General features: G+C 67.0%; 386 protein-coding genes, 5 tRNA genes, 5 pseudogenes and 1 riboswitch (1 of these 397 cut by a window edge). Of the genes and pseudogenes, 204 read left to right on the top strand and 192 right to left on the bottom strand.

The window, feature by feature from the left end; genetic code table 11:
• Positions 1-60 precede the first annotated feature (60 nt).
• The 5 genes from IFS44_RS08745 (at position 61) to IFS44_RS08725 (ending at position 2,910) form a co-directional block, all read left to right on the top strand.
• A complete protein-coding gene (locus IFS44_RS08745; RefSeq protein ID WP_342366381.1) occupies positions 61-489 on the top strand; it encodes a DUF2946 family protein in 429 nt (142 codons plus the stop codon).
• Positions 490-670: 181 nt separating this feature from the next.
• On the top strand, positions 671-1,363 hold the full coding sequence (locus IFS44_RS08740) for a superoxide dismutase (RefSeq protein WP_192098187.1): 693 nt from the start codon (positions 671-673) through the stop codon (positions 1,361-1,363).
• 20 nt (positions 1,364-1,383) lie between these two features.
• Positions 1,384-1,860, top strand: coding sequence for a copper chaperone PCu(A)C (locus IFS44_RS08735; RefSeq protein WP_192098186.1), 477 nt, complete (start codon positions 1,384-1,386; stop codon positions 1,858-1,860).
• A complete protein-coding gene (locus IFS44_RS08730; protein ID WP_192098185.1) occupies positions 1,860-2,480 on the top strand; it encodes an SCO family protein in 621 nt (206 codons plus the stop codon). The genes IFS44_RS08735 and IFS44_RS08730 overlap by 1 nt, the downstream gene beginning before the upstream one ends.
• Positions 2,481-2,490: 10 nt before the next feature.
• Positions 2,491-2,910 (top strand): copper uptake system-associated protein, encoded by a 420-nt coding sequence (locus IFS44_RS08725; RefSeq protein WP_192098184.1) that lies wholly within the window; start codon positions 2,491-2,493, stop codon positions 2,908-2,910.
• A 271-nt stretch (positions 2,911-3,181) separates the two neighbouring features.
• Here IFS44_RS08725 and IFS44_RS08720 read toward each other — a convergent pair whose 3' ends face one another.
• On the bottom strand, positions 3,182-3,520 hold the full coding sequence (locus IFS44_RS08720) for an STN domain-containing protein (RefSeq protein WP_192098183.1): 339 nt from the start codon (positions 3,518-3,520) through the stop codon (positions 3,182-3,184).
• Positions 3,521-3,791: 271 nt separating this feature from the next.
• Between IFS44_RS08720 and IFS44_RS08715 the strand changes: the two genes are divergently transcribed.
• On the top strand, positions 3,792-4,931 hold the full coding sequence (locus tag IFS44_RS08715) for a DJ-1/PfpI family protein (RefSeq protein ID WP_192098182.1): 1,140 nt from the start codon (positions 3,792-3,794) through the stop codon (positions 4,929-4,931).
• Positions 4,932-4,943: 12 nt separating this feature from the next.
• On the opposite strand, the gene IFS44_RS08710 is transcribed toward IFS44_RS08715, so the two are convergent.
• Positions 4,944-5,858 (bottom strand): GlxA family transcriptional regulator, encoded by a 915-nt coding sequence (locus IFS44_RS08710; RefSeq protein ID WP_197977796.1) that lies wholly within the window; start codon positions 5,856-5,858, stop codon positions 4,944-4,946.
• Here IFS44_RS08710 and IFS44_RS08705 point away from each other — a divergent pair.
• Both IFS44_RS08705 and IFS44_RS08700 read left to right on the top strand, forming a co-directional pair.
• Positions 5,829-6,554 (top strand): cysteine hydrolase family protein, encoded by a 726-nt coding sequence (locus IFS44_RS08705; RefSeq protein WP_244650071.1) that lies wholly within the window; start codon positions 5,829-5,831, stop codon positions 6,552-6,554. The genes IFS44_RS08710 and IFS44_RS08705 overlap by 30 nt on opposite strands.
• Before the next feature lie 15 nt (positions 6,555-6,569).
• Complete coding sequence (locus IFS44_RS08700; RefSeq protein WP_192098180.1) at positions 6,570-7,460, top strand: MBL fold metallo-hydrolase; 891 nt, start codon at positions 6,570-6,572, stop codon at positions 7,458-7,460.
• 64 nt (positions 7,461-7,524) lie between these two features.
• Here IFS44_RS08700 and IFS44_RS08695 read toward each other — a convergent pair whose 3' ends face one another.
• From IFS44_RS08695 to IFS44_RS08685, 3 genes are read right to left on the bottom strand one after another with little or no spacing between them, the layout of a single operon-like run.
• Complete coding sequence (locus IFS44_RS08695) at positions 7,525-8,121, bottom strand: cytochrome b (protein ID WP_244650069.1); 597 nt, start codon at positions 8,119-8,121, stop codon at positions 7,525-7,527.
• On the bottom strand, positions 8,118-8,507 hold the full coding sequence (locus IFS44_RS08690) for an STN domain-containing protein (protein WP_206757827.1): 390 nt from the start codon (positions 8,505-8,507) through the stop codon (positions 8,118-8,120). Before IFS44_RS08690 ends, IFS44_RS08695 begins: the two co-directional genes overlap by 4 nt.
• Positions 8,504-9,232, bottom strand: coding sequence for a DJ-1/PfpI family protein (locus tag IFS44_RS08685; RefSeq protein WP_192098178.1), 729 nt, complete (start codon positions 9,230-9,232; stop codon positions 8,504-8,506). The genes IFS44_RS08690 and IFS44_RS08685 overlap by 4 nt, the downstream gene beginning before the upstream one ends.
• 164 nt (positions 9,233-9,396) lie before the next feature.
• On the opposite strand from IFS44_RS08685, the gene IFS44_RS08680 reads away from it, so the two are divergent.
• Positions 9,397-10,380 carry a GlxA family transcriptional regulator gene (locus tag IFS44_RS08680; RefSeq protein WP_192098177.1) on the top strand — a complete coding sequence of 328 codons (984 nt, stop codon included), beginning with the start codon at positions 9,397-9,399 and terminating at the stop codon, positions 10,378-10,380.
• Between the two features lie 595 nt (positions 10,381-10,975).
• On the opposite strand, the gene IFS44_RS08675 is transcribed toward IFS44_RS08680, so the two are convergent.
• Complete coding sequence (locus IFS44_RS08675) at positions 10,976-11,275, bottom strand: ArsR/SmtB family transcription factor (RefSeq protein ID WP_192098176.1); 300 nt, start codon at positions 11,273-11,275, stop codon at positions 10,976-10,978.
• A 142-nt stretch (positions 11,276-11,417) separates the two neighbouring features.
• Here IFS44_RS08675 and IFS44_RS08670 point away from each other — a divergent pair, with 142 nt between their 5' ends.
• Together IFS44_RS08670 and IFS44_RS08665 are read left to right on the top strand one after the other, a co-directional pair.
• Positions 11,418-12,209, top strand: coding sequence for a hypothetical protein (locus tag IFS44_RS08670; protein ID WP_192098175.1), 792 nt, complete (start codon positions 11,418-11,420; stop codon positions 12,207-12,209).
• Positions 12,210-12,214: 5 nt separating this feature from the next.
• On the top strand, positions 12,215-13,153 hold the full coding sequence (locus tag IFS44_RS08665) for a DNA polymerase III subunit epsilon (RefSeq protein ID WP_192098174.1): 939 nt from the start codon (positions 12,215-12,217) through the stop codon (positions 13,151-13,153).
• Here the strand turns inward: IFS44_RS08665 and IFS44_RS08660 are convergent.
• A complete protein-coding gene (locus IFS44_RS08660) occupies positions 13,120-13,407 on the bottom strand; it encodes a hypothetical protein (protein ID WP_192098173.1) in 288 nt (95 codons plus the stop codon). The genes IFS44_RS08665 and IFS44_RS08660 overlap by 34 nt on opposite strands.
• 1,069 nt (positions 13,408-14,476) lie before the next feature.
• On the opposite strand from IFS44_RS08660, the gene IFS44_RS08655 reads away from it, so the two are divergent.
• Both IFS44_RS08655 and IFS44_RS08650 read left to right on the top strand, forming a co-directional pair.
• Positions 14,477-15,175 carry a hypothetical protein gene (locus tag IFS44_RS08655; RefSeq protein WP_206757826.1) on the top strand — a complete coding sequence of 233 codons (699 nt, stop codon included), beginning with the start codon at positions 14,477-14,479 and terminating at the stop codon, positions 15,173-15,175.
• A gap of 61 nt (positions 15,176-15,236) precedes the next feature.
• Positions 15,237-15,767, top strand: coding sequence for a hypothetical protein (locus tag IFS44_RS08650; protein ID WP_192098171.1), 531 nt, complete (start codon positions 15,237-15,239; stop codon positions 15,765-15,767).
• A 314-nt stretch (positions 15,768-16,081) separates the two neighbouring features.
• Here the strand turns inward: IFS44_RS08650 and IFS44_RS08645 are convergent, their stop codons facing one another.
• Complete coding sequence (locus IFS44_RS08645; RefSeq protein WP_192098170.1) at positions 16,082-16,816, bottom strand: hypothetical protein; 735 nt, start codon at positions 16,814-16,816, stop codon at positions 16,082-16,084.
• A gap of 667 nt (positions 16,817-17,483) precedes the next feature.
• Entirely contained in the window at positions 17,484-18,362 is an 879-nt protein-coding gene (locus tag IFS44_RS08640; protein ID WP_192098169.1) for an SDR family oxidoreductase, read from the bottom strand.
• An 81-nt stretch (positions 18,363-18,443) separates the two neighbouring features.
• Between IFS44_RS08640 and IFS44_RS08635 the strand changes: the two genes are divergently transcribed.
• The gene (locus IFS44_RS08635; protein WP_446740843.1) at positions 18,444-18,818 is read left to right on the top strand and encodes a winged helix-turn-helix transcriptional regulator; all 375 of its coding nucleotides are present in this window, start codon (positions 18,444-18,446) and stop codon (positions 18,816-18,818) included.
• Between the two features lie 621 nt (positions 18,819-19,439).
• On the opposite strand, the pseudogene IFS44_RS22895 reads toward IFS44_RS08635, so the two are convergent.
• A pseudogene (locus tag IFS44_RS22895) lies at positions 19,440-19,552 on the bottom strand (IS5/IS1182 family transposase); the annotation flags it as partial.
• On the opposite strand from IFS44_RS22895, the gene IFS44_RS22890 reads away from it, so the two are divergent.
• The gene (locus tag IFS44_RS22890) at positions 19,507-19,812 is read left to right on the top strand and encodes an integrase core domain-containing protein (RefSeq protein WP_446740842.1); all 306 of its coding nucleotides are present in this window, start codon (positions 19,507-19,509) and stop codon (positions 19,810-19,812) included. The pseudogene IFS44_RS22895 and the gene IFS44_RS22890 overlap by 46 nt on opposite strands.
• Positions 19,813-19,910: 98 nt before the next feature.
• On the opposite strand, the gene IFS44_RS08625 is transcribed toward IFS44_RS22890, so the two are convergent.
• The 3 genes from IFS44_RS08625 to IFS44_RS08615 all read right to left on the bottom strand — a co-directional run bounded on the left by IFS44_RS08625 (position 19,911) and on the right by IFS44_RS08615 (position 27,014).
• Complete coding sequence (locus tag IFS44_RS08625; protein WP_192098167.1) at positions 19,911-22,226, bottom strand: adenosylcobalamin-dependent ribonucleoside-diphosphate reductase; 2,316 nt, start codon at positions 22,224-22,226, stop codon at positions 19,911-19,913.
• Between the two features lie 674 nt (positions 22,227-22,900).
• The gene (locus tag IFS44_RS08620; protein WP_192098166.1) at positions 22,901-23,485 is read right to left on the bottom strand and encodes a hypothetical protein; all 585 of its coding nucleotides are present in this window, start codon (positions 23,483-23,485) and stop codon (positions 22,901-22,903) included.
• Between the two features lie 37 nt (positions 23,486-23,522).
• The gene (locus IFS44_RS08615) at positions 23,523-27,014 is read right to left on the bottom strand and encodes a TM0106 family RecB-like putative nuclease (protein ID WP_206757824.1); all 3,492 of its coding nucleotides are present in this window, start codon (positions 27,012-27,014) and stop codon (positions 23,523-23,525) included.
• Between the two features lie 45 nt (positions 27,015-27,059).
• On the opposite strand from IFS44_RS08615, the gene IFS44_RS08610 reads away from it, so the two are divergent.
• The gene (locus IFS44_RS08610) at positions 27,060-28,055 is read left to right on the top strand and encodes a helix-turn-helix transcriptional regulator (protein ID WP_192098164.1); all 996 of its coding nucleotides are present in this window, start codon (positions 27,060-27,062) and stop codon (positions 28,053-28,055) included.
• A gap of 53 nt (positions 28,056-28,108) precedes the next feature.
• Here IFS44_RS08610 and IFS44_RS08605 read toward each other — a convergent pair whose 3' ends face one another.
• The 11 genes from IFS44_RS08605 to IFS44_RS08555 all read right to left on the bottom strand — a co-directional run bounded on the left by IFS44_RS08605 (position 28,109) and on the right by IFS44_RS08555 (position 39,585).
• Positions 28,109-28,372, bottom strand: a complete 264-nt coding sequence (locus tag IFS44_RS08605; RefSeq protein ID WP_192098163.1) for a DUF3892 domain-containing protein — start codon at positions 28,370-28,372, stop codon at positions 28,109-28,111.
• Between the two features lie 292 nt (positions 28,373-28,664).
• A complete protein-coding gene (locus IFS44_RS08600; protein WP_192098162.1) occupies positions 28,665-28,967 on the bottom strand; it encodes a hypothetical protein in 303 nt (100 codons plus the stop codon).
• Positions 28,968-29,058: 91 nt separating this feature from the next.
• Positions 29,059-30,270 (bottom strand): UxaA family hydrolase, encoded by a 1,212-nt coding sequence (locus tag IFS44_RS08595; protein ID WP_192098161.1) that lies wholly within the window; start codon positions 30,268-30,270, stop codon positions 29,059-29,061.
• A complete protein-coding gene (locus IFS44_RS08590; protein ID WP_192098160.1) occupies positions 30,267-30,569 on the bottom strand; it encodes a UxaA family hydrolase in 303 nt (100 codons plus the stop codon). The genes IFS44_RS08595 and IFS44_RS08590 overlap by 4 nt, the downstream gene beginning before the upstream one ends.
• The gene (locus IFS44_RS08585; RefSeq protein ID WP_192098159.1) at positions 30,566-31,168 is read right to left on the bottom strand and encodes a hypothetical protein; all 603 of its coding nucleotides are present in this window, start codon (positions 31,166-31,168) and stop codon (positions 30,566-30,568) included. Before IFS44_RS08585 ends, IFS44_RS08590 begins: the two co-directional genes overlap by 4 nt.
• Positions 31,165-32,409: a sugar MFS transporter gene (locus tag IFS44_RS08580; RefSeq protein WP_244650064.1), complete on the bottom strand. Its 1,245-nt coding sequence runs from the start codon at positions 32,407-32,409 to the stop codon at positions 31,165-31,167. Before IFS44_RS08580 ends, IFS44_RS08585 begins: the two co-directional genes overlap by 4 nt.
• Positions 32,410-32,515: 106 nt before the next feature.
• On the bottom strand, positions 32,516-33,457 hold the full coding sequence (locus IFS44_RS08575) for a glycoside hydrolase family 43 protein (protein ID WP_192098158.1): 942 nt from the start codon (positions 33,455-33,457) through the stop codon (positions 32,516-32,518).
• Between the two features lie 16 nt (positions 33,458-33,473).
• Complete coding sequence (locus tag IFS44_RS08570) at positions 33,474-35,162, bottom strand: alpha-L-fucosidase (RefSeq protein WP_192098157.1); 1,689 nt, start codon at positions 35,160-35,162, stop codon at positions 33,474-33,476.
• A 67-nt stretch (positions 35,163-35,229) separates the two neighbouring features.
• A complete protein-coding gene (locus IFS44_RS08565; protein ID WP_192098156.1) occupies positions 35,230-38,028 on the bottom strand; it encodes a TonB-dependent receptor in 2,799 nt (932 codons plus the stop codon).
• A gap of 112 nt (positions 38,029-38,140) precedes the next feature.
• Entirely contained in the window at positions 38,141-38,965 is an 825-nt protein-coding gene (locus IFS44_RS08560; RefSeq protein WP_192098155.1) for a FadR/GntR family transcriptional regulator, read from the bottom strand.
• A gap of 203 nt (positions 38,966-39,168) precedes the next feature.
• The gene (locus IFS44_RS08555; RefSeq protein WP_192098220.1) at positions 39,169-39,585 is read right to left on the bottom strand and encodes a MerR family transcriptional regulator; all 417 of its coding nucleotides are present in this window, start codon (positions 39,583-39,585) and stop codon (positions 39,169-39,171) included.
• An 84-nt stretch (positions 39,586-39,669) separates the two neighbouring features.
• Between IFS44_RS08555 and IFS44_RS08550 the strand changes: the two genes are divergently transcribed.
• Positions 39,670-40,455 (top strand): glutaredoxin, encoded by a 786-nt coding sequence (locus IFS44_RS08550; protein WP_192098154.1) that lies wholly within the window; start codon positions 39,670-39,672, stop codon positions 40,453-40,455.
• 365 nt (positions 40,456-40,820) lie between these two features.
• On the opposite strand, the gene IFS44_RS08545 is transcribed toward IFS44_RS08550, so the two are convergent.
• Positions 40,821-41,018, bottom strand: coding sequence for a DUF5818 domain-containing protein (locus IFS44_RS08545; protein WP_446740845.1), 198 nt, complete (start codon positions 41,016-41,018; stop codon positions 40,821-40,823).
• Positions 41,019-42,145: 1,127 nt separating this feature from the next.
• Here IFS44_RS08545 and IFS44_RS08540 point away from each other — a divergent pair.
• The 3 genes from IFS44_RS08540 to IFS44_RS08530 all read left to right on the top strand — a co-directional run bounded on the left by IFS44_RS08540 (position 42,146) and on the right by IFS44_RS08530 (position 45,704).
• On the top strand, positions 42,146-43,006 hold the full coding sequence (locus IFS44_RS08540) for a hypothetical protein (protein ID WP_192098153.1): 861 nt from the start codon (positions 42,146-42,148) through the stop codon (positions 43,004-43,006).
• Positions 43,003-44,445: an SMODS domain-containing nucleotidyltransferase gene (locus tag IFS44_RS22775; protein ID WP_192098152.1), complete on the top strand. Its 1,443-nt coding sequence runs from the start codon at positions 43,003-43,005 to the stop codon at positions 44,443-44,445. The genes IFS44_RS08540 and IFS44_RS22775 overlap by 4 nt, the downstream gene beginning before the upstream one ends.
• A 146-nt stretch (positions 44,446-44,591) precedes the next feature.
• The gene (locus IFS44_RS08530; RefSeq protein ID WP_192098151.1) at positions 44,592-45,704 is read left to right on the top strand and encodes a PIN domain-containing protein; all 1,113 of its coding nucleotides are present in this window, start codon (positions 44,592-44,594) and stop codon (positions 45,702-45,704) included.
• 707 nt (positions 45,705-46,411) lie between these two features.
• On the opposite strand, the gene IFS44_RS08525 is transcribed toward IFS44_RS08530, so the two are convergent.
• The 3 genes from IFS44_RS08525 to IFS44_RS08515 form a co-directional block, all read right to left on the bottom strand.
• Positions 46,412-47,305 (bottom strand): hypothetical protein, encoded by an 894-nt coding sequence (locus IFS44_RS08525; RefSeq protein ID WP_192098150.1) that lies wholly within the window; start codon positions 47,303-47,305, stop codon positions 46,412-46,414.
• Positions 47,302-49,674, bottom strand: a complete 2,373-nt coding sequence (locus tag IFS44_RS08520; RefSeq protein WP_192098149.1) for a S8 family serine peptidase — start codon at positions 49,672-49,674, stop codon at positions 47,302-47,304. Before IFS44_RS08520 ends, IFS44_RS08525 begins: the two co-directional genes overlap by 4 nt.
• Before the next feature lie 118 nt (positions 49,675-49,792).
• Entirely contained in the window at positions 49,793-50,866 is a 1,074-nt protein-coding gene (locus IFS44_RS08515) for an AAA family ATPase (protein ID WP_192098148.1), read from the bottom strand.
• Between the two features lie 397 nt (positions 50,867-51,263).
• Between IFS44_RS08515 and IFS44_RS08510 the strand changes: the two genes are divergently transcribed.
• From IFS44_RS08510 to IFS44_RS08495, 4 genes are all read left to right on the top strand, one after another.
• Positions 51,264-51,737, top strand: a complete 474-nt coding sequence (locus IFS44_RS08510) for a LuxR C-terminal-related transcriptional regulator (protein ID WP_192098147.1) — start codon at positions 51,264-51,266, stop codon at positions 51,735-51,737.
• A 31-nt stretch (positions 51,738-51,768) separates the two neighbouring features.
• Positions 51,769-52,128, top strand: a complete 360-nt coding sequence (locus IFS44_RS08505; protein WP_192098146.1) for a hypothetical protein — start codon at positions 51,769-51,771, stop codon at positions 52,126-52,128.
• 124 nt (positions 52,129-52,252) lie between these two features.
• A complete protein-coding gene (locus IFS44_RS08500) occupies positions 52,253-52,615 on the top strand; it encodes a hypothetical protein (RefSeq protein WP_192098145.1) in 363 nt (120 codons plus the stop codon).
• A gap of 14 nt (positions 52,616-52,629) precedes the next feature.
• Positions 52,630-53,073, top strand: coding sequence for a hypothetical protein (locus IFS44_RS08495; RefSeq protein WP_192098144.1), 444 nt, complete (start codon positions 52,630-52,632; stop codon positions 53,071-53,073).
• Between the two features lie 16 nt (positions 53,074-53,089).
• On the opposite strand, the gene IFS44_RS08490 is transcribed toward IFS44_RS08495, so the two are convergent.
• The 6 genes from IFS44_RS08490 to IFS44_RS08465 form a co-directional block, all read right to left on the bottom strand.
• Positions 53,090-53,410, bottom strand: a complete 321-nt coding sequence (locus IFS44_RS08490) for a hypothetical protein (RefSeq protein ID WP_192098143.1) — start codon at positions 53,408-53,410, stop codon at positions 53,090-53,092.
• 307 nt (positions 53,411-53,717) lie between these two features.
• Positions 53,718-54,893, bottom strand: a complete 1,176-nt coding sequence (locus IFS44_RS08485; protein WP_192098142.1) for a DUF6791 domain-containing protein — start codon at positions 54,891-54,893, stop codon at positions 53,718-53,720.
• Entirely contained in the window at positions 54,868-55,185 is a 318-nt protein-coding gene (locus IFS44_RS08480; protein ID WP_192098141.1) for a hypothetical protein, read from the bottom strand. The genes IFS44_RS08485 and IFS44_RS08480 overlap by 26 nt, the downstream gene beginning before the upstream one ends.
• Before the next feature lie 80 nt (positions 55,186-55,265).
• Positions 55,266-56,222: a hypothetical protein gene (locus IFS44_RS08475; RefSeq protein ID WP_192098140.1), complete on the bottom strand. Its 957-nt coding sequence runs from the start codon at positions 56,220-56,222 to the stop codon at positions 55,266-55,268.
• Positions 56,219-56,947: a hypothetical protein gene (locus IFS44_RS08470; protein ID WP_192098139.1), complete on the bottom strand. Its 729-nt coding sequence runs from the start codon at positions 56,945-56,947 to the stop codon at positions 56,219-56,221. The genes IFS44_RS08475 and IFS44_RS08470 overlap by 4 nt, the downstream gene beginning before the upstream one ends.
• A 116-nt stretch (positions 56,948-57,063) precedes the next feature.
• Positions 57,064-57,137, bottom strand: a tRNA-Gln gene (locus IFS44_RS08465).
• 185 nt (positions 57,138-57,322) lie between these two features.
• Here IFS44_RS08465 and IFS44_RS08460 point away from each other — a divergent pair.
• Entirely contained in the window at positions 57,323-58,342 is a 1,020-nt protein-coding gene (locus IFS44_RS08460) for a Ppx/GppA phosphatase family protein (RefSeq protein WP_031439729.1), read from the top strand.
• Positions 58,339-59,019: an RlmE family RNA methyltransferase gene (locus IFS44_RS08455; protein WP_056673051.1), complete on the top strand. Its 681-nt coding sequence runs from the start codon at positions 58,339-58,341 to the stop codon at positions 59,017-59,019. Before IFS44_RS08460 ends, IFS44_RS08455 begins: the two co-directional genes overlap by 4 nt.
• Before the next feature lie 556 nt (positions 59,020-59,575).
• Here IFS44_RS08455 and rpoZ read toward each other — a convergent pair.
• A complete protein-coding gene (gene rpoZ, locus IFS44_RS08450; RefSeq protein ID WP_031439727.1) occupies positions 59,576-59,920 on the bottom strand; it encodes a DNA-directed RNA polymerase subunit omega in 345 nt (114 codons plus the stop codon).
• Positions 59,921-60,077: 157 nt separating this feature from the next.
• Here rpoZ and IFS44_RS08445 point away from each other — a divergent pair, with 157 nt between their 5' ends.
• A complete protein-coding gene (locus tag IFS44_RS08445) occupies positions 60,078-61,286 on the top strand; it encodes a phospholipase D-like domain-containing protein (protein WP_244650060.1) in 1,209 nt (402 codons plus the stop codon).
• A 24-nt stretch (positions 61,287-61,310) separates the two neighbouring features.
• Here the strand turns inward: IFS44_RS08445 and tldD are convergent, their stop codons facing one another.
• Together tldD and IFS44_RS08435 are read right to left on the bottom strand one after the other, a co-directional pair.
• Positions 61,311-62,741 (bottom strand): metalloprotease TldD, encoded by a 1,431-nt coding sequence (gene tldD / locus IFS44_RS08440; RefSeq protein WP_056406534.1) that lies wholly within the window; start codon positions 62,739-62,741, stop codon positions 61,311-61,313.
• Positions 62,742-62,759: 18 nt separating this feature from the next.
• Positions 62,760-62,993, bottom strand: a complete 234-nt coding sequence (locus IFS44_RS08435; RefSeq protein ID WP_031393477.1) for a zinc-finger domain-containing protein — start codon at positions 62,991-62,993, stop codon at positions 62,760-62,762.
• Between the two features lie 264 nt (positions 62,994-63,257).
• On the opposite strand from IFS44_RS08435, the gene IFS44_RS08430 reads away from it, so the two are divergent.
• Positions 63,258-64,196 (top strand): ABC transporter ATP-binding protein, encoded by a 939-nt coding sequence (locus IFS44_RS08430; protein ID WP_192098138.1) that lies wholly within the window; start codon positions 63,258-63,260, stop codon positions 64,194-64,196.
• 40 nt (positions 64,197-64,236) lie between these two features.
• Here IFS44_RS08430 and IFS44_RS08425 read toward each other — a convergent pair whose 3' ends face one another.
• Positions 64,237-64,938: a hypothetical protein gene (locus tag IFS44_RS08425; protein ID WP_206757823.1), complete on the bottom strand. Its 702-nt coding sequence runs from the start codon at positions 64,936-64,938 to the stop codon at positions 64,237-64,239.
• A 347-nt stretch (positions 64,939-65,285) separates the two neighbouring features.
• Entirely contained in the window at positions 65,286-66,293 is a 1,008-nt protein-coding gene (locus tag IFS44_RS08420) for a LacI family DNA-binding transcriptional regulator (protein WP_031394008.1), read from the bottom strand.
• 124 nt (positions 66,294-66,417) lie between these two features.
• On the opposite strand from IFS44_RS08420, the gene IFS44_RS08415 reads away from it, so the two are divergent.
• Genes IFS44_RS08415 through IFS44_RS08375 form a run of 9 tightly spaced genes read left to right on the top strand, consistent with a single transcriptional unit; the run spans position 66,418 to position 75,145 of the window.
• Positions 66,418-67,680, top strand: coding sequence for an MFS transporter (locus tag IFS44_RS08415; protein ID WP_244650058.1), 1,263 nt, complete (start codon positions 66,418-66,420; stop codon positions 67,678-67,680).
• Complete coding sequence (locus IFS44_RS08410) at positions 67,677-68,741, top strand: sugar phosphate isomerase/epimerase family protein (protein WP_192098136.1); 1,065 nt, start codon at positions 67,677-67,679, stop codon at positions 68,739-68,741. The genes IFS44_RS08415 and IFS44_RS08410 overlap by 4 nt, the downstream gene beginning before the upstream one ends.
• Positions 68,738-69,880: a Gfo/Idh/MocA family protein gene (locus IFS44_RS08405; protein WP_183935941.1), complete on the top strand. Its 1,143-nt coding sequence runs from the start codon at positions 68,738-68,740 to the stop codon at positions 69,878-69,880. The genes IFS44_RS08410 and IFS44_RS08405 overlap by 4 nt, the downstream gene beginning before the upstream one ends.
• A complete protein-coding gene (locus IFS44_RS08400) occupies positions 69,877-70,266 on the top strand; it encodes a c-type cytochrome (RefSeq protein ID WP_183935942.1) in 390 nt (129 codons plus the stop codon). Before IFS44_RS08405 ends, IFS44_RS08400 begins: the two co-directional genes overlap by 4 nt.
• A gap of 13 nt (positions 70,267-70,279) precedes the next feature.
• Positions 70,280-71,191 (top strand): hydroxypyruvate isomerase family protein, encoded by a 912-nt coding sequence (locus tag IFS44_RS08395; protein WP_192098135.1) that lies wholly within the window; start codon positions 70,280-70,282, stop codon positions 71,189-71,191.
• Positions 71,188-72,033, top strand: coding sequence for a 3-keto-disaccharide hydrolase (locus IFS44_RS08390; protein ID WP_244650056.1), 846 nt, complete (start codon positions 71,188-71,190; stop codon positions 72,031-72,033). Before IFS44_RS08395 ends, IFS44_RS08390 begins: the two co-directional genes overlap by 4 nt.
• Positions 72,030-72,605: a gluconate 2-dehydrogenase subunit 3 family protein gene (locus IFS44_RS08385; protein WP_192098133.1), complete on the top strand. Its 576-nt coding sequence runs from the start codon at positions 72,030-72,032 to the stop codon at positions 72,603-72,605. Before IFS44_RS08390 ends, IFS44_RS08385 begins: the two co-directional genes overlap by 4 nt.
• On the top strand, positions 72,602-73,447 hold the full coding sequence (locus tag IFS44_RS08380) for a sugar phosphate isomerase/epimerase family protein (protein ID WP_192098132.1): 846 nt from the start codon (positions 72,602-72,604) through the stop codon (positions 73,445-73,447). The genes IFS44_RS08385 and IFS44_RS08380 overlap by 4 nt, the downstream gene beginning before the upstream one ends.
• Before the next feature lie 21 nt (positions 73,448-73,468).
• A complete protein-coding gene (locus IFS44_RS08375; RefSeq protein ID WP_031440861.1) occupies positions 73,469-75,145 on the top strand; it encodes a GMC family oxidoreductase in 1,677 nt (558 codons plus the stop codon).
• A 57-nt stretch (positions 75,146-75,202) separates the two neighbouring features.
• Here IFS44_RS08375 and IFS44_RS08370 read toward each other — a convergent pair whose 3' ends face one another.
• Positions 75,203-76,288 (bottom strand): LacI family DNA-binding transcriptional regulator, encoded by a 1,086-nt coding sequence (locus IFS44_RS08370; RefSeq protein ID WP_082451164.1) that lies wholly within the window; start codon positions 76,286-76,288, stop codon positions 75,203-75,205.
• Positions 76,289-76,548: 260 nt separating this feature from the next.
• Here IFS44_RS08370 and IFS44_RS08365 point away from each other — a divergent pair, with 260 nt between their 5' ends.
• From IFS44_RS08365 to IFS44_RS08325, 9 genes are all read left to right on the top strand, one after another.
• The gene (locus IFS44_RS08365; RefSeq protein WP_244650054.1) at positions 76,549-77,721 is read left to right on the top strand and encodes a glycoside hydrolase family 43 protein; all 1,173 of its coding nucleotides are present in this window, start codon (positions 76,549-76,551) and stop codon (positions 77,719-77,721) included.
• The gene (gene xylB, locus IFS44_RS08360; RefSeq protein ID WP_192098131.1) at positions 77,721-79,166 is read left to right on the top strand and encodes a xylulokinase; all 1,446 of its coding nucleotides are present in this window, start codon (positions 77,721-77,723) and stop codon (positions 79,164-79,166) included. The genes IFS44_RS08365 and xylB overlap by 1 nt, the downstream gene beginning before the upstream one ends.
• Positions 79,167-79,175: 9 nt before the next feature.
• On the top strand, positions 79,176-80,483 hold the full coding sequence (gene xylA, locus IFS44_RS08355) for a xylose isomerase (RefSeq protein ID WP_056406591.1): 1,308 nt from the start codon (positions 79,176-79,178) through the stop codon (positions 80,481-80,483).
• A 398-nt stretch (positions 80,484-80,881) separates the two neighbouring features.
• Entirely contained in the window at positions 80,882-82,132 is a 1,251-nt protein-coding gene (locus IFS44_RS08350; RefSeq protein ID WP_342366379.1) for an arsenic transporter, read from the top strand.
• 53 nt (positions 82,133-82,185) lie between these two features.
• On the top strand, positions 82,186-83,466 hold the full coding sequence (locus IFS44_RS08345; RefSeq protein ID WP_192098129.1) for an MFS transporter: 1,281 nt from the start codon (positions 82,186-82,188) through the stop codon (positions 83,464-83,466).
• 102 nt (positions 83,467-83,568) lie between these two features.
• Positions 83,569-85,146, top strand: coding sequence for an L-aspartate oxidase (gene nadB, locus IFS44_RS08340; protein ID WP_192098128.1), 1,578 nt, complete (start codon positions 83,569-83,571; stop codon positions 85,144-85,146).
• A 116-nt stretch (positions 85,147-85,262) separates the two neighbouring features.
• Positions 85,263-86,372: a serine hydrolase gene (locus IFS44_RS08335; protein ID WP_192098127.1), complete on the top strand. Its 1,110-nt coding sequence runs from the start codon at positions 85,263-85,265 to the stop codon at positions 86,370-86,372.
• A 78-nt stretch (positions 86,373-86,450) separates the two neighbouring features.
• Positions 86,451-89,225, top strand: coding sequence for a DNA polymerase I (polA, locus tag IFS44_RS08330; RefSeq protein WP_192098126.1), 2,775 nt, complete (start codon positions 86,451-86,453; stop codon positions 89,223-89,225).
• 118 nt (positions 89,226-89,343) lie between these two features.
• On the top strand, positions 89,344-90,861 hold the full coding sequence (locus IFS44_RS08325) for a lipopolysaccharide biosynthesis protein (RefSeq protein WP_107931126.1): 1,518 nt from the start codon (positions 89,344-89,346) through the stop codon (positions 90,859-90,861).
• Positions 90,862-90,894: 33 nt separating this feature from the next.
• On the opposite strand, the gene purH is transcribed toward IFS44_RS08325, so the two are convergent.
• The 4 genes from purH to IFS44_RS08305 form a co-directional block, all read right to left on the bottom strand.
• Positions 90,895-92,457, bottom strand: coding sequence for a bifunctional phosphoribosylaminoimidazolecarboxamide formyltransferase/IMP cyclohydrolase (gene purH, locus IFS44_RS08320; protein ID WP_192098125.1), 1,563 nt, complete (start codon positions 92,455-92,457; stop codon positions 90,895-90,897).
• A gap of 253 nt (positions 92,458-92,710) precedes the next feature.
• Positions 92,711-94,414 carry a heparinase II/III family protein gene (locus IFS44_RS08315; RefSeq protein ID WP_192098215.1) on the bottom strand — a complete coding sequence of 568 codons (1,704 nt, stop codon included), beginning with the start codon at positions 94,412-94,414 and terminating at the stop codon, positions 92,711-92,713.
• A gap of 29 nt (positions 94,415-94,443) precedes the next feature.
• Positions 94,444-95,103 carry a ribulose-phosphate 3-epimerase gene (gene rpe, locus IFS44_RS08310; protein WP_031396295.1) on the bottom strand — a complete coding sequence of 220 codons (660 nt, stop codon included), beginning with the start codon at positions 95,101-95,103 and terminating at the stop codon, positions 94,444-94,446.
• 71 nt (positions 95,104-95,174) lie between these two features.
• Positions 95,175-96,452 (bottom strand): RsmB/NOP family class I SAM-dependent RNA methyltransferase, encoded by a 1,278-nt coding sequence (locus tag IFS44_RS08305; protein ID WP_192098124.1) that lies wholly within the window; start codon positions 96,450-96,452, stop codon positions 95,175-95,177.
• Between the two features lie 102 nt (positions 96,453-96,554).
• On the opposite strand from IFS44_RS08305, the gene IFS44_RS08300 reads away from it, so the two are divergent.
• Positions 96,555-96,713, top strand: coding sequence for a DUF1674 domain-containing protein (locus IFS44_RS08300; RefSeq protein WP_081874308.1), 159 nt, complete (start codon positions 96,555-96,557; stop codon positions 96,711-96,713).
• A gap of 242 nt (positions 96,714-96,955) precedes the next feature.
• Positions 96,956-98,785: an AsmA family protein gene (locus tag IFS44_RS08295; RefSeq protein ID WP_342366377.1), complete on the top strand. Its 1,830-nt coding sequence runs from the start codon at positions 96,956-96,958 to the stop codon at positions 98,783-98,785.
• Between the two features lie 45 nt (positions 98,786-98,830).
• Here IFS44_RS08295 and IFS44_RS08290 read toward each other — a convergent pair whose 3' ends face one another.
• Positions 98,831-99,808: an NAD(P)H-dependent glycerol-3-phosphate dehydrogenase gene (locus IFS44_RS08290; RefSeq protein WP_192098122.1), complete on the bottom strand. Its 978-nt coding sequence runs from the start codon at positions 99,806-99,808 to the stop codon at positions 98,831-98,833.
• Positions 99,805-100,833 carry a tRNA (adenosine(37)-N6)-threonylcarbamoyltransferase complex transferase subunit TsaD gene (gene tsaD / locus IFS44_RS08285; RefSeq protein ID WP_192098121.1) on the bottom strand — a complete coding sequence of 343 codons (1,029 nt, stop codon included), beginning with the start codon at positions 100,831-100,833 and terminating at the stop codon, positions 99,805-99,807. The genes IFS44_RS08290 and tsaD overlap by 4 nt, the downstream gene beginning before the upstream one ends.
• Before the next feature lie 75 nt (positions 100,834-100,908).
• Between tsaD and hemC the strand changes: the two genes are divergently transcribed.
• Both hemC and IFS44_RS08275 read left to right on the top strand, forming a co-directional pair.
• Positions 100,909-101,817 (top strand): hydroxymethylbilane synthase, encoded by a 909-nt coding sequence (hemC, locus tag IFS44_RS08280; RefSeq protein ID WP_192098120.1) that lies wholly within the window; start codon positions 100,909-100,911, stop codon positions 101,815-101,817.
• The gene (locus tag IFS44_RS08275) at positions 101,814-103,460 is read left to right on the top strand and encodes a uroporphyrinogen-III synthase (protein WP_192098119.1); all 1,647 of its coding nucleotides are present in this window, start codon (positions 101,814-101,816) and stop codon (positions 103,458-103,460) included. Before hemC ends, IFS44_RS08275 begins: the two co-directional genes overlap by 4 nt.
• A 54-nt stretch (positions 103,461-103,514) precedes the next feature.
• On the opposite strand, the gene IFS44_RS08270 is transcribed toward IFS44_RS08275, so the two are convergent.
• Together IFS44_RS08270 and IFS44_RS08265 are read right to left on the bottom strand one after the other, a co-directional pair.
• Positions 103,515-105,026 carry a globin-coupled sensor protein gene (locus tag IFS44_RS08270; protein WP_192098214.1) on the bottom strand — a complete coding sequence of 504 codons (1,512 nt, stop codon included), beginning with the start codon at positions 105,024-105,026 and terminating at the stop codon, positions 103,515-103,517.
• A 238-nt stretch (positions 105,027-105,264) separates the two neighbouring features.
• Positions 105,265-105,339 (bottom strand) — tRNA-Gly (locus IFS44_RS08265).
• 163 nt (positions 105,340-105,502) lie between these two features.
• On the opposite strand from IFS44_RS08265, the gene IFS44_RS22175 reads away from it, so the two are divergent.
• The 7 genes from IFS44_RS22175 to IFS44_RS08230 all read left to right on the top strand — a co-directional run bounded on the left by IFS44_RS22175 (position 105,503) and on the right by IFS44_RS08230 (position 113,566).
• Positions 105,503-106,300 carry a hypothetical protein gene (locus IFS44_RS22175; RefSeq protein ID WP_192098118.1) on the top strand — a complete coding sequence of 266 codons (798 nt, stop codon included), beginning with the start codon at positions 105,503-105,505 and terminating at the stop codon, positions 106,298-106,300.
• Positions 106,269-107,774 (top strand): Y-family DNA polymerase, encoded by a 1,506-nt coding sequence (locus IFS44_RS08255; protein ID WP_244650053.1) that lies wholly within the window; start codon positions 106,269-106,271, stop codon positions 107,772-107,774. Before IFS44_RS22175 ends, IFS44_RS08255 begins: the two co-directional genes overlap by 32 nt.
• A gap of 7 nt (positions 107,775-107,781) precedes the next feature.
• Positions 107,782-111,165: an error-prone DNA polymerase gene (locus tag IFS44_RS08250; protein WP_192098117.1), complete on the top strand. Its 3,384-nt coding sequence runs from the start codon at positions 107,782-107,784 to the stop codon at positions 111,163-111,165.
• Positions 111,166-111,253: 88 nt separating this feature from the next.
• A complete protein-coding gene (locus IFS44_RS08245) occupies positions 111,254-112,150 on the top strand; it encodes a tetratricopeptide repeat protein (RefSeq protein ID WP_056673149.1) in 897 nt (298 codons plus the stop codon).
• Positions 112,147-112,749, top strand: a complete 603-nt coding sequence (locus IFS44_RS08240) for an LON peptidase substrate-binding domain-containing protein (protein ID WP_031395355.1) — start codon at positions 112,147-112,149, stop codon at positions 112,747-112,749. Before IFS44_RS08245 ends, IFS44_RS08240 begins: the two co-directional genes overlap by 4 nt.
• Entirely contained in the window at positions 112,746-112,934 is a 189-nt protein-coding gene (locus IFS44_RS08235) for a Trm112 family protein (protein WP_192098116.1), read from the top strand. The genes IFS44_RS08240 and IFS44_RS08235 overlap by 4 nt, the downstream gene beginning before the upstream one ends.
• On the top strand, positions 112,934-113,566 hold the full coding sequence (locus IFS44_RS08230; protein WP_192098115.1) for a DUF2238 domain-containing protein: 633 nt from the start codon (positions 112,934-112,936) through the stop codon (positions 113,564-113,566). The genes IFS44_RS08235 and IFS44_RS08230 overlap by 1 nt, the downstream gene beginning before the upstream one ends.
• Here the strand turns inward: IFS44_RS08230 and IFS44_RS08225 are convergent.
• Positions 113,548-114,762 (bottom strand): UbiH/UbiF/VisC/COQ6 family ubiquinone biosynthesis hydroxylase, encoded by a 1,215-nt coding sequence (locus tag IFS44_RS08225; RefSeq protein ID WP_192098114.1) that lies wholly within the window; start codon positions 114,760-114,762, stop codon positions 113,548-113,550. The two genes, IFS44_RS08230 and IFS44_RS08225, sit on opposite strands and share 19 nt — an antisense overlap.
• A 143-nt stretch (positions 114,763-114,905) precedes the next feature.
• Here IFS44_RS08225 and IFS44_RS08220 point away from each other — a divergent pair, with 143 nt between their 5' ends.
• The 5 genes from IFS44_RS08220 (at position 114,906) to IFS44_RS08200 (ending at position 120,663) form a co-directional block, all read left to right on the top strand.
• The gene (locus IFS44_RS08220; RefSeq protein WP_192098113.1) at positions 114,906-117,221 is read left to right on the top strand and encodes a DNA translocase FtsK; all 2,316 of its coding nucleotides are present in this window, start codon (positions 114,906-114,908) and stop codon (positions 117,219-117,221) included.
• A gap of 216 nt (positions 117,222-117,437) precedes the next feature.
• Positions 117,438-118,058 (top strand): LolA family protein, encoded by a 621-nt coding sequence (locus IFS44_RS08215; protein ID WP_031395416.1) that lies wholly within the window; start codon positions 117,438-117,440, stop codon positions 118,056-118,058.
• Positions 118,059-118,319: 261 nt separating this feature from the next.
• Complete coding sequence (gene xth, locus IFS44_RS08210) at positions 118,320-119,102, top strand: exodeoxyribonuclease III (protein ID WP_192069349.1); 783 nt, start codon at positions 118,320-118,322, stop codon at positions 119,100-119,102.
• Positions 119,099-120,154, top strand: a complete 1,056-nt coding sequence (gene ribA, locus IFS44_RS08205) for a GTP cyclohydrolase II (RefSeq protein WP_244650051.1) — start codon at positions 119,099-119,101, stop codon at positions 120,152-120,154. Before xth ends, ribA begins: the two co-directional genes overlap by 4 nt.
• Positions 120,151-120,663 (top strand): YdcF family protein, encoded by a 513-nt coding sequence (locus IFS44_RS08200; protein ID WP_107931092.1) that lies wholly within the window; start codon positions 120,151-120,153, stop codon positions 120,661-120,663. The genes ribA and IFS44_RS08200 overlap by 4 nt, the downstream gene beginning before the upstream one ends.
• Here IFS44_RS08200 and IFS44_RS08195 read toward each other — a convergent pair.
• Both IFS44_RS08195 and IFS44_RS08190 read right to left on the bottom strand, forming a co-directional pair.
• Positions 120,660-121,343, bottom strand: coding sequence for an HAD family hydrolase (locus tag IFS44_RS08195; RefSeq protein ID WP_107931089.1), 684 nt, complete (start codon positions 121,341-121,343; stop codon positions 120,660-120,662). The genes IFS44_RS08200 and IFS44_RS08195 overlap by 4 nt on opposite strands.
• Positions 121,340-122,020: a YggS family pyridoxal phosphate-dependent enzyme gene (locus tag IFS44_RS08190; protein ID WP_192098211.1), complete on the bottom strand. Its 681-nt coding sequence runs from the start codon at positions 122,018-122,020 to the stop codon at positions 121,340-121,342. Before IFS44_RS08190 ends, IFS44_RS08195 begins: the two co-directional genes overlap by 4 nt.
• Before the next feature lie 76 nt (positions 122,021-122,096).
• Here IFS44_RS08190 and IFS44_RS08185 point away from each other — a divergent pair, with 76 nt between their 5' ends.
• Positions 122,097-122,573: a thiamine phosphate synthase gene (locus IFS44_RS08185; RefSeq protein WP_244650047.1), complete on the top strand. Its 477-nt coding sequence runs from the start codon at positions 122,097-122,099 to the stop codon at positions 122,571-122,573.
• Between the two features lie 43 nt (positions 122,574-122,616).
• Here IFS44_RS08185 and IFS44_RS08180 read toward each other — a convergent pair whose 3' ends face one another.
• Positions 122,617-123,327, bottom strand: a complete 711-nt coding sequence (locus tag IFS44_RS08180) for a hypothetical protein (RefSeq protein WP_244650045.1) — start codon at positions 123,325-123,327, stop codon at positions 122,617-122,619.
• A 247-nt stretch (positions 123,328-123,574) separates the two neighbouring features.
• Here IFS44_RS08180 and IFS44_RS08175 point away from each other — a divergent pair, with 247 nt between their 5' ends.
• Genes IFS44_RS08175 through holA form a run of 4 tightly spaced genes read left to right on the top strand, consistent with a single transcriptional unit; the run spans position 123,575 to position 128,061 of the window.
• Entirely contained in the window at positions 123,575-124,006 is a 432-nt protein-coding gene (locus tag IFS44_RS08175) for a DUF3576 domain-containing protein (RefSeq protein ID WP_031396163.1), read from the top strand.
• Between the two features lie 10 nt (positions 124,007-124,016).
• Positions 124,017-126,530 carry a leucine--tRNA ligase gene (gene leuS, locus IFS44_RS08170; protein ID WP_107931088.1) on the top strand — a complete coding sequence of 838 codons (2,514 nt, stop codon included), beginning with the start codon at positions 124,017-124,019 and terminating at the stop codon, positions 126,528-126,530.
• Positions 126,527-127,045, top strand: a complete 519-nt coding sequence (gene lptE / locus IFS44_RS08165) for an LPS assembly lipoprotein LptE (RefSeq protein WP_031396161.1) — start codon at positions 126,527-126,529, stop codon at positions 127,043-127,045. The genes leuS and lptE overlap by 4 nt, the downstream gene beginning before the upstream one ends.
• Positions 127,042-128,061, top strand: a complete 1,020-nt coding sequence (holA, locus tag IFS44_RS08160; RefSeq protein ID WP_192098111.1) for a DNA polymerase III subunit delta — start codon at positions 127,042-127,044, stop codon at positions 128,059-128,061. Before lptE ends, holA begins: the two co-directional genes overlap by 4 nt.
• A 71-nt stretch (positions 128,062-128,132) precedes the next feature.
• Here the strand turns inward: holA and IFS44_RS08155 are convergent, their stop codons facing one another.
• Genes IFS44_RS08155 through IFS44_RS08130 form a run of 6 tightly spaced genes read right to left on the bottom strand, consistent with a single transcriptional unit; the run spans position 128,133 to position 133,884 of the window.
• The gene (locus tag IFS44_RS08155; RefSeq protein ID WP_192098110.1) at positions 128,133-129,044 is read right to left on the bottom strand and encodes a ParB/RepB/Spo0J family partition protein; all 912 of its coding nucleotides are present in this window, start codon (positions 129,042-129,044) and stop codon (positions 128,133-128,135) included.
• A 10-nt stretch (positions 129,045-129,054) separates the two neighbouring features.
• Positions 129,055-129,837, bottom strand: a complete 783-nt coding sequence (locus IFS44_RS08150) for a ParA family protein (RefSeq protein WP_031396158.1) — start codon at positions 129,835-129,837, stop codon at positions 129,055-129,057.
• Positions 129,834-130,454, bottom strand: coding sequence for a 16S rRNA (guanine(527)-N(7))-methyltransferase RsmG (locus IFS44_RS08145; protein WP_192098109.1), 621 nt, complete (start codon positions 130,452-130,454; stop codon positions 129,834-129,836). The genes IFS44_RS08150 and IFS44_RS08145 overlap by 4 nt, the downstream gene beginning before the upstream one ends.
• Positions 130,451-132,286 carry a tRNA uridine-5-carboxymethylaminomethyl(34) synthesis enzyme MnmG gene (gene mnmG, locus IFS44_RS08140; protein ID WP_192098108.1) on the bottom strand — a complete coding sequence of 612 codons (1,836 nt, stop codon included), beginning with the start codon at positions 132,284-132,286 and terminating at the stop codon, positions 130,451-130,453. The genes IFS44_RS08145 and mnmG overlap by 4 nt, the downstream gene beginning before the upstream one ends.
• Positions 132,287-132,340: 54 nt before the next feature.
• On the bottom strand, positions 132,341-133,621 hold the full coding sequence (mnmE, locus tag IFS44_RS08135) for a tRNA uridine-5-carboxymethylaminomethyl(34) synthesis GTPase MnmE (protein WP_192098107.1): 1,281 nt from the start codon (positions 133,619-133,621) through the stop codon (positions 132,341-132,343).
• Between the two features lie 8 nt (positions 133,622-133,629).
• Positions 133,630-133,884: a DUF6489 family protein gene (locus IFS44_RS08130; protein ID WP_192098106.1), complete on the bottom strand. Its 255-nt coding sequence runs from the start codon at positions 133,882-133,884 to the stop codon at positions 133,630-133,632.
• A gap of 56 nt (positions 133,885-133,940) precedes the next feature.
• Between IFS44_RS08130 and IFS44_RS08125 the strand changes: the two genes are divergently transcribed.
• Both IFS44_RS08125 and IFS44_RS08120 read left to right on the top strand, forming a co-directional pair.
• Positions 133,941-134,414 carry a methylated-DNA--[protein]-cysteine S-methyltransferase gene (locus IFS44_RS08125; RefSeq protein WP_192098209.1) on the top strand — a complete coding sequence of 158 codons (474 nt, stop codon included), beginning with the start codon at positions 133,941-133,943 and terminating at the stop codon, positions 134,412-134,414.
• Positions 134,411-135,112, top strand: a complete 702-nt coding sequence (locus tag IFS44_RS08120; protein WP_192098105.1) for a dienelactone hydrolase family protein — start codon at positions 134,411-134,413, stop codon at positions 135,110-135,112. Before IFS44_RS08125 ends, IFS44_RS08120 begins: the two co-directional genes overlap by 4 nt.
• A 236-nt stretch (positions 135,113-135,348) precedes the next feature.
• Here the strand turns inward: IFS44_RS08120 and IFS44_RS08115 are convergent, their stop codons facing one another.
• The 4 genes from IFS44_RS08115 to hemE form a co-directional block, all read right to left on the bottom strand.
• Positions 135,349-136,068, bottom strand: coding sequence for a TerC family protein (locus IFS44_RS08115; protein WP_192098208.1), 720 nt, complete (start codon positions 136,066-136,068; stop codon positions 135,349-135,351).
• Between the two features lie 237 nt (positions 136,069-136,305).
• Positions 136,306-137,562 (bottom strand): transcription termination factor Rho, encoded by a 1,257-nt coding sequence (gene rho / locus IFS44_RS08110; RefSeq protein WP_031395107.1) that lies wholly within the window; start codon positions 137,560-137,562, stop codon positions 136,306-136,308.
• Between the two features lie 272 nt (positions 137,563-137,834).
• A complete protein-coding gene (locus IFS44_RS08105; protein WP_031440904.1) occupies positions 137,835-138,296 on the bottom strand; it encodes a CopD family protein in 462 nt (153 codons plus the stop codon).
• Positions 138,293-139,321 carry a uroporphyrinogen decarboxylase gene (gene hemE, locus IFS44_RS08100; protein ID WP_192098104.1) on the bottom strand — a complete coding sequence of 343 codons (1,029 nt, stop codon included), beginning with the start codon at positions 139,319-139,321 and terminating at the stop codon, positions 138,293-138,295. Before hemE ends, IFS44_RS08105 begins: the two co-directional genes overlap by 4 nt.
• Before the next feature lie 349 nt (positions 139,322-139,670).
• Between hemE and IFS44_RS08095 the strand changes: the two genes are divergently transcribed.
• The 11 genes from IFS44_RS08095 to IFS44_RS08045 all read left to right on the top strand — a co-directional run bounded on the left by IFS44_RS08095 (position 139,671) and on the right by IFS44_RS08045 (position 146,752).
• Positions 139,671-140,486, top strand: coding sequence for a pyruvate, water dikinase regulatory protein (locus IFS44_RS08095; protein ID WP_031440906.1), 816 nt, complete (start codon positions 139,671-139,673; stop codon positions 140,484-140,486).
• Complete coding sequence (locus IFS44_RS08090) at positions 140,483-141,076, top strand: Maf family protein (RefSeq protein ID WP_192098103.1); 594 nt, start codon at positions 140,483-140,485, stop codon at positions 141,074-141,076. Before IFS44_RS08095 ends, IFS44_RS08090 begins: the two co-directional genes overlap by 4 nt.
• 125 nt (positions 141,077-141,201) lie before the next feature.
• On the top strand, positions 141,202-142,017 hold the full coding sequence (locus IFS44_RS08085) for a shikimate dehydrogenase family protein (protein ID WP_192098102.1): 816 nt from the start codon (positions 141,202-141,204) through the stop codon (positions 142,015-142,017).
• Positions 142,014-142,601, top strand: a complete 588-nt coding sequence (gene coaE / locus IFS44_RS08080) for a dephospho-CoA kinase (protein ID WP_192098101.1) — start codon at positions 142,014-142,016, stop codon at positions 142,599-142,601. Before IFS44_RS08085 ends, coaE begins: the two co-directional genes overlap by 4 nt.
• Before the next feature lie 7 nt (positions 142,602-142,608).
• The gene (dnaQ, locus tag IFS44_RS08075; RefSeq protein ID WP_031395100.1) at positions 142,609-143,301 is read left to right on the top strand and encodes a DNA polymerase III subunit epsilon; all 693 of its coding nucleotides are present in this window, start codon (positions 142,609-142,611) and stop codon (positions 143,299-143,301) included.
• Positions 143,302-143,350: 49 nt separating this feature from the next.
• Positions 143,351-143,947, top strand: coding sequence for a ribosome hibernation-promoting factor, HPF/YfiA family (hpf, locus tag IFS44_RS08070; protein WP_031395099.1), 597 nt, complete (start codon positions 143,351-143,353; stop codon positions 143,945-143,947).
• A gap of 102 nt (positions 143,948-144,049) precedes the next feature.
• Positions 144,050-144,517: a PTS sugar transporter subunit IIA gene (locus tag IFS44_RS08065; RefSeq protein WP_192098100.1), complete on the top strand. Its 468-nt coding sequence runs from the start codon at positions 144,050-144,052 to the stop codon at positions 144,515-144,517.
• Positions 144,507-144,986, top strand: a complete 480-nt coding sequence (locus tag IFS44_RS08060; protein WP_031395097.1) for a PaaI family thioesterase — start codon at positions 144,507-144,509, stop codon at positions 144,984-144,986. Before IFS44_RS08065 ends, IFS44_RS08060 begins: the two co-directional genes overlap by 11 nt.
• 10 nt (positions 144,987-144,996) lie before the next feature.
• On the top strand, positions 144,997-145,323 hold the full coding sequence (locus tag IFS44_RS08055) for a DUF1491 family protein (protein WP_031395096.1): 327 nt from the start codon (positions 144,997-144,999) through the stop codon (positions 145,321-145,323).
• A 189-nt stretch (positions 145,324-145,512) separates the two neighbouring features.
• Complete coding sequence (locus IFS44_RS08050; protein WP_234387597.1) at positions 145,513-146,136, top strand: cell wall hydrolase; 624 nt, start codon at positions 145,513-145,515, stop codon at positions 146,134-146,136.
• A 118-nt stretch (positions 146,137-146,254) separates the two neighbouring features.
• Complete coding sequence (locus IFS44_RS08045; RefSeq protein ID WP_056407374.1) at positions 146,255-146,752, top strand: MmcB family DNA repair protein; 498 nt, start codon at positions 146,255-146,257, stop codon at positions 146,750-146,752.
• A 60-nt stretch (positions 146,753-146,812) separates the two neighbouring features.
• Here IFS44_RS08045 and IFS44_RS08040 read toward each other — a convergent pair whose 3' ends face one another.
• On the bottom strand, positions 146,813-147,469 hold the full coding sequence (locus tag IFS44_RS08040; RefSeq protein ID WP_244650043.1) for an ankyrin repeat domain-containing protein: 657 nt from the start codon (positions 147,467-147,469) through the stop codon (positions 146,813-146,815).
• A 74-nt stretch (positions 147,470-147,543) separates the two neighbouring features.
• Between IFS44_RS08040 and IFS44_RS08035 the strand changes: the two genes are divergently transcribed.
• The 3 genes from IFS44_RS08035 to IFS44_RS08025 are packed head-to-tail and all read left to right on the top strand — an operon-like array spanning position 147,544 to position 149,253.
• A complete protein-coding gene (locus IFS44_RS08035; protein WP_192098099.1) occupies positions 147,544-148,143 on the top strand; it encodes an SCO family protein in 600 nt (199 codons plus the stop codon).
• Entirely contained in the window at positions 148,140-148,574 is a 435-nt protein-coding gene (locus tag IFS44_RS08030) for a YcgN family cysteine cluster protein (RefSeq protein ID WP_031395091.1), read from the top strand. The genes IFS44_RS08035 and IFS44_RS08030 overlap by 4 nt, the downstream gene beginning before the upstream one ends.
• Positions 148,575-148,578: 4 nt before the next feature.
• Positions 148,579-149,253 carry a YgjP-like metallopeptidase domain-containing protein gene (locus tag IFS44_RS08025; protein ID WP_192098098.1) on the top strand — a complete coding sequence of 225 codons (675 nt, stop codon included), beginning with the start codon at positions 148,579-148,581 and terminating at the stop codon, positions 149,251-149,253.
• Here the strand turns inward: IFS44_RS08025 and IFS44_RS08020 are convergent.
• From IFS44_RS08020 to IFS44_RS08000, 5 genes are all read right to left on the bottom strand, one after another.
• Positions 149,229-151,388, bottom strand: coding sequence for a transglycosylase domain-containing protein (locus IFS44_RS08020; RefSeq protein ID WP_192098097.1), 2,160 nt, complete (start codon positions 151,386-151,388; stop codon positions 149,229-149,231). The genes IFS44_RS08025 and IFS44_RS08020 overlap by 25 nt on opposite strands.
• Before the next feature lie 119 nt (positions 151,389-151,507).
• On the bottom strand, positions 151,508-152,593 hold the full coding sequence (locus IFS44_RS08015) for an NAD(P)/FAD-dependent oxidoreductase (protein ID WP_342366374.1): 1,086 nt from the start codon (positions 152,591-152,593) through the stop codon (positions 151,508-151,510).
• Positions 152,590-153,288: a methyltransferase domain-containing protein gene (locus tag IFS44_RS08010; protein WP_192098095.1), complete on the bottom strand. Its 699-nt coding sequence runs from the start codon at positions 153,286-153,288 to the stop codon at positions 152,590-152,592. Before IFS44_RS08010 ends, IFS44_RS08015 begins: the two co-directional genes overlap by 4 nt.
• On the bottom strand, positions 153,282-154,412 hold the full coding sequence (locus tag IFS44_RS08005) for a type III polyketide synthase (RefSeq protein WP_342366373.1): 1,131 nt from the start codon (positions 154,410-154,412) through the stop codon (positions 153,282-153,284). The genes IFS44_RS08010 and IFS44_RS08005 overlap by 7 nt, the downstream gene beginning before the upstream one ends.
• Before the next feature lie 100 nt (positions 154,413-154,512).
• Positions 154,513-154,674 (bottom strand): hypothetical protein, encoded by a 162-nt coding sequence (locus IFS44_RS08000; RefSeq protein WP_156360361.1) that lies wholly within the window; start codon positions 154,672-154,674, stop codon positions 154,513-154,515.
• A gap of 325 nt (positions 154,675-154,999) precedes the next feature.
• Between IFS44_RS08000 and IFS44_RS07995 the strand changes: the two genes are divergently transcribed.
• Positions 155,000-155,467, top strand: coding sequence for a hypothetical protein (locus IFS44_RS07995; RefSeq protein ID WP_031395526.1), 468 nt, complete (start codon positions 155,000-155,002; stop codon positions 155,465-155,467).
• 212 nt (positions 155,468-155,679) lie between these two features.
• Positions 155,680-156,387, top strand: a complete 708-nt coding sequence (locus tag IFS44_RS07990) for a PilZ domain-containing protein (RefSeq protein ID WP_192098093.1) — start codon at positions 155,680-155,682, stop codon at positions 156,385-156,387.
• Here IFS44_RS07990 and IFS44_RS07985 read toward each other — a convergent pair.
• From IFS44_RS07985 to IFS44_RS07975, 3 genes are all read right to left on the bottom strand, one after another.
• Positions 156,384-156,539, bottom strand: a complete 156-nt coding sequence (locus IFS44_RS07985; protein ID WP_166746558.1) for a hypothetical protein — start codon at positions 156,537-156,539, stop codon at positions 156,384-156,386. The genes IFS44_RS07990 and IFS44_RS07985 overlap by 4 nt on opposite strands.
• Before the next feature lie 92 nt (positions 156,540-156,631).
• Positions 156,632-156,718 (bottom strand) — tRNA-Leu (locus IFS44_RS07980).
• Positions 156,719-156,880: 162 nt separating this feature from the next.
• Positions 156,881-157,867, bottom strand: coding sequence for an MJ0042-type zinc finger domain-containing protein (locus IFS44_RS07975; RefSeq protein WP_244650041.1), 987 nt, complete (start codon positions 157,865-157,867; stop codon positions 156,881-156,883).
• 198 nt (positions 157,868-158,065) lie between these two features.
• On the opposite strand from IFS44_RS07975, the gene ftsE reads away from it, so the two are divergent.
• From ftsE to IFS44_RS07950, 4 genes are read left to right on the top strand one after another with little or no spacing between them, the layout of a single operon-like run.
• Entirely contained in the window at positions 158,066-158,776 is a 711-nt protein-coding gene (ftsE, locus tag IFS44_RS07965) for a cell division ATP-binding protein FtsE (protein ID WP_056406665.1), read from the top strand.
• A complete protein-coding gene (locus tag IFS44_RS07960; protein ID WP_192007869.1) occupies positions 158,773-159,651 on the top strand; it encodes a cell division protein FtsX in 879 nt (292 codons plus the stop codon). Before ftsE ends, IFS44_RS07960 begins: the two co-directional genes overlap by 4 nt.
• Entirely contained in the window at positions 159,648-160,184 is a 537-nt protein-coding gene (locus tag IFS44_RS07955) for a YdcF family protein (protein WP_031393671.1), read from the top strand. Before IFS44_RS07960 ends, IFS44_RS07955 begins: the two co-directional genes overlap by 4 nt.
• Positions 160,181-160,867 (top strand): lysophospholipid acyltransferase family protein, encoded by a 687-nt coding sequence (locus tag IFS44_RS07950; protein WP_192098092.1) that lies wholly within the window; start codon positions 160,181-160,183, stop codon positions 160,865-160,867. Before IFS44_RS07955 ends, IFS44_RS07950 begins: the two co-directional genes overlap by 4 nt.
• Positions 160,868-160,883: 16 nt before the next feature.
• Here IFS44_RS07950 and IFS44_RS07945 read toward each other — a convergent pair whose 3' ends face one another.
• Together IFS44_RS07945 and hisC are read right to left on the bottom strand one after the other, a co-directional pair.
• The gene (locus IFS44_RS07945) at positions 160,884-161,792 is read right to left on the bottom strand and encodes a prephenate/arogenate dehydrogenase family protein (protein ID WP_192098091.1); all 909 of its coding nucleotides are present in this window, start codon (positions 161,790-161,792) and stop codon (positions 160,884-160,886) included.
• The gene (gene hisC, locus IFS44_RS07940) at positions 161,792-162,889 is read right to left on the bottom strand and encodes a histidinol-phosphate transaminase (RefSeq protein ID WP_031439518.1); all 1,098 of its coding nucleotides are present in this window, start codon (positions 162,887-162,889) and stop codon (positions 161,792-161,794) included. Before hisC ends, IFS44_RS07945 begins: the two co-directional genes overlap by 1 nt.
• 73 nt (positions 162,890-162,962) lie before the next feature.
• Between hisC and metX the strand changes: the two genes are divergently transcribed.
• From metX to IFS44_RS07925, 3 genes are all read left to right on the top strand, one after another.
• The gene (metX, locus tag IFS44_RS07935) at positions 162,963-164,102 is read left to right on the top strand and encodes a homoserine O-acetyltransferase MetX (protein ID WP_056673248.1); all 1,140 of its coding nucleotides are present in this window, start codon (positions 162,963-162,965) and stop codon (positions 164,100-164,102) included.
• Entirely contained in the window at positions 164,099-164,719 is a 621-nt protein-coding gene (gene metW / locus IFS44_RS07930; RefSeq protein WP_056406672.1) for a methionine biosynthesis protein MetW, read from the top strand. Before metX ends, metW begins: the two co-directional genes overlap by 4 nt.
• Positions 164,720-164,829: 110 nt before the next feature.
• Positions 164,830-165,225 carry a response regulator gene (locus IFS44_RS07925; protein WP_192098090.1) on the top strand — a complete coding sequence of 132 codons (396 nt, stop codon included), beginning with the start codon at positions 164,830-164,832 and terminating at the stop codon, positions 165,223-165,225.
• A gap of 16 nt (positions 165,226-165,241) precedes the next feature.
• Here the strand turns inward: IFS44_RS07925 and IFS44_RS07920 are convergent, their stop codons facing one another.
• The 6 genes from IFS44_RS07920 to IFS44_RS07895 form a co-directional block, all read right to left on the bottom strand.
• Positions 165,242-166,789, bottom strand: coding sequence for a sensor histidine kinase (locus tag IFS44_RS07920; protein ID WP_342366372.1), 1,548 nt, complete (start codon positions 166,787-166,789; stop codon positions 165,242-165,244).
• Positions 166,790-166,794: 5 nt separating this feature from the next.
• Positions 166,795-167,379 (bottom strand): single-stranded DNA-binding protein, encoded by a 585-nt coding sequence (gene ssb, locus IFS44_RS07915; protein WP_056406676.1) that lies wholly within the window; start codon positions 167,377-167,379, stop codon positions 166,795-166,797.
• A gap of 8 nt (positions 167,380-167,387) precedes the next feature.
• A complete protein-coding gene (gene feoB, locus IFS44_RS07910; RefSeq protein WP_031394932.1) occupies positions 167,388-169,250 on the bottom strand; it encodes a ferrous iron transporter B in 1,863 nt (620 codons plus the stop codon).
• A gap of 13 nt (positions 169,251-169,263) precedes the next feature.
• Entirely contained in the window at positions 169,264-169,539 is a 276-nt protein-coding gene (locus IFS44_RS07905) for a FeoA family protein (RefSeq protein ID WP_031394931.1), read from the bottom strand.
• A 106-nt stretch (positions 169,540-169,645) separates the two neighbouring features.
• On the bottom strand, positions 169,646-170,299 hold the full coding sequence (locus tag IFS44_RS07900) for a COQ9 family protein (protein ID WP_192098089.1): 654 nt from the start codon (positions 170,297-170,299) through the stop codon (positions 169,646-169,648).
• Positions 170,296-171,273, bottom strand: coding sequence for a DMT family transporter (locus tag IFS44_RS07895; RefSeq protein WP_192098088.1), 978 nt, complete (start codon positions 171,271-171,273; stop codon positions 170,296-170,298). Before IFS44_RS07895 ends, IFS44_RS07900 begins: the two co-directional genes overlap by 4 nt.
• Before the next feature lie 50 nt (positions 171,274-171,323).
• Between IFS44_RS07895 and IFS44_RS07890 the strand changes: the two genes are divergently transcribed.
• On the top strand, positions 171,324-172,412 hold the full coding sequence (locus IFS44_RS07890; protein ID WP_192098087.1) for an alkene reductase: 1,089 nt from the start codon (positions 171,324-171,326) through the stop codon (positions 172,410-172,412).
• Between the two features lie 90 nt (positions 172,413-172,502).
• Positions 172,503-173,051: a hypothetical protein gene (locus IFS44_RS07885; protein WP_244650039.1), complete on the top strand. Its 549-nt coding sequence runs from the start codon at positions 172,503-172,505 to the stop codon at positions 173,049-173,051.
• Between the two features lie 50 nt (positions 173,052-173,101).
• Here IFS44_RS07885 and ribH read toward each other — a convergent pair whose 3' ends face one another.
• From ribH to gltX, 7 genes are all read right to left on the bottom strand, one after another.
• Positions 173,102-173,524: a 6,7-dimethyl-8-ribityllumazine synthase gene (gene ribH / locus IFS44_RS07880; RefSeq protein ID WP_031440486.1), complete on the bottom strand. Its 423-nt coding sequence runs from the start codon at positions 173,522-173,524 to the stop codon at positions 173,102-173,104.
• Positions 173,524-174,687 carry a 3,4-dihydroxy-2-butanone-4-phosphate synthase gene (gene ribB / locus IFS44_RS07875; RefSeq protein ID WP_031440487.1) on the bottom strand — a complete coding sequence of 388 codons (1,164 nt, stop codon included), beginning with the start codon at positions 174,685-174,687 and terminating at the stop codon, positions 173,524-173,526. Before ribB ends, ribH begins: the two co-directional genes overlap by 1 nt.
• Entirely contained in the window at positions 174,677-175,318 is a 642-nt protein-coding gene (locus IFS44_RS07870; RefSeq protein ID WP_192098086.1) for a riboflavin synthase, read from the bottom strand. Before IFS44_RS07870 ends, ribB begins: the two co-directional genes overlap by 11 nt.
• The gene (ribD, locus tag IFS44_RS07865; RefSeq protein ID WP_192098205.1) at positions 175,318-176,277 is read right to left on the bottom strand and encodes a bifunctional diaminohydroxyphosphoribosylaminopyrimidine deaminase/5-amino-6-(5-phosphoribosylamino)uracil reductase RibD; all 960 of its coding nucleotides are present in this window, start codon (positions 176,275-176,277) and stop codon (positions 175,318-175,320) included. The genes IFS44_RS07870 and ribD overlap by 1 nt, the downstream gene beginning before the upstream one ends.
• Positions 176,278-176,300: 23 nt before the next feature.
• On the bottom strand, positions 176,301-176,648 hold the full coding sequence (locus IFS44_RS07860; protein WP_031396092.1) for a hypothetical protein: 348 nt from the start codon (positions 176,646-176,648) through the stop codon (positions 176,301-176,303).
• Positions 176,649-176,750: 102 nt separating this feature from the next.
• On the bottom strand, positions 176,751-177,416 hold the full coding sequence (locus IFS44_RS07855; RefSeq protein WP_192098085.1) for an energy transducer TonB: 666 nt from the start codon (positions 177,414-177,416) through the stop codon (positions 176,751-176,753).
• A gap of 160 nt (positions 177,417-177,576) precedes the next feature.
• Positions 177,577-178,920, bottom strand: a complete 1,344-nt coding sequence (gene gltX / locus IFS44_RS07850; protein ID WP_192098084.1) for a glutamate--tRNA ligase — start codon at positions 178,918-178,920, stop codon at positions 177,577-177,579.
• 106 nt (positions 178,921-179,026) lie between these two features.
• Between gltX and IFS44_RS07845 the strand changes: the two genes are divergently transcribed.
• Positions 179,027-179,965: a ribose-phosphate pyrophosphokinase gene (locus IFS44_RS07845; protein WP_056406689.1), complete on the top strand. Its 939-nt coding sequence runs from the start codon at positions 179,027-179,029 to the stop codon at positions 179,963-179,965.
• Positions 179,966-180,001: 36 nt separating this feature from the next.
• Here IFS44_RS07845 and IFS44_RS07840 read toward each other — a convergent pair whose 3' ends face one another.
• Positions 180,002-180,253 carry a PilZ domain-containing protein gene (locus tag IFS44_RS07840; protein WP_244648447.1) on the bottom strand — a complete coding sequence of 84 codons (252 nt, stop codon included), beginning with the start codon at positions 180,251-180,253 and terminating at the stop codon, positions 180,002-180,004.
• A 320-nt stretch (positions 180,254-180,573) separates the two neighbouring features.
• On the opposite strand from IFS44_RS07840, the gene sucC reads away from it, so the two are divergent.
• The 5 genes from sucC (at position 180,574) to IFS44_RS07815 (ending at position 185,881) form a co-directional block, all read left to right on the top strand.
• Positions 180,574-181,776, top strand: a complete 1,203-nt coding sequence (sucC, locus tag IFS44_RS07835; RefSeq protein WP_031440309.1) for an ADP-forming succinate--CoA ligase subunit beta — start codon at positions 180,574-180,576, stop codon at positions 181,774-181,776.
• 231 nt (positions 181,777-182,007) lie between these two features.
• The gene (locus tag IFS44_RS07830; protein WP_192098083.1) at positions 182,008-182,754 is read left to right on the top strand and encodes an electron transfer flavoprotein subunit beta/FixA family protein; all 747 of its coding nucleotides are present in this window, start codon (positions 182,008-182,010) and stop codon (positions 182,752-182,754) included.
• Entirely contained in the window at positions 182,751-183,680 is a 930-nt protein-coding gene (locus IFS44_RS07825) for an FAD-binding protein (RefSeq protein WP_192098082.1), read from the top strand. The genes IFS44_RS07830 and IFS44_RS07825 overlap by 4 nt, the downstream gene beginning before the upstream one ends.
• A 165-nt stretch (positions 183,681-183,845) precedes the next feature.
• Positions 183,846-184,601 (top strand): energy transducer TonB, encoded by a 756-nt coding sequence (locus IFS44_RS07820; RefSeq protein WP_192098081.1) that lies wholly within the window; start codon positions 183,846-183,848, stop codon positions 184,599-184,601.
• Positions 184,602-184,642: 41 nt separating this feature from the next.
• Positions 184,643-185,881, top strand: a complete 1,239-nt coding sequence (locus IFS44_RS07815; RefSeq protein WP_192098080.1) for a dipeptidase — start codon at positions 184,643-184,645, stop codon at positions 185,879-185,881.
• Between the two features lie 3 nt (positions 185,882-185,884).
• Here IFS44_RS07815 and IFS44_RS07810 read toward each other — a convergent pair whose 3' ends face one another.
• From IFS44_RS07810 to IFS44_RS07795, 4 genes are read right to left on the bottom strand one after another with little or no spacing between them, the layout of a single operon-like run.
• Entirely contained in the window at positions 185,885-187,159 is a 1,275-nt protein-coding gene (locus IFS44_RS07810; protein WP_192098079.1) for an MFS transporter, read from the bottom strand.
• Positions 187,131-188,135 (bottom strand): histone deacetylase family protein, encoded by a 1,005-nt coding sequence (locus tag IFS44_RS07805; RefSeq protein ID WP_192098078.1) that lies wholly within the window; start codon positions 188,133-188,135, stop codon positions 187,131-187,133. The genes IFS44_RS07810 and IFS44_RS07805 overlap by 29 nt, the downstream gene beginning before the upstream one ends.
• 23 nt (positions 188,136-188,158) lie before the next feature.
• Positions 188,159-189,733: a lysine--tRNA ligase gene (locus IFS44_RS07800; RefSeq protein ID WP_192098077.1), complete on the bottom strand. Its 1,575-nt coding sequence runs from the start codon at positions 189,731-189,733 to the stop codon at positions 188,159-188,161.
• Between the two features lie 57 nt (positions 189,734-189,790).
• Positions 189,791-190,300 carry an outer membrane protein assembly factor BamE gene (locus IFS44_RS07795; protein WP_031396395.1) on the bottom strand — a complete coding sequence of 170 codons (510 nt, stop codon included), beginning with the start codon at positions 190,298-190,300 and terminating at the stop codon, positions 189,791-189,793.
• Positions 190,301-190,429: 129 nt separating this feature from the next.
• On the opposite strand from IFS44_RS07795, the gene IFS44_RS07790 reads away from it, so the two are divergent.
• The gene (locus tag IFS44_RS07790) at positions 190,430-190,936 is read left to right on the top strand and encodes a ubiquinol-cytochrome C chaperone family protein (RefSeq protein WP_031396396.1); all 507 of its coding nucleotides are present in this window, start codon (positions 190,430-190,432) and stop codon (positions 190,934-190,936) included.
• Positions 190,933-191,457 (top strand): YceD family protein, encoded by a 525-nt coding sequence (locus IFS44_RS07785; protein ID WP_192098076.1) that lies wholly within the window; start codon positions 190,933-190,935, stop codon positions 191,455-191,457. Before IFS44_RS07790 ends, IFS44_RS07785 begins: the two co-directional genes overlap by 4 nt.
• A gap of 18 nt (positions 191,458-191,475) precedes the next feature.
• Here IFS44_RS07785 and IFS44_RS07780 read toward each other — a convergent pair whose 3' ends face one another.
• A complete protein-coding gene (locus IFS44_RS07780; protein ID WP_031396398.1) occupies positions 191,476-192,015 on the bottom strand; it encodes a SixA phosphatase family protein in 540 nt (179 codons plus the stop codon).
• A 10-nt stretch (positions 192,016-192,025) separates the two neighbouring features.
• Entirely contained in the window at positions 192,026-194,755 is a 2,730-nt protein-coding gene (locus tag IFS44_RS07775) for an ATP-dependent DNA helicase (RefSeq protein ID WP_192098204.1), read from the bottom strand.
• Positions 194,756-195,061: 306 nt separating this feature from the next.
• On the opposite strand from IFS44_RS07775, the gene IFS44_RS07770 reads away from it, so the two are divergent.
• From IFS44_RS07770 to IFS44_RS07750, 5 genes are all read left to right on the top strand, one after another.
• Positions 195,062-196,441 carry a glycosyl transferase family protein gene (locus tag IFS44_RS07770; protein WP_192098075.1) on the top strand — a complete coding sequence of 460 codons (1,380 nt, stop codon included), beginning with the start codon at positions 195,062-195,064 and terminating at the stop codon, positions 196,439-196,441.
• Complete coding sequence (locus tag IFS44_RS22170; protein WP_244650037.1) at positions 196,407-197,627, top strand: hypothetical protein; 1,221 nt, start codon at positions 196,407-196,409, stop codon at positions 197,625-197,627. The genes IFS44_RS07770 and IFS44_RS22170 overlap by 35 nt, the downstream gene beginning before the upstream one ends.
• A 43-nt stretch (positions 197,628-197,670) precedes the next feature.
• Entirely contained in the window at positions 197,671-198,585 is a 915-nt protein-coding gene (locus tag IFS44_RS07760; protein WP_037529957.1) for a sulfite exporter TauE/SafE family protein, read from the top strand.
• A 38-nt stretch (positions 198,586-198,623) separates the two neighbouring features.
• Complete coding sequence (locus IFS44_RS07755) at positions 198,624-199,343, top strand: TIGR02186 family protein (protein WP_052149151.1); 720 nt, start codon at positions 198,624-198,626, stop codon at positions 199,341-199,343.
• Positions 199,344-199,431: 88 nt separating this feature from the next.
• Positions 199,432-201,123 (top strand): ATP-binding protein, encoded by a 1,692-nt coding sequence (locus tag IFS44_RS07750; protein WP_192098074.1) that lies wholly within the window; start codon positions 199,432-199,434, stop codon positions 201,121-201,123.
• A 43-nt stretch (positions 201,124-201,166) separates the two neighbouring features.
• On the opposite strand, the gene IFS44_RS07745 is transcribed toward IFS44_RS07750, so the two are convergent.
• Both IFS44_RS07745 and IFS44_RS07740 read right to left on the bottom strand, forming a co-directional pair.
• Positions 201,167-201,778 (bottom strand): BLUF domain-containing protein, encoded by a 612-nt coding sequence (locus IFS44_RS07745; protein ID WP_192098073.1) that lies wholly within the window; start codon positions 201,776-201,778, stop codon positions 201,167-201,169.
• A gap of 240 nt (positions 201,779-202,018) precedes the next feature.
• Positions 202,019-203,548 carry a peptidoglycan DD-metalloendopeptidase family protein gene (locus IFS44_RS07740; RefSeq protein WP_192098072.1) on the bottom strand — a complete coding sequence of 510 codons (1,530 nt, stop codon included), beginning with the start codon at positions 203,546-203,548 and terminating at the stop codon, positions 202,019-202,021.
• 242 nt (positions 203,549-203,790) lie between these two features.
• Between IFS44_RS07740 and IFS44_RS07735 the strand changes: the two genes are divergently transcribed.
• From IFS44_RS07735 to IFS44_RS07710, 6 genes are all read left to right on the top strand, one after another.
• Positions 203,791-206,283 carry a helicase-related protein gene (locus IFS44_RS07735; RefSeq protein WP_192098071.1) on the top strand — a complete coding sequence of 831 codons (2,493 nt, stop codon included), beginning with the start codon at positions 203,791-203,793 and terminating at the stop codon, positions 206,281-206,283.
• The gene (locus tag IFS44_RS07730) at positions 206,276-206,593 is read left to right on the top strand and encodes an RNA-binding S4 domain-containing protein (protein WP_244650036.1); all 318 of its coding nucleotides are present in this window, start codon (positions 206,276-206,278) and stop codon (positions 206,591-206,593) included. Before IFS44_RS07735 ends, IFS44_RS07730 begins: the two co-directional genes overlap by 8 nt.
• A 119-nt stretch (positions 206,594-206,712) precedes the next feature.
• On the top strand, positions 206,713-207,054 hold the full coding sequence (gene fdxA / locus IFS44_RS07725; RefSeq protein WP_031393648.1) for a ferredoxin FdxA: 342 nt from the start codon (positions 206,713-206,715) through the stop codon (positions 207,052-207,054).
• Positions 207,055-207,272: 218 nt separating this feature from the next.
• The gene (locus IFS44_RS07720) at positions 207,273-207,806 is read left to right on the top strand and encodes a CarD family transcriptional regulator (protein WP_031393647.1); all 534 of its coding nucleotides are present in this window, start codon (positions 207,273-207,275) and stop codon (positions 207,804-207,806) included.
• A 147-nt stretch (positions 207,807-207,953) separates the two neighbouring features.
• Entirely contained in the window at positions 207,954-208,685 is a 732-nt protein-coding gene (locus tag IFS44_RS07715) for a head GIN domain-containing protein (RefSeq protein ID WP_192098070.1), read from the top strand.
• 52 nt (positions 208,686-208,737) lie between these two features.
• The gene (locus IFS44_RS07710; RefSeq protein WP_192098069.1) at positions 208,738-209,430 is read left to right on the top strand and encodes a GIN domain-containing protein; all 693 of its coding nucleotides are present in this window, start codon (positions 208,738-208,740) and stop codon (positions 209,428-209,430) included.
• Between the two features lie 9 nt (positions 209,431-209,439).
• On the opposite strand, the gene IFS44_RS07705 is transcribed toward IFS44_RS07710, so the two are convergent.
• Together IFS44_RS07705 and mgtE are read right to left on the bottom strand one after the other, a co-directional pair.
• A complete protein-coding gene (locus IFS44_RS07705) occupies positions 209,440-209,856 on the bottom strand; it encodes a DUF1489 family protein (RefSeq protein ID WP_192098068.1) in 417 nt (138 codons plus the stop codon).
• Positions 209,857-209,899: 43 nt separating this feature from the next.
• The gene (gene mgtE / locus IFS44_RS07700) at positions 209,900-211,309 is read right to left on the bottom strand and encodes a magnesium transporter (protein WP_031440994.1); all 1,410 of its coding nucleotides are present in this window, start codon (positions 211,307-211,309) and stop codon (positions 209,900-209,902) included.
• A 108-nt stretch (positions 211,310-211,417) separates the two neighbouring features.
• Between mgtE and IFS44_RS07695 the strand changes: the two genes are divergently transcribed.
• A complete protein-coding gene (locus tag IFS44_RS07695; protein ID WP_056406711.1) occupies positions 211,418-211,873 on the top strand; it encodes a peptidylprolyl isomerase in 456 nt (151 codons plus the stop codon).
• Between the two features lie 182 nt (positions 211,874-212,055).
• On the opposite strand, the gene IFS44_RS07690 is transcribed toward IFS44_RS07695, so the two are convergent.
• Positions 212,056-212,940, bottom strand: coding sequence for a LysR substrate-binding domain-containing protein (locus IFS44_RS07690; RefSeq protein WP_037530034.1), 885 nt, complete (start codon positions 212,938-212,940; stop codon positions 212,056-212,058).
• A gap of 273 nt (positions 212,941-213,213) precedes the next feature.
• On the opposite strand from IFS44_RS07690, the gene IFS44_RS07685 reads away from it, so the two are divergent.
• Positions 213,214-215,487 (top strand): CDC48 family AAA ATPase, encoded by a 2,274-nt coding sequence (locus IFS44_RS07685; protein WP_031440998.1) that lies wholly within the window; start codon positions 213,214-213,216, stop codon positions 215,485-215,487.
• Between the two features lie 305 nt (positions 215,488-215,792).
• Positions 215,793-216,077, top strand: a complete 285-nt coding sequence (locus tag IFS44_RS07680; RefSeq protein ID WP_166746529.1) for a hypothetical protein — start codon at positions 215,793-215,795, stop codon at positions 216,075-216,077.
• Between the two features lie 26 nt (positions 216,078-216,103).
• Here IFS44_RS07680 and IFS44_RS07675 read toward each other — a convergent pair whose 3' ends face one another.
• Positions 216,104-217,426, bottom strand: coding sequence for an MFS transporter (locus IFS44_RS07675; RefSeq protein WP_192098067.1), 1,323 nt, complete (start codon positions 217,424-217,426; stop codon positions 216,104-216,106).
• On the bottom strand, positions 217,423-217,746 hold the full coding sequence (locus IFS44_RS07670; RefSeq protein WP_192098066.1) for an antibiotic biosynthesis monooxygenase: 324 nt from the start codon (positions 217,744-217,746) through the stop codon (positions 217,423-217,425). The genes IFS44_RS07675 and IFS44_RS07670 overlap by 4 nt, the downstream gene beginning before the upstream one ends.
• Before the next feature lie 181 nt (positions 217,747-217,927).
• On the opposite strand from IFS44_RS07670, the gene IFS44_RS07665 reads away from it, so the two are divergent.
• Positions 217,928-218,542, top strand: coding sequence for a class I SAM-dependent methyltransferase (locus tag IFS44_RS07665; RefSeq protein ID WP_031394390.1), 615 nt, complete (start codon positions 217,928-217,930; stop codon positions 218,540-218,542).
• On the opposite strand, the gene IFS44_RS07660 is transcribed toward IFS44_RS07665, so the two are convergent.
• A complete protein-coding gene (locus IFS44_RS07660) occupies positions 218,521-219,108 on the bottom strand; it encodes a septal ring lytic transglycosylase RlpA family protein (protein ID WP_192098065.1) in 588 nt (195 codons plus the stop codon). The two genes, IFS44_RS07665 and IFS44_RS07660, sit on opposite strands and share 22 nt — an antisense overlap.
• Positions 219,109-219,228: 120 nt before the next feature.
• On the opposite strand from IFS44_RS07660, the gene IFS44_RS07655 reads away from it, so the two are divergent.
• On the top strand, positions 219,229-221,238 hold the full coding sequence (locus IFS44_RS07655) for a putative bifunctional diguanylate cyclase/phosphodiesterase (RefSeq protein WP_192098064.1): 2,010 nt from the start codon (positions 219,229-219,231) through the stop codon (positions 221,236-221,238).
• A 19-nt stretch (positions 221,239-221,257) separates the two neighbouring features.
• Here the strand turns inward: IFS44_RS07655 and IFS44_RS07650 are convergent, their stop codons facing one another.
• Complete coding sequence (locus IFS44_RS07650) at positions 221,258-222,184, bottom strand: crotonase/enoyl-CoA hydratase family protein (RefSeq protein ID WP_042466417.1); 927 nt, start codon at positions 222,182-222,184, stop codon at positions 221,258-221,260.
• Between the two features lie 211 nt (positions 222,185-222,395).
• Here IFS44_RS07650 and IFS44_RS07645 point away from each other — a divergent pair, with 211 nt between their 5' ends.
• Entirely contained in the window at positions 222,396-223,793 is a 1,398-nt protein-coding gene (locus IFS44_RS07645; protein WP_244650035.1) for a hypothetical protein, read from the top strand.
• Between the two features lie 15 nt (positions 223,794-223,808).
• Here the strand turns inward: IFS44_RS07645 and IFS44_RS07640 are convergent, their stop codons facing one another.
• The 3 genes from IFS44_RS07640 to IFS44_RS07630 form a co-directional block, all read right to left on the bottom strand.
• On the bottom strand, positions 223,809-224,831 hold the full coding sequence (locus IFS44_RS07640; protein WP_192098063.1) for a beta-propeller fold lactonase family protein: 1,023 nt from the start codon (positions 224,829-224,831) through the stop codon (positions 223,809-223,811).
• 73 nt (positions 224,832-224,904) lie between these two features.
• A complete protein-coding gene (locus IFS44_RS07635) occupies positions 224,905-225,177 on the bottom strand; it encodes a CsbD family protein (protein ID WP_192098062.1) in 273 nt (90 codons plus the stop codon).
• Between the two features lie 119 nt (positions 225,178-225,296).
• Entirely contained in the window at positions 225,297-227,531 is a 2,235-nt protein-coding gene (locus IFS44_RS07630) for a TonB-dependent siderophore receptor (protein WP_192098061.1), read from the bottom strand.
• Between the two features lie 141 nt (positions 227,532-227,672).
• On the opposite strand from IFS44_RS07630, the gene IFS44_RS07625 reads away from it, so the two are divergent.
• The 4 genes from IFS44_RS07625 to IFS44_RS07610 all read left to right on the top strand — a co-directional run bounded on the left by IFS44_RS07625 (position 227,673) and on the right by IFS44_RS07610 (position 230,317).
• Positions 227,673-228,230, top strand: coding sequence for a pyridoxamine 5'-phosphate oxidase family protein (locus IFS44_RS07625; RefSeq protein ID WP_031439289.1), 558 nt, complete (start codon positions 227,673-227,675; stop codon positions 228,228-228,230).
• Positions 228,227-228,427: a putative signal transducing protein gene (locus IFS44_RS07620; protein ID WP_192098060.1), complete on the top strand. Its 201-nt coding sequence runs from the start codon at positions 228,227-228,229 to the stop codon at positions 228,425-228,427. The genes IFS44_RS07625 and IFS44_RS07620 overlap by 4 nt, the downstream gene beginning before the upstream one ends.
• Positions 228,428-228,598: 171 nt before the next feature.
• Positions 228,599-228,937, top strand: coding sequence for a P-II family nitrogen regulator (locus IFS44_RS07615; protein WP_192098059.1), 339 nt, complete (start codon positions 228,599-228,601; stop codon positions 228,935-228,937).
• Between the two features lie 27 nt (positions 228,938-228,964).
• On the top strand, positions 228,965-230,317 hold the full coding sequence (locus tag IFS44_RS07610) for an ammonium transporter (RefSeq protein WP_244650033.1): 1,353 nt from the start codon (positions 228,965-228,967) through the stop codon (positions 230,315-230,317).
• A 126-nt stretch (positions 230,318-230,443) separates the two neighbouring features.
• On the opposite strand, the gene IFS44_RS07605 is transcribed toward IFS44_RS07610, so the two are convergent.
• From IFS44_RS07605 to IFS44_RS07590, 4 genes are all read right to left on the bottom strand, one after another.
• On the bottom strand, positions 230,444-230,857 hold the full coding sequence (locus IFS44_RS07605) for a hypothetical protein (RefSeq protein WP_192098057.1): 414 nt from the start codon (positions 230,855-230,857) through the stop codon (positions 230,444-230,446).
• Complete coding sequence (locus IFS44_RS07600) at positions 230,854-231,282, bottom strand: TIGR01244 family sulfur transferase (RefSeq protein WP_031394698.1); 429 nt, start codon at positions 231,280-231,282, stop codon at positions 230,854-230,856. Before IFS44_RS07600 ends, IFS44_RS07605 begins: the two co-directional genes overlap by 4 nt.
• Positions 231,279-233,048, bottom strand: coding sequence for a DNA helicase RecQ (gene recQ / locus IFS44_RS07595; protein WP_192098056.1), 1,770 nt, complete (start codon positions 233,046-233,048; stop codon positions 231,279-231,281). Before recQ ends, IFS44_RS07600 begins: the two co-directional genes overlap by 4 nt.
• A gap of 187 nt (positions 233,049-233,235) precedes the next feature.
• Positions 233,236-235,065, bottom strand: a complete 1,830-nt coding sequence (locus IFS44_RS07590) for an ABCB family ABC transporter ATP-binding protein/permease (RefSeq protein WP_192098055.1) — start codon at positions 235,063-235,065, stop codon at positions 233,236-233,238.
• Positions 235,066-235,084: 19 nt separating this feature from the next.
• On the opposite strand from IFS44_RS07590, the gene IFS44_RS07585 reads away from it, so the two are divergent.
• Entirely contained in the window at positions 235,085-235,417 is a 333-nt protein-coding gene (locus IFS44_RS07585; RefSeq protein ID WP_244650032.1) for a hypothetical protein, read from the top strand.
• Between the two features lie 145 nt (positions 235,418-235,562).
• Here IFS44_RS07585 and IFS44_RS07580 read toward each other — a convergent pair whose 3' ends face one another.
• The 4 genes from IFS44_RS07580 to crtY all read right to left on the bottom strand — a co-directional run bounded on the left by IFS44_RS07580 (position 235,563) and on the right by crtY (position 240,074).
• Complete coding sequence (locus IFS44_RS07580) at positions 235,563-236,510, bottom strand: phytoene/squalene synthase family protein (RefSeq protein ID WP_192098054.1); 948 nt, start codon at positions 236,508-236,510, stop codon at positions 235,563-235,565.
• A 148-nt stretch (positions 236,511-236,658) separates the two neighbouring features.
• Positions 236,659-237,240 carry an LOG family protein gene (locus IFS44_RS07575; RefSeq protein ID WP_031394045.1) on the bottom strand — a complete coding sequence of 194 codons (582 nt, stop codon included), beginning with the start codon at positions 237,238-237,240 and terminating at the stop codon, positions 236,659-236,661.
• 192 nt (positions 237,241-237,432) lie between these two features.
• Positions 237,433-238,911: a phytoene desaturase gene (locus tag IFS44_RS07570; RefSeq protein ID WP_031394044.1), complete on the bottom strand. Its 1,479-nt coding sequence runs from the start codon at positions 238,909-238,911 to the stop codon at positions 237,433-237,435.
• The gene (gene crtY / locus IFS44_RS07565) at positions 238,908-240,074 is read right to left on the bottom strand and encodes a lycopene beta-cyclase CrtY (protein ID WP_031394043.1); all 1,167 of its coding nucleotides are present in this window, start codon (positions 240,072-240,074) and stop codon (positions 238,908-238,910) included. Before crtY ends, IFS44_RS07570 begins: the two co-directional genes overlap by 4 nt.
• A 235-nt stretch (positions 240,075-240,309) precedes the next feature.
• On the opposite strand from crtY, the gene IFS44_RS07560 reads away from it, so the two are divergent.
• Complete coding sequence (locus IFS44_RS07560; protein WP_192098053.1) at positions 240,310-240,903, top strand: GNAT family N-acetyltransferase; 594 nt, start codon at positions 240,310-240,312, stop codon at positions 240,901-240,903.
• A gap of 172 nt (positions 240,904-241,075) precedes the next feature.
• Here the strand turns inward: IFS44_RS07560 and IFS44_RS07555 are convergent, their stop codons facing one another.
• Positions 241,076-241,495 (bottom strand): hypothetical protein, encoded by a 420-nt coding sequence (locus IFS44_RS07555; protein WP_052380814.1) that lies wholly within the window; start codon positions 241,493-241,495, stop codon positions 241,076-241,078.
• 492 nt (positions 241,496-241,987) lie between these two features.
• On the opposite strand from IFS44_RS07555, the gene IFS44_RS07550 reads away from it, so the two are divergent.
• From IFS44_RS07550 to thiC, 4 genes are all read left to right on the top strand, one after another.
• On the top strand, positions 241,988-242,272 hold the full coding sequence (locus IFS44_RS07550) for a sterol desaturase family protein (RefSeq protein ID WP_192098052.1): 285 nt from the start codon (positions 241,988-241,990) through the stop codon (positions 242,270-242,272).
• Positions 242,178-242,627, top strand: a complete 450-nt coding sequence (locus IFS44_RS07545) for a DUF2141 domain-containing protein (RefSeq protein ID WP_244648464.1) — start codon at positions 242,178-242,180, stop codon at positions 242,625-242,627. Before IFS44_RS07550 ends, IFS44_RS07545 begins: the two co-directional genes overlap by 95 nt.
• Before the next feature lie 69 nt (positions 242,628-242,696).
• Positions 242,697-243,560, top strand: coding sequence for a MipA/OmpV family protein (locus tag IFS44_RS07540; RefSeq protein WP_244650031.1), 864 nt, complete (start codon positions 242,697-242,699; stop codon positions 243,558-243,560).
• Between the two features lie 88 nt (positions 243,561-243,648).
• Positions 243,649-243,756, top strand: a riboswitch (TPP riboswitch).
• A gap of 39 nt (positions 243,757-243,795) precedes the next feature.
• Complete coding sequence (gene thiC / locus IFS44_RS07535) at positions 243,796-245,718, top strand: phosphomethylpyrimidine synthase ThiC (RefSeq protein WP_192098050.1); 1,923 nt, start codon at positions 243,796-243,798, stop codon at positions 245,716-245,718.
• 57 nt (positions 245,719-245,775) lie between these two features.
• Here the strand turns inward: thiC and IFS44_RS07530 are convergent, their stop codons facing one another.
• Together IFS44_RS07530 and IFS44_RS22610 are read right to left on the bottom strand one after the other, a co-directional pair.
• Positions 245,776-246,081: an alkylphosphonate utilization protein gene (locus IFS44_RS07530; protein WP_056675124.1), complete on the bottom strand. Its 306-nt coding sequence runs from the start codon at positions 246,079-246,081 to the stop codon at positions 245,776-245,778.
• Between the two features lie 25 nt (positions 246,082-246,106).
• Positions 246,107-246,232 carry a hypothetical protein gene (locus IFS44_RS22610; RefSeq protein WP_260171387.1) on the bottom strand — a complete coding sequence of 42 codons (126 nt, stop codon included), beginning with the start codon at positions 246,230-246,232 and terminating at the stop codon, positions 246,107-246,109.
• Positions 246,233-246,487: 255 nt separating this feature from the next.
• Between IFS44_RS22610 and IFS44_RS07525 the strand changes: the two genes are divergently transcribed.
• A complete protein-coding gene (locus tag IFS44_RS07525; RefSeq protein ID WP_342366371.1) occupies positions 246,488-246,949 on the top strand; it encodes a hypothetical protein in 462 nt (153 codons plus the stop codon).
• Complete coding sequence (locus tag IFS44_RS07520) at positions 246,942-247,580, top strand: YbhB/YbcL family Raf kinase inhibitor-like protein (RefSeq protein ID WP_192098048.1); 639 nt, start codon at positions 246,942-246,944, stop codon at positions 247,578-247,580. The genes IFS44_RS07525 and IFS44_RS07520 overlap by 8 nt, the downstream gene beginning before the upstream one ends.
• A 43-nt stretch (positions 247,581-247,623) precedes the next feature.
• On the opposite strand, the gene IFS44_RS22605 is transcribed toward IFS44_RS07520, so the two are convergent.
• From IFS44_RS22605 to IFS44_RS07510, 3 genes are all read right to left on the bottom strand, one after another.
• On the bottom strand, positions 247,624-247,752 hold the full coding sequence (locus IFS44_RS22605) for a hypothetical protein (RefSeq protein ID WP_274604218.1): 129 nt from the start codon (positions 247,750-247,752) through the stop codon (positions 247,624-247,626).
• 335 nt (positions 247,753-248,087) lie between these two features.
• A complete protein-coding gene (locus tag IFS44_RS07515; RefSeq protein WP_320466478.1) occupies positions 248,088-249,098 on the bottom strand; it encodes a GGDEF domain-containing protein in 1,011 nt (336 codons plus the stop codon).
• Between the two features lie 95 nt (positions 249,099-249,193).
• Positions 249,194-249,724, bottom strand: coding sequence for a peroxiredoxin (locus tag IFS44_RS07510; RefSeq protein ID WP_031395292.1), 531 nt, complete (start codon positions 249,722-249,724; stop codon positions 249,194-249,196).
• A 91-nt stretch (positions 249,725-249,815) separates the two neighbouring features.
• On the opposite strand from IFS44_RS07510, the gene IFS44_RS07505 reads away from it, so the two are divergent.
• Positions 249,816-250,646, top strand: coding sequence for an inositol monophosphatase family protein (locus tag IFS44_RS07505; protein WP_031439308.1), 831 nt, complete (start codon positions 249,816-249,818; stop codon positions 250,644-250,646).
• A 197-nt stretch (positions 250,647-250,843) separates the two neighbouring features.
• On the opposite strand, the gene IFS44_RS07500 is transcribed toward IFS44_RS07505, so the two are convergent.
• A complete protein-coding gene (locus IFS44_RS07500; RefSeq protein WP_192098047.1) occupies positions 250,844-252,967 on the bottom strand; it encodes an AsmA family protein in 2,124 nt (707 codons plus the stop codon).
• 199 nt (positions 252,968-253,166) lie between these two features.
• On the opposite strand from IFS44_RS07500, the gene rpmI reads away from it, so the two are divergent.
• From rpmI to IFS44_RS07465, 7 genes are all read left to right on the top strand, one after another.
• On the top strand, positions 253,167-253,370 hold the full coding sequence (gene rpmI / locus IFS44_RS07495; RefSeq protein ID WP_031395289.1) for a 50S ribosomal protein L35: 204 nt from the start codon (positions 253,167-253,169) through the stop codon (positions 253,368-253,370).
• Positions 253,371-253,389: 19 nt separating this feature from the next.
• Positions 253,390-253,755 (top strand): 50S ribosomal protein L20, encoded by a 366-nt coding sequence (rplT, locus tag IFS44_RS07490; RefSeq protein ID WP_031395288.1) that lies wholly within the window; start codon positions 253,390-253,392, stop codon positions 253,753-253,755.
• Positions 253,756-254,040: 285 nt separating this feature from the next.
• Positions 254,041-254,382 (top strand): GIY-YIG nuclease family protein, encoded by a 342-nt coding sequence (locus IFS44_RS07485; RefSeq protein ID WP_192098046.1) that lies wholly within the window; start codon positions 254,041-254,043, stop codon positions 254,380-254,382.
• A gap of 22 nt (positions 254,383-254,404) precedes the next feature.
• Positions 254,405-255,499, top strand: a complete 1,095-nt coding sequence (pheS, locus tag IFS44_RS07480; RefSeq protein ID WP_192098201.1) for a phenylalanine--tRNA ligase subunit alpha — start codon at positions 254,405-254,407, stop codon at positions 255,497-255,499.
• Positions 255,496-257,910, top strand: a complete 2,415-nt coding sequence (pheT, locus tag IFS44_RS07475; protein ID WP_192098045.1) for a phenylalanine--tRNA ligase subunit beta — start codon at positions 255,496-255,498, stop codon at positions 257,908-257,910. The genes pheS and pheT overlap by 4 nt, the downstream gene beginning before the upstream one ends.
• A gap of 190 nt (positions 257,911-258,100) precedes the next feature.
• Positions 258,101-258,976, top strand: a complete 876-nt coding sequence (locus tag IFS44_RS07470) for an aldose 1-epimerase family protein (protein WP_192098044.1) — start codon at positions 258,101-258,103, stop codon at positions 258,974-258,976.
• Positions 258,977-259,259: 283 nt separating this feature from the next.
• Positions 259,260-260,828 (top strand): peptide chain release factor 3, encoded by a 1,569-nt coding sequence (locus tag IFS44_RS07465; RefSeq protein WP_192098043.1) that lies wholly within the window; start codon positions 259,260-259,262, stop codon positions 260,826-260,828.
• Between the two features lie 61 nt (positions 260,829-260,889).
• Here IFS44_RS07465 and IFS44_RS07460 read toward each other — a convergent pair whose 3' ends face one another.
• From IFS44_RS07460 to rpmF, 5 genes are all read right to left on the bottom strand, one after another.
• The gene (locus IFS44_RS07460; RefSeq protein ID WP_192069422.1) at positions 260,890-261,249 is read right to left on the bottom strand and encodes a MerR family transcriptional regulator; all 360 of its coding nucleotides are present in this window, start codon (positions 261,247-261,249) and stop codon (positions 260,890-260,892) included.
• A gap of 8 nt (positions 261,250-261,257) precedes the next feature.
• Positions 261,258-261,557: an integration host factor subunit alpha gene (locus IFS44_RS07455; protein WP_031395326.1), complete on the bottom strand. Its 300-nt coding sequence runs from the start codon at positions 261,555-261,557 to the stop codon at positions 261,258-261,260.
• A gap of 94 nt (positions 261,558-261,651) precedes the next feature.
• Positions 261,652-262,620: a beta-ketoacyl-ACP synthase III gene (locus IFS44_RS07450; RefSeq protein ID WP_192098042.1), complete on the bottom strand. Its 969-nt coding sequence runs from the start codon at positions 262,618-262,620 to the stop codon at positions 261,652-261,654.
• Positions 262,617-263,645, bottom strand: a complete 1,029-nt coding sequence (gene plsX, locus IFS44_RS07445; protein ID WP_031395324.1) for a phosphate acyltransferase PlsX — start codon at positions 263,643-263,645, stop codon at positions 262,617-262,619. Before plsX ends, IFS44_RS07450 begins: the two co-directional genes overlap by 4 nt.
• A 27-nt stretch (positions 263,646-263,672) precedes the next feature.
• Positions 263,673-263,852: a 50S ribosomal protein L32 gene (rpmF, locus tag IFS44_RS07440; protein WP_031438822.1), complete on the bottom strand. Its 180-nt coding sequence runs from the start codon at positions 263,850-263,852 to the stop codon at positions 263,673-263,675.
• A 207-nt stretch (positions 263,853-264,059) separates the two neighbouring features.
• Here rpmF and IFS44_RS07435 point away from each other — a divergent pair, with 207 nt between their 5' ends.
• Positions 264,060-264,503: an MAPEG family protein gene (locus tag IFS44_RS07435; protein ID WP_192098041.1), complete on the top strand. Its 444-nt coding sequence runs from the start codon at positions 264,060-264,062 to the stop codon at positions 264,501-264,503.
• A gap of 38 nt (positions 264,504-264,541) precedes the next feature.
• Complete coding sequence (locus IFS44_RS07430; RefSeq protein ID WP_192098200.1) at positions 264,542-266,161, top strand: M28 family metallopeptidase; 1,620 nt, start codon at positions 264,542-264,544, stop codon at positions 266,159-266,161.
• A gap of 187 nt (positions 266,162-266,348) precedes the next feature.
• On the opposite strand, the gene IFS44_RS07425 is transcribed toward IFS44_RS07430, so the two are convergent.
• Positions 266,349-267,017 (bottom strand): MBL fold metallo-hydrolase, encoded by a 669-nt coding sequence (locus IFS44_RS07425; RefSeq protein WP_274604217.1) that lies wholly within the window; start codon positions 267,015-267,017, stop codon positions 266,349-266,351.
• 80 nt (positions 267,018-267,097) lie between these two features.
• Here IFS44_RS07425 and pabB point away from each other — a divergent pair, with 80 nt between their 5' ends.
• The 4 genes from pabB (at position 267,098) to msrA (IFS44_RS07405) (ending at position 271,202) form a co-directional block, all read left to right on the top strand.
• Entirely contained in the window at positions 267,098-268,858 is a 1,761-nt protein-coding gene (pabB, locus tag IFS44_RS07420; protein ID WP_192098040.1) for an aminodeoxychorismate synthase component I, read from the top strand.
• Between the two features lie 50 nt (positions 268,859-268,908).
• The gene (locus IFS44_RS07415; RefSeq protein ID WP_192098039.1) at positions 268,909-270,108 is read left to right on the top strand and encodes a pyridoxal phosphate-dependent aminotransferase; all 1,200 of its coding nucleotides are present in this window, start codon (positions 268,909-268,911) and stop codon (positions 270,106-270,108) included.
• Positions 270,109-270,311: 203 nt separating this feature from the next.
• Positions 270,312-270,458, top strand: a complete 147-nt coding sequence (locus IFS44_RS07410; protein WP_166746496.1) for a hypothetical protein — start codon at positions 270,312-270,314, stop codon at positions 270,456-270,458.
• Between the two features lie 84 nt (positions 270,459-270,542).
• Positions 270,543-271,202 carry a peptide-methionine (S)-S-oxide reductase MsrA gene (gene msrA, locus IFS44_RS07405; RefSeq protein WP_056675127.1) on the top strand — a complete coding sequence of 220 codons (660 nt, stop codon included), beginning with the start codon at positions 270,543-270,545 and terminating at the stop codon, positions 271,200-271,202.
• A 15-nt stretch (positions 271,203-271,217) separates the two neighbouring features.
• Here the strand turns inward: msrA (IFS44_RS07405) and pdeM are convergent, their stop codons facing one another.
• Positions 271,218-271,913, bottom strand: coding sequence for a ligase-associated DNA damage response endonuclease PdeM (gene pdeM, locus IFS44_RS07400; RefSeq protein WP_192098038.1), 696 nt, complete (start codon positions 271,911-271,913; stop codon positions 271,218-271,220).
• A 124-nt stretch (positions 271,914-272,037) separates the two neighbouring features.
• Between pdeM and IFS44_RS07395 the strand changes: the two genes are divergently transcribed.
• Positions 272,038-274,002: a potassium transporter Kup gene (locus tag IFS44_RS07395; RefSeq protein WP_192098037.1), complete on the top strand. Its 1,965-nt coding sequence runs from the start codon at positions 272,038-272,040 to the stop codon at positions 274,000-274,002.
• Between the two features lie 159 nt (positions 274,003-274,161).
• Here the strand turns inward: IFS44_RS07395 and IFS44_RS07390 are convergent, their stop codons facing one another.
• The 3 genes from IFS44_RS07390 to IFS44_RS07380 all read right to left on the bottom strand — a co-directional run bounded on the left by IFS44_RS07390 (position 274,162) and on the right by IFS44_RS07380 (position 279,104).
• Positions 274,162-275,553 (bottom strand): M20/M25/M40 family metallo-hydrolase, encoded by a 1,392-nt coding sequence (locus IFS44_RS07390; RefSeq protein ID WP_446740844.1) that lies wholly within the window; start codon positions 275,551-275,553, stop codon positions 274,162-274,164.
• Positions 275,554-275,633: 80 nt separating this feature from the next.
• Entirely contained in the window at positions 275,634-276,584 is a 951-nt protein-coding gene (locus tag IFS44_RS07385; protein WP_206757822.1) for an aspartyl protease family protein, read from the bottom strand.
• 87 nt (positions 276,585-276,671) lie between these two features.
• Positions 276,672-279,104, bottom strand: coding sequence for a ligase-associated DNA damage response DEXH box helicase (locus tag IFS44_RS07380; protein WP_244650030.1), 2,433 nt, complete (start codon positions 279,102-279,104; stop codon positions 276,672-276,674).
• 92 nt (positions 279,105-279,196) lie between these two features.
• Here IFS44_RS07380 and IFS44_RS07375 point away from each other — a divergent pair, with 92 nt between their 5' ends.
• On the top strand, positions 279,197-279,802 hold the full coding sequence (locus IFS44_RS07375) for a hypothetical protein (RefSeq protein WP_192098034.1): 606 nt from the start codon (positions 279,197-279,199) through the stop codon (positions 279,800-279,802).
• Between the two features lie 68 nt (positions 279,803-279,870).
• On the top strand, positions 279,871-280,869 hold the full coding sequence (locus IFS44_RS07370; RefSeq protein WP_192098033.1) for a ligase-associated DNA damage response exonuclease: 999 nt from the start codon (positions 279,871-279,873) through the stop codon (positions 280,867-280,869).
• Here IFS44_RS07370 and IFS44_RS07365 read toward each other — a convergent pair.
• The 6 genes from IFS44_RS07365 to IFS44_RS07340 form a co-directional block, all read right to left on the bottom strand.
• Positions 280,866-282,257 carry a DUF418 domain-containing protein gene (locus tag IFS44_RS07365; RefSeq protein ID WP_192098032.1) on the bottom strand — a complete coding sequence of 464 codons (1,392 nt, stop codon included), beginning with the start codon at positions 282,255-282,257 and terminating at the stop codon, positions 280,866-280,868. The genes IFS44_RS07370 and IFS44_RS07365 overlap by 4 nt on opposite strands.
• Positions 282,258-282,318: 61 nt before the next feature.
• Complete coding sequence (rpoN, locus tag IFS44_RS07360) at positions 282,319-283,839, bottom strand: RNA polymerase factor sigma-54 (RefSeq protein WP_192098031.1); 1,521 nt, start codon at positions 283,837-283,839, stop codon at positions 282,319-282,321.
• A gap of 4 nt (positions 283,840-283,843) precedes the next feature.
• Positions 283,844-284,638, bottom strand: a complete 795-nt coding sequence (gene lptB, locus IFS44_RS07355; protein ID WP_107045271.1) for an LPS export ABC transporter ATP-binding protein — start codon at positions 284,636-284,638, stop codon at positions 283,844-283,846.
• Positions 284,639-284,728: 90 nt separating this feature from the next.
• The gene (locus IFS44_RS07350; RefSeq protein WP_192098030.1) at positions 284,729-285,274 is read right to left on the bottom strand and encodes an LptA/OstA family protein; all 546 of its coding nucleotides are present in this window, start codon (positions 285,272-285,274) and stop codon (positions 284,729-284,731) included.
• Positions 285,275-285,279: 5 nt separating this feature from the next.
• Positions 285,280-285,945, bottom strand: a complete 666-nt coding sequence (gene lptC, locus IFS44_RS07345; protein WP_235188218.1) for an LPS export ABC transporter periplasmic protein LptC — start codon at positions 285,943-285,945, stop codon at positions 285,280-285,282.
• A gap of 1 nt (position 285,946) precedes the next feature.
• Positions 285,947-286,567, bottom strand: a complete 621-nt coding sequence (locus tag IFS44_RS07340) for a ribonuclease D (RefSeq protein WP_192098029.1) — start codon at positions 286,565-286,567, stop codon at positions 285,947-285,949.
• A 249-nt stretch (positions 286,568-286,816) separates the two neighbouring features.
• On the opposite strand from IFS44_RS07340, the gene IFS44_RS22600 reads away from it, so the two are divergent.
• Both IFS44_RS22600 and IFS44_RS07330 read left to right on the top strand, forming a co-directional pair.
• A complete protein-coding gene (locus tag IFS44_RS22600) occupies positions 286,817-287,671 on the top strand; it encodes a cold-shock protein (RefSeq protein WP_192098028.1) in 855 nt (284 codons plus the stop codon).
• Positions 287,672-287,708: 37 nt separating this feature from the next.
• Complete coding sequence (locus tag IFS44_RS07330) at positions 287,709-288,533, top strand: glutaminyl-peptide cyclotransferase (protein ID WP_192098027.1); 825 nt, start codon at positions 287,709-287,711, stop codon at positions 288,531-288,533.
• On the opposite strand, the gene IFS44_RS07325 is transcribed toward IFS44_RS07330, so the two are convergent.
• The 5 genes from IFS44_RS07325 to IFS44_RS07305 form a co-directional block, all read right to left on the bottom strand.
• A complete protein-coding gene (locus tag IFS44_RS07325; protein WP_192098026.1) occupies positions 288,530-290,140 on the bottom strand; it encodes a cisplatin damage response ATP-dependent DNA ligase in 1,611 nt (536 codons plus the stop codon). The two genes, IFS44_RS07330 and IFS44_RS07325, sit on opposite strands and share 4 nt — an antisense overlap.
• 141 nt (positions 290,141-290,281) lie before the next feature.
• Positions 290,282-290,467: a DUF1328 domain-containing protein gene (locus IFS44_RS07320; protein WP_031395540.1), complete on the bottom strand. Its 186-nt coding sequence runs from the start codon at positions 290,465-290,467 to the stop codon at positions 290,282-290,284.
• A 74-nt stretch (positions 290,468-290,541) separates the two neighbouring features.
• Positions 290,542-291,039 carry a Dps family protein gene (locus tag IFS44_RS07315; protein ID WP_031395539.1) on the bottom strand — a complete coding sequence of 166 codons (498 nt, stop codon included), beginning with the start codon at positions 291,037-291,039 and terminating at the stop codon, positions 290,542-290,544.
• Between the two features lie 106 nt (positions 291,040-291,145).
• Entirely contained in the window at positions 291,146-291,712 is a 567-nt protein-coding gene (locus tag IFS44_RS07310) for a TMEM165/GDT1 family protein (protein WP_192098025.1), read from the bottom strand.
• Positions 291,713-291,733: 21 nt separating this feature from the next.
• The gene (locus IFS44_RS07305) at positions 291,734-292,075 is read right to left on the bottom strand and encodes a hypothetical protein (protein ID WP_042466204.1); all 342 of its coding nucleotides are present in this window, start codon (positions 292,073-292,075) and stop codon (positions 291,734-291,736) included.
• Between the two features lie 205 nt (positions 292,076-292,280).
• Here IFS44_RS07305 and rpmG point away from each other — a divergent pair, with 205 nt between their 5' ends.
• Entirely contained in the window at positions 292,281-292,448 is a 168-nt protein-coding gene (gene rpmG, locus IFS44_RS07300; protein ID WP_017977469.1) for a 50S ribosomal protein L33, read from the top strand.
• Between the two features lie 107 nt (positions 292,449-292,555).
• Here the strand turns inward: rpmG and IFS44_RS07295 are convergent, their stop codons facing one another.
• Positions 292,556-292,918 (bottom strand): response regulator, encoded by a 363-nt coding sequence (locus IFS44_RS07295; protein WP_056675138.1) that lies wholly within the window; start codon positions 292,916-292,918, stop codon positions 292,556-292,558.
• Positions 292,919-292,957: 39 nt separating this feature from the next.
• Here IFS44_RS07295 and IFS44_RS07290 point away from each other — a divergent pair, with 39 nt between their 5' ends.
• From IFS44_RS07290 to IFS44_RS07275, 4 genes are read left to right on the top strand one after another with little or no spacing between them, the layout of a single operon-like run.
• Positions 292,958-293,239 (top strand): DUF3572 domain-containing protein, encoded by a 282-nt coding sequence (locus IFS44_RS07290; protein WP_031395281.1) that lies wholly within the window; start codon positions 292,958-292,960, stop codon positions 293,237-293,239.
• Positions 293,236-293,862, top strand: coding sequence for an HAD family hydrolase (locus IFS44_RS07285; RefSeq protein WP_192098024.1), 627 nt, complete (start codon positions 293,236-293,238; stop codon positions 293,860-293,862). Before IFS44_RS07290 ends, IFS44_RS07285 begins: the two co-directional genes overlap by 4 nt.
• A 33-nt stretch (positions 293,863-293,895) precedes the next feature.
• The gene (locus IFS44_RS07280) at positions 293,896-294,363 is read left to right on the top strand and encodes a RidA family protein (protein ID WP_192098023.1); all 468 of its coding nucleotides are present in this window, start codon (positions 293,896-293,898) and stop codon (positions 294,361-294,363) included.
• A 60-nt stretch (positions 294,364-294,423) separates the two neighbouring features.
• The gene (locus tag IFS44_RS07275; RefSeq protein WP_192098022.1) at positions 294,424-295,569 is read left to right on the top strand and encodes a GNAT family N-acetyltransferase; all 1,146 of its coding nucleotides are present in this window, start codon (positions 294,424-294,426) and stop codon (positions 295,567-295,569) included.
• Here the strand turns inward: IFS44_RS07275 and IFS44_RS07270 are convergent.
• Together IFS44_RS07270 and IFS44_RS07265 are read right to left on the bottom strand one after the other, a co-directional pair.
• Positions 295,532-297,124 (bottom strand): hypothetical protein, encoded by a 1,593-nt coding sequence (locus IFS44_RS07270; RefSeq protein WP_051916706.1) that lies wholly within the window; start codon positions 297,122-297,124, stop codon positions 295,532-295,534. The two genes, IFS44_RS07275 and IFS44_RS07270, sit on opposite strands and share 38 nt — an antisense overlap.
• A gap of 119 nt (positions 297,125-297,243) precedes the next feature.
• Positions 297,244-298,491 (bottom strand): argininosuccinate synthase, encoded by a 1,248-nt coding sequence (locus IFS44_RS07265; protein WP_236559181.1) that lies wholly within the window; start codon positions 298,489-298,491, stop codon positions 297,244-297,246.
• Between the two features lie 149 nt (positions 298,492-298,640).
• On the opposite strand from IFS44_RS07265, the gene IFS44_RS22770 reads away from it, so the two are divergent.
• Positions 298,641-299,030, top strand: coding sequence for an EF-hand domain-containing protein (locus IFS44_RS22770; protein WP_031396586.1), 390 nt, complete (start codon positions 298,641-298,643; stop codon positions 299,028-299,030).
• Between the two features lie 150 nt (positions 299,031-299,180).
• Here the strand turns inward: IFS44_RS22770 and IFS44_RS07255 are convergent, their stop codons facing one another.
• Genes IFS44_RS07255 through IFS44_RS07245 form a run of 3 tightly spaced genes read right to left on the bottom strand, consistent with a single transcriptional unit; the run spans position 299,181 to position 301,992 of the window.
• A complete protein-coding gene (locus tag IFS44_RS07255) occupies positions 299,181-300,407 on the bottom strand; it encodes an SAM-dependent methyltransferase (RefSeq protein WP_192098021.1) in 1,227 nt (408 codons plus the stop codon).
• A gap of 50 nt (positions 300,408-300,457) precedes the next feature.
• Positions 300,458-301,219 (bottom strand): molybdopterin-dependent oxidoreductase, encoded by a 762-nt coding sequence (locus tag IFS44_RS07250; protein WP_159511931.1) that lies wholly within the window; start codon positions 301,217-301,219, stop codon positions 300,458-300,460.
• On the bottom strand, positions 301,216-301,992 hold the full coding sequence (locus IFS44_RS07245; RefSeq protein ID WP_031396583.1) for a cytochrome b/b6 domain-containing protein: 777 nt from the start codon (positions 301,990-301,992) through the stop codon (positions 301,216-301,218). Before IFS44_RS07245 ends, IFS44_RS07250 begins: the two co-directional genes overlap by 4 nt.
• Before the next feature lie 51 nt (positions 301,993-302,043).
• On the opposite strand from IFS44_RS07245, the gene IFS44_RS07240 reads away from it, so the two are divergent.
• Positions 302,044-302,661 carry a flavin reductase family protein gene (locus IFS44_RS07240; protein WP_192098020.1) on the top strand — a complete coding sequence of 206 codons (618 nt, stop codon included), beginning with the start codon at positions 302,044-302,046 and terminating at the stop codon, positions 302,659-302,661.
• Between the two features lie 71 nt (positions 302,662-302,732).
• Here IFS44_RS07240 and IFS44_RS07235 read toward each other — a convergent pair whose 3' ends face one another.
• The 4 genes from IFS44_RS07235 to IFS44_RS07220 all read right to left on the bottom strand — a co-directional run bounded on the left by IFS44_RS07235 (position 302,733) and on the right by IFS44_RS07220 (position 306,049).
• Entirely contained in the window at positions 302,733-303,491 is a 759-nt protein-coding gene (locus tag IFS44_RS07235; protein WP_243845588.1) for a sulfite exporter TauE/SafE family protein, read from the bottom strand.
• Entirely contained in the window at positions 303,484-304,674 is a 1,191-nt protein-coding gene (gene rlmN, locus IFS44_RS07230; RefSeq protein WP_042466312.1) for a 23S rRNA (adenine(2503)-C(2))-methyltransferase RlmN, read from the bottom strand. The genes IFS44_RS07235 and rlmN overlap by 8 nt, the downstream gene beginning before the upstream one ends.
• Before the next feature lie 221 nt (positions 304,675-304,895).
• Positions 304,896-305,369 carry an invasion associated locus B family protein gene (locus tag IFS44_RS07225; protein WP_192098019.1) on the bottom strand — a complete coding sequence of 158 codons (474 nt, stop codon included), beginning with the start codon at positions 305,367-305,369 and terminating at the stop codon, positions 304,896-304,898.
• Positions 305,366-306,049: a histidine phosphatase family protein gene (locus IFS44_RS07220; protein WP_192098018.1), complete on the bottom strand. Its 684-nt coding sequence runs from the start codon at positions 306,047-306,049 to the stop codon at positions 305,366-305,368. The genes IFS44_RS07225 and IFS44_RS07220 overlap by 4 nt, the downstream gene beginning before the upstream one ends.
• A gap of 139 nt (positions 306,050-306,188) precedes the next feature.
• Between IFS44_RS07220 and IFS44_RS07215 the strand changes: the two genes are divergently transcribed.
• From IFS44_RS07215 to gyrB, 6 genes are all read left to right on the top strand, one after another.
• Entirely contained in the window at positions 306,189-306,842 is a 654-nt protein-coding gene (locus IFS44_RS07215) for an outer membrane protein (protein ID WP_031395115.1), read from the top strand.
• A 132-nt stretch (positions 306,843-306,974) separates the two neighbouring features.
• A complete protein-coding gene (gene dnaN / locus IFS44_RS07210) occupies positions 306,975-308,093 on the top strand; it encodes a DNA polymerase III subunit beta (RefSeq protein WP_031395114.1) in 1,119 nt (372 codons plus the stop codon).
• A 110-nt stretch (positions 308,094-308,203) separates the two neighbouring features.
• Entirely contained in the window at positions 308,204-308,998 is a 795-nt protein-coding gene (locus IFS44_RS07205) for a Coq4 family protein (protein WP_192098017.1), read from the top strand.
• Between the two features lie 179 nt (positions 308,999-309,177).
• The gene (recF, locus tag IFS44_RS07200) at positions 309,178-310,302 is read left to right on the top strand and encodes a DNA replication/repair protein RecF (protein ID WP_192098016.1); all 1,125 of its coding nucleotides are present in this window, start codon (positions 309,178-309,180) and stop codon (positions 310,300-310,302) included.
• Positions 310,303-310,396: 94 nt separating this feature from the next.
• The gene (locus IFS44_RS07195; RefSeq protein ID WP_192098015.1) at positions 310,397-311,191 is read left to right on the top strand and encodes an OmpA family protein; all 795 of its coding nucleotides are present in this window, start codon (positions 310,397-310,399) and stop codon (positions 311,189-311,191) included.
• A gap of 389 nt (positions 311,192-311,580) precedes the next feature.
• Entirely contained in the window at positions 311,581-314,112 is a 2,532-nt protein-coding gene (gene gyrB, locus IFS44_RS07190) for a DNA topoisomerase (ATP-hydrolyzing) subunit B (RefSeq protein ID WP_446740841.1), read from the top strand.
• A gap of 53 nt (positions 314,113-314,165) precedes the next feature.
• On the opposite strand, the gene IFS44_RS07185 is transcribed toward gyrB, so the two are convergent.
• The 6 genes and pseudogenes from IFS44_RS07185 to IFS44_RS07160 all read right to left on the bottom strand — a co-directional run bounded on the left by IFS44_RS07185 (position 314,166) and on the right by IFS44_RS07160 (position 319,365).
• The gene (locus IFS44_RS07185) at positions 314,166-315,227 is read right to left on the bottom strand and encodes a LuxR C-terminal-related transcriptional regulator (RefSeq protein ID WP_192098013.1); all 1,062 of its coding nucleotides are present in this window, start codon (positions 315,225-315,227) and stop codon (positions 314,166-314,168) included.
• A gap of 114 nt (positions 315,228-315,341) precedes the next feature.
• The gene (locus IFS44_RS07180; protein ID WP_192098012.1) at positions 315,342-315,800 is read right to left on the bottom strand and encodes a Csu type fimbrial protein; all 459 of its coding nucleotides are present in this window, start codon (positions 315,798-315,800) and stop codon (positions 315,342-315,344) included.
• Entirely contained in the window at positions 315,788-317,020 is a 1,233-nt protein-coding gene (locus IFS44_RS22155; RefSeq protein WP_244650026.1) for a fimbria/pilus outer membrane usher protein, read from the bottom strand. The genes IFS44_RS07180 and IFS44_RS22155 overlap by 13 nt, the downstream gene beginning before the upstream one ends.
• Positions 316,932-317,597, bottom strand: a pseudogene (locus IFS44_RS22150) (fimbria/pilus outer membrane usher protein); the annotation flags it as partial. The gene IFS44_RS22155 and the pseudogene IFS44_RS22150, both read right to left, overlap by 89 nt.
• Before the next feature lie 505 nt (positions 317,598-318,102).
• Positions 318,103-318,792: a fimbrial biogenesis chaperone gene (locus IFS44_RS07165; RefSeq protein ID WP_192098010.1), complete on the bottom strand. Its 690-nt coding sequence runs from the start codon at positions 318,790-318,792 to the stop codon at positions 318,103-318,105.
• 66 nt (positions 318,793-318,858) lie between these two features.
• Positions 318,859-319,365 carry a Csu type fimbrial protein gene (locus IFS44_RS07160; RefSeq protein WP_206757820.1) on the bottom strand — a complete coding sequence of 169 codons (507 nt, stop codon included), beginning with the start codon at positions 319,363-319,365 and terminating at the stop codon, positions 318,859-318,861.
• Positions 319,366-319,875: 510 nt separating this feature from the next.
• On the opposite strand from IFS44_RS07160, the pseudogene msrB reads away from it, so the two are divergent.
• A pseudogene (gene msrB / locus IFS44_RS07155) lies at positions 319,876-320,308 on the top strand (peptide-methionine (R)-S-oxide reductase MsrB); the annotation flags it as partial.
• 1 nt (position 320,309) lies between these two features.
• Here msrB and IFS44_RS07150 read toward each other — a convergent pair.
• From IFS44_RS07150 to IFS44_RS07100, 11 genes are all read right to left on the bottom strand, one after another.
• The coding region (locus IFS44_RS07150) for an organic hydroperoxide resistance protein (protein ID WP_192098197.1) at positions 320,310-320,732 on the bottom strand (423 nt) is incomplete at its 3' end.
• Between the two features lie 111 nt (positions 320,733-320,843).
• On the bottom strand, positions 320,844-321,875 hold the full coding sequence (locus tag IFS44_RS07145; protein ID WP_192098007.1) for a sensor histidine kinase: 1,032 nt from the start codon (positions 321,873-321,875) through the stop codon (positions 320,844-320,846).
• Positions 321,876-322,319, bottom strand: a complete 444-nt coding sequence (locus IFS44_RS07140) for a response regulator (protein ID WP_183936068.1) — start codon at positions 322,317-322,319, stop codon at positions 321,876-321,878.
• Positions 322,316-323,824: a sensor histidine kinase gene (locus IFS44_RS07135; RefSeq protein WP_192098006.1), complete on the bottom strand. Its 1,509-nt coding sequence runs from the start codon at positions 323,822-323,824 to the stop codon at positions 322,316-322,318. The genes IFS44_RS07140 and IFS44_RS07135 overlap by 4 nt, the downstream gene beginning before the upstream one ends.
• Positions 323,825-324,010: 186 nt before the next feature.
• Positions 324,011-324,253 carry a hypothetical protein gene (locus IFS44_RS07130; protein WP_031394821.1) on the bottom strand — a complete coding sequence of 81 codons (243 nt, stop codon included), beginning with the start codon at positions 324,251-324,253 and terminating at the stop codon, positions 324,011-324,013.
• 357 nt (positions 324,254-324,610) lie between these two features.
• Positions 324,611-324,856 carry a hypothetical protein gene (locus tag IFS44_RS07125; RefSeq protein WP_166746465.1) on the bottom strand — a complete coding sequence of 82 codons (246 nt, stop codon included), beginning with the start codon at positions 324,854-324,856 and terminating at the stop codon, positions 324,611-324,613.
• Positions 324,857-324,965: 109 nt separating this feature from the next.
• On the bottom strand, positions 324,966-325,745 hold the full coding sequence (locus tag IFS44_RS07120; RefSeq protein ID WP_042467016.1) for an exonuclease domain-containing protein: 780 nt from the start codon (positions 325,743-325,745) through the stop codon (positions 324,966-324,968).
• A 27-nt stretch (positions 325,746-325,772) separates the two neighbouring features.
• The gene (locus IFS44_RS07115; protein WP_192098005.1) at positions 325,773-326,228 is read right to left on the bottom strand and encodes a PH domain-containing protein; all 456 of its coding nucleotides are present in this window, start codon (positions 326,226-326,228) and stop codon (positions 325,773-325,775) included.
• 79 nt (positions 326,229-326,307) lie between these two features.
• Entirely contained in the window at positions 326,308-327,675 is a 1,368-nt protein-coding gene (gene pgmG, locus IFS44_RS07110) for a phosphoglucomutase/phosphomannomutase PgmG (protein WP_192098004.1), read from the bottom strand.
• Positions 327,676-327,691: 16 nt separating this feature from the next.
• Positions 327,692-327,946: a molecular chaperone DnaJ gene (locus IFS44_RS07105; RefSeq protein ID WP_031396256.1), complete on the bottom strand. Its 255-nt coding sequence runs from the start codon at positions 327,944-327,946 to the stop codon at positions 327,692-327,694.
• 34 nt (positions 327,947-327,980) lie between these two features.
• A complete protein-coding gene (locus IFS44_RS07100; RefSeq protein ID WP_056406822.1) occupies positions 327,981-328,835 on the bottom strand; it encodes a division plane positioning ATPase MipZ in 855 nt (284 codons plus the stop codon).
• A gap of 75 nt (positions 328,836-328,910) precedes the next feature.
• On the opposite strand from IFS44_RS07100, the gene panC reads away from it, so the two are divergent.
• Together panC and IFS44_RS07090 are read left to right on the top strand one after the other, a co-directional pair.
• On the top strand, positions 328,911-329,762 hold the full coding sequence (gene panC, locus IFS44_RS07095) for a pantoate--beta-alanine ligase (RefSeq protein WP_192098003.1): 852 nt from the start codon (positions 328,911-328,913) through the stop codon (positions 329,760-329,762).
• A gap of 80 nt (positions 329,763-329,842) precedes the next feature.
• Complete coding sequence (locus IFS44_RS07090) at positions 329,843-330,139, top strand: sel1 repeat family protein (protein WP_192098002.1); 297 nt, start codon at positions 329,843-329,845, stop codon at positions 330,137-330,139.
• 43 nt (positions 330,140-330,182) lie between these two features.
• Here the strand turns inward: IFS44_RS07090 and topA are convergent, their stop codons facing one another.
• Positions 330,183-332,804, bottom strand: a complete 2,622-nt coding sequence (gene topA / locus IFS44_RS07085) for a type I DNA topoisomerase (RefSeq protein WP_192098001.1) — start codon at positions 332,802-332,804, stop codon at positions 330,183-330,185.
• 413 nt (positions 332,805-333,217) lie between these two features.
• Here topA and IFS44_RS07080 point away from each other — a divergent pair, with 413 nt between their 5' ends.
• Positions 333,218-333,484: a hypothetical protein gene (locus tag IFS44_RS07080; RefSeq protein ID WP_192098000.1), complete on the top strand. Its 267-nt coding sequence runs from the start codon at positions 333,218-333,220 to the stop codon at positions 333,482-333,484.
• Here the strand turns inward: IFS44_RS07080 and dprA are convergent.
• Both dprA and plsY read right to left on the bottom strand, forming a co-directional pair.
• A pseudogene (gene dprA, locus IFS44_RS07075) lies at positions 333,453-334,656 on the bottom strand (DNA-processing protein DprA). The gene IFS44_RS07080 and the pseudogene dprA overlap by 32 nt on opposite strands.
• Entirely contained in the window at positions 334,589-335,206 is a 618-nt protein-coding gene (gene plsY, locus IFS44_RS07070; RefSeq protein WP_192097999.1) for a glycerol-3-phosphate 1-O-acyltransferase PlsY, read from the bottom strand. Before plsY ends, dprA begins: the two are co-directional and overlap by 68 nt.
• 309 nt (positions 335,207-335,515) lie before the next feature.
• Between plsY and murI the strand changes: the two genes are divergently transcribed.
• Positions 335,516-336,310: a glutamate racemase gene (gene murI, locus IFS44_RS07065; RefSeq protein ID WP_192097998.1), complete on the top strand. Its 795-nt coding sequence runs from the start codon at positions 335,516-335,518 to the stop codon at positions 336,308-336,310.
• Positions 336,311-336,446: 136 nt separating this feature from the next.
• Positions 336,447-337,709, top strand: a complete 1,263-nt coding sequence (gene hemA, locus IFS44_RS07060; protein ID WP_192097997.1) for a 5-aminolevulinate synthase — start codon at positions 336,447-336,449, stop codon at positions 337,707-337,709.
• A gap of 11 nt (positions 337,710-337,720) precedes the next feature.
• Here hemA and IFS44_RS07055 read toward each other — a convergent pair whose 3' ends face one another.
• From IFS44_RS07055 to IFS44_RS07040, 4 genes are read right to left on the bottom strand one after another with little or no spacing between them, the layout of a single operon-like run.
• Complete coding sequence (locus tag IFS44_RS07055; RefSeq protein WP_192097996.1) at positions 337,721-338,185, bottom strand: DUF3429 domain-containing protein; 465 nt, start codon at positions 338,183-338,185, stop codon at positions 337,721-337,723.
• Positions 338,185-338,904, bottom strand: a complete 720-nt coding sequence (locus tag IFS44_RS07050; protein ID WP_342366369.1) for an anti-sigma factor — start codon at positions 338,902-338,904, stop codon at positions 338,185-338,187. Before IFS44_RS07050 ends, IFS44_RS07055 begins: the two co-directional genes overlap by 1 nt.
• Positions 338,897-339,466 (bottom strand): sigma-70 family RNA polymerase sigma factor, encoded by a 570-nt coding sequence (locus IFS44_RS07045; protein WP_031441039.1) that lies wholly within the window; start codon positions 339,464-339,466, stop codon positions 338,897-338,899. The genes IFS44_RS07050 and IFS44_RS07045 overlap by 8 nt, the downstream gene beginning before the upstream one ends.
• A gap of 10 nt (positions 339,467-339,476) precedes the next feature.
• Positions 339,477-339,908 (bottom strand): hypothetical protein, encoded by a 432-nt coding sequence (locus IFS44_RS07040; protein WP_192097995.1) that lies wholly within the window; start codon positions 339,906-339,908, stop codon positions 339,477-339,479.
• A gap of 160 nt (positions 339,909-340,068) precedes the next feature.
• Here IFS44_RS07040 and rpiB point away from each other — a divergent pair, with 160 nt between their 5' ends.
• The 5 genes from rpiB to IFS44_RS07015 all read left to right on the top strand — a co-directional run bounded on the left by rpiB (position 340,069) and on the right by IFS44_RS07015 (position 343,730).
• Positions 340,069-340,527 carry a ribose 5-phosphate isomerase B gene (gene rpiB / locus IFS44_RS07035; RefSeq protein ID WP_037529906.1) on the top strand — a complete coding sequence of 153 codons (459 nt, stop codon included), beginning with the start codon at positions 340,069-340,071 and terminating at the stop codon, positions 340,525-340,527.
• On the top strand, positions 340,524-341,834 hold the full coding sequence (locus IFS44_RS07030; protein WP_031394947.1) for a serine hydroxymethyltransferase: 1,311 nt from the start codon (positions 340,524-340,526) through the stop codon (positions 341,832-341,834). Before rpiB ends, IFS44_RS07030 begins: the two co-directional genes overlap by 4 nt.
• 5 nt (positions 341,835-341,839) lie before the next feature.
• Positions 341,840-342,019 carry a hypothetical protein gene (locus tag IFS44_RS07025; RefSeq protein ID WP_031394946.1) on the top strand — a complete coding sequence of 60 codons (180 nt, stop codon included), beginning with the start codon at positions 341,840-341,842 and terminating at the stop codon, positions 342,017-342,019.
• Positions 342,020-342,484: a transcriptional regulator NrdR gene (gene nrdR / locus IFS44_RS07020; protein WP_056053297.1), complete on the top strand. Its 465-nt coding sequence runs from the start codon at positions 342,020-342,022 to the stop codon at positions 342,482-342,484. It abuts the gene before it with no gap.
• 160 nt (positions 342,485-342,644) lie between these two features.
• A complete protein-coding gene (locus tag IFS44_RS07015; protein ID WP_192097994.1) occupies positions 342,645-343,730 on the top strand; it encodes a TrmH family RNA methyltransferase in 1,086 nt (361 codons plus the stop codon).
• A 264-nt stretch (positions 343,731-343,994) separates the two neighbouring features.
• Here IFS44_RS07015 and IFS44_RS07010 read toward each other — a convergent pair whose 3' ends face one another.
• Positions 343,995-344,294, bottom strand: coding sequence for a chorismate mutase (locus tag IFS44_RS07010; RefSeq protein ID WP_192097993.1), 300 nt, complete (start codon positions 344,292-344,294; stop codon positions 343,995-343,997).
• A gap of 192 nt (positions 344,295-344,486) precedes the next feature.
• On the opposite strand from IFS44_RS07010, the gene rpsD reads away from it, so the two are divergent.
• From rpsD to aguB, 5 genes are all read left to right on the top strand, one after another.
• Positions 344,487-345,101, top strand: coding sequence for a 30S ribosomal protein S4 (gene rpsD, locus IFS44_RS07005; RefSeq protein WP_192097992.1), 615 nt, complete (start codon positions 344,487-344,489; stop codon positions 345,099-345,101).
• Positions 345,102-345,366: 265 nt separating this feature from the next.
• Entirely contained in the window at positions 345,367-346,998 is a 1,632-nt protein-coding gene (locus tag IFS44_RS07000; RefSeq protein ID WP_192097991.1) for a M28 family peptidase, read from the top strand.
• Entirely contained in the window at positions 346,999-347,967 is a 969-nt protein-coding gene (locus IFS44_RS06995; RefSeq protein ID WP_192097990.1) for an agmatine deiminase family protein, read from the top strand.
• Positions 347,967-348,317 carry a DUF3147 family protein gene (locus IFS44_RS06990; protein WP_166746450.1) on the top strand — a complete coding sequence of 117 codons (351 nt, stop codon included), beginning with the start codon at positions 347,967-347,969 and terminating at the stop codon, positions 348,315-348,317. Before IFS44_RS06995 ends, IFS44_RS06990 begins: the two co-directional genes overlap by 1 nt.
• Positions 348,318-348,325: 8 nt before the next feature.
• Entirely contained in the window at positions 348,326-349,186 is an 861-nt protein-coding gene (gene aguB, locus IFS44_RS06985) for an N-carbamoylputrescine amidase (protein ID WP_031395228.1), read from the top strand.
• Positions 349,187-349,192: 6 nt separating this feature from the next.
• Here aguB and IFS44_RS06980 read toward each other — a convergent pair whose 3' ends face one another.
• Positions 349,193-349,864, bottom strand: a complete 672-nt coding sequence (locus tag IFS44_RS06980) for a uracil-DNA glycosylase (RefSeq protein WP_031441050.1) — start codon at positions 349,862-349,864, stop codon at positions 349,193-349,195.
• Between the two features lie 22 nt (positions 349,865-349,886).
• Here IFS44_RS06980 and folK point away from each other — a divergent pair, with 22 nt between their 5' ends.
• The 5 genes from folK (at position 349,887) to IFS44_RS06955 (ending at position 352,170) form a co-directional block, all read left to right on the top strand.
• On the top strand, positions 349,887-350,363 hold the full coding sequence (gene folK / locus IFS44_RS06975; protein ID WP_192097989.1) for a 2-amino-4-hydroxy-6-hydroxymethyldihydropteridine diphosphokinase: 477 nt from the start codon (positions 349,887-349,889) through the stop codon (positions 350,361-350,363).
• Between the two features lie 19 nt (positions 350,364-350,382).
• Positions 350,383-350,458: transfer RNA gene (locus IFS44_RS06970), tRNA-Lys, on the top strand.
• 88 nt (positions 350,459-350,546) lie between these two features.
• Positions 350,547-350,966 (top strand): HIRAN domain-containing protein, encoded by a 420-nt coding sequence (locus IFS44_RS06965; RefSeq protein ID WP_192097988.1) that lies wholly within the window; start codon positions 350,547-350,549, stop codon positions 350,964-350,966.
• Between the two features lie 175 nt (positions 350,967-351,141).
• Complete coding sequence (locus tag IFS44_RS06960) at positions 351,142-351,411, top strand: DUF1488 family protein (RefSeq protein ID WP_031395725.1); 270 nt, start codon at positions 351,142-351,144, stop codon at positions 351,409-351,411.
• A 6-nt stretch (positions 351,412-351,417) separates the two neighbouring features.
• Positions 351,418-352,170: a phosphatase PAP2 family protein gene (locus tag IFS44_RS06955; protein ID WP_166746447.1), complete on the top strand. Its 753-nt coding sequence runs from the start codon at positions 351,418-351,420 to the stop codon at positions 352,168-352,170.
• A 12-nt stretch (positions 352,171-352,182) separates the two neighbouring features.
• On the opposite strand, the gene galE is transcribed toward IFS44_RS06955, so the two are convergent.
• Positions 352,183-353,163, bottom strand: coding sequence for a UDP-glucose 4-epimerase GalE (gene galE / locus IFS44_RS06950; protein WP_192098195.1), 981 nt, complete (start codon positions 353,161-353,163; stop codon positions 352,183-352,185).
• A 92-nt stretch (positions 353,164-353,255) separates the two neighbouring features.
• Between galE and msrA (IFS44_RS06945) the strand changes: the two genes are divergently transcribed.
• The gene (gene msrA, locus IFS44_RS06945) at positions 353,256-353,798 is read left to right on the top strand and encodes a peptide-methionine (S)-S-oxide reductase MsrA (RefSeq protein WP_031395728.1); all 543 of its coding nucleotides are present in this window, start codon (positions 353,256-353,258) and stop codon (positions 353,796-353,798) included.
• Positions 353,799-353,920: 122 nt separating this feature from the next.
• On the opposite strand, the gene IFS44_RS06940 is transcribed toward msrA (IFS44_RS06945), so the two are convergent.
• Positions 353,921-354,925, bottom strand: coding sequence for an L-threonylcarbamoyladenylate synthase (locus tag IFS44_RS06940; RefSeq protein WP_192097987.1), 1,005 nt, complete (start codon positions 354,923-354,925; stop codon positions 353,921-353,923).
• 46 nt (positions 354,926-354,971) lie between these two features.
• On the opposite strand from IFS44_RS06940, the gene IFS44_RS06935 reads away from it, so the two are divergent.
• Both IFS44_RS06935 and IFS44_RS06930 read left to right on the top strand, forming a co-directional pair.
• Entirely contained in the window at positions 354,972-356,684 is a 1,713-nt protein-coding gene (locus IFS44_RS06935; protein ID WP_192097986.1) for an acyl-CoA dehydrogenase, read from the top strand.
• A gap of 408 nt (positions 356,685-357,092) precedes the next feature.
• Positions 357,093-357,923 (top strand): arylamine N-acetyltransferase family protein, encoded by an 831-nt coding sequence (locus tag IFS44_RS06930; protein ID WP_192097985.1) that lies wholly within the window; start codon positions 357,093-357,095, stop codon positions 357,921-357,923.
• A gap of 35 nt (positions 357,924-357,958) precedes the next feature.
• Here the strand turns inward: IFS44_RS06930 and IFS44_RS06925 are convergent, their stop codons facing one another.
• Positions 357,959-358,315, bottom strand: coding sequence for a GntR family transcriptional regulator (locus tag IFS44_RS06925; RefSeq protein WP_031394568.1), 357 nt, complete (start codon positions 358,313-358,315; stop codon positions 357,959-357,961).
• Positions 358,316-358,352: 37 nt separating this feature from the next.
• Entirely contained in the window at positions 358,353-358,928 is a 576-nt protein-coding gene (locus IFS44_RS06920) for a nitroreductase family protein (protein WP_031394567.1), read from the bottom strand.
• 164 nt (positions 358,929-359,092) lie between these two features.
• Here IFS44_RS06920 and IFS44_RS06915 point away from each other — a divergent pair, with 164 nt between their 5' ends.
• Positions 359,093-360,886 (top strand): peptide MFS transporter, encoded by a 1,794-nt coding sequence (locus IFS44_RS06915; RefSeq protein ID WP_183936093.1) that lies wholly within the window; start codon positions 359,093-359,095, stop codon positions 360,884-360,886.
• Between the two features lie 170 nt (positions 360,887-361,056).
• On the opposite strand, the gene IFS44_RS06910 is transcribed toward IFS44_RS06915, so the two are convergent.
• The gene (locus IFS44_RS06910) at positions 361,057-362,049 is read right to left on the bottom strand and encodes an aldo/keto reductase (RefSeq protein WP_192097984.1); all 993 of its coding nucleotides are present in this window, start codon (positions 362,047-362,049) and stop codon (positions 361,057-361,059) included.
• Positions 362,024-363,298: a dicarboxylate/amino acid:cation symporter gene (locus IFS44_RS06905; protein WP_056673571.1), complete on the bottom strand. Its 1,275-nt coding sequence runs from the start codon at positions 363,296-363,298 to the stop codon at positions 362,024-362,026. The genes IFS44_RS06910 and IFS44_RS06905 overlap by 26 nt, the downstream gene beginning before the upstream one ends.
• Before the next feature lie 69 nt (positions 363,299-363,367).
• On the opposite strand from IFS44_RS06905, the gene glmM reads away from it, so the two are divergent.
• From glmM to IFS44_RS06870, 7 genes are all read left to right on the top strand, one after another.
• A complete protein-coding gene (gene glmM, locus IFS44_RS06900; RefSeq protein WP_056673574.1) occupies positions 363,368-364,708 on the top strand; it encodes a phosphoglucosamine mutase in 1,341 nt (446 codons plus the stop codon).
• Complete coding sequence (locus IFS44_RS06895; RefSeq protein ID WP_031395385.1) at positions 364,708-364,923, top strand: DUF1272 domain-containing protein; 216 nt, start codon at positions 364,708-364,710, stop codon at positions 364,921-364,923. Before glmM ends, IFS44_RS06895 begins: the two co-directional genes overlap by 1 nt.
• 201 nt (positions 364,924-365,124) lie before the next feature.
• A complete protein-coding gene (thiD, locus tag IFS44_RS06890; RefSeq protein WP_192097983.1) occupies positions 365,125-365,916 on the top strand; it encodes a bifunctional hydroxymethylpyrimidine kinase/phosphomethylpyrimidine kinase in 792 nt (263 codons plus the stop codon).
• Complete coding sequence (locus IFS44_RS06885) at positions 365,904-366,542, top strand: ribonuclease HII (RefSeq protein WP_192097982.1); 639 nt, start codon at positions 365,904-365,906, stop codon at positions 366,540-366,542. Before thiD ends, IFS44_RS06885 begins: the two co-directional genes overlap by 13 nt.
• Positions 366,543-366,719: 177 nt before the next feature.
• Positions 366,720-367,862: a site-specific DNA-methyltransferase gene (locus IFS44_RS06880; protein WP_192097981.1), complete on the top strand. Its 1,143-nt coding sequence runs from the start codon at positions 366,720-366,722 to the stop codon at positions 367,860-367,862.
• 156 nt (positions 367,863-368,018) lie between these two features.
• Entirely contained in the window at positions 368,019-369,077 is a 1,059-nt protein-coding gene (folP, locus tag IFS44_RS06875; protein WP_192097980.1) for a dihydropteroate synthase, read from the top strand.
• 104 nt (positions 369,078-369,181) lie between these two features.
• Positions 369,182-370,066, top strand: coding sequence for a bestrophin family protein (locus IFS44_RS06870; protein WP_031396098.1), 885 nt, complete (start codon positions 369,182-369,184; stop codon positions 370,064-370,066).
• Between the two features lie 42 nt (positions 370,067-370,108).
• On the opposite strand, the gene IFS44_RS06865 is transcribed toward IFS44_RS06870, so the two are convergent.
• On the bottom strand, positions 370,109-371,524 hold the full coding sequence (locus IFS44_RS06865) for a sigma-54-dependent transcriptional regulator (protein ID WP_031439238.1): 1,416 nt from the start codon (positions 371,522-371,524) through the stop codon (positions 370,109-370,111).
• 207 nt (positions 371,525-371,731) lie between these two features.
• Here IFS44_RS06865 and IFS44_RS06860 point away from each other — a divergent pair, with 207 nt between their 5' ends.
• From IFS44_RS06860 to IFS44_RS06830, 7 genes are all read left to right on the top strand, one after another.
• Positions 371,732-371,854, top strand: coding sequence for an aa3-type cytochrome c oxidase subunit IV (locus IFS44_RS06860; protein WP_031396100.1), 123 nt, complete (start codon positions 371,732-371,734; stop codon positions 371,852-371,854).
• A 4-nt stretch (positions 371,855-371,858) separates the two neighbouring features.
• Complete coding sequence (locus IFS44_RS06855; RefSeq protein ID WP_192097979.1) at positions 371,859-372,980, top strand: NAD(P) transhydrogenase subunit alpha; 1,122 nt, start codon at positions 371,859-371,861, stop codon at positions 372,978-372,980.
• A 69-nt stretch (positions 372,981-373,049) separates the two neighbouring features.
• Positions 373,050-373,343: an NAD(P) transhydrogenase subunit alpha gene (locus IFS44_RS06850; protein WP_031394789.1), complete on the top strand. Its 294-nt coding sequence runs from the start codon at positions 373,050-373,052 to the stop codon at positions 373,341-373,343.
• A 28-nt stretch (positions 373,344-373,371) separates the two neighbouring features.
• Positions 373,372-374,805, top strand: coding sequence for an NAD(P)(+) transhydrogenase (Re/Si-specific) subunit beta (locus IFS44_RS06845; protein ID WP_192097978.1), 1,434 nt, complete (start codon positions 373,372-373,374; stop codon positions 374,803-374,805).
• Between the two features lie 100 nt (positions 374,806-374,905).
• Positions 374,906-375,856: a hypothetical protein gene (locus IFS44_RS06840; RefSeq protein ID WP_192097977.1), complete on the top strand. Its 951-nt coding sequence runs from the start codon at positions 374,906-374,908 to the stop codon at positions 375,854-375,856.
• Between the two features lie 75 nt (positions 375,857-375,931).
• Positions 375,932-376,007: transfer RNA gene (locus IFS44_RS06835), tRNA-Val, on the top strand.
• Between the two features lie 66 nt (positions 376,008-376,073).
• Positions 376,074-377,393 (top strand): M20/M25/M40 family metallo-hydrolase, encoded by a 1,320-nt coding sequence (locus IFS44_RS06830; protein ID WP_192097976.1) that lies wholly within the window; start codon positions 376,074-376,076, stop codon positions 377,391-377,393.
• Positions 377,394-377,415: 22 nt separating this feature from the next.
• Here IFS44_RS06830 and IFS44_RS06825 read toward each other — a convergent pair whose 3' ends face one another.
• The 4 genes from IFS44_RS06825 to IFS44_RS06810 form a co-directional block, all read right to left on the bottom strand.
• Positions 377,416-379,851, bottom strand: coding sequence for a hypothetical protein (locus IFS44_RS06825; RefSeq protein WP_192097975.1), 2,436 nt, complete (start codon positions 379,849-379,851; stop codon positions 377,416-377,418).
• Between the two features lie 53 nt (positions 379,852-379,904).
• A complete protein-coding gene (gene pncB / locus IFS44_RS06820; protein ID WP_192097974.1) occupies positions 379,905-381,209 on the bottom strand; it encodes a nicotinate phosphoribosyltransferase in 1,305 nt (434 codons plus the stop codon).
• Positions 381,210-381,230: 21 nt separating this feature from the next.
• The gene (locus IFS44_RS06815; protein WP_031395532.1) at positions 381,231-381,890 is read right to left on the bottom strand and encodes a thymidylate kinase; all 660 of its coding nucleotides are present in this window, start codon (positions 381,888-381,890) and stop codon (positions 381,231-381,233) included.
• A gap of 140 nt (positions 381,891-382,030) precedes the next feature.
• Positions 382,031-382,309: a chorismate mutase gene (locus IFS44_RS06810; protein WP_031395533.1), complete on the bottom strand. Its 279-nt coding sequence runs from the start codon at positions 382,307-382,309 to the stop codon at positions 382,031-382,033.
• A gap of 101 nt (positions 382,310-382,410) precedes the next feature.
• Between IFS44_RS06810 and IFS44_RS06805 the strand changes: the two genes are divergently transcribed.
• On the top strand, positions 382,411-383,439 hold the full coding sequence (locus IFS44_RS06805; protein ID WP_056406890.1) for a polyprenyl synthetase family protein: 1,029 nt from the start codon (positions 382,411-382,413) through the stop codon (positions 383,437-383,439).
• 78 nt (positions 383,440-383,517) lie between these two features.
• Here the strand turns inward: IFS44_RS06805 and IFS44_RS06800 are convergent, their stop codons facing one another.
• From IFS44_RS06800 to mutS, 3 genes are all read right to left on the bottom strand, one after another.
• Positions 383,518-383,946, bottom strand: a complete 429-nt coding sequence (locus tag IFS44_RS06800; protein WP_031395535.1) for a glycine zipper 2TM domain-containing protein — start codon at positions 383,944-383,946, stop codon at positions 383,518-383,520.
• Positions 383,947-383,998: 52 nt separating this feature from the next.
• Positions 383,999-384,982 (bottom strand): cation diffusion facilitator family transporter, encoded by a 984-nt coding sequence (locus IFS44_RS06795; RefSeq protein ID WP_192097973.1) that lies wholly within the window; start codon positions 384,980-384,982, stop codon positions 383,999-384,001.
• Positions 384,983-385,073: 91 nt separating this feature from the next.
• The gene (gene mutS, locus IFS44_RS06790) at positions 385,074-387,653 is read right to left on the bottom strand and encodes a DNA mismatch repair protein MutS (RefSeq protein ID WP_192098194.1); all 2,580 of its coding nucleotides are present in this window, start codon (positions 387,651-387,653) and stop codon (positions 385,074-385,076) included.
• A gap of 151 nt (positions 387,654-387,804) precedes the next feature.
• Between mutS and IFS44_RS06785 the strand changes: the two are divergent.
• Positions 387,805-390,048, top strand: a pseudogene (locus IFS44_RS06785) (NADP-dependent malic enzyme); the annotation flags it as partial.
• 113 nt (positions 390,049-390,161) lie between these two features.
• Here IFS44_RS06785 and IFS44_RS06780 read toward each other — a convergent pair.
• Positions 390,162-390,295 carry the final stretch of an SDR family oxidoreductase gene (locus tag IFS44_RS06780; RefSeq protein WP_159512323.1) on the bottom strand. It continues 655 nt past the right edge of the window, so only the last 134 of its 789 coding nucleotides appear in the window; its start codon lies beyond the right edge, outside the window; its stop codon occupies positions 390,162-390,164.

Raw genomic sequence — 390,295 nt, 5'->3', positions numbered from 1 at the left:
CGTGTCACTAGGGCACAATGCCCAAGTGACACAGCTTCCTGATCACGATAGCTCTCCGACGTGCCCGCGATCCGCCGCCTCCTCGCGCAACGTCATCTTGCCATGCTCCTCTGTGCTGCGGCCTTGCTGTTGAAGCTGGTTGTGCCAACCGGATACATGATCGCGAACGATCGCGGTGCGATTACCATCATTGCTTGCTCGGGCATGACGACCGAAGCGATGGCGATGCCCGGGATGGGCGACGACATGGCCACGATGAAGGCCGCGATGCCCGACCACGCGCCGTCGACCGATCACGGCAAGGTCGAGATACCCTGCGCCTATGCCGGCCTTTCGGCCCAGATCCTCGGCGCCGTCGATCCCGTCATCCTGTTGGCCGCGCTTGCCGTTGTCGCCGCGTCGGCCTTGCTGGCAGCGCCCGGGGCAACGCTGCAACCACATCCATATCTGCGCCCACCGCTGCGTGGACCACCGCTCTCGCTGAACTGACGATCGTCCGCCCAACGGCATGACCGGATGGAGTGGCACTGTCACCACGCACCCAGCGCCTAACCAGGTGCATGCGCAGGCTCGTCGTGTCGATCACCTGACTGAGAGGCGCCCGACATCATGTCGGCGACCGGCCTCTTGCGAACAATCGACAGAGCTTTCCGCGAGAAGGAAATCATTAATGTTTCGCAGCCTGTTTTTCGGGGCAATCGCTCTGTGCGCGGCGGTGCCGTCGTTCGCGCAAGTCGCGCCGGCACCGTTCACGCTTCCCGCGTTACCCTATGCCGCCGATGCGCTTGATCCCGCGATCGACGCGACGACCATGACGATCCACCACGACAAGCATCATCAGGCCTATGTCGCTGCGCTGAACAAGGCCGTGGTGGCCGATCCGTCGCTCGCGGGCCGATCGCTGGAGGCGTTGCTGGGGAAGGCGAGCACGCTCCCGCCGGTCGTCCGGAACAACGCCGGCGGTCATTGGAACCACAGCTTCTTTTGGAAGACGATGACGCCGGCCGCACAGTCCGGGCAGCCTTCCGCCGCGCTCGGGGCCGCAATCGATCGGCAGTTCGGTTCGCTCGCGGCATTCAAGGTCGCCTTCAGGGAAGCCGGTACGAAGCGGTTCGGCTCGGGCTGGGTGTGGCTGGTGGTGAAGGCGGATGGCACGCTCGCCATCACATCCACCCCCAACCAGGATAATCCGCTGATGGATGTCGCCGATGTGAAGGGCACCCCGGTGCTGGGCAACGACGTGTGGGAACACGCCTACTACCTCAAATACCAGAACCGCCGCGCCGACTATCTCGATGGCTGGTGGCAGGTTGTGAATTGGAAGACCGTTTCGGACCGCTTCGCTGCTGCGCGCACGCGCTGAACCCTATCAAAGGAAGTAGAATGACCTATCGCATCGCGCTGGCGCTCGTCGCCACGCTTGCCACCCCTGCCCTTGCGCAGGATGTCCGCAAGGGCTCGCTCACCATCTCGCAGCCCTGGTCGCGGGCTACGTCGCCGCGTGCCACGGTAGGGGCGGGCTTCCTGACGATCCGCAACGCCGGAGCGCAGGCCGACCGGCTGATCTCCGCCACGTCGCCACGCGCGGAGCGGGTCGAGATCCACACGATGTCGATGGATGGCGGGGTCATGCGGATGCGCCAGCTCGTCGATGGCCTCGTAGTGCCGGCCGGTGGCGATGCGACGCTCGCGCCGAGCGGTAATCACATCATGCTGATCGGCCTGAAGTCCCCCCTAAAGGCAGGCGAACGGATTCCTGCGACGCTGCGCTTCGCACGGGCGGGAACAGTGACCGTGCAGTTCGCCACCGGCGGGGCAGGGGATTCAGCGCCGGCCGCGCAGCGTGGGGGGCACAAGTGATGTCGGATGCACGCACGCGCGGGTTGCTGCGCGGTACCGCTCTGGCGACCGTCCTCACGCTCGGGCTCGTCGCGACCGTCACGGGGTGCTCGCGCCAACCCGATGCCGCCGGGAATAGCGGCACGATATCGCAGCGTGCCGGACCAGGCGGTCCGTTCGAACTGGTCGACACCAAGGGGAAGACGGTTACCAACGAGACGCTCAAGGGCAAGCCCTACGCGATCTTCTTCGGCTTCACGCGCTGTCCCGATGTGTGCCCGACGACGATGGCGCGCATGGAACTGCTCCGCAAGCGGCTCGGGAACGACGCGGACAAGATGAACGTCGTGTTCGTGTCCGTCGATCCCGAGCACGACAAGAAGGAGGACGTCGCCAGCTTCCTCTCGATGTTCGATGCGCCGGTGATCGGTTTGACGGGGGATCCCGCCGAGCTGAAGCGGATGGAGAAGTCGTTCAAGATCTACGTCGAGCGCGTGCCCCTGCCGAACGGCGATTACACCATCGACCATACGGCCAGAATACTCCTGTTCGATCGTGACGGGCAATTCGTCGACACGATGGACGCGAAGGAACCGGAGGCTCAGGCGGTCGACAGACTGAAGCGACTGATCGATGCTTAGGTTTCTCGGGATGGCGAGCGCTCTTGCGCTCGCCGGCTGCGGCATTCCGAACACGGCCGTCGACAGAGGACGCATCGCTCAGGCGACCGAAGCGCACTTCGGAAGCGCGCGGTTTCCGATCGAGCTCGGGCCGGTCGTCATCAGTGGCGATCACGCGATCGCCGACTGGACCCAGGGCGACTTCGGCGGTCGGGCATTGTTCGAGCGGGGAACGTACGGCTGGATGCTGGTGCTCTGCAGCGGCGACTCCATCCGGCGGGCGGAGAATCTGAAACGCGCCGGCGTGCCCGACTTCAACGCCGGCTGGATCGCCGACCAGCTCGCCAAGGCGGAAGCCGAACTGCCCCCCGAGCACCTGGCCCGCATGAAGCGCTTCGTCGGCACTGCTCAGGACCACGAGAAATATCTGAGGACACTGGAGACGAAATGAGACCGGATCGATACGGACCGGCTAGACCGATCGCGCATCCACAGATCGACCGTCATGACGTTGGCTCCGCCCTTTCGGCCGTTGCCAGAGACGTCGTGGCATGGCGAGGATTACGGCGGTGCCGGCTCGGCTACCGGCACCGGCCAGGCTGGCAGCCGGCCACGATCGACACGGTGTCGATGTCCCAGGACCCTCACCGCCTTGTTGGCAGCGAAAGCGTTGGGATCAGTTGGCGAGGGGGGCGTACGGATTGCCCCTCGCCAAGTGGCGATCAGTTGCCGGGAACGCGGACGACTTCGAATCCGCCCTTGATCGATCGCATCTGCAGTCCCGTACCGTTCAGCATGGCCTGCAGCGCCTGTTCGGGCACCATGGTACCGACGACCGGCTTCGAGCGCCTGCCCTTGGCCAGCTTGGTCCCGGAAATTGGGCATCGAGTCGTCAGGCGCAGCTGATTGAGCGCCCGATCGAGTCGATCACCCGGAATGGCGATGGCGACGGGTTCGTTCCGGCAGTCGTACCGGAGACCCTCGGCGTCAGCGGTGCCACCGATGCCGGAAACCGTCACGGCCAGTGTCATGGCAACCAGTCGGGCAAAGGACGTGCGCATTCTCTTGATCCTCATATGTGACGATATGGCCATCGCGGTTCGTATGGTGCGACGCCGCTTCCTCCCTAACGTACGGTCATGTCAGTCCCATGAACAGGAACGACTCCTCAGCGACCCGATGACCGGTAGCGAACGCGCGCGCGTCGATGGGGCAGCGGAAGCCATTTCGACAACGTGGCTCTCTATGGCGCAAATGCAGTGATCGACGTCCTTTACGCCATCCCTTGGTTGGCGGACAGGTCGTCGGGCAACGCGGCAGTCAGGAATCCCCATGCAAGACTTCAATCGACGGACGGCACTCATCTCCACGGTGGTTACGCTGGGTGGTCTCGCATTTGCTGGCAGGGCCGCGATCGCCGGACAGGTCGCGAATACGTCCCCGCCGTTCGACGCCTCCAAGAACCCGAATCTTGAGAAGATCGCACCGTACGAACCCAGGTTCGGTCGTTCCAAGCCTCTCGTCGCCATCGTCGGCCTGAACGAAGGCACGATCATCAGCGACTTCTGCATTCCGTTCGGAGTGATGGCACGCTCGGGCGTGGCCGAAGTCGTATCGGTCTCCGTGACCCCGGGTCCGGTGAAGATGCAGCCCCTCACCTTCCAGCTCCAGACGACGGTGGACGCATTCGACGAGCGTCACCCGGAAGGCGCGGACTACATCTTCGTGCCCGCCGTCGAGAACGACAGCGACCCCGGCCTGCTGAAGTGGATCAAGGCCCAGGCTGGCAAGGGCTGCACTGTGATAAGCATCTGCTACGGCGCGATGGCCGTTGCCAATACCGGGCTGTTCGATGGCCATCGGGCGACGTCCCACTACAGCAACGAGGGATTCCGGGCGAAGCGCTTCCCTGACGTGAAGTGGCAGAAGAACATCCGCTACGTCGCCGACGGCAAGGTCGTGTCCAGTGCCGGCGTCAGCGCCTCGATGCCGACCTCGATCGCACTGGTCGAGGCGATTGCCGGCCCCGCGAAGGCTGCTGCGGTCGCTCGTGACGTCGGCATCGACAACTGGAGTTCGCGCCACGACAGCGACGCGTTCCAGTCCGATCCGGGCAATGCGGAAATGCCGGCACGGGATGCGAAGCCCGGCATCACGCTGGGCATTCCGGTCAAGGCGGGCGACGACGAGATCGCCCTCGCGCTGACGGCGGAATCTTACAGCCGGACGGGCAACACCTTCGCCTATGCCGTCGCGCCGGCCAAAACACCGTTGCGACTGGCCCACGGTCTCGTCGTCCTGCCCGACATGGTGGCTGGCTCGGCGAAGGTCGATCGGATGCTGGCCCCTCTCGAGGCGCATCAGGCGACGCGCGCGCTGGACATCGCGCTCGCCGACATCGCCAAGATCTATGGTCCCAAGGCGGCACACAACGTCGCACTGTTCATGGAGTATCCCGGCCCGATCGGCTGAGCGCAGTCGCGATCAGGCCGCTACCCTCCTCCCCGCCGAGAACCGTCGCCGGTAATCGGATGGGGAGAGGCCCACGATGCGGTTAAACACCCTTCGGAACGCGCTGGGATCCACGTAGCCGACCTCCCACCCGACCTGGTCGATGGTCAGCCCGGTATCGCGGAGCTTCGCCTTGGCGTTGGACACCCGGAGTCGCTGCCAGTATTCGGTGGTGGTGTGCCCGGTGGCCTTCTGGAACCGGCGCAGGAACGTCCGGTCTTCTAGACCGGCCTTGGTCGCCAGCGTCGAAACCTCTACGATCTTCCCGTCGGTGTCGTGAAGGAAACGCTGCGCCTTCGCGATCGCATCGTCCTTGTGCCCGATCCTTCGATTGAAGCCGCTGTAATAGCTCTGCTCCCGCCCTGGCGGATCGATCAGGAAGCCGCTCGCCACCTGCATCATCACGGCGTATCCCAGGAAGCGCTGGATGATCGTCAGGCATAGGTCGGTCCACGCCATCACCCCACCGGCGGTGATGATGTCACCGTCATCGATGACGATCCGATCGGTATCCACCTTCGTTCGAGGAAACCGGATGCGAAAGCGATCCTCGTACGTCCAATGCGTCGTGACGGTCCGATGATCGAATAGTCCAGTTTCGCCCAGTACGAACGCCCCCGAGCAGATCGAGGCCAGCACCGCGCCATTTGAGTGCTGCTCCTGCAGCCAGCGCGTGACCGCCGGGTTGGCGCCGTCGCGAGGGCCGCCGAGCGCAGGGGGCAGGATGCAGATCGACGGAGCGGTACTGCAGGGTCGCGAGGAATACGTCCGCACGACCCCGCCCGCAGCACCCGCCGGCGACCAATGACTCACGACGAGTTCGCTCGACTGCGCTGGGTCCTGCTTCGTTGAGGCCGCATGATCGGCGGCGTTCAGCAGGTCGGTCATGCCGAGCACAGCTGCCTGCTGTGCGCCCTCGTACATAAGGATGGCGATTTCCACCATGTCGCTATCAACCCGTTTTTTGTCGCATCCGCCACTGATATGGCAGCCTGCGCGTCGATAGATAGACATCCAGTCAATCTGGAGGAAGAAATGGCCAAGCGCGCCCTGATCGTGGTCGATCTGCAGAACGAATACGGAGCCGACGGCAAGCTGCCGCTGGAAAGGCTGGATCAAGCGGTCGCGAACGCCAAGCGCGTGATCGGCGCGGCGAGGGACGCCGGCGAGGCGATCATCCATATCCGGCATGAGACGCCCGGTTCCGACGTCGGCCCTTTCGCAGTCGGCTCGAACGGCACGCACATCATCGAGGCCGTCGCGCCGATCGACGGCGAGACGGTGTTGACCAAACAATATCCGAACGCGTTCCGCGACACCGGGCTGAAGGTGTTGCTCGAAGAAGGGGGCGTCGAGGACATCGTCCTCGTCGGCGCGATGAGCCACATGTGCATCGACGCGACCGCACGGGCAGCGTTCGATTTCGGCCACGGGGTGACGGTCGTCGGTGATGCATGTGCCACGCGTGCCCTGTCGATCGACGGGGTCGAGGTGCCCGCCGCGCAGGTCCACGCCGCGTTCATGGCCGCGTTGGCCTTCGCCTATGGATCGGTGATGTCCACCGCCGACTTCTTGTCCGCCTGAACCGGAAGGACCATCATGTCACTCCCCGCTTCGCCCAATCCCTCGCGTCGTCAGCTGCTGACCGCGGGGGCCGGTGCCGTCGCCGTCGGTGTTGCGGCGTCCCTGAAGGCCGCCCCGATGCCTGGCGTCGGCAAGAAGGACTCGATCGTCCAGATCCGCAACGCCACGATCCTGGTGGACTATGCCGGCGTGCGGTTCCTGATCGATCCCATGTTCGCCGATCCTGGCGCCTATCCGGGCTTTCCTGGTTCGGCGATGAGCCATCTGCGCAACCCGCTGGTACCCCTGCCCGTTCCGATCGCGGACCTGGCGGCGGCTGACGCAGTGATCGTTACGCATACCCATATCGATCATTGGGACGAGGCCGCGCAGAAGAAGCTGCCGAAGGCTATGCCGATCTTCGTTCAGAATGCTACCGATGCCGCCACGATCCGCGGCCAGGGGTTCACCGATGTGCGGATCATGGCCGCGGATACGTCATTCCGGGGCGTGCAGCTGTCACGGACCGGCGGTCATCACGGCAGTGAGGCGTTGGTGCGGGTCGTGCCCATTCTGGATCCGGTCATGGGCGTGGTGTTCCATCACGCCTCGCGCAAGTCGGTCTACGTGATCGGCGACAGCGTCTGGGATTCGGATGTCGCGCAGGCCATCACGACCTACAAGCCCGAAGTAATCGTCATCAACGCGGGATATGCCCAGCTGATCGACCTCGGACCGATCCTCATGGGGCCGCAGGGCGTATTGTCGGTTCATCGCGCCGCTCCGGCAGCGCAACTGCTCGCGACCCACATGGAAGCGATCAATCACTGCGTCCTCAGCCGAGCCGACCTCGCAGCGTTTGCCAAGAAGGAAGGGTTCGCGCAGCGTCTGCTCATCCCCGCCGATGGGGAGCGGGTCTCGATCTGACCGGCGGGACGGACGACGACGGGAGTGTCGCAGCATCGGCACTCCGTCGTAGTGCGCGTCGGACCTACAGCATGCGCGGCAGCACGTCGCTGCCCTGCTGCCTGTCGAAGTACCGATGCTTCACGACCCCTGCGACGTGAAGTACGACGAAGGCCAGCAGGGTATAGGCCAGGACCTTGTGCACCGACTGGAAGACCGTGAAGCGCGCGTCGTCCTTTGGCAGCAGTTCGGCCACGGGGATGCCGAAGAACGTGACGCCGTCACTGTGGCTGTAGCTGCTCGACATGGCGTAACCCATCAGCGGCACGGCCACGAGCAGCAGATACATGACGGCATGGACGAGCTTCGACAGCTTCCCTTCCCATGGGTCGATCGCGAGCGCGGGTGGTGGGAGGTTCGTTCGCAACCGGATCGTGATCTGGACGACGACGAGGCAGAGGACCAGCAATCCGAAGGACTTGTGGGTCGGGTAGAGTACTCCGTACTTCATGGGCACTGCGTCGTCGAGACTCGTCATCACCCAGCCCGCGCCGAGCATCCCGAAGACGATCACGGCACGGCTCCAGTGCAGAAGGCGCAGGGAGAACGGATAGCGCTCGGCGACCTGTTCAGCGGCGGGGATCATCGGAGACGGAGGTGGCAGGGTCGACGAGCCGGTCATGATCGCCTGCTTACCGAGAATCCGCCGTGAATGGCGGTGCTCTTAAGCGGGGTGCCACGCAGCATGCGTGCGAGCGCCTGGCCAGGCGTCAGTCGCCCCTTCGTCAGCGCCGTCTTCATGCTGCGCGTCGGGCGGCCCCTTACGCGGTCCGTGTCAATCGAAACCGGGCAGCGGGTCTTGCTGGTGAACTCCGCCAATGCCTTGTCCAGCGGCATCGACGCGATCGCGATCCGGACGCGATCGTTCTGGCAATCGTAGAAGCTGGCGTCCTGTGCGCCAGCGGCGCCTGGCAGGATCGTCATGAAACCGAACGCGACGAGGGACAGGATCCTGGCCATTTGAATCTCCATAAGCGGAAGTGACTTGTGACTGATACGATGGCTCACTCGGACGCAAGGAGCGCCGAACGACGATATTGGGCGATGATCGGCCCGATCATGCCTCGGGCGGCGTCCATCATCTCCACCGGGGCATTCTCGACCGTGCCCGTGCGGAAGGGCGGGTGAGGATCATATTCGATGGCGAACTCCGCCAGTTCGCCCGCTTCGCGTCCGAAGGCCTTGGCTGCGACCATCAGCGCGACCTCGAAACTGCCGATGCCGGGGCCTGCAGTGTACAGATTGCCGTCGACCGCCGCGCCCGAACCTGACGCGAGCACCTTTGCGGCTCCGAGATCCTCGAGAAGCCGTTCGGCAGCGAAGTTGCTCGCCACCGTCCGACCTTCGATCAATCCGGCAGCGCCAAGCAGCGCGACGCCGTTGCAGACGCCGATCACATAGCTTGCGCTTCCCGCCGCTCTCCGCGTGAACGCGATGACATCGGGGTCGTTCTGCACTTCGGGCGGATTCATGCCGACTGCGAAGACGTCGAGAGGAGGACAGGTCTCGAACGTCGTCGTCGGAACGGTGGGCCAGGACCGGAAGCCCTCCACTACGTCCCGGTTCTTCCAGATGAAGTGGATCTGCGATCCCGGCATCATCGCCAGGACGGTCTGCACGCCGATGATGTCCATCGGCACGAAGCCGGGTCCGATAAGGATGCCGACGTGAAACGGCGGAACGCCTTCGGGCGCGAGCGCGGCGAGCATGCCGTCGTAGGAGGTGATCTTCATGGCTGATCCCATCGGAGGTGTCAGTTGGCTACGGCCGCACACTACCGCCGCGTCGCGAATGGCTGTAGGGCAATGATCCCTCGATTTCGGCCAAGTACCGGCCAGCCATGACGCCACCGTCCGTATCGCCCAGACCCGACGGCGCGCCGGTTTGAAAGGATGCCATGTCCACGTCGTTCGCCTTCTATCTCTGCGATGGGTTCCAGTTGCTGGATCTGGCCGGTCCGATGGCGGCGCTCGATGCGGCGAACCGTCTTCTGGAGGAGGACTTCTACGGGATCGCGCTTGTCTCTTCGGGAGGAGGGTTCATGCAGGGGGACGCCACCGTCGGCCTGGAGACCCAGCCTGCCGCATCCGTTCCAGCCGATACGGTGGTCGTGGTGGGCGGCCGGATCGATCCCATGCGGAAACCGGACAACGTCGCCGCGATCCGACACGCGGCGAGCGGCGCAGGGAGTGTAGCCAGCATCTGCACCGGCGCGTTCCTGTTGGCCGAGGCCGGGTTTCTGGACGGCCGTCGAGCGACGACCCACTGGCAGTTCGCGCAGACCCTGCAGGAGCAGTATCCGCAGGTGAAGGTGGATGCGGATCGCATCTTCATCAACGATGGTCCCATCTGGACGTCGGCCGGCATGACCGCGGGTATCGACCTGATGCTCGCGCGGATCGAACTCGACCATGGGCCGGAACGGGCGAAGGCCGTGTCCCGCGAACTCGTCGTCTACCACCGCCGTCCGGGTGGGCAGTCGCAATATGCGGCGATCTCCGAAATGGAGCCGCAGACCGACCGCATCCGCAAGGCGCTCACCTTCGCAAGGGACCATCTTTCGGAGTCTCTCCCGATCGAGCGGCTCGCCGAGGCGGCCTGTCTGAGCATGCGCCAGTTCGGTCGTCTTTTTACGAAGGAGACCGGGGAGACGCCGGCAAGAGCCATCGAGCGTCTCAGATGCGAGGCCGCCCGCATCCGTCTGCGCGACGGTCGGGAACCGATCGCGGTCGTGGCACGCGCCGTCGGCTTCGTCGATGCAGAACGGATGCGGTGTGCCTTCGTGCGAAGCTATGGCCATCCGCCGCAGACGCAACGCCGGCTCGACCAGTCGATGGGATCGGGACGCGAGGCCTTCATGTGCTGGCCGCCCTCGAGGTGAGCCCAGCATCGTGACGGTCTGTGGCAACCGGCGAACCGCCTGCGAGCACCCCCTCGCCGATGAGGAGAGGGCTTCGCCGGATTCCGGATGGTGACGACCGCCTTCGGAGAGGAGGCTCCGTGTCGGGTGGTCATCGCGGCCCAGTTGCCGCACGCTACGATGAAGTTCGACCGTCTGCCGTCTGCCGTCTGCCAGCGCGCTTCACGCCGCCGCGGCTATGACCAACGAGTATCCGACCAGCAGCTGAGACCGCGAGCGACGGAGCTCTCGCGGCCGTCACCGCGAACCAGGCGGCCAGACGGCCGACGTGGCAGGGTGCGAAATGTCGTCGTGTGCGGGTCCTTGTCCTGTCGACCGGGCCAGGTGTCCATGCTCGTCACCAGCGCGGTAAGAGCATCCGAGAGACCGAGGGCATCGCGCTGTAGCCACGGCATCGCAACGGTCGACGATCGTGATCGTCGTGACGAGGGATGGGATCACCGCCTTGGGTTCGATCGGGACGAAGAGTCCGTTCCGTCGGCAGGTCATCGTCGCGACGCCGGACGGCGCACCCGCGTCGCTGTCACAGGCGCTGCACCAGAAGCCGTCGGCGCCTTCAGCCGTCGCTACCCGTGGGAGGCTCCGACAGATTCAGCATGGCGACGGCCAACCTGTTCAGTGCGGCGGGGTCCACGCGGTAGTTGACGTCGCGACCCCGTCGCTCGCTTCTCGCCAGGCCGGCGGCGACCAGGGGCTGAAGGTGGTAGCTGACGAGGTTGCGCTGCATCCCCACCGCTTCGGCGAGCGCTACGGGCCCCAGACCCTCGGAGCCCGCGGCTACTAGCCGACGATAGAGCGACAATCTGATCCTCTGCCCTAGCGCGGACATGGACAGGGCAAGGGCGTCATCGGTCATTCTGCCAAGATAGTTGACGTTCTTCCCTGCGTGAACCCAGCACGAAATAATAATGCGCCAAATATTCTTGACGTATCGTTAACCAAGTCCTAACTTGCGAATGCGGGTCGGGAAGATCCGTTCGCAATGGAAGGAACATCGAATGTTGCTGCATCAGTCGAATGACGTGATCGATCCCGCCGAGGCGGCGCTTCTCCAGCTCGGCTTCTCCGCCATGGATGTCGAAGCCCCCGCTCTCCGTTGGGGCTGCGACCCGCTGGATCCGGACGCCACCGCCGACGTCTTCGAACCGACGTCCCCGCGTCGATTGCTGCGATTGGCCATCGCCGCCGCCGACGTCGGTGCGCGGTTCGCACGCGAGGGTCTGGATCACGATCCGGTTGCATGGATGCTGACGCCGCGCGCCGTGTTCGAAGGGTTGACCCCGATGGATGCGTGTCAGGATCTCAAGCACTTCAAGAGGTCGATCGTCCTCCATGCGCTCGGCCTCGGGCTGGACGCCGATCCGGACGCCATCGACGAGCTGCTCGCGGATGGCGGGAACGAGCACGACATCGACGAATCCGATGTTGGGGACGTCGATCCGGGCATCGAGACCTCGTCGGGAAGCAGCGTGGCCGACGGGCTCCTGGCTCGACCGCGGCTGCTGACCGCCTGGCTGGACGTCGAGAAGGGAGGCGGGCGTCTGTTCGCTTTCTGCGCGGTCGTCACCAGCAACCCCGCCGACCTCGTCGAACGGCTGATCGCACGCTACGGCTCCGATGCTGAGAACGCGCAGTTCGACGTCGGCTTCGATCACACCACGCCGTTGGCCACCGCTATGATCAGCGACGCCATGGCGGACACCCTGGCGCTGGCCGCTGCGGATCCGGAGTCGCCGTTGGCGGCGGGGCTCGACGTGGTCGTCGAGCAGCGCTTCGCCGATTGGAACTAGACGACATGGGCAGGGATCGGATCGCGTTGTCGATCAGGGCGGAGGATCTCGCTCTCGCACTCGATCGGCACCACGACTACCGCGTCCAGCAGAGGCTCGCGGTCATGGACCGTCGCGCTTCCGGAGGCGGGCATGCGGACGGCATGGTTGGGCTCGCCCTGGCGATCCATGCGTCCGGCAGCGATCACAGGCGTCACCAGATCGTCGAACTGGCGCTCCAGCGGTTCCGTCTCGACGGACGGGACCGCATCGCCGAAACGGGTAGGCGGCGGACGTGGTTGGAGGAACCGGCGACGCCGATCTCCGTCGCGTCCGCAAGGGACACCGACTTGGTCGACGCGGACCTGATCGGTCGGGCGATCTCGGAAGGGGAAGCGACATCGCTGCTGCTCGACGTCGATTTCGTCGTGGCGCACGGTGCGGCGACCATCCGTCCGTTCGTCGAGCACCGGCTGCCGTTAGGGGCTGGCAGACCGTGGGTCTGCTCGCTCGACGACGTCGATTGGCGCGACGAAGGCTTCGACGGGAGTCGGCTGGCGGAGCTGATCGCGCCGATGGGCTGGTTCTACGAGGCCCACAGAGCCGAAGACGACGTGACGGCACTGCTCCATCTGCTCGATCATACGCTGGGCGACGGAGCAACCGTGGCGGGACGGGCTCTGTCCCGGGCCGGTCGAGCCGATTGGATCGTCGAGGCCGAGGACGTCCCCGTCTCGGCCCAGGACGTGCTGACGGAGCGCGGCTATCGATGGGACGCGTTCCGCAAGGCATGGTCCGCCTCGATCTCCGACGAAGCCGTGTCCGCCGAGATCGCGTGGGCCACGATGATGCTGTACTCCGGGCGGCGGCAGCCCACCGCCCGCAAGATCACCTGGTGCGAACGCTACGCAAGGGTCGGATGCGCCGAGGGTCAGTCCGGCTCCAGCTCCTCGTCCCACTGCTGATGCATCGCGATCATGGCCATGAGGAGCGGACGCATGCGCCAGTTGATGTCGGTGCGGATGCGGTTCGTCAGGGACGTCTCGGCGGACTTGGGCACCGCGGCGAGCGCAGCCGGATACATGGACTTGAGATGGTTGACCGCTTCACGCCCGATGTTGCGTGCCATCTCGTCGAACAGCCGCCGGGCTCTCCGTTCCTGGGTTTCGTGGGGGGCCGCACCGTCGGGTAGCTTCATGATCTCGTTCTGCCGCGTCACTTCTGATTTCCTCATCGTTGATCTTCCGAAAATGCACTTGAACCTCCGATCGTTGGTCCGGCCGCGCGCGACGGACCAACACCGTCCTTGCCTGAATGGGTGAATGCGCCCCTTCCGTAGGTTCCGATCGTCGGTTCCCGACCGACGGGCGCTGAAGCGGCGTCAATGCGCCCGGGCCTGATGGCATGCCGCCGCAGCGCGGTTCCCGATCGGCGTGGATGCCGTCCTCGTCATCCTGCCCCCTGCCCCCTGCCCCCTGCCCAACTGACATGCCTCCGCCTTTGAGGGACCTTAATCTCCAAGGATGCTCCGGCAGAACGGTCCATCCCCACGTGTCGTCCACCGACCCCGTGTTCCATCGTCCGGTCGATCCCGTCGTCGGACCAAACCCTCCGCAAATCCGCCGCCGCGACGTCGGAACGTCGATCCGCACGGATCAACCGCGACGACGACCACTGCGCGGGCCGTGCCCGATCAGCTCGAACCGTCGGCGTGATCTCGCCGGTCATGGCGGTCGATGATGGGAATCGATGGATGCACCCACACGCGAGCGCCGGGGGTGCGTTGCGACCCCGCGCGTGGCACCGCCCCCCGGAATCGAAACAAAACGCCTCCGGACGAACGAGGGGCTTGAAGTCGCAGACTCGATCGGGGTAACCTGCGTTCGCCCGCCAGCCGGTGGGCCGAGGCGTCGAAACCTCGCGATTAGTCCGGTCGCAAGACCGCCGGTTGCTCCTTAGCGACCGGGTGGCGGGCGCGTATGTCCAGGGCCACCTGGCCTAAAGGCGTCCGCGCTCGTTAATCGCGAGTTTCGAACATCCGGTCACCAAGGACCGGCGCCGCCTCGATCACGAGGCGGCGCCGTCGGTGACGAGCGTCGTCCTGTTCAAGGGCGGGCACCATGCGTTCATCCGATTTGAAGCCCCGCCTCTCAGCCATCCGCGACGCTGCGTCGCGCCGTGTGACCTGAAGCTCGGCGCGGCGCGCCCATCCTGAAATCCGGACGTCGGCGACGTCGGAACGGGGGTTCCGGCGAAGGACGCCGCACGTCCTCAACCGGAGAATACCGATGTCGAGAATGAAGAACGGTCTGGCCGCGGTCGCGGTCCTGCTGGTTGCCTGCGGACAGCCCGGTCCGAACGGGGGAACCGCAGACGCCAAGGGCCCGGTGGCCGGCGAGAGGAAACTGGATCTGGCGGGTCTGACGATCGGAATGGATCTTCCGCAGGCGACGTCCGCCCTGAAGTCCGCGGGCTGGGAGGTCGAGACGGGCAAGGGCTACACTTGGGAGCAGGAGGTGAACAACGAACTGTCCCTCCAGAACGCGGGCGGCCGCAAGTTCGACGACAGGATGAAGGGCGTCGGCATGCTGACGGCCCGGAAGGGCGACGAGCGGATCGAGGCGAACTTCCATTCGGCACCGTCTCCGAAGCTCGGGAAGGTCAGCGAGGTCCGCTATTCCGCACCCGCGCCGGGACACACGCCCGAACAGATGATCGCCGGTCTCGCGCGCAGGTACGGGGCGCCTGACAGGTCGGACGCGCCCGGGTTCGCTTCGGGGGCGACATGGTGCGTCGGCGGTGCGGCCTGCGCTGGCGGCCGCGGATTCGGGACGAGGACGGTTCTCATGGGCGGTCAGGCGAGCGCCGGCGGGGGCGGCATCACGATACGGCTGGCTGAAGGGACGGATGCCTTCAACGCATGGCGGGCGGAACTTAAGAAGGCCGAAGCGGCGGTCGGAGGGGCGTCCGGAAGGCCGTCGTACTGAGGGCGCAAGGGGAATGAACAGGCTCGAGGGGGATTGGTCGGTGACGGATCACGATGGAACCATGAATTCTGCTCGGCGCTTCGCGTTGCCGCTGCATCGCCGGACGGAAAGCGCGGCATCGTCGATCCGTTCGGCCGGACGACGGCATAGCGGACCGGGATGGAGCCATGCCTCGTGGCTGGGCTGGGCTTCCGCATCTCTGTTCACGATGGCGTGGGGCGGCGCGGTCTCGGCCGCGCCGCCGTCGCTGCAGCCGATGACGCGGGCTCAGGTGATGGAGGCCGGTGCTGGGGGAACCGGGTGTTCGTGGTCCATGACCGGCGATCGCCGGATGCGCTTCGCCGCCGCCGGCGATCGCGCCGCGATCCGTCTTGGAAGGGCGGTCATGGTTCTCGCCCCCGCTCCGCGCTCGCGCGAACTGTTCCCGTTCACGTTCGCCGACTGGCGTGGGGAGGGTGTGACCGTCAGGGTCGGGCAGGTCGGTAGGGCTCGTTGGGTTGGGACCGAGGCCTCCACGGCACGCGCGACGCTCACCGTCTCGATGCGGGGCGTGTCCCGAAGGATCGGCGGCACGTTGTCCTGCGGGAGTTGACTGGACGTTGCTGGACGGATTCCGCGCGTTCCTGCGGTATCGCGGAGGATCATGGCGCTCTGCTTCGGATGCAGTGCACAAGCTTCCGTTCCTGGAGGCAGTGATGCCGTTTCTCAGGAGTACGTCGGGCTGGCATCATCACCTTCATCTGCATCGGGTTTCGCGTGACCCGATCCGGGGGGCCACAGAACCGGCCTCGAGCCGGTCGCTCATGGCAGCGGCTGCGTCGTCGCCGGCTACATCGCGTGGGCCTGCAGGCACACCACCTGAGGTCCTTGGTGCATGAGTGCCGCCGCGGATGCAGCGTCCAAGCGCTACCGTGGTACAGGAGACTCGACGAGGCCCGAGTTACCCGTGCGGTCGTTGAGGGCGAACACCACGACCCTGGTCGCTCCCTTCGGCACGGACCGGATCGTCCCCGCGAAGCCGCCGGGCGAAGAGACGAAGGCCAGCGGGGTCGAGGTCAGCATCTTCCCCTCGTTCCAGATGCTGGCGGATACCTTGTAGTCCTCCGACTTCCAGTTGCCGTCAGGGGTGATGGGACAACCGCACATCAACTCGACGGTCGCTTCGATGCTGAGGCCGGCATCGGCGCGCGACACCGTGGGAGTGATGGCGAGTCCGGGAAGCTCGACCATCCAGCCGTTGGCCGTGTCCACGGCTTGGCCAGGCATAATCCATCGTTGCGAGCGGACATGGACGATCGAAGACTGCCGTTTCAGGGGTCCCTCGGCCTCCAACTCGACCAGCGTCGGCCGGTCGATGTCGATCATGGCGGTAAACGAGGCGGCTTCCGCGGTTTGGATCAAGGGGTTTCGGCCTGCCGCCTCCATGATCCGGTTCGTGTCGCCGGTCCCGCCTTTGGTGACGCCTTGCGCCAGCGTACGTCCGCTCTTCACAGCGCGGATCGTGATCTTTGCTCCACCGGTATGATCGCCAACGAATTTGGCGTCCGCGCTGATGACCCGGACGACGACCTTGGTGGGTTCGGCACACACGGCCGCAGGGACGTTCGCCATCATGCCCAGGAGGAGGATACGGGCGTTCATTCCAACGGTCCTTATGCTTGATGAAGTGGCCACCGTACCCACGTCTGCCATAAGCCAGGACCGGGCAAGGGCAGAATGGAGCTTCTGTATACCCACGGCGCCGGGGTTCCGGGGAAGAGGGGTCGGGGGCGGAGACCCCCTGACCGCAGGCAAATGCAAGCCGGCCTCGAGGGCGGAATGGACATCCTGCAACCACTCCAACGCTTTTTCCAGGCGATTGCCCGGTGTTTCAGTCGAGATCGGCGTATTCCGACGGTTGTATTGCAGTCCCTGCGCATCCGCGGGACCGCCGATGGCTGCAAGCGCCAGGTCCAGCACCATCGTGCTGGACCTGGATGACGATGACGGCACGATCTTTACTCTTCCGTTGCCTCAGCGGCTGAGATGGCGCGCAACACCCTTCAACCATTACCAGCACAGTGGGCCCACGACCCTGGAACGTATGTGACGAGGCATGCCGCTGACCGCTGTCGCCTTGAAGCCGGCTCGAAAGAGGAACTCGTCATCCGAACAAGTACATAGTCGAGCATGCAGCAAATCACGCTTCACCGGTCAAGGAAACGGGCGACTCTCAGGAGCCGCCCGTCTTCAATCTGGACCGGCTGCGATCAAAGGGCCGGCTCGTGACGGGGCGAAGCCCGTTCCGCCCGACACCAGGACGGTCGGGTTACGCTCGGATGAACGCGTCCCGGTACTTTCGTACCCAGTTCTCGAACGTGAGCGGCTCGATTGGCAGAATGCCAAGGGCGGCCTGGTGGTCGACGTTGGATGTCATCATGTCCGGGTTCGCAAAGACATTCGTGTAGTGACGTACGATCGGCGCGGGATCCATGCCGTCGGGGAACGTGCCTGCGAATTCCTCGGGAGGCATGGGGCGGAACGTGATCGGTCGACCGAGCGCCCGGCCGAACCTCTCCGCGATCTGGCTGCCGGTAAGATCCTCCGAACCGCAGACGTCGATGACCATGCTTTCGTCGCCGGGATGCTCGAAGGCCGCCACGGTGTAGGCTGCCGTATCCTGATGGCTGATCCACTGCGTATGGGCTTCGTTCGGCATCGGATAGGCGAGTACGTCGTGGTCTCTCACCTCCCGGGTGATCGCCGGGTTCAGGAAATTCTCCATGTAGACGGTCGGCTGGAGAATTGTGAACGGGACCCCGCTGGCCCTCATGTCCGCGAGGATCGGCCGCCACTTGTCCATCGCGGGATTTCCGATGTCATGCTCCTGGATACGGCCGGCCACGTTCCAGACGATACGCCCGACGCCCTGCTTCGCCGCCGCCTCGATGACGTTTCGGCCGTGGGCGTGGGATCCGTTGAAGAACGCTACGGTGAGGAAGACGCCATCCTGACCCCGGATAGCTGCATCGACGCTGATCGGATCATCCAGATCGCCTTTCACGACTTCCGCGCCCATCGCGGCCAGATCGTCTGCCCTAGCGGGCTCGCGCACCATGACACGTACCCTCACGCCACTGTCGATCAGCTTTTCGGCAACCGCTCGTCCCTGCGGGCCAGTCGCCCCAAGCACCAGAATACTCTTCATCGTATCTACTCCATTTCGCGATAACACACGATATAGAGGTTTGATCTGGTGCCATAAGTACGCACAAAAGGCATACATACTTTGGAAAAGCATACTATCGAACGAAACGACGGCACGGATGGCTCCGGAAATTGCGTGCCGCTGGATGCTGATTGTCCCGTCCTGCGTGCCGTGGGGGTGCTTGGCGGTAAATGGAAGCTTCACATCGTTTATCATCTGATCCGCAATGTCATGCGCTTCGGCGAACTCCAGCGGGCTATTCCCGGCGTCACGCAACAGATGCTGACCGCGCAGCTTAGGGAGATGGAAGCCGACGGGATCGTTCACCGGAAGGTCTACGCACAAGTTCCTCCGAAGGTCGAATACTCCCTCACCGAGGTTGGAACGGGGTTGCGACCCCTGATCGACGCCCTTGTCGTCTGGGGACAGAAACTTCCGAAGAGGATCATCGATTAGGACGCTCGCCACCGAAACACCCAGCAGACGTTCGAAATTGAAATCGAGCTGGATATTCGTGATCCGTGTCGTCGATGGGTTGGCTCGCCTGACGCGCGGCGAGCTCCGATGCCAGAATAGGGCCATCGAGATACTGATCTGGCGCCCGGCCGCAACCGGGATAGCAATCCGGTCTTGGCATGGACCAGATCGCCACTTTCCGCTGATGACGCTCCCGTTGGCTACGATGCGATGTACACTGCCGCGGGAACGAGGTGACGCCCTACGAGGTAAGCGCTCCGCCTCTGACACTGCGCCGCTGACTGGTCCAGGAATGTCGACGCATCGCAGTTCGCCTTCTCCAGAGCCGCCTTGCACTTTAACGCTGTAACTTGGTTGCCATGGCGCCGTCAGCCGGCACGGCTCCTGTCCAGAATGCAACTGCAATGCTACACCTCATCCTTGCCTCCCGACATCGCTTCGAAGGACAGTGCGTCTGCAGATCCGACTTCCTGCTCGCCAGCGAAGTGAACCGCGTCGGGTTCGTCGGAGACCCCAATTCCCGAGAAGGTGAGCAATGACGAGCAAGACGACGAACGGGTTGCGCCCGGGGTCCGCGAGCAAGCGGTGCTTCCGAAGGACATCGCACCAGCGCAGCCTGTCGCGATTGACGAAGACGATAGCGCTCAACACCCGCCGATTATCAACCGTGGCTTGCCGTGCCTCTTGTCGGAATACGACGAGAACCGCACCATCTGCTCGTCGGCCAACCAGTAGGTCGCTCATACTGAGCCGCCTCACGAGGCCTGGATCGGATCGCGACCCATTTTTCATCGGTCCTGAACCTAAGCCAAGCCCCACTGACCATGCGTTCGCATGGCCGTTCAACGATCGCCTTCGCGACGAGGGCCCGAACTCACGCTTGTTCCTGTGCATCGCGGACGCTCGATTCAAGATCGCGGCCTGGCGGCATGACTATGATGAGAGCCACCATCATGCATCGCCTGGCTGGTAGGCGAATTGAATACGCTGCTGCTGCGGCCGCCAGGGCGACCAAATAAACGTCGGAGACTCATCCTTCGGATCGGATAAAAAGCCTGGGGTCCCTCACCCTCACCCGCATTTGCTGTACCCGCATTGGTAGCAGGTCAGGCATCCCTCCAGCATATGCGCGGTATGGCGCTTGCAGCTCGGGCATTGTTCTCCCGTCGCGTCTAGGGCGAGTGCGGGTTCAGGCTCCGAATGCTGGCGCAGGATGCGCCCGATGAGGGCGATCAGGCTGGGGGCGTAGCTGCCCTTGGTCTCGTGATCGAGGCGTACGAGCGCGCCGCCTTTGGGGGAATGGACGCGTTCCAGCTCCTCGAACAGGAAGGTGGCATCGCCGCGTCGGCACGCCGCCGACAGCGTCCGGGTCAGTGCCGCCATCGTCTCGAAGTTCTCGACAGAACTGGTCGAGATAAAGATCTCGAACGGCACGCGGCGGCCATCGGAGTGTACATAATCGTTGATCGTGAGGTAGTAGTTCTCGCCATCGATCGGCCATTTGATCTTCACGGTCTTGCCGCTCAGCACTTGAGGGCGGGTCAGCACGTCGGACGTCGAGACCGATGACTGCGCGACGACCGGTTCAGCTTCGGTCGTATCGCTCTTCACCGACAGCACGGACCCGCGAATGCCGCTCGGGCGATAAGTCGTGCAGCCCTTCATGCCCGCGCGATACGCGGTCAGATAGACCTCGCGGAACGCTTCGTACGGCATGTCGGCAGGACAGTTGATGGTCTTCGAGATCGCGGCATCGACCCATGCCTGCGCGGCGGCGGCGACGGCGATGTGATCGTCGACCGAGAGTTCGAGCGCGGTGACCATGTAGTCGGGCAGAGCTGCGGCGTGGTCGAAGCCCGGCATCCGACTGTAGAGATACCAGCCGTAATCCTGCACCTCGAAGCGTTCGAGCGTCTGGTCGGTCGCGGTCTGTTCGATCACGACGGCGCGGTCGTAATGCCAGCTGAAGGTCGGTTCGACGCCCGAGCTGACGTTGCCGTAGAAGATCGACGTCGTGCCGGTCGGTGCCAGCGTCAGCAGCACGCCGTTGCGGATGCCGTGGGTGCGGATGTCGGCGACGAGGTCGGCCGGCAGCTTGGTCAGGAACGGCGCGCGGGCGAACGCTTCGGTGTCGTAGGCCGGGAAGGTGCCACGTTCGCGCGCGAGCGCCACCGACGTGCGGTAGGCTTCGATCGCGATCGCCTTGCCGATCTCCTCGACCAGCGCAGCCGCCGTACGGCCATAGCGCACGCGCATCTGCTGCAGCAGATTGCCGAGGCCGGTATAGCCGAGGCCGATGCGGCGCTTCGCAAGTGCCTCGGCGCGCTGTTCGGGAGTCGGGAAGGGCGACGTGTCGAGGACGTTGTCGAGGAACCGGACGCCGACCTGGACCGCGCTACGCAGCCTGTCCCAATCTACCGCCGCGGCGGGCGTGAACGGGTTCAGCACCATGTTGGCGAGGTTCACATGGCCGAGGTCGCAGTCGCCATTGGGCGGCAGAGGCTGCTCGCCGCACGGGTTGGTCGCGGCGATCGTCTCGCAATAGTTCAGGTTGTTCAGCCGGTTGACGCGATCGATGAAGATCACGCCGGGCTCGGCATAGTCATAGGTCGTGCGCGTGATCAGGTCGAACAGCTCGGCGGCCGGCAGCCGGCGATACACGTACCAGGGACGGCCGTCCTTCTCGCCGACCGCGACATGCTCGCCGTCCGCGCGCGGCACGTGGAAGCCCAGATCCCAGTCCGCGCCCACCTCCAGAGCCGCCATGAAATCGTCCGTGATCGTCACCGACACGTTGAAGTTCTTGAGAAAGTCCTTGCGCGTCTTCGCCGAAATGAACGCCAGCACGTCGGGGTGCCAGACCGGCAGCACGCCCATCATCGCCCCGCGTCGCGACCCACTCGACCGGATCGTGACGCACATGCCGTCCCACATCGCCATGAACGGAATCACCCCCGACGAGATCGAGCCGGTCCGGCCGACGACGGCGCCATCGGGGCGCAGCGTGCCGAAATCCATGCCGATGCCGCCGCCCTGCTGCTGCGTGAAGGCCGCGACGTTGAGCGCGGGCATGATCCCCACGCCGGGCAGGCCGGGTTCGCTGTCCATCGAGTCCTGGATCGTCGGGCTGACGAAGCAGTTGATCCACGTGACCCGCTTGGTCGTGCCGGCGCCCGCGAAAATGCGCCCGCCCGGCACCCAGTCACGGGCTTCCAGTGCGGCAAGCGCCTTCGCCCCCTGTGCAGCATCGTCCTTCGCATAGACCCCGCCGACGACGCGCACGAACGTGTCCGACGGCGTTGCCTCGCTTCCGTGGCGATACTTCTCGCGCCAGATATGGACGGTGACAGTCTGGTCGAGCGGGCCGAGTACGTTGTCGGTGATCATCGAGAAGCCTTGAGTTATTGTATGGATCAGCGTTCCGCGCCCCTCCGGTCGGAGCGGAAAAAGCCACGGACCTTCATGGCTCGTTGAGTTCCGAAACGCAACATGTGGTGGCTTTGCTGCAGCGCACCCCCAAGGGGTTGCTCGCGTTATTGTTTTGCAACCTTGCCTTCCATAGCCGCCCCCGCAGTATCGGGTCGGGTACGCCCCATAGAGGCGAAGGGCACGATCAGATCCGGGAATGTTGAAGGTACAAGGCCCGAACGACTTGTACCCGCTCACAGGAGATCGCGTGCCGTGGCGCATCGTTTCACGCCTTAGTGCAATAAGAGGATGCGCGGACTGGCCTCAACGCGGCGCATGTTCGTATCTCGCGCTGCATCATCGCCTAGCACCAGGCCACCTGCGGATCACCGCCACTAGCCGGCCCGCGAGTACGCCGTCGATGCGGGTACGGTAGGCGGGATCCTGAACGGGGAGGTGCCGACCGGGTCGTGATGGTCCGTGACGTCCGTGGCCTCCGGACCGAAGTCCCTTCGAGCGGGACTGGCGCGGGGGGTGACACTCACGTCACCCTGGAATGACATCCGTGTCACCCATAACAGAGCACATTAGAGATAATGCGGCGCTATGACGAAACACGTACCGCCCGATATCGCTGAGACGTTTGGAACGGCCTACGATTCCTCTCCGGAAGGACGACCGGAGATTGGATCCCTGCGACGTGCACGCATGATGATCGGCCCGAGTTCGCGCAACCGCCGCTCGATCTCGCCGAGCTCCGTCCGATGTGCCGCATCGAAGGACACCAGCCGGGCGCCGCCGACGCGGTACATCGCATGGATTGCGTTGCGCCGGCTACCGAGAGCGACGAACTCGTGCGCGATCGGATCGTCGCTCGCGGCGCGAAGCACGTTGTCGCGGTGGACGACGGGATCGTAGACTGCCGCTTCGTCGAGAAGGAATAGTATGCGCTTCGGCGCGTTCGGCTGGGGCGAGACGTCGATCAGTTCCCCGGAGCGCTTGCGCCAGACGCCGTGATGCTCCGCTTCGTGGTAGAAGCCTGGCACCGTCCAGATGGCCCAGCCGTGGACGATCGTCCCGCCGGCACGGCCGATCTTGCGGGCCACGTTGTGGAAGCAGCCCGACGGCTGGGCGTCGCCATCCGGCCGGCATCTGACGAAGACCGGTCTGGAATCGGACAGGGTCGCGCAGAATGCCCGGAGCCCCTCGGTCAACGTCTTCGGCACCGTGTCCAGCATGGTAGGGACCGGGACCGGGGGCGGGGTGCGGGCTCCGTTAGCAATGGACATCGGCGGGCATCCCCTGAGAGTGTCGGAACGAGGTCGTCGTCGCCAAGACCGCAGCCTTCTGGTCGTCCGCGAACTGCTTGGCCCAGCACAGTCCGTCGACGAGCTCCATCTGTTCGATGGTCGAGCACGGTATCTCCAGCAGTCGTGGATTAGCGAATATGACCGCGAGACAGCGCGCCCTGCTGATCGCCACGTTCATTCGATTGCGACTGTAGAGGAACTCGATGTTGCGTGGGAGGTCCTCGCCCGAGGACGTCGCCATCGAGACCAGCACGACCGGCGCCTCCTGACCCTGGAACTTGTCCACCGTTCCGACGCGCGAGCCGTCCGGGAGCGTTCGCTTCAGGAGCTCCACCTGCATGTTGTAGGGCGACACGATCATGATGTCCTCGATGCCGATCCTGTGCATGACGCCGTGACGGTCCGTCCAGGACGAGCCCAGCAGCGCGGCATGCGTCCTCGCAAGACGAGCCGCCTCTTCGGGGGATCTCTGGGTGCGTCCGACATGCTCTACGTCGACGAACCGCAGACCCGCGTGCGCGAGAGCTTCGGGATCTTCGGCGAGGTCGACGTCGATGCGCTGCAGCGCGGTCGTCCCCTCCGCTTCCAGGCGCCCTTCGTAGACCGCGTTGGATATGAACCGGCACAGGTCAGGGTGCATCCTCCGAGTCGCCGGCAGGAACACGCCCTGATCGGCCGGGACCGTCGCGTGCCCTTCGAGAAGATGATCCAGCGCCGAAAGGCCGCTGCCGCCGGGATGGGTGCCCTTGATCGGCTGTGACAGCTGCATCTGATCGCCCACCAGGACGACGTTGCGCGCCGCCGTGCCCATCGCGACGACGTTGGCCAGGCTGACCTGTCCGGCCTCGTCGATGAACAGGTGGTCGAACGCCTGATCGAGGTCCTCGCGTGCGAAGAGCCAGGCGGTGCCGGCGACCAGACGGTGACGGGCGGCGACGCCGCTCCCGGTGCCGCCGACCACGTCCTCGATCCATCCGCCGCCGTTCAGCATCTGGTCCTCCCGGCCCGACTTCTTCATCCCGGCGACACGGAGTCCTTGGGCAGTGGCCATCGCCTGGACCTCGGCGAGCAGGTTGTTGATGGCCTTGTGCGAGTTCGACGCGACGCCGATGCGCTTGCCGTCCGCCAGCAGCGCCACGATGGCCTGGGACGACGTATAGGTCTTCCCAGCGCCGGGAGGTCCCTGGACGAGGAGATAGCTGTCGTCGAGTTCGCGTAGCGCAGCGATGGCTCCGGCCGTCGCGTCCGTGCCGTCGAGTACGATTGACTGGCCGGAATGCCGGCCGGAAAGGCGTGGGCGCTCACGTCGCAGGATCGAACTCACCGCCGCGTAGCGGTTTCCGCCGGCCACCACGTCCTGGGCGTAGCGATGGACGGCGGCGCGCAGCGGCTTGTCGCCGACCGGTCCTTCGGGGATCAGGCCGCAGCCAGGTTCGATGGGCGATCGGCTGGGTCCCATTTTCAGCTCGAGGACCCGTTCGTCCTCGTCGAGCGAGACGATCTCGCCGGCCGGTTCCAGCGATCCCGAGCGGAGCGGCTTGTCGCCTACGCGCATCTTGAAGTCCTGGGGCGGGAACGTGAACGGATGGACCACCGACTTCTTGTCGCTCCACGGTCGACGATCTGGGTGAGGGTGCAGACCCGAAATGCATTCCGCATCGTTCACGAGCTCGTCGGCGTCCATCTCCTGGCGTGCGAACATCGCCCACCACGTGGGCTTTGCCTCGCGACGGTGGAACTCCAGCAGATCGACCAGCAGCCGCCGCCACGGTAGATCGCCTGCGCCCGTCAGCAGATCATCGGCCAAGCGACGCGTACGGTCCTCGGCCTCCACCCGCGCTGCCGTCCTGATGAGATCGGGCGGCGCGATCGTGCGACCGGCGAACCATGCCGTCTCCGGCGGACGCAGGGTCAGCAGCCAGTCGCGGCACAGTCTCGTCGACCGGCAGTCGATCTCGTTGTAGTCGGCGATCTCCTGCAGCAGGGCGTGGTCGCCCAACTGTCGCCAACGCTCGTAGATGACGATGCTGTCGCCTGCCGTCTTCACCTCGCCCTGGCGACCGCCTGGCAGATAGAACGCCTCCATGTTCTTGATCGAGTAGCGCGGCTCCGAAGTACGGATCGCCTCGGCCACGACCTTGTACAGATCGACGAGACGGTCGGTGCGGAGCAGATCGTCGACCTCGCTCTCCTTCGTCCCATGGTACATCGCCAGCCGCTTGAGCGCGCTCTCCTCGTAGGCCGCGTAGTGGTAGACGTGGGCGCGGGGAAAGCGTGCGAGACGCGCCGTCATGAAGTCCACCGTCCGCTCGAACGCCGACTTCTCCGCGTCCCGGTCATGCGCCCAGAACTCGTGGAACCGGTCCATGCCTTCGTCCAGGGCCACGATGCCGAAGAGATACTCCAGTCCGCCGTCGAAGAGCGGATCCCCCTCCATGTCGAAGAACATGTCCCCTTCGTCCGGTTCGGGCAGCCGTGCGAAGCCGCGCCCTTCTTCAGTGGCGAGTATCTCGACACGGCGTTCGCCGGTCGCCCGCTGATGCCGCTGGAGACCGGCCTGAGCCGACAGCTTTGCGAGCGTGCCCGGCTGGATCCCCTGCACTCTCGCTCCGGCAGGGATGTCCGCCAGCCCGCCGATGTCGACCACGCCGGAGGATCGCAAGGCATCGGTCTGGCTTCGGCCCATTCCCGCGACGATCGACAGATGGTCCGACGCCTCCCAGACCTCGTCGCAGCGATCGTGCCAGCGGCAGAAGGTGCAGTGACCGCACGGATCACCGGTCGAAGGGATCGGAGCGGCATCCACGAAGGCTTCGAAGCGGCGTCGTGCGAAATGATGGTAGTGACCCACCGATGCGGTGGGCACGGTCGCGATCTCGCCCGTACCGAGTACCACGTGCATCGACGGCGGCGTGACGCCCTGTTCCGCAGCGAGCATGTCGGCATAGACGCTCAGCTGAAGCACGTGCTTCGCCTTGGCGGAACGAGCGAGCTTGGTGTCGGCGACGTCGTATGCGAAGCCCCCGAGCGCGGAGGCGGTATCGTCGCGCCTGAGAAGGAAGTCCGAATACCCGTGCCACCGGCCGACGAGGAAGGCACCCTGGTAGATGACGTCCGGACCGTCCCGCAGAGCCTGGCGCGTGGCCTCGACCCGTTGCGGAAGCGTGCCCTCGGCCGCGATCTCGGCGATCGACCGTCCCTCCGAACGCAGTCGCTCCAGAAAGGCGCGCTCGTGCTCTATGCCCTTCTCCTGCAGGAGAACGGCGCTCTCGTCGTCCGGCGCGAAGGTCGTGCGGGTGACGAGGTTCGCGACGTCCAAGTTGGTCGCGTGTCGACATCCCATGAAGTTCACGAGATCGCTCGCGGAGAAGATCGTGCCGCCCTGATGTATCAGCATCGTACATTGCTCCATTATGGATCTTGTTGACGGCTCGACGAACCCCACCGTGACGATCATGATGGCATATGACGACATATCTTGTCGCATGGAGCGATTGTTTCAATGTCGTACCGGAATGCGATCGATCTTTTGACGATTGCGGCTCGAGCCGCGTCCGCACGCGGCGTCAGTCTCGCCGAGATCGAGGAGACCCTCGAACGCAACTATCGGACCGCACAGCGGGTGATAGATGCATTGGGACGACTCTACCCCGAACTGGAGAGGCTCAAGGACGAGGAGACCGGCTGCGCCAGATGGAGGCTGCCGAGGACCGCGCTGGCTCCACTGCTCGTTCCCACCGCCGACGAACTGGCGGCACTCGTGCTTGCCGAGGAGTCCCTCGCCGTGAACGGCGGGGTCGACCACGTGCAGGCTCTGCGGTCGCTCCATGCCAAGATCCTCGCCCTGATCCCCGACGAACGCGGTCGGCGCATCGAAACGGACGAGGAGGTTCTGCTTCTCGCGCTGGGCCATGCGACCCGCCCTGGTCCGAGGCCAGTAAGCAGGGAAGCCGTCGATCTCGCCATATCCGAGGCGTTGAAGGGAGGGTCGCAGCTGCGGATCCGGTACCGCGGGTGGCATGACGAGGCCTCTCGCGAGCGGACCGTCTCGCCGCACGGACTGCTGCTGGGAACGCGCCGATACCTGGTCGCGGTGGACATGGACAAGGTCGACGGGACGGTCCGACACTACCGTGTCGACGGCATAGACGAAGCGACGGTCCTACCCGCCATGGCCGTTCGCACCGAGGCTTTCGATCTGGAGGCCCACGCCATGACCGGCTTCGGATCGTACCAGGACGGCGGCGGCGTGCGCGACGTGGTCTGGCGGTTCGCACCGCAAGCCGTGCGTTGGGCAGAAGGCTTCTCCTTCCATCCCACCCAGACGATGGAGCACGAGCCTGACGGGTCGCTGATCGTCCGGTTCCGTGCTGCGGGACTGCTTGAGATGTGCTGGCATCTGTACATGTGGGGCGATGCGGTCGAGGTCGTCGCACCGGTCGAACTGGCCACGATGACGGCTGGCCACCGCCGGGGCGACTTTCCCGCGTTGCCTTGAGGCGGCGGGGTTTCGAAGACGGGGTCGGAGCGTCGCCCCGACCCCGTCGCCGGTCAGCAGTCGGGCAGATCGTCGAGGTTGTTGCGGGTCGTGGTGTCCCGATCGGTCCGCAGGTATCTGCCGGTCGCACCCTTCACGACGAGGATCTTCGTCTCGGGCGAGTTGGCCCAGTTCACCCAGTACTCGTGCGTGCCGCCATCGATGTCGGCGATGGCGTCGGCCTTGCTTCGGGGCGACCAGGGCTGGCCGGAGTTGCAGAGCTTCGTGATGTCGCCCTGCGTGTTCTTGCCGGTTGCCCGGACGTATCGTTTAGCCATGATGTTCTCCAATGCCTCTGCGATCAACCGTCGTCGCAGGCGACGCTCTGGACCATGCGGGCGACAGATCGTGTCGCATCGTTCGGGCGTGAGGTGAGATTCCCGACATCCCGATACTCGGCATTGGTCCGCCAAGGAGAAGATCGGCTGGGCAGCGTCCGCTCGGTGCCAGCCGCCGCCCATGACGGCGGCGGTCGCAACGTCTCCATTCTATCCCCCCATGACCGGACCAAGGGGTCAGCGGAATCTGCGATGGCGTTGGCACGGGCATCGAATGTGTCGCCGGTGTCCATCACCGGGACCAGCTGATCGCCGGTGCGATGCATCTGCAGCGCGACAGTCCCCGCCCTGCGGATGATCGCCATGATCGCGGAGGGAACGGCACCGGCGCCACCGCCTGCGCCCGTCCTTCTTCGGTGCATTCGAGCTTCGTGCCCGCGTGGATGACAACGGCGAGGTTGGCGAGCACGTCCTTATCGCCGACCTCCTGCGCCGGCGCGATGACTGCGGCGGCATAGGCGACGTCCAGCACACGCGCCTCGCACCCCTCTATGCCGGCGAGTGCGTCCAGTCGCGATCCGTGGCGATGACGCACGCTCCCTCGTTTGCGAAGCGTTCTGCGGTGGCGCGGCCGATGCCACGTCCTGCTGCCAGGACGAGCGCCACCTTTCCATCCAACTGTCGCGTCAAGCTGCAGTCCTTCGTCGTGCGGTAGGCAGACAGGCAGGCCCGATCGGGTCGAACGCCTTGTAGGTGAGGATGAATTCGCGGTGGCCCAGCTCCTCGGATACGCTGCGTGCGCCGCCGGCTACCGCCATGACTGCGTCGACGATCTCGGCGCCTACGACGTCCAGGGTCGCGGCACCTTCCAGGATGCGCCCGGCATTGATGTCCATGTCGGCAGCGAGACGGCGCGCGGTTTCCGGGTTGGCACATACCTTGACGACTGGCGAGATCGCCGATCCCACTACGGATCCGCGCCCGGTGGTGAAGATCGTCAGGTGACAGCCGCACGCGATCATCTCGACGATCTCGGCATTGTCCGAGATGTTCGGAAAGCCGAAGCGCGGCTCGCCGTCCGGCACGACGTCGAGGAGGTACAATCCGCCGGTCGGCGGAACGTCGCCCGGCTTGATGATGCCGCTGATCGGCGAGGAGCCCGATTTGGAATAGGCCCCCATCGATTTCTCCTCCTGCGTCGTCAGCCCGCCCTCGGCATTGCCGGGCGCGAAGCTGCCGAAACCCATCACGGTATAGTAGCTCTCGGCCTTGGCGACGCTGGCGATCAGCGCCTCGCCCAGTTCGGGGGTCACCGCGCGATCCACCATGATGGCTTCGCATCCCACCAGTTCACCGGTCTCCTCGAAGATGCAGGTCGCACCTTGGCCGACCAGCGTGTCGAACGCACGACCGACCGCCGGGTTGGCGGTGATGCCGCTGGTGCCGTCCGAGCCTCCGCAGATCGTGCCGATGATCAGTTCGTCGACCCTCATGGGTACGCGCTCGACCGTGGCGATCTGCGCCTGCATGCGTTCGACCGCCTCCATGCCGGCCGCGATCGTGGCGGCAGTGCCGCCCGCCTGCTGGATCACCAGCAGTTCGACCGGTCGGCCGCTCGCCGTCACCGTCGCCTGCAATCGCTCCCGATCGAAGCTTTCGCAGCCGAGCGACACGATCACCACGCCGCCGACGTTGGGGTGCGTCACCACCGCTTCCATCACCTTCGCGGCGTAGGCGTTGGGATAGCAGCCGGGAAAGCCGATCAGGTGGACGTCGGGATCGTCGATCTTGTCGACGATCCGACGTGCGACGTGGTGGGCGCATTCCACCAGATAGGCGACGGCGACGACGTTGCGGATGCCCTTGCGCCCGTCCGCCCGTGCAAAGCCCTGGATCACGTCCGTGACTCGGTCACGGTGGCCCTCGTGTGGCTGGCGATGTAGTCACTCTTCATGTTGTGCATGTGAACCCATTCCCCAGCCTCTGCGCCAACCGTCATCGATCCGATCGGTGCGCCGTATTTGATGACCTTGTCGCCCGGCGCGAGCGTTCCGCGCGCGACCTTGTGACCCACGGTGATGCCTTCTCGCGCCGGGATGGTGCCGCCGGACACCGGCAGGATGTCGCCGGCGGCGATCGGCGCGACACAGATCAGCACGTTGTCGTCCGGATGTAGTAGGATCAGTTGGTTCGTCATGGTCGGGCCACGTCCTGTTCTTCGTCGGCGTCCTGTGTCGACCCGGCGCCGGACGCGTCCGTCGCGATACGGGCTACCTTTTCGGCGTCTTGTCCGGCTCCGACAAGACCGGTGACGACGCGGGCGACCGCCGGATTGCGGAGGGGAAATTGCGCGGCCGCTGCCGGCAGTGGCATCACAGCCGATGCACGGATTGAGGCCGGCGCGTGAGTTCGCGTGACGACATCGGCATCGGGAGTGGCATAATCGTGAGGCGGCGGCTGCGCTGCGGCCCTGTCGGGATCGAGCTCGGTGACGCAGCCGTTGTGCGGCCGGCCAACGATCGCTTGGACACCGCGTTCGACGCAGCGGTCCGGCGATCGCATGGCGCCGCGATCCACCGGCGCATTGCGCCCGGCAAGCAGGATCTCATCGAGTCCGATCCAGTCGAGCGACTCCTCGCAGACCTCCGTCTCGTTCACGCCGATGCCGACCGCGCCGGCGAGGCGGGCATCGCGCAGTTCGATCATCGCCTCGTGGACGTCGTCGATGAAAGCAGCGATGTGCCGCTGGTGATCCGTGGCGATCGTTCTCCCGCTGGGGACATGCGCATCGATCACGCCTGAACGCCCCCACGGGCATGGATGCGGGCGTAGAGCGCGATGCACAGAAAGGCGCCGCAGGGCACCAGCATGGCGACCCGGATCGATGCGGCATCCGACACGAACCCCATCGCCGCGGTCAGCACCGCGCCGCCGATGATCGCCATGACCAGCAGCGATGCCCCTGGTTTAGTCAGTGGTCCGAGGCCGCGCAGCGTCAGGACGAAGATGGTCGGGTACATGATCGACATGAAGGCGCTGGACAACACCAGGGCGGCCACGCCGATCTCGCCGCCCATGGCCACGGCGACTCCGCACAGCATCGCATCGACGACTGCGAACATTGCCATCAGCCGTGCCGCCGCGATCCGCCCCATCAGTCCGGCACCGACGAAACGGCCGGCCATGAACAACGCGAGTGACAGGGTCAGCAGCCACGCCGCGTGCTGCGTTCCCAGTGCCGGCATCTCCACCGCCACGTACCGGATCAGGAAACTCCAGATGCCGACCTGCGCACCCACGTACAGGAACTGCGTGCCGACGCCCGACAGATACCCCGGCATGGCGAGCAGCCGACGATAGGCGTGCGGCGTCCGGGCGTCCGGCGCGGTCGGCCGCGTGGCGATGCCGGGGAACCGGGTGACGACGATCACGGCGGCCCAGACGAACACGAGCAGCGCGATCAGCAGATACGGCGTCCGAACCGACGAACCGGCGGCTAGACCGCTGCTCCCGGCCTCATCCCCGAGGATGAAGGTCGCTCCGGCTGCGACGCCGACGATCGATCCCAGGGGATTGAACGCCTGCGCCAGGTTGAGGCGACGTTCCGCGGTCTCCGGCGTGCCGAGTGCGGCGACCATCGGATTGGCGGAGGTCTCGAGGAAGGCTAGCCCGCTTGCGATGACGAACAGCGCGAAAAGAAAGAAGCCGTAGCTCAGCATCAGCGATGCGGGCCAGAACAGCAACGCGCCCACGCCGAACAGGATCAGGCCCACGACGACTGCGAACTTGTAACCGAAACGCTGCATCACGAGTGCCGCCGGCACCGCAAAGCAGAAATAGCCCAGGTAGAAGGCGGACTGGACGAGGCCCGACTGAAGATCGCTCAGCGTGAATACGACACGGAAATGCGCGATCAGCACGTCGTTCAGGTTGTTGACCATGCCCCACATGAAGAACAGGCCCACCGTCAGGAACAGCGCCGTCCTTCCGGTCAGAACATCACCATCCGACGGCGGGCGATCAACGAGGATCATCATGGTCTCGGCGTCCTCGAAAAAGATGGGCCGGTCCGGAAAGGTCCGGCCCACAGGCGGGGGATGTCAGACGCATTCAGGCGCTGCAGCCGCAGGGGTCGCGCGCCGCTCATCCGGCGGCGGCAAGCGCGTCGATCAGCGAGCGGTCGGCTGGTATCATCGTGCCATGGTTCGCACCTGCTGGAATGGAGATGCGATCGGACACGTCGTGCCAGGTCCTGCCGTCACTCGACGCGACCGCGCCCCAGCGCTTGTCGGTGTACCGATCGAAGAAGACCCGCATCTCGCCGTTCACCGTGATGGCGGTCGGCCCCTCGCTCCATGCGGGGGTGATCGGTTCGGACAGCGGACCGAAGCGCGGCGTCGGCGACAGGGTGGCGTCGCACCACTGGATCACCTTGCGCAAAGGCTCCTTGCGCTCGTCCTTCACGAACATGATCGTGCGGCCCCCCCGCTTCAGGAACGTCGCATCGATCACGCTGAAGCCGGGATCGTAGAACTTCTTCGTCGGGGAGAACGTTCGGAAGTCCCGGGTGGTCGTGGAGTAGAGACGGTGATCGCCCTCGTCCCCCGCTTCGCCGACGGTGCTGGCCCAGACGATCAGGAAGCGGCGGGCTGCATCGTCCCACGTCAGTTCGGGTGCCCAGGCGTTCCGCGTGTCCGGAAACGCCGCCATCACGGGAATCGCCTGCTGCGTGGACCAGTGGATCAGGTCGCGCGACGAGGCATGGCCGATCGTCACGCCCTTCCAGCTGGTCGTCCAGACCATGTGATGGAGCCCGGTCCGCGGATCGAGCGCGATCGAGGGATCGCGCATCAGCCTGTTCTCCCCGACCTGCGGGACCAGCATCGGCGCCCCTCCGCGTACCGGGCGGAAGCGCCAGCCGTCATCACTGATCGCCAACCGCATGCCCGCGCCGCCGTCGTCGGCATTGTGGAAATAGCTGAAGACGAAGCCCCCTTTGCGGGATGCCGCGGACGCCGCCCCCGCGAACGCGGACATCGTCATGCCGCTGGCCAACGCCGTGCACAGATCCCGTCGGTTCAACATCCTCACGTCCTCTCGTTCAGACCGGTTCGCCCAGACTGCCTGCCGTCAGACCGCTTCCCTCGATGATCAGGGCAAGGCCGATCGCATTGCGGCGCGCGGCAGGCACATCGACTTCGAGCTCCTTCGCCGTCCGGCGGAACCGGAGCGGTGCGCTGTCGCCGGGCAGGGTCACGCGGCTCACTTCTCCGCGGCCGATCCGCGTACCGGTGCCGAGCAGGGACAGCCGCACGACGCCGTCCTTGGGCCAGCCGAGCACCAGTGCATGCAGCGCCGCACCGTTGCGAACATAGCGAACGTCACGCTCGTTGTAGGGCGACACGGGCCCCCCTTCGGCGAACATGCCCGTTGCCGGGCGGGTCGGCCCTTCGCCATGAATACGCCACGGGCGGCTGCCGTAGATCGCGCTGCCGTACAGGCCCATCCAGGCGGCGATGTCCTCGACGATGCGCTCCTCCTTCTCGTCGATCGATCCGTCGCCACGCACGGGGACGCTCAGAAGGAGATTGCCGTTCTTCGACACGACGTCGCACAGCGTGTGGATGACGGTGGCGGCGCTCTTGTAGCCGTCGCGCTCGTAGAGGGCGCGATCGTAATGCCAGTTGCCGAGGCAGGTGTCCGTCTGCCACGGATAGGTTTCGATATGCGGTTTGCCGCCCCGCTCGACATCCTCGACCAGGCCCATGCGCTTCTCCGCAGGCACCGTCTTGACGTTCAGGACCGCCTCGAGCCTGCCGCCGTTCCAGGCACGGCTGGCGTTGTAGTAGTGCGCGGCCATCTCCAGACCCACCTGATTGAACGGCAGGTCGAAATTGTCGAGATAGATGAGATCGGGACGATACTTCTCGACCAGTTCGCGACAGCGCAGCGCCCAGTTGCGCACGAACGCCGCCGCCTCGGGGGGCGCCCATTCAGTCCAGATGCGGTCGGTGCGCTCATGGACGGCATTGGCTTCCTCGATCGAGCGGATGCCGTCGGGCAGCGGAAACGTACGCCCGGTGTAGAGCGCCTGCGGATCCAGCCCCTCCCAAGTCCTGCCACGGCCGTCGGCGGTGGTCAGGCGGTAGGCGTCGTAGCGCTCGCCGGCTCGCGGTCCTTCGGCGTCGTAGCCATAGGCGGTCTGGTACCAGTGCCACGCATGCGCGCTGTGGTTCGACACGCCGAAGCGCAGCCCGCGCTCGCGCGCCAACTTCGCCCAAGTGCCTATGATGTCCTTCTTAGGACCGATCCGCGTCGTGTTCCACGGATTATGGCTCGAGGCGTAGGTGTCGACGTTGTCGTGATGGTTGGCCAGCGCCACGAAATACTTCGCACCCGCGCGCTTGTAGAGGTCGAGCATCCGGGCGGGGTCCCAGCGCTCGCCCTTCCACTTGCCGACGATCTCGATGAATCCGACGTCGGCCGGGTGCCCGTATTTGGCGAGATGCGCCTTGTTGGCGCGGGATCCCTGCAGATACATCTCGCGCGCGTACCAGTCCCCCTCTTCGGGAACGCATTGCGCACTCCAGTGCGCCCACATTCCGAACTTGGCGTCGCGGAACCAGTCGGGCGCGCGATAGCCGGCCACGAGCGAAGGCCAGTCCGGCGTGAAGGGGCGGGACGTACCGTTCGCGCTCGCCGCTGCCGCCGCGGGCATGGCGGCGGTCATGCCCGCCAGGCCCCCCGCAAGGCCGATGGTGGACAACGCATCTCGCCGGTTCATGGTCATCGCCTTCGTCCTGTCGTTCGTTGATGTGATCGCAACGTGCTCCTCCGCCGCGCGGAGGGGTGGGAAATCAGAAGCGGACATGCACCCCCGCCGTGATCCGTCGACCGATCTGCGAATAGATGCGGGTCAGTCCGAAGTTGTTCTTCGTCTGCTGCACCGCGTCCAGCAGGTTGGTCACGTCGGCGCTCAGCGACATTGCCGGCGTGATCTGATAGCTCGCCGAGGCGTCGAGCTGGCCATAGGCCGGGGTGAACGCTCCATCGCCAAAGTAGTTGGCGTCGCCGCCGGTGAACCTGCTGCGATAGGTGTAGCTGCCCCGCAGGCCGATGCCGTACTTCTCGAAATAGCCGCCGACGTTGTAGTTGTACTTCGAGACGTCGTTCAGCGGGACGTTCGGGCCACCCTGGAACTGGGGGACCTTCGGCGCGTCGATATACGTGAAGCTCCCGAACACGCCGAGTCCGTCGAACGTGCCGCCGAGATAGGCAAGCGGGATCTGTGCGGCGACTTCCGCGCCCTTGATGTCCGCCGACGACAGGTTGAGCGGCTGGTTGCGCCGGAATACGATCGTCTGCGTACCACCACCGCGCAGCTGTGCGGTCAACGTCTGCGTCACCTGACCGTCGATGATGTAGTTGGTCAGATGCTTGTAGAAAACGGCTGCCGACAGCAGACCCTGTTTCGGGAGGTAGTATTCCAGCGAGAGATCGGCCTGGTCGGACAGATAGGGCTGGAGGCCCGGATTTCCCGAGTTGATGCTGCGCACGTTGGCGTTCACGCTGGTTCCTGCGGACAGGCTGCCGAGACCCGGCCGACCGACGACCCGTGCCAACGCACCGCGCGCCAGCAGCGCGTCCGTGAGTTCGTACTTTACGTTGAAGCTCGGCAGGAAGTATTCGTAGTCGCCCTTCACCTTGGTCGGCACGCCGGTCGGCACGGTGGTGAAGACGCCGCCGGGTTCGATGATGATGCCGTTGAGATCGGGGACGAGCCCGTTCGACACGGTCTGCGTGCTGACGTAGCGGATGCCCAGATTGCCGCCGAGCCGCCCATCGGCGGAACCGAAGCCTGCCTGCGCATAGGCCGCCATCGTACGCTCCCCGACATCGTAGCCGGTGCCCGAGACGTCCTGGGGCGGCACGGCGCCGATCACGGTCGCATAGGGGATGATGGCGTAATAGGCCGCCAGATCGGTGACCAGATAACTGGCTGGATAGTTCGGGATCTTGGTGTCGAACGAGATCGGCTTCAGGATGTCGGTCGCCCGCACCGCGCCGCTCGCACCCTCGAACCCGGGGACGAACGCCAGCCTGCCACCCGAGAGACGCGCAAGCGTCGTGGCGTTGGCACTGGATCGGGTGTCGACCGCGGTATTCTGACGGTCGCCGTAATACAGGCCCGCCTTCAGCGATTTGAGGAAGCTGCCCTCGACCGTATATTCCGCATCGAGCCGGCCTTCGTAGTTCCGGTCCGAGTTGCGACCGCCGAAGAAGTCCTGCGACAGCAGGTAGAAGGTAGATGGGTCGATCGGATCGTAGCCGGTTCCGTAGGTGACCTTCGGCGGACTGCCCAGGCCGTCCGGGTGCGTGATCGTGCCGATCCCACGGGAGATCGTCGCGAAGCCGTTGTTGAGATTTCTGGTGGTCGACTTGAAGTAGCTCGCCTGCCCGCTGACCTTCATGTCGCCATCGGTGACGTCGAAGCCGCCGGCATACGAGTTCAGGATCTTGCGGCTGTCCTGACTGAAGGTCGATGCGCGATGATCGAGGCCCGTCGCGCTCATGGACGTGAGGAAGCCCTGCGATCCGGCGACGAGCTGCGGCACCAGACCCGTGTCGATCGTGCTCGCGGTGACGCCGTACGGCTGGCCAGGCAGCGATGGCGCGATGTTGGTGAAACGGGTCGCGTTCTCGTACCACAGGTTCTTGTCACGGAAGTCCGAGTGGAAGTAGTCGGCGAAGACGTTGACGTTGTCGGTCGGCTTGTACTGGACGGTGCCGATGATCGACAGGCGCTTACGCGTCCCGGGATACGCCTGATATGCCTGCGCGTGGTTGAACGTGTAGGTATCGCCGAAATCACCGTCGCGGTTGTAGTCGACCGGAGGGTTGCGCTGCCCCTCCGTACCCGTCTCCGCGCCGTAGCCCTGATAGTTCAACGACAGATACTTGCGCTGTTCGTAGGCGACGCCGACGTTGATGCCGAACGTCTTCGAGGCGTTCACATAGTTGGCGAGGCCGGCGACGCGCGGTGAGAGCTTCTTCGGATTGTCCTCGTACACGCCTTCGACGGTACCGTTGAAGCTGGTCTTGCCGATGTCGAGCGGGTGCGCGGTCTTGACGTTGATCGTTCCGGCAAGGCCGCCTTCGATCATGTCGGCGGTCGGCGACTTGGCGACTTCGACAGCGCTGACGAATTCCGCGGAAAGCGTGGTGAAGTCGAACGATCGGCTGCCGCCGCTGCCCAGCGTCCGGCCGTTGTACTGCGTACGCGCAAAATCGGGTGCGAGGCCACGGATGCTCACGGACGATCCCTCGCCGCGGTTGCGAGTGATCTGGACACCGGTGATCCGCTGGAGCGATTCTGCGAGGTTCTGGTCCGGGAACTTGCCGATGTCCTCCGCCGAGATGCCGTCGCTGACGACGTCGGCATTGCGCTTCTGCTCGTTGGCGAGCTGCAGGGAGCGGCGGAAGCCCGTGACGACGATCTCCGAGGATGCGGCCGGGTCGTCGGTCTCAGCCACCGGCGTGTCCGCCTGGGTCGTGCTCGGTGCCGTCTGCGCGATCGCGCTCAGCGGCCATGCCGCAACTCCGAGCAGAAACGCCGTCTTCAACGGCCGTGCCTTGAAATCGCTGAGCCCCATCATCCATCCTCTCCTCGTCTTGCGGCTTCGACCGCTTGACTCAGACAATTGAGGAATAGGTCAGATATGTCAAATTATAATGCATCTGATGTATCAGATTACAGCGGTAGCGTTATCAGATGGAAAGACGTCTTCTTGCCGCCGCTCTTCTCTGGGCGTTCGCGGTAGTCAACTTCTCGATCGAGTCGTTCTCGGTGAAGGCCAGAAGGTCTGCGAGCACTCGATCGAGGTGTATCAGCATTGCATCACGAGCCGCCGTGGGATTCCGTGCCTTTATTCCGTCGAGGATCGAACGGTGGTCCGTCATGCGAGGGGTGCCGCCTGCCGCAGTGATGCGCTGCAGCATGGCATTGCAGAGCGGTGATCGGGTCCGGACGTCCCACAGCATCTCGACCATCAGGACAATGGCGCTGTTCTGCGTGGCCCGGGCGATCTCGGTATGGAAGCGGCGGTCGGCTGCCCAATCACCCTGTCGTGGCTCGTCGTTCTCCAGTTCCATCTTCTGAAGGACGGCTTCCATCTCCCGTATCTGCTCGTCCGTCGCCGCCAACGCGGCAAGGGCTGCGGCCTGGACCTCGACGATCCGTCGTGCTTCCGTAAGCTCGAACGCACCGATATCGAGAGCGTCGGGGGTCGCCTGACGGTTGGCCGTCGCTCCTATCACGTAGAAGCCGGACCCCTGCCGTGCTTCGACGAGGCCCAGTATCTCCATGCCGATCAACGCCTCGCGAATCGTCAGACGACTGACGGCGAACCGTTCGACCAGCAGTCGCTCCGGAGGCAGCCTGCTGCCCGCAGGGAAGACCCCCGACGCTATTTCCGCCTGCAGCGTGTCGATGATGACCCTGTATAGTTTACCCGCTCCGCTCGTTTCCGGACTCGGGGCCGCTGCCGAAGCTGCGGACCTACGCTTGGGGTTGCTTTCAAGACCTTGGCTCATGGTTCACGCTATCACGATGGCGGACTTGCGTCATCGCCATGCTGATAGATCACGGAAAGTGATCTGACGTCTGGCAGGTGGCCGGGGCTGTAATCAGCCCCGTTGGACGCCGTCGTGCTTGCAGGAGCCGCCGTCGTCCGGTGGCGGTGCGTTAGCGCCCGATCATGAAGCCTCTGCCAGACGGTCGATCCCGAGCGGCGCGGCTAGCGCGGAGTTTGACCGTCGGGCTGCTCGAAGGAGGTCAGGATCGGGCACGGCCCGGCCGCGCCGCTGCCGCACTGTTGAGCGAGGCGGCGCAGCGAGGCGCGGGCCCGGTCCAATTCGTCGATCTTGGCGTCCAAAGCTGCGATCCTTTCGGTCGCGAGTTCACGCGCCCGGGTTCGATCGTCGGTCGCATCGAGTGAAAGCAACTCGTTGATCTCTGCAAGCGTGAACCCGGCAGCTTGCGCCGAGCGGATGAAGCGCAGCCGGCGAACGTCTTCGATACCGTAGCGCCGCACGCTCCCACCATGTTCGGTGCCGCGAGGCCGCTCGGGCGTCACCAGCAACCCGCGCCGCTGATAGTAGCGAACGGTCTCCACGCCGACGCGCGCTCCGCGCGCCAGCCCGGCAATGGTCATCTGCGCCACCCCTTGACTCCGTACCGTGGTCCGGACCCTATATGGATGGCAGCCTGAAAGATACCAGATCGAAAGCCGCTGCTCATGACCACGATCGCTACCCCCCGCCCCGCCACCTTGCACCGGATGGTGACGGGTAAGCACGTTTGCCCCTACGGCCTGAAGGCCAAGGACCTGCTGCGACGCGAAGGCTACACCGTTGACGACCGCTGGCTGACCACGCGGGAGGAAACGGACGCCTTCAAGGCCGAGAACGGGGTCAAGACGACGCCGCAGACCTTCATCGCGGGCGAGCGGATCGGCGGCTATGACGACTTGCGCCGCCATTTGGGCAAGGACGTCGCCGATCCCAAGGCGATCACATACGAGCCGGTCGTCGCGCTGTTCGCGGTGACCGCGCTGATGGCGCTCGCCGTGAGCCATGCGACTTACGGCACGCCCTTCACGCTACGAGCGGGCGAATGGTTCATCGGGTTCAGCATGGCGGTGCTGGCGCTGCTGAAGCTCCAGAACATCGAGAGCTTCGCTACGATGTTCCTCAACTACGACCTGCTCGCGAAGCGTTGGGTGCGCTACTCCTACATCTACCCCTTCGCTGAGGGCTTGGCGGGCGTGCTGATGATCGCGGGCGTGCTGACCTGGTTGTCGGTGCCGGTCGCGCTGTTCATCGGTACCGTGGGTGCCGTGTCGGTGTTCAAGGCGGTGTACCTCGATGAGCGCGAGCTGAAGTGTGCCTGCGTGGGCGGGGCCAGCAACGTGCCGCTCGGTTTCCTGTCGCTGACAGAGAACCTGATGATGATCGCGATGGCGGTATGGATGGGGCTGGCAGCGCTGGGCCTCGCGAGCGGGACTACGCACGCCGTGCCGTAGTCGTCAGTTGTGCTCCGTCTCTATCGATGCGGTCCCCCAAGCGTCGAACGAGACGACGATGACCGGCATGGCACCGGGCTATACGGGTGAGGCTGGTCGAGAACTTATGCGCGGCATGCCGCCGCATCATGGGGGCGGGCCGGCGAGGCGCCAAAGGTACGGCCGTGATCCAGAAGTCAAAAGCTGTTCAGCCCCCTGTCCGGTAGTCTCAGTAAGGAGGCCGATGTAGAGGCAGCGCAGACGCGTGGCTCTGGCTGCAGGCCCGCCGCGATTGCGTCCCCCTGATATCAGGTGGGCTGCGACGAGGGTGATACGCCGGGGGGCGCCTGCTCGACGTCCGGTACGACGCGCCTTGGCGCGGTGGTTCAGGCCGGCGAGACGCCGTCGGCGTGGACCAGATCGGGACCGACGAGCGTGCCGATCACCCGAACCCGCCTGTCGTCCAGATCCACGGGGATGCGGTAAAGTTCGAGCAGATAACGACCTCCCCGATCACGTCGCAGACGAAATCCGCCACCATCGCGCAGAAGGGTGCCGGTCTCGTCGATCCTCATGCCGATCATCGTCACGTGCATGCTCCTCCACCCTCAGCCGCCGCCGGCCGTTCGTAGCGGGGTCGCGTCGGTCATCGAACACGGCGGACCATGCCTCGAGCAGGGGACTTCGTCCACGGCGACTACCCGATGGCATGTATTCGCTGTCATCGACAGGCGAACACTGGATGAACGTGCTTTCGCACGGAAAACCGTTCGCGGCTGCAAGATCGCATGGAAGCATGCCGAAGTTGGACTGACTCTGCCGAGTGGAGTCCGGGATCGGTCGAACTTCGTGCTTTCGAGTATTAACCACGGATCGGTCGACGACTGGGTCAGATCGGTGGCGGGGGCCGGACGGCGCCGGACGCTGTCCCGGAAGCCGGAGTGACATGCGCGTCACCCTCAACAGATAATACTCGAAGTGTCTAACGGATGACGTACGGACGCCGGTCCCCGGCGGGCGGCGAAGGCATGACGCTTTTGACGCAGCGACATCGACGCCTCCGCAGCGTGGACCGCGGTTTGGAAATGCCCGGCAGATGCAGCGGGGGACACCATCGGGCTCGCCGGGGCCGTCGCCGTCGTCGGATCGTGGTGCGTCGGCACCCGATCAGGACGCCTTCCACGCATCCGGGGTGCCTGCCCATTGTACAATGACGATTAGAGGGCTGTTCAACTGGACGAGCAATCGCTTGGCAATGACCAGTGCAAGGCGCGCACGATGATCGTGGACTTCATATCTCGCTGACGGGCGTGTTCCGCAAGCGCAACGCTTTTCCGGCTACGATCGAGCCGTCTCGATGCACGTATCGAAGATTGCTCCGTTCTGAACCTTGTTGACGGCTCGACGGAGGTCGCGTTCTACGGCATCGCCAGGCGAACGATGAACCTTCGGCGCATCGGATCGCTCGATGACGCTGTGTCGAAAGGTGATCGGTGGGTTGACGATGGTCGTCGAGACGAATCCCGATTCGATCGACGGCACTACGGACATCTGGACCCGGCCGGGAGGCGACCGTCGGATTGCGCCACGGGCGGTGAAAACCTCTGATCAGCAATTCCGACACGGGACGCCGATACGCGGCGACAGCTCCGAGCTACATTCGTCCTCGACGGGAGCCGCCCACGAAACTCAAGCTCACTAGGAGGAAGTCATGTCCATCACGGTCGACGCGCTCGTCGGATACACCAAGGCCGAGTTCGCGAAGGCGTCCAGATGGCGTCTCATCCTGCTCATCGTCCAGTTTCTGGCCGTCGTGCCGGCTGCGTTGTCGGTGGTCGTCACCGGTGACGACGTCCTCTACGTCCTGGCGGTCGGCGGCCCCGTGCTGCTGATAGCGTGGTGGTTGGCCCGCAGCGTCTACCGGCGTTCCCGTTCCGCGGCTCACGGCGCGCGGCGTGCCGTTCTGATAGCCGGGGGGCTCGGCGCCCCGATCTCGCCCGGGGACCATCAGCGCCTGCGGCAGCGGTTCACGGTCGACGAGCCGGTGGCCAATCGGCAGATCGACCCCGACTACTACGCCACCGGGGAACGTCCTGGACTTCAGCGCCTCGGTGAGATGCTCGAGGAGAGCGCGTTCTACTCGAAGGAGGTCCACAGGGTGAGCGCGAACTTCATGATCGTGATCCTCATCGTCTTCGTCACCGTCGCGATCGTCGTCGCCCTGCTGAGCGCACCCTATGCGAGCCGCGTTACGGCGGTCACGGGCATCAAGGTCATTCTGGCGGTCTCGGTCTTCATCCTGTCGTCCGACGTCATCGGCGCGATCTCCGAACACCGGGAAGCGTCGCGCGGTGCGGAATCCGTCCAGAACCGCATGGCGGCGGCCTACGCGACAGGGTATCCCGAGGGCGACGTCCTGCTGGCCATGGGCGACTACAACGAGGCCATGGAAGGTGCACCCGAGGCGGTTCCCGGCGTATTCGGATCGATGGTGACACGTCTCAACCAGCGGTGGGCGGAGTACAAGGACGATCGCGCTCAGGCGCGCGCAGAACTGGAGGCCGGAGCGTGAAGCACGTCGGACTCTTCAAGACGTTCCTCAGCGACGTCGTCGACCTCAATGCGGATCGCCTGGCCAAGCTGGACACGAGCGTCGAGGCCATCAAGACGTTCATCCGAAACTCCGACTGGGATCCGAAGGTGAAGGGCTTCCTCCACCAGGGTTCCTGGGCACAGAAGACCATCATCAGGCCGATCGCGGGAAGCGCCTTCGACGCCGACATTCTCGTGCGCGTCGCGCACGTCGAGGGTTGGGAGGCCAAGGACTACATCAACTCGCTCAAGCGCACCTTCCTCGCGAGCAGTACGTACAAGGACAAGGTCTCGAGCTATTCGCACTGCGTCACGATCACGTATGCGGGCGAACGCAAGATCGACGTCGCTCCGCTGGTGATCGACCGCGAGGGCGACGCCTCGTCGGAAGTGTGCAACCGGACGACGAACGAGTTCGAAGACACCGCACCGGGTACCTACACGAAATGGTTCAACGAGCGGAACGGCTATTCGGGCGGGAACAGCTTCCGCAAGGTCACACGGCTTCTGAAATACCTCCGTGGGATCAAAAAGACGTTCACCTGCCCCTCGGTCCTGCTCACCACTCTGCTTGGCGAGCGCATCACTTGGCTCGACAAGGATCTCACGAGGTTCGAGGATGTGCCTTCGGCGCTTCAGACGATCATGGGCAGGCTCGACACGTACCTTCAGGCAAATCCGAAATGCCCCGTCGTGCCCAACCCGTCTCGTCCGTCCGAGGACTTCGGCGCCCTGCTCTCCGAGACGGGGTACGCCAACTTCCGCAACTTCGTGAACAAGTACCGCACGTGGATCGACGAGGCGATCGAGGCCGAGGACTTTGACGAGAGCATAGCCGCCTGGCAGCGCGTGTTCGGCGAGGAGTTCGGAAAGGGAGCCGTTGCGAAGATGAGTGCGCTCGCCGAGACTGCGCGCGTCACCGTGGGCTCGCTGCTCAGTTCCGCCGCCCAGCACCAGGATGCGATCGTCGATGCCGTCCGCGACTACGGCACGCGCATCCTGCCGAAGTGGTTCTACAGGCCACCCCATCTGCAGGAACCATCCTGGCCCGTGGCGGCGAACCTGATTACCGTCTACGTCTCGGCGACGCACCTCCTCAGCAGGAACGCGGCTAGGGAGGGACCCATCCTGTCCGGGGACCCCGTACCCGGCAAGGGCGGGCTCTGGTTCGAGGCGCGTCTATGGGGCGGTGCCCCCATCGGCGATGCGTTTCGCGTCGAGTGGCGGGTCACGAACACCGGCATCGCGGCTTTCTCCAGAAGGCAGGGACGAGGCGACTTCTACGGTTCCAACGGTCAAGCGCGCCGCTACGAGAGTCTGGAATGGCGTGGCGTCCATTTCGTGGAGGCGTTCCTCATCCGTCGATGGGACGAAGTGGTCGTCGGTCAGAGCGCGCCGTTCGACGTGGTGATCGAGTAGGGTGAGCAGCGGGTCTCGCATTCCCGCAACGACCGCGCACGACGCATGCCCTACGATGACCGGTCGACGGCCCCTGGCGTTCTGGGCCGGCTTCGCCATCATCGGTAGGCGCGAGCGCGCAGGACCCACCTGACCGGAGATGCCCGATGCCCAAGTTAACTGATGCGGAGATCGAGGAAGGCATCGGAAAGGGCGACATCTTCGGCCTCGCCGTCGACACATCGATCTTCGATCGGTTCGGGTGCGATCTTCGCCATCCGAAACTCGCGCTGCTGCATCAGTTGGCAGGCAGCAAGCTCCAACTTCTGCTTCCGGAGATCGTCGCGCGAGAGGTTCTGGATCATCTCGCGCGACATGCGGTCGACAGTCATTCGACGGCAAGCAAGGCGCTGATCGAATACCGGCGGCGGTGGCAGAAGGACTCGCCGGCGGATCTACCCGCGGCTGACGCGCATGCCGAAGCCCTGCGACAGCTCAACGGCTTCCTCTCGTTTACCGGTGGCAAGCGCATACCCATGTCGGAGGATCGGGATCTCGCCCAACGGGCGATCGAACTCTATTTCACCGTCGCCCCGCCTTTCGAACGGCGTGATCAGAAGAAGCACGAATTTCCAGACGCCTTCGCCCTGCTGAGCCTGGAGGCTCTCGCGGAACGGCGAAGGCGGATGATCCTCTGCGTCAGCGCCGACAAGGGTTGGAGTGCCTTCTGTGATCGATCCGATGCCCTCGTCTGCGTCGACGACCTCAACACGGCGCTGTCGTACTTGAACAGCTCGGGACGCGCCCGTGCGGAGGCAGTGTGGCGTTCGTTGCGGGAACGCGGCAACGACAGTTTCTTCTACGAACCACTCCGGGCCGCGTTTCGGAGCCGCGCACGACAATTGGATTTCGTTCCGGAGATCAAGTCCTCGGTCGATTACCGCGCAGTACCCGTTCTGGAGGACCTCGACAGGATGGAGCTGGAGACGGCGAGTTCACCGCTCGTCATCGAAGCGGACGACGAGTCCGTGACCTTCACGTTCAATGTGAAGGCGAAGGTTATCTTCATCGCCGACTTCGTCTTCTACGCGAGTCAGGCAACGAACTACGAAGCCACGGAAATCGCTGCGGCTCGGCGGGACGTCGACCGGACGGTCGAATACGACGTACTGCTGACCGTCGCGCGGAAGGGAGAACAACTGGGCGCCGTCCGGGAAGCCACGGTCGATCGGCCCAAGGTGCGCGTCCCGTTCGGGTCGATCGATCCGTACGACGCCTGACTCCGGCGGTGGGCAACGCCGGGTCCCGCATTCGCCCCGGTCCGCTGGCTACGACCGGTCATCATCGGGCGGGTCGATCGAGCCTCGTTCGAGACTGATCCCGATCCGCGTTGATTGCGCCGTGGCAGTGGGCGGGCGAAGGTACCCACCCACCAAGCTTGTCCCCTGCCTTGCTCTTCACTCCGGGTTCGGGTGGTCGAGCGCCGGTTGAATAAACGCCGAACGAGCCATCGACAGGGGTACGATCGTCTTGCGACGGCCAACGGCGTGCCGTTGGATCGTGCCACAATCTGCCGGTCCTACCGAACCTCCGTTGACAGCTCGGCAGGACTGAAACAGGTTCTAGGCCTCCGGATCGAGTATCCCCGAGTTCTCCGGTTGATCGTCGAATACGTCGAGCATGTCATTCAGAGTCTCCGAAGCTTCCTCCAGAGTGCATCCCCATAGACGGCCTATCGCCACCAATTGCTGATGAGATGGGCTCCGATCAACGCTCACGCTTCCTTGCTTTTTCATACCACTCTCCGTTTCCAAGAATTGAAAACGAAAAATCACCTACTTGTCCAAATGGTAAAGCGAGGCCTATTCGCCGGCGGGACAACGAATGTTATTACGTCGGGTATAATTTGCAACGAGACTGCACCAGTAAGCTAACAAAGCGAACCTCCGTTATCACCGTCACGACGAGTAGCCGCAGAAACCGCTTGCTACTGAGGGAGCTCTGCCGCGTCGTAGGCCGATACGCGGAATATCAGATAGTTCAACTCTATCGGCAGATTGTCGTAGTTGTTGACGATCTGCTGTGAATCCGCGTTCCACCGGACGTCGTGCCACGACCATGAAGCTTCGTCGCCTTGGATGACGACGAAAGAACCATGGCGCAACTTGGCGGCGGTCTGACTGGTATCAAAGTCGAGCCCGAGCTTGAAGCTGTAGATGGGCTTGTTCCGACTACGTTTCAGCACGGCTGCAACCACGCTCTGCGCGAGGCCGACGAACGGCCGCAGCGCCGGCTGCGCGGTGGTGAGAAGCGAGAGCCCCTGCTTGAACGGTCCGCTACCGAGGGCGGATAGAAGCGTCTCATCCTGATCGCTCTCGACGTTTATTATGTTGCCCTCGAACGAGATCCCATTGTTGCCGACGGACGCTCCGAGAAAGATCGGTGTTCCGTGGACGGGCGCTCCCGCCTTGTCGCCCGATTCAGTAGTGAGCGCGAACCGCAGTTCCTCGGCGTCGCCGTGTATCTGGTTCTTTCCCGTGAACTCCATCAGTATCTTGTGCCGGCCACGCCCGGGGAACCGATGAACGTAGAAGCGATCCAGTGTGATCTTGATCCGAGTTCCCTTCAACGCCGAGTCCGGTGCCAGCGTCGAGGCATTGAGTATGGTGCCGGGATTGTCGCCCTCCATCGGGGTGATGAAACCCAGCAGCATTCCGGTATTGCCCCAGACCTCGTTGCCCCAGTTCAACCCGAGCATCTGCCCGCCCGGACCGGACTGGGATAGGGCGTCAGCGGCGTCGTCGTCGCCGATCTCGCGAAGATATCCGATGATCGCCTTGGCCGGCATCATGCCGAGCGAGCTGTTGTGATCGATGGTCATTGGGTTCTCACACGGGTGGGCACGCGCTCGCGCGTGACGATGCGTTTGGCGCGGATGCGGGCTTCGACGTCGCTGAACACGTCCTGGCGTACGGACTGTGCAAGCTCGAGGGTGATGGCGACCGCGTACGGCACGTCCGATTGGGCGAAAGCGGCAAGATCGGCTCGGGCCTGCACCCCGACGAAGATGCCACCGTTCGCGACCGTCTTCACCAGCTTGGTTCCCTCGAGGACGAGATGCTGCAACGTGCCCCGCCGCCCGGCGAAGCTGTGCGGCTGCAGGACTGTCTTCACGCCCTCCCAGTAGTTCCGCTTGCCCTCTCGGCTCACCAGCTCCACGAGTACGCCGCGATAGCGTTGCGAGATCGGATCGATCGGGCTGCTCCAGGCGAGCGTCATCGTGATCCGTCGCAGTTCCCTGCTGTTCAGCATTGCTCGGGGAATGGGAAGCTGGTACTCGTGAAGGGTATCGGGCCGTATCAGATCATCTGCGAGAAGGGTGATACGGCTGCCGTCGGCGCTCAGCACGCGATCGTGATCCGGCTTGCCGTACCCGATGAACCGCGTGATCGCTTCGCGACGACGCTGCCAGTTTCCAGGGTACGTCGAATCGAGAAGGTCGCCGGTCGGACCCCAGCGGCAGCCGTGTGCGAGCAGCGCCTTCAGCACGACCGCCCGCGTCTCCGCGGTCTGCCAGTCCTCCCCATTGTCCGCGAAGATGTCTTCTACGACGTCGGCGAGGCGGACGGCGGCCCGAGTGACGAGTGCTGCTGCATTGCTGGTACCGGTCGAGCGCCCGACGCGGCCGGTGAAACCGACGTTCGGGTCCGGCATGGCCACTTTCTGGCCGACGTCGGGGTGCTCGAAACCCCAAGCGGACACCACTTGGTTCGCCGCATTGGTTCTGACGAGCTGGCGACCGCCGTGCTCGATGAGGTCGGGCTTGATCGATCTGTTCACACCGAGCCCGACCCCAGAGGCGAGGTTCGTCACGCCGATCGCGGCGTAGGGATCGTTCAAGCCCGTCGGACAGCCGGTGGACCCGTCGGCGTGTATCGCTCCGACCGTCAGCGAATTGAGCGACTCGGCCGGGCTGAGTATGAGTCGGGTGCCCTTGGCCGCCTCGATGCTGCGCAGCAAAACCACCTGCCGCTGGACGGGATTGGCTTGGTCGAACTGAGCCGAGCTAGTGTAGGTGTCGAGAGAGAACGCGTCGCGTGCATTGCCGGCGCTGATCACGAACAGGAGACGGTGTTCGTGAGCAAGGTGATCCAGGAGCTTCGCCCAGAAGCTGGGTCGTCGCGAGAACGGCGCCTCGCCGTCGCACACCGAGTGATTGATGATGACCACCCGGCTCACGGCATCGGTCGGATCGGCACGTGCGGCGACCAGAGCCTGCACGGCACGGTGGACGATGGCGATCGGAAGCTTGTCCGGCGGCGTGCACTCGTGGTTCAGGTTCTGCGGAGCGGCGAGGATCGGGATCGCCGCGAGCAGGCGCTCGATCGGGGGTTCGCCCTGCTCCAGATCGCCGTGCACGATCAGAGAGGCCATTCCCGTTCCGTGATGACGTCGGGCGACTGGTACGGACAGGCTTGCGACATCGACTTCGCGCACCACCAGTCTACCCGAGAGCAGATCGTGGTTCTCTACCGGATAGCCATCGAGCATCGCTACGATAGCTGGGCGGTCATCCTCCAGCGGCGGAAAGGAATTCGGAGCGCCGTCTTCGCGCGGCGCTTCGCGCGGGTCGGCCTCGTAGAGTGATTGTGGCCGGACCCTCATCACCTTGTTGGCTTCGGCGAGTGGTCCGTCGAAATCGCTCAGAGCGAGTGCCTGGGCTCCGGACAGCTCGACCAGAGCGGCCTGATATCGGATCGGCTCGATCGTCGCGAAATCGAGGACACGTCCTCCCACCGTTTCCATCAGAGCGTCGATGTACGTACGTGCCTGCGCACGTAGTCCGCCGTCATCTCTGAACCAAAGGTCCAACTCCAATCGAACCGGGCGATCAGGACGCCTGGCGAGCATCCGTTCCACATAACCCTTGAGGTTCGGATCTACGCGGTCCTTGGCGGACCATAGACGGACGTCGTGCAGATAGCCGAACAGTCTCCACCACACCGTCGTCTCGGGCGAGCGTTGCTCCTTGGCGATGAAGCGACGCCAGAGGGACAGAACCTTCTGAAGACCCTCCAACGTCGGCATCGTGACGTAGAGCGGGGTCTCCCCCTTGGATTCCGCATCGACGTATTCGGAGTCCTCGTCATCGTCAGCCGGCGAAAGATCGTAGTCCTCTCCCAGCCACTCCAATCCGGCGACACGAGCTGCCTGGACGAAATCGGCAACCGGGCCGATGACCTCGAACACCAGCGCTCGATCAGGTGTAGCTTCGGCAGGGGACGAAGAGAGATCAGAGCCTCGAAGAACGTCTGCAACGCTGTCCTCGATGCGCGCGAACGCGCCTTCGAGGCGTTGAGACTGTTCCCTAGAGGAGATCGCCGGCGGGAAGTGGGCTCGACGCCCCGGTATCCGACGCCGCGTTGCGGGCTCCCGGCTTATTCTTACGATTGGACCTTGAGCCAACTGCTGGCGCCTCCCCCACGGTTCGACGTCGCCTCCAAGCGGCGATCGCTTCCTTGAAGGCATCGGCCGATGCCTTCTTACCGCGGGATAGGATCATCTTCCGCTTCGCGTCGAGCACAACTGCCTCGATTTCCGAGAAGGTTTCGCCCGTGAACATGCCGACGAACTCGGCGGAGGTCAGTCCAAGGCTGCCGATCGCCTTTTCCGTACGCATGTACCATTCACGAAGTTCGTGAACACCGGGTCTAGGCAGTTCTATGCGCATCTCGAATCGCCGCCAGACAGCTCTATCCAGGAGTTCCGGGTGGTTCGTAGCGCACACGACGATACAATGGCTGGGAAGCGCGTCCATGTGCAGCAGCAGCGAGCTCACCACGCGCTTGATCTCGCCGGTTTCGTGCTGATCCGCCCGCTCCTTGCCGACGCTGTCGAATTCGTCGAAGAACAGTACGCACGGCGTCCTCGCCACGTAATCGATTATCTGCTGCAGTCTGGAGGCCGTCTCGCCGAGGTAGCTGCCGACGAGGCCTTCGTAGCGAACCGTGAGGAAGGGCAGCGCGAGTTCCGTCGCAACTGCCTCCGCCAGACTCGTCTTGCCGGTCCCTGGAGGACCGACGAGCATGATCGTATGCCTTGGCTCCAGCGAATGGGATCGCAACAGCGCGGTCTCGGAGACCTCCAGAACGAACTCGAGAACCTCGTCGCGGATGCTCTTCTGGAGTACCAGGTCGGTCAGTCGACGACGCGGAACGACTTCGCGCAGCAGGGACTGCAATGCTTCGGGCAGCATCGATGACATCCCTAACGGCACCATCGCCATGGATGGAAGTTCAGTAAAGGTCGGGGCGGGCTGAAGATTGGGGCGGTGCCTACGTTGATTGTGAGCTTCTTGGATCAGCGCGGTGAACGTCTCCCGCAGATCTCCGTCCGTACCACCGGCAGAACGAAGGCGACGAACCGACTGTCCCTTGCTCATGATCGTCCTTTCTTCGCCAAACGCGCGCTGGTCTTTTGGACACGATCGCGGCGTGCGCCGCACTGCGGACCAGAATCCTGTACGATCGCCGTCCCCTCCGCAAGGGACCTTGAATCGCCGAGTCATGCCAGTGTCCGGAGCGTTATCCGTTTGGCGATGATGTGGCTAGAAGATCATTCGCAACGACGACGATCCATGATGCCTCTTCGTTCCTTTCTCGAACCTCATCGCCGGATGATTGATCGGTCACGGACTGACCTCCGACGCATACTGACGGCTTGTCGATGACGGACCTAACCGGTCATCCGCCGGGACATCCAACGGCACGATCTGGTCCTCCGGAAGTCGACGACGTCATTCACTGGAAAAGCATCGGAAACTGAGGCAACTGCCCCTGGTGACCGATCGCGCTTCCGCCCTGCTACTGAACGACCGGCAGAAGCAGTGTCTGCGGCTCGTGTACGAGAACCTCGAAGCCAAGGAGATCGCTCAGCGTCTCTCCCTGTCACCGCACACGGTGAACGAGCACCTTCGCGATGCCCGACGCATTCTCGGAGTCTCCCGCTCCCTGCAGGCCGCACGACTGCTTGCGGACGTCGAAGGGCACGAACGGCTTGTACACAAGCCGTTCGGGGTCGATCCAGGTCCCGATACGGTGGAGCAGGAGGACGAACCAACGGCTGCAGGGCCCGAGGTTCCCGTCACGAGGAATCGATATCGGCTGACGGCAACCCAACGGCTTGGGATCGTCGTGGGACTGGCATTGGCGATCGTGGTCCTCGGAGGCGCACTCGTGGGAACGGCTGATCTCGTCGGCCGACTCATGAGCAAGTACCGTGTGGACATCTCGGACGGCCCCTACAAACACTAGCCGCGCCCCACCGGCGCGGTGGAGGTACGTGATGCTCAAGAACCGTCGATCTGCCGTCGAAGCCGTGACCCCCCTGTTCCGTTCTGCCGAGGCATCCAACGACATCGCGGCGGCCGACGCCGCAAGCTGCTACGCCGCGCTTCTGCGCGCTCGCGTCGACAATCGCCTTTCGGTCACGACCGGCGCTGAGATGATCGGCAAGATGTTCGAGGCCATCAGAGCCCAGCAGCTCGCAAGGGACCTCATGCGCGAAGCCCATCTGACCACGCCGGAGGTGATCCGCGACATGGGACTCGAGCGCATGTACGGCGACAGCTCCCCCTGTCCTCCGACGGACAATCCCTTCACGTCGGCCGAGGTCGTCACTCTACCGACGCTCGCCGCAGCCTGATCGGCTGGTGCGCGTTACGCGGGGCTCGTAGAGGCGCACGATGCTCCGCGTATACCTCTTCGCATCGCTACTCGTCCTCACGTCGGGATACGCCTTGTGGAAAGGCGGAGCTCCGGAGCGCATCGTGGCGGCAGGACTGCTCTCGGCGAACGTCGCGACCGTCCTGAGCTGGTCGCCGCTACCGTCGAGATTCTATGGCCTGGAACTCAACGTGTTCGTCGTCGATGCGGCTCTGTTCGCGATGCTGATCATAGTGGCGCTTCGAGCCGACCGTGGTTGGCCGCTCCTCATCGCGGCGCTGCAGTTCGATGCCGTGGGCGCGCACCTCGTCAAGCTCGTGGCACCGGAGACCATTCGCGTTGCGTATGCTCTGCTGATTACCGTCTGGAGCTGGCCCACTCAGATGCTTCTCGCAGTCGGGACTTGGCGCCATGTTCGGCGGGTCCGCCGCGAGGGAAACGATCGCTCATGGAGCGTTCCCGAATAGAAGGCACACGCACGATGCATGGTACCGTCTCCTCGTCCGTACGTGCCCCCGCGTCTGCACTTGCCGAGTTTACTTCTTCGCAGACGGAGACGCTGGCTCTGCTCATCGCTGAACGTCGGGAGCGAAACAGAAGGTTCACCAGACACTCCAAGGTTTTCTCTGATCCGGCGTGGGACATCCTGCTCGGCCTGCTCGACGGCAACTTGCGAGGCATTCTCGTGTCGACCAAATCGGCGTGCATCGCTTCCGGAGTGCCATACACCACGGCTCTGAGGTACCTCGGCCTGCTCGAGGACGACGGCATGATCCTTCGTGTCCCGGACCAGAAGGACGGTCGCCGGATCTACGTCGAACTCACGTCCGCCGGCTGGCGTGAGATTCACGGATACGTGATCTGGTTGGAGGAACTGAAGGGCAAACGCGACATGTGCGGATTGATCGTATGCCGCACGGGATGACCGGCGGGTGATCTGCTCAATTGAGCAGGGTGACGACGCTCGCCCGGAGTCGGTCCGGAAAGTGCGCGTTGAGGCTGCCGGCGACGATGCCGCACATCGTCTCGTCCAGATCGGCGTCGTTGTCCGCAACTGACCAGCGCCGGACCAGCAGCCAGGTATCGAGTGCCGGGCTGCGCCGGATGGCGCGGACGCGAAGGAAGGATCTGAGCGTTGTCTGATCGAAGAAAGCCACCTCGACCATCGATGCGCCGCCCAGCGGGATCTCCGTCCGGTTGCGTCGGAACGGTACGACTTCCTGCTCCGCCCTGACGGCCGCGATCTCGATCGCCTCGACCATGAACTCGTCCCTGCTCACCGGCGACATTGGACGGCGGGTGCTCATCGAAGATGTGCCCAGGAAGCCACGGTCTTCCGACGCTGGTCCGATATCCGGCTTGGGACTTCGAGGTCCGGGCTTCGAAGACGAGCGTGGCCTTCTCGGGTTTCTCGGACCACCTGCCCCAGGCGGCCCGGTCATGCCGATTGTCCGCGGCAACGGGCCAGATCGGGGCATGCCCAGCTGGAGGATGAAAGGGAGGTCTGCACTGGAACCGCTCGGTCCGTAGGTACGTACCGATCGCATCCGTTCGACGGGAAGGGATTGCTCATGGGAACTCCTCGTTGTGAATGATCCCATGCTCCAGGACGAACGCGCTGTTTCCGACGCGGCGGTTCGCAGCGTAGAAGCCATGATGCTGCTTCCAGGCGATCACCGCGAACGCGGCGTTCAACGCGTTGAGTTCACAGATCTGGATGTTGGTCGAGTAGACGCCATCGGCATCTCCGATGATGGGGATGCGGTCGATCATCGTGTCGTCGTCGGGCGTCACCAGTGTTGTCCTCAGGGCACCCGCGATGCCCCGCTCGGATGCATGAAGCCCCATACCCACGTCGACGTAGGGGATGCCGCGAGCGGCGAGCCGATCCATGATCGGCGGCTTCGCTGCCGCGTCGTCGATGCAGACGAAGGCGAAGTCCAGAACGTCGAGAAGCGGCGCCGTTCCGGCGTCGATGCGCAGGGCGTGCGGGACGACACCGCGATGGATGCCGCGGTACATGGAGGCGAAGTGATCGACCTTTCGCCTACCGGCGCGCAGATCGTCAATGGTCGCCGCCCCCGGCGCGCGGAAGGCGGAGTGCTGCTCGAAGAGGTCGTCATCGAAGAGATGGATCGCGTGGACGCAGCACTTGCTCACGAGGTCGAGGACGTAGGATCCAGTACCACCGAGACCGATGATGCCTATGGTCTGTCCGCGAATCCTGTCGTTGAACGAAGTCAGCGCCGCGCGCGGCGTCGCCGTGTCGAGATAGGCGAAATCACCGCTTCGCACATCGACGGGAACCGGACGCGCTCGTACGCGGGCCGTGACGAGGGGGTCGATCGCGGCGGCGGGGCCGCCCAGAAGCGCGACGTAGGTGACGACGAACTCGTGATGGTCGTGGAACTCGCGCCCGAGAGGCTTGGTGCAGAGCATCCGCGCCCGGGCTTCGAAGTGCAGCATGCGCTGCGACCGATCTTCGACATTGACGCCCCGCAGCGTCGTCCCATCCGTTTCGGAAGGTGCTTCGCCGATCCACCATGCCGTATGGACGCGCGGAGCGATGACGCGATCGCCCGCCATCGAGAGGGGCACGAGGAGTTCCCCCCTACCGACGCTGCCGGAGGGTTTCAGGTATGGAACATGCGAGACGACCAGCATGCCGTCGACGAGAGCTACGGCGTAGCCCTCGTCGATCAGCCTGCGGACGTCCGACTCAGGACTTGTCGGTGCGGCTGACACTGAACGTCTGCCCTTCGAGGACGCGGGTCTTCCGCTCGGCGGAGAGGATGCCGCTGGGTGCCTCCAGCGGACCTCGGTCGTAGGCGACCGTGAGGGCGCCGCGGCCTGCCGTCTCGATCGCCGGAAAAGCCAGACGGGCGAGCTCGTTCCGGCCGATCTCCTCGCCTGCGAAGCGATGCTCCCGTCCGTTGACCAGGATGGTCTTTGTGGGAGTTTCCTGATGCTGCGTGATCAGCGTACCCCTCGACGGCGCGGCGTCCGTCTCGTTCTTGTTCGTGTCGTCGTCGGTCATGGTTGTCTCCAGTGTCTGTTTCGAAGCGGTCCTCTCTTGCACAGGGGGCGGTCGAGGACGCTGGCGGTGGAGGGATCGGGTCATCGGGTGTTTCGCGAGTTGAGGTTAGCGAGCGACCGCTGAGCGTGACGGATGAGATCCGCGCATGGGACATGCCGAGTCCTCGATCGCGCCAATTCGCCGAGCGATGCATGGACGGCCATGACCGTCGCCGCGTCGACGGCGAGTCCGGACGTGGCGCAGACTCCGATCGCCACGTCCAGCCGACGCAGATCCTCCCGTTCGTCGGGGGCGTCCATCTCAACCACTGTTCCGATCGCTTCGACAACGCTGGCCAGGGCGGGCGGAAGTACCGGCGGAAGCACTGGCACGGCAGCGGGCTGATAGGCGCTCGAAGCCGGCGCCCGCCCCTGCACTTCCATGATCCATGAGATGTGGCTCAGGTCGAAGATCGTCTGGTGATGCTCATCGATCCAGCGCGCATTGCTGCGGGGGTCCATCATGAATGCGATGGCCTCCGCGGCCTCGTCGGTCGGCGGTGCGTCGACGTCGATCTCCAGGACGATGACCGGATTCGCGCAGCACGACACCGCCATGGCGAGGACCGGCGCGCAGGGCAGTTTACGGTCCATCCGACAGATCCCGTCCTCGTCGGGAAACCGGAATTCGTCGGCGGTGATCCGGAACAGCGGGACGCCCGCGTTCTGCGCGATCCAGTGGGCCACGGTCCCCTTGCCGACCCCCCGGACTCCCAGCAGGGCCAACGGCGGGTGGTGATACCAGTTTCTCCCAGCGACCATCTGTCGACGGCAGGCGTCGGCCACGAAGCTTCGGAGGCCGGCTACGTGATCGATGCCGAGCGCCGACGACATGCCGCCCGGAGCGAGCCTTTCGTTTCCGCCGAGCAGTCCGATGGGACGATCGAGCCCGAGGGGGGCGATGTTCGAACCCATCGGGTGCGCGACTACGAACGGGGGCATGTCCGTGATGAATGCTTCGGAGGTCGCGTGATCCCGATCGTTTTTCGTCGCCATCATGCTTCACCCCTCCAAAATCGGAGGGGGCGGCGTCCGCCGGCACTGAGACCCTGCTTCTTGACCGCCTGCTCGGTGACGAGCATCTCGCGAAGGAGTTGGCGCTCGAGTTCAAACCGGTCGCCTTCTATCATGTAATCGGCGAAATCGGAGAAGCGGTGCTTCTGCCGCTGCATCCAATCACCGAAGCGATCACGTTCCCACTTCTCTTGAAACTTGATCGACCAGAACTCCTCGTCGCCGCGATCGAGCGTGAGGCAGAACATCTTCTTCCTCACGAGGTAATAGAGATCGATCTTCGTCGCGGCGGCGAGTTCCTTCGCAGCCACCCTGCGTGCCTCGTCGGCTTCGCGATCGGCGGTCACTTGATCCTCGGCCCGCTGGATCAGGTAATCCTCGACGAGCATCGAGATGGTCGGGTTCAGCCAGTCCGTGCCCAGTGCCGTCGCACCGACGCTCCAGTAGGCCAGACGGTCCTGGTGGTGAGCCAGCGCTTCGTATGCATTGATCGCGAAGGACGGATCGTCGTAGATCGCGCTCCATGCGACCATGCGGACGAAAGGAGCGCCGTCGCATCGCAGCTCCCTCACGAGGCGAATCGTCGCGTCGTCAATTTCGAGCACGACACCCGGTTCGAGTGCGTGACCTGCCTCAGCCGTCGTCGGCCAAATCGATGCGGCGGGCGGACGAATGCTTGGAGGTTCGTTAGCTGAAAAGGTCGTGGACATCGCTGGCTCCTCGGTGGAGCTCAGAAATGGGGCATGACGGGCCGTCTAGGCCATCAGATTTGCGCCGCAGTGCGGTGCACACGAACCGCAGTTATATTGCGACTCCACAGAAGCGCTGGATGCCCCGTGAGGATTCGAACCTCAATAGGCGGTATCAGAAACCGCAGTCTTACCATTAGACGACGGGGCATCAGCGAGGGCGCGATCTAAGCGGGGGTTTGCGCCGTGTCAACGCCCTGATGGTGCCAATTCGCCACGTCGCTTGCGTAATCGCCGCGCTGCGCTACATTCGTCGCCAAGCACCGGGCGGGTATTTTCCCGCGGCGGCAGATATAGATAGTGAGTTTTACGGCGATGGGGGATGTTTCCGCCCGAATGCCGTCCCGGCAGGCTGGTCCTGCCCGTCCGGCGGCGACCCGGCCCGGTCGAGGGCGGTGGGCCGATGCGCAGGCGTTTGCCGCGCTGGATCTCGGCACCAACAATTGCAGATTGCTGATCGCGCGCCCGCAGGCCGGCGGATTCGCGGTGATCGACGCGTTCTCGCGGATCGTCCGGCTCGGCGAAGGGCTCGCGTCCACCGGGCAGCTGAGCGACGCCGCGATCGAGCGCACGATCGCCGCACTGCGCGTGTGTTCGGACAAGCTGAAGCGTCGCAACGTCACGCTGGCGCGCTCGGTCGCGACCGAAGCCTGTCGCCAGGCGCGCAACGGCCCCGCCTTCATCGCCCGCGCGCTTGCCGAGACGGGTATCCATCTCGACATCATCACCGCGGAGGAAGAGGCGCGGCTGGCCGTGCTCGGCTGCCATGCGCTGATCGAACCCGGCAACGACCCCGCACTGATCTTCGACATCGGCGGCGGTTCGACCGAGCTTGTGCTGGTCGATACGTCGACGCCGATCCCGACCGTGCTCGACTGGCATTCCGCCCCCTGGGGCGTCGTGTCGCTGACCGAACATGCGGGCGGCGGCAAGGGCGAGGCGGGCCGGCGCGCAGCCTATGCGCGGATGCGCCAGGTCGTCGCGGACAGCATCGCGCCGTTCGCCGCGCGGCTGCCGCTCGACGTCGAGCGCCCCCGACTGCTCGGTACCAGCGGCACCGTGACGACGCTGGGCAGCGTGCATCTCGGGCTCAGCCATTATGACCGGTCGGAGGTCGACGGGCTGATCGTGCCCGCCAGCGCGATGCGGCGGATCAGCGCGGACTTGTCGCACATGGCGATCGAGGAACGGGCGAAGCTCGCCTGCATCGGAAACGAGCGCGCCGACCTGGTGGTCGCGGGCTGCGCGATATTGGAGACGATCATGGACATCTGGCCCGCCGAACGGCTCGGCATCGCCGACCGCGGCATTCGCGAGGGCATATTGCGCCGCCTGATGGGGAGCCCCAGGCCATGAGCCGCGGCGGCTCGGGCGGGCACACCCGCGTCCTCACCGCACGCAAGCGGACCGCGCAGTCGACGCGCTGGCTCGAACGCCAGCTGAACGACCCGTACGTCAAGCGCGCCAAGGCGGAGGGCTATCGCAGCCGTGCGGCGTACAAGCTGACCGAGCTCGACGAACGGTTCGAGGTCATCAAGGGGTCGAAGCGTGTCATCGACCTCGGCATCGCGCCGGGTGGCTGGGCACAGGTGATCAAGCGGCGCCTGCCCAAGGCGGCGGTGGTCGGGATCGACCTGTTGCCGGTCGATCCGATCGACGGCGTGACGATCTTCCAGATGGATTTCATGGACGACGCGGCGCCCGCGATGCTGATCGACGCGCTCGGCGGCGCGCCCGACCTAGTGCTGTCGGACATGGCGGCGAACACCGTCGGCCATCCACAGACCGATGCGCTCAGGACGATGGCGCTGGTCGAGGCAGCACTCGATTTCGCCTGTGACGTGCTGGAAAAGGGCGGGACCTTCGTGTCGAAGGTGTTCGCGGGCGGCGCCGATTCCGCGCTGGTCGCCGAGATGAAGCGCAACTTCACCAGCGTGAAACACGCCAAGCCGCCGGCGAGCCGCAAGGGCTCGGTCGAGTGGTTCGTGGTGGCGCAGGGGTTCAAGGGGCGATCGGCGGATCGGGAGCGCTGATCCACCGATCGACGCGGCCAACGCCGCCCCGCGGCGGCTGACGACGCGGCTTTGCAGCGGAGGGGTGGTTTTAGGCATGATGGCCGCGGCATGGCCGGGGGCGCGCTTGCGTTGAGCCCTTCAGACTAAGCCCGGTAGCCCGCCCCCTCCCCCCGTTCGTGCTGAGCGCAGTCGAAGCACCTTGAGTCCCATGCCCTTCGACTACGCTCAGGGCGAACGGTGTGGGGGTGGCGAACGGTGTGCGGGTGGCGAACGGTGCGGGCGGTGGTGCACGGTGCGGGCGGTGACGCACGGTGTGGGATGGCGACCGGTGTCGGGATGGCGACCGGTATGAGGGTTGCGTCCGGTAGCCACCGGCACGGCGAATGCGAACCGCCCCCGCTACCCCCCCCCCGCCTTACCCCCAACGACACCCGCAGAGAAAAGGCCCGCGGACCTTCAGGTCCACGAGCCTTTCAATCACACCAACCAAGCGATGCCGCAGCATCGTTCGCCGGAATCCGATCAGGGTCAGATCACAACATGGTCCGGCTCGCGCCGCACCACGTCCGTGCGATCAACCCTCGTAATCGGCACCCAGATTCTGGTTGCGCGGCGGGGCGGCGGCGGTGAGGCGCAGCGCCTCGGCCGATGCCGCGAGGCTGCCGACGGCATCGACCTCGTCGTCATCGTCGACACGAACCTTCTGCAGGCCCTGAATGACCGATTCCTTGAGATGCGCCGGCTTGACGTTCTCGTCGGCGATCTCGCGCAGCGCGACCACCGGGTTCTTGTCGCGATCGCGGTCGAGCGTCAGTTCGGCGCCGCCCGAGATCTGCCGCGCACGCTGCGCTGCGAACAGCACCAGGTCGAACCGGTTGGGGATCTTGTCGACACAATCTTCGACGGTAACGCGCGCCATGACGCTTCCTTCGCAACAAACACCGATAGGGAGAACAAAGGCGCCTACCCACACCGCGCCACAAAGTCAAGATTTTGCCGGTTGGGTGTCCGGCGCTACCCCGTGTCGGCCCGCCGCAAGGTTGCATCGGCCCGATGCTATGTCCACTACCCGGGCCATGACCATGCCCGCCCCCGAGCTCGATCGCACCACGACCCCGCAGGCGGCGGAGTCGGTCTTCACCGTCGATGGCAACCGGCTGACCCTGCTCGAGGCGGGCCCCGAACGCCTGACGGCACTGATCGGGCTGATCGACGGCGCGCGGCAGTCGCTGCGCATCCTCTATTATATCTATGCCGACGACGATGCCGGCCAGCGCGTGAACGCGGCGATGATCGCGGCCGCGAAACGCGGCGTGACCGTCGCGCTGATCGTCGACGGCTTCGGCAGCGACGATGCGGCGAGCGCCGATTTCTTCGACCCGCTCGAAGCGGCGGGAATCGCGGTGTGCCGGTTCTCCGCGCGATTCGGGCGGCGATATCTGCTGCGCAACCACCAGAAGCTCGCGCTGGCGGACGGCGAACGGGACGACGCACGGATCATAGTTGGCGGCTTCAACGTCGAGGATGACTATTTCGGCACGATTGCCGACAATGCCTGGCGCGATCTCGGCCTGCTGATCGAAGGCCCGGCCGCGGGGCGGCTGACGGGCTATTTCGATGCGTTGAGCAGCTGGATCCACCAGCCCAAGGGCAAGCTGCGCAAACTGAACCATGCGCTGCGCCGCTATAGCGAGACGCAGGGGCCGACACGCTGGCTGATCGGCGGACCAACGCGGCGGCTTTCACCCTGGGCGCGGGCGGTCCGCGACGACATGCGCCGGGCGACGCGGATCGACATCATCGCCGGCTATTTCACGCCAAGCCCGACAATGTTGCGCAGGCTCGATCGTGCCGGGCGTCGCACCGACCGCGTGCGCATCGTCACCGCCGCGAAATCGGACAACAACGCGACGATCGCCGCCGCGCGGTTCACCTATGCCGGACTGTTGCGCAAGGGCGTTCACGTCTTCGAATATCAGCCGACCAAGCTGCACACCAAGCTGTATGTCATCGACGACGCGGTCCATATCGGCTCCGCCAATTTCGACATGCGCAGCCTGTTCATCAACATGGAGCTGATGATCCGGATCGAGGATCCCGACTTCGCTGCGCATGTCCGCCGCTATGTCGACGCCGAAATCGCCGCCTCGACCGAGATCACGCCGGCGCTCTACAAGGCAAAGACCGGTTGGCTGCAGCGCGTAAAGCAGTTCGGCGCCTATTTCGTGGTCGCGGTCGTCGACCCCAATGTCTCGCGCGGATTGAACTTCGGGATCGAGGACTAGGACGCCGCTGAACGGCGGCGCCCGTTACTGCGCCGCCGTGCCGCCGACCGTCAGCCCGTCGACCAGCAGCGTCGGCTGCCCGACACCCGCCGGCACCGACTGCCCGCCCTTGCCGCACATGCCGATACCCTCGTCGAGCGCGAAGTCGTTGCCGATCCCGCGCACCTTGGTCAGCGAGCTGGGGCCGTCGCCGATCAGCGTCGCGCCCTTGATCGGCGCGCCGAGCTTGCCGTCCTCGACCAGATACGCCTCGGTGCAGCTGAACACGAACTTGCCCGACACGATGTCGACCTGCCCGCCGCCGAACGCCTTGGCGAAGATGCCCTTCTTGACGCGGCTCAGCAGCTCGGCGGGATCGTCGTTGCCCGCCTTCATGAAGGTGTTGGTCATCCGCGGCATCGGCGCGTGCGCATAGCTTTCGCGGCGGCCATTGCCGGTCGCCTCGACCCCCATCAGCCGCGCGTTGAGCCTGTCCTGCATATAGCCCTTGAGGATGCCGTCCTCGATCAGCACGGTCTCACGCGTCGGCGTGCCCTCGTCGTCGATCGTCAGCGAGCCGCGGCGATCCTGGAGCGATCCGTCGTCGACCACGGTCACGCCCTCGGCCGCAACGCGCTCGCCGATGCGGCCCGAAAATGCCGATGTGCCCTTGCGGTTGAAATCGCCCTCGAGCCCGTGGCCGATTGCCTCGTGCAGCAGGATGCCGGGCCAGCCATTGCCGAGCAGCACGGTCATCTCGCCTGCCGGCGCCGCGATGGATTCCAGATTGACCAACGCCTGCGACAGCGCCTCGTCGATCGCCCGGTTGTACGTCTCGGGCTGGAAGAGGTCGGTGTAGAGATAGCGGCCGCCGATGCCGTAGCTGCCCGTCTCGCGACGACCATTCTGCTCGGCGACGATCGACACGTTGAGCCGCACCAATGGCCGCACGTCGGTCGCGACGAAGCCGTCGGCGCGGACGATCTCGACGACCGACCATGTTCCCGACAGGCTGACCGACACCTGCGCCACACGCGGATCGCGTGCGCGCGCGGCGGCGTCGATCGTCTGGCAAAGGTTCACCTTGTCCGCGAACGGCACGAGGTCGAGCGGGTCGGCGGCGGTGTAGCGGTGGCGGTTGGTGCCCTGGGGGGGGCCGGCCTTGGCGGCGACGCCCGGCTCGATCAGCGCCATCGTCTCGGCGGCGCGGCGGATCGCAGCTGGGGTCATCTCGTTCGAATGCGCGAACGCGGTCATCTCGCCCGACACCGCGCGCAGGCCGAAGCCCGAGCTGGTGTCGTAGGAGGCGGTCTTCAGCCGGCCGTCGTCGAAGCCAAACGCCTCCGCCTTGCGGTACTGGAGATAGAGTTCGCCGTCATCGGCCTTGGCGAGCGCCTTGGCGGTCAGCGCCTGCGCCTGCTCGGGGTCGAGCGTGTCGCGGTAGAGGAACGAGCGGGGGTCTGCGGCTATCGTCATCCGATAGATATAAGCGGCTTAGCGCCCTGCGCCATCCCCATGGTCGCGCAATGTCGACTGGTCCGCGCCATCGGCGGCCCCGCCGACCAGGATAAAGCGCCGGTCGCAATAGCCGCAATCGACATAGCCGGTCTCGTCGATCTGCAGCCACACGCGCGGATGGCCGAGCGCTGCACCGCCGGGAATGTCGGTGGCGCCATCGCAGGCGACGCGGGCGTGGGTGACGCGGGTGGTTTCGAGCGGCGGATGCATGCTGGCGCGATAGCAAGCGCGGGCGGGGCGGGCAATTGGTTCTTCGGTGGTGATAGGAAGGAAGTATTTGTTCACGCGGAGGCGCGGAGGTGTTGCGCTTGTCGCGAAGCGACCTTCACATCAGGAATGGCGGAACAGGGCGTGGGTCTCCCGACCGACAGGCTGGATACGACATCTCCGCGCCTCCGCGCCTCCGCGCGAACAAATCTTCTTTGCCACGCCCGAGGGGATGACCCGCCCTCCCCGCCCCGCTATGCCGCAACCATGACCGAAGCCGCGATCGCCATCACCAATCTCTGCAAGACCTACGCCCCCGTTGGCACGGCGGAACCCAAGCGCGCGCTCAACGGGGTGACGTTCGACGTCCCGCGCGGCCAGATCTTCGGGCTGCTCGGCCCGAACGGCGCGGGCAAGTCGACGCTGATCAACATCCTGGCGGGGCTCGTCAACAAGACCGATGGCAGCGCCGCGATCTGGGGCTTCGACATTGACGCCCACCCGCGCAACGCCAAGGCGTCGATCGGCATCGTCAACCAGGAGATCCTGTTCGATCCCTTCTTCTCGCCGTTCGAGACGCTCGAGATCCAGGCCGGGCTGTACGGCGTGCCCAAGGCGAAGCGCCGGACGATGGAGCTGCTCCGCGCGGTGCATCTGGAGGACAAGGCGCACGCCTATGCGCGCACGCTGTCGGGCGGCATGAAGCGGCGTCTGATGGTGGCCAAGGCGATGGTCCATTCGCCCCCCGTGCTCGTGCTCGACGAGCCGACCGCGGGCGTCGACATCGAACTGCGCCAGCAGCTCTGGACCTATGTCCGCAGCCTCAATGCAGCGGGCGTCACGGTGATCCTGACGACGCATTATCTCGAGGAAGCCGAAGAGCTCTGCGACCGGATCGCGATCATCAACAACGGCCGCCTGATCGCCAACGAGCCGACCCGCGAACTCGTCGGCAAGGCGCAGGAAAAAATCGTCGCGGTCACCGTCGACCGCGATGTCGGCATGGTCCCGGCGAACGCCTGCTTCCAGAAGATCGCGCTCAAGGGCACGCGCACGCTCGAAATCACCTATGCCAAGGACCGCGTGAACGCCGGCGAGGTTCTCGCCGCAGTCCAGTCGGGCGGCTTCGGGATCGTCGACGTCTCGACCAAGGAACCCGATCTCGAGGACGTGTTCCTCAGCCTTACCCGCGCCGCCAACGCCTGAGCGCGCACGGCCCCGGGCGCAGCGCCGGGGCCGGTTCGGCTCACGCCATCGGGCAGGCCACCGTCGTGCCCTGGCCACGGTTGCTCAGCGTGGCGCGGTAGAAGAAGGAGTCGCTGCCATAGGTCTGGTTGGGGCCGAATACGAGATCGACCTTGTCGCCGATTTCGAGGCCGAACTTGACCCCGTTGACCGTGGCGGTGTCGACGACGATTCCCGAGGCGACCGTCACGCCGTTGCGGGTGATGCGGTAATCGACGCCGTCGCCCGTATTTGCCTTGCTGAAACAGGCGGACAATTCGACCTGAATCGCGCGCGGCGCGGTATAGCGGATCACCGCGCGGATCGGGTTCGCGCCATCGCCTGCCGGTGCGGCGGTGGTATTGTTGATGCGCAGCGGCTTGGACCAGCGATCGCCGAAATGGCTCGCGAAATCGGTGTCGAACACGCCGAGCCGGGTATCGACATTCGCCTTGTCGCGACGCCAGTAGCTCCAGGATCCGCTGCCATATTGCAGCATCGTGTCGGCAACGACCTGCGACGCAGTGATCGTGTAGCCGGTGGCGCCGCTGACGATCAGCGGCTCGGACCCGATCTTGACCGGACCAGCGGGCAACGCCACCCCGTACATGTCGCGAACAACACCGCCGGTGAAGCTGATCGTGCCGCGCAGCCCCCATACGACCCAGCGATCGGCACCGATCCGGTAGAGGTTGAACGGCTGGTCCCCGGTATCGACCCGCACCGGCTGACCGTATGGCAACAGCGAATCGATGACGTTGCGATAGGCCCTGCCCTGCGGCTTGATCAGCGATCCGGTAAATCATTCTATAGACTTCATCGGCAAACATAAGGCCTAACATATTGTAAGACTCTAATAGATGAGTCCCGCTCCCTTCGTATTAGTTTTGACGGGCCGCACCATTAAGCGCCTGCTGAAACTTCATATTTTCTGAGAATGGTCGAGGGACGGGCAGGCGCGGCGGTCCGCCGGGGCCCTGACACGGTCGACGACATCCGGCGCGCGCGCTTGGCGTGACGCGGCCTCAGGGACGATGCGGGCGGCCCGTCGGACGGTGCCGCGTGTCAACGTTAGCGGTAGTTGCGCGGCCCGGCTGTGCTGCCACGCACCACGAGCTTATGCGCGAGCGTCGTCTGCCGCCGCGGGCATTCGACGCCGCGCAGTATGTCGACGAGCAGCTCGACGGTGCGCCGGCCGATCATCCCCTTGGGTTGCGCGATGGTGGTCAGCGCGGGCTGGAAATAGCGTGCGAGCGGAAGATCGTCGAACCCCATGACCGACACGTCGCGCGGACAGCACAGTCCCGCCTCGCCGATCGCGCTCAGCGCGCCCAGCGCCATCTCGTCGCTGAAGCAGAAGATTGCCGTCACCCCGGCGGCGAGCAGCGCGTGCGTGGCCACGAACGCCGACCCCGCGGAATAATCGCCGATCTCGACGTGCAGCGCGTCGCGCAGGCCGTGCCGTTCGGCCGCACGCAGCGCACCCGCCAGACGATCGCGGCTGATCGGACTGATCTCGGGGCCGGTGACCACGCCGATCGCCCGGTGGCCGAGATCGGCGAGATGCGCGATCGCCTCCGCGCTCGCCGCCGCATTGTCGATATGGACGCTGGGGACGCCGAGATCCGCGCTATATTCACAGCCATTGACGATCGGTGCGGCACCCCCCTCCCGCGCGAGCAGCGACGCCAGGCTGTCGGGCAGGCGGTGGCCGAGGAAGATCAGCCCGTCGACCTCGCGACGCGACAACATGTCGGCATATTGATCCTCGACCGCGGAATCATGCCGCGTGTCGCCGACGACGACCGAATAGCCCGCGTCGCGCGCCGCCTCCTCCGCGCCGCGGATGACGCTGGCGAAGAACGGGTTCGAGATGTCGGGGACCGTCAGCAGGATCTTGGCGGCGCGCAGCGTGCGCAGGCTGCGCGCAGCGACATTGGGGGCGTAGCCCGACGACCGGACGATCGCGAGCACGCGCAGCCGGGTCTTCTCGGACACCTGGTCCGGTCGGCTGAGCACGCGCGACACCGTTGCGGTGGAGACGCCAGCCATCGCGGCCACTTCGATGATCGTCGGCATCGCCGGGTCATGGATCCGGCCGCTGCCGCTGTCGACCGATAACCGATGTAATCCTTTACATCGATGCGGCGCCGACCTAGCCTTATGTCAGACAAGCAGCAAAACTGCGGTTGAGAGGTGGCGAATGGCGGTAGCGGACGATCTGGGAACGGCCCCCTTGCGCGGTGTCGACACCGCGACGGGCGGCATGCTCACCGCGCGCCTCAGTGCGCTGATGTTCATGCAGTTTTTCGTCTGGGGTGCGTGGAACGTCACGCTCGGGCTGGCAATGCAGACCGTCGGGATCGGCAACCTGATCGGCAATGCCTTTTCGGTCGGTCCGATCGCCTCGATCGTCGGTTCGTTCCTGCTGGGCATGGCGGCGGCGCGCTATGTCAGCCCGAAGATGCTGATGGTCATCCTCCATCTCGTCGGCGGCGCGATCCTGTTCGTGCTGCCGTCATTCGTGACGCCCGAACGCGGCGCCAGCTTCGTCTGGCTGCTGCTCGGCTACATGATCCTTTACATGCCGACCGTGGGCCTCGCGAACACGATCGCGCTCAAGAGCTTTGGCGATCGGACCGACAATTTCCCGTTCGTGCGCGCGTTCGGAACGCTCGGCTGGATCACCGCGGGGCTGATCATCGGCTGGGCGGGCCTGTCCGCCAGCCCGCAGATCTTCCGGGTCGCGGCGATCGTCTCGATCGCGCTTGGGCTCTACAGCTTCACGCTGCCCAATGTCGCCTCCGACGCGCCGCGTGACGAAAGCGTGCTGCGCCAGGTCCTGTGTGTCGAGGCCTTCGGTCTGCTCCGGCAGCGGTCGTTCCTGATCTTCATGACCTGCGCGACGCTGATCTCGATCCCGCTCGCCATGTATTATGCCTATGCCTCACCCTATGTCGGCGCGACCGGCATCACCAATGTCGGCGGCACGCTCGCGATCGGGCAGATGTCCGAACTGGTCTTCATGTTCTCGATGCCGTGGCTCTACCGCCGGTTCGGCGTGAAGCCGCTGCTGCTGGTCGGGATGATCGCCTGGGCGGCGCGCTACGCGCTGTTCGCGATCGGCGACGGCGGATCGAGTCTCTGGGCGGTCTATCTCGGCGTCGCGCTGCACGGCGTCTGCTATGACTTCTTCTTCGTCGCGGGCGCGATCTACACCGGCACGATCGCGACGCCCAAGGGGGTGAACGCACAGGCGCAGGGGATGCTGACGCTGTTCACCTATGGCGTCGGCATGCTGCTCGGGTCGCAGATCGGCGCGATGCTCTATGCGCAGCTGCCCGCCGCGCCGACCATCGCCGACTGGCAGCATATGTGGTGGTATCCCGCGATTGCCGCCGCCGTGATCGCGCTGCTGTTCCAGATCCTGTTTCGCGACGATACCCGACGGGAGATTGCAGCATGACCGGACTGCGCGGACCAGCCATCTTTCTTGCCCAGTTTCTCGGTTCCGAGCCGCCGTTCGACACGCTCGACGGACTCGCGCAATGGGCTGCGGGCCTTGGCTATGTCGGGGTGCAGATCCCCTGCACGTCGCAGTTGATCGACCTGTCGCTGGCTGCCGAGAGCAAGACCTATTGCGACGATCTTAGCGGCCGGCTCGCCGCGCACGGCATCGCGATCACCGAGCTGTCGACGCATCTCCAGGGCCAGCTCGTCGCGGTCCACCCGGCCTATGACGCGCTGTTCGACGGGTTCGCCCCGCCCGAGCTGCACGGCAAGCCCGCCGAGCGCCAGCAATGGGCGGTCGAACAGGTCAAGCTGGCTGCGCGTGCGAGCGCCAATCTCGGCCTGTCCGCGCATGCGACCTTCTCGGGCGCGCTCGCTTGGCCCTATGTCTATCCCTGGCCGCAACGCCCGGCGGGGCTGATCGAGGAGGCGTTCGCCGAGCTCGCGCGGCGCTGGACCCCGATCCTCGACGTGTTTGCGGATGCCGGCGTCGACTGCGCGTTCGAGGTGCATCCGGGCGAGGACGTCCATGACGGCGCGTCCTGGGAACGCTTCCTTGCCGCGGTCGACAACCATCCGCGCGCGCGCCTCCTGTTCGACCCGTCGCATTTCGTGCTGCAACAGCTCGACTATCTCGACTTCATCGACCGTTATCACGACCGGATATCGTGCTTTCACGTCAAGGATGCCGAGTTCAACCCGACCGGCCGATCGGGCGTCTATGGCGGGTATGAAAGCTGGGTCGACCGCGCCGGGCGGTTCCGTTCGCTCGGCGACGGACAGGTCGATTTCTCGGCGATCTTCAGCAAGATGGCGCAATATGGCTTTGCCGGCTGGGCGGTGCTCGAATGGGAATGCGCGCTCAAGCGGTCCGAGGACGGCGCGCGCGAGGGTGCACCGTTCATCCGTGATCACATCATCCGCCTGACCGAGCGCCCGTTCGACGATTTCGCCGCCAGCGGGATCGATCGCGCATCGATCCGCGCGATCCTGGGACTGGCCGAGGACCGCGCATGACCCGGCTGCGGCTCGCGATGGTCGGCGGCGGCGAGGGCGCGTTCATCGGCGCGGTCCACCGGATGGCCGCCGCGCTCGACGGCGACTGGGACCTCGTCGCAGGCGCGTTCAGCACCGATGCCGGCCGCAACACGCGTACCGGCACACAGCTCGGGCTCGCCCCGGCACGTGTCTACGCGTCGTTCGAGGCGATGATCGCCGGCGAACGCGCGCTGCCCGCGGACATCCGCGCGCAGGCGGTCGCGGTCGTCACGCCCAACCATCTCCACGCGCCGATGGCGATTGCCGCGCTAGACGCGGGCTTCGACGTGCTGTGCGAAAAGCCGATGGCGATGAGCGTCGCCGAATCAGAGGCGATCGCCGCCGCCGCCAAGGCGAGCGGCCGGCATTTCGCGCTCGCCTTCACCTATAGCGGCTATCCGATGATCGAGGAGGCGCGCGCGCGCGTCGCACGCGGCGATCTCGGCGCGATCCGCCTCGTCCAGGTCGAATATCTGCAGGGCTGGCTCAGTTTGCCGATCGATGGCGACGGCAACCGCCAGGCCGAATGGCGGACCGACCCGGCCCGTGCCGGGCTGGGCGGCTGTCTCGGCGATATCGGCACGCACGCCTTCCACCTCGCCGAACATGTCTGCGCGCTGCGGGTCGAGGCGGTCTCGGCGGATCTGACGACGCATGTGCCGGGCCGCCGGCTCGACGACGATGTCAGCGCGATGCTGCGGTTCGAGGGCGGCGCGCGCGGCATGCTGAAGGCGAGCCAGGTCGCCGCCGGCGAGGAAAATGCGCTCACGCTGCGAGTCTATGGCGAGCGAGGCGGGCTCGAATGGGCGCAAATGGAGCCGAACACGCTCGTCATGCGCTGGCTCGACCGCCCTGCCGAGATCGTCCGCACCGGCGGCCCCGCGCTGCAGCCCGGCGTCGCCACGCTGACGCGAACCCCGTCGGGCCACCCCGAAGGCTATATCGAGGCGTTCGCCAATCTGTACCGCGCCTTTGCGGCAACCGTCCGCGGCGAGGGCGGACGCTGGTTCCCCGGCGTCGTCGACGGGCTTCGCACGATGCGGTTTATCGAGGCGGTGATCGCCAACGCGGCATCGGACCGCAAATGGTCGCCGCTCTATCCTGGAGAGACGGAATGAAATTCTTCATCGGGCTTGGCGCAGCCGGTATCGGCGCGGCGGCCCTCATCGCCGTCTGCGCGCCGACCAGCGCCCAGACGACACCCGCCGCAGCGCCCCCGGCCTTTGCCGCCTGCCGGGCCTGCCATACGGTCGACAAGGGCGGCCGCAACGGTATCGGCCCCAATCTTCACGGCGTGGTCGGCCGTGCCGCCGCCGCGTCGCCGGGGTTCAATTATTCGCCTGCGCTGAAGGCGTCGAAGCTGCGCTGGGACGACGCGACGCTGAGCGAATATCTGGCGGCCCCGTCGAAGAAGGTCCCCGGATCGCGCATGCCGATCGCGACCCCGGATCCCGCAAAGCGCGCCGCGATCATCGCCTATCTGAAGGCGGCGGGCTCGAAATGAGACGGATCCGGCGATGACGCTCTCCCGCCGCACGCTGATCGCGGCCGGCGCCGCGGCGTCGCTGCTCCCCGCGGGTATCGCCGCGCAGCGCCGCGGCACGACCGCCGCCCGCTTCTCGCTCGGCTATGCGCCGCATGAGGGCAGCTTTGCGAGCCGCGGCGGACTGATCGAGCAGATCGCCTTCGCCGCCGACCAGGGCTTCACCGCCTGGGAAGACAATGAGGCCGCGGCCCGCCCCCTCGCCGACCAGGAGCGGATGGCCAAGGCGCTGGCGCAGCGGGGCATGACGATGGGCGTCTTCGTCGCGAGCATGCCAAAATGGGCGAAGTCGCGCCCCTTGCTGGGCGCCAATGACGACGCGGATCGCGAAGGGTTCCTTGCCGATATCCGCGCGTCGATCGCTGTCGCCAAGCGGCTGAACGCGACCCGGATGACCGTGGTCACCGGCTTCATGGACCCGAAACTGCCGGTCGAGATCCAGACGGCCCGCGTGATCGACGTCATGCGCCGCGCCGGCGATATCGTCGCGCCGCACGGCATCGCGATGGTGATGGAGCCGCTCAACACGCGCACCAACCATCCCGGCGTCTATATGCAGACGATCGCGCAGGGCTATGCGGTCGCCCGCGGCACGAACAGCCCTGCGGTCAAGATCCTGGCCGACCTCTACCACGAGCAGATCCAGTCGGGGAATCTGATCCCCACGCTGGACTCCTGCTGGAGCGAGATCGGCTATCTTCAGTTCGGCGATAATCCCGGCCGCAACGAGCCGATGACGGGCGAGATCAACTATGCCGCGATCGTCCGCTGGCTGCGCGGCCGGCGCTATGCGGGGGTAATCGGCATGGAACACGGCAATTCGGTGGCGGGACGCGCAGGCGAGGATCGCCTGATCGCCGCCTATCGCGCGATCGACGCGGCATGAGGGGGAAGAGCATGAGGGACTATGTGATGGCGGGGGTCGTTGCGGCGATGGCGCTGACGACAACGGGGTCCGTTGCCGCGCAGGACAAGCCGGGCTTCAAGGACACGCCGATGCTGCCCGGCGGCCAATGGCGTGTCCACGACGCCGACCGCCCTGCGCCCGTCGCCGTCGCGCCCGCCGCCGCCCCCGGCGGTCCGCCCGCCGACGCGATCGTGCTGTTCGACGGCCGTTCACTCGATGCGTGGAAGCCCGATCGCATCGCCTGGCCGATCGAGAACGGTGTGCTGATAATCCCGTCGCGCGCAAAAAGCGGCGGCGAGAACAATCTCGTCTCGAAACAGAGCTTCGGCGACGTGCAGATGCATCTCGAATTCCGCTCGCCCAATCCGCCGACCAAGAGTTCGCAGGACCGCGGCAATAGCGGCATCTGGTTCATGCAGCGCTACGAGTTGCAGATCCTCGACGGCTATCGGAACCCGACCTATGCCGATGGCACGGTGGGCGGGGTCTATGGCTGGAAGCCGCCGCTGGTGAACCCGGCGCGCAAGCCGGGCGAATGGCAGACCTACGACATCGTGTTCGAGCGACCGCGCTTTGCCGCCGACGGCAGTCTGGTTCGGCCGGCTTACGTGACCGCTTTGCTCAACGGCGTGCTCGTCCAGAATCATCAGGCGATGCTCGGCACGACCAACTGGCGCCATGTCGCACGCTATACCGCGCATCCCGATGCGGCACCGATCCAGCTGCAGGACCATGATTCCCCCGTGGCGTTCCGCAACATCTGGATCCGCCCGCTGACCGATGCGGCAATCGCGCAGGACCTTGGAAAGGACGGTAAATGATCGATCGCAGAACCGCGCTGGCCGGTGTCGCCAGCATGTTCGGCGCAGCGCTCTATGCCCCGATCGCGCGCGCGGCCGGGCTCGCGCAGCAGCCGGCGGGCGGTATCCCGCCGATCAGCGAAGGGCCACCGAGCGCGCCGGTCTTCACGCCTGCACAACGTGCACTGATGACCGCGCTCAGCGAGCGGGTCCTGCCGACCACCGATACCCCCGGCGCGATCGCGGCGGACGTCCCGGCCTTTATCGAAAAGCTGCTGGCCGACTGGGCCCGGCCCGAGGACCGCGTGCCGATCATCGCCGGGCTCGACGCGATCGAGGCGCGCTGTCTGCAGGATTACAAGGTCGCCGGCGCCCGGGCGACCGCGGCACAGCACGACGCGCTGCTCACCCTGGCCATGAACGACGGCCTGCCGTCGGGCGGCGCGTTCTTCACCGCGTTCCGGCAGCTCGTCATTACCGGTTACTACACGTCCGAAATCGGCATCACGCAGGAACGCGAATATCTGCCGGTCCCCGGCGAATATAACGGTGCCTTCCCCTATTCCCAGGTCAACAAGGTGTATTCCTCATGATCCTCAGCCGTAGAACCCTGCTTACGGGCACCGGTGCGGTGGCGGCGCTCGCGCTGGGCGACCGCTCGATCTCCCCCGCGTCCGCCGCACAGCTCAAGGCGATCGGCCTGCAGCTCTATACCGTGCGCGAACTGTTCGCGAAGGACCCGGTCGCCACGCTCGAGGCGGTCGCGCGGATCGGCTACCGCGAGGTCGAATTCGGCGGTGGCGGGTACGAGACGATGGATCACGCGCTGCTGCGCAAGACCATGGACCGGCTCGGCCTGACCGCACCCTCGGTGCATATCGGCTATGACGCGCTGCTTCAGCGGTTCGAACCGTCGGTGGCGATGGCAAGGACGCTCGGCGCGAAGACCGTCGTGCTGCCGTACATGACCGACGAGCATCGCAACGAACAGGGCTGGAACGCCGCGCTGCCCAATTTCAACCGCTTCGCGACACAGCTGAAGTCGGCGGGGTTCGGCTTTGCCTATCACAACCATGATTTCGAATTTACGGTCCGGCCGGGCGGGGTCAGCCTGTACGACCGGCTGCTCAAGGAAACCGATCCCGCGCTCGTCAAGCTCGAGCTCGATATCTATTGGGCGGCGCATGCGGGCGAGGATCCCGCGGCGCTGATCGACCGGCTGTCCACCCGCCTCTACGCCTATCACGTCAAGGACATGCGGCCCGATCGCAGCATGACCGCGGTCGGCCAGGGCACGCTCGACTTTGCCGCGCTGTTCAAGCGCAAGTCGGGCGCCGGCGTGCAGCATTTCTACGTCGAGAACGACCAGGCGCCTGCGCCCTATCTGCCCGACATCACCACCAGCTTCCGGACGCTGCGCGCACTGCGCTTCTGATCGAGACAGGAGACCAAGACCATGGCCGCAACCAATAGGTTCGACGCGATCGTCATAGGATCGGGCGTGAGCGGCGGGTTCGCTGCGAAGGAACTCACCGAAAAGGGCCTGCGCGTCCTGATGCTCGACCGCGGCGTGATGGTCGAGCACGGCGAAGGCTATGCCTATGACGGCAAGCCCGCCTACGAGGTGCCCGCGCGCAACATCATGCCCCCGGCGCTCGTCAAAAGCGATTATTTCATCGCCAAGCACGGCTATGTCGCACCCAGCAACCGCGCCTTCTACAATGACGACCGGCTGAACCCTTATGCCTATGACGAGGGCAGCAAATTCTACTGGATCCGGCCCGCGGCGGTCGGCGGCAAGTCGCTGATCTGGGGGCGCTGGTGCTTCCGGTGGAGCGAAGAGGATTTCGAGGCGAACAAGCGCGACGGAATCGATGGCGACTGGCCGATCCGCTATGGCGACGTCGCGCCCTGGTACAGCTATGTCGAGAAATATATCGGCGTGTCCGGTTCGCGCGAGAATCTGCCCTATCTGCCGGACAGCGAATTCCAGCCACCCATCCCGATGAACGTCGCGGAAAAGTGGCTGAAGCAGAATCTGGAAAGCCGCTTCCCCGGTCGCAAGCTGATCAACACGCGCCTGTCCAACATGACCGAGGACAAGCCCGAGCAGAACCGGACCAAATGCCAGTTCCGCAACCAGTGCAGCAATGGCTGCTCGTTCGGCGCCTATTTCTCGACCCAGGCGGTGACGCTGCCCGCGGCGCGCGCGACCGGCCGGCTCACGCTGCAGTCGGACGCGGTCGTCACCAGCCTCGATTATGATCCCAAGGCCAAGCGCGTGACCGGTGTCCGCTACATCGATACCAAGACCGGCCAGGCGCAGTCAGTCCAGGCCGACCTCGTCTTCCTCTGCGCCTCGGCGATGGCATCGACGCAGATCCTGCTCAATTCGCGTCCGGCGGGCAGCGATCGCAGCCATTTCGACACGAGCGGCACGCTCGGCCGCTATGTGATGGACCATATCTTCCGCGTCGGGGTCGACGGCGAGATCGGCGGGATGCAGGAGTTCATCGAATATGGCCGCCGCCCGGGGGGCGTCTATATCCCGCGCTTCCGCAACATTGGCGGCGACGACGGCGTCGGCTTCAAACGCGGCTATGGCTATCAGGGCGGCGCCTATCGCACGCCCGCGGCACCCGTCGGGTTCGGCGCTTCGATGAAGCACGGGATGCGCAACTATGCGCCGTGGCACTTCAGCATGGGCGCGTTCGGCGAATGCCTGCCCTATGCCGACAATCATGTGTCGCTGCATGCGTCGAAGGTCGACCGGTTCGGGGTGCCGCTGCTCCGGTTCGACGTGCGCTTCCACGACAATGAACTCAAGATGATGGCCGATGCCCGGGCGCAGGGTGAGGCGATGCTCCGCGGTGCCGGGCTGACCAACGTCAAGAGTTCGGAACAGGAGCACGTCCCCGGCGACGCGATCCACGAGATGGGCGGCGCGCGCATGGGGCGCGATCCGCGCACCTCGGTGCTGGACGCGTGGAGCCGCGCGCACGAGGCCACCAACCTCTACGTCACCGATGGCGCGCAGATGGCTTCGGCCTCCTGCGTCAATCCGTCGCTCACCTTCATGGCGCTGACTGCGCGCGCCGCCGATCACGCGGTGAAGCAGCGCACCCGCGCCTGATCGACTCCTGCCCCTGATCTATGATATCGCTATCATTGATCAGGGGCAGGCGACGGATCAGTCGACGGAGACCTTGGGCCTGCGCCGCGGTGCCGAGTCGGACTGGCGCCGGATCAGCGTGAAATCGAACGTCTTGTGCCGGTCCTGCGGATCGATCGCCTGCGACCGGCGGATGGTCGAGGCGAGCATTTCGACCGCCGACCGCGCCATGTCTGCGATCGGCTGGTGGATCGTCGTCAATTCGGGCCAGATCGCGGTCGACAGCGTCGTGTCGTCGAACCCGCACACCGTCAGGTCGCCCGGCACGTCGAGCCCGCGCCGATGCGCGACCGCGACCGTCGCAGCCGCCATGTCGTCGTTCGACGAGAAGATCGCCGATGGCTGCTCCGCGAGTCCCAGCAGCGTCTCGGCGGCATCGAGCCCCGATCGGTAGGTGAACAGCCCGTGCGCGATCAGCGACTCGTCGCGTGCGATCCCGGCCTCGTCCAGCGCCGCCGCATAGCCTTCGAGTCGCCGCGCGCTCGACGACAAATTGGGGTTGCCGGTGATGAAGCCGATCCGGCGATGGCCCAGCGCGATGATGTGCCGCGTCATCGTCAGCGCCGCCTCGCGGTCGTCGATGCGGATCGCGAGCATGTCGGGCACGGGCAGCCCGCTCGCCAGCGACACGGTCGGAACCTGTGCCGCCGCCAGCAGGTCGAGCACCGCATCCGCCTCGCACAGCGGCGGCGGCAGGATGATGCCGTCGATCCCGCCCTCGATCAGGTGACGCGTCACCGCGATCTCGTGCTCGCCCAGGTCGCATTTCTCGATGATGATCTGCACGTCGCTACGCGCGGCCTGGTCGAGGCTGCCGAGCAGGAACTCGCTGAGAAAGCCCGCGCTCGGGTTGCTGTACAGCAGGCCGATGCGGACCTGCCCCGCCCCGGCCAGGCTGCGCGCGGCCGGATTGGGCGCATAATTCAGCGTCGCGATCGCGTGAGTCACCGCGTCGCGCGTCGCGGCGCGCACATTGCTCGTGCCGTTGATCACGCGCGACACGGTCATCGGCGAGACCCCGGCGAGTCGCGCGACGTCGCTGATGGTCGGCGCGCCGCCGGTGCGCCGCGACGTCTTGACGCGGCCGATCGAGGAAGTGTTCATGTACCAACCGTTAGCGCACCCCCTTGACGCGGCAAAGCCCCACGCGATCCGATCCCGAGTCGGTCATCGTCGTCGGGCTTCGATGGACGACTCGCCCCGTTGCGAGACGCCTGCCATTCTTTTCATGGGGTATTTTTCGTGCGCGACGATGCGGAACCCCCTTGCTCCGGCGCACGAGAGGGATATGATAGCGCTATCTCCCGCCCCGGCGGAGGACAGGTCTCGTAGAAGACCAGCTCTTAGGAAGGATCATTAAGGTCATGCGCCTCCGTTTCCCCATGCCCGCCCGCCATGCGCGCGCGGTCCCGTTGCTGGCCGCCTCCGCTCTGGTCATCCCCGTGCTGGCGGGTCTCGCACCCACATTGTTCACGGGCGGGACCGCGACGGCACAGTCCGCCGCCAAGCCGCAGGGCGAACCGCGCAGCCCCGAGGGCAAGCGCTATCTGTCGCAGCCGCTGGTCACCAGCATCTACACCGCTGACCCGTCCGCGCATGTCTTCAATGGCAAGATCTATGTCTATCCGAGCCACGACATCGACGTGACGACCGCCGACGACGATCTGGGCAACCAATATGCGATGCGCGATTACCGCGTGCTGTCGATGGACCGGATCGGCGGGCCGGTGAAGGTGAACCCCGTCGCGCTCGACGTGAAGGACGTGCCCTGGGCGTCGCAGCAGATGTGGGCGCCCGACGCCGCCTATAAGAACGGCACCTATTATCTGTATTTCCCGGTGCGCGACAAACAGCTCGACAAGAACGGGCTCGGCACCTTCCGCATCGGCGTCGCAACCTCGAAGAGCCCGGTCGGCCCGTTCAAGGCGGACCCCAAGCCGATCGCGGGCAGCTTCTCGATGGATCCCGCGGTGTTCACCGACGCGAACGGCGCCAGCTACATGTATTTCGGCGGCATCTGGGGCGGCCAGCTGCAGCGCTGGAAGGACGGCAAGTTCGATCCCAACGGCTCCGACACCGATCTCGGCCAGGACGACCAGCCCGCGCTGTCGGGCAAGATCGCGCGGTTGAACCCCGACATGAAGAGCTTTGCCGAGACGCCGCGCGACGTTCAGATCCTCGACGAGGCCGGCAAGCCCGTGCTCGGCGGCGATCATGAGCGGCGCTTCTTCGAGGCCTCCTGGGTCTTCAAGCGCGGCGGCAAATATTACTACACCTACTCGACCGGCGACACGCACTTCCTGAACTATGCGACCGGCGACAACCCGTACGGGCCGTTCACCTACAAGGGGCATATCCTGAAGCCGGTGCAGGGCTGGACGAGCCACCATTCGATCATCGAGTGGAACAAGAAATGGTGGCTGTTCTATGCGGACACGCAACTGAGCAACAAGAACCACCTGCGCAACGTCAAGGTGACTGAGCTGAAGTTCGCCGCCGACGGCTCGATCCCCACCATCGATCCGTTCGTCAACTGATGTTCCTGGGAATCGACATCGGCACTTCCGGCGTAAAAGCCGTGGTGCTCGACGAGGCCGGCAGCGTGGTCGGCCAGGGCGTCGCCGCGCTGAGCGTCCAGCGGCCGCATCCGCTCTGGTCCGAACAGGAACCCGATGCGTGGTGGCACGCGACCACCGCAGCGGTCCAGGCGATCGACCCGGCCGTCCGCCGTTCGGTCCGCGGCGTCGGGCTTGCCGGGCAGATGCACGGCGCGACCCTGCTCGACGCCGACGACCGCCCTTTACGCCCCGCGATCCTCTGGAACGACGGCCGTAGCTTCGCCGAGTGCGAAGCGATGGAGCGTGCGGTGCCCGACCTGCGTAAAATCGCGGGCAACATCGCGATGCCGGGTTTCACCGCGCCCAAGCTGCTCTGGGTGCGCGAGCATGAGCCCGAGATCTTCGCGAAGATCGCGACCGTGCTGTTGCCCAAGGACTATGTCCGCCTGCTGATGACCGGCGACAAGGCGTCCGACCTGTCGGACAGCGCAGGGACCCTGTGGCTCGACGTCGCCGCGCGGAGCTGGAGCGACGCGCTGCTGGCCGCGTGCGGGCTGACGCAGGCGCAGATGCCACGGCTTTACGAAGGCTCCGAGATCACCGGCACGCTGACCGCCGAGGTCGCCGAACTCTGGGGCATGCCGCCGGTCCCCGTCGCGGCGGGGGGCGGCGACAATGCCGCGGGTGCGGTCGGCGTCGGCGTGGTCGCGGACGGCGATGCACTGCTCTCGCTCGGCACCTCAGGCGTGATCTTCGTCGCGACCAAGGACTTCCGTCCCAACGCCGATAGCGCAGTCCATGCCTTCTGCCACGCGCTGCCGGGCATGTGGCACCAGATGTCGGTCCATCTGTCGGCTGCGTCGTGCATCGACTGGGTCGCGAGGATCACCGGCGCGACCGGCCCGGCCGACTTGTTCGCACGCGCCGAAGCCGCCGGTCCTGCCAGCGGCCCCGAGATCTTCCTCCCCTATCTGTCGGGCGAGCGTACGCCGCACAATGATGCCGAGGTCCGCGGCGCGTTCCTCCGGCTCGACAACGACACCGATGCCGGCCGGCTGTCGCAGGCGGTGCTCGAGGGCGTCGCCTTCGCGCTCGCCGACGGGCTCGACGTGCTGCGCGCGGCGGGGACGACGGTCGAACGCCTCGCGGTCATCGGCGGCGGCGCGCGCTCGCGCTACTGGGGCGCAGTGCTCGCCGCGGCGATGGAGGTCGAACTCGTCTATCTCCAGGGCGGCGAGGTCGGCCCCGCGCTTGGTGCCGCACGGCTCGCGCAGCTCGGTGTCGATGGCGGCGATCCCGCGACCGTCTGCGTCGCACCGCCCGTGTCGCACCGCATTGCCCCCGACCCCGCACTCGTCGCCGCGCTCGCCGAGAAAAAGGCGGCGTTCCGCCAGGCCTATCCCCGTATCACCCCCAAGTCATAGGAATCCCCGATGTCCGACTTCTTCGCCGATATCCCCCAGATCAAATATGAGGGCCCCGACAGCAGCAACGAGCTCGCCTATCGCTATTACGACAAGAGCAAGGTCGTGCTCGGCAAGACGATGGAGGAGCATCTGCGCTTCGCCGCGTGCTTCTGGCACACCTTCTGCTGGCCGGGGTCGGACGTGTTCGGCGGGGGTACGTTCAACCGCCCCTGGCATGCCGGCGCCAACGATTCGGCCGCCGCGGCGCACAAGCGCGAGGTCGCGTTCGACTTCTTCAAGAAGCTCGACGTGCCCTATTACTGCTTCCACGACGTCGACGTCATGGCGGATGCCGCCAACGTGACCGAGCATCGCCGCTTCTTCGCCGAAGCGGTCGACCATCTCGAACAGCTCCAGGCCGCGTCGGGCCGCAAGCTGCTCTGGGGCACCGCCAACGCGTTCAGCCATCCGCGCTATGCCGCGGGCGCGTCGACCAACCCCGATCCCGAAGTCTATGCCTTTGCCGCGCTGCAGGTCCGCGACGCGCTCGAGGCGACGCATCGCCTCGGCGGCCAGAACTACGTGCTGTGGGGCGGTCGCGAAGGCTATGAGACGCTGCTCAACACCGACATGAAGCGCGAACTCGACAATTTCGGCCGCTTCCTCAGCCTCGTCGTCGAGCACAAGCACAAGATCGGCTTCACCGGCACGATCCTGATCGAACCCAAGCCGCACGAGCCGACCAAGCATCAGTACGACTTCGACACCGCGACGGTGTACGGCTTCCTCAAGCGCTACGGGCTCGAGAATGAGGTGCGCGTCAACATCGAGGCGAACCACGCCACTCTGTCGGGGCATACCTTCGAACACGAGATCGCGACCGCCAACGCGCTCGGCATCTTCGGTTCGATCGACGCCAATCGCGGCGATCCGCAGAATGGCTGGGATACCGACCAGTTCCCCAATTCGGTCGAGGAACTGACGCTGGCGATGGTCGAGATCCTGCGCGGCGGCGGCTTCACCACCGGCGGCTTCAACTTCGACGCCAAGGTCCGGCGCCAGAGCATGGACGCGGCCGACCTGTTCTACGGCCATGTCGGCGGCATCGACGTCGTCGCGAAGGGGCTGCTCGCCGCTGCCGCGATCATCGAGGATGGTCGGGTCGATGCGATCAAGGCCAAGCGCTATGCCGGCTGGGACGGTGATTTCGGCAGCACGATCGGCGGGCTCGATCTGGCCGGCATCGCCGATCTTGCGGTCGAGCGCGACATCGATCCGAAGCCGGTTTCGGGCCAGCAGGAACGCCTCGAAAATCTGATCAACCGCTTCCTCTGATCGACCCGCGACGCCGGGGCCACGTCCTGACGGACGGGTCCCGGCCTTGCCGCCGCTCTCCGGCCAGCCGCTGCAATCAAGCCGCTGGGAACAGGCGATAAACCCGTCAATCCGGGTCCGATTGCCACATGAACGATTTGTCACGATCGCGGCGGGGCCCTTTGCCCCTGCTGCTGTGTTGTCGCGCCTGACACCAGTTGTCCGCAAGTCATGTCAGGGGCCGGATCGATGCGTAACACAATCATTAGGGCAACAACACTTCCCGATCACGTCGCCTAGTCTGAAAAGACCATGACGAGGACCAGGGTGATGGCCGGCTATGCTGGTCGTTGTGGCGATTATAACTGCCGTATCGCGCCGGATCGGTGCCGCGTCGGAAGATGCGACGGACGCTGCGCGTGACACCCGGGATTGGCCTGACCTGGGCGATCTGCGCGGCGGCGACGGCCGGGGTGATCGCGCGCCCGTTCCGCCTGCCCGAGGCGGTCTGGGCGGTCGCCGGCGCGGTCGCGCTGCTCGCGCTGGGTCTGTTGCCGGTCGCCGCCGGGCTGGCCGCGATCGGCAAGGGCATGGACGTCTATCTCTTCCTGATCGGCATGATGCTGCTCAGCGAGACCGCGCGCCAGCAGGGCCTGTTCGACTGGATCGCCGCAACCGCCGCGCGCGGCGCGCGGGGGTCGCCCGTCCGCCTGTTCGCGCTCGTCTACGTCACCGGGATCGTCACCACGACCTTCCTGTCGAACGACGCCACCGCGGTGGTGCTCACGCCCGCCGTCTATGCCGCCGCGCGCAAGGCGAAGGCGGATCCGCTGCCGCTGCTGTTCGCCTGCGCGCTCATCGCCAACGCGGCAAGCTTCGTGCTGCCCATCTCCAATCCGGCGAACCTCGTGCTCTATGGCGGCACGATGCCTCCGCTCGGCCAGTGGTTCGCGTCGTTCGCGCTGCCATCGGTCGCGGCGATCGTCGTGACCTATGGCGCGCTCCGCTGGACCGAGCGGGCGCGGCTCGTCGGGCAGTGCGAGACGGAGATCGCGCGCACGCCGCTGACCATCGGCGGCAAGGCGGCACTGGCGGGGATCGTCGTCACCGCGGTCGTACTGCTGCTGGCCTCGGCGTTCGACGTGCAACTGGGGTTGCCGACCTGCATCGCCGGGGTCGCGACGACGCTCGCCATCTGCCTGCTGGTCCGCATGTCACCCCACCTGGTCGTGCGCGACGTGTCGTGGAGTGTGCTGCCGCTCGTCGCTGGGCTGTTCGTGCTGGTCGAGGCGCTCGATCACAGCGGCGTCATCGGCCAGATCGCGGCGTGGCTGCGAGCCGAGTCCGCCGATCCGGCGCGCGCGGCGATGACCGCGGGGACCCTGCTCGCCTTCGGGTCGAACCTGGTCAACAATCTTCCCGCCGGGCTGATCGCGAGCACCGCGGTCGCGCAGGCGCAGCCGCCGCGCGTCGTCGTCGATGCGCTGCTGATCGGCGTCGATCTCGGCCCCAACCTGTCGATCACCGGGTCGCTCGCGACGATCCTCTGGCTCCAGGCAATCCGCCGCGAAGGCCTTGATGTCGCGTTCCTGCGCTTCCTGAAGGTCGGCGCGGTGACGATGATTCCCGCGCTCGCTGCCGCGCTCGGCACGCGCCTGCTGATCGGCTGACCGTCGACGCTCCCCTCTGCCAGCCCCCTCTTTTCCAGGACCAAGGACCGACCATGGCGACCCTCTCCGCTTCCCTACCCTCCCGCCACCCCCCCGGCGGCAAAGCCCCGCACCGCCATGCGCCGGCGGGACGCACGCTCGACGCACTGAACTTCTTCCTTGCCGATGTGCGCGACGGGCTCGGGCCCTATCTCGCCATCTATCTGGTCGCGGTCCGCGGTCCCGCGCATGGCTGGAACGAGGCGACGGTCGGGCTGGTCCTGACGATCGCCGGGATCGTCGGCCTGATCGCGCAGACGCCCGCCGGCAGCCTGATCGACAAGAGCCGCAACAAGCCGCGGATCGTCATGGTGGCAGCGTTGCTGGTGACGTTGGCCAGCGTATCGCTGCCGTTCGTCACGGGCTTCACCGTGGTGACTATCACCCAGTCGGTCGCCGCCGTCGCGGGCGCGATCTTCGCCCCCGCAATCTCGGCGATCACGCTCGGTCTGGTCGGGCCGAAGATGTTCGCCAAGCGGGTCGGCCGTAACGAGGCGTTCAACCATGCCGGCAACGCGGTGTCCGCCGGGCTCGCGGGCGTGCTCGCCTGGACGTTCGGACCGGTCGTGGTCTTCTGGCTGATGGGCGCGCTGACCGTTGCAAGCATCTTCACCGCGACGCGGCTCCACAACGATGATATCGACAACGCCGTCGCGCGTGGCCTCGACTGCGAGCCCGATGCCGACTGCGACGAGCCGAGCGGCTGGAAGACGCTGATCGAGAACCGCCCGCTGATGACCTTTGCGGTGATCGCGTTCCTCTTCCATCTGGCGAATGCCGCGATGCTGACCTCGGTCAGCCAGCTGCTCGCGCGCACCGTCGGCAAGGATCAGGCGACGTCGCTGACCGCCGCGTGCATCGTCGCAGCACAGCTCGTGATGGTGCCCGTCGCGATCTTCGTTGGTCGCCATGCCGAACGGCTCGGCACCAAGCCGCTGTTCCTCGTCGCCTTCGGATTCCTCGCCGCGCGCGGCGCGCTCTACACGCTGTCCGACGACCCCTATTGGCTGGTCGGCGTGCAGGCACTGGACGGCGTCGGCGCGGGCATTTTCGGTGCCCTGTTCCCCGTCGTGATCGCCGACCTGACCGAGGGCAGCGGCCGGTTCAACGTCAGTCAGGGCGCGGTCGCGACGACGCAAGGGCTCGGCGCAGCGCTGTCGGCGACGCTGGCGGGATCGATCATCGTCTGGGCAGGCTATAGCGCGAACTTCCTCACGCTTGCGGCGATCGCGGGGGCCGGGTTCCTGCTTTACATGATTGCGATGCCGGAGACGAAGAAGGGCGGCCAAGCGTAAGTCCGGGCGATCGATCCGAACACACCCCTGTCCTGTGGTCTCACTTTCGTGCAACAGCAGGACCCCGCATCACCCTGTCCCCTGCCCCGGATCCCGAGCCGCATGACCAGCGACATTCTCATCATCGGTTCCGGCGCGGCCGGGCTGACCGCCGCGCTCACCCTCGCCGACCGTTTCACCGTCACCGTGCTCGCCAAGGGGGCGCTGAACGAAGGGTCGACCGCTTGGGCACAGGGCGGGATCGCCGCGGTACTCGAACCCGGCGACACGTTCGAGAATCATGTCGAGGACACGATGGTCGCCGGCGCCGGGCTGAACGACCGCGGGATCGTCGAGATGGTGGTCGAGGGCGCCCCTGCCGCGATCGAACGGCTCACCCTCCTCGGCGTGCCGTTCGAGACCGAGGGGAACGCGCTGCACCTGACGCGCGAGGGCGGCCACAGCCATCGGCGGATCGTCCATGTCGCCGACGCGACCGGCTGGGCGGTGCAGGAGGCGCTGCAGAGAGCCGCCGAAGCGCACCCCAACATCACGCTGGTCCCCGACCAGGTCGCGATCGACCTTGCCACCGGGCGGCACGAGATGCGCTATTCGGGCGCAGGCCGGGTCTGGGGCGTCTATGCGGTCGACCGCGGCACCGGTCGCGTCGCGCTCTACACGGCGCGCGCGACGATCCTCGCGACCGGGGGTGCGGGCCGCACCTATCTGTTCTCGACCGCGCCACGCGGCGCGACGGGCGACGGCATCGCGATGGCCTGGCGCGCGGGCGCGCGCGTGTCGAACATGGAGATGATGCAGTTCCACCCGACCTGCCTCTACAATCTGGAGGTCAAGAATTTCCTGATCACCGAGGCGGTGCGCGGCGAAGGCGGGCGGCTGATCAACCCGACCACCGGCAAGCGTTTCATGACCTATTATGATCCCGTCCGGATGGAGCTGGCGCCGCGCGATATCGTCGCGCGCGCGATCGATGCCGAGATCAAGCGCTACGGGCTCGATTACGTTCATCTCGACATCAGCCACATGCCCCCCGACTTCATCCGGCATCATTTTCCGAACATCCACGAAAAGCTGCTGACGGTCGGGATCGACATGACGACGCAGCCGATCCCCGTCGTCCCCGCCCAGCATTACACCTGTGGCGGGATCGTCGTCGACGAGCATGGCAAAACCGACCTTCCCGGGCTCTACGCGGCGGGGGAGTGCACCGAATCGGGGTTGCACGGCGCGAACCGGCTGGCGTCCAACTCGCTGCTCGAATGCTTCGTGTTCGGCGAGGCCGCGGCGGACAGCATCGCCGCCGATTGGGACAGCCTGCCCCCGCCGCCGCCGATCCGCCCCTGGGACGAAAGCCGCGTCACCGATTCGGACGAGGAGGTGGTGATCAAGCAGACCTGGACCGAGATCCGCCGCTTCATGTGGAATTATGTCGGCATCGTCCGCACCACCAAAAGGCTCGAGCGCGCGCAGCACCGGATCGCGATGCTGAACGAGGAGGTCGCCGAATATTACCAGCATTTCCGCGTCACGCCCGACCTGATCGAGCTGCGCAACCTGCTCCAGACCGCCGAACTGATCGTCCGCTCGGCGCTGCACCGTCACGAAAGCCGTGGCCTGCACTACACGCTCGATTATCCGCAGATGCTGCCGGAGGCGGTCGATACGGTCCTGACGCCCTGACGTTCCGCATCCCGGCGCATCGGACGTGCAGTTCGTCGCAGCCGGGCACGCGGGGCGTATCGCGGCGATCCGGACCGTATCAGGATCGTAGCGCTATCGCAGGATATCCGACACCCATGGCAATTGGCAGGTTCGCGCGTCTTTTCGTGACCGGCGGCATCGCGCTCGCGCTGTCCGGCTGTGGCTCGACGTCACGCCCCGGGGCGACCGGCGCCGCGCCGCAGGCCGATGGAACCGCCAGCGTATCGATCCCGGTCCCATTGCCCACCGCACGCGCCACCCGTGCCGCGCCCGCTCCGCTGGTCACCGCGATCGACGCCTTGCACCATGATTTTGCGGGCAAGGCGGGGATCGCGATCCGCGCGGTGGACGAGGGCTGGACGGTCGAGGCCGGCGGGCGCCAGCGCCTGCCGCAGCAATCGGTCAGCAAGCTCTGGGTCGCGATCACGCTGCTCGACCTGCGCGACCAGGGCAAGGCGAAGCTCGAGGATCCGGTCGTCGTCCGCGCGGAGGATCTGACGCTGTTCCATCAGCCGATCGCGATGCTCGTCACCGGCGATGGCTATCACACCACCGTCGGGGAATTGCTCAGGCGTGCGCTGACGCATAGCGACAATACCGCGAACGACCGGCTGCTGAGCTATGTCGGCGGCCCGCGCGCGGTGCGCGGCATGATCCTGCGCAAACAGCTGGGCGAGATCCGCTTCGGTCCGGGCGAGCGGCTGTTGCAGAGCGGGACGGCGGGGCTCGTCTGGCAACCCGCCTATGCGCTCGGCAACGCGTTTGCGGTCGCCCGCGCACGGCTCGATCCGCAGATCCGCGCCGCCGCACTCGACGCCTATGTCGCCAATCCGCCCGATGGCGCCGCGCCGATCGCGATCGCGGACGCGCTCGCCCGGCTCGCGCGGGGCGAATTGCTCAGCGCCAGCTCGACCCAGGTGCTGCTCGATACGATGGGCGCGTCGGTTACCGGCCGCGCGCGGTTGCGCGCCGCGCTGCCCGCGGGGTGGCGGATCGCGCACAAGACCGGCACCGGCCAGGATCTCGGTCCCCGCAACGCCGGCTTCAACGATGTCGGACTTCTCACCGCACCCGACGGCAAGCGCTATGCGATCGCGGTGATGATCGGCGACACGCTGCGGCCGATCCGCGAACGCCAGATGCTGATCCAGGCGGTCGCCGCGGCGGTTGCCGCGCATGCCGGTGGCGCCCGCCCGTCGGTCTGAGATTTTCCTCACACCTGATACCCAACAACCACGCTTCGCCCATTGGTCCGCGCGCGCGCATCCGCTAGACCGCGCGCGATGCCCCATCTCTATCTCGTCGACGGCTCCGGCTATATCTTCCGCGCCTATCACCGGCTGCCGCCGCTTACCAACAAGCATGGCGAGCCGGTCGGCGCGGTGTACGGCTATACCACGATGCTGTGGAAGCTCGCGGACGAGGTCCACGCGGCCGATGGCCCGACGCACATGGCGGTCATTCTCGACAAGTCGTCGAAGACGTTCCGCAACGATCTCTACGACAAGTACAAGGCACAGCGTCCTCCCCCGCCCGAGGATCTCGTCCCCCAGTTCCCGATGATCCGCGACGCGACGCGCGCCTTCTCGCTGCCGTGCATCGAGACCGAGGGGCTCGAGGCCGACGACATCATCGCCTGTTATTCGAAGGCGGCGCTGGCGCAGGGCTGGTCGGTCACGATCGTCTCGTCGGACAAGGACCTGATGCAGCTGATCGAGCCCGGGCTCGACATGTACGACACGATGAACAACCGCCGGCTGGGTGCGGAGCATGTCGCGGAGAAATTCCACGGCGTCACGCCATCGCAGCTCGGCGACGTGCTCGCGCTGATGGGCGACAGCGTCGACAATGTGCCGGGCGTTCCCGGCGTCGGCCCGAAGACCGCTGCTAAGCTGATCCTCGAACATGGCGATCTCGAATCGGTGCTCGCCGCCGCCGAGGGCATGAAGAAGGGCAAGCTGCGCGACAATCTGATCGAGCATGCCGAGATGGCGCGGCTGTCGAAGGTGCTGGTCACGCTCCGATGCGACGTCGCGCTGCCCGAGCCGCTCGAGGATCTCGAGCTCAAGGGTATCCCCGACGCCCCCTTGCGCGCGTTCCTTGATCATCACGGCTTCAAGTCGCTGATCGCCAAATTGTCGGCCGTCGCCGAAGCACCGGTCGCCGAGTCGACCGTCGTCGCGGACATGGACGCGGACGAGCCATGCAAGCATGACGATTACGAGACCGTCGTCGACGAGGCGGCGCTCGACCGCTGGATCACCTTGGCAAAACACCAGGGCGGGATCGCGATCGACACCGAGACGACCGGGATCGACGCGACGCGGGCGGACCTCGTCGGGATCAGCCTGGCGCTGCATCCGAACCTCGCCTGCTACGTACCTATCGCGCATGGCGGCACCGATCTGCTCGCGGAAAACCCGGTCCAGATCGACCGCGCGATTGTGCTGGCGAAGATGAAGCCGCTGCTGGAGGATCCGAGCATCCTCAAGATCGGCCATAATCTCAAATACGACATGATCGTCCTCGCCCGCGCCTATGCCGCCACCGGTGGCGTGACGATCGCGCCGTTCGACGACACGATCCTGATGAGCTTCGACCTTGACGCAGGGCTTCACGGCCACGGCATGGACGAGCTCGCCGCGACGCACCTCTCGCACACCTGCATCGCGTTCAAGGACGTGGTCGGCACCGGCAAGTCGCAGCGCAGCTTCAACGAAATCGACCTCAAGGCCGCGACCCATTACGCCGCCGAGGACGCGGACGTGACGCTGCGCCTGTGGCGGCGGTTCAAGCGCCGCCTGCCCGCCGAGGGTTCGACGCGCGTCTACGAGATGGTCGACCGCCCGCTCGTCCCCGTCATCGCGCAGATGGAGATGCACGGGATCAAGGTCGACGCGGCGAAACTGTCAAAGCTGTCGACCGAGTTCGCCGCCCAGATGGCGAGCCTCGAGACCGAGATTCACGCACTCGCCGGCGCGCCGTTCACGATCGGCAGCCCCAAGCAATTGGGCGACGTGCTGTTCGAAAAGATGGGCATCAAGGGCGGCCGCAAGGGCAAGTCCGGGGTCTATTCGACCGACGTCACCGAACTCGAGCGGATCGCCGCCGACAAGGATTCGCCCGGCGCGGTGATCGCGCGCAAGGTGCTCGACTGGCGCCAGCTGTCGAAACTGAAATCGACCTATACCGACGCGTTGCAGGCGCAGATCAACCCCGCGACGGGTCGCGTCCACACGTCCTACTCGCTGACCGGCGCGCAGACCGGACGGCTGTCGTCGACCGATCCCAACCTGCAGAACATCCCGATCCGCACCGAGATCGGCCGCCAGATCCGTGACGCGTTCGTGGCGGAGCCCGGGAACGTGATTCTCGCCGCCGACTACTCGCAGATCGAGCTGCGGCTGGCCGCGCACATGGCCAACGTCCCCGCGCTGAAGCAGGCGTTCGCGAACGGCGACGACATCCACAGCCTCACCGCGCAGGAGCTGTTCGGCGAGGTCAACCGCGACACGCGCGGTCGCGCCAAGACGATCAACTTCGCGATCCTCTACGGCATCTCGCGCTGGGGGCTCGCCGGTCGGCTCGATGTGTCCGCAGACGAGGCGCAGGCGATGATCGACCGCTATTTCGATCGCTTCCCCGGCATCTCCAGCTACATCGTCGACACCACCGAAAGCGTCCGCGCGACCGGGTTCACGACGACGCTGTTCGGCCGCAAGACGCATTTCCCGCGGATCCGCTCGAAGATCCAGCATGAACGCCAAGGCGCCGAGCGCGCAGCGATCAACGCGCCGATCCAGGGGACGAGCGCGGATATCATCAAGCGCGCGATGGTCCGGATGGGCCCTGCGCTGCTCGAGGCCGGGCTGCCGAACGTGCGCATGCTGCTCCAGGTCCACGACGAACTCGTGTTCGAACTGCCCGAGGGCGATGTCGAGGCGGCCAAGCCGGTGATCGAACGCGTCATGGCGACCGCGGCCGAGCCGGCGGTGTCGCTCGACGTGCCGCTGGGAATCGAGATCGGCACCGGCCTGAGCTGGGGCGCGGCGCATTGATCGCGCAGGGCGGCAGCCGGCCACGCCCGGCTGACTCGCACAAGCGCTGCCGGCGGAGCGCTTGCTCCGACCGACGACGCGGCCGTGCCGCGGCGCGGCGCACCAGCGGCGCCCGCCCGTGACCGAATCGACCAAGGACATCGACACGCTCGCCAAGGGCGGTCGCACCAACATTGCCGGCTTCGTCCTCCGCCTCGCCGCGCGCATCCCGTTCCTGTTCATCGCGGGCCGCATCTACGGCCCGGACCTGGTCGGCCGGTTCGCGATCGCGGTCGTGGTGGTCGAACTCGCCGCGCTGCTGGCGACGCTCGGCCTCAAGCGCGGTCTCGCGCAGGCGCTGAGCAGCACCGAGCGGCCGCATGCCTATGTCGTGTGGGATGCGATGGCGGTGGCGTTCGTCGCGTCGCTGATCGCGAGCGCGGTGCTCTTCACCTTCCCCGAGATCATGTACCCCAATACGGCGATCACCGGGCTCGACCGGTTCCTGCCGCTGATCATCGTCGCGGTCGCCTGGTCCGACGTCAGCCTAGCGGCACTCGCCTATCGACTGAACGTCAAGGCCGCGGTCACCGCACGCGCGGTGGTCGAGCCGTGGACGATCTCGATCGCCGCCTGGGCCTTCTCCTATTTCACGATCCGCGACGGGCTCGTGCTGAGCTATGTCGCGTCGATGACCGCGGCGCTGATCGCCAGCCTCGTGCCGTTCGTGCGCAGCTACGGGCTGCCGCGCGGCTGGTCGCCGCATCTGCGCCCGCTCTACGCGCTCGCCCGTGCCAATGTGCCGCTGGCGGGCGCGGACATCCTCGAATGGGGCAGCCGTAACGTCGACCGCTTCATCCTCGGCGTGATGTTCGAGCCCAAGGTCGTCGGCATCTATTATATGGCGCAACAGGTCGCGAGCCTGCCGCAGAAGCTCAAGACGAGCTTCGACCCGATCCTCGGCCCCGTCATCACGCAGAGCCTGGCGATCAACGACCGCGCGGCGATCGCCAACCAGGTCCGTCAGGTCGCGTTCTGGATCATGGCTGCGCAGGGCGGGCTCGCGCTGATGGGCTCGATCCCCGGCGAGGCCGTGATGGGCGTGGTCGGGCCGCAATTCGTCGCTGGCACCGCCGCGCTCGCCTTCCTGCTGACCGCCGAATTCCTCGCCTCGAGCGGCGCGGTCAGCGAATCCGCGCTCGTCTATATCGCGCGGCACCGCAATCTGATGATCTCGGCGGTAATGCTCGCCTTCCAGATCGGCCTCAGCTTCACGCTGATCTTCGCGATCCGCCGGCTTGGCTATCCGGTCAACTATCAGGCCGCAGGACCGGCGATCGCGCTCATGATCTCGGTCGCGCTGACCTCGGTGATCAAGTCGCGGCTGCTCGGAAGCCTGCTCGGCGCGAGCGTCTCGCCGTGGCGCTGGCCGCTGGTCTGGGCGGCGCTTGCCGCGATCGTCGTGGGCGCGGGCTTTACCGCGCTGCCTAAGCGGCTCGAATGGGTCGAACTCGCGGTCGGCGAGCCGGCTATTGCCGCGACCTATCTCTTCATCCTGTGGAAATGGGCGTTCGGGCCCGCCGACCGCGCCCTGTTCGCCAAGACCCCCAAGCCCAGCGAAGCGACGCTGCCGCGGAGCGGGTCGCCGGTCCGCTGATCCGGCCCCCCGAAGCCGGGGGGCCGCTGGCGATCAATGCCGGAAGTGGCGCATCCCGGTGAACACCATCGCCAGCCCCGCCTCGTCCGCCGCCGCGATCACGTCGGCGTCGCGGATCGACCCGCCCGGCTGGATCACCGCGGTCGCGCCTGCCTCGACCGCCGCGAGCAGCCCGTCGGCAAACGGGAAGAACGCGTCGGAGGCAACCGCCGAGCCGATCGTCCGCGGCGTCGCCCAGCCCGCCTTGTCCGCCGCATCCTTGGCCTTCCACGCGGCGATGCGCGCGGATTCGAGGCGGTTCATCTGCCCCGCACCGATGCCCGCGGTGCTGCCGTCCTTGGCATAGACGATCGCGTTCGACTTGGTGTGCTTGGCGACGGTCCACGCGAAGCGGCAGTCGGCGAGCTCCTGCGCCGTGGGCTGGCGCTTCGTCACCACCTGCAATTCGCCGGGCGTGCCGTTGTCGCGCCCCTGGACGAGCCAGCCACCCGCGATCGACTTGGCGGTGAGCCCTGCGCGCGCCGCATCGGGCAGGTCGCCGGTCAGAAGCAGACGCAGATTCTTCTTCGCGGCGAACAGTGCGATCGCCTCCTCATCGGCATCGGGTGCGACGACGACTTCGGTGAAGATGCCGGTGATCGCGCGCGCGGTCTCGACATCGAGACGGCGGTTGACCGCGATGATCCCGCCGAACGCCGACACGGTGTCGCAGGCGAACGCCGCGGCATAGGCCTCCTCGAGCGTCGCGGCGGTCGCGACGCCGCACGGATTGGCATGCTTGACGATGACGACCGAGGGAGCGGCGTCACGGAACTCGGCGACGAGCTCGAGCGCGGCGTCCGCGTCGTTGAGATTGTTGTAGCTCAGCGCCTTGCCCTGCACCTGGCGCGCCTGGCCGATGCCGCGGACGCCGTCGGTCGCGGTGTAGAAGGCCGCCGACTGGTGCGGGTTCTCACCATAGCGGAGCGCATCGCCGCGCTTGAGCGTGATCGGCAGCGTGGCCGGAAACTGCTCGCCCTGATCGACCGTGCCGAACCAGGTCGCGATCGCCGAGTCATAGGCGGCGGTGGTCGCGAACGCCTTGGCGGCGAGGCGCTTGCGGTCGTCGAGCGTCGTGCTGCCGCCCGCGACCAGCGCATAGTCTGCGGGATCGGTGACGATCGCGACATAGGCGTGGTTCTTGGCGGCGGAGCGCACCATGCTGGGACCGCCAATGTCGATATTCTCGATCACGGTGTCGCGGTCCGCGCCCTTCGCGACGGTCGCCTCGAACGGGTAGAGATTGACGATGACGAGGTCGATCGCGCCGATCTGGTGCTCCTCCATCGACGCGGCATGCCCCGCATCGTCGCGCACCGCGAGCAGCCCGCCATGGACCATCGGGTGCAGCGTCTTGACGCGGCCGTCCATCATCTCGGGAAAGCCGGTCAGCTCCGACACGTCGCGCACCGTCAGCCCTGCCGCACGCAGCGCGGTGGCGGTACCGCCGGTCGACACCAGTTCCACACCGTGGCTCGCAAGCGCGGTGCCGAGATCGACGATCCCGGTCTTGTCGGAGACGGACAGGAGTGCGCGCTTTATCGGGATGCTGGTCATGACAGGTCTTTCGTGATCCGGGTTTCGCCGTGCGGCGGGCCTTAGCGTCGGTTGGGGTTGGGGAACAGGGGGCGGGTCGCGAGCAGATGTCGCCGTCTCGCGTCACGCCACGAATATAGCACCTCCCCGGCGGAGGCCGGGGTCCAGTTGGGGAACGTCGCCAACCTAAGACGGCGCTTCGTCATCGCCACCTTTCCAACTGGACCCCGGCCTCCGCCGGGGAGGGTGATTGTAAACGCTCTCGGTTTGGCGCTCAGGCCTTTTTCAGTGCCCAGCTCACGCTCGCGCCGCCGGCCGCGGCCTCGCCGGTGATCATCAGTTGCTGCGTCGCGACCGGGCGGCCGTCCGCGTCGATCCAGACGCTGTCCTCGACCACCAGCGCGCCGCCGCGGCAGCGGAACTGCCAGATCGCGCCGCCCGGCAGGCGGAGGATTGCGCCCAGACCGTCCGCGGTCGGCGACACCTGCACCCCCGCGCCCAGATGGAAGCGGATCGCGAACAGCGAAAGGCCCAGGCGCCGCTTGCTGCCCTTGGGCAACAGCGCGTCTTCGCCCCGTAATTCACGGCCGTCGCCGGTCAGCATCAGCTGGCGGCGGTGCACAAAGCCCCAGCGCCGGACATAGCCGTCATGGCTCGCCTCGATCCGGCTCGCCGCCTCCGATTCCTGCCGGCTCAGCTCGACTTCGGCGACACCGCGGCCGAGCGTCCCGTCGGCATGGATCGCAGTCGAGTTGCTGTCGGCGATCGTCAGCGTCGAATGCGCCGCGGTCGACCGCAAGCCCTCGACCATTGCCGGCGGCAATTGCGCGATTCCCGCTCGCGCGCCGCCGCAATTGACGACAAGCCGCGCCGGGCCATCGGAAAATTCGAACGCGAGCGTCGAGGCGCACCCTCCCTCGACCAGCCGTGCGACGGGTGGCGGCGCGGCATCGACGATCAGCACCGAGGAGGCCGCCGCCAGCCGCTGATAGCCCCAGTCGCGCGCCTGGCGGAGCGGCCGGGTCCGGACGCCGCTCGCCTCGATCACTGCGGCGACCTGGGTCTCGCTTGCGGGGCCCCCGCCCTGCCAGCTCGACAGCCCAAGATCGCCATGCGTCACGCCGAGCAGTGCCGCGACCATCCTGGTGAGCGTCGTCGCGACGGGTTCGGGCAAGGCCAGGTTGCGCGCCAGGTAGCTGTCCTGGAGCAGCGTCAGGAGCTGGATCGAATCGAGCAGCATCGCCGGGCTGCGCGAGACCGAACCGCCATCGTCGGACAATCCGGTGCCGAGCGCGCGCAGCAGCCCGGCCTCACCGAACGCGCGGCGCGGGTCACCGCCCGGGATCAGCAGCCCGGCGGCGACGACGCCGCACCATGCCGCGATCCGCGGTGCGCCTGCGGGCACCTTGTCCGCGCTTCGATCGAGGTGCAGCGCGCCCCGCGCGAGCGCGTTCAGCACCTTCGAGCGGTAGACTAGGTCAAACGACGACAGGATCAGCGGCGCATGCGCGGTCCAGAACAGGATCCGCCTGCCCCAGAGGTCCGGCCGCCACGCGATCCCGCCCGGCGTGTCGGCATAGGCGGTCAGCCACAGCCCCATCAGATATTCGGCGATCGGTGCCCCGCGCGCGCGGGTTGCGACGGTCGACAGGTCGCGCAGCCAGGCAAAGCTGTGGAAATAGTCGGCAAAGGGACCGGGCAACGGCTTTGCCAGATCGAGCGTCTCGATATCGCGCACCTCGCCACGGAACGACAGGAGGCCCTCGAGCAGCATCGTGCCCCGCGGGATGTCACCGAGCACCGGATCCTCGGGGACTGCGATCAGCTTGAGCGGATAGCGCCCCTTGAGCCGCAAGGCGTGGAGCGGCGTACGCCAGGTCAGGCGGTGAAAGCGCTCCGCCAGCCGGTCGGCGAGCGACAGCCCGTTGTCGCCGCCGAGCCGGATCAGGCGACGTCCTTCGTCGATACCGTCGAGCATTGGATCGGTCACGGGATCGAGCTGGTCGGTCAATCGCCCCTCAATGCCGCGATGTTGGCGGCATACTGTGCCGGCCCCCCGCGAAACACCGACGTCCCCGCGACCAGCGCGTCCGCACCCGCATCGATACAGCGCTTCGCCCATTCGGCGTCGACACCGCCATCGACCTCGAGATCGATCATGCGACCGCTCTTCTCGATCATCGTCCGGATCGCGGTGATCTTCTTGAGCTGGCTGGGGATGAAGCTCTGCCCGCCAAACCCCGGATTGACGCTCATCACGAGCACGAGGTCGACCATGTCGAGCAGGTAATCGAGCATCTTCGCCGGCGTGCCGGGACAGATCACAACGCCCGCGCGCTTGCCGAGCGACTTGATGTGCTGGAGCGAGCGGTGGATGTGCGGGCTGGCCTCGTAATGCACGGTGATGCAGTCCGCGCCGGCCTCCGCGAACGCATCGAGATACGCATCGACGGGGGCGATCATCAGATGGACGTCGAACGGCTTGGCGGTGACGCCGCGCACCGACTTCATGACCGCGGGGCCGAACGAGATGTTGGGCACGAAATGCCCGTCCATGACGTCGATATGGATCCAGTCGGCGCCGGCCGCATCGATGGCGCGGACCTCCTCACCCAGTTTGGCGAAGTCGGCGGACAGGATCGAGGGGGCGATGCGAACGGGTTGCATGAATTTGTCCTAGCGGGGGATTCACGTGGTGCGAAGGCCTTCAATCCTCCCCCAAAGCGGGGGAGGAATGATCAGGCGCGCTTCAGACGGGTGATGAAGAAGCCGTCGCAACCGCCTTGTTCGGCGAGCATGCCCGGCAGCGTGCGGACGGTGCCGGTGTCGGTCGGCGTGATCCCGGCGGGGAGCTCGGCCTGGTCGGCCGGCACGATCGAATAGTCGCTGCGCGCAGACAGGAACGCGTCGAGCTGCGCCTCGCCCTCCGACGGTTCGAGCGAGCAGGTCGCGTAGACGAGCGTGCCGCCGGGCTTCACCCAGTCGGCCGCGCGCGCGAAGATCCGCGCCTGCAGCGCCGCGGTCTCGGCGATGATCGAGGGGCGGACGCGGTGGAGCACGTCGGGGTGGCGGCGGAAGATGCCGGTCGCACTGCACGGCGCGTCGATCAGGATCGCGTCGGCGGGCTCGGCGGGCGCCCATTCGAGGAGGTCGGCGTTCACCACCTCGGCCTTCAGATGCGTGCGATAGAGATTCTCGCGCAGGCGCTTGATCCGGCTCTGCGAATTGTCGACCGAGGTGACGGTCCAGCCCGCGGAGGCGAGCTGCAGCGTCTTGCCGCCGGGCGCCGCGCACAGATCGAGGACATGGCCCTCCCCCTTGCCCAGCAAGCGCGCGGGCAGCGAGGCGGCAATGTCCTGCACCCACCAGGCGCCGTCGCCAAAGCCCTCCATGTCGGGGACCGAGGCGTGATCACCGAGCCGCAGATGCCCGGGCATGAAGCTCTCGCCGCCAAGCTTTTCGCGCCAGCCTTCGGTTTCGGCCGGGTCGGCGATCGTCAGGTCGAGCGGCGGCGGTGCGGCGATCGCACGGCCCGCATCGTCGACCATCTCCTCGCCCCATGCGGCTTCCCAGCGCAACTCGACCGGAGCGGGCAGCGTCGGCACCTCGGGCAGCAGCATGTTGGCGCGGAACAGCGTCCCGAACACGCCGTGGACCAGCTTGCGCGGACCGCCATCGACCAGCGGCAGCACGGTCGAGATCGCGGCATGCGACGGCGTACCGAGGATCAGCACCTGGACGAGCGCGATCCGCAGCGCCATCCGCGCCTTCGCATCGTCGGGCAGATTGGTCTTCGTGACCGAATCGATCATCGCGTCAAGATCGGGGAGCCGGCGCAGCGTCTCGGCGGCGATCGCATGCGCAAGCCCGCGATCGGGTCCGTGGATCGCGCGGGTCGCGGCGGGCAGCGCGGATTCGAGCGATTCGCCACGACGCAGCACCGCATCGAGCAGGCGCAGCGCGGCGCGGCGGGTGGGGACGCCAAGCGGCTCGGGGGCGTGGGTATAGTCGGGCATGAGAAGGTCCTTCGCGTTCGGGTGCAGCGCGCTGCATTGGCAAGTCGCACGGCGCGCCCCATGTGGCGGTTACGACGCCAACACGCAATCCGGAGAGCCATGATGGGCCAGCGCCCCGACCATGTGAAGCCACCCGCCTATCTGTCAAAGGATACACCGGTGCCACAGCCCGAGCCGATCGTGCCCGACAAAGACCCCGAACCGCGCGACCCGACGCGCTATGGCGACTGGGAACTCAAGGGCATGGCGATCGACTTCTGATCGCTTCGTCGTTTCGAGGCCTGATCCAGCGCTGCTCCACATCCGTCATCCCCGCGCAGGCGGGGATCCATCTTCCCGGTTGTCGGCGGTGAGGCCGCACGCTTCGCCCCTATGAATTCCCGCCTACACGGGAATGACAGAGGTTGTGTCGGTAAATCTGCGGCAGCGGTCCTGACGCACGCGGAACGTATCGCACGGCGGCGCGTCGCGGTAGGATGAGGGGATTCTTCGCAAAACGCTGGGTGAAAATCACCGGCATCGTCGTCGCTGGCGTGGTGGTGCTGGGATTGATCGTGCTCGCCGCCTTCCCCTGGGGGTCGCTCAAGGGGGTGATCCAGCGGCAGCTCACCGCGCGGTTCGGCCGGCCGGTGACGATCGGCGGGATCGAGCGCGTCGACACGTTCGGGTTCAACCCCACGATCCGCATCACCGACGTCCGTATTCCGCAGGCGGCATGGGCCGGAACGGGCGATTTCGTCCGGCTGCGCGAGGCCGAAGCCACCTTTTCCGGGCTCGCACTGCTGAAAGGGGCGTTCGGGCCGCGCGACGTGAAGGCGCGCGGACTGCGGCTTGTGCTGGTTCGCGACAGGAACGGCCGGACCAATTGGGAACGCCCGGGCAAGCCGAAGGGCGGCGGGAGCTCCACCGACCTCGACGGGCTGACGATCAGCGACAGCGTGATCGCCTATCGCGACGACAAGCAGGACCGGTTCGTCACGGCACGCTTCACCGCCGATCCGGTGCACGGCATCCGCGCGGCTGGCAACGGCACGATCCGCGGTGCAGCGGTGCGGATCGCCGTGGCGGGGCCTTCGGTCGAGCGGTTCCAGGGCAAGCCCTGGCCGTTCACCGCGTCGATCGATGGCGACGCGCTCTCGATCACCGCGAAAGGCCGGATGGACCACCCGCTCGACACCGACGCGATGGAGCTCGACGTGACCGCACGCGCGACCGATCTCAAGCTGATCGACGCGGTGATCGAGGCGGGGCTGTTCCGCACGCAACCGGTGTCGTTCTCCGCGCATGTCCGCCACGACCAGCCGAAATGGACCGTCACGCAGCTGAAGGGCGTGGTCGGACGGTCCGATTTCACGGGGCATGTCAGCGTCGACAAGCAGGATGGCCGGAGCAAGGTCGACGGCGCGATCGTATCGCGACAGTTTGATTTCGGTGACCTGGCGTCGGACGAGGGGAAGGCGAAGGGGGCCGCGCTCGAACGCGCAATCGGCCCGCGGCTCGTGCCCAATACGCGGATCGATATCGGCAAGATCGACACGACCGACGCGCGGATGGCGTTCCGGATCAAGCGGATCGTGAGCGCCAAGGGCGCGTCACCGATCCTGTCCGCCAGGGGCGTGCTGGCGATCGACCACCAGCTGCTGACGCTCAGCGACCTCGACGCGCGATTGCCGCATGGTCGGGTCGAGGGGAAGCTGACGGTCGACCAGCGCGGCGACCGCAAGGTGCCGATGGTCGATATCAACCTGCGGCTGCGCGGCAGCAGCGTGCAGGATCTCGCGGGCGGCGGCGGCGAGTTCAGCGGCAATGTCAGCGCGCGCGCACGACTGAGGGGGCCCGGCACGACGATCCGCGCAGCGGTCGGCAATGCGAACGGCACGATCGGATTCGTCGCGCGCGACGGGCAATTGCCGCAGGGAATCGCGGCGGCCTTGGGGTTCGATGCGGCGCGCGCGCTGCTGGCAAAGGATGGCGAGCGCGCCGGGTTGCGCTGCGTCGTGCTGAAACTCGACGTGACGCGCGGCCATGGTCGGATCGATCCAATGATCGTCGACACGACCGCCAGTCTGATGCGCGGTCAGGGGAGCGTGGTGTTTCCCGGCGAGACACTGAACATCCGGCTGACCGGCACGCCGAAACAGCATGCGCTGCTGCGCGTGCCGGGCTCGGCCTATATGACCGGCACGATCGAGCGGCCGGCGGTGACGATCCCGCCCGAGGTGAAGTCGGTCGGCAACATCTTCAAGGCGATCGGCCGCGCGATCACGGGGAAACAGGGCCCGACCGCAAGAGATGCGGATTGCTCGGGGCTCGCGGCGCGCGTGCTGCGCTAGACTGATCCTCCCCCGCCAGGGGGAGGATGAAGCAATCGCCTCCTATCAGCCCGCCTCGTCCTTGAGCGGTCGCGCGAGGAGGTCTCCGATCACGTCGCGAACCGGTGTCCCTTCCAGCAGGCGGCAGACGGCCTCGGTGATCGGCATGTCGACGCCCGCGTCACGCGCGGCCTCGCGCAGCACGGGGGCGGTGAATGCGCCTTCCGCGACCGTGCGGCGATCAGCCAGCAACGCGGCGGCGGCCTCACCGCGCCCGAGACCCACCCCGAGCGAGAAATTGCGCGAACTCGTCGAGGAACAGGTGAGCACGAGGTCGCCGAGCCCCGACAGCCCGGCGAGCGTCTCCGCGCGCGCGCCGCGCGCGAGCCCGAACCGCGTCATCTCGGCAAAACCGCGCGCGATCAGCGCCGCACGCGCATTCTGGCCAAGCCCGGCCCCCTCGACCACGCCGCAGCCGATCGCGAGCACGTTCTTCACCGCCCCGCCAATTTCCGCCCCCGCGACGTCGGTCGACGCATAGGTCCGGAAATGCCGCGCCGCGAGCCGGGTCGCGAGTGCCTCGCCAAGCGCCTCGTCCTCGCAGGCGAGCGTCACCGCGGTCGGCAGCCCCGCCGCCACCTCATGCGCGAAGGTCGGCCCCGACAGCACCGCGATCGGCGCGTCGGGATGCACCGCACGCGCGACCTCGCCGACCAGCCACTTGCTCCCCGCCTCGATCCCCTTGGCGCACAGCACCAGCGGGATGCCGCCGATCGGCGCGGCGGCGAGCACGCTGCCGACATGCTGCGCCGGCGCGACGACGAGGATCGCGTCCATGTTGGCCAAGGCGCCGAGATCGCCGGTCGCGCGGATCGTCGGCGACAGCGCGACGCCGGCGAGAAACAGCGCGTTCGCATGAGTCGCGTTGATCGAGTCGACGACGGCCGGCTCGCGCGCCCACAGGATCACGTCGCGACCTTCATGCGCCGCGACCTGTGCCAGCGCGGTGCCCCAGGCGCCGCCACCGATGACGCCGATCCTCATGCCTTCACCCCTGCGCCGCGCACCGCCTCGGCGTCGGGATCGAGCGGCCAGCGCGGGCGGGCCGCGGTATCGAGCGGATCGGTCAGTCCGGCGGCGAACCGCTCCGCCCCGGCCCAAGCGATCATCGCCGCATTGTCCGTGCACAGCCAGAGCGGCGGCGCGACGAACCGCAGGCCGCGGGCCGCGGCAAGCGTCTGCAATGCGCCGCGGACCGCGCCGTTCGCCGCGACCCCGCCCGCGACGACCAGCGCGGTGGGCGTCACCGTCAGACCGTTCATCGCCCTGGTCGTGCGGTCGATCAGGCAATCGACCACCGCGGCCTGGAACGACGCGGCGATATCTTCCGGCGGATAGTCCCCGACGACCCGCGCGACCGCACTTTTGAGACCGGCGAAGGAGAAATGTGGTTCGGCCGAACCCTTGAGCGGGCGCGGCAGCGGCACGGCCTTTGGATTACCCAGCGCGGCGGCGCGCTCGACCGCGGGGCCACCAGGAAAGCCGAAGCCAAGAATCTTGGCAGTCTTGTCGAACGCCTCACCGGCCGCATCGTCGATCGTCGTCGCGAGTCGCCGATAGGCGCCGACCCCTTCGACCAGCAGCAACTGGCAATGCCCGCCGGACACCAGCAGCAGGAGATAGGGGAAGGCGAGATCGGGATCGGACAGCCGCGGCGACAGCGCATGGCCTTCCAGATGGTTGACCGCGATCAACGGCTTGCCCGCGGCGTGCGCGAGCGCCTTGCCGGTGACGAGCCCGACCATGACGCCACCGATCAGCCCCGGTCCGGCCGTCGCGGCGATCGCATCTACATCGGCCAGCTTGAGCCCCGCATCGGCCAGCGCCGCGACGATCAGCGGCTCGAGCGCCTCGACATGCGCGCGTGCCGCGATCTCCGGCACGACCCCGCCGAACGGCGCATGCGCCGCCTCCTGCCCGAGCAACCGGTGCGCCAGCACCTGTCGATCGGCGGTGACGAGCGCGGCGGCGGTTTCGTCGCAGGAGGATTCGATACCCAGAATGATCATCCCATATCCCTATCGCGCCGGACAAGGCTTGTCCTCACGCTTGTCGAACGCGCCGCGTTTCTGCATGCAGGCGTCATGACTAGTTTTCGGCTCGGCACGCGCGGCTCGCCCCTCGCCCTCGCGCAGGCAGGCATGGTGCGCGACGCCTTGTGCGCCGCGCATGGCTGGTCCCCGGATCGGATCGAGACCGTCGTGATCCGTACCACGGGCGACCGTGTGCAGGATCGCGCGCTCGCCGAGATCGGCGGCAAAGCGCTGTGGACGAAGGAACTCGATCGCGCGCTGCACGACGGCGAGATCGATTGCGCCGTGCATTCGATGAAGGATGTCGAGACGATCCGCCCGCAGACCCTGCAGATCGCCGCGATGCTGCCGCGCGCGGACGTGCGCGACCGGCTGATCGGCGCGGAAACGCTTGCCGATTTGCGCCAGGGCGCGGTCGTCGGCACCAGCTCGCCGCGGCGACGCGCGCAGATGCTGCGATCGCGCCCCGATCTCGACATCGTCCTGATCCGCGGCAACGTCGATACGCGGCTCGCGCGGGTCGCGGCCGGCGACATGGACGCGACGCTGCTTGCCGCCGCCGGGCTCGATCGTCTCGGGCGCACGGCGATCGGTCATGCCATCCCGACCGACATCATGCTGCCCGCACCCGCCCAGGGTGCGGTCGGGATCGAGACGCTGGTCGGCAAGCCGGCCCATGCGATCGTCGCGGCGATCGATCACGTGGATACCAGTCTGTGCGTCCGGACCGAACGCGCGCTGCTCGCGCGGCTGGGGGCGGATTGCCATTCGCCGGTGGCAGCCCTTGCCTCGCTGGCCGGCGAGACGCTGACGCTGCGCGGCGAACTGATCGCCGAGGACGGGTCGTGCGACGTCGCCGGCGCGATCGAAGGCGGGATCGACGAAGATCTTGGTACCGCGCTCGCGCTCGATCTGCTGACCCGCGCCCCCGCCAGCGTCCGGCGCCTGTTCGCGGCATGACCCGCATCGTCGTGCTGCGCCCCGAACCGGGCAATGCCGACACATGCGCCAAGCTTCGCGGACTGGGGCTCGAGCCCCTGGCGATGCCGGTGTTCACGATCGTTCCCGTCGCCTGGACGCCGCCCGACCTCGGCGGGTTCGATGCCGTTCTGCTGACCAGCGCGAACGCGATTCGCCATGGCGCCCTGCCCGACACGCTCAAGACGCTGCCGGTGATCGCGGTCGGCGACGCCACCGCCGCCGCCGCCCGACGCGCTGGCTTCAATGTCGCGGTGACCGGCACCGGCAACGTCGATGCCGCGATCGACGCGGCGCGGGCATCCGGGTTCGACCGCCTGTTCCACCCGGCGGGTCGCAATCGCAGGCCGACCGGCCCGGGCGTCGTCGCGTGCACCGTCTATGCGAGTGAAGCGCTGCGGATCGGCGATAGCGTGTTGCCGCCGCACGAAGACCTGCTCGTGCTGATCCATTCGCCCCGCGCCGCGCGTGCGTTCGCCGAGCATGTTGCACAGGCCGGCGTCGACCGGTCGCGCATCACGATCGCCGCGATCAGCCGCGCCGCGGCAGACGCGGCGGGCAGCGGCTGGGCCGCGCTGGTCGTGGCGGAGACTCCCACCGACGATGCGCTTGTCACGATCGCCGCAAAGCGCGCGATTGACCCTGACGCGCGTCGCGGGGATAAGCGCGTCATGAGCGACCACGTGCCGATCGAGCGTCCCCGGGCACGCGGCCCCCGCCTGGGTGTTATCATCATATTGATCGGACTGGCTTTTATCGCCGGATCGGTAGCGATGGGCTATGCGCTGAAAACAATGCCATGGTTTGGTCAGCGCACCGGTCTGACGGCCGCTGGATCGACCACGGCCGCGGCGGCATCGGGCAATCCCGATTTCACCCCCGCGCAACCGCTCAACGCCAATGGCGAACAGCCGCGGGTCGACACCGCAATGCTGGCAACGCGCGAGGCGACGCTGGCGGGCCAGCTCACCGCGCTCGAGGCCCGGACCGCGGCCGTGTCGAGCGACGCGATGGCAGCCGGGGGTCAGGCGACCCGCGCGGAAGGCCTGATGGTCGCGTTCGCTGCGCGTCGGGCGATCGATCGTGGGGTTGGACTGGGCTATATCGAGGAGCAGCTGCGACTGCGCTTCGGTCGCGCCCAGCCGCGCGCCACGGCCGCGGTGATCCAGGCCGCGCACCAGCCGGTCACGATCGAGGATCTGCGCCAGGGGCTCGATACGATCGCGCCGCAGATCACGAGCACCAACGGGACGACCAATGACAGCTGGTTGCAGACCGTGCGGCGTGAATTCAGCAACCTGATCGTGCTGCGCGAGGAGAGCATGGCCTCGCCCATGCCGGCAGACCGCCTAGCGCGCGCACGTCGTCTGCTCGAGGCCGGCCAGGTCGAGGCGGCCCGCGCCGAGGTCGAGCGCCTGCCCGGCGCGACGCAGGCGAGCAACTGGATGGACGCCGCGCGCCGCTACATCGTCGCGCGCAAGGCGCTGGATATACTGGAGAATACGGCGCTGATGGGTCAGGCGGGTCAGCCCCAGCCCAGCCCGATCGTGGTCACCACCCCGGTGCTGCCACCGGTCGCGACATCGACGCAGACCGAGGCGCCGGTCGCCGTACCCGCCCCCTGAGACACCCCGCTATCGCGACCGGCCGAAGCCTGTTGCGATAGGCGCTTTCGGGCGTCAGAAGGAGTTCCAGTCGTCCTCGTGGCGAACCATCGCCGGGATTGCGGCTGGCGGCAACGGCTTGACCGGCGACGTATAGCTTTCGGGCTGGCCATAATCCTGTTTCGCAGGCGCGACCGGCGGCTTGGCACCGCGGGAATCGCTGGTGCGGAACCGTCGGGCCTGGTCGGCCAGCGTACCCACCTCGGCGGCTAGGTTGCGCGCTGCCGCCGACGTTTCCTCCACCATCGCGGCATTTTGCTGCGTCGTCTGGTCCATCGTCCCGATCGTCGCGGAAATCTCGGTGATCGCGACCGACTGTGCCTGATTGTCCCGCACCATGGTGGCGAGCAGGGCGTGAACCTGCGCCACGTCGTCCGATATCGCCGCGAGCGCGCCATCGACCTTAGTCACGGCATCGACCGCGGTGACGATGTCGGTCTGCGTCACCGTCAACTGATCGCGCGCGCGCTTGGCCTCTTCCTCCGCACGCATCGCGAGCGCGGATACCAGATCGGCGACGACCGCGAATCCGCGACCCGCATCGCCGGCCCTTCCCGCCTCGACCGCGGCGTTCATCGCCAGGACGCGCGTCTGGAAGGCGATCTTGTCCAGCCCCTCGATCACGCTGTCGATACCCTTGGCGCTGTCCGATACGCGGCCCATCGCCTGTACCGCCAGATCCGCCACCGTACGACCGCCCCCGACCGTCGCGATCGCCTGATCGGCGCGTTCGACGGTCTGGCCGGCCGCGGTCACGGAAGCACGAAGCCGGCCATCCATCTGGGTCACGGACGCGGCGGTCTCCTCCAGAGAAGCGGCATTGCTCTCGGTCCGGCGGGCAAGATCCTCCGACGCCTGCGCGATCTCGTTGGATCCGGTGCGGATCGCGGTGGCGCTTTCGGACACCGCGCCGATCAGCGTGCGCAACTGGTTGAGCGCGTCGTTATAGCTATCCTCGAGCGGCGCGAAGCTGGCCGGGAGCCCCGTCAGCGTCGTCGACAGATCCCCGGCGGCGAGCGCGTTCAGTGCCTTGCCCATGGTCGTGATCGCCGCGTTGCGTTCGACCTGGGCTTCCTCGAAATACATCGACAGCGACAATTCCATGTCGAGCAGCGCCGCCTTGACGATCGCGATGCTGGCATCGGTCGCGCTCGGCGTGCGGAGCCCCTTCACCAGCCGCCGCCAGGGACTGTAGTGGCGGCCGATCCCCGCAAGCAGATTTTCGAGAACGAGCGCATAGGCGCCGACATACCATCGCGGCTCGAGCCCGATCCGCGCGTGAACGGTCCCGATCCGCCGTACGCTGTCATAGAAGCTCGCGTCGAACTGGCCTCGCGCGATGTTCATCCAGTGCTTGGCCTGTGCCGACTTGGCCGAAGTCATGTGGCCGGAATCGCGGAAGAAGGGCGAGGTTTCGGGCTGATTGCGGACCCGGTCGTAGAATTTGTCGAGCGCGCCGCCGATCAGGGATTCGATCAAGGGCCGGACGGCGGCGACGGTCGCCTGCTGATCGGCTCCCATTTCCATGAATGCGAGACGCGACGAAACTTGATCAACGGACACGGACGGCTCCGAATATAGCGGTAGATGACCAATTTATAGCAACGCGCCGCCGCTATCGGTCAGGTCCGCCTCAACAAATCGTCATCGTCGGGCATACATAGATCAAGCATCCCTTACGTATGGCGTGACGCCATCTGGGAGTTTAACGTGGAGGTTTGGAAACACCCGATCGGCGAAAGCCGCTGCCGTTCGAGGCAGCGACTGGAGCGGGCGAAGGGATTCGAACCCTCGACCCCAACCTTGGCAAGGTTGTGCTCTACCCCTGAGCTACGCCCGCTCTGGCGCCTGTGCCGCCGGTCAGTAACGACACGGTGGCGGGGTGAGGCGCGCTATTAGCCCGGGGTTTCGGATCCGGCAAGCGCCTTCTTTGCAAAATTTGCAGCGACCATCGCGAAGATTGTCCTTGGCGTCTCCCCCAATAGAACATTACAAGAACAATTGTGAACGACTCGACCGCCCTGATCGCCCGCCTCAAGCGGATTGCGACGACCGGCCTGCCATTGCAACGCGATGGCCGGGCGGTCGAGGCCTGGATGACCGAGGGCATGGCCAGGGCTCAGCTGCACGAGATCTTCGCGTCGGTCGATGATTCGGCAAGCGCCGCGGGTTTCGCGGTTGCCACGACTCTGGCCGCGCGAGCGGTGCCGTTATTGTGGCTGCGCACCGAGGCGAGCGAACGCCAAGGCGGGCGACTCCATGCGAACGGTCTGGTGGAAATGGGGCTCGACGTCTCGTCGCTGGTGCTCGCGCTGGTTGATGACGAGGCCAGCCTGTTGCGCACCGCCGCGGATGCCGCACGATGCCAGGGGCTGGGAACGCTGGTCATCGAATCCTGGGGTCGGGCGGCGAGCATCGACCTGACGGCGACGCGTCGGCTGATGTTGGCCGCCGAAACCTCGGGCGTGACCATCCTCAGCCTCAGGATCGATGCGGCCCCCGTGCCCAGCGCCGCCGCAACGCGTTGGCAGGTGACATCGTGCCGGTCGCAACCGCTGGACGCGGACGCACCGGGCAAGCCGGCCTTCGATATCGAATTGCTGCGTCGACGCGGAGGCCAGGCCGGCCTGCGCTGGCGCGTGGAGTGGAATCGTGACGCGTATGACTTCGAACAAGCCTTCCCCCAACCCGGCACCGAAACCGGCATCGATACCGCGCCGCTATCTGGCGCTGGTATTCCCATGGTTGCCGATCGAGCGGCTGCGGACGATGCGCCCCCATCTGTTCGTCGGACGGGCTGAGGCACCGATCGCGTTCGTCGAGACGGTTGCGGGCGGGGTACGGCTCAAGTCGCTCGACCGCGAAGCGCTTCGCGCGGGGCTCGAACCCGGGCTGACGCTTTCCGATGCGCGGGCGCGCGTGCCCGGACTCGAAACCTATCAGCATGATCCGCATGCCGATCACGAATGGCTCGAGCGGCTGGCGGACGGATGTCAGCGCTATACCCCGTCGGTCGCGCTCGACGCCCCGGACGGGCTGATCCTCGACATCGCTGGCTGTGTCCATGAATTCGAGGGCGAGCGCCGGCTTGCCGCCGATCTCGAGGAACGGCTGGCCCGCCGCGGCCTGCTGGTGCGACATGCCTTTGGCGACACGCCGGATACCGCGCGGGCGCTCGCGCGGTTCGCCGGGGCCCCTGCCCCCGACGAACGCCGCGCGGTGAAGCGTCTGCCGGTCGCAGCACTCGGCCTCGATGACGATGCGACGACCGCCTTGTCGCGCGCCGGGTTGAAGACGGTGGGCGACGTGATGGCACGCCCGCTCAGCGTGATCGCGGCGCGATTCGGCGAAGACGCCGCGATGATGATCCGCAGGCTCGATGGATCGGTGAAAGGGCCGATCGTGCCGCGGCAGACGATCGCACGGATCGGCGTCGAACGTCGCTTTGCCGAGCCGATCGCGCGGACCGACTATGCGCTCGAGATCCTGTCCGAGCTTGCGACCGAGGCCGGGATCCAGCTCGCCGAACGCCATGAGGGTGGCAGGCGGTGGGAGGCACGGCTGTTTCGTGCCGATGGGCTTGTCCAGCGGTTGCGGATAGAGACGGGTCAGCCGACCCGCGACGTCGCCGTGCTGATGCGACTGTTCCGCGAGCGGATCGAAAGCCTCGCCGATCCGCTCGACCCCGGCTTCGGCTATGATCTGATCCGCCTCGATATTGCACTCGCCGAACGGCTGGATGCGACGCAGCTGAAGCTGGAGGGCGGGCAGAAGGGAGACGGCCAGGACCGGGATGGCCAGAACCGGAACGTGGCGCAACTCGTCGACCAGCTCGGCACGCGGCTCGGTCGGGCACGGGTAAGGCGGTTCGCGGCGCGTGACAGCCATATTCCCGAACAGGCCGAACTGATGCTGCCGGCGGCGGACGCCGCCGCGGTCAGTGCGCGACCTGCGCCCTGGACCGCCCCCGAATCGGGCGAACCGCCGCTGCGCCCGATCTATCTGTTCGATCCCCCGCACCCGATCGAATCGATGATGGCCGAGGTTCCGGACGGTCCGCCGCACCGGTTCCGCTGGCGCCGCACCGTCCACGACGTCGCGCATAGCGAGGGGCCCGAACGGATCGCAGGCGAATGGTGGCGGCGTCAGGACATTCCGACACGCGATTACTACCGGGTCGAGGATCGCCGCGGCCGCCGCTTCTGGATCTTCCGGCACGGCCTGTATTCGGAGGTCGAGACCCCGCGCTGGTATCTCCACGGCGTCTTCGCATGACCGCGCCGTGACCGCCTTAGCCGATTCCGCCTTTGCCGAACTCGTCGCGGCGACCAATTTCTCGTTCCTCGACGGCGCGAGCGATGCCGGAACCATGGTCGGTCGCGCGGTCGAGCTGGGCCTTGGCGGCATCGGCATCGCCGACCGCAACACCGTCGCCGGCGTGGTCCGCGCGCACCAGGCGTTGAAGAAGGCCAAAGACGGACTGCTGGGGATGATGCTGCCGCCGATCGACTTCCGGCTGATCGTCGGGGCGCGGCTGGTGTTCGAGGACGGGACCCCCGACATCGTCGCCTATCCTTCGACCCGGCGTGGCTGGGGGCGACTGACCCGTTTGCTCACCGTCGGTAACCGTCGCGCCGAAAAAGGCGGCTGCATCTTAGGGCTCGGCGACCTGATCGCGCATCATGCCGACATGATGCTCGTGGTGATGCCCGAGAGCAGCTCGCGTGGCGCAACGCCCGTCTCGCCGCTGCCCGAGGGTGACACGCTGCCCGAACGCCGCGATCGCGACCTGTCGAGCGTCCTCCACGCGGTGAAGCGGCTGGGAGCGGACTGTGTCTGGCTCGGCGTGACGATGCCGCGCGGCGGACGCGATCGGCGGCGACTGGCACGGCTGGCGGGGCTTGCCGACGCGGCGGGCATACCGGTGCTCGCGACCACCGACGCGCTCTATGCCTATCCCGACGACCGCGATCTGCACGACATCGTCACCTGCATCCGCGAGGGCACCAGCATCCACAAGGCCGGTCGCCTGCTCGCCGCCAATGGCGAACGCCATCTGAAGGACACAGACGAGATGGCGCGGCTGTTCCGCGATCGTCCCGATGCGGTCGGGCAAAGCGCCCGCCTGATGGCGCGGATCGCGTTCTCGCTCGACGACCTGCGCTACGAATATCCGCATGAGCCTGTCCCGCCGGGATGGGAGGCGCAGGACTGGCTGGAGCATCTCGTCTGGCAGACCGCGCTCGAACGCTATGACGACCGCGTACCCGACAGGATGCTGGCGCTGCTCCATGAGGAGTTCACGCTGATCCGCGAGAAGAACTACGCCTATTACTTCCTGACCGTCTCCGACATCGTCCGGTTTGCGCGCAGCTGCGACCCGCCGATCCTGTGTCAGGGGCGCGGCTCGGCGGCCAATTCCGTGGTCTGCTATCTGCTCGGCGTCACCTCGGTCGATCCGATGAAATACGACCTGCTCTTCTCGCGCTTCGTCTCCAGCGAACGTGACGAGCCCCCCGATATCGACGTCGATTTCGAGCATGAACGGCGCGAGGAGGTGATGCAGTATATCTATCGTCGCTATGGTCGCGACCGCGCGGCGATCGCCGCGACGGTGATCCATTATCGCCCCAAGAGCACGGTGCGCGAGGTCGGCAAGGCGCTAGGCCTGACCGAAGACGTGACGCAAAAACTGACGAGCACCGTCTGGGGCAGTTTTTCGAGCCGGTTCGACGAACGCCGCTTCACTGAAACCGGGTTCGATCCCGACAATCCCGAGATCGCGCGGCTTCGCGAGATGGTCGACCGGCTGCTCGAATTTCCGCGGCATCTGTCGCAGCATGTCGGCGGGTTTGTGCTGACGCAGGGACGGCTCGACGAAATGGTGCCGATCCACAACGGTGCGATGGCGGACCGCACCTTCATCGAATGGGACAAGGACGATATCGACGCGCTGGGACTGATGAAGGTCGATATCCTCGCGCTCGGCATGCTGACCTGCATCCGCAAGAGCTTCGACCTGATGCGCGAGCATGGCCACGGCGATCACCTGCTCGACACGATTGCCGTCGCCGAGGACGACCGTGTCTATGACATGCTGTGCAGGGGCGACAGCATCGGCGTGTTCCAGGTCGAAAGCCGCGCGCAGATCAACATGTTGCCGCGGCTGCGTCCGCGCAAACTCTATGATCTGGTCGTACAGGTCGCGATCGTCCGCCCCGGACCGATCGAGGGCGACATGGTCCATCCCTATCTCCGCCGCCGCAGCGGCAAGGAGAAGGTCGACTTCCCCTCGCCCCACCCGCGTTTCGGCCCGCCCGACGAACTCCAGCAGCTACTGCGCTTCACTTATGGCGTTCCGCTTTTCCAGGAACAGGCGATGAAGCTTGCGATCGTCGCGGCAGGGTTCACGCCGGGCGAGGCGAACCAGTTGCGCAAGTCGATGGCGACGTTCCGCAAGGTCGGCGGCATGGATAACTTCCAGGCCAAGCTGATCGGCGGCATGGTCCGTCGTGGCTATGAGGCGGAGTTCGCCGAACGCTGTTTCAAACAGATCGAGGGGTTCGGATCCTACGGCTTTCCCGAAAGCCATGCGCTGTCCTTCGCGCGGCTGGTCTATGTCTCGTCGTGGATCAAATGCTTCCACCCCGCGGTGTTCACCTGCGCGTTGCTCAATTCGCAGCCCATGGGGTTCTACGCTCCGGCACAGCTGGTGCGCGACGCGGTCGAACACGGGGTGACCGTGCTGCCCGTCGATGTGAATGCGAGCCTGTGGGACAATGGCCTCGAAGCCGGCACCACGGTCGGACAGGAATCGTTGCGCCTCGGCTTTCGGCAGGTCGACGGGTTCCGCGCGGAATGGGCGCACAATCTCGTCGCGGCGCGCACGCTCGCGCGTTTTACCGGGATCGAGGACCTTGCCCGCCGCGCCGACCTGCCGCAGCGCGCGATGAACCTGCTCGCCGATGCGGATGCGTTCCGCTCGCTCGCCAAGGATCGCCGCGAGGCGCTGTGGGACGTCCGCCGCACCCCGCCCAAACAGCTCGCGCTGTTCGCCGCCGCCGACGTGCCCGAGCTGGGCGTCGAACCCGATGCACAGCTTCCCGCGATGCCGCTGTCCGAACAGGTCGCCGCCGATTACCAGACGACCGGCCTGTCGCTGAAGGCGCATCCAATGGCGTTCCTGCGCGATCGCTTCGCCGCCGAGGGGATCCTGTCGAGCGCGCAGGCCTGTGCCACCAGGGACGGCCGGCGCGCCAGGGTCGCGGGCATCGTCCTCGTCCGCCAGCGCCCGGGCAAGGGCAATGCGATCTTCGTGACGATCGAGGACGAGACCGGCGTCACCAACGGGCTGATCTGGGCACGCGATTTCGAGGCGAACCGCCGCGCGGTGATGGCCTCGCGGCTGATGGTTCTCGAAGGGGTGATCCAGCGCAGCGAGGAGGGTGTCACGCATCTGATCGCATCGCGCGTCCAGGATCGTAGCGCGATGCTCCGGTTCCTGTCCGAGGACCATGCGCTCGACGCGCCACTGTGCCGCGCGGACGAAGTGGTCCGCTCCGCCCCGACGCGCAGTCCGGATTCACGGTCATCTCTGTCGCAACCCTCGCGCGCGCAGCATCCCCGCGACGTGCGTATCCTGCCCAAGTCGCGCGACTTCCATTGAGAGTGTCGGTAAGATGGTGGCAATCACCGCGCCGCCGCCCCAGATAGCGCGGAGTTCAATACGGGAGTGTATGTTGGCCACGCTTGGAATGTCGCCTGCCGAGAAGGACGCCGTCGAGGCGTTCCGTCGCGATGTCGTCGAACCGTCGATGACGAAACTCGTGATCATCGACTTCTGGGCGGAATGGTGCGGGCCGTGCAAGGCGCTCGGGCCGACGCTCGAAAAGGTCGCCGCCGATTATGCGGACAAGGGCGTCGTGCTGGCGAAGGTCGATACCGACAAGAACCAGTTCATTGCCGCGCAATTCCAGATCAAGTCGATCCCGACCGTCTATGCGATGTACCAGGGACAGCTGGTCGCCGACATGACCAGCGCACGCACCGATTCACAGCTACGCGTGATCCTCGATCAGTTGCTCAAGCAGCTGCCGATCGAAGCGGAGGCCAATACCGACGCCCCCGACATCGAACCGCTGATCGCGATGGGTGAGGAGGTCCTTGCCGAGGGCGACGGGGAACGCGCGCTCGGTATCTTCCGCCAGATCGCCGACATGGCGCCCGAGCACCCCGCGGTCCATGCCGGCTTCGTCCGCGCGCTCGTCCTGACCGGGCAGCTCGACGAGGCGGCGGACTGGCTTGCGAATCTGGACCCCGCGATCGCCAAGGATCCGGCGATCCACCGCGCGCAGGCCGCGCTGGCGCTGGCCCAGTCCGCGCCGCCGGTCGCCGACCTGTCACCGCTGATCGCCGCGGTCGAGGCAGCACCAGACGACCTGGCCGCACGCTTCGCACTCGCCAACGGCCAGATGGCGGCGAACGACCGCGATGCCGCCGCGGACAGCTTCCTCGCCATCATCGCTGCGGATCGCGACTGGAACGAGAGCGCTGCGCGGACGCAGCTGCTGAAATTGTTCGAGGTGGTGGGCCTCGAGGATCCCTGGGTCTCTGGACAGCGGCGGCGCCTGTCTGCGATCCTGTTCGGATGACGACCCGGCTCTCCATCTTCCCCCTGCCCGGCGCGCTGCTGTTCCCGGGCATGCAGTTGCCGCTGCACCTGTTCGAGCCGCGCTATCGGGCGATGATCAGCGATGCGATGGCGCGCGATCGGCGGATCGGCATGATCCAGCCGCGCGGTGATGATGGAGAGCTCTACGCACTGGGCTGCGTCGGCAAGATCGCCGAAGTCGAGGCGCTGGAGGACGGGCGGTACAATGTCGTGCTGGAGGGCGTCGCAATGTTCCGCATCGTCCGCGAACTTGATGTCACCACGCCCTTCCGCCAGGTCGAGGCCGAATTGCTGCCGGTGATCGAGGACGACACGCTGTCGCTCGGCCGGCGCTCGTCGCTCGAACTCGAATCGCGTCGCTTTGCCGACGTGCAGGGCTATGCGGTCGACTGGGACGCGGTCGCGCGGCTCGACGATGAGAGCCTGGTCAACGGTATTGCGCAGATCGCCCCGTTCGATTCCGCTGCCAAGCAGGCGCTGCTCGAAGCCCCCGACATCGAAACGCGCGCCGAACTGATCATCCAGCTGATGCAGTTTTTCGGGCGACACGACGGCGACGAACAGGTGACGCTGCAATGAGCGGGCTCGATCCCTGGCTGCTCGAACGCCTCGTCTGTCCGGTGTCGCGCACGCCCCTGCGCTATGACGAGACCGCGCAGGAGCTGATCTCCGATGCCGCCGGGCTCGCCTATCCGGTGCGCGACGGCGTGCCGGTGATGCTGGTCGAAGAGGCGCGGCCAATCGATGGTGCTGCAACCGCCTGATGTCGAAACCCGACCGCCGCCTCGTCATTCTAGGGGTGGCCTGGAGCATCGGGCTCGCGGCATCGGGATGGTCGCCCTTCGACCGCGCTACCTGGTGGATGGAAGTGGCGCCCGTCCTGATCGCCTTTCCGATCCTGGTGGCGCTGCGTCACCGGTTCGCCTTCACCCCTCTGGCGCTGTCCCTGATCGCGTTTCATGGCTTCGTGCTGATGCTGGGTGGCGCCTATAGCTATGCCCGCGTCCCGGTCGGTTTCATGGTGCAGGATTGGCTGCAGCTCGCGCGCAATCCCTATGATCGGTTCGGTCACCTGATCCAGGGGTTCGTCCCCGCGATCGTGCTGCGCGAGCTGTTGATTCGGGGTCGGCATATCGCGTCGCCACGGCTGCTGACCATCACCGTCCTGGCCTATTGCCTCGCCATCAGCGCGCTGTACGAACTGATCGAATTCGGCGCGGCGGTTTCGCTCGGCGAGGGCGCGGACGCGTTTCTCGGTACGCAGGGCGACCCCTGGGATACGCAGTGGGACATGCTGATGTGCCTGCTCGGCGCCGCGCTCGCCGTCATGCTGCTGTCCCGCCCGCACGATCGCCAGATCGCGCGGACGGGCGATGGTCAGATCGTCAGACCCTGAAGCAGCTTGGGCAGGTCGCCGCTCTCGCCGCGCGCCTCTGCCATGAAGCGATCCTTGAGCGGCGGTAGCGCGTTGACCGCGCTGATGCCGAAGCGGCGCACCGCGCTCGCGGTCTTGCCGGGCATGCCGAACAGCCGGGTCAGCGTGTCGGTCGCGGCCGCGGTCATGAACGTGTCGAGCCCGCGCCAGCGCTGGTAGCGCGCGAGCAGCGCCGCGTCGCCGAGGTCGAGGCCGAGGCGTTTGCCCTCGATCAGCACCTCGGCGAGCGTCGCCACATCGCGAAAGCCGAGATTGAGCCCCTGTCCCGCGATCGGGTGGATACCGTGCGCTGCATCGCCGACCAGCGCGAGCCGCGTGTCGGTGATCCGAGCCGCGTGCTGAAAGCCGAGCGGATAGGAGGAGCGCGGCGTCAGCTTCGACAGCTCGCCGAGAAAGCCGCCCATGCGCTTGGTCGCTTCGGCGAGGAACGCGCGGTCACCCATCTTGAGCATGCCCGCGGCGTTCTTCGTGTCGACCGTCCACACGATCGCCGAGCGATGCCCCTCCGCATCGTCGGGCAGCGGCAGCAGCGCGAACGGGCCGCTGGCGTAGAAGATCTCGTAGGCGACATCCTCATGCGAGCGTTCGTGATGAAAGGCGGCGATGATCGCGGTGTGATCATAGGACCAGTGCGCCATCGTGATCCCGGCGGCCTCGCGCGTCGGCGACTTGCGCCCCTCGGCGACGACGACCAGCGGCGCGCGGACCACCGCGCCCGAATCGAGCGTCGCGGTCACCCCCGCAGCGCTGCGATCGAGATCGGTCGCGCGCGTCATCATCCGCAGGTCGACATGCGCCGCCGCGCTCGCGGCATCGAACAGCGTGTGACGGAGCAGCTTGTTCTCGTACATCGTGCCCAGCGCGCCGTCGTCCGCGGCGGGGACGAAATCGAGCTTGCCCGGTTCCAGCCCGTCGCTGACCCGGATCTGGCGGATCGCGCAGCCCTGCCCCGCCAGCGTCGCGCCGACGCCGATCGCATCGAGCATCCGGTGGCTCGCGCTCGCCACCGCCGAAGCCCGGCCATCGAAGCCCGGCGCCAGCGTGACCGCGGGGTCCGCCGGATCGATCACGATCGTCGAGATGCCGTGCACGTCGAGCGCCACGGCGAGCGTCGCACCGACCAGCCCGCCACCGAGGATGAGTACATCTGTGTCCATGGTGCCGCTCTATCCCGCCCGCCCGCCGCTGCCAACGCCGATCCGGGGTCGCTTTAACCCGTGTTGTCGCGTGCTCGCCTTGACGTCGGACCCGCCCGGCGCGATGAAAAGTCGGATTTTCGCACATTGAAGGATTTGAGGTCATGGCCAGCCGCGCGCAGCCAGCCTTATGGCGTGAGACGGTAAAGGCGGGGGCGGTGCGCAGCGGCGCGCTGATCGCCGCGATCGCGCTGTTCGTCGCGACGTTGCTGATGGCGCTGGCGTTGGCCAGCTATCATGCCAGCGATCCGGCGCTGAACACCGCGTCGGGCGGCTATCCCGCCAACCTGATCGGGCCGCCGGGCGCGTGGTTCGCCGATATCGCGCTGTCGCTGTTCGGGCCCGCCGTCGCGCTGCTGCTGCCGGTCGGGCCGATCCTCGCGATGCGGCTGTGGCGCGACCTGCCGGTCGGACGCTGGGCACGGATGCTGCGCGGCGCGGCGCTCGGCGTCGCGCTGATGGCCAGCGCGCTCGCCTTCGTATCCGACGCTTCGGTGCTCGCACTTCCTGCAGGCTGGGGTGGCATCATCGGCCTGTCGGTCGCCAATGCGGTGCATTGGGGTCTTGGATTCCTGGGCCAGCCGGTCGCCGAACTCTGGTCGGCGCGCGCCGTCGGGCTGGTCGCCGCGATCGCGGGGGCGATCGTCTGGGGCAAGAGCATCGAGATCGATTTGGGCGAGCGCAAGTGGCGCTTCCGGCGCAACCGGATCCCCGCGCTCGGCTATGATGACGGGGCCGACGGCTATGTCGGTGGGCCTGAGGACGAGGACGAGCCGCTGACGCTGACGCGCAAGCCCGTCGAGCCGCGCGCGATCGCCGAACCCGATCCACGCCCCGCGCCCGTCATCGCCGACCGCCAGAACGCGCCGTCGCAGGCGAAACCCAAGGAACGCCAGCTCGACCTGCGCGACAACTACACGCTGCCGAGCGTCGACCTGCTGACGCCGTCGCCGCCGAGCCAGGGCAATGTCGTCGACAAGGCCGGGCTCGAACGCAACGCGCGGCTGCTGGAGAACGTGCTCGACGATTTCCACGTCAAGGGATCGATCATCGAGGTGCGGCCGGGCCCGGTCGTGACGATGTACGAGCTCGAGCCCGCGCCCGGCATCAAGGCGAGCCGCGTGATCGCGCTGGCCGACGACATCGCGCGCAACATGTCGGCGATCTCCGCACGCGTCGCAGTGATCCCGGGACGCAATGTGATCGGCATCGAACTGCCCAATGCGCGGCGCGAGGCGGTGTCCCTCCACGAGCTCGTCGGCAGCCAGACGTTCGAGGATCAGGCCGCGCAGCTGCCGATCATTCTGGGCAAGAACATCGCGGGCGATTCGGTGATCGCCGACCTCGCGCCGATGCCGCATCTGCTGGTCGCGGGTACGACGGGGTCGGGCAAGTCGGTCGGGCTCAACAGCATGATCCTGTCGCTGCTGTACAAGCTGACGCCGAACCAGTGCCGGATGATCATGATCGATCCGAAGATGCTCGAACTGAGCATGTATGACGACATCCCGCATCTGCTGTCGCCGGTCGTGACCGATCCCGCCAAGGCGGTGCGCGCGCTGAAATGGGCGGTCGAGACGATGGAGGATCGCTATCGCCAGATGTCCTCCGTCGGCGTGCGCAGCCTCGCCGGCTTCAACGACAAGGTGCGTGGTGCCAAGGCCAAGGGGCAACCGCTGGGTCGGAAGGTGCAGACCGGCTATCACCCCGACACCGGCGCGCCGATGTACGAGGAGGAGAAGCTCGAATATGACGTGTTGCCGCAGATCGTGGTGATCGTCGACGAGCTGGCCGACCTGATGATGACCGCGGGCAAGGAGGTCGAATTCCTCATCCAGCGATTGGCGCAGAAGGCCCGCGCGGCGGGCATCCACCTGATCATGGCGACTCAGCGGCCGTCGGTCGACGTGATCACCGGCGTCATCAAGGCCAATCTGCCGACGCGCATCAGCTTCCACGTCACGTCGAAGATCGATTCGCGCACCATCCTCGGCGAACAGGGTGCCGAACAGCTGCTCGGCAAGGGCGACATGCTCTACATGCCCGGCGGCAAGGGCATCGTCCGCGTCCACGGCCCGTTCGTCAGCGATGACGAGGTCCGGCTGGTGGCGGATCACTGGCGCTCGCAGGGCCTGCCGGATTACATCTCGTCGGTGACCGAGGAGCCCGAGGATGGCTTCACGCTCGAAGGCTCGCCGACCGGCGAGGATTCGGCGGAGGACCAGCAATATCGCAATGCCATCCAGCTGGTCTGCGAATCGCAAAAGGCGTCGACCTCGTGGCTGCAGCGGCAGTTGCGGATCGGCTACAACTCGGCCGCGCGACTGATCGAGCGGATGGAAAAGGACGGCATCGTCGGCAGGCCCGATCATGTCGGACGCCGCGAGGTCCTGCGCGATACAGAAGGGCATGCGATCTAAAGGGGTGTTGTGGGGGGCATATCCAAGGCCCCCCTTGCCCGTCATCCCAGCGACGGCTGGGATCCAGAGCCACAAGACCCGGCCTATGCGGCTCTGGATCCTGGGTCGAGCCCAGGATGACGGAGGCTCTGGCGGTGATGGCCCAATCCTCACGCATCTCAGTTCACAACCCGTTCAAGCCGGGCCCGGCATTGCCCGGCGTCCAAGGAGATTTCGATGTTCAACACCCGCCCCGCGGTGATCGCGACGATCGCCGCCCTCTCGGTCGCCGCCGTGCCGTCACCGATCGCCGCACAGGCGACCGGTGATCTCGCTGCCGTCCAGAAGCACCTGCAATCGGTCACGACGATGACCGCGGACTTTTCGCAGGCGGATCGCAACGGCAAGGTGCTGACCGGCGTGCTGACGCTCAAGAAGCCGGGCAAGCTGCGGTTCCAGTATGAGAAGGGCGTGCCGATCCTGATCGTGGCCGAGGGCGGCGCGCTGACCTTCATCGACTATTCGGTGAAGCAGGTGCAGCGCTGGCCGATCAAGAATTCGCCGCTCGGCGTGCTGCTCGACCCCAGTCGCGACATCACGCGCTATGCCAAGCTGGTGCCCGGCTATGACAACCGCGTCGTCTCGGTCGAGGCGAACGACCCCAAGCATCCTGAATATGGCCGCATCACCTTGGTCTTCGCACGCGATGCCGCCGCCCCCGGCGGGCTGATGCTGCAGGGCTGGGTCGCGCTCGACAGCCAGAACAACCGGACCACCATCCGCCTGTCCAAGCAGAAGTTCGGCGGACCGGTCAGCGACAACACCTTCCGGTGGAACGATCCGCGCCGGACCCGGTAAGTCTGGTCACCTCCTGAAAATGAACGGCATTGTCGTTTCATTCATCCCGGCGACAGGTTCCTGGCGCTAGGGGCTGAGTCGCGGATGTGGGGCATTCGGGATTTTTCCCCCTGTTGCCCGGATGGTGTCCCCATTGTCTGCCTGCGTGACGAACGCTGAGTCGGCCCTCGCTCCACGCCCCCGGAGCGGGGGTCTTTTCGTTGATCGGCACGCCGCCGCGCGATCCTTGTCGCCACCCCCACGCGGCGCTACATCGCACGCGTGAAAATCGTCTCCTGGAACATCAACTCGGTCCGCTTCCGGATCGCCATCGTCGAGCAGTTTCTGAAGGAAGCCGCGCCCGACATCCTGTGCCTCCAGGAAACCAAGGTCGTCGACGACGACTTCCCCTTCGAGACGTTCCGCGCGCTCGGCTATGAGCATATCGTGCTCCACGGCCAGCGCATGCATCACGGCGTCGCGATCCTGAGCAAGGTGCCGATCGTCGCCGACGACCGGTTCGACTGGCAGGCGAACAGCGAAGCCCGCCACGTCGGCGTACGCCTGGAAAACGGCGTGCGGCTGGAGAATGTCTATATTCCTGCGGGCGGCGACGTCCCCGACCGCGACGCCAATCCGAAATTCGGCCAGAAGCTCGATTTTCTGGAGCGGATGACGCGCTGGTCGGAAACGCTCAGCGGCCCGACGATCCTGGTCGGCGATTTCAACATCGCCCCGCTCGAGGCGGACGTCTGGAGCCACAAGCAGCTGCTCGACGTCGTCAGCCATACGCCGGTCGAGGTCGAGGCGCTGGCCCGGCTCCAGGCGGCGGGAAACTGGGTCGATCTCGGCCGCCGCTTCCATCCCGCCCCCGCGCGGCTGTTCACCTGGTGGAGCTACCGCGCGAAGGACTGGGCGACGTCCGACCGTGGGCGGCGGCTCGATCACATGTGGGCGACGGGCGCGGCCGCGGACGCCGCCGTCGCGCATCACGTCTTCGAGCCGTGCCGCAGCTGGCTCAAGCCCTCCGACCATATCCCGATCCTGACCGAGTTCGCCTTTTGAGCGATCGCCCCAATCCGCGCGCCGCGGCCCGCGCGGTCGATGCCCTGCGCCGCGGCTGGCCGATCGCAATCGACGGACTGACGTTGCTCGCGGTCGAGACGGCGGACGCGGACCGGCTCGCGACATTCGATCCGCCGGCGACCGGCGGGGTGCTGATCTCGTCGGGACGGGCGGTGACGCTGAAGCTCGCCAACCAGCTCGAGGCGGCCGACCCGACCGCCCCCGTCCTGGTCGATCGCGCGCCCTGGATCGACTTTCCTGCCGCGACCGCGCTTGCCGATCCGCAGTTCGACCTCGCGACGCCGCTCAAGGGTCCGTTCCGCACCCTGCCCGTCCCGCACCCCGACGCCGCGGCAGCGGCGTTGCGGCTCGCACGAATCGCCGGGCTGTTGCCCGCCTTCTTCCTGGGCAGTGGCGTGCCCGAGGCGACCGCGGCCGCCGCCGATGTCGATGCGCATGAGGATGCGACCCGGCTGGTCATCGCGACCCGCGCACGCTTGCCGGTCGAGGGTGCGGAGGATGCCGAGATCGTCGCCTTCCGCTCGCCGGAAAGCGCCGACGAACACATCGCCCTCCTGATCGGGCAGCCGAACGGCGATGCCCCGCTCGTCCGGCTGCACAGCGAGTGCCTGACCGGTGACGTGCTCGGCAGCCTCAAATGCGACTGCGGGCCGCAGCTCCACGCCGCGATTCACGCGATCCAGCACAGCGGCTGGGGCATATTGCTCTATCTGCGTCAGGAGGGGCGCGGCATCGGCCTGGTCAACAAGCTGCGCGCCTATGCGCTGCAGGATCAGGGGTTCGACACGGTCGACGCCAATACCCGGCTGGGCTTCGCGATCGATGCACGCGATTTCGGCGTTGCCGCGCGGATGCTGAGCCTGCTCGGCCAGAACCGGGTCCGGTTGCTCACCAACAATCCGGCCAAGGTCGCCGGGCTGGAGGCGACCGGTGTGACGGTCGCGGAGCGCGTCCCCCATGCGCTGCCCGCCAATCCGCACAATGCCCGCTATCTCGCGACCAAGCGCGACCGCACCGGACATCAGCTTTGATCGATATCCCTCCCTCGCGGCGGCTGATCGTCGTGTTCGGCGCCGCGGTGCGTGCGGACGGCAGCCCGAGCCCGACGCTCGAGCGACGGATCGCGTTCGCGGCAGCGGCGGCGGCACGCTATACCGAGGCGGACCTGTTCTGTTCGGGCGCGATCGGCCGTCATGGTCCGTCGGAGGCGTCGGTGATGGCCGACCGGCTGGCGGAAACGGTCGATCGGTCGCGGATCCATCTCGACGAAGCCAGTCTCGATACGCTGCAGAGCGTGATCGCAGCGACCCGGTTCGCCCGCGCGGGGCATTATGCCCAGTGCATGATCTGCACCGACGGCTATCACCAGCCCCGCATCCGCATGTTGTTTGCGATGCTGGGCATGCCCGCCAGCGCGATTCACGTCCCGCATGGCGGCAGTCGCCGCTACCAGATCAAGATGCGCGCACGCGAGGCTGCGGCGATCCCCTATGACCTGGTCGCGGGCGTCGGCGCGATCCTGCGCAGGCGGCGGGCCTAGGCCCCCTCTCGCAGGACGCGTGCCACCGCGTCGAAATCGTCGGCCAGCGCATCGACGCCGATCGCGTTCAGCCGCGCGCCGTGGTCCGGCCCGCAATGCGACCCAGCCGACAGTCCGATGACATAGCCGCCCGAGGCCACCGCGCCGGTCGCGCCGACCGGCGAATCCTCGAGGATCGCGGTCCGGCCGATGTCGACGCCGAGCCGTTCGGCACCGTAGAGATAGAGATCAGGCGCAGGCTTGCCGTTCGTGACATGCTCGCGGCCGCTGTAGAGATGATCGCCGAACGCGTCGCGCAGGCCGATATGGTCGAGGTGCCGCGCGATCCAGCGGGTCGGGCTCGACGAGACGATCGCCTTGGGCAGATCGGCCGGCAAGGCGCGGACGAAGGCGACCGCACCTGCGATCGCTTCGATACCCGCGGCCATCATGCGGTCATCCTCCGCCTTGCGCGCCGCGTAGAACGCCTCGGGCAGCGGCCGATCGATCCAGCGCTCGATCGCGTCGACGAATTGCGGCCCGGCAAGCCCCATGAAGTTCGCCATCGACTCCTCGGCGGTGATCGGATGCCCCGCCGCGGTCAGCCATTCGGCGATATGACGGTTGCCGAGCGCCTCGCTGTCGATCAGCACGCCATCGAAATCGAACAGCAGCGCGTCGAACCGGACGGCGCCGGTCATGCGCGATGCCCCCGCGCGCCGAACAGCGCGCTGCCGATCCGGACGTGCGTCGCGCCGATCGTCACCGCGGTCTCGAAATCATCGGACATCCCCATGCTCAGCCCCGACAGCCCGCAATCGCGCGCAAGCTTTGCCAGCAGCGCGAAATAGGGCGCAGGCTCGACATCGGCTGGGGGCAGGCACATCAGCCCCGCGACCGGGAGGTCTGCCGCGCGGGCCGCGTCGAGCAGCGCCGGCAGGTCGGCGATTCCACATCCGCCCTTTTGCGGCTCATCACCGATATTCACCTGGAGATAGCAGTCGGGCCGCCGTCCGCTCTCGCGCATCGCCTTGCCGAGCGCCGTGACCAGCGACGGGCGATCGACGACATGAATGCAGTCGAACAGCGCGACGGCATCCGCTGCCTTGTTCGACTGCAACTGCCCGATCAGGTGCAGGACGACGTCGGGGTACCGCGCCTTGAGCGCTGGCCATTTGTCCGCCGCTTCCTGGACGCGGTTCTCGCCGAATACCCGCTGGCCCTGTTCGAGCAGGGGTTCGATCGCCGTCGCCGGATGAGTCTTCGACACCGCGATCAAGGCGACGCCCTCGGGCTTGCGACCGGCAATCTCGGCAGCCTTGGCGATCCGCGCGCGGATCTCGGCCAGGCGCTGCGTGCGGTCGGTTTCGTCGGTCATGCCGTTCGTGTCTGTCATGCGGGGCGCTATAGGCAGCAAGATGCCGCACCGAAACCCCGTCCCGCGCCTCTGGCTGATGACCGACGAGCGGATGAGCGATGCGCTATGGCATGCGCTGCAGCGTATTCCGCCCGGATCGGGGGTCGTGGTCCGCCATTACCAGACGCCCCCGGCGCAGCGTCGGGCGCTGGCGCTACGCATCCGCCGCATTGCGCGGGCGCGACGGCTGGTGGTGGTCGCGCGGCCCGGATTTGCCGGGTTCGATGGCGTGCATGGCGCCGGCCGCTGTGGGAGCCTGCGGACCTGGCCCGCGCATGATCGGCGCGAGGCGATGCTCGGCGCGCGGGCCGGTGCCGACGCGTTGTTCGTGTCGCCGATCTATCCGACGCGGTCGCATCCGGGAGCGCCAGCAATCGGTCCCGCAGCCGCGCTACGGGTAGCGCGCGGGCTCGGCCTGCCGATCATCGCGCTGGGCGGCATGACGGCAGCACGGTCGCGGCGACTCAGGATGCTGGGCTTTCACGGCTGGGCAGCGATCGATGCTTGGACGTGATGGGGGCGGTTCACGGCTTATCGCCGGTCACGCTGCGCCCGGATCAGAAGCGGAAGGCGGTCCCAAGATAGACGGCTTGGCTGTCACGACGATCGTCTTCGAGCCGAACAAACCGCTCACGGTCCGACCGATAGCGGACGCCCGCGGTCACATCGATGTTCCGCGTCAGCGAATAGGATCCGCCGAGATCGACCGAATAGCTCGGCGCATCCTCGACGAGACGCGGCGTATTGGCGAGCGGACGATCCGCTGCAGCCTTGACGCTGCCCGTGAACCGCTTGCCCGCATAGCTGACCGCCACATCGGCAGAGCTGCGACTGCCCGGCATCCCGGCCAGATCGACGCGTGCCAGATCGCCCGACACTGCGAACCGCTTCCAGCCGACCGACATGCCCAGATTATACGCGATCGGCGCCAATCCGACGGTCGGCGCGGTGCTGGTCGCGAGACGCGTGGTATCGATACCACGGTTGGTCTGCGCGCGGACAGCGACGGTGACGGCACGATTGTCGCGACGCGTCTCAGCCGGGGTGAAGCGGAAGCTGCCGGCATCGAACCCGCCGCGTGCGAACAGCGCCGCAAGCCGGGGATCCGCCGCCGATGGAGTGAAGCCGCCCGTGCCCCGCACCGACAGCGTCGGGCGCTTGGCGATGCGGACCTGCTGTTCGGAAGCGCCGAACGCGGGCGCGACGAAGACCGCAGCGGCAGCAGCCACTCCGGCGAACATCCCGACCATCACGCGCTTGGCGACCAAAACAACAACTCCCTGCGAATCTTTTATAGACGAATCTTGTTACGATTCCTTCGCTGAACGGCAGCTAACACAGATCGATCCCCGTCAGCTATCCGCACCTAATGATTATCCAAAGGTGTTGCATCAGACACACAGAACAGGTCGAACGCCGTGGTTGCCGGACGAATTGCCGACGCCCACCCCATCCTTGCGGGTAGCAGGCCCGCCCTGTAGAGGCTGACGACGATCTATTGCCAGGATGATGCCGATGTTCCGCCCGCGTACCGCCCTCGTGGTTCTCGCCGCTCTGCCGCTGGTTGCGTGCGGCGGCGGCAGCGCCCGTCCCAAGGCCGATCTGGCCGCGTCGAAGATCACCACGATCGGCGTCAACAGCTATCTCTGGCGCGCGACGCTCGACACGCTGAGCTTCATGCCGCTGCTCCAGACCGACTCCAATGGCGGCGTCATCGTCACCGACTGGTACGTTAACCCGCAGACCCCGGCCGAGCGGATGAAGGTAACGGTATCGATCCTCGACCAGGACCTGCGCGCCGATGCCGTCCGCGTCGCGGCACTGCGCGAGATCAACCGCAACGGCCAGTGGGTGTCCGCACCCGTCCAGGCGGCGACCACGCAGAAGCTCGAGGACATCATCCTGACCAAGGCCCGCGACCTGCGTCGCGCCTCGATCGCGGGCTGAGGACGACATCATGGCGTCGCGTTTCAATGCGTTGAAGGCGGACGCGGCGTGGCAGAAGGTCTGGGACGAACGCAACACGTTCGCCGCCGACGATTCTTCGACCAAGCCGCGCTCGTACGTGCTCGAGATGTTTCCCTATCCGTCGGGGCGCATCCACATGGGGCATGTCCGGAACTACACGATGGGGGACGTGCTCGCGCGCTTCCGTCGGATGAAGGGCATGGAAGTGCTCCATCCGATGGGCTGGGACGCGTTCGGCATGCCCGCCGAGAACGCGGCGATGGAAAAGGGCGTGCATCCGGGCAACTGGACGCGCGCCAATATCGCGACGATGAAGGCGCAGCTGAAGCGCCTGGGCTTCGCGCTCGACTGGACGCGCGAACTGGCGACGTGCGAGCCTGACTATTACGGCCATGAGCAGGCGCTGTTCCTCGACCTGTTCGCGGCAGGCTTGGTCTACCGCAAGGAATCGGCGGTCAACTGGGATCCGGTCGACATGACCGTGCTCGCCAACGAGCAGGTGATCGACGGGCGCGGCTGGCGCTCGGGCGCGCTGGTCGAGCGGCGCAAGCTGTCGCAGTGGTTCCTGAAGATTACCGACTTCGCCGACGAGCTGGTCGACGGCCTCGGCGCGCTCGAGCATTGGCCCGACAAGGTCAAGCTTATGCAGGAGAACTGGATCGGCCGCAGCCAGGGCCTGCAGTTCAAGTTCGCGCTGGCGGGCAATGCGACCGGCATCGACTCGGTCGAGGTGTTCACGACTCGTCCCGACACGATGTTCGGGTCGAGCTTCGTCGCAGTCGCCGCGGATCATCCGATCGCGCGCGCGATCGCCGAGACGAACCCCGATGCGGCTGCGTTCATCGAACTGTGCAAGCGTGGCGGCACCACCGCGGCCGAACTCGACACGCAGGAGAAGCTGGGCTTCGACACCGGGATCCGCGCGACGCATCCGCTCGACAAGACGTGGGAACTCCCCGTCTACATCGCGAACTTCGTGCTGATGGAATATGGCACCGGCGCTGTGTTCGGCGTGCCCGCGCACGACCAGCGCGATCTGGATTTCGCGCGCAAATACGATCTGCCCGTCAAGCGCGTCGTCTCCGAAGGCGATGATGAGGCCCCCGTGTTCGTCGGCGACACCGCCTGGACGGGTGCGGGCAATCTCGTGAACTCGCACTTCCTCGACGGGATGGACATCGAGGACGCCAAGCGGACCGTGATCGAGCGCGCCGAGGGCGAAGGCTGGGGCAAGGGCACGACCGTGTTCCGCCTGCGCGACTGGGGCGTCAGCCGCCAGCGTTACTGGGGCACGCCGATCCCGATCATCCACTGCGACGCGTGCGGCGCGGTGCCGGTGCCCAAGGACCAGTTGCCGATCGTGCTGCCCGAGGACGTCAGCTTCGACATCCCCGGCAACCCACTCGATCGCCATCCAACCTGGAAGCATGTCCCCTGCCCTAGCTGTGGCGGGAATGCGCGACGCGAAACCGATACGCTCGACACGTTTGTCGATTCATCGTGGTATTTCATCCGCTTCGCCAGCCAGCCGGACGCCAAGCCGTTCGACCGGACGGGCGCGGAGAAGTGGCTGCCGGTCAACCAGTATATTGGCGGCGTCGAGCATGCGATCCTGCATCTGCTCTACGCCCGCTTCTGGACGCGCGCGCTGAAGCATATCGGCATGCTCGACATCGCCGAGCCGTTCGCCGGGCTGTTCACGCAGGGCATGGTTACGCACGAGACGTACAAGTCCGCGGACGGCCGCTGGCTCGGCCCCGACGACGTGCGCGACGGCATCGAGATCGCGACGGGTGACGCGATCACCGTCGGTCGCGTCGAGAAGATGTCGAAGTCGAAGAAGAACACCGTCGATCCCGAGCCGATCGTCGACCAGTATGGCGCCGACGCGGTGCGCTGGTTCGTGCTCTCCGACTCGCCGCCCGAGCGCGACCTTCCCTGGAGTGAATCGGGTATCGAAGGCGCGTGGCGGTTCGTCCAGCGTCTCTGGCGCCTGATCGAAGCCGACGGTGCCGCCAAGGCCGAGGGCGACGACATCGCCCTGCGCAAGCTGTGCCATCGCACCACGGTGGGTATCGAGAGCGATATCAATGGCTTGCAGTTCAACAAGGCGGTCGCGCGGCTCTACAGCCTGTGCAGCGCAATCGAGAAGGCATCGCCGTCCGCCGACCGCGAACAGGCCATCCGCACCTTGCTGCTGCTCGTAAGCCCGATGGTCCCGCACGTCGCCGAGGAAGCCTGGGCGACCGCCGGTAACGACGGCCTGATCGCCGACGCTGTGTGGCCTGCGGTCGATCCGGCGCTGCTGGTCGATGACGAGGTGACCATCGCGGTGCAGGTCAATGGCAAGCTGCGTGATACGCTCGTCTTCCCCAAGGGCGCGCCGAAGGATGAAGTCGAGGCGGCCGCGCTGGCCTCCGACAAGATCGTCCGCCTGCTCGAGGGCAAGCCGCCCCGGAAAGTGATCGTCGTGCCCGACCGCCTCGTGAACATCGTCGCATGACGCGGTACGCGCTTCTTGCCGGAGCCCTGCTGCTCTCGACCAGCCTGGCGGGTTGCGGGCTACATCCTCTCTATTCGGGCGGCAGCAGCGGCGCGGTTGCCGGCACGCTCGGCCAGGTCGAGATCACGCCGATCGAGGGCAAGTCCGGGTGGCTGATGGCAACCGCACTACGCGACCGGTTGCCGTCGAACGGCGCGGCGCCGCTGTATCGGATCGACATCCGGCTTGAGGACCAGATCAACGGCCTCGGCGTGCGGCGCGACGACAGCGTCTCGCGCGAACGCCGAATCCTGCGCGCGCGCTATCAGCTCGTCCGGATCGGTGACGGTACCGTCCTGCTCGACGCGACGGCGGGATCCGACGCCGGCATCGATGTCGTCCGGTCCGAATATGCGACGATCGCAGCCGAGAATACCGCGCTGGAACGTCTGTCGGGAATCGTCGCGGATCAGATCGTCGCGCGGATCGCGCTCTATGCGCAGCGGACCCCGCCGGCCCCCACGCCGGCCCCGTGAAGGCCAGCGCCAACCAGATCCGCGCCGCATTGGCCAGGCCCGGCCCCGATATCCGTCTCTATCTCCTCCACGGCCCCGACGAGGCCGGCGCCAGCGACCTCGCCCGCACGCTCGCCAAGGCGATGGGCCTCGATGCGGAGCGCGTCGATCTGGATGGCGCACAGCTCAAATCGGATCCTTCGCGGCTCGCCGACGAGGCGGCCGCCCTGTCGCTCTTCGCCACCGCGCGTCACGTCCGCGTCGCGTCGGCGGGCGAGGAGAGCCTCGAGGCATTCACCACACTGTTGAACGCCGATCGTGCGGGCAACCCGGTCGTCGCGATCGCACCCAGCGTCAAGACGAGTGCGAAGATCGTCAAGCTCGCGCTCGAATCGCCGCGTGCGATGGCGTTCGCCTGCTACGCACCCACGGCCGCCGATGCGGAGCGGCTCGCCAGCACGATGGCGGGCGAACAGGGTCTGCGCCCTGCCCCCGGCGTCGCGCGCCGCCTGGTCGAGACCACCGGTGGCGATCGGGCGGTCATCGCGCGCGAGATCGACAAGCTTGCTCTGTATCTCGACGCGAGCCCCGAACGACCGCACGATCTCGACCACGCCGCGCTCGATGCAATCGGCGCGGACCTCGGCGAGGCGGAGATGGGCCAGGCTATCGACGCGGCGATCGAGGGGCGTGTCGCCGATCTCGGGACCGAACTCGCGCGGCTGGAAGAAGCCGGTACCTCGCCGATCCCGTGGCTGCGGCAGCTCGTCCGCAGGCTGATCGCGCTTGCCGAGATGCGCGGCGAGATCGATCGCGGCGAAGCGGTCGATACGGTGATGAAGCGCCACCGCGTCTTCTTCCGCGACGAGTCACAGACCGCCAAGTCGCTCCGCCGCTGGTCGCCAGTGATGCTCGCTACGGCCATCGCCCGAGTCCGCACCGCCGAACGCGCGATCATGGCCCCGGGCAATCCCGGCGGGGTCGTCGCGGATGCCGCCATCGTCGCCCTTGCCCAGGCGATCGCGCGCAGAAACTGAAGCGGGTAAATGCCTTCCCCGTCAGGCGGACTTACCGGAGGAGAGGACGCTAACCGCTCCGCCCCGAACGTTCAGATCGCCCCGCCCGTCAGCCGCTGGCACACCATGTCGAGCTGATCGAGCGTCGAATAACTCAGCGTCAGCGTGCCGCCGGTCTCACTATGCGCAACGCGCACTTGAAGCCCCAGCAGATCGGCCAGCTGCCGCTCCAGAGCCGCGATATCCGCGTCGGGGATCCGTGCCTCGTTCACCGTAGTCGCCGCAGCTCCGCCCGACCGAGTCCGGCCCGGCTTGGCATCACGCGCCAGCTTTTCGGTCTCGCGCACCGATAGGCCGCGGGCGATCACCTGGTCCGCCAGTGTCTCGACATCGGGCGAACCAAGCAGCGCGCGCGCATGCCCCATCGACAGCGATCCTTCGACCACCTGCGACTGAACCTGTGCAGGCAGTTCGAGCAGCCGCAACAAATTGGCGACATGGCTGCGCGACTTATGGACGATCTTGGCCAGCACCTCCTGTGTATGGCCATATTCGCCCGCCAGCCGCTGATAGGCCTGTGCCTCCTCGATCGCGTTGAGATCCTCGCGCTGGATGTTCTCGATCAGCGCAATTTCGAGCGTCTCGGCGTCGTCGAAGTCGCGGACGACCACCGGGACCTCGTGCAGTCGCGCCCGTTGCGCCGCGCGCCAACGTCGCTCGCCCGCGACGATCTGATAATCATGGCCGTGCGGCCGGACGATGATCGGCTGGATCAATCCGCGCGCCGCGATCGAGGCGGCAAGCTCGCTGAGCATAGCCTCGTCGAAATGCCGACGGGGCTGGTCCGGATGCGGCGACAGCGAACTGACCGGCAGCATGCGGACGCCGCTATTGGTCGGCGCATCACCGCTGGCGTTGACAGGCGCCTCGCGGGCCATCTCGCCCAGCAGCGCGTTCAGCCCGCGGCCAAGCCCCGGCCGGCCGCGCTTGGTACCTTCACTCATGCCAATACCCTCACGCGGCTGCTCGTGCAGATACCGGAAGCCGGCCGATCATCTCGCGGGCAAGCGCGATATACGCCTGCGATCCGCTGCAGCGATGGTCGTAGATCAGCGCCGGAAGTCCGTGACTGGGTGCTTCCGACAGCCGTACGTTACGCGGGATGACCGTTTCGAACACGACCTTGCCCAGCACCGCGCGGACATCCGCTGAGACCTGATCGGTCAGCCGGTTGCGGCGATCATACATCGTCAGCGCAACGCCGAGGATCGACAGGCCGGGGTTGAACCGCTGACGGATACGTTCGACCGTGCTGAGCAGCTGCGACAGGCCCTCGAGCGCGAAGAATTCGCACTGGAGCGGCACGAGCAGCGCATCCGCTGCGACCATCGCATTGATCGTCAGCAGCCCGAGCGAAGGCGGACAATCGATCAGCGCGATATCCCAATGCCCGGTCGAGTCCTGCATCGCACGATCGAGCCGATGCGTCCGCGCATCGAATTCGACGAGCTCGATCTCTGCGCCCGATAGATCGACCGTTGCGGGGATCACGTCGAGCCGGGGCACGCGGCTGTGCACCACGGCCTGGTCGATCGTCGCTTCGCCGATAAGGACGTCATAGCTCGATTTGACGCGTTGCGCATGGCCGATGCCAAGGCCGGTCGAGGCGTTGCCCTGCGGGTCGATATCGACCAGCAGCACCCGCATTCCCGTCGCCGCCAATGCGGTCGCGAGATTGATGGCACTGGTGGTCTTGCCCACCCCACCCTTCTGATTGGCGACCGCGATGGTAATCATCGCGCGCGGACTCGATCCAGAACCACGATAGACGACTCCGGGTTCGTGACGCTTTGTTCCACGTGGAACATAAAGTGCCAAGGCTTATGAAGCGCGGTGATCTCTGCCTCATCGAGACGCCCCCGAGGCAACAGCCACCGCGTCTCTGTTGTGGCGCAGTGCGCCGCGCCACGCAAAAGGTTTTCGAGCGAGGCGACGGCGCGCGCCGAAATGATCCGCGCCGTTGCAGTGACGGACTCGACCTTGGTCGGATGCACCCGGACCTGCTCGCCAAGCCCGAGCCTGGCGACGCAGAGCTGGAGAAAGTCCGCGCGACGCCGGCGTGGTTCGACGAGATCGACCGGCCCATTGCGGACCAGTGCGACGACCATGCCAGGAAATCCACCTCCGGTCCCGATGTCGAGCCAGCGCATCGCATCTGTCTCCGGGCCCGCGAGTGCATCCAGCTGAAGCGAGTCGACGACATGCCGCTCCCAGATCGTCGGGATCGTCGAAGGTGCGATCAGATTCTGATGCGCGGCTTCCTCGACGACCATCGTGACGAACGTCGCAACCCGCTCGGTCGCGACGGGGCCAAACCGCTCGAGGACCCAGGTCCGTGCTTCGTCTTCGGTCATGCCGGTACTCGTTTCGTATGGAGAAGCACCGCAGACAGCGCCGCAGGCGTGATGCCCCGGATCCGTGCCGCGGCGGCCAGGGACAGCGGTCGTGCCGCACTCAATCGATCGATCATCTCGTTCGACAGACCCGGAACCCGATCATAGGCGAGATCCTGGGGTAACAGGATCGACTCGTCCGCGCGCAACCGCGCGACCTCCTGCGCCTGCCGTTCGATATAAGGGGCGTAGCGCGCATCCTCGACGACCTCGTCGACCACTGCCGCCGGGATTCCGATCGCCGCATCGGGCGCGACATGCGCAAGCTTCACGCCCTCGAAGCGCAACCAGTCGAACGCCGTCCGGCGCGCGCCGTCGCGGCCGACCGCAACACCCTGATCCGCGATCTCCGTCGCGGTCCGTTCGCCGTGCAGTGCGGATCGGAATCGCACCCGGTCTTCGCCACGCGCGCGCTGATGCGCGAGCCGCGCGGTGCAGAGGCATCCCGCCGCCTCCGCAATCCCGCCCAGCCGTGTCTCGGCATTGTCCGCGCGGAGCGACAGCCGGAACTCGGCACGCGCGGTCAGCATCCGGTACGGCTCGGTAACGCCCTGCAGGACAAGGTCGTCGATCATCACGCCAAGATAGCTCGATGCGCGATCGAGGATCACCGGTGCCAGATCACAGGCATGCGCCGCGGCGTTCAGGCCAGCGACCAGCCCCTGCCCCGCTGCCTCTTCATAGCCCGTGGTCCCGTTAAGCTGGCCGGCACAGAACACGCCGTCGATCGCGGGAAGCGCCAATCGCGGATCGAGCGCGCGCGGATCGATATAATCATATTCGACGGCATAGCCCGGCATCGTCATCACGACACGCTCGAGCCCGGGAATGCTCGCGAGCATCGCTGCCTGCACCTCGACCGGCAAGGACGTCGACAGACCATTGGGATAGATCGTTGGGTCGTCGAGACCCTCGGGTTCGAGGAACAGCTGATGGCCGTCGCGGTCACCAAAGCGGGAAACCTTGTCCTCGATCGACGGACAGTAGCGCGGGCCGGCCGCCTCGATCGCGCCGGTGAACAGCGGCGATCGGTGGAACGCGTCGCGGATGATCGCATGCGTCTCGTCCGTCGTCCGCGTGATGGCACAGGCGACCTGCGGCAGGATACGGCCGGTCGTCATCGGCGACATCGTCCATGGCTCGGGATCGGAGGGCTGCTCGGCAAGCGCCCCCCAGTTGATCGTACGACCGTCGAGCCGTGGTGGAGTTCCCGTCTTCAGCCGCGCCATAGGCAGCGCGCGCGCGCGGAGCTGGTCCGCCAGTGGCTTCGCCGCACGCTCCCCGATCCGGCCCCCCTCCTCACGGTCATCACCGCGGAAGATCCGCCCGCCCAGAAACGTCCCGGTTGCGAGGACCACCGCGCGCGCTGCGACCACGGCGCCGTCGGCGAGCACGACACCCGCGACGCGATCACCCTCCAGATGCAGCGCGCTGACCTCACTGGCGATAATCGACAAGTCGGGCGTCGCCGCCAGCTGTGCCTGAATCGCCGCCGCATAGAGCCTGCGGTCCGCCTGGATCCTCGGCCCCTGGACCGCGGATCCCTTGCTGCGATTGAGCATGCGGTGATGGATCGCCGCGGCATCGGCAGCGCGTCCGATCAGCCCGTCAAAGGCATCGACCTCGCGCACCATATGGCCTTTGCCCAGCCCGCCTATCGCCGGGTTGCATGACATCGCGCCGATCTGCCGCGCGTCGAACGACACCAGCGCGGTACGCGCGCCCCTCCGCGCTGCCGCGGCTGCGGCCTCGGTCCCGGCATGGCCACCGCCAACCACCACTACATCGAACATGTAATCGCCGTAGAGCGACACAACGATCGCGTCAAAGTTGTTCCACGTGGAACATCACTTGCCGATGCAGAAGCGGCCGAACAGTGCGTCGAGCATCTCTCCGGTCGCGTCGAGACCCAACACCGCGGCGAGCCCAGTGCGGGCTTCGCGAAGATGCTCCGCAACGATCAACGGGTCCGTGCCCGCCGCACGCAGTGTCGCCGCAGCCCGCTCGCAGCGTAGGCGCTGATCCGCCTTGAGCGCCAGATCGTCATTGCGGGGAAGCAGCGCGGCTGCGCGATCATGGACCACGGCCCAGAGTCGATCGAGCGAAGCCTGATCGCTTTGCGAGAAGGCGATCACCCGACCGGGCGGGACGCCCCCGTCACGCCCCGGCAGATCGGCTCGGGCATGGATCCAGATCGCATCCTCCCGTGGCGGAACGGTGTCGGCCAGCCACAGCAGCAGGTCCGCCGTCGCCATCGCGGTCTCCGCCCGGGCAACGCCGATCGCCTCGATCGGATCAAGCGTATCGATCAGACCCGCGGTATCGGTCAGAACATAGGCGACCCCGTTCCGCAGGACCGGGACATCGATGCGGTCACGCGTCGTCCCCGAGATCGGCGATACGATCGCGGCTTCGCGCTCCCCCATCAGATTGAGCAAGGTCGATTTGCCGCTGTTGGGAGGGCCGCCGATCACAACGCGAAGGCCGTCTTTTAGTCGCTCGACCGGGGGGCTCGCGACCACCATCTCGATCTCAGCCGCCAGCGCTGCGAGATCGGCGAGCACCGCGTCGAAGGCCGCTGCGTCGCTGGTCACGTCATCCTCGTCGGCAAAGTCGAGCATCGCCTCGATCCGTGCGGACAGCATCGCGACCGCGTCCATCCAGCCGCGCACTGCCTGGCTCACGCGCCCCTCGGTCGCGGTGATCGCGGCAACACGCTGCGCCTCGGTTTCAGCCTCGAGCAGATCCGCAAGCCCTTCGGCCTGAGTCAGGTCGATCCGTCCGTTGCTAAGCGCGCGGCGGGTGAATTCGCCCGGCTCGGCCACTCGTAACCCGGTCATCGCCGCAAGCGTGCGTTCGACCGCAGCGATGACCGCCCGCCCCCCGTGGCAGTGGAGCTCGACCAGATCCTCGCCCGTCGCAGTGGTCGGGCCCGGAAAGACGATCACCAATGCGCGATCGAGCATCGTCCCGCTGGCATCACGCAGAGCACGCAAACTGGCATGCCGCGCGGCAGGGAGCGGCCCGGCGAGCGCGACCGCCGCCGCAAACGCCTCAGACCCCGATATCCGCACCACCGCGATCGCCGCGGGCGGGCGTCCGCTCGACACCGCAAAGATCGTCGTCATTCTGTTACTCAACCGCCAGTCTTGCTCGTCTGCGTCGCGCCGTCGAACATCCGTTTCCAGAACGCCATCCCCGCCTCACCCATCGGCTGCCACCCACGCATCATCGTCTCGATCATCTCGGGCTGCATCGCACCGTCGCCGAGCCCGGGCATCGCCTCGATCATCATCGCGACATAGCGGTCATGGATCGGCGTCAGGTCGGGCAGCCCGACCGCGCGGCGGGCCTCTTCGGGCGTGCATTCGATTTCGATGTTCATCTTCATGGACGGCCCTTTCGGTGGCGCTTGAGCCGCACGGCGGGGCACGGCATAGCGTGGCAATGTATGCGCGGGATGCCGCCTCGATCGCAACGCCTATCGGGCTGATCCGCGTGACCGGCAGCACCGACCGGATCGACGCGATCGCGATCGACCGGGACGGCATCGTCGAGGCGACCATGAACCCGGCGATCCACGAAGCGCTCCGTCAGCTCAATGCGTATTTCGTCGGCCGTCTCACCGTCTTCGACCTTCCGCTCGCACCATCGCTGACGCCCCGCGGTGACGCGCTGCGCCAAGCGATCGTTGCGATCCCTTACGGCCGGACCGCCAGCTATGGCGATCTCGCGCAGGCAATCGGGTCGAGCCCGCGCGCGATCGGCCAGGCCTGTGCGCGCAATCCGTTTCCGATCGTCGTCCCCTGCCACCGAATTCTCGGAGCCGGGGGCGGGCTTGGTGCGTATTCCGCAGGCCAAGGCCCGATCACAAAATCCCGGCTGCTCGATCTCGAACGGCCGCAAGGAGGATTGCTATGACAAACACCACCACCATCCCGACGCTCGCGGGCGACGGCAGCTTCACCGCCTATCGCGCGGTCCCCGCCGGCACGCCCAAGGCCGCAATCGTCGTGATCCAGGAAATCTTCGGCGTGAATGCCGGCATCCGCCGCAAGTGCGACACGCTCGCCGAGGCCGGCTATCTCGCGATCGCCCCGGACCTGTTCTGGCGGCTGGAGCCGGGGGTCGAGCTCGACCCGGACGTGAAGCCCGAATTCGAGCGTGCACTCGAACTCATGGGCCAGTTCGACCAGGACAAGGGTATCGCCGATATCGAGGCGACGATCCGCGCCGCGCGCAGCGAACTCGGTGACGGCGCCAAGGTCGGCGCGGTCGGCTATTGCCTCGGTGGCCGCCTCGCCTTCATGACCGCGGCGCGCACCGACATCGATGCGAGCGTCGGCTATTACGGCGTCGGGATCGACGGGCTGCTCGGCGAGAAGCATGCGATCGCAAACCCCGTGCTGCTCCACGTCCCCGAGGAGGATCACTTCGTCGACAAGGACGCGCAGGCGGCGATGCACGCCGGGCTCGACGATCATCCCAAGGTCACGATCTACGATTATGCGGGCGAGGATCACGGCTTCGCGACCGAGTTCGGCGAGCGCCGGTCGGATGCATCGGCCAAGCTGGCGGACGAACGCACCGCGGCATTCTTTGCCGAGCATCTGGGCTGAGGGCTAAGAGGCACCCCTCCCCCCTCGTCATTCCCGCGCAGGCGGGAATCCATACTGGCTGGCGTCGCTTACGAGATCACCGACCGTGCAGGATATGGATCCCCGCCTCCGCGGGGATGACGGTGGGGGTCGTGTCTGAACGCGCTATAAGCGGCATGACGAACGACCGAACGCCACAAAAAAAGGCCTCGCCGGACGATCCCGGCGAGGCCTTTTTTTATCCCTAGACTGCCCGATCAGGCAAGCAGCGACACGATCCCGAGCGTTTCGCCGGTACCGGTCCAGCCCTCGTAGATCATCTTCACCGCGACCACGAGGATCACCGCCAGGCCGATATAGGCGATCCAGCGATAGCGGTTGATGATCCGCGCGATGAAGTTTGCCGCCAGGCCCATCATCGCGACCGACAGCAACAGGCCGATCACGAGGATCCCCGGATGCTCGCGCGCCGCGCCCGCGACCGCGAGCACATTGTCGAGGCTCATCGACACGTCGGCGACCGCGACCGCCCAAGCGGCGCTGGCAAAGCCCTTGGACGACTTGATCCCCGAGCGTTCGTCACCCTCGATTTCCTCGGAGCCGGCGTTTTCCGCACCCTCGCGGATTTCACGCCAGAACTTCCAGCTGACCCACAGCAGCAGCAGGCCGCCCGCAAAGATCAGCCCGACGATCCCCATCAGCCACGTCACGATCAGGGCGAAGAAGATGCGCAGGACGAGCGCGGCGCCGATGCCGATCAGGATGACCTTCTTGCGCTGGTCAGCAGGAAGCCCCGCTGCGAGCGCGCCGACGACGATCGCATTGTCGCCGGCAAGGACGAGGTCGATCATCAGGACCGATCCGAACGCGGCCAGCGCCTTCGGGTCGCCGAGATTGGAGAAGTCGGCGACGATGTGCTGCCAGATTTCCAGCGGTGAACCGGGTCCGGTTACTCCCGATGCGGCGGTGGCCAGCATGGCGATGATACTCAAGATGTCAGCTCCCGGTGACGGGCCACCACCGACGTGCGGAGATGGCGGATTTCAATGGGTTTCATAGCAAAGCGGCACACGAAAGCCATTGCTCTCGCGTGCCGCATTTTGGGTCGGTCTTCTTGGCCGGACATGGACGAAGCCCATGTCGTCGGTCGGGGCGCTGCCCCGCCGGCCGAACCGGTGCGAGTCCTGCGCCAGCTTGGCGCAGGCCGCCCTCGGTTATTGATTCATGCTGTCGAAGAAATTCTCGTTGGTCTTCGAATCCTTCATCTTGTCGAGCAGGAACTCCATCGCGTCGATCGTGCCCATCTGCATGAGGATACGACGCAGCACCCACATCTTGGAGAGCTTGGCCTTGTCGACCAGCAGCTCTTCCTTGCGCGTGCCCGACTTGCCGACGTCGAGCGCCGGGAAGATGCGCTTGTCCGCGACCTTGCGGTCGAGCACGATTTCCGAGTTGCCGGTGCCCTTGAATTCCTCGAAGATCACCTCGTCCATGCGGCTGCCCGTATCGATCAGCGCGGTCGCGATGATCGAGAGCGAACCGCCCTCCTCGATGTTGCGCGCGGCACCGAAGAAGCGCTTCGGACGCTGGAGCGCGTTCGCATCGACACCACCGGTCAGGACCTTGCCCGACGACGGCACGACGGTGTTGTAGGCACGACCCAGACGCGTGATCGAGTCGAGCAGGATCACCACGTCCTTCTTGTGCTCGACCAGGCGCTTGGCCTTTTCGATCACCATCTCGGCGACCTGGACGTGGCGCTGCGCGGGTTCGTCGAACGTCGAGCTGACGACCTCGCCCTTCACGCTGCGCTGCATGTCGGTGACTTCCTCGGGACGCTCGTCGATCAGCAGGACGATCAGGAACACCTCAGGGTGGTTGTCGGTGATCGCCTTGGCCATGTTCTGCAACATGACCGTCTTACCGACGCGCGGCGGGGCGACGATCAGCGTGCGCTGGCCCTTGCCCTGCGGCGACACGATGTCGATCACACGCGCCGACTTGTCCTTGACGGTCGGGTCGGCGGGATCGAGCGTCAGCTTGCTCTCGGGGTAGAGCGGCGTGAGATTGTCGAAATTGACGCGGTGGCGGACGACGTCGGGATCGTCGAAATTGACGGCCGTTAGCTTCACCAGCGAGAAATAGCGCTCGCCGTCCTTCGGCCCGCGGATTTCGCCCTCGACCGTGTCACCGGTACGCAGGCCGAACTTCCGCACCTGGTTCGGCGAGATATAGATATCGTCGGGCCCGGCGAGATAGTTGGACTCGGGCGAGCGCAGGAAGCCGAAACCATCGGGCAGCACTTCGATCGTGCCGAGCCCCATGATCTGGTCGCCATTGTCTGCCTGCACCTTCAGGATCGCGAACAACAGGTCCTGCTTGCGCAGCGTCGAGGCGCTCTCGACCCCCAATTCCTCGGCCAGCTGGACCAGCTCGGCGGGCTTTTTCTTCTTCAGGTCTTTGAGATGCATGGGGATTTCCGGATAGCGATCAACGGGAACAGGTTCGGTCTGCGGGTGCGCTGGAAAGCGGAACTGGGCGAGCCGAACAGGCAGGACCACACGACCGGGCAGGACGCCAGGAGGCCGTGCTGGGAATCGGGGTAGAATTGGGGGGACGGTTAGTCAAGCAGAGACGGGGCGACCGCCCTCGCCGTCATCCTGGGCTCGACCCAGGATCCAGAGCCACAAACGGTGTCCTCCGCCGCTCTGGATCCTGGATCAAGTCCAAGATGACGTGAGGTTCAGAACGGCTTGACGATCACCAGCACGACGATGAGCGTCACCGCCAGCGCGGGAATTTCGTTGAGCATCCGCAACTGCTTCCCCGTCAGCGTCGGCTTCCCGGCCGCGAGCTTCTTCGCATAGCCGACCGTCCAGCCATGATAACCCGTCAGCAGGAACACCAGCAGCAGCTTGAGATGCAGCCACCCCAGCCCCGGCGCGCCGTCCGCAAGCCCGAGATTCAGCGCAAGCGCGAGCCCCAGCACCCAGACGACGATCATTGCCGGGGTCAGGATGATCTTGCGGATCTTGCCCTCGCGCTCGATCCAGCTCGCCGCCTCGGCTGCATTGCCCGCGGCCAGCGCTTCCTGATGATAGACGAGATAGCGCGGTAGCATGAACAGCCCCGCCATCCAGAAGATCACGAAGATCAGGTGTGCGGCCTTCACCCAATCATAGGCCGCCCCGAGAAAACCGCTCATGTCGTGCTCCTGACGCGGGCGATCAGTTGCTCGACATGCGCGATCGGCGTGTCGGGCAGGATACCATGCCCCAGATTGAAGACGTGCGGACGATCACCGAACGCCCCGAGAATCCGGTCGATCGCCGCATCGAGATCCGCACCGCCCGCGATCAGCGCGAGCGGATCGAGATTGCCCTGCACCGGCAGGTCGGCGGGCAGTGACGCATGCGCCCAGACCGGATCGACCGTCTCGTCGAGCCCGATCGCATCGGCCCCCGTCTCGCGCGCATAGGCGGGGAGCTTGCCCCCTGCCCCCTTCGGAAAGCCGATCACCGGCACGCCGGGACAGCGCGCATGGAGTTCGTCGATGATCCGCGCGGTCGGCGCGATCACCCAGCGTTCGAACTGCGCAGGCGACAGCGATCCCGACCAGCTGTCGAACAACTGGACTGCATCGACTCCCGCCTCGATCTGGCGGACGAGATACTCGACGGTGTTGTCGGCGATCGCATCGATGATCGCTCCGAAGGCCGCCGGATCGCGATAGGCGAAACGCCGCGTCTCGCCCTGATCCTTGCTGCCCTTGCCCGCCACCATATAGGTTGCAACCGTCCAGGGAGACCCCGCAAAGCCCAGGAACGTTGTCTCGGGCGGCAAGGCCTCGGCGACCCGCGTGACGGTCTCGTAGACCGGCTCCAGCCGCTCCGGCACCGACTGCAGGCGATCGAGCGCATGATCGACCAGCGCGGGTTCGAGCCGCGGCCCCTCACCCACCCCGAAGCTCAGATCCTGCCCCAGCGCCCAGGGAATCATCAGGATGTCCGAGAACAGGATCGAGCCGTCGAAGCCGAACCGGCGGATCGGCTGCAGCGTCACCTCGGCTGCGGCCTCGGGATCGGTCGCGAGCGCGAGGAACCCGCCCTTTTCAGCCCTGAGCGCGCGATATTCGGGAAGATAGCGCCCGGCCTGGCGCATCAGCCACAGCGGCGGGGTCGCCTGACGGTCGCCGCGCAACGTCGCCAGAAGCGGCTTGAAGGTCGGCATATTGGGGGTCGGATCGGTCAGCGGAGCACCCTTCTTCTACTATAAGAAGATTCAAGAAAGAGGTTGTTGCAGTGGTTGGGCGGTTGATCACGGGACTTATGCGGTGATCCCGGAAATGCCAACAGCTTGACCTCTGCACACCCGTACAAACGCGCTGATTCGATTCAACGGCCCCCGCAACCCACAGCCTGTGGATAACTTTTCGGGCTGTGCGCGGCCCTGTGGATAAAAGGTGACTTATCCACAACGACCGGCCCGCTTGGCGGGAGGCATGAGTTACGCTAGCCCTTATCCGCATGTTATCCACAGATTCATCCCGATGGCCCCTCGCGGCAGGGCTATGCGACCTATGATACGGCTCCATCTTCACCTGCTGTCGGACTCGACGGGCGAGACGCTGGAGAACATCGCCAAGGCGGCGCTCGCGCAATATGACGATGTCGAGACCGTCCGCCATTTCTGGCCGATGGTCCGCACCGAGGCGCATCTCGAGCGCATCCTTCAGGAGGTCGCGCAGAATCCCGGGCTCGTGATCTTCACCCTGGTGAACCCCGCGACGCGGCGGATCCTCGAACAACGCTGCCTTGCGCTTGGTCTCCCCGCGGTCGCGCCGCTCGATCCGGTCAACGATGCGCTGTCGGGACTGCTGGGTCAGCAGGCCAAGGCGCGGCCGGGTCGCCAGCACGTCCTCGACGCCGCCTATTTCGCGCGCGTCGACGCGATCCAGTGGACGATCGCGCATGACGACGGGATCGCGTGGGAAGAATGGGAGGAGGCTGACATCGTCCTCGCCGGCGTCTCGCGGTCGTCGAAGACGCCGACCTCGATCTACCTCGCCAATCGCGGCTACAAGACCGCGAACATCCCCATCGTTGTCGAAAGCCCGCCGCCGAAGATCCTCTACGCCTTGCGGAAGCCGCTGATCGTCGGGCTGACGACGAGCGCCGACCGGCTGATCCAGGTGCGCCGCAACCGGCTGCTGTCGCTGCATCAGGCGCCCGACACCTCCTATGTCGAGGAAGAGGCCGTCATGCGCGAACTCGCCTTTGCGCGGCGGATGTTCGCGGACAATGGCTGGCCGGTGATCGACGTGACACGGCGGTCGATCGAGGAAACCGCGGCGGCGATCATCGCGCTGTGCAACCAGCGCCGGCCCGAGGCATGAGCTTCCTGATTCTCGCGTCGCAGAGCGCGTCGCGTCGCGCGATGCTTACCGCGGCGGGCGTCGCGTTCGATGCGACCTTTGCAGGTGTCGATGAGGATGCGGCCAAGGCGGCCCTGGTCGCGCTGTCACCCCGCGATCTGGCCGACGCGCTTGCCGAACTCAAGGCAACGAAGGTCTCGACGCGGATGCCGGGGCATCTCGTCCTCGGCAGCGACTCGCTCGTCGCGCTGGAGGACGGCACGATCCTCGACAAACCGGTCGATCGCGATGACGCGGCAGCGCACCTGCGACGGATGTCGGGCACGCATCATGACCTGTGGAGCGCGGCGGTCATCGCGGAGAATGGCCGACCGGTGTGGCGCCATGTCGAGCGCGCGCGGATGCATGTCCGGCCGCTGTCCGACGCGTTCATCGAAACCTATCTCGATGCCGAGTGGCCCGCGATCGCGGGGTGCGTCGGCTGTTACCGGATCGAGGGTCCGGGCGCGCAGCTCTTCACGAAGATCGACGGCAGCCAGTTCACCGTTCTCGGCATGCCGCTGCTCAACGTGCTCGATTTTCTCCGGACACGTGGTGCACTCCCCGCTTAGCGTGCGGGCCGCTGACGGACATCGGCGTTCGTCTGGCAATCCCGGCGGTATCGATTACACGCGATCGATGCGCGGTGGCGGCGTCGAACGCCGGCCAGCCAGCCCGGGATCTTATGGAGCTCTGAATGACCCCTCGCCCCTATGCCGAAGTGATCGGCGATCCGATCGCCCAATCGAAATCGCCGCTGATCCACGGCTTCTGGCTCGACGCGCTCGGGATCGACGCCGAGTACCGGCACAAGCACGTCACTGCGGAACAGCTTCCGGCCTATTTCGCTGAGCGGAAGAGCGATCCCGCCTGGCGGGGGTGCAATATCACCATGCCGCACAAGCTGGCGGCGCTCGACCACGTGTCCGACCCCGGCGACGTCCGGGGTTCGATCGGCGCGATCAATACCGTCTTCCGCAACTCCGCCGGCGACTGCATCGGTACGAATACCGATGCCGCGGGGTTCTGGGCGCCGATCGATGATCTCGATATCGCCGGCCAGCCCGTCACCGTGATCGGTGCGGGCGGCGCAGCGCGCGCGATCCTGTTCGCGCTGTCGCGTATGGGCGTCGGTCCGGTGACAATCCTCAACCGCAATCCTTTGAAGGCGGCGGCGTTGCTGTCGACATTCGGGCTCAAGGGACAGGCGCTGCCGATCGGTCCAGCGGTCCCGCCGTCGCGACTGTTGGTCAATGCGAGCATCCTCGGCATGACCGGTCAGCCGCCCCTCGACCTCGATCTGGGCGCGCTCGATCCCGACTCGCTCGTCTATGACATCGTCTACGCGCCGCTCGAGACCGGACTGCTCAAGGCCGCCCGCGCGCGCGATCTCGAAACCGTCGACGGGCTCGAAATGCTGATCGGTCAGGCGGCGGTCGCGTTCGAGATTTTGTTCCACGTGGAACCTCCGCGGGACCGCGACGAGGCCTTGCGCGCGCTGCTCACCGCATGATTATCGGCCTCACCGGCTCGATCGGCATGGGCAAATCCGCCGTCGCCGCGATGTTCGCGGAGGAAGGCGTCCCCGTCTTCGACGCCGATGCAACGGTCCACCGACTGCAGAGCGTCGGCGGCCGGCTCGTAGAACCGATCGGCGCCGCGTTTCCCGGCACCGTCCAGGACGGCGAGGTCGACCGTACACGACTGGGCGCGGCGGTATTCGGTGACGACGATGCGATCCGCCGTCTCGAGGCGATCGTGCATCCCGCGGTCGGTGAGGAGCGTCAGGCGTTTCTCGATGCTCATGCCGGCGCGCTGGTCGTGTTCGACGTGCCGCTGTTGTTCGAAACCGGCGGTGACGCGCGGGTCTACTGCATCGTCGTCGTGACCGCCGCCGCCGAGGTCCAGCGGGCCCGCGTGCTCGCCCGCCCCGGTATGACCGCCGAGCGTTTCGCCGCGATCCTCGCCCGCCAGACACCCGATTCCGAAAAACGCGCGCGTGCCGATCATGTCATTCGCACCGACACGAGCTTCGACGAAACCCGCGCGCAGGTTCGTGCGGTGATCGCTTGCGTGACGGGACGTGAGCGCCGATAACAGCCGGATGCGTGAGATCGTCTTCGATACTGAAACCACCGGCCTCAGCTTTTCCGGTGGCGATCGCATGGTCGAGATCGGCTGTGTCGAGATGGTCAACCGGGTCGAGACCGGGCGCACCTTCCACGCTTATTACCATCCCGAACGGGACATGCCGGTCGAGGCGTTCAACGTCCACGGGCTGAGCCAGGCGTTCCTCGCCGACAAGCCGCGGTTCGGCGACGGCGTGGCGGACCTGCTCGATTTCGTCGGCGATGCGCCGATGATCGCGCATAATGCGAGCTTCGATTTCTCGTTTCTCAACGGCGAGCTCGTCAAATGCGGACGGCCGATTATTCACCTGAACCGGATGATCGATACGCTGCAGATCGCCCGCAGCCGTCATCCGGGCGCGAAGCATTCGCTTGATGCGCTGTGTTCGCGGTTCGGGATCGATCGGAGTCACCGCGTTCTCCACGGCGCTCTGCTCGACGCGCAGCTTCTGGCGCAGGTTTATGTCGAGCTGTTGGGTGGTCGCCAGATCGGTCTCGGCCTGCTCAGCGAGCGGACCGTCACCGCTGCGACTCCGGTCGTCGCACCGGCGCCTCGTGTCGTTCGGCAACCGCGTGTTTTCACGGTCAGCGAGGGAGACCTTGCGGCCCATGCCGCGTTTATGAAGGGGATCAAGGATCCGATTTGGGGGGCCGTGGCGTCCGGATGACGCCGGGCGGACGGAGCCAATAGGACCGTCCGATGAGAAGGAGACGATAATGGATATCCGGATTTCTGGTCATCAGGTCGCCACTGGCGATGCGCTCAACAGCCATGTGGAAGACCGACTCCAGGGTATCGCCGACAAGTATTTCTCGCGCGCCATTTCCGCCGAGGTCACGTTCGGCAAGGGGCCGCATGATGCCGGCTTCAAATGTGATATCGTCGCGCATGTCATGAAGGGGCTGGTGCTCAAGGGCCATGCCGATGCCTATGACGCCCGTGCCGCGTTCGACAGCGCCGCGGCCAAGATCGAAACCCAGCTTCGCCGCTATATGCGTCGCCTGAAGGATCGTCATGCGGGTGAAGCCGTGGCGATCGCGGAAAGCAACGGCTATGATAATGCAAGCTATACGCTGTTTCAGGAGCAGGTCACCGAGGACGATGCCCCCGATGCGCCCCTGATCATTGCCGAGACGCGCGTCGACATCCCCGAGGCCAGCGTGTCCGACGCGGTGATGATGCTGGATCTTCGCAATACAGCCGCATTATTGTTTATGAATGCGGGTACTGGCGCGCATAACATGGTCTACCGCCGCGGTGACGGCACCATCGGCTGGGTCGAGCCGCAACGTTCGGCATCCGCCGCACCCTAATAGAGCGCGCGAGCCGCAACAGCTGTTGTGACGCTGCGCTTTACGCCCCCGTGCAAACCGTTAAGGCGGGGCGTGCGGGGGCGCTTTTGAGACATGAACAGCATGAATGACTTCAGTGATATGCTGCGTCCGGACGCGGTCCTGACCGGCATGGTCGCGGCAAACAAAAAGGCCGTGCTTCACCATGTCGCCACGCTTGCTGCCGACATTGTCGAAGCCGACGCGAAAAATATCGCGGACCGTCTGATTGCCCGCGAAAAGCTGGGCTCGACGGGATTTGGCGGTGGTGTCGCGATTCCCCATGCCAAGCTCGACGGACTGACGCAGGTCACGGCGGTGTTCGCGCGACTGGCGCAGCCGATCGATTTTCAGGCCGTCGACGATCTCCCCGTCGATCTCGTCTTCATGCTGTTGTCGCCGACCGATGCCGGCGCGGTTCATCTGAAGGCACTGGCGCGGATATCGCGCCGGCTGCGCGACAAGCTGTTCCTCGACAAGCTGCGCGGTGCGGGTTCGACCGATGCGCTCTATGCCCTGTTCACCGCCGATGCGGTCCGCGATGCCGCCTGAACTGGCCTCCGCCGGCGCCGAGGCGCATTTTCGCGCGCTGGAATCGCTCTACGCCTGTGCGCCGATCAACCGCTTCTTCGAATCCACGCTCGAGATTCCGGAGGCCGGCGTCGCGCGGATCCGGTTCACGATCGACGAACGTCATTATCATGCCGGCGGCGCGGCGCACGGGACGAGCTATTTCAAGATGCTCGACGATGCCGCCTTCTATGCCGCAAACAGTCTCGTCACCGATCGCTTTCTCCTGACGACCGCGTTCAACCTGTTGCTGACCCGGCCGTTAAAGGCGGGTCCGGTGATCGCCGAAGGCCGCTGGATCAGCGGGAAGCGCCGCGTGTTTGTCGCCGATGCCCGGCTGATCGACGCCGAGGGGGAGGAGGCGGCGCGGGGTACGGGTACGTTCATGCGCTCACGGATCGCCCTGGCCGGGCTTCCCGGATACCGCGTCTCGCCGCGCCCGCTGCCGTGATCGTCCTGCTATGAGTGGCCGTCTTCCCAGCGGCGTCCTCGTCAGTGCGCTGCTGCGACGGGTCAACGACGCGGGCGGTTTCGGCGCGGTGCTCGCCAAAGGGGACGCGCAGGGCGGCGCGATCCTCGTGATCGCCATCGACCGCGGTGCCCTGCCCCGCCTGCTTGAGCGCGGGATCGGCGCCGATGGGCGAACGGCACTGATCGACTCGACTCCGCCCGAAGACCTCGACGGCTATTGGCGTCGACGGCGGTCGAGCGATCCAGATCTCTGGGTGATCGAGGTGGATGTCGCAGCGGCGGAACGGTTCGCCGCTGAAACGATCCTGGCCGATTGACTCCAAAGTCCCCCCGATAGAGGGGATATTCAACATTGATTGGCGTTGTGCTGGGACGGGTGCGATCCGGATCAGTTACGCAGTCGGGGGGATGCCTGGACGATCGGCTCGTACGATTGGTTCCGTGGTCCAACCGCATCTGAATAAGTTTGAATGACGATTTTGCAGCGGGCCGCAACGATTGCGGTCATGACCTTCTCTCTCGCCGGCCTGTTCGGCAACAGCGCGCCCAGCCAGGCGACCGGCGTTGATCGCTCGACCGCCAGCCTCACCGCACTCGCAAATCTAAACGCCCTCTCCTCTCAGAATGTTCCGCAGACCGTTCCCGCCGTGACGCCCGTCACCGCCGTCGAGCCCGCTGCACAGACCGCCGTCCAGACGTCGGCCGAAATCGAAGACGAAGAATTCGAAACGCTTGCCCAGGCCGTTGCCGCGCAGGATAGCGCCGCCGCCGACGAAGCGCTCCAGTGCCTTGCCGGCGCCATCTATTTTGAATCCAAGGGCGAGCCGCTCACCGGCCAGCTCGCCGTCGCCGAAGTCATCATCAACCGCGCCAAGTCGGGCCGCTTCCCCGCCGACGTCTGCGACGTCGTCAAGCAGCGCGGCCAGTTCAGCTTTGTCCGCGGCGGTCAGATCCCCGCGATCAACAAGGGCACGTCGTACCGCACCGCCATCGCCGTCGCGAAGGTTGCACTGGCCGATGCGTGGAACAGCCCGGCCGAGAAGGCGCTGTATTTCAACACCGCCGATCGCCGCCCTGCGGGCCGCGTGATCAAGGTCGCTTCGATCGGCAACCACGTCTTCTATCGCTGATCGACAGCCGATCCGGACAGGGTCCGGGATCATGATCAGGATCACACCTGCATCGCCAACGCTATAAACAATCCGTGAACGCGCTTGCGTCGTTCGCGGATTGTTCTATTTCTGGCGCATGCTCGACACCCCCCCGGACTCCTGCATCGACGAACCCGGATCGCCCTTATGTGCCGCCGATGTGGCACGCGGCGTGATCCGGATGTTGTTGCGCCACGACCTGACCGCGATGGCGGAGGTTCCCCTCGACGGGGGGCGTCGCGCCGATCTGATGGCGATCGATGCCCGCGGGCAGATCGTCGTCGTCGAGATCAAGGTGTCGCGCGCGGACCTGGTCGGTGATGGCAAATGGCCTGAGTATCTCGGACATTGCGATCGCTATTTCTGGGCGGTGCCGGCCGGGTTCGACATGCGGCCGCTGCAGGGGGCGGCGTTTCTGCCCGAACGTACCGGGATCATCGTCGCTGACCGCTATGACGCCGCGATCGTCCGCGAGGCGCATACGACCCCCCTGCCCGCGCATGTCCGCAAGCGCTGCACTTTAGCCTTCGCCAGACGCGCCGCACGCCGCCTGATCGCACAGGTCGATCCCGACGCCGCCGGTCTCGCCTTCTGATCCGGCTGGCGGCTGATCCTCACGATACGCGGCAGGATCAGCCGCCCGGCGACGTGATCGTCAGAATTTCGGCCCCGCGACCGCCTTGCGGGTCTTCTTCGGCGCATCGGCCAGCAGCTTGGTCACCACGACGTTGCGACCATCCTGCTTGGCATAATCGCGCGCCGACATGCCGGCGATGATATCGGCCTGATCGGGGTCGGCGTTTTCGTTGAGCAGCACGCGGATCATGGCAACGTCGCGGCGCTGAACGGCGCGGATCAACGGAGTCTCTCCTGCCGAATTGGCAAGATTCGGATTGGCGCCGGCGGCGGTCAGGATCGGGATCATGTCGGTCTGGCCGAGCGTCACCGCGAGGAGCAGCGGCGTGTTGCCCTTACCGTCGCGCAGATTGGCGTCGGCGCCTTTCTGCAGCAGGAACCGCAGATAGGTCTCGTCGGCACGTTTGATGACGATGTGCAACGCGCCCTCGCCTGTCGAGACGTCGCGTGCATTGACGATGCTGCTGCCCGGACGTCCGAGCATTTCGAGGACCTCGTTGTTCTTCGACTCGCGCACCGCATTCAGGAATTTATAGCCTTCCGACTGGTTCTGCGCGTGTGCGACACGCGGGGCGATCACGGTGGTAACGGGAAGCGCGATCACGGCTCCCATCAACAGGGCGCCCATGGTCTTGGCGCCCGTCGTCAGGGCGGGGCACTGGCGGATATACGACATCGATAGATCCTCGGGACGCGGGTGATGTGCGACGCTTGCGCCGCACGGGCTAACAGATCAAGGCTGGCTGTATCATGACCAATCGACGCCCCGCCCTTCTCGCCGCCCTCGCGCTTGCGGCGTGCAGCCCCTCTACGCCCGATACGAGCGCGGCGCCCGCGACGCCGCCGCTTGCCGGGGCGCGGATCGGCGGGCCGTTCACGCTCGTCGATCAGGACGGGCAACAGGTCAGCGACCGGCGGTTCGCGGGCAAATACCGGATCATGTATTTCGGCTACACCTTCTGCCCCGATGTCTGTCCGACCGACATGCAAACGATCGGCGGCGCGATGAAACTGCTCGAGGCCAGCGATCCGGCGCTTGCGGCGCGGATCGTGCCGATCTTCGTGAGCGTCGATCCGACGCGTGACACCCCTGCGGTCGTCAAGCAGTTCGTCACCGCCTTTCATCCGCGCATCGTCGGGCTCACCGGCAGTCCCGCGGCGATCGAGACCGTAAAGAAGGAATTCGCGATCTTCTCGGCCAAGGGGGATGCCGCGCCCGGTGGCGGTTACCTCGTAAATCACTCGCGTCAGGCCTATCTGATGGATCCGGACGGCAAGCCTCTCGCGCTGCTGCCACAGGATAAGGGACCACAGGCCTTGGCCGACGACATCAAGCGCTGGGCCCGATGAGCGCCAGATTCTGGGAAGACACGCCGATCGAGAAGCTCGACCGCGGCCAGTGGGAGGCCCTGTGCGACGGCTGCGGCAAATGCTGCATCCACAAGCTCGAGGACGAGGATACCGGCGAGCTTGTCGCGACCAACGTATCGTGCCGGCTGCTCGACCGGCGCAGCGGGCAGTGTTCGGACTATCGGCACCGCCACGCCTATGTCGCCGAATGCGTGCGCCTGACGACCTCCAACGTCCGCGACATCGACTGGCTGCCCTCGACCTGCGCCTATCGCCTGCGCGCGGCCGGGGAGCAGCTTCCCGAGTGGCATTATCTCGTCTGCGGTGACCGCGAGGCGGTGCACCGCGCCAAACAGTCGGTCCGCGGCTGGACGATCAGCGAGGACGAGGCCGGCGAACTCGAATATCACGTGATCGACCGCGAACTCTGACCCGGTGATCGACGGCCTCGAGATCATCCGGCATCCGCGCGCGCGCCGGGCACGGTTGTCGATCGATCCCGCCAGCGGCCGTGCCAGGCTCGTCCTGCCCAAGCGGGCGGCGCTCAAGCAGGCACTGGCCTGGGCTGAGGAGAAGGCGGACTGGATCGCGGAACAACGCGCGCGTCTGCCGCGGCCGCAGCCCTTCGTTCCCGGTGCGGTCGTGATGGTCGCCGATGAGCCGGTGACGATCGCGTGGACCCCTGGCAGCCGCCGCACGGTGGTCCGCGAAGGCGCGGTCCTGTCGCTGTCCGGTCCCGTCGAGACGATTCCCCGCCGCGTCGAGGCATGGCTCAAGCGTACTGCGCTGGGCCTGCTGGAGCAGGAAACCGCCGAATATGCCGCCAAGGCGGGAGTGAGCGTCACGCAGGTCGCGATCGGCGATGCCAAGGGCCGCTGGGGCAGCTGCGCGTCGAGCGGGGTGATCCGCTACAGCTGGCGGCTGATCCTCGCCCCCGGCTTCGTACGGCGGGCAACGGTGGCGCATGAGGTCGCCCACCGCGTCCACATGAACCACGCGCCCGCCTTCCACGCGCTCGTCGCCGATCTCTATGGTGAGGATCCGACCCCGGCGCGGGTCTGGCTACGCACGCATGGCGCGGCGCTTCACTGGGTCGGTCGATCGTCCTGAAAGCGATCGCGCGAACTCTCGCGTGACCAGTCCCGCTGGGGCGCGCGCGGCTGCGGCGCGACGGGATCGCGCCGTGGTGCGTCCCGACCCGTCACCCTGTCGATCCAGTCCTGGTTCAACTGCTGCTGCGGCACCTGCGGTGTCTGGTCGGACGGGGTCGCATCGGGGCGCGGTATCGGTTCGCCCGCCGGGGCATCGCTCGGCATATCCGGAACGCCGCTAGGCTCGATCGGATTGCCATTCTCGTCGACCATCATCTGGCCGTTGTCAGGCTGGCCGAAATAGCTCTCCTCATCGGGTTCGAGCTGCCATTCGGGCAGGGTCACTTGCGTCTCGAACTGCTCGATCGGGCGACTGGCCGTGGCGGGCTTCATGAACGCCGCCCAGGCGCGCGCCGGTGCCGTACCGCCGTGCAGTCCGGAGATCGGCTTGGCATCGTCGCGGCCCATCCACACGCCGGTGGTGATGCCGCTGGAAAAGCCGAGGAACCAGCCATCCTTCGACGAACTCGTCGTGCCCGTCTTCCCCGCCACCGGGCGGCCGATCTGCGCGGCGCGCCCGGTGCCGGTGTTGACCGCGGTCTGCAACAGGTCGGTCATCTCGGCGGCGACATAGGGGGCGACGAGGACGTGGCTGCGATCGACCTCATGTGTGTAGATCGTTTGGCCGTTCGCGGTCACGCGGGTGATGCCATAGGGGGTCACCGCAACGCCCTTGCTCGCGACGCTGGCAAAGGCACGCGTCATGTCGATCACGCGGACCTCCGACGTGCCCAGCACCATCGAGGGATGCGTGTTGACCGTCGTCGTGATGCCGAACCGCCGCGCCATGTCCGCGACCGTCGTGAAGCCGACCTCCTGCCCCAGCTTGGCCGCGACGGTGTTCAGCGAATAGGCAAAGGCCGTGCGCAGGCTGACGGCGCCGGAATTGCGCCGCGAATCGTTGCGCGGGCTCCATCCGTCGATCGTCACGGGTTCGTCGACGATCGAATCCTCGGGCTTGTGCCCGGCCTCGAGCGCGGCGAGATACACGAACAGCTTGAACGCCGAACCCGGCTGGCGCACCGCCTGCGTCGCGCGGTTGTAGATCGACGAGACATAGTCCTTGCCGCCGACCATCGCCTTGACCGCGCCATCGCGGTCGAGTGACACCAGCGCGCCTTGCGCACCCGCGGGGGCATTCGCCCGGATCGCGGCATCGGCATCGCGCTGCATCGAGAGGTCGAGCGTCGTCCACACCTCGAGCGGTGCCTCGGTCTCGTCGATCAGCGTGTCGAGCTGCGGCAAGGCCCAGTCGGTGAAGTAGCGGACGCTGTTCTGCTTCGGCTCGGGCGCCAGTTTGAGCCCCTGCACATCGGCATCGGCGGCCTCGCCCGCGCTGATGACGCCGGTTTCCGCCATCGTCTTCAGCACGACGCCCGCGCGGCCCATCGCCGCCTCGGCATCGGCAGTCGGCGAATAATTGGACGGTGCCTTGACGAGCCCGGCGATCACCGCCGCTTCGGCCAGCGACAGGCGGTCCGCCCCGTGGCCGAAGAACTTGCGCGACGCGGCGTCGATCCCGTAGGCGCCGCCGCCATAATAGACCTTGTTGAGGTAGAGTTCGAGGATCTGGTCCTTGCTGAACTTGCGCTCGAGCGCGAACGCCAGGATCCATTCGCGGAACTTGCGCCCGAACTTCTTCTGGTTGTTCAGGAAGACGTTGCGGGCCAACTGCTGCGTGATCGTCGACCCACCCTGCGTCCAGCGCCCGCGATCGAACCGTACCTTGACCGAGCGAGCGATCCCGACCGGATCGACACCGAGATGCGAGCGAAAGCGCCGGTCCTCGACCGCGACGGTCGCGTCGCGCATCACCGCGGGGATCTGGCCATAGGAAAGCCATTCGCCGAAACTCGGCCCCATCGACACGATCACGCTGCCATCGGCGGCATGCACCCGGATCATCTGGCCGTTGGGCGAGGATTTGAGGCTTTCGAAGCTCGGCAGCTGCGCACGGGCGATGTAGATCGCAATCACCAGCGCGCCGAGCGCGAGGATGGCAATACCGGCGAGAACCTTCAGGAGGAGGACAAACCGGCGGCGCCATGAGGAGCGAGGCCGAGAGGGGCGGGAAGCGGGACGCGCGCGAGCCATGAAGGGTCGACGAAATACGCCTTAACCGCGGCGCCGACAAGCGGTTCGCGCGTGCGCCCGCGGGACGCGCACTCCGCCCGGCGTTTCATCGACAGTATTCATCGCCGCGCGACGGCGCGTCACGCACCGATCCGCGTCGCCTGCGCGAGCATCCGGATCAGTACGGGATGCGCGAAGGGGATAAGCCGGGCTGCACCGCGGCTTTCGGCCACCCGACGCACCGCGCCCGCCACCCCGATCGGCCGCGCGAGCGTCCGCGCCAGCTGCTGCTGCCATGCCGCTGCCCCCCCTGCCCCGTCGGTGCGATAGGCTCGCGCGGCGGCGAGTCCGCTGGCCAGCGCGATGCCCATGCCCTCGCCGGCCAGTGACGGGATCACCCCCGCCTGGTCGCCCAGTCGGTACTGCCCCGCCTGCCCCGTCGTCTGGCGCCAGCCATAGGGGACGTTGGCAATCGCATCGATCGTCGCATCCGGCGCGATCGCCGCGACCCATTCGCCGAGCACAGGCATCGCTCGGCCGAGCTCGGCGAGCAGATCCGCCGGCGTTCCCGCCTCCTGCAACCGCGAGCGATGTACTGCCATGCACAGATTCGCGCTGCCATCCTCCTGCATCGCAAGCCCGGCATAGCCCCGGTCGAAGAGATACAGGTCGATCTGCCCCGCCAGCGCGCGGGCCATCGCTGGCGGGGGCACGATGCGGACGCGTATCCCCAGCGTCGGATCGGCGCCGCGGGCGCTTGCCGGCCGCGCGGTCCCGCGAACGTCCGACTTGCCGTTCGCCAGGAACAGCGCGGGTGCGGCGATCACCGCGCCATCGGCGGTCCGCACCTGGCCGTCTTCGATCGCCCGGACGGTCACCCCGCGTTCGACCGCTGCGCCCTGCGCCACCGCGGCGGCGAGCAGAACGGTGTCGAGTCGCCGTCGCGATACCGATAGTGCAGGCCTTGGCAGCGCGGCATGCGCGACGCGGCTACCGGCGAAGATCCGGACGGTCGTCGTTCGCGCTGGGCTGAGTTGATCCGGATCGATCCCGAGCCGTGCCAGCGTGTCGAGCGTCCGCCAGCTGAGGAACCCGCCGCACAAGGCGTCGCCCGTCTCGCGGCTACGCTCGATCAACAGATGCGGCAGGCCCGCGCGTGCAAGCTCGATCGCGACCGCCGCCCCTGCCGGCCCGCCGCCGACGATCAGCGCGCGCGTCGCGGTCACCGCAGCCGTTCGACGCACAGCCGGAACGGGAACGCCCGGAACACGCGCGCACCGCGGATCCCCGCCTCGTCGAGGATCGCCGGCCATTCATCCGGCCGGTACGACCGCGCGATCGACAGCGTCCCGTCGTGACGCACGATCGGATGCCAGCGCGCGAGCCGTGCCAGAATCGGAAATCCGCGATGCGCAAACCCGTGGCGATGCAGATCGTTGATCAGCCAGCACCGCGCATGCGTGTCCATGAACCGAAGGAAGGCGATCAGTTGGGCATGGCTCATATGATGCGCGACCAGGCTGCTGACGATCGCGTCCCAGCGGGGTTCCCCCGCCGTCTCACCGGCGAGATCGGCGTAATCCCCCGTGACATAGCGGATCGTCGATCCCGCGTCCGTATGCATGCGCGCGGCCTGTTCGCTGCGGGGATTGAGGTCGACCCCGACCAGTTCGGTCTCCACACCGCGCCTGCGGGCCCAGCGCTCGATCGTCCGCAGCATGTCGCCATCGCCGAACCCGACATCGAGCAGCCTCAGCCGCATCCGCCCCGCGATGACCCGCTTCAGAAAGGCAAGCGTGGGACGCGCCGCCATCGTCACGACATTCACCTTCGCCAGATCGGCGACCACTGCGGCATAGGTTTCGGGCGCCAGGTCGTCGGCGTCCATCAGTTCCTCGGCCTGCGCTCGCGTCGTCAGCATCGCGGTGCGCTTCGGAAGCCGATACCCTCGGCTGCGAGACCCGGGCCAAACGCCAGCGCGACGCCGCGCGCGATGTCCGGCCCGGCGAGCAACCGCTGCAGCACGAACATCAGCGTCGCCGACGACATGTTGCCGTTCGCCGACAGCACCGCGCGCGACGCGTCGAGTGCATCCGCCGGGAGCGTCAGGGCATGCTCGACCGCATCGAGGATCGATCGCCCGCCGGCATGGACCGCCCATCCGTCGACCGTATCCGCGGGGCGCCCGCCGCTCGCGGCGGCGCGGAAGGCGGGATCGGCGAGCGCCTGCGCGATCCGCCCCGGTACTTCTCCGGACAGGTGCATCGCAAAGCCCTGGTCGGTGATGTCCCAGCGGATCAGCGCCTCGCTGTCGGGCAATGCGGTGGCGAACGGCGCTTCGAGCTCGAATCCGCTCGGATCGCTGGTCACCAGCGCCGCGGCGGCACCGTCGCCGAACTGGAGCATCGCCAGCAGCGGCTCGATCTCGGACACCGCCTGCAGGTGCAGCGTGGACAATTCGACGGTGACGACCAGGACGCGTGCACCGGGCTCTGACCGGACGATATGCCGCGCGCTGCGGAGCGCGACGACCGCGGCATAGCATCCCATGAACCCGATCAGCAGCCGCTCGACCGTCGCGGGCAGCGCGAGCTTGCGGGCGATGATCTGGTCGATGCCGGGCGCGACGAACCCGGTGCAGCTCGCCACCACCAGATGCGTTATCGTGCCGAGCGCGATCGTTTCCTGAAGCGCGGCAATCGCCTCGAGGGCAAGACCGGGTGCGGCGTCGGCATAGATGGCCATCCGCTCGGCGGTGCCGGGATGCGGATCGATCGCGTAAAAGCCGCCGGGGTCGACCGGAGATCCGGCATGCAGCCGCTGCGTGTCGCCGCTGTCGACGCCGTCCGCGACCGCGATGGCCTTTGTCGGCGGCAGCACCGACCAGCGGTGCGCGATACCCGATCGACCCGCCATCCGATCGAACAGCCTGGCCGAACGGGCATCGACCCGGTCGCGTGCCCAGCGGATAAAGGCCTCGTGAATGTCATGGCCGGGGACCGCAGTCCCGATCGCGTTCAGATAGGCAGGCAGGGGAGCGGGCACGACATCCTTTCGCACGGTTGATACGGCCAACGCGTGACGTCCGGACATCGGCCCGACATGCGGCTATAACAAGCCCTTGGCATGCGGAACCGCGCCGGCCTCAGTCCTGATCGATCGGGTCAAGATGGTCGTGCCCGACCAGGTATTTCTCCTCGACCATCGCCATGCTGACACCGACATAGGCCGCAATCGCATGATCGCCCGCCTGTTCGAGCGCGCGACAGGCTTCCTGCAGAAGCTCATAGGTGCGTGCAGCATTCATCGCGTATCTCCGAGGAGGCTGTCCGAGCCGGAGGATCATGCCGGACGCGGGCAAAATTGCTCAAACCTTATATTGGTTTCACATTGGTACAAAATTCTACCTGTTGCAGCCCAAAAACCCACACGGGGCAAGCCACCAATCACAACCAAACTGAACAGATTTCAACCCATTTTGCATATCTTAAGAAAGTTCCGAGACTATCGCGTGTGCCTAAAAGAATAGAGCGGTAAAACAGATAGCTGAATGATGTTGACCATTATGCCGGCGTGCCGCCATATTTGGGTCATTATGGGCTTAAGACCCTGTGGGCGACCGGGAGCATGTGGTGAAAGACGAATCCGTTGCCGACTTGATCAAGGATCTGGGATCGAGGCTGGCCGCCGTCAGCGAGGAGTTCACGGCGCGGGCATCGCGGGTCGTCGACCAGCGGGCCGAGGATGCGACGAGCCCGATCAGCGAGGAGATGCTCGTCGCCCGGGCCAAGGAGATTCTGGCGCATCGTAAACTGCGCCGTCGCTTCCTGCCGGGCGAATTGTTTCACGAGCCGGCCTGGGACATGCTCGTCGCACTGTTCGTTTCGCACCGCGATCACCGGCCGACCAACGTCAAGGCGCTGGTCGCGATGGCGGATGCACCGGTCACCACGTCGCAACGCTGGATCGAGCACCTCCACAAGCTGAAGCTGATCGACCGCGTCAACGACCCGACCGATCGGCGTCGCATCGAAATCTCGCTGAGCGCAGCCGGCTATGACGCGGTCGCCGGCTACCTCACCGCGATTGCCCGACGCTGACCGGCATTCAGCACGGTATTACAGTAATTTCGGTTTTGTAGTAATTAGTTAAGCCGCGCCTAGCACGGTTCGCCGACACCGTTCGGGGATATCAAATGTGCGGCAAGGCAGACCAGGCTCAGGCACCAGATGGCGCTATCGCGCACCGACAGGGCGGTGCGTGCTGATCGCGCGTCGCGCCTCCCGATCGCATGGCGGCGGGGAGACGGCGCGTGCTCTCCGGGCCTGACGAGGAAGACGCAACCGGCGGTGACGGCGGGAGCGGAGCAGATCTGCGCCGGCCCGCGGACCGCGACCGGCGTGCCGGTCGACGCCATGCGACCGTCCTGCTGATCGGCCGGGTCATGCATGCCGACCGCGGCTCGATCTGTCTCGTCCATGACATTTCGACCGTCGGTCTGAAGGCGCGCTTCACCACGCTGCCAGCGCTTGGTGAGACGCTTGAGATCAAGGTGCGGGGCATGCCGTTGCTTCGCGCCACCGTCCGCTGGGTCGACGGGTTTCACGCAGGGGTCGATTTTGACGAGCCGCATGTGATCGACCCCGTCTTCGCGACGCGCGACGCCGCCGGGATGATCGCCCGATCGCCACGATTCGTGGTTTCGGCACCAGTCAGGCTGAATGTTCAGGGGTACTGGTATGCTGCAAAGCTGGTCGACATCTCGACCGGCGGCGCGAAACTCGAGGTTGCGCCGTCGCTCTGCGAGCATTTCTCACAGGGGCAGGCGGCCCAGCTCGTCGTCGATCCCGGCGGACTCGCGATTTTTGCGGCAATCTGCTGGCGACGTGGCAACCGATTCGGGCTTCGCTTCGTTGCGCCGCTATCGCTCGTGACTTTGTCCCGGGTGCTGGAGTCAAACCCCGATTGTCAGGTCCCCATCCCCCCTCCCAGGGGCCTGGCAACGACGACCGGCGACTAAACCTCGTCGGTCGTCAACTTCACCTTGTTGGGAAGCTTCTTGCCCTTGGTGCGGCGCGACGGGAGCTGCACGGGGTGCTTCTTCTTCCACTGCGCGAACGTCATCGGGCCATCGGGCGTTTCGATGATCTGGTCGTCGATCGAATCGGCCATCGCCGTGCTCCGCTTTGACAGGATCCCGCACGACGGACCGTCATGTCCCCCATGGGGGTGGTCCTGATCCGGGTCGGTAGAAACGAGAAAAGTGGTGCGGCCGAGAAGACTCGAACTTCCACGGGCTTTCGCCCACAACGACCTCAACGTTGCGCGTCTACCAGTTCCGCCACGGCCGCACGTGAAACACTGACCGGACAAGCCGGCTAGCTGGTAGGCCGGTGCCACTAGCAAGGCTTTTGCGATCCCGCAACGCCCTTTCGCCATCGAATGCGCGCCGCTGCGAGAAAATCATGTCGCAGGGCCCTATGCCGCCACCGCGTCGGGGCGGGGAGACCGGATCAGGAGGCGTTTTCGCCCGCAAAGCTCAGTTCGAGCCGTTTCGAATTCGACGGCACGTCGAGCTTGGCGGAGTTGAAATCGATCGCGGCGCCGGGTGTCAGCGTCCGCTTTTGCGGAGTGATCGTCCAGCTATACACGATCCGGCCCTGCGCATCGCGCAGCTCGGCGCGGATGTCGGGCACACGCTGCGTCGAATCGGAGGGGTTGGTGACCTGGCCGCTGACCGCGAACAGCTCGGATCCGTTGTCCAGTTCACGGCGCTCGATCGGATTGTCGCGCAGTCGCAGCGGTGTCTCGTCCGCGCCCGTTACCAGCCCCAGCTGCGTCGCCAGGCCAGGCGCGCCGACATAGAGGATCGCAGCGACGCCCAGCAGCATCAGAAGCCCAGCCGCCACCGCACCGATCGTCCACAGCCGGGTGGTGTTGCGCCGTGCGCGGAACGGCGGGGCATGTGCGAATGCATCATAGGAATCGGCGTCGCTCCGGCTTCCCGCATAGGAGGACGGAGCGGCGCTGTCGGTGGTCGTGGTGGACACGGTCGTCGCAGCCGCAGGCGGCACGGCCTGCATATCTTCGACATCCGGTGCGGCAGCGGGCGGGGCAGCCGGCGCGGCGACCAATGGCGCAAAGGGTCGGATGATCGGCGGCGGCAGATCGTCGGCGGTCTGCGCAGCCGAAGGCGGCGAAGACATCGGAACCCCGGACGGGGTGGGCGAGGACGGATTGGGCCACGCCGGATTGGGCCAGACCGGGGGCGCGGCGGGCTCGGCGTCGAACGCCGCGCCGAACGGCGGCGCGGGCGCGAAGCCGAGCGGGGCCGCAGGCATTGCCTCCGCGGCGGCTGGCGCGTCTGGCGCCGTGACGTCCGTCGCGGCCTGGAACCAGCTGTGGCGGCAATTGGCACAGCGCACGGTCCGACCTTCGGTGCCGATCGCGCTGTCGGGGACCAGATAGCGTGTGCTGCACTCGGGGCATTGGAGGATCATCGGGCACGATTCACTGCGGGCCGCGGGACGGGGCCGTTCGCGGTCAAACTAAGCACGTGGCCCCCGCTCGTGGCAAGCATCATGCGCCCGGATGCTGTCTGCCGCGCTGCAGATGGCCGCCAGCTTGAAGCCGCGCGCGCTTTCATGCGAAAGCGAGGCTCACGGCACAGGCGAACTCGGGCGGGCGCGACCAATTTCATGGCGAATATCGTGCAGTTCGAAAATGTTGGCTTGCGCTACGATACCGGCGCGGAAACGCTGTCCGACATCTCGTTCACGCTGCGCAGCGGCGCCTTCTACTTTCTGACCGGCGCGAGCGGTGCGGGCAAGACGTCGCTGCTCCGGCTGCTCTATCTCGCCCAGCGCCCGAGCCGCGGCGTGATCCGGCTGTTCGGCGAGGATGCCGTGCTGCTCCCGCGTGACCGGATGCCGGGGTTCCGCCGCCGCATTGGCGTGGTGTTCCAGGATTTCCGGCTCGTCCCGCATCTGTCGACCTGGGACAATATCGCTCTGCCGTTGCGCGTCGCGGGGATGCCCGAGGCGGACCTCCGCCAACCTGTCGAGGAGATGCTCGCCTGGGTCGGCCTGACCGAACGCGCCGAGGCGCGACCGGCGACGCTGTCGGGTGGTGAGCAGCAACGCGTCGCGATCGCCCGCGCGGTGATCGCCCGGCCCGAGATGCTCGTGGCGGACGAGCCGACCGGCAATGTCGATCCCGACATGGCCGAGCGGCTGCTGCATCTGTTCGAATCGCTCAACAAGCTCGGCACGACGGTGGTGGTCGCGACGCATGATCTGCACCTTCTCAACCGGATTCCGACCGCGCAGATGATGCGGCTGGATCACGGCCGGTTGCTCGATCCGACCGGGTCGTTGCAGTACCCCCCATCGCCCCGGGCCGAGCCATGAGCCGCGCATCCGAACGTCGCGTGCTCGACGAGGCTGGCGGCGTCCGTGCCATGACCTGGGTCATGGCGATCATGCTGTTCCTCACCATGCTCGCCGCCGCACTCGGGCTGGGGACTGCGGGTGCCGCCCGCGCGCTCGATCGTCAGCTGGCGGGGCGATTGACGGTCCAGATCATCGACGGCGACCCGGTTCGGCGTGATGCCAGTGCCGCCCGCGTCCTCGCGACGCTGCGGACGCTGCCGGAAGTGACCCGCGTCGCCGCGGTCGATCGCGCCGAGCTGACGCGGCTGTTGCGACCCTGGCTTGGCAGCGACGGCGCCGATCCGGGGCTGCCCGTGCCGGCGATGATCGACGTCGATCTGGGCGGCCAGGACGATGCCGCGGTCGCCTCAGTCGCGCGCGCGGTTCGCGGCGTCGCGCCGACCGCGCGCGTCGACCGGCACGAAACCTGGATGTCGCCCGTCAGCGGTGTGATGCGATCGCTGACGCTGCTCGCGCTCGGCATCGTCCTGCTGATGGCCGGCGCGACCGCAGCGGTGGTCGTGCTGGCGGCGCGCGCGGGACTTGAAACGCACCGCGCGACGATCGAGGTCATGCACATGCTGGGGTCGACCGACCTGCAGGTCGCGCGTCTTTTCCAGCGTCGGGTGGCGATCGACGCCGCGATCGGCGGCGTGGCCGGTGCCGGCGTCGCGATCGCCGTCATTTTGCTGATCATGACCCGGTTGCAGGGGCTGGGCTCCGAACTGCTCGACGGGGGGCGGTTGTCCTCGACCGACTGGGCCACGCTGGGCGCGATGCCGATCGGGTTTATCGTGCTGGCGATGGTCGCCGCGCGCGCGACGATCGTGCGCGCGATGAGGACGACCTTGTGATCGTCCGCCTTCTGGGTGTCGGTGTGCTCGTCTGGGCGCTGGGGTTCGCGGCGTTCATGCTGCTCCTGCCGCCACCGCTCAATGGCTCGACCACCGATGCGATCGTCGTGCCGACCGGCGGGGCAGGGCGGATCGATCGCGGTCTGGCGCTGCTGCGCGACCGCCAGGCGAAGCGGATGCTCGTGACCGGAGTCGCGCCGGGCGTCCGCCCGATCGACCTCGCACTCGAATATCGCACCTCGCCCAGCGTCTTCGCCTGTTGCGTCGATCTCGGCGCGGATGCGGTGGATACGCGGTCGAATGCCGAGGAAACCGCGCGCTGGGTCAAGACGCACGACTATCGTACCGTGCGTCTCGTCACCTCGGACTGGCATGTCCCGCGCGCCAAGATGGAGCTTGCCGCAGTGCTCGGGCCGAGGGTGCTGGTGCTCGGCGACGGCGTCCCCGGCACCCCGCGGCTCGGGACGCTGGTCAACGAATATAACAAGCTGATTCTGCGACGGATCGCACTGTGGATAGGATTTGGCGCATGATCGCCTGGTTACGAACGATCGTCTTCATGATCGTCTTTTACAGTATTTCGGCGCCGATCGTGCTGACCGTGCCGATCAGCGCACTGTTCGGGTCGCGCGCGGTGATCGCCCATTCGACGGTGTGGACGCGGTTCCACCGCTGGGCGACGCGCTGGATCCTCGGCATCCGGATCCGGATCGAGGGGACGCGACCCGCCGGCGCCGCTTTCTACGCGTGCAAGCACCAGGCGATGTTCGAAACACTCGAGCTTCAGGCGCTGCTCGACGGGCCGGCGATCGTCCTGAAGCGCGAACTGGCGGACATCCCCGCCTGGGGCTGGGCGGCGCGGCGCTATGGTGCGATCGTCGTCGACCGCGACGCGTCGGCCAAGGCGCTGCGCAACATGATGCGCGAGGCGATCGCGGCCAAGGCGACCGGGCGCTCGGTCCTGATCTTCCCCGAAGGCACCCGGGTCGCGCCGGGCGAGCATCCCCCGCTCAAGCCGGGTTTTGCCGGCCTCTACCGCGCGCTCGGCATGCCGACGGTCCCGATCGCCTGCGACAGCGGCACCGTCTGGCCGCGCAAGGGGCCCAAGCGGGCGGGCGTCATCACCTTCCGCTTCGGCGAGGTCGTCCCCGCCGGTCTCAAGCGCGAGGAGGCCGAGGCGCGCGTCCATGCGGCGATGAACGCGCTCGACGGCTGACGCCGCTCAAACGGGGTCAGTCGTGCGTGCGGCCGAAATCGGCGGCGTCGTCGTCCTGACCCTGTTCGACGATCGACCGGCGCACCGCGCGCGTGCGCGTGAACAGGTCGAACAGCTCGTCGCCCTTGCCCCAGCGGATGGCGCGTTGCAGCACGCTCAGATCCTCCGAAAAACGCTGCAGCATGTCGAGGACCGCCTCGCGGTTGGTCAGGAACACGTCGCGCCACATCGTCGGATCCGACGCGGCGATACGCGTGAAGTCGCGAAAGCCGCCCGCCGAATATTTGATCACCTCGGACTGGGTGACCTCTTCCAGATCGCTCGCGGTGCCGACGATCGTGTAGGCGATCAGATGGGGCAGATGGCTGGTGATCGCCAGCACCCGGTCGTGATGATCGGGGGCCATGAACTCGATCTGCGCGCCCAGCCGCCGCCAGAATTCGGCGACCCGCTCGACCACAGCCGGATCGGCGCCCTCGGGGGGCGTGACGATGCACCAGCGATGGTTGAACAGTGTCGCGAACCCCGCCTCGGGCCCGCTGCGTTCGGTGCCAGCGACCGGATGCGCGGGGATCACGGTCGCGCCCGGCAGCGCCTCCGCCAGCACGCGTGCGACCTCGGTCTTGCTGCTGCCGACATCGCTGACGATCGCCTCGGCGGGCAGGTCCGCGGCAAACTCCGCCGCGACCGCCGCCATCGCGCCGACGGGGACGCACAGGATCACCAGATCGGCGTCGATCACCGCACTGCCCGCGGTGTCGGCGATGTCGTGGCACAACTCCAGCCGGTCCGCGGTCGCACGCACCGCGGGATCGACGTCATAGCCGGTGAGCCGCACCGTCGGCATCGCCTGCAGCACGCCGCGCGCGATCGACGACCCGATCAGCCCCAGTCCCAAAATCGTGACGCGTGCGAACGGCAGCATCAGCCCCGCTCGACCAGCGCGCGCAACGCCGCGATCACGCCGCGCGTCTCATCCTCGGTGCCGATCGTGATGCGCAACGCATTGGGAAGGCCCTGTCCGGGCAGCCAGCGGACGATATACCCCGCCTCCATCAGCCCGTGATAGGCCGCGTCGGCGGTCAGCTGACCTTCGAACAGGACGAGCACGAAATTCGCCTTGGAGGGTACGCAGCGCAGGCCGGCATTACCCATCTGCGCGACCTGCTCGACGAACCAGCCGCGCCAGCGGTCGTTGTGCGCGCGAGTCGCATCGACAAAGCCGGTATCCGCCAGCGCCGCGACGGCCGCCGCCTGGCCCGCCGTCGTGACGTTGAAGGGCGCGCGGATGCGGTGCATCGCATCGATGATCGGCGCGCAGGCATAGCCCCAGCCGATCCGCTCCGCGGCAAGGCCGTGGATCTTCGAGAAGGTCCGCGTGACGAGCACGTTCGCCTCGGTCATCGCCAGCGCGAGGCCGGCATCATCCTCCTCGGGGCTGAGATATTCGGCATAGGCCTGGTCGAGGACGAGCAGCACCGAGCGCGGCAGGCCGGCGTGCAACCGGGCGATCTCGGCGCGCGGCGTGAACGTGCCGGTCGGGTTGTTCGGGTTGGCGACGAACACGACGCGGGTGCGTTCGGTGACCGCGGCGAGGATCGCATCGACATCGGTCGCATAGTCGCGGTCGTCGACGACGACCGGCTCGGCACCGACGCGCCGCGTCGCGATTTCGTAGACCGCAAAGCCGTAGCGGACATGGATGATCTCGTCGCCGGGGCCCGCATAGGCGCCCGCGACCAGATGCAGGATCTCGTCCGATCCGGTGCCATAGATCACGCGTGCCGGATCCAGGTCGTAATGCGCCGCCAGTGCCTCGCGCAGCGCGGTCGCGCTGGCGTCGGGATAGCGTTCGAGCGTGTGATCCGCGCCGTCGAACGCGGCCTTGGCCGCTGGGCTCGTCCCAAGCGGGTTCTCGTTCGACGACAGCTTGATCACCGTGCGGCCATCATCGGTCGTCGAGCGACCGGGCGTGTACGGCGCGATCCCCAGGATCCAGGGCTTCGGCGTGGGTGCGGGCATGATGTTTGTCATGGCCGCAGGGCATAGCGGTCGGTGTGGCGCAGTGGCAAATGGTTGTGGTAGCGGACGCGTCATGCTCGACACGATTGATCCCGACCGGACGACCGACGCGCGCTTCGGCCTGGCGCGTCGCGTGACCTTGCCGGGACCCTTGCGGCTCGATGGCGGCGTCCTGCTGTCGCCGGTCGACATTGCCTATGAAACCTATGGCACGCTGAATGCCGACGCCTCGAACGCGGTCCTGATCTGTCATGCGCTGACCGGTGATCAGCATGTCGCCTCGACGCATCCGCGGACCGGCAAGCCCGGCTGGTGGACGCGGATGGTCGGTGAGGGGCGACCGATCGATCCCGCGCGGCATTTCATCGTCTGCGCCAATGTGCTCGGCAGTTGCATGGGCTCGTCGGGGCCTGCGACGATCAACCCCGCGACTGGGCGCGCCTGGGCGATGGGGTTTCCGGTCATCACGATCCGCGACATGGTCCGCGCACAGGCAATGCTGCTCGACCATCTCGGCATCGACGTGCTGCAGGCGGTGGTCGGCGGATCGATGGGCGGGATGCAGGCGCTGAGCTGGCCCGCGACCTTCCCCGACCGGGTCCGCGCCTGTGTCGTGATCGCATCGACCGCGCGCCACACCGCGCAGAACATCGCCTTTCACGAGGTTGGCCGCCAGGCGGTGATGGCCGATCCGAACTGGCGCGGCGGCGATTATCACGACGAGTCCGCGCCGACCGCGGGGCTCGCGGTCGCGCGGATGGCGGCGCACATCACCTATTTGTCGGAAGCCGGGCTGACCGAGAAGTTCGGGCGGCGGCTGCAGGCGCGCGATGCCAAGTCGTTCGGTTTTGACGCCGATTTCCAGGTCGAGAGCTATCTGCGGCATCAGGGGCTCGCCTTCACCGACCGGTTCGACGCCAATTCCTATCTCTATATCACCCGCGCGATGGACTATTTCGATCTCGCGGAGGAGCATGGCGGGCTGCTCGCCAATGCCTTCCGCGCGACCAGGGCGCGATTCTGCCTCGTCAGCTTCGATACCGACTGGCTCTATCCGACCGCGGAATCGCGCAGCATCGTCCAGGCGCTCAATGCCGCAGGCGCCCCGGTCAGCTTCGTCGAACTCAGCAGCCCGTACGGCCATGACGCGTTCCTGCTCGAGGCGCCCGAGCTCAACCGCGTCGTCGACGGATTTCTAAGGGCAGGGGCATGAGCACCCCGACGCCGCAGGAGACCCTGCGCGCCGACCTGGGGATCATCGCGCATCACGTGGCCCGTGGGTCGCGCGTGCTCGACGTCGGATGCGGCGACGGGGCGCTGATGGCGGCGCTTCGCGACGAGCGCGGTGTCGATGCGCGCGGGCTGGAGATCGATCCGGGCAACGTTGCGGCCGCGGTAGGCCGCGGCCTGTCAGTGATCCAGGGCGACGCCGATGTCGACCTGCAGGGCTATCCCGATGCCAGCTTCGACTATGCGATCCTCAGCCAGACATTGCAGACCGCGCGCGCGCCCGACCTGGTGCTCGACCATCTGCTGCGGATCGGTCGGCGCGCCTTTGTCAGCTTTCCCAACTTCGCGCATTGGCGTGTGCGGCTGTCGCTGCTGTGGGGCGGGCGGATGCCGGTCACGCGGCAATTGCCCGAAAGCTGGTACGACACCCCCAACATCCATCACGTCACGATCGACGACTTCCGGGCGTTCCTCCGGCAGCGCGGTGTGATCGTCGAGGGCGCCTGGTTCCTGTCGGGCGACAAGCAGACGACGTCGGCCGCCGCCAACCTGCTCGCCGAGCACGCCGTATTCCTGTTGCGGGGCGAACCGGGGGCATGACCCGGGCGCTCCCCCGGTAACACAGGTTATTTGTTTCAATTCGCTACACGTTCTTGATTCAAATCAATAAACCGAAGGAACGGATAGCCCGGCCAACGGTTGCCACGACAATGACCAAGACCGCCATGATCGTTGAAGATGAAATCTTCGTCGCGCTGGATCTCGAAAGGATCCTGATCGACGCCGGATATCACGTCGTGGCGATCGCGGCGGACCGGGAGACCGCGCTCATCGCCGCGGCCGGATGCGACTTCGCCTTTGTCGACGTCAATCTGCGCGACGGTCCGACCGGTCCGTCGATTGCGGAAACGATCGCGCGTGATCACGGCGTGAAGGTCGTCTTCGTCACCGCCAATCCCAGCCAGATCGGCGACGCCGATTGCCTCGGCTATATCCGCAAGCCGTTCAACGATGCCGCGATCCTTGCCGCCGCCGAACTGGCGACCACGGGTCAGGCGCTACGCGGCGGCAGCGACCTGATCCAGATCCGGCGGCGCGGGAACTGACGGGGAGGCCGCGCGGTCAGCGGCAGAAGGAGGGGAGGGGGACCCCGATCTCGACGCACAGCCCCTCGGGACGCCAGTCGCGCCGCACCGTGCCGCCCAACTGGCGAACCGCACTCATTTCGATCAGCTGACTGCCAAAACCCTTATGGCTCGTCGGGTGTGCGATCGGCGGACCACCCTGCTCGCGCCAGATCAGGCGGACCGTCCCCGTGGCGCCGTCCCCGTCATGACCGATCGTCAGCGCGACATGGCCATCGACGGTCGACAGCGCGCCGTATTTCGTCGCGTTCGTCGCGAGCTCGTGGAACAGCAGGGCGAGCGGGGTCGCGGAACGATCGTCGATCCGCACATCGTCGCCGATCACGACCAGACGATCCGTCCCGTCTTGGCGATAGGGTTCGAACAGATCGCCCAGCAGGCCCTTCAGACTGTCCTGCGGGGCTTCCGGACGCGACTGTGTGCTGTGCGGGCGGACGAAGTCGTGTGCACGGCCCAGCGCGGTGATGCGGTGGCGTAGATCGGTCGCGATTCCGGCGAATTCGGGTTTGCCGCGTGCGGAAAAGGCGATGAGTCCGGCGATGACGGCGAAGATGTTCTTGATCCGGTGGCTCAGCTCCTGGCTGATCACCTCGCGCTCTTCATAGGCGAGCTTCTGCTCGTGGATGTCGGTGCAGGTCCCGAACCAGCGCGTGATCGCGCCCTGGTCGTCGCGCACGGGCAGCGCGCGGCCCAGCACCCAGCGATAGGTGCCGTCCCGGTGCCGCAGCCGATATTCGATCGTATAGGGCTCGCCGCTGGCGAGCGAATGGCGCCAGATCGTCCAGGCGCGGTCCTGGTCCTCGGGGTGGAACACGTCGCTCCAGCCCTCGCCATCGGTCGTGCCGGGCGTCGTGCCGGTAAACTCGTACCAGCGCGCATTGTAATAATCATGGAAGCCGTCGGGCAGCGTCGACCAGACCATCTGCGGCATCGTGTCGGCCAGCGTCCGGAACCGCAGATCGCTCGCCTCGAGCGTGCGCCGCGCCCGCGCCTCGGCAAAGGCCTGTTCGCGCGCGGTCCGGCGATCGTCGAGCCGCCCCATCGCCGCCTTGGCCAGCAGCGTCAGCCCGTCGCGCTGGAACGGCGTAAGCCCCGCCCGCGAGGTCGTCGCCAGCACGCACAGCGCGCCGAGTGGTACGCCTTCGCTCGAGACCAAGGGTGCGCCCGCGTAGAATCGGACATGCGGGGCACCGGTCACCAGTGCATTGTCGACGAAGCGCGGATCGGCCTGCGCGTCGGGCACTTCCATCACGTCGTGATGGTGCATCGCATGCGCACAGAAGGACTGGCTCCGCGGCGTCTGGTCGAGATCGGTGCCGCTGCGTGAGAGGAACCGCTGATATTCCTCCTCGACCAGGCTCAGCAGCGCGATCGGCGCATCGCACAACCGGGCTGCGAACGACACGATATCGTCCAGCTCGCCCTGCATGCGCGCGCCCGCGACATCGTAGGACGAGATGACGCGCGATCGCGCCGCCTCGTCGTACACGCTCGGCGCTACTGGAGTCGAAACGGGTGGCGTCACGATGCTTAGAACGGCACGTCGTCGTCGAGATCGTCCGAGAACCCGCCGGTCTGGCCAAAGCTGCCGCCGCGCGCGCCGCCGCCACTGCCGCCACCCGACGGCGCCGAGCGGCCACCGCCGCCGCCGTAACCGCCGCCGCCCGACGAGCCGCCGCCAAAGTCGTTGCCGCCGCCGGCCCAGTCGTCGCCACCGCCGCGGCTACCACCGCCACCGCCTGCGCCGCCGCCCTGGCCGCCATTCGGGCCGTCGAGCATCGTCAGCACGCTGTTGAAGCCCTGCAGCACGATCTCGGTCGAATACTTGTCCTGACCCTGCGCGTCCTGCCATTTGCGGGTCTGGAGCGCGCCCTCGATATAGACCTTCGAGCCCTTGCGCAGATATTTCTCCGCGACGTTGGCGAGGCCTTCGTTGAAGATGGCGACCGAATGCCATTCGGTCTTTTCCTTGCGCTCGCCCGACATCTTGTCCTTCCAGGACTCGGACGTCGCGATGCGCAGATTGACGACCTTGCCGCCGTTCTGGAACTGCTTGCTTTCGGGATCGCGGCCGAGATTGCCGACGATGATGACCTTGTTGACGCTGCCTGCCATGATGCCCCTCAGAGGCCGGCGAACACCGCCAGCCAATATGTGATTCCGGCCATGATGTAGGCGGCGGCGAACAAATAGCCAACCATGAACGCCGGCCATTTCCACCCGTTCGTCTCGCGACGCGTGACGGCGATCGTCGAGATGCACTGCGGCGCGAATACGAACCACATCAGGAAGGCGAGCGCGGTCGGCAGGGTCCAGCGGCCACGCAGATTCTCGACCATCGCCTTGCCGCCCTGGTTGCTGTCGGGATCGTCGATCGCATAGACCGTGCCGATCGCCGCAACCGCAACCTCGCGCGCGGCCATCGCCGGGATCAGCGCGAGCACGATGTCGCGGTTGAAGCCGATCGGCGCGAACACCGGGGCGATGCCATTGGCGATCCGTCCCGCCGCCGAATAATCGACCGGCGATACCTTGCTGCCCTCGGGCGGCTTGGGGAAGCTCAGCATCACCCAGAGGATGACGGTGGAGATCAGGATGATGCCACCCGCGCGCTTCAGGAAGATCTGCGCGCGGCTCCACAGGCCGATGCCGACGTCGCGCCACTGCGGCCACTGATATTTCGGCATCTCCATCATGAAGCCCGACGACACGCCCTTGGTGACCGTCCGGCGCAGCACCAGCGCGGCGACGAACGCACCGACGATCCCCATCACGTACAGCCCGAGCATCACCAGACCCTGAAGGCCGACGAACGGCAGCACCTGCGTGTTGGGAATGAAGGCGCCGATGATCAGCGTATAGACCGGCAGCCGCGCGGAGCAGGTCATCAGCGGCGCGATCAGGATCGTCGTCAGCCTGTCCTTCTCGTCGTCGATCGTCCGCGTCGCCATGATCCCGGGGATCGCGCAGGCGAAGCTCGACAGCAGCGGAATGAACGCGCGGCCCGACAGCCCGACGCTCGCCATCACGCGGTCCATCAGGAACGCCGCGCGGACCATGTAGCCGCTCGCCTCGAGTACGAGGATGAAGAGGAACAGGATCAGGATCTGCGGCAGGAACACGATCACAGCGCCGACGCCCTTGATCACCCCGTCGACCAGCAGAGACCGGAGCAGCGAATCGGGAAGCTCCGACGTGATGAACGCCTGCAGCGCCGTGAAGCCGCCGTCGATCAGGTCCATGAACGGCTGCGCCCAGCTGAACACCGCCTGGAACATCAGGAACATGATCGCCAGCAGCAGCACCGGCCCGGCGATGGGATGCAGTGCGACCCCGTCGAGCATGTGCGTCCAGCGCCGTACCGGTGTCTCGGACAGCGTGGCGGCCGTCGCGATGTCGCGCGCGCGCCGCTGCAAGGTGACGATGTCGTCCTGCACGCTGCCGTCCGACTTGCGCAGCCGGATCGGACCATTGACGACAGTCTGCGTCAGGATCGCACGCAGCGCGTCGAGCCCGCGTTTGCGGACCGCGACGGTCGGGATCACCGGTACGCCGAGTTCGCGCGAAAGCACCGCCGCGTCGAGTTTCAACCCGTCGCGTTCGGCAAGGTCGACCATGTTGAGCGCCACCACGACAGGCAGGCCAAGCGCGATCAACTGGAGCGTGAAGCGCAGGTGATTATCGAGATTGGCGGCGTCGACGACCACGACCAGCGCGTCGGGCAGGCGTTCGCCGTCCTGCGTGCCGGTGACGACGTCGCGCGTGACGCGCTCGTCGGGGGAGGAGGGCTCGAGGCTGTAGGCGCCGGGAAGGTCGACCAGCTCGACCGGGCGGCCGTCGTCGAGCGTCAGCCGTCCGGCCTTGCGCTCGACCGTCACGCCTGGATAATTGCCGACCTTCTGCCGCGCACCCGTCAGCGCATTGAACAGCGCGCTCTTGCCGGCATTGGGATTGCCGACCAGCGCGACCAGCGGTGCTGCGTTCATAATGTCAGGCTGATTATTCTGCGGCGGCTGGCGTGGGTGATACGCGAATCGCACCTGCGACCGCACGCCGCAATGCGACGGTCATCCGGCCGATCCGGCAGGCGATCGGACCCTGGCCCAGCGTCGCGCGGTGAAGAACCTCGACATCGACACCCTCGTCAAAGCCGAGTTCGCGCAACCGGCGTGCCTCGGGGCCCGCCAGTCGGGCCCAGTCGATCGCAGCGACGATGCCATGCTGCTTGCGGGGCAGCGTTTCGAGACTGACGGAACGATCGGGGCGAGTGTCCATGATGCGACTGATTATCAGTAACGGATCACCAAGGGAAGCCCCGGCACGCGCGCTTGACGCAGATTGCGTGCATTCTATCGCCGCGTGACGGCGCGCCGCGGCAGGCTCATGCCACCGGATAGCGCAACCGCCCGACGAACCGCGACAGGCTGAAGCCATGCTCGGTCCGCTTGAGAAAGCCTGACTTTGCGGTCTCGAACCGCATGATCCCGTCGATCCGCCGGCTGAGGAACGCGCGCGTCTCGGCAAACCCCTCGCTGTCGTCGTCGAGGAAGACGGTGACCGTCGCGGCATAGACGCCGAGCAGGATCGTCCGCTTGGTATAATGATTGTAATCGGTCGCGACATCGCCCGCGGCGCGCCAGATCGTGTCGACCGTCCGCCAGCCGAGCCGCCCCGCCTTGGTCAGATTCTGCGGCAAGGCGAGGATCGCCAGCGCGCGGCGCAGCGACTCGCGGTCGGCCGCGGTCGCCTGCAGCCGGGCCTCGACCAGCGCGGCGATCCGGGCGCGGATCTTCATCGCCGACCGCCGTTCGAGCGGCAGGCTTGCGAGCATCGTGACGTCGATATCGGCGAACCAGGCGTCGATCATGTCGACCGGTCCCTGTTCGAAGGCCAGCGCGGCGACGTCGCGGTCGATCCCCGCCGCGTCTGCCGCCATGTCGCGCGCCGCGTCGCTCCACCCGTCGAACGCCGCATTGGCGGCGATGCCGGGGGCGAGCAGCGAACGGATTTCGTCGAGCGTGAGGTCTTGGGTCATACCGTCTCCTGCCGTCCAAGATCAGGCGTGTCGAGCGCCTCTTCAATAGGGGGGCGATCCGCCGGCGTCCGGCGGACCAGCACCAGCGCGATCGCGACCATGACGACGCCGACCAGATCGGGCAGGCCGAGCCGCTCGCCATAGACCAGCCAGCCGACCGTCCCCGCGACGACCGGCTGGATCAGCAGCGCGATGCCGATCACTAGCGGCGAAAACCGCCCGAGCGCATAGATCATCAATCCCTGGCCCAGCACCTGGCTGCACAGCGCGAGGCCGATCAGCGGCCCCCACTGCGCCGGCAGGATCCGCTCGCCCATCGCCAGCGCGAACACCAGCAACGGCACGATGCCTGCCAATGTCGACAGCACCAGCGCCGATAGCGGGGCGAGCGTCGTCCGCGCGCGCGCCATCAGGATGAAATACACCGTGTAGAGCAGCCCTGCGAGGATGCAGAGCAGGTCGCCCGCCAGATTCTTTGCGTCGAGCTGATAGGAGCGCCCGAGCAGCAGCGCCGCACCTGCCGCCGCCAGCATCAGCGCCCAGCCCTGCGTCCGCGTCGGCCAGGTTCGCGCGACGAGAAACCCGTAGATCGGAAACATCAGCGTCGCCGCATTGCCGAACAGCGTCGCATTGGCGAGCGTGGTGCGCAGGATGCCGAGATGCCAGCTGCCGAGATCCGCGGCGAAGCACACGCCGCCCGCGATCAGCCCGATCCAGACGCCGCGCCCGAGCCGCGTGGGTCGCGCGCCCTGTTGCGCTGCGAGCAGGACGAGAAACGGCACCGCCAGCGTCAGCCGCCAGAATCCTGCCGCGACCGGTCCGACCTCGGTCGCGCGGACGAACCACGGCCCGAATGCGAGCGCGACATTGGCGATCAGCAGCGCGCCGAACCCGAGCGTGCCGGGGGCACCGGTCGTCGTCGCCGTCGGCGTTTCGGGCACGCTAGATATTCTTTGCGGGGCGGGGCGATGCATGCCGCGCTGTAGCGTCCTATCTTGCCCCCGTCAGGCATTAAGGAGCCCCCATGCCAAGCCTTTTCGATCCCATCACGCTCGGCGCCGTCGAAGCGCCCAACCGCATCCTCATGGCGCCGCTCACCCGCGGGCGTTCGGACAAGGACGCCGTCCCGTCCGACCTCATGGTCGACTATTACACGCAGCGCGCCAGCGCCGGCCTGATCATCTCGGAAGCCACCGGCATCAGCCGCGAAGGCCTGGGCTGGCCGTTCGCGCCGGGCCTGTGGACGCAGGCGCAGGTCGAGGCGTGGAAGCCCGTCACCGCAGCCGTGCACGCCGCCGGCGGCCGCATCATCGCACAGCTCTGGCACATGGGCCGCCAGGTTCATTCCTCGGTGATCGGTGGCCAGCCCGTCTCGTCGTCCGCGACCAAGACCGAAGGCCAGGCGCATACGTTCGAGGGCAAGAAGGATTTCGAGGTCGCGCGTCCGCTCGAGCTGAACGAGATCCCGCGGCTGCTGAACGACTATGAGCTCGCGACGAAGAACGCGCTCGAGGCCGGGTTCGACGGTGTCCAGATCCACGCCGCGAACGGCTATCTGATCGACCAGTTCCTGCGCGACAACGCGAACAGCCGCACCGACGAGTATGGTGGCAGCATCGAGAACCGCATCCGCCTGCTTCGCGAAGTCACCGAGCGCGTGATCTCGGTCGCCGGCGCCGATCGCACCAGTGTCCGCCTTTCGCCCAATGGCGATTCGCAGGGCGTCGACGACAGCAACCCCGAGCCGCTGTTCACCGCCGCCGCCAAGGCGCTGTCCGATCTCGGCATCGCCTTCCTCGAACTGCGCGAGCCGGGTCCCGATGGCACCTTCGGCAAGACCGACGTGCCAAAGCTCAGCCCGGCGATCCGCAAGGTCTTCAAGGGCGTGCTGGTCGTGAACTCGGATTACGACACGCTCGAAAAGGCGCAGGCCGAGCTCGACAAGGGCGATGCCGATGCGATCAGCTTCGGGCGGACGTTCATTGCGAACCCCGATCTGCCCGAGCGCCTGCGCACCGGTGCCCCGCTGGCGCAGGACAACCCGAAGACCTGGTACAGCCAGGGCCCCGAGGGCTATATCGACTATCCGGCGCTGGAAACCGTGTCCGCCTAAGCCGACCGCCTGATTGTCACCGGTGACGCCATCGCATAGCAGCGCGGCTTTCGCGTCGTGCGCGGCGCACCGGTGACGACAGGACATGACATGACCGACGGCTGGGGCCCGCCGAAATCGCCCCCGAAATCGCCCCCCAAATCCAGCCCCGCATCGGCCTGGCCGCTGAACGACCGCGGCCCCGGCCCGTTGCTGCCCGGCACTGCGGATCGCGCAGCCCGCCGCGCCGAAGAGCGCGCCCGCGAGCGGGAACAGCGCGCGCAGGACCGCCTCGCCGCGACCGATCAGCGCGCCGAAGCGCGCGCCGCGCAACGCGATGCGCTCTCGCAGGACCGTGAACGTGCGCGTGAAGCCCGCCGGGTCGAGGAAGCGCAGCGGATCCGCGCGCGCCTCGACGCACCGCCTGCCAATGACGAGGAAGCGCTCAAGATCGCCAAGCGCCGCCGCTCGGGCGCGCGTGCGCGCAGCGGCGAGGAGACGAAGACCGAACGCGACACCCGCGGCTATACGACGATCGTCGACCCCGCCCGCATCCGCACGCTCGCCGCCCGCGGCGCGTCGATCGCCGCGCTGGCCGCCGCGTTCGGAATTACTGCCGAAGAGGTCGAGGCCGCCCTGCGCGACACTCCCGAGGAATGACCAGGGCGATCGTGGGTGGATGAGGGCGGACGTTCGAACGCCCAGGCATCCTACGCGACGAAGCGGTCCTTCAGCGCCAGCATCGCCAGCGCTGCTTTCGCCGCGCCGCCGCCCTTGTCGCCCTCGGTCGGGCGCGCACGCGTGAGCGCCTGCGCCTCGTTCTCGGTCGTCAGGATGCCGTTGCCGATCGGCAGGCCGTCCATCGTCAGCGCCATGATCCCGCGCGCGCTTTCGCCCGCGACAATCTCGAAATGATAGGTCTCGCCGCGGATCACGACGCCCAGCGCGACATAGCCGTCATAGGTCTCGCTCTCGGCCGCCAGCGCGATCGCGCCGGGGACTTCGAGCGCGCCGGGGACGGTGATCGTCTCGTGGCTGTGCCCCGCCGCCTCGATCGCCGCGCGCGCGCCCTCGATCAGCAGGTCGTTCAGATGGTCGTAGAACCGCGCTTCGACGATCAGGATATGCGCCATCAGTTGGGGGCCTTTTCGGTGTCGAGGGGAGCGATCGGGCGTTCGCCGACGATCGAGAGGCCATAGCCGTCGAGCCCGACCAGCGTGTGGTGCGTGTTGGTGATCAGCACCATGTCATGGACGCCGAGCTCGGTCAGGATCATCGCGCCGACGCCGTAGTCGCGCAGCTCCTCCATGTCCGGGGTGATCTCCGCGCCCGCCTTCTTCAAAACGGCGGAGGTGAACGCGTTGCCGCGCGGCCGGTTGATGACGACGATCACGCCCGCGCCTTCGTCGGCGATCATCTGCATCGACCGCGCCAGGATCCGGCCGCGATCGCCCGATTCGCCGAAGATGTCGGCGAATGGCGACAGCGCATGCATCCGGACGAGCGTCGGCTTTGCGGGGTCGATCCGGCCCTTGACTAGCGCGACCTGCTCGGTGCCCGTCGCCTTGTTCCAGAAGGTCAGCGCGGTCCAGTCGCCGCCCCATTCAGACGTGAACCTGGCCTCGGCGCGCTTCTCGACCAGATGGTCGTAGCGGCGGCGATACGCGATCAGGTCGCGGATCGTGCCGATCTTGATATTGTGGAACTGCGCGAAGGTGACGAGGTCGTCCATCCGCGCCATCGTCCCGTCCTCGTTCATGATCTCGCAGATCACGCCCGAGGGGTTCAATCCGGCCAGCCGCGCGACGTCGACCGCCGCCTCGGTATGGCCGGCGCGGATCAGCACGCCGCCGTCGCGCGCGACCAGCGGGAAGACGTGGCCGGGGGTGACGATGTCCGCCTTCTGCTTGGTCGCATCGATCGCCACCGCGATGGTGCGGGCGCGGTCCGCCGCCGAGATCCCCGTGGTAACGCCTTCGAGCGCCTCGATCGACACGGTGAACGCGGTCTCGTGCCTTGTGCCGTTGTTGCGGCTCATCAGCTCGAGTCCGAGCTCTTCGGTCCGCGTCTTGGTCAGCGCGAGACAGATCAGCCCGCGACCGAACTTCGCCATGAAGTTGATCTTCTCGGGCGTCGCCATCTGCGCGGGGATGACCAGGTCGCCCTCGTTCTCGCGGTCCTCGTCATCGACCAGGATGAACATCCTGCCGTTGCGCGCCTCGTCGATGATCTCTTCGGGGCTCGACAGATATCCATGCTTCAGGCGCCCGAGTTCGGCGCTGCGTTCAGCCGGCATTGACACGGTAATGCTCCATCCGTTGGAGATAGCGGGCAAGGACGTCGATCTCGATATTGACCGTCCGGTCCGTTTCGATCGTCCCGAGCGTGGTCACGCCCCAGGTATGCGGGATGATGTTCAGCCCGAATTCGACCGCCCTCTGCCCATCGGGGCCGTCGACGTCGCGGACGGTGTTGACGGTCAGCGACACGCCGTCGATCGTGACCGATCCCTTGGCAGCGATGAACGGCGCGATGTCGGTGCCGGCGCGGACGGTGACGCGGTGCGAGCCGCCTTCCTCGACCACCGACACGACCGTCCCGAGCCCGTCGACATGGCCGGTGACGATATGCCCGCCCAGTTCCTCGCCAAGCTTCATCGCGCGTTCGAGGTTCAGCGGGCGGCCTTGCGTCCACTGGTCGCGCGCGGTGCGGCTGATCGTCTCGCCCGACACGTCGACCGCGAACCAGTGCGGTCCGTCGCCGCCCGCGGACTTGTCGACCACGGTCAGGCACACGCCCGAACACGCGATCGACGCTCCCAGGTCGATCGTGGCGGGATCATAGGCGGTCGCGATGACCACGCGCGTGTCGCCCTGTTGCGCCACGCTGGTGATTGTGCCGATGTCGGTGACGATTCCGGTAAACATTATCCCTCGTTTCGCTCGCGCTCGTAGACCTCGACTCGGTCGCTGCCAAGTTGCCGTGAATCGACGATCGACCAGCGCCCATGCGCGCTGGAAAGATCGCCGAGACCAATATCGCCAATGGAATGCCGGCCGTTCCCGATCAGGATCGGCGCGCGGTACAGCAGCAGCCGATCGACCAAGTCCGCGGCGAGGAACGCCGACGCTACGGCCGCGCCGCCCTCGACCAGCAGATGGTCGCCGGGCAAGGCCGCAATATCCTGCGGATCGGCGATGACGTGCCACCCCGCGTCCGCATCGGGCGCCGTCCGCGACAGCAGCACGCGGCGCGGCGCCCGCGATTCGAGCCCGGCCAGCCGCACGTCGAGTCGCGGCGCATCCGCCTCGAACGTCCCGCGCCCGACCAGGATGGACTCGTGCCGGCTCCGTTCGAGATGCGCATGCGCGCGCGCCTGTGGCCCGGTGATCCAGCGGCTCGACCCGTCCGCCATCGCGATACAGCCGTCGAGCGAGGTCGCGAGCTTCAGCGTGACATGCGGCCGACCGCGAGCGAGTCGCGTCAGGAACCCCGCCATCGACCGCCGCGCTTCGGCAGCGCGCACGCCCGTCTCGATGCGGATCCCGGCGTCGCGCAACCACGCGAACCCACGCCCCGCCGTCCGCGGATCGGGATCCTCCAACGCCGCGACGACCCGCGCCACGCCCGCCGCGATCAGCAGGTCGCTGCACGCCGGCCCGCGCGGTGAGTCATGCGCGCAGGGCTCGAGCGTCACATAGGCCGTGGCTCCCCGCGCCATCACGCCCGCCTGCGTCAGTGCCATTGCCTCGGCATGCGGCCGACCGCCTGCTTGCGTCCAGCCGCGCCCGACGACGCGCCCGTCCGAGACGATCACGCAGCCGACACAAGGGTTGGGTGCCGTACGCCCGCGTCCCCGTGCCGCCAGCGCCAGTGCCGCGCCAATACCGCGGCCGGGCTGGTCGATGCTCAGATCCCCAGCGCCTTCAGCTTGTCGTCCATCCGCTTGAACGACGCGCGGGTTTCCTCCTCGCGCTTCTTCTGCTCAGCCAGGCGCGCGGCCTTGATCGGCGCGTCGATCTTCTGCTGCGCGACGATCTGCGCATCGGTGCGATCCGCGGGCCATTGCTCGACATAGACGATGTTCGGCCGATATTCGCGCTCGGCATAGCTGTCCTTCGAGAAGGCGTAGATCAGGAAGCCCGTGACGAGCATCGCCAGCGCGAGAAAGCCGAGCTCATACGGCTGCCGGCCCCGGAGGAACAGGCGGAGGTCGCGATAGGCGCGGACCGGCGAGAAACGACTGAAAGAGCCCATCGCGCAAAGATAGGCATGCAGGCCCCCCAAGGCCAGTACCTTGGGCGACGGCCCGGGGGGCCGTCCTGCATGCCATCCTTGCGGTGGGCCGATGCCCGCGGTTCAGTTTTCCAGCACGAACGACAGGTTCATCGTCTTCCACGCCTCGACCGCGACCCCGTCGCGCGTCGCCGGCCTGAACCGCCACTTCGTCAGCGCCCGGTCCAGCGTCGCGCGATAGAAGGCGTCGCTGGTGGCGGTGACCCGCTCGACCTGTTTCACGCGCCCGTCCGCGCCGATCAGCACGCGCAGGACGACTCGCCCCTCGCGCCCGGCCCGGCGTTCCTCGGACGGATAACCCGGCTGGAAATCCGCGGCATAGCGCGGGTCGATACCCGGCTGGACGAATAGAGGCGACGGCTTGGGCGGATCGACCGCCACGCTGCCTGTGCCCGTGCCGACGACGTCGATTGGCGGGGTGAAGGGCAGGGGGTCGGGCACGACCTCGAACCCTTCGGTGGCCGGCGTCGGCACCTGCCGGACCGGTGCATCGGGTCGCGGCGCTGGGCGCGGCTGCTGGCGGACCAGCGGATCGGCGGGCGGCACCGGCGTGGGCGGCGGCGGGGTGTGCGGGATATATATTGTGAGCGGCGGGTCGGGCGGCGCGAACGGCACCAGTTCCGGCGCCGCAAAAAACAACGCCCCGATCACCACGCCGTTGATCGCCAGCGCGACGCCCAGGCTTCCGGGGTTCAATCCGCCCGTCCGGCTCATTCTGTCCGCGTACATCCGTCCCTCTCCTTCGCATCTCCTCGAGGATGGCGGCGCGATCGATACCGCCACGTGAAATGGTACATCATTACATACGCCGCGCAAGCGCGATCCGAGCCGTTTTGCACGTGGTCGGATCAGCAACGGTCGGCGAGGTTTCAGCCCGCCCGCACAAGCCTCAGCTGGCGCGCGCGGCCGCTAGTCGCGCCAGTGCCCGCTCACGCCCGATCAGCGGCAGCAGCGCGGCCATGTCGGGGCCGTGATCGCGCCCGGTCAGCGCGCGGCGCAGCGGCAGGAACAGGGCCTTGCCCTTGCGCCCCGTCTCCGCCTTCAACCGGCTCGTCAGCGCGTGCCAGGGGTCACTTGCCCAGTCGATCGCCGCGGCCGCGGCCAGCGCCTGGTCGAGATACGCCGCATCCTCGTCCCCGCCGACCGGCTCGACCGCGACCGGCCCCTCGATCACCTGCCACCAGTCGGCGGCATCGGCGAGCGTCACCAGGTTCGGACGTACCGCCTCCCATGCAGCCTCGCCCATCCCCGCGGGCAGGCGGTCGGCGACGTCGGCAAAGGGCAGCGCATGCAGGATCCGCGCATTCACCTGCGCCAGCTCCGCCTCGTCGAACCGCGCCGGCGCGCGGCCGAACCGCGCGAAGTCGAACGTCGCGATCAGCGGCGCGGCGTCGGCGATCGGCTCGACCGGATCGCTCGTCCCGATCCGCGCGAGCAGCGCGCGCACCGCCTGCGGCTCGATCCCGACGTCCCGGAAATGATCCGCGCCAAGCGAGCCCAGCCGCTTGGACAATTTCCCTTCCGCGCCGGTCAGCAGCGCCTCGTGCGCAAACTGCGGTGCGGGCGCGCCGAGTGCTGCGAACATCTGCAGCTGAAGCGCGGTGTTCGACACATGATCCTCGCCGCGCACGACATGAGTCACGCCCATATCGGCATCGTCGATCGCGGACGGTAGCATGTACAGCCACGATCCGTCCGCGCGCCGGATCACCGGGTCGCTCATCGTTCGCGCCTCGAAATGCTGTTCGCCGCGGATCAGGTCGGTCCAGGCGATCGGCGTGTCGTGATCGAGCTTGAATCGCCAGTGCGGCGCCACCCCGTCCCGCTCGAACGCCGCGCGCTGCGCATCGGTGAGCGCCAGCGCCGCGCGATCATAGATCGGCGGCAATCCGCGCCCCGCCTGAATCTTGCGCTTCAGGTCGAGCTCCTGCGCACTCTCATACGCCGGATAGATATGCCCGCTCTCGACCAGCGCCGCGAACCGCGCCTCGTACAGCGCGAACCGCGCCGACTGGCGTTCCTCGCCATCGGGCGTCATCCCCAGCCAGTCGAGATCGCTACGGATCGCGTCGACGAACCGTTCCTCGCTGCGCGCCGCATCGGTGTCGTCGATCCGCAGCAGGAAGCGTCCGCCCTGCGCACGCGCGAACATCCAGTTGTGGAGCGCCGTGCGGATGTTGCCGACGTGCAGCCGGCCGGTGGGCGAGGGGGCGAAACGGGTTATGACGGTCATGCCCTGCGCTGTACGAAGCGGCGCGCGCCCCGGCAAACCCCTTCGCCCCTTTCCCCATTGAAACACCGGGACTAAGGGGCGTGCGACTGGGCGTGGAGCGATTTTGATGAAACTGATGACCGGCAATTCGAACCTGCCTCTGGCGCAGGAGATCGCCGCCTATCTCGAAATCCCGCTGACCGATGTCAGCGTCCGCCGCTTCGCCGACGAGGAAGTGTTCGTCGAGATCAACGAGAATGTCCGCGGCGAGGACGTGTTCGTGATCCAGTCGACCGGCTATCCGGCGAACGACAACCTCATGGAATTGCTCATCATGATCGACGCGCTAAAGCGCGCATCGGCACGCCGCATCACCGCGGTCATCCCCTATATGGGCTATGCCCGCCAGGACCGGAAACCCGGCCCGCGCACGCCGATCTCGGCCAAGCTCGTCGCCAACCTCATCACCGTCGCGGGCGCCAACCGCGTCCTCTCGGTCGATCTCCATGCCGGGCAGATCCAGGGCTTCTTCGATATCCCGACCGACAATCTCTATGCGGCGCCGGTCATGTCCGCGGATATCCTTGCGCGGTTCAAGGGCAAGAACCTGATGGTCGTCTCCCCCGATGTCGGCGGCGTGGTGCGTGCGCGCGTGCTCGCCAAGCGGCTCAACAACGCGCCACTCGCGATCGTCGACAAGCGTCGCGAGCGCGCAGGCGAATCGGAGGTGATGAACATCATCGGCGAGGTCGAGGGCCGCTTCTGCATCCTGGTCGACGACATCGTCGATTCGGCAGGCACGCTGTGCAATGCGGCGGCCGCGCTGATGGAGGCGGGCGCCGAGGGCGTCGTCGCCTATGTCACGCACGGCGTGCTGTCGGGCGGCGCGGTCGCGCGGGTCGAGGGCTCCGAACTGCGCGAGCTCGTCATCACCGATTCGATCGGCAATCACGACGTGATCAAGGGCGCGCATGGCAAGATCCGCCACCTGCAGATCGCACCACTGCTCGGCGAGGCGATCAAGCGGATCGCGGATGAAACCAGCGTCTCGAGCCTGTTCGACTGAGGCGCGCCGCTGTCGGATCGTGGTGCGGTCGCCGGGTTACCGCTGCGACAGCGCCACGATGTGGTCGAACACCGCAGGGTGTAGCGGCTTGGCGAAGGCGCAGCCATATTTGAACTTGTCGCGCCACGCGACCACCGCCTCGAGCGCGGCGAGGCCAGGCAAGGTCAGCCACACGACCGTCCCCGGCCAGAGCGTGAAGCTCGTCTCGGCCCGGAACCCCGACAGCGACAGGTCGGTCACTTCGATCTCGAACCGCGTCTGGCCGCGGTCGCGCAAGTGCGCACGCATCCTGACGGATTTACGCAACGCCCGGCGCAACTCTCCACCGGGCTCTTCACCGGTCCGAGTCTCAGGCGAGTCGTAGGCGGGGTCTGTCATGGTTCAACTCTGGCACGAAAAGGGTTACTTTTCCGCAAATGTTTGTGATCCGGCAGGCGTTTCGATCCGCTGCGGCGCGCATCCACAAAATGGCCAAAAATCAGCGATCCCCTCGCTCTATTGCGAACGAGACGCAAGTGCAAGTGCCTTAAGGGTGGATTTGCGGCGCGCCCTGTGCTTTACGCGCTGGCAATTCCCGAGTTTCCCAAAAATTGCGTGGAGCCTTCCCGATGAACATCCATGAATACCAGGCCAAGGAACTGCTGGCCAAGTTCGGCGTCCCCGTCCCCGCCGGTTTCGCGGCGCTGACCGTCGAGGAAGCCGTCGAGGCCTCGAAGAAGCTCCCCGGACCGCTCTACGTCGTCAAGGCGCAGATCCACGCCGGCGGCCGCGGCAAGGGCAAGTTCGTCGAGCTCGGCCCCGACGCCAAGGGCGGCGTCCGCCTCGCCAAGACCGAGGACGAGGTTCGCGCGGCCGCGACCGACATGCTCGGCAACACGCTCGTCACCATCCAGACGGGTGACGCGGGCAAGCAGGTCAACCGCCTGTACGTCACCGACGGCGTCGACATCGACAAGGAATTCTACCTCGCGCTGACGCTCAACCGCACCACCGGCCGGGTGATGATGGTGGCCTCGACCGAAGGCGGCATGGACATCGAGGCGGTCGCGCACGACACGCCCGAGAAGATCCAGTCGATCGACATCGACCAGGCGACCGGCTTCATGCCGCATCACGGCCGCGCCGTTGCCGCCGCGCTCGAGCTGACCGGCGATCTCGCCAAGCAGGCCGCGAACACCGCGTCGAAGCTGTATGACGCGTTCATGGGCACCGATGCCGAGCAGATCGAGATCAACCCGCTCGCGGTCACCAACGACGGCAAGCTGATGGTGCTCGACGCGAAGGTCGCGTTCGACGGCAACGCGCTGTTCCGCCACAAGGACCTGCTCCAGCTGCGCGACGAGACCGAGGAAGATCCCGCCGAGCTCGAGGCGTCGAAGTACGACCTCGCCTATATCAAGCTCGACGGCGACATCGGCTGCATGGTCAACGGCGCGGGCCTCGCTATGGCGACGATGGACATCATCAAGCTCAACGGCATGTTCCCGGCCAACTTCCTCGACGTCGGCGGCGGCGCCAACAAGGAGAAGGTGACGGCCGCGTTCAAGATCATCCTCGCGGATCCGAACGTGAAGGGCATCCTCGTCAACATCTTCGGCGGCATCATGAAGTGCGACATCATCGCCGACGGCATCGTCGCGGCGGCGAAGGAAGTGAACCTGTCGGTCCCGCTCGTCGTCCGCCTCGAGGGCACGAATGTCGAGAAGGGCAAGGAGATCCTCGCGAACTCCGGCCTGGCGATCGTCCCCGCGAACGACCTTGGCGACGCCGCCAAGAAGATCGTCGCAGAGGTGCAGAAGGTCGCGGCGTAACCGCTATCGGCCTCGCATACTGACTTCGCGAAAAACGGGGCTCGGACGGAAACGTCCGGGCCCTTTTTCGTTGGTATCGCAGCCGGTCCGACGGGGCGGTCGTCGTGACGCTACGGTATCCGATGTTTCCGTACCGCACTTGCGAAAACGACGCGAAACCGCCATCTGTCGCACCAACGCAGCCGGTAACCGGCGGGCGAAACGAACATATTCACCTTGGAAGGAATCCTGATGAAGGTGCTGGTGCCGGTCAAGCGTGTGCTTGACTACAACGTGAAGCCTCGCGTGAAGGCGGACGGAACGGGCGTCGATCTGGCGAACGTCAAGATGAGCATGAACCCGTTCGACGAGATCGCGGTCGAGGAAGCGATCCGCCTGAAGGACAAGGGCGTGACCGAGATCGTCGTCGTCTCGATCGGCGAGCAGAAATCGCAGGAAACGCTGCGCACCGCGCTCGCCATGGGTGCCGACCGCGCGATCCTCGTCCTCAGCGAGACCAAGGTCGAGCCATTGGGCGTCGCCAAGATCCTTGCCAAGATCGTCGAGGAAGAACAGCCCGACCTCGTCATCCTCGGCAAGCAGGCGATCGACGACGACAACAACCAGACCGGGCAGATGCTCGCCGGCCTCCTTAACTGGGGCCAGGGCACGTTCGCGTCGAAGGTCGAGATCGCTGACGGCTCGGTCCATGTGACGCGCGAAGTCGATGGCGGCGCGGAGACCGACACGCTCAAGCTGCCCGCGATCATCACCACCGATCTTCGCCTCAACGAGCCGCGCTATGCGTCGCTGCCGAACATCATGAAGGCCAAGTCGAAGCCGATGGCGACCAAGGCGCCGGCCGACTTCGGTGTCGACGTGACGCCGCGGCTGACCACGCTGAAGGTCGTCGAGCCCACCAAGCGCTCGGCCGGGATCAAGGTCGCTGACGTCGACGAGCTCGTCGGCAAACTCAAGACAATGGGAGTCGCAAAGTGAAGACGCTCGTTTGGGTCGAACATGACGGTCAGGTCGTCAAGGACGCCACGCTCTCCGCGGTCACTGCCGCGAGCAAGCTCGGCGAAGTCCATCTGCTGGTTGCAGGGCAGGGGGTCGACGCCGTCGCCGCTGCGGCTGCCAAGATCGCCGGCGTCGGCAAGGTGCACGTCGCCGACGACGCGGCGTTCGCGCACGCGCTCGCCGAAAACGTCGCGCCGCTGATCGTCGAGCTGATGGGGCATCACGACGCGTTCGTCGCGCCGTCGACGACGCACGGCAAGAATATCGCGCCGCGCGTCGCCGCCCTGCTCGACGTCATGCAGATCAGCGACATCCTCTCGGTCGAGAGCGACGACACGTTCACGCGCCCGATCTATGCGGGCAACGCGATCGCCACGGTCCAGTCGTCGGACGCGAAGAAGGTCATCACCGTCCGCGGCACCGCGTTCGAAAAGGCCGCCACCGAAGGCGGCTCGGGCGAGATCGAGGCGGTCGCCTCGACCGGTGACAAGGGTCTGTCGACCTTTGCCGGCGCGGAGATCGCCAAGAACGAGCGTCCCGAACTGACCAGCGCGAAGGTCATCGTTTCGGGCGGCCGTGCGCTGGCCTCGAGCGACCAGTTCCACGCGCTGATCGATCCGCTCGCGGACAAGCTGAGCGCGGGCGTCGGCGCAAGCCGCGCTGCGGTCGATGCGGGCTATGCCCCGAACGACTATCAGGTCGGCCAGACGGGCAAGATCGTCGCCCCCGAAGTCTATGTCGCAGTCGGCATCTCGGGCGCGATCCAGCATCTCGCGGGCATGAAGGATTCGAAGACGATCATCGCGATCAACAAGGACGAGGACGCGCCGATCTTTCAGGTCGCGGACATCGGCCTGGTCGGCGACCTGTTCAAGATCGTCCCCGAATTGACCGAAAAGCTCTGACGCCGCCCCTCCTCCCCCGCCAGGGGGAGGTGGCAGGCATAGCCTGACGGAGGGGAGGATAGACGGACCCATATTGCCCGTCCTCCTCCCCCACGCACCAACCCCCCGGACAGCGCCGCGGCCCGAACGCTTGTCGCCCCGCGCCATCCTCCCCAGATATCAGTCATGTACGGCGTCCAACCCCATCCGCGCGACCGGATCCTGTCCGCCGCCGGATCGGCCGCCCTGTGTGCGGCACTGGGCTATGCGCTGATCCTCGGCCTCGGCGTCAGCCTCCCGTCGGCGATCCCCGACGCGCTCAAGACCTTCGCGGTCGGCCCGCCGCCCCCGCCGCCGCCACTCGAAAAAGTCGTACCCCGCCCGGCGAAGAGCCACCGGCCCGAAGGCGCCGCATCACCCGCCAATCTCCGGTCGAAGGCGACCGAGCTCGTCGCCCCGATCCCGATCGTCCCGCCCGTCATCCCGCCGCCGATCGTCGCTGCGCTCAAGCCCGGCGTCGGCAGTGCGGCGACGACCGGCGCCGCGCCGGTCCCGGGGCCCGGCACCGGCGCGGGCGGTGAGGGCAACGGTACGGGCAGCGGCCGCTATGGCGACGGCGACGGCGATGGCGGTGACGAGAGCCCGCCGCGGCTGTTGAAGGGGCGCTTCCGGAACAGGGACTTCCCCAATGCGGAGGCGATCATCGGCGCGGGCGGCGTGGTCGGTGTCCGCTACACCGTCGAGACAACCGGCCGCGTCACCGGGTGCAGCATCACGCGCTCGAGCGGCAATGCAGTGCTCGACGCGACCACCTGCCGGCTGATCGAACTGCGCTTTCGCTATCGCCCCTGGCTCGACGCCGCAGGGCGCCCGGTCCGCTCGACCGTCGTCCACAATCAGGAATGGGTCAACGAACTCGGGCCCCCCGAGGACGACGACTGATCCCTTGCCGCCGTGCGATGCGGCGGGCACGATGGTGCGGCATGATCACGGCCCTGCTCCTGATCGCCGCGCAGGCAAGCGCGGCGCCCGTCGCCCCCGACCCCCGCGTCGCGGCACGTGTCGACCGGGTGCTCGGGAAGACCCCGGTCATCGACGGCCATAACGACCTCGCCTGGGAAATCCGCGATGTGCACGGCGCGAAGGTCGAATCGCTCGATCTCGCTGCGGACACACGCCCGCTCCAGACGGACATTCCCCGCCTGCGCAAGGGCCGCGTCGGCGCGCAATTCTGGTCGGTGTGGATCCCCGCCGACACGACCGGCCCGCGCGCGGTCGAGATGACGCTCGAACAGATCGACATTGTCCGCCGATTCGTCGCCGCGAACCCTGCCGCGCTCGAACGCGCGACCAGCGCCGCCGATATTCGCCGGATCGAGAAGGCGGGGCGGATCGCGTCGCTGATCGGGGTCGAGGGCGGGCACCAGATCGACGGACGCCTTTCCGTGCTGCGCCAGTACCGCGCGCTCGGCGTCGGCTACATGACGCTGACGCACGGCAGGAGCCTGAACTGGGCGGACAGTTCGACCGATGCGCCGCGCGCGAACGGGCTCACCGATTTCGGCCGCGCGGTCGTCGCCGAGATGAACCGGATCGGGATGATTGTCGATGTCAGCCACGTCTCCGACGCGACGATGCGCGCGGTCCTCGCCGCCGCCAGGGCGCCGGTGATGGCCTCGCATTCCAGCGCCCGCGCGCTGACCGACGCGCCGCGCGACATTCCCGACGACCTGCTCGCTGCGATCGGCGCGAATGGCGGGATCGTCATGGTCAATTTCTATCCGGCCTTCGTCTCGACCGCGTGGCGGGCCTGGGATGCCGACCGGACCGCCTTCGCCAAGACTGCAGGCGTGCCCGCCAACGTCTATGGCGCGCATTCGCCCGCGCCGCTGGTCGCCTGGGACCGGGACCATCCCGAACCGCGTGTCACTGCCGCGACCGTTGCGGATCATGTCGAGCATATCGCGCGGGTGGCTGGCCGCGATCATGTTGGCCTCGGCGGCGATTATGACGGGATCAACGGCACCGGGCCCGAGGGGATGACGGGCGTCGACGGCTATCCGCTGCTGTTCGCCGAACTCGCGCGCCGCGGCTGGAGCGATGCCGACATGGCCAGGCTCGCCGGCGGCAACATGCTGCGCGTCATGGATGCCACCGACGCGGTCGCGCGGTCGCTGTCCGCGCTGCCGCCTGGCGACGCGATCGATATCGCGTCGCGCTGAGGCTCAGGGCACCGGCATCCGCGGTGCTGCCACCGGCTCGACCCCCAGCGGCGGTACCGCGCGCAGCCTCAGCCCGATTGCCAGTGCCGCACCGCCGACGACCAGGCAAAAGCCCGTCACGCCGGGCCAGCCGGCATGCGTCCACGCGAACCCGCCCGCAGAGCCCAGCACGCTCGACCCCATATAACAGAAGAACAGGTAGAACGCCGCCGCCTGCCCGCGCGCGCCACCGCCCGCGACGCTCTGCGCCCGCCGCCCGACCCACGCGCTCGCGATCGAATGCGCACCGAAGAAGCCGATCGTCACCACCGCGATCCCGGCGATCACCAGTGCCAGCGGCTGCATCGCGGTCAGCGCGACGCCCGCGATCAGCACGACCACCGGCACCCAGAAGATCGTCCGCCGTCCCAGCCGCCCGGCGAGCGTCCCGAACCGCGCCGAGCTGATCGACCCCAGCACATAAAGCAGGAATACCGCCCCGACCGCCGACTGGCTGAGCCCGTAAGGCGGCCCCATCAGCCGGAACCCTGCATAATTGTAGACGGTGACGAACACCCCCATCAGCAGGAACGCCTCGAGATACAGGAGCGGCATCGCCCGGTCCGCGAACAGCGCGCGCGCATCGCGGACGAGGGCGGCGGGTCGTCCACCACTCGGGGTGAAGTTGCGCGACGGCGGGGCGAGCCGGCGAAACGCTTCGGCCATCGCAAGGCCGGCGATGCCGACCGCGGCGATCGCGAACCGCCAGCCGCCGAAATCGGCGACCAGGCTCGCGACCAGCCGCCCGCCCATCCCGCCGATCGCGCTGCCCGCGATATACAGCCCCATCGCACCGCCGACCGAGGCCGAATCGACCTCCTCGGCGACATAGGCCATCGCCACCGCCGGCACCCCCGCGAGCGCCACCCCGGTGAGGAACCGCAACACGAGCAATCCGCTCCACCCCGGCACCAGCGCGGTCGCGAGCGTCAGCGCACCCGCCGCGAACATCGCCGCGATCATCAGCGGCCGCCGCCCGAGCCGGTCGGACACCAGGCCTGCGAACAGGATTCCGATCGCGAGCGGCCCCGTCGCGAGCGAGACCGCAAGCGACGCCGCCTCCGCGCTCAGCCCGAACTGCGTGGCGAACGACGGCAGCAACGGCTGAACCGAATAGAGCAGCGAGAAGGTCGAGAAGCCTGCGAACAGCATCGCCAACGTCAGCCCGCGATAGGCCGGCGTCCCCGCCGCGATACCCGTCCCTGAAATGTCAGAATCCCCGCAGGAAGCTGTCGACATTGTGGCCGAGCGCATCGACCGCATAGCCGCCCTCCATCACGATCGCAGTCGGCCAGCCGCGCGCGGCGATATCGCGCGCAAGCACCGCATAATCGGGCGTCGTCAGCGCGAAGTGCGAGATCGGATCCCCCTCCCACGTATCCGCGCCGAAGCTGACGACGAGCAGCCCGGGATCGAACGTCGCGATCGCGTCGAGCGCGGTCGTCTGCGCCGTGCGAAACGCGTCGATCGTCGTGCCGTGGGGCAAAGGCAGGTTGAGCGTCGCACCGCGACCGTCGCCGTCCCCCGTCTCGTCCGCATGCCCCCAGAAGAAGGGATAGTCGGTCCGGGGATCGGCATGCACCGAGGCGTAGAACACATCGCCGCGCTCGTAGAAGATGTCCTGCGTGCCGTTGCCGTGATGATAGTCGATGTCGAGGATCGCGACGCGTGCGACACCCGCGTCGCGCGCCGCCTGTGCCGCGATCGCCGCGGTGTTGAGATGGCAATAGCCGCCGCAATAATCCGCACCCGCATGATGGCCGGGCGGCCGGCACAGCGCGAACGCCGCGCGATCGCCCTCCAGCACCGCCTGCGTCGCGGCGAGCGCGGACTGCGCGCTGCCATAGGAGGCGGCCCAGCTGTCGGGGGTGATCGGCGTCGTCGCATCGAAGCTGTGCGCGCCGATCAGCGCATCGATCCGCGTCAGGTCGAGCGGCCGCCGCCCGCGGATCGGAAACGCATAGGGAATCGCATCCCCCGTCCGCCCGGCCTCGCGCCAGAGCCGCGCCGCATCCTTTAGGAATGCGACATAGGCCGCCGAATGCACCGCAAGGATCGCCGCCTCGCCGCGATCCGGCGGCGTTTCGACCGGCCCCAGCGCGGCCAGAATCGCATCGACCCGCGCGGGCATCTCCGCATAGGTCGTGAAGCCGCCATTGTGCAGCTCCTGCGTCGGCGCATGCGCCCGCTGCCGGTCGTCGAAGAACATGCGCATCGGGTATACCCTCGTAAGGAGTGTCAGGCAGCGGGGCGGGCGAGCGCCTCCGCAATCAGCTTGCGCGAATTGTCGATCCCGTACAGCGCGATGAAACTGCCCATGCGCGGCCCCTGTTCGGAGCCGAGCAGCGTCTCGTACAGCGCCTTGAACCAGTCGCGCAGGGTTTCGAACCCGCCGGTCTTGCCGATTTCATAGACGATGTTCTGCACATCCTCAGCGCTCGCATCGGCGGGCAGCGCGGCGAGTTCGGCATCGAGCCGCTCGAGCGCCGCTACTTCGCCCCCTTCGGGTGCACGCCGCTTGAGCGTCGGCGCGACGAAATCGCGGCCGTACGCCAGCGCATGGTCGATCAGCTTGTCGAGCTCGGGATAGCTCTCCGCCGACGCATCGGGGACATAGTTCGCCAGATAGCCCCAGACCTGCGCCTTGCTCGCATCGCCCATCACGCCGACGAGGTTGAGCAGCAGCCCGAACGTCACCGGCAGCTCGCCCTCGGGCAGCTTGCCGTCATGGATGTGATGCACGGGGTTGCCGAGCTTCTGCTTCAGGTCTTGGGTCCCATAATTGCCGCGGAACTGCCAATATTCGTCCACCGCGCGCGGGATCACGCCCATGTGCAGCGACTTGGCCTTTTTCGGCTCGCGATAGGCGTAGAACGCCAGCGATTCCTGCGGGCCATAGGTCAGCCACTGGTCGAGGCTCAGGCCATTGCCCTTGGACTTCGAGATCTTCTCGCCATTCTCGTCGAGGAACATCTCGTAGTTGAAGCCCTCGGGCGGGCGGCCGCCGAGCACGCGCGCGATCTTCGACGACTGGGTCACCGAATCGATCAGGTCCTTGCCCGCCATCTCGTAATCGACGCCGAGCGCGACCCAGCGCATCGCCCAGTCGACCTTCCACTGCAGCTTGGCCTTGCCGCCGAGCACGCTCTGCTCGATCCGTTGGCCTTCATCCTCGAACGCGATCAGGCCCGCCTCGGCATCGATCACCTCGATCGGCACCTGCAGCACGATGCCGCTGGTCGGCGAGATCGGCAGCACCGGCGAATAGGTCGCGCGGCGCTCGGCGCGGAGCGTCGGCAGCATCACGTCCTGTATGCCCTGGAAATGCCGCAACACACCCTTCAGCGCCTCGTCGAAGCGACCGCTCGTGTAATAGTCAGTCGACGACGCGAACTCGTAATCGAAGCCGTAGCGATCGAGAAATTCGCGCAGAATCGCGTTGTTGTGCGCGGCGAAGCTCGAATGCGTCCCGAACGGATCGGGGATCTGCGTCAGCGGCTTGCCGAGATGCTCGCGCAGCATGTCGCCATTGGGGACGTTGTCGGGCACCTTGCGCAGCCCGTCCATGTCGTCCGAAAACGCGATCAGCCGCGTCGGCGTATCGCTCAGTGCGTGGAAGGCGTTGCGCACCATCGTCGTGCGCAGCACCTCGTTGAACGTGCCGATATGCGGCAGCCCCGACGGGCCATAGCCGGTCTCGAACAGGATCGGCGCGTCCTGCTTGCCCTGCGGATAGCGCTTGAGGAGTTTGCGTGCCTCCTCATACGGCCAGGCTTTGGATTCCAGGGCGGCGGTGCGGAGCTCGTCGGTCATGCCCCGCGCCCTAGCGCGAAGGCACGAGTCTGCAAAGTCCGCGACCGCCCGGTACCGTTAGGGCCGCGTGCGGCCCGTACCCGTATTGGCGCCACCGCCGCCGCCCGTGCCGGGTGCACCGACCGAGCCGATATTGCCGAACAGATCCTGGAAGAAGCCGCGCTGGCGACCCAGCGTCGGCGTCGTCTTGCCATCGGGGCTGATCGACGCGACCTGGTCGAGCCCGCCGCGACGGATCGCGGTGACGGTGCCCTGCTGGTCGAAGCTGATCTGCAGCGTGATCTGCGCGTTCGGGCGCGGGTTGCGGAACGCCAGGTTGCGGCTGTCGCGCGCCAGATAATACCAGTCACCCTGGTCGAACTGTCCCGCGAGCGTCGGCTTGCCGAGCGTCTGGAGCACCGACTGACGGTTGTCGACGCCGGGCTGGACCGAGTTGACGAGGTCGACATCGACCACATAGCCCTGATGCGAGCGAAGCTGCGTGCAGCCAGCGCTCGTCAGGCCGACGAGCGCGAGCGCCGCGACGCTGGCCGTACGGCGTGTCAGGCGGAATGAAAGGACGCTCATATACTCTCCCGGGGCGGGGTCACGCGATACTGGCGGCAGCACGATTGCATCGGCCGCGGATCGCCTCGATATGCGAGGTTGCGCAGGCAAACAAGCCGCCGCGCATTGGCGACGGGAAGGCGACAGGATTTGGGCTGGTTCGGCAGGCTATTGGGCGAGAAGCACGACGAGGCGCTGCCACTTTATACTGCGGTCGTGCAGCGCGCGCGCGCGGAGCATTGGTATCGCGACGGGCAGGTGCCCGACACGGTCGACGGCCGCTTCGACATGATCGCCGCGGTCCTCGCGCTCGTCATGCTGCGGATGGAATCGGAGCCATCGGGGGGTGAGCCCGCCGCGCGACTCGCGGAACGCTTCGTCGACGACATGGACGGGCAGCTGCGCGAGCTCGGAATCGGCGACATCATCGTCGGCAAGCATATCGGCCGGATGATGAGCATGCTCGGCGGGCGGCTCGGTGCCTATCGCGACGGGCTCGCGACGGGTGATCTGGACGCACCGCTGGTCCGCAACCTCTATCGCGGTGATCCGCCCGCGCCCGCGGCACTTGCGCATGTCCGCACGGCCCTCACCGACTTCCACGCCGCACTCGCGGGCGTCCCGCTATCTACCCTACTCGCCGGAGAGCTGCCATGACCCCCGAATTCAGCCGCCCCGAGCGACTCGACACGATCGGCGAGCGCGATCGCAGCGTGACCTTCGCCGCGACGCCCGAGGAGCGCCGCAAGCTCGCCGCGCGGTTTGCGATCCTGTCGGTCGACCTGCTCGAGGCGCACTTCACGATCCGTCGCGACACCGCCGGGATCGTCGCCAAGGGACATGTGACGGCAAAGGTCGTGCAGGCCTGTTCGGTGACCGACGAACCGCTCACCGCGACGATCGACGAACCCGTCGCGCTGCGCTTCGTCGATGATTTCGGCGCGGTCGACGGCGAGATCGAATTGTCGGACGATGCGCTCGACACCGTGCCGATCGATGGCGGTGCGGTCGATCTGGGCGAAGCGGCGGCCGAGACGCTCGCGCTCGCGCTCGATCCCTTTCCCCGCGGCCCCAACGCCGCGGCCGCACTGCGCGCCGCCGGGGTGATCAGCGAGGACGAATATCAGCCGGTCAACGCGTTTTCGGGGCTGAAGGCGAAGCTCGAGGGCAAGGGCTGACGAGTCCGGCCCGACTCGTCAGTCTGCGTCGGGCCCCAGCGTCGGATCGAGATCGCGCGGCCGCACGAAGCGGGTGAACCGCGCCGACCCGCTCGTCAGATCGTCCCAGTCGTCGATGTCGAACTGCAGCTCGGCAAGACTTGCGGTCGGATATTTGTCTTCTACCGCGTCGCGGAACGGGTGGGTCACGTCGGGGGTCAGCAGCAGGACCAGATCCTCGAGCCCCGGATTATGCCCGATCACCAGCGCGCGATCGACGCCGCGCGGCAGGTCGCGGACGAGGTCGAGGATCGTCCCCGCCGACGCCAGATACAGCCGCCGGTCCCAATCGGGTGCCAGCGTGCGTCCATAGCCCGCGACGATCTCGTCGAGCGTCTCGACGACACGGACCGCCGGCGAGGCAACGACATGGTCAAACGCGAGCGACAGCGTGCGCATCTGCCGCCCGATGATCGTCGCGGCGCGGCGGCCCTTGGCGTTCAGCGGCCGATCGAAATCGCGCGAGACCGTGTCGTCCCAGCCCGACTTGGCATGGCGCAGCAGCGTCAGCGTCTTCATGGCTCGGGCGTCATGATAAGGGTCCTCGGGCCGGTTCGCCCGCCTCATGCCTCAAGGCGGCGCGCGAGGAAAGCCGTGCCGCGACTCGGGTCACCGCTTCGTCGAGCGTGACGCGCGTCACCGGTACGCCCGGCGGGAACGCGCTCAGCAGCCGCGACGGCATCGCCGCGGACAGCATGACGAACGCGCCGGAATCGTCCGCACGCCGGATCAGCCGGCCGAACGCCTGCGCCAGCCGCGCGCGGATCAGCCGGTCGTCATACACGGCGCCACCACCCGCAAGCCGTCGTGCGGCATGCAGCACGGTCGGCTTGGGCCAGGGCACGCCCTCCATCACCACCAGCCGCAGCGATTCGCCCGGCACGTCGACCCCGTCGCGCAGTGCATCGGTACCGAGCAGCGACGCGCCCGGGTCATCGCGGAAGATGTCGACCAGCGTGCCCGTATCGATCGGATCGACATGCTGCGCGAGCAGCGGCAACCCTTCGCGCGCCAGCCGGTCGGCGATCCGGCCATGCACGCCGCGCAACCGGCGGATCGCGGTGAACAGCCCCAGCGTCCCGCCGCGCGAGGCGACGATCAGCCGGGCATAGGCGTTGGCCAGCGCGCCCACATCGCCGCGCTTGACGTCGGTGACGATCAGCACCTCGGCCTGTGTCGCATAGTCGAACGGGCTGAGCGCGGCGAATCGCGCGGCCGGGCGGGTGAGATGCGGTGCGCCGCTGCGCGCCTCGGCGATCTGCCAGCCTTCCTCCGCGCTGCCGCCCCCGGTCAGCGTCGCCGACGTCACCAGCGCGCCATGCGCGGGTTTCAGCACGACCTCCGCAAACGGGCGGGTCGGGTCGAGCCAGCGGCGATGCAGCCCGATATCGAATTCGCGTCCCTCGACCCGGTCGACCGCGAGCCAGTCGACGAAATCGGCATCCGCGGGCCCGCCGACGCGCGCCAGCAGCGAAAGCCAGGCCGCCACCGTCTCGGCGCGCCACCCGATCGACGCGATCGCGCCCTCGACGCGCGCGCGCGCCGGCCCGTCGAGCCAGTCGGGCGCCTCGCTCAGCACCGCCTCGAGCCGCCGGCCGAGCGTGACCAGCGGGCGTACCAGCGCGTCGAGCGCGGCGGCGGCGGGCGCGGCGGCTTCGATCAGCGTCGGATCGGGTTCGGCGAGTTCGGTTTCCAGTCCATAGCCGGCATCGCCCGGCTGTTCGGCGCGCGCATAGGTCAGCCCGCGAACCGCGGCGAGCAGCTCCTCGATCGGCCCGAACGGCGCGCCTTCGCCGATCCGCTGCAGCCAGCCCTCGCTCGCCAGCGCGCCGGCCGCGGCCACCGCCTCGCCGATCGCGCGATTGCCTGCCTCGTCATAGCTGGCGAGATCGGACAGCCGCGCGGCCAGTCCGCGCCGCCGTCCCCGGCTGCTGCCCTCGGGACCGATGATCCAGCGGCGCAGCTCGATCGTCTCTCCACCGGTCAGCGCGGTCGCGAACATCGAATCGGCGGCGTCGAAGATGTGATGCCCCTCGTCGAACACATAACGCGTCGGCCGCGTCGCGAGTTCGCGTCCGCGCGCCGCGTTGACCATCACCAGCGCATGGTTGGCAATGACGATGTCGGCATCGGTCGAGGCGCGCGCCGCGCGTTCGATGAAGCATTTGCGGTAATGCGGGCAGCCGGCATAGACGCATTCGCCGCGCCGGTCGGTCAGTGCGGTCGATCCGTTACGACGGAACAGCGTCGGCAGCCAGCCGGGCAGGTCGCCGCCGACCATGTCGCCGTCCGCGCTATACGCGGCCCAGCGCGCGATGAGCTGCGCGAGCACCGCCGCCCGTCCCGCAAAGCCGCCCTGCAACGCGTCCTCGAGGTTCAGCAGGCAGAGATAATTCTCACGGCCCTTGCGCGTGACGACCTTGGTCCGGCGGATCGCGGGATCGGGAAAGAGCCGTTCGGTCTCGCGTCCCAACTGGCGCTGCAACGCCTTGGTATAGGTGGAGATCCAGACCGCGCCGCCCGCCTTTTCCGCCCAGATCGAGGCGGGGGCGAGATAGCCGAGCGTCTTGCCGATCCCGGTCCCCGCCTCCGCCAGCACCAAATTGGGCGAATCGCGCACCGCCCGCGGCGCGAACGCGGCCGTCGCCGCGGCGGCATAGGCGCGCTGCCCCGGTCGTTCCTCCGCGCCATGCCCGGTCAGGTCGTCGAGTCGCGCCTCGGCATCACCCGGCTCGATCGCGATCGTCCGCGGCGCGGGGCGCGGGGCCTGCTCCTCCCATTCGGGCAGCTTCGAAAACAGCCAGCGTTCGTTGACCGCCGGCTTGGCCAGCCGTTCGGCGACCACCGGCGCCCAGGGCCAGCGCAACCGGTAGAGCGACTGCGCCGCGGTCCAGGCCCCCTCCCGCTCGGGCCAGTCGGCCGCGTCGGTCAGCGCCAGCATCGCTTCGGCGGCGCGCAACAGGAACGGCGCGACATCGGCATCGTCGGTCGGCAGGTCGAGGCCGGTGACGCGGGCGATGCCCTTTGGCGTCGGCACCGCGAACTGCGCCGGGCGCAGGAACGCATAGAGTTCGAGCAGGTCGAGTCCCGACAGATCGGCATAGCCCAGACGCTGGCCGATCAGCGCGGCGTTGAGCAGGATGACGGGGGTATCGGCAGCGATCCGGATCGCTTCGCCACGCCCGATCCCGCGCGTCTCGCCGCCCTGCGCGACCCAGATGCCGCCATGGCTGGCGTGAAGGGCGGGGTAGGCAAGCACGTTGCCGACCGTGCGCGATGCGGAACGAATTGGCAACCTCGCCGTGTCGAAAAGCCGCAATACCGGCTTGTACGTGGGTCTCGTCGGTGATGAGGAGCCGTCCCCGCCCTGCCGAACTGACGCTGGGTCGCGCACCGGGCAGCGTGCCGGGCGATGTTCATTCGGTGCAATTTTCAGCATCGGCCGGCGGACGAGCCAAGTCATTCCAATATTCTGACGATCGGTCGGCCGACACCTGTCCGAAACGGATCATGTTTGGTCCGTTACGGCGGGGACAGCGGATAGTCTTTCCCGGGGAGAGGGCCGATGAGCGAGTCGCTGGGAATCATCGATATCATCGTGCGCGAGGCGGTGGCATTTGCTGCGGTCGGCTTGTTGATCGGCGGCATCGATGACCTCCTGGTCGACATCGCATTCTTTGTCTGGAAAATCTGGCGCGGACCGTCGACCTTGCCGGGCATGGACGCGTTGCCCACGCCGTCGGAGCCCGGCCAGCTCGCGGTCTTCGTGCCGGCCTGGGATGAGGTGGCGGTGATCGGCGCGATGCTGTCGGCGGCGGTGGCGCGGTTCGACCATGACGATTACCGCATCTTCGTCGGACTCTATCCGAACGACCGCGCGACGATCGACGCCGCGGCGCGCGTGGCGGCGCGCGATCCTCGGATCCGCCTGGTCATCGGCCAGCGCGACGGACCGACCACAAAGGCGGACTGCCTCAACACGCTCTGGCATGCGCTGCGCCGCGCCGACGATCGCGACGGGCGGCGGACCAAGGCGGTCGTGCTGCACGATGCGGAAGACGTCGTGCACCCGCTCGAACTGCGCGTGTTCGATTCGCTGATCGATCATTATGCCGTCGTGCAATTGCCCGTCCTGCCGCTCGTCAAGCGCGGCTCGCGGCTCGTGTCGGGGCATTATGCCGATGAGTTCGCCGAAGCGCATATGAAGCAGCTGGTTATCCGTACCGCACTCGGTGCGGGGATGCCGCTGGCGGGGACGGGGTGTGCGATGTCCACCGCGATCCTCGATACCGTGGCGGCGACCCGCGACGGCGATCCGTTCGACGCGTCCAGCCTGACCGAGGATTATGAGCTCGGGCTGCGGATCGCCCAGCTCGGCGGGGCTGGACGGTTTGCGCGGATCGTCGACGATGCGGGCGCGCTGATCGCGGTGCGGGCGTTCTTCCCGGCGACCTTCGACGCCGCCGTCCGGCAAAAGGCGCGCTGGATGACCGGGATCGCGCTGGCGGGCTGGGACCGGACGGGCTGGGCCCGTCCGCAGGCGCTGGCCGATCACTGGATGCGGATGCGCGACCGGCGGGCGCCGCTCAGCATGGTCGTGCTGGCCGCGGCCTATGTCGGGCTGACCGCCTGGGCGCTGACGTTCCTGGTTCATGCGATGGTCCCGGCCGCGCAGGGCTGGCCGGCGATGCCGGTCGTCTGGCTGGCGGGGGCGAATATCGGGCTTCTCGTGTGGCGGCTCGGCATGCGGATGGCCTTCACCGCGCGCATCTACGGCCTGGCCGAGGCATTCTGGTCGCTGCCCCGCTTCGTCGTCGGCAATGTCATCAGCCTGATCGCCGCGCCGCGCGCCGTGGTCCGCTATATTGCGATGCTGCGCGGCGCGGCGCTGGTCTGGGACAAGACCCGGCATGAATTTCCCGATCTCCGATCGTCGGGAGGGTGAGCGGGGCGCGCACGCTGCGCCACGGGTGAAGGGCGGGCGGCCGCTCCGTTTTCTCGCCGCCGCGCTCGGCGCGTGGGTCGTGATGCGGATCATGGTGCTGTCGCCCTATGCGGCGGGGGTGCTGTCGCCCGGCGAATCTGGCAGCCTGCAGCGTCCTACTGTCGTGGCGGGCACGCGGCACGATCGGCAAGCTTCGCCCGCAGCCCGCGCCGTGGGTATCGCTACTACCGACCATCGTCGCGCCACCGCCGATGCGAACATCACTGCTGCCGCGGCTCACCGCCCCGACCGGCGTGTCACGCCGTCGCGACCGCCCTACTGGACCATCGGGCATGGTGCCCACGCGTCGCGCAGCCATGCCCGCGCCGCGCCGGTGCTCGCCGCGGTCATCATGAACCGGCGTGCGCGCTCCGCTGACGTTCGCGCGACGCTCGCTGCAGATCGTGACGCCCAAGTCGCTATGGACGTCCAGCCCGACCTCGCGCTCGACCGGCAGGGCCGGATCGCAATGCTCCCGCCGCTCGGTCCGGCCGCGATCGGCGCGACCCGTGCAACTTCGCACGCGCCGCTGAGCGTCAGCAGCTGGCTGCTCGCGCGCGGTGGCGCGTCGGGTACGGTATCGGGGGGGCAATTGGGCGCGTCGCAGGCGGGGGTGCGGGCCGTCTACGGAATCGACCCATCGCGGCGGCTCGGGCTGACCGCGCGGCTGGCAGCGCCGTTCAAGGGACGCGGACGCGAGGCGGCCCTCGGCATCGAATGGCGGCCGACCCGCTGGCCCGTCCGTCTGATCGCCGAACAGCGCTTCGTCCTCGACGGGGGCCGCGGCGGCCCGACGGTCGGCGTGATCGCAGGCTACGGCCCCGCCGAGATCGCACCGGGCGCGCGGATCGAGACCTATGGTCAAGCAGGGGCGATCGTGCGCGACGGCGTCGAAGGGTTCGTCGATGCCGCCGCGCGCGTGACGCACGGCGTCGCGGAACGCGGTGGGCTCCGTCTCGACGCGGGGGTCGGCGCATGGGTGAGCGCTCAGCGGGGCGCGGCACGGGGCGATCTCGGTCCGTCGCTTGGGCTCGCGCTGCCGCTCGGCCGACGATCGGTCCGTCTCGCGCTCGACTGGCGCCAGCGTATCGTCGGCACCGCCCGCCCCGGCTCGGGTCCCGCACTCTCGGTCGGCAGCGACTTCTAGGCCGCCGCTAGCCCCCGCGGCCGGTTTGCGTATAACGACGCGCGTGGACCTGTATCTTCCCATCGCAAACCTGTCGGTCAATGCGCTCGTCATCATCCTGCTCGGCGGCGGTGTCGGGCTCCTGTCGGGGATGTTCGGGGTCGGCGGCGGCTTTCTGACGACGCCGCTGCTGATCGTCTATGGCATCCCGCCGACCGTCGCCGCCGCCTCGTCCGCGAGCCAGGTCACCGGGGCGAGCGTGTCGGGCGTGTTCGCGCATTTCCGCCGCAACGGCGTCGACGTGAAGATGGGCGGCGTCCTCGTCGCAGGCGGCATATTGGGCGCGTTCTTCGGCGCCTGGCTGTTCCGGCTGCTCCAGCAGAGCGGCCAGATCGATACCGTGATCGCGATCGTCTATGTCGTGATGCTCGGCTCGATCGGCGGCATGATGGCGAGCGAATCGATCGGGACGATCCGCCGCGCGCGGACCGGCCGCCCCGCCAAGCCGCGCAAGCGACGCCATCACCCGCTGGTCGCCGCGCTGCCGCTGCGCACGCGATTCTACGCCTCGGGCCTCTATATCTCGCCGCTGGCGCCGTTGCTGCTCGGCTTTTCGACCGGGATCCTGACCATGTTGCTGGGGATCGGCGGCGGGTTCATCCTGGTGCCGGCGATGATCTATCTGCTCGGCATGGCGACGTCGGTCGTGGTCGGAACCTCGCTGTTTCAGACGCTGTTCGTCACCGCGGTGGCGACGATGGTGCATGCGACCACGACCAAGGCGGTCGACATCGTGCTGGCCGGGCTGCTGCTGATCGGCTCGGTCGTCGGCGCGCAGATCGGTGCGCGGTTCGCGACCAAATTCCGTCCCGAATATCTCCGTCTCGGGCTCGCCGTGATGGTCCTGCTCGTCGGCGCACGGATCGTGCTCGGGCTGGTGTGGCGGCCCGAGGAGATCTTCTCGGTCACGCTGTCGTGAAGCCGGGCGCGCCGCTTCTCCTGCTCGCGCCGCTGCTGATGGCACAGGCCAAGCCGGTGCTCGTCCCCGACGTGTCGCAGCGCAATATCGAGATCGCCTACAGCTTCACCGGCGCCGAACTGCTGCTGTTCGGCGCGATCCTCTATCCCGGCGGGCGCTTGCCGAGCGGCGAGAGTCCCACCGACATCGTCGTCGTCGTCAAGGGGCCGACCCAGTCGATCGTGATGCGCGAAAAGGAGAAGGTCGCTGGCATCTGGGTCAACACGTCGCGGCTGCGCTATCGGTCCGCGCCCAGTTTCTATGCTATCGCCTCGTCCAAGCCGATCGGGCGGCTGGTCGACGACCGCACCCGGGCGATCTACGAACTCGGCCTCGACAGCCTGCAATTGTCGCCCGCCTCGAGCGCGCCGATTCCGACGCAGGACCGGTTCCAGCGCGGCCTGGTCGACCTGAAACGGCGTGCCGGGCTGTATTACGAGGCGCCGGGCGCGGTCGAGATCACCGATGACGTGCTGTACCGTGCGCGGGTGTCGGTGCCCGCGCGCGTACCAGTCGGGCGCTTCACCGCGGAAACCTTCCTGATCCGCGACGGCCGGGTGCTGGCCGCGGCGGTGCGCGACATCGACATCCGCAAATCGGGGTTCGAACGTTTCGTCGCGCGCGCGGCCGACCGGTCGGCGATCGCCTATGGCCTGGTCGCGGTCTTTCTCTCGATCTTTCTCGGCTGGGCGGCCGGCTGGATCGCGCGCCGGGTCTGAGGCCCACGGACGCTCACGCATTCTTTACCCGTGCGCGGCATGACTGCGGACTTCTGGCAAAAGCCGGAGGATCGAGGACCGACCGCCTATGACCGACATGCCCGCCGCCCATCTGTTCCAGCGGGCGATTGCCACCGCGGCGATCGCGGATGGCGCGGGGCCGGACGCACCACCGGGGGGACAGGCCGACGCCCCGATCGGCGTCATATCCGCGATCGCCGGGGCCAGCAGCCGGGTCCTGCTCGACCGGACCGCGATCGCGCCGCTGCTCGCGCACCCCGACGCGGTGCTCGCCGCCGCCGGCCAGGTCGGCAGCCAGGTCAAGATCCGGGTCGGCACCTCATGGATCATCGCCAATGTCCGCTCGCTCGCGCTCGAGGCGGCGATGGGCGGCGTCATCGCGGGGGAGATCGATTTCCTTGGCGAGGGGGATGAGGACCGGGCGACCGGCGCGTTGTACGGATTCCGCCGCGGCGTGACGCGCTATCCCATGCCGGGCTGCGAGGTGTTCGCGGTCACGACGCGCGACCTGCGCGAGGTCTATGCCGCCGAGGACCGCGCGAACATTGCGATCGGCACCGTCTATCCGACCGCCGACGTTCCCGCCGCGCTGTATGTCGATGCGATGCTGGGCAAGCATTTCGCGCTCGTCGGCTCGACCGGCACGGGCAAGTCGACCGCTGCCGCGCTGATCCTGCACCGGATCTGCGACCTCGCGCCGCAGGGGCATATCGTGATGATCGACCCGCACGGCGAATATGCCGCGGCCTTTGGCACGAACGGCGCGATCCACGACGTGTCGAACCTGCAAATGCCCTATTGGCTGATGAATTTCGAAGAGCATTGCGAGGTCTTCCTGACCAGCACCGGGGAACAGCGCCAGTTCGATGCGGACATCCTCGCCAAATGCCTGCTTGCCGCCCGTGCGAAGAGCCGGCTCGGCCAGGCGATCGCAAAGCTCACGGTCGACGCGCCGATCCCCTATCTGCTCAGCGACCTGACCGGCATCATCAGCCTTGAGATGGGCAAGATGGACCGCGCCGGCGACACCAGCCCCTATCTGCGGCTCAAGGGCAAGATCGACGAGATCAAGGCGGATCCGCGCTATGGCTTCATGTTCTCGGGGATGCTCGTCGCGGACACGATGGCGGCGTTTCTCCAGCGCATCTTCCGCCTGCCCGGCGACGGCCGGCCGATCTCGATCATCGACGTATCGGGCGTGCCGTCGGACATCACCGCCGTCGTCGTCGCGATGCTCGCACGGATGACGTTCGACTTCGCGATCTGGTCGCGCAACGAGCCGCAGCGACCGATCCTGCTCGTCTGCGAGGAGGCGCATCGCTACATCCCGAACGACCGTCAGGCGGAGAGCTCGGTCGGGCGGATCCTCGGACGGATCGCCAAGGAGGGTCGCAAATACGGCGTTTCGCTCGGGTTGATCACGCAGCGCCCGTCCGATCTGGCGGAAGGCGTCCTGTCGCAGTGCGGGACGATCGTCGCGATGCGGCTCAACAACGAACGCGATCAGGCCTTTGTCCGCGCGGCGATGCCCGAGGGCGCACGCGGCTTTCTCGAATCCATCCCCGCGCTGCGCAATCGCGAGGCCATTATCTGCGGGGAGGGCGTGACGATCCCGATCCGCGTCGCGTTCGACGATCTCGAGGACACGCGCCGCCCCGCCTCGAGCGATCCGCTCTTCTCGGCGCTGTGGCGCGATGTCGGCGGCGAGGAGCAGATCATCGACCGGACGATCCTGAAATGGCGCGCGCAGGGCAAGTGAGCAGGCCGCCGGTCGTCGTGGCGGGTGCTACTCGCGGCGGCGCCTAGGCGGCATAGTCGGTTTCGTGGATCTCGTTGTCCGCCATCAGCCGCAGCCGGTTGATCAGGCGGCATGCGATCTCCGACTTGCCGGGCCCGTTCGGGGTGGCGAGCATTGGGATGAGCTGCTGGTCGACGAACGTGTCGGGACCCGAATAGGCCAGCGAAAAGCGCCGGAACCCCCGGTCCAGGCCGACCATGTCCGTGATGATCGTCACGTCGCTATGGCGCCGGTCGGCGCTCAGCCGCGCGAGCAGATTGGAGATCGCCGGATCCGGTCCCTCGACCAGCTGGACGAAGTGCAGATCGGTGATGATCAGCGCGCCGGTGATGCCGGCCTGTGCGTTACGCGCGCGGGAGTCGTTGACGATCTCCATCAGCGCGCGCTGATCCATCGCGATATCGGGCTTGATCTTGCTCAGATACAGCACTGTCCGCAAGGCCGGCACGGGCGTCGCGCGGGCCGGCCGGATCGCGGTGACGGGTGTCGGCCGGGGTTGCGGCCGGCTGGCACCCCGCAGGGTCCAGTCCTGCTCGCGGCGCAGCGCGCGTCCCGGAACATAGCCCTGGATCGAGATCAGCCGTCCGGTCGCGGTCGAGGAGAGCCCTGTCTGCATGATCGTCACATATCCGGTAAAGCGATGGTGCATCCCGCCTAGCATGGTGCATGACAGAACTGTAATATCGTAGAACTACGAACCGGACTTTAGTATGGGATCTGCGTCCGTGATCGGGACCGACAGCGCGTTAGTCTGTGCGAATTCGGAAAGATGATCGATCAATAGTGCACGCGGTCGACACGGGCATCTGCCGGGACTCGGCGGCGGATGCAGATTCGTACGGCGCGACGCGCGTCCCTAGGTGCCGGTGCGGACCGCGAGCAGGCGGGCGACTCGCGCCTTGAACGCGCGCAGTGCCGGGCCGGACAGCTGTGCCGCGCTCGCCAGCGATACCGATCGCGGATTGATCGCGCCGCCGTTCCTCCACACTTCCCAGTGAAGATGCGGCCCCGTCGACATACCGGTCGAGCCGACATAGCCGATGACCTGGCCCTGGCGTACGCGCGTGCCCGATGCGACCGCGATCCGGCTCATATGGCCATAGCCGCTCGCCAGACCGCCGCCGTGGACAAGCTTGACGAAATTGCCATAGCCGCCGGTCCGGCCCGCGAAGCTCACCACCCCGTCGGTCATCGCGTGGATCGGCGCGCCCCGCGGCGCCCCGATGTCGAGTCCCTTGTGCATCCGCGTGAAGCCGAGCAGCGGATGCACGCGCAGGCCGAAACCGGACGTGATGCGGCCGATCACCGGCATGCCCGACACAGCGCGGCGTTCGGTCTGGCCATTGGCGTCGAACCAGCCGCCGCGGCCAGCGTCGTCACCCTCTACCGCGTCCGGATCCGCCTGTGGGTCGGTCGCAGCGGCCGGTGCGAAGCGGACGAGTTGCAGCGTGCGCCGTCCCTGGTCGATCCCGGCGAACAGCAGCGCGCCGATCCGCGTTTCGCCGGTCGCGGCGCGTTCGCGGGCAACGATCAGGTCGAAACGGTCCGTCGCGCTGACGTCGCGCCCGATCGACAGCCGTGTCGCGATCGCCTTGATATAGGTCTCGACCGCCTTGGCGGGCACACCGGCGGCGCGCATCGACCGGTAGAGGCTCGATCCGGCGAGCCCCTGGATCCGTAGCGGAGTGCGATCGACCGCGATCGCCGTGCGCGTCATCGCCAGACCCGCTGCGGTGCGGTGCAGTGATACGTCGAGGTCGAACCGTGCGCGCACCGCGAGCGATTCGAGTGGGCGGGCTACCGTGCGATCCGCGCGCCGGCCCAGCGTCAGCGCGATCCGCGTGCCCGCCGGGATCGCGCCGGGATCGACCGTCTGCGCGATCAGCGCCGATGCAGCACTGGCGTCACGCCGGCTGACGCCCGCGCGGATCAGGACCCGGTCGAAGGCATCGCCCTGACCCAGTGTCGCGGCAAGATCGACGCTCGGCCGTTCGGGGGCCTGCGCGAGCGGCACGACAAGGTCGTTCGCCGCCATCCGCCGCCCCGTATCCGCGCCCTGGCCGAGCGGCGCGATCGCCAGTGCCCGCGCCTGCTCGCGTGCCGAACCGGCCAGCGGTGCGGGGACGCCGCCGGTCAGCGGACGAAAGCCGGGGGCGAGCATGACGGTCGCAGCGCACAGCGCGGTGCAGGTCGCGAGGCCGCGCCACCACGTCGCACTACCGATCGCGCTGCCCAGATCGGGCACCCAGTCGATCCGTGCTGCGGCGTCGTGCAACCGCGTGATGCCCCGGGGAATTGCGTCGGAACCGGTGGTGGCGGCGCGCCCGAAACCTCGGGCGTCGATGCCGCCGGCCAGCCCCAGTTCCTGCTCCGTCCCTAGATACACGTCGCGCACCTCGTGGCCCAAATTCCTGGCGCACATTTCCGGCCAGGCTCGCCGTTCCCCCCGGCGCGGGTCGGAGTCCTGTGCAGCAAGGGTCCTAAAGTCAAATTAACCCGCCGCACGCCAGCCACGCACGACGACGAGGCGTGGTGCGGCGGGGGCGGACGGAAGCCTGTGTGCGGAATACGGCGAACTTGTCCTGCCGGTCATTGCGCCGCGCGACCTAACGCCCGATGTTCTGGGCTATGAGTGACGATGTGTCCGGCGGCGTGACCGCGGTCCTGGGGCCGACCAACACAGGCAAGACGCACCTCGCGATCGAGCGGATGTGCGCGCATTCCAGCGGCATGATCGGCTTCCCGCTGCGGCTGCTGGCGCGCGAGGTCTATGACCGGGTGGTCGCGATCAAGGGCGCGAACCGCGTCGCGCTGGTCACCGGCGAGGAAAAGATCATGCCGCCCGATGCGCGCTGGCTGCTCTGCACCGCCGAATCCATGCCCGACCGCGACGTCGCGTTCGTCGGGCTGGACGAGGCGCAGCTCGGCGCCGACCCGGAGCGCGGCCATGTCTTCACCGACCGGCTGCTCCGTGCCCGCGGACGCGAGGAGACGATGATCCTCGGCTCCGAGGCGCTGCGACCGATGATCAAGGCGCTCGTGCCCGGGGCGGAGATCGTCAACCGCCCGCGCTTTTCGACGCTCACCTATGCGGGCGCCAAGAAGATCAGCCGCCTGCCCAAGCGGTCCGCGATCGTCGCCTTCTCGGCCGAGGAGGTCTATGCCGTCGCCGAGATGCTCCGCCGGCTGCGCGGTGGCGCCGCGGTGGTGATGGGCGCGCTGTCACCCCGGACCCGCAACGCGCAGGTCGCGATGTTCCAGGCGGGCGAGGTCGATTATCTTGTCGCCACCGACGCGATCGGCATGGGGCTCAACATGGACGTCGCGCATGTCGCCTTCGCCAGCCTCAACAAGTTCGACGGCAAGCGCCAGCGTCGCCTGACCGTCGCCGAGATGGCGCAGATCGCGGGCCGCGCCGGCCGACACCAGCGCGACGGCACGTTCGGCGCGCTGTCCGACGACGGGCCGGGCGCATTCCTCCCCGAAGAGGTGCTCGCGATCGAGGAGCACCGCTTTCCCCGACTCGAAAATCTCTACTGGCGTCAGGGCGAACCCGATTTCGCCAGCATCGACGCGCTCGTCGCGAGCCTCGAGGCGCGTCCGCCCGCAGGCGTCCTGCGTGCCGCCCCCCAGGCGCTCGACCTCGGCGTGCTCAAGCGGCTCGCCGAGGAGGGCTGGGTGCGCGAACGGACGCGGCACCCGAAGATGGTCGCGCGGCTCTGGGCGGCGTGCGGCATCCCCGATTTCCGCAAGGTCGGGCTCGACCCGCATGCGCGCTTTGTCTCGCGCGTGTTCGGGCATCTCAGCGAGGGGCGGGGGCATATCCCGCACCAATGGTTCGCCGACGAGATCGCGCGGCTCGACACGGTTGCGGGCGACGTGCCGGTGATCGCGGGCCGGATCGCGGCGACGCGGATCTGGGCCTATATCGCGCAGCGCGCCGACTGGCTCGCCGAGCCCGCGCACTGGGCCGCACGCACCGCCGCGCTCGAGGAGCGCCTGTCCGATGCGCTTCATGCCAGTCTGACGCAGCGCTTCGTCGACAAGCGTACGACCGCGCTGATGCGTCAGATCGGCGCGGACGCCGCGTCGCTCCCCGTCGTGATCGGTCCGGAGGGCGAGGTGATGGTCGAGGATCACCCGATCGGCCGCCTCGACGGCTTCCGCTTCACCGTCGCCGCCGACGCGCGCGCCAGCGACAAGCGCCTGCTGCTCGCGGCCGCCGAAAAGCGCCTGGCGGGCGAACGCACGCGCCGCGGCCAGTCGCTCGTCGATGCGCCGGATGCGGACATCGCGCTCGACGAGTCGGCGCAGATCGTCTGGGCGGGGCATCCGGTCGCCCGACTCGGCGCTGGCCCGTCCTTCGCCCGCCCGAAACTGATCCTCGATCGCGCGCTCGACTGTCTCGACAAGGCGGCGCGCGAGCGGATCGAGACGCGCCTGTCGCGCTGGCTCGCGGCGATGCTCAAGCGGCGGCTCGCGGTGCTCGTCGATCTTGCCGCGCTCAGCCGCGACGCGGACGCGACCCCGGCGCTGCGCGCGGTCGCCAGCGCGATCGAGGAAGCGGGCGGGATCCTCCCCCGCCTCCCGATGCGGCTCGCGCTCGAAGCGGTCGATCCCGACGAGCGCAAGCGGTTGCGCAAGATCGGCATCATGGTCGGCGCGCTCGACCTGTTCGACATCCGCCTGCTCAAGCCCGAGCCGGCGCGCTGGCGCCGTATCCTCGCCGGCATCCGCGGGACGGTGATCACCGCGCCGCGCGACGGGGCGACCGTGCTCGCGCGCGGCAGTGATGGCGCGACGCTCGAGGCCGGGTTTCGTCCGCTGGGGCTTCAGGCGGTGCGCGTCGACCTGATCGAGCGTATCGCCCGCGCCGCGCATGATTCGCGCACCGGCCGCGCACCGTTCGCGCCCGACCCGGCGCTCGCGACCTCGATCGGCCTCGAGCCCGCGTCGATCGAGCGGCTGATGGCCGAGCTCGGCTTCAAGGCGCTGGCGGGCGACACGCCGCGCTGGGTCTGGCGCGGCCGCCCGCCCGCGCGCGCCGTCCCTGCGACGCCGATCGACCCGTCGCGGCAGAACGCGTTTGCCGGGCTTGCCGCACTGGTCCGCCATGGGTGAAGGCGCGATGCGGATCGATCGGTTCCTGTGGTTCGTCCGGCTCGCCAAGACGCGCAGCGCGGCCCAGGCGATCGCCGAGAAGGGGCATCTGCGAATCGACGGCCGCGCGATCGACCGCGCACACTGTCCCGTCCGGATCGGCAACGTCCTCACCTTCGCCGCCAACGACCGCGTCCGCGTGATCCGCATCGAGGCACTGCCGACACGCCGCGGTCCCGCCCCCGAAGCGCAGGCGTGCTATCAAGACCTGATCGCCGGCCAGACCCCCGCCCTCGACCAACCGAATCCTCCCCCTGGCGGGGAAGGATAAGCCGGCGGCAAAGCCTGATAACGTCTCGCAGAAGGCTTGCTATGATTGACGCGACGGGCCTGCGCGCATAGTCGCAGGCCGTTCGTCGCCGGGAAGGAATCCGGCCCAGGAGTTCTGCAATGACCTACGTCGTCACCGATGCCTGCATCCGCTGCAAGTACATGGATTGCGTGGAAGTGTGCCCGGTCGATTGCTTCTATGAGGGCGAGAACATGCTGGTGATCAATCCCAGCGAGTGCATCGACTGCGGCGTGTGCGAACCCGAATGCCCCGCCGAGGCGATCCTGCCCGACACCGAGAGCGGGCTGGAGCAGTGGCTCGAACTCAACACGACCTTCTCTGCGCAGTGGCCCAACGTTACCCGCAACGACAACCAGACGCCGCCCGACGCGGACGCGATGAAGGGCGTTGAGGGCAAGTTCGACAAGTATTTCTCGCCCGAACCCGGCGCCGGCGACTGAAAATCGCGCGAAATTCGTGTCTTTATGGCGGATTGGGGCACGAGGGCTGTCACGATCGGCTGGTAATTTTGTTGCAAAGATGGTAATTGGGTCCGTGACGGGCGCGATATGTCAAGTCGTCCGCCTGGAGTATGTTCGAACCCTATTCCTCCACGGTGCAATCCGGCGAACGCGTCGCTGTGGCACCGCGTGGAGGCATTGATCCGGAAAGGCCCCCAATGGCTGCCAAGGCACTGTCCTTCGACGTCGGTGATTTCGTCGTTTACCCAAAGCACGGAGTCGGCCGTGTGATCGAGCTGCAACGCTCGGAAATCGCCGGCATGACGCTCGAACTTTACGTCCTCCGTTTCGAGAAGGAGCGCATGACGCTCCGCGTTCCGACCAACAAGGCCGAAAGCGTCGGCATGCGCAAATTGTCCTCGGACAAGACCATGCGCGAGGCGATGGACACGCTCAAGGGCAAGCCCAAGGTCAAGCGCACCATGTGGTCGCGCCGCGCGCAGGAATATGAGGCGAAGATCAATTCGGGCGACCTCGTGTCGATTGCCGAAGTGGTCCGCGACCTGTTCCGCGCCGACGACCAGCCCGAGCAGAGCTATTCCGAGCGTCAGATCTTCGAAGGTGCGACCAGCCGTCTCGCCCGCGAACTCGCCGCGATGGAAGAGATTGACGAGCCCAAGGCGCAGGAGAAGATCCTCGACATCCTCCGCGCCGCTGCCGCGATCTACAACAAGGACAAGCTGCCCGCCTGACCGCTGGCGCTCCGTTCGATGACGCAAGGGCGGTCCCGCGGGGCCGCCCTTTTGCGTTTATGGCCCGCCGGCCGATGACCACCACGGATTCCGCTTCCGCCTCTCGCCGATCGGGTGTATTGTTTGGGCAATACACAGGAGGATGCCATGAAGTATCTCGCGCTCGGTCTGATGATGCCGCTTGCCGCCTGCTCGTTCAGCTGGTCGGGGGACGATGACGGGGCGGGGGCATCGCCGAGCGGCACCGGCACGACCCGTACCTATATGGTCAGCGATTTCAGCACGATCGACCTGCGCGGTGCGAGTGACGTCGATGTGCGCGTAGGCACGGGCTTTTCGGTGCGCGCCCAGGGACCGGTCGAGCTGCTCGACCGGCTGAAGATCGAGCGGGAAGGCGACACGCTCGAGATCGGGCGGCGCAAGAATATGGATTTTGGCTGGGGCCGATCGGGCAAGGTCAAGGTCTTCGTCACGCTGCCACGGCTGGCGGCGGCGGCGATATCGGGATCGGGCGACATGACCATCGACCGGGTCGAGGGAACGCGATTCGCAGCCAATGTCGCAGGGTCCGGCAGCCTGGGGGTCGCGGCGGTGAAGGTCGATGATCTCGCCGTCTCGATCGCGGGCTCGGGCAGCGTCTCGGCGGCAGGATCCGCGCGGGCGCTCGCAGTCTCGATCGCGGGCTCGGGGGATGTCGACGCAGCCGGGCTCAAGGCCCGCTCCGCGCGGGTCGAGATCGCCGGCTCGGGCAGCGTCCGCGCGGTCGTCGATGGCCCTGCCACCGTCGACATGATGGGGTCAGGCGATGTCGATTTGGGCAGCGCGGCACGGTGCACCGTGTCCAAGATGGGCTCCGGCTCGGTCCGCTGCACACCGTGACCCGCTGCGCGCGCGGCTTGTGTCGGTGCGTCGAAGCGGCAACGATCGGGCGATGATCCGTTTTCTTGCCCTGCCGCTCCTGTTTGCCTGTCCCGTCGCCGCGGCCGCGGCCGATCGTAGCGTGTCGGTGGGCAGCTTCGAGCGGGTCCGGATCGACGGTCCGTTCGACGTGTGCCTCGTCACGGGATCGCCCGCCGCAAAGGTCTCGGGGGATCCGCATGCGACCGAGGCGGTCGAGATCCGAGTCGACGGCGCGACGCTGTCGGTCCGGCGGAGCACGAGCCGCTGGGGCGAGCGCCCTGAGACAGGGGCGCCGCGCCCGGTAATCGTGACGCTGTCCACCCCGCGTCTCGCCTTTGCCAGTGTCGTGGCGGGGGGGCGGCTGACGATCGATCGCATGAAGGGGATGCGGCTGGACCTCGCGGTCAGCGGTGCGGGCAGCGTTGCGGTGAACGATGTGCAGGCGGACCAGTTGAACGCCACCGTCATCGGCACCGGGCGGATGACGCTCGCAGGGCGCAGCGCCCGCGCACGTCTGACCGTCAGTGGTCCGGGGCTGATCGACGCGACCGCACTTGCCGTCGATGATCTCGTCGTCATGCAGGACGGCGTCGGCGAAACCCGCGCCTCGGCGCGCCGCACCGCGCAGGTGACGAACGGCGGTGCGGGCTCGGTCACGGTCGCGGGCACCGCCGCCTGCACGGTCCGCGCCGCGGCGACCGGCCCGGTGATCTGCGGCCGCTAGCCGCGCAGGCTAGATCAGCGCAAGTTCGGCGAGCTTCGTCATCAGCGCGGGCGGCATGATGTCGAGCCCGGTCGCGTCGCCCCCCAGGTCGAGCGGCGCATCGGCACCCTCCAGATACCGCCACCCCTGATGTGCGCGCTTCGGCCGCACTTGAACGAGCACCAGTCTGGGGTCGATATGGATCGCGACGCGTCCGCCCTCCGCCTCGCCAAAGCCCAGGATCGGCGACCGCGCGATCAGCTGGTGCTTCAGGATCCAGTACATCGAGCCGCCTTCGCCGACCGGCCCCGCCACCTCCTCGTGTCGCTTGGGCAGGTAGCGGGTGGTGAGGAACACGGGGCCCTCCTCACCGCGCAGCCGCAGGCGCTCCGCCAGATGGTCGACGCTGTCCGCGCCGAACGCGACTTTGGTGAGGTGAAGCGGCATCCGTCTGGAAATGGGCGCTAATCCCCGCCAGTCAACCGGAACGTCAACCGTGCAGCCCCCACAGGCTGGCAAGGCCGAGGAACGAGAAGAACCCCATCGTGTCGGTCATCGTCGTCACGAACACCGCCGACGAGACCGCGGGATCGATCCGGAACTTGTCGAGCGTGATCGGGACCAGCACGCCGGAAAGCCCTGCGGTGATGTTGTTGGTCAGCATCGCCGCGGCGATCACGATCGACAGGTCGGTGTTGCGGAAGATCACATAGGTGCCCAGCCCGATCAGCGTGCCCAGCATGACGCCATTGGCCGTGGCGATCCGGAATTCGCGGACGATCATCCGCTTAGTGTTCGAACTCGTCAGCTGGTTGGTCGCGAGCGCGCGGACCACGACCGCGAGCGTCTGCGTCCCGGCATTGCCGCCCATCCCCGATACGATCGGCATCAGCACCGCGAGCAGAGCGAAGCTCGCGATCGTCCCCTGGAACAGCCCGACGACCGACGATGCGACCATCGCGGTGCCCAGATTGACCACCAGCCAGGTGAAGCGCGTCCGCACCGTCAGCCGGATCGGCTCGTTGATGTCGCCGTCGCCTGCACCCGCCAGGCGCAGCGTATCCTCGCCCGCCTCTTCGGAAATGATGTGGACGATGTCGTCGACCGTGATCATGCCGACCAGCCGGCCGCCATGATCGACCACGGCGGCAGAGATCAGCGCATATTTCTGGAAGCGGAGCGCGACCTCTTCCTGGTCCATGTCGACCGGGATCAGCGTCTGTTCGCGCTTCATCACATCGGCCATCGCGATCCCGCGCGGCGTGCGCAGCATCCACGACAGCTGGCACGTGCCGATCGGCTTGTGCGCGGGGTCGACGACGAAGATTTCCCAGAAATCGGTCGTCAGCTCCTCGTGACCGCGCAGATAATCGATCGCGTCGCCGACGGTCCAGTGCTCGGGCACCGCGATCAGCTCGCGCTGCATCAGGCGGCCCGCGGATTCCTCGGGGTAGCTCAGCGCCTCCTCGATTGCCGCACGATCGTCGGGATCGAGCGCGCGCAGCACCGCGCGCTGCTCGTCCTCGTCCATGTCCTCGATGATCGCGACCGCGTCATCGGTATCGAGTTCGGAGGCGAGGTCGGCGACCTGGTGCGGCTCGAGCGCGTCGATCAGATCCTCGCGGACATAATCGTTCATCTCGGCGAACACGTCGCCGTCGAGCAGATCGGTGACCGCGCGCGCCAGCGCCGCGCGATCCTCCTGCGGCGTCAGCTCGAACAGATCGGCGATGTCCGCGGGGTGCAGCGGCTCGACCAGCGCGCGCGCCGCCGCATTGTCGCCGTCCTCGACCGCGTCGAGCACGGCGCGGACGAACTCGGGCCGCAACCGGTCGTCGCGATCGAGCTGGGTTTCGGGCTGGGTCTCGGTTTCGACCTCGGGAAGCTCGAGTTCGCTCATGGCTGCCTCCCTTAAAAGCGTGCGCTTGGGCCCTAACGCGCTGCGCATGCATTTGCCAGTCGCGGGGTGAATCCCTATCTGCCGCGCATCAATTCAGGAGAAGACCCAATGGCCGATACCCCCGAAACGCTGACGCTGACCCTCGACGGCGGTGACGTGACGATCAAGCTGCGCCCCGATCTGGCCCCGAAGCACGTCGAGCGCATCGTCGAGCTGGCCAATGACGGCTTCTATGACGGCGTCGTGTTCCACCGCGTGATCCCGGGCTTCATGGCGCAGGGCGGCGATCCCACCGGCACCGGCATGTCGGGGTCGGACAAGCCGAACCTCAAGGCGGAATTCTCGGCCGAGCCGCATGTCCGCGGCGTGTGCTCGATGGCGCGCACCAACCAGCCCGACACGGCGAACTCGCAGTTCTTCATCGTGTTCGACGACGCGCGCTTCCTCGACAAGCAGTACACCGTCTGGGGTGAAGTCACCAACGGCATGGAGCTGATCGACGCGCTCCCCAAGGGCGAGCCGCCGCGCGCACCCGGCAAGATTGTGAAGGCACGCGCAGCCTGAGCTGAAGACTGCACCGGCGCAGCGAAGCTGCGTCGGAGACAGTCGAAGCCGGCCGGCGGAGCAAAGCTCCGTCCGACGGCGAGGCTTAGCCGCAACGCGCTTCAAGTCAGAAGCGCGTCGCGGTTGCTACCCTGATCCTCTCTCAACCGTACATCCGGTATCCGAGCGGAGGCTGCGCCTCGCTAAACTTCCGCCAGCGTCTTGATCAGCCAGTCGTGGAACAGCTTGACCGGCTTGGCCTGCAACGCGCGCGGGCGGCAGACGAACCAATAGCTGTACGGGCTCTCCACCTCGATTTCGAACAGCCGCACGAGCCGCGGATCATTCGCATCCTCGAAATGGCTGGCATGCATGAACGCGACGCCCAGCCCCTGCGCCGCCGCCTCGAGCATCAGCGCCCCCGAATCGAAATGATCGATCGCCAGCGGCTCGATATCGTCGAGCCCAGCCGCCGTCCGCCACGCGGTGAACGTATCCGTCATGTCGCGGTGGACCAGCGCGGTCAGCGTCGAGAGCTGTTCGGGTCGGGTGATCGGATCGGCGCGGTCGAGCAGGGTGCGCGCACCGATCACATAGACCGAATTGCGATCGAGCCGCCGCGCATAGAAGGCCGGATCGATCTCGCGTGACAGGGCGATCACCGCGTCCAGCCCGTCGCCCAGCCGCGATACCAGATGCGCCGCGGTATCGATGTCGAGATGCAGTTCGGGATGCGACGCGCGCAGTTCGCCGAGTCGCGGGAACAGCTTCTGCGACGCATAGAGCGGCAGGATGCCGAGCCGCAGCCGCAGCACCTCGGTCGTGCTGGTCATCGACTCGACCGCATCCGACAGCGAATCGAGCACCGGCGCGATCTGCGCGAGCAGGCGTTCGCCGTCGGCGTTCAGCACCATCGCCTGGTGCCGGCGTGCGAACAGCGGCTTGGCAATGAACCGCTCGAGGCTCTGCACGCGTCGGCTGAGCGCGGGCGCGGACAGCGCCAGATCCTCCGCGGCGGCCTTGATCGAGCCCAGCCGCGCGACCTGGACGAACGCCTCGATAGCCCCGAGTGGCGGCAGCCTCCGCATGATTCCTCCCCGACTCCCTTATCCGACTCGATGCATTTCCGCATCATTGGCCGCATTGAAGCCTACGATTGCAGTTAGCGCAATCGTAGCGGATCCATTCGCACTTGCAACATGAACCGCCTCGACGCAAAAAGACCTCGCCTTTCAGGCATCCTCTCCTAAAAACTTTCATGGGCTGGCCTTCATTGGCCGGCCCTTTTTTTGTCTTTTCAAGTCCTCGCAAGCCCGGCGGCGGCCCCCCATCTGACACGCTTCGAGTTTGAAGGAGTCGAGATGCCCGATAGCGAAACCCCGACGCGGAAAATCCAGGTGGCGAACGCGCGTCCCGAGGACAGCGGCCGCGGCCTGGCGCATCTGCCGCGCGCGCTGATGGCGACGCTCGGCATCGGCGAGGGCGACGTGATCGAGATCCTCGGCAAGCAGAACACCCCCGCGCGTGCGGTCGGGCCGTATCCGGAGGACGAGGGGCTCGACATCCTGCGCATCGACGGGCTCCAGCGCGCCAATGCGGGCGTCGGCTCGGGCGACTTCGTCGAGGTGCGCAAGGCCGAATCGAAGCCCGCGACGCGCGTCGTCTTCGCGCCCGCACAGCAGAATCTGCGGCTTCAGGGCTCGACCAACGCGTTGAAGCGCACATTCCTCGGCCGGCCGATCTGCCAGGGCGACATCGTCGCGACCGCGGGGCATCAGCGCGTCGGCAACATGCCCGCGGGCGTCCAGCAGTTCATGAACGCGCCCGCTTATGCACTGCAGGAGATCCGCCTCGCGGTGATCGCCGCCAGCCCCAAGGGCGTCGTCCATATCGACGAGAATACCGAGATCGAGCTGCGCCCCGAATATGAGGAGCCGCAGGACGCACGCCGCGCCGACGTCACCTATGACGATATTGGCGGCATGGCGCAGACGATCGACCAATTGCGCGAGATGGTCGAGCTGCCGCTGCGCTATCCCGAGCTGTTCCAGCGCCTCGGCGTCGATCCGCCCAAGGGCGTGCTGCTGCACGGCCCCCCCGGCACGGGCAAGACGAGGCTCGCGCGCGCGGTCGCCAACGAATCCGACGCGCAGTTCTTCCTGATCAACGGCCCCGAGATCATGGGGTCGGCCTATGGCGAATCGGAAGGCAAGCTGCGCCAGGTGTTCGAGGAGGCCGCCAAGGCCGCACCGTCGATCGTCTTCATAGACGAGATCGATTCGATCGCGCCCAAGCGCGGGCAGGTGTCGGGCGAGGCGGAAAAGCGTCTCGTCGCGCAGCTGCTGACGCTGATGGACGGGCTGGAGGCACGCGCCAATCTCGTCGTGATCGCCGCAACCAATCGTCCCGAGGCGATCGACGAGGCGCTGCGGCGTCCCGGCCGGTTCGACCGTGAAATCGTCGTCGGCGTTCCCGACGAGCGCGGCCGCCGCGAGATTCTTGGCATCCATGCGCGCGGCATGCCTTTGGGCGACCGGGTCGATCTCGACGAGCTGGCGCGCACGACCTACGGCTTTGTCGGTGCCGATCTCGCAGCGCTGGCGCGTGAGGCGGCGATCGAGGCGGTGCGGCGGATCATGCCCAAGCTCAACCTCGAGGAGCGCACGATCCCGCCCGAGGTGCTCGACGACCTGTCGGTCACGCGTGAGGATTTCCTCGGCGCGCTCAAACGCGTCCAGCCGTCGGCAATGCGCGAAGTGATGGTCCAGGCGCCGACCGTGCGCTGGGCCGATGTCGGCGGGCTCGACGATGCGCAGATGCGGCTGAAGGAGGGCGTCGAGCTTCCGCTCAAGAATCCCGACGCGTTCCGCCGCTTGGGCATCCGCCCGGCCAAGGGCTTCCTGCTCTATGGCCCGCCCGGCACCGGCAAGACGCTGCTTGCGAAGGCGGTCGCGCGCGAGGCGGAGGCGAACTTCATCGCCACCAAATCGTCCGACCTGCTCAGCAAATGGTATGGTGAGAGCGAGCAGCAGATCACACGACTGTTCCAGCGCGCGCGTCAGGTCGCACCCTGCGTGATCTTCATCGACGAGCTCGATTCGCTGGTGCCCGCCCGCGGTAGCGGGGCGGGCGAGCCGCAGGTGACCGAGCGTGTGGTGAACACGATCCTTGCCGAGATGGACGGTCTGGAGGAGCTCCAGTCGGTCGTCGTGATCGGCGCGACCAACCGCCCCAATCTGATCGACCCGGCGCTGCTTCGTCCGGGGCGCTTCGACGAGCTCGTCTATGTCGGCGTGCCCGACACGGCAGGGCGCCGGCGGATCCTCGGCATCCAGACGCAGAAGATGCCGCTCGCGTCCGACGTCGATCTCGATCGTCTCGCGGACCGCACCGACCGGTTCTCGGGTGCGGATCTGGAGGACGTCGTCCGCCGCGCAGGCCTGGTCGCGCTGCGTCGCTCGATCGATTCGACCGACGTGACGATGGCAGATTTCGACAATGCGCTGAAGGAATCGCGCGCAAGCGTCACGCCCGAGACCGAGCGTGAGTATGAGCAGATGGCTGCCCGCCTGAAACAGGATGCGACCGCCATCCAGCCGATCGGCTTCGCCTTCCCCAGCAAAGGCGCGGCGTGATCATCGCCCCTCTCCTTGACGGGAGAGGGGCTACCGCCAGCATGGTTCCATTCGGCGGTCTATAGTCGACTAGCCGAATGGCCCTGATCTTGTGCCATGTGTTGACATTACCGGGCACGGGTCCAATGTAACTTTCATGTACGCATCCGCGACACATAAGCGTTTCCTCGACCACGCCGGCCAACTCGCCGCACGGGGTTAGCCCGAGCTCGCGGCTATAGGCCGCTGGAGTTCGGGCTTTATTCGATCTGACCTTTGGGAGGTGCGCTGCACGCCCGTGATCTCGAATATACGGAAACCACGCAATGTCAGGCCCAGCCTCTGAATCTGGCGATCACTCGCCAGCGCGCCGCGACGTCGATGAAGACGCCCTGTCCCCGAAAACCTCGTTGCGGATGCGTCCCAGGCATTTCTTTTCGAAGCAATTCGATATGGAAATCGTCGAAGACTATTCAAAGGAAGAGGCCGATCGGGACTCCGCTGGGCAGCCGAAATGGCTCAACCGACTGATCCAGATGAACTTGTTACTGATGATCCTCTTGATCGGGGTTCCGCTGCTTCTGTACTGCATCGGAATGTCGGCGAAGTAGCGGAATCGCGGCCTGATGAATCTCGGTCAGCCGCCCGACGCGTCCTTCGCCTCATTCAGCGTCGCCCAGGCATAGCCGATCAACACCACGCACGCCGCGCCCGCGACCAGATAGGGCAGCGAGTGCTGCGCCTCGTACAGTCCGACCCCGATCGACGGGCCGAGCACGAAGCTCGCGCCGTTGATGCTGGTCACCTTGCCCGCGACCGACCCTTGCGCATTCGCGCCGACCGCGAGCGAGGCACCCGCGGTAAAGCCCGGCCGCGTGAAGCCGAAACCGAGACTCGCCAGCGCATAGGCGGTCGCGATCGTGTAGAGCGAGGTCGCGATCCCCGTCAGCGCGGTGCCCACCGCCGCCAGCACCAGCCCGGTCAGGACGAGCTGGCGCGGGGTCAGATTGAGTCGCGGAATGATTCCCCATTGCGCGAGCAGCGCTGCACCTGCGCCCATCATCAGCACGATCCCCGTGGGCTCGAGCGCGAGTGCGGGCGCAAGGTTGAGCCGGTCTATCACCAGGAACCCGATCGCCTGCCCGGTCATCGCCTGCGCGTGCCCCATCACCAGCCCGGCGATCATCCAGGCGCGGATGCGCGGATCGGTATAGCCGACCTGTTCGACATGCGACTGGGTCGCGGCGGTGACCGACGCACCGCTCGGCGCGCCGCCGATCGAGGGATAGGACGCGCTTGCGCCGTGCGTATCGTCATGCGGCGCGACGATCCGGTCATCGGGCAGCATCCGCCGCACCGTGATCCACACCGCCACGCCGAACAGCGCGAACAGGAAGGCGGGGCCCGCCAGCCCCACCTCCAGCCCGCCGACCGACCCGAGAATCAGATAGGGCGCGATCGCCGGCCCCAGGATCGTGCCGAGCCCGAAGGCGGAAGCGAGCAGGGTCAGCGCACGGGTCCGCTCCGCGCGCGTCGTCTCGCCCGCGACCAGCGCCTGCACCGCGGGCGGCGCGGCGGCGCCGAACGCGCCATAGATCAGCCGCCCGGCGATGAAGCAGCCGAACGCCGCGGTCCCGCCGATCCAGTGGTTGATACCCGCCATCAGGAACAGTCCGCACAATGTCAGCGACACGCTGAACCCGCCGATGCCGAGCAGGATCATTGCGCGGCGGCCATGCCGGTCAGACCGGTTCGCCCAGAACGGCGCGGCGATCACCCACAGCAGTGCGGACACCGAAAACGCGCCCGCCACCGCGCTGTCGGCGACGCCCAGCGACCGGCCGAGCGCGGGCAGCACCGATTGCAGCGCGGTATTGCCCGCGGCGATCGTCAGCATGACGAGGAACATCAGCGCGAAGCGACGATCAATCCGCGCATCCTCGCGACCGGTACCGGTCATGGCCGCGCCCAGTCATAATCGCGCTCGACCCGTGCGACGGTGACGCGGTAGCGATCATACCAGAGAGCGCGCCCGCGGTCGCGAATCGCGGCATGGTCGGGATCGTCGCGCCACGCGATCGCCGCGGCGTCGTCCGCCCAATAGCTGATCGTGATCCCCAGCCCGGCTTCGTCGCGCACGCTGTCGATCCCGCGATAGCCGGGCTGCGTCGCGGCGAGCGCCTCCATCGCGGCGGCTGCCGCGGCATAGCCGGCGGGGTCGGTGCCGTTACGGTTCGACATGAAAATGACCGCCGTCTGGCCCGTCCGATCGTCGTGCATGCCCAATGCTTAAGCCAAGCCCGGGGGTTGGCAAGCGCGGGTTGCGGCACCGTGCACTGGTCGCGTTCGGTGCGGTTCGTCGCGTGATGCAACCCGCAGGCCTTGAAACACGTTTGGAATCCGTGCGACGGGGGGCTTAAAGCCTCGCGTGCGCGCGGGATCCCTGATCGTAAGGAACACGATGCCCAGTCCGACCACAGCCGCCCGGCGCGCGCGCACCCGCCCCGCCGGCGTGCCCTCCCCGTGGCAGATGTTCTTCACCGAATTCCTGAAACACCCTGTCATGGTCGGCTCGATCGTGCCGTCGTCGGACAAGCTGATCCGCAAGATGCTCGGCCGGGTCGATTGGGACAACACCAAGGTGTTCGTCGAATACGGACCCGGCGTCGGCACCTTCTGCCGCCCGATTCTCGACCGCATGGCGCCCGACGCGACGCTGATCGTGATCGACACCAACCCCGATTTCATCCGCTATCTGCGCCACACGATCACCGATCCGCGGTTCTCGGCGGTGCTCGGATCGGCGGCCGATGTCGAAAAGATCGTCGCCGATCACGGCTTCGAATCGGCCGACTATGTCCTTTCGGGCCTGCCCTTTTCGACGCTGCCCCCCGGCGTCGGTCCGGCGATCGCGGCCGGCACGCATTCGGTGCTGCGTAGCGGCGGCGCGTTCCTGGTCTATCAGTTCAGCCCGAAGGTGAAGGACTTCCTCACCCCGCATTTCGAATCGATCGATCACGACATGGAATGGTGGAACGTGCCCCCGGCACAGCTCTACTGGGCCTGGAAGGACTGATCCGTCAGCCGCGCGCGCAGCGCGGCGAGTTCGTCGGGCGAGGCATCGGGTCTCGCTGATGCTGGCTTGCCGGCCCGTAACCGCGCCCGGTCTTTTGCATCGGGCTCGACGCGGCGGACGCGGACCGCGGCCCGGCCGAGGCGCTCGATCCCGAGCAGCCGGGCGGCGCCGCGTGACAGGTCGATCAGCCGCGAGGGCGTGAACGGCCCGCGGTCGTTGATCCGCAGCAGGATCGTCCGGCCGGTGTCGAGCGCGGTGACCTCGACATAGCTTGGCAACGGCAGGACGGTATGCGCGGCAGAAATGCCCTTCACGCGAAACCGTTCGCCGTTCGCGGTCTGGTTGCCCGATTCCCGGCCATACCAGCTCGCCATGCCGACCGCGTCATAGGCCGGCAGATCGGCGGGGCGGTAGGTCGTGCCGCGCACGCTGTAGGGGCGGCCGATCTTGACCGGATAGTCGCTGACCGGGCGGTAGCGCGTCGTGCCGCAGCCGGCGAGCATGGCGCACAGCGCAAGGGCGGCCAGTAGGCCGGGCGTATCGGAACGCGGTGCGATTGGGATCATTATCCCTGCTAGCGGACACCCGGTCGAAGCTGAACCCCATTGCGGCGAACCGCCCGCACGCGGGATCGTAGCGTTTGCTTAACCGCTTTACCCTACGGTTACAGTCTGTTCGAAGGTGCCATGACGCATTTCATTACCCGGTTGAGGCAGCTTCGCCACTCGGATCACGCGGTCGCCGCGGACGTCCGGGCGACTCTGGTTACCTCGCTCTATGCCTCACCCAAGTCGCTGGTGATCGGTGCGCTGACGAGCACGGGTATCGCCACGGTCGTGGCCGTCACCAGTGGCGATCGCTGGCTTGCCGGCTTCGCAGTGCTGATCGGGCTGGTCGCCGCACTGCGGATCATCGGCATCGTCCAGCGCGTGCCCGATCAACAGGGCGCTGACGTATTTGCTGTCGATCGGGGTGCCGCCGAGCGCCCGCGTGCAGGACAGTGGGAGTTTTACTACCGCATCGGCGCCTTCGCCTTTTCCGCGCTGCTTGGCATGTTCGGGCTGCTGACGCTGACCCGGACCGCGGACGGCGTGCTTCATCTCCTCTCGGTGACGACGGCGATCGGCTATGCGGCGGGGATTGCCGGACGCAATGCGGGCCGGCCCACGATCGCGCTCGCACAGCTCTGCCTCGCGTCGCTGCCGCTCGCGGCGGGGCTCTTGCTGTCGGGCGAGCCGCTCAACGCCGTGCTCGCGATCGTCATCATCCTGTTCGTGCTGGCGATGATCGACATCACGCTGCAGACCTATGAGGCCATCCTCGGCGCGACCATCGCGGCGAGTGAAAAGACCGCGCTCGCCGAACATCACGCCGCATTCGCGCGACGCGACGACCTCACCGGAGTCGCCAACCGCACCGCATTTCGCGAATGGTTCGAGCGGCGGCTGCACCGACTGGAACCGACCGGCGAGCTCCTGTCGATCCACTGGATCGATCTCGACCGGTTCAAGGAGATCAATGATTCGCTCGGCCACCTGGCGGGCAACGTGCTGCTGACCGAGGTTGCGCAGCGGCTCCAGGCCGCGTTCGTCACCGATGGCGGCACCATCGGGGTGGCCGGCGACGCGATCGTCGCGCGGCTGGGCGGCGACGAGTTCGCGGTCGTCTGCGCGATCGGCGCGCGCGACGATGCCCGCACGATCGCCGATCATATCCTCGACCTCGTCGCACAGCCCGTGGCCTATGCCGGACGCCGGCTGACGGTCGGCGCCTCGCTCGGCGTGGCGATCGCACCGATCGACGGGGGCGACGCGGACACGCTGCTCAAACACGCCGATCTCGCGCTCTACCGCGCCAAGGAAAGCGGCCGAGGCGCCTTCTGCTTCTACGAACCGGTGATGGACGAGAAGATCGAACGGACGCGCGCGCTGACCAGCGACCTGCACGGCGCGATCGCGCGCGGCGAGCTGTGGCTCGCCTTCCAGCCGATCTTCGATCTGGCCACGCATCGCATCCTGTCGTGCGAGACGCTGCTGCGCTGGGACAGCCCGTGCCACGGCAGCGTGTCGCCCGCCGAATTCATCCCGATCGCCGAGCAGAGCGGGCTGATCGTCGAAATCGGCGCCTGGGTGCTGCGCGAGGCTTGCCGTCACGCGCGCGACTGGCCGGACACGGTGCGCGTCGCGGTCAACCTGTCGCCGATCCAGCTCCTGTCGCCCGGGCTCGCCAAGGTGCTGAGGGACGCGCTCGACGCCAGCGGGCTCGCGCCGGGGCGGCTCGATCTCGAAGTGACCGAATCGGTGCTGCTCGACGATATCGACGCATCGCTGGCGGCGCTGTCGGCGATCAACCGGATGGCGGTCGGCACCACGCTCGACGATTTCGGCACCGGCTATTCGTCGCTCGGCTATCTCACCAAATTCCCGTTCCAGACGCTCAAGATCGACCGGTCGTTCATCACCGCGCTCGACGACAATCCCGCGTCGATGGCGATCATCCAGACGGTGGTCGATCTCGCCGCGACGCTCGGCATGCAGACCGTCGCCGAGGGCATCGAGACGCCGACCCAGCTCGCGCAGCTGCGCCGCACCCGCTGCACCGCGGTGCAGGGTTTCCTGCTCGCGCGCCCGATGTCGGCAAGCCAGGTGGCGAACCTGCTTGCCGACGAAACCCCCAGGATGCGTGCGCTGTCCTGAGGGCCGGGGGCGATGTCCGTCAGCCTTTCGGCTTGTCGAGCAGACGGGTCTGCGCCGCGACGAGCCGCCGCATCAGCTTGAGATCCCCCTCGCTGAGGCGCAACGCGGCGTCCGCCCACAGGTCGACCACCGCCTCGAGCTCGTCGAGCGTCAGCGGATTGACCGCGCGCGACGCCTCGTAGATCGCGCAATGCCCGCTGTGGCGACGCCGGTTCTGGCGGATATAGTCCTCGACCACCCGGCGGCCCTGGCCGGGGTCGGCGAGCGCGTGGACGATACCCAGATCATAGAGCTCCTCCGCGCTGTAGTTGCGCCCGCTGAGGATCATCTGCTCGGCCCGCGCCGCGCCCAGACGCCGCGACAGGAAGCAGTGCGCCCCCATGCCGGGGAACAGCCCGAACACGGTCTCGGGAAGGCCGAAGCTCGCGCCGCGTTCGGCGACGACGACGTTGAACGACAGCAGCGCCTCGAACCCGCCGCCCAGCGCATCGCCCTCGACCAGCCCGATCGTCACGATCGGCAGATCGAGGCCGCGCAGGTTGCGGTGCAGGATCTGTACGCAGGCGCGGCCATATTGGACCAGCGCCTCGCGGTGACCGGCACGGATATGCTGTGCAAACAGGTCGAGATCACCGCCGAGCGAGAAGACGCCGGGGAATCGCGAGCCGAGCACGAGATAGCGAATCGGCATCGCCCCGGAGGTGTGGGCGCTGTGGATATCGGCCTGCCACTGACCAAAGTCCGCGAGCAGCGCAGGGTTGAAACTCGGCCGCGTCCTTGGCCGCATATAGGTCCACAGCGTGTCGGCCTGCGGGTCAAACGTCACCTCGAGCTGGTCGAGCGCGAACAGCGGTGGGGTTGGGGCGGGGGCCGCGATCCCGGCTGTGGTCGCGGTTGCGGGCCGCGGGGCCGGCGAGAAATGTCGGGCGGGTAAAGCAAGAGTCACTGTGGCATTCCTTTGTAATCGCAGCGCAGTGCTGCACCGCCGAACCTAGGGCACAATGGCGGCGATCCCGCGGGGGCGTGCGCGCGACGCGCGTTAAAATCCGTCTCGCGCGACACCGCGCCGGTGCGCTAGGCGGGGTCGGGGTCAGGGGCGGTCGTGGCGCACGGTCCGCGACCCGGTGCTGGCCCCCGAAACTGGACGTTTGCCGATCATGACAGTGAGATGGATGCAGGCGGGGCTGGCCGGAGCGCTGGTTGCGGGGTTGGGGTACACGACGCCGGCTGGCGCGGCACAGACCAGTGTCGCACCGTCCGCCCCGTCGCCGATCGTCTCGTCACCGATCGCGTCGGTCGACGCCCTGCAGCTCCAGCTCCCCGTCGATGCGGCGATGCAGGACGCGGCGGAATATGCGCGGCGTTTCGGCGTGCCGCTCGATGTCGCGCTCCACCGCATGCGGGCGCAGGCGGCGACGATTCCCGTCACCGACGCGCTGCGCCGCGAATTCGCGGATCGGCTCGCGGGCATCGCGGTCGAGCATGACCCGGCCTACCGGATCGTGGTGCTGCTGACCGGCACCGACCCGGTCGCGGACCGCGTCGTCGAGGCGGGGGGGATGAGCGTCCCGCTGGTGTTCCGGACCGGCGCGGCGGCGACGCTCGACCGGATACTCGGCCAGATCCGCACCTTCCAGGCGGCGATCCGCGCCGCGCTTCCGCATCCCCCCGGCATCGGTGCGGATCAGCGAACGGGTACACTCGTCGTGATGGTCGCGACCGCGGACCTTGCGCTCGACCGGGATGGCGCGCTTACCGCGAAGTTCGCCGATATGACCGGCGTTCCCGTGCGGATCGAAGCCAGTGACCGCCCGATGCTGCCGATGGCGCTTCAGACGAGCGTAACGGCCACGCCGGGCGCCACAGCGCCCGGGATTCCCGTGGCGACGATCCCGCCTGCCGACGTCGTGACCGTGATGCCGGACGTCGCGGGCGGGGGGCGGGTGGTCGGGACGGTCGACGGCCGGCGCTATGTCTGCACGACGGGATTCGTCGTCACCGATGGCGTCGCGGATGCGATCGCCACCGCCGCGCATTGTCCCGACACGCTCGATTATGTCGGGCGGCCGCCGGCGGGCACGGAGCGGCGGGCGATCGCGCTGCCCTATATCGGCCAATGGGGCTGGGGGTATCAGGACGTCCAGATCAACCGCGCGCCCGCGCTGCCGGCGACTGCGCCACGGCTGCCCGCCTTCTTTGCTGATACCGCCAAGACCCGGCTCAGGACCGTCGCGACATGGCGCAACCGGACCAGCACGCGCGCGGGCGACTTCGTCTGTCACCGCGGCGAGCGCACCGGCTATAGCTGCGCGCCGGTCGCGATGGTCGATTTCGCCCCCGCGGGCGATCTGTGCGGCGGCGCGTGCCTGCCGACCTGGGTCGCGGTCGAAGGGCCGACATGCAAGTCGGGTGACAGCGGCGCGCCGGTTTTCGAAGGGCAGGTCGCACTCGGCCTCGTCAAGGGCGGCACCTACCGCGCCGATGGCAGCTGCCTCTTCTATTATTACATGTCGACCGACTATCTGCCGCCCGGCTGGACGCTCGCCTATCGCTGAGTGCAGGCGTGCAGCCTAGCGTGACAGAACGAAGGCCGCCCCCGGAACCGCGACCCGAGCGACATGCGGCCCGAGCAGCCCGTCCGCGTCGATCGGCAGCAGCGTCACGCATTCGTCCTTCTCGTTCGCGACGACCATCAGGCCCTCGTCCTCCAACAGCACGAAATGACGCGGATAGGCCGCTCCCGCCGGTGCATGCTGGATCGGCCGCGGGTCACCATCCGGGTCGAGCGCGAAGACCGCGATGCTGTCATGCCCGCGGTTGGAGACATAGAGCCGGTCCCCCGCCGCGTTGATCGCCAGATGCGCGACGATGCTCGGACCTTCATACGCCTCCGGCAGCGTCGACACGGTCCTTGCCGCCGAGAACCGACCCTCGCCGCCGACCAGCACGGTCAGCGTGTTCACAAGCTCGCTGGCGAGATATGCCACGCGCTGCACCTGCGGATGCAGCAGCAGATGGCGTGGCCCCGACCCCGCTGGTGCGTGAAAGGCTGTGCCGGCCGCCCGTACACGGTTGCTGCCCGGCGCCGGTGCCACAGCGAAGGCGCGGATCTCGTCGGTCCCCAGATCGGTTGCATAGAGCCAGCGATCATCGGTATCGAACCCGACCCAATGCGCGTGAGGGCTAGTCTGACGCTCGCGGTTCGGACCAGATCCGCTATGCGCAAAGACATGGGCTGGCGCGTTCGGCAGGCCGTCGGTGTCGAGATCCAGGACCGACACGCTCCCGCTCGCATAATTGGCGACGGCGAGCAGACTCTGGTCGTGGCTCAGCGCGAGATGACAGGGCGCGTCCCCATCGACCGTCACGCGGGCGATCTGTCGCCATCCGTCGGCGGTCGCGCGATACACGCCGATCGCGCCGTCATCGCGTTCGTCGACGAGATAATGGAGGTCATGGCGCGGCGAATGGACGCCGAAGGACACGTTGATCGCATCGAGATAGGGCGTGCCGGTCGACCAGCCATCGCCCTGTCGCAGCGGATGGAGCCCACCGCGATTGGTACCGATCCAGAGGCCGGCGGGTCGGGTCACAGGGCACTCGCCCCGCGCCGACACCGCCGGGATCCTCCGACCGGCGGGGCCGCGCGGACGCGGCCCCGGGCGATCACTTGCCGCGCAGCGTGTTGAGCAGCGCGATGCCGACGACGCCGACCAGCGCCGCGGTGGCGAACGGACGATCCTTGGCAAACGCACGCGCCTTGTCGGCGAGCGGTGCAACGGTGTCGGTCGCGGTGCCGATCGCCTTGTTCGCGGTGCCTGCGATCTGGTCGGCGACGCCGCCGGCCTGAAGCGAGCTGTCGCCCGTTGCATTGCCTGCTGCCTGCTTCGCCGAACCGAGCAGATCCTGGCCTTCACCCTTCAAGGTCGTCGTGTTCATGCTAAACTCCTATGCTGGACGGCATCCGGAACGGATGCGCTCGGACCGCTGAACGGCCGACACGCCAAGATGTGCCATCGACCTGCGCATAAACCGCCCGCGCAGGGTCGAGCGGCCCGTTACCAGCGATACCCGATCGTTGCCTGCACCGTGCGGCGGTTGCCGTACCAGCACCAGGCATAGTTGGCGAAGCAGCTCGTCAGATACTTCTTGTCGAACAGGTTGGTCGCGTTGACGCCGAGATCGACATTGGCGAGCCGCGGGCTGAGCTTGCCCAGATCGTAACGCAGCAGCGCGTCGAACACCGTATAGGCGGGTGAATAGCGCGCGACGCGGTCCGAATAGAAATCGGCATAGGTCTTGTCGACGTGCCGCACCGCGCCGCCGATCGCAAAGCCCGATGCCGGCCCCTCGGTCGGCGCCCATTCGAGGTTCGCCGAGATTCCGCCGCGCCCGACCGTCGCGAGCGGCAGGCCGATATTGGCGGCAACGACGTCCTCGACCTTCTTCACGCGCTGGCGGCTATAGGCGAGCTTGGCGTTGAAGCCGTAGGGCAGCGGCGCGCTCGCCTCGACCTCGACACCCTGCGACCGGACCTTGCCGATCTGCTCCGCCGTGAAATCGGGATAGGACACGACGACATTGGTCTGCTCGATCCGGAACCAGGCTGCGGTGACGAGGATCGACGTGCCGGTCGGCTGATATTTCACCCCCGCCTCGATCTGCTTGCCGAGAGACGGCTTCGGGGGGCTGCCATCGCGCAGTTCCGCATTCTCCGGCTGGAACGAGGTCGAGTAGCTTGCATAGGGCGCCAGCCCGAACGGCAGCAGGTACAGCGCGCCCGCGCGCCAGGTGAACTTCTCGTCCTTCTGCGCCTGGCCGTCGCGCGCCTGGCGGGCCCAATCCTGGCGGCCGCTCAGCGTCACGCGCAGACCGCCGACCGCGATCTGGTCCTGCGCATAGACCCCCTGCTGGCGCTGGCGGACATTGGCCGAATCGACGCGGGCCAGGCTGCCGTCAAAGGCGTAGCCCGCGACCACGAACGGCGACTGCGGTGTCGGCATCGTCCCGTAGACCGGGTTGAAGACGTCGATCGGCGACGCGCCGCCAAAGGCCGAGAGTCCGGCCGAATGCGCGACCTGCCGATCGGCGCCGAACAACAGGCTGTGCGTGAGCGGTCCGGTGACGACCTTGCCGGTCAGCTGATTGTCGAACGTCCAGTTGTTCAGCTGTTCGCGCGTCGAATAGGAGTAGCGGCCATAGACGGTCGGCGCCGTCGCAAACGGATCGAGCGCCGGCCCGCCGGCATAGACGATCCCCAGATTGCTCTTCACATATTGATAGCGACCCGACGACCGCAGCGCCCAGCCGCTACCGAAATCATGGTTGAAGATATAGGTCAGCGCCGCCTGTTCGCGGCTGAAGAAATCGCCCGGCTCGCCGCCGTAGAACTTCGTCGAGATCTTGCCCGCCGGGTTGTCGATCAGGGTGCCGAGCGCGGGGAAGACGCCGTAATTGCCGTTATAGGGATCGTGCGAATAGGCGCCGAGCAGCGTGAAGCTCGTCCTGCTGTTCGCGCCGGCGGTCACCGCGGCGGAGATCGTCTGGCGCTCGCGCTTGCCCTGACCCTGGGTCTGCTGGTCGTCGGCGCCGTTCGCGCTGCCATAGATGCGCCACAGCACGTCGTTCCCCGCGCGCCCGCCGATATCGGCGTCGACGCGGTACAGGTCATAGCTGCCATAAGTGCCGCTGACCGCGCCATAGAGGGCGCGGTCGAGCGGCAGCTTGCTCGACTCCGCGACCAGCCCGCCGGGGCTCGACTGGCCGTAGAGCACCGACGCCGGGCCCTTGATGATCTCGACCCGATCGAGCCGCGACACGTCGACCTGCGGCACCGCATAGCCGGTCGCGCTGCCGAACTGGCGCAGGCCGTCGAGATAGACCGGTGCGTCGAACCCGCGCAGCTTGAACTGGTCGTACACTTCCGCCGATGCGCCGCGCGTCTCGGGGGTCACGCCCGCAACGAAGCGCAGCGCCTGATTGAGGTTCTGCAGTCCCAGCCCGGCAATGTCAGCGGCGCTGATCACGGTGATCGACTGCGGGGTCTCGACGATCGGCGTCGCGCTCTTCGTCCCGGACGACGCGATCGTCGTCGCCTTCTCGCCGGTCACGACGATCACGCCGTGATCCTGCGGCTCGGACGTATCGGATTCGTCGAGGCTTGTTGTCGCTGCCACAGATGCGTTGGGGGTCGTGTCCTCCGACGCGGACCCGGCCCAGGCCGGTGTTGCGGGCAGCGCGGCCGTGAGAATAGTGCCGGCGAGCAGCAGGCGGGCGAAGCGACGATCGGACATGAAAAACCCCTTTCCGGCTCGCTACTGTTGTCGCGACTGATTTGCAATAGCGTTGCGACCGATTCGCAAACCGCGTTTTCAATGGCTTGGAAAAGCGGTTCACCGTTCGCGTCTGAGCGGTGGTCCTGATAGGGTGTTGCCATGGACTTCTTCCCCGCCCTTACCGACGCGCACCGCGCGTTCGTCGAACGCCAGCCCGTGTTCTTCGTCGCGACCGCGGCCGAGGGTGCGCGGATCAACCTCAGCCCGAAGGGCATGGACAGCTTCCGCGTTCTTGACGCTGGCACCGTCGCCTATCTCGACGTCGGTGGCTCGGGGAACGAGACCAATGCGCATCTCGCTGCCGACGGACGCATCACGATCATGTTCTGCGCGTTTGACCGCCCCGCGCTCATCTTCCGCATCTATGGGCACGGCACCGCGGTGCTGCCGCAGGACGATCGCTGGGACGCGCTTTATGCGCAGTTCACGCCGTTGCCGGGTACGCGGCAGATCTTCGAGATCGCGGTCGATCAGGTGCAGACGAGCTGCGGTTGGGGCGTGCCCGTCATGACGCTCGATCGCGAACGCCAGACTCTGTCCAAATATCATGCCGGGCAGAGCGATGCCGAACGGCTCGCCGAATGGGCCGAGCATCCGCGCAGCATCGACGGTCTGCCGACGCGCGTGCCGACCGTCGCGCCCGGTGCAGCCCGATGAGTCTCGCCGAGCTTGGCCGCTACAGCCGCAACGAGGCGCTGATCATCGCCGGCCGGCTCGAAAGCGAGGGCATCGCCGCGATGGTGTTCGACGGCGACATGGCGATCGGCGACGGCAGCGATCTGCTGATCCCGGTCCGCGTGATGGTCGATGCCGACGATTTCGCCGAGGCACGCGCGATCATTCCCGACCGCTGAGCGAATAATCGTCCGGAAACGCGCTGCCCGTTTTTCAGGCAATCGTCGCGCGCTGCACAGTTTCTAGCGGCCCGGCGCGTCCGACACCCCGTCCCCGCCCCGTCCCGCACCCTGCCGGTAAACTGGCACGGTCGTTGCGTTGTGTTCGACGTAACAAGGGGAAGGGGCGCGATGAAACTCGTCATTGCCATCATCAAGCCGTTCAAGCTCGACGAGGTGCGCGAAGCGCTCACCACGCTCGGCGTGGCGGGCATGACGGTCACCGAGGTCAAGGGGTTCGGCCGGCAAAAGGGTCAGACCGAGATTTATCGCGGTGCCGAATACACGACCAACATGGTGCCCAAGATCAAGGTCGAGGTCGTGTGCGCGACGAGCCTGGTGGACCGCGTGGTCGAGGCGATCCAGGCATCCGCCAACACCGGCGCGATCGGCGATGGCAAGATCTTTGTGGTCGACGTCAGCCAGGCGGTGCGCGTCCGCACCGGCGAGACCGACGACTCGGCGCTCTGAGGGGAGGGGGACACGATGAAGCATGACATGAAGACAGCCGCCGCTGCGGTTCTGGGGTTCGGTGCCGCGCTGGTCGCCGCCGCGCCCGCCTTTGCGCAGACGGTCGTCGCACCCGCGGCCGCGCCCGTCGTCGCCACCGTCAACAAGGGCGATACCGCCTGGATGATGACCTCGACGATCCTCGTCCTGATGATGATCCTGCCGGGTCTCGCCCTGTTCTACGGCGGTCTCACCCGGTCGAAGAACATGCTCTCGACGATGACGCAGATCGGCGCGGTCGCAGCACTCGCGATGCTCATCTGGGTGATGTGGGGCTATACGCTGGCCTTCGGTCCCGACGTGACCAATCCGCTGCTCAGCAACTTCATCGGCAGCCTCGACAAGGCATTCCTCAGGGGGATCACCCCGGCCTCGCAGGCGGCGACCTTCACCGCGGGCGTCGAGATTCCCGAATATGTCTTCGTCTGTTTCCAGATGACCTTCGCCGCGATCACGATCGCACTGGTGCTCGGCTCGGTCGTCGAGCGGATGAAATTCTCCGCGGTGATGGTGTTCGGCCTGGTCTGGCTGACGATCGTCTATTTCCCGATCGCGCACATGGTCTGGGCCGCGTCGGGCTATTTCTTCAAGGCCGGTGCGCTCGATTTCGCGGGCGGGACCGTCGTCCACATCAACGCGGGCGTTTCCGCGCTGGTCGCCGCACTGATGCTCGGCAAGCGGATCGGCTATCCCAAGGAGCCGATGGCGCCGCATTCGCTGGTGATGACCGGGATCGGCACCGGGCTGCTCTGGGTGGGCTGGTTCGGCTTCAACGCCGGCTCCGCGCTTGAAGCGAACGGGTCGGCCGCGCTGGCGATGATCAACACCTTCGTCGCGACCGCGTCGGCCGCGTTGTTCTGGATGCTTGCCGAGCGGCTGTCGGGTCACAAGGGGTCGGCACTCGGCTTCTGCTCGGGCATCGTCGCAGGGCTGGTCGCGGTGACGCCGGCGGCGGGCAATTCGGGCCCGTTCGGCGCGATCGTGCTGGGCGCGATCGCCTCGCTGATCTGCTTCATGGCGGTGTCGAAGATCAAGCCGCTGCTCGGCTATGACGACTCGCTCGACGCGTTCGGCATCCACGGCATCGGCGGCATGGTCGGCGCGATCGGCACTGCCGTGGTCTATGCGCCGTCGCTCGGTGGCCCGGGTGCCGCCGACTATGCGATCGGCGCCAAGCTGCTGGTGCAGATCCAGGCGGTTCTCGTCACGATCATCTGGGCCTCGGTCGGCACCGTGATCGCGATCCTGATCGCCAAGGCGGTCACCGGCCTGCGCGTCTCGCCCGAAGTCGAGGTCGAGGGTCTCGACATCGGCGAGCATGGCGAGCGTGCCTATAACTGATCCTGTTCGGTAGCGGGCCGCCCGAGCCCGCACCCACGATGTTCCTCCTGCGGACAACCTGGCCCGGTGCGCACAACGCACCGGGTCTTTTTTTGCGTGTCGATCGCGGTGCCGGCAGGGCGCCCGCTAGACGCCGATGTTCCTGGGCGCCAGCCGCCGGATATCGAGCACGTCGACCCGCGAGAGCATCACCGCGCCGAGCGTCCGGTCGCCGGTTTCGACGAGGATTCCTTCCTGCGTCGCGCGCACCGTCCGCCAGGTGACCTCGCGCACCGCGATCCGCTTGCCGACACGCTTGACCGCGGCGACACGGCCATCATCGGCGACCGCGAGCGCGCCGCGCCCATCGGCGCCGACGACCGCGCCCGACACGGCAAAGCCCGGCAGTTGCGCCTGCGCCGCCTCGGCGGCCTCCTCGGCGGTCTCGATCCGTATCACACGCCGCTTCCGGACCGTCGCCCAGCCGATACCGCCGACCGACGCCACCAATGCCGCGACCGCAGCCCCGATCACCGCGGGGCCGAGCGCGATCGGGATCATCGCGGCCCTGCGAGCGCGTCCAGCATCGGGCGGATCCCGCGCAGGTCATAGCCCGCGTCCTCGGCCTGCGCGAGCAACAGGTTGGGATTGCGCCCCGCCTTTGCCGCGGCCAGCGCCCACAGATTGCAGCTCCGTGTGCCCGACCGGCAATAGGCGAGGACGGGGCCTTTGGCCTCGGTCAGCGCCTGAGTCATCGCGTCGATCTGTGGATGCGAAAAGCCCGCATGCGTCACCGGGATCGCGACATAGTTCAGGCCGGCTGCCTCGGCCGCCGCACGGATCGCGTCGCCCGAAGGCTGGCCCGCATCCTCGTCATCGGGGCGGTTGTTGACGATCGTCTTGAAGCCCGCCGCGGCAATGTCCGCGACGTGCTCGACCGCGATCTGCGGCGCGACCGAAATGCTTTCGTTGATGTGCCGGATCATGCGGACTCGCGGATAACTGCCAGAAAGGCATCCCCATAGGCGTCGAGCTTGCGCGCGCCAATGCCCGATAGCACCGCGAGCGCCGCCCGCGACGCGGGTCGCTGCGCCGCCATGTCACGCAGCACCGAATCGTGGAAGATCACATAGGGTGGAACGCCCGCGTCCTTCGCCAGATCACGGCGGCATACGCGCAGCGCCTCGAACAGTGGATCGTCGACCGGGTTCGGCACCGCGCCGGGTGCAGCCTTGCGCCGCCGCTCGCGCTTGGGCGGCACGATCACCGACAGCGCCGCCTCGCCTTTCAGGATCGCCTTGGCCGCCGGTCCGAATTCGAGGCCGCCGTGCGGGTTCGTCCGCAGCGCATCCTTCAGCATCAGCGCGCGCGATACGGGTTTCAACAGCGCCACCTCGTCGCCCTCGACGATCCCGTAGACCGACAGCGCCTCATGCCCGTTCATCAGGCTGCGCTCCGACGACACGCCCGTCAGGATACCCTCGATATAGCCGACGCCGAACATCTGCCCCGTCCGGAACACCGCCGACAAGAATTTCCGCGCGGTCTCGGTCGCGTCGACCGCATCGACATTGCCGAGGCAATTGTCGCAATTGCCGCAATCCTCGAGTCGCTCCTCGCCGAAATGCTTGAGCAGGATGCGGCGCCGGCACCCTGCGGTCTCGACCAGCCCGCCCATCGCGGTCAGCCGCTGGCGCTCGCCCGCCTGCCGCTCGGGCTCGACCTCGCCGATCCGCTGGCGGGCGCGCGCGAAATCCTCCGCACCCCAAAACAGGTGCGCGATCGCCGGGTCGCCGTCACGCCCCGCGCGCCCCGTCTCCTGATAATAGGCCTCGATCGATTTCGGCAGCCCGGCATGCGCGACGAACCGCACGTCGGGCTTGTCGATCCCCATCCCGAACGCGACGGTGGCGCAGATCACCATGTCCTCGCTCGCGACGAAATCCGCCTGGTTCTTCGCGCGCACCTGCGGATCGAGCCCCGCATGATAGGCCCGCGTCGGCCGCCCGCTGCGCCCCAGCGCCTCGGCGAGCTTCTCGGTTGCCGCGCGCGTCTGCGCATAGACGATCCCCGGCCCCGGAATCTTCTCGAGGATGTCGGCAATCTGCCGGTTGACGTTGTCGCGTGCCGAGATCGCATAGCGGATGTTCGGCCGGTCGAACCCCGACACGATCAGCCCTTCACGCGAGATGCCGAGCTGTTCGAGGATATCCGCGCGCGTATGGGCATCGGCGGTCGCGGTCAGCGCGAGCCGCGGCACGTCGGGGAAGCTGTCGAGCAACGGCCGCAGCAGCCGATAGTCGGGGCGGAAGTCATGCCCCCACTCACTGACGCAATGCGCCTCGTCGATCGCGAACAGCGAGAGCTTCGCCTGAGACAAAAGGTTGCGGAAGCTCTCGTTCGAGGCCCGCTCGGGCGCGACGTACAGCAGATCGAGATCACCCGCACGGAACCGCGCGATCGTCTCCTCGCGATTGGTATCCACGCTCGTCAGCGTCGCCGCTTTGATCCCGACCGCGGTCGCGGCACGCAACTGGTCGTGCATCAGCGCGATCAGCGGCGACACGACCACGCACGTCCCCTCGAGCATCGTCGCCGGCAGCTGGTAACACAGCGACTTGCCAGCTCCGGTCGGCATCACCGCCAGCGTCCGCTGCCCCGCAAGCACGCGGTCGACGACATCGCGCTGCACGCCACGAAAATCAGGAAAGCCGAAGATGCGCTGGAGATCGGGAAGGGGGTCGAGTGCCATCGCCGTCTAGGTAGCGATCCCCGCTGCGATGTCGAGGATAGCGCGGGTCTTATCGCTTGATGTACACCACCCCGGCGGAGGCTGGGGTCCGGTTGGAAAGGCGGCGATAACGGTGCGCAGTCCGTCGTGATTACCGTCTCCCAATTGGGCCCCGGCCTTCGCCGGGGTGGAAGATGGTGGGACGACCCTATTCCGCCGCGAGCGCCCCCGCGTCATCGCCGGCGCGCTCCTGCGCCTGGCGGTTCCACATCTCCGCATAGACACCTTCGCGCCGCAGCAACTCGGCATGCGTGCCCTTCTCGACGATCCGCCCCGCCTCCAGCACGACGATCTGGTCGGCATGCACCACGGTCGACAGCCGGTGCGCGATCACGATCGTCGTGCGACCGCGCTCGATCGCCTCGAGCGTGTCGAGGATCTCCGCCTCGGTGCGGCTGTCGAGCGCGGACGTCGCCTCGTCGAGGATCAGGATCGGCGGGTTCTTCAGCAGCGTGCGTGCGATCGCCACGCGCTGCTTCTCGCCACCCGACAGCTTCAGACCACGCTCGCCGACGCGCGTCGCATAGCCCAGCGGCTGGCGTTCGATGAACCCCGCGATCGCCGCGCCCTTCGCCGCCGTCTCGACCTCGGGTATCTCCGCCCCCTCACGGCCATAGGCGATGTTGTAGCCGATCGTGTCGTTGAACAGCACGGTGTCCTGCGGGACGATTCCGATCGCCGCGCGCAATGATGCCTGGCGGACCTGCGCAATGTCCTGTCCGTCTACGGTGATCCGCCCGCCCGTCAGGTCGTAGAAGCGGTAGAGCAGCCGGGCGAGCGTCGACTTGCCCGCGCCCGATGGTCCGACCACCGCGAGCGTCGATCCCGCGGGCACGTCGAGCTCGAGATCGCGCAGGATCGGCCGGCCCGCATCATAACCGAACGAGACATTCTCGAACCGGACATGCCCCGCGCTGACCGCCAGTACGGGGGCGTCGGCCACGTCGACGACGGAAGCGGGTGTGTCGATCAGGTCGAACATCGCCGCCATGTCGAGCGCACCCTGGCGGATCGTGCGATACACCATACCGAGCAGGTCGAGCGGCCGGAATAGCTGCGCCAGCAGCGTGGAAACGAAGACCACGTCGCCCGCCGACGCCTCGCCCCGGCTCCACCGCCACACGACGAAGCCCATGCCGCCCGCAAGCATCAGATTGGTGATCAGCGCCTGGCCGAGGTTCAGCCATGCGAGCGAATTCTCGCTCTTCACCGCGGCTTCGGAATAGGCGGTGATCGCGCTGTCATAGCGCTTCGCCTCGCGCTCCTCCGCGCCGAAATACTTGACCGTCTCGAAGTTCAGCAGCGAATCCACCGCATGCGCGACCGCACCAGTATCGAGGTCGTTCATGCGTGCGCGCAGCGCGTTGCGCCAGTCGGTGACCATCCGCGTGAACGCGATATAGCCGACCACCATCACGACCGTCGCGACGACCAGCGGCCAGCCGAACTTGGTCCAGAACAGGCCTAGCACCAGCACGAGTTCGAACAGCGTCGGCGCGATGTTGAACAGCAGGAAATAGAGCATCGTGTCGATACTCTTGGTCCCGCGCTCGACCACCTTGGTCACTGCGCCCGTTCGGCGCGACAGATGGAAATCGAGGCTCAGTGCATGGAGGTGGCGAAACACCTGCGCCGCCAACCGCCGCGACGCGTCCTGTCCGACACGTTCGAACACTGCGTTGCGCAGATTGTCGAACAGCGTCGTCCCGAATCGCGAGGCCGCATAGCCGACCACCAGCAGCGCGACGAGCGTCAGCGCGCCGCGGTCGTTCCCCGCCATCCGGTCGACCGCATATTTCAGCGTGAAGGCCGCGCCGAACACCTGCACCAGCTTCGACGCGATCACTAGCAGCATCGCGACGACGATCCGCACCTTCAGCTTCGGCTGCCCCGCCGGCCACAGGAACGGCAGAAAGCGGCGGAGCGTCGGCAGCAACGGCTGGTCCGCGCGGGTGGAGGTGTAGGTATCAGGGGGCATTGCTGGTGGTGATGTAGGCGTGGTCAAGCCCCGGCGAAAGCGGTTGACGGAACAATCCTGCCACTTCGTCGCTTTTCATACCGTGTCCAACGCCGGGCACGGCGATCCACTGGAGAATGAAATGGAACCGTTGTTCTACGTCATGGCCATCATGGGTTGCAGTGACGGCAATATGAACTGCACCGAGGCACGGGTCGTGCCGGCGCGCTACGAGACCATGGCGCAGTGCCGTGCGGCACTCCCCGATCAGCTCGCGCAGAACACCGACGTCCCCTATCCGATGATCGGCGCCAACTGCCGCACCGCGGGCGCGCAGATCGCCGTGACAGGCAAGGCCAAAGCACGGGGCTGATCCGCTCGTGTGGGGGTCACCGCCCGTCCCCCCCTCCGTTCGTGCTGAGCGAAGTCGAAGCACAGGCCCCGAACGGATGCCCTTCGACTTCGCTCAGGGCGAACGGAAGGGGCAGGGACAGACGTTGAATGTGCTAGGGCCGGATCTACCGCGGTCGTGTCCACAGCCTCGGATCGCGCGGCGTACGCGGATACAGCCGCTCCCGCGCCGCTGCTTCCCGCGCGGCTCTCGCGATAAATCCCAGCTTCTGCGCCCCGGACGTCGTAACGCGGTGATCCCAGGCATGCTCGCCACGCGCTGCGACGGTCCGCCCGATTGCGCCATAGATACCGGCCGCCGACAGCACGGCCCAGGCCGATCGGAACGATAACGCGGGCGTGCCCTCCCGTGCGCTCGCCTCGAACGCCGCCGCGCGGTCCGCCATCCGCTTGGTGAGCACCGCGAGGCGCGCGCGGAATGGCGGCTTCATGTGCTGGCCGGGCGGAAAGTCCATCTCGACCAGCCAGTCCTCGGGCAGGTAGCAGCGCCCGACCCGGTCATCCTCCTCGACATCGCGCATGATATTGGCGAGCTGGAATGCCATCCCCAGGTCACAGGCGCGGTCGAGTGTGTCCTCGTCCTCGGGATCGACCCCCATCGCGATCGCCATCATGCAGCCGACGACGCCCGCGACATGGTAGCAATATTTGTAAAGGTCGTTTTCGGAGCGCGGTCGCCACTCGCGCGCATCGAGCGCGAAGCCCTCGACCAAATCGCGCGCGAACCGCTTGGGCATCCGCGTCTCGGCGGCGACGATCCGCAGCGCGTCGAATGCGGGTTCGCCGACGACTTCGCCCGCCAGCGCCTGCTCGGTCATCGCGGACAGCGTGACGAGCCGCGCCGGGGCATCGTCGACCACGGTCATGCCGTGCCCGTGATCCTGCCCGTCGGCGATATCGTCGCACCGCCGGCACCAGGCGTAGAGCAGCCACGCACGCTCACGCGTCGGCTTGTCGAACAACAGGCTGGCGGCCGCGAAACTCTTCGATCCGCGCGCGATCGACTCCTTCGCCGTCGCGACGATCGCTTCGCGGGTGGGGGAGGGGGAGGTCATGCCGTCACCGTTACTACCACCCCGGCGAAGGCCGGGGTCCAGGTGGGAAAGCGAGTGTAACAACGCTTAGAGCGAGCCAATCCGCGTCCCCCAACTGGGCCCCGGCCTTCGCCGGGGTGGAGCAGGATAGTATGCGGCGCGAAGACGCTCACAGATCCGACGCGTTCATCCGGACGATCGGCTGCGTCGGCACATGCTCCGCCATCCGGTCGAGCAGCAGGTCGAGCGTATCCGCGACGATCAGCAGGTCGCGGTGCTGCGGTCGCAGGAAGCCGACCTCGCCCATCTTGTCCCAGAACGCGATCAGATGGTCGTAATAGCCCGCGGTGTTGAGCAGCCCAACGGGATCCGCATGATAGCCGAGCTGCGCCCAGCTCAGCGCCTCCCACAGCTCGTCCATCGTGCCCGTACCACCGGGAATCGTCACGAACCCGTCCGACAGGTCGGTGAACATCTGCTTGCGCTGGTGCATGCCCTGCACGACGTGGAGTTCGGTCAGCCCCCGGTGCGCGACTTCGGCATCGACCAGCGCCTGCGGGATCACACCGATCACCTCGCCGCCACCCTCGAGCGCACCGTCGGCGATCGCGCCCATCAGGCCGGTGCGGCCACCGCCATAGACGAGGCCGATTCCGCGCTCGGCAAAGGTCCGTCCCAGCGCGCGTGCGCCTTCGATATACAGGGGATCAGCCGGCGTCGCCGACCCGCAATACACAGCAAGTCTTTTCATGTGGCCTCGCTAGGGGAAGCGCGCGTGGTGCCGCAAGAAAAGAATGGGTTCGCGCGGAGACGCGGAGGCGCGGAGTTGCAGCACGGGTCGCGGAGCGACTTTATACCATGATGACGTACAGCCGAGAGGTTTTCCGACCGATAGGCTGGACGCACCATCTCCGCGCCTCCGCGTCTCCGCGCGAACAAACCCTTACTGCTCGCCCTCAAGCATCAACCGCGCCGTCGCCTTCGCACTCCCGACGACGCCGGGAATCCCCGCCCCCGGATGCGTCCCCGCGCCGACGAAGTACAGGTTCGGGATATGATCGTCGCGGTTGTGCACGCGGAAATACGCGCTCTGCGTCAGCACCGGCTCGAGCGAGAAGGCCGAGCCCAGATGGGCGTTCAGATCCTGCGCGAAATCCTTCGGCGCATAGCTGAACTTGGTCACGATCCGGTCGTGGATGTCGGGGATCAGCCGCCGACCGATCTCGTCGAGGATCCGCTTCTCCAGGATCGGGCCGATCTCGTCCCAGTCGACCGGGAACTTGCCGAGATGCGGCACCGGCGCGAGCGCGTAGAAGGTCGAATGCCCCTCCGGCGCCAGGCTGGGGTCGGTGACGGTCGGATGGTGCAGATAGAGCGAGAAATCTTCCGCCAGCACGCCGTGATCGTAAATGTCCGACAGCAGCCCCTTATAGCGCGGCCCGAACAGGATCATGTGGTGCGGAATGCCGGGCCACGTGCCCTTGATCCCGAAATGCACGACGAACAGCGACGGGCTGTACTTCTTGCGCTCGAGCGACGCCTTGGTCCGCTGTCCGCTGCGCGACGTCGCCAGCAGGTCGCGATAGGTGTGCATGATGTCGCTGTTCGCCGCCACCGCATCCGCCTGGCCCGACCAGCCGCTCGCCGTCGTGACCCCGGTCGCGCGGTCGCCCAGCGTCTCGATCGAGGTGACCGGGTCGTCGAGCCGCAGCACGCCGCCCAGCCGCTCGAACTGGGTCACCAGCGCCGCGACCAGCCGGTTGGTGCCGCCGCGCGCGAACCAGACGCCGCCGTCGCGCTCGAGCTTGTGGATCAGCGCATAGATCGCGCTCGTCGTCATCGGGTTGCCGCCGACGAGGAGCGTGTGGAACGAGAGCGCCTCGCGCAGCTTCTCGGACTTCACGAAGCTCGACACGATCGAATAGACCGAGCGCCAGGCCTGGTATTTCGCGAGTGCCGGCGCCGCCTTGATCATCGACCCGAAGTCGAGAAACGCGACATGGCCGAGCTTCTCATAGCCTTCGTGGAACACGCCGGCGGAATAGGCGAGGAACTTCTCATAGCCCGCCCAGTCGCCCGGATGCAGCTTCTCGATCTCCGCCCGCATCTGCGTATCGTCGTTGGTATAATCGAAATTCGTCCCGTCCGCCCAGTTCAGCCGGTAGAAGGGCAGCACCGGGTCGAGCGTCACATCCGCGCTCATGTCGTGCCCGCTCAGCGCCCATAGTTCGCGCAGGCAGTCGGGATCGGTGATGACGGTCGGGCCCGCATCGAAGGTGAAGCCGTCGCGCTCCCAGTAATAGCCACGCCCGCCCGGCTTGTCGCGGCTCTCGACGATGGTCGTCTGGACGCCTGCGGATTGCAGCCGGATCGCGAGCGCCAGCCCGCCAAACCCTGCGCCGATGACGATAGCTGTCTTCATGATCTCATACTGCCTGCGATGGCGCGGACGGCGCGCACGATGGGGACGGGGGGCTTGCCGGTCAGGATCCGCGCCTTGTCGGTCATGGTCGAACGTCCGGCATAGAAACGGCCTATCAGCGAAGGGGAGAGGCGATAGAAGCGCTCGAGGATCCGGTAGCGTTCCTCGGGCTCCGCCGCGCGGAACAGCATCGTGTCGAGCATCCGGTAGAAACCGCGGCTCTTCCACGTCGCCTGCGCCATCGCATAGGTCGCGTCGTGCAGCCGCGCGCCCGAGAAATCCCCCAGCGCCGCGATCATCGACGCGGTCCGCACCGCATCGGGCAGCGAATAGCCGGTGGTCGGGTGGAACATCCCCGCGCGCATCCCCGCCTTGGCGACGCGCGCCCCGGTCGAACGCCAATAGGCCTCGAAATCGCCGCCCATCGCCACCGGCAGCACGCCCGATTCCTCGCGCTCGATCCGCTTCACTGACCAGCCGCGCTCGGCGACATAGGCATCGATCCGGTCGCGCAGCACGGGCAGATCGAGATCGGGCGTGTCGCTGTAATAGGTGTCCTCGACGAACATCCGCCGCGCCTTGAACGGCAGGCAATAGACGAAGCGATAGCCGTCGAGCTGTTCGACGCCTGCATCCATCACCATCGGCCGCGGCGCCTTGTGCATCGCGTCGAGCAGCAGTTCGCGGCCAAGGAATTTCTGCCACGCCAGATCGAGCAGCGTGAGGTCGCCCGGCCCGCGCGCGTCGATCACCCCGGTCGCTTCGATCCGGTCGCCGTCGCTCAGCACCACCGCGGTCGCGCTCGCACCGCTGACCTTGCGGTCGAGCATCAGCGCGTGCGGCGGCAGGACGCGGCGTACCTCGCGGTCGAGCTGGACGCTCTCGATCGAATTGTAACGCGCGTCGATGGTCCGCGCATGCCCTGGAAAGCGCACGTCATAGCCCTGCCAGCCATGCACCACGAGCGGCGCGACGATCCATCGGTCCGCCGCCGCCACGTCGCTGTCGAAGAACGACCAGAGGTGGTTGCCGCCGACCGTCGGGGCGGCATCGACCAGCCGCACGTCGAGCGCCGGATGCTTCGCTTTGAGCGCCAGCGCGATCATCCCGCCGGCCAGGCCCGCGCCAACGATCGCGACGTCGCAGGAGATCGTCGATGCCATGGCTCCGACTAGCGCAAACCGGCGTCTGCGAAAACAGCCTTTCCCGCCCAATCGCGCGCGAAGACAACCTGCATTGCCGACTCGGCCGCCCCTTCCGCCACCGGGGCGATCCCCCTCGGGTTACCGCCTTCCGCTGCCACCACGCGGCGGACGCGAAGGGACGGGGAGCGCCAGGTCGGGCATGGCGCGCCGTCGCCATCTCCGCCACTATGTCCATGCCAGATCCGGAGCCGCCATGCCCCCCTCACACCCGAACGACGCTTCGCCAGCACCGCATGCCGGCGATCCCGGCCCCCGCCACCCCCAGGCGCCGACGCTGGCCACGCCGCGCCTGACGCTGACCGGCCATGTCCCGGCCGATCTCGACGACTGCGCCACGATGTGGGCCGACGCCCGCGTCTATGCGATGATCGGGGGCACGCCGCGCAGTCGTGAGGAGGTGTGGATCCGTTTGCTCCGCTCGATCGGCCAGTGGACCGCGTTCGGCTATGGCAGCTGGATCGTGCGCGAGACCGCGACCGGCCGGCTGATCGGCGAGATGGGGTTGATCGAAGCGCGGCGCGCGATCCTGCCGCCGATCGACGGTCCCGGTGCGATCGGCCCCGAAATGGGCTGGACGCTGACCGGCGACGCGCAGGGACAGGGTTATGCGTCGGAGGCGATGGCGGCGGTCCTGGCCTGGGCCGACCCGCGCATCGCCGCGACGACCTGCATCATCGACCCCGGCAACGCGCCCTCGCTCCGCCTCGCCGAGCGCCTTGGCTACCGCCTGCGCATCGAGGGCCGCTATCGTGACGCGCCGATCCTGATCCTCGACCGACGCGCCTGACCTCGGTTCCGGACGCTCGGCGGACAGGTCGAGCGATGCTGGCCGAGGAACTGCGCGGGTTTTTGCGGTACCGGGCAGCCGCAAGTCGTCGCTGCTGCCCGGCACCGTGTGCGGCGCGCGCTCATTTCCGGATCAGCCGGGAGCGCACATGCCCATGTTTACGCGCTGGCGATCAGTTCGCCGGGACCTTGATGAACGGGTCATAGCTGTAGGTCTTGCCCGACATCGAGAAGACGACGCTGTACTGGTAGGACCCCGTTGCTGTACCGTTGTTGATCACACAGGTCCAATAGATAACGCCCGCGGGCGTCGTCTGTTTTTCAAGCTTCTGGAATACACTATTCGGCGGGTTCTGCGTGCATTGACCGGTAAACCCGGTGATTGCGATATTGTCGGCGGGATTGATGGGATAGACGGTCCACACCAAGACGTCACCGGCATTGCACGGCGTCGTCAACTCGTTGCCACCCTCGGACGTGCCTTCATAGCCCGTCGTGTCGATCATATACAGACCTTGGGTGATGGTCTGGCCACTGGCCGTCGACTGAGCTGTTTCCACATCCACAGCAATCATGATGTTGATGGTTGCCATATCCTCATCTCCTAAATTTATAGTATCGAGACAGCCTGTCTCCGACATGCCGTCGGACTTTCAAACAGGCGTTATCGTCGTAATGGAGCAATGTTCTGCTATCAGGATCTCAAATTCGTTGACCTGAGTGAATTTCCACATTGCAAGGCGTCAATGAGACTTCAACAACCGAGTTGTTGGCGCATGAACTCTGCAAAATCGATAAAGATTTGATGAGGATCCGGTGTTCGGACATAGATCAGGGCGGCGTTGAGTTTGCAGGCGCACAGGCCGTCGCGCTTTGCAGCCGCGTATCCGGATGCCGCCGGTTTCGATCATTTTGCGGGGGCGATAGGCTAGAGTCAGTGCAAACAGGTGGAGCACCGGCCGGGCGTCGTCGACCGAGGATCTGAATGGCAACGGCGTTCGATCCGGTCCCGTTGCTGTGATAATTCCGCTACGGGTCGTCGCGATTCCGACCCTGGCGGTGCGCTCGGTTTGGCTCTGACGGTCATGACCGTTATGGAGGGGGCCAATCCGATGGGCCGGGAGGTTTTTCCCCGGTTCATGTGGAGGGGAGCATTGGGGACATGGCTGATCACGGCCAGCCGCCATCAGCCACATCATGAACGATACAGGTGCAATTATGAGCTCACTTTCCGGTTCTGGGATCGGCTCTGCGGCACCGACCGGGAGCACGGCGATGCGGGCAGATCGCATGCCAAGGCTGCCGCGCGTGCTGGCGGCGGCAGCGGTCTGGGCCGTTCTGGCGGCGGCGAGCCCGGTCACGCGGCTTGACGTCGAGGTCGACAATCTTCGCTCGGCCAAAGGCTTGATCCGTATCTGTCTGACCGCCGACCCCGACAATTTCCCCGCTTGTGTCGACGATGCCAAGGCACTGACCCGGACCCTGCCCGCCGCGGTCCGGACGACGAGCTTTCCGGGCCTGCCGCAGCGCGGCTATGCGCTGGCGATCATCCATGACGAGAACAGCAACTCCAAGCTCGACACGATCGCGGGCATCCCGCGCGAGGGCTATGGCTTCTCGAACAACGCCGCGGTACGCTTCGGACCGCCTCGCTTTTCCGCGGCACGGTTCATGCTCGCCGGTGATGCTGAAATGCAACAGGTCAGGATGCGTTACATCTTCTGACGGATTGCAACGGACCGAATGGGGTTGCCCCGCGTTGCGCGGTGGAACCTTTTTGTCCGGAGCCCGTCCTTGCGCGCATTCTCACTCGTTCTGACTGCCGCAACCGCGGCAGTCGCCCTCGCCACGCCGGCACTTGCGCAGACGGATCCCAATCCGACCCCGCCAATCACCGATCCCGCCGACAACAACCGCATCACGCTCGGTCTCGGCGTCGCGTCGCTTCCCGATTACGAGGGTGCGGACAGCAACAGCTTCACCCCCGGCGCGGTCGCGATCGGTACGGTCCGCGGGCATGACTTCTTCACGCGCGGTACGCAGCTCTACGTGAACCTGATCCCCAATACCGGATCGGTCGGTATCAACTACGAAGTCGGTGTCATCGCCGCGGTGCGTACCGATCGCACGGGCCGGGTCGACAACCGTCAGGTCCGCGCGCTCGGCAAGATCGACACGGCCTATGAAGTCGGCGGCTTTGTCGGCGTCGGCAAGACCGGCGTCATCACCAGCGATTACGACACGCTGACCGCGCGCGTCGCCTATATCCACGACGTGTCGGGCACGCACGACAGCTATGTCATCACCCCGCAGGTCAACTACACCACGCCGCTGTCGGTCCGGACCCTGGTCGCCTTCGGCCTGTCGGCGGATTATGCGGGCAAGGGCTTTAGCCGGACCTATGCGGCGGTCACGCCGATCGGCACGATCAACAGCGGTCTGCGCACCTATGACATCAACGACAGCGGTTTCCGCCGGGTCAACGTCTCCGCCTTCGCGTTGCAGAGCCTGTCGGGCGATCTGCGCCGTGGGTTCGGCGTCGGCGCGGGCGTGCTCTACGGCCGCATGCTCGGCAAGTACAAGGACAGCCCGATCGTCGCGGACGTCGGCGATGCCGACCAGTGGCTCGGCGCGGTGGGCCTGACCTACACCTTCTGATCGCAACCCGCCGATCGACCCGAAACCCCGTGCGGCCCGACCGCGCGGGGTTTTTCGTTTGCGCCCCCGTCCGTTGCGCCTATGCTCGCCCTACCCCGGGGGAGCGCCGATCCGCGCTTGAGAGGAAGGCAGGAGCCTTCGACCCGCTGAACCTGATCCGGTTGATACCGGCGGAGGGAGGGAGCGGTCGCCACAGAACCGCATGCCTTGCTCCGAGACCTTTAGGAGCAAGCGCATGGCCGATTACGATCCCCGCATCCCGACCGCCGATATCGGCGTCACCACCGGCCCGATACGCGGCTCGCGGAAGGTTCATGTCGCGGTGCCCTCCAGCCCCGACGTCCGCGTCGCGATGCGCGAGATCGTGCTCGACCCGAGCTGTTCCGAGCCGCCCTTGCGGGTCTACGACACCAGCGGTCCGTACACCGACCCCAGGGCGACGATCGACATCAACGCCGGCCTGCCGCAACTCCGCCGCCAGTGGATCGAGGCGCGCGGCGACGTCGAAAGCTACGACGCGCGCGCGGTCCGGCCCGAGGACAATGGCCAGCTCGGCCCCGACCGCTCGGGCGGCGTGCCGCAATTCCCCGGCAGCATCGCACGCCCGTTGCGCGCCAGGGCCGGCGCCAATGTCAGCCAGATGCACTATGCCCGCCGCGGCATCATCACGCCCGAGATGGAATATGTCGCGACCCGCGAGAATCTCGGCCGCGCGATGCTGAAAGAGTATAAGCGCGACGGCGAGAGCTTCGGTGCGTCGATCCCCGACTTCGTCACCCCCGAATTCGTCCGCGACGAGGTCGCGCGCGGCCGCGCGATCATCCCCAACAACGTCAACCACCCCGAATCCGAGCCGATGGCGATCGGCCGCAACTTCCTGGTCAAGATCAACGCCAATATCGGCAACTCCGCGGTCGCGTCGAACGTCGCCGCCGAGGTCGACAAGCTCGTCTGGTCGATCCGCTGGGGCGCGGACACGGTGATGGACCTGAGCACCGGCCGCAACATCCACGACACGCGCGAATGGATCCTGCGCAACAGCCCCGTGCCGATCGGCACCGTGCCGATCTATCAGGCGCTCGAAAAGGTCGGCGGCGTCGCCGAGGAGCTGACCTGGGAGATCTTCCGCGACACGCTGATCGAACAGGCGGAGCAGGGCGTGGATTACTTCACGATCCACGCCGGCGTGCGCCTCGCCTATATCCCGATGACCGCCAAGCGGGTCACCGGCATCGTCTCGCGCGGCGGCTCGATCATGGCGAAATGGTGCCTCAGCCACCACAAGGAGAGCTTCCTCTACGAGCGCTTCGACGAGATCACCGAGATCATGAAGGCGTATGACATCGCCTATTCGCTCGGCGACGGGCTGCGCCCCGGCAGCATCGCCGACGCGAACGACGAGGCGCAATTCAGCGAGCTCTACACGCTCGGCGAACTGACCCACCGCGCATGGAAGAGCGACGTTCAGGTGATGATCGAGGGCCCCGGCCATGTGCCGATGCACAAGATCAAGGAAAACATGGAAAAGCAGCTCGAGGTTTGCGGCGAGGCGCCCTTCTATACCTTGGGGCCGCTCACCACCGACATCGCGCCGGGTTATGACCATATCACCAGCGGCATCGGCGCGGCGCAGATCGGCTGGTACGGCACCGCGATGCTTTGCTACGTCACGCCCAAGGAGCATCTGGGCTTGCCCGACCGCGACGACGTGAAGGTCGGCGTCGTCACCTACAAGCTCGCCGCACACGCCGCCGACCTCGCCAAGGGCCACCCCGCCGCACAGATGCGCGACGATGCGTTAAGCCGCGCGCGCTTCGAATTCCGCTGGCGCGACCAGTTCAACCTGAGCCTCGACCCCGATACGGCCGAGCAATATCACGACCAGACGCTCCCCGCAGAAGGCGCCAAGACCGCGCATTTCTGTTCGATGTGCGGTCCCAAATTCTGCTCGATGAAGATCACGCAGGAGGTGAGGGACTTCGCCGCGAAACAGAATGGCCCCGCCGACACGTTCCTCGCAGCCGATGTCGATCAGACCGACGCCAACCGCGCGATCTTCGCCAAGGGCGCGCATGCCGACGCGGAAAAGGGCATGGCGGAAATGAGCGAGAGGTTCCGCGAGAAGGGCAGCGAAATCTACCTTCCCGCCGACGTCTGATCCGCCACACCTCGAACTCCTTCCCCGCCAGGGGGAGGAGTTCGGGGGGTACGTCCGTTACCGCTTGCGCACGAATTCCGCGCGCAGGACCAGCCCCTTGATCCCGTCGTAGCGGCAATCGATCTCCTGCGCGTCACCGGTCAGGCGGATCGCCTTGATCAGCGTACCGCGCTTGAGCGTCTGGCCCGCGCCCTTGACGGTCAGGTCCTTGATCAGCGTCACCTGGTCGCCGTCCGCCAGCACGTTGCCGACCGAGTCGCGGACCACGACCGTGTCGTCGTCCGCCGCGCGGGTCGTGGATGCGGCGTCGGCGGCGACCCATTCGCCGCTGGCCTCGTCATAGACGTAATCGTCGTCCGCCATCGTCATCGTCCTGTTTCGTGCCGGATCACTTGAGCGTCGTCATCTCGACGGGCTTGCCCTTGGTCGTCGGGTTCGACGCGTTCGCCTTGGGCTCCTTCTCGGCCTTGGGCTTGCGGACTTCCTTGTTCGATTTCTTCTGGCTCTTGGCCATGATGCTGCCCTTCCGGCGGGGCGGAGCGCCCCGGGCCGGCGACGATACACGCTTGCGCGCGCGCATACCCGTAGATTCGGACCGTCGAATCGCCCCGGCAGTGCGGGCATCGCGGGCAACCTCGGCCCGGTCGGCGCGTTGGGATGAAAAGAGCATGAGGGGGCTGCGATGCATATCGGATCCGGGGCTGCGCCGATTAGCCTGTCGCTGCGTGCGGGGATGGCAATGCTTGCCATGGCCGTGTCAAGCTGCAGTGTGGGCGACGATCCCCAGCAGACCGCTGCGGTCGCCAATTTCACGCCGCCTGCCACGCGGACGCCGACCCCCGTGGCGGGGCAGGCGCAGACCACGCCGCTCACCGCCTATGTCGGCAAATATCCGCATGACGCGGTCGATGGCGTCGATTTCTTCGATCGCACCGAGGTGGCCGGCGGGTTGCTCGCGGTCGTCGACGATGCCCGGCTGCGGTCGCTGATCCGCGGACGCTCGGGACCGCAGACGCCGATCTTCCAACGGGGCAGGCGCATCGCCTCCTGGGGGTGCGAGGCGCATAATTGCGGCGATCACAACTGGATGGTCGCGATCGATCCGGCGGGTGGCACGGCGCAGGCCTGTTATCATGATGCCGGCACGATGCAGGACCAGAGCCGCTGGTATGCCGATGGCGCACCGGTCCTGCGCCCCGGCGCCTGTCCTTCGGAGGGTAACGATGCTTGAACACATGCCTGCCTGGCTCGGCCACGCACTTAAAGGATTGCGCGCTGGTGCCGACGCGTTGGTGATCGCCCGGTCCGGTCTCGGGTCGGGCGCGCAGGCCGGCACGGGGTTCGCGACGCTCGACCTGACCAGCCCCGCCTTTGCGCATGAGGGGCGGTTGCCGCCGCGGTTCACCGCCGATGAGGACGGGGTGTCGCCGCCGCTGGTCTGGAGCGTGCCACCTGCGGGCACCGCCGCGCTCGCGCTGATCGTCGAGGATGCGGATGCGCCGACGCCGCAACCGCTGGTTCACGCGATCGTCTGGCATATCGCTGCCGATCGGCTGCGACTGGCCGAAGGTGCGATCACGGCCGACGGCGCAGGGACGCCCGATGGCGATGTCGGGCGCAATTCCTATCTGCGCGAAGGCTGGCTGCCGCCCGATCCGCCGACCGGGCATGGCGAACATCGTTACGCCTTCCAGCTTTTCGCGCTCGATGCGGCGCTGGGCGATCCGGGCGTGTCACCGGGCCGCACCGCGCTGGTCGAGGCGATGTCGGGACATGTGCTCGCGGCAGGGTTGCTGATCGGGACCTATTCGCGCGAGGAGGCCGCGCCCGTCGGCCCCGCTTCATCGGCCATGCTGGCCTGACCGCGACCCGCGCCTGGCGGGCAGGGATCCCCCGCGCTGCCGATCAGGCGAACGCTGCGGCGTGGGTCGCGATCAGCAGGACGGTGGTCGAGAAGGCGACGATGCCGACGAGCAGGCCGCTGTCCCGCAGGCGGTCGGGCCGGGATTGGCCGCGATGGAGGTGATGAAGCATGATGCAGTCTCCGCAGTCAGGCCGGATCACGCGATTGGGATGATCGGCGTCGCGGCGCTGATCGCGATGCCGGCGAAGACCAGCGCCCCGGCGAACGAGAGGAGGATGCGCTTGGCGGATTCGAAATGGATCGAGGACATGGTGGCTTCCCTTCGGTGATGGCGGCGTCCGGACCATCCGGCTGCCGATATCCCCTGCTTTGCACACCCCGTGCCAGTTCCGTATCCGGCTGAATCAGCGCGGTTTTTCGCAGCAGCCCCGCAGCAGTTGGGATTTTTCGCCACACGAATCCGGTGAACGGCGCCAAGGATCGGTGCCGCGGACCGCCGCGCGGATCAGGCGGCGCAGATCCGGTCGCGCCCGTCGCCCTTGGCGGTGTAGAGGAGCCGATCCGCACGGGCGAACGCGCTCTCGGCGGCTTCGTCCGCATGGATTGCGGTGACGCCTGCCGAAAAGGTGATCTGGCCGAGCGGCGAATCGGTCTCGCGGTTGCGGAAGCGTTTGGCGGCGACGATCGCGCGGACCGAATCGAGAAGGCGCGCGGCGTCGCTCAGGCTGACGCCGCACAACAGCACCGCGAACTCCTCGCCGCCGTGCCGCACGACGAGATGCCCTTCGCACCCCGCCGCGATCATCTGGCCGATCGCGGTCAGCACCCGGTCGCCGACGCCGTGGCCGAACGCGTCATTGACGCGCTTGAACCGGTCGACGTCGCATACCGCCAGGCAATAAGGGCCCTTGTCCGCGTCACGGGCGCCGAACGCCTCGTCAAACGCGCGCCGATTGGGCAGGCCGGTCAGCGTGTCGCGCCGTGCGCTGTCGCGCGCCTCGATCAGCTTGGCGCGCAGGACGTCGGTCTCGTGCTTCGCCTTGGCCAGCCGCACCTCCGACTCGCGGATCCGGCCGATCATCGCGGTGGTGATCCGCGTGATCTCGTCGATCTCTGCCAGTCCCGGCGAGGTCGTGATCGCCGCCGCGCTTTCAGCCAGATCGTGGCCGAAGCCGCGGGTCTCGGCATGGATGCTGTGCATGATCGTCGCGAACCCGTCGACATACTCCTGCGTCTCGGCAACCAGCCGGTCCGCCTGCCCTTCGCGTTGCGCGGGATCGCACGGGTCGTCGGGATCGACCACCGCAGAGGGCTCGGTGACCTGTCCACCAAGCGCCTCGATATCCCTGCGCAGCAGCCGGACGCCGCCTTCGGTCAATTGCGCAACCTGCGCCGCGAGCGGGCCGTCGGGTGCCGACAGCACGGCATGCGCGAACGCATAATGCGACGGATCCGGACGCAACCGGTGCTTACGGAGGAATCGGCCGATCTGGTCGAACAGGTCCTCCGTGCTCACCTGTTGTGCGCCCTGCGCGTCCCGCATGTCATTTGCCCCCGTTTCGCCCCCGGAATAGAACAACAAAGGTTAGCAACGCGTGACGATTTGCAAGCCTATCGGCGGTTAAGGGTCTCGACTGCGGCCAGCGTCGAGCTGACATGCTCGGCGGGGTTCATGTCGTCGTGAACAAAGGCGACCCGGCCGTCGCGGCCGATCACGTAACTGGTGCGCTTCGTGACGTCGCGTCCCATCACTTGCTTGCCGAGCGCGACGTCATAGCCCGCGACGACCTTCGGCCCGGCGCTGGCGACCGCGAACTTGCCCGCGCATTTCTCCGCCGAGAATTTGCTCAGCGTCTCGACGTTGTCCGCCGACATGCCGATCACCGTCGCGCCGGCCTTCTTGAACGCGGGGACCGCCTCGGCAAAGGCATGCGCCTCGGCATTGCAGCCGCCGGTATAGGCCGCGGGGAAGAAGTAGAGGACGACAGGGCCCTTCTTCAGCTGTTCGGCGAGGTGGACCGTGAACACCTTGCCGGCGATCGCGCCGCGCGTGGTGAAGTCGGGCGCCTTGGCGCCGGGCGCGAGCGCCGCGACTGCGGGGGTGGCGAGGAGGAGGGCGGCGAGAGTCGGGACAAGGCGCATGGGGCTATACTCCGGTATGATCGCAATGACGTACGCCCGCTCGCGGCATCCGTCCATTGCCCGCGCCGTACAGGCTCGATAGGCAGGGCACATGCCAGTAACCCAAGCCGATATCGACCTCGCGCACCGCCTCGCGGATGCCGCGGGCCACGTCATCCGACCCTATTTCCGCCACGAGCACGGCGTCGAGATCAAGGACGACCAGTCCCCCGTCACCCGCGCTGACCGCGAGGCCGAATCGGCGATGCGCCGGCTGCTCGACGCCGAACGCTCGGGCGACGGTATCGTCGGCGAGGAATTTGGCGAGAAGACCGGCGTCACCAACCGCAAATGGGTGCTCGATCCGATCGACGGCACGCGCAGCTTCACCGTCGGCCGCGCGATCTTCGGCACGCTGATCGCGCTGGTCGAGGATGGCTGGCCGGTGCTCGGGATCATCGACCAGCCGGTCCAGCGCGAACGCTGGGTCGGCGTCGCGGGGCGTCCGACGACGCTGAACGGCGTGCCGGTGCGCACCCGGGTCTGCCGCGAGCTGGCGGGATCGACGATCGCGACGACCAGCCCGCATCTGTTCGGCGAGGCGGACGTCCCGCATTATCTCGCGCTCGTCGCGGCGATTTCGGGTGGCAACCCGCGCCAGGGGCCGGTCTATGGCGGCGACTGCTATAATTACGGGCTGCTCGCGAGCGGTCACCTCGACGTCGTCTGCGAATCGGGTCTCCAGCTCTACGACTTCGCCGCGCTGGTCCCGGTCGTCGAAGGCGCCGGCGGGATGATGTGCGACTGGAACGGCGACCCGCTGACCGCGGCGAGCGAAGGCCATGTGCTCGCGATCGGCGATCCCGCTCGGCTGGACGACGTGCTCGAGGCGATGCACCGGATCACGGGTGATGCGCATGACCATGGCGGTCACGACCACTGAGAGCGTCTTGGTGGGAAGGCGGGCGTTACGCCTCGCACTCAGCCTGATATCCGTCATCCCGGCGAAAGCCGGGACCCACGGACACGGAACGGTCGCTAACCGCGCTGGCCGAAACCATGGGCCCCGGCGTTCGCCGGGGTGACGGGGGCCAGTAAGGTAAGGCGCGCGGCGTGGCCGCGACCAAAGCCGCCGCGCCGTTAGAAGATCCCGAGAAACTTCTTCTTCTGCCCCTTCTTCTCCGCCTCGGACGCCTTGCCGTCCTCGCCCTTGGCAGTCGTCCCGCGGCCGACATCGTCGCGGGTCTCGCCCTCGGTCGTCCGCTGCGCCTTTGCGGTCGCGCCGGCCAGCACCGGGCCGCACGCCGTGGCCTTCGCATCGCCGACATCCACGAACGCAAGCACACCCGCGACCGGCGTCGCCACCAGCGCGAGGCCCAGCCCGGTGCCGACGCGGGCGAGCAGGTCCTTCGAGACCACGCTCATCTTCGGTGCTGCGAACACGCCGCCGAACCCGACCGGCGACTGGCCTGCGAACAGGCTGAACTTCTTCGAATCGGCGCGGAAGGCGAGGTCGACCGCCTCGTTGCGGAAGCTGAACCCGCCGCGGCCGACGATCACGTTCTTCTTCGTGTCGATCAGGATCGGGTCTGCTGCCGCCACACCGCCGCGCACGGTGAAGCCGATCAGGCCGCAATTGACCTGGACCGGCTCGTCGAGCTTGCCCTGGAACATCCGCTGCGCGAACGTGCCGATGTCGAGCTCGGCGAGCTGGACGTTGCGCACCGACAGTGCGCCCGACGGCATCACGAACGCGATCCGGCCGCGTGACGACGCCAGCGAATCATGGATCGAATCACCGCGCCCGTCGAGCTTGATCCGCCCCTTGATCGTCCCGGTCGTCCCCGCCTCGGCAAGCCCATAGCCCTTGAGCAACCGCCCCATCGGCGTCGGCGCGAGGCGAATGTCGTAGGATACCGCGCTCGGCCGCGACCGTGTATCGAAGACCGCGTCGGAGGCGACATTGCCGCGCGCCATCGCAAACGTCAGCGGCGACAGCGCCAGCCGCCCGCGCTCGAGGTCGAGCGTCAGGTCGACGTTCGAGATCGGGATGTTCTTCGACCGGACCACGCCGATCGTCCATTTCAGGTCGGCATCGAAGATCTGCATCGTCTCGACCGGGAAATTCCCATCGGGCAACAGGCGTTGCGCGCCCGCGCCGGTCGCGGCGGCGGCCGCCACCGCGCCGCGGCTTTCGACGATGTCGGGATTGTAGCCGATGAACGGCGCGGCATCGACGATATCGAGGCTCTTGGTCGCCAGCACCGAATCGAGATGGATGCGTTCGCCATTGGTGATCGTCAGCTTGCCCGCCAGATCGGTCTTCCCCGCCACGCCGGTGATCCGCGTGAAATGATATTCCTCGCCCTGTTTCACGAGCTGCCCGCGCAGTCGATAGGTGCGTGTGTTCGGGATCGCGACGTCGATCACGCCGAGCAGGGTCGACAGGTTGGCGCCGCGCGCGGTCACCGCGAGTGGCACGTTCTCGACGTCCGCGATGCTCGGCAGCGTGCCGGCGACGTCGATCACGTTGCCCGCCGCGCGCATCCGCGCGACCAGCTTGTTCTGTCCCCGATTGGCGGTCGCGTCGGGCGACAGCAACTGCGCGGTCACCGTGAACGGCGTCTCGCGCAGCCGGCCGGTGCCCTTGAGGCCGACCGCGCGGCCGATCGTCGCATCGACAGAGCGGATATCGGCGACGTCGAGATTGGCGAGCACGCGCATCCGCGGGTCGAGATAGCGCACGCTCGTCCCCGTCACCGTCGCCACGTCGATCCGCGGGAATTCGAGCGGCTCGCCGCCCTTCTTGTCGCTGAACGTCCAGCTATTGGCGGTATGCGCGGCATTCCATTCGAGATCGACCGCGCCGTTGACCAGATCGAGCCAGTAGAGCCGCCGCTTGCCGAAGATCAGCGACAGCGGCGCGATCCGCGTGTCGAGCTTGTCCGCCTGGAACAGGTTGGGCCGACTCGCCCAGTCAGGGTTGGAGAGCGTGAAGCGCTCGGCATAGAATTTGATTCGGAACGGCGCGAAATAGAGCTGAAAATCGCCGCCGACGGTCACCGTCCGGTGGGTCATCGACCCGACGATCCGCTCGAACGGATGCTTCAGGAAGCGACCCTTGGTGATATAGAGTACCAGCCAGATCGCGGCGATCACCGCGACGATCCCGATCAGAATGTTGCGCAGGATCCGCCGTTTGCGCCTCTTCTGCGCCGCGGCGGGCGGGGGGGCGTCGATCGGCTGCGTCGGGCTGGCGTCCATGATAAGCCTATCGCATGGCGGGCGTAGCGGTTCCACTATGGTCGGATGCCGCATTAATCCGGGAATGCGACTTGAGATTTCGGACCGATGCGGGTATCGGCCCCGCTTCCTCGAAGGGATGCGCGTTCGACGAATCGCCCGGCCAGTGTGGGCTGCCGCGGCGATTTCAGCGTTTCCCTTCGTAACCGAAAGGATAAAAATGCCCAAGCTGAAGACCAAGAGCGGCGTCAAGAAGCGCTTCAAGCTCACCGCCACCGGCCTGCTCAAGCACGGCGTCGCCGGCAAGCGTCACCGTCTGGCGCATCACAACGGCAAGTACATCCGTCAGAACCGCGGCACCAAGCTGCTGTCCAAGGCCGATACCGCAGCAGTGAAGGCCTGGGCGCCTTACGGCCTGCGTTGAGCTGAGAAGGAATTAGACAATGGCACGCGTAAAACGGGGTGTTACCACCCGCGCCAAGCACAAGCGTATTTTGGTTCAGGCGAAGGGCTATTATGGCCGTCGCAAGAACACTATCCGCATCGCCCGTCAGGCCGTCGAAAAGGCCGGACAGTACGCATATCGTGACCGCAAGGTTAAGAAGCGCACGTTCCGTGGTCTGTGGATCCAGCGCATCAACGCCGGCGTCCGCGCCGAGGGTCTGACCTATTCGCAGTTCATGCACGGCGTGAAGCTGGCGGGTATCGAACTCGACCGGAAGGTCCTGGCCGACATCGCCATGCACGAGGGCGCAGCCTTCAGCGCGATCGTCGCACAGGCGAAGGCAGCACTTCCCCAGGCCGCGTAATCCGCGACTGAGGTTGGGTTTGAAAAGGGCGCCGGTGGGAAACCACCGGCGCCCTTTTTTGCGTTTGGGGCGGAGCGCAATTGAACGATGCGGAGCACCCGCCCCCTCCGTCATCCCGGCGAACGCCTCCCTTCCGTCATCCCGGCGAACGCCGGGACCCACGGTTACGGCGGACCCGGCGATAACGTGCTACCATCACCCGGCCCGCAACCATGGGTCCCGGCGTCCGCCGGGATGACGGAGCTAAGGACGCCAGAGGCGGGCGTAAACGGGGGAGCACCAAAAATGCGCGAAACCTTCCAGCCCTGCGTCTACATCCTCGCCTCCCGCCGCCGCGGCACGCTCTACGTCGGCGTCACCTCAAATCTGCTCGCGCGGCTGGTTCAGCACCGCGAGGGGTTGATCCCCGGCTTCACTCACCGGTACGGCATCAGGCGTCTCGCCTATTACGAGATGTTCGACACGATGGAGGCCGCGATCGTTCGCGAGAAGCGGCTGAAGGAGTGGCGAAGAGCGTGGAAGATCGAGCTGATCGAAGCGCACAACGAAAATTGGGACGATCTGGGTATCGGTTTGGGGCTGCCCCGCCTACCCGATCTGCCGACCGAACCCGCTCTGGGAGTATGACGTGACGCAAGACCTGAACCAGATGCGTGAACACATGTTGGCGGCGATCGCCGCGGCATCCGGCCTCGACGCGCTGGAGGCGTGCCGGGTCGAGGCGCTCGGCAAGCAGGGCACGATCACCGCGCTGCTGAAGACGCTCGGCAAGATGACCCCCGACGAGCGCCTCGTGCAGGGGCCGCTGATCCAGGGGCTGCGCGAGGCGGTCGCGAACGGCATCGCCGAACGGAAAGCGACGCTCGAACGCACCGCGCTCGACGCGCGCCTCGCCAGTGAAACGCTCGACATGACTCTCCCCGCCGACGCGCCCATGCCCGGCACGATCCACCCGGTCAGCCAGGTCATGGACGAACTCGCCGAGATCTTCGCCGACTTGGGCTTCGCGGTCGCGACCGGGCCCGAGATCGAAACCGACTGGCACAACTTCTCCGCGCTCAACATCCCCGAGACGCATCCGGCGCGCGCGATGCACGACACCTTCTATCTCCAGCAGGGGATCGACGCGAAGGCCGCGAGCACCGCCGACGAGAAGACGACCTTCTCGCTGCTCCGCACGCACACCTCGCCCGTCCAGATCCGCACGATGCTGAGCCAGAAGCCGCCGATCCGCATCATCGCGCCGGGCCGCACCTACCGCTCGGACTCGGACGCGACGCACACGCCGATGTTCCACCAGGTCGAGGGCCTCGTGATCGACAAGGGCATCACGCTCGGCCACCTGAAATGGACGCTCGAGACGTTCGTGAAGGCGTTCTTCGAGCGCGACGACATCGTGCTGCGGATGCGCCCGAGCTATTTCCCGTTCACCGAGCCCTCGGTCGAGATCGACGTCGGCTACACGCTGGTCAAGGGCAAGCGCGTCGTCGGCGGCGCGGAGCCCGATGGCTGGCTCGAGATCCTTGGCTCGGGCATGGTCCACCGCAAGGTGATCGAGGCGTGCGGGCTCGATCCCGACGAGTGGCAGGGCTTCGCGTTCGGCTGCGGGATCGACCGGCTTGCGATGCTCAAATACGGCATGGACGACCTCCGCCCGTTCTTCGACGGCGATATCCGCTGGCTGAAACATTATGGTTTCTCGAGCCTCGACGTCCCCACTTTGTCGGCAGGAGTCGGCGCATGAAGTTCACGCTCAGCTGGCTCAAGCAGCACCTCGACACCACCGCCACGCTCGACCAGATCGTCGACGCGCTCACGCGTATCGGCCTCGAAGTCGAAGGCGTCGAGAACCCCGGCGAGAAGCTCGCCGCGTTCAAGATCGCCAAGGTGCTCAGCGCCGAACGCCATCCGCAGGCCGACAAGCTCCAGATCCTGTCGGTCGACGCCGGTGACGGCCCGCTCCAGGTCGTCTGCGGCGCGCCCAACGCACGCGCCGGGCTGGTCGGCGTGTTCGGGGCGCCCGGCGCCTACGTCCCCGGTCTCGACGTGACGCTCAAGCTCGCGAGCATCCGCGGCGTCGAATCGAACGGCATGATGTGCTCGACGCGCGAGCTGGAGCTCGGCGAGGATCATGACGGCATCATCGAACTGCCCGAGGACGCGCCGATCGGCACGCCCTATCCCGACTATGCCGGGCTCACCGATCCCGTCATCGACGTTGCGATCACCCCCAACCGCCAGGACTGCATGGGCGTACGCGGCATAGCCCGCGATCTCGCCGCGGCGGGGATGGGCACGCTCACACCGCTGATCTTCGATCCCATCGTCACCGATGGGGCAGGGCCATCGGTCCGCACCGAGGATGCGGCGGGCTGCCCCGCCTTCTTCGCGCAGACCGTCACCGGCGTCACCAACGGCGACTCGCCCGACTGGATGCGGCGCAGCCTGCTCGCGATCGGCCAGAAGCCGATCTCCGCGCTGGTCGACATCACCAATTACCTGATGATCGACCTCGGCCGCCCGCTCCACGTCTATGATCGCGCCAAGCTGTCGGGCGGCCTCGTCGCGCGGAAAGCGAAGGACGGCGAACAGGTCGTCGCGCTCAACGGCAAGACCTACACGCTCGACGCCAGCATGACCGTCATCGCCGACGATACCGCCGTGCACGACATCGGCGGCATCATGGGCGGCGAGCATTCGGGCGTCTCGGCGGACACCACCGACGTGCTGATCGAATGCGCCTATTTCGATCCCGACCACATCGCGCGCACCGGCCAGAAGCTCACGCTCACCTCCGACGCGCGCAGCCGTTTCGAACGCGGCGTCGATCCGGCGTTCCTCGACGACGGCCTCGCGATCGCCACCGCGCTCGTGCTCCACGTATGCGGCGGCACCGCGAGTGACGTCACGCGCTCGGGCGAAGCACCGTCGGAGCCGCGCGTGATCCATTACGACCCGCGCCTCAGCGCGGATCTCGGCGGGCTACACGTCGCGCCCGAACGCCAGGCACGTACGCTGTTGTCGCTCGGCTTCACGATCGGTGCGATCAAGAGCGCGGATGCGTTCAGCGACGCGCTGTTCTCGACGATCGAGGGCAAATGGCCGGTCACGGTCCCGAGCTGGCGCCGCGACGTCGACGGCCCCGCCGACCTCGTCGAGGAAGTCGTCCGGATCGAGGGCATCGACAGCATCCCCTCGACGCCGCTGCCGCGCATGCCCGGCGTCGCCAAGCCGACCGCCACGCCCGAGCAGAAGCTCGAACGCCGCGCACGCCGCGCCGCCGCCGCCCGCGGCCTCGACGAAGCGGTGACGTGGAGCTTCCTCTCCGACGCCGAGGCCGCACCGTTCGGTGGCGGCGCGTGGACGCTCGCCAACCCGATCAGCGAAGACCTCAAGGTCATGCGCCCCTCGCTGCTCCCCGGCCTGCTCGCCGCGACCGGCCGCAACCTCAAGCGCGGCCAGCAAAGCGTCCGCCTGTTCGAGATCGGTCGCCGCTACCTCGCCGAGGCCGAACGCGCGACGCTCGGCGTGGTGCTGGCGGGCGACCGCCGCCCGCGCGGCTGGCGCGACGGCAAGGCCGCGAGCTTCGACGCCTATGATGCGAAGGCCGAAGCGCTGGCACTGCTCGCCGCCTCGGGCGCACCCGTCGACAATCTCCAGGTCATGGGGGAGGCGGGTGATGCCTGGCATCCGGGTCAGTCGGGCACGCTCCGGCTCGGGCCGAAGACGGTGCTGGCGAGCTTCGGCATGCTGCATCCGCTGGTGCTCAAGGCGTTCGACCTCGACGGCGCGGTCGCTGCGGTCGAAGTCTATCTCGACGCGATCCCGCCCAAGCGCGCCTCTGGCTTCGCGCGCCCGGCCTACACGCCGCCGGCGTTGCAGGCCGTCCGCCGCGACTTCGCGTTCCTCGTGCCGGCGGCGCTCGCCACCGACGCGCTGGTCCGCGCGGTCAAGGGCGCCGACAAGGCTGCGATCGTCTCGGCGCGCGTGTTCGACGTGTTCACCGGGCAGGGCGTCGAGGACGGCCACAAGTCGGTCGCGGTCGAAATCGTCCTGCAACCCACCGCCAAGAGCTTCACCGACGAGGAGCTGAAGGCGGTCGCGGACAAGGTCGTCGCGGCAGCGGCCAAGCAGGGCGCGAGCCTGCGCGTCTGAGCGTCTCCTCACCCTCCAACACCACCCCGGCGAAGGCCGGGGCCCAGCTGGGGAACGGGAGTAACGGCGGACAGTCCCTCGTTACTTCCACCTTTCCAACTGGACCCCGGCCTTCGCCGGGGAGGTGCCGGCGGGCTGTCCGATGAGCGTTTTGAAGACCCGCGCGTTCGACCACGAAGGAAGGACCCCAATGACCGACCTGATCACGATCGCCAACGACCACCTCACCGCGCAGATCAACCCGCTGGGCGCCGAACTCACGTCGCTCAAGGACGCGGCCGGCCGCGAGCTGATGACCAACGCCGACCCGGCCTATTGGACCGGTCACGCACCGATCCTCTTCCCCGTCGTCGGTCGCCCCTACCGCGACACGATCCGCGTCGACGGCGCCGAATATTCGATGAAGCAGCACGGCTTCGCACGGCGCATGGTGTTCTCGGTGTCCGAACAGCAGCCCGGATCGGTCGCCTTCACGCTCGAGGCGACGCCCGAGACGCGTGCGGTCTATCCGTTCGATTTCCGGCTGACGGTGACGTTCGCGCTGGTCGACGCGACGCTGAGCGTCGACGTCGCGATCACCAACCCCGCCTCACAGCCGCTGCCGGCGAGCTTCGGCTTCCACCCCGCCTTCGCCTGGCCGCTGCCTTACGGGCACGATCGCGCCGACCACCGTATCGTCTTCTCGGCCGACGAGCCCGATTCGCTGCGCATGATCGCCGACGACGGCACGATCGCGGGGGGGGAGCGGCCCTCGCCGCTGGAGGGGCGGACGCTGCGCCTGCGGGACGCGCTGTTCGCGAAGGATGCGCTGGTCTGGGATTCGGTCCGGTCGGACTCGGTCACCTACGGCGCCGAGACCGGCCCGCAGCTGCGGATCGACTTCCCCAATACGCCGATGCTCGGCATCTGGACCAAGCCCGGCGCCGCCTATGTCTGTGTCGAGCCGTGGCACGGCATCGCCGACCCCGAAGGCTATGACGGCGACTTCCGTGCCAAGCCTGGCGTGTTCGAGATAGCGCCGGGTGCCACCAAGCGCATTGCGCTCTACGTAACGCTGATCCGCTAAAAGCCCCTCCCCTTCAGGGGAGGGGTTGGGGTGGGGGCGACCCGCAAGCGCCGCGCTCGTGGTTAGGCCCCACCCCCAGCCCCTCCCCTGAAGGGGAGGGGAGCATCAACTCTATCGCCACCTCTGTCCTACACGCCCCGCATCTGCCAATAGCACGCGATGATCGCTGCATGCCGCCTCCTCCCGCTCCCGCTGCGTCCCGCGCGGGGAGGGGATTCCGAGCGGTACGTAGCCTGAACTTCTTTAACTTCCGAGCCCCGGCTCGGCTCCCCGGACCCACGCCATGACCCAATTTCCCCGCCGCACCTTCGCGATCATCTCGCATCCCGACGCCGGCAAGACCACGCTGACCGAAAAGCTGCTCTATTTCGGCGGCGCGATCCATCTCGCGGGCGAGGTGAAGGCGCGCGGCCAGAACCGCCGTGCGCGCTCCGACTGGATGAAGATCGAGCAGCAGCGCGGCATCTCGGTCACGTCGTCGGTGATGACGTTCGAACGCCAGGGAATCACCTTCAACCTGCTCGACACGCCGGGCCATGAGGACTTTTCCGAGGACACCTACCGCACGCTGACCGCGGTCGACTCGGCCGTCATGGTGATCGACGCCGCCAAGGGCATCGAGCCGCAGACGCGCAAGCTGTTCGAGGTCTGCCGCCTGCGCAACGTGCCGATCATCACCTTCGTCAACAAGGTCGACCGCGAGGGGCGCGACCCGTTCTCGCTGCTCGACGAGGTGGCCGAGATGCTTCAGCTCGACGTCTGCCCGATGAGCTGGCCGGTCGGCATGGGCGGCGAGTTCGAGGGCGTGTACGACCTCTACGCCAACACTTTGAGCCGCCCCGAAGGCGACAGCCGCGAATTCATGGGCAAGGCGATCCCGTTCGCCGGCATCGACGACCCGGAATTGGCCAAGATCCTCAGCCCCGAAGCGATGATCCGCCTGAACGACGAAGCCGAACTCGCACAGGGCGGCTATTCGAGCTTCGATGCCGACGCCTATCGCGCAGGCAATCTGACGCCGGTGTATTTCGGCTCGGCGCTCAAGGACTTCGGCGTTGCCGAGCTGATCGCCGCGCTCGCCGACTATGCGCCGCCCCCGCGCGCGCAGCCCGCCGAGCCCGCCCCCATCTCCCCCGACGAGCCCGAAGTGACCGGCTTCGTGTTCAAGGTGCAGGCGAACATGGATCCGAACCACCGCGACCGGATCGCGTTCATGCGGCTGTGCTCGGGCGTGTTCAAGCGCGGCATGAAGCTGACGCCCACGGGCCACGGCAAGCCGATCGCGGTCCACTCGCCGATCCTGTTCTTCGCGCAGAACCGAGAGCTTGCGGACGAGGCGTTCCCCGGCGACATCATCGGCATCCCCAACCACGGCACGCTGCGCGTCGGCGATACGCTGAGCGAACGCGCCGCGATCCGCTTCACCGGCCTGCCGAACTTCGCGCCCGAAATCCTGCGCCGCGTCGTGCTGAAGGATTTCACCAAGACCAAGCAATTGCGGAAAGCGCTCGACGACATGGCCGAGGAGGGGGTGACTCAGGTCTTCTACCCCGACATCGGCTCGAACTGGATCATCGGCGTGGTGGGGCAGCTTCAGCTCGAAGTGCTGCTCTCGCGTCTCGACGCGGAGTACAAGGTCGCGGCCGGGCTAGAGCCTGCGCCGTACGAGACCGCGCGCTGGATATCGGCGGAGGACCCGCAGGAGCTCAAGACCTTCGCCGAGATCAACCGCGGCGCGATGGCGAAGGATCGCGACGGGAACCCGGTGTTCCTCGCCAAGAGCGCGTGGGAGGTGAACTACATCGCCGACCGCTATGCGAAGATCCGCTTCGCCGCGACCCGCGAACGGTAAGGGACCGCCATCGATCGTCATCCCCGCCCGCGCGAGTATGACGAACCGGCAGGCATGCGGATCAATCCGCGGCCAGGGCCTCGGCAAGCATGTCGCGGATCGCGCGCAGTGCCGTGATCGGCGTCTCGGCGGGCGCAACGATCTCGGGAGCGACCGCGGGCGGTGCGCCCTTTTCGGCGGCCAGCAGCTGCTGGACGCCGCGCACGGTATAGCCGTCGCGATTGAGCAGCTGGTCGATCCGGCGCACCAGCGCGACGTCCTCGACGCGGTAATAGCGACGATTCCCGGCACGCTGGAGCGGTCGGAGCTGGGGAAAACGCGTTTCCCAATAGCGCAGGATATGCTGTGGCAAGCCGGTATCGTTCGACAGTTCGCCGATGGTCCGGAATGCGGTACTGGCCTTGCCGGAAGTGTCCGGCATCGCGTGCCTCAGCCTGCGCCGACGATGCGTTCGCGCATCATCTGGCTCGCGCGGAACGTCAGCACGCGGCGCGGTGCGATCGGCACCTCGACGCCCGTCTTGGGGTTGCGACCGATGCGCTCGCCCTTGTCGCGCAGGACGAACGTACCGAAGCCCGAAATCTTGACATTCTGCCCGCTGGTCAGCGCTTCGCACATCTCGGTCAGGATCTGTTCGACGACTTTTGAAGCATCCGATCGCGAAAGTCCGATTTCGCGATGAAGCGATTCGGCTAGATCGGCTCGTGTCAGCGTACCCGTCATTGTCATTCCGAAACTCCCACACCCATTGCGGTACCTACACAAGCAGCGTGATCATCGGAAGAGCTTTATCGGACAAATTGCAACTGGCTTTCAGTTGCGTTTAGAAGCGGATGACCGCCGCACCCCAAGTAAAGCCGCCACCCATCGCCTCGAGCACGACGATCTGGCCCTGCTGGATCCGTCCGTCACGGACCGCCACGTCGAGCGCGAGCGGCACCGACGCCGCGGAGGTGTTGGCATGCTGGTCGACGGTGACGACGACGCGCTCGGGGGCGAGGCCCAGCTTGCGCGCGGTCGCGTCGAGGATCCGGGCATTCGCCTGATGCGGTACGACCCAGTCGACCTGGTCCGCGGACAAGCCCGCCATCGCCAGCGATTCGGTCATGACGGCGGCAAGGTTGGTCACCGCGTGACGAAACACCTCGCGGCCCTTCATCCTGAGCTTGCCGACCGTCCCGGTCGTCGAGACCCCGCCATCGACATAGAGAAGCTGGTTGTGCCGCCCGTCGGCATGCAGCTTGGTGGTCAGGATCCCGCGACCGCCCGCGTCGGCGGTGTCCTGCGCCTCGAGCACGATCGCGCCCGCACCGTCGCCGAACAGGACGCAGGTCGTGCGATCCTCCCAGTCGAGGATCCGGCTGAACGTCTCGGCGCCGATCACCAGCGCGCGCTTGGCGACGCCGCTGCGAATCATGCTGTCGACGACCTGGACCGCGTAGAGAAAGCCCGAACAGACCGCGGCGACGTCGAACGCGACGCAGTCGTCGATCCCGAGCATCGCCTGCACCTTGGTCGCGCTGGCGGGGAAGGTCTGGTCGGGCGTCGCGGTGGCGAGCACGATCAGGTCGATGTCCTGCGCGTCTACGCCGGCTGCAGCGAGAGCCGCGCGGCAGGCATCCGCCGCCAGAGTCGCGGTCGTCTCGCCTTCGCCGGCGATATGGCGGAACCGGATGCCGGTGCGCTCGACGATCCATTCGTCGCTGGTGTCGACCTGTTCCGCCAGCTGCGCATTCGAGACGCGACGGACCGGCAGGGCCGATCCGGTGCCGGTAATGACCGAACGGATCATGCGGCTTCCTTGACGTTGCCCAGATCGTCGCTGATCCGGCGGACGAGGTCGTTTCTCACCATCTTGGCGGCATTGCCGATCGCCGTCGCCACGCCGCGCTCATTGGCGCCGCCATGGCTTTTGACGACGATGCCGTTGAGCCCGAGAAAGACCGCGCCGTTGTGATTATTGGGATCGAGATGATCGCGCAGCAATTCGGTCGCGGGCTTGGAGATCAGGAAGCCGAGCTTCGACCGGACCGAGCTGCGGAACGCGCGCTTGAGCAGGTCGGCGACGAATCGCGCGGTGCCCTCGGCGGTCTTGAGCGCGATATTGCCCGAAAAGCCGTCGCATACGACGACATCGACATCGCCACGCGACAGCCGGTCGCCTTCGATGAAGCCGGTGAAGTCCATGTCGAGCTTGGGCGTCGCGCGCAGCATGGCGGCGGCCTCGCGAATCTCGTCGGTGCCCTTCATGTCCTCGCTGCCGATATTGAGCAGCGCGACACGTGGGTGGGCGATGTCGAGTGCGGTCCGTGCATAGGCGCCGCCCATGATCGCGAACTGGACGAGGTTGCGCGCATCGCACTCGGTATTCGCACCAAGGTCGAGCATCACCATGTCGGTGTCGCCAAGCGTCGGGAGACGCGCGGCGAGCGCCGGGCGATCGATACCCGGCAGGGTCCTGAGCGACAGCTTGGCCATCGCCATCAGCGCGCCGGTATTGCCGCTCGAGACCGCGGCTGCGGCACGCCCCTTTTTGACGAGATCGATGGCGATGCCCATCGATGTCGTCTTGGCGCGACGAATCGCCTGGCTCGGCTTGTCGCTCGAGCCAACCACCTCGGGGGCGTGGACGATCTCGGAGTTGAGTTCGAGATTCGGATGGGCTTTCAGCCCGTCGCGAATCGCGGTTTCGTCACCGACCAGCAGGAAATGCATGCCGTCAAACTGGCGTCGCGCACGCGCGACACCCGCCAGCATTACCGCCAGCCCGTCATCGCCACCCATCGCATCGACGGCGATCCAGGCGCTGTCGGGCATGCTCACGTCCTTCGCTCAGGTAAGGGCTCAGCCCTCGACCGAAAGGATTTCGCGACCGTTATAGTGGCCGCAAGACGTGCAGAGGTTGTGCGGGCGCTTGAGTTCGCCACAGTTCGGGCACTCCTGAAATGCCGCGATCGTCAGCGAATCGTGGCCACGGCGCATGCCGCGCTTGGAGGGCGAGGTTTTTCTCTTGGGGACGGCCATTTCGGCACCTTGTTCTTTATAAAGGTCGGGGCTCCGATAGGCCCGGACGAAGGAGTCGGCAACCGACTGTTAAGGTCGGCCGCGTGAGCTACCATACGGCCTGACGCATCGCGAAGCGTGGCGCTATAGCGATAATCGCCTGCGTTGCAAGCATGGTGGCACAGTGGCACGACCCGCGCACACCGGAAACATCGAGGAATAAGCTGCATGATCCTGCCCGTAACCCTGACGATCGCCGCCGCGGCCGCGGTCATCAATCTCTGGCTGGCCTTCCGGATCGTGCCGACTCGCCTCAAGGACAATGTCCTGTTGGGCGACAATGGCAATCCGGTCCTCCAGGGGCGGATGCGGGCGCAGGCGAACTTCGTCGAATATGCGCCCTTCATCCTGATCCTGTTCGCGCTGATCGAACTGGGCGGCGGATCGCTCCGTTGGTTGTGGATCGCGGGAGTCGTTTTCGTTGTCGCGCGAATCGCGCACGCCTTCGGCATGGACAAGACGACGTCGAACCTGCCGCGCGCCGGTGGCGCACTCGCAACCTGGGCGCTGATGGCGCTGCTCGCGGGCTGGGCGCTCGCGATCGCCTATCAGGCCGGTGCCACGCCGTCGGTCACGACGTTCCAGACCGCACCGATCGAGGGTCGCGCATGAGCATCGTCCGGAATGTCGCCGCCCTCCTCGCCACGCCGATGCTGCTCGCGGTCGCGACGCCCGGCCTTGCGAAGGACGGCCCGGCGCAGGATGCCATCTCGCCCGAGCGCCTGTCCGCCGATGTCAGGACGCTGGCGTCGGACGCGTTCGAGGGGCGGGCACCGGGAACCGCGGGCGAAACCAGGACGATCGACTGGCTCATCGCGCAGTTCAAGGCGATGAAGCTGTCGCCGGGCGGGCCGGACGGCAGCTGGACGCAGGCGGTGCCGCTGGTCCACACGCGCCTGGGGCAGGGCAGCGTGCGCGCCGGGGCCACGCCGCTGGTCCAGGGCCGCGACGTCTATCTCAGCACGGTGCGCGGGGTCGACCGCGTCGCGATCGCCGACGCGCCGATGGTCTTTGTCGGCTACGGCGTCACCGCGCCCGAACGCGGCTGGGACGACTTCAAGGGTCTCGACCTGAAGGGCAAGGTCGCGGTCTTCCTGGTCAACGACCCCGATTTCGAGGCGGTGGCGGGCGACGATGCCAAGGGCCGGTTCGGCGATCGCCGCATGACCTATTACGGGCGCTGGACCTACAAGTTCGAGGAGGCCGCGCGGCGTGGCGCGGTGGCGGCGCTGATCGTCCACGACACCCCGGGTGCCGGTTATGGCTGGGCGACGGTCACCGCACCCGCGGGCGAGAATTACGATATCGTGCGCGAGGATCCGGCCTCGCGCGTGCTGCTGCAGGGGTGGATCGAAGGGGCCGCCGCAATCCGGCTCTTTGCCGCCTCCGGTCAGGACCTCGCCACGTTGCGCAAGGCCGCGCGACGCAGCGATTTCCGCCCCGTCGCGCTGAAGCAGCGGTTCACGACCGACCTTCCCGTTCGTCATGACACGGCGGAGAGCCGCAACGTGCTGGCGATGCTGCCCGGCAAGACCCGTCCCGACGAAGTGGTGATGTTCGGGGCGCACTGGGATGCGTATGGCGTCGGCGCGCCCGATGCGCAGGGCCGCACGATCCGCCCGGGTGCCAATGACGACGCGCTCGGCGTCGCGGGCGTGCTCGGTCTTGCCCGCAGCTTCGCCGCCGCGCCGCGCACCGACCGCAGCCTCGTCTTCGCGTTGTGGAGCGGGGAGGAGCGGGGGCTGCTCGGGTCGGAAACCTATGCGGTGAAACCGGTCTATCCCGCGGCGAAGACGGTCGCCAATCTGACGCTCGACATTCTCCAGACGGCAGGGCCGGCGCGCGACGTCCTGCTGGTCGGCGCGGGCCAGAACAGCCTCGAGGACATGCTGGGCGATGCCGCGAAGGCGCAGGGCCGCGTCGTGACTCCCGAAGCGCTCCCCGAACGGGGGCTGTTCTACCGCGCAGATCATTTCTCGGTCGCACGGCGCGGCGTGCCGACGCTGTTGCTGATGGCGATCAGCGGCGCGTCCGACCTCGTGACGGGTGGTCGCCCGGCGGGGCAGGCGTGGCTCGACGGCTATATGAAATGCTATCACCAGACGTGCGACGCCTGGAGTGCGGACTGGGATCTGCGCGGCGCGGCGCAGGATGTCGGTCTGTTCCAGACGATCGGCACGCAGCTGGCGAACAGCCGGCTCTGGCCGGAGTGGCGCGACGAATCGGAGTTCAAGTCGGTTCGGGCTGAAAGCGCGGGTGAGCGGGAGTAGGACTCAACCCACATTCGCTACCACCCCGGCGAAGGCCGGGGGCCAGTTGGGAAGGTTGCAGTAACGGCGCGCTACCTCCGCCAATCTTGGTCCCCCAACTGGGCTCCGGCCTTCGCCGGGGTGGGGTGATTGGCGCGTTGGACATCTGCTTCCCGGTGTTCTCCCGCATCCGCAGGAGAACAGGGACCTACGCCGCCAGCGCCCGATCGCTCACGAACAGGTTCGTCGCGCGCTCATGCGCGAACGTGCTCGCGGGGCCGTGCCCCGGGATGAAGCTCGTGTCGCTGCCCAGCGGCCACAGCTTCTCGACGATCGACGACAGCAGCACGCGGTGATTGCCGCCGGGCATGTCCGATCGCCCGACCGACCCCTGGAACAGCACGTCGCCGACCTGCGCGAATTTCGATGGCGCGTGATGGAAGATCACATGGCCTTCGGTGTGCCCCGGCGTTTCGTAGACATCGAGAACGAGATCGCCGACCGACACCCGGTCGCCCTCGACCAGCCACCGGTCGGGTTCGAAATTTACCCCGGCGATCCCGTATTTCGGCCCGTCCTGGTCGAGCCGCTGGAGCCAGAAACGGTCGGCCTCGTGCGGCCCCTCGATCGGCACCGCCAGATCGTTGGCCAGCGCCTTCGCCTCGCCGGCATGGTCGATATGCCCGTGCGTCAGCAGGATCTTCTCGACGGTCACGCCCGCCTCCGCGATCGCCGCCTTGATTCGCGGCAGGTCGCCGCCGGGATCGACCACCGCCGCCTTCATCGTCGCGGTGCACCACAGCAACGTGCAGTTCTGCCGGATGGGCGTGACGGGGATGATCGCGGCACGCAGCGGCGGCAGGGAGGTCTTTGTCATTCCGGCAAAATAGGGCGGCGGGCGGTTTCGGGCAATCGCCGCTTGCGGTTTGCCTGCCGCCCCGTGCATCAGTCGGCACGATGTGGACTGCGCCCTTCGTGCTGCTTGATGATGCCCGGGAGGCGGGGGCCCCCGCGCGCCTGTACGACCGGCCTGTCCGGGTCGTTCGCGCGGACACCCCCGATGCCGTGCAACCGGCACTTGCCGAGATCCGTCGCGGGCTGGCCGAGGGGCTGCATGCCGCGGGGATGCTGGCCTATGAGGCGGGGATGACGTTCGCGTCGCGTGCGGTCGATGCCGGCCCGCCGGACGGCCCGTTGCTGTGGTTCGGCCTGTTCGAGCGCTACGAGACGATCCCCGCGGCGGCGCTGCCCGCGCTGTTGCCCGATCCCGCCGGGATCTGGGTCGGGCCGCCGCAGCCGCAGATCGACCGCGAGGCCTATGATGCGCGAATCGCGCGGCTGCTCGCGCTGATTGCGGCGGGCGACATCTATCAGGCCAATCTGACCTTTGCCGCGACCGTGCCGTTCATCGGCGATCCCCGCGCGCTCTATGCCCGCCTCAGACACCAGGCGCGCGCCGGCTATGGCGCGCTGATCGACACGGGCGACGAGACCTGTCTGTCGCTGTCGCCCGAACTGTTCTTCACGCTCGAGGGCGATCGGCTGACGTGTAGGCCGATGAAGGGCACGGCGCCGCGCGGCGCCACGCCCGACGTCGATCGCCGCCTTGCCCAGGGTCTGGCCGCCGATCCGAAGCAGCGCGCGGAAAATCTGATGATCGTCGACCTGATGCGCAACGACCTGTCGCAGGTCGCGCAGGGTGTCTCGGTCCCGGACCTGTTCACGGTGGAGACCTATCCGACCGTTCACCAGATGACGTCGACGGTGTCCGCGCGCCTGACCCCCGGCCGCGATGCGATCGATGTGCTCGCCGCGCTGTTCCCCTGCGGCTCGATCACCGGCGCGCCCAAGCAACGCGCGATGGAGGTCATCGCAGAGGTCGAGCAGGCCCGCCCCCGCGGCCTCTATACCGGCGCGATCGGCCGGTTCGATCCCGGCGGCGACGCCGCGCTGAACGTCGCGATCCGTACGCTGACGGTGCGCGACGGTGACGCGGTGATGGGGCTCGGCTCGGGGATCGTCGCGGACAGTGTCGCCGACCAGGAATGGCAGGAATGCGCGGACAAGGCGGCCTTCGTCACCGCCGGACAGCGCAAGCTGGACCTGATCGAGACGATGGCGTTCGATCCCGAACACGGGGTGATGCGGCTCGAACTGCATCTCGCCCGGCTGACCGCGAGTGCTGCGACGCTGGGGTTCAGCTTCGATCGTCACGCCGTTCGGAACGAACTGCAGGCGGCGACCTTCCGGCTGCGCGGTCCGCGGCGGATCCGGCTGGTCGTCGCGGCATCGGGCGCGGTCGCGATCCAGGTCGGTCCGATGCCGGTCACGCCCGCGCAGATGACGGTCGCGATCGTCCCGCTGCCCGTCGCGCCCGCCGATATCCGGCTGCGCCACAAGACCAGCGACCGCGCCTTTTACGACGACGCGCGGCGTGCCGCGGGCACCACCGAAGTGGTGTTCGAGGGGCCCGACGGCTTCCTGACGGAGGGGAGCTTCACCTCGCTGTTCGTGCCGCGCGACGGGGTGCTGGTAACCCCGCCTGTGGGCGCGCTGATCCCCGGCGTGCTGCGCGCCGATCTGCTCGCCAGCGGCCAGGCGGTCGAGGGACGGTTGACGCGCGCCGACCTCGCCAACGGGTTCCGTATGGGAAATGCGGTGCGTGGGCTCGTTCCGGCCGTTGTTGCGGTTGCGAAATCAGGCGATCGCGGCGTATAGCCCGCGCGAATTCCGCAGGCGCCGCTGCGGTCAACCGCAGAGGTTTCACCATGCACGCATCCGCCGCCCTTGGCCGCATCAGCCCTTCGCCGACCCTCGCGATCACGTCGCGTGTGCTCGAACTGAAGCGCGCCGGCGTCGACGTGATCGGGCTGGGGGCGGGCGAGCCTGATTTCGACACGCCCGATTTCGTCAAGGAGGCCGCGATCCAGGCGATTCGCGACGGCAAGACGAAATACACCAATGTCGACGGTACGATCGAGCTGAAGCAGGCGATCGCCGCCAAGTTCGCGCGCGACAACGGCCTGACCTATGCGACCGACCAGATCAGCGTGAACGTGGGCGGCAAGCACACCCTGTTCAACGCGATGGTCGCGACGATCGATCCGGGTGACGAGGTCGTGATCCCCGCACCCTATTGGGTCAGCTATCCCGACGTCGTGCAGTTCGCCGGCGGTGTACCGGTGATCGTCAAGGCCGGCCCCGAGGTCGGCTATAAGCTCGCACCCGAGGCGCTCGACGCGGCGATCACGCCCAGGACCAAGTGGGTGATCCTCAACTCGCCGTCGAACCCGACCGGCGCCGGCTACACGATCGACGAGCTGAAGGCTCTGGGCGCGGTGCTCGCGAAGCACCCGCATGTCTGGATCTTCGCCGACGATATGTACGAGCATATCGTCTATGACGGCTTCAGGTTCGCGACGATCGCCGAGGCCTGCCCCGAGCTGTTCGAGCGCACGCTGACCGTCAATGGCTGTTCGAAGGCCTATGCGATGACCGGCTGGCGGATCGGCTATGCCGGCGGCGCAAGCTGGCTGATCAAGGCGATGGCCAAGCTCCAGTCGCAGTCGACCTCGAACCCGTGCTCGATCGCGCAGGCCGCCGCCGTTGCCGCGCTCAACGGCGACCAGTCGTTCCTCGCCGAGCGCAACACCGCCTTCCAAGGCCGCCGCGATCTGGTCGTGTCGATGCTGAACGACATTGACGGCATGGAATGCCCGACGCCCGAGGGGGCGTTCTACGTCTATCCGTCGTTCGCCGCGCTGATCGGCAAGTCGACGCCGAACGGTCGGCTGATCGACACCGACGAGGCGATGGTCGGCTATCTGCTCGACGATGCCAAGGTCGCGGTCGTGCAGGGCGCGGCGTTCGGCCTCAGCCCCGCGTTCCGGATCAGCTATGCCACGTCGGACACGCTGCTGCGCGAGGCCTGCACGCGGATCCAGACCGCCTGCGCCGCGCTGCGCTGATCCGGCACGCCTCGGCAACATCGCGGACATGCCCGGACATCCGCCAGCAACCCTGCTGGCGGATGAACGGATTGGCCACATCGCGTTAATCGACCGTTTCATAAAACGGCATTGTGAAGACGCGGCATCCCCACGACATGCTGGGTCGTAGCTGACGTGATCCACCGGGATCATGCCAAGTCTGATTTCAACAGGAGCGCATGATGCGCAATCTTATCAAGTCGAGCTTTCTCTGGCAGTTTACTGGCGGTTTTGTTCTGGGTGCGCTGGGTCTCCTTGCGTTCCAGCCCGCCGAGGCAACGCAGCCGGTGTATGGCGCGCCCGTGCACACCGCGCCCGCCCAGCGCTGAGCCTGCTGAATCCCGGTGATCGGTCGCCGAAAGGCATTCCGCGCCGGGGCTGGAAACGTCATCGAGACGCCCCACATGATCAAGATGCACACGCCCCTTTTCGCAACGCTCGCCGCCGTCGGCCTCGCCGGTGCGGTCATCGCCACCGGTTCTGCGCAGGCAGAGCGCGCGGTCATCATCCCGGCCGCGACCGTCGATGTCCCGCGGACGGGCGGCCTGCAGACCGCAGTGTTGGCGGGGGGCTGTTTCTGGGGGCTCGAGGCGGTGTTCGAGCATGTCCGCGGCGTCAAGGGCGTGACCGCAGGCTATGCCGGCGGGACCAAGGCGACCGCGAATTACGAGCAGGTGTCGAGCGAAACCACGCGGCATGCCGAGGCGGTGCGGATCAGCTATGATCCCCGCGTCGTGAGCTATGCCACGCTGCTGCGCGTCTATTTTTCGATCGCGCATGATCCGACGCAGCTGAACCGGCAGGGCCCCGACAGCGGTACCAGCTATCGCTCCGCGATCTTCCCGCAGTCCCCGCAGCAGGCGCAGGTCGCACGCGCCTATATCTCACAGCTTGGTCAGACGCGGGCGTTTGCGCGGCCGATCGTCACGACGCTCGAAACCGGCAGCTTCTACCCCGCCGAAGCCTATCATCAGGACTTTTTCGACCGGAACCCGACGCATCCCTACATCGTCGCCTGGGACAAGCCCAAGCTCGCGGCGTTCCGCAAGGCCTTCCCGACGATCGCCAGCTGACGCCGGCTGATCACCTCAGGCGGATACGGCGATCCGCGTGTCCGGCCGCTGCGCGGCGACCGGAAACCGCAGCATCCGGTCTGCGACCGGCAACAGTGCCTGCGCACCAGTGCCCACTGCGCGGATGATCTCGGGATGGTCGACGTCCAGCCCGCCCGTCAGCGATCCGAAGGCGGGCAGGATCAGTTTGGTCTCGGTCGCGACGAAACACCGCCGCGCGACCTGCTTGCCGCGCAGCCGAAGGCGCAATTTGGGATGGAAATGGCCCGAGAGTTCGTGCCGGGTCTCGCGCGGATCGGCCTCGTGGCGCAGCACCAGGCCATCGACACAGGCCTCGTCGACTACCGTGCCACCGCACCGGTCGAGGATCATCGGGTCATGATTGCCCGTGATCCAGGTCCAGTGCGTCTTTTGCGTCATGGCGCGCAGCATCTCCTGCGCGCGCTGCGGCAGCCGGTCGCAACCGTCGCTGTCGTGGAAACTGTCGCCGAGACACCAGATTTCGGTCGCGCCGGTCGCGTCGAGCACGGCGGCGAGTTCGGTCAAGGTCGCGATCGAATCATAAGGTGGCAGCATCTGGCCACGGCTGGCGAACCAGCTCGCCTTTTCGAAATGCAGGTCGGCGACCAGCAAGGCGTGTCGCGCGGGCCAGTAAACCGCACCTGCCGCCAGCGCCGAAAGCGTGTGTCCGCCGAACGAAAAGGGAACCATCAGGTGGCCATGCCGTCGGTCGACGTTCGAATCAAGCGATTGTGCAGCGCAGCGTCGAACACTTGCGCATGGCTGCAATCGGCGTAAAGCGCGCCGTCCCATCAGGAGGAGCGCTTTTCGCGCCATGTCGTCCGTCGCCGGAACACCCCAGCCCGCTGAAACGTCCACCGACCTGTCGGCGGCGCATCTTCACCCGCACCCGGCGCTCGCCGCGCTGACCGTGGGGGCGATCGGCGTGGTGTTCGGCGATATCGGCACCAGCCCGCTCTATGCCTTCCGCGAAGCGCTCGGCCAGAGTGCTGCGGGCGGGATCGATCCGAGCGAGATTCTTGGCGTGCTCAGCCTGGCGCTGTGGTCGCTGTTCCTCGTCGTCACCGTGAAATACGTCATCTTCCTGATGCGCGCGGACAATCAGGGCGAGGGCGGCGTGCTTGCGCTCGCAGCGCTCGCAAGGCGCGCGCTGGGGGTGCGCTCGAAGATCGCGATCGTGCTCGGGGCCGCCGGCGCGTCGCTGTTCTACGGCGATGCGATCATCACGCCGGCCCTGTCCGTCCTCTCGGCGATGGAAGGGCTGCGAACGATTCCGAGCGCTGCGCACATCTTCAACGAGGGCGTGGTGCGCGCGTTGACGATCGCCATTCTCATCGTCCTGTTCGTGATCCAGTCGCGCGGGACGGCGCATGTCTCGAAGCTGTTCGGTCCGGTCTGCATCGTCTGGTTCGTCGCGATCGGTGCGCTGGGCGTGTGGCATATTGCCGACGAGCCCTCGATCGTCCGCGTTTTCTCGCCGACCTACGGTGTCGCGTTTCTCGCGACCCACGGCGTCACCGGGCTGTTCGTGCTCGGCGCGGTGTTCCTGACCGTCACCGGAGCGGAAGCGCTGACCGCGGACATGGGCCATTTCGGCAAGATGCCGATCCGGATCGGCTGGTTCTTCCTGGTCTTTCCGGCGCTCGCGCTCAACTATCTCGGGCAGGGCGCGTTCGCGCTGTCGCAGCTCGAGGATGCCGCGCGTCGGGGCGTCCCGTTCGTCAATCAGGACTGGTTCTTCCTGATGGCACCCGAATCACTGCGCCCCGCGCTGATCATTCTCGCGGGCTTCGCGACGGTCATCGCCAGCCAGGCGGTGATCACCGGCGCGTTCAGCCTGACGCAGCAGGCGATCCAGCTCGGCCTGCTGCCGCGGCTGCGCATCCGCCAGACCTCGGCGGTGTTCGCCGGGCAGATCTACCTTCCCGCGATCAACTGGCTGCTGCTGATCGGCGTGCTGGTGCTGGTGATCCAGTTCAAGACCTCGTCGGCGATGGCCGCGGCGTACGGTATCGCGGTGACCGGCACGATGGTCGTCACCACGCTGCTCGCCTATATCGTCGTGCGGCACCGCTGGAACTGGTCGCGGCCGCTGGCGCTCGCCGCAATCCTGCCGTTCCTGACGCTCGACCTGATCTTCTTCGGCGCGAACATCCTGCGCGTGATCGAGGGCGGCTGGGTGCCACTGGTGATCGCGGCGTCGATCGGGCTGATCATCTTCACCTGGGTGCGCGGCAAGAAGATCGTCAGCGCGTTCGAGAAGCGGCAGAGCATCCCGCTCAGCGATCTCGCCGCCGCGCTCGAGAAGCGCCCGCCCGAACGCGTGTCGGGGACCGCGGTGTTTCTCACCGCCAATCCGCACGCCACGCCTGGCGCGCTGCTCCACAATTTGAAGCACAACAAGGTTCTGCACGAGCGCAACCTGATCGTCAGCATCCGCACCGCGGATCGCCCGTTTGTCGATCAGGCGGGCCGCGCCAAGGTCGAGCGGGTCGATGACAATTTCTCGATCGTCGTGCTGACCTACGGCTTCATGGAATCCCCCGACGTGCCGCGCGATCTTGGTGTCGGCGCGAAGACCGAGCAGCTCGGCCTCGACCCGATGCGGACGTCGTTCTTCATCGGCCGCAACACGCTCAAGCCCGACGCGGAAAAGGGCATGCCGCCCTGGCAGGACCGGATCTTCATGTTCCTGCAGCGCAACGCGAGCGATCCGACCGAGTTCCTGCGGATCCCGCCGGGCAAGGTGCTCGAACTCGGCGAGCAGGTCACCGTCTAGACTCCCTCTCCCCTAGGGGGAGAGGGAAGGGGCCCGCACGGCGAAGCCGGGTGGGAAGGGTGAGGGGAGTGTGGCTCGGGACCCTGTCCCAATACCCCTCACCCTTCCGTCGCCTGCGGCTCCTCCTTCCCTCTCCCCCAAGGGGAGAGGGATTCAGCATCATCCCGCGAACGCCTTGACCAGATCGTACAGATAGTCGCGGCCGTCATAGAGCGATGCAATCCGGATCCGTTCGTTCAGGCCGTGGATGCCGCCCATGTCCTTGTCGATGAACACGCCCGGCGCGCCGTAAACCGGAATGCCGATCGCCTCGAAGAAGATGCCGTCGGTCGCGCCGGTCGACATCAACGGCAGGATCGGCAGGCCGGGGAAGTGCTTGGCCGCGACCTTCGTCACCGGGCCCATGATCTTGGGGTCGAGCGTCGGCGGGATCGCGGTCGGCCGGACCGGCTGGTTCGCGGTCACGCTCACCTTGGTACCGGCGAGCGACTTCAGCTTCGCCAGCGTGCCGTCGACCGTCTCGCCGGGGAAGATCCGGCAGTTCACATTCGCGGTCGCGCGCTGCGGCAGCGCGTTTTCGGCATGGCCCGCGCTCAGCAGCGTCGCGACACAGGTCGTGCGCAGCGTCGAATGCATCGCCTTGTCGCGGCTGACGATCGCGTCGGCCGCCTTGTCCTGCGGATTGGCGAGCAGCCGCGTGATCGCGTCGCCCATCGTGCCCGGCATCGCCTTTGCACTCGCGGCGAAGAAGGCGCGCGTCGTGTCGGTGAAGGTCACGGGGAATTCATAGCCCTGCACCGCCTTCACCGCATCGGCGAGTTCGTATATCGCATTGTCGGGTGTCGGCTGCGAGCTGTGCCCGCCGGGATTGGTCGCGGTGAAGGTGTAATTCTGCGCGGCCTTCTCACCGACCTGGATCGCCAGCAGCTGGCGCTTGCCAGTATCGTCGAGCCGCCCGCCGCCGCCCTCGTTCAACGCGAATTCGGCGGCGATCAGGTCGGGCTTGCTCGCGGCCAGATATTGCGCGCCGTTCCACGCGAAGGTCGTCTCCTCGCCACAGGTCAGCGCGAGCTTGATCGTCCGCTTCGGCGTATAGCCCGACGTCTTGAAGCGGATCATCGCGTCGGACCAGATCGCCGCCTGCGCCTTGTCGTCGACGGTGCCGCGGGCATAATAATAGCCGCCCTCCTCGATCAGCGTGAACGGATCGCGCACCCAGTCCTCGCGCTTGGCCTCGACGACGTCGAGATGCCCGAGCAGCAGCATCGGCTTGATCGACGCGTCCGACCCCTTCAGCACCGCGACCAGCCCGCCATCCTTGGGATGCTCGGGTACCGAGAAATAGGTGATGTCGGCATCGGCATAGCCCGCGCTTTTCAGCCGTGCGCCGATCTGCGCCGCGGCCTGGGTGCAGCTGCCCGACGACAGCGTCGTGTTGGTCTCGACCAGCTCCTTGTAGAGCCCGAAAAACGCCTTCTGGTCGGGGCGGCTTTGCGCAAATCCCGTACCGGGCATGGTGACGACACTGGCCGTCAGCATCACTCCCGCCATCACCCTGCTTACTGCGCGCATCGTCGTCCCCTTGATCGTTTATTGCAGCAGCGTTGCAGCGAATGATCGATCACGCAACCTCAACGCTGCGTGACATTGCGCGGCAGGGCAAGCCGCACCTCGCGATTGGCAAAGTCGATGTCGACGCGGCGGAACAGCGTCAGCGCATCCATGCCGAGCAGGATCGCGGGCCGTTCCGCCAGTCCGAACTGACGAAAGGGCGGGGCGTCTACGGCCGTCAGCGCGATCGGCAGGCTGGTGATCGTCAGGCTGCCGATCATGACGCGATCGATCGTCGAATAGTCCGCCATCACTGTCTGTCCGGTAACACCGGTCAGCGCGATCGATTGCGACCGGACCGGCTTGCGCAACAGTTTGCGGCGCAGTGCGGCATTGCCCATGCTGACCGACGACCCGGTATCGATGATCACGCGGATCCGGACGCCGTTGCAATAGGCGTCGGTGACGACGAGCTGGCCGAACAGGCTGCGCGCCCGGACGACGATCTCGCCCCGCTCGGTCCGCTCGCGGCGGTTGCGCCGGCGCGCGGGCGTCACGGTCATCGTGCGGGTGTCGAAATCGATCCCCACCGCGCGTCCCTGCAGCGTGTCGATCCCCAGCAGCCCCAGCGCTCCCAGATTCTGCGCGGCGATCGCGGGCGCCTCGATCGCCGGGCTGTCGATCGTGCCGACCCGCAGTGCCGGGATGATCACGGTCGCGACGCTGTCCGATCCGGTCATGCCCGTGACGCGGACGATCCGGCCGGGCGCAAGCCGCAACACCGCCGCAAGCTCGCGCGAGATCACGGTGCGTTGCGCGCCGGTATCGACGACGAACTTCTGCGGACTGGTGCCCGCGATCGACACGGGCACGGTCATCCTGCTCTCGTCCTGCCCGAACAGCATCACCGTGTTTGCTGCGGATGCTGCATCATCGACCGGTGCAGCATAAGCGGGCGGGGCGGCGGCTTGCGGGATAGGGTCGGGGGCAGTCTGCTGGGCCGCAGCCGGGGCAGAGATGATGAGCAACACCGGGCCTGACCACCTGCGCATGACCCGATGCTGCGCCCGAAACCGACGGACGACAAGTCGTTCGTCCCTGGTTCGTCTCGCGTCCGTTCAGTCGATCCGCATCGCCTCGGCCGCCAGTGCCTCCGCCTCGATCAGCAGGGCGTCGTCGGACGTGTTGGTGGCGACCTTCTCACGCCCGATCAGCGTCAGGATGGGCACCGCGAGCGGCGTCACGCGCTCGAGATCGACATGCAGCATCGTCTCCGCCGCGCGGTCGAGCAGCCCGGCCAGTCGCCCGACATCCGTCATCCGCGCGCGCGCATCCGCCCAGGCCGCCTCGAGCAGCAAATGCGTCGGCTCGTATTTGCGCAGCACGTCATAGATCAGGTCGGTCGAGAAGGTGACCTGACGCCCGGTCATGCGCTTGCCGGGATGCTGGCGCTCGACCAGCCCGCCGATCACCGCGACCTCGCGAAACGCGCGTTTGAGCAGGTGCGATTGCTGCACCCAGTCGACGAATTCATGTTCGAGGATGTCGGCGGAGAACAGCGATGCCGGGTCGGTGATCTTGTCGATCCCGTACACCGCCAGCGCATAGTCGTTCGCGACGAAGCCGAGCGGTTTGAGCCCCTGCGTCTCCATCCGCCGGGTGATCAGCATGCCGAGCGACTGGTGCGCGTTCCACCCCTCGAAGCTGTAGGCGACCATGTAATGCCGCCCTTCGCGCGGGAAGGTTTCGACCAGCAGCTGCCCGGGTTCGGGCAGGACCGAGCGCAACCGCTGATATTCGAGCCATTCGCGCACATCGTCGGGAAACCGCGCCCATTCGCCGGGATGCGCGAGGAAGCCGCGGACGCGGTCGGCGAGGTTGGTCGACAGCGGCATCCGGCTGCCGCCATAGGTCGGGATCCGCGCAGGCTTTGAGGTCGCGCGGACGACGAGGTCCTCGGTGTCCATCTTGATGACCTCAAGGCTGAGGCCGGCGAAGAAGAAGGTGTCGCCGGGGCTGAGCTGCGCCGCGAAGCCTTCCTCGACGCGGCCGAGCGCGCGGCCATTGCCGAACCGCACGTTGAGCATCGTCGCCTCGACGATGATCCCTGCGTTCAGCCGGTGCTGGCCGATGAACTTGGGATGGCTGATCCGCCATGTGCCGTCCGCAACCTGCGTCAACCGCTTGAACCGGTCATAGGCCTTGAGCGCATAGCCGCCGTCGCTGATGAACCCGAGCACGCGCGAGAAAGTCTCGGCTGGCAGCGCCGAATAGGGGAGCGCCGAGCGCACCTCGTCGAGCAGGTTCTCCTCGCGGAACGGCGCGGCGCAGGCGCACGCCATCACATGCTGCGCCAGCACGTCGAGCGCGCCGACGCGGAACAGGTCGGGATCGAGCTCGCCCGCCTCGACCGCGTCCAATGCGGCGCGCGCCTCGAGATATTCGAACCGGTTGCCGGGGACGAGGATCGCCTTGCTCGCCTCGTCGAGCCGGTGATTGGCGCGGCCGATCCGCTGGAGCAGCCGCGACGATCCCTTGGGCGCCCCCATCTGGATCACGCAGTCGACATTGCCCCAGTCGACGCCGAGGTCGAGGCTGGCGGTCGCGACCAGTGCGCGCAGCTTGCCCTCCGCCATCGCGCCCTCGACCTTGCGTCGTGCCTCGCGTGCGAGGCTGCCATGATGGACGCCGATCGGCAGCGTGTTCGCATTCACCTTCCACAGATCCTGGAAGATCAGCTCGGCGAGGCTGCGCGTGTTGCAGAACACGATCGTCGTCGCATGTTTCTCGATCTCCGCCATCACCTGCTCGGCGGCATAGCGGCCCGAATGGCCCGACCACGGAATGCGACCCTCGGGCAGCAGGATCGCGATGTCCGGATCCGCGCCCGCCTCGCCCTGCACCATCGCGACCTGGTCGATATCGCCGTCGGGGGCGAGCCACGCGCGATAGCCGTCGGCATCCGCGACCGTCGCCGACAGCGCGACGCGGCGCATGCCCGGCGAGATTGTCTGCAACCGCGCCATGCACAGCGAAAGCAGGTCGCCGCGCTTGCCCGTCGCAAACGCATGGACCTCGTCGATCACGATCGTGCGGATGCCCTCGAACATCGTGATGCTGTCGGGATAGCTCAGCAGCAGCGACAGCGATTCGGGGGTGGTCAGCAGGATCTGCGGCGGTTTCACGCGTTGCCGTGCCTTGCGGTCCGACGGCGTGTCGCCGGTGCGCGTCTCGACGCGGATGTCGACGCCCATCTCCTCGATCGGCGTCAGCAGGTTGCGCTGGACGTCGACCGCGAGCGCTTTCAGCGGCGAGACATAGAGCGTGTGGAGCCCGCTGGTCGGCTCCTCGATCAACTCGGCGAGCGTCGGCAGGAAGCCGGCGAGCGTCTTGCCTGCCCCTGTCGCCGCGACCAGCAGCGCGTGGTGCCCGGCGCGTCCCTGCGCCAGCATGTCGGTCTGATGCCGGCGCGGCCGCCAGCCCCGTGTCGCGAACCAGTCATCAAGTTGGGGGGGAAGGTCGCTCACGGCCTGTTCACGCATGGTCGTCATATGGGTGCACTATGCCGCAACGCCATGGACGGCGCTCACCCGGTCGGCAATTTGTCGGACCATCGATCTGTTTAGCCTGTGAAAGACCAACCTTGTCGATTCTTCGCCATCTCGCGCCGCTGTCCCTGATCGCGCTGTTGCCCTTTGCCAATGCGACGGCGGCGACGCAGAAGTTCGTCGGCGCAGGCGGCACGGTTCGCCTCGCCTATCCGTCGACCCTGACCCCGACGCGCAACTTCGCCGGCCGCGCGTTGATGACCAGCGGCTGGCGGACGATGTGGGACGGCACGCTGCCCGGGCGGGGCGTCGGCATCGTCCGGTTCTGGCAGGTCGCAAAGCCGACCGACGGGCAGGGTCAGGTGACCGAGATGATCCAGGTCGGCTTCAGCCGGAGCACGGCGGTGATCGCGCGCTGCACCACCGACGGGCTGACATCGGCGAACAGCCGCCGCCTCGCCGATCGCACGCTCGGCGGTCAGCGCTGGACGACCTATGAGACGGGTGATGCCGGGATGAGCCAGCAGGTCCGCGCGCTCACGCTGCGCAGCGTCATCGGCGGCACCTGCTACGCGGTCGACCGGATCACCTATGCGGCCAAGGCGGGATCGCCGCCGCCGCGCAATGCACCGACCCAGGCGGTCGCCGCGGCGCGGATGGATGCGATCCTGAAGACGGTCAAGGTCGGCCGGCGCCGCTAGGCGACCGCGGCTGTGCCGCTCCGCCGTTGCGCGTGGCACCGCAGCCGCGGCTCGGGCGTAGTAGCGTGATGGCAAAACTCGGCGACTGGCTCGAACCGCATCCACACGGCATCCTCGTCAAGCCGATCGACGCGTGGATCGATCCGTCGATCCCGAGCGAGAGGGCGCTCGTCACGCACGGCCATGCGGATCATGCGCGCGGCGGCCATGCCGCGGTCTGGGCGACGCCCGAGACGCTGGCGATCATGGACGCGCGCTATGGTCCGCAATCGGGTCACCCGGTCGCCTATGGCGAGACGATCCGCATGGGCGAGGTCGATATCGGTTTCGTCCCCGCCGGCCATGTCCTGGGTTCGGCGCAGATCGTGCTCGACTATCGCGGCGAACGGGTCGTCGTCTCGGGCGATTACAAGCGGCGGAGCGATCCGACCTGTACGCCGTTCGAGCCCGTCAAATGCGACGTGTTCGTCACCGAGGCGACCTTCGGCCTGCCGGTCTTTCGTCACCCCGATACCGGCGACGAGATCGACAAGCTGATCGCCGCATTGCACGCCAATCCCGACCGCTGCGTCCTGGTCGGGGCCTATGCGCTCGGCAAGGCGCAGCGCGTGATCGCCGAACTGCGCGCGCGGGGGCATGAGGCGCCGATCTACATCCATGGCGCGCTCCAGCGGCTGTGCGATCTCTACGCCGATCACGGCGTCCGTCTCGGCACCCTGCTGCCGGTTGCGGACGCCAAGAAGGCCGACATGGCGGGGCATGTCGTGATGTGCCCGCCCGGCGCGCTCAACGATCGCTGGTCGCGGCGCCTGCCCGACCCGATCACCGCGATGGCGAGCGGCTGGATGCGCGCCCGCGGGCGCGCGCGGCAGAAGAATGTCGAATTGCCGCTGATCCTGAGCGACCATGCCGACTGGGACGAGCTCATCGACACGCTCGCCGAGATCGCACCGCGCGAGGTATGGGTCACGCATGGCCGTGAGGATGCGCTCGTCCACTGGTGCATGACCCGCCAGATCAAGGCGCGCGCGCTGGCGCTGGTCGGGTTCGAGGACGAGGATGACTAGGCGGATGCCGGCCGCATGGCGGGGGTGATACGTGTTTTGCGCCACGGCAACCGGCGCCGCTCGAGCAGCGACCGCCACGCCCATTCGACCGGCGCGATGCCGAACGTGCGCAGATAGGCATTGGCGAGCCACAACAGGCCGATATTGATCGCCAGCGCGATCCCCATCAGCGCGGCCCATCCGAACTGGCCGTACAGCCCCAGCGCGAAGGGCGGGAACAGGATCCACAGGCCGATGATCGTCTGCAGCACGTAGAGCGACAGCGCGGTCCGGCCGGCGGCGGCGAAGGGCCGCAACAGCCGCGCGCCGAGGATCGTCCCGACCAGCAGATGGACGGCGCCGACATGGCCGAGTGTCATCGCCAGCCGGCTGACCTCCGCGGTCGCCCAGAGCGTCTTCGGCGCGGTATCGAAGCGCATCTGCTCCGCCGCGCCGATCATCCGCAGCGGGATCGCGATCCCGTAGGCGATCAGCGTCATCCGCGCATAGAAGGCGCGCGATCGTCCGCCCTGCAGGATGCCGAGCCTGTACAGCGCCGCGCCGATCAGCATCACGCCGGCCGCTTCCCACACGAACACCAGCTCGAGCCCACGGCTCTGCAGATAGGCGATGACACTCCACTGATACGTCGCCCAGGTCATGAAGCTGCCCGTACGCGCCTTGTCCTCGGCGGCGATCCGCGCAGCATCCTCGGCCTTGGTCTTGGCGCGTCTTGCAGCCCCCTCGGCGACCTTGGTCAGCAGCGTGCGGTCCGCGGCGGTGACCGGTCGCCCGGCGCGCTGCGCGCTTTCGATCGCGGCGACCTGCGCCTGGGTCTGCGTGGTGGAGACATAGCCGTAGGTGCCGCCGGCGAACTGCAGCGCCGCCGCCGACAGGCCGATGGTCAGAAGCAGGCGGGGGCGCAGTCCGCGAAACAGGAAGGCGATCAGTGCCGCGAGGCCATAGGTGTGGAGGATGTCGCCCGGCCACAGCAGGACGAGGATGTGCACCACGCCGAACGCGAGCAGCAGCAGGTTACGCGCATAATAGCGCTTCATCACCACGCGCGTCCCCGCCAGCTGCGCGGCGCGGTCGGTCAGGATCACCATCCCGGCGCCGAACAGCATCTCGAGCATGCAGCGCGCGGTCCCGTTGGCGATCACCTCGCGCAGCCACCAGGCGATCTGGTCCTGCGTGGTCCAGCCGAAATGCCGGATATCGTCGAACGACGCGTAGAGCGACCCGCCCATGTCGTTGATGTTCATGAACAGGATGCCGAGGATCGCGATCCCGCGCAGGATATCGAGTACCGCGATGCGTGGCGCGCCATCGGGTTCGGCCGCGGTCATCGCTGGCGACGTCGCCACGCGCTCGGCGTCGCCATCACGGCTGGCGGAAAGGTCGTTCATCGGTCTGGGCCCCCCCGTGATGCAAGCCGGACGCTACGCCGATCCGGTGCGAAGGCAAGCGTCAGCCGGTGCCCTCGAGCGCACGGGCGCGGCGGCGTTGTACCGAACTGCCGATGCCGAGCGCCTCGCGATATTTGGCAACGGTGCGCCGGGCAATGTCGAAGCCCTTGCCGTCGAGCAATTCCACCAAAGTATCGTCGGACAGGATCTTGGCACCCTCGTTCGCGATCAGCGCCTTGATCGCGCTTTTGACGGCCTGCGCCGACACCGCATCGCCGCCGTCTGCCGACTGGATCGCCGAGGTGAAGAAATATTTCAGCTCGTACAGGCCGCGCCCGCACGAGACATATTTGTTGCTGGTCACGCGGCTGACGGTCGATTCGTGCATCTCGATCGCGTCGGCGACCATCCGCAGCGTCATCGGCCTGAGATGTGCGACGCCGTGGAGGAAGAACGCCTCCTGCTGCTTCACGATCTCGGTTGCGACCTTGATGATCGTGCGCTGCCGCTGGTCGAGCGCCTTGACCAGCCAGTTCGCGCTGGCGAGGCACTCGCTGAGCCACGCCTTCGACGCCTTGTCCTGCTCGCCACGCGCCAGTTCGGTGTAATAGCTGCGGTTGACGAGGATGCGCGGCAGCGTCGCGGTGTTGATCTCGATGCTCCAGCCGGTCTTGGTCCGCGCGACGAACAGGTCGGGCACGACCGCGCGGCTTGGCTCGCCGCCGAACCGGCATCCGGGCTTCGGATCATAGCCGCGCAGCTCGCGGATCATGTCCGCCATGTCCTCGTCATCGACCTGGCACAGCCGCTTCAGACGCCCGATCTCGCCGCGTGCGAGCAGATCGAGATTGTCGATCAGCCGCGCCATGCAGGGGTCATAGCGATCCGCCTCCCGCGCCTGGATCGTCAGGCATTCGGCCAGGTCGCGCGCGCCCACCCCGGTCGGGTCGAAGGTCTGGATCACCGCCAGGACATGCTCGACCCGGGCAAGCGCGACGCCCAGCCGGTTGGCGATTTCGAGCAGCGGTACGGTCAGATACCCCGCCTCGTCGATCTGGTCGATCAGATGCGCCGCGACGAACGCGTCATCCGCGGCGACCGCGGGGCCCGCCTGCGCCAGCAGATGATCGGCAAGGCTGAGCCCGGTATCGGCAAAGCCGTCCAGATCGAGACCGTTCCCGTCGCCATCGCTGCCACCGCCCGCGCCGGCCCCGCTCATCGACAGCGCGCCGTCGGTGCCGCTTCCGCCGTCGGCGACGCTGTCCTGATGGTGGCTCTCGGTCGCATAGTCGATGTCGAGCGCGGGCTCGTCGCTGCCGACACTGCCGCTCACCAGCTCGTCGGCGGCGACGCGTTCGTCGCGGGGGGCGGCGTCGTCAGGTTCCGGCCCGGCGTCGCGGTCGGGTCTGTCGCCATCGTCCGCGGCGCCCGCCTCGAGCAGCGGATTGCGCTCGATCTCCTCGGCGATGAACCCCTCGATCTCCAGGTTCGACAACGCCAGCAGCTTGATCGCCTGCTGCAGTTGCGGGGTCATCACCAGCGACTGCGATTGGCGAAGGTCCAGGCGAGGCGCGAGGCTCATGACACTAGAGCGAGAAGCCCTCGCCCAGATAGAGGCGGCGGACATTCGCGTCGGCGACCAGTTCGGCCGGGCTGCCCGAGAACAGCACGCGGCCATCATAGATGATGTAGGCGCGGTCGACGATGTCGAGCGTCTCGCGGACATTGTGATCAGTGATCAGCACGCCGATATCGCGGCGCTTGAGATCCTTCACGAGATCGCGAATGTCGGCGATCGAGATCGGATCGATGCCCGCAAACGGCTCGTCGAGCAGCATGATCGACGGCTCGGCGGCCAGCGCGCGGGCGATCTCCGCCCGGCGCCGCTCGCCGCCCGACAACGCCATCGCGGGCGCGGCGCGCAGCCGGGTCAGGCCGAACTCCTCGAGCAGCGTGTCGAGCTTGCGCTCGCGCACCGCCTTGTCGGGTTCGGACAGCTCGAGCACCGTCAGGATGTTCTTCTCGATCGTCAGCCCGCGGAAGATCGACGTTTCCTGCGGCAGATAGCCAAGGCCCAGGATCGCGCGCCGATACATGGGCAGGCGCGTGATATCGTCGCCGTCGAGCATGATCCGACCCGAATCGGGCTTCACCAGCCCCATCACGGAATAGAAGCACGTCGTCTTGCCGGCGCCGTTCGGCCCGAGCAGCCCGACCACCTCGCCACGCCCGACCGACACCGACACATCGGTCAGGACGGTGCGCTTGTCATAGGATTTGGCGATCGACACGACCTGAAGGCCGTTGGTCGTCGGCGCTTCGACGATCGCGTCGCCGTGCGGGCCGGGGGTTTCGATCGGGGGCAGCGTGGGGGCATCCATCAGGCTTTGGCCTTGCTGAGGGCGGGCGGGTAAAAGCGGCTGGCGCTCGGCTGGCGGGTTTCGCGGATGACCGGCGGTGCGCGCATCGGATCAGTTGCGCTTGGGAACCGAGAAGGTGCCGGTCACGCGCCCGCCCGTCTGGGTCACGGTGCCGCCGCTGGCCGTCGCGCCGCCGCTGCCGCGGACCGACGATCCGTCGATCACCGCGCGACCGGTATCGAGATTCATCGTCAGCCGCCCGCCATTCACGGTGTTGCCACCCTGGGTCAGCGTCACCGCGCCGAGCATCGTGATCACCCGCCGGTTGAGGTCGTAGATCGCATATTGGCTCTTCGCGGTCTGGTCCGGCCGGCGCACCGTCACGCCGCCCGACGCGTCGAGGCGCGACACCTGCGGGTTCCCGCCGACCACTTCGCCGGTATAGGCCACCGTCATCCGCGCCGAATTCAGCGTCATGTCCGCCTGCTTGACCGACACGCCCCCGCTCAGCACCGCGCGGTTCGCCTTGTCCTGCAGCTCGATATGGTCCGCACCGAAATCGATCGGCGCGTTCGAGTTGTGCGCACGTTGCGCGGAGACGCAGGTCGCCGCGAGCGCGGAGAGCATCAGGAGGACGGAGCTTGGTATGAGGCGCATGGCGGCTATTTCGGCCCTCGCGGCACGATCCGCAAGCGCGCATTGCCGTCGAGCCTGACGGTGCGGGCTTCCAGATCGGCATGCAGCTTGTTCGCACTGAACACGCCCTGCGGCACCGTTCCCGTCACCGCGCTGCCGCTGTCCATCGTCCGCGCGCGCATGTCGAGCGTCGCATTGGTGGTTTTCAGGTCATAGCCGTTGGGAGCGGTGACGTTGAGCGGGCCGTTCAGCTGCACCTTCTCGGTGTCCATGTCGTAGCGCCCGGAATTCGCCCTGATGTTGGCGGGGCCGTCGGCAAGCTGGAGCTGCGCGCTCAGCGTGTTGAGCTGCACGATCGGTTCGGCCGAACTCTTCTGGATCGCCGAGCGGGCGTCGAGCGTGAACGCCTGGCCCTTCGAATCCTGCCCGCGATATTGCGCGGCCTGCAGCTTCATGCGCTCCTGCGCGACCTCGACCTTGTTCTTGTCGAGCACGAACGACACGTCGCCGCCCGCGGTCAGCGGCGCCATCACCAGGAATGCGGTCAGCACGCCGATCGCGGTCGGCAGACCGAGTCGCGCCAGCCCGACGACGCGGTCGTGGCGGCTGCCCGGCGCCGCCCAGACCTGACGCGGCGAGCGGGCCTGCCGGATCGTCTTCGCCGATGCGTCGGACGGGGGCGCCATGGTCATGTCAGGCGTGCGCGAAGATGTCGATCTCGGGCCATCCGGCGAGATCGAGCGCGGCACGGGTCGGCAGGAAGTCGAAGCATTTCTGCGCGAGCTCCATGCGGCCTTCGCGAATCAGCCGCTTGTCGAGCTCCTCCTTCATCCGGTGCAGGAAGCGGACGTCGGACGCGGCATAGTCTTTCTGCGCCTCGCTGAGATTCGGGCTCCCCCAGTCGGAGGATTGCTGCTGCTTCGACACGTCCTGGCCCAGCAGTTCGCGGACCAGCTCCTTGAGCCCGTGTCGGTCGGTATAGGTCCGGACCAGTCGCGACGCGATCTTGGTGCAATAGGCCGGCGCCGCAACGACGCCGAGATAATGCTGGACCGCGGCGATATCGAATCGTCCGAAATGGTAGAGTTTCAGCCGCTCCGGATCCGCGAGCAGCGCCTTGAGGTTGGGCGCTGCATAGTCGCTGTCGGCCGCGAACCGGACGAGATGTTCGTCCGCGCCGCCATCCGACAGCTGGACGACGCAGAGCCGGTCGCGCGGCGTGATGAGGCCCATGGTCTCGGTGTCGACGGCGATCGAGGCGCCCGGTGCGAAGATCCCGGACGGGATGTCGCCTTCATGAAGATTCACTGTCATGCGGTGGCCCTAGCGGTCGGGGGCGCCTTGCTCAATGGTCCTCCGCGATGACGCGGGTGCGCCATGCTTTTGCCGCGATCATCGCCAATGGAGCAAGCGGACAAGATTCTGTTCGCGATAGCTTGATTTTTGCGCTATGCCCTTCCCCAAGGCGCAAAAGGTTTCGCGCCCGAGGGCCCGCGTTCGTCGTCCGGACACGCCGGCTTTTGGAGAGATTTTGCGGGCGAACCGGGAAGACGATCAGGGCTTATGGGTTTCGATAAAGGTGGCCGCGGGAACCGTGGCGGGCGTGGCCGCGACAAGCGCGACAGCTTCGGCGGCGGCAGCGACGATTTCGGCGGCGGCAGCAGCTTCGGCGGCGGCGGTGACCGGTTCGGCGGCGGCGGCAGCAGCTATGGTGGCGGTGGCAGCAGCTACGGCGGCGGCGGCAGCAGCTTCGGCGGCGGCGGTGATCGCTTCGGCGGCGGCGGCGGTGGCGGCGGTGGTTACCGCGGCGGCGGCGGTGGCGGCGGCTTCAGCGGCGGCGGCGGCGGTGGCGCCGGGCGCGGCATGCCCCCCCAGGTCGTTGGTGAAGGCACCGGCGTCGTAAAGTTCTTCAACGCGCAGAAGGGCTTCGGCTTCGTCGTTCGCGATGACGGCGGCGAGGACGTGTTCGTGCACATCAGCGCAGTCGAGCAGGCCGGCATGGTCGCTCTCGCCGAGGGTCAGCCGCTCGGCTTCACGCTCGTCGATCGCGGCGGCCGCATCTCGGCAACCGATCTCAAGATCGATGGCGAGCCGATGGCCGTGACCGATCGTGGTCCGCCGCGTGATCGTGATGCCGGCCCGGGTGCACCCCGCGCCGGTGCCGATCGTGGTGCAGGCGGCGCGCCGCAGCGCCAGCTGACCGGTGAGAAGGCAACGGGTACGGTCAAGTTCTTCAACGCGATGAAGGGCTTCGGCTTCATTCAGCGCGATGATGGCCAGCCTGACGCGTTCGTGCACATCTCGGCGGTCGAGCGTGCCGGCATGGCCACGCTGAACGAGGGCGACAAGCTCGAGTTCGAGCTCGAAGTCGATCGTCGCGGCAAGTATGCAGCAGTCAACCTGAGCGCAGGCGGCTAATCCCGTCCGTCCGGTCATCGGGGTTTTTCAAACCAGCATGACGATCGGACATAGCCTGATAGCGGCCGGTCTCGCACTTGCGGGGCCGGCCGTTGCCGTTCTGGCGCAGGGCGCAGCGGCGCCCCAGCCTGCCACGCGCACATTGCCCGCTCCTGCGCCCGCGCCAGCCGTGCCGATCCTGTCAGTCAGCATCGTGGCCCGCTATCCGCACGATGCGACGGCATTCACCGAAGGCCTGTTGTGGCACGACGGCGCGCTCTACGAGAGCACGGGCAAGGAGGGGCAGTCCGATGTCCGCCGCGTCACGCTTCTCGATGGTCGTATCGTCGCGCGCCGCCGGATCGATCCGGCGCAGTTCGGCGAGGGGCTCGGCCTGTGGAAGAACGAGCTGATCAGCCTGACCTGGCATGACGGCATCGCGCACCGCTGGGACGCCCGCACGCTCAAGCCGACCGGCACCAACCGCTACGCGGGCGAGGGCTGGGGCCTGACGAGCGACAAGGACGGCCTGATCCAGTCCGACGGCAGCGCGTCGTTGATCCTGCGCGATCCTAGGACACTCGCCGAACGTCGCCGGATCGGCGTGACGATCGACGGGCGTCCGCTGACGCAGCTTAACGAACTCGAATATGTCGATGGCGCGATCCTCGCCAATGTCTGGCAGACGGGATATCTCGTCCGCATCGCCCCCGGCACCGGCCGCGTCATCGCGATCATCGACCTGCGTCCGCTGGTCGCCGAGATCGGCGCCCGCGACCGCGACGCGGTGCTCAACGGCATCGCCTGGGATGCCGCGAAGAAGCGGCTGTTCGTCACCGGCAAGCTCTGGCCGACCCTGTTCGAGATCCGGATCAACGGTTAGGGCGCGGGGATCATCCGGCGGAGCGTGTCGATCCGGTCGGCCTCGGCCGCGGGCTTGTCCGTCCGGATCCGCGCGATCCTTGGGAAGCGCATCGCAATCCCCGACTTGTGCCGCTTCGACTCCTGCAGCGCGTCGAACGCGATTTCGAGCACCATCGTCTTGGCGACCTCGCGCACCGGCCCGAAGCGGTTGAGCGTGTTCTTGCGGACGAACGAATCGAGCATCCGGAGCTCCTCGTCGGTAATCCCCGAATAGGCCTTGCCCACCGGCAGCAACTCGCCCTCCTCGGTCCAGCAGCCAAAGGTATAGTCCGAATAATAAGAGGACCGCCGGCCGCTGCCGCGCTGCGCGTACATCATCACGCAATCCGCGGTGAGCGGGTCGCGTTTCCATTTATACCAGAGCCCGACGCGGCGCCCGCCGACATAGGGCGAGTCGCGGCGCTTGAGCATCACGCCCTCGATCGCCGAGTCGCGCGCGCCCGCGCGCACCGCCTCGAGCGCGGTGAAGTCCACGGCGTCGATGACCTGGCTCAGGTCGAACCGCTCGGCATCGAGCTGCGGCACGAACGCCTCGAGCCGCGCGCGTCGCTCGGTCCAGGGCAGCGCGCGCAGATCCTCGTCGCCATCGATCAACAGGTCATAGAGGCGGACAAAGGCCGGATACTCGGCGAGCATCTTCGCCGACACCGTCTTGCGCCCCAGCCGCTGCTGCAGCGCGTTGAAGCTCGCCGCGCCGCCGCCCTCCTCCAGCGTGCCCCCCTGATGCTCGCCCTTGACCAGCAATTCGCCGTCGACCGTCCCCGGCGTGACGAAGGCGGCGGCGATTTCGGGGAAGCTCGCGGTCACGTCGTCGCCGGTCCGGCTGTAGAGTCGCGTTTCACCCGCGACATGGACGATCTGCACGCGGATCCCGTCCCATTTCCACTCCGCCGCATAGTCGGCGAGGTCGACGCGCAGATCCTCCAGACCATGGGCGAGCATGAAGGGACGGAAGACGGGGACGTTGGCGGGGGTCGGTTGCGCGCCATGCCCCTCCGCCCAGGCGAACAGCGTCGGATAGGGGGCTGCCAGGCCATGCCAGACTTCCTCGACCGCATCGACGTCGAGCCCGAACGCATCCGCCAGCGCGGTCTTCGCCAACCGCGACGAAACGCCGATCCGCAGCCCGCCGGTCGCCATCTTGAGCAGTGCGAAGCGCTCCTCCGCATCCGACCGATCTAGCATCGCGGCAAGCGCCGCCGGCGCCTCGGCGCGCGACAGCGTCATCAGCCGGTCGACCACCTGCGAGATCGACAGCGGTTCGGCGGGCACCGGATCCGGTCCCAAGGGCTCGGGCTCTGGCCACAGCAGGGCGACGGTCTCGGCGGTATCGCCGACATAATCACGGCTCATCCGGAAGAGGACGGGATCGATACGGTCCTCGATCAATCCGCGGATGACCGCCGATTTGACGCCCGGCAGATCGAGATCGCCGGTCAGCGCCGCCATCGCCCAGCCACGATCGGGGTCGGGCGTCACGCGCAGATAATCGCCGATCAGCTTCAGCTTCGCATTGCGCGACCGCGTATAGGTGAGGGCATCGAGGAGCGCGGCGAAAGCATGCATGATCCGATAACGCGCCGCCCGGCACTCGGCTCCGGGCGGCTGGCATCACCGTCTCTACGGGCGTCACATGAAAAAGGCCCCCGCCGTTCCCGGCGAGGGCCTTATCGTAACATCGGCGCGGGCCGATGCGATCCCGTCGCGTCAGTCGATCGCGTTCTTGATTCCCTTGCCCGCCAGCAGGCCGAGCACGAGGAAGATCACGAACAGCGCGATCGCGATGAAGAACAGCACCTTGGCGATGCCGATAAACGCCCCGCCGACGCCGCCAAATCCGAGCAGGGCCAGCACGAGGCCGATGATCAAGAAGGTGATGGCGAGCTTCAACATGGGCATTCTCCTGTTCCTGACAGAACCCGTCCCGCCCATGTCGGTTCCGACACGGGAAGGACGGGCGCCCGGGTTCAGGCCTTGCGGCTGGCTTCGAACAGGAACCAGGCGCGTTCCTCAGCCTGATCGGTCCATTCGTCGACGATGCCGCTGGTGGCATTGTCCTTGGCCTCGTCGGCGGCGTCCTTGACGATCCGGAACTGTTCGACGAGCTTCAGATTGTCTTCGCGCAGCTCGGCGAGCATTTCGGTCGGTCCGACGAAATCCTTGTCATTGTCCGGGATGCTCTGGCGGCGCGAAATGTCGCCGATCGAGCGAAGAGTCGTGTTGCCGGTCTTGCGGACGCGCTCGGCGATCGCATCGGTCACGCCCAGGATCTGTGCCGCCTGGTCATCGAGCAACAGATGATAGTCACGGAAATGCGGACCCGACATGTGCCAGTGAAAGTTCTTGGTCTTCAGGTACAAGGCATAGCAATCGGCAAGCGAGGCATTGAGCGCTTCGGCAACCGTCTTCGTGCTGTTGCTGACGAGATCGGTGGGCGTGTCGAGTGCGGGGTTGGTGGCGGGCATCGAAAACTCCATGCATGGGAATGTCTGTGGATCGTTGCGTCAACGAAGCGATAGCCGAAATGCTCCCGTCGCGCATGCGCCATTCCTCATCTGAGTGATCGCTCCGCTAGATCAATCGGACAGCGCTCAGGCCCAGAATGACCCCCAGGATCACGAATATCAGCCCGATGCCGGTGCGCAGTCGGGCGAGCGGCCATCGGCGCCACGCCGCTTCGCCCATCATCGCCGCGGGGGCGATCACCACCAGCGATCCGATCGTCGCGCCGACCGCCGCCAGCATCGGCACGGCGCTGCGGAGTGCGAGTGCGGCCACGATGAACTGTATGCCGTCGCCGAACGCGAGGATGAACAGCCCGAGCATGGTCGTGGCGATCGCGCCCGTGCGCCACCCGCGCAGTGGATCGGGCGCCTTGACCGGCAGCAGCGCACCGCCGCCCTGGAGGATCAGCGCCACCGCCAGCATCAGCTGGCGCGCATTGGGGGTCAGCAGCGGCGCGACCGCGATCCCGCCCGCGACCGCCAGGCTGCCCGCGAGCAGCAGCGCGAGCGCCGCCGCGAGGATGACCAGCCGCGGCTTGCGATACCGATCGGCCAGGATCGCCGCGAGCCACGCGGTTCGATCGCCGACCTGCGCCAGCGCGGCGGCGACGAGCGCCGCCATCAGCGCGTCCATCGCTAACGCGTCATGCGCGGGTCATCCCGCGAGCCGGACCGAACAGGCGGCCGCGAAGACATGGCAGGCCTGGACGTCCTGCCGCTCGCTGTAGATCGCGTCGCTCAGCGTCATCAGCCAGCCATGGACGAGCGCACCATGTTCGCCGCGTGACAGTGCCGAATCGATGAAGTGCGTGACGGTCACCGCGGGGTTCATGCCGTTGCGATGCGCGATCAGGCGGATCGCGTCGATATCGGGCGCGAGATCGGTCGCGCGGGTATAGGGCGCGCGGACGTCGATCGCGGCGATCCGGGCCGCAAGCTCGGCCTTTACCAGCGCCAGATCCTGGAATTCCGCGACTCGCTCGGCAACCTGCCCCATGATCCCGCCTCCTGTCTTTCTTATGGGATGCATCATGCGCCCATGCCGATAAAGATGCGGTTAAACACCCTGTGATGCGGGATTCCGGGGCGAATATGGGGTGATATGGTTGACTTGGCCGGCAGCATGCGCCATGCGCCGCGACAGATCGGGCGGTGGCATGCGTGCTGCCGCCCTAGCATTTTCAGCCTTAAGGATTGGGCTCATGGCCAAGCCGACTACCGTCAAGATCAAGCTCGTCAGCACCGCGGACACCGGCTTCTTCTACGTCACCAAGAAGAATCCCCGCACGAAGACCGAGAAGCTCTCGTTCAGCAAGTATGATCCCGTCGTGCGCAAGCATGTCGAGTTCAAGGAAGCCAAGATCAAGTAAGTCGACGCGGCGGCGATGCCGTCGCGCGTTTACGATGCGATCGCAAGGCCGCGGGTAGCGATATCCGCGGCCTTTGGCGTTCCTGCGCGGCGGGTCTCGCGGTTCGCTCAGACGAACGCGCGCACCGCTTCCATGAAGCGGGCGAGGCTGATCGGCTTCGAGATATAGGCGTCCGCGCCCGCGGCACGGATCCGGTCCTCGTCCTCGCGACCTGCATAGGCGGTGACCGCCATCACCGGGATCGTGCTGAGCACGTCGTCGGCCTTGAGCTCAAGGATGATCTCATAGCCGGTGACGTGCGGCATCTGGATGTCCATGATGATCAGGTCGGGGGCGAATTCGCGCGCCCGCACCACCGCCTCGCGCCCGTCGCGGACAGGTTCGGCAAGGTAATCATGCGCCCGCAAAAGGTCGCAGAATAGTTTCAGGTTGAGTTCGTTGTCCTCGACAACGAGCACCTTCTTTGCCACGCGAGCCACCATTCGTTTCAAGAAGGATGACAATAGGCAATGCGCGGGGCCGTTACAAATGAAGACGCTGAGGCCCTGGCGCTGCAAGCCCTGGTATGGACGCTGAGCGAGCCGGACCGAGCGATGCGCCTGTTGTCGGTGACCGGACTCGACCCTGCCGACCTGCGCACGCGGGCCGGGGAGCCCGCCGTGCTCGCGGCGGTACTCGGTTTCCTCGAATCGCATGAACCCGATCTTGTCGCCTGCGCCGAAACGCTCGGCATCAGGCCCGAGGCGCTCGTCCGCGCGCGGATGACGCTCGATCCGGGGTTTGAGGCATGAAGCCGCTGCTGATCAGCGATTGCGACGAAGTGCTGCTGCACATGGTCAAGCATTTCGGCACCTGGCTCGACGAGGCGCATGATATCGATTTCGAGATCGGCCACGGCGATTTCGCCAACAGCATGACGCGCCGCGACGGCGGGCCCGCGCCCACGCGCGAGGACATGTGGGCGCTGCTCGGGGGGTTCTTTCCCGCAGAGATGCACCGCCAGACTTTGGTGCCGCATGCCCGCGAGGCGCTCGCGACGCTCGCCGAGATCGCGGACATCGTGATCCTGACCAATTTGCAGGACGAATGCCGCCTGCCGCGGATCGAGCAGCTCGCCGCGTTCGACATCGCCCACCGCGTCGAATGCAACCAGGGCGGCAAGGGCGACCCCGTCGCGCGACTGGTTGCCGAATATGGCAACCCCGTCACCGTGTTCGTCGACGACCTTGCGGTGCATCACGAATCGGTCGCGCAGCATGCGCCGGGCGTCCACCGGCTGCACATGGTGTCCGAGCCGACGCTGGCGGGAGCGGTGCCCAGGGCGCCCGCCGCGCATGCCCGGATCGATGACTGGCGCGAGGCGCAGGCCTGGATCGCCGCGCGGTTCGCCGCCGGGGTGCCCGCGGACGCTTGACCCGCCCCCCGTGGCTGTGGTGAGACCGCGCACATGACCGATCGTATCGACCGCAAGCTCGAAGAGCTTGGCCTGACGCTGCCGCAGGCCGCCGCCCCCGTCGCATCCTATGTTCCCGCCGTCGAGGCGAACGGGCTGCTCCACATCTCCGGCCAGCTGCCGTTCAAGGACGGCCAGATCGTCACCGGTCGCCTCGGCGACGGCGTGTCGCTCGAGGACGGCCAGGACGCGGCGCAGCGCTGCGCGCTGATGCTGGTCGCGCAGATGAAGGCGGCGCTCGGCTCGCTCAGCCGTGTCGAGCGGATCGTGAAGCTCGGCGTGTTCGTCAATTCGCACGGCGACTTCACCGATCAGCCCAAGGTCGCGAACGGCGCCTCCGACCTGATGGTCCAGCTGTTCGGCGAAGCCGGCAAGCATGCCCGTTCCGCGGTCGGCGTTCCCGTCCTGCCGCTGGGCGCTGCGGTCGAGATCGACGCGATCGTCCAGGTCTCCGCCGCTTGAGCCCAGCCGCTTGAGCCCAGCCGCTTGAGCCTGACGCCTGCGCGCCTATTTTAGGAGCGCATGACAGCCATCACCGCCCGCATCGCCCAAGGCGTTACCTCGATCGCGGCGGAGGACTGGGACGCCTGTGCCGGCGACGCGAATCCGTTCGTCGGCCACGCCTTCCTCGCCGCGCTCGAGGCCTCGAAAAGCGTCGGTGGACGATCGGGGTGGCAGGCGCTGCCGGTGGTCGTCGATGGCGACGACGGCAGGCCGGCCGGGATCGCGCCCGCCTATGCCAAGAGCCACAGCCAGGGCGAATATGTGTTCGACCAGGGCTGGGCCGACGCGTGGGAGCGGGCGGGGGGGAACTATTACCCCAAATTGCAGATTGCCGCGCCGTTCAGCCCGGTACCCGGCCCACGGCTGCTCCTGCGCGACCCGGCGGTTGCGCCCGCGCTGATCGCCGCGCTCGAGGCGGTGACCGACCAGAGCGGTCTGTCCTCCGCGCATGCGACCTTCATCGCCCCCGCAGAGGTCGCGCTGTTCGAGGCTGCCGGATGGCTGATCCGTCAGGGCACGCAGTTCCACTGGACCAATGACGGCTATGCGAGCTTCGACGATTTCCTCGCCGCCCTCGCCAGCCGCAAACGTAAGGCGATCCGCAAGGAGCGCGCCGCTGCGGTCGAGGGACTGACGATCCGCCATCTGACGGGCGCGGAGATCACGCCCGCGCACTGGGATGCGTTCTGGGTCTTCTACCAGGACACGGGCAGCCGCAAATGGGGCCAGCCCTATCTGACGCGCGCCTTTTTCGATGAGATCGGCCAGACGATGGGCGACCGCGTCCTGCTGATCCTCGCCGAGCGCGACGGCGTGCCGATCGCGGGGGCGCTCAACCTGATCGGTGCGGACACGCTCTATGGCCGCTATTGGGGCGCGACCGAGGAGGTGCCGTTCCTCCATTTCGAGCTCTGCTATTACCAGGCGATCGATGCGGCGATCGCGCGCGGGCTGACGACGGTCGAGGCGGGCGCACAGGGCGAACACAAGCTCGCGCGCGGCTATGCGCCGGTCGCGACCTATTCCGCGCATTACATCCCGGATCCGGGCTTCCGCCGCGCGATCGCCGACTTCCTCGTCCGCGAACGCGAGGCGGTCGCCTCCGACCGCGAGTATCTCGGCGAGCTTACTCCGTTTCGGCGGGCGGAACCGCCGACCGGTTGACCTTGTACAGCACGCTGGTGCCGTCGCGGCGGATCGGGGTCAGGTCGCGGATCAGCGCGGGGTCGAACGCCGGCGGGTGGATCAGCCAGACATAATCGAACGCGTCGCGCGGAAAATGCTCCAGCGCCATCGCGATCGGGCGCCAGAACTGGCCACGACAGCGGATATCCGTAACGATTTCGGACGGATCATGCGCGAAGCCGCGCGCGATCGGATAGCGCGTCGTCATCAGCTGTCCGCCGGCCATCGACCACTGGTCGTTGGTGAAGGCCAGCCGCCGCTCGAGCAGCAGCGCCGGGACATGCTCGAGCCGCGAATAGGCCCAGTCGTCGCGACAGCGCCGCCCGACGAACGAGACCACGCGCGCCCGCTCGGGCACGGTGTCGATCGCCGCGATCGCCTGGTCGTAGCTGCGGTCATAGATCAGGAAGCTGATCGTGGTGCCCGCCAGCCGGACCGCGAAGAAGCTGAACCCCAGCACCGCCAGCGTCGCGGCACCGCGCAGCGAGAGGCGGTTGCGCGGGCGCAGCGCGATGATTGCGAACGCCAGCATGAACGGCGCGAGCCGCATGTCGGCATAGGCCGAGCCGAACACGATCCGCGGCAACAGGATATAGACGAGCGCGAGGAACAGCGCGGACAGCGCGAGGTTGCGCGAATATTCGATCGTCTGGTCGCGCACGCCGCGGAACAGGATCACGAACAGCACGGTGACCGACGCGATGTCGAACGCCATCCAGCGATCGCGCAGGACCATCGTGATCCAGTTCATCTTCCAGCGCCAGTTGAACCAGTCCTGCGTCTTGCCGGTGACGTGGTCGCCCGACCGCCACAGCACCATCATCACCATCGGCAGCGCCAGCGGGATACAGCTGAGCCCGGCGCGAATGAATGCGCCGATCCAGCCCTTGATCGCGCCTTCGCCGCGCACCCCGGTCTTGCGGATGTCGTGCTGGCGGATCAGCTCGGCGGAGAAGGCGAGCACGCCCAGCACGCCCCAGCCGAAGGTATGGCACAGCCAGAGCAGGCAGGATCCGGGCACGAACAGGATCGTGCGCAGCCGCAGCCGCTCGAGCCGCCCGAGGCGGAGCCACAGCGCGAACATGTTGAGCGCGAGCGCCATCGCCAGCGCGAAGTTCACGAAGCCGAACTGGAACGGATAGCTATAGGCGAGCGGCAGCGCGAACAGCGCGGTCGCCGGGATCCGGCCATGCACTTCGCGCGCGATCCAGAGCAGTCCGGTGACGGTAAGCGCGGGGATCGCCATGACGATCAGCTTCACCGCGAGCTGCAACCCGAAGATCGGCGCAAGCGGCACGATCAACAGGTCGATGCCGAGATTGCCGATCAGCTGCCAGCGGAAATCATACCATTGGCTGAGCCAGGGATTGTCGCCGATCGCGAGCTGGACGCGGTAGCGCCCCATATGCCCAGGCAGATCGACCAGCGGCGGCACCTCCGGCCACAGCAGCGGGATGATCGATGCCAGCGCGACGCACGCGACGAACGTGCGCGTCTGCCACCAGTGAAGTTCCGTTGTTGTCCCCCGCGCCATCCCTCGACGCCTAGCGCCGCAGGGGGGCATTCGACAAGCGCCGACCGCGCCGCATTGCGACGGAATACACCGCCAGGGCTTCCGGCCCCCGAGCGTCGGGGGACGGGAGCCGGTATCGCTCACACTTGGTCGCGACGGCCCAACAGGCGCAGGCGCAGTGCGTTCAGCTTGATGAAGCCGGCCGCGTCGCGCTGGTCATAGGCGCCCTGATCGTCCTCGAACGTCACGACCTTTTCCGAATAGAGCGAGTTGGGCGACTTGCGGCCGACCACATACACGCCGCCCTTGTAGAGCTTCAGCCGGACGGTACCCGACACCTTCTCCTGGCTGTGATCGATCGCCGCCTGCAGCATCTCGCGCTCGGGCGAGAACCAGAAGCCGTTGTACAGCAGCTCGGCATAGCGCGGCGCGAGCTCGTCCTTCAGATGCGCCGCGCCGCGGTCGAGCGTCAGCTGCTCGATACCGCGGTGCGCGAGGTGATAGATGGTACCGCCCGGTGTCTCGTACATGCCGCGGCTCTTCATCCCGACGAAGCGGTTCTCGACCAGGTCGAGGCGGCCGATGCCGTGACGGCGGCCATAGTCGTTGAGAGTCGACAGCAGGGTCGCCGGGCTCATCCCCTCGCCGTTGATCGCGACGCCGTCGCCACGCTCGAAATCGATCGTGATGTACTCGGGGACGTCGGGCGCGTCCTCGGGGTTCACCGTGCGCGAATAGACATAGTCCGGCACCTCGTCCCACGGATTCTCGAGCACCAGCCCCTCGGACGAGGTGTGGAGCATGTTCGCATCGGTCGAGAAGGGTGCCTCGCCGCGCTTGTCCTTGCTGACCGGGATCTGGTGCTGTTCGGCGAACTCGATCAGCTTGGTGCGGCTGGTCAGGTCCCATTCGCGCCACGGCGCGATCACCTTGATGTCGGGCGACAGCGCATAATAGCCGAGCTCGAAGCGGACCTGGTCGTTGCCCTTGCCGGTCGCGCCGTGGCTGACCGCGTCGGCGCCAACCATCCGGGCGATCTCGATCTGGCGCTTGGCGATCAGCGGGCGCGCGATCGACGTGCCGAGCAGGTACAGCCCCTCGTACAGCGCGTTCGACCGCATCATCGGGAACACGTAATCGCGCACGAATTCCTCGCGCAGATCGTCGACGAAGATGTGCTCGGGCTTGACGCCCATCATCTCGGCCTTGGCGCGTGCGGGCTCGAGTTCCTCGCCCTGGCCCAGATCGGCGGTGAAGGTGACGACTTCGCAGTTGTAGGTCTGCTGGAGCCATTTCAGGATCACGCTGGTGTCGAGGCCGCCCGAATAGGCGAGGACGACCCGATTGATGCCGGCGTCGCCGGCGGCGCGGTTGATCTGATCGGTCACGGGCAAGATCCTTTGGGCAATATCCAATGCCCGCGCCCCTATGCGCTGGACGCCCTGCATGCAACCGGAGCATGCAACCCGCCGCATTCATGGCGCGTACAACCAACCCGCGCTACGTGCGCCCCCAGATCATTTGGAGTGTACCGACCGTGCTACGTCAAACGCTTACCCTGTTCGTCCTCGCCGGCCTCGCGACGCCCGCGCTGGCGCAGGAGACCCGCGCCTCCGTTTCCGCCAAGTTCAAGGCCGAGTTCGCCGCGCGCGATACCAACAAGGACGGCGTCCTGACGCGCGCCGAGGTCCAGGCGGGGATCAGCCAGATGAAGGTCGGGCCGGGGCGCCCGGATCCGGTCCACGCCAAGCGGCTCGCCGAACTGTGGTTCAGCAGCGCCGACACCAACAAGGACGGGAAGGTCACGCAGCCCGAGGCCCAGGCACTGCTCGCCGCGACCTTTGCGAAATATGACGCGAACAAGGACGGCAAGATCGGCGGCGACGAGCGGTCGGCCGCGAAATCGCAGATGCAGGGCAGCCGCTGAGGCCACCTTTATAGTATCGTCATCTCCGCGGAGGCGGGGATCCAGACAGGCTGGCCTTTCGGTTCCATCACCGGAGCCTGCCAGTCTGGATTCCCGCCTTCGCGGGAATGACGAACGTACGGATCTTACCCTGCGCCAAGCGGCGGGAAATCAGCCCGAGCGCAACGCCCGTTCACCCTCGATCATATAGTCGCGTGTCAGCGGCAACGTCATCCGGCTCTTCGACAGCTGGATCTGGTAATTGACCATCCCCCCGGTCCGGAACGCCGCGGCGGCACCCGCGAGGTAGAAGGTCCACATCCGGTAGAAGCGCTCGTCATACAACGCGACGATCGCGTCCTTCGCCGCCACCGTCCGGTCGTACCAATGGTCGATCGTCAGCGCGTAATGGACGCGCAGCACCTCGATATCGGTCGGGAAGAACTTCAGCCCCTCATAGCCGCGGACGATCTCCGAAAGCGCGGGGTTGTAGCCGCCGGGGAAGATATATTTGGTCGTGAAGGTGTCGGTCACGCCGGGCCCGCCCATGCGGCCGATCGTGTGGAGCAGCATCACCCCGTCTGCGCTCAGCAGGTCGCGGCACTTGCGGAAGAACGTCTTGTACTGCGGCGGGCCGACATGCTCGAACATGCCGACCGACACGATCCGGTCGAACGTGCCCGTCAGCGCGCGATAGTCGATCAGCTCGAACTTCACCTTGTCCGCGACGCCGGCCTCCTCGGCGCGGCGTCGCGCGACCTTCAGCTGTTCCTCGCTCAGCGTGACGCCCAGGACCTGGGCCCCGGTCTTGGCGTGCAGGTACAGCGCCATGCCGCCCCAGCCGCAACCGATGTCTAGCACGCGCATGCCGGGCTGGATCGCGAGCTTGGCGGCGATATGCGCCTTCTTGTCGTCCTGCGCCTGTTCGAGGCTGTTGCCGGCATCGGTGAAGTACGCGCACGAATATTGGCGATCGGCGTCGAGGAACAGGTCGTACAGCCGGTCCGACAGGTCGTAATGATGCGCGACGTTCTTCTTCGACCGGCGTGCCATGTTCACCCGGTCGACGCGGTGGACGACCTTGTCGAGCAGCTTGATCGGCAGCGAGGGGTTGAGCCCGCCACCGCGCTCCCACGGGCTGTTGCCCTTGAGCAGGTTGACGAGGTCACGGATGTCGCCACGCTCGATCACCAGGCGGCCGTCCATGAACGCTTCCGCCGCGCCCAGCGCCGGGTGGCGGACGATCGCGCCGGCGACACCGGGGGCGGTAAGGCGGATGGTGACGGGGTTGTAGGCAGGGTCGGGCGTGCCGAACTGCTTGGTGGTACCGTCCGCGTGGATCAGCGTGAGTTCGCCGGTTTTTACCTGCCGGGCGAGAAAGCGATCGAATAGGGCCATGTCGCGTTAGCTAATGACTGGTACGGAAATGCGCCACCCCCCGGGCGGCGTCAGATTCCCGCATACCAATCATAATCCACGTTATCTTCCCAATAGCCGCCCTTGCCCTTACCGATCCCGGCCAGGCTGGCGACGGCGTCTATCGCCATGATATATTTGGCATGTTTGTAGCCAAGCTGGCGTTCGACGCGCAGCCGGACGGGGGCGCCGTGCGCGACGTCCAGAATCTGATCATTCAACGCCCAGGCGAGAATCGTCTGTGGGTGGAATGCGTCGATCAGGTCGATCGACTCGTAATAGGGCGTGCCCCGGTACAGGTCGGCGCAGGTGAAGACGATGTAGCGCGCGGTGTCGCGGATCCCCGCGGCCTGTAACAGCGTGGCAAGCTTCGGGCCCTGCCACTTGGCGATCGCCGACCAGCCCTCGACACAGTCGTGCCGCGTGATCTGCGCGCGCGCGGGCATCTGGCGGAGCTGCGGCAGCGAGAGCGACAGCGGCCGGTCGACCAGCCCGCCGACGCGCAACCGATAGTCCGCGAAGTTGTTCACCAGCATCTCGGTATAGGCCGGGGTGCCGGGGTTGCGCGTGCCGTTCGACCGGAAGATCGGCGACATCTGCGCCGCGCTGAATTCGGGGACGAGCGCGTTGCGATCGGTCAGCGCGCGTTGCAGCCCGCGCTGCATCTCCTCGCCCATGAACAGGATCTTGCGCGCCTCGGGATGCTGGATGATCTTGTCGCACCCGGTAAGCAGCGCACCGGCGCCGACCGCCGCGCCGGCGACCAGCGAGCGGCGGGTGATGATGGTGCTCATGCGGCATCCTCCCCGGTATGCGCGGGGACGTGCCCCGGAACGGTAAAGCGTCCGGTGATCATCGATCGCACCTCGTTCCACGCGCCCGCCAGGATCACGAGCGCGAGGTGGGCGATGATGAACAGCACGAGCGCGACCATCGCGATGAAGTGGATCGACCGCGCCGACTGGCGCCCACCGAAGATGTCGAGCAGCCATGGCCAGGCGGCATCCATCGCCGGCGACATCGCCAGCCCGGTGAGGATCATCACCGGCAACAGGATGAAGATCGTCGCGACATAGGACAGCTTCTGCAGGATGTTGTACGCGGCCGGCCGCTTCGGATCGTGGAAGCGCAGCGCCAGATGCTCGCGCACGTCATGCGCCACCTCGCGCGGCGCAAGCTCGCCCGCCCGGACGCGGAGGTCGCGCTGGAAATGCCGGTTGAACAGGCTGACGATCATGAAGCCGAGCAACGCGAACGACAGGACCAGCGCGAAGAACAGGTGCCAGCGTCGCGAAATGGCGAGGTTGTAGCTCGCCGGGATCGTCAGCAGGTTGATCAGCGTCACCACCCAGCCCGGCCATTGGTCGAGCGTCGTCCACGCCTGGTCGAAGTTCGCGCCGTAACGCCCCCAGTAGAATCGCGGATGGGCCTTCAAGATGCCGATCCCGCTGCCGATCATGATGAACATCGCCACCGCGGTGATCCAGTGCCACAGCCGCGTCGCGATCCGGTGGCGTTTGATGACGGTGACAGGGGCAGTGGCGATAGGGCGGGCGGGATCGTTCATGCTTGGCCTTCGCTTTAGGCGACAAGCTCCGACCATAGCAGGGATACGCGTATGACCGAATGGCATTCTTACGAACCGGCGAGCGGCCATCGCCTGCCGCATGATCCGCTCAACGCGATCGTCGCGCCGCGCCCGATCGGCTGGGTGAGCACGCTGTCCGCGGGCGGCGTGCCCAATCTCGCGCCCTACAGCTTCTTCAACCTGTTCAACTACACCCCGCCGCTGATCGGCTTTTCGTCGATGGGGTGGAAGGACAGCGTCGCGAACATCGCCGCGACCGGCGAATTCGTCTGGAACCTCGTCAGCCGCGATCTTGGCGAGGCGATGAACGCGACGGCGGCCAATGTCGCGGCGGACGTCGACGAATTCGCACTTGCGGGGCTCGATACGCTGGCCTCGCTGCACGTGAAGCCGCCGCGCGTCGCTGCGAGCCGTGCGCAGTTCGAATGCAAGGTGACGCAGATCGTCCGGCTGGAAACCAAGGAGGGGCGCGAACTCGACCAGTGGCTGGTGCTCGGCGAGGCGGTCGCGATCCATATCGACCCGGCGATGCTCGACGACGGCGTGTACCAGACCGCACGCGGCGAACCGATCCTGCGCGGCGGCGGCCCGGCGGATTATTTCGCGATCACCGAGGAGTCGCTCTTCAAGATGCGCCGACCGGGCTGACCTGAGGAGGTTGGTTCACCCGCGAAGGCGGGAGCCCAGACTGGATCCCCGCTTTCGCGGGGAAACAATTCTCAGCCGTACGCCCGCCAGAAGAACACGATCGTCGTCGCGATCGTCACCAGCAGCGTCCACACCCGGATGACCTTGGCGGGCAGCACCAGCCCGAGCTTCGCGCCGAAATGCCCGCCGACGATCCCGCCGAGGAGCATCGGTATGCACAGCGCCCAATAGACCATGCCGGTGGCGATGAAGACGAACGTCGCCGCCAGATTGGCGACCGCGAGCATCAGCGTGCGCGGTGCGGCGAGCCGGGCGGGCGTCGCGCCCGACAACAGCCCCCAGGCCGCGGTCAGCATCAGCCCGACCCCGCCGCCGAAATAGCCGCCATAGACGCCCAGCATCGCCTGCACCGCGACCAGCGATTTCGGCCCGATCTTGACCCGCGACCGCAGCCAGAGCGACGCCTGCGTCCCGAACGCGATCGCCAGCGTCGCGAACAGCAGCAGCCACGGCACGATCAGGTCGAACGCGCGTGCCGAGGTCGCGACGAGCAACAGGCTGCCGACCAGCCCGCCGACGAAGGTGATTCCCGCCATCGTCCGCATGCCGACGCCCGACACCGGCTCGAGCCCGTGCCGATAGGTCCACGCGCTCGCCATCGCGCCGGGCTGGAGCGAGACGTTGCTCGTCGCATTGGCGAAGGTCGACGGCACGCCCAGCCCGATCAGCGCGGGCATCGTCGCAAAACTGCCGCCACCCGCCAGCGCGTTCATCGCGCCGCCCAGCAACCCCGCACCCGCCGCCAGTGCCACCACACCCAAATCAGGCAAGCGCGGCTTCGCGATCGAGTTGCGCGCGGCTCTTCTTCTCCGACGCGGTCTTCAGCTGGCCGCACGCGGCATCGATGTCGCGACCGCGCGGGGTGCGCACCGGCGCGGAAATGCCCGCCCCGAACACGATGCTCGAGAACGACTTGATCCGCTCGGGCGTCGAGCATTCATAGGCTGCGCCCGGCCATGGGTTGAACGGGATCAAATTCACCTTGGCGGGCAGCTCGTATTTGCGCAGCAGCCGGACGAGTTCGTGGGCGTCGGCGTCCGAATCATTCTTGTCCTTCAGCATCACATATTCGAACGTGATCCGGCGCGCATTGTTGGTGCCGGGATAGTCCGCGCACGCCTGGAGCAGTTCCTCGATGCCGTATTTGCGGTTGAGCGGCACGATCTCGTCGCGCACCTCCTTGGTTACCGCGTGGAGCGACACCGCGAGGTTCACGCCGATCTCCGCGCCCGCGCGCGCCATCATTGGCACCACGCCGCTGGTCGACAGCGTGATCCGGCGCCGCGACAGCGCGAGGCCCGCACCGTCCATCACCAGCTTCAGCGCATCGCGGACATTCTCGAAATTATACAGTGGCTCGCCCATCCCCATCATCACGATGTTGGTGAGCATGCGGCCCTCGGGTTGGCTCGGCCATTCGCCCAGCGAATCGCGCGCGAGCATCACCTGGCCGACGATCTCGGCGGGCGTCAGGTTGCGGACCAGCCGCATCGTGCCGGTGTGGCAGAAGGTGCAGTTGAGCGTGCAGCCGACCTGACTCGATACGCACAAGGTGCCGCGATCCGCGTCGGGGATGAACACCATCTCGTAATCCTGCGCGTCGTCCGATCGCAGCAGCCACTTGCGCGTGCCGTCGGTCGACACCTGCGCCTCGACCACATTGGGTCGGCTGATGACGAAGCGCTGCTCGAGCCACGGATGCATCGTCTTCGAGATGTCGGTCATCGCCGAAAACTCGGTCGCGCCGCGATTGTAGATCCAGTGCCACAGCTGCTTGGCACGCAGCTTGGCCTGTTTTTCCTCGAGCTGCGACGTCTCCAGCGCCATGCGCAGATCGGCGAGCGACAGCCCGAGCAGGTCGATACGCCCGTCGCTGCGCGGCACGAAGCTGCGGGGAACGGGCACGGGATCGATGTGCCCGGGGATGGGCATGAGGTTCGCGGCGGTCTGCATGGCCGGGCGCATAGCGGAATTTTGACGATTTTTCTACAGGGTGCGTGGAGCGAAGCGTTGCCGCCATGAACACCACGCGTAGCCCCACACGATAACACCTCCCCGGCGAAGGCCGGGGCCCAATTGGGGGACGGAGGTAATAATGGTCGGCCCGTCGTTACGACCACCTTTCCACCTGGGCCCCGGCCTCCGCCGGGGAGGCGCAGAGGTTGGGCGCGCTCTTACCCCCCGCGACACGCCAGCACCGCGGCATCGATCGCCGTCGCCGCGCCCGACAGCGCATAGACATCCGCGAACGGCCGCCCGCCGACGCCGACCGCCTCGACGCTCATGCTCCGCCCCGATCGCAGCGCGGCGACGATCGCGCGGTCGCTGGGGGCATCGCTCGCCCACGCATCCAGCCCGTTCGCGACCAGCGCGAACCGGCGTTCGCCGACCGTCAGCGTCACCCCGGCGGAGCGATCGCGCTCGCGGCTCAGGCGGATGTACAGCGAGGCGCGCAGGCCGCGCTTCGGCCAGGTCGCGATGGTCGCGAAACCCGTCGTGCGCCCACCCGCCATCACCGGCCGCGCGATCGCGTAGCAGCGCGGCGGCGCCGCGTCGCGGAACGCGCCCCATCCCCGGTAGATGCCGATCGTGTCGCGCGCCGTCGCCGGTGCAGCGACCGCGAAGGCCAGCAGAACCGCCAGCCTCACGCGGGGGCGAAGCCGGTGCCGCGGTGCGGGACGGTCGCGCGGTCCTGCTCGACCAGCGTCACCGACCCTTGCGGCAAGCCGGGCGCAACCGCGGTGCCGAGCACCGGATCGACCGGCGCACCCGTCATCGCGCCCAGCATCACCCGGCTCGAAATCCCGTGCATGATCACCAGCCGGTCGCCCGGGTCCTGTGCGGTGTCCGCGAGCCAGCCGCCGACCCGTGCCGCGATCTGCGGATAGGTCTCTCCGTCGGGCGCGGGCTTCAGCGTGCCGCCGGGCATCATCACTGGCCCGACCTCGTCGACGACATCGGCATAATAGCGGCCGCCCCACGACCCCATGTCGATCTCGACCAGCCGCGCGTCGGTGCGCGCATCGTGCCAGTCGAGCTCGAGATGCTCGCAGATCACCGCCAGCGTCTGCAGCGCACGCCCGGTCGGCGACGACCACAGCGTCAGCGCAGGCCTGGCCCCGAGCAGGTCCCGCAGCGCACCACCAAGCTCGTCGGCCTGCGCGAATCCGGCGCGCGTCAGCGGCGTGTGCGCGGCATTACCCTGCAACCGGTGCGCGGCGTTGAACACGGTTTCGCCGTGCCGCGCGACGAAATCCCGGCCAAGCCTGACGGGCGGTTTGCCGGTTGGACCGAGGTCCGCTGCACGTTGCCGAGGGCTTGGAATCATGGCCCGCATTTCAACCCCCTGTTGCGCAAAAGCAACGGATTTCCGTGTTTATCTGGGGTTCATGCAACGCCTGTCGGATTGGTCCATTGGAGCCATCCACCCCGCGTTCGGGGGTGACGAAGATCAATGGAGTATCCCAATGCGTAAGCTTATCGCCGCATCGCTGTTCGCGACCACCGCCATTGCCGCCCCCGCGCTGGCACAGACCAACCCGACCTTCACCGGCCCGCGCGTCGAGGCCACGCTCGGCTACGACCACACCGGCGCCGGCAGCAGCGTGTCCAACAACAACGGGCGCGACGACCAGAAGATCGACGGCCTGCTGTACGGCGGCGGCATCGGCTATGACATCGCGACCTCGAGCAACATCGTGCTCGGCGCCGAGGCCGAACTGACCGGTTCGACCGCGAAGAGCGACCGCAACGACTATACCAGCGACTTCGGCTTCGGTCGCGTCAAGCAGGGCCGCGACATCTACGTCGGTGGTCGCGTCGGCTATGTCGTCGCGCCGACGACCATGATCTATGCGAAGGGCGGCTACACCAACGCTAAGCTGAACGTGCTGGCGGGCGACACCAACCAGACCACCGACACCGACTTCAACCTCGACGGCTGGCGGATCGGCGCGGGTGCCGAGCATGCGGTCGGCCCGAACAGCTATGCCAAGCTCGAATATCGCTATTCGAACTATGAGCGCAGCAACATCGACTACGCGACCGGCGGCACCAGCGGCCGATTCGACGTCGACACCGATCGTCATCAGGTCGTCGCCAGCTATGGCTTCCGCTTCTGATTGCGGTCTAACGCGACGTTTACCGTGATCAAAGAAGGGTCGGGGCGCTTGCTCCGACCCTTTATTGTTGGGTAAGCCATCTGCGGATTGCCCCCAGCCCCGAATCCGGCTGTGGAGGCCGGGGGAATTTTGATGAAGGCGACGATCGAACGCGCAACGCTCCTCAAGGGGCTGAGCCATGTCCAGTCCGTGGTGGAACGGCGCAACACCATCCCCATCCTGTCGAACGTGCTGATCGAGGCGACCGCCGAGGGCACGCTGAAGCTGATGGCGACCGATCTGGACCTCCAGATCAACGAATCGATTGCAGCCGCGGTCGACCAGCCCGGCGCGACCACCGTGTCCGCGCACACACTGTTCGACATCGCGCGCAAACTGCCCGAGGGCAGCCAGGTCCAGCTCGCCGCCTCCGAAGGCCGGATGAGCATCATCGCGGGCCGCGCACGCTTCTCGCTCGGCACGCTGCCGCGCGACGACTTCCCGGTGATCGCGGAAGGCGAACTGCCGACCCAGTTCGAACTGCCCGCCGAGACCTTGAAGCAGATCATCGACAAGACGCGCTTCGCGATCTCGACCGAAGAGACGCGCTATTATCTCAACGGCATCTTCCTCCACGTCGCGGACGGCGACAGCGCGAACCCGGTGCTGAAGGCCGCCGCGACCGACGGCCACCGCCTCGCGCGCGTCACGCTGCCGCGGCCCGAGGGCGCCGAATCGATGCCTGACGTGATCGTGCCGCGCAAATGCATCGCCGAACTGCGCAAGTTGCTCGACGAGGTCGACGGCTCGGTCGGCGTGTCGCTGTCGCCGACCAAGATCCGCTTCGACCTCGGCCAGGCGATCCTGACCTCGAAGCTGATCGACGGTACCTTCCCCGATTACAGCCGCGTGATCCCGACCGGCAACGACAAGATCCTCAAGATCGACCCCAAGAGCTTCATGGAAGGCGTCGACCGCGTGTCGACCATCGCCACCGAGAAGACCCGCGCGGTCAAGATGGCGCTCGACCGCGACAAGATCACGCTGTCGGTGACCTCGCCCGAAAACGGCACTGCCGCGGAGGAGGTGCCCGGCGATTACGTCGCGCTCCCGTTCGAGATCGGCTTCAACAGCCGCTATCTGATGGACATCCTCGCGCAGATCGACGGCGACATGGTCGAGGTCCACCTCGCCGACGCCGCCGCGCCCACGCTGATCCGCGAAAACGACAAGTCGCCCGCGCTCTACGTGCTGATGCCGATGCGCGTCTGACCGTCGCACGCCGGCGATCGCGTGAAAGGCCATCCTTCGGGGTGGCCTTTTTCGTTTGAAGGCTTGGACGGATCTGATACTGACATTGCTGTTAGTAAGGAGTCGACTCGATGGCGAAGCTTCCTCCCTTTCCTGGTACGACCGGTCGTCGCGACTGGCGGACCGCGATGGATGCGATCCGGAAGCTCCTCGCCAATGGCGACGACACGACGCAGGTGTTCCGGATCATGCGCGCCCTGAACGTCGGCAACGCGCCGATGAACTATGCGCGGCTGATCGCGACCGAGCGGGGCGGGCGGATCGCCTATGAGCAGGTCGAGCTCGCACGGCGCTTCTCCGATCCGGCGTTCGTCGCGAGCTTTGCGCCCGGCACGGTCGGCGCGGCGTATCGCCATTTCCTGGAGACGACGGGCTATTCGGCGGACGGGCTGGTCGAGGTGTCGCGGCTGGTGCCGAGCGAGGACGATCTGGCGCATCCCTATGCGTGGTTCGGCCGGCGGGTGCGCGACACGCATGACATCTGGCACGTGCTGACCGGCTACAAGGCGGACGAGAGTCTGGGCGAGGCGGCGCTCGTCGCGTTCAGCTATGCGCAGGTCGGCGGGCTCGGCTGGGCGCTGATCGGGTCGGCGGCGGCGCTCAAGAGCCTCCGCGTCACCGGCAATGGCCTGTTCGCCAAGGCGGTCTGGGAAGGCTATTGCAATGGCCGCAAGGCAAAGTGGATTTCGGGCGAGGATTATCTGACCCTGCTGCACGAGCCGCTCGATGCGGCACGCGCGCGGCTCGGGATCGCGACGCCGGTCGCCTATCTGCACGCACAACGCGAACTGGGTCCCGTGCTCGCCTCCTATCTGAGCGCGCAGAAGGCGGGAGCGGGCACCGGACCCGAGCGGATCGCCGCCTGACGCGAAGGCTGACAGCGCACCGGGTCTGTCGCGACCGGTCTTAACCAGACCGATCGCCAGCTTCGTTCGTGCTGAGCGAAGTCGAAGCACCATCGCGTGAGCCATGCCCTTCGACTTCGCTCAGGGCGAACGGAAAAGGGCGATGCACTCGGCTGCAAAACTCCTTTAAGGCCGGTGCGATGCTGTCGCGCCTCGTCCTCACCGATTTCCGCAATCATGCCGACCTGACGCTCCAGCCGGGGGCGAGGTTCGTGGTGCTGACCGGCGCGAACGGCGCGGGCAAGACCAATATCCTCGAGGCGGTTTCGCTGCTCGCCCCCGGCCGGGGGCTGCGCCGGGCGGCGCTCGGCGAGATGGCGCGGCAGGGCGGTGCGGGCGGTTTCGGCGTCGCGGCAACGCTCTGCCCCTCCGCGCGAGGTGAGACTTCCGTAGCTGGGGCCGAACGCGACCAACATGCCGACGCTGGTAGCCACATCGGCGATGTCGATATCGCGACCGGCGCGCTGACCTCGGCGCCCGAGCGCCGCATCGTCCGCGTCCAGGGTGCGACCACCACCGCCAATACGCTCGCCGAATGGCTGACGGTGTTGTGGCTCACCCCCGCGATGGACCGGCTGTTCGTCGCCCCCGCGGGCGAACGCCGCGGCTTTCTCGACCGGCTGACGCTCGCGCTCGCACCCGGGCACGCGCATCATGCCGCGCGCTACGAGGCGGCGATGCGCGCGCGCAACCGGCTGCTTGGCGACGAAGGCCGTCCCGATGGCGACTGGCTGTCCGCGCTCGAGGCGCAGATGGCCGACCATGGCGACGCGCTCGATGCCGCGCGCCGCGAAACGGTCGACCTGCTCGGCGCGCGGCTGGCGGGCGAGACGGACGGCGCATTTCCGCGTGCGGGCCTCGCGCTCGACGGCTGGGCCGGCGATGCCGCGCCGCTCGCGGTCACGCTGGCGCAGGGTCGCGCGCGCGATGCCGCTGCCGGGCGGACCCTGGTCGGGCCGCACCGTGTCGACCTGATCGTCACGCACCACGACAAGGCGCGCGCCGCGTCGCTCGCCTCGACCGGCGAGCAGAAGGCGCTGCTGCTCGGCATCGTCCTCGCGCATGCCGAGCTGGTCGCCGAGCGGACCGGCCAGCCCCCGGTCCTGCTGCTCGACGAGGTTGCTGCGCATCTCGATCCGGCCCGCCGCGCGGCGCTGTTCGATCGGCTGGCGGGGCGCGGGCAGGTGTGGATGACCGGCACCGAGGATGCGCTGTTCGATGCGATCGACGCGCAGGCGACGCGGATCGCGGTCGGGCCTGGCTGAACGCGCGCTGTCGATGCGCGTCACGAGGGGTTCAAGCGGGCGCGGGCAAATCCCGGTCCATCGCGCCCCGGTCCATCGCGGGCGACGGAGAGACATGATGAAGACGACTATCGCACGCGCCGCATTCGGACTGGTCATGATCGCGGCAACCACCGCACCGGCATTCGCGCAGGCGCGCTATGACATGAGCAACCCGCCCTGGTCGCGCCCCGGTTACAGGCTGGCGGGTGCCGGCGTGCCGATCCTGTTCCCTGAGCTGCGCAATACGCCGCGAGGTCGCACGTTCGTGATGCCCAATTTCGACGCGAACGGCGATGGCCGGATCAACCGGCAGGAGGCCGACGACGCCAACCGCGAATTCGCCCGCATCGCCGGGCCGCGTCGCGACCGGTTCGACTGGGCCGCCTATGGTCGCGACCCGGGAGGCTATCGCGGCGACCGCGGCGGCGGCACCACTGTGGTCGAGACCAGCACGACGTGGGACCGCGGCGCGATGCGCAACTACGGCTTCCGTCAGACGCCACGCGGCGCGACGCTGACGCTGCAGGAGGACGTGCTGTTCCGCACCGACAGCGCGGTGCTGCGCCCCGGGGCGATCGAGAAATTGCGCCCGCTCGCGCGCTATCTGCGCGGCAATCCGGGCGTCCGCGTGGCGATCGACGGCTTTACCGACTCGCGCGGCACCAATGCGCACAACCAGGATCTGTCCGAGCGCCGCGCGGCGAGCGTCCGTCAGGCGTTCGACGACATGGACGTCGTCCGCGCGCGCTTCAACGTCGTCGGCCATGGCGAGCGCCAGCCGGTCGCGACCAACGGCACCGCCGCCGGCATGCGCCTCAACCGCCGCGTCGAAGTGACCCTGCTCGGCCAGCGCGCCGACCGCTTCTGACGGTGAACTCCCTCTCCCCCCGGGGGAGAGGGAAGGGGCCCGCGGCCCTTGCCGTGGGAAGGGTGAGGGCAAGTGAGGCTCGGGAGCGCGCGCCAAAGCCCCTCACCCTTCCGTCGCCTGCGGCGCCTCCCTCCCTATCCCCCGAGGGGAGAGGGGCAGGCCCGCCTCTACCACCCCGGCGAAGGCCGGGGCCCAGGTGGGGGACGTCTCAGACGGAAGGGGTCGCTGCGTTACGACCACCTTCCCAACTGGGCCCCGGCCTCCGCCGGGGAGGCGACGTGTTTGGAGCGAGGCTAGAGCCGAACGCTGTCCTACGCCTCACGACCCGCCCCCCGGCGCCACAGGCCATTTCGCTTCCGTTTCGGGCGTGCGATGCCTATATGCTGGGCATGGCATCCAACCCTGAATCCAACAATCCCAACCTGCCCAACCAGGGCGACTATGGCGCAGACTCGATCAAGGTCCTCAAGGGCCTCGACGCGGTCCGCAAGCGCCCCGGCATGTATATCGGCGACACCGACGACGGATCGGGCCTCCACCACATGGTGTTCGAGGTCAGCGACAACGCGATCGACGAGGCGCTTGCCGGGCATTGCGACCGGATCGACATCGTCCTGAACGCCGACGGTTCGGTCAGCGTCACCGACAATGGCCGCGGCATCCCGACCGGCATCCACACCGAGGAAGGCGTGTCCGCAGCCGAGGTCATCATGACCCAGCTCCACGCCGGCGGTAAGTTCGAGAACACCAGCGACGAGAACGCGTACAAGGTCTCGGGCGGCCTGCACGGCGTCGGCGTCTCGGTCGTCAACGCGCTCAGCGAATGGCTCGACCTGACGATCTGGCGCGACGGCAAGGAGCATTATATGCGCTTCGCGTTCGGCGACGCGGTGCTCCCGCTCAAGATCGTCGGCGACGCGGCCGAGGGCCAGAAGGGGACGCGCGTCACCTTCTTCCCGTCGCCCGCGACCTTCAAGATCACCGATTTCGACTTCGACAAGCTCGAACATCGCTACCGCGAGCTCGCCTTCCTCAATTCGGGCGTGCGCCTGTTCCTGACCGATGCACGGCATGAGGAGCTAAAGACCGTCGAGCTCTATTACGAAGGCGGGATCGCCGCGTTCGTGAAGTATCTCGATCGCGCCAAGCTGCCGCTGATGCCCGAGCCGGTCGCGATTTCGGGTACGCGCGACGACGTCACGATGGACGTCGCGCTCCAGTGGAACGACTCCTATTACGAGAACGTCCTCGCCTTCACGAACAACATCCCGCAGCGCGACGGCGGCACGCACATGGCCGCGTTCCGCGCCGCGCTGACGCGCACGCTCAACAATTATGCCGAGAAGTCGGGCCTGTTGAAGAAGGAAAAGGTCCAGCTCACCGGCGAGGACATGCGCGAGGGGCTCACCGCGATCGTCTCGGTCAAGCTGCCCGACCCGAAGTTCAGCAGCCAGACCAAGGACAAGCTCGTCTCGTCCGAAGTCCGCCAGCCCTTGGAAAGCCTGATGGCCGACAAGATGGCCGAATGGCTCGAAGAGAACCCCGCGCACGGCAAGGCGATCGTCGCCAAGATCATCGACGCCGCCGCCGCGCGCGAAGCCGCCAAGCGCGCGCGCGAACTGACGCGCCGCAAGGGCGTGATGGACATCGCCTCGCTGCCCGGCAAGCTCGCCGACTGCCAGGAGCGCGATCCCGCCAAGTCCGAGCTGTTCCTGGTCGAGGGTGACTCGGCAGGCGGTTCGGCCAAGCAGGGCCGCGACCGCCATTTCCAGGCGATCCTCCCGTTGCGCGGCAAGATCCTGAACACCGAGCGCGCGCGCGAGGATCGCATGTTGTCGAGCCGCGAGATCGGCACGCTCATCACCGCGATGGGCACCGGCATCCGCGACGACTTCAACGCGGACAAGCTGCGCTACCACAAGATCGTCATCATGACCGACGCAGACGTCGATGGCGCGCACATCCGCACGCTGTTGCTGACGCTGTTCTACCGTCACATGCCCAAGATCATCGAGGGCGGCTATCTCTACATCGCGCAGCCGCCGCTCTACAAGGCGACCAAGGGCCGCTCCGAAATGTACCTGAAGGACGATGCCGCGCTCGACGAATATCTGGTCGATGCGGGCGTCGGGTCGATGGTTCTCGAAGGGCCCGGCGGCGCCCGCTCGGGTCGCGACCTGAAGGATCTGGTCGATCACGCGCGCCGCATGCGCACGCTGATGCGCTACGTCCCCAAGCGCTATGACGCGGGCATGATCGAGGCGTTGGCACTGGGCGGCGTGTTCGATCCCGAGGCGTCGGTCGCGGACCGCACGTTGCGGCTCGAGATCGTCACGCGGCGGCTCGAACTCGACGACGGCGATGCGCGCTGGACCGCCGAGCTGACGCAAGATGGCGGCATCCATTTCCAGCGCGCGTGGCGCGGGGTGACCGATCACCACATCATCGAGGCGAGCTTCCTCGTCTCGGCCGAGGCGCGCAAGCTGCACGCCCTGTCGGCCGAGCAGTCGGACAGCTATGCGCGCACGTCGAACCTCGTCCCCGCGAGCAAGGCGGCGCACGCCGACGAGCCCGAGGCGGAAGACGCCGCAGAGACCGGTGCCGGCGTGATCGGGTCCGCCACCGCGGTCGCGACGCGCGGCTCGACGCAGGTGTCGCGCCCGAGCCATCTGCTCGACGCGATCCTCGCCGCCGGCCGCAAGGGTCTCGCGATCCAGCGCTACAAGGGGCTGGGCGAGATGAACGCGGAACAGCTGTGGGAAACCACGCTCGATCCGTCGGTCCGCTCGATGCTGCGCGTCACCGCGGTCAATGCCGAGAGCGCGAACGAGATCTTCACGCAGCTGATGGGCGAAGTCGTCGAACCGCGGCGCGAGTTCATCCAAGACAACGCGCTCAACGTCGCCAATCTCGACGTCTAGGGCGCGTTTCGCTTCCCCGGACCGACGCACAGGGATCGTCCGATCCGTGTGCGTCAGTCCGGTTCGGCCCTGCGTGGCGCGTCGGTCTTGCGGATGATCGCGCCGAAATGCGTCTGGCCGTCCTCGCGCCACATCGACAGCGACAGGGTGACGGCCAGCTTCGATCCGCCGCGGTGCGTCGCCTCGAGGGTGGCTGTCGTCCCGACCAGATGTGCCGCGCCGCGGGCTGCGAGTTGCTGCAGGTTCAGGGCGTTACCCCGTTCTCGCGGATCGATGATGGCGATCGTCTGACCCAGAGCCTGATCGGTGCTGAAACCGAACAGCGTCTCGCACGCCGCGTTCCAGACGATGATCCGGCCGTCATGATCCGCACATAGAATGCCATCGGGAGAGGTCGCGGCGAAATTGTCGAAGCGGGACCGGCCCGGGTCGGGCAGCTGTGACACGTGGTTCGCCAGTGGCGACCCCTCACGCAGGCTGCGCGCGAGTTCGGGGGTGTCGAGCCAGCGTTCGCGGGGCGCGAGCCCGCCATCTACGGCGACATAGACCATCTCCGCCACGCTGCTGACGTTCAGCTTGCGCAGCGCCTGTGCGCGATGCCCCTCGACCGTACGCGGGCTGATCGCCATCGCCTGCGCGATCGCCTTGTTGGTCTGGCCGACGATCATCGCGCGCACGACATTGCGTTCGCGTTCGGTCAGCAGATCGAGACGCGCGCGCGCCGCGCCGCGCTGCGCCGTCCAGTTCACCAGCGTCGCGACCCGTTCGAACGCGCGGTCCAGCGCGGCCGCCAGCGTTTCGGGCTCGAGTGGCATGTCGAGCACCTCGGTCGCGCCCAGTTTCATCGCCTCGACGGTGACCGTCGCGTCGGTCCGCGCCGTGATCGCGATCGCCGGCCAGCGGATGTCGCGTTGTGCCAGCGCGGAGAGCAGCCCCAGGCCGTGCGCCGGCGGCGTCCGCAGCTCGATCAGGATCGGCGCAGGCTTGAGCGTGGGCAATTGCTCGAGGAACAGGTCGGCATGGGCAAAGGGCCAGACCGTGATGCCCGACGGCTTCAGACAGGCCTGCAGATGCCGCCGCGTGCCGCTGTCGTCGTCGATGACGTATAGGATCATGGCTGCTCCGGTCGGTGGCGGTGCCAGGGGCCCGAAAATGGTGCCGCGGCCGGGACGATGAAATTCGGCGTTACACGGTAAAGTCTAAGAGTTCGAGGGGGCTGTCGCGGGCGTTCAATAGGTGATGCTGACCCAGAGGATGTCGCTGTAGGATCCCGGTTTCAGCTGCGTCTGGCGGGCCGGTGCGCGGACATAGACGGGAATCGCGGTGCTGGTGGCGACCGCGGTGCTGCTGACGGTGCTGCTGCCATTGGTGCCATCGCCCCAGACCCGGGAGTGCGCAGGATCGATATAGAGATTGTAGAGCAGCGCCTGGGCGCCGCCGGTCATGGTCCGCGCGCCATAGTCGCCATTGCCCGGGCCGATCGCGATGACGACGCTGGTTTCGACGTCGCAGCTGATCGCGATGCTGGTGACGGCATCCTGTGGCGCCGATGCGAACGGATCATAGCGACCCAGACTCAGTTGCTGCGGACTAACGCTGCAACTGGCTGCCGCTGCCGGCGCCGCGGTCGCGAGTAGCGCGAAGACAAACGCGGCGGTGATCGCGCTGCGACCGATCATGAGGTGCATGTGAAGGTTCCGAGATCGGGTTGGGTCTGTCCGGCGGGGACGAAGTCGAAGGCGAACGCGCATCCGCCGCCGGCAAAGGTGGCGGACACGCGATTGCGCGTGGCCAGCCCGGTCAGATAGGCGTCGCCGCCGGGCGCCAGCAGAAAGGCTTCGCCCGCGCCGTTCAGGTGAAGCACGGTGCCGGCGGGAAGCGGGTTGCCGTCCGCACCGACCACCCGGAGCCGCGCATCGCTTGCCGCGCGTGCGCCGAACCGTACCGCGACGCCGCTGCGATCATAGGGCCGCACCGTACGCTTGGTCTCGTCGATGATCGCGTCGAGCGGCAGGTCCTCGGCCTCGATCCGGATATGATTGTCCTGAAACGGCAGCAGCCGCGGGATGACCAGCACGCCCGCCGCGTTCGTGCGGCCGACCAGCTGGTTGTCCGAATAGACGCGGACATTGGCGTAGGGGCCGACACGCACGGTCCCGAAGCTCTGCTCGATCCGGCGTGCGGCGAACACCGCGCCATCGACCGTCGCGACCGATCCGACCAGCTGCAGCCGCCCGCCCGACGCCCCGTTCAGCCGGGTCACCTGCGCATCGATACGGCCGATGCCGCTCTGGGCATTGACCTCTGCATCAAGCCGCTCGATCGCCCCGGTTTCCGCCTGCAGCCGGTATCCGACGCCGTCGCCATAAGGGAGGTTGCGTTGCAGCGTCGTCGTCGCGCCGAGCTCGCCGTCGCGCAGCTGCACGCCGGCGGTGGCGCTGGTCCGCTGGCCGAACGGGACGGTGAGGCGGAACTGCACCGTCGTGTCGCGCGCGCCGGCAAAGCTCCGGCTCGCATTGAGGCTGAGCGCGCCGATCCGGCGGAGCCGCATCGACGCATTGGCATTGCCCGACAGAATATCGCCGCGCTGGTCGCGGCTGCGGCGCCACAGGAGAGAAGCGGTGACCGATCCATAGGGCGTGGGCGTGCCGATAAAACCGGTCACCGTGCTGCGCGCGCGCCGATAGGCGGTCGAATCGCCGACCGTCGCATAGTCCGCGGTGGTGATCTCGCCATTGCCGCCCAGCGACAGGCCGCGCGTCTGGCGTTCGAACCCGATCCCGAACAGGCCGCCGCCGCCCCGGTCCCGAATGGCTGCCCGCGGCCGAGAGCGAGAAGATCCCGACCGCGGGCCACAAGGCGCTGACCTGCATGCTGGTCGCCTGCATCCTGCGGGTGGTTTCGCCATGCGCCTCGACCGTCAGCCGTTCGGTCACACCGTAGCGATGCGTCGCCGACAGGATCGGCGTGCCATAGTCGAAGCTCGCCCGCGTGAAATTGCGCCGCAACACGCCGATCTCGTACGAGAAATCATGCAGCCCCCGGCGCAGGATCTGCGGCGCGGCATAATAGGATTGCGTCACCCGCGTTTCGCGACCCAGCGCATCGCGCACCACCAGCTGGATATCGCCGCTGCCATTGACCACCGGGACGTCGGTCAGCGCGAACGGTCCGGACGCGACGGTCTGGCGGTTCTGGAGGATGTTGTTGACATAGAGGTCGACGACCGAGGGGACGGCCGCGCTGCCGTTCAGCGTCGGCAGCGCCATCGTCAGATAGCCCGGCTGCGTCGCGAAATTGGTCGCGAGCTGGAGGCCCGCGAACCGCAGCGCACCGGTCCCGGTGCTGCCGCGCGTCACGCCATCGCCGATCCGCAGCGATCGCAGCCGCGCCGGGTCGTCGATCGTCCAGTTGGTATCCAGCCTGACGAGGCTGCGTCGCCCGTCGCCACTGTTCCCCGTGCCGGCGATGAAGCTCGTCCCCATCGTCCCCGCGCCGCTGAACGCGCCCAGCTCGAACAGGCCGTCGAGCGAAGACGCGCCTGACGCGGTCTGTGCAGACAGGTCGTAATTGAGGAAGCCGCCGATCCCGCTGCGCGTCATCGGCCCGTCGGTCCGGCCCGACAGCAGCGCGCTTGTTGGCATGAACAATGCCGCCGGCGCGGTGATCGACAACGTCTGCGTTGCATCGTCGAGGCCAGCGACGAGTCCTTCCGCCGTGTCGAGCCGAAGATAGGTCTCGCCCTCGTACAGCCGCGTATCGTCCTCTTTCAGTACAAGCCGCCACGCGCGTGCCGCGTCTCCGGTGACGTACAGCGCATCCGCATCGTACAGCACCCAGACCGGATCGGGCTGATCGATGCCGTTGATCCGGATCGCGAGCAACGCCAGACGCAGGTCCGCCGGCGCCGCGGCCTGCCCCGCCGCCGGGATGGGCGCGGGGTCGGCTGCGATGCCGGGCGAACCCGCGGCCAGAAGCACGATCGCCAGACTAGCGCGCGGCCAGATTCGCCGTGACTTCGTGCTCGCCATCGGCGGTGCGGATCGCGAGCGTCAGCGGCGTCCCGGTCGTGAGTTCGGGGTGCTTGCCGATCTCCCATTGGCGCATGCTCTGCGGCAGGACGACGCCCATCGCTTTGCTCAGCACCGTCGACGTGCCGCCCGGGCCCGTGCCCGTCCGATGTGCGATGCCGGTGACCTGTGCGATCGCGCCGCCGGTGTTGCGCGCCTCGAGGACGATGTCGCCGGCCGGACGCCGCCAGGCGGTCCAGGCGACGTCAGCCTTGGCGGCCGGATCGGCGACGATATAGAGCGGCAGGTTCAGCTTGACCGCGATGCGCACGCCGTTCGCCGTCGCCGGCCCGGGGATCTCCTGCAGCATCACGCGATAGGCGGCATTGGGCAGGCGGTGCCGCACGCCGATGCGGACGAGTTGCGGCGCCCGCGTCGCAGCGGTGAAGATGGGTGGCGACGCGATCAGGTCGTCGGTCGGCGTATAGACGTCCTTGCCGTCGACCTGGGTCCAGCGAAAGGCGGACACCCGGATCGATACCGGTACATCCTCGCCATTGGTGATGGTCAGCGATCCGACCGGGCGGTTGGCGGGCAGGGTGAGCGTGACCGGGCTGACGCGGAAGTTGCTCGCGACCGCATCGCCGGGCAGGGCGATGGCGGCGGCCATGCAAAGACCGGCCGCCGTGAGGCGACCGGTCTGCAAGAGGCTCATAAAGCGCATTGCTTGAAGAGCTTAGTAGTTGACCGTGACCTGGACGACATCCGCATAGGTTCCTGCCGGTGCGTTCGTCTGGCCAAGCGGGATGCTGCCGGCCAGCACGATCGGCACAACGACGCCGGTGCCGGTGCCGGTGATCGGCGAGCTGCCGGCCGTGCCATCACCCCATGGGCTGGTGGTGGTGTTGTCATTGTACAGGACGTAGTTCAGCTTCTGGCCTCCCCCGCCGGTCGAGGTCATCCCGCGCAAGGCCATCGTTGCATTTGCGCCCGTGCCGACATCGGCCGTCGCGGTCCAGGCCGTGCCACTGGTGCACATGACGTCCAGACCACCGGTGCCCGCATGCGCGGCGCCATCGGTCACATCGGCGCCGCCGAACTGCAGGGCGGTCGAGGTGACCACGCAGCTCTCGGTGACTTCGGCGTTGGCGGCGATCGTCGTGCCGGTGGTCTGCGCCGATGCCGGAAGGCCGACGAAAGCGGTCAGGCCGAGCGCGGACGCCAGCGCGAATTGGACGCGCATGTTGTTGATAGCCATTGGTAATTCCCAGGACTGGGCGCAGCAGGACATACCTTGCGCCACTCATGTCGAGCCGTATCTGTCATCAAGAGGCTTCTTGAAAACATGCCGCCTCATCGATGCAGTTCTACGCCAATGGCATTGCGAAGACCTGAACAAATGTACAATATTTCCCACGTAGATCTACGTGGACATGCATGGTCTTGACTTGGGATGGTCGTCGATCATTGCCGTACATCATGACGAATCATGGTAAACGGAATGAGTTTCGATGGTTAATACTAGATGAAAGACTGAATGCTGGCAAGCCGTGCAGTGCGCAGGGGCGCCACATGCCCCGGGATTGCGACGATCGCGGCCCGGGCACCGGCTCATCGGGCTGGCCATCACCGTCGCGTGGCCATTCCTATAGCGCCAACGCCCCCTATATCCCGTCGGCACCCTGCTGACCGGACGCAGCTTTCGCGCATCCCGGCCGGCCAACCGACGCGGATCGCCGCGTGAGAGGACAGCATGACAGAGTATAAGAAGACCGACGCCGCGCTCGCCAAGCTGACGCCCGAGCAATATTACGTCACGCAGGAAAGCGGCACCGAGCGGCCAGGGACGGGATCCTATCTCAACACCCGCGAACCCGGGCTCTATGTCGACATCGTCTCGGGCGAACCGCTGTTCGCGTCGGCCGACAAGTTTGATTCGCATTGCGGCTGGCCGAGCTTCACCAAGCCGATCACCCCCGCGCATGTCGCCGAACTGCATGACCGCAGCCACGGCATGGTCCGCACCGAGGTCCGCTCGGCAGGCGCGGACAGCCATCTGGGACATGTCTTCGAGGACGGGCCGCGCGATCGCGGCGGGCTGCGCTACTGCATCAACTCGGCCGCACTCCGCTTCGTCCCGCGCGACGCGATGGAAGCCGAGGGGTATGCGGACTATCTCGATCAGGNGGCGAGCGTCAGCCCGACATCGACATTGCCGCGCGTGGCGTTCGAATAGGGGCAGATCTGGTGCGCGGTATCGACCAGCTTCTGCGCCTGCTCGCGGTCGAGACCCGGCAGCGTGACGGTCAGATCGGTGGTGATGCCGAACCCGCCCGCACTGCGCGGACCGATGCCGACCTTGGCGGTCACCGACACATTGTCGGGCAGCTTCACCTTCAGCTGCTGCCCGGCGACCTTCAGAGCGCCGATGAAGCAGGCCGAATAGCCCGCCGCGAACAGCTGTTCCGGGTTGCTCCCGTCACCACCGGCGCCACCAAGCTCCTTGGGCGTCGACAGGGCCACCGCGAACCGGCCGTCCTCCGACCGTGCCTGACCGTCACGACCGCCGGTGGCGGTTGCCGTGGTGCTGTATTTCACATCGACTGACATGCTGAATCTCCTATTTGCTTATCGCGATAAACAAATAGGAGCGCGGGTCGTCGCTGTCCAGAGCCGCCCGTGCGCGTAACCATCGACGATCCTGCTCGTAGCTGACGGAGGTCAGCGCACCTCGGCGCGGAGCGTCGCGCGCACGCCGCGATGCGCGCGGTCATATTCGACGATCGAATGCAGGCTCTGCGCCATCGCGCGGATCAGCTTGGTGCCGAGCCCCGTACCGCGGGGCGTGGCATCGGCGGGCATGCCGCAGCCATCATCCTCGACCGCCAGCAGGAACTGGCCGTCATCGGTCTGCGACAGCGTCACGCGGACCTCGCCCGATCCCGTGGGATAGGCGTATTTGCAGGCATTGGTGACGAGTTCGGTGACGATCACGCCCAGCGACACCGCGCGGTCGGTCGCCAGCCGGATCGGTTCGGCGACCAACCGCAACGCGCGTGGCAGCGCCTCGCTCGACCAGGTCTCCGCCAGTTCGTCGACCAGCGCGCCGAGATATTCGCGCATGTCGACGCTCTCGACATCGTTGCTCGTATACAGGCGGCGATGGACCTGCGCGATCGCCTGGATCCGCCGCTGCGTATCCTCGAGCGCCTCGCGCGCGGCCGGGTCGGTCAGCGCGCCCGCCTGCAGGCTGACCATCGCCGAGACCAGCTGCAGCGAATTGGCGACGCGGTGGTTCACCTCGCCGAGCAGCGCCTCGAGCCGCGCGTTGGTCGCGCGCAGATCGGCCTCGGCAACGGCCTTGGCCTGTTGCAGCACCGACCGCGCGCCGACCTGCTCGAACGCTGCATCGAGCAGCTCGAAAAACTCCTCGCCGACGGTCTTCACGACATAGTCGGCCGCCCCCGCCTTCAACGCGGCGACCGCGATCCGTCCCTCGTCTGACCCGGTGACATAGACGACGGGCGGCGCATCGGGCAGCGCGCGCAGCACGTTGAGCGTCTCGAGCCCGTCCATCCCGGGCATGTAATGATCGACCGCGATCAGGTCATACGGTTCGGCGCGCGCCATCGCGATGCCGTCCGCGCCCGATTCGGCCAGCGTCATATGGTACCCGCGACGCTCCATCGCGCGCCCGACCAGCCGCCGGATACCCGCATCGTCATCGATATAGAGAACGCGTTTGCCGGTCATTCAACTCTCGGCCGAGGGGACCTGGATCACCGACAGGAACAGGCCGAGCTGGCGGATCGCCTGGGCAAAGCTCTCATAATTCACCGGCTTGGTGATATAGACGTTGCAGCCGAGATCATAGCAGCGCTGGATCTCGACCTTGTCGTCGGTGGTCGTCAGCACGACGACGGGCGCGCGTCGGAGCGGGCTGCCCTCCGCCTTGATCCGCGCGAGGATGTCGGTGCCGCTCATGTCGGGCAGGTTGAGGTCGAGCAGGATCAGCGCGGGGCCGCTCTTCGCCGGACCGTCGGCCGCATCGAACAGGAAGGCGAGTGCGGTCGTGCCATCGGTGAAATGGCGGATATCGTTGAGGATGCCCGCACGACGGATGTTCTTCTCGATAAGGCGCGCATGGCCCTCGTCATCCTCGATCATCACGATGCCGACGGATTTGTGATCGTTCATGCCACGGGATCCTGTAACCTGAGGTCGAAGGGAAGGTTGAGCCGGAAGGTCGCGCCTTCGCCGAGCGTCGAGACCACGTCGATCGTCCCGCCGAGCCGATAGGCCAGCGCGCGGACATGCGCGAGGCCGATGCCCTCGCCGGGCTGGTCCTGCGGCCCGGCACGGCGGAACAGGTCGAAGACGCGCTGGTGATCGCCCGGCGCGATGCCGCGGCCATTGTCGATGACCGACAGGATCACGCGGTTGCGCTCTCGCGTGCCGGCAAGCCGGATTGCGCCCGGCCGTCCGGGCTGAAGATATTTGGTCGCATTCTCGATCAGGTTCGACAGGATCTGTTCGAGCGCGAGCCGGTCGGTGACGAGTGCGGGCAGCGGGCGGTCGATCGTCACAGTCGCGCCGCGATCGTCGATAAGGTGCTGGATCGACGCGACGATCGCGTCCCCGACGGCGGCCGGGTCGACCGGTTCGGGGGTAATCGACCGCCGCCCCTCGCGCGACAGCTTCAGGATCGCGTTGATCAGCCGGTCCATCTTCTGAGTCGAGGCGCGGATGAAGCCGATCGCCTCGGGCAGGTCCTCGCGCGCGGCGATCCGCGCCTCGGGGGTGACGATCTCCGGGGCGATCGCCTCCGCCCGGTCGATCAGTGCGGCCAGCGGTGCGGCGGCCTCGGCCAGTTCCGCGGTGAAGCCCATCACATTGACGAGCGGCGAGCGCAGGTCGTGGCTGACGATATAGGCGAAACGCTGGATCTCGTCATTCGCCCGACTGAGATCCGCGGTCCGTTCGACCACCTGATCCTCGAGCGTCTCGTTGAGCAGGTGCAACCGGTCGCGCGACGCGCCGAGATCGGCGGTGTAGCGCCGGATCACCAGGATCGCGAGGATCGCGACGACGAGCAGCAGCAACGCCGCGACGCCCGCTACCGACAGGAACAACGCGTTTGAGCGTTGCTGGCGGTCACTGCGGATCTCGAGCAGGCGAACTTCCTCGGCGGCCATCGCCCGCAGCCGGTAGCGGATGCTGCGCATCAGCGGGACGCTCGCATCGACCGCGAACCGGCGTTGCGCCTCGCCGATCCGGCCCGCGTCGACCAGCGCGATCGACTGGGTCCGCAGGCTGCGCAACTGGCCCACCCGCGGTTCGATCAGGTCGAGCCGCGCGGTCTGGCGTGGATTGTCGTGGGTCGAGGAGCGCAGCGCCGTCAGCGCCGGCGCGAGCCGTTGGGCCGTCGTCTCATACGCCGTCGAGAACAGGGGCAGGCCAGTCAGAAGATAGCCGCGCCGCGCGGTCTCCGACTGCTCCATCTCGACCTGCAACGTGGCGATCGCCTGGCGGACGTCCTGCGTATGAAGAATATCGGCGGTATAGCGCGCGTTACGCACCGTGATCCAGCCGATCGCGACCGCGGCAGCGGCCAGCGCGACGAAGCCGAGCGTCATGAACGCGACCAGCCAGCGGGCGATGCGCCCTTCCGACTGGGGAAGTTTCAAGCTGATACGCGCCATATGCGACCCGTCTAGGATACCGCCTATCGTTACGCCAGCGATACTGACGGACGGCGGTCGGAGAGGGTGGATACCGTCGCCTTGCGCGACGGCGATTGCGAGGATCGGGGCGTCTGGCCGCGCCGGACGGGCATCGACACCGGCCCGCCAGGGTGGGGCCGGCGCCAGCGCCGACCCCGTTATGTCTTAGTTGCTGTCGGAGTTGTTGTCGTCGTCGATCGCGAGATACAGCGCGCCGCCCACGGCGACGGCAGCGACGGCGACGATGACCAGACCGGCACCGGCAACCTTGTTCTTCTTGGCAGTCGGCGATGCAGCGCGCACCGACTTGGCGACCGACAGCGACGCTGCGGAATTTGCAGCAGCATTCGCCGCGACGGGCATGGCCGAGACGGCAACGGCAGCAGCCGTGAGAAGGATCTTACGCATGAGAACAACTCCGTAACTTTATGAGAAGAGCGCACAGTATAGGCGTTTGTATTAAAAATGAAGCAACGTCTAAACCGATCGGGGGCAATTATCGGTCGCCGACCGTGACCCTGGGGCAACAGTTTTCAGGCGCTGGCCTTGCCACCGCGGCGGTCGCCACTGTGCCGCATCGATCGCGGGATTGGCCGAGACCCGGAGATCGCAATCACGATCGATCGGGACGGCCATCAAGATCACGGATCATCATGACCCGGTGATATCGTCGTCATGGTTCGACTTTGGCAGGCCCTCTAACCCGCCCGACAAGGCGAGACCGCTGCCGTTCGAGCGGATGACATCGCTACGCCGTTCGTTTGCTCAGTTGCTGTCCGAATCATCGTCGTCGCTCGTGACGAGCAGAATGGCGCCGCCCACGATGACAACCGTTGCCAGCAGGGGGACGATCAGGCTCGGACCGGCAAGCTTGGTCTTCCTGACGGTCTGCGTCGATACACGCACCGACTTGGCGACAGACAATGGCGCCGCTGCGTTGGTGGCTGCATTCGCGGTGGCCGGCATCGTAGCGATTGCAAATGCTGCAGCAGTGATGATGAACTTGCGCATGAAGGGTCTCCACTTCACCGAAGGAGACACGATCATAGTTCAATTCACGAATAATATAAACGCGCGCAATGTTTTGGTACGTATTATATGTATCTGCCGCGAAGTCGCGCTAAAGCAACAGTTCCTGCGCGCTCGCCTTGCCGACGCGGCCGCCGCCACTGCGCCGATCCATCTCGTGATTGGCGGTGAAGCGGATATCGGGATCGCGATCGGTCAGGAATGCCATCAGGGTCTCGTGATCCAGTTCGGACCATTCCTTGCCGCGGTCGGGACCATAGCGCACGCGCGGGATGAGCCCGGGATCGCGCGACCATTCGATCAGCTGCGCCAGGCTCGCCTCGTTGAGCATGTCGCGCAGATGGAAGGCGGTGACATAGGCGTCGGGAAAGGCACGATGCGCTGGCAGGCCGCGCTCATGCTCCATCCCCGCGGGCTTGCGCCAATAGCGCAGCACCTGGTTCGAAAAGCTCGGCGAATCGGGCCACAGCCGCAGCGCGCATTTCCACGTGCAGATCCATTCCGCGTCGCGCGTCAGCGCGGGGGTGCAGAATTTCTGTTCGAAATCGGCACGGTGCGCGGCCAGCGCGAGCCGTCGCGGCCAGGGATCGAGCACCTGGCGCGCGCAATCATGCCACCAGGGCGCATCGGCGACATGCTCGTCGAGAATATGATGGATCGCCTGGGTCACCGGCGGGATCAGCCGGCCCGGATTGACCAGCAGACTGCCGCCCTCGCCGTAGATTTCCCAGCGCCCGTCCTCACCCAGCGCAACGTCCTGCCAGCCGATCTCGCACACGCCGTGCGCGGGGGGAGCCGATCCGGTGGTCTCGAGGTCGATGACCCGGATCATCTGCGGCTGGGGCTTGGGCTTTGCATAAGATGGCGCCATGACTGCCATGTGGGGACAAAAGCGCGGCTAATCCAGCGCGTATGCACCGTCGCGGTCGATATCGACCTCGCGCACGCCGCGCCGCTGGCGCGCACGGTCGACGAGCGTGCGCAGCCCTTCGCGCCGGTCGCGCGCCATCGGCACGTCGCGCAGGACGAATTCGCCGCCGCCGGTCGTGCGATCGGTCGACGTCAGCACGATCGTGCCGATGTCGGTCATCTGGTTGAGCAGCGAATAGCCGAGCCGGACGTCCTTGATCCGGTAGAGCTCGATCTCGTCGATCGTCTTGAACAGGATGCCGCGCTTCACGATCAGCCGCTGGTCGGTGATCTCGAAGGTCGTGCTCCGGTTCCGGAGCCACCGCAGCCCGATCAGCACGAAACCCACGCCGACCAGGCAAGACAGCAGCGTTCCCCAGCCAGCAAAGCTGCCGAGCAGCCAGCGCCGCGTGCTGGACCGGAATTCGTCGATGGGTCGCTCCACGCGGCACTCCTTGGGATGATGGCGGAGGGTAGGGTAGCGCGGCCCCGAGTCAATCGCCGCGCGCGGGGCGGCACGCGGATCAGGCTCGCGTCACGCCGCAGGCCGCGAGGTGCGCGTCGACCGCGGCGAGCAGGCTGGCCAGCGCGTCGTCGGTGCGTGCTTCGGCGCGCACCGTCAGCATCGCCTGCGTGTTCGACGCGCGCAGCAGCCACCAGCCATCGGGCGTGGTGACGCGCGCGCCGTCGGTCAGGTCGACCACCGCGCCGTCGCGCGCCAGCCGTGCGACGACCGCGTCCACCACCGCGAACTTCTCCGCGTCGTCGACCGGGAAGCGCAGATCGGGCGTCGCGACCAGCGCCGGCATCGCATCGTGCAGCGCGGTCAGCGACTGTCCCGACAGATGCACCGCGCGAATGAGGCGGACCGCGGCATAGGCGGCGTCGTCGAACCCGTAATAGTCGCCCGCGAAGAACAGGTGCCCGCTCAGTTCCCCGCCGAGCGGGGCGCCGGTGCGCGTCATCGCGGTCTTCATCAGGCTGTGTCCGGTCGGCGCCATCACCGCCTTGCCGCCAAGCGCGGTGATCCGGTCGAACAGTGCCTGGGACGACTTCACGTCCGCGACGATCGAGGCGCCGGGATGCTCGCGCAGCGCGGGCTCGACCAAGATGGACAGGATCTGATCCCCCCAGATCACCCGCCCCAGCGCGTCGACCGCACCGATCCGGTCGCCATCGCCGTCAAAGGCCAGTCCGAAGTCGAGGTTGTTTTCCGTGACGAGCCGCTTCAGATCGGCAAGGTTCGATTCTTCGGTAGGATCTGGATGATGATTGGGAAAATTGCCGTCGACTTCGGCGAAGATCACATGATGCTCACCCGGGAGGAGCTTGACCAGCGCCTCGATCACCGGGCCCGCGGCGCCGTTGCCGGTATCCCAGCCGATCCTATAGGCGCCGCCGGCATAGCCCGCCATCAGCCGGCCGACATAGGCGTCGCGCAGGTCGACGGTGGTGACCATACCGGCGCCTTCGCTCCACGCGCCCGACTCGGCAAGCGCGGCAAGATCCTGGATGTCGTCACCGAAAAATGGGGCGTGACGCAATACCATCTTGAAGCCGTTATACTCGGCGGGATTATGGCTGCCGGTTACGTGGATGCCGCCATCCACTTCTAGCGTCGCCTCGGCATAATAGAGCATCGGCGACGGGCCGAGACCGATCCGGACGACGTCGACGCCGCCCGCGACCAGCCCGGCGACCAGCGCCGCCTCGAGTGCGGGGGAGGACAGGCGGCCGTCATAGCCGACCGCCACGCGGGTGCCGCCGATGCCGCGCACGCGCGTCGCGAACCCCCGGCCGATCGCGGTGGCATCTGCGGGGCCAAGGCTTTTGCCGACGATCCCGCGAACGTCGTATTCGCGCAGCGCGCTGGGGTCGAACTGGTGCGTCATACGTCTCTGTGTCGGCTTATCGCGTGCGTTTGAGCAGCAGGTCGCGCGCGGCGTTCACCCGCCGCGTCAGGTCAGTCGAGCCGCCGCGGTCGGGATGGACCGAGGCGATCAGCCGCCGGTGCGCGCTGCGGACCGCGTCGGCGTCCGCAAGCGCGTCGATCCCCAGGATCGCGCGCGCTTCCGCTTCGTCGGTCACCACGCGCTGTTTCGGCTTGGGGCGCAGATACCGCCAGGCCAGCCAGATCAGCAGTGCGGTGGCGATCCACGTCACGCCGCGGCCCTGCGGCGGACCGTGGTGCGGTCCGTCATGCAGCGACATCCGACACGGGGCCGGGCGACGACGGCGCCGCGGCGCGCGGCGCGGTTTCGGCGACCAGCTCGGGCAGCTGCAGCGCCGCCATCATCTCGCGCAGTTCCTGGCGCGCGGCGACGTGTGCCAGCCCCATGCCGCCGAATTCCTTCGCATCGATCATCGTCAGCCCGGCGGGGAACATCTCGCGGTAGATGACGCGTTCGCCGAGCCCCGGGATGATCCGGAACCCGACCCGCTTCGACAGCTGAACAAGCGCATCCGAGACGCGGCGCATGTTGCGCGCCTCGATATGCTGGAGGCGGTTGCGCAGCACGACCCAGTCGATCGTCGTCCCGTCCGCGCGGGCGCGCTGCTTGCGCGCGTCCCAGATCAGCTCGGAATAGAAGCTCGGCCGCGTCACCTGGAAGGTTTCGGGATCGACCTGCCCGATCAGGTCGAAATCGACGAAGCTGTCGTTCATCGGCGTGACCAGCGTGTTCGAGAGCGCGGCGGCGGTGCGCGCAAACGGATCGTCGCGGCCGGGCGTGTCGACGACGAGAAAATCCGAGTCCGCACACAGCGAATGCCACAGATCCTCGAACTGGTCCTCGGTCTGCGCCGACAGCGTCGCGTGACGCGGCATCGGCAGCGCGGAACCGGTGCGCTTGATCGTCTCGGCGCGGTTGTCGAGATAGCGGCCGACGGTGCGCTGGCGGTGGTCGAGGTCGAGACAGGCGACGCGCGCGCCCCTGGCGGCCAGCGCGATCGCGACATGGACCGCGGTCGTCGATTTGCCCGTGCCGCCCTTCTCGTTGGCGAACACGATGACGTGCGTCGAAGCGTGAGGGGAATCCGGGCCCGTGGCCAACGCGCGTTTCCTTATTGATCGTGAGTGACGCCCTTCATAGAAGCCGCGACCGTACTTATCGAGTGGGAGTTTCACGTGGACACCGTCAGGGACCTGAATATGCTGCGCGAAAGCGTCGCCGCGTTCCGCGCGGCCGGCCAGCGCGTCGCGCTCGTCCCGACGATGGGGGCGCTCCACGCCGGCCATGTCGCGCTGATCGAGGCGGCGAAACGCCCGGGAACGAAGGTCGTCGCGTCGATCTTCGTCAACCCCAAACAGTTCGGCCCGAACGAGGATCTCGCGCGCTATCCGCGGCGCGAGATGGCCGACATCAGGCTGCTGAACGAGGTCGGCTGCGACCTGCTCTGGGCGCCGGGCGTCGAGGTCATGTATCCCGAAGGCTTTGCCACCAACGTCAGCGTCGCCGGGGTGAGCGAGGGCTTTGACGGGGCCGCGCGTCCCGGCCATTTCGATGGTGTCGCGACCGTCGTCGCCAAGCTGTTCAACCAAGTCGGCGCGGATGCCGCCTATTTCGGCGAAAAGGACTTCCAGCAGCTCGCTGTCATCCGCCGGATGGTCACCGATCTCGACTTCGCGATCGAGATCGTCGGCGTCCCGACGCAGCGCGACGATGATGGCCTCGCCATGTCGTCGCGCAACATCTATCTCGACGACGACCAGCGCCGGCAGGCGGTCGCGCTGCCGCGGGCGCTCGGCGTCGCCGCGCGTGCGATCGCCCGCGGCGAGGATGTCGCCGCCGTGCTCGACGACGCCCGGACCGCGCTGGTCAGCGCGGGCTTCGCGATCGACTATATCGCGCTCGCGGATGCCGAGACCCTCGTCGAGCAGACGGGGGCGGAACAGCCCGGCGCGGCCCGCCCCCGGCGGCTGCTCGCGGCCGCGCGGATGGGCACGACCCGGCTGATCGACAACATCGCGGTCGACTAGGCAATCCTACGGAATGCCCCGTTAACCATTGAGCAGGCCGAGTCGGTCCAGTCTGTCGGCAGGAACAGCGGGGACCGACAATGGCTGGCAGGCTCAAGACCAAGAATTTCCTGATCGAACGGCGCCTCGCCGATGCCGCGCGCGGCGACGGGCGGGCGTGTTACGAACTCGGGATGGTGTATTCGACCGGCACCGCGGGCGTCGTGCTCGACCTGATCGAGGCGCATAAATGGTTCAACCTGGCGGCGGTGTCGGGCAATCACGCGGCGCAGGAATGCCGCGCGCAGATCGCCGAGGACATGAGCCAGCGCGACATTGCGGTGGCGCAGCGGGCCGCGCGCGACTGGATGCAGTTGACGCAACGCCGCGCGGCGTAAGCCTTCTGTCTGATCCTCCCCCTGACGGGGGAGGATCAGGGCGTTATTCGGCTGCGGCCTTCTTCTTGGGCGCGGCCTTTTTCGCAGGCGCCTTCTTGGCCGGCGCCTTCTTCACCGGCGCTGCCTTCGCCTCCCCGTCCTTGGCCGCCGCGGCCTTGGCCGGTGCCTTCTTCGCCGCGGGCTTCTTGGCGGGCGCCTTCTTCTTCTTCGTCGCAGGTGCCGCCGCGGCCCTCGCGTCGATCAGCGAGGCCGCTTCCTCCAGCGTCAGCTGGTCCTTTTCGATCGACTTGGGCAGCGTCGCGTTCGTCGTGCCGTCGGTGACATAGGGACCGTACCGCCCCTCCATCAGCTTGATCTCCGCCTCGGTACGCGGATGGTTGCCCAGAACCTTCAGCGGCGCCTGCGCCCCGCGCGCGGTGCGACCGCCGCCGGCCGCCGCTTCGGCCAGCTTCACGACCGCCGCGTTCATGCCCGTCTCGAACACGTCCGCCGTGGTCGTCAGACGCGCATATTTGCCCTCATGCTTCAGATACGGCCCGAACTTGCCGATCGTCGCGATGATCGGCTCGCCGGTCTCGGGGTGGTTGCCCACCGTCCGCGGGAGCGAGAGCAGCTTGACCGCCCATTCGAGGTTGAGCTCGCCGATATCCTTCGGGATCGACGCCATCTTGCGATCCTCGCCCTCGCCGATCTGCAGATACGGGCCGAAGCGTCCCGACTTGCGCTCGATCGGCTGGCCGGTGTCGGGATGCGTGCCGAGCGTCGACGGACCCGCATCCGCCTCAGCGTCACCGCCGGGCTGCGCGAAGCGGCGCGTATATTTGCACTCGGGATAGTTGGAGCAGGCGATGAACGCGCCGAACTTGCCGCCGCGGAGCGCCAACTGCCCCTCGCCGCAATTCGGGCAGAGCCGCGGATCGCCACCATCCGCCTTGGCGGGGAACAGGTACGGCGCGAGGAAGGTGTCGAGCTCGGCGGTGATCGCGCTGGGCTGCTGCTCCATCACCTCGGAGGTACGCGGCTTGAAATCGCGCCAGAACGCGTCAAGCACCGACTGCCACTGCGCGCGGCCGCCCGAAACATCGTCGAGTTCCTCCTCGAGCTCCGCGGTATAGTCGTAACCGACATATTTCTCGAAGAAGCGCTCGAGGAACGCCGTCACGAGGCGCCCGGACTCCTCGGCGAAGAAGCGGTTCTTCTCGATCCGCACATAGGCGCGGTCCTTCAGCGTCTTGATGATCGAGGCGTAGGTGGACGGGCGACCGATGCCCAGCTCCTCCATCCGCTTGACGAGGCTGGCTTCCGAGAAGCGCGGCGGCGGCTGGGTGAAGTGCTGCTCGGCGTCGACCTTCTTCTTGGCCGGCGCATCGCCCTCCTTCATCCGCGGCAGACGGCGTGCGTCCTCGTCCTGCGTGTCGTCGGCGCCTTCCTCGTACAAGGCGAGATAGCCGGGGAAGAGCACGACCTGACCGGTCGCGCGCAGGATGTTGCGGCCCGTGCCGTCGGCCATCTCGACCGTCGTGCGTTCCATCCGCGCCGACGCCATCTGGCTGGCGAGCGCGCGCTTGAAGATCAGGTCGTACAGCCGCGCATGATCGCCGCCGCCGGCCTTGTCCTTGGAAAAGTCCGTGGGGCGGATCGCCTCATGCGCTTCCTGAGCGTTCTTCGCCTTCGACTGGTACTGGCGCGGCTTGTCGGGGACGTAGCTCGCGTGGAAGCGGTTCGCGACCGCGAGGCGCGCGGCTGAAATCGCGCTGCCGTCCATCTGCACGCCATCGGTACGCATATAGGTGATCGCGCCGTCCTCGTAGAGGCCCTGCGCGATCCGCATCGTGTGATCGGCGGAGAAGCCGAGCTTGCGCGACGCCTCCTGCTGGAGCGTCGACGTGGTGAACGGCGGCGGCGGGTTGCGCGTGGCGGGCTTGGTCTCGACCGTCTGGACCGAGAAATTGCCGTCGAGCACCGCCTGCTTGGCGCGCAGCGCGTCGCCCTCGTTGCCAATCGACAGGCGGTCGAGCTTGTTGCCCTCGAACTGCGTCAGGCGCGCCTGGAACGCGGTGCCGTCATGCTCCATCTCGGCGGTGACGGACCAGTATTCCTGCGGCTTGAACACGTCGATCTCGCGCTCGCGCTGGACGATCAGGCGCAGCGAGACCGACTGGACACGGCCCGCGGACTTGGCGCCGGGCAGCTTGCGCCACAGCACCGGCGAGAGCGTGAAGCCGACGAGGTAATCGAGCGCACGGCGCGCGCGGTACGCATCGATCAGATCGTCGTCGAGCTCGCGCGGGTTCTTCATCGCCTCGGTAACGGTCGCCTTGGTGATCGCGTTGAAGGTGACGCGCTCGACCTCCTTCGGCAGTGCCTTGCGCGCACGCAGCACTTCGCGGACATGCCACGAAATCGCCTCGCCCTCGCGATCCGGATCGGTCGCGAGGATCAGGCGGTCAGCGGTCTTGGCGAGGTCGGTGATCGCTTTGAGCTGCTTCGACTTGTCGGCGTAATTCTCCCACGTCATCGCGAACTGATCGTCGGGATCCACCGAGCCGTCCTTGGGCGGCAGGTCGCGGACATGGCCGTAGCTGGCCAGCACGCGATAGTCGCTGCCGAGATACTTCTCGATGGTTTTGGCCTTGGCAGGCGATTCGACGATGACAAGCTGCATGGGGAAACCGGGATCCTTACGTGTACGCGTACGAGGGTGACGGCGTTCGGGTGGTGCCGTCAAGCAGGCGCTTGGTCGGCATGAGTGCGCCAGATAGGGCGCCCGCGCTCGTTTGTCAGAGGCAGGGCGGGCGCGGTGGCGGCATCGCGGTGCGCGATCGCGGGCGCGCATCATGCAGACCGGATGGCGTCCCCGCCCGGGACGGATCGAAGTGATGTCGATAGAGCATATGCTGGATAGTTGATCCAAATCAGGTTAATTGTTGGTGTAAGATCGCATCGATCGGCGCTCATTTCGGCGGATTGCATGACATATCAGGGCCCTCTGCCACGCTGCGCCGCCCCCGACCGGGAAAGCGCGTCCTGCCGCGCCACGGCGTCGATCACTGTCCGGGTGGATCCGGCGGGCGTCGCATGACCCCCGCGGCACTCGTCCTCGCGCAACGCAAATGCGCGGTGCTGGCGCGACGGATCGCGACGCTGCGCCGGGCCGCGCTGCGCACGACCACGCCGCTCCTGATCGAGGACGATCAGCGCGAGCTCGACGGATTGATCGCGACGATCGAGCGGGCCTGCGACGATGCGGACGCGCTCGCCCGGAAACAGCGTGCGGCGATCGCGCTGGCGCTGGCGACGACCGGCGGCGCGCCTAGCCGGCGGGCCCGGCCCGGATCAGGCTGACGCGCCCGCCCGCATGCCGTTCCAGCCGGCCGGCCAGTTCGAGTTCGAGCAGGATCAGCTGGACGATCGCGGGCGCCCGGTGCGACTGGCGGACGAGTTCGTCGATCCCGACGGGGACGGGGCCGAGCAGGTCGGCGACCGCGCGCCGGTCGGCCTCGCTCGCATCGTCCGGATACCCGCCGCCGGTGTCCTGCCCGGTATAGGCGTCGACGGGCGAGCGGACCGAGCGGCTGTCGAACGGGCGGATCTGTTCGAGAATGTCCGCGGCCGACTGGACGAGCGTCGCCCCCTCGCGGATCAGCAGGTTGCACCCCTGCGCACGCGGATCGAGCGGGCTGCCGGGCACCGCCATCACCTCGCGTCCCTGCTCGGCGGCGAGCCGCGCGGTGATCAGCGAGCCCGATTTGGGCACCGCCTCGACCACCACCGTCCCGATCGAGAGGCCTGCGATGATGCGGTTGCGCGACGGGAAGTTGCGCGCCTTGGGTTCGGTCCCGGGCGGCTGTTCGGCGAGCAACAGCCCGTGCGTGGCGATCGCGTCCTGCAGCGCGGCATTGTCGGGCGGATAGGCGATGTCGATACCGCTCGCGATCACGCCGATGGTGCCGCCGGATCCGGTCCCCGTGCCGTTCTTCCCGAGCGCACCGACATGCGCGGCGGTGTCGATGCCGCGCGCGACGCCCGACACCACCGTCGTGCCCGCCTCGGCGAGCGCATGCGCGAGTTCGCGCGCGAAGCGGCAGGCGGCGGCCGACGCGTTGCGCGCGCCGACCATCGCGATGCACGGCCGGGTCGCATGCGCGACGTCGCCGCGCAGGATCAGCACCGGCGGCGCGGTCTCGGTCTCGGCGAGCAGGCGGGGGTAATCGGGGTCGTCGACAAAGAGGTAGCGGGCGCCCAGCCGCGCCGTGGCCGCCATCTCGCGGTCGACCAGCGTCCGCTCCGCGACCCGCGACCCGCGGGACGCGCCCGCCGCCGCGTGCGGCCAGCGTCGGCAGTGCGTCGATCGCGGCCTGCGCGCTGCCGAACCGCGCGATCAGCTGGCGATAGGTGACCGGTCCGATCCCGGTCGTACGGATGAGCCGAAGTCTGGCGACCGCGGTGTCAGCCACCGCGCGGCCGGCTGGTGCCACCGATCCGCGGCTCGGTCCCGGCGAGCAGCCGCTGGACATTCTCACGGTGCTTCCACCCGACGATCAGCGCGAGCGCGAGGAGCAGCAGGACCAGATCCGTGCGCCCGAACAGCGCGGCGGCGAGCGGTGCGCTGAACGCCGCGGCAATGCCCGCGACCGACGAGATCCGCAGCGTGCCGAGCAGGCCGAGCCACACCGCGGCATAGACCAGCCCGAGCGGCCAGTGGAGCGCGACGACGATTCCCATCAGCGTCGCGACGCCCTTGCCGCCGCGGAACCGCAGCCAGACCGGGTAGCAATGGCCGATAAAGGCGCCGGCCGCGGCGAGCAGTGCGTTGCCGGGAAACAGATGCGCGACCAGCAGCACCGCGACCAGACCCTTGGCCATGTCGAGCAGCAGCGTCGCCGCGGCGAGGCCCTTGCGCCCGGTCCGCAGCACGTTGGTCGCGCCGATATTGCCCGATCCGATCGTCCGCAGATCGCCCGCGCCGCCCAGCCGCGTCAGGATGACGCCGAACGGGATCGACCCCAGCAGGTAGCCGAGCGCCAGCGACAGCGTCGGCGCGACCCAGAATATGTCCGTCTGCAAGAAAGCTCCCCCGTTCCGCCCCGCTATAAACGACCCGCGGCGGACGGCAAATCCCGCGTCCGTGGGCGTTGGGGCGCGCGCCCGGATACCTCCACCCCGTCATCCTGACGAAAGTCAGGATCCAGAGCCACGCAGGACGACGCTCGCAACTCTGGATCCTGACTTTCGTCAGGATGACGGAAGAAGGGGGGGCGGATACCGTAAGGCGCGGGCGGCGGAAGCGCCGTGCGGGCGACGCGCGACACCCCTGCCAACCTTCTGCCGCCCCCCAGGCTGTCACCCGCCACCGATACCGCCTAAGGCGCGGTGATGGACGTTCGCCCCATCCTGTTCTTCGATTCCGGCGTCGGCGGCTTGTCGATCGTCGGCCCCGCGCGCGCCGCCCTGCCAGACGCGCCCTTCGTCTATGCCGCCGACTCGGCCGGCTTTCCCTATGGCACCAAGAGCGAGGCGGAGATCGCCGCGCGCGTGCCGGTGCTGCTCGGGCGGCTGGCGGAGCGGTATCGGCCGCGGCTGATCGTGATCGCGTGCAACACCGCGTCGACGATCGCGCTGCCGGTGGTGCGCGCCGCGCTCGATCTGCCGGTGGTCGGCACGGTCCCCGCGATCAAGCCCGCTGCGGCGCTGTCGGTGACGCGGACGATCGGCGTGCTGGGGACCGAGGCGACGGTGCGCCAGGTCTATGTCGACGATCTCGCGGCGCGGTTCGCGGCCGACTGCACCGTCCTGCGCCACGGCTCGGCGGCGCTGGTCGAGATGGCGGAGGCCAAGCTCCACGGCCGCGCGGTCGCGCCCGATCGCTATGCCGCCGTCCTCGACGGCCTGTTCTCGCAAGTGGGCGGCGAGGCGATCGACGTGATCGTCAACGCCTGCACGCATTTTCCGCTGGTCGCCCCCGAGCTGGCCGCCGCGGCCGGGACGCGGGACATCCGCTTCGTCGATGGTGGCCCCGGCATCGCCCGCCGGATCGTCCACCTGATGCAGGGTCAGTCCTGGGCCGGCGCCGGCGAAGGGGTCGCGGTCTTCACGCGACTCGGCCCCGACGAACAGGCGCTCGCCCCCGCGATGGCCCGGCACGGGTTCACCCGGATGGAGCAGCTCTGACGCGCGGCTTGGGACAATATGCCCGCTTGCGTCATGCGCGCAGCATGGCAATGTTCTACAAGGACGAGGAAAGCGATCACCGTAACAACGGTATTGCGCTGGATTAGACGGAAAGCGAGGCGTAGTGCCCCAGGTCATGATTACGGATGTCTCCACGACGGCCGACGGCATTGCGGGCCCACGAGTCGATTATTCGCGCGTCTTCACGCAGGCGATCGACCGCCTCCATGCCGAGGGCCGCTACCGCGTTTTCATCGATATCCTGCGCAACAAGGGCGCGTTCCCGAACGCACGCTGCTTTGCCGGGCATAACGGTCCCAAGCCGATCACCGTCTGGTGCTCGAACGACTATCTCGCCATGGGCCAGCATCCCAAGGTGATCGCGGCGATGGAAGAGGCGCTGCACGATGTCGGCGCCGGCTCCGGCGGCACGCGCAACATCGGCGGCAACACGCATTACCATGTCGACCTGGAAGGTGAACTCGCCGACCTGCACGGCAAGGAAGCGGCTTTGCTGTTCACCAGCGGCTATGTCTCGAACGAGGCGACGCTGGCGACGCTCGCCAAGGTCCTGCCGGGCTGCATCATCTTTTCGGACGAGCTGAACCACGCGTCGATGATCGCGGGGATCCGCAATTCGGGCTGCGAGAAGCGCGTATTCCGCCACAACGACCTCGCGCATCTCGAGGAGCTGCTCGCCGCCGAGGATCCGAGCGCACCGAAGCTGATCGCGTTCGAGAGCGTCTATTCGATGGAAGGCGACATCGCGCCGATCGCCGCGATCTGCGATCTCGCCGATCGCTACAACGCGCTGACCTATTGCGACGAAGTCCATGCGGTCGGGATGTACGGCGCGCGCGGCGGCGGCATTTCCGAACGCGATCAGGTCGCGCACCGGATCACGATCCTCGAGGGGACGCTCGGCAAGGCGTTCGGCGTGATGGGCGGCTATATCGCGGCCGATCGTACGATCGTCGATGTGATCCGCAGCTATGCACCGGGGTTCATCTTCACGACCTCGCTGTCACCCGTGCTCGTCGCGGGCGTGCTTGCCAGCGTCCGGCACCTCAAGGCATCGAGCGTCGAGCGCGACGGGCAGCAGGCGTCGGCGGCGATGCTGAAGGCGATGCTGAAGGATGCCGGGCTGCCGGTGATGATCGGCGACACGCATATCGTGCCGCTGATGGTCGGCGATCCGGTCAAGGCGAAGAAGATCAGCGACGTGCTGCTCGCCGAATACGGCGTGTACGTCCAGCCGATCAACTATCCGACCGTGCCGCGCGGTACCGAGCGGCTGCGCTTCACGCCCGGCCCCGCGCATACCGAGGCGATGATGCGCGAACTGACCGACGCGCTGGTCGAGATCTGGAGCCGTCTGGACCTGCGCAAGGCGGCCTGAGCCGGACCGGCCTAGAGTGCCGCCGCCGCGAGGGTCAGGACACCGAGCCCCAGCGACAGCGGCATGCGCAGCGCCATCCACCCCGGCGGCGCGATCCCCGCACGGACCAGCGCGCGGTCGACGAGCAGCGCGCCGATCAGGCTGATCCCGAGCACCACCAGCGACGGCCCCGGCCAGCGCAGCCCGACCATCCACGGCCAGGCGGTCACCAGCGCAATGAGCGACGGTGCCACGCTCGCGAACCACAGCCAGCGCGGTACGCCCTCGGTGCGCGCGGCCAGCCCCCACCAGAGCCCGCCGAGAAAGCTGAGGATCAGCGCGGCATAGGCATAGGCGACCGCCAGCGCGGAAAACCGGCTCGCAGGATCGTTGCCGAGCAGCAGCGCGACCGCGCCGATCTGCGGCAACAGTCCCGACAGCCCGAGCAGCCGCGCGATCGGCGGAACGCCACCGGAGGGCGCGGGCGCGGGCGTCATCAGACCCGTGCGACCACGCCGGTCGCGACGACCGGACCGGTCGGCAGCCCGGTCGGCGAGCCGCCCAGCGGTTCGATCGAGATCGCCAGCGTCGCGCCCGGCGCGATCCGGCCGCGATCCGCGCCCTGTGGTGCCAGCACCGTCGGCCGCGCGGCGAGCAGCCCGAGCGAATGCGGTACGCCGTCGCCGCCGATCACCCAGAGCTGCGCGACGCGCGCATCGGGCACGCCCGGCCCGGCGGCGACGCGCAACGCCCCGGTCGCGGGGTCGTAGACCGCGGCGACGGGTGACTTGGCATCGCCCAGCATCGCGACCAGCACGCTGCTCGGCCGCGCCGCCGGAATCGGCTGCGACACCGGCGGCGCCGACCGCGGCTCGACCGCGATGAACAGCAGCAGACACGCGGCGATCGCGCTGCTCGCCGCCGCCAGCCACGGCCAGGGCGACCGCGCCCCGCTGCGGAGCGTGGTCACGCCGTTGGTCGCACGACCCGATTGGCGGGTGAGGGCGTCGAGACTCGTCTCGACCCGCGCCGCGAGCTGCGGTGGTGCGTCATGCTCGGGCCACAGGTCGAACAGCGCCGCGAACTGCGTGCGCCACCATTCGACATCGGCGGCGAAACCGGGTTCGGCGAGCAGGCGGCGCACCGCCGCGGCCCGCTCGTCGCCCTCGAGCAGGCCCAGGGCGAATTCGCCCGCAAGCGGATCACGATCAGCCACCGAGGCAATCCTTCAATCGGGCCAGCCCGCGCCGCACCCAGCTCTTCATCGTCCCGAGCGGCACCGCGCGACGCAGCGCGAGCTCGGCATAGGTTACGCCATCGAAGAACGCGGTCCGGATCACGTCGCGCTGCTGCTGCTCCAGACCCTCGAGACAGGCGTGCAACCGCCGCGTCGCCTCGTCGTCTAGCAGCAAGGCCTCGGCGCTCGGCTGCGGGTCGGCAATGTCCGGCGCATCGTCGATCGGCGAGGCGCGGCGCACGCCCTGTGCGCGCTGCCAGTCGATCGCACGGTTGCGCGCGATCGTCGCGAGCCAGGTGATCGGGCTCGCACGACCGGGTTCCCAGCCGCCGGCGCGCTTCCAGATCGTGAGATAGACGTCGTGCAGCACATCCTCCGCGGCTTGAGCGTTGCCACAGATACGCAGGGTGATCCCGAAAAGCTTCGCCTGGGTCAGCGCATAAAGCTCGCGAAAGGCGTCACGGTCTTCCTCGCCGGTCCGGATCAGGACGCTCGAGAGATGGGCGCGGGCGGCATCCGCCTGGGGCTTGGACAGGGTCACGCGACCGACACTAGCGCGTTGATCCGCGGCGACAATAGCCTTCGCCCGTCTTGACCGTCAGGCAGTCGGTCTTGCCGGCCAGATATTTCAGACCCGTCGCGTCGCCGTTCGTCGGCCGCAGGATCTCGCGCACGCCGTCGCGCGTGAAGACGATCGTGTCGCCGACCGCGCGCGCGTCGAACACCCCCTTGTGGTCGAGATCCCACTGCATCGCGAGCCGGAACTGCCCCGGTCCGCCCGCCGGCGTCACGTCGAGGACCATGCCCTCGACGCCGATCCACCGCCCCGATAGGTCGCGCGTCGGTTCTGCGACGACCTTTTCGGGGCGCGTCGTCGTCTCGGTCGCGCCCGCCGACGTCATGCTCGCGTCACCGCGCGTCTCGGGTGCCGGTCCGGAACAGGCGGCGAGGACGAGGGCGGCGGTTAGGGCAAGAGCTTTCATGGGGTTCTCTTTGCAGGCGGCAGGGCGGTCATTGCAATCCTCCCCCTGGCGGCGGGGGATCGTCAGGCTCTATGCGCCGCCTTCGCGAACAGGTGTGGCAAATCCCGGCTCGGCTCGGTAAAGGGCTGGGCACCCGATCCCGATCACAGGAATACGCCAGGTGCGCATCGCCATCGCGTCCGACCACGCCGCCGTTTCGTTGAAAGCGGTGCTGACCGCGTGGCTGCGCGAGGCCGGGCATGACGTGCTCGATCTCGGGCCCGAGGGCACCGCGAGCGTCGATTATCCCGATTACGGCTATGCGCTGGCCGCCGCGATCGAGGACGGTCGCGCCGAACGCGGTATCGCGCTGTGCGGCTCGGGCATCGGCATCTCGATCGCCGCCAACCGCAATCCCGCCTGCCGCTGCGCGCTCGTCTCCGAACCGCTGTCGGCGAGCCTCGCGCGGATCCACAACGACGCCAATGCCATCGCGATGGGCGCCCGCCTGATCGGCGAGGAAATGGCAAAGGCGTGCGTCGAAGCCTTCCTGTCCGCCGATTTCGCCGGCGGCCGTCATCAACACCGTGTCGACAAGCTCTCCGCCGTCGACCGGACTTCCGCAAAGGTCCCCGCATGAGCACCCAGCCCAACACGCTCCATGACGTCCAGCCGGACGGCTTCTTCACCCGCGGCCTCGCCGATGCCGATGCCGCCGTCTTCGCCGGCGTCGAGGCGGAGCTCGAGCGCGAGCAGACCCAGATCGAGCTGATCGCGTCCGAGAACATCGTCTCCAAGGCGGTGCTCGAGGCGCAGGGTTCGGTCTTCACCAACAAATATGCCGAAGGCTATCCCGGCAAGCGCTATTACCAGGGCTGCGCGCCGTCGGACACGGTCGAGACGCTCGCGATCGAGCGCGCCAAGCAGATCTTCGGCTGCGGCTTCGTCAACGTCCAGCCGCATTCGGGCGCGCAGGCGAACGGCGCGGTGATGCTCGCTTTGGTCAAGCCCGGCGACACCATCCTCGGGATGAGCCTCGACGCCGGCGGCCATCTGACGCACGGCGCCAAGCCCGCCCAGTCGGGCAAGTGGTTCAACGCGATCCAGTACGGCGTCGATGCCACCACCCACCTGATCGACTATGACCAGGTCGAGGCGCTCGCGGTCGAGCATCAGCCGAAGCTGATCATCGCGGGCGGCTCGGCCTATCCGCGCGTCATCGACTTCGCGCGCTTCCGGGCGATCGCGGACAAGGTCGGCGCCTATTTCATGGTCGACATGGCGCATTTCGCGGGCATCGTCGCGGCCGGGCTTCACCCGACGCCGTTCGGTCACGCGCATGTCGTGACCACGACCACGCACAAGACGCTGCGTGGTCCGCGCGGCGGCATGATCATGACGAATGACGAGGGCGTAGCGAAGAAGATCAACTCGGCGGTGTTCCCGGGGCTCCAGGGCGGGCCGCTGATGCACGTGATCGCAGCCAAGGCGGTCGCGTTCGGCGAGGCGCTCCAGCCCGACTTCAAGAGCTATATCGCCGCCGTCGTCGAGAATGCGAAGGTGCTTGCGGCGACGCTCAAGGAGCGCGGCTCGGACGTCGTTTCGGGCGGCACCGACACGCATCTCGCGCTGATCGACCTCACCCCGCTCGGCATCACCGGTCGCGATGCGGACGAGGCGCTCGAGCGCGCAGGGATCACCTGCAACAAGAACGGCATCCCCAACGATCCGCTGCCGCCGATGAAGACCAGCGGCATCCGCGTCGGCACCCCTGCCGGCACCACGCGCGGCTTCGGTCCGGCCGAATTCCGCGAGATCGGCAACATGGTCGCCGACGTGCTGGACGGGCTCGCGAAAAAGGGCGAGCATGGGGACCCGCAGGTCGAGGCGGACGTTCGGGCACGTGTTCGCACGCTGTGCGCGCGCTTCCCCATCTATCAAGGATAACGAGCATGTCGAAGATCGATGACATCCAGAACGACATCAAGGCGACCCCCGGCCTCGGCAAGAGCATGGCCAAGTGGAGCGCACTCGGCGCGGTCGTCGCGATCCCGGTGCCGGTGATCGGCCCGATCTTCGGCGCGCTCGCAGGCGCGGGCTATGCCTATTACAAGGGCAAGAAGAAGGTCTGAATGCGCTGCCCCTTTTGCGGACATGAAGACAGCCAGGTCAAGGACAGCCGCCCCACCGAAGACGGGGCGGCGATCCGGCGCCGGCGCCAGTGCGAAGGCTGCGCCGCGCGTTTCACGACGTTCGAGCGTATCCAGCTGCGCGAACTGTTCGTGCTGAAAAGCGAGGGACGCAGGGAGCCGTTCGACCGCGAGAAACTGCTCCGCTCGCTCTCGATCGCAACGCGGAAACGCGCGATCGAGCCGGGACGGATTGAGAAGCTCGTCAGCGGCATCCAGCGCCGGCTCGAGACGCTCGGCGAGAACGACGTGACGTCGAAGCGGATCGGCGAGATGGTGATGGACGGGCTCAAGGGGCTCGATTCAGTCGCGTATATCCGGTTTGCGAGCGTGTACCGGGACTTCAGCGAGGCGAAGGACTTCGAGGCGTTTGCCGGGAGTGTCGAGGAGGTTGGGCGGGCGGAGTGATCCGGGCCTGTCCCTCGTTGCGCGCTCTCGACAAGCTCGATCACTACTCGGGACGAACGGCTGCATTGCGGCACGACTCCCCGCAATCTCCCCCACCCCCGTTCGTCCCGAGTAGCCGTCAAGCTTGCCGAGACGGCGTATCGAGGGATAAGCCCCGCGGATGACATTTTGGGCCTATGTGGTGCGCTGCGCCGACGACAGTTATTACACCGGACACACCGACGACCTCGAGCGAAGGATCGGTCAACACAACCTTGGCGAGATCGAGGGCTACACACAGACGCGCCGCCCCGTGACGCTGATGTGGAGCCAGGAGTTCCCCTCGCGACAGGAGGCACTCGCGGCCGAGTTCCAGGTCAAGGGCTGGTCGCGCAAGAAGAAGGAGGCGCTGTGCCGCGACGACTGGGCAGCGGTGTCGGCCGCGGCGCGCAAGCCGGAGCGCTCCGAATCTGTCCCTCGATACGAGGTCTCGACAGGCTCGACCTCTACTCGGGACGAACGGGATGGGGGAGCCGCAACCCCACCCCCCGTCATAATCCTAGTCCGCCCCCAACTCGGCGAAAACATCGGCAAGGCCGCGCGCGCGATGCTGAACTTCGGGCTCGTCGAGATGCGCCTCGTCTCCCCGCGCGACGGCTGGCCCAACCCGTCGGCCGGCCCCGCCGCGAGCGGTGCCGACATCGTCCTGCAAAACGCCAAGGTCTATGACAGCGTCGCCGCCGCCACCGCCGACTGTGCGCAGGTCTTCGCGACAACGGTCCGCAAACGCGGCGTCACCAAGCCCGTCATGACCCCCGAACAAGCCGCGACCGAGATCCACGCCGCCCCCGGCCGCTCCGCCATCCTGTTCGGACCCGAGCGCTCAGGGCTAGAAACCGACGACGTCGCGGTCGCGCGGACGATCATCACGGTGCCGATCAACCCCGAATTCGGCTCGCTCAACCTCGCCCAGGCGGTGATTCTGGTCGCCTATGAATGGTCGAAGGGGCTGACCGCGGAGCGCGAGCTCAGCCAGCCCTCGATCAACCCGATCATGCCGCCCGCACCGCAGGAGGAGCTCGACGGGATGATCGGCCAGCTCGACACGATGCTGATGGGCGCGGGCTTCTTCTATCCGCCCGACAAGATCCAGACGACCCGGCGGACACTGCGCACGCTGCTGACCAAGCCCGGCTGGTCGAGCCAGGAAATCCGCACGATGCGCGGCGTGCTGTCGTCGCTGGCGGGGAAAAAGCCCAGGGCCTGACGGGGGGCGAGAGGTGCGTTCGGGCCCGTTCTCCTAACCCCCGTTCGCCCTGAGCGAAGTCGAAGGGCGCGCCCCGAGCGAAGGTGCTTCGACTTCGCTCAGCACGAACGGGATGGGGAGGGGAGGGGGCGGTTGCATTGCCCTCGGCCCCGTCGCGTCCCCCTACCCCCGTTCGCCCTGAGCGAAGTCGAAGGGCATGCCCCAAGCGAAGGTGCTTCGACTTCGCTCAGCACGAACGGGGCAGGGGGGCGTACGTGGGGAGCCTCAACGCCGGTCGAACGCCGCCAGCTCATACGCGATCGACGCCTCGACCAGCGCCTCCCACAGATCCGCGATCGCCGCATCCGGCAACCCCAGCCGCGCGGCCTCGGCCCGCGCATTCTCGATCACCTGAGTCTTGCGCGCCTCGTCGCGCACATGCCCCCGCTCGGGCTTGATGCGCGCGGCGGCGTCCATATAGGCAAAGCGTCTGGCCAGCAGCGCGACGAGCTCGCGGTCGAGCGCGTCGACGCCCGCGCGGACCTCGGTCATGGTGGTACAATCGGGGCCGGATAGGATGGTCATGCCGCCTCTTGCCGAGCGGCCCGCACGCTGTCCAGCTTGACTCTGGCAGGCGCGGCGTCTAGGCGCCCGCCTTCGCAATGGCCCTGCACCCCGGTGAAGCGGTGGCCCTGCCTTGTCCGGACCCTTGGGTCCTATGACGACCAGCAGAGCGATACCGGGACCAACGTTGTTTGCATTTGCAAAGGTTATACTATGTCGAAGCGTCAGAGCGCAAAGTACAAACTCGATCGCCGTATGGGCGAGAACATCTGGGGTCGCCCCAAGTCGCCGGTCAACAAGCGTGAATACGGCCCCGGCCAGCACGGCCAGCGCCGCAAGGGCAAGGTCAGCGACTTCGGCATCCAGCTGCGCGCCAAGCAGAAGCTCAAGGGCTATTATGGCGACGTGACCGAGAAGCAGTTCCGCGCCTGCTATTTCGAAGCCGCACGCATGAAGGGCGATACCAGCCAGAACCTTATCGGCCTGCTCGAGCAGCGTCTCGACATGATCGTCTACCGCGCCAAGTTCGCGCCGACGATCTTCGCGGCCCGCCAGATCGTTTCGCACGGCCACATCCGCGTCAACGGCGTGAAGTGCAACGTCGCATCGCGTCGCTGCTTCGTCGGTGACGAGATCACGCTGGGTTCGAAGGCGCAGGAGATGGCGCTGGTGATGGAAGCCCAGAGCCTCGCCGAGCGCGAGATCCCCGACTATGTCGCCACCGACGGCGCCGCCAAGGTCACGTTCACGCGCGTGCCCACGCTCGACGAAGTGCCCTATCCGGTGAAGATGGAACCGAACCTCGTCGTCGAGTTCTATTCGCGCTGATTTGATTTCCTCCCGTTCGTCCTGAGTAGCCGTCGAGTAGCGGCGCAGCCGCGTATCGAGGCGGCGTATCGAAGGACAGGTTGGCGCGTACCACCTGTGCTTCGATACGAGCCCTCGATACGGTGCCTTCGGCACCTACTCGGTCTCTACTCAGCACGAACGGTAAGGGTGTGAAGGGCGGTCCCACCGGGGCCGCCCTTTTTCGTTGCGTGGACATCATGGCCCGGCTTTGCCAGAACGCGCGGCATTCACTCGGGAGATCCCTATGCGCGCTGCCCTTCTGCCCTTGCTCCTTCTCGGCACCGCCGCCTCGGCGCAGACCGCGCCCGCCATCTCGGTCGAAACGCTCAAGACCGTCACGCAGACGCTGTCGTCGGATGCCTATGAAGGCCGCGCGCCGACCACGCCGGGCGAGGCGAAGACGGTCGCCTATCTCGTCGCGCAGATGGAGGCCGCGGGGCTGAAACCCGGCAACAAAGGCAGCTGGACCCAGGACGTGCCGATGGTCGAGATCACCGCCAAGGACGTCCGGCCGTTCGTCTTCACCGGCGGCACCGCTCCCGTCAGCCTCGCCTATCGCACCGACATGGTCGCGGGCACCTACCGCGTCGCGCCGACGTCGACCGTGACGAACAGCGACGTCGTGTTCGTCGGCTACGGGATCACCGCGCCCGAAAAGGGCTGGGACGATTATGCCGGCGTCGACGTGAAGGGGAAGACCGTCGTCATCCTCATCAACGACGCCGACTGGCAGACAATGGGCCGCGAAGGCCCGTTCGAGGGCCGCGCGATGACCTGGTATGGTCGTTGGCCCTACAAGTTCGAGAATGCGGCCAAGCACGGCGCGGCCGCGGCGATCATCGTCCACGACACCGAACCCGCGGCCTATCCCTGGGCGGTGGTGCAGTCGTCCTGGACCGGGCCGCAGCTCGAACTCGACGAGAAGGGCGATCATCTCGACCAGTCGCAGGTGATCGGCTGGATGCAGAAGCCTGCCGCCGAGCGCGTCTTTGCGAGCGCGGGCAAGGACTATGCCGCGCTCGCCGCGGCCGCCAAAGTCAAGGGCTTCAAGGCGGTACCGCTCGGCCTCAAGCTGTCGACCGGCTTTGCCAACACGATCCGGCGCCAGGCGTCGAAGAACGTCATCGGCGTGCTGCCGGGCACGACCGCACCGGACGATTACGTGCTGTATTCGGCGCACTGGGATCATCTCGGCCGCTGCGACGCGGTGGGTGGCGACGACATCTGCAACGGCGCGGCGGACAATGCGACGGGCACCGCGGGGCTGATCGCGCTCGCACAGGCGCATGTGAAGGCCGGCCCGGCGAAGCGCTCGATCGCGTTCCTCGCGGTGACCGCGGAGGAATCGGGGCTGCTCGGCTCGCGCTATTATGCCGAACATCCCGTCTATCCGCTCGCGCGGACGGTCGGCGGCGTGAACATGGACGTGCTGAACGTCGACGGCCGCGTGAAGGACTTCGTGCTGACGGGGGCGGGCAAGTCGGAGATCGAGGATCTGGTCAAGCCGTTCGTCGCCGCGCAGGGCCGCGTGATCGGCGTCGAGGCCAACCCCGAACGCGGCGGCTATTACCGCTCGGACCATTTCAGCTTCGCCAAGCTCGGCGTGCCGATGCTCGACGGCGGTAGCGGCGAGGACCTCGTCGTCGGCGGCACCACGGCGGGTCATGCCGCGCGCGAGGACTATGTTGCCAACCGCTATCACAAGCCCGCGGACGAATATGACGCTACATGGGACTGGTCGGGTGCGGTCGAGGATCTGACGATCTATTACGGGCTCGGCCGCAAGCTCGCCGACGACACCGGGCTGTGGCCGAACTGGTACAAGACCGCCGAATTCCGCAACATCCGCGACAAAGATCGCGCAGGAGCCAAGTAAGTGACGACACTCCCCCCGCCCGCCGAATGGGCGCATCACAAGGCCGTGTGGATCGGCTTTCCGAGCCATGCCGATCTGTGGCTCGACGATCTCGAACCCGCGCGTGACGAGGTGGTCGCCTTTGCCTCCGCCGTCCATGCCGACGGCCGCGGCGAGACGGTGATCCTGGTCGCCGCGGACGAGGGTTCGGCGCGGACCGCGCGCCGGCTCGCGCCGTTCGCCGAGGTCGTGGTCGAGCCGTTCGGCGATATCTGGCTGCGCGACACCGCGCCGATCATCGTCGGCGACGGCACCGCGCACCAGTTCGTGTTCAACGGCTGGGGCGGCAAATACGATCTGCCCGGCGACGACACGATCGGCCGCCGTCTGGCCGCGAGCCGCGGCAAGACGCTCGCGGCGTTCGACTGGGTGCTCGAAGGCGGCGCGGTCGATGGCGACGGCACCGGCGTGGTCGTCACGACCGAGCAGTGCCTGCTCAACCGCAACCGCAACCCCGACCTCGACAAGGCGGGGATCGAGGCGCGGCTGAAGTCCGACCTCGGCTTCAGCCAGGTCGTGTGGCTCGGCGACGGGCTCGTCAACGACCATACCGACGGCCATGTCGACAATCTCGCGCGCTTCGTCGGCGAGGGCCGCGTCGCGATCCCCGAGGCGGCCGAGAACGACCCCAACTGGCAGGTCTATCAGCTGGCGAAGCGCGATGCGGAACGTGCCGGCCTGACCGTGGTCGGCATCCCGTCGCCCGGCCGCGTGCTGCGCGACGAGGAGATCGTGCCGGCCAGCTACATGAACTTCTACATCGGCAATGCCGCCGTCGTCGTGCCGCTCTACGGCGCGGAGAATGACGACGCCGCGGTCGCGGCGATCCAGGCGATCTTCCCCGATCGTCAGGTCGTCGGGCAGCGTGCGGACCATATCCTGACCGGCGGCGGCAGCTTCCACTGCATCAGCCAGCAAATCCCCGGCTGATGCTCGCCTTCGCGGTCCGCGCGGTCCTGTCCGGGATCATCGTCGCGCTGATCGCGGTCATCGCCCGGCGGAGTCCGGCGGCAGGGGCGCTCGTCGCGTCGCTGCCGCTGCTGTCGGTGCTCGGCATGATCTGGCTGTGGCACGACACCGGCGACCGCGTCCGGCTGGCCGCACATGCCGAGGCGACCTTCTGGTACGTGCTGCCCTCGCTGCCGATGTTCCTGCTGATCCCGGTGCTGTTGCGGCACGGTGTCGGCTTCTGGGTTTCGCTCGCTGCCGGTTGCGTCCTGACGATCCTTCTCTATCTCGCGGTCGTCGCAATCGCGGCGCGCTTCGGCGTGACGCTATAGGAATTCGCATGACCGAGATCACCGTCGCCGCGCTCCAGCTCGGCTTCACTGCCGATATCGACAAGAACATCGCCAACGTCTCGCGCCTCGTCCGCGAGGCCGCGGCGCGTGGCGCGCAGGTGATCCTGCCGCCCGAATTGTTCGAGGGCGAATATTTCTGCCGTGTCGAGGACGAGGGCCTGTTCGCCAACGCCGCCCCCGTCGGCGAGCACAAGGCGGTGCTCGCGATGCAGGCGCTCGCCGAGGCGCTCAAGGTCACCATCCCGACCAGCTTCTTCGAGGCCGATGGCCCGCATCACTATAACAGCCTCGCGATGATCGGTCCCGACGGCGAGGTGCAGGGCGTCTATCGCAAGAGCCACATCCCCGACGGCCCGGGCTATGAGGAAAAATTCTATTTCCGCCCCGGCAATACCGGCTTCAAGGTCTGGCCGCATGCCGCAGCGCAGGGCCGTTCGACGCTCGGCGTCGGCGTCTGCTGGGATCAATGGTATCCCGAGACCGCGCGCGCGATGATGCTGATGGGCGCCGAGGTCCTGTTCTACCCGACCGCGATCGGCAGCGAGCCGCACGACACCAGCCTCGACACCGCGCGGCTGTGGCGGCGTGCGATGGTCGGGCATGCGGTCAGCAACGTCGTCCCGATCGTCGCCGCCAACCGCGTCGGTGTCGAGCATGGCCAGACCTTCTACGGCACCAGCTTCATCGCCGACGAGCGCGGCGACATTCTGGCGGAACTCGGTCGCGACGACGAAGGCGTGATCACCGCGACGATCGACCTCGACATCGTCAAGCGCCACCGCGCCGCCTTCGGCTTCTTCCGCGACCGGCGACCTGATCTTTACGGACGGCTGGTCGCGGACGTCTGACGCAGCTTATGCTGCGGCGATGCTGCGCCGCAACTCCAGCGCCCGTGCGAAGACCGCTTCGAACATCTCGGGGGTCAGGACGCGGGTGTTCTGGTTGTAGCGCGAGCAGTGATAGCTATCGATCAGGATGCGGCCGTCGGGCATGACATGCTCGGCGAGATGGCCGAACTTCGCCTTGGGCAGGCGTCCGCCGAGCAGCTTGACGCTGGTCTGGTGCGCGATCTGGCCGAGTGCGATGAAGATCCGCGCCTTGGGCAGTTCGGCGAGCTGCGATTCGACGAACGGGCGGCAGGTGCGGATTTCCTCCGGGGTCGGCTTGTTCTGCGGCGGCAGGCACTTGACCGCATTGATGATGATCGCGCCGTTGAGCTTCAGCCCGTCATCGGGTTTCGCCGCGAAGACGCCGTCTGCCAGCCCGAACTTGCCGAGCGTATCGTAGAGCAATTGCCCCGCGAAATCGCCGGTGAACGGGCGGCCGGTGCGGTTGGCGCCGTGCTTGCCGGGGGCGAGGCCGATGATGCCGAGCCACGCGTCGGGATCGCCGAACGCGGGGACGGGGGCATTCCACCAGGTCGGGAATTCGGCGCGCAGTTCGTTGCGAAAGGCGACGAGACGCGGGCAATTGGGACAGTCGTGCGGCGGCTCGGTTTCGGGCAGCGGGGAGGGTGCGAAGTTCATCGCGGTGCGTTAGGCGGGTCGGATGGAGCGGACAACCTATGCGATCGCGCTCGGCTCGAATCGGCGCGGGATCCACGGCGCGCCCGCCGCGACGATCCGCGCCGCGCTGGCCGCGGTCGGCGGTGTCGTCGCCGTGTCGCCGATCATCGCGAGCGCGCCGCTCGGGCCGTCGATCCGGCGCTATGCAAATGCGGTCGCGCTGATCGAGACGCGCGACTCGCCGCCCGTGCTGCTCGCGCGGCTGAAGCGAATCGAGACCGCGTTCGGGCGGCGGCGCGGGCGCCGCTGGGGATCGCGGGTGATCGACCTCGACATCATCCTGTGGTCGGGGGGTGCTTGGAGGGGGCCGGGGCTGACCGTGCCGCACGCCGCCTACCGGGATCGCGGCTTCGTGCTGGCGCCGCTCGTGCGTATCGCGCCGCGCTGGCGCGACCCGCTGACCGGGCAAAGCGTCCGCCATCTCGCGCACAAGGTTGACCGACCGCGGCTGCGCCCCTAGTGGCTCGCAGCCGATGTACGGGTCCGTAGCTCAGTTGGTAGAGCAAGCGACTTTTAATCGAGAGGTCCCGGGTTCGAGCCCCGGCGGACCCACCATCGGCACCTCATCCTCTCGCAAGCCCCCGATTCGCCCCCCCCATTCGCACCGCTTGATCGGCCGCGCCGGCGCGCGCATCGTCGCGCGATGGACGAATTCACCACCTCGATCGTCGGCATCGACTTCCCCAATGCGGACAAGACCCGGAGCAACCGGCGGATGGAAATCCTGCTCTGTGCGCCGGGCGACCGCGTGACCTTGCGCCGCGAACCGAAGAATCCGCATGATTCGAATGCGGTCGGCGTGTGGAGCGAGCGCGACATCCAGCTCGGCTATATCAGCGCCGAACGCGCGCCGATGATCGGCCGGCGGCTGCAGGCCGAGGAGACAAGCGCGCTGTTCCAGGCGATGCATCAGGGGGGCGCCTATGTCCGCATCCGCTTCGGCGGGGGTGACCCTTCGCTGCCGCCGCCGATCGCCGATCCCGGCCCGCCACCACCCCCGCCCGAACCCGACCGCGACGACGGCTTCTACCGCGACGAGGACGGGCCCGAATGGGGCGCCTGATCGCTGGAGGTGGTGAAACACCGCAGCGTGGACCTTTCCCGGATCGAAGGCCGGGCTCACGGGTTATCGCTGCCTGACCAACCCTGCATCGGCGAAGCGCAAAACGCGTTTTACCGGCTTGCCCTGCACGAGGGGCGAGGGCAGGGACGATCGCGTAACCCCGGGAGTTCAAGACATGGCCAGCAGCCTCGTAATCGACCAGAACAGCCTTACCGACAATGACCGCGAGCGGCAGGTCGAGTTCACCGCCGAGATCGACGGCGACGACCGTGATTTCGCGGTGAAATATGCCGTGCTGAAGGAACTCAGCGGCGACGAGCCCGAGGACGACGCGCTCGAGCTGTTCGAGCGTTTCAGCGACGAGATCGTCGACGTCTGCGCCGAAGCCGCGATGAAGAAGCCGTCCGCATCGCTGATCGTCATCGACGAGGGCGATCTGGAATAACTCCGCATGACGGCGTCGGCCGGCCGTGGCGAGGGTGATCGCAGCGTGACGCCCGGCGTCGCCACCCCGGGCGAGGCGCATCGCCGTCGCCTGCCGGTGGTGCTCGCGGGCGCATCGGTCGGCGCGGTCGCGATCGCGCTCGTCCTGCTGATCGGTCTCGCGGTCGGCCATTGGCCGTTCGATTTCGACCGCGCGATCATCCTCAACCTGCGCGCCTGGGGCGGGCCGTCCTGGCTGCCCAAGGTCGCCGCCGACGTCACCGCGCTCGGCGGCGGCGTCGTGCTGACGATCATCGTGGTGCTGGCGGCGGGGCTGCTCGCGGTCCAGCGGCTCTGGCTCAGCGCGGCGGCGACGCTCGCTGCAAGTATCAGCGGCGGGATGGTCGTCGCGCTGGTCAAGACCGAGGTCGCCCGGCCGCGACCCGACATCGTCGACCATCTGGTCCAGGTGTCGAACATGAGTTTCCCGAGCGGGCATTCGGCGAACAGCGCGATCGTCTATCTCACGCTCGCCGGGCTCGCGTCGCAGGTCACCGTGTCGAATGCGGCGCGGCGCTACATCCTCGTCATGGCGATCCTGATGGTCGGGGCGATCGGATGCAGCCGCGTCTATCTCGGCGTCCACTGGCCGAGCGACGTGCTCGCCGGGTGGAGCTTCGGAACGCTGTGGGCGCTCGGCTGGTGGCTCGCCACGGCGCGCGCCCGGGCGGCGATCGGCGGCGAGCGCCACGCCTTTGGCCGCCCGCCCGCCGACGCCTGATCGGGCCCGTCTTTAGCGCTGGCGCTCTGCGAGCGTGCGTTCCCAGGCCAGCGCATCGCGGACGATCCCGTCGAGATCGGCATGGCGCGGCTGCCAGTCGAGCGTCGAAAGGATCGCGCTGTTGTCCGAGATCAGCATCGCCGGATCGCCCGCGCGACGCCCCTCTAGGCGGCGGTCGATCGTCATGTTGGTGACCTTGTCGACCGCATCGAGCACCTCGAGTACCGAGAAGCCGGTGCCATAGCCCGCGTTGAGCGTGTGGCTCTTCGTCGGCTCGGCGACCAGCAGGTCGAGTGCGGCGACATGCGCGGCGGCAAGGTCGCTGACATGGATATAGTCGCGCACGCCGGTGCCGTCGGGAGTGGCGAAATCGGTGCCATAGACGCCGACATGGCTGCGCTTGCCCGTCGCCGCCTCGACCGCGATCTTGATCAGGTGAGTCGCGCCGACCGTCGACTGGCCGCTGCGCCCCTGCGGATCCGCGCCCGCGACGTTGAAATAACGCAGCGCGGCATAGTTGATCGGGTGCGCCGCCGCGACGTCGCGCAGCATCGCCTCGGTCATCAGCTTCGACATGCCGTAGGGATTGATCGGCACGGTCGGATCGCCCTCGGCGACCGGCACCTTCTCGGGCGTGCCATAGGTCGCCGCGGTCGACGAGAAGATGAAGTGCGGCACCCCTTCCGCCACCGCGCTCTCGATCAGCGACCGGCTGGCGGCGGTGTTGTTGCGGTAATATTTGAGCGGGTCGCTGACCGATTCGGGCACCACGACCGAGCCGGCGAAATGCATGATCGCGCGGACCTTGTGATCGCGGATCGCCGCGCGGACTTTCGCATCGTCAGCGACGTTCGCCTCGACCAGCGTCGCGCGGGGATCGACCGCCCAGTCGAAGCCGGTGACGAGATTGTCGACCACGACCACCTCATGCCCCGCGTCGAGCAGCGCCAGGACCGCATGGCTGCCGATATAGCCGGCGCCGCCCGTTACCATCACCCTGCCATCAAGCCTTGGACCGTCGATCACATGCGTCTCCTCTTTGTTGCGGGGTAGCGGCTTCCTATCTTGGCGGAAAGGAGATCGTGATGACGGATTATGTAACGCTGGCGGGCGGGTGCTTCTGGTGCACCGAGGCCGTGTTCAAGGACGTGATCGGCGTCGAGAGCGCCGAGAGCGGCTATATCGGCGGGCACGTGCCCGATCCGACCTACAAACAGGTGTGCGGCGGCGACACCGGCCATGCCGAGGCGATCCGGATCGGCTTCGATCCCGAACAGCTGAAGCTCGGCGATTTGCTCGACATCTTCTTCGCGACGCATGACGCGACGACGCTCAACCGGCAGGGCAACGACGTCGGTACGCAATATCGTTCGGCAATGTTCCCCGCCGACGACGCGCAGAAGGCCGAGATGCAGGCCGCGCTCGAGCGTGCGCAGGCGGACAGCGCCAAGCCGATCGTCACGACGATCGAGCCGATGACCACCTGGTACGAGGCCGAAGGCTATCACCAGGATTATTGGGAAACCTCGGGCCGCTCCAACCCCTATTGCATGGCGGTGATCCCCCCCAAGCTGCAGAAGCTGCGCAAGAGCTTCGCCGCACGGTCGAAGGCAGCGGTGAGCGCATAACGGCAGCATGGCTGAACAGGCGGCGCCACCCACCTCGTCATCCTGACGAAAGTCAGGATCCAGGGTTACGGGGGTACCGCCTGTGGCTCTGGGTCCTGACGTTCGTCAGGATGACGAGAGCGTCAGCGGTGCGCAGCGCGGCGGAGGCGGTCGTTGATCGCCTCGCCGATGCCTTCGGACGGAATGGGTGCGACGGCGATCCGCGCCGCCGCATTCGCGTCCGCGGCATGGAGCAGGTCGAACAGCTTCGCGGCGGCTTCGACGAGGTTTGCCGAGGTGGAGAGCGATATGTCGCCCGCTACGTCACCAAACCCGATCAGCCATTCTTCGGGCTCGGCATAGAGCGCGTTCAACCGAAGCAACTTGCGCGGCGCATAATGGCTTTCGAGCTGCCCGGGCGCCGTAACCCCACGCCCCCCCGGCGAAGGCCGGGGCCCAGTTGCGGGACGATCGTGAGGCCCGTCGTCCTCCGTTACAGCGACCTTTCCATCTGCGCCCCGGCCTCCGCCGGGGAGGTGGTTGAGCAGAGCCGCGCGGGTCACCGGCCCCGGCCGCAGCACCGTCCGCCCCGCCACGATCGTCGACTCGAGCCCCGCCTCGGTCGCGCCATCGTCGAGGATCAGCGGCGCGTTCCCCCCCAGACTCGCCGCGACATGCGCCGCGGTCGTCGGCGAGATCCCCCCGCTCGCATTGGCCGACGGTGCCGCGAGCGGCCGCCCCGATGCCGCGATCAGCGCCTGTATCGCGCGGTGCCGCGGCACCCGGATCGCGATCGTGTCGAGCCCCGCGGTCACCAGCGCCGCGATCCCCGAATCGCGGCGCACCGGCAGCACCAGCGTCAGCGGCCCCGGCCAGAACGCCGCGGCCAGCGCGCGCGCATCCGCATCGAACACCGCGATCCGTTCGGCCGCGGCGAGATCCGCGACATGCACGATCAGCGGGTTGAAGCTCGGCCGTCCCTTGGCCGCATAGATTCCCGCCACCGCCTGCGCGTCGGTCGCATCCGCGGCGAGTCCGTAGACCGTCTCGGTCGGCACCGCGACGAGTCCGCCGGCGCGAATCATCGCCGCCGCCTGCGCGACCGCCGCGGTGCCGTAGGGTAAAATCAGGGGGTGTGGACGCGTCATTCTGAAGGCCTATAGCGGGCGCAAAGCATAGCGATAAGAGGATGCCATGGCCTTCACCCCAGCAACCACCGAACAGCGTTTCGTGCTCGATCACGTCGTGCGGATTGGCGAACTCGCCGCCACCGACCGGTTCGCCGCCGCCAGCGACGACGTCGTCGACGCGGTGCTCGAAGGCGTGGGACAGTTCGCCGCAGGCGAATGGGCGCCGCTCAACCGCGCAGGGGACACTGTCGGCGCGAAATGGACCCCCGACGGCGTCGTCATGCCCGACGGCTTCGCGCAGGCGTACAAGGACTATGTCGAGGGCGGCTGGGGCACGATCGGCGTCGAGGAGGAATGGGGCGGGCAGGGCCTGCCCTTTGCGATCCAGACCGCGGTGCTCGACACATTGGGCTCGGCGAACATGGGCTTCGCGCTCTGCCCGACGCTGACCGTCGGCGCGATCGAGGCGCTCGCGCATCACGGCAGCCCGGAGCAGCAGGCGCTCTACCTCCCGCATCTCGCGACCGGCGAATGGACCGGCACGATGAACCTGACCGAGCCGCAGGCCGGCTCCGACGTCGGCGCGCTCCGCGCCACCGCGACGCCGCTAGGTGACGGCAAATGGTCGATCAAGGGCACCAAGATCTACATCTCGTTCGGCGATCACGACATGGCGCCGAACATCGTCCACCTCGTCCTCGCGCGGACGCCCGGCGCGCCCGCGGGCACCAAGGGCATTTCGCTCTTCCTCGTGCCGAAATACCGGCTGAACGACGACGGCACGCCCGGGGACTTCAACGATGTCCGCGTCGTCTCGATCGAGCACAAGATGGGGCTCCACGCCTCGCCCACCTGCGTGCTGAGCTTCGGCGATAATGACGACTGCGTCGGCGAGCTGATCGGTGCGGAACTCGGCGGCATCCGTGCGATGTTCACGATGATGAACAATGCGCGGCTCAATGTCGGGCTTCAGGGCGTGCAGGTCGCCGAGGGCGCGACTCAGGGCGCGGTCGCCTATGCGCTCGACCGGGTCCAGTCGGCGCGTGCGGGCTCGCCGAACAAGGAGTCGGTCAAGATCGTCGAGCATCCCGACGTCCGCCGCATGCTGCTGCGGATGAAGGCGCAGACCCAGGCGGCGCGCGCGCTCGTCTATTATGCCGCCGGGCAGGTCGACCGCGCCAATATGGGCGACGCCGCGGCGCGCAACCGCCTCGAACTCGTCACCCCGCTCGCCAAGGCGCACGGCACCGACATCGGCAACGAAGTCGCCTCGCTCGGCATCCAGGTGCATGGCGGCATGGGCTATGTCGAGGAGACCGGCGCCGCGCAGTATTTCCGCGATGCGCGCATCACGCCGATCTACGAAGGCACCAACGGCATCCAGGCCGCCGATCTGGTCGGCCGCAAGCTCGCGCTCGACAATGGCGGCGCGTTCGCCACGCTGATCGCCGACATCCGCGCGGAAGCCAAGGACGAGCGGCTGCTCGCGCTCGTCGACGCCTGCGACGCAATCGGCCGCCGCCTCGCCACCGCGGACGCCGACGACAAGCTCGCCGCGAGCTACCCCTTCCTGACGATGCTGTCGGTCGCGACCTGCGGCTGGCTGATGGAGCGCCAGGGCGCGGTCGCCGGCACCGACGATTTCGGACGGATGAAGGCGGCCTCGGTGCGCTTCTACCTCGAACAGATCGTCCCCGAAGCCATGGGCCTCGTCGCCGCCGCCAGCGCCAGCGCCGCGGTGCTCTACGCGATCGAACCGGCGCTGTTCGCGGCGTAAGCCCCCCTCCCGTCATCCTGACGAAAGTCAGGATCCAGAGCCACGCCCTCAGGCGTCCGCGGCCCTGGATCCTGGGTCGAGCCCAGGATGACGGAGGGGGCTGGCGTACACCCCATTCCCAAACACCCCACCCCCGTTCGCCCTGAGCGCAGTCGAAGGGCCGCCCCAAGCCTAGGTGCTTCGACTTCGCTCAGCACGAACGGCGGGGGTGAGGGGCGGTGGCGGGGGATGTATGCGCGCGGCGGCGGGGGACGTATGCACGCGACGGCGGGGGACGTACGTGCATGTGGCGCACGCCCGCCCCAGAACCGCGGCCATGCACCCCAACAGCCCCCACCCGCCTTTCGCCACTCGACGGCCGCGCCACACGCACGGTAAGGGTCAACCCAAACGAGGACCCCCCGACCGATGTTCGATCTCGACGCTTACCTGACCCGTGTCGCCATGCCCGCGCGGCCCACGCTCGATTCGATCGGCCTCGGCCGGTTGCAGCTGGCGCACCGGCTCGCCATCCCGTTCGAGGATCTCGATGTCGTGCTCGGCCGCGGCATCGCGATCGACAGCGCCTCGGTGTTCGCCAAGCTCGTGACCGCGCGCCGCGGTGGCTATTGCTTCGAGCATAACCGGCTGTTCCTCGATGCGCTTGCCGAACTGGGCTTTGCCGCCCGCCCGGTGCTGGCGCGCGTCTGGATCGCCGCAACCGAAGTGCCGCCGCTCACGCACACCTTCGCGCTGGTGACGATCGACGGGCAGGCCTGGATCGCCGACACCGGCTTCGGCGGCAGCTACACCCCCGTGCTCCCGCTCGCGGACGGCGCCGAGGCGACCGCGCCCGATGGCGCGCGCTTCCGGCTCGAGGCGACCAGCCGCGATCACGGCGAACAGGGCTGGATGCTGCTGCGCGACGGCGATCCGATGACCACCGACGGACGCGGCGCGAGCGGCGGGTTCCAGCCGCAATACAGCTTCACGCTCGCCGAGGTGTTCGACGCCGATCTGCTGCTCGGCAATCACTGGACGTCGACCGCCCCCGCGAGCCGCTTCACCCAGACCGCGATCGCCAGCATCGTCCTGCCCAACGGCTTCGCCTCGCTGATGGGGCGCACCTATCGTCGGCGGTCCGGCACCGACACGGCCAGCGGCGAGATCACCGACCCGCGCGTCTACCGGATCCGCATGAGCCTGTTGTTCGGGATCGACCTGAGCGTCGAGGACATCGCCGCGCTGAAGCTGTTCTGAGTCACCCGCCGCGCGGGATCACCCCGCGGGGCGGCTCAGGCCCGCTCGTGCGCCAGCAGGTCGCGCGCGTCGAGGCCGAGCAGGTCGATATGCCCAAGGATGCGCGGCCAGTGCGTGGTGACGAACGTCTCGCGTTCCGCCACACGCAACGCCTCCGCGGCCCCCGGCAGGACGAACATGCCGACGCCGCGCCGGACCTCGACATAGCCATCGTCCTGGAACGTCTGATAGGCCTTGGCGACGGTCAGCGGGTTGGCGCCATGCTCGGCGGCAAAGGCACGGACCGAGGGCAGCTGATCACCCGCGCGATAGTCGCCGCGTAATATCCCGGCGGCGATCGTGGCGCGGAGGCGGAGATATACGGGGCTGTCTTCGCTGCTGAGCGCTGTCATGCTGCCTTAATACAGCAATTGGCCATTTCGTCGAGTCCTAGGGCCGCCAGCGCGAGACGACACGTTCCATATCGGGGCGGGGCCGTTCGTCGAGCGGCCGCGACGGCGTGCCGACGAACAGGAACCCGGCGATCCGCTCATGGCCCTCGCCGAACGCATCGCGCACCGTGTCCGAATAGCTCGGCCAGCCGGTCAGCCAGCCGCCCGCAAAGCCCAGCGCATGCACCGCGTGGAGCAGGTTCATGCACGCCGCCCCGGTCGACAATTCCTGTTCGAACACGGGGATATGGCTCGGCTTGGGTGACGACAACACGACGACCAGCGCCGGGGCCTGGTGCGCGAACTGGTCGAGCGCCTCGATCTCGGTCCGCGACGCGGTCGGCCGCTCGACGCGGTACGCATCGATAATCAGCGCGGCGAGCGCGGTGCGCTGGTCCTGGCCGACCACCACGAAGCGCCAAGGCGCGAGCTTGCCATGATCGGGGGTGCGGGCTGCGATCGCCAGGATCTGCGCGAGCTGATCGGCATCGGGACCGGGCGCGACAAGGTCGCGCGGCTTGCCCGAACGGCGGGTCGCGAGCAGCGAAAGCGGGCTGGAAGTGTCGTTGAACATCGCCCCGCAGATAGGCACGGGGCGCGGCAATTTACAGCCGCATCCGCGATTTAGCAGGCGGTCCCGCGGCCACCGATATTTACAGTCCCGGCTTTGCCGCTAGGTAAGGCCGCAATGAAGCCGCCGCGTTCGACGGCGGCCCAGCGTTTCAGGGAGCGTAAAAGATGGTGGACACCCCGACCGCGGATACGCCGCGAGAGCCGGATATCACCCATGTGAACCCCGCCAGCGGGGAGACGTGGTTCGGCCATCCCCGCCAGCTCGCGCGACTGTTCACCACCGAAATGTGGGAGCGTTTCGGTTATTACGGCATGCGTGCGCTGCTCACGCTGTACCTCACCAAGCATTTCGTGTTCGGCGACCGCGAGGCGACCGGGCTGTACGGCGGCTATACCGCCCTGGTGTATCTGACGCCGCTGGTCGGCGGCTATCTCGCCGACCAGTATCTCGGCTCGAAGCGCGCGGTGAAGTTCGGCGCGATCATCATGGCGATGGGCTATCTGCTGCTCTGCTTCGGCGGCGAGACCGCCAAGCCCTATGCGACGATCGCCAACCAGCGCTACGAGATCCAGGTCGTCGAACAGGCCGACAGCGAGGTCCGCTACCTCGTCGACGGCGCGAACAAGCTGAAGATCAAGGGCAATGACGACGGCACCGTCTCGCTGCTCGCCGCCGACGGCGCGGTCGCGCGCACGGTCGAGAAGGGCGGCTTTGAATCGGGCGCGGAACGCAGCAGCTTCTACGTCACGATCATGCTGCTCGCACTCTGCATGATCTCGGTCGGCAACGGCTTCTTCAAGCCCAACATCTCGACGATGGTCGGCGAGCTTTATGCGCAGGGCGACAAGCGCCGCGATGCCGGGTTCACGATCTTCTACATGGGGATCAACCTCGGCTCGCTCTTCTCGCAGCTGCTCTGCCCGTTTCTCGCGGTCGCGTTCGGCTGGTGGGCCGGCTTCGGGCTGGCGGCGATCGGCATGCTGTTCTCGTGGACGCTGATCCAGTTCGATGGCGGCAAACTCAACGGATACGGCGAGCCGCCGGTGCGCAGCGGCCCCGATCGCGCGCTTGGCATCTATGCGCTCGCGCTGCTCGGTATCCCGATCTTCTACCTGCTGTTCGTCAACCTGATGAACGCCGAGCCGCCGGTGCCGGGGTCCGGGATCATCGGCTACATCGTCTCGCTGTCGCTGATGGGCAAATTGCTGTTCGGCACGTTCCTGGTCGCGGTGCCGGGCATCCTGATCTGGTCGTTCGTCAACGGCGAGCGGCGTGAGTTCCAGATGATGCTCGCGGCGATGGTGCTGATCGTCTTCAACGTCGTGTTCTGGACGCTGTTCGAGCAGGCGGGCTCGAGCCTCACGCTGTTCGCGGATCGCAACACCGATCTCAGCGTCTTCGGCCTGTTCAGCATCTCGGCCGGGCAGACTCAGTTCTTCAACGCGTTCTTCATCGTCGCGCTCGCGCCGGTGATGTCGATCCTGTGGACCAAGCTCGCCGCCCGGGGCATCGAGCCGTCGATCCCGGTCAAGTTCGGCATCGCGCTGATCGGCGTCGGCGTCGGCTTCCTGTTCCTCGTCTGGGGCGCGAGCATGGTCGGCCCGACGTTCAAGGTCGCGATCTGGTGGCTCGCCGGGCTCTACTTCATCCACTCCTTCGCCGAGCTCTGCATCTCGCCGGTCGGGCTCAGCATGATCACCAAGCTGTCGATCGCGCGCGTCGTCGGGCTGATGATGGGCGTGTGGTTCCTGTCGATCTCGGTCGCGCAATATGTCGCGGGCATCGTCGCGCAGGTCGCCAGCGTCGAGACGGTCGGCGGTCAGGTGACCAATCTCAAGGTCAGCCTCGACACCTATGCCGGCGTGTTCTGGACGATCGGGCTGGTCTCGGCGGGGATCGGCGTGCTGCTGCTGCTGATCTCGCCGCTGATCAAGAAGTGGATGCACGGGGTCCAGTAAGGCCGCTGGACCTACCGACGCATCATTCCCCATGATCCGTCATCGCCTAACGATACGTCATCCCCGCGAAGGCGGGGATCCAGACACTCTGCGGTTCGTAAGTGACCACGGGTCGCCAGTCTGGATCCCCGCCTGCGCGGGGATGACAATTATGAGAGGGTAGGGCCCGATCAGATCCGCGTCATCGACAGCGCTTTCTCGCCATAGCGCGGCCCCGCGGTGCTGCCCCTCGGCGCCGCCGCATCGAGCTTCGCCAGATCGTCCGCCGACAGCGTGACGTCGGCCGCCTTCATGCTGTCCTCCAGCGTGACGCGGCGCTTCGACCCCGGGATCGGCACGATGTCGTCGCCCTGCGCCAGCAGCCACGCCAGCGCGACCTGTGCCGGGCTCGCCCCATGCGTGTCCGCGATCGCCTTCACCACCGCGACCATCTCCATGTTCTTGGCGAAGTTTGCGTCCGAATAGCGCGGATCGTTCCGCCGATAGTCGCCCTCGGGCAGGTCCGATCGCGCGGTGATCTGCCCGGTCAGGAACCCGCGGCCGAGCGGCGAATAGGGCACGAACCCGATCCCCAGCTCACGGCATAGCGGCAGGATTGCGTCCTCGACCCCGCGCTCCCACAGCGAATATTCGCTCTGCAATGCCGCGATCGGATGCGTCGCCGCGGCACGCCGGATCGTGTCGAGCCCGGCCTCCGACAGTCCCAGATGCCGCACCTTGCCCTCGCGCACGAGCTCGGCCATCGCGCCTACCGTATCCTCGATCGGCACGCCCGGATCGACGCGGTGCTGGTAGAGCAGGTCGATCGTCTCGACGCCGAGCCGCTTCAGCGATCCCTCGCACGCACGCCGCACATTGGCAGGCGTGCTGTCGACGCCGGTCATGCCATTGTCGTCATAGCGGAAGCCGAACTTGGTCGCGATCACGACGCCATCGCGCTTGCCGCGGATCGCCTTGCCGAGCAGCTCCTCGTTGATCAGCGGACCATAGATTTCGGCGGTGTCGAACAGCGTCACGCCCAGTTCGATCGCGCGGTGGATCGTCGCGATGCTCTCGTCGGCGGGGGCGCTGCCGTACATGTCCTTGCCGACCCCGGCCATCGGCATGCAGCCGAGACCGAGCGCGGAAACCTCGAAATCAGGGCCGAGCGTGCGATATTTCATGCGGAATCTCCTCGGCGCCGCCGCCGTGATCGGACCGCGCCGCGACGGAGATAGTGACGGCGGTGTCCATCGTCACGTTCCCGACGGTGCGAAACAGGTCGGGAATGGTCTCCACCGCGATGAGCAGGCCGAGCACTTCGAGCGGGATGCCCATCGCCAGTGCGACCGGCGCGACCGAGGCGACGAAGCTGATCGTGCCGGGCAACGAGATCGATCCCATCGTCGTGATCGCCGCGGTCGCGACGCCCGCGGCCATCTGCCCCGGCCCGATCGGCAGCCCCAGCCAGTGCGCGACATAGAGCGCGACCGCGAGGTTCATCGCCGGGCTGGTCGCGCGGAACACCGCGACCGACAGCGGCAGGACGATCCCGGCGGTGGCGGGCGACGCGCCGAGCTCGGTCGAGGCCTTCAGCATCGCCGGCAGCGAGGCGAGCGACGACTGCGTGCTGATCGCCACCGCCTGCGCCGGCGCGACCGCGCGCGCGAACCGGCCCAGGCTGACCCGGCCGCCGATCATCCCGATCGGATAGGCGCTCAGCAGGACGATGAAGCCGATCGCCGAGACGCAGACGATATAGTGCAGCAGCGCGCCGAACGCCGCCGTCCCGGTGCGCGCACCGACCCCGTAGGCGAGCGCGAAGATGCCGATCGGGGCGAGCTTCAGCACCCATTTGATGATGATCAGCAGCGCGTCGACGACCGCCTGGAAGAAGCCGGTCAGCACGCGACGGCGATCGTCGGGCAGCTTCGTCACGGCAAAGGCGAACGTCAGCGCGAACACGGTGAGCGGCAGGAACGAATCGCTCGATGCCGCGGCGACGATGTTGGTCGGCACGATCGTGTCGAAGAACGCGCCGATCCCGGGCACCGGCCCGACCGGGGCGGCACCGGTCAGCGCGGCGCGCAGCGCGGCGCCGAGTCCGCGTGGCAGCGGGAAGGCATCGAGGATCAGCGGCATGACCAGCGCGGACATGATCGTCGAACTCCACAGGATGACGACGATCATCACCATCGCCCGCATCGTGATCCGCCCGGCGCGTGCCGCCTCGGTCGTCGCGCCGATCCCGGTGACGAGCAGCCCGACGACGAGCGGCACGATCACCATCTGCAACCCGTGCAGCCAGGCCGCGCCGATCGGCTGGGTCACCGCCGTCGCCGCGAGCGCGTGGGCCGGCGACCAGGCGGCCGCGGCGATGCCGATCCCGATGCCGCCGAACAGCGCTGCGAGTATCCGTGTAGTCTGCGACATGCTCGCCCTTCGTGTTCCACCGCGCTATCAGCGATGCCAGAGAGCGATACCGGACGGAAAGCATTGACGATGGCAAGGAAATATTTCGGCACCGACGGCATTCGCGGTGCCACCAACGCATCGCCGATGACCGCGGAGATGGCGATGAAGGTCGGGATGGCGGCGGGCGCTTATTTCCTGCGCGGCGATCATCGCCACCGCGTCGTGATCGGCAAGGACACGCGGCTGTCGGGCTATATGCTCGAATCCGCGCTGGTCGCAGGGTTCACCAGCGTCGGCATGGACGTGGTGATGGTCGGGCCGATGCCGACGCCTGCGGTCGCGATGCTGACCCAGTCGATGCGCGCGGATATCGGCGTGATGATCTCCGCCAGCCACAACCCCTATGCCGATAACGGGATCAAGCTGTTCGGCCCCGACGGCTTCAAGCTGTCCGACGAGGCCGAGACCGCGATCGAGGCGCTGATCGACGGCGACGTGCCGCTGGTCGCGTCGAGCAAGATCGGCCGCGCGCGCCGGATCGACGATGCGCAGGGGCGCTACATCCATTTCGCCAAGTCGACCTTCCCGGAAAATCTGCGGCTCGACGGGATGCGGATCGTGCTCGATTGCGCGAACGGCGCCGCCTACAAGGTCGCCCCCTCGGCGCTGTGGGAACTCGGCGCGGACGTCGTCGCGATCGGCGTCACGCCCGACGGCACCAACATCAATGATGGCGTCGGCTCGACCGCACCGCAGGCGCTCGCCGAGACGGTCGTCGCGAGCGGCGCGGATATCGGCATCGCGCTCGACGGCGACGCCGACCGGCTGATCGTCGTCGACGAGACCGGCACGATCGTCGACGGCGATCAGCTGATGGCGACGATCGCGGCAAGCTGGGCGCGGCAGGGGCGGCTCAAGGGCGGCGGCCTCGTCGCCACCGTGATGTCCAATCTCGGCCTCGAACGCCATCTCGCCGCGCAGGGGCTCGGGCTGGTCCGCACCCAGGTCGGCGATCGCCACGTGCTCGAAAAGATGCGCTCCAGCGGCTATAATGTCGGCGGCGAGCAGTCGGGGCACATCATCCTGAGCGACTATGCCACGACCGGCGACGGCCTGGTCGCAGCCCTCCAGATCCTCGCCGAGGTCAAGCGCTCGGGCGCGCGCGCGGGCGAGGTGCTCCACCGGTTCGAGCCCCTGCCGCAACTGTTGAAGAACGTCCGGTTCGGCGGCGGCAAGCCGCTCGACGACGAGGCGGTGAAAGCGGTGATCGCGCAGGCCGAGGCCGAGCTCGCCGGCAAGGGGCGGCTCGTCATCCGCCCGTCGGGCACCGAACCCGTGATCCGCGTGATGGCGGAAGGGGATGATCCGGGCCAGGTCGGGCGCGTCGTCGACCGGATCTGCGACGCCGTCCGCAAGGTCGCCGCCTGATGCTCGAGATGCGCCCCGCCTGCGAACGCTGCGCCGCCGAGCTTCCCGCCGACGCGCCCGGCGCGTTCATCTGCTCGTACGAATGCACCTTCTGCGCCTCCTGCGCGGACGCGCTCGACGAGCGCTGTCCCAATTGCGGCGGCGAACTCCTCGACCGCCCGACCCGGTTCGGCGACGCCCCGCCACAGAGACCGGCCTCGGGCCGGCGGCACTAGACCCCTCTCCAAACCTCAACCACCCCGGCGAAGGCCGGGGCCCAGTTGGAAAGGTCGAGGTAACGGATCGCTGCCCTCCGTCAGGAGCAGTCCCCAACTGGGCCCCGGCTTCCGCCGGGGAGGTGGCGGGGGCCCTGTCCCGCACCGCACCGACTATGCCATAGCCCGACCCATGACCTCCAACCCCGCCCGGCACCGCCAATGACCGCGAGACTCCTCATCATCGCCGGCTCCGATTCAGGCGGCGGCGCCGGCATCCAGGCGGACATCAAGACCGTCACGATGCTCGGCGGCCACGCGATGACCGCCATCACCGCGATCACCGCGCAGAACACGCTCGGCGTGCAGGCGGTCCACCCCGTGCCCACCGACATCGTCCTCGCGCAGATCGACTCGGTCGTGGCCGACATCGGCGTCGACGCGGTGAAGATCGGCATGATCGGCTCGGCAGAAACTGCCAACGCCGTCGCCGACCGCCTGACGTCAATGTTCTCCCGCGACCCGATACCGATCATCTTCGACCCGGTCATGATCGCCAGCAGCGGCTCGGTGCTCGCCGACCCCGACACGATCGCCGCCTTCGCCCGCCTCATGCGGATCGCCACGCTCGTCACCCCCAATCTCCCCGAACTCGCCGCACTCGGCGGCGAGGCGGCGGTGCGCGCGCTCGGGCCCGCCGTGCTCGTCAAGGGCGGCCACGCCGAAGGCCCGCGCGTCACCGACCGCCTCGTCACCGACGCCGGCGAAACGCGGTGGACCAACCCCCGCATCGAAACCCGCCACGCGCACGGCACCGGCTGCACGCTCGCCAGCGGCATCGCCACCGGCCTCGGCCAAGGCATGCCGCTCGACGCAGCCATCGCGCGCGCGATCGCGTTCGTTCGCGCCGCACTTGCGCAGCCGCCGGGGCTTGGCGCAGGGCACGGGCCGATGGGGCACGCGCTCGGCGTCAGCCCGTTCGACCAGCTGAAAGACCGCACATGCCCGGCATGAAACACGAAAAGCTCTGCGTCGGCCCCGTCGCCGGCGTCGACGAGGCCGGTCGCGGTCCGCTCGCCGGCCCGGTCGTCGCCGCCGCGGTGATCCTGCCTGCAAAGGGCGTGCCCCGCGGCATCGACGATTCGAAGAAGCTCTCCGCCTCCGAGCGCGAACGGCTCTGCGCGCGGCTGAAAAGCTGTGCGATCGTCGGTATCGGCATCGTCGAGCCCGACGAGATCGACACGCTCAACATCTACTGGGCGACGATGAAGGCGATGACGCTCGCGGTCGACGCGCTCGCCACCGAAATCGGCCACGCGCCCGGCCACGTCCTCGTCGACGGCAACCGCCTGCCGCGCTGGAGCTACCCCGCCACCCCGCTGGTCGGGGGCGATGCAAAATCGCTGTCGATCGCCGCCGCCTCGATCGTCGCCAAGCACACGCGCGACCTGATCATGATCGCCGCCGCCGACGTCCACCCCGAGTACAACTGGCATTCGAACAAGGGCTATGGCTGCGCGCATCACATGAAGGCGCTGCGCGATCATGGCCCCACACCGATTCATCGCCGCAGTTTCGCCCCCGTCGCGGCGGCCTATCTGACGCGCGAGGGCCTTTTCGCGAAGGAAACGACGAGCTGAGTCTTTCGCGCCACACCCCAAGGGCTTGAGGCGCGAGTCTGTCACGACTCAACATCTGGGCGACGGCGACTCGTTTGGTCGCACCGACGGATTCGCGCCCGCGCGCCGTTCATCAAACTCTGCTTGACGGAGTCGGACAATTCCGCAGCTATGGGGGTCGACAAGGGGCGCAAAAACATGGGTTTGATCGACACGATCGCGCGGCCGCGCGCGGTAAAGAAGGTAGCGGCGCCGGCCGTGCAGCCCACGCTGCCGCTCGACCAGATCCTGCGCGGCGACTGTATCGAGCGCATGAAGGCGCTGCCGTCGAACTCGATCGACATAATCTTCGCCGATCCGCCGTACAATCTCCAGCTCGGCGGCGAACTCTATCGCCCCGATGGCAGCCATGTCGACGCGGTCACCGACGAGTGGGACAAGTTCGACACCTTCGCCGCCTATGACCGCTTCACCCGCGCCTGGCTGAAGGAAGCGCGCCGGATCCTCAAGGACGATGGCAGCATCTGGGTAATCGGCAGCTATCACAACATCTTCCGCGTCGGCGCGGCGGTGCAGGATCTCGGCTACTGGATCCTCAACGACATCGTCTGGCGCAAGACAAACCCGATGCCCAATTTCCGCGGCACCCGCTTCACCAACGCGCACGAGACGCTGATCTGGGCGTCGAAGGGCGAGAAGGCGAAATACACCTTCAACTACCGCGCGATGAAGACGCTCAACGACGAGCTACAGATGCGCAGCGACTGGGAATTCCCGATCTGCGGCGGCCCCGAGCGGCTCAAGAAGAACGGCACCAAGGTCCATCCGACGCAGAAGCCCGAGGCGCTGCTCTACCGGATCCTGCTCGCGTGCACCAAGCCCGGCGACGTGGTGCTCGACCCGTTCTTCGGCACCGGCACGACCGGCGCGGTCGCCAAGCGGCTCGGGCGCAGCTGGATCGGGATCGACCGCGAGGGCGAGTATATCGAGGCGGCGCAGGAGCGGATCGAGGCCGCGCTGCCGCTCGACGAATCCGCGCTGGCGACGATGATGAGCCCGCGCGCACAGCCCAAGGTCGCGTTCGGCGTGCTCGTCGAGAATGCCTATCTCGCGCCCGGCACGGTGCTGACCGACGGCAAGCGCCGCTGGCGCGCGACGATCCGCGCGGACGGCTCGCTGCTCAGCGATTGCGGCACGATCGGCTCGATCCACAAGCTCGGCTCGACGCTCCAGAACGCGCCCGCCTGCAATGGCTGGAGCTTCTGGCATTACGAGAGCGACAAGGGGCTGAAGCCGATCGACGACCTCCGCCAGACCTATTTGCTGGCGACGACGGTCTAGCGAATTGCCGTTCGTGCCGAGTAGAGACCGAGCGTAGTCGAGGGCTCGTATCGAGGTACATGTCCCTCGATACGGCATCTCGACGTGCTCGATGCCTATACGGGACGAACGGGATTAGCCGTTTGAACGGCATGCGGATTTGGGGAAAAGGGGGGCATGACCAGCCTCCACCTCCGCCCCGTCCAGTTCGTCGACACCCCGATCGGCCATCCCGACGGCAGCGTCGCGCGGCTCGCGGGCGGAATGCAGTGGTTCGCCGCCTATGAGGTGATCGAGCGCGGGACCCGTCGCACGATCCCCGTCGCCGACGTCGCCACGCAGGGCGAGCGCGCGGCGCATCTTCACGCGCTGATCACCGCGCCGCGCGCGCCGCTCGCGCTCGGCGAGCGCATGCTGCGCTTCGACCAGCCGCTCGTCGCGGCTATTCTCAACGTCACCCCGGACAGCTTCTCCGATGGCGGCAAGCATGTCGACGACCCCGCCGCCGCCGCCGCCGCCGGGATCGACATGGCCGCGGCGGGCGCGACGATGATCGATGTCGGCGGCGAATCGACCCGCCCCGGCGCGGCGGTGGTCTGGGAAGGCGACGAGATCGCCCGGCTCGTCCCCGTCGTCGAGCGGCTTGCCCGCGCCGGCGCGATCGTCTCGGTCGACACGCGCAAGGCCGGCGTGATGGCGGCGACGCTCGCCGCCGGCGCGCATATCGTCAACGACGTCGCCGCCCTGCTGTGGGACGACCGCGCGCTCGAGGTCGTCGCCGCCAGCGGCTGTCCGGTCGTGCTGATGCACTCGCCCGACCCCCGCGAGGGCGGCCACGGGCGGACCGGCTACGGAAACGTCGTCACCGACGTGTTCGACTGGCTCGAGGCGCGGATCGCCGCGGTCGTCGCGGGCGGCGTCGATCGCACGCGGATCATCGTCGATCCCGGCATCGGCTTCGGCAAGACGCTCGCCGACAATCTCGCGCTGCTCAACGGCCTGGCGATGTTTCACGGGCTTGGCTGCCCGATCCTGCTCGGGGCGAGCCGCAAGCGGCTGATCGGCGCTTTGTCGAACGAGGCCCCGGTCGGCGACCGGCTCGCCGGATCGCTCGCGCTCGCTCTCAAGGGCGTCGAGGCGGGGGTCCAGATCCTGCGCGTCCACGACGTCGCCGAGACCGTCCAGGCGCTGCGCGTCTGGCGCGGGATGCGCGACCTCGCACTCGTCGGCGGCTGACCCGGCGCCGATCTTCTGGTCACATGTTCGGGGCGGAATATCGCCGCATTGCAGCGAAATGCGCGATCGCGCATTAGACAAGGCGTCAGCAAGGAGCCTTTCGTTTGATCGTTACCGCAACACCGCGCCTCAGCCAGATCCTCAGCGAAGTCTGGCGCCCGTTGCTCGGGCTCTTTGTCTGGGACGTCGTGGTGACCATCACCTATTATGTCCTGCCCTTTCATGCGCCGTCGCTGCCGCTGACGCTGTTCGGCACCGCGCTCGCGCTGTTCCTCGGCTTTCGCGACAATTCCGCCTATCAGCGCTGGTGGGAAAGCCGCGGCCTCTGGGGGCTGATGACCAACGCCTCGCGCAGCCTCGCCCGCATGACGCGCAACCTGCTGCCCGAACCCGAAGGCCATGATCTCAAGCGGACGATCGTCCTGCGCCAGATCGCCTATGTGAACGCGTTGCGCTGTCAGCTCCGTCGCCAGCCGGTCGCGCCCGATGTCCTGCGGTTCCTGTCGGAGGACGAGGCGTCGTTCGCCCTCGCGCGGACCAATCCCGCCAACGGCCTGCTCGACGGCACCGGGCGGCGGATCGACATCGCCCGCCGCAACGGCTGGATCGACACGATCCAGCAGGCGTCGTTCGAACGGCTGCTGGTCGATATCGCCAACGCACAGGGCGGGATGGAGCGGATCAAAAACACCCCGCTGCCCAACCAGTACCGCTTTTTCCCGACGCTTTTCACCCGGCTGTTCTGCATCCTGCTGCCGATCGGGCTGGTCGAGACGCTCGGCTTCGCAACCCCGATCGGCTCGACGATCGCAGGGCTGATGTTCCTCGCGGTGCTTCAGATCGGCGACGATCTCGTCGATCCGTTCGCGGACACGATCCACGACGTACCGCTGAACGCGATGTGCCGGACGATCGAGATCGACCTGCTCCAGGCGATCGGCGACGAGGCCCCCGAGCCGCTGAAGCCCGTCAAGGGCGTGCTCTGGTAGGTCGCTGCCTTTAATCCGGCTCCAGGACAACGTCGCCCGGGGTCAGGCGACGTTGTCGATCCCGAGCTCCGCGAGCTTGCGGTACAGCGTCGACCGCCCGATCCCGAGACGCCGCGCGACCTCGGTCATCCGCCCGCGATAGTGACCGATGGCGAGCCGGATGAGGTCCGATTCGATCTCCTCCAGCGTGCGCAGATGCCCGTCGGCACTGAACAGCGTCACCCCGCCGCCACCGGCCGCGGTCGCGGGCTCGGGCCGGCGACGGCTGCCGAGCGCCGCGATCTGCGGGAAATCGGCGCGTGTCAGCGCATCGCTTTCGCACAGCACCGCGGCACGGAAGAGCGCATTCTGCATCTGCCGGACATTGCCCGGCCAGTCATATTGGACCAGCAGCGCCAGCGCATCGTCGGTGATGCCGAGCGGACGCAGTCCCGGCTGCTGCGCGATCCGCGCGAGCAGGTGGCGGGCAAGCGCCGGTATGTCGCCGGTCCGCTCGCGCAGCGGCGGGATCGTCACCTGCACCGCGTTCAACCGGTAATAGAGGTCCTCGCGAAACCGGTCCGCCTCGACCTCGTCGATCAGCGTCGTGTTGCTCGCGGCGATCACCCGGACGTCGACCTGCTGCGGATGCCGCGCACCGAGTGCATGGACGTCGCCCGTATCGAGCAGATGAAGCAGCTTGATCTGCGCGTCGATCGGCATCGCCCCGATCTCGTCGAGGAACAATGTGCCGCCGTCCGCCTCGCGAAACCGGCCGATCTTGCGCTCGAACGCGCCGGTAAACGCGCCTTCCTCGTGCCCGAACAGCTCGCTCTCGACCAGATTGGCAGGGATCGCGCCGCAATTGACGCTGATCATCGGGCGTTTGGCGCGCGGCGATGCCGCGTGGATCGCCTCGGCGACGACCTCCTTGCCGACCCCGCTTTCGCCTTCGAGCAGGATCGCGACGCGGCCGCGCGCGGCCTTGGCGGCGATCGCCAGCGCCGCGCGGAAATCGGGCGACGAGCCGACGATCTCGTCGAACGCGAGCAGCGCGGGGATCTTCTCGGTCAGCGGCCGCAGCTCGCCCGCGGTCGTCCCGGCGACGACCGCGTCGAGCGAGGCGAGCAGCCGGTCGGGCGCGAGCGGCTTGACCAGGAAGTCGGTCGCGCCTGCGCGCATCGCGTTCACCGCATGCTCGACCGAACCGTTCGCGGTCAGCATCAGGATCGGCAGCGCCGGGCGACGATTGCGCAGCTCGGCGATCACCGCCGATGCGTCCTCATGCGGTGCGGAATGGTCGAGGATGATCGCGTCGAGCTGCATCCCGTCCTGCGTGCCGAGCGTGGCGATCGCCATCTCGCCGTCGCTCGCGAACACGGTCCGCCAGCCGCCACGCGACGCCAGTGCGGACACCAGCCGCCGTTGTGCAGGCTCGTTGTCGATCAATAGTAGCAGGCGCTGCCCGTTGCGCGTCATGGCGAATCCTGTCCCGTTTGCGGACAGTCTTTAGCGTTTTCAGGTAAAGGGCGACTTAAATATCGCTTTGGGGCGGTTGCGATGCGCCCCGACCGTGCCGCCGCGGCTGCACGACGGCACGAAGCCGGGGTTTGGAAGTGCGGGGGTTGAGGCTGGGGCACCGGCCCGATAAGGTCGTACCGATAACAGAATGGCGAGGGACGGATCATGGCGGACGATGCAAACATCAAGGGTCATGCTGCGACCTATGACAGCGTCATCGGCGTGATGAAGATCGGCGCGATCGCCTGTGCGGTGATCGTCGCGATCGTCATCTGGCTGATTTCCTGATCCGATGAAGATCGCCGTCCTCAAGGAGCAGGTGGACGGCGAGCGGCGGGTTGCCGCGACGCCAGAAACCGTCCGCAAGTTCGTCGCGCTGGGCGCGACGCTCGCGGTCGAGGCGGAGGCCGGCCAGTCCGCGTCGATCGCCGACGCCGCCTATGCCGATGCGGGGGCGAGCATCACCGACCGGGCGGCGGCGATTTCGGGTGCGGACATCGTGCTCGGCGTGCAGGCGCCGGATCCGGCAACGCTGGCAGGCGCCGCGCCCGGCGCCTGGGTCGTCGCGAGCTTCAATCCCTTTGGCGAGCGCGCCCGGGTCGATGCCTATGCCGCGGCGGGCCTTGAGGCGCTGGCAATGGAGTTCATGCCGCGGATCACGCGCGCGCAGTCGATGGACATCCTCTCCTCGCAGTCGAACCTGTCGGGCTACAAGGCGGTGCTCGACGCCGCGGCCGAATACGGCCGGGCCTTTCCGATGATGATGACCGCCGCGGGGACGATCAGCGCCGCGCGCGTGTTCGTGATGGGGGTCGGCGTCGCCGGGCTTCAGGCGATCGCGACCGCGCGCCGGCTCGGGGCGCAGGTCTCCGCCACCGACGTCCGCGCCGCGACGCGCGAACAGATCCAGTCGCTCGGCGCGAAACCGATCTTCGTCGAAAGCGTCGCCGGGATCGAGGGCGAGGGGACGGGCGGCTATGCGGGCGAGATGAGCCCCGAATATCAGGCCGCGCAGGCCGAACTCGTCTCCGGGCACATCGCCAAGCAGGACATCGTCATCACCACCGCGCTGATCCCCGGCCGCCCCGCGCCGCGGCTGATCTCGGCCGCGCAGGTCGTGAGCATGAAGCCCGGGTCGGTGATCGTCGATCTCGCGGTCGAACAGGGCGGCAATGTCGAGGGTGCGGTCGCGGGCGAGATCGTCGAGGTGAACGGCGTCAGGATCGTCGGCCACCGCAACGTCCCGAGCCGGCTCGCTGCTGATGCCAGTGCGCTGTTCAGCCGAAATTTGTTCAACTTTCTCAGTGCCTTCTGGGACAGGGAGACGGGGCGGCCGGTGCTCGATGCGGAAATCGGCGACGCGATCCGCCTGACCCGCGACGGCGCGATCGTCAATCCGCGTTTGCAGCCATGACCCGGCACGATACAAAACCCCGTTTGCGTCTCAACATTCGCAACATTCGCGGGGCTCAGGAGGGCTGAGATGGACTTTATCGCGATCCTGTCGATCTTCGTCATGGCCTGTTTCGTCGGCTATTATGTCGTCTGGTCGGTGACACCCGCACTCCACACGCCGCTGATGGCGGTGACCAACGCGATTTCCAGCGTGATCATCGTCGGCGCGCTGATCGCATCCGCCGCGGCGGGATCGCCGGTCGCGAAATATCTCGGGCTGCTCGCGGTCGTGCTGGCGAGCGTCAACATCTTCGGCGGCTTTGCAGTCACCGCGCGAATGCTGGCGATGTACAAGAAAAAGGAACGGCCGGTCGCCAAGTGACCGTCACGGATCCGAGGGGAACTGAGTGATGCATGACGTAGCCGTGAACCCCTGGGTCGCGCTGGCCTATCTCGTCGCCGGCATGTGCTTCATCCTCGCGCTGCGTGGTCTGTCCAGCCCGGCGACGAGCCAGCGCGGCAACCGGTTTGGCATGATCGGCATGACGATCGCGGTCGTCACGACGCTGGTCACGCATCTCAACGTTGGCATCTGGGAGATCGTCGTCGCGATCGGCATCGGTGCCGCGATCGGGCTCGTCACCGCCCGGCGGATCGCGATGACCGCGATGCCGCAGCTCGTCGCCGCGTTCCATTCGCTGGTCGGGCTTGCCGCAGTGCTGGTCGGGGTTGCGGCCTATCTCAACCCGCAGGCATTCGGCATCTCGGACCTGATGATCCCGCTGCTTGGCGATCCGGTCGCGATCATCCGGCCGGTCAGCCGGATCGAGCTGGGGCTGGGCGTCGCGATCGGCGCGATCACCTTCTCGGGCTCGGTCATCGCCTTCCTGAAACTCAACGGCAACATGGGCGGCAAGCCGATCATGCTGCCCGGGCGCCACGTCATCAACATCGCGCTGCTTGCCGCGATCCTCGGGCTGATCGCCTATTTCGTCACCAATCAGGAGCCGTGGATCTTCTGGACGATCACGGCCCTGAGCTTCGTGATCGGCTTCCTGCTGATCGTGCCGATCGGCGGCGCCGATATGCCGGTGGTCGTCAGCATGCTCAATTCCTACTCGGGCTGGGCGGCCGCGGCGATGGGCTTCACGCTGCACAATACCGCGATGATCATCACCGGTGCGCTGGTCGGCTCGTCAGGCGCGATCCTCAGCTACATCATGTGCCGGGCGATGAACCGCAGCTTCATCAGCGTGATCGCCGGCGGGTTCGGACAGTCGGCCGATGCCGGCGGCCCCGCGGCCGCCACCGACCGCCCGTGGAAGCGCGGCTCGGCGGAGGATGCCGCCTTCCTGATGAGCCAGGCCGAACAGGTCGTCATCGTGCCCGGCTACGGCATGGCGGTCGCCCAGGCGCAGCACGTCCTGCGCGAGATGGGCGACAAGCTGAAGGCGGAAGGGGTGCGCGTGAAATATGCGATTCACCCCGTCGCCGGGCGCATGCCGGGGCATATGAACGTGCTGCTCGCGGAGGCGAACGTGCCCTATGACGACGTGTTCGAGCTTGAGGACATCAACAGCGAATTCGCGCAGACCGACGTGGCCTTCGTGATCGGCGCGAACGACGTCACCAATCCGGCGGCCAAGACCGACAAATCGTCGCCAATCTATGGCATGCCGGTGCTCGACGTCGAGAAGGCGAAGACGGTGCTGTTCATCAAGCGGTCGATGGGCGGGGTCGGCTATGCCGGCGTCGACAACGACCTGTTCTACCGCGACAATACGATGATGCTTCTGGCGGATGCGAAGAAGATGGTCGAAGACATCGTCAAGGCGCTCGACTGACGGCGTCCGCCTGTCCGCCGGATCCGCCGAGAACCGACCCATTTGGCGTGTGAATCCGGTACGATCCATGGCCTAATCGCGTCTGGCGGGGGATGCGGCAATGACGGCGATCGACGCGCTATCGGCGGACATACGCTATGATGGCGGTGCCGCTGCGGTTCTGATTGCGGACCTTGGCGGTGCGGGGGCAGGGGATCGGCTCGCGACCGCGCTGGGTGCGCTGGGCGGGCGCCTGATTGCCCGGATCGACTGGCACGTCCCGCTCGATCGGTCCGCGACACCGCGTATCATTCTGGTTGATACGGTGGGGATCAACGCGCCGCTGCTCGCCGAACGGATGGCCCAGATCGTGGCCTGGGCTGCCGATACCGATGCTGCGCTGGTGGTGGCGCTGCGGCCCGACCAGATCGACGCGATCACCGCGCTGACACTGGGCGGTGCGACATCGCTGCTCGTCGATCCCGGGATCGGCGAGTGCGTGGCCGCGGTGGCGATCGCGATCGAACGATCGCGCCAGCCTGCCGGGGTCTTCGACGTCACCCGCGAAAGCGACGGGGCCCGGCTGGAGCGTCTGAGCGCGGAGGTCGGGCGCATTGCCGAGGCGCTTGCCCGGCTGACACAGGCAGATCATGATCGACCGTCCGATCCCCCGGCGATCGTCGGCGATCGATCGGTCGCCTATCAGGCGGCACCCGGGGCGACGCAACACGACGCGACCGACATTCGACGCGCGATCCGCGCGCGGCGGCTGCGCGACCAGTTTTTCGGCGGCACGCTGTTCGAGGATCCGGGCTGGGACATGCTGCTCGATCTCTACGCCGCCGATCTCGAGCGGCGCCGTGTGTCGGTATCGAGCTTGTGCATCGCCGCCGCGGTCGCGCCGACGACGGCGTTGCGCTGGATCGCGCGCATGACCGATAGCGGGCTGTTCGAACGCCAGCCCGATCCGCATGATCGCCGCCGCGCCTATATGGCGCTGTCGCCGCCCGCGCGCGACGCAATGCGTGGCTATTTCGGCGCGGTCCTGCGCAACGAACTGCGGATCGCCTGAACGCATGTGCTTTGGGGCTTGCCCCGACGCCGTAGCTTTGGCATCGGACTCTCACCTCAGGGCCTCATCCCGAGAGGGCGCTTAGCTCAGCTGGTAGAGCGGCTCGTTTACACCGAGTAGGTCGGCGGTTCGAACCCGTCAGCGCCCACCATATCTCCCGACACTGGACGCGGCGGCCGAACCCCGCTTTCATGCTGCCAAGGGAGTTGAGACGCTTATGGCACGACAGAAATTCCGGTGGGTTGCGACGGTGGTCGGGGGTATCCTTCTGGCAGGGGCGGCACAGGCTCGCCTCACGCCGGCAGAAATGCGGGCGGTCGCGACCGTCGACGCCGAGCATGAGCGCTCGATCGCAATGCTCAAGACGCTCGTCGACCAGAATAGCGGCACGATGAACCTCGAAGGGGTCGCCAAGGTCGGCGCGATGGTCCGTGCTGAGCTCGAACCACTCGGCTTTGCGGTGACCTGGAAACCGATGCCACAGACGCAGCGGGCGGGACATCTGATTGCGCGGCACCCGGGCAAGCCTGGCGCCAAACGCCTGTTGCTCATCGGTCATCTCGACACCGTTTTTGAGCCGGATTCGCCGTTTCAACGGTTCGAACGCAAAGGCGAGAGCGCGGCGGGGCCAGGTGCGGGCGACGACAAGGGCGGGATCGTCGTGATGCTGTCGGCGCTGCGCGCGATGAAGGCCGCCGGCCTGCTGGAGGCCGCCGATATCGAGATCGTACTGACCGGCGACGAGGAAGATGCGGGCGACCCGGTGGCGATCGCGCGGGGCGATCTGATCGCAGCGGGCAAGCGCGCCGACATCGCGCTCGACTTCGAAGGCCTGTCGGTCGTCGAGGGTCGCGACATGGGATCGATCGCACGACGGTCGTCGAACGGATGGGTGCTCACCACGTCGGGCAAGACCGGGCACTCGTCGCTGATCTTCTCGGACGCCTATGGTGACGGCGCCATCAACGAGATGGCCCGGATCCTGGCGGCATTTCGCAAGGATCTGCCCGAACCCAACCTGACCTTCAATACGGGTGTGGTTGCGGGTGGTGCGACGGCGACGCTCGACAGCGACGGCGTCCGGGCGAGCGCGACGGGCAAGGGCAATATCATCCCTGCAACCGCGGTCGCCCGTGGCGACTTTCGGACGCTGAGCGAAGATCAGACCATGCGGGTCCGTGCGAAGATGGAGCGGATCGTTGCGGCGCATGCGCCGGGCACGAATGCGACGATCCGGTTCGAAAGCGGGTATCCCGCCATGCCGCCGACGGTGGGAAATCGCGCGCTGCTCGACCGATTGAATCTGGTCAATCGCGACATGGGGCTGCCCGAGATGGCAGCGCTCGATCCGCTCAAGCGGGGTGCGGGCGACATTGCATTCGTTGCGGGCGATGTCGACGGGCTGATCGGGCTCGGAACCGCGAGCAGCGGCGATCATGCACCGGGGGAGACGGTCGACCTTGCGAGCATTCGCCGTCAGGCCAAACGCGCCGCGATCCTGATGGCCCGCCTCTCACGCGAGCCAAAGGATCGGTGACAAGGCTCTACGCCTCGCTGGGCTAGCGGTCGGCGACGTTCGGCTTGGCGGTCGCAACGACTGAATCGTCGTCGCGCAGCTTGAGGAACAGCGTGTCGGTCGGGCGCGGAATTGCGACCGTATTGGCGGTATAGCCGTCGGGAATTGCCGCACCGCCGGTGAACTGCGCGTCTCCGCCAACCGCGGCGAGCAGATACAGCGCGTCACCGGTCAGCAGGCACCGCGGCGCGCCCTTGTCGCAAGTCACGCCCGCGAGTATGGGCAGGCGGACGAGAGTGATGAGCGGCGCCCAATCGCTTTCCACACCGTCTTGCAGCAGGCGGTAGCGTAGCGGGCCATAGGCCGATACGCCCAGCGCCCTGGCCGGTTCGATCGTCGCAATCGCGACCTGTGCGCTCTGGACGCGGTAGCCGTTCGCGGCGGCGATGACGGTCGAGGCGCGTCCGTCGACCGTGGCGATCTCGACCTGTTCGCGTCCGCTGAACCGGGTCGCCCCCGCGCCGCGGATCGAAAAGGTCAGGCTGGCATCGAGCGGCATGACGGTGCTCGACGGCAATATGATCGGCAGCGACGCTGCGTGCGCCGCCGGGGCGATGGTCTTGTCGATGAGTGTGACCGAAGGCCGCGCTAGAGCGACATGCACGGTGACCGGCAGCACGCGACCATCTTTCAGCGTCACCCGCCCCGATCGATCCTGGTCTGCGGTCCAGGCGGCGACCGGAGCAGGCGTGTCGACCGTCATGACGCGTTCGTCGGCTTTGCCGGTTCGTACCACCGCACCAGGGCTGAATACCGCGCCATCGACGCTCAGGGAGGCGACGGTGTCGAGCCGCGTGCCCGTCAGGACACCATGAAGATCGCCGGCGTGCAGCGTGAACGCGTCGATCCGCCCCGTCTCCGTCAAGGCGGTCAGGGCGATCGTGTCGACGTCAGCGATTCCCTGCTGGCGGACGAGCAGGCTGACCTGCCCCGCCGCGATCTGCGCCTTCGGGATCGTTGCGGTGATCCGGCCATCCGGCAATGCGGCCCATTTGAGCGGCTCGGTCGTGCCGGACGTGCGGGCGAGCGCGATGTCCTCGACACAGGCGGCTGCTCCGCCCTCGATCGTCAGGCTGTTATCGCGTCCGGCGATCACTGTGGTGCCCTCGATCGCGCGCCAGCTGTTCGCGCGCGGATTCTGGATGCGAAAGCGTGGACCGTCGAACGGGGTGAAGCCCCATACGCCATGAAGCGTGGCGTCAAAACCAGCTCGCACCTCGCCGCCGTCGCTGCCCGGGCCGGCGAGAAGGAAACCCCCGCGTTCGACATCGGCGCTGACCGGGAGATCGAGCGTGCTGCCGTCGGCACGCGTCACGCGCACCGCCATGGCATGCGCATAGCGCGTGGCATAGATCAGCGGCGCGCCTTCAACCGGAAGCAGCACACCCTCTCGTGCCCGACACAGCGCGCGACCGGGCGCGATCGTGCGCAGCGGCGGCGGCTCGGGCGCCTCGATCGCCGGAAGCGCCGCGACCATGACCGACTTTGGCTTTGCAAAGGAGGGGGCGGCGTTCAGCAACAGCGACAGGCGCGACTCTGCCGCGCGGCCGAGGGCGGGAATATACTGGAACTGGGTCGACTGGAATGCACCGAAAATCCGGGCAAGATCGCGAACGACGCCGATATAGGAGCTGTAATAGCCGTATCCGGCCTCGGGTGTTGCGGCGAGTTGCAAGGCCAGATCGGTGGGGGCGCCGACGAGAGTTTCGGTCAGCGATGCGCTGTGACTGTCGGCCAGCAGCAGCGAGCTCCGGCTCTGCGTCAGGCAGGCCGCCTGAAGATCGATCGCCTGTTCGAGGCATTCGGCCTTGAGCGTGATCGACAGGCTGCGGGTCAGGACGGGTGATACGGCCTCGATGCGTTCGGGATGCGTGCGCTCGAGGCGGTGGATGGAGTCCAGAAACGTGTCGAGCCGCGCGCGGTCGAGCGACGCCTGATTGAGTTCCTGCGAGGCGCGGACGAACGCGCCGGGCTGTTTGCGGACGGCGTCGACGATCGAGTCATAACCCCCGCCGGTTTCCGGCGCGAGAAAGAGGATCAGCTGGCGTGCGCCTGCGGGCACGGTCAGGTCGAGAGTGTTTTTCTTCCGCTCCCACGTCTTGGCCTGTGTGAACCAGTTTTTGGGGGGCGGATTGGTCGCGCCGCGCAGGAATGCGGCCACCAGCAGGTAATGGACACCCTGATCGCGGGGTAAATCCGCACTCACCGCGATCCGGTCGCCTTCGCTGAGATTGGGCACCTGCCCGATCGGCAACGTCGTCGCGCCGTGCGTCACCATGACGTTCAGCGCCGGACCGGACAGGTCGAAGGCCGCGGGGTCGGCCTGTGCCGGGGTGAGCGGCAGCAGCGCGGCGAAGAGCAGCGCGATGCGTCCCGACCGGGTAATCGACGCGCCGAGGGGGAATCGCGAAACAGCCATGGGCGCTACCCGTGGCGGCAGGGCATGGCCATTTTAGGGCGGTGGCGCAGGGTCTAGACCGCGACCTTCGCGTTCGTGCGGCCCTCGTCGCCGAAGATTCGCAGGTACCGAGCAATCTCGCCTGGATCGCCGGTCGCCTTGGCTGGATTGTCCGACAGCTTGACCGCCGGGCGTCCATTGGCCTGCGTCACCTTGGCGACCAGCGAGATCGGCTCGAGTCCGGCCATGCCATCGGGGTCACATCCTCGGAAATCGTTGGTCAGATTGGTCCCCCAGCCAAAACTCATCCGCACTCGGCCGTGGAAATGCCGATAGGTCTCTTCGATCGTGTCGACATCCATGCCGTCCGAGAAGATCAAGAGTCTCGTTTTCGGGTCGCGACCCTGTGCCTTCCACCAAGCAATGATCGCCTCGCCACCGGCGATCGGGGGTGCACTGTCGGGGCGGAAGCCCGTCCAGTCGGCGACCCAGTCGGGCGCGTTGGCGAGGAACGCGCTCGTGCCGAACGCGTCGGGCAACGCGATCAGCAGATTGCCGCCATAATGGCGTCGCCAGTCATCGAGCACCCGGTAGGGGGCATCCGCTATCCCCCGGTCGTCGTCGGCCAGTGCGGCATAGACCATCGGCAATTCATGCGCGTTGGTGCCGATGGCTTCCAGATCGTTGTCCATCGCCAGCAAGACGTTCGACGTGCCGATGAAACGGCTGCCAAGCCCTTCCTTGAGCGCCTCGACGCACCAGCGTTGCCACAGGAAGCCATGGCGGCGGCGCGTACCGAAGTCGGACAAGACCAGATCGGGCAGATCCCTCAGCCGTTCGACCTTGTCCCACAACTTGGCCTTCGCACGGGCATAGATCACGTCGAGCGCGAAACGTCCGCGATCGCGGACCGCCACGCGCGCGCGCAATTCATTGATGATCGCGAGCGCGGGGATTTCCCACATCGTCGTTTCCGCCCAGCAGCCCTCGAAGCGCAGCTCGAACTGTCCGTCGACGGTCCGCAGCTCGTATTCGGGCAGCCGGAAGGCGGCAAGCCACTGCAGGAATTCGGGCGCAAACATGCGATCCTGGCCATAGAAGCTGTTGCCAGCGAGCCAGATCAGCTCCTTCTTCCCGAACCGCACCGTGCGCGCATGATCGAGTTGCGCGCGCAGTTCGCCTTCGTCGATGATGTCCGCCAGCCGCACGCTCGTCGTGCGGTTGATCAGGGTAAAGGTCGTCTGCACCTTGGGATGCAGGTGACGGATCATCTGCAACATCAGCAGCTTGTAGAAATCGGTATCGAGCAGGCTGCGGACGATCGGATCGAGCCGGAAGCCGTGGTCATAGGTACGCGTGGCAATATCGGTGACGGCCATGCCGATCTCCTTCCGGGGCGTTCAGCGCAGCAATGCAACGATATCGCGTGCAATGTCCGCTGGCAGTCGCGAAGCGCCGGCCTCGACCGTCGATACGGTCGCCCAGCGGCCGAGCAGGCCTGCCGCCGCCATCGCGGCATAGTTGACGCGGACGCGGTCCTGGAGCCCGGTATCCGCTTCGTAAGCGTCGAACGCATCGTCGGTATAGGATCGCTTGCGCTTCTGGCGGATCAGCCCGCGTGCAATGTCTGCCGGGGTATCGAGGTAGACGGACAGATCCGGCGTCGGCAGGGCAAAGCTGCGCGTCTCGAGATCCGCGATCCAGGCCATCATCGTATCCGCTTCGTCGACGGGCACCTGCGCCGCCTGATACGCCATGTTCGACGCGATATAACGGTCGAACACGACGACGTCGTTCGCCGCCATCGTTGCCATCAGGTGATCGCGCGATTCCATCCGGTCGAGCGCGTAGAGCACCGCGGCGGCCTTTGGCGTCGTGCCGCGTGGTAGTGTGCCCGCGAGCATCGCCCCCAGCGCCCAGCCGCCGACCGTGTCCGTATAGCGCGGGAACGAAATGACCGCGGCGCTGCGCCCGGCGGCCTGCAACTGCTCGACGACCAGTGCGGAGGCCGTGGCCTTACCGGCGCCGTCGGCACCTTCGATAGCGAGGAGGAAGCTCATCGCGCTCCCCTAACCGACCGGCGCGTGCAGGTCGATAAAGCTGTGCTGAAGCGAATATACGGGAAGTGCGGCCTGGCGGAGATGTCGGCCGCCCTTGGCGATGCCGCGAATCATTCAATCGGCCACCACCGCCCAGCGCGTCATTGGCAAAGTTTCTGGTGGTGGCGGATCACCTCGTCGATGATGAACCGCAAAAACTTTTCGGAGAATTCCGGATCGAGCTGGGCTTCTTCGGCAAGCCGACGCAACCGCGCGATCTGACGCTCCTCACGTCCGGGATCGGCAGCCGGCAGCCCGTGCTCCGCCTTGTGCCGGCCAACCGCCTGCGTCACCTTAAATCGCTCGGCAAGCATATGAATCAGTGCCGCATCGATGTTGTCGATGCTCTGGCGATAGCCGCTCAGCAGGTCGTCGGGCATCGTGTAACCTCCACCTATTGCCGTCGCCTGCCTTTTGGTGAGGGTTTGCCAAGCCGGCAAGGGTTGCTTTGCGAGGCCGTAACCGTCAGAGGCACGGGCAGATGAGCGCCACCGTCCACCGCCTCGACTCCCCTCGTTCGAATCCCGGGCCACAGCCTTCGCTGGACCCGATGGTCAAGCTCGTCACCACCGACATGGACCAGGTCAATGCGGTGATCGTCGCGCGCATGACCTCCGATATTCCGTTGATCCCCGAACTGGCGGGTCATCTGATCGCGGGCGGGGGCAAGCGGATGCGCCCGATGCTGACGCTCGCAAGTGCACAGCTGCTGGACTATGCCGGGACGCAGCATCACCTGCTCGCGGCGGCCGTCGAATTCATCCACACCGCGACGTTGCTGCATGACGACGTCGTCGATGGCTCTGACCTGCGGCGTGGGAACCGCACGGCGAACATCATCTGGGGCAATCCCGCGAGCGTATTGGTCGGCGACTTCCTGTTCAGCCGCAGCTTCGAACTCATGGTCGAGGCGGGCAGCCTGAAGGCGCTCAAGATCCTTTCATCGACCAGCGCGGTCATCGCCGAGGGCGAGGTCAACCAGCTGACGGCGGCCCGCCGCGTCGATCTGGGCGAGGAGCGCTATCTCGACATCATCGGCGCAAAGACCGCAGCGCTGTTCGCTGCCGCCTGCCGAATCGCCGCCGTGGTGGCCGATCGGCCCGAGAATGAAGAGGCGGCACTCGACGCCTATGGCCGCAACCTCGGCATTGCCTTCCAGCTTGTTGACGACGCGATCGACTATGTTTCGGATGCGGACACGATGGGCAAGGATGCGGGCGACGATTTCCGCGAAGGCAAGATGACCCTGCCGGTGATCCTCGCCTATGCGCGCGGGTCGGCCGAGGATCGTCAATTCTGGAAGGATGCGGTCGAGGGGCGTCGTGACACCGATGCCGACCTGCAGCATGCCGTGCGCCTGATCCGGGCAACCCGCGCGATCGACGACACGTTTGCGCGGGCGCGACATTATGGTCAGCGGGCGATCGATTCGATTGCGGGCTTTGCCAATGGCGAGGCGAAGGACGCGATGATCGAAGCGGTCGAGTTTGCGGTGGCTCGCGCTTATTAAGTTCAACCGGCTGAGGCAGACACAATAACGGCGGCCGATCGCTCGGCCGCCGCATCTTCGTTTACCGAGCAAAAAAGCTCAGCGGCACTTGACGTTACCGCGGTCGACCGACCGTCCGAGCAGTGCACCGCCACCGGCACCCGCCAGCGTTCCAAGCGTGCCGCCGCCGATCAGATTGGCAAGAACGCCGCCACCGAGTGCGCCAATCACAAGCCCGGTCGTGCCATCGTTGCGCTTGCAATAGGCCCGGCCATCGTTGCCGCGATAGATGCGATCATTGCGGCCGAGACGACGCTCGCGGTAATTGCCGTTCTGATAGCTGCGCGACGGATCCCAGTTGCGATCGTCACCGCGCCAGTTGCGGTCGTTGCCACGGCGCGAGTCGTTGTTCCGGCGGTCGTCATGGCCCCGGCGGTCGTCATGGCGCTGGGCAGCGGCTTCGACAGGCACCATTGCGGGGGCGACGACGGCAACGGACATCAATGCAGCGATAAAATGCTTCTTCATCGGGTATTACTCCAGAACTATACTAGGATAACCCGCGCAACGCCCCAAAGGTTCATATCGCCGTGTGGCGCGTCATCGAGCATGGCTGACCGTCGCCCGTCTCGACCTGCAACGTGGCATGGCCGATCCCGAAACGCTCCTGCAGCATCGTGCGGGTCGAGGTGAGGAACGGATCGCCGGGATGGCCGCCCGGCATGACCAGGTGCGCGGTCAGGACGGGCTCCGTTGTGCTCATCGGCCAAATGTGCAGATCATGGATCGCCGTCACGCCGGGCAGGGTGCATAGCGCCTCGTCGACCTGGTCGAATTCGATCCCGCGCGGCACCGCGGACAGCGCCATTTCGACGGTCTCACGCAGCAATCCCCAGGTTTGCCAGAAGATCAGGACCGCGATGACGATGGAGACCGCCGGGTCGATCCATGAGATCCCGGTCTGCCAGATCAGCACGCCCGCGATCACGACCCCCGCCGATACCAGCGCGTCCGCGGCCATGTGCAGATAGGCGCCACGGATGTTGACGTCCCCCTTGCGACCGCGCGCGAACATCCAGGCGGTGATCGCATTCACCGCGATGCCGATCCCGGCCACCATCGATACGGTTAGGCCCGCCGTGGGCGTTGGGTCTGCGAAACGCTGTGTCGCCTCGAGCAGGATCGCCCCGAGCGCGACGAGCAACAGCAGCGCATTGGTCAACGCGGCAAGGATCGTCGACCCCTTCAGCCCATAGGTAAAGCGCTTGGTCGGCTCGGTTCGCGCGAGCATCGTTCCCCCCCAGGCGACGACCAAGCCAAGTACATCGGAGAGATTATGCCCGGCGTCCGCGAGCAGCGAAACCGAGTTGATCCGCAATCCGACCAAGGCCTCGACCGCGACAAACGCCACGTTGAGCCCGATCCCGATCGCAAACGCGCGGTCGAACGATGCCGGAGCATGGCTGTGTGCATGTGCGTGCCCATGTCCTGCATGCCCGTGTGCATGCCCGTGCCCGTGTCCGCCCAAAGCCCATGCTCCAATGATTCGGCCGGCGCGTAGCATCCGTCTTGCATGTGATACTAGGACGCCGCGCGATGGGATTGCAGGCCGGGGGCAAGTATCGGCAATACAGTGGTTTTCGCCGGGTTTGCGCTCAGCCCTCGGTCGCGAGCGCCTTCAACCGGTAAAGCGCGCCGAGCGCGTCGCGCGGGCTCATCGCATCGATGTCGAGCTTCGCCAGGTCTTCGCGCAGCACGTCGCACGCCACCTCCTCGATCTGCGCGGCGGCCGCGAACAGCGGAAGATCATCCAGCCCCGCCGCCAGGCCGCCAGTTTTGGCACGCCCGGCTTCCAGCTTGGCAAGCACCGCTTTCGCCCGCTGCACGGTGACCGGCGGCATGCCGGCGAGGCGCGCGACGGCCAGACCGTAGCTGCGATCCGCCGGCCCGTCGGCGAGTTCGTGGAGCAGGACGAGTTCGCCCTTCCACTCGCGCGCGCGAACGTGATGCAGCGACAGCGCCTCGCAGCGTTCGGCAAGCCGGGTCAGCTCGTGATAATGCGTCGCGAACAGGCAGCGGCATCGATTGTCCTCGTGGATCGCCTCGACCACGGCCCAGGCGATCGCGAGGCCGTCATAGGTGGAGGTGCCGCGACCGACTTCGTCGAGGATCACGAAGCTGCGCGGCGTCGCCTGTGCGAGGATGGCGGCGGTTTCGACCATTTCGACCATGAAGGTCGAGCGGCCGCGCGCGAGATTGTCCGACGCGCCGACGCGACTGAACAATCGGTCGACGAGACCCAGCGTGGCCTTGGTCGCCGGCACATAGCTTCCGGCCTGCGCCAGGACCGCGATCAGTGCATTCTGGCGCAGGAAGGTCGATTTGCCGCCCATGTTCGGGCCCGTGACGAGCCACAGTCGCGAGGATTCCGACAGGTTGCAGTCGTTGGCGACGAACCGGTCGCCCGACTTGGCGACGGCGGCCTCGACGACCGGGTGTCGGCCTCCTTCGATCTCGAAACAGGCATGGTCGACCAGGATCGGGCGCGACCACTGCCCCTCGGCCGCGCGCTCGGCGAGACCGGCGGCGACATCGAGCCGAGCGAGCGCATCGGCGGTCGCGGCAATTGCCTCGCGGCCGGCGAGCGCCCGTGCGGTGAGGTCCTCGAGATGGGCCGACTCCGCTGCCGTGGCATGTGCACCCGCCTGCGACACCTTCGTTGCGACATCGTGCAGCGCGGGCGTGTTGAAGCGTACGACACCTGCGAGCGTCTGGCGGTGCGTGAAACCGCTGTCGGGCTTCATGAGCGAATCGGCAGCTCGTGCAGGGACCTCGACATGATAGCCGAGCACGCCATTGTGGCGGATCTTGAGCGCGGACACGCCGGTCGAGGTGCGAAACTCGGCCTCCAGTGCGGCGATCGCGCGGCGTCCCCCAGCGCCGGTATCGCGCAGGTCGTCGAGAGCGGCGTCATATCCCGCCGCGATATACCCCCCGTCGGAGGCTTCGATCGGTGGCGATGGTACGAGCGCACGCTTGAGCAGGTCGATCAGGCTGCCATGCCCGCGCAACAGCGGTGCGACGTCGCTGAGCAGGCGCGGCGGATCGGTAAGTGCATCGAGCCGCTCCCCCAGGTTCCAGGCGCCGTCGAGACCGTCGCGCAACTGGCCAAGATCGCGCGGTGATCCTCGACCCGCGGCGAGGCGGCCGAGCGCCCGGCCGATGTCCGGCAGCGCGCGCAGCGTCGCGCGCAACCGTTCGCGCAGCGCCTGGTCGTCATGGAACAACCGGACGAGGTCGAGCCGCGCGTCGATCGCGGCCTTGTCCATCAGCGGCGCGCCGAGATCGGCACCGAGAAGTCGCGCACCGGCACCGGTGACGGTGCGATCGACCGCGTCGAGCAGGCTCCCCTTGCGGACGCCGCCGGTGGTGCAGGTCAGTTCGAGGCTGTCCCGCGTCGCGGCGTCGATCGCCATCACCTGTGCTGCCCGCCCGATTCGCGGCGGCCGCAGGAAGGGCAGCGCGCCCTTCGCATTATGTTCGAGATACGCGACCAGACCGCCCGCCGCGGCCAGCGCGGCCCGCCCGAACTGTCCGAAGCCGTCGAGGGTCGCGACGCCGTAGATCCGCTTGAGCCGTGCTTCGCCCGCACTGCTGTCGAAATCGCTCCTGGGGCGCAGCGTCGTGGCGGCCTCTGCAAAACCGCTCGTCTCGGCGACGACGATCTCGGCCGCGGCAAGTCGCGCGAGTTCGGCTCCGACCGCGTCGTCCGCAACGTCGATGACCTCGAACCGGCCGGTGGACACGTCGGCTGCGGCAATCGCGACGGATCCCCCGGCTTCACCGATCGCCACGCACCAATTGTCGCTGCGCGCGTCGAGCAAGGCTTCCTCGGTCAGCGTGCCCGCGGTCACGACGCGGACGATCGCGCGGGCGACCAGCGCCTTCGATCCGCCGCGCGCCTTTGCCTCAGCCGGACTCTCGACCTGCTCGGCGATCGCGACGCGGTGTCCGGCCTTGATCAGCCGCTGGAGATAGGCGGTGGCCGCGTGCACCGGCACGCCGCACATCGGGATCGGCTTGCCCTCATGCTCGCCGCGGGCAGTCAGCGCGATGTCGAGCACCGCCGCAGCGATGCGCGCATCGTCCATGAACAGCTCGAAAAAATCGCCCATGCGGTAGAACAGCAGGCAATCCTGCGCCTCGGCCTTGAGGCTGAGATACTGCGTCATCATCGGGGTAGCGGCGGGAGTGGACATCGGCGCGGGGTAGCGAAAACCGTCCGCACGTCCAATAGCACTGCGAAGGGTTCCCAAGGGGTGACGAACAGCCACGCGTTCCGTAAAGGCAGGGGCTCCCCCTGCAGATACCCCCGAGGCCTCGCTTATGTCCGACGACAATAATCTCCAGTTCTCCGAACGCGAAGCGCTGCTGTTCCATTCGGAAGGCCGTCCCGGGAAGCTCGAGATCATTGCGTCCAAACCGATGGCGACGCAGCGCGACCTCGCGCTCGCCTACTCGCCCGGCGTGGCGATTCCGGTGCAGGCGATCGCCGACGATCCCTCGACCGCCTATGACTATACCGCCAAGGGCAATCTGGTCGCGGTGATCTCGAACGGCACCGCGATCCTCGGCATGGGCAATCTCGGCGCGCTCGCGTCGAAGCCGGTGATGGAGGGCAAGGCGGTGCTCTTCAAGCGCTTCGCCGACGTCGATTCGATCGACATCGAGCTGAAGACCGAGGATGTCGATCGCTTCATCGATGCGGTCGAGCTGATGGAGCCGACGTTCGGCGGCATCAACCTTGAAGACATCAAGGCGCCAGAATGCTTCATCATCGAGCAGACGCTGCGCGAGCGGATGAATATCCCCGTATTTCATGACGATCAGCACGGCACCGCGATCATCTGTGCGGCCGGGCTGATCAACGCCTGCCTCGTGACCGGGCGCAAGCTTGGCGACATCAAGCTGGTCGTGAACGGCGCGGGCGCGGCGGCGATTGCGTGCACCGAGCTGATGAAGGCGATGGGCGTGCGGCCCGACAACGTCATCATGTGCGACCGTACCGGCGTGATCTACCAGGGTCGCGACGATGTGAACCAGTGGCAGTCGGCGCATGCCACGACGAGCAGCGCGCGGACGCTGACCGAGGCGCTGGTCGGCGCCGACGTGTTCCTCGGCCTGTCGGCGGCAGGCGCGCTCAAGCCCGAGATGGTCAAGGACATGGCGGCCGCGCCGATCATCTTCGCGATGGCCAATCCCGAGCCCGAAATCCGCCCCGAACTGGCGATGGCTGCGCGTCCCGACGCGATCGTCGCGACGGGACGGTCGGATTATCCGAACCAGGTCAACAACGTGCTGTGCTTCCCGTTCATCTTCCGCGGCGCGCTCGACGTCCGCGCGACGGGGATCAACGACGCGATGAAGATCGCCGCGGCCAATGCGATCGCCGAGCTCGCGCGCGAGCGTGTGCCCGAGGAGGTCGCGCTGGCCTATGGCGTCAGCCACAGCTTCGGCCCTGCCTATATCATCCCTGCGCCGTTCGATCCGCGGCTGATGGAGGTCGTTCCCGTCGCGGTTGCCAAGGCGGCAATGGCATCGGGCGTCGCGACCAAGCCGATCCTCGACATCGAGGCGTATCGCCAGTCGCTGCGCGCGCGTCTCAACCCGACCACCTCGGTGCTGTCGATGGCCTATGAGGGCGCGCGGGCGCATCCCAAGCGCGTGATCTTCGCCGAGGGCGAGGAAGAGGTCGTGCTGCGCGCGGCGATCGCGTTCAAGGAGGGCGGCTATGGCACGCCGGTGCTGGTCGGCCGCGACGACGTGCCCGACCGGTTGCGCGCGCTGGGCGTCACCGACCCCGAGAGCTTCGAGCTGCACAACAGCCGCGTCTCGCCGCTCGTGCCGAAGATGGTCGAGCTGCTCTATGCCCGGCTCCAGCGTCGCGGTTACCTGCGGCGCGACTGCGAGCGGATGGTGAACCAGGATCGCAACATCTTCGGTGCGCTGCTGCTGCAGCTCGGCGAGGGCGATGCGATGATCACCGGCATCACGCGCACGTACGGCGAGACGATGCGCCAGATCTACCGCGTGATCGATCCGGCGGCGGGCAAGACGCCGTTCGGCATCCACCTGCTCGTCGGGCAGAGCCACACGGTGTTCATCGCCGACACCACGGTCAACGAACGTCCGACCGCCGAACAGCTCGCCGATTTCGCCGAGCAGACCGCGGCGGTCGCGCGTCGCATGGGGCATGAGCCGCGCGTCGCGTTCCTGAGCTATTCGAACTTCGGCAACCCGAAGGGCGAGTGGCTCGACAATATCCGCGACGCGGTGACCGTGCTCGACGGCCGTCAGGTCGGGTTCGAATATGAGGGCGAGATGGCGCCGGACGTGGCGCTCAACCCGAAGCAGCTGGCGAACTATCCGTTCGCGCGGCTGTCGGGGCCGGCGAACGTGCTGATCATGCCGGGTCTTCAGTCGGCGCATATCTCGGCCAAGCTGCTGCGCGAGCTGGGTGGCGATTCGGTGATCGGGCCAATGCTGATCGGCATGGAGAAGCCGGTGCAGGTGGCACCGATGACGAGCACGGCGAGCGAGCTGGTGACGCTGGCGGTGCTCGCGGCGGGTNAAGCGCCGGATGAGGGCACGTTGGGGAGCCTTGCGCTTCACCACGTGCCCTCACCCTCCCACCGCTGCGCGGCGGGCCCCTCCCTCTCCCCCGGGGGGAGAGGGGTTTGTGATCAAGCGTCGATGCTGGTGCCTAGCGAGGCGTGGACGAGGCCGCCGTCGACGGTGATGGTTTCGCCGATCACGTAATCGCCGGCGCGGCTGGCGAGGTAGATCGCGGCGCCGGCCATGTCCTCGTCGACACCGA

This window comes from Sphingomonas sp. CFBP 13706, assembly GCF_014842355.1.
GTDB lineage: Bacteria > Pseudomonadota > Alphaproteobacteria > Sphingomonadales > Sphingomonadaceae > Sphingomonas > Sphingomonas aerolata.
Note: the sequence above shows the minus strand (reverse complement) of the source record. Positions and strands in the feature narration are given on the sequence as shown.

Coding starts and splice junctions, on each gene's coding strand:
- IFS44_RS08740 (WP_192098187.1), top strand. CDS start 671: ATGTTTCGCAGCCTGTTTTTCGGGGCAATCGCTCTGTGCGCGGCGGTG.
- IFS44_RS08735 (WP_192098186.1), top strand. CDS start 1,384: ATGACCTATCGCATCGCGCTGGCGCTCGTCGCCACGCTTGCCACCCCT.
- IFS44_RS08730 (WP_192098185.1), top strand. CDS start 1,860: ATGTCGGATGCACGCACGCGCGGGTTGCTGCGCGGTACCGCTCTGGCG.
- IFS44_RS08725 (WP_192098184.1), top strand. CDS start 2,491: ATGGCGAGCGCTCTTGCGCTCGCCGGCTGCGGCATTCCGAACACGGCC.
- IFS44_RS08720 (WP_192098183.1), bottom strand. CDS start 3,520: ATGCGCACGTCCTTTGCCCGACTGGTTGCCATGACACTGGCCGTGACG.
- IFS44_RS08715 (WP_192098182.1), top strand. CDS start 3,792: ATGCAAGACTTCAATCGACGGACGGCACTCATCTCCACGGTGGTTACG.
- IFS44_RS08705 (WP_244650071.1), top strand. CDS start 5,829: ATGATCGGCGGCGTTCAGCAGGTCGGTCATGCCGAGCACAGCTGCCTG.
- IFS44_RS08710 (WP_197977796.1), bottom strand. CDS start 5,858: ATGACCGACCTGCTGAACGCCGCCGATCATGCGGCCTCAACGAAGCAG.
- IFS44_RS08700 (WP_192098180.1), top strand. CDS start 6,570: ATGTCACTCCCCGCTTCGCCCAATCCCTCGCGTCGTCAGCTGCTGACC.
- IFS44_RS08695 (WP_244650069.1), bottom strand. CDS start 8,121: ATGACCGGCTCGTCGACCCTGCCACCTCCGTCTCCGATGATCCCCGCC.
- IFS44_RS08685 (WP_192098178.1), bottom strand. CDS start 9,232: ATGAAGATCACCTCCTACGACGGCATGCTCGCCGCGCTCGCGCCCGAA.
- IFS44_RS08680 (WP_192098177.1), top strand. CDS start 9,397: ATGTCCACGTCGTTCGCCTTCTATCTCTGCGATGGGTTCCAGTTGCTG.
- IFS44_RS08675 (WP_192098176.1), bottom strand. CDS start 11,275: ATGACCGATGACGCCCTTGCCCTGTCCATGTCCGCGCTAGGGCAGAGG.
- IFS44_RS08670 (WP_192098175.1), top strand. CDS start 11,418: ATGTTGCTGCATCAGTCGAATGACGTGATCGATCCCGCCGAGGCGGCG.
- IFS44_RS08665 (WP_192098174.1), top strand. CDS start 12,215: ATGGGCAGGGATCGGATCGCGTTGTCGATCAGGGCGGAGGATCTCGCT.
- IFS44_RS08655 (WP_206757826.1), top strand. CDS start 14,477: ATGTCGAGAATGAAGAACGGTCTGGCCGCGGTCGCGGTCCTGCTGGTT.
- IFS44_RS08650 (WP_192098171.1), top strand. CDS start 15,237: ATGAATTCTGCTCGGCGCTTCGCGTTGCCGCTGCATCGCCGGACGGAA.
- IFS44_RS08645 (WP_192098170.1), bottom strand. CDS start 16,816: ATGAACGCCCGTATCCTCCTCCTGGGCATGATGGCGAACGTCCCTGCG.
- IFS44_RS08640 (WP_192098169.1), bottom strand. CDS start 18,362: ATGAAGAGTATTCTGGTGCTTGGGGCGACTGGCCCGCAGGGACGAGCG.
- IFS44_RS08625 (WP_192098167.1), bottom strand. CDS start 22,226: ATGATCACCGACAACGTACTCGGCCCGCTCGACCAGACTGTCACCGTC.
- IFS44_RS08620 (WP_192098166.1), bottom strand. CDS start 23,485: ATGCTGGACACGGTGCCGAAGACGTTGACCGAGGGGCTCCGGGCATTC.
- IFS44_RS08615 (WP_206757824.1), bottom strand. CDS start 27,014: ATGATCGTCACGGTGGGGTTCGTCGAGCCGTCAACAAGATCCATAATG.
- IFS44_RS08610 (WP_192098164.1), top strand. CDS start 27,060: ATGTCGTACCGGAATGCGATCGATCTTTTGACGATTGCGGCTCGAGCC.
- IFS44_RS08605 (WP_192098163.1), bottom strand. CDS start 28,372: ATGGCTAAACGATACGTCCGGGCAACCGGCAAGAACACGCAGGGCGAC.
- IFS44_RS08590 (WP_192098160.1), bottom strand. CDS start 30,569: ATGACGAACCAACTGATCCTACTACATCCGGACGACAACGTGCTGATC.
- IFS44_RS08580 (WP_244650064.1), bottom strand. CDS start 32,409: ATGATGATCCTCGTTGATCGCCCGCCGTCGGATGGTGATGTTCTGACC.
- IFS44_RS08575 (WP_192098158.1), bottom strand. CDS start 33,457: ATGTTGAACCGACGGGATCTGTGCACGGCGTTGGCCAGCGGCATGACG.
- IFS44_RS08570 (WP_192098157.1), bottom strand. CDS start 35,162: ATGACCATGAACCGGCGAGATGCGTTGTCCACCATCGGCCTTGCGGGG.
- IFS44_RS08565 (WP_192098156.1), bottom strand. CDS start 38,028: ATGATGGGGCTCAGCGATTTCAAGGCACGGCCGTTGAAGACGGCGTTT.
- IFS44_RS08560 (WP_192098155.1), bottom strand. CDS start 38,965: ATGAGCCAAGGTCTTGAAAGCAACCCCAAGCGTAGGTCCGCAGCTTCG.
- IFS44_RS08555 (WP_192098220.1), bottom strand. CDS start 39,585: ATGACCATTGCCGGGCTGGCGCGCGGAGCGCGCGTCGGCGTGGAGACC.
- IFS44_RS08550 (WP_192098154.1), top strand. CDS start 39,670: ATGACCACGATCGCTACCCCCCGCCCCGCCACCTTGCACCGGATGGTG.
- IFS44_RS08545 (WP_446740845.1), bottom strand. CDS start 41,018: ATGATCGGCATGAGGATCGACGAGACCGGCACCCTTCTGCGCGATGGT.
- IFS44_RS08540 (WP_192098153.1), top strand. CDS start 42,146: ATGTCCATCACGGTCGACGCGCTCGTCGGATACACCAAGGCCGAGTTC.
- IFS44_RS08530 (WP_192098151.1), top strand. CDS start 44,592: ATGCCCAAGTTAACTGATGCGGAGATCGAGGAAGGCATCGGAAAGGGC.
- IFS44_RS08525 (WP_192098150.1), bottom strand. CDS start 47,305: ATGACCATCGATCACAACAGCTCGCTCGGCATGATGCCGGCCAAGGCG.
- IFS44_RS08515 (WP_192098148.1), bottom strand. CDS start 50,866: ATGAGCAAGGGACAGTCGGTTCGTCGCCTTCGTTCTGCCGGTGGTACG.
- IFS44_RS08505 (WP_192098146.1), top strand. CDS start 51,769: ATGCTCAAGAACCGTCGATCTGCCGTCGAAGCCGTGACCCCCCTGTTC.
- IFS44_RS08495 (WP_192098144.1), top strand. CDS start 52,630: ATGCATGGTACCGTCTCCTCGTCCGTACGTGCCCCCGCGTCTGCACTT.
- IFS44_RS08490 (WP_192098143.1), bottom strand. CDS start 53,410: ATGGTCGAGGCGATCGAGATCGCGGCCGTCAGGGCGGAGCAGGAAGTC.
- IFS44_RS08480 (WP_192098141.1), bottom strand. CDS start 55,185: ATGACCGACGACGACACGAACAAGAACGAGACGGACGCCGCGCCGTCG.
- IFS44_RS08475 (WP_192098140.1), bottom strand. CDS start 56,222: ATGATGGCGACGAAAAACGATCGGGATCACGCGACCTCCGAAGCATTC.
- IFS44_RS08470 (WP_192098139.1), bottom strand. CDS start 56,947: ATGTCCACGACCTTTTCAGCTAACGAACCTCCAAGCATTCGTCCGCCC.
- IFS44_RS08460 (WP_031439729.1), top strand. CDS start 57,323: ATGCCGTCCCGGCAGGCTGGTCCTGCCCGTCCGGCGGCGACCCGGCCC.
- IFS44_RS08455 (WP_056673051.1), top strand. CDS start 58,339: ATGAGCCGCGGCGGCTCGGGCGGGCACACCCGCGTCCTCACCGCACGC.
- rpoZ (WP_031439727.1), bottom strand. CDS start 59,920: ATGGCGCGCGTTACCGTCGAAGATTGTGTCGACAAGATCCCCAACCGG.
- IFS44_RS08445 (WP_244650060.1), top strand. CDS start 60,078: ATGACCATGCCCGCCCCCGAGCTCGATCGCACCACGACCCCGCAGGCG.
- tldD (WP_056406534.1), bottom strand. CDS start 62,741: ATGACGATAGCCGCAGACCCCCGCTCGTTCCTCTACCGCGACACGCTC.
- IFS44_RS08435 (WP_031393477.1), bottom strand. CDS start 62,993: ATGCATCCGCCGCTCGAAACCACCCGCGTCACCCACGCCCGCGTCGCC.
- IFS44_RS08430 (WP_192098138.1), top strand. CDS start 63,258: ATGACCGAAGCCGCGATCGCCATCACCAATCTCTGCAAGACCTACGCC.
- IFS44_RS08420 (WP_031394008.1), bottom strand. CDS start 66,293: ATGCCGACGATCATCGAAGTGGCCGCGATGGCTGGCGTCTCCACCGCA.
- IFS44_RS08415 (WP_244650058.1), top strand. CDS start 66,418: ATGGCGGTAGCGGACGATCTGGGAACGGCCCCCTTGCGCGGTGTCGAC.
- IFS44_RS08410 (WP_192098136.1), top strand. CDS start 67,677: ATGACCGGACTGCGCGGACCAGCCATCTTTCTTGCCCAGTTTCTCGGT.
- IFS44_RS08405 (WP_183935941.1), top strand. CDS start 68,738: ATGACCCGGCTGCGGCTCGCGATGGTCGGCGGCGGCGAGGGCGCGTTC.
- IFS44_RS08400 (WP_183935942.1), top strand. CDS start 69,877: ATGAAATTCTTCATCGGGCTTGGCGCAGCCGGTATCGGCGCGGCGGCC.
- IFS44_RS08395 (WP_192098135.1), top strand. CDS start 70,280: ATGACGCTCTCCCGCCGCACGCTGATCGCGGCCGGCGCCGCGGCGTCG.
- IFS44_RS08390 (WP_244650056.1), top strand. CDS start 71,188: ATGAGGGGGAAGAGCATGAGGGACTATGTGATGGCGGGGGTCGTTGCG.
- IFS44_RS08385 (WP_192098133.1), top strand. CDS start 72,030: ATGATCGATCGCAGAACCGCGCTGGCCGGTGTCGCCAGCATGTTCGGC.
- IFS44_RS08380 (WP_192098132.1), top strand. CDS start 72,602: ATGATCCTCAGCCGTAGAACCCTGCTTACGGGCACCGGTGCGGTGGCG.
- IFS44_RS08375 (WP_031440861.1), top strand. CDS start 73,469: ATGGCCGCAACCAATAGGTTCGACGCGATCGTCATAGGATCGGGCGTG.
- IFS44_RS08370 (WP_082451164.1), bottom strand. CDS start 76,288: ATGAACACTTCCTCGATCGGCCGCGTCAAGACGTCGCGGCGCACCGGC.
- IFS44_RS08365 (WP_244650054.1), top strand. CDS start 76,549: ATGCGCCTCCGTTTCCCCATGCCCGCCCGCCATGCGCGCGCGGTCCCG.
- xylB (WP_192098131.1), top strand. CDS start 77,721: ATGTTCCTGGGAATCGACATCGGCACTTCCGGCGTAAAAGCCGTGGTG.
- xylA (WP_056406591.1), top strand. CDS start 79,176: ATGTCCGACTTCTTCGCCGATATCCCCCAGATCAAATATGAGGGCCCC.
- IFS44_RS08345 (WP_192098129.1), top strand. CDS start 82,186: ATGGCGACCCTCTCCGCTTCCCTACCCTCCCGCCACCCCCCCGGCGGC.
- nadB (WP_192098128.1), top strand. CDS start 83,569: ATGACCAGCGACATTCTCATCATCGGTTCCGGCGCGGCCGGGCTGACC.
- IFS44_RS08335 (WP_192098127.1), top strand. CDS start 85,263: ATGGCAATTGGCAGGTTCGCGCGTCTTTTCGTGACCGGCGGCATCGCG.
- polA (WP_192098126.1), top strand. CDS start 86,451: ATGCCCCATCTCTATCTCGTCGACGGCTCCGGCTATATCTTCCGCGCC.
- purH (WP_192098125.1), bottom strand. CDS start 92,457: ATGACCAGCATCCCGATAAAGCGCGCACTCCTGTCCGTCTCCGACAAG.
- IFS44_RS08315 (WP_192098215.1), bottom strand. CDS start 94,414: ATGCTCGACGGTATCGACGAAGGACGTCGCCTGATCCGGCTCGGCGGC.
- rpe (WP_031396295.1), bottom strand. CDS start 95,103: ATGCAACCCGTTCGCATCGCCCCCTCGATCCTGTCCGCCGACTTCGCC.
- IFS44_RS08305 (WP_192098124.1), bottom strand. CDS start 96,452: ATGCCCGACTATACCCACGCCCCCGAGCCGCTTGGCGTCCCCACCCGC.
- IFS44_RS08300 (WP_081874308.1), top strand. CDS start 96,555: ATGGGCCAGCGCCCCGACCATGTGAAGCCACCCGCCTATCTGTCAAAG.
- IFS44_RS08290 (WP_192098122.1), bottom strand. CDS start 99,808: ATGAGGATCGGCGTCATCGGTGGCGGCGCCTGGGGCACCGCGCTGGCA.
- tsaD (WP_192098121.1), bottom strand. CDS start 100,833: ATGATCATTCTGGGTATCGAATCCTCCTGCGACGAAACCGCCGCCGCG.
- hemC (WP_192098120.1), top strand. CDS start 100,909: ATGACTAGTTTTCGGCTCGGCACGCGCGGCTCGCCCCTCGCCCTCGCG.
- IFS44_RS08275 (WP_192098119.1), top strand. CDS start 101,814: ATGACCCGCATCGTCGTGCTGCGCCCCGAACCGGGCAATGCCGACACA.
- IFS44_RS08270 (WP_192098214.1), bottom strand. CDS start 105,026: ATGGAAATGGGAGCCGATCAGCAGGCGACCGTCGCCGCCGTCCGGCCC.
- IFS44_RS08255 (WP_244650053.1), top strand. CDS start 106,269: ATGCGCCCCCATCTGTTCGTCGGACGGGCTGAGGCACCGATCGCGTTC.
- IFS44_RS08245 (WP_056673149.1), top strand. CDS start 111,254: ATGTCGCCTGCCGAGAAGGACGCCGTCGAGGCGTTCCGTCGCGATGTC.
- IFS44_RS08240 (WP_031395355.1), top strand. CDS start 112,147: ATGACGACCCGGCTCTCCATCTTCCCCCTGCCCGGCGCGCTGCTGTTC.
- IFS44_RS08235 (WP_192098116.1), top strand. CDS start 112,746: ATGAGCGGGCTCGATCCCTGGCTGCTCGAACGCCTCGTCTGTCCGGTG.
- IFS44_RS08230 (WP_192098115.1), top strand. CDS start 112,934: ATGTCGAAACCCGACCGCCGCCTCGTCATTCTAGGGGTGGCCTGGAGC.
- IFS44_RS08225 (WP_192098114.1), bottom strand. CDS start 114,762: ATGGACACAGATGTACTCATCCTCGGTGGCGGGCTGGTCGGTGCGACG.
- IFS44_RS08220 (WP_192098113.1), top strand. CDS start 114,906: ATGGCCAGCCGCGCGCAGCCAGCCTTATGGCGTGAGACGGTAAAGGCG.
- IFS44_RS08215 (WP_031395416.1), top strand. CDS start 117,438: ATGTTCAACACCCGCCCCGCGGTGATCGCGACGATCGCCGCCCTCTCG.
- IFS44_RS08195 (WP_107931089.1), bottom strand. CDS start 121,343: ATGACCGGCGCCGTCCGGTTCGACGCGCTGCTGTTCGATTTCGATGGC.
- IFS44_RS08190 (WP_192098211.1), bottom strand. CDS start 122,020: ATGACCGACGAAACCGACCGCACGCAGCGCCTGGCCGAGATCCGCGCG.
- IFS44_RS08185 (WP_244650047.1), top strand. CDS start 122,097: ATGACCGACGAGCGGATGAGCGATGCGCTATGGCATGCGCTGCAGCGT.
- IFS44_RS08175 (WP_031396163.1), top strand. CDS start 123,575: ATGTTCCGCCCGCGTACCGCCCTCGTGGTTCTCGCCGCTCTGCCGCTG.
- leuS (WP_107931088.1), top strand. CDS start 124,017: ATGGCGTCGCGTTTCAATGCGTTGAAGGCGGACGCGGCGTGGCAGAAG.
- lptE (WP_031396161.1), top strand. CDS start 126,527: ATGACGCGGTACGCGCTTCTTGCCGGAGCCCTGCTGCTCTCGACCAGC.
- IFS44_RS08155 (WP_192098110.1), bottom strand. CDS start 129,044: ATGAGTGAAGGTACCAAGCGCGGCCGGCCGGGGCTTGGCCGCGGGCTG.
- IFS44_RS08150 (WP_031396158.1), bottom strand. CDS start 129,837: ATGATTACCATCGCGGTCGCCAATCAGAAGGGTGGGGTGGGCAAGACC.
- IFS44_RS08145 (WP_192098109.1), bottom strand. CDS start 130,454: ATGACCGAAGACGAAGCACGGACCTGGGTCCTCGAGCGGTTTGGCCCC.
- mnmG (WP_192098108.1), bottom strand. CDS start 132,286: ATGTTCGATGTAGTGGTGGTTGGCGGTGGCCATGCCGGGACCGAGGCC.
- mnmE (WP_192098107.1), bottom strand. CDS start 133,621: ATGACGACGATCTTTGCGGTGTCGAGCGGACGCCCGCCCGCGGCGATC.
- IFS44_RS08130 (WP_192098106.1), bottom strand. CDS start 133,884: ATGAAGATGAACATCGAAATCGAATGCACGCCCGAAGAGGCCCGCCGC.
- IFS44_RS08125 (WP_192098209.1), top strand. CDS start 133,941: ATGTATGCGCGGGATGCCGCCTCGATCGCAACGCCTATCGGGCTGATC.
- IFS44_RS08120 (WP_192098105.1), top strand. CDS start 134,411: ATGACAAACACCACCACCATCCCGACGCTCGCGGGCGACGGCAGCTTC.
- IFS44_RS08115 (WP_192098208.1), bottom strand. CDS start 136,068: ATGCTGGCCACCGCCGCATCGGGAGTAACCGGACCCGGTTCACCGCTG.
- rho (WP_031395107.1), bottom strand. CDS start 137,562: ATGCATCTCAAAGACCTGAAGAAGAAAAAGCCCGCCGAGCTGGTCCAG.
- IFS44_RS08105 (WP_031440904.1), bottom strand. CDS start 138,296: ATGAGCGGTTTTCTCGGGGCGGCCTATGATTGGGTGAAGGCCGCACAC.
- hemE (WP_192098104.1), bottom strand. CDS start 139,321: ATGCCGACCTTCAAGCCGCTTCTGGCGACGTTGCGCGGCGACCGTCAG.
- IFS44_RS08095 (WP_031440906.1), top strand. CDS start 139,671: ATGATACGGCTCCATCTTCACCTGCTGTCGGACTCGACGGGCGAGACG.
- IFS44_RS08090 (WP_192098103.1), top strand. CDS start 140,483: ATGAGCTTCCTGATTCTCGCGTCGCAGAGCGCGTCGCGTCGCGCGATG.
- IFS44_RS08085 (WP_192098102.1), top strand. CDS start 141,202: ATGACCCCTCGCCCCTATGCCGAAGTGATCGGCGATCCGATCGCCCAA.
- coaE (WP_192098101.1), top strand. CDS start 142,014: ATGATTATCGGCCTCACCGGCTCGATCGGCATGGGCAAATCCGCCGTC.
- dnaQ (WP_031395100.1), top strand. CDS start 142,609: ATGCGTGAGATCGTCTTCGATACTGAAACCACCGGCCTCAGCTTTTCC.
- hpf (WP_031395099.1), top strand. CDS start 143,351: ATGGATATCCGGATTTCTGGTCATCAGGTCGCCACTGGCGATGCGCTC.
- IFS44_RS08065 (WP_192098100.1), top strand. CDS start 144,050: ATGAATGACTTCAGTGATATGCTGCGTCCGGACGCGGTCCTGACCGGC.
- IFS44_RS08060 (WP_031395097.1), top strand. CDS start 144,507: ATGCCGCCTGAACTGGCCTCCGCCGGCGCCGAGGCGCATTTTCGCGCG.
- IFS44_RS08055 (WP_031395096.1), top strand. CDS start 144,997: ATGAGTGGCCGTCTTCCCAGCGGCGTCCTCGTCAGTGCGCTGCTGCGA.
- IFS44_RS08050 (WP_234387597.1), top strand. CDS start 145,513: ATGACCTTCTCTCTCGCCGGCCTGTTCGGCAACAGCGCGCCCAGCCAG.
- IFS44_RS08045 (WP_056407374.1), top strand. CDS start 146,255: ATGCTCGACACCCCCCCGGACTCCTGCATCGACGAACCCGGATCGCCC.
- IFS44_RS08040 (WP_244650043.1), bottom strand. CDS start 147,469: ATGTCGTATATCCGCCAGTGCCCCGCCCTGACGACGGGCGCCAAGACC.
- IFS44_RS08035 (WP_192098099.1), top strand. CDS start 147,544: ATGACCAATCGACGCCCCGCCCTTCTCGCCGCCCTCGCGCTTGCGGCG.
- IFS44_RS08030 (WP_031395091.1), top strand. CDS start 148,140: ATGAGCGCCAGATTCTGGGAAGACACGCCGATCGAGAAGCTCGACCGC.
- IFS44_RS08020 (WP_192098097.1), bottom strand. CDS start 151,388: ATGGCTCGCGCGCGTCCCGCTTCCCGCCCCTCTCGGCCTCGCTCCTCA.
- IFS44_RS08010 (WP_192098095.1), bottom strand. CDS start 153,288: ATGCTGACGACGCGAGCGCAGGCCGAGGAACTGATGGACGCCGACGAC.
- IFS44_RS08000 (WP_156360361.1), bottom strand. CDS start 154,674: ATGAATGCTGCACGCACCTATGAGCTTCTGCAGGAAGCCTGTCGCGCG.
- IFS44_RS07985 (WP_166746558.1), bottom strand. CDS start 156,539: ATGGCCGATTCGATCGACGACCAGATCATCGAAACGCCCGATGGCCCG.
- IFS44_RS07975 (WP_244650041.1), bottom strand. CDS start 157,867: ATGATCCTCCAATGCCCCGAGTGCAGCACACGCTATCTGGTCCCCGAC.
- ftsE (WP_056406665.1), top strand. CDS start 158,066: ATGGCGAATATCGTGCAGTTCGAAAATGTTGGCTTGCGCTACGATACC.
- IFS44_RS07960 (WP_192007869.1), top strand. CDS start 158,773: ATGAGCCGCGCATCCGAACGTCGCGTGCTCGACGAGGCTGGCGGCGTC.
- IFS44_RS07950 (WP_192098092.1), top strand. CDS start 160,181: ATGATCGCCTGGTTACGAACGATCGTCTTCATGATCGTCTTTTACAGT.
- IFS44_RS07945 (WP_192098091.1), bottom strand. CDS start 161,792: ATGCTGCCGTTCGCACGCGTCACGATTTTGGGACTGGGGCTGATCGGG.
- hisC (WP_031439518.1), bottom strand. CDS start 162,889: ATGCCCGCACCCACGCCGAAGCCCTGGATCCTGGGGATCGCGCCGTAC.
- metX (WP_056673248.1), top strand. CDS start 162,963: ATGCTCGACACGATTGATCCCGACCGGACGACCGACGCGCGCTTCGGC.
- metW (WP_056406672.1), top strand. CDS start 164,099: ATGAGCACCCCGACGCCGCAGGAGACCCTGCGCGCCGACCTGGGGATC.
- IFS44_RS07925 (WP_192098090.1), top strand. CDS start 164,830: ATGACCAAGACCGCCATGATCGTTGAAGATGAAATCTTCGTCGCGCTG.
- ssb (WP_056406676.1), bottom strand. CDS start 167,379: ATGGCAGGCAGCGTCAACAAGGTCATCATCGTCGGCAATCTCGGCCGC.
- feoB (WP_031394932.1), bottom strand. CDS start 169,250: ATGAACGCAGCACCGCTGGTCGCGCTGGTCGGCAATCCCAATGCCGGC.
- IFS44_RS07905 (WP_031394931.1), bottom strand. CDS start 169,539: ATGGACACTCGCCCCGATCGTTCCGTCAGTCTCGAAACGCTGCCCCGC.
- IFS44_RS07900 (WP_192098089.1), bottom strand. CDS start 170,299: ATGACCCAAGACCTCACGCTCGACGAAATCCGTTCGCTGCTCGCCCCC.
- IFS44_RS07895 (WP_192098088.1), bottom strand. CDS start 171,273: ATGCATCGCCCCGCCCCGCAAAGAATATCTAGCGTGCCCGAAACGCCG.
- IFS44_RS07890 (WP_192098087.1), top strand. CDS start 171,324: ATGCCAAGCCTTTTCGATCCCATCACGCTCGGCGCCGTCGAAGCGCCC.
- IFS44_RS07885 (WP_244650039.1), top strand. CDS start 172,503: ATGACCGACGGCTGGGGCCCGCCGAAATCGCCCCCGAAATCGCCCCCC.
- ribH (WP_031440486.1), bottom strand. CDS start 173,524: ATGGCGCATATCCTGATCGTCGAAGCGCGGTTCTACGACCATCTGAAC.
- ribB (WP_031440487.1), bottom strand. CDS start 174,687: ATGCCGGCTGAACGCAGCGCCGAACTCGGGCGCCTGAAGCATGGATAT.
- IFS44_RS07870 (WP_192098086.1), bottom strand. CDS start 175,318: ATGTTTACCGGAATCGTCACCGACATCGGCACAATCACCAGCGTGGCG.
- IFS44_RS07860 (WP_031396092.1), bottom strand. CDS start 176,648: ATGGGCTCTTTCAGTCGTTTCTCGCCGGTCCGCGCCTATCGCGACCTC.
- IFS44_RS07855 (WP_192098085.1), bottom strand. CDS start 177,416: ATGTACGCGGACAGAATGAGCCGGACGGGCGGATTGAACCCCGGAAGC.
- gltX (WP_192098084.1), bottom strand. CDS start 178,920: ATGACCGTCATAACCCGTTTCGCCCCCTCGCCCACCGGCCGGCTGCAC.
- IFS44_RS07845 (WP_056406689.1), top strand. CDS start 179,027: ATGAAACTGATGACCGGCAATTCGAACCTGCCTCTGGCGCAGGAGATC.
- IFS44_RS07840 (WP_244648447.1), bottom strand. CDS start 180,253: ATGCGTGCGCACTTGCGCGACCGCGGCCAGACGCGGTTCGAGATCGAA.
- sucC (WP_031440309.1), top strand. CDS start 180,574: ATGAACATCCATGAATACCAGGCCAAGGAACTGCTGGCCAAGTTCGGC.
- IFS44_RS07830 (WP_192098083.1), top strand. CDS start 182,008: ATGAAGGTGCTGGTGCCGGTCAAGCGTGTGCTTGACTACAACGTGAAG.
- IFS44_RS07820 (WP_192098081.1), top strand. CDS start 183,846: ATGTACGGCGTCCAACCCCATCCGCGCGACCGGATCCTGTCCGCCGCC.
- IFS44_RS07815 (WP_192098080.1), top strand. CDS start 184,643: ATGATCACGGCCCTGCTCCTGATCGCCGCGCAGGCAAGCGCGGCGCCC.
- IFS44_RS07810 (WP_192098079.1), bottom strand. CDS start 187,159: ATGTCGACAGCTTCCTGCGGGGATTCTGACATTTCAGGGACGGGTATC.
- IFS44_RS07805 (WP_192098078.1), bottom strand. CDS start 188,135: ATGCGCATGTTCTTCGACGACCGGCAGCGGGCGCATGCGCCGACGCAG.
- IFS44_RS07800 (WP_192098077.1), bottom strand. CDS start 189,733: ATGACCGACGAGCTCCGCACCGCCGCCCTGGAATCCAAAGCCTGGCCG.
- IFS44_RS07795 (WP_031396395.1), bottom strand. CDS start 190,300: ATGAGCGTCCTTTCATTCCGCCTGACACGCCGTACGGCCAGCGTCGCG.
- IFS44_RS07785 (WP_192098076.1), top strand. CDS start 190,933: ATGACCCCCGAATTCAGCCGCCCCGAGCGACTCGACACGATCGGCGAG.
- IFS44_RS07780 (WP_031396398.1), bottom strand. CDS start 192,015: ATGAAGACGCTGACGCTGCTGCGCCATGCCAAGTCGGGCTGGGACGAC.
- IFS44_RS07770 (WP_192098075.1), top strand. CDS start 195,062: ATGAGCGAGTCGCTGGGAATCATCGATATCATCGTGCGCGAGGCGGTG.
- IFS44_RS22170 (WP_244650037.1), top strand. CDS start 196,407: ATGAATTTCCCGATCTCCGATCGTCGGGAGGGTGAGCGGGGCGCGCAC.
- IFS44_RS07755 (WP_052149151.1), top strand. CDS start 198,624: ATGGCACAGGCCAAGCCGGTGCTCGTCCCCGACGTGTCGCAGCGCAAT.
- IFS44_RS07750 (WP_192098074.1), top strand. CDS start 199,432: ATGACCGACATGCCCGCCGCCCATCTGTTCCAGCGGGCGATTGCCACC.
- IFS44_RS07745 (WP_192098073.1), bottom strand. CDS start 201,778: ATGCAGACAGGGCTCTCCTCGACCGCGACCGGACGGCTGATCTCGATC.
- IFS44_RS07735 (WP_192098071.1), top strand. CDS start 203,791: ATGAGTGACGATGTGTCCGGCGGCGTGACCGCGGTCCTGGGGCCGACC.
- IFS44_RS07730 (WP_244650036.1), top strand. CDS start 206,276: ATGGGTGAAGGCGCGATGCGGATCGATCGGTTCCTGTGGTTCGTCCGG.
- fdxA (WP_031393648.1), top strand. CDS start 206,713: ATGACCTACGTCGTCACCGATGCCTGCATCCGCTGCAAGTACATGGAT.
- IFS44_RS07720 (WP_031393647.1), top strand. CDS start 207,273: ATGGCTGCCAAGGCACTGTCCTTCGACGTCGGTGATTTCGTCGTTTAC.
- IFS44_RS07715 (WP_192098070.1), top strand. CDS start 207,954: ATGAAGTATCTCGCGCTCGGTCTGATGATGCCGCTTGCCGCCTGCTCG.
- IFS44_RS07710 (WP_192098069.1), top strand. CDS start 208,738: ATGATCCGTTTTCTTGCCCTGCCGCTCCTGTTTGCCTGTCCCGTCGCC.
- IFS44_RS07705 (WP_192098068.1), bottom strand. CDS start 209,856: ATGCCGCTTCACCTCACCAAAGTCGCGTTCGGCGCGGACAGCGTCGAC.
- mgtE (WP_031440994.1), bottom strand. CDS start 211,309: ATGAGCGAACTCGAGCTTCCCGAGGTCGAAACCGAGACCCAGCCCGAA.
- IFS44_RS07695 (WP_056406711.1), top strand. CDS start 211,418: ATGGCCGATACCCCCGAAACGCTGACGCTGACCCTCGACGGCGGTGAC.
- IFS44_RS07690 (WP_037530034.1), bottom strand. CDS start 212,940: ATGCGGAGGCTGCCGCCACTCGGGGCTATCGAGGCGTTCGTCCAGGTC.
- IFS44_RS07685 (WP_031440998.1), top strand. CDS start 213,214: ATGCCCGATAGCGAAACCCCGACGCGGAAAATCCAGGTGGCGAACGCG.
- IFS44_RS07680 (WP_166746529.1), top strand. CDS start 215,793: ATGTCAGGCCCAGCCTCTGAATCTGGCGATCACTCGCCAGCGCGCCGC.
- IFS44_RS07675 (WP_192098067.1), bottom strand. CDS start 217,426: ATGACCGGTACCGGTCGCGAGGATGCGCGGATTGATCGTCGCTTCGCG.
- IFS44_RS07670 (WP_192098066.1), bottom strand. CDS start 217,746: ATGCACGACGATCGGACGGGCCAGACGGCGGTCATTTTCATGTCGAAC.
- IFS44_RS07665 (WP_031394390.1), top strand. CDS start 217,928: ATGCCCAGTCCGACCACAGCCGCCCGGCGCGCGCGCACCCGCCCCGCC.
- IFS44_RS07660 (WP_192098065.1), bottom strand. CDS start 219,108: ATGATCCCAATCGCACCGCGTTCCGATACGCCCGGCCTACTGGCCGCC.
- IFS44_RS07655 (WP_192098064.1), top strand. CDS start 219,229: ATGACGCATTTCATTACCCGGTTGAGGCAGCTTCGCCACTCGGATCAC.
- IFS44_RS07645 (WP_244650035.1), top strand. CDS start 222,396: ATGACAGTGAGATGGATGCAGGCGGGGCTGGCCGGAGCGCTGGTTGCG.
- IFS44_RS07635 (WP_192098062.1), bottom strand. CDS start 225,177: ATGAACACGACGACCTTGAAGGGTGAAGGCCAGGATCTGCTCGGTTCG.
- IFS44_RS07630 (WP_192098061.1), bottom strand. CDS start 227,531: ATGTCCGATCGTCGCTTCGCCCGCCTGCTGCTCGCCGGCACTATTCTC.
- IFS44_RS07625 (WP_031439289.1), top strand. CDS start 227,673: ATGGACTTCTTCCCCGCCCTTACCGACGCGCACCGCGCGTTCGTCGAA.
- IFS44_RS07620 (WP_192098060.1), top strand. CDS start 228,227: ATGAGTCTCGCCGAGCTTGGCCGCTACAGCCGCAACGAGGCGCTGATC.
- IFS44_RS07615 (WP_192098059.1), top strand. CDS start 228,599: ATGAAACTCGTCATTGCCATCATCAAGCCGTTCAAGCTCGACGAGGTG.
- IFS44_RS07610 (WP_244650033.1), top strand. CDS start 228,965: ATGAAGACAGCCGCCGCTGCGGTTCTGGGGTTCGGTGCCGCGCTGGTC.
- IFS44_RS07605 (WP_192098057.1), bottom strand. CDS start 230,857: ATGATCCCGATCGCGCTCGGCCCCGCGGTGATCGGGGCTGCGGTCGCG.
- IFS44_RS07600 (WP_031394698.1), bottom strand. CDS start 231,282: ATGATCCGGCACATCAACGAAAGCATTTCGGTCGCGCCGCAGATCGCG.
- recQ (WP_192098056.1), bottom strand. CDS start 233,048: ATGGCACTCGACCCCCTTCCCGATCTCCAGCGCATCTTCGGCTTTCCT.
- IFS44_RS07590 (WP_192098055.1), bottom strand. CDS start 235,065: ATGCCCCCTGATACCTACACCTCCACCCGCGCGGACCAGCCGTTGCTG.
- IFS44_RS07580 (WP_192098054.1), bottom strand. CDS start 236,510: ATGACCTCCCCCTCCCCCACCCGCGAAGCGATCGTCGCGACGGCGAAG.
- IFS44_RS07575 (WP_031394045.1), bottom strand. CDS start 237,240: ATGAAAAGACTTGCTGTGTATTGCGGGTCGGCGACGCCGGCTGATCCC.
- IFS44_RS07570 (WP_031394044.1), bottom strand. CDS start 238,911: ATGAAGACAGCTATCGTCATCGGCGCAGGGTTTGGCGGGCTGGCGCTC.
- crtY (WP_031394043.1), bottom strand. CDS start 240,074: ATGGCATCGACGATCTCCTGCGACGTCGCGATCGTTGGCGCGGGCCTG.
- IFS44_RS07560 (WP_192098053.1), top strand. CDS start 240,310: ATGCCCCCCTCACACCCGAACGACGCTTCGCCAGCACCGCATGCCGGC.
- IFS44_RS07555 (WP_052380814.1), bottom strand. CDS start 241,495: ATGGCAACCATCAACATCATGATTGCTGTGGATGTGGAAACAGCTCAG.
- IFS44_RS07550 (WP_192098052.1), top strand. CDS start 241,988: ATGACCGTTATGGAGGGGGCCAATCCGATGGGCCGGGAGGTTTTTCCC.
- IFS44_RS07545 (WP_244648464.1), top strand. CDS start 242,178: ATGCGGGCAGATCGCATGCCAAGGCTGCCGCGCGTGCTGGCGGCGGCA.
- thiC (WP_192098050.1), top strand. CDS start 243,796: ATGGCCGATTACGATCCCCGCATCCCGACCGCCGATATCGGCGTCACC.
- IFS44_RS07530 (WP_056675124.1), bottom strand. CDS start 246,081: ATGGCGGACGACGATTACGTCTATGACGAGGCCAGCGGCGAATGGGTC.
- IFS44_RS22610 (WP_260171387.1), bottom strand. CDS start 246,232: ATGGCCAAGAGCCAGAAGAAATCGAACAAGGAAGTCCGCAAGCCCAAG.
- IFS44_RS07520 (WP_192098048.1), top strand. CDS start 246,942: ATGCTTGAACACATGCCTGCCTGGCTCGGCCACGCACTTAAAGGATTG.
- IFS44_RS22605 (WP_274604218.1), bottom strand. CDS start 247,752: ATGCTTCATCACCTCCATCGCGGCCAATCCCGGCCCGACCGCCTGCGG.
- IFS44_RS07510 (WP_031395292.1), bottom strand. CDS start 249,724: ATGCGCCTTGTCCCGACTCTCGCCGCCCTCCTCCTCGCCACCCCCGCA.
- IFS44_RS07505 (WP_031439308.1), top strand. CDS start 249,816: ATGCCAGTAACCCAAGCCGATATCGACCTCGCGCACCGCCTCGCGGAT.
- IFS44_RS07500 (WP_192098047.1), bottom strand. CDS start 252,967: ATGGACGCCAGCCCGACGCAGCCGATCGACGCCCCCCCGCCCGCCGCG.
- rpmI (WP_031395289.1), top strand. CDS start 253,167: ATGCCCAAGCTGAAGACCAAGAGCGGCGTCAAGAAGCGCTTCAAGCTC.
- rplT (WP_031395288.1), top strand. CDS start 253,390: ATGGCACGCGTAAAACGGGGTGTTACCACCCGCGCCAAGCACAAGCGT.
- IFS44_RS07485 (WP_192098046.1), top strand. CDS start 254,041: ATGCGCGAAACCTTCCAGCCCTGCGTCTACATCCTCGCCTCCCGCCGC.
- pheS (WP_192098201.1), top strand. CDS start 254,405: ATGCGTGAACACATGTTGGCGGCGATCGCCGCGGCATCCGGCCTCGAC.
- pheT (WP_192098045.1), top strand. CDS start 255,496: ATGAAGTTCACGCTCAGCTGGCTCAAGCAGCACCTCGACACCACCGCC.
- IFS44_RS07470 (WP_192098044.1), top strand. CDS start 258,101: ATGACCGACCTGATCACGATCGCCAACGACCACCTCACCGCGCAGATC.
- IFS44_RS07465 (WP_192098043.1), top strand. CDS start 259,260: ATGACCCAATTTCCCCGCCGCACCTTCGCGATCATCTCGCATCCCGAC.
- IFS44_RS07460 (WP_192069422.1), bottom strand. CDS start 261,249: ATGCCGGACACTTCCGGCAAGGCCAGTACCGCATTCCGGACCATCGGC.
- IFS44_RS07455 (WP_031395326.1), bottom strand. CDS start 261,557: ATGACAATGACGGGTACGCTGACACGAGCCGATCTAGCCGAATCGCTT.
- IFS44_RS07450 (WP_192098042.1), bottom strand. CDS start 262,620: ATGATCCGTTCGGTCATTACCGGCACCGGATCGGCCCTGCCGGTCCGT.
- plsX (WP_031395324.1), bottom strand. CDS start 263,645: ATGCCCGACAGCGCCTGGATCGCCGTCGATGCGATGGGTGGCGATGAC.
- rpmF (WP_031438822.1), bottom strand. CDS start 263,852: ATGGCCGTCCCCAAGAGAAAAACCTCGCCCTCCAAGCGCGGCATGCGC.
- IFS44_RS07435 (WP_192098041.1), top strand. CDS start 264,060: ATGATCCTGCCCGTAACCCTGACGATCGCCGCCGCGGCCGCGGTCATC.
- IFS44_RS07430 (WP_192098200.1), top strand. CDS start 264,542: ATGCTGCTCGCGGTCGCGACGCCCGGCCTTGCGAAGGACGGCCCGGCG.
- IFS44_RS07425 (WP_274604217.1), bottom strand. CDS start 267,017: ATGACAAAGACCTCCCTGCCGCCGCTGCGTGCCGCGATCATCCCCGTC.
- pabB (WP_192098040.1), top strand. CDS start 267,098: ATGTGGACTGCGCCCTTCGTGCTGCTTGATGATGCCCGGGAGGCGGGG.
- IFS44_RS07415 (WP_192098039.1), top strand. CDS start 268,909: ATGCACGCATCCGCCGCCCTTGGCCGCATCAGCCCTTCGCCGACCCTC.
- IFS44_RS07410 (WP_166746496.1), top strand. CDS start 270,312: ATGCGCAATCTTATCAAGTCGAGCTTTCTCTGGCAGTTTACTGGCGGT.
- msrA (WP_056675127.1), top strand. CDS start 270,543: ATGCACACGCCCCTTTTCGCAACGCTCGCCGCCGTCGGCCTCGCCGGT.
- pdeM (WP_192098038.1), bottom strand. CDS start 271,913: ATGGTTCCCTTTTCGTTCGGCGGACACACGCTTTCGGCGCTGGCGGCA.
- IFS44_RS07395 (WP_192098037.1), top strand. CDS start 272,038: ATGTCGTCCGTCGCCGGAACACCCCAGCCCGCTGAAACGTCCACCGAC.
- IFS44_RS07390 (WP_446740844.1), bottom strand. CDS start 275,553: ATGGCGGGAGTGATGCTGACGGCCAGTGTCGTCACCATGCCCGGTACG.
- IFS44_RS07380 (WP_244650030.1), bottom strand. CDS start 279,104: ATGACGACCATGCGTGAACAGGCCGTGAGCGACCTTCCCCCCCAACTT.
- IFS44_RS07370 (WP_192098033.1), top strand. CDS start 279,871: ATGGCAAAACTCGGCGACTGGCTCGAACCGCATCCACACGGCATCCTC.
- IFS44_RS07365 (WP_192098032.1), bottom strand. CDS start 282,257: ATGAACGACCTTTCCGCCAGCCGTGATGGCGACGCCGAGCGCGTGGCG.
- rpoN (WP_192098031.1), bottom strand. CDS start 283,839: ATGAGCCTCGCGCCTCGCCTGGACCTTCGCCAATCGCAGTCGCTGGTG.
- lptB (WP_107045271.1), bottom strand. CDS start 284,638: ATGGATGCCCCCACGCTGCCCCCGATCGAAACCCCCGGCCCGCACGGC.
- IFS44_RS07350 (WP_192098030.1), bottom strand. CDS start 285,274: ATGCGCCTCATACCAAGCTCCGTCCTCCTGATGCTCTCCGCGCTCGCG.
- lptC (WP_235188218.1), bottom strand. CDS start 285,945: ATGACCATGGCGCCCCCGTCCGACGCATCGGCGAAGACGATCCGGCAG.
- IFS44_RS07340 (WP_192098029.1), bottom strand. CDS start 286,567: ATGACAGTGAATCTTCATGAAGGCGACATCCCGTCCGGGATCTTCGCA.
- IFS44_RS22600 (WP_192098028.1), top strand. CDS start 286,817: ATGGGTTTCGATAAAGGTGGCCGCGGGAACCGTGGCGGGCGTGGCCGC.
- IFS44_RS07330 (WP_192098027.1), top strand. CDS start 287,709: ATGACGATCGGACATAGCCTGATAGCGGCCGGTCTCGCACTTGCGGGG.
- IFS44_RS07325 (WP_192098026.1), bottom strand. CDS start 290,140: ATGCATGCTTTCGCCGCGCTCCTCGATGCCCTCACCTATACGCGGTCG.
- IFS44_RS07320 (WP_031395540.1), bottom strand. CDS start 290,467: ATGTTGAAGCTCGCCATCACCTTCTTGATCATCGGCCTCGTGCTGGCC.
- IFS44_RS07315 (WP_031395539.1), bottom strand. CDS start 291,039: ATGCCCGCCACCAACCCCGCACTCGACACGCCCACCGATCTCGTCAGC.
- IFS44_RS07310 (WP_192098025.1), bottom strand. CDS start 291,712: ATGGACGCGCTGATGGCGGCGCTCGTCGCCGCCGCGCTGGCGCAGGTC.
- IFS44_RS07305 (WP_042466204.1), bottom strand. CDS start 292,075: ATGGGGCAGGTTGCCGAGCGAGTCGCGGAATTCCAGGATCTGGCGCTG.
- rpmG (WP_017977469.1), top strand. CDS start 292,281: ATGGCCAAGCCGACTACCGTCAAGATCAAGCTCGTCAGCACCGCGGAC.
- IFS44_RS07290 (WP_031395281.1), top strand. CDS start 292,958: ATGCGCGGGGCCGTTACAAATGAAGACGCTGAGGCCCTGGCGCTGCAA.
- IFS44_RS07285 (WP_192098024.1), top strand. CDS start 293,236: ATGAAGCCGCTGCTGATCAGCGATTGCGACGAAGTGCTGCTGCACATG.
- IFS44_RS07280 (WP_192098023.1), top strand. CDS start 293,896: ATGACCGATCGTATCGACCGCAAGCTCGAAGAGCTTGGCCTGACGCTG.
- IFS44_RS07275 (WP_192098022.1), top strand. CDS start 294,424: ATGACAGCCATCACCGCCCGCATCGCCCAAGGCGTTACCTCGATCGCG.
- IFS44_RS07270 (WP_051916706.1), bottom strand. CDS start 297,124: ATGGCGCGGGGGACAACAACGGAACTTCACTGGTGGCAGACGCGCACG.
- IFS44_RS07255 (WP_192098021.1), bottom strand. CDS start 300,407: ATGGCCCTATTCGATCGCTTTCTCGCCCGGCAGGTAAAAACCGGCGAA.
- IFS44_RS07250 (WP_159511931.1), bottom strand. CDS start 301,219: ATGAGCACCATCATCACCCGCCGCTCGCTGGTCGCCGGCGCGGCGGTC.
- IFS44_RS07245 (WP_031396583.1), bottom strand. CDS start 301,992: ATGAACGATCCCGCCCGCCCTATCGCCACTGCCCCTGTCACCGTCATC.
- IFS44_RS07240 (WP_192098020.1), top strand. CDS start 302,044: ATGACCGAATGGCATTCTTACGAACCGGCGAGCGGCCATCGCCTGCCG.
- rlmN (WP_042466312.1), bottom strand. CDS start 304,674: ATGCAGACCGCCGCGAACCTCATGCCCATCCCCGGGCACATCGATCCC.
- IFS44_RS07220 (WP_192098018.1), bottom strand. CDS start 306,049: ATGATTCCAAGCCCTCGGCAACGTGCAGCGGACCTCGGTCCAACCGGC.
- IFS44_RS07215 (WP_031395115.1), top strand. CDS start 306,189: ATGCGTAAGCTTATCGCCGCATCGCTGTTCGCGACCACCGCCATTGCC.
- dnaN (WP_031395114.1), top strand. CDS start 306,975: ATGAAGGCGACGATCGAACGCGCAACGCTCCTCAAGGGGCTGAGCCAT.
- IFS44_RS07205 (WP_192098017.1), top strand. CDS start 308,204: ATGGCGAAGCTTCCTCCCTTTCCTGGTACGACCGGTCGTCGCGACTGG.
- recF (WP_192098016.1), top strand. CDS start 309,178: ATGCTGTCGCGCCTCGTCCTCACCGATTTCCGCAATCATGCCGACCTG.
- IFS44_RS07195 (WP_192098015.1), top strand. CDS start 310,397: ATGATGAAGACGACTATCGCACGCGCCGCATTCGGACTGGTCATGATC.
- gyrB (WP_446740841.1), top strand. CDS start 311,581: ATGGCATCCAACCCTGAATCCAACAATCCCAACCTGCCCAACCAGGGC.
- IFS44_RS07185 (WP_192098013.1), bottom strand. CDS start 315,227: ATGATCCTATACGTCATCGACGACGACAGCGGCACGCGGCGGCATCTG.
- IFS44_RS07180 (WP_192098012.1), bottom strand. CDS start 315,800: ATGCACCTCATGATCGGTCGCAGCGCGATCACCGCCGCGTTTGTCTTC.
- IFS44_RS22155 (WP_244650026.1), bottom strand. CDS start 317,020: ATGGCGAAACCACCCGCAGGATGCAGGCGACCAGCATGCAGGTCAGCG.
- IFS44_RS07165 (WP_192098010.1), bottom strand. CDS start 318,792: ATGGCCGCCGCCATCGCCCTGCCCGGCGATGCGGTCGCGAGCAACTTC.
- IFS44_RS07160 (WP_206757820.1), bottom strand. CDS start 319,365: ATGCGCGTCCAATTCGCGCTGGCGTCCGCGCTCGGCCTGACCGCTTTC.
- IFS44_RS07145 (WP_192098007.1), bottom strand. CDS start 321,875: ATGACCGGCAAACGCGTTCTCTATATCGATGACGATGCGGGTATCCGG.
- IFS44_RS07140 (WP_183936068.1), bottom strand. CDS start 322,319: ATGAACGATCACAAATCCGTCGGCATCGTGATGATCGAGGATGACGAG.
- IFS44_RS07135 (WP_192098006.1), bottom strand. CDS start 323,824: ATGGCGCGTATCAGCTTGAAACTTCCCCAGTCGGAAGGGCGCATCGCC.
- IFS44_RS07130 (WP_031394821.1), bottom strand. CDS start 324,253: ATGCGTAAGATCCTTCTCACGGCTGCTGCCGTTGCCGTCTCGGCCATG.
- IFS44_RS07125 (WP_166746465.1), bottom strand. CDS start 324,856: ATGCGCAAGTTCATCATCACTGCTGCAGCATTTGCAATCGCTACGATG.
- IFS44_RS07120 (WP_042467016.1), bottom strand. CDS start 325,745: ATGGCGCCATCTTATGCAAAGCCCAAGCCCCAGCCGCAGATGATCCGG.
- pgmG (WP_192098004.1), bottom strand. CDS start 327,675: ATGACGCACCAGTTCGACCCCAGCGCGCTGCGCGAATACGACGTTCGC.
- IFS44_RS07090 (WP_192098002.1), top strand. CDS start 329,843: ATGGCTGGCAGGCTCAAGACCAAGAATTTCCTGATCGAACGGCGCCTC.
- topA (WP_192098001.1), bottom strand. CDS start 332,804: ATGCAGCTTGTCATCGTCGAATCGCCTGCCAAGGCCAAAACCATCGAG.
- IFS44_RS07080 (WP_192098000.1), top strand. CDS start 333,218: ATGACCCCCGCGGCACTCGTCCTCGCGCAACGCAAATGCGCGGTGCTG.
- murI (WP_192097998.1), top strand. CDS start 335,516: ATGGACGTTCGCCCCATCCTGTTCTTCGATTCCGGCGTCGGCGGCTTG.
- hemA (WP_192097997.1), top strand. CDS start 336,447: ATGATTACGGATGTCTCCACGACGGCCGACGGCATTGCGGGCCCACGA.
- IFS44_RS07055 (WP_192097996.1), bottom strand. CDS start 338,185: ATGACGCCCGCGCCCGCGCCCTCCGGTGGCGTTCCGCCGATCGCGCGG.
- IFS44_RS07040 (WP_192097995.1), bottom strand. CDS start 339,908: ATGAAAGCTCTTGCCCTAACCGCCGCCCTCGTCCTCGCCGCCTGTTCC.
- IFS44_RS07030 (WP_031394947.1), top strand. CDS start 340,524: ATGAGCACCCAGCCCAACACGCTCCATGACGTCCAGCCGGACGGCTTC.
- IFS44_RS07025 (WP_031394946.1), top strand. CDS start 341,840: ATGTCGAAGATCGATGACATCCAGAACGACATCAAGGCGACCCCCGGC.
- nrdR (WP_056053297.1), top strand. CDS start 342,020: ATGCGCTGCCCCTTTTGCGGACATGAAGACAGCCAGGTCAAGGACAGC.
- IFS44_RS07015 (WP_192097994.1), top strand. CDS start 342,645: ATGACATTTTGGGCCTATGTGGTGCGCTGCGCCGACGACAGTTATTAC.
- IFS44_RS07010 (WP_192097993.1), bottom strand. CDS start 344,294: ATGACCATCCTATCCGGCCCCGATTGTACCACCATGACCGAGGTCCGC.
- rpsD (WP_192097992.1), top strand. CDS start 344,487: ATGTCGAAGCGTCAGAGCGCAAAGTACAAACTCGATCGCCGTATGGGC.
- IFS44_RS07000 (WP_192097991.1), top strand. CDS start 345,367: ATGCGCGCTGCCCTTCTGCCCTTGCTCCTTCTCGGCACCGCCGCCTCG.
- IFS44_RS06990 (WP_166746450.1), top strand. CDS start 347,967: ATGCTCGCCTTCGCGGTCCGCGCGGTCCTGTCCGGGATCATCGTCGCG.
- aguB (WP_031395228.1), top strand. CDS start 348,326: ATGACCGAGATCACCGTCGCCGCGCTCCAGCTCGGCTTCACTGCCGAT.
- IFS44_RS06980 (WP_031441050.1), bottom strand. CDS start 349,864: ATGAACTTCGCACCCTCCCCGCTGCCCGAAACCGAGCCGCCGCACGAC.
- folK (WP_192097989.1), top strand. CDS start 349,887: ATGGAGCGGACAACCTATGCGATCGCGCTCGGCTCGAATCGGCGCGGG.
- IFS44_RS06965 (WP_192097988.1), top strand. CDS start 350,547: ATGGACGAATTCACCACCTCGATCGTCGGCATCGACTTCCCCAATGCG.
- IFS44_RS06960 (WP_031395725.1), top strand. CDS start 351,142: ATGGCCAGCAGCCTCGTAATCGACCAGAACAGCCTTACCGACAATGAC.
- IFS44_RS06955 (WP_166746447.1), top strand. CDS start 351,418: ATGACGGCGTCGGCCGGCCGTGGCGAGGGTGATCGCAGCGTGACGCCC.
- galE (WP_192098195.1), bottom strand. CDS start 353,163: ATGGTAACGGGCGGCGCCGGCTATATCGGCAGCCATGCGGTCCTGGCG.
- msrA (WP_031395728.1), top strand. CDS start 353,256: ATGACGGATTATGTAACGCTGGCGGGCGGGTGCTTCTGGTGCACCGAG.
- IFS44_RS06940 (WP_192097987.1), bottom strand. CDS start 354,925: ATGACGCGTCCACACCCCCTGATTTTACCCTACGGCACCGCGGCGGTC.
- IFS44_RS06935 (WP_192097986.1), top strand. CDS start 354,972: ATGGCCTTCACCCCAGCAACCACCGAACAGCGTTTCGTGCTCGATCAC.
- IFS44_RS06930 (WP_192097985.1), top strand. CDS start 357,093: ATGTTCGATCTCGACGCTTACCTGACCCGTGTCGCCATGCCCGCGCGG.
- IFS44_RS06925 (WP_031394568.1), bottom strand. CDS start 358,315: ATGACAGCGCTCAGCAGCGAAGACAGCCCCGTATATCTCCGCCTCCGC.
- IFS44_RS06920 (WP_031394567.1), bottom strand. CDS start 358,928: ATGTTCAACGACACTTCCAGCCCGCTTTCGCTGCTCGCGACCCGCCGT.
- IFS44_RS06915 (WP_183936093.1), top strand. CDS start 359,093: ATGGTGGACACCCCGACCGCGGATACGCCGCGAGAGCCGGATATCACC.
- IFS44_RS06910 (WP_192097984.1), bottom strand. CDS start 362,049: ATGAAATATCGCACGCTCGGCCCTGATTTCGAGGTTTCCGCGCTCGGT.
- IFS44_RS06905 (WP_056673571.1), bottom strand. CDS start 363,298: ATGTCGCAGACTACACGGATACTCGCAGCGCTGTTCGGCGGCATCGGG.
- glmM (WP_056673574.1), top strand. CDS start 363,368: ATGGCAAGGAAATATTTCGGCACCGACGGCATTCGCGGTGCCACCAAC.
- IFS44_RS06895 (WP_031395385.1), top strand. CDS start 364,708: ATGCTCGAGATGCGCCCCGCCTGCGAACGCTGCGCCGCCGAGCTTCCC.
- thiD (WP_192097983.1), top strand. CDS start 365,125: ATGACCGCGAGACTCCTCATCATCGCCGGCTCCGATTCAGGCGGCGGC.
- IFS44_RS06885 (WP_192097982.1), top strand. CDS start 365,904: ATGCCCGGCATGAAACACGAAAAGCTCTGCGTCGGCCCCGTCGCCGGC.
- IFS44_RS06880 (WP_192097981.1), top strand. CDS start 366,720: ATGGGTTTGATCGACACGATCGCGCGGCCGCGCGCGGTAAAGAAGGTA.
- folP (WP_192097980.1), top strand. CDS start 368,019: ATGACCAGCCTCCACCTCCGCCCCGTCCAGTTCGTCGACACCCCGATC.
- IFS44_RS06865 (WP_031439238.1), bottom strand. CDS start 371,524: ATGACGCGCAACGGGCAGCGCCTGCTACTATTGATCGACAACGAGCCT.
- IFS44_RS06860 (WP_031396100.1), top strand. CDS start 371,732: ATGGCGGACGATGCAAACATCAAGGGTCATGCTGCGACCTATGACAGC.
- IFS44_RS06855 (WP_192097979.1), top strand. CDS start 371,859: ATGAAGATCGCCGTCCTCAAGGAGCAGGTGGACGGCGAGCGGCGGGTT.
- IFS44_RS06850 (WP_031394789.1), top strand. CDS start 373,050: ATGGACTTTATCGCGATCCTGTCGATCTTCGTCATGGCCTGTTTCGTC.
- IFS44_RS06845 (WP_192097978.1), top strand. CDS start 373,372: ATGCATGACGTAGCCGTGAACCCCTGGGTCGCGCTGGCCTATCTCGTC.
- IFS44_RS06840 (WP_192097977.1), top strand. CDS start 374,906: ATGACGGCGATCGACGCGCTATCGGCGGACATACGCTATGATGGCGGT.
- IFS44_RS06830 (WP_192097976.1), top strand. CDS start 376,074: ATGGCACGACAGAAATTCCGGTGGGTTGCGACGGTGGTCGGGGGTATC.
- IFS44_RS06825 (WP_192097975.1), bottom strand. CDS start 379,851: ATGGCTGTTTCGCGATTCCCCCTCGGCGCGTCGATTACCCGGTCGGGA.
- pncB (WP_192097974.1), bottom strand. CDS start 381,209: ATGGCCGTCACCGATATTGCCACGCGTACCTATGACCACGGCTTCCGG.
- IFS44_RS06815 (WP_031395532.1), bottom strand. CDS start 381,890: ATGAGCTTCCTCCTCGCTATCGAAGGTGCCGACGGCGCCGGTAAGGCC.
- IFS44_RS06810 (WP_031395533.1), bottom strand. CDS start 382,309: ATGCCCGACGACCTGCTGAGCGGCTATCGCCAGAGCATCGACAACATC.
- IFS44_RS06805 (WP_056406890.1), top strand. CDS start 382,411: ATGAGCGCCACCGTCCACCGCCTCGACTCCCCTCGTTCGAATCCCGGG.
- IFS44_RS06800 (WP_031395535.1), bottom strand. CDS start 383,946: ATGAAGAAGCATTTTATCGCTGCATTGATGTCCGTTGCCGTCGTCGCC.
- IFS44_RS06795 (WP_192097973.1), bottom strand. CDS start 384,982: ATGCTACGCGCCGGCCGAATCATTGGAGCATGGGCTTTGGGCGGACAC.
- mutS (WP_192098194.1), bottom strand. CDS start 387,653: ATGATGACGCAGTATCTCAGCCTCAAGGCCGAGGCGCAGGATTGCCTG.